The 461373-nt window shown below is 27.7% G+C and carries 415 protein-coding genes, 8 tRNA genes and 2 pseudogenes (2 of these 425 cut by a window edge); 242 read left to right on the forward strand and 183 right to left on the reverse strand.

Going from position 1 to position 461373, the window contains the following annotated elements:
- The 15 genes from ASUIS_RS01950 to ASUIS_RS02020 all read right to left on the reverse strand — a co-directional run.
- Nucleotides 1-822, reverse strand: the 5' portion of a protein-coding gene (locus ASUIS_RS01950) for an NADH-quinone oxidoreductase subunit N (RefSeq protein ID WP_118885467.1). The gene continues 699 nt to the left of window position 1, outside the view; the window shows 822 of its 1521 coding nt (coding positions 1-822); the start codon lies at nt 820-822; its stop codon lies beyond the left edge, outside the window.
- The gene (locus ASUIS_RS01955) at nt 819-2306 is read right to left on the reverse strand and encodes a complex I subunit 4 family protein (RefSeq protein WP_118885468.1); all 1488 of its coding nucleotides are present in this window, start codon (nt 2304-2306) and stop codon (nt 819-821) included. Before ASUIS_RS01955 ends, ASUIS_RS01950 begins: the two co-directional genes overlap by 4 nt.
- A gap of 1 nt (nt 2307) precedes the next feature.
- Nucleotides 2308-4194 (reverse strand): NADH-quinone oxidoreductase subunit L, encoded by a 1887-nt coding sequence (gene nuoL, locus ASUIS_RS01960; protein WP_118885469.1) that lies wholly within the window; start codon nt 4192-4194, stop codon nt 2308-2310.
- Complete coding sequence (gene nuoK, locus ASUIS_RS01965; protein WP_118885470.1) at nt 4191-4505, reverse strand: NADH-quinone oxidoreductase subunit NuoK; 315 nt, start codon at nt 4503-4505, stop codon at nt 4191-4193. The genes nuoL and nuoK overlap by 4 nt, the downstream gene beginning before the upstream one ends.
- The gene (locus ASUIS_RS01970) at nt 4502-5029 is read right to left on the reverse strand and encodes an NADH-quinone oxidoreductase subunit J family protein (protein ID WP_118885471.1); all 528 of its coding nucleotides are present in this window, start codon (nt 5027-5029) and stop codon (nt 4502-4504) included. Before ASUIS_RS01970 ends, nuoK begins: the two co-directional genes overlap by 4 nt.
- Nucleotides 5022-5528 (reverse strand): NuoI/complex I 23 kDa subunit family protein, encoded by a 507-nt coding sequence (locus tag ASUIS_RS01975; RefSeq protein WP_118885472.1) that lies wholly within the window; start codon nt 5526-5528, stop codon nt 5022-5024. Before ASUIS_RS01975 ends, ASUIS_RS01970 begins: the two co-directional genes overlap by 8 nt.
- Nucleotide 5529: 1 nt before the next feature.
- Complete coding sequence (locus ASUIS_RS01980; RefSeq protein WP_118885473.1) at nt 5530-6813, reverse strand: complex I subunit 1/NuoH family protein; 1284 nt, start codon at nt 6811-6813, stop codon at nt 5530-5532.
- Nucleotides 6810-8246, reverse strand: coding sequence for a 2Fe-2S iron-sulfur cluster-binding protein (locus tag ASUIS_RS01985; RefSeq protein ID WP_118885474.1), 1437 nt, complete (start codon nt 8244-8246; stop codon nt 6810-6812). Before ASUIS_RS01985 ends, ASUIS_RS01980 begins: the two co-directional genes overlap by 4 nt.
- Before the next feature lie 34 nt (nt 8247-8280).
- The gene (locus tag ASUIS_RS01990) at nt 8281-9567 is read right to left on the reverse strand and encodes a citrate synthase (RefSeq protein ID WP_118885475.1); all 1287 of its coding nucleotides are present in this window, start codon (nt 9565-9567) and stop codon (nt 8281-8283) included.
- A 24-nt stretch (nt 9568-9591) separates the two neighbouring features.
- Nucleotides 9592-10842 carry an NADH-quinone oxidoreductase subunit NuoF gene (gene nuoF, locus ASUIS_RS01995; RefSeq protein ID WP_118885476.1) on the reverse strand — a complete coding sequence of 417 codons (1251 nt, stop codon included), beginning with the start codon at nt 10840-10842 and terminating at the stop codon, nt 9592-9594.
- Nucleotides 10839-11318 carry an NADH-quinone oxidoreductase subunit NuoE family protein gene (locus tag ASUIS_RS02000; protein WP_118885477.1) on the reverse strand — a complete coding sequence of 160 codons (480 nt, stop codon included), beginning with the start codon at nt 11316-11318 and terminating at the stop codon, nt 10839-10841. Before ASUIS_RS02000 ends, nuoF begins: the two co-directional genes overlap by 4 nt.
- A complete protein-coding gene (locus tag ASUIS_RS02005) occupies nt 11318-12952 on the reverse strand; it encodes an NADH-quinone oxidoreductase subunit D (protein ID WP_118885478.1) in 1635 nt (544 codons plus the stop codon). Before ASUIS_RS02005 ends, ASUIS_RS02000 begins: the two co-directional genes overlap by 1 nt.
- Nucleotides 12945-13460 carry an NADH-quinone oxidoreductase subunit B gene (locus tag ASUIS_RS02010; protein ID WP_118885479.1) on the reverse strand — a complete coding sequence of 172 codons (516 nt, stop codon included), beginning with the start codon at nt 13458-13460 and terminating at the stop codon, nt 12945-12947. Before ASUIS_RS02010 ends, ASUIS_RS02005 begins: the two co-directional genes overlap by 8 nt.
- Complete coding sequence (locus tag ASUIS_RS02015; RefSeq protein WP_118885480.1) at nt 13451-13813, reverse strand: NADH-quinone oxidoreductase subunit A; 363 nt, start codon at nt 13811-13813, stop codon at nt 13451-13453. The genes ASUIS_RS02010 and ASUIS_RS02015 overlap by 10 nt, the downstream gene beginning before the upstream one ends.
- A gap of 130 nt (nt 13814-13943) precedes the next feature.
- Nucleotides 13944-15119, reverse strand: a complete 1176-nt coding sequence (locus tag ASUIS_RS02020) for a MalY/PatB family protein (RefSeq protein WP_226799959.1) — start codon at nt 15117-15119, stop codon at nt 13944-13946.
- A gap of 92 nt (nt 15120-15211) precedes the next feature.
- On the opposite strand from ASUIS_RS02020, the gene ASUIS_RS02025 reads away from it, so the two are divergent.
- On the forward strand, nt 15212-17023 hold the full coding sequence (locus tag ASUIS_RS02025; protein WP_118885481.1) for a menaquinone biosynthesis decarboxylase: 1812 nt from the start codon (nt 15212-15214) through the stop codon (nt 17021-17023).
- 25 nt (nt 17024-17048) lie between these two features.
- On the opposite strand, the gene ASUIS_RS02030 is transcribed toward ASUIS_RS02025, so the two are convergent.
- Together ASUIS_RS02030 and ASUIS_RS02035 are read right to left on the reverse strand one after the other, a co-directional pair.
- On the reverse strand, nt 17049-17519 hold the full coding sequence (locus ASUIS_RS02030) for a threonine/serine exporter family protein (RefSeq protein ID WP_118885482.1): 471 nt from the start codon (nt 17517-17519) through the stop codon (nt 17049-17051).
- On the reverse strand, nt 17520-18293 hold the full coding sequence (locus ASUIS_RS02035; protein WP_118885483.1) for a threonine/serine exporter family protein: 774 nt from the start codon (nt 18291-18293) through the stop codon (nt 17520-17522). It abuts the gene before it with no gap.
- 108 nt (nt 18294-18401) lie between these two features.
- Between ASUIS_RS02035 and ASUIS_RS02040 the strand changes: the two genes are divergently transcribed.
- From ASUIS_RS02040 to ASUIS_RS02060, 5 genes are read left to right on the forward strand one after another with little or no spacing between them, the layout of a single operon-like run.
- A complete protein-coding gene (locus tag ASUIS_RS02040) occupies nt 18402-18734 on the forward strand; it encodes a hypothetical protein (RefSeq protein ID WP_118885484.1) in 333 nt (110 codons plus the stop codon).
- Nucleotides 18703-19347: a type III pantothenate kinase gene (locus ASUIS_RS02045; RefSeq protein WP_118885485.1), complete on the forward strand. Its 645-nt coding sequence runs from the start codon at nt 18703-18705 to the stop codon at nt 19345-19347. The genes ASUIS_RS02040 and ASUIS_RS02045 overlap by 32 nt, the downstream gene beginning before the upstream one ends.
- Nucleotides 19325-19933 (forward strand): ATP phosphoribosyltransferase, encoded by a 609-nt coding sequence (gene hisG / locus ASUIS_RS02050; RefSeq protein ID WP_118885486.1) that lies wholly within the window; start codon nt 19325-19327, stop codon nt 19931-19933. The genes ASUIS_RS02045 and hisG overlap by 23 nt, the downstream gene beginning before the upstream one ends.
- The gene (locus tag ASUIS_RS02055) at nt 19933-20631 is read left to right on the forward strand and encodes a class I SAM-dependent DNA methyltransferase (RefSeq protein WP_118885487.1); all 699 of its coding nucleotides are present in this window, start codon (nt 19933-19935) and stop codon (nt 20629-20631) included. The genes hisG and ASUIS_RS02055 overlap by 1 nt, the downstream gene beginning before the upstream one ends.
- Before the next feature lie 59 nt (nt 20632-20690).
- The gene (locus ASUIS_RS02060) at nt 20691-21296 is read left to right on the forward strand and encodes an FmdE family protein (protein ID WP_118887619.1); all 606 of its coding nucleotides are present in this window, start codon (nt 20691-20693) and stop codon (nt 21294-21296) included.
- A gap of 18 nt (nt 21297-21314) precedes the next feature.
- Here the strand turns inward: ASUIS_RS02060 and trpS are convergent, their stop codons facing one another.
- Both trpS and ASUIS_RS02070 read right to left on the reverse strand, forming a co-directional pair.
- Nucleotides 21315-22280 carry a tryptophan--tRNA ligase gene (gene trpS / locus ASUIS_RS02065; protein WP_118885488.1) on the reverse strand — a complete coding sequence of 322 codons (966 nt, stop codon included), beginning with the start codon at nt 22278-22280 and terminating at the stop codon, nt 21315-21317.
- 41 nt (nt 22281-22321) lie between these two features.
- On the reverse strand, nt 22322-22861 hold the full coding sequence (locus tag ASUIS_RS02070) for a manganese efflux pump MntP (RefSeq protein WP_118885489.1): 540 nt from the start codon (nt 22859-22861) through the stop codon (nt 22322-22324).
- Nucleotides 22862-23027: 166 nt separating this feature from the next.
- Between ASUIS_RS02070 and ASUIS_RS02075 the strand changes: the two genes are divergently transcribed.
- The 4 genes from ASUIS_RS02075 to serS all read left to right on the forward strand — a co-directional run bounded on the left by ASUIS_RS02075 (nt 23028) and on the right by serS (nt 25981).
- Nucleotides 23028-23327 (forward strand): metal/formaldehyde-sensitive transcriptional repressor, encoded by a 300-nt coding sequence (locus ASUIS_RS02075; RefSeq protein WP_118885490.1) that lies wholly within the window; start codon nt 23028-23030, stop codon nt 23325-23327.
- Between the two features lie 10 nt (nt 23328-23337).
- Complete coding sequence (locus ASUIS_RS02080) at nt 23338-24393, forward strand: cation diffusion facilitator family transporter (RefSeq protein ID WP_118885491.1); 1056 nt, start codon at nt 23338-23340, stop codon at nt 24391-24393.
- A gap of 64 nt (nt 24394-24457) precedes the next feature.
- Complete coding sequence (locus ASUIS_RS02085; RefSeq protein WP_118885492.1) at nt 24458-24664, forward strand: hypothetical protein; 207 nt, start codon at nt 24458-24460, stop codon at nt 24662-24664.
- 75 nt (nt 24665-24739) lie between these two features.
- The gene (serS, locus tag ASUIS_RS02090; protein WP_118885493.1) at nt 24740-25981 is read left to right on the forward strand and encodes a serine--tRNA ligase; all 1242 of its coding nucleotides are present in this window, start codon (nt 24740-24742) and stop codon (nt 25979-25981) included.
- Nucleotides 25982-26283: 302 nt separating this feature from the next.
- Here the strand turns inward: serS and ccsA are convergent, their stop codons facing one another.
- The 4 genes from ccsA to ASUIS_RS02110 form a co-directional block, all read right to left on the reverse strand.
- The gene (gene ccsA, locus ASUIS_RS02095; protein WP_226799961.1) at nt 26284-29397 is read right to left on the reverse strand and encodes a cytochrome c biogenesis protein; all 3114 of its coding nucleotides are present in this window, start codon (nt 29395-29397) and stop codon (nt 26284-26286) included.
- Nucleotides 29398-29449: 52 nt separating this feature from the next.
- On the reverse strand, nt 29450-30940 hold the full coding sequence (nrfA, locus tag ASUIS_RS02100; RefSeq protein WP_118885494.1) for an ammonia-forming cytochrome c nitrite reductase: 1491 nt from the start codon (nt 30938-30940) through the stop codon (nt 29450-29452).
- A 9-nt stretch (nt 30941-30949) separates the two neighbouring features.
- The gene (gene nrfH, locus ASUIS_RS02105) at nt 30950-31489 is read right to left on the reverse strand and encodes a cytochrome c nitrite reductase small subunit (RefSeq protein ID WP_118885495.1); all 540 of its coding nucleotides are present in this window, start codon (nt 31487-31489) and stop codon (nt 30950-30952) included.
- A gap of 96 nt (nt 31490-31585) precedes the next feature.
- The gene (locus ASUIS_RS02110; RefSeq protein WP_118887621.1) at nt 31586-31963 is read right to left on the reverse strand and encodes a hypothetical protein; all 378 of its coding nucleotides are present in this window, start codon (nt 31961-31963) and stop codon (nt 31586-31588) included.
- A gap of 39 nt (nt 31964-32002) precedes the next feature.
- Between ASUIS_RS02110 and ASUIS_RS02115 the strand changes: the two genes are divergently transcribed.
- The gene (locus tag ASUIS_RS02115) at nt 32003-32329 is read left to right on the forward strand and encodes a hypothetical protein (protein ID WP_118885496.1); all 327 of its coding nucleotides are present in this window, start codon (nt 32003-32005) and stop codon (nt 32327-32329) included.
- Here the strand turns inward: ASUIS_RS02115 and ASUIS_RS02120 are convergent.
- From ASUIS_RS02120 to napA, 8 genes are read right to left on the reverse strand one after another with little or no spacing between them, the layout of a single operon-like run.
- Entirely contained in the window at nt 32326-32769 is a 444-nt protein-coding gene (locus ASUIS_RS02120; RefSeq protein WP_118885497.1) for a PAS domain-containing protein, read from the reverse strand. The genes ASUIS_RS02115 and ASUIS_RS02120 overlap by 4 nt on opposite strands.
- A gap of 1 nt (nt 32770) precedes the next feature.
- The gene (locus tag ASUIS_RS02125) at nt 32771-33157 is read right to left on the reverse strand and encodes a chaperone NapD (RefSeq protein ID WP_118885498.1); all 387 of its coding nucleotides are present in this window, start codon (nt 33155-33157) and stop codon (nt 32771-32773) included.
- Nucleotides 33158-33172: 15 nt separating this feature from the next.
- Nucleotides 33173-34132: a WD40 repeat domain-containing protein gene (locus ASUIS_RS02130; protein WP_118885499.1), complete on the reverse strand. Its 960-nt coding sequence runs from the start codon at nt 34130-34132 to the stop codon at nt 33173-33175.
- Between the two features lie 11 nt (nt 34133-34143).
- Nucleotides 34144-34623 carry a ferredoxin-type protein NapF gene (locus ASUIS_RS02135; RefSeq protein WP_118885500.1) on the reverse strand — a complete coding sequence of 160 codons (480 nt, stop codon included), beginning with the start codon at nt 34621-34623 and terminating at the stop codon, nt 34144-34146.
- Entirely contained in the window at nt 34623-35222 is a 600-nt protein-coding gene (locus ASUIS_RS02140; protein ID WP_192894418.1) for a nitrate reductase cytochrome c-type subunit, read from the reverse strand. The genes ASUIS_RS02135 and ASUIS_RS02140 overlap by 1 nt, the downstream gene beginning before the upstream one ends.
- A complete protein-coding gene (napH, locus tag ASUIS_RS02145; RefSeq protein ID WP_118885502.1) occupies nt 35209-36030 on the reverse strand; it encodes a quinol dehydrogenase ferredoxin subunit NapH in 822 nt (273 codons plus the stop codon). Before napH ends, ASUIS_RS02140 begins: the two co-directional genes overlap by 14 nt.
- Nucleotides 36027-36839: a ferredoxin-type protein NapG gene (napG, locus tag ASUIS_RS02150; protein WP_118885503.1), complete on the reverse strand. Its 813-nt coding sequence runs from the start codon at nt 36837-36839 to the stop codon at nt 36027-36029. The genes napH and napG overlap by 4 nt, the downstream gene beginning before the upstream one ends.
- Before the next feature lie 15 nt (nt 36840-36854).
- A complete protein-coding gene (gene napA / locus ASUIS_RS02155; RefSeq protein ID WP_118885504.1) occupies nt 36855-39665 on the reverse strand; it encodes a nitrate reductase catalytic subunit NapA in 2811 nt (936 codons plus the stop codon).
- Nucleotides 39666-39876: 211 nt separating this feature from the next.
- Here napA and ASUIS_RS02160 point away from each other — a divergent pair, with 211 nt between their 5' ends.
- Genes ASUIS_RS02160 through ASUIS_RS02170 form a run of 3 tightly spaced genes read left to right on the forward strand, consistent with a single transcriptional unit; the run spans nt 39877 to nt 42710 of the window.
- Nucleotides 39877-40869, forward strand: a complete 993-nt coding sequence (locus ASUIS_RS02160; RefSeq protein ID WP_118885505.1) for a DctP family TRAP transporter solute-binding subunit — start codon at nt 39877-39879, stop codon at nt 40867-40869.
- A gap of 13 nt (nt 40870-40882) precedes the next feature.
- Complete coding sequence (locus ASUIS_RS02165; protein ID WP_118887622.1) at nt 40883-41428, forward strand: TRAP transporter small permease; 546 nt, start codon at nt 40883-40885, stop codon at nt 41426-41428.
- A gap of 1 nt (nt 41429) precedes the next feature.
- The gene (locus ASUIS_RS02170) at nt 41430-42710 is read left to right on the forward strand and encodes a TRAP transporter large permease (RefSeq protein ID WP_118885506.1); all 1281 of its coding nucleotides are present in this window, start codon (nt 41430-41432) and stop codon (nt 42708-42710) included.
- 25 nt (nt 42711-42735) lie between these two features.
- Here ASUIS_RS02170 and ASUIS_RS02175 read toward each other — a convergent pair whose 3' ends face one another.
- Nucleotides 42736-44298 carry a cache domain-containing protein gene (locus ASUIS_RS02175; RefSeq protein ID WP_118885507.1) on the reverse strand — a complete coding sequence of 521 codons (1563 nt, stop codon included), beginning with the start codon at nt 44296-44298 and terminating at the stop codon, nt 42736-42738.
- A gap of 66 nt (nt 44299-44364) precedes the next feature.
- Between ASUIS_RS02175 and ASUIS_RS02180 the strand changes: the two genes are divergently transcribed.
- Entirely contained in the window at nt 44365-45054 is a 690-nt protein-coding gene (locus ASUIS_RS02180; protein WP_118885508.1) for a response regulator transcription factor, read from the forward strand.
- Between the two features lie 29 nt (nt 45055-45083).
- Here the strand turns inward: ASUIS_RS02180 and rraA are convergent, their stop codons facing one another.
- The 4 genes from rraA to ASUIS_RS02200 form a co-directional block, all read right to left on the reverse strand.
- Nucleotides 45084-45566, reverse strand: coding sequence for a ribonuclease E activity regulator RraA (gene rraA, locus ASUIS_RS02185; protein WP_118885509.1), 483 nt, complete (start codon nt 45564-45566; stop codon nt 45084-45086).
- 152 nt (nt 45567-45718) lie between these two features.
- Nucleotides 45719-46450, reverse strand: a complete 732-nt coding sequence (gene cobA, locus ASUIS_RS02190; RefSeq protein ID WP_118885510.1) for a uroporphyrinogen-III C-methyltransferase — start codon at nt 46448-46450, stop codon at nt 45719-45721.
- A gap of 59 nt (nt 46451-46509) precedes the next feature.
- On the reverse strand, nt 46510-47508 hold the full coding sequence (locus ASUIS_RS02195) for a type IV pili methyl-accepting chemotaxis transducer N-terminal domain-containing protein (RefSeq protein ID WP_118885511.1): 999 nt from the start codon (nt 47506-47508) through the stop codon (nt 46510-46512).
- Nucleotides 47505-48170, reverse strand: a complete 666-nt coding sequence (locus ASUIS_RS02200; protein WP_118885512.1) for a Crp/Fnr family transcriptional regulator — start codon at nt 48168-48170, stop codon at nt 47505-47507. The genes ASUIS_RS02195 and ASUIS_RS02200 overlap by 4 nt, the downstream gene beginning before the upstream one ends.
- An 85-nt stretch (nt 48171-48255) precedes the next feature.
- Here ASUIS_RS02200 and ASUIS_RS02205 point away from each other — a divergent pair, with 85 nt between their 5' ends.
- The 6 genes from ASUIS_RS02205 (at nt 48256) to ASUIS_RS02230 (ending at nt 52587) form a co-directional block, all read left to right on the forward strand.
- Entirely contained in the window at nt 48256-49173 is a 918-nt protein-coding gene (locus tag ASUIS_RS02205; RefSeq protein WP_118885513.1) for a glycosyl transferase, read from the forward strand.
- Nucleotides 49174-49183: 10 nt separating this feature from the next.
- On the forward strand, nt 49184-50155 hold the full coding sequence (moaA, locus tag ASUIS_RS02210; RefSeq protein ID WP_118885514.1) for a GTP 3',8-cyclase MoaA: 972 nt from the start codon (nt 49184-49186) through the stop codon (nt 50153-50155).
- 109 nt (nt 50156-50264) lie between these two features.
- Complete coding sequence (gene rpsO / locus ASUIS_RS02215) at nt 50265-50537, forward strand: 30S ribosomal protein S15 (protein WP_118885515.1); 273 nt, start codon at nt 50265-50267, stop codon at nt 50535-50537.
- Nucleotides 50538-50681: 144 nt separating this feature from the next.
- Entirely contained in the window at nt 50682-51080 is a 399-nt protein-coding gene (locus ASUIS_RS02220) for an RrF2 family transcriptional regulator (protein ID WP_118885516.1), read from the forward strand.
- Nucleotides 51080-52126, forward strand: coding sequence for a DHH family phosphoesterase (locus ASUIS_RS02225; RefSeq protein WP_118885517.1), 1047 nt, complete (start codon nt 51080-51082; stop codon nt 52124-52126). The genes ASUIS_RS02220 and ASUIS_RS02225 overlap by 1 nt, the downstream gene beginning before the upstream one ends.
- Nucleotides 52127-52158: 32 nt before the next feature.
- Nucleotides 52159-52587 carry a CoA-binding protein gene (locus tag ASUIS_RS02230; RefSeq protein WP_118885518.1) on the forward strand — a complete coding sequence of 143 codons (429 nt, stop codon included), beginning with the start codon at nt 52159-52161 and terminating at the stop codon, nt 52585-52587.
- Here the strand turns inward: ASUIS_RS02230 and ASUIS_RS02235 are convergent.
- Together ASUIS_RS02235 and hsrA are read right to left on the reverse strand one after the other, a co-directional pair.
- A complete protein-coding gene (locus tag ASUIS_RS02235) occupies nt 52584-53867 on the reverse strand; it encodes a HAMP domain-containing sensor histidine kinase (protein WP_118885519.1) in 1284 nt (427 codons plus the stop codon). The genes ASUIS_RS02230 and ASUIS_RS02235 overlap by 4 nt on opposite strands.
- Nucleotides 53868-53884: 17 nt before the next feature.
- Entirely contained in the window at nt 53885-54574 is a 690-nt protein-coding gene (gene hsrA / locus ASUIS_RS02240; protein ID WP_118885520.1) for a homeostatic response regulator transcription factor HsrA, read from the reverse strand.
- Between the two features lie 217 nt (nt 54575-54791).
- On the opposite strand from hsrA, the gene ASUIS_RS02245 reads away from it, so the two are divergent.
- From ASUIS_RS02245 to ASUIS_RS02255, 3 genes are all read left to right on the forward strand, one after another.
- Nucleotides 54792-55595: a foldase protein PrsA gene (locus tag ASUIS_RS02245; protein WP_118885521.1), complete on the forward strand. Its 804-nt coding sequence runs from the start codon at nt 54792-54794 to the stop codon at nt 55593-55595.
- A gap of 9 nt (nt 55596-55604) precedes the next feature.
- Complete coding sequence (gene fbaA / locus ASUIS_RS02250; protein WP_118885522.1) at nt 55605-56672, forward strand: class II fructose-bisphosphate aldolase; 1068 nt, start codon at nt 55605-55607, stop codon at nt 56670-56672.
- A gap of 161 nt (nt 56673-56833) precedes the next feature.
- Complete coding sequence (locus ASUIS_RS02255; protein WP_118885523.1) at nt 56834-58891, forward strand: TonB-dependent copper receptor; 2058 nt, start codon at nt 56834-56836, stop codon at nt 58889-58891.
- A gap of 44 nt (nt 58892-58935) precedes the next feature.
- Here the strand turns inward: ASUIS_RS02255 and ASUIS_RS02260 are convergent, their stop codons facing one another.
- Both ASUIS_RS02260 and ASUIS_RS02265 read right to left on the reverse strand, forming a co-directional pair.
- Entirely contained in the window at nt 58936-59595 is a 660-nt protein-coding gene (locus tag ASUIS_RS02260; protein WP_118885524.1) for a response regulator transcription factor, read from the reverse strand.
- On the reverse strand, nt 59592-61499 hold the full coding sequence (locus tag ASUIS_RS02265) for an FIST N-terminal domain-containing protein (protein WP_192894404.1): 1908 nt from the start codon (nt 61497-61499) through the stop codon (nt 59592-59594). The genes ASUIS_RS02260 and ASUIS_RS02265 overlap by 4 nt, the downstream gene beginning before the upstream one ends.
- Before the next feature lie 219 nt (nt 61500-61718).
- Here ASUIS_RS02265 and ASUIS_RS02270 point away from each other — a divergent pair, with 219 nt between their 5' ends.
- Nucleotides 61719-63215 (forward strand): aldehyde dehydrogenase family protein, encoded by a 1497-nt coding sequence (locus ASUIS_RS02270; protein WP_118885525.1) that lies wholly within the window; start codon nt 61719-61721, stop codon nt 63213-63215.
- Between the two features lie 69 nt (nt 63216-63284).
- Entirely contained in the window at nt 63285-63659 is a 375-nt protein-coding gene (locus ASUIS_RS02275) for a DUF779 domain-containing protein (RefSeq protein ID WP_118885526.1), read from the forward strand.
- A 52-nt stretch (nt 63660-63711) separates the two neighbouring features.
- Here the strand turns inward: ASUIS_RS02275 and ASUIS_RS02280 are convergent, their stop codons facing one another.
- The 3 genes from ASUIS_RS02280 to ASUIS_RS02290 all read right to left on the reverse strand — a co-directional run bounded on the left by ASUIS_RS02280 (nt 63712) and on the right by ASUIS_RS02290 (nt 65046).
- Nucleotides 63712-63930: a cold-shock protein gene (locus ASUIS_RS02280; RefSeq protein ID WP_108557958.1), complete on the reverse strand. Its 219-nt coding sequence runs from the start codon at nt 63928-63930 to the stop codon at nt 63712-63714.
- A gap of 215 nt (nt 63931-64145) precedes the next feature.
- Nucleotides 64146-64538 carry an ExbD/TolR family protein gene (locus tag ASUIS_RS02285; RefSeq protein ID WP_118887624.1) on the reverse strand — a complete coding sequence of 131 codons (393 nt, stop codon included), beginning with the start codon at nt 64536-64538 and terminating at the stop codon, nt 64146-64148.
- A gap of 1 nt (nt 64539) precedes the next feature.
- Nucleotides 64540-65046 (reverse strand): MotA/TolQ/ExbB proton channel family protein, encoded by a 507-nt coding sequence (locus tag ASUIS_RS02290; protein ID WP_226799966.1) that lies wholly within the window; start codon nt 65044-65046, stop codon nt 64540-64542.
- Between the two features lie 32 nt (nt 65047-65078).
- On the opposite strand from ASUIS_RS02290, the gene ASUIS_RS02295 reads away from it, so the two are divergent.
- The 12 genes from ASUIS_RS02295 (at nt 65079) to ASUIS_RS02350 (ending at nt 78568) form a co-directional block, all read left to right on the forward strand.
- Complete coding sequence (locus ASUIS_RS02295; RefSeq protein WP_118885527.1) at nt 65079-65942, forward strand: 1-aminocyclopropane-1-carboxylate deaminase; 864 nt, start codon at nt 65079-65081, stop codon at nt 65940-65942.
- 20 nt (nt 65943-65962) lie between these two features.
- Nucleotides 65963-67894 carry a sensor histidine kinase gene (locus tag ASUIS_RS02300; RefSeq protein ID WP_118885528.1) on the forward strand — a complete coding sequence of 644 codons (1932 nt, stop codon included), beginning with the start codon at nt 65963-65965 and terminating at the stop codon, nt 67892-67894.
- Nucleotides 67895-67968: 74 nt separating this feature from the next.
- Complete coding sequence (locus tag ASUIS_RS02305; RefSeq protein WP_118885529.1) at nt 67969-68481, forward strand: shikimate kinase; 513 nt, start codon at nt 67969-67971, stop codon at nt 68479-68481.
- Nucleotides 68478-69773, forward strand: a complete 1296-nt coding sequence (gene hisD / locus ASUIS_RS02310) for a histidinol dehydrogenase (protein ID WP_118885530.1) — start codon at nt 68478-68480, stop codon at nt 69771-69773. The genes ASUIS_RS02305 and hisD overlap by 4 nt, the downstream gene beginning before the upstream one ends.
- A 25-nt stretch (nt 69774-69798) precedes the next feature.
- Complete coding sequence (locus tag ASUIS_RS02315; protein WP_118885531.1) at nt 69799-70101, forward strand: DUF2018 family protein; 303 nt, start codon at nt 69799-69801, stop codon at nt 70099-70101.
- A gap of 10 nt (nt 70102-70111) precedes the next feature.
- Nucleotides 70112-71011, forward strand: coding sequence for a polyprenyl synthetase family protein (locus ASUIS_RS02320; RefSeq protein WP_118885532.1), 900 nt, complete (start codon nt 70112-70114; stop codon nt 71009-71011).
- The gene (gene hemA / locus ASUIS_RS02325) at nt 71012-72310 is read left to right on the forward strand and encodes a glutamyl-tRNA reductase (protein WP_118885533.1); all 1299 of its coding nucleotides are present in this window, start codon (nt 71012-71014) and stop codon (nt 72308-72310) included.
- Between the two features lie 16 nt (nt 72311-72326).
- Nucleotides 72327-74033 carry a proline--tRNA ligase gene (locus ASUIS_RS02330; protein WP_118885534.1) on the forward strand — a complete coding sequence of 569 codons (1707 nt, stop codon included), beginning with the start codon at nt 72327-72329 and terminating at the stop codon, nt 74031-74033.
- A gap of 12 nt (nt 74034-74045) precedes the next feature.
- Nucleotides 74046-74906, forward strand: a complete 861-nt coding sequence (locus tag ASUIS_RS02335; RefSeq protein ID WP_118885535.1) for a mechanosensitive ion channel family protein — start codon at nt 74046-74048, stop codon at nt 74904-74906.
- Entirely contained in the window at nt 74881-76278 is a 1398-nt protein-coding gene (locus tag ASUIS_RS02340; RefSeq protein WP_118885536.1) for a CCA tRNA nucleotidyltransferase, read from the forward strand. The genes ASUIS_RS02335 and ASUIS_RS02340 overlap by 26 nt, the downstream gene beginning before the upstream one ends.
- A 66-nt stretch (nt 76279-76344) precedes the next feature.
- Nucleotides 76345-76782 (forward strand): DUF3015 family protein, encoded by a 438-nt coding sequence (locus tag ASUIS_RS02345; RefSeq protein ID WP_118885537.1) that lies wholly within the window; start codon nt 76345-76347, stop codon nt 76780-76782.
- A complete protein-coding gene (locus ASUIS_RS02350; protein WP_118885538.1) occupies nt 76766-78568 on the forward strand; it encodes an Lnb N-terminal periplasmic domain-containing protein in 1803 nt (600 codons plus the stop codon). The genes ASUIS_RS02345 and ASUIS_RS02350 overlap by 17 nt, the downstream gene beginning before the upstream one ends.
- Before the next feature lie 28 nt (nt 78569-78596).
- On the opposite strand, the gene ASUIS_RS02355 is transcribed toward ASUIS_RS02350, so the two are convergent.
- The gene (locus ASUIS_RS02355; protein ID WP_118885539.1) at nt 78597-79829 is read right to left on the reverse strand and encodes an apolipoprotein N-acyltransferase; all 1233 of its coding nucleotides are present in this window, start codon (nt 79827-79829) and stop codon (nt 78597-78599) included.
- Nucleotides 79830-79857: 28 nt separating this feature from the next.
- On the opposite strand from ASUIS_RS02355, the gene yajC reads away from it, so the two are divergent.
- From yajC to ASUIS_RS02410, 11 genes are all read left to right on the forward strand, one after another.
- Complete coding sequence (yajC, locus tag ASUIS_RS02360; RefSeq protein ID WP_118885540.1) at nt 79858-80133, forward strand: preprotein translocase subunit YajC; 276 nt, start codon at nt 79858-79860, stop codon at nt 80131-80133.
- A gap of 81 nt (nt 80134-80214) precedes the next feature.
- Nucleotides 80215-81780, forward strand: coding sequence for a protein translocase subunit SecD (secD, locus tag ASUIS_RS02365; protein ID WP_118885541.1), 1566 nt, complete (start codon nt 80215-80217; stop codon nt 81778-81780).
- The gene (gene secF, locus ASUIS_RS02370) at nt 81780-82748 is read left to right on the forward strand and encodes a protein translocase subunit SecF (protein WP_118885542.1); all 969 of its coding nucleotides are present in this window, start codon (nt 81780-81782) and stop codon (nt 82746-82748) included. The genes secD and secF overlap by 1 nt, the downstream gene beginning before the upstream one ends.
- A 211-nt stretch (nt 82749-82959) precedes the next feature.
- Nucleotides 82960-84171, forward strand: coding sequence for a pentapeptide repeat-containing protein (locus tag ASUIS_RS02375; RefSeq protein WP_118885543.1), 1212 nt, complete (start codon nt 82960-82962; stop codon nt 84169-84171).
- 120 nt (nt 84172-84291) lie between these two features.
- Entirely contained in the window at nt 84292-86625 is a 2334-nt protein-coding gene (locus ASUIS_RS02380) for a methyl-accepting chemotaxis protein (protein WP_118885544.1), read from the forward strand.
- Nucleotides 86626-86744: 119 nt separating this feature from the next.
- The gene (locus ASUIS_RS02385) at nt 86745-87089 is read left to right on the forward strand and encodes a DUF6394 family protein (RefSeq protein ID WP_118885545.1); all 345 of its coding nucleotides are present in this window, start codon (nt 86745-86747) and stop codon (nt 87087-87089) included.
- Nucleotides 87089-89554, forward strand: coding sequence for a leucine--tRNA ligase (gene leuS / locus ASUIS_RS02390; protein ID WP_118885546.1), 2466 nt, complete (start codon nt 87089-87091; stop codon nt 89552-89554). The genes ASUIS_RS02385 and leuS overlap by 1 nt, the downstream gene beginning before the upstream one ends.
- Before the next feature lie 8 nt (nt 89555-89562).
- Nucleotides 89563-90090 (forward strand): LPS assembly lipoprotein LptE, encoded by a 528-nt coding sequence (lptE, locus tag ASUIS_RS02395; protein ID WP_118885547.1) that lies wholly within the window; start codon nt 89563-89565, stop codon nt 90088-90090.
- Nucleotides 90091-91263 carry a folylpolyglutamate synthase/dihydrofolate synthase family protein gene (locus ASUIS_RS02400; protein WP_118885548.1) on the forward strand — a complete coding sequence of 391 codons (1173 nt, stop codon included), beginning with the start codon at nt 90091-90093 and terminating at the stop codon, nt 91261-91263.
- Nucleotides 91264-91269: 6 nt separating this feature from the next.
- Nucleotides 91270-93393, forward strand: coding sequence for a DEAD/DEAH box helicase (locus ASUIS_RS02405; RefSeq protein ID WP_118885549.1), 2124 nt, complete (start codon nt 91270-91272; stop codon nt 93391-93393).
- A 17-nt stretch (nt 93394-93410) separates the two neighbouring features.
- Nucleotides 93411-95024, forward strand: a complete 1614-nt coding sequence (locus ASUIS_RS02410; protein WP_118885550.1) for a cation:proton antiporter — start codon at nt 93411-93413, stop codon at nt 95022-95024.
- A 38-nt stretch (nt 95025-95062) separates the two neighbouring features.
- On the opposite strand, the gene ASUIS_RS02415 is transcribed toward ASUIS_RS02410, so the two are convergent.
- The 3 genes from ASUIS_RS02415 to exbB are packed head-to-tail and all read right to left on the reverse strand — an operon-like array spanning nt 95063 to nt 96541.
- Entirely contained in the window at nt 95063-95761 is a 699-nt protein-coding gene (locus ASUIS_RS02415) for an energy transducer TonB (RefSeq protein WP_118885551.1), read from the reverse strand.
- Entirely contained in the window at nt 95758-96135 is a 378-nt protein-coding gene (locus tag ASUIS_RS02420) for a biopolymer transporter ExbD (RefSeq protein WP_118885552.1), read from the reverse strand. The genes ASUIS_RS02415 and ASUIS_RS02420 overlap by 4 nt, the downstream gene beginning before the upstream one ends.
- Nucleotides 96116-96541 (reverse strand): TonB-system energizer ExbB, encoded by a 426-nt coding sequence (gene exbB / locus ASUIS_RS02425; RefSeq protein WP_407923316.1) that lies wholly within the window; start codon nt 96539-96541, stop codon nt 96116-96118. The genes ASUIS_RS02420 and exbB overlap by 20 nt, the downstream gene beginning before the upstream one ends.
- Nucleotides 96542-96696: 155 nt before the next feature.
- On the opposite strand from exbB, the gene ASUIS_RS02430 reads away from it, so the two are divergent.
- From ASUIS_RS02430 to ASUIS_RS02445, 4 genes are read left to right on the forward strand one after another with little or no spacing between them, the layout of a single operon-like run.
- On the forward strand, nt 96697-97890 hold the full coding sequence (locus ASUIS_RS02430; RefSeq protein ID WP_118885554.1) for a TolC family protein: 1194 nt from the start codon (nt 96697-96699) through the stop codon (nt 97888-97890).
- A complete protein-coding gene (locus ASUIS_RS02435) occupies nt 97890-99155 on the forward strand; it encodes an efflux RND transporter periplasmic adaptor subunit (RefSeq protein WP_118885555.1) in 1266 nt (421 codons plus the stop codon). The genes ASUIS_RS02430 and ASUIS_RS02435 overlap by 1 nt, the downstream gene beginning before the upstream one ends.
- Nucleotides 99145-99849: an ABC transporter ATP-binding protein gene (locus ASUIS_RS02440; RefSeq protein WP_192894403.1), complete on the forward strand. Its 705-nt coding sequence runs from the start codon at nt 99145-99147 to the stop codon at nt 99847-99849. Before ASUIS_RS02435 ends, ASUIS_RS02440 begins: the two co-directional genes overlap by 11 nt.
- Complete coding sequence (locus ASUIS_RS02445) at nt 99849-101060, forward strand: ABC transporter permease (protein ID WP_118885556.1); 1212 nt, start codon at nt 99849-99851, stop codon at nt 101058-101060. The genes ASUIS_RS02440 and ASUIS_RS02445 overlap by 1 nt, the downstream gene beginning before the upstream one ends.
- A 35-nt stretch (nt 101061-101095) precedes the next feature.
- On the opposite strand, the gene ASUIS_RS02450 is transcribed toward ASUIS_RS02445, so the two are convergent.
- From ASUIS_RS02450 to ASUIS_RS02490, 9 genes are all read right to left on the reverse strand, one after another.
- Nucleotides 101096-101614 (reverse strand): ankyrin repeat domain-containing protein, encoded by a 519-nt coding sequence (locus ASUIS_RS02450; RefSeq protein ID WP_118885557.1) that lies wholly within the window; start codon nt 101612-101614, stop codon nt 101096-101098.
- 62 nt (nt 101615-101676) lie between these two features.
- Nucleotides 101677-101898, reverse strand: a complete 222-nt coding sequence (locus ASUIS_RS02455; protein ID WP_118885558.1) for a hypothetical protein — start codon at nt 101896-101898, stop codon at nt 101677-101679.
- 185 nt (nt 101899-102083) lie between these two features.
- A complete protein-coding gene (locus ASUIS_RS02460; RefSeq protein WP_118885559.1) occupies nt 102084-104195 on the reverse strand; it encodes a heavy metal translocating P-type ATPase in 2112 nt (703 codons plus the stop codon).
- A 5-nt stretch (nt 104196-104200) separates the two neighbouring features.
- Nucleotides 104201-104551 carry a YtxH domain-containing protein gene (locus tag ASUIS_RS02465; RefSeq protein ID WP_118885560.1) on the reverse strand — a complete coding sequence of 117 codons (351 nt, stop codon included), beginning with the start codon at nt 104549-104551 and terminating at the stop codon, nt 104201-104203.
- Nucleotides 104544-104906: a hypothetical protein gene (locus tag ASUIS_RS02470; protein WP_118885561.1), complete on the reverse strand. Its 363-nt coding sequence runs from the start codon at nt 104904-104906 to the stop codon at nt 104544-104546. The genes ASUIS_RS02465 and ASUIS_RS02470 overlap by 8 nt, the downstream gene beginning before the upstream one ends.
- Nucleotides 104903-105136: a hypothetical protein gene (locus ASUIS_RS02475; RefSeq protein ID WP_118885562.1), complete on the reverse strand. Its 234-nt coding sequence runs from the start codon at nt 105134-105136 to the stop codon at nt 104903-104905. Before ASUIS_RS02475 ends, ASUIS_RS02470 begins: the two co-directional genes overlap by 4 nt.
- A gap of 3 nt (nt 105137-105139) precedes the next feature.
- The gene (locus ASUIS_RS02480) at nt 105140-105823 is read right to left on the reverse strand and encodes a ferritin-like domain-containing protein (RefSeq protein ID WP_118885563.1); all 684 of its coding nucleotides are present in this window, start codon (nt 105821-105823) and stop codon (nt 105140-105142) included.
- Nucleotides 105824-106138 carry a hypothetical protein gene (locus ASUIS_RS02485; RefSeq protein ID WP_118885564.1) on the reverse strand — a complete coding sequence of 105 codons (315 nt, stop codon included), beginning with the start codon at nt 106136-106138 and terminating at the stop codon, nt 105824-105826.
- Between the two features lie 73 nt (nt 106139-106211).
- Nucleotides 106212-106670: a Fur family transcriptional regulator gene (locus ASUIS_RS02490; RefSeq protein ID WP_118885565.1), complete on the reverse strand. Its 459-nt coding sequence runs from the start codon at nt 106668-106670 to the stop codon at nt 106212-106214.
- A gap of 270 nt (nt 106671-106940) precedes the next feature.
- Between ASUIS_RS02490 and ASUIS_RS02495 the strand changes: the two genes are divergently transcribed.
- The 4 genes from ASUIS_RS02495 to ASUIS_RS02510 all read left to right on the forward strand — a co-directional run bounded on the left by ASUIS_RS02495 (nt 106941) and on the right by ASUIS_RS02510 (nt 109283).
- The gene (locus ASUIS_RS02495) at nt 106941-107342 is read left to right on the forward strand and encodes a hypothetical protein (RefSeq protein ID WP_118885566.1); all 402 of its coding nucleotides are present in this window, start codon (nt 106941-106943) and stop codon (nt 107340-107342) included.
- Nucleotides 107343-107369: 27 nt separating this feature from the next.
- Nucleotides 107370-108767 carry a class II fumarate hydratase gene (gene fumC, locus ASUIS_RS02500; RefSeq protein ID WP_118885567.1) on the forward strand — a complete coding sequence of 466 codons (1398 nt, stop codon included), beginning with the start codon at nt 107370-107372 and terminating at the stop codon, nt 108765-108767.
- Nucleotides 108768-108778: 11 nt separating this feature from the next.
- Entirely contained in the window at nt 108779-109024 is a 246-nt protein-coding gene (locus tag ASUIS_RS02505; RefSeq protein WP_118885568.1) for a hypothetical protein, read from the forward strand.
- Between the two features lie 70 nt (nt 109025-109094).
- Nucleotides 109095-109283, forward strand: coding sequence for a hypothetical protein (locus tag ASUIS_RS02510; RefSeq protein ID WP_118885569.1), 189 nt, complete (start codon nt 109095-109097; stop codon nt 109281-109283).
- A gap of 4 nt (nt 109284-109287) precedes the next feature.
- On the opposite strand, the gene ASUIS_RS02515 is transcribed toward ASUIS_RS02510, so the two are convergent.
- Entirely contained in the window at nt 109288-110982 is a 1695-nt protein-coding gene (locus ASUIS_RS02515) for a sensor histidine kinase (protein WP_118887627.1), read from the reverse strand.
- A gap of 77 nt (nt 110983-111059) precedes the next feature.
- Between ASUIS_RS02515 and ASUIS_RS02520 the strand changes: the two genes are divergently transcribed.
- Nucleotides 111060-111746: a response regulator transcription factor gene (locus ASUIS_RS02520; protein ID WP_118885570.1), complete on the forward strand. Its 687-nt coding sequence runs from the start codon at nt 111060-111062 to the stop codon at nt 111744-111746.
- Nucleotides 111747-111749: 3 nt separating this feature from the next.
- Here ASUIS_RS02520 and ASUIS_RS02525 read toward each other — a convergent pair whose 3' ends face one another.
- Genes ASUIS_RS02525 through ASUIS_RS02540 form a run of 4 tightly spaced genes read right to left on the reverse strand, consistent with a single transcriptional unit; the run spans nt 111750 to nt 117320 of the window.
- Nucleotides 111750-112907, reverse strand: a complete 1158-nt coding sequence (locus tag ASUIS_RS02525; protein ID WP_118885571.1) for a TolC family protein — start codon at nt 112905-112907, stop codon at nt 111750-111752.
- Nucleotides 112907-113605 (reverse strand): efflux RND transporter periplasmic adaptor subunit, encoded by a 699-nt coding sequence (locus tag ASUIS_RS02530; RefSeq protein ID WP_118885572.1) that lies wholly within the window; start codon nt 113603-113605, stop codon nt 112907-112909. Before ASUIS_RS02530 ends, ASUIS_RS02525 begins: the two co-directional genes overlap by 1 nt.
- 2 nt (nt 113606-113607) lie before the next feature.
- Complete coding sequence (locus ASUIS_RS02535; RefSeq protein ID WP_118885573.1) at nt 113608-116688, reverse strand: efflux RND transporter permease subunit; 3081 nt, start codon at nt 116686-116688, stop codon at nt 113608-113610.
- A gap of 32 nt (nt 116689-116720) precedes the next feature.
- Nucleotides 116721-117320, reverse strand: coding sequence for a hypothetical protein (locus ASUIS_RS02540; RefSeq protein WP_118885574.1), 600 nt, complete (start codon nt 117318-117320; stop codon nt 116721-116723).
- Between the two features lie 174 nt (nt 117321-117494).
- Here ASUIS_RS02540 and ASUIS_RS02545 point away from each other — a divergent pair, with 174 nt between their 5' ends.
- The 12 genes from ASUIS_RS02545 to ASUIS_RS02600 all read left to right on the forward strand — a co-directional run bounded on the left by ASUIS_RS02545 (nt 117495) and on the right by ASUIS_RS02600 (nt 130893).
- Complete coding sequence (locus ASUIS_RS02545; protein ID WP_226799968.1) at nt 117495-119606, forward strand: TonB-dependent siderophore receptor; 2112 nt, start codon at nt 117495-117497, stop codon at nt 119604-119606.
- A 39-nt stretch (nt 119607-119645) separates the two neighbouring features.
- Nucleotides 119646-121754, forward strand: a complete 2109-nt coding sequence (locus ASUIS_RS02550) for a TonB-dependent siderophore receptor (protein WP_118885575.1) — start codon at nt 119646-119648, stop codon at nt 121752-121754.
- A 123-nt stretch (nt 121755-121877) separates the two neighbouring features.
- Nucleotides 121878-122030 carry a TonB-dependent receptor gene (locus ASUIS_RS02555; protein WP_118885576.1) on the forward strand — a complete coding sequence of 51 codons (153 nt, stop codon included), beginning with the start codon at nt 121878-121880 and terminating at the stop codon, nt 122028-122030.
- Nucleotides 122031-122073: 43 nt separating this feature from the next.
- Nucleotides 122074-122379, forward strand: coding sequence for a hypothetical protein (locus ASUIS_RS02560; RefSeq protein ID WP_118885577.1), 306 nt, complete (start codon nt 122074-122076; stop codon nt 122377-122379).
- An 8-nt stretch (nt 122380-122387) separates the two neighbouring features.
- Nucleotides 122388-123965 carry a PepSY-associated TM helix domain-containing protein gene (locus ASUIS_RS02565; protein ID WP_118885578.1) on the forward strand — a complete coding sequence of 526 codons (1578 nt, stop codon included), beginning with the start codon at nt 122388-122390 and terminating at the stop codon, nt 123963-123965.
- Nucleotides 123966-123977: 12 nt separating this feature from the next.
- Entirely contained in the window at nt 123978-124460 is a 483-nt protein-coding gene (locus ASUIS_RS02570) for a hypothetical protein (RefSeq protein WP_118885579.1), read from the forward strand.
- Nucleotides 124461-124594: 134 nt separating this feature from the next.
- The gene (hemP, locus tag ASUIS_RS02575; RefSeq protein ID WP_204513362.1) at nt 124595-124729 is read left to right on the forward strand and encodes a hemin uptake protein HemP; all 135 of its coding nucleotides are present in this window, start codon (nt 124595-124597) and stop codon (nt 124727-124729) included.
- 146 nt (nt 124730-124875) lie between these two features.
- Nucleotides 124876-127032 (forward strand): TonB-dependent siderophore receptor, encoded by a 2157-nt coding sequence (locus ASUIS_RS02580; RefSeq protein ID WP_118885581.1) that lies wholly within the window; start codon nt 124876-124878, stop codon nt 127030-127032.
- 86 nt (nt 127033-127118) lie between these two features.
- The gene (locus ASUIS_RS02585; protein ID WP_118885582.1) at nt 127119-127799 is read left to right on the forward strand and encodes a Fe2+-dependent dioxygenase; all 681 of its coding nucleotides are present in this window, start codon (nt 127119-127121) and stop codon (nt 127797-127799) included.
- A complete protein-coding gene (locus tag ASUIS_RS02590) occupies nt 127799-128902 on the forward strand; it encodes an alpha-hydroxy acid oxidase (protein WP_226799970.1) in 1104 nt (367 codons plus the stop codon). Before ASUIS_RS02585 ends, ASUIS_RS02590 begins: the two co-directional genes overlap by 1 nt.
- A gap of 54 nt (nt 128903-128956) precedes the next feature.
- Complete coding sequence (locus ASUIS_RS02595; protein WP_118885583.1) at nt 128957-129622, forward strand: DUF4198 domain-containing protein; 666 nt, start codon at nt 128957-128959, stop codon at nt 129620-129622.
- Nucleotides 129623-129633: 11 nt separating this feature from the next.
- On the forward strand, nt 129634-130893 hold the full coding sequence (locus tag ASUIS_RS02600) for a PepSY-associated TM helix domain-containing protein (protein WP_118885584.1): 1260 nt from the start codon (nt 129634-129636) through the stop codon (nt 130891-130893).
- Between the two features lie 17 nt (nt 130894-130910).
- Here ASUIS_RS02600 and ASUIS_RS02605 read toward each other — a convergent pair whose 3' ends face one another.
- Nucleotides 130911-132623 carry a lysophospholipid acyltransferase family protein gene (locus tag ASUIS_RS02605; protein ID WP_118885585.1) on the reverse strand — a complete coding sequence of 571 codons (1713 nt, stop codon included), beginning with the start codon at nt 132621-132623 and terminating at the stop codon, nt 130911-130913.
- A 123-nt stretch (nt 132624-132746) separates the two neighbouring features.
- Here ASUIS_RS02605 and ASUIS_RS02610 point away from each other — a divergent pair, with 123 nt between their 5' ends.
- Nucleotides 132747-133454 carry a DUF445 family protein gene (locus tag ASUIS_RS02610; protein ID WP_118885586.1) on the forward strand — a complete coding sequence of 236 codons (708 nt, stop codon included), beginning with the start codon at nt 132747-132749 and terminating at the stop codon, nt 133452-133454.
- Between the two features lie 80 nt (nt 133455-133534).
- Here ASUIS_RS02610 and ASUIS_RS02615 read toward each other — a convergent pair whose 3' ends face one another.
- Nucleotides 133535-133789: a hypothetical protein gene (locus ASUIS_RS02615; protein ID WP_118885587.1), complete on the reverse strand. Its 255-nt coding sequence runs from the start codon at nt 133787-133789 to the stop codon at nt 133535-133537.
- A 159-nt stretch (nt 133790-133948) separates the two neighbouring features.
- Between ASUIS_RS02615 and ASUIS_RS02620 the strand changes: the two genes are divergently transcribed.
- Genes ASUIS_RS02620 through ASUIS_RS02630 form a run of 3 tightly spaced genes read left to right on the forward strand, consistent with a single transcriptional unit; the run spans nt 133949 to nt 137765 of the window.
- A complete protein-coding gene (locus ASUIS_RS02620) occupies nt 133949-134254 on the forward strand; it encodes a hypothetical protein (RefSeq protein ID WP_118885588.1) in 306 nt (101 codons plus the stop codon).
- Complete coding sequence (mfd, locus tag ASUIS_RS02625) at nt 134254-137241, forward strand: transcription-repair coupling factor (RefSeq protein WP_118885589.1); 2988 nt, start codon at nt 134254-134256, stop codon at nt 137239-137241. Before ASUIS_RS02620 ends, mfd begins: the two co-directional genes overlap by 1 nt.
- A gap of 2 nt (nt 137242-137243) precedes the next feature.
- Complete coding sequence (locus tag ASUIS_RS02630; protein WP_118885590.1) at nt 137244-137765, forward strand: GNAT family N-acetyltransferase; 522 nt, start codon at nt 137244-137246, stop codon at nt 137763-137765.
- A 64-nt stretch (nt 137766-137829) separates the two neighbouring features.
- Here the strand turns inward: ASUIS_RS02630 and cowN are convergent, their stop codons facing one another.
- A complete protein-coding gene (gene cowN / locus ASUIS_RS02635; RefSeq protein WP_118885591.1) occupies nt 137830-138144 on the reverse strand; it encodes a N(2)-fixation sustaining protein CowN in 315 nt (104 codons plus the stop codon).
- 105 nt (nt 138145-138249) lie between these two features.
- Between cowN and ASUIS_RS02640 the strand changes: the two genes are divergently transcribed.
- The gene (locus ASUIS_RS02640) at nt 138250-139242 is read left to right on the forward strand and encodes a helix-turn-helix domain-containing protein (protein WP_118885592.1); all 993 of its coding nucleotides are present in this window, start codon (nt 138250-138252) and stop codon (nt 139240-139242) included.
- 4 nt (nt 139243-139246) lie between these two features.
- On the opposite strand, the gene ASUIS_RS02645 is transcribed toward ASUIS_RS02640, so the two are convergent.
- Together ASUIS_RS02645 and ASUIS_RS02650 are read right to left on the reverse strand one after the other, a co-directional pair.
- Entirely contained in the window at nt 139247-140248 is a 1002-nt protein-coding gene (locus tag ASUIS_RS02645; RefSeq protein WP_118885593.1) for an endonuclease/exonuclease/phosphatase family protein, read from the reverse strand.
- 6 nt (nt 140249-140254) lie between these two features.
- Nucleotides 140255-142363 (reverse strand): cache domain-containing protein, encoded by a 2109-nt coding sequence (locus ASUIS_RS02650; protein WP_118885594.1) that lies wholly within the window; start codon nt 142361-142363, stop codon nt 140255-140257.
- A 143-nt stretch (nt 142364-142506) separates the two neighbouring features.
- Here ASUIS_RS02650 and ASUIS_RS02655 point away from each other — a divergent pair, with 143 nt between their 5' ends.
- From ASUIS_RS02655 to ASUIS_RS02725, 15 genes are all read left to right on the forward strand, one after another.
- Complete coding sequence (locus ASUIS_RS02655) at nt 142507-142980, forward strand: Spy/CpxP family protein refolding chaperone (protein WP_118885595.1); 474 nt, start codon at nt 142507-142509, stop codon at nt 142978-142980.
- A 3-nt stretch (nt 142981-142983) separates the two neighbouring features.
- Complete coding sequence (locus ASUIS_RS02660; RefSeq protein WP_118885596.1) at nt 142984-143661, forward strand: response regulator transcription factor; 678 nt, start codon at nt 142984-142986, stop codon at nt 143659-143661.
- The gene (locus tag ASUIS_RS02665) at nt 143658-144908 is read left to right on the forward strand and encodes an ArsS family sensor histidine kinase (protein WP_118885597.1); all 1251 of its coding nucleotides are present in this window, start codon (nt 143658-143660) and stop codon (nt 144906-144908) included. Before ASUIS_RS02660 ends, ASUIS_RS02665 begins: the two co-directional genes overlap by 4 nt.
- Before the next feature lie 29 nt (nt 144909-144937).
- Nucleotides 144938-146041 (forward strand): aminoacetone oxidase family FAD-binding enzyme, encoded by a 1104-nt coding sequence (locus ASUIS_RS02670; protein WP_235659484.1) that lies wholly within the window; start codon nt 144938-144940, stop codon nt 146039-146041.
- Nucleotides 146042-146121: 80 nt separating this feature from the next.
- Entirely contained in the window at nt 146122-147525 is a 1404-nt protein-coding gene (locus tag ASUIS_RS02675) for a methyl-accepting chemotaxis protein (RefSeq protein WP_118885599.1), read from the forward strand.
- 1 nt (nt 147526) lies between these two features.
- Nucleotides 147527-147904 carry a response regulator gene (locus ASUIS_RS02680; RefSeq protein ID WP_118885600.1) on the forward strand — a complete coding sequence of 126 codons (378 nt, stop codon included), beginning with the start codon at nt 147527-147529 and terminating at the stop codon, nt 147902-147904.
- Nucleotides 147905-147908: 4 nt separating this feature from the next.
- Complete coding sequence (locus tag ASUIS_RS02685) at nt 147909-149927, forward strand: PAS domain S-box protein (RefSeq protein ID WP_118885601.1); 2019 nt, start codon at nt 147909-147911, stop codon at nt 149925-149927.
- A 1-nt stretch (nt 149928) separates the two neighbouring features.
- Nucleotides 149929-152406, forward strand: coding sequence for a PAS domain-containing sensor histidine kinase (locus tag ASUIS_RS02690; RefSeq protein WP_118885602.1), 2478 nt, complete (start codon nt 149929-149931; stop codon nt 152404-152406).
- 46 nt (nt 152407-152452) lie between these two features.
- On the forward strand, nt 152453-153277 hold the full coding sequence (locus ASUIS_RS02695; RefSeq protein ID WP_118885603.1) for a TIGR00282 family metallophosphoesterase: 825 nt from the start codon (nt 152453-152455) through the stop codon (nt 153275-153277).
- 79 nt (nt 153278-153356) lie between these two features.
- A complete protein-coding gene (locus tag ASUIS_RS02700) occupies nt 153357-154148 on the forward strand; it encodes a P-loop NTPase family protein (protein ID WP_118885604.1) in 792 nt (263 codons plus the stop codon).
- Nucleotides 154149-154153: 5 nt separating this feature from the next.
- Entirely contained in the window at nt 154154-154393 is a 240-nt protein-coding gene (locus ASUIS_RS02705) for a hypothetical protein (protein WP_226799973.1), read from the forward strand.
- A 25-nt stretch (nt 154394-154418) separates the two neighbouring features.
- Nucleotides 154419-155129: a bifunctional demethylmenaquinone methyltransferase/2-methoxy-6-polyprenyl-1,4-benzoquinol methylase UbiE gene (gene ubiE, locus ASUIS_RS02710; RefSeq protein ID WP_118885606.1), complete on the forward strand. Its 711-nt coding sequence runs from the start codon at nt 154419-154421 to the stop codon at nt 155127-155129.
- A gap of 17 nt (nt 155130-155146) precedes the next feature.
- A complete protein-coding gene (gene xseA, locus ASUIS_RS02715; RefSeq protein WP_118885607.1) occupies nt 155147-156400 on the forward strand; it encodes an exodeoxyribonuclease VII large subunit in 1254 nt (417 codons plus the stop codon).
- A 72-nt stretch (nt 156401-156472) separates the two neighbouring features.
- A complete protein-coding gene (locus tag ASUIS_RS02720; RefSeq protein WP_118885608.1) occupies nt 156473-156952 on the forward strand; it encodes a chemotaxis protein CheW in 480 nt (159 codons plus the stop codon).
- Between the two features lie 21 nt (nt 156953-156973).
- Nucleotides 156974-158326, forward strand: a complete 1353-nt coding sequence (locus ASUIS_RS02725) for a response regulator (protein ID WP_118885609.1) — start codon at nt 156974-156976, stop codon at nt 158324-158326.
- Between the two features lie 30 nt (nt 158327-158356).
- Here the strand turns inward: ASUIS_RS02725 and ASUIS_RS02730 are convergent, their stop codons facing one another.
- Entirely contained in the window at nt 158357-158890 is a 534-nt protein-coding gene (locus ASUIS_RS02730) for a peptidylprolyl isomerase (protein WP_118885610.1), read from the reverse strand.
- Between the two features lie 145 nt (nt 158891-159035).
- On the opposite strand from ASUIS_RS02730, the gene ASUIS_RS02735 reads away from it, so the two are divergent.
- The 7 genes from ASUIS_RS02735 (at nt 159036) to ASUIS_RS02765 (ending at nt 164346) form a co-directional block, all read left to right on the forward strand.
- Nucleotides 159036-159398, forward strand: coding sequence for a (2Fe-2S) ferredoxin domain-containing protein (locus tag ASUIS_RS02735; protein ID WP_118885611.1), 363 nt, complete (start codon nt 159036-159038; stop codon nt 159396-159398).
- A gap of 14 nt (nt 159399-159412) precedes the next feature.
- The gene (gene panD / locus ASUIS_RS02740) at nt 159413-159796 is read left to right on the forward strand and encodes an aspartate 1-decarboxylase (RefSeq protein WP_118885612.1); all 384 of its coding nucleotides are present in this window, start codon (nt 159413-159415) and stop codon (nt 159794-159796) included.
- Nucleotides 159789-160109 carry a YbaB/EbfC family nucleoid-associated protein gene (locus ASUIS_RS02745; RefSeq protein WP_118885613.1) on the forward strand — a complete coding sequence of 107 codons (321 nt, stop codon included), beginning with the start codon at nt 159789-159791 and terminating at the stop codon, nt 160107-160109. Before panD ends, ASUIS_RS02745 begins: the two co-directional genes overlap by 8 nt.
- Before the next feature lie 4 nt (nt 160110-160113).
- Nucleotides 160114-160974, forward strand: coding sequence for a polyprenyl synthetase family protein (locus ASUIS_RS02750; RefSeq protein WP_118887630.1), 861 nt, complete (start codon nt 160114-160116; stop codon nt 160972-160974).
- A gap of 138 nt (nt 160975-161112) precedes the next feature.
- A complete protein-coding gene (groES, locus tag ASUIS_RS02755) occupies nt 161113-161370 on the forward strand; it encodes a co-chaperone GroES (protein WP_118885614.1) in 258 nt (85 codons plus the stop codon).
- Nucleotides 161370-163004, forward strand: a complete 1635-nt coding sequence (gene groL / locus ASUIS_RS02760; RefSeq protein ID WP_118885615.1) for a chaperonin GroEL — start codon at nt 161370-161372, stop codon at nt 163002-163004. Before groES ends, groL begins: the two co-directional genes overlap by 1 nt.
- A gap of 127 nt (nt 163005-163131) precedes the next feature.
- Nucleotides 163132-164346 carry an HD-GYP domain-containing protein gene (locus tag ASUIS_RS02765; protein ID WP_118885616.1) on the forward strand — a complete coding sequence of 405 codons (1215 nt, stop codon included), beginning with the start codon at nt 163132-163134 and terminating at the stop codon, nt 164344-164346.
- 230 nt (nt 164347-164576) lie between these two features.
- Here ASUIS_RS02765 and ASUIS_RS02770 read toward each other — a convergent pair whose 3' ends face one another.
- The 9 genes from ASUIS_RS02770 to ASUIS_RS02810 are packed head-to-tail and all read right to left on the reverse strand — an operon-like array spanning nt 164577 to nt 172538.
- Nucleotides 164577-165953 (reverse strand): sensor histidine kinase, encoded by a 1377-nt coding sequence (locus ASUIS_RS02770; RefSeq protein ID WP_118885617.1) that lies wholly within the window; start codon nt 165951-165953, stop codon nt 164577-164579.
- Nucleotides 165943-166611, reverse strand: a complete 669-nt coding sequence (locus ASUIS_RS02775) for a response regulator (protein ID WP_118885618.1) — start codon at nt 166609-166611, stop codon at nt 165943-165945. Before ASUIS_RS02775 ends, ASUIS_RS02770 begins: the two co-directional genes overlap by 11 nt.
- 3 nt (nt 166612-166614) lie before the next feature.
- Nucleotides 166615-167343, reverse strand: a complete 729-nt coding sequence (locus ASUIS_RS02780) for a metallophosphoesterase (protein WP_118885619.1) — start codon at nt 167341-167343, stop codon at nt 166615-166617.
- Nucleotides 167340-167795, reverse strand: a complete 456-nt coding sequence (locus tag ASUIS_RS02785) for a hypothetical protein (protein WP_118885620.1) — start codon at nt 167793-167795, stop codon at nt 167340-167342. Before ASUIS_RS02785 ends, ASUIS_RS02780 begins: the two co-directional genes overlap by 4 nt.
- Nucleotides 167796-168323: a YceI family protein gene (locus ASUIS_RS02790; RefSeq protein ID WP_118885621.1), complete on the reverse strand. Its 528-nt coding sequence runs from the start codon at nt 168321-168323 to the stop codon at nt 167796-167798.
- Nucleotides 168316-169284, reverse strand: a complete 969-nt coding sequence (locus ASUIS_RS02795) for a hypothetical protein (RefSeq protein WP_118885622.1) — start codon at nt 169282-169284, stop codon at nt 168316-168318. Before ASUIS_RS02795 ends, ASUIS_RS02790 begins: the two co-directional genes overlap by 8 nt.
- Nucleotides 169272-170852: a hypothetical protein gene (locus ASUIS_RS02800; protein ID WP_118885623.1), complete on the reverse strand. Its 1581-nt coding sequence runs from the start codon at nt 170850-170852 to the stop codon at nt 169272-169274. Before ASUIS_RS02800 ends, ASUIS_RS02795 begins: the two co-directional genes overlap by 13 nt.
- Nucleotides 170836-171459 (reverse strand): ABC transporter ATP-binding protein, encoded by a 624-nt coding sequence (locus ASUIS_RS02805; protein WP_118885624.1) that lies wholly within the window; start codon nt 171457-171459, stop codon nt 170836-170838. The genes ASUIS_RS02800 and ASUIS_RS02805 overlap by 17 nt, the downstream gene beginning before the upstream one ends.
- A complete protein-coding gene (locus tag ASUIS_RS02810; RefSeq protein WP_118885625.1) occupies nt 171456-172538 on the reverse strand; it encodes an ABC transporter permease in 1083 nt (360 codons plus the stop codon). The genes ASUIS_RS02805 and ASUIS_RS02810 overlap by 4 nt, the downstream gene beginning before the upstream one ends.
- Before the next feature lie 116 nt (nt 172539-172654).
- On the opposite strand from ASUIS_RS02810, the gene ASUIS_RS02815 reads away from it, so the two are divergent.
- The 19 genes from ASUIS_RS02815 to ASUIS_RS02905 all read left to right on the forward strand — a co-directional run bounded on the left by ASUIS_RS02815 (nt 172655) and on the right by ASUIS_RS02905 (nt 196810).
- Nucleotides 172655-173428: an inositol monophosphatase family protein gene (locus ASUIS_RS02815; protein WP_118885626.1), complete on the forward strand. Its 774-nt coding sequence runs from the start codon at nt 172655-172657 to the stop codon at nt 173426-173428.
- Between the two features lie 85 nt (nt 173429-173513).
- Nucleotides 173514-175316, forward strand: a complete 1803-nt coding sequence (glmS, locus tag ASUIS_RS02820; RefSeq protein ID WP_118885627.1) for a glutamine--fructose-6-phosphate transaminase (isomerizing) — start codon at nt 173514-173516, stop codon at nt 175314-175316.
- A complete protein-coding gene (locus ASUIS_RS02825) occupies nt 175316-177088 on the forward strand; it encodes a Na/Pi cotransporter family protein (protein ID WP_118885628.1) in 1773 nt (590 codons plus the stop codon). The genes glmS and ASUIS_RS02825 overlap by 1 nt, the downstream gene beginning before the upstream one ends.
- Nucleotides 177066-177296, forward strand: a complete 231-nt coding sequence (locus ASUIS_RS02830; RefSeq protein WP_118885629.1) for a hypothetical protein — start codon at nt 177066-177068, stop codon at nt 177294-177296. Before ASUIS_RS02825 ends, ASUIS_RS02830 begins: the two co-directional genes overlap by 23 nt.
- Before the next feature lie 172 nt (nt 177297-177468).
- Complete coding sequence (gene metK, locus ASUIS_RS02835) at nt 177469-178680, forward strand: methionine adenosyltransferase (RefSeq protein WP_118885630.1); 1212 nt, start codon at nt 177469-177471, stop codon at nt 178678-178680.
- An 18-nt stretch (nt 178681-178698) separates the two neighbouring features.
- Nucleotides 178699-179565, forward strand: coding sequence for an acetyl-CoA carboxylase, carboxyltransferase subunit beta (gene accD / locus ASUIS_RS02840; protein ID WP_118885631.1), 867 nt, complete (start codon nt 178699-178701; stop codon nt 179563-179565).
- A gap of 6 nt (nt 179566-179571) precedes the next feature.
- The gene (locus ASUIS_RS02845; RefSeq protein WP_118885632.1) at nt 179572-180180 is read left to right on the forward strand and encodes a thiamine phosphate synthase; all 609 of its coding nucleotides are present in this window, start codon (nt 179572-179574) and stop codon (nt 180178-180180) included.
- Nucleotides 180170-180625: a 23S rRNA (pseudouridine(1915)-N(3))-methyltransferase RlmH gene (locus ASUIS_RS02850; protein ID WP_118885633.1), complete on the forward strand. Its 456-nt coding sequence runs from the start codon at nt 180170-180172 to the stop codon at nt 180623-180625. The genes ASUIS_RS02845 and ASUIS_RS02850 overlap by 11 nt, the downstream gene beginning before the upstream one ends.
- Before the next feature lie 63 nt (nt 180626-180688).
- Nucleotides 180689-181702 carry a hypothetical protein gene (locus ASUIS_RS02855; protein ID WP_118885634.1) on the forward strand — a complete coding sequence of 338 codons (1014 nt, stop codon included), beginning with the start codon at nt 180689-180691 and terminating at the stop codon, nt 181700-181702.
- A complete protein-coding gene (locus ASUIS_RS02860) occupies nt 181702-182634 on the forward strand; it encodes a tRNA dihydrouridine synthase (protein ID WP_118885635.1) in 933 nt (310 codons plus the stop codon). Before ASUIS_RS02855 ends, ASUIS_RS02860 begins: the two co-directional genes overlap by 1 nt.
- 90 nt (nt 182635-182724) lie before the next feature.
- Nucleotides 182725-183546 carry a 50S ribosomal protein L11 methyltransferase gene (locus ASUIS_RS02865; protein WP_118885636.1) on the forward strand — a complete coding sequence of 274 codons (822 nt, stop codon included), beginning with the start codon at nt 182725-182727 and terminating at the stop codon, nt 183544-183546.
- Nucleotides 183546-185603, forward strand: coding sequence for an ATP-dependent zinc metalloprotease FtsH (ftsH, locus tag ASUIS_RS02870; RefSeq protein ID WP_226799975.1), 2058 nt, complete (start codon nt 183546-183548; stop codon nt 185601-185603). Before ASUIS_RS02865 ends, ftsH begins: the two co-directional genes overlap by 1 nt.
- A gap of 182 nt (nt 185604-185785) precedes the next feature.
- Nucleotides 185786-186874: a sensor histidine kinase gene (locus ASUIS_RS02875; protein WP_118885637.1), complete on the forward strand. Its 1089-nt coding sequence runs from the start codon at nt 185786-185788 to the stop codon at nt 186872-186874.
- Entirely contained in the window at nt 186871-188688 is a 1818-nt protein-coding gene (locus tag ASUIS_RS02880) for a PAS domain S-box protein (RefSeq protein WP_118885638.1), read from the forward strand. The genes ASUIS_RS02875 and ASUIS_RS02880 overlap by 4 nt, the downstream gene beginning before the upstream one ends.
- Nucleotides 188688-191270 carry a sensor histidine kinase gene (locus ASUIS_RS02885; RefSeq protein ID WP_118885639.1) on the forward strand — a complete coding sequence of 861 codons (2583 nt, stop codon included), beginning with the start codon at nt 188688-188690 and terminating at the stop codon, nt 191268-191270. The genes ASUIS_RS02880 and ASUIS_RS02885 overlap by 1 nt, the downstream gene beginning before the upstream one ends.
- Nucleotides 191271-191546: 276 nt before the next feature.
- Nucleotides 191547-193100, forward strand: a complete 1554-nt coding sequence (locus ASUIS_RS02890) for a 2-isopropylmalate synthase (RefSeq protein ID WP_118885640.1) — start codon at nt 191547-191549, stop codon at nt 193098-193100.
- A 3-nt stretch (nt 193101-193103) separates the two neighbouring features.
- Entirely contained in the window at nt 193104-193433 is a 330-nt protein-coding gene (locus ASUIS_RS02895) for a thioredoxin family protein (RefSeq protein WP_118885641.1), read from the forward strand.
- A 3-nt stretch (nt 193434-193436) separates the two neighbouring features.
- Entirely contained in the window at nt 193437-193859 is a 423-nt protein-coding gene (locus tag ASUIS_RS02900) for a heme-binding domain-containing protein (RefSeq protein ID WP_118885642.1), read from the forward strand.
- Nucleotides 193856-196810, forward strand: coding sequence for a MutS-related protein (locus tag ASUIS_RS02905; protein WP_118885643.1), 2955 nt, complete (start codon nt 193856-193858; stop codon nt 196808-196810). The genes ASUIS_RS02900 and ASUIS_RS02905 overlap by 4 nt, the downstream gene beginning before the upstream one ends.
- Nucleotides 196811-196814: 4 nt before the next feature.
- Here ASUIS_RS02905 and ASUIS_RS02910 read toward each other — a convergent pair whose 3' ends face one another.
- A complete protein-coding gene (locus ASUIS_RS02910; RefSeq protein ID WP_118885644.1) occupies nt 196815-197615 on the reverse strand; it encodes a helix-turn-helix domain-containing protein in 801 nt (266 codons plus the stop codon).
- A gap of 195 nt (nt 197616-197810) precedes the next feature.
- Here ASUIS_RS02910 and peaA point away from each other — a divergent pair, with 195 nt between their 5' ends.
- Genes peaA through qhpG form a run of 7 tightly spaced genes read left to right on the forward strand, consistent with a single transcriptional unit; the run spans nt 197811 to nt 205875 of the window.
- A complete protein-coding gene (gene peaA, locus ASUIS_RS02915; RefSeq protein ID WP_118885645.1) occupies nt 197811-199412 on the forward strand; it encodes a quinohemoprotein amine dehydrogenase subunit alpha in 1602 nt (533 codons plus the stop codon).
- A 9-nt stretch (nt 199413-199421) separates the two neighbouring features.
- Nucleotides 199422-200795: a quinohemoprotein amine dehydrogenase maturation protein gene (gene peaB / locus ASUIS_RS02920; RefSeq protein ID WP_118885646.1), complete on the forward strand. Its 1374-nt coding sequence runs from the start codon at nt 199422-199424 to the stop codon at nt 200793-200795.
- Nucleotides 200796-200805: 10 nt separating this feature from the next.
- Nucleotides 200806-201126 (forward strand): quinohemoprotein amine dehydrogenase subunit gamma, encoded by a 321-nt coding sequence (gene qhpC / locus ASUIS_RS02925; protein ID WP_118885647.1) that lies wholly within the window; start codon nt 200806-200808, stop codon nt 201124-201126.
- A 17-nt stretch (nt 201127-201143) separates the two neighbouring features.
- Nucleotides 201144-202277, forward strand: a complete 1134-nt coding sequence (peaD, locus tag ASUIS_RS02930; protein ID WP_118885648.1) for a quinohemoprotein amine dehydrogenase subunit beta — start codon at nt 201144-201146, stop codon at nt 202275-202277.
- A gap of 14 nt (nt 202278-202291) precedes the next feature.
- The gene (locus ASUIS_RS02935; RefSeq protein ID WP_118887631.1) at nt 202292-203929 is read left to right on the forward strand and encodes an ABC transporter ATP-binding protein; all 1638 of its coding nucleotides are present in this window, start codon (nt 202292-202294) and stop codon (nt 203927-203929) included.
- Nucleotides 203922-204563 (forward strand): subtilisin-like serine protease QhpE, encoded by a 642-nt coding sequence (gene qhpE / locus ASUIS_RS02940; RefSeq protein WP_118885649.1) that lies wholly within the window; start codon nt 203922-203924, stop codon nt 204561-204563. The genes ASUIS_RS02935 and qhpE overlap by 8 nt, the downstream gene beginning before the upstream one ends.
- Nucleotides 204550-205875 (forward strand): flavin-dependent monooxygenase QhpG, encoded by a 1326-nt coding sequence (gene qhpG / locus ASUIS_RS02945; protein ID WP_118885650.1) that lies wholly within the window; start codon nt 204550-204552, stop codon nt 205873-205875. The genes qhpE and qhpG overlap by 14 nt, the downstream gene beginning before the upstream one ends.
- A gap of 49 nt (nt 205876-205924) precedes the next feature.
- On the opposite strand, the gene ASUIS_RS02950 is transcribed toward qhpG, so the two are convergent.
- The 8 genes from ASUIS_RS02950 to ASUIS_RS02990 form a co-directional block, all read right to left on the reverse strand.
- On the reverse strand, nt 205925-207781 hold the full coding sequence (locus tag ASUIS_RS02950) for a GGDEF domain-containing protein (protein ID WP_118885651.1): 1857 nt from the start codon (nt 207779-207781) through the stop codon (nt 205925-205927).
- A 207-nt stretch (nt 207782-207988) separates the two neighbouring features.
- Nucleotides 207989-208696, reverse strand: a complete 708-nt coding sequence (gene hisA, locus ASUIS_RS02955) for a 1-(5-phosphoribosyl)-5-[(5-phosphoribosylamino)methylideneamino]imidazole-4-carboxamide isomerase (RefSeq protein WP_118885652.1) — start codon at nt 208694-208696, stop codon at nt 207989-207991.
- A 13-nt stretch (nt 208697-208709) separates the two neighbouring features.
- Nucleotides 208710-209561, reverse strand: coding sequence for a TIGR01777 family oxidoreductase (locus tag ASUIS_RS02960; RefSeq protein ID WP_118885653.1), 852 nt, complete (start codon nt 209559-209561; stop codon nt 208710-208712).
- A gap of 9 nt (nt 209562-209570) precedes the next feature.
- Nucleotides 209571-210179, reverse strand: a complete 609-nt coding sequence (gene hisH, locus ASUIS_RS02965) for an imidazole glycerol phosphate synthase subunit HisH (protein WP_118885654.1) — start codon at nt 210177-210179, stop codon at nt 209571-209573.
- 31 nt (nt 210180-210210) lie between these two features.
- On the reverse strand, nt 210211-210783 hold the full coding sequence (locus tag ASUIS_RS02970; protein ID WP_118885655.1) for a ComF family protein: 573 nt from the start codon (nt 210781-210783) through the stop codon (nt 210211-210213).
- Between the two features lie 640 nt (nt 210784-211423).
- A complete protein-coding gene (gene lepA, locus ASUIS_RS02980) occupies nt 211424-213211 on the reverse strand; it encodes a translation elongation factor 4 (RefSeq protein WP_118885657.1) in 1788 nt (595 codons plus the stop codon).
- Between the two features lie 150 nt (nt 213212-213361).
- A complete protein-coding gene (locus ASUIS_RS02985) occupies nt 213362-214381 on the reverse strand; it encodes an OmpA family protein (protein ID WP_118885658.1) in 1020 nt (339 codons plus the stop codon).
- Between the two features lie 58 nt (nt 214382-214439).
- On the reverse strand, nt 214440-215372 hold the full coding sequence (locus ASUIS_RS02990) for a ribose-phosphate pyrophosphokinase (RefSeq protein ID WP_118885659.1): 933 nt from the start codon (nt 215370-215372) through the stop codon (nt 214440-214442).
- Nucleotides 215373-215640: 268 nt separating this feature from the next.
- Between ASUIS_RS02990 and ASUIS_RS02995 the strand changes: the two genes are divergently transcribed.
- Nucleotides 215641-216762, forward strand: a complete 1122-nt coding sequence (locus tag ASUIS_RS02995; protein WP_118885660.1) for an Opr family porin — start codon at nt 215641-215643, stop codon at nt 216760-216762.
- Between the two features lie 61 nt (nt 216763-216823).
- Here the strand turns inward: ASUIS_RS02995 and mnmA (ASUIS_RS03000) are convergent, their stop codons facing one another.
- The 4 genes from mnmA (ASUIS_RS03000) to ASUIS_RS03015 form a co-directional block, all read right to left on the reverse strand.
- Nucleotides 216824-217861, reverse strand: a complete 1038-nt coding sequence (gene mnmA, locus ASUIS_RS03000) for a tRNA 2-thiouridine(34) synthase MnmA (protein ID WP_118885661.1) — start codon at nt 217859-217861, stop codon at nt 216824-216826.
- A gap of 11 nt (nt 217862-217872) precedes the next feature.
- Nucleotides 217873-218976, reverse strand: a complete 1104-nt coding sequence (mnmA, locus tag ASUIS_RS03005) for a tRNA 2-thiouridine(34) synthase MnmA (protein WP_118885662.1) — start codon at nt 218974-218976, stop codon at nt 217873-217875.
- 47 nt (nt 218977-219023) lie between these two features.
- Nucleotides 219024-219509: a 2-amino-4-hydroxy-6-hydroxymethyldihydropteridine diphosphokinase gene (folK, locus tag ASUIS_RS03010; RefSeq protein ID WP_118885663.1), complete on the reverse strand. Its 486-nt coding sequence runs from the start codon at nt 219507-219509 to the stop codon at nt 219024-219026.
- 72 nt (nt 219510-219581) lie between these two features.
- Complete coding sequence (locus ASUIS_RS03015) at nt 219582-220607, reverse strand: M24 family metallopeptidase (RefSeq protein ID WP_118885664.1); 1026 nt, start codon at nt 220605-220607, stop codon at nt 219582-219584.
- A gap of 76 nt (nt 220608-220683) precedes the next feature.
- Here ASUIS_RS03015 and aroQ point away from each other — a divergent pair, with 76 nt between their 5' ends.
- From aroQ to sppA, 3 genes are read left to right on the forward strand one after another with little or no spacing between them, the layout of a single operon-like run.
- Entirely contained in the window at nt 220684-221154 is a 471-nt protein-coding gene (aroQ, locus tag ASUIS_RS03020) for a type II 3-dehydroquinate dehydratase (RefSeq protein WP_118885665.1), read from the forward strand.
- A 13-nt stretch (nt 221155-221167) separates the two neighbouring features.
- Nucleotides 221168-222391: an aminofutalosine deaminase family hydrolase gene (gene mqnF / locus ASUIS_RS03025; protein ID WP_118885666.1), complete on the forward strand. Its 1224-nt coding sequence runs from the start codon at nt 221168-221170 to the stop codon at nt 222389-222391.
- On the forward strand, nt 222384-223268 hold the full coding sequence (sppA, locus tag ASUIS_RS03030) for a signal peptide peptidase SppA (RefSeq protein ID WP_118885667.1): 885 nt from the start codon (nt 222384-222386) through the stop codon (nt 223266-223268). Before mqnF ends, sppA begins: the two co-directional genes overlap by 8 nt.
- 88 nt (nt 223269-223356) lie before the next feature.
- Here sppA and ASUIS_RS03035 read toward each other — a convergent pair whose 3' ends face one another.
- The 26 genes from ASUIS_RS03035 to ASUIS_RS03155 all read right to left on the reverse strand — a co-directional run bounded on the left by ASUIS_RS03035 (nt 223357) and on the right by ASUIS_RS03155 (nt 244206).
- Nucleotides 223357-224553, reverse strand: coding sequence for an acetate/propionate family kinase (locus tag ASUIS_RS03035; protein WP_118885668.1), 1197 nt, complete (start codon nt 224551-224553; stop codon nt 223357-223359).
- 25 nt (nt 224554-224578) lie between these two features.
- Nucleotides 224579-225574: a phosphate acetyltransferase gene (pta, locus tag ASUIS_RS03040; RefSeq protein WP_118885669.1), complete on the reverse strand. Its 996-nt coding sequence runs from the start codon at nt 225572-225574 to the stop codon at nt 224579-224581.
- 276 nt (nt 225575-225850) lie between these two features.
- The gene (locus ASUIS_RS03045) at nt 225851-227044 is read right to left on the reverse strand and encodes an acetate/propionate family kinase (RefSeq protein WP_118885670.1); all 1194 of its coding nucleotides are present in this window, start codon (nt 227042-227044) and stop codon (nt 225851-225853) included.
- 17 nt (nt 227045-227061) lie between these two features.
- On the reverse strand, nt 227062-227682 hold the full coding sequence (locus ASUIS_RS03050; protein ID WP_118885671.1) for a 3'-5' exonuclease: 621 nt from the start codon (nt 227680-227682) through the stop codon (nt 227062-227064).
- Nucleotides 227675-229516, reverse strand: coding sequence for a putative nucleotidyltransferase substrate binding domain-containing protein (locus tag ASUIS_RS03055; protein WP_118885672.1), 1842 nt, complete (start codon nt 229514-229516; stop codon nt 227675-227677). The genes ASUIS_RS03050 and ASUIS_RS03055 overlap by 8 nt, the downstream gene beginning before the upstream one ends.
- A 141-nt stretch (nt 229517-229657) precedes the next feature.
- Nucleotides 229658-231307, reverse strand: a complete 1650-nt coding sequence (locus tag ASUIS_RS03060) for a cation acetate symporter (protein ID WP_118885673.1) — start codon at nt 231305-231307, stop codon at nt 229658-229660.
- Complete coding sequence (locus tag ASUIS_RS03065; protein WP_118885674.1) at nt 231307-231621, reverse strand: DUF485 domain-containing protein; 315 nt, start codon at nt 231619-231621, stop codon at nt 231307-231309. The genes ASUIS_RS03060 and ASUIS_RS03065 overlap by 1 nt, the downstream gene beginning before the upstream one ends.
- Nucleotides 231622-231946: 325 nt before the next feature.
- A complete protein-coding gene (locus ASUIS_RS03070; protein ID WP_118885675.1) occupies nt 231947-233599 on the reverse strand; it encodes a cation acetate symporter in 1653 nt (550 codons plus the stop codon).
- Nucleotides 233599-233916, reverse strand: coding sequence for a DUF485 domain-containing protein (locus ASUIS_RS03075; protein WP_118885676.1), 318 nt, complete (start codon nt 233914-233916; stop codon nt 233599-233601). Before ASUIS_RS03075 ends, ASUIS_RS03070 begins: the two co-directional genes overlap by 1 nt.
- Nucleotides 233917-234105: 189 nt before the next feature.
- Nucleotides 234106-234741, reverse strand: coding sequence for a 3'-5' exonuclease (locus tag ASUIS_RS03080; RefSeq protein ID WP_407923305.1), 636 nt, complete (start codon nt 234739-234741; stop codon nt 234106-234108).
- Entirely contained in the window at nt 234738-236558 is a 1821-nt protein-coding gene (locus tag ASUIS_RS03085; protein WP_118885677.1) for a DUF294 nucleotidyltransferase-like domain-containing protein, read from the reverse strand. The genes ASUIS_RS03080 and ASUIS_RS03085 overlap by 4 nt, the downstream gene beginning before the upstream one ends.
- Before the next feature lie 83 nt (nt 236559-236641).
- Nucleotides 236642-238537, reverse strand: coding sequence for a sodium:solute symporter family protein (locus ASUIS_RS03090; RefSeq protein ID WP_118885678.1), 1896 nt, complete (start codon nt 238535-238537; stop codon nt 236642-236644).
- Between the two features lie 11 nt (nt 238538-238548).
- The gene (locus tag ASUIS_RS03095) at nt 238549-238803 is read right to left on the reverse strand and encodes a DUF4212 domain-containing protein (protein WP_118885679.1); all 255 of its coding nucleotides are present in this window, start codon (nt 238801-238803) and stop codon (nt 238549-238551) included.
- A gap of 134 nt (nt 238804-238937) precedes the next feature.
- Nucleotides 238938-239228, reverse strand: coding sequence for a helix-turn-helix domain-containing protein (locus ASUIS_RS13975; protein WP_226800034.1), 291 nt, complete (start codon nt 239226-239228; stop codon nt 238938-238940).
- Nucleotides 239153-239599, reverse strand: coding sequence for a response regulator transcription factor (locus ASUIS_RS03100; protein WP_226799977.1), 447 nt, complete (start codon nt 239597-239599; stop codon nt 239153-239155). The genes ASUIS_RS13975 and ASUIS_RS03100 overlap by 76 nt, the downstream gene beginning before the upstream one ends.
- Complete coding sequence (locus tag ASUIS_RS03105; protein ID WP_118885680.1) at nt 239580-241169, reverse strand: sensor histidine kinase; 1590 nt, start codon at nt 241167-241169, stop codon at nt 239580-239582. Before ASUIS_RS03105 ends, ASUIS_RS03100 begins: the two co-directional genes overlap by 20 nt.
- Nucleotides 241170-241241: 72 nt before the next feature.
- Nucleotides 241242-241318: transfer RNA gene (locus ASUIS_RS03110), tRNA-Asp, on the reverse strand.
- 91 nt (nt 241319-241409) lie between these two features.
- A tRNA-Val gene (locus ASUIS_RS03115) sits at nt 241410-241485 on the reverse strand.
- A gap of 19 nt (nt 241486-241504) precedes the next feature.
- Nucleotides 241505-241579 (reverse strand) — tRNA-Glu (locus ASUIS_RS03120).
- Nucleotides 241580-241601: 22 nt separating this feature from the next.
- Nucleotides 241602-241677 (reverse strand) — tRNA-Lys (locus tag ASUIS_RS03125).
- 16 nt (nt 241678-241693) lie between these two features.
- Nucleotides 241694-241770: transfer RNA gene (locus ASUIS_RS03130), tRNA-Asp, on the reverse strand.
- 89 nt (nt 241771-241859) lie between these two features.
- A tRNA-Val gene (locus ASUIS_RS03135) sits at nt 241860-241935 on the reverse strand.
- A 19-nt stretch (nt 241936-241954) separates the two neighbouring features.
- A tRNA-Glu gene (locus ASUIS_RS03140) sits at nt 241955-242029 on the reverse strand.
- A 23-nt stretch (nt 242030-242052) separates the two neighbouring features.
- Nucleotides 242053-242128 (reverse strand) — tRNA-Lys (locus tag ASUIS_RS03145).
- Nucleotides 242129-242186: 58 nt separating this feature from the next.
- Nucleotides 242187-242693, reverse strand: a complete 507-nt coding sequence (locus ASUIS_RS03150) for a CinA family protein (protein WP_118885681.1) — start codon at nt 242691-242693, stop codon at nt 242187-242189.
- 148 nt (nt 242694-242841) lie between these two features.
- Entirely contained in the window at nt 242842-244206 is a 1365-nt protein-coding gene (locus ASUIS_RS03155; protein WP_118885682.1) for an FAD-dependent oxidoreductase, read from the reverse strand.
- Nucleotides 244207-244454: 248 nt separating this feature from the next.
- On the opposite strand from ASUIS_RS03155, the gene ileS reads away from it, so the two are divergent.
- The 4 genes from ileS (at nt 244455) to ASUIS_RS03175 (ending at nt 249441) form a co-directional block, all read left to right on the forward strand.
- Nucleotides 244455-247184, forward strand: coding sequence for an isoleucine--tRNA ligase (ileS, locus tag ASUIS_RS03160; RefSeq protein ID WP_118885683.1), 2730 nt, complete (start codon nt 244455-244457; stop codon nt 247182-247184).
- A gap of 124 nt (nt 247185-247308) precedes the next feature.
- Complete coding sequence (locus tag ASUIS_RS03165; protein WP_118885684.1) at nt 247309-247587, forward strand: NifU family protein; 279 nt, start codon at nt 247309-247311, stop codon at nt 247585-247587.
- Nucleotides 247587-248180: a hypothetical protein gene (locus tag ASUIS_RS03170; RefSeq protein WP_118885685.1), complete on the forward strand. Its 594-nt coding sequence runs from the start codon at nt 247587-247589 to the stop codon at nt 248178-248180. Before ASUIS_RS03165 ends, ASUIS_RS03170 begins: the two co-directional genes overlap by 1 nt.
- Nucleotides 248161-249441 (forward strand): UDP-N-acetylmuramoyl-L-alanyl-D-glutamate--2,6-diaminopimelate ligase, encoded by a 1281-nt coding sequence (locus ASUIS_RS03175; protein ID WP_118885686.1) that lies wholly within the window; start codon nt 248161-248163, stop codon nt 249439-249441. The genes ASUIS_RS03170 and ASUIS_RS03175 overlap by 20 nt, the downstream gene beginning before the upstream one ends.
- On the opposite strand, the gene ASUIS_RS03180 is transcribed toward ASUIS_RS03175, so the two are convergent.
- From ASUIS_RS03180 to ASUIS_RS03190, 3 genes are all read right to left on the reverse strand, one after another.
- Nucleotides 249442-250116, reverse strand: a complete 675-nt coding sequence (locus ASUIS_RS03180) for a sensor histidine kinase (protein WP_192941178.1) — start codon at nt 250114-250116, stop codon at nt 249442-249444.
- A 71-nt stretch (nt 250117-250187) separates the two neighbouring features.
- The gene (locus ASUIS_RS03185; RefSeq protein ID WP_118885688.1) at nt 250188-250781 is read right to left on the reverse strand and encodes a PAS domain-containing protein; all 594 of its coding nucleotides are present in this window, start codon (nt 250779-250781) and stop codon (nt 250188-250190) included.
- Nucleotides 250782-250844: 63 nt separating this feature from the next.
- Complete coding sequence (locus tag ASUIS_RS03190; RefSeq protein WP_118885689.1) at nt 250845-251405, reverse strand: hypothetical protein; 561 nt, start codon at nt 251403-251405, stop codon at nt 250845-250847.
- A gap of 257 nt (nt 251406-251662) precedes the next feature.
- On the opposite strand from ASUIS_RS03190, the gene rpsB reads away from it, so the two are divergent.
- Genes rpsB through gmk form a run of 5 tightly spaced genes read left to right on the forward strand, consistent with a single transcriptional unit; the run spans nt 251663 to nt 255648 of the window.
- Nucleotides 251663-252454 carry a 30S ribosomal protein S2 gene (gene rpsB / locus ASUIS_RS03195; protein ID WP_118885690.1) on the forward strand — a complete coding sequence of 264 codons (792 nt, stop codon included), beginning with the start codon at nt 251663-251665 and terminating at the stop codon, nt 252452-252454.
- Nucleotides 252455-252456: 2 nt separating this feature from the next.
- Complete coding sequence (tsf, locus tag ASUIS_RS03200) at nt 252457-253503, forward strand: translation elongation factor Ts (RefSeq protein WP_118885691.1); 1047 nt, start codon at nt 252457-252459, stop codon at nt 253501-253503.
- A 43-nt stretch (nt 253504-253546) separates the two neighbouring features.
- The gene (locus ASUIS_RS03205) at nt 253547-254230 is read left to right on the forward strand and encodes an ABC transporter ATP-binding protein (protein WP_192894402.1); all 684 of its coding nucleotides are present in this window, start codon (nt 253547-253549) and stop codon (nt 254228-254230) included.
- A complete protein-coding gene (locus tag ASUIS_RS03210; protein WP_118885692.1) occupies nt 254227-255024 on the forward strand; it encodes a hypothetical protein in 798 nt (265 codons plus the stop codon). The genes ASUIS_RS03205 and ASUIS_RS03210 overlap by 4 nt, the downstream gene beginning before the upstream one ends.
- A gap of 6 nt (nt 255025-255030) precedes the next feature.
- Complete coding sequence (gene gmk, locus ASUIS_RS03215; RefSeq protein ID WP_118887634.1) at nt 255031-255648, forward strand: guanylate kinase; 618 nt, start codon at nt 255031-255033, stop codon at nt 255646-255648.
- A gap of 1 nt (nt 255649) precedes the next feature.
- Here the strand turns inward: gmk and ASUIS_RS03220 are convergent, their stop codons facing one another.
- On the reverse strand, nt 255650-257272 hold the full coding sequence (locus ASUIS_RS03220; RefSeq protein ID WP_118885693.1) for an EAL domain-containing response regulator: 1623 nt from the start codon (nt 257270-257272) through the stop codon (nt 255650-255652).
- Between the two features lie 94 nt (nt 257273-257366).
- Here ASUIS_RS03220 and ASUIS_RS03225 point away from each other — a divergent pair, with 94 nt between their 5' ends.
- Together ASUIS_RS03225 and ccoS are read left to right on the forward strand one after the other, a co-directional pair.
- Nucleotides 257367-259808 carry a heavy metal translocating P-type ATPase gene (locus ASUIS_RS03225; protein ID WP_118885694.1) on the forward strand — a complete coding sequence of 814 codons (2442 nt, stop codon included), beginning with the start codon at nt 257367-257369 and terminating at the stop codon, nt 259806-259808.
- A gap of 8 nt (nt 259809-259816) precedes the next feature.
- Nucleotides 259817-260062: a cbb3-type cytochrome oxidase assembly protein CcoS gene (gene ccoS, locus ASUIS_RS03230; RefSeq protein WP_118885695.1), complete on the forward strand. Its 246-nt coding sequence runs from the start codon at nt 259817-259819 to the stop codon at nt 260060-260062.
- A 28-nt stretch (nt 260063-260090) separates the two neighbouring features.
- Here the strand turns inward: ccoS and ASUIS_RS03235 are convergent, their stop codons facing one another.
- A complete protein-coding gene (locus ASUIS_RS03235; protein ID WP_118885696.1) occupies nt 260091-260384 on the reverse strand; it encodes a c-type cytochrome in 294 nt (97 codons plus the stop codon).
- Nucleotides 260385-260583: 199 nt separating this feature from the next.
- Here ASUIS_RS03235 and ASUIS_RS03240 point away from each other — a divergent pair, with 199 nt between their 5' ends.
- The 28 genes from ASUIS_RS03240 (at nt 260584) to ASUIS_RS03375 (ending at nt 285307) form a co-directional block, all read left to right on the forward strand.
- The gene (locus ASUIS_RS03240) at nt 260584-261186 is read left to right on the forward strand and encodes an ATP-binding cassette domain-containing protein (protein ID WP_118885697.1); all 603 of its coding nucleotides are present in this window, start codon (nt 260584-260586) and stop codon (nt 261184-261186) included.
- The gene (gene hemH / locus ASUIS_RS03245; RefSeq protein ID WP_118885698.1) at nt 261173-262105 is read left to right on the forward strand and encodes a ferrochelatase; all 933 of its coding nucleotides are present in this window, start codon (nt 261173-261175) and stop codon (nt 262103-262105) included. The genes ASUIS_RS03240 and hemH overlap by 14 nt, the downstream gene beginning before the upstream one ends.
- Nucleotides 262106-262119: 14 nt before the next feature.
- Nucleotides 262120-262665 carry an AmmeMemoRadiSam system protein A gene (amrA, locus tag ASUIS_RS03250; protein WP_118885699.1) on the forward strand — a complete coding sequence of 182 codons (546 nt, stop codon included), beginning with the start codon at nt 262120-262122 and terminating at the stop codon, nt 262663-262665.
- Nucleotides 262662-263648, forward strand: a complete 987-nt coding sequence (amrS, locus tag ASUIS_RS03255) for an AmmeMemoRadiSam system radical SAM enzyme (RefSeq protein WP_118885700.1) — start codon at nt 262662-262664, stop codon at nt 263646-263648. The genes amrA and amrS overlap by 4 nt, the downstream gene beginning before the upstream one ends.
- Nucleotides 263645-264430, forward strand: a complete 786-nt coding sequence (gene amrB, locus ASUIS_RS03260) for an AmmeMemoRadiSam system protein B (protein WP_118885701.1) — start codon at nt 263645-263647, stop codon at nt 264428-264430. The genes amrS and amrB overlap by 4 nt, the downstream gene beginning before the upstream one ends.
- Nucleotides 264431-265174, forward strand: a complete 744-nt coding sequence (locus tag ASUIS_RS03265) for an ElyC/SanA/YdcF family protein (protein WP_118885702.1) — start codon at nt 264431-264433, stop codon at nt 265172-265174.
- Nucleotides 265175-265232: 58 nt separating this feature from the next.
- A complete protein-coding gene (locus ASUIS_RS03270; protein ID WP_118885703.1) occupies nt 265233-265973 on the forward strand; it encodes a metal ABC transporter ATP-binding protein in 741 nt (246 codons plus the stop codon).
- 8 nt (nt 265974-265981) lie between these two features.
- Nucleotides 265982-266782, forward strand: a complete 801-nt coding sequence (locus ASUIS_RS03275; RefSeq protein ID WP_118885704.1) for a metal ABC transporter permease — start codon at nt 265982-265984, stop codon at nt 266780-266782.
- Between the two features lie 22 nt (nt 266783-266804).
- The gene (locus ASUIS_RS03280; RefSeq protein ID WP_226799979.1) at nt 266805-267644 is read left to right on the forward strand and encodes a CvfB family protein; all 840 of its coding nucleotides are present in this window, start codon (nt 266805-266807) and stop codon (nt 267642-267644) included.
- 98 nt (nt 267645-267742) lie between these two features.
- The gene (gene prx-suh, locus ASUIS_RS03285) at nt 267743-268285 is read left to right on the forward strand and encodes a thiol peroxidase Prx-SUH (protein WP_118885705.1); all 543 of its coding nucleotides are present in this window, start codon (nt 267743-267745) and stop codon (nt 268283-268285) included.
- Nucleotides 268286-268380: 95 nt separating this feature from the next.
- Nucleotides 268381-269118 carry a tetratricopeptide repeat protein gene (locus tag ASUIS_RS03290; RefSeq protein WP_192894401.1) on the forward strand — a complete coding sequence of 246 codons (738 nt, stop codon included), beginning with the start codon at nt 268381-268383 and terminating at the stop codon, nt 269116-269118.
- Nucleotides 269119-269216: 98 nt separating this feature from the next.
- On the forward strand, nt 269217-270410 hold the full coding sequence (locus tag ASUIS_RS03295) for an NnrS family protein (RefSeq protein WP_118885707.1): 1194 nt from the start codon (nt 269217-269219) through the stop codon (nt 270408-270410).
- Between the two features lie 66 nt (nt 270411-270476).
- A complete protein-coding gene (msrP, locus tag ASUIS_RS03300; protein WP_118885708.1) occupies nt 270477-271436 on the forward strand; it encodes a protein-methionine-sulfoxide reductase catalytic subunit MsrP in 960 nt (319 codons plus the stop codon).
- Nucleotides 271436-271990 (forward strand): ferric reductase-like transmembrane domain-containing protein, encoded by a 555-nt coding sequence (locus ASUIS_RS03305; RefSeq protein ID WP_118885709.1) that lies wholly within the window; start codon nt 271436-271438, stop codon nt 271988-271990. Before msrP ends, ASUIS_RS03305 begins: the two co-directional genes overlap by 1 nt.
- Before the next feature lie 252 nt (nt 271991-272242).
- Nucleotides 272243-274291, forward strand: a complete 2049-nt coding sequence (locus tag ASUIS_RS03310; RefSeq protein ID WP_118885710.1) for an ATP-dependent helicase — start codon at nt 272243-272245, stop codon at nt 274289-274291.
- A gap of 65 nt (nt 274292-274356) precedes the next feature.
- Nucleotides 274357-275514, forward strand: a complete 1158-nt coding sequence (locus ASUIS_RS03315) for a cation:proton antiporter (RefSeq protein WP_118885711.1) — start codon at nt 274357-274359, stop codon at nt 275512-275514.
- Between the two features lie 287 nt (nt 275515-275801).
- On the forward strand, nt 275802-277133 hold the full coding sequence (soxC, locus tag ASUIS_RS03320) for a sulfite dehydrogenase (protein WP_118885712.1): 1332 nt from the start codon (nt 275802-275804) through the stop codon (nt 277131-277133).
- Nucleotides 277102-278289: a c-type cytochrome gene (locus ASUIS_RS03325; RefSeq protein WP_118885713.1), complete on the forward strand. Its 1188-nt coding sequence runs from the start codon at nt 277102-277104 to the stop codon at nt 278287-278289. The genes soxC and ASUIS_RS03325 overlap by 32 nt, the downstream gene beginning before the upstream one ends.
- A gap of 14 nt (nt 278290-278303) precedes the next feature.
- A complete protein-coding gene (gene soxX / locus ASUIS_RS03330; RefSeq protein ID WP_118885714.1) occupies nt 278304-278657 on the forward strand; it encodes a sulfur oxidation c-type cytochrome SoxX in 354 nt (117 codons plus the stop codon).
- A 15-nt stretch (nt 278658-278672) separates the two neighbouring features.
- Entirely contained in the window at nt 278673-279125 is a 453-nt protein-coding gene (gene soxY, locus ASUIS_RS03335) for a thiosulfate oxidation carrier protein SoxY (RefSeq protein ID WP_118885715.1), read from the forward strand.
- 68 nt (nt 279126-279193) lie between these two features.
- Nucleotides 279194-279499: a thiosulfate oxidation carrier complex protein SoxZ gene (soxZ, locus tag ASUIS_RS03340; protein WP_118885716.1), complete on the forward strand. Its 306-nt coding sequence runs from the start codon at nt 279194-279196 to the stop codon at nt 279497-279499.
- Between the two features lie 36 nt (nt 279500-279535).
- Nucleotides 279536-280450: a sulfur oxidation c-type cytochrome SoxA gene (soxA, locus tag ASUIS_RS03345; RefSeq protein WP_118885717.1), complete on the forward strand. Its 915-nt coding sequence runs from the start codon at nt 279536-279538 to the stop codon at nt 280448-280450.
- 12 nt (nt 280451-280462) lie between these two features.
- A complete protein-coding gene (locus ASUIS_RS03350) occupies nt 280463-280885 on the forward strand; it encodes a hypothetical protein (protein ID WP_118885718.1) in 423 nt (140 codons plus the stop codon).
- A gap of 119 nt (nt 280886-281004) precedes the next feature.
- Nucleotides 281005-282768 carry a thiosulfohydrolase SoxB gene (gene soxB / locus ASUIS_RS03355; protein WP_118885719.1) on the forward strand — a complete coding sequence of 588 codons (1764 nt, stop codon included), beginning with the start codon at nt 281005-281007 and terminating at the stop codon, nt 282766-282768.
- A gap of 21 nt (nt 282769-282789) precedes the next feature.
- The gene (locus ASUIS_RS03360; RefSeq protein ID WP_118885720.1) at nt 282790-283578 is read left to right on the forward strand and encodes a thioredoxin family protein; all 789 of its coding nucleotides are present in this window, start codon (nt 282790-282792) and stop codon (nt 283576-283578) included.
- A 1-nt stretch (nt 283579) separates the two neighbouring features.
- Complete coding sequence (locus tag ASUIS_RS03365; RefSeq protein ID WP_118885721.1) at nt 283580-284038, forward strand: MOSC domain-containing protein; 459 nt, start codon at nt 283580-283582, stop codon at nt 284036-284038.
- 3 nt (nt 284039-284041) lie between these two features.
- Nucleotides 284042-284479, forward strand: coding sequence for a DsrE family protein (locus ASUIS_RS03370; protein ID WP_118885722.1), 438 nt, complete (start codon nt 284042-284044; stop codon nt 284477-284479).
- A gap of 33 nt (nt 284480-284512) precedes the next feature.
- Nucleotides 284513-285307, forward strand: coding sequence for an alpha/beta fold hydrolase (locus ASUIS_RS03375; protein ID WP_118885723.1), 795 nt, complete (start codon nt 284513-284515; stop codon nt 285305-285307).
- A gap of 15 nt (nt 285308-285322) precedes the next feature.
- Here the strand turns inward: ASUIS_RS03375 and ASUIS_RS03380 are convergent, their stop codons facing one another.
- On the reverse strand, nt 285323-286003 hold the full coding sequence (locus ASUIS_RS03380; RefSeq protein ID WP_192941179.1) for an IclR family transcriptional regulator: 681 nt from the start codon (nt 286001-286003) through the stop codon (nt 285323-285325).
- A 60-nt stretch (nt 286004-286063) separates the two neighbouring features.
- Nucleotides 286064-286627 carry a DJ-1/PfpI family protein gene (locus ASUIS_RS03385; protein ID WP_118885725.1) on the reverse strand — a complete coding sequence of 188 codons (564 nt, stop codon included), beginning with the start codon at nt 286625-286627 and terminating at the stop codon, nt 286064-286066.
- A gap of 168 nt (nt 286628-286795) precedes the next feature.
- Here ASUIS_RS03385 and ASUIS_RS03390 point away from each other — a divergent pair, with 168 nt between their 5' ends.
- Nucleotides 286796-287827, forward strand: a complete 1032-nt coding sequence (locus tag ASUIS_RS03390; RefSeq protein ID WP_118885726.1) for an HD-GYP domain-containing protein — start codon at nt 286796-286798, stop codon at nt 287825-287827.
- A 31-nt stretch (nt 287828-287858) separates the two neighbouring features.
- On the opposite strand, the gene ASUIS_RS03395 is transcribed toward ASUIS_RS03390, so the two are convergent.
- A complete protein-coding gene (locus tag ASUIS_RS03395; RefSeq protein ID WP_118885727.1) occupies nt 287859-288533 on the reverse strand; it encodes a rhodanese-like domain-containing protein in 675 nt (224 codons plus the stop codon).
- Nucleotides 288534-288700: 167 nt separating this feature from the next.
- Here ASUIS_RS03395 and ASUIS_RS03400 point away from each other — a divergent pair, with 167 nt between their 5' ends.
- From ASUIS_RS03400 to ASUIS_RS03420, 5 genes are all read left to right on the forward strand, one after another.
- A complete protein-coding gene (locus tag ASUIS_RS03400) occupies nt 288701-291364 on the forward strand; it encodes a valine--tRNA ligase (protein ID WP_118885728.1) in 2664 nt (887 codons plus the stop codon).
- Between the two features lie 88 nt (nt 291365-291452).
- Complete coding sequence (locus ASUIS_RS03405) at nt 291453-291947, forward strand: hypothetical protein (protein WP_118885729.1); 495 nt, start codon at nt 291453-291455, stop codon at nt 291945-291947.
- A 313-nt stretch (nt 291948-292260) separates the two neighbouring features.
- On the forward strand, nt 292261-293589 hold the full coding sequence (locus ASUIS_RS03410) for an MATE family efflux transporter (protein WP_118885730.1): 1329 nt from the start codon (nt 292261-292263) through the stop codon (nt 293587-293589).
- A 174-nt stretch (nt 293590-293763) separates the two neighbouring features.
- Nucleotides 293764-293910, forward strand: coding sequence for a lmo0937 family membrane protein (locus ASUIS_RS03415; protein ID WP_118885731.1), 147 nt, complete (start codon nt 293764-293766; stop codon nt 293908-293910).
- A 24-nt stretch (nt 293911-293934) separates the two neighbouring features.
- Entirely contained in the window at nt 293935-294156 is a 222-nt protein-coding gene (locus ASUIS_RS03420; protein WP_118885732.1) for a hypothetical protein, read from the forward strand.
- 59 nt (nt 294157-294215) lie between these two features.
- Here ASUIS_RS03420 and ASUIS_RS03425 read toward each other — a convergent pair whose 3' ends face one another.
- From ASUIS_RS03425 to ASUIS_RS03435, 3 genes are read right to left on the reverse strand one after another with little or no spacing between them, the layout of a single operon-like run.
- On the reverse strand, nt 294216-296441 hold the full coding sequence (locus tag ASUIS_RS03425) for a bifunctional diguanylate cyclase/phosphodiesterase (protein WP_118885733.1): 2226 nt from the start codon (nt 296439-296441) through the stop codon (nt 294216-294218).
- A 14-nt stretch (nt 296442-296455) separates the two neighbouring features.
- Nucleotides 296456-297097, reverse strand: a complete 642-nt coding sequence (locus ASUIS_RS03430; RefSeq protein WP_118885734.1) for a transglutaminase-like cysteine peptidase — start codon at nt 297095-297097, stop codon at nt 296456-296458.
- A gap of 56 nt (nt 297098-297153) precedes the next feature.
- On the reverse strand, nt 297154-298464 hold the full coding sequence (locus tag ASUIS_RS03435) for an MFS transporter (protein WP_118885735.1): 1311 nt from the start codon (nt 298462-298464) through the stop codon (nt 297154-297156).
- 75 nt (nt 298465-298539) lie between these two features.
- Here ASUIS_RS03435 and ASUIS_RS03440 point away from each other — a divergent pair, with 75 nt between their 5' ends.
- Nucleotides 298540-299139 carry a non-canonical purine NTP pyrophosphatase gene (locus tag ASUIS_RS03440; protein ID WP_118885736.1) on the forward strand — a complete coding sequence of 200 codons (600 nt, stop codon included), beginning with the start codon at nt 298540-298542 and terminating at the stop codon, nt 299137-299139.
- On the opposite strand, the gene ASUIS_RS03445 is transcribed toward ASUIS_RS03440, so the two are convergent.
- The 4 genes from ASUIS_RS03445 to ASUIS_RS03460 all read right to left on the reverse strand — a co-directional run bounded on the left by ASUIS_RS03445 (nt 299129) and on the right by ASUIS_RS03460 (nt 300821).
- On the reverse strand, nt 299129-299455 hold the full coding sequence (locus ASUIS_RS03445; protein ID WP_118885737.1) for a hypothetical protein: 327 nt from the start codon (nt 299453-299455) through the stop codon (nt 299129-299131). The two genes, ASUIS_RS03440 and ASUIS_RS03445, sit on opposite strands and share 11 nt — an antisense overlap.
- Nucleotides 299452-299793: a hypothetical protein gene (locus ASUIS_RS03450; protein WP_118885738.1), complete on the reverse strand. Its 342-nt coding sequence runs from the start codon at nt 299791-299793 to the stop codon at nt 299452-299454. Before ASUIS_RS03450 ends, ASUIS_RS03445 begins: the two co-directional genes overlap by 4 nt.
- On the reverse strand, nt 299783-299953 hold the full coding sequence (locus ASUIS_RS13545; protein ID WP_192894400.1) for a hypothetical protein: 171 nt from the start codon (nt 299951-299953) through the stop codon (nt 299783-299785). Before ASUIS_RS13545 ends, ASUIS_RS03450 begins: the two co-directional genes overlap by 11 nt.
- 103 nt (nt 299954-300056) lie before the next feature.
- The gene (locus ASUIS_RS03460; protein WP_118885740.1) at nt 300057-300821 is read right to left on the reverse strand and encodes a pyrroline-5-carboxylate reductase; all 765 of its coding nucleotides are present in this window, start codon (nt 300819-300821) and stop codon (nt 300057-300059) included.
- 96 nt (nt 300822-300917) lie between these two features.
- Between ASUIS_RS03460 and ASUIS_RS03465 the strand changes: the two genes are divergently transcribed.
- The 5 genes from ASUIS_RS03465 to ASUIS_RS03485 all read left to right on the forward strand — a co-directional run bounded on the left by ASUIS_RS03465 (nt 300918) and on the right by ASUIS_RS03485 (nt 305507).
- Nucleotides 300918-301571: an outer membrane protein assembly factor BamD gene (locus ASUIS_RS03465; RefSeq protein WP_118885741.1), complete on the forward strand. Its 654-nt coding sequence runs from the start codon at nt 300918-300920 to the stop codon at nt 301569-301571.
- Between the two features lie 28 nt (nt 301572-301599).
- Nucleotides 301600-304017 (forward strand): endopeptidase La, encoded by a 2418-nt coding sequence (gene lon / locus ASUIS_RS03470; protein ID WP_118885742.1) that lies wholly within the window; start codon nt 301600-301602, stop codon nt 304015-304017.
- A 67-nt stretch (nt 304018-304084) separates the two neighbouring features.
- Nucleotides 304085-304624 (forward strand): rhomboid family intramembrane serine protease, encoded by a 540-nt coding sequence (locus tag ASUIS_RS03475; protein WP_118885743.1) that lies wholly within the window; start codon nt 304085-304087, stop codon nt 304622-304624.
- Between the two features lie 233 nt (nt 304625-304857).
- The gene (locus ASUIS_RS03480; protein ID WP_118885744.1) at nt 304858-305052 is read left to right on the forward strand and encodes a CPXCG motif-containing cysteine-rich protein; all 195 of its coding nucleotides are present in this window, start codon (nt 304858-304860) and stop codon (nt 305050-305052) included.
- Entirely contained in the window at nt 305052-305507 is a 456-nt protein-coding gene (locus ASUIS_RS03485) for a low molecular weight protein-tyrosine-phosphatase (RefSeq protein ID WP_118885745.1), read from the forward strand. The genes ASUIS_RS03480 and ASUIS_RS03485 overlap by 1 nt, the downstream gene beginning before the upstream one ends.
- 10 nt (nt 305508-305517) lie before the next feature.
- Here ASUIS_RS03485 and ASUIS_RS03490 read toward each other — a convergent pair whose 3' ends face one another.
- Both ASUIS_RS03490 and ASUIS_RS03495 read right to left on the reverse strand, forming a co-directional pair.
- Nucleotides 305518-306603, reverse strand: a complete 1086-nt coding sequence (locus ASUIS_RS03490; RefSeq protein ID WP_118885746.1) for a methyltransferase — start codon at nt 306601-306603, stop codon at nt 305518-305520.
- Nucleotides 306604-306895: 292 nt separating this feature from the next.
- Entirely contained in the window at nt 306896-307234 is a 339-nt protein-coding gene (locus tag ASUIS_RS03495) for a hypothetical protein (protein ID WP_118885747.1), read from the reverse strand.
- 291 nt (nt 307235-307525) lie between these two features.
- Between ASUIS_RS03495 and ASUIS_RS03500 the strand changes: the two genes are divergently transcribed.
- The 7 genes from ASUIS_RS03500 (at nt 307526) to ASUIS_RS03530 (ending at nt 316292) form a co-directional block, all read left to right on the forward strand.
- Nucleotides 307526-308977, forward strand: coding sequence for a protein adenylyltransferase SelO (locus ASUIS_RS03500; RefSeq protein ID WP_118885748.1), 1452 nt, complete (start codon nt 307526-307528; stop codon nt 308975-308977).
- A gap of 145 nt (nt 308978-309122) precedes the next feature.
- Nucleotides 309123-309719: a TetR/AcrR family transcriptional regulator gene (locus ASUIS_RS03505; RefSeq protein ID WP_118885749.1), complete on the forward strand. Its 597-nt coding sequence runs from the start codon at nt 309123-309125 to the stop codon at nt 309717-309719.
- Between the two features lie 38 nt (nt 309720-309757).
- A complete protein-coding gene (locus ASUIS_RS03510; protein WP_328587679.1) occupies nt 309758-309943 on the forward strand; it encodes a DUF2798 domain-containing protein in 186 nt (61 codons plus the stop codon).
- 10 nt (nt 309944-309953) lie between these two features.
- A complete protein-coding gene (locus ASUIS_RS03515) occupies nt 309954-311018 on the forward strand; it encodes an efflux RND transporter periplasmic adaptor subunit (RefSeq protein ID WP_118885750.1) in 1065 nt (354 codons plus the stop codon).
- Between the two features lie 8 nt (nt 311019-311026).
- Nucleotides 311027-314161, forward strand: a complete 3135-nt coding sequence (locus ASUIS_RS03520; RefSeq protein ID WP_118885751.1) for an efflux RND transporter permease subunit — start codon at nt 311027-311029, stop codon at nt 314159-314161.
- A gap of 13 nt (nt 314162-314174) precedes the next feature.
- On the forward strand, nt 314175-315428 hold the full coding sequence (locus ASUIS_RS03525) for a TolC family protein (RefSeq protein WP_118885752.1): 1254 nt from the start codon (nt 314175-314177) through the stop codon (nt 315426-315428).
- A gap of 9 nt (nt 315429-315437) precedes the next feature.
- Nucleotides 315438-316292 carry a DMT family transporter gene (locus tag ASUIS_RS03530; RefSeq protein WP_118885753.1) on the forward strand — a complete coding sequence of 285 codons (855 nt, stop codon included), beginning with the start codon at nt 315438-315440 and terminating at the stop codon, nt 316290-316292.
- Between the two features lie 4 nt (nt 316293-316296).
- Here ASUIS_RS03530 and ASUIS_RS03535 read toward each other — a convergent pair whose 3' ends face one another.
- From ASUIS_RS03535 to sufB, 8 genes are all read right to left on the reverse strand, one after another.
- Nucleotides 316297-316509 carry a hypothetical protein gene (locus ASUIS_RS03535; protein ID WP_118885754.1) on the reverse strand — a complete coding sequence of 71 codons (213 nt, stop codon included), beginning with the start codon at nt 316507-316509 and terminating at the stop codon, nt 316297-316299.
- Between the two features lie 70 nt (nt 316510-316579).
- On the reverse strand, nt 316580-318031 hold the full coding sequence (locus ASUIS_RS03540) for an acetyl-CoA carboxylase biotin carboxylase subunit (protein ID WP_118885755.1): 1452 nt from the start codon (nt 318029-318031) through the stop codon (nt 316580-316582).
- Nucleotides 318032-318205: 174 nt separating this feature from the next.
- Nucleotides 318206-318556 carry a metal-sulfur cluster assembly factor gene (locus tag ASUIS_RS03545; protein WP_118885756.1) on the reverse strand — a complete coding sequence of 117 codons (351 nt, stop codon included), beginning with the start codon at nt 318554-318556 and terminating at the stop codon, nt 318206-318208.
- Between the two features lie 10 nt (nt 318557-318566).
- Nucleotides 318567-318977 carry a SufE family protein gene (locus tag ASUIS_RS03550; RefSeq protein ID WP_118885757.1) on the reverse strand — a complete coding sequence of 137 codons (411 nt, stop codon included), beginning with the start codon at nt 318975-318977 and terminating at the stop codon, nt 318567-318569.
- A gap of 2 nt (nt 318978-318979) precedes the next feature.
- Nucleotides 318980-320164, reverse strand: coding sequence for an aminotransferase class V-fold PLP-dependent enzyme (locus tag ASUIS_RS03555; RefSeq protein ID WP_118885758.1), 1185 nt, complete (start codon nt 320162-320164; stop codon nt 318980-318982).
- Nucleotides 320157-321191 (reverse strand): SufD family Fe-S cluster assembly protein, encoded by a 1035-nt coding sequence (locus tag ASUIS_RS03560; RefSeq protein WP_118885759.1) that lies wholly within the window; start codon nt 321189-321191, stop codon nt 320157-320159. The genes ASUIS_RS03555 and ASUIS_RS03560 overlap by 8 nt, the downstream gene beginning before the upstream one ends.
- On the reverse strand, nt 321178-321948 hold the full coding sequence (gene sufC / locus ASUIS_RS03565) for a Fe-S cluster assembly ATPase SufC (RefSeq protein ID WP_118885760.1): 771 nt from the start codon (nt 321946-321948) through the stop codon (nt 321178-321180). Before sufC ends, ASUIS_RS03560 begins: the two co-directional genes overlap by 14 nt.
- 3 nt (nt 321949-321951) lie before the next feature.
- Entirely contained in the window at nt 321952-323397 is a 1446-nt protein-coding gene (gene sufB, locus ASUIS_RS03570) for a Fe-S cluster assembly protein SufB (RefSeq protein ID WP_118885761.1), read from the reverse strand.
- 341 nt (nt 323398-323738) lie between these two features.
- Between sufB and ASUIS_RS03575 the strand changes: the two genes are divergently transcribed.
- The 10 genes from ASUIS_RS03575 (at nt 323739) to argH (ending at nt 332247) form a co-directional block, all read left to right on the forward strand.
- Nucleotides 323739-324935, forward strand: a complete 1197-nt coding sequence (locus tag ASUIS_RS03575) for a NifS family cysteine desulfurase (protein ID WP_118885762.1) — start codon at nt 323739-323741, stop codon at nt 324933-324935.
- Between the two features lie 27 nt (nt 324936-324962).
- Complete coding sequence (locus tag ASUIS_RS03580; RefSeq protein ID WP_118885763.1) at nt 324963-325943, forward strand: iron-sulfur cluster assembly scaffold protein; 981 nt, start codon at nt 324963-324965, stop codon at nt 325941-325943.
- 147 nt (nt 325944-326090) lie between these two features.
- Nucleotides 326091-326420: a hypothetical protein gene (locus ASUIS_RS03585; RefSeq protein ID WP_118885764.1), complete on the forward strand. Its 330-nt coding sequence runs from the start codon at nt 326091-326093 to the stop codon at nt 326418-326420.
- Nucleotides 326410-327183, forward strand: coding sequence for a hypothetical protein (locus ASUIS_RS03590; protein ID WP_118885765.1), 774 nt, complete (start codon nt 326410-326412; stop codon nt 327181-327183). The genes ASUIS_RS03585 and ASUIS_RS03590 overlap by 11 nt, the downstream gene beginning before the upstream one ends.
- A 447-nt stretch (nt 327184-327630) precedes the next feature.
- Nucleotides 327631-327732: a RhuM family protein gene (gene rhuM, locus ASUIS_RS13755; protein ID WP_235659493.1), complete on the forward strand. Its 102-nt coding sequence runs from the start codon at nt 327631-327633 to the stop codon at nt 327730-327732.
- Nucleotides 327733-327927: 195 nt separating this feature from the next.
- Nucleotides 327928-328272 carry a hypothetical protein gene (locus ASUIS_RS03600; protein ID WP_118885766.1) on the forward strand — a complete coding sequence of 115 codons (345 nt, stop codon included), beginning with the start codon at nt 327928-327930 and terminating at the stop codon, nt 328270-328272.
- A gap of 121 nt (nt 328273-328393) precedes the next feature.
- Entirely contained in the window at nt 328394-329026 is a 633-nt protein-coding gene (locus ASUIS_RS03605; protein WP_118885767.1) for a CBS domain-containing protein, read from the forward strand.
- Nucleotides 329027-329093: 67 nt separating this feature from the next.
- Nucleotides 329094-329528 carry a hemerythrin domain-containing protein gene (locus tag ASUIS_RS03610; RefSeq protein ID WP_118885768.1) on the forward strand — a complete coding sequence of 145 codons (435 nt, stop codon included), beginning with the start codon at nt 329094-329096 and terminating at the stop codon, nt 329526-329528.
- Between the two features lie 2 nt (nt 329529-329530).
- A complete protein-coding gene (locus tag ASUIS_RS03615; RefSeq protein WP_118885769.1) occupies nt 329531-330799 on the forward strand; it encodes a hypothetical protein in 1269 nt (422 codons plus the stop codon).
- A gap of 59 nt (nt 330800-330858) precedes the next feature.
- Nucleotides 330859-332247, forward strand: a complete 1389-nt coding sequence (gene argH / locus ASUIS_RS03620; protein ID WP_118885770.1) for an argininosuccinate lyase — start codon at nt 330859-330861, stop codon at nt 332245-332247.
- A 44-nt stretch (nt 332248-332291) separates the two neighbouring features.
- Here argH and ASUIS_RS03625 read toward each other — a convergent pair whose 3' ends face one another.
- Together ASUIS_RS03625 and ASUIS_RS03630 are read right to left on the reverse strand one after the other, a co-directional pair.
- Nucleotides 332292-333200: a chemotaxis protein CheV gene (locus ASUIS_RS03625; RefSeq protein WP_118885771.1), complete on the reverse strand. Its 909-nt coding sequence runs from the start codon at nt 333198-333200 to the stop codon at nt 332292-332294.
- A gap of 63 nt (nt 333201-333263) precedes the next feature.
- Entirely contained in the window at nt 333264-333914 is a 651-nt protein-coding gene (locus tag ASUIS_RS03630) for a tRNA threonylcarbamoyladenosine dehydratase (RefSeq protein WP_118885772.1), read from the reverse strand.
- Between the two features lie 62 nt (nt 333915-333976).
- Between ASUIS_RS03630 and greA the strand changes: the two genes are divergently transcribed.
- Genes greA through nth form a run of 6 tightly spaced genes read left to right on the forward strand, consistent with a single transcriptional unit; the run spans nt 333977 to nt 339309 of the window.
- Nucleotides 333977-334465 carry a transcription elongation factor GreA gene (gene greA / locus ASUIS_RS03635; RefSeq protein ID WP_118885773.1) on the forward strand — a complete coding sequence of 163 codons (489 nt, stop codon included), beginning with the start codon at nt 333977-333979 and terminating at the stop codon, nt 334463-334465.
- Nucleotides 334462-335466 (forward strand): N-acetyl-gamma-glutamyl-phosphate reductase, encoded by a 1005-nt coding sequence (gene argC, locus ASUIS_RS03640; RefSeq protein WP_118885774.1) that lies wholly within the window; start codon nt 334462-334464, stop codon nt 335464-335466. The genes greA and argC overlap by 4 nt, the downstream gene beginning before the upstream one ends.
- Entirely contained in the window at nt 335456-336154 is a 699-nt protein-coding gene (locus tag ASUIS_RS03645; protein ID WP_118885775.1) for a metallophosphoesterase, read from the forward strand. Before argC ends, ASUIS_RS03645 begins: the two co-directional genes overlap by 11 nt.
- On the forward strand, nt 336151-336672 hold the full coding sequence (locus tag ASUIS_RS03650; RefSeq protein WP_118885776.1) for a hypothetical protein: 522 nt from the start codon (nt 336151-336153) through the stop codon (nt 336670-336672). Before ASUIS_RS03645 ends, ASUIS_RS03650 begins: the two co-directional genes overlap by 4 nt.
- Nucleotides 336673-336684: 12 nt before the next feature.
- Nucleotides 336685-338658 carry an excinuclease ABC subunit UvrB gene (uvrB, locus tag ASUIS_RS03655; protein WP_118885777.1) on the forward strand — a complete coding sequence of 658 codons (1974 nt, stop codon included), beginning with the start codon at nt 336685-336687 and terminating at the stop codon, nt 338656-338658.
- A 3-nt stretch (nt 338659-338661) separates the two neighbouring features.
- Complete coding sequence (gene nth, locus ASUIS_RS03660) at nt 338662-339309, forward strand: endonuclease III (RefSeq protein WP_118885778.1); 648 nt, start codon at nt 338662-338664, stop codon at nt 339307-339309.
- Nucleotides 339310-339326: 17 nt separating this feature from the next.
- Here nth and ASUIS_RS03665 read toward each other — a convergent pair whose 3' ends face one another.
- Complete coding sequence (locus ASUIS_RS03665; RefSeq protein WP_118885779.1) at nt 339327-339737, reverse strand: hypothetical protein; 411 nt, start codon at nt 339735-339737, stop codon at nt 339327-339329.
- Nucleotides 339738-339817: 80 nt separating this feature from the next.
- Here ASUIS_RS03665 and ASUIS_RS03670 point away from each other — a divergent pair, with 80 nt between their 5' ends.
- Together ASUIS_RS03670 and ASUIS_RS03675 are read left to right on the forward strand one after the other, a co-directional pair.
- Nucleotides 339818-341407 (forward strand): glycerol-3-phosphate dehydrogenase/oxidase, encoded by a 1590-nt coding sequence (locus ASUIS_RS03670; protein ID WP_118885780.1) that lies wholly within the window; start codon nt 339818-339820, stop codon nt 341405-341407.
- 69 nt (nt 341408-341476) lie between these two features.
- Entirely contained in the window at nt 341477-343426 is a 1950-nt protein-coding gene (locus ASUIS_RS03675) for a TonB-dependent receptor plug domain-containing protein (RefSeq protein ID WP_118885781.1), read from the forward strand.
- A gap of 10 nt (nt 343427-343436) precedes the next feature.
- Here ASUIS_RS03675 and ASUIS_RS03680 read toward each other — a convergent pair whose 3' ends face one another.
- The 4 genes from ASUIS_RS03680 to folD all read right to left on the reverse strand — a co-directional run bounded on the left by ASUIS_RS03680 (nt 343437) and on the right by folD (nt 346880).
- Nucleotides 343437-344663, reverse strand: a complete 1227-nt coding sequence (locus ASUIS_RS03680; protein ID WP_118885782.1) for an HD domain-containing protein — start codon at nt 344661-344663, stop codon at nt 343437-343439.
- 112 nt (nt 344664-344775) lie between these two features.
- Complete coding sequence (gene rpiB / locus ASUIS_RS03685; RefSeq protein ID WP_118885783.1) at nt 344776-345231, reverse strand: ribose 5-phosphate isomerase B; 456 nt, start codon at nt 345229-345231, stop codon at nt 344776-344778.
- A complete protein-coding gene (lepB, locus tag ASUIS_RS03690) occupies nt 345231-346019 on the reverse strand; it encodes a signal peptidase I (RefSeq protein ID WP_118885784.1) in 789 nt (262 codons plus the stop codon). Before lepB ends, rpiB begins: the two co-directional genes overlap by 1 nt.
- Nucleotides 346020-346880, reverse strand: a complete 861-nt coding sequence (gene folD / locus ASUIS_RS03695; protein ID WP_118885785.1) for a bifunctional methylenetetrahydrofolate dehydrogenase/methenyltetrahydrofolate cyclohydrolase FolD — start codon at nt 346878-346880, stop codon at nt 346020-346022.
- A 154-nt stretch (nt 346881-347034) separates the two neighbouring features.
- Here folD and ASUIS_RS03700 point away from each other — a divergent pair, with 154 nt between their 5' ends.
- The 4 genes from ASUIS_RS03700 to ASUIS_RS03715 are packed head-to-tail and all read left to right on the forward strand — an operon-like array spanning nt 347035 to nt 349661.
- On the forward strand, nt 347035-347571 hold the full coding sequence (locus tag ASUIS_RS03700; protein ID WP_118885786.1) for a 50S ribosomal protein L25/general stress protein Ctc: 537 nt from the start codon (nt 347035-347037) through the stop codon (nt 347569-347571).
- A gap of 10 nt (nt 347572-347581) precedes the next feature.
- Nucleotides 347582-348133 carry an aminoacyl-tRNA hydrolase gene (gene pth, locus ASUIS_RS03705; protein ID WP_118885787.1) on the forward strand — a complete coding sequence of 184 codons (552 nt, stop codon included), beginning with the start codon at nt 347582-347584 and terminating at the stop codon, nt 348131-348133.
- A 1-nt stretch (nt 348134) separates the two neighbouring features.
- A complete protein-coding gene (locus tag ASUIS_RS03710; protein WP_118885788.1) occupies nt 348135-349202 on the forward strand; it encodes an LptF/LptG family permease in 1068 nt (355 codons plus the stop codon).
- Between the two features lie 12 nt (nt 349203-349214).
- On the forward strand, nt 349215-349661 hold the full coding sequence (locus ASUIS_RS03715) for an NUDIX domain-containing protein (protein ID WP_118885789.1): 447 nt from the start codon (nt 349215-349217) through the stop codon (nt 349659-349661).
- On the opposite strand, the gene ASUIS_RS03720 is transcribed toward ASUIS_RS03715, so the two are convergent.
- The 15 genes from ASUIS_RS03720 to ASUIS_RS03790 form a co-directional block, all read right to left on the reverse strand.
- Nucleotides 349624-350997: an N-acetylmuramoyl-L-alanine amidase family protein gene (locus ASUIS_RS03720; protein WP_118885790.1), complete on the reverse strand. Its 1374-nt coding sequence runs from the start codon at nt 350995-350997 to the stop codon at nt 349624-349626. The genes ASUIS_RS03715 and ASUIS_RS03720 overlap by 38 nt on opposite strands.
- 101 nt (nt 350998-351098) lie before the next feature.
- A complete protein-coding gene (locus ASUIS_RS03725; protein ID WP_118885791.1) occupies nt 351099-352178 on the reverse strand; it encodes a nitronate monooxygenase in 1080 nt (359 codons plus the stop codon).
- A gap of 11 nt (nt 352179-352189) precedes the next feature.
- Nucleotides 352190-353398: a tyrosine--tRNA ligase gene (gene tyrS / locus ASUIS_RS03730; RefSeq protein WP_118885792.1), complete on the reverse strand. Its 1209-nt coding sequence runs from the start codon at nt 353396-353398 to the stop codon at nt 352190-352192.
- 18 nt (nt 353399-353416) lie between these two features.
- Nucleotides 353417-355561 carry a RelA/SpoT family protein gene (locus tag ASUIS_RS03735; protein WP_118885793.1) on the reverse strand — a complete coding sequence of 715 codons (2145 nt, stop codon included), beginning with the start codon at nt 355559-355561 and terminating at the stop codon, nt 353417-353419.
- Between the two features lie 37 nt (nt 355562-355598).
- Nucleotides 355599-355817, reverse strand: a complete 219-nt coding sequence (locus ASUIS_RS03740) for a DNA-directed RNA polymerase subunit omega (protein WP_118885794.1) — start codon at nt 355815-355817, stop codon at nt 355599-355601.
- A gap of 28 nt (nt 355818-355845) precedes the next feature.
- Nucleotides 355846-356553 (reverse strand): UMP kinase, encoded by a 708-nt coding sequence (gene pyrH / locus ASUIS_RS03745; protein WP_118885795.1) that lies wholly within the window; start codon nt 356551-356553, stop codon nt 355846-355848.
- 55 nt (nt 356554-356608) lie between these two features.
- Nucleotides 356609-357625 (reverse strand): ATP-binding protein, encoded by a 1017-nt coding sequence (locus ASUIS_RS03750; RefSeq protein ID WP_226799981.1) that lies wholly within the window; start codon nt 357623-357625, stop codon nt 356609-356611.
- 47 nt (nt 357626-357672) lie between these two features.
- Entirely contained in the window at nt 357673-358608 is a 936-nt protein-coding gene (gene pdxA / locus ASUIS_RS03755; RefSeq protein WP_118885797.1) for a 4-hydroxythreonine-4-phosphate dehydrogenase, read from the reverse strand.
- Nucleotides 358601-359386, reverse strand: a complete 786-nt coding sequence (locus ASUIS_RS03760; RefSeq protein ID WP_118885798.1) for a pyridoxine 5'-phosphate synthase — start codon at nt 359384-359386, stop codon at nt 358601-358603. The genes pdxA and ASUIS_RS03760 overlap by 8 nt, the downstream gene beginning before the upstream one ends.
- 79 nt (nt 359387-359465) lie before the next feature.
- On the reverse strand, nt 359466-360875 hold the full coding sequence (locus ASUIS_RS03765; RefSeq protein ID WP_118885799.1) for an anthranilate synthase component I family protein: 1410 nt from the start codon (nt 360873-360875) through the stop codon (nt 359466-359468).
- 14 nt (nt 360876-360889) lie between these two features.
- Complete coding sequence (locus tag ASUIS_RS03770; protein ID WP_118885800.1) at nt 360890-361891, reverse strand: SPOR domain-containing protein; 1002 nt, start codon at nt 361889-361891, stop codon at nt 360890-360892.
- Between the two features lie 26 nt (nt 361892-361917).
- Entirely contained in the window at nt 361918-363180 is a 1263-nt protein-coding gene (locus ASUIS_RS03775) for a serine hydroxymethyltransferase (protein ID WP_118885801.1), read from the reverse strand.
- A gap of 32 nt (nt 363181-363212) precedes the next feature.
- Nucleotides 363213-364733, reverse strand: coding sequence for a lysine--tRNA ligase (lysS, locus tag ASUIS_RS03780; protein ID WP_118885802.1), 1521 nt, complete (start codon nt 364731-364733; stop codon nt 363213-363215).
- A 12-nt stretch (nt 364734-364745) separates the two neighbouring features.
- Nucleotides 364746-365477, reverse strand: a complete 732-nt coding sequence (locus tag ASUIS_RS03785) for a CvpA family protein (RefSeq protein WP_118885803.1) — start codon at nt 365475-365477, stop codon at nt 364746-364748.
- 55 nt (nt 365478-365532) lie between these two features.
- Nucleotides 365533-367608: a sensor histidine kinase gene (locus ASUIS_RS03790; protein WP_118885804.1), complete on the reverse strand. Its 2076-nt coding sequence runs from the start codon at nt 367606-367608 to the stop codon at nt 365533-365535.
- Nucleotides 367609-367717: 109 nt separating this feature from the next.
- Between ASUIS_RS03790 and ispG the strand changes: the two genes are divergently transcribed.
- The 3 genes from ispG (at nt 367718) to ASUIS_RS03805 (ending at nt 370685) form a co-directional block, all read left to right on the forward strand.
- Nucleotides 367718-368779, forward strand: a complete 1062-nt coding sequence (ispG, locus tag ASUIS_RS03795) for a flavodoxin-dependent (E)-4-hydroxy-3-methylbut-2-enyl-diphosphate synthase (RefSeq protein ID WP_118885805.1) — start codon at nt 367718-367720, stop codon at nt 368777-368779.
- Entirely contained in the window at nt 368779-370221 is a 1443-nt protein-coding gene (locus ASUIS_RS03800; protein ID WP_118885806.1) for a replicative DNA helicase, read from the forward strand. Before ispG ends, ASUIS_RS03800 begins: the two co-directional genes overlap by 1 nt.
- Before the next feature lie 65 nt (nt 370222-370286).
- Nucleotides 370287-370685, forward strand: a complete 399-nt coding sequence (locus tag ASUIS_RS03805) for a type II secretion system protein (RefSeq protein WP_118885807.1) — start codon at nt 370287-370289, stop codon at nt 370683-370685.
- Nucleotides 370686-370690: 5 nt separating this feature from the next.
- On the opposite strand, the gene ASUIS_RS03810 is transcribed toward ASUIS_RS03805, so the two are convergent.
- Nucleotides 370691-371494, reverse strand: a complete 804-nt coding sequence (locus ASUIS_RS03810) for a DNA ligase (RefSeq protein WP_118885808.1) — start codon at nt 371492-371494, stop codon at nt 370691-370693.
- Nucleotides 371495-371642: 148 nt separating this feature from the next.
- On the opposite strand from ASUIS_RS03810, the gene ASUIS_RS03815 reads away from it, so the two are divergent.
- The 16 genes from ASUIS_RS03815 (at nt 371643) to ASUIS_RS04180 (ending at nt 423653) form a co-directional block, all read left to right on the forward strand.
- Nucleotides 371643-372188, forward strand: coding sequence for an adenine phosphoribosyltransferase (locus tag ASUIS_RS03815; RefSeq protein ID WP_192941181.1), 546 nt, complete (start codon nt 371643-371645; stop codon nt 372186-372188).
- Nucleotides 372189-372205: 17 nt separating this feature from the next.
- A complete protein-coding gene (trpB, locus tag ASUIS_RS03820; protein ID WP_118885810.1) occupies nt 372206-373414 on the forward strand; it encodes a tryptophan synthase subunit beta in 1209 nt (402 codons plus the stop codon).
- 13 nt (nt 373415-373427) lie between these two features.
- Nucleotides 373428-374129 (forward strand): DedA family protein, encoded by a 702-nt coding sequence (locus ASUIS_RS03825; RefSeq protein WP_118885811.1) that lies wholly within the window; start codon nt 373428-373430, stop codon nt 374127-374129.
- Complete coding sequence (locus tag ASUIS_RS03830; protein ID WP_118885812.1) at nt 374119-375540, forward strand: leucyl aminopeptidase; 1422 nt, start codon at nt 374119-374121, stop codon at nt 375538-375540. Before ASUIS_RS03825 ends, ASUIS_RS03830 begins: the two co-directional genes overlap by 11 nt.
- A gap of 317 nt (nt 375541-375857) precedes the next feature.
- On the forward strand, nt 375858-408062 hold the full coding sequence (locus ASUIS_RS13980; RefSeq protein WP_328587676.1) for a hypothetical protein: 32205 nt from the start codon (nt 375858-375860) through the stop codon (nt 408060-408062).
- A gap of 51 nt (nt 408063-408113) precedes the next feature.
- Nucleotides 408114-408929 (forward strand): FkbM family methyltransferase, encoded by an 816-nt coding sequence (locus tag ASUIS_RS04130; RefSeq protein WP_192894440.1) that lies wholly within the window; start codon nt 408114-408116, stop codon nt 408927-408929.
- Between the two features lie 63 nt (nt 408930-408992).
- Nucleotides 408993-410780, forward strand: coding sequence for a tetratricopeptide repeat protein (locus ASUIS_RS04135; protein ID WP_118885814.1), 1788 nt, complete (start codon nt 408993-408995; stop codon nt 410778-410780).
- A gap of 11 nt (nt 410781-410791) precedes the next feature.
- Nucleotides 410792-412927: a type I secretion system permease/ATPase gene (locus ASUIS_RS04140; protein ID WP_192894441.1), complete on the forward strand. Its 2136-nt coding sequence runs from the start codon at nt 410792-410794 to the stop codon at nt 412925-412927.
- Nucleotide 412928: 1 nt separating this feature from the next.
- Entirely contained in the window at nt 412929-414203 is a 1275-nt protein-coding gene (locus ASUIS_RS04145; RefSeq protein WP_118885816.1) for an HlyD family type I secretion periplasmic adaptor subunit, read from the forward strand.
- An 88-nt stretch (nt 414204-414291) separates the two neighbouring features.
- A complete protein-coding gene (locus ASUIS_RS04150) occupies nt 414292-415242 on the forward strand; it encodes a hypothetical protein (protein ID WP_118885817.1) in 951 nt (316 codons plus the stop codon).
- Nucleotides 415243-415251: 9 nt separating this feature from the next.
- Entirely contained in the window at nt 415252-416382 is a 1131-nt protein-coding gene (locus ASUIS_RS04155; protein WP_118885818.1) for a hypothetical protein, read from the forward strand.
- 3 nt (nt 416383-416385) lie between these two features.
- The gene (locus tag ASUIS_RS04160; protein WP_118885819.1) at nt 416386-417114 is read left to right on the forward strand and encodes a hypothetical protein; all 729 of its coding nucleotides are present in this window, start codon (nt 416386-416388) and stop codon (nt 417112-417114) included.
- A gap of 7 nt (nt 417115-417121) precedes the next feature.
- Nucleotides 417122-419572: a TolC family protein gene (locus ASUIS_RS04165; protein WP_118885820.1), complete on the forward strand. Its 2451-nt coding sequence runs from the start codon at nt 417122-417124 to the stop codon at nt 419570-419572.
- Complete coding sequence (locus tag ASUIS_RS04170; RefSeq protein WP_118885821.1) at nt 419572-421749, forward strand: EAL domain-containing protein; 2178 nt, start codon at nt 419572-419574, stop codon at nt 421747-421749. The genes ASUIS_RS04165 and ASUIS_RS04170 overlap by 1 nt, the downstream gene beginning before the upstream one ends.
- Before the next feature lie 8 nt (nt 421750-421757).
- Entirely contained in the window at nt 421758-422705 is a 948-nt protein-coding gene (locus tag ASUIS_RS04175) for a hypothetical protein (RefSeq protein WP_118885822.1), read from the forward strand.
- A gap of 15 nt (nt 422706-422720) precedes the next feature.
- On the forward strand, nt 422721-423653 hold the full coding sequence (locus tag ASUIS_RS04180) for a tetratricopeptide repeat protein (protein ID WP_118885823.1): 933 nt from the start codon (nt 422721-422723) through the stop codon (nt 423651-423653).
- A 45-nt stretch (nt 423654-423698) separates the two neighbouring features.
- Here the strand turns inward: ASUIS_RS04180 and kcuS are convergent, their stop codons facing one another.
- A complete protein-coding gene (gene kcuS / locus ASUIS_RS04185) occupies nt 423699-423896 on the reverse strand; it encodes a KCU-star family selenoprotein (RefSeq protein ID WP_118885824.1) in 198 nt (65 codons plus the stop codon).
- Nucleotide 423897: 1 nt separating this feature from the next.
- Nucleotides 423898-425997, reverse strand: coding sequence for a carbon starvation CstA family protein (locus ASUIS_RS04190; RefSeq protein ID WP_118885825.1), 2100 nt, complete (start codon nt 425995-425997; stop codon nt 423898-423900).
- A gap of 229 nt (nt 425998-426226) precedes the next feature.
- Here ASUIS_RS04190 and ychF point away from each other — a divergent pair, with 229 nt between their 5' ends.
- Complete coding sequence (ychF, locus tag ASUIS_RS04195) at nt 426227-427330, forward strand: redox-regulated ATPase YchF (protein ID WP_118885826.1); 1104 nt, start codon at nt 426227-426229, stop codon at nt 427328-427330.
- A 65-nt stretch (nt 427331-427395) separates the two neighbouring features.
- Entirely contained in the window at nt 427396-428220 is an 825-nt protein-coding gene (locus ASUIS_RS04200) for an HDOD domain-containing protein (RefSeq protein ID WP_118885827.1), read from the forward strand.
- A gap of 2 nt (nt 428221-428222) precedes the next feature.
- Here ASUIS_RS04200 and recO read toward each other — a convergent pair whose 3' ends face one another.
- The gene (recO, locus tag ASUIS_RS04205; protein WP_118885828.1) at nt 428223-428837 is read right to left on the reverse strand and encodes a recombination protein RecO; all 615 of its coding nucleotides are present in this window, start codon (nt 428835-428837) and stop codon (nt 428223-428225) included.
- Between the two features lie 9 nt (nt 428838-428846).
- A complete protein-coding gene (locus tag ASUIS_RS04210) occupies nt 428847-429113 on the reverse strand; it encodes a hypothetical protein (protein WP_118885829.1) in 267 nt (88 codons plus the stop codon).
- A gap of 117 nt (nt 429114-429230) precedes the next feature.
- Between ASUIS_RS04210 and ppnP the strand changes: the two genes are divergently transcribed.
- Nucleotides 429231-429548 (forward strand): pyrimidine/purine nucleoside phosphorylase, encoded by a 318-nt coding sequence (ppnP, locus tag ASUIS_RS04215; RefSeq protein ID WP_118885830.1) that lies wholly within the window; start codon nt 429231-429233, stop codon nt 429546-429548.
- A gap of 54 nt (nt 429549-429602) precedes the next feature.
- Here ppnP and ASUIS_RS04220 read toward each other — a convergent pair whose 3' ends face one another.
- Nucleotides 429603-430697, reverse strand: coding sequence for a nitrous oxide reductase accessory protein NosL (locus ASUIS_RS04220; RefSeq protein WP_118885831.1), 1095 nt, complete (start codon nt 430695-430697; stop codon nt 429603-429605).
- A gap of 219 nt (nt 430698-430916) precedes the next feature.
- On the opposite strand from ASUIS_RS04220, the gene ASUIS_RS04225 reads away from it, so the two are divergent.
- Nucleotides 430917-433355 (forward strand): cache domain-containing protein, encoded by a 2439-nt coding sequence (locus tag ASUIS_RS04225; RefSeq protein ID WP_118885832.1) that lies wholly within the window; start codon nt 430917-430919, stop codon nt 433353-433355.
- Between the two features lie 6 nt (nt 433356-433361).
- On the forward strand, nt 433362-433595 hold the full coding sequence (locus ASUIS_RS04230) for a hypothetical protein (RefSeq protein WP_118885833.1): 234 nt from the start codon (nt 433362-433364) through the stop codon (nt 433593-433595).
- Between the two features lie 30 nt (nt 433596-433625).
- On the opposite strand, the gene ASUIS_RS04235 is transcribed toward ASUIS_RS04230, so the two are convergent.
- The 6 genes from ASUIS_RS04235 to ASUIS_RS04255 all read right to left on the reverse strand — a co-directional run bounded on the left by ASUIS_RS04235 (nt 433626) and on the right by ASUIS_RS04255 (nt 438684).
- The gene (locus tag ASUIS_RS04235) at nt 433626-434774 is read right to left on the reverse strand and encodes an iron-containing alcohol dehydrogenase (protein WP_118885834.1); all 1149 of its coding nucleotides are present in this window, start codon (nt 434772-434774) and stop codon (nt 433626-433628) included.
- Nucleotides 434775-434791: 17 nt separating this feature from the next.
- Nucleotides 434792-435976, reverse strand: a complete 1185-nt coding sequence (locus ASUIS_RS04240) for an MFS transporter (protein ID WP_118885835.1) — start codon at nt 435974-435976, stop codon at nt 434792-434794.
- 80 nt (nt 435977-436056) lie between these two features.
- Nucleotides 436057-436443, reverse strand: a complete 387-nt coding sequence (locus ASUIS_RS04245; protein ID WP_192894442.1) for a cyclophilin-like fold protein — start codon at nt 436441-436443, stop codon at nt 436057-436059.
- A gap of 81 nt (nt 436444-436524) precedes the next feature.
- A complete protein-coding gene (locus ASUIS_RS13775; RefSeq protein ID WP_226799983.1) occupies nt 436525-437067 on the reverse strand; it encodes a zinc-binding dehydrogenase in 543 nt (180 codons plus the stop codon).
- A gap of 198 nt (nt 437068-437265) precedes the next feature.
- A complete protein-coding gene (locus tag ASUIS_RS13780; RefSeq protein ID WP_226799985.1) occupies nt 437266-437673 on the reverse strand; it encodes an alcohol dehydrogenase catalytic domain-containing protein in 408 nt (135 codons plus the stop codon).
- A gap of 99 nt (nt 437674-437772) precedes the next feature.
- A complete protein-coding gene (locus ASUIS_RS04255; protein ID WP_118885837.1) occupies nt 437773-438684 on the reverse strand; it encodes an AraC family transcriptional regulator in 912 nt (303 codons plus the stop codon).
- A 218-nt stretch (nt 438685-438902) separates the two neighbouring features.
- On the opposite strand from ASUIS_RS04255, the gene ASUIS_RS04260 reads away from it, so the two are divergent.
- From ASUIS_RS04260 to ASUIS_RS04280, 5 genes are read left to right on the forward strand one after another with little or no spacing between them, the layout of a single operon-like run.
- A complete protein-coding gene (locus tag ASUIS_RS04260; RefSeq protein ID WP_118885838.1) occupies nt 438903-439355 on the forward strand; it encodes a (2Fe-2S)-binding protein in 453 nt (150 codons plus the stop codon).
- Between the two features lie 3 nt (nt 439356-439358).
- The gene (locus ASUIS_RS04265; RefSeq protein ID WP_118885839.1) at nt 439359-441503 is read left to right on the forward strand and encodes a xanthine dehydrogenase family protein molybdopterin-binding subunit; all 2145 of its coding nucleotides are present in this window, start codon (nt 439359-439361) and stop codon (nt 441501-441503) included.
- Nucleotides 441504-441507: 4 nt separating this feature from the next.
- Nucleotides 441508-442290, forward strand: a complete 783-nt coding sequence (locus ASUIS_RS04270) for an XdhC family protein (RefSeq protein ID WP_118885840.1) — start codon at nt 441508-441510, stop codon at nt 442288-442290.
- 1 nt (nt 442291) lies between these two features.
- Nucleotides 442292-442876 carry a nucleotidyltransferase family protein gene (locus tag ASUIS_RS04275; RefSeq protein WP_192894443.1) on the forward strand — a complete coding sequence of 195 codons (585 nt, stop codon included), beginning with the start codon at nt 442292-442294 and terminating at the stop codon, nt 442874-442876.
- A complete protein-coding gene (locus tag ASUIS_RS04280) occupies nt 442876-443874 on the forward strand; it encodes an aldo/keto reductase (RefSeq protein ID WP_118885842.1) in 999 nt (332 codons plus the stop codon). Before ASUIS_RS04275 ends, ASUIS_RS04280 begins: the two co-directional genes overlap by 1 nt.
- A gap of 131 nt (nt 443875-444005) precedes the next feature.
- Here ASUIS_RS04280 and ASUIS_RS04285 read toward each other — a convergent pair whose 3' ends face one another.
- On the reverse strand, nt 444006-444359 hold the full coding sequence (locus ASUIS_RS04285) for a hypothetical protein (RefSeq protein WP_118885843.1): 354 nt from the start codon (nt 444357-444359) through the stop codon (nt 444006-444008).
- Nucleotides 444360-444752: 393 nt separating this feature from the next.
- Here ASUIS_RS04285 and ASUIS_RS04290 point away from each other — a divergent pair, with 393 nt between their 5' ends.
- A complete protein-coding gene (locus ASUIS_RS04290; RefSeq protein ID WP_118885844.1) occupies nt 444753-445898 on the forward strand; it encodes a tyrosine-type recombinase/integrase in 1146 nt (381 codons plus the stop codon).
- Nucleotides 445899-446070: 172 nt separating this feature from the next.
- Nucleotides 446071-446424: a helix-turn-helix domain-containing protein gene (locus ASUIS_RS04295; RefSeq protein ID WP_118885845.1), complete on the forward strand. Its 354-nt coding sequence runs from the start codon at nt 446071-446073 to the stop codon at nt 446422-446424.
- A 172-nt stretch (nt 446425-446596) separates the two neighbouring features.
- On the opposite strand, the gene ASUIS_RS04300 is transcribed toward ASUIS_RS04295, so the two are convergent.
- The gene (locus ASUIS_RS04300; RefSeq protein WP_118885846.1) at nt 446597-447961 is read right to left on the reverse strand and encodes a HipA domain-containing protein; all 1365 of its coding nucleotides are present in this window, start codon (nt 447959-447961) and stop codon (nt 446597-446599) included.
- A gap of 133 nt (nt 447962-448094) precedes the next feature.
- Between ASUIS_RS04300 and ASUIS_RS04305 the strand changes: the two genes are divergently transcribed.
- The gene (locus tag ASUIS_RS04305) at nt 448095-448937 is read left to right on the forward strand and encodes a hypothetical protein (protein WP_118885847.1); all 843 of its coding nucleotides are present in this window, start codon (nt 448095-448097) and stop codon (nt 448935-448937) included.
- Nucleotides 448938-449182: 245 nt separating this feature from the next.
- On the opposite strand, the gene ASUIS_RS04310 is transcribed toward ASUIS_RS04305, so the two are convergent.
- Both ASUIS_RS04310 and ASUIS_RS04315 read right to left on the reverse strand, forming a co-directional pair.
- Nucleotides 449183-450229 (reverse strand): hypothetical protein, encoded by a 1047-nt coding sequence (locus ASUIS_RS04310; RefSeq protein WP_118885848.1) that lies wholly within the window; start codon nt 450227-450229, stop codon nt 449183-449185.
- Between the two features lie 171 nt (nt 450230-450400).
- Nucleotides 450401-451945 carry a hypothetical protein gene (locus tag ASUIS_RS04315; RefSeq protein ID WP_118885849.1) on the reverse strand — a complete coding sequence of 515 codons (1545 nt, stop codon included), beginning with the start codon at nt 451943-451945 and terminating at the stop codon, nt 450401-450403.
- Nucleotides 451946-452329: 384 nt separating this feature from the next.
- Between ASUIS_RS04315 and ASUIS_RS13665 the strand changes: the two genes are divergently transcribed.
- The 3 genes and pseudogenes from ASUIS_RS13665 (at nt 452330) to ASUIS_RS04330 (ending at nt 454464) form a co-directional block, all read left to right on the forward strand.
- Entirely contained in the window at nt 452330-452887 is a 558-nt protein-coding gene (locus tag ASUIS_RS13665) for a hypothetical protein (protein WP_192894444.1), read from the forward strand.
- Between the two features lie 52 nt (nt 452888-452939).
- Nucleotides 452940-453086 (forward strand): annotated as a pseudogene (locus tag ASUIS_RS04325) (IS256 family transposase); the annotation flags it as partial.
- A 241-nt stretch (nt 453087-453327) separates the two neighbouring features.
- Nucleotides 453328-454464, forward strand: a complete 1137-nt coding sequence (locus tag ASUIS_RS04330) for a Fic family protein (RefSeq protein ID WP_118885850.1) — start codon at nt 453328-453330, stop codon at nt 454462-454464.
- 38 nt (nt 454465-454502) lie between these two features.
- Here the strand turns inward: ASUIS_RS04330 and ASUIS_RS04335 are convergent, their stop codons facing one another.
- The 5 genes and pseudogenes from ASUIS_RS04335 to kdpB form a co-directional block, all read right to left on the reverse strand.
- The gene (locus tag ASUIS_RS04335) at nt 454503-455066 is read right to left on the reverse strand and encodes a recombinase family protein (protein WP_118885851.1); all 564 of its coding nucleotides are present in this window, start codon (nt 455064-455066) and stop codon (nt 454503-454505) included.
- A gap of 390 nt (nt 455067-455456) precedes the next feature.
- Complete coding sequence (locus ASUIS_RS04340) at nt 455457-456149, reverse strand: winged helix-turn-helix domain-containing protein (protein WP_118885852.1); 693 nt, start codon at nt 456147-456149, stop codon at nt 455457-455459.
- Between the two features lie 2 nt (nt 456150-456151).
- On the reverse strand, nt 456152-458830 hold the full coding sequence (locus ASUIS_RS04345) for a DUF4118 domain-containing protein (protein ID WP_118885853.1): 2679 nt from the start codon (nt 458828-458830) through the stop codon (nt 456152-456154).
- A complete protein-coding gene (gene kdpC, locus ASUIS_RS04350) occupies nt 458811-459401 on the reverse strand; it encodes a potassium-transporting ATPase subunit KdpC (protein WP_118885854.1) in 591 nt (196 codons plus the stop codon). Before kdpC ends, ASUIS_RS04345 begins: the two co-directional genes overlap by 20 nt.
- Before the next feature lie 10 nt (nt 459402-459411).
- Nucleotides 459412-461373 (reverse strand): annotated as a pseudogene (gene kdpB, locus ASUIS_RS04355) (potassium-transporting ATPase subunit KdpB) (it continues 38 nt past the right edge of the window).

Genomic DNA, 461373 nt, shown 5'->3' on the forward strand with positions numbered 1-461373 from the left:
ATCCCAAAAATCTATAATAGGAGAAATATAACTTAGTATAGTTCTTAAAAAGAATGAAAAAATTGCAATCTTAAAAGTTGATGCCATATATGCTGTAATAACCATTGGCGCACCTCGATAAACATCAAGAACCCAAGATTGAAATGGAAAAGCTGCAATTTTAAATAGAAATGTAAATAATATAAGAGTTAATCCAATATATACAAGTATCATTTCATCTGGATTTGCATTTAGAATAAATGTTGAAATATTAGCTAGATTTGTACTTGCAGTTGCTCCATAAATTAGAACAACTCCTAATAAATAAAATGCACCAATAAATGAACCAAGAACTAAATATTTAAAAATTGCTTCAACTCTTTTTGAATCTTCTGTATTGTATCCAACCATGATATAAACAGAAAAAGAAGCAATTTCTAAAGCAATATATGCTGTAATTAATTCATTTGCATGGGCTAAAATCATCATTCCGAATAGAGCAAATAATAAAATTGAAAAAAATTCACCTTTAAAATAACTTCTATGTTGAAAATAATGTTCACCAATTAATAAAGTTAATAAAGTTCCTGTAATTAATAAAATATTAAAAAAGTTAGAAAAAGTATCAAAAGTTAAAACATTATTAAATAAACTCTCATAAGGTTGTATAGAGTAAGAGTTATTTATATTACTTAATGAAAAACCCAAAGCAATAATTAAAAAGAACGAAGAAACAACAATAAAGTTTTTTACAGTAAATTTTTCATACATACTCATAAACATAAGCGCTAAAGCACCTGCTAATATGGTTATTGTTGGAATTAAATAGAAAAATTCACTCATTTTGTTGCTCCTATTTGTAAAATATCATTTAGGTAATAAGTAACAGTTGGTTCAAATTTATTAATAAAAATTTCTGGATAAAATCCCATTAAAAACACTAAAATTATCCAAGGAGCTAATCCTATGATTTCTTTTATTTTTAAATCTCTCATTACTAATTCAGTAGAACCTTCTGGTCTATTTTGTAAAATTGCTCTTTGAAACATCCATAACATATAAGTAGCTCCAATAATAACTGTTAAAGCTGCAACATATCCTAAAGTATGATTAAATTCATATATTCCAAAAATTATTAAAAGTTCAGAAACAAAACCATTAGTTCCAGGAAGTCCAACATTTGCAAATAACATTACTGCAAAAATAAATGTGAAAATCGGTGCTTTTTTAGCAATTCCACCTAAATCTTTTATTGTTTTAAATCCAGTTTGTTCGTGAACTAAACCAATAAGTAAAAATAGAGCTCCAGTTGCTATTGCGTGAGCAATTATTAAATATAAAGCTCCATTTATTCCATAAGAATTTAATGAAAAAATTCCAGCAGAAATGAAACTTAAATGTGATGCTGATGAATATGCAAACATTCTTTTAATATCATCTTGCATAAGTGCAGCAATTCCAAAATAGATTAATCCAAATAATCCAATAGCTACAAACCAAGTTGAAAATTCAACATAAATATCTGGGAATATTGGAATCATAAATCTAACGATTGCATAAACTCCAAGTTTTGCCATAATTGATGAAAGTAAAAAAACTGCACCAGTTGGAGCATTTTTGTATGTTTCCATAATCCAAGTATGAAGTGGAAAAATAGGAATTTTAATTGCAAATGCTGCTAAAAATGCTAAAAATAACCAAACTTTTATATCATAAGGAATAGTAGTTATTTGCATTAAATTATCATATGCAAATGACCATTCTCCAAATTGATTAAAGTAAGCAACACCTAAATATAAAATAGCAACAAACATTAGCAATGAACCAGCCATTGTATAAACAGTAACTTTAATAGTAGTAAATACTTTGTCTCCAAAACCATAAGAACCAATCATTAGAAAAACAGGTAATAGCATAACTTCCCAAAAGAAGTAAAAAAGTACGATATCTAAAGATAATAAAGTTCCTGTAACTCCTGTTTGAACTAAAAGCATATTTATCCAATAGCCTTTAGTTTTTCCTTCCCATAATAATAGATATGAAGTAGGTATTAAAATAGCAATCATCATTAAAATTGTAAGTGAAAAACCATCTAATCCAATATAATAATTTATACCATAAGTTTCAATCCAAGGAACATTTGTTACAAATTGCATTCCAGCACTTGGAACAAATTCAATGTATATTTTTAAAACTAAAGCAAGAATTACAGTTGTAGTTAAAAAAGCTATATTTCTAATAGTATTTACATCTCTAGTTGTAAGCATTAACCCAAGAGCAACAACGCCAGGTAAAAATATAATAAATGAAAGAATATCTGAACTCATACTATAATCCTAAAGTGATATATAAGTAGATAAATACACAAGTCATACCAATTAGCATGAATGCAGCATAAAATCTAACATTTGCATTTTGTATCATGGCAACTTTTTTACCAATATTTACAAAACCAATTGACGAATTCATAATAAAGGCATCTATTATTTTTTCATCTACAACTTTATCTATAAAAGTTGATACTTTTTTTGTTGATTGAACAAATAAAATATTATAGATTTCATCAATATAAAATTTATTTCCAATTAATCCTGTTTCATCTTCTGGTTTATGAACATCAAAATTTGCATATTTTGAATAAGCTGCCATAATTCCAGTTGCTGCTACGATTATAGATAAAGCCATCAATACATATTCTGTTAAATGATCCATGTGAATATGTTTAGAATTTAACTGACTAAGCCAAGTATCAACAAAATGATTTCCTCCAAAAATTGCAGGAAGATTTAAAAACCCAGCTCCAATAGCTCCAATAGCTAAAATTAAAAGAGGAAAAGTAATTGTTTTTGAAGTATAAACATAATTTTCATCGTGATGATTTGGTGCTACAAAAACAATAAAATACATTCTAAACATATAAAATGCTGTTAAAAATGCTGTAAACATTGCAATTCCCCAAATCAGATATTGCCCTTCTTGAAATGCAGCTGCTAAAATTGCATCTTTTGAAAAGAATCCAGAAAATGGAGGAATCCCTGAAATGGCAATAACACCTATTAAAAAAGTAGTTCCAATAATAGGTAAGGTTGCTCTATGTTGGGCAATTTTAAAAATATTTTGTTCATGATGAATTGCCATAATTACACCACCAGCTCCCATGAATAACATTGCTTTAAAAAATGCGTGTGTAAATACATGGAAAAGTCCAGTTGAATAAAAACCTAAACCAACAGCAATAAACATATAACCTAATTGACTCATAGTTGAATAAGCAAGGATTTTTTTAATATCAGTTTGACGTGTAGCTATAATTGCAGCAAGTAAAGCTGAAAATGCTCCGATATAAGCTATAAATAATCCAATTTCTTCAATTCCACTATATAAAAAGTGAAATCTTGCAACCATATAAATACCTGCTGTTACCATTGTTGCTGCATGAATTAAAGCTGAAATTGGAGTAGGACCTGCCATCGCATCAGGAAGCCAAACATAAAGTGGAATTTGAGCTGATTTTCCCATTGCTCCTACAAAAAGTAAAATTCCTGAAAGAATTAATAACTCATTTGAAGCATTAGCTAAATTTGCTTCAATAGATGAAAATGATAAATCAACTTCTCCTAAAGCAAAAAATAGTGTTACGACTCCCAGTAAAAATCCAAAATCTCCAACTCTATTTACAATAAAAGCTTTATTTGCTGCTATTACATTTTCAGCTTTTCCATAATAAAACTTAATTAAAAGGTATGAACAAACTCCAACACCTTCCCAACCTATGAATAAAATTATTGGATTATCTGCAAGAACTAATATTAACATTGAAGCTAAGAACAGATTGAAATAGGCAAAGAATTTACCAAATCCACTATCACCTTTCATATAACCAATGGCATAAATATGAATTAACCAACCAACAAAAGTTACAAACATTGACATAAATATCGAAAGATTATCACCTAAAAAAGCCATTTCAATATTTAATTTATCAACATTTAACCAAGTAAAAAGTTGTTGTTTGAATATGATATTTTCATCATTCATTCTTAAGAATAAACAAAGAGTAATCAAAAAAGAAATAAAAGGAGTAATTGTTCCAATTAGTGAAAAATAAATATCAGATACTTTACTTTTCTTGATATGATAAAAATAGAGTAAACCATTTATTATTGCACCCAACAAAGGAGCTAAAATAATCCATACTAATAGTGAAGTATTCATGATTTTTCCCCTTGAGTAAGAGTTGTAAAAATATCTGTATCTAAAGATTTTCTTGATCGGTATAATAAAATTATTACAGATAAAAATATTGCAGCTTCAGCAGCAGCTATTGAAATTACCATTATTGTAATAACTTGCGGATCCATATTAAAATGGTATCTTGCAAAGGTAACTAAAAATAGATTTACACCATTTAACATCAACTCAATTGACATATAAATAACAAAGATATTTCTTCTTGCAATTACTCCAATTACGCCAATAGAGAATAACATCATTGAAACAAATGCATAAGATGTTAATGAAATCATAATTGTTTTCCTTTGTTATTAAGTTTTGATTTTCTTTTTTTTGCAAGTACAACTGAACCAATAAGCGCAATTAAAAGTAAAATAGAAATTAATTCAAAAGCTATAAACCAATTATTATAAAGTTCTATCCCTATTGGTTTTATATCTCCAAAATTTGTATCACTAATATTTAAATCTTTTTGTGGAAGTTTTGAAACAGCTTTTAATACAAGTACATTTAAAGGAATCATTATAAATGCACCAATAACAATTAGTTTATATTTATTTGGTTCTTGTGGTAAATCCTCTTCTTTTATATTTAAAAACATTAAAATAAATAAAATCAAAGTCATAATAGCCCCAGCATAAACAATAATCTGAACTAAAAATAGAAAAGTTGCATTTAATAAAGCAAACATTCCAGCAACACTTAACATTGTAATTAAAATTCCTAAAGCACTATACATAGGATTTTTATATACAATCATAGCAATTGCACCGCTAATTGCTAAAAATGCTAAAGCAATAAAAACTAAATCAGCCATTGTTTAAATCCTTTGATCTTTCATTTGCCATTAAAGCTTTTTTGTTTAAAACAAAATCTTCTCTTTTACTAGCTGTAAATGAAAAAATCCCTGTATCCATTCTAATTGCATCACATGGACAAGCTTCAACACAATATCCACAAAATACACATTCTAATAAATCTATTTTGAATTCTTTAGGTCTTTTTTCATCATGCTCATCAAATCTTTCTTCGGCTTCAATAAAAATACATTCAGCAGGACAAGCTGTTGCACACATAAAACATGCAACACATTTCTCACTTCCATCTTCATGTTTTGTGAGTCTATGCACACCTCTATATCTTTCATTCAAATCAGTTGGTTGAACTTCTGGATAAGATACAGTTTTTAAATTATCAATATCTTTTAAGTTTTTCATGAAATGTCTAAAAGTTGTTTTCATTCCTCCTGCAATTGCTGGAAGATATAATTTGTCTTTAAATGATTTACCGTATCTTGGTACTACTTTTATTCCCATTTTAACTTCCTCTTACTACAACAATAATTGCTGTTATTACAATATTTAAAAGAGCCAATGGAATTAATACTTTCCACCCTAACATTTGTAATTGGTCATATCTAAATCTTAATACTGTCCATCTAACCCAAATATAAACAAATGCCATCATAAAAAATTTAATTAAAAAAGTCCCAATTTGAATTACAGCAGTTGCTATATTAACACCATTTGTTCCTAGTCCTGTTATTAAAAAAGAGATTAATACAGCCATAATAAAAATAGCTAAAGACCAAAATATAAAAGTTAAAATTTTTGTCTCTTTTTGTCTTGATTTATCTGAACCTACTGTTTTATTATTCTTTTTCATCCATTTTGTAAGTATAAATATTTTTATTGGAAGAAGTAGTATAATTGCTAGAATTACATAATTTATATTACTTTGAATAGCTTGAGTATCTAACCAAGGAATTTGATAACCACCGAAAAACAGAGTTACAATTATTGCACTAGAAGCACTCATAGCTGAATATTCACCAACTTGAAATAAACCAAATCTCATTGCACTATATTCAGTATGATAACCAGCAACTAATTCTGATTCTCCTTCTGCTAAGTCAAAAGGTGCTCTATTTGTTTCTGCAAAGGCACAAATAATAAAAATTATAGCTGCAAGTGGTTGTATAAATATACCCCACATTGGAATCACACCTAAATAAGTTCCAGCTTGAGCATTTACAATATCTGTTAAATGAATTGAACCATAAGATAAAAGCATTGATATTATGGCTAAACCCATCGCTGCTTCATAAGATATAACTTGAGCAGATGCTCTAATTGAACCTAAAAGTCCATATTTACTTCCAGAAGAGTAACCTCCAAGAATAATTCCATAAACAGATAATCCTGCAAAGGCTAAAAACCACATTATTCCCAATTCATTTGGGATTGCTTGCATTATATTTTCTTTTCCATCAATTACTAAAACATCAGCATAAGGAATAGCTGCAAAAGTTAAAAAAGAACACATAAATACAATAGCTGGAGCAATTGTAAAGAAAAATTTGTATTTAATATGTGAAGGAGTGAAATCTTCTTTAAATACAAGTTTTAGCATATCTGCAAAACTTTGTATTACGCCACCTAATCTAAATGGTCCAATATGACATCTATTTGGTCCACTTCTGTCTTGCATAAAAGCAGATATTCTTCTTTCCCACCATACAAAAACCGGAGTTAGTCCAACTGCTAGAATAACAGCTATAACTATATTTGCAATTATGATGATTATAGATGAAGTACTCATAGAGTTCCTTTTTCAATCATAGATTTTAAATCTTCTATTATTGTTGTTATAGTTTTCATTGGATTATTTTTATTCATTTTTGAAATAACTTTTTGTTTAAATCCATCATTATTTATATAAGTTCCTGATTTTTCATAAAATGAAGCTACTGGAATTGCAATATTTGAATGGTTTATAGTTTCACAATTATGACTAAATAAAGATATTACTTTTTTATTTTCTAATAGATTTAGGTTTTTATCAAAATAATTATTTTCTACAATAAATACTAATGAAGCATTATTCAAAGCAGTTTCAAAATATTCTTTTGTTTCATCTATTTCCAATTGTTTAAATGATGCTCTGTTCGTCGTTTTATCATTTGTTCTTAAATAATCATCTCCAAAATCTTTATCTATCGTATTTGGAGAGTATCCTGAAATTTGAACATTTAATTTTGAAGTTAAATTTTTTACATTTAACATCTCTTCATATGAAAGATTTGCACTTAATACAAATAAAATATTTTTATTTGTTGTAAGTTCTTTAAAAACATTTGTAATAGTTGTATTAACACTTGTTGGATTCTTATCAATTAAAGGATTTTCAAATCTATTTTCACTTTCGTTTGTATAAGATAATCTTCCTTCATCACACATAAACCAACCATTGATAGCTTTATTAACTCTAGGTCTAAATCTGAATATTTGGTCATCTTTATATTTTTCTTTTCTATGATCAACATAAATATTACAACCTTTTGAACAACCATTACAAATTGCATCAAAAGTTTCTAAAAACCAAACTCTTTGTTTGAATCTAAAATCTTTGTTAGTTAAAGCTCCAACTGGACAAATATCAATAACATTCATAGCATAAGGATTATTTAGTGGTCGACCTGGAAATGTTCCAATAACTGAATGGTCAGCTCTACTAATAACTCCTAATTCATGAGTTTTAGTAATATTTGCACAAAATCTTACGCATCTCGTACAAAGTACACATCTTTCTTGATCAAGCATTACATTTGAACCTAAGTCGATTCTTTTTCTTGCATGATTTTTATTTTCAAGATTTACTCTCGAGTCATAAAATCCTGATTCCATGTAATAATCTTGAAGTTTACATTCTCCTGCTTGATCACAAGTAGGACAATCAATTGGATGATTAATAAGTTCTAGTTCTAAAATATCTCGTCTAACTTTTTCGATATTTTCACCTTTAGTTCTTACAACCATTCCATCTTTCACAGGAGTGTCACAGGCGATTTGAGGTCTTTTTTGACCTTCAATCTCAACCATACACATTCTACAATTTCCATCTTTACCAAGTGCTTGGTGATAACAAAAATGAGGAATATGTATATTTTCATCCAATAATTTATCAATCAACAAGCTACCCTTAGCAGCTTGCATTTGTGCTCCATTGACTGTTATATTAATCATTTCACCCATAAATTGTCCCCTTACACTAAAGTTAATATTTTTCTTAGTTACCTGTATATAATTGTCTTGGTCTTGCTATTTTGTGTTTAGGATCTTGTTTTAATTCTGACCATTGCGCTAACCATCCTGGAGTTCTACCAATAACGAAGATTGGAGTAAACATTTCAACAGGAATTTTAAGTGCAGTTAAAATTACACCTGAATAGAAGTCAATATTTGGATATAAACCTCTTTCTTTAAAGTAATCATCACTTAATGCAGCTTGTTCAACAGCATGAGCAATATCTAATAATTTAGAATCAAGTTTTAACTCTTCTTTTAATTTATCTTGTAAACCTTTTAATGTTTCAGCTCTTGGATCTCTATTTTTATAAACTCTGTGACCGAATCCCATTAATCTAAATGGATCATTTTTATCTTTTGCTTTTGCAATATAAGTTGGTACATTTTTAACATCACCAATTAATCTTAGTTGATCCATAACTTTTTCATTTGCTCCACCGTGAGCTGATCCCCAAAGTGCAGAAATACCAGAAGCAATTGCAACATAAGGGTGAGCTTCTGTTGAACCTACGTTTCTTACAGTTGTTGTAGAAGCATTTTGTTCATGGTCAGCATGTAAAGTTAAAATTGCATCTAATGCATCGATTTCAACTTGTTTTATTTCATCATTTTGTCCATTTCCTAAATATTTCATTCTTCCACCTGGATATGCTCTTAACATATATAAGAAGTTTTCAGTGAAATATCTATTTACATCTGGATAAATAAGTGGTGTACCAATTGAATTTCTATAAGCCATTGCAGCAATTACTGGCATTTTAGCTAAAATTCTTCTTCTCATCATTTTGAAAGCATCTTCATCTTCTAAATGTAAATGATCTTTATAAAATGCAGCAAGAGCCATTGTTGCAGCTCCCATTGTAGCCATTGGGTGAGCACCATCTGGTAAAGCGTCAAATAATCTAATAATTCCTTCATTTAAAAATGATCTATGTCTGATTTCTAAATCAAAGTTTTTTGAAGCCTCAGGAGTTGGAAGTTTTCCTCTCATTAATAAATAAGAAACATCTAAGAAAGAGTGTTTTCCTGCAAGATCTGTAATATCATAACCTCTATATCTTAATTCAGAATTTTCACCATCAATAAATGTGATTTTTGATTCGCAAGAAGCAGTTGAAGTATAACCTGGGTCATAAGTAAACATTCCAGAATCTTTATAGAATGTAGAAATATCTACAACGCTAGGTCCTCTTGTACCATCAATAATATTATATTCATATGATTTGCCATTTCTGTTATCAGTTAATGTCATTGTATTTTTTGTCATAATTTCTCCTGTTATTTAGTTAATTTAGTTTTTAAAATATATATTAAATTCGTGAGGGAATTTTTTTACAATACTCTCAATTATATCTTTCACTGCTGGTGCAAAAACACAAACAGTTTTTCCATTCATAGTGTTACACACATCAAGTATTGTATTTAAATCCTCTTTTGAACCATCACCCTTTAAGATTTTTTTCAAAATCTTATCTATCCAGCCGGTACCCTCTCTACAAGGTGTACATTGACCGCAAGACTCATGGTGATAGAACTCTATCAAATTTTTAGCTACATCAACCATAGATGTATCTTCATCAATAACTATCATTCCTCCTGTACCTAAAGTTGAACCAATATCCCACATAGATTCATAATCTAATACTGCTTTTTGAACTTCATCAGCAGTTAAGATTGGACAAGATGAACCTCCAGGGATAATTGCTTTTAATTTTTTTCCTTCAATCATTCCTCCACCTACTTGGTTTAGAAAATCAATCATTTTATTTCCATAAGCCATTTCATAAACACCTGGATTTTTTACAGCTCCTGAAATTGCAAATAGCATAGTTCCTGGGGATTTTTCTGTTCCATATTTTGTATAACCAATTGCTCCATTTTCAACAATATTTGGTACAGATGCTATTGTCTCTACATTATTAACAGTTGCTGGATTATCGAAAAACCATTCACATTCTTTTCCTGCAGGTTTTAGTCTTGGATGACCTCTTTTACCTTCTAAAGATTCAATTAATGCAGATTTTTCTCCACAAATATAAGCTCCACCACCTCTATGAACTGTAATATCAAGTTTAAAATCATACTTATCCATGATTTTATCACCAATAATTTTCTTTTCGTAGGCTTCTTTTATCGCTTCATTTAATCTATCAATAAAAAATTTGTATTCACCTCTTATATAAATATAAGCATGATGGGCATTTATTGCATAACAAGTACAAATAATTCCTTCAATTAAAAGATGTGGGTCATATTGAAAAATTTGTCTATCTTTGAAAGTTCCTGGTTCTGATTCATCTCCATTTACTATTAGAAAAGCAGGTCTTGGGTCATTTTTAGGCATTAATTCCCATTTTGGTCCACATGCCGCTCCACCACCACCTTTTCCTCTTAGACCTGACTTTGTAACTTCTTTTATAACATTATCAGGAGTCATAGTAAAAAGTTTATCTATTGAAGAGTATCTTCCATTTACAAGGGCAACTTCTAATTTATGAGAATTTGGAATGTCAAAATTTTTGCTTACAATTTTTGTTATCATTTTTTGCACTCCTTGATTAATTCATCAACTTTTTCTATAGTTAATTTTTCATGGTATTCACCATTTAAAGCAAACATCGGAGCTCCACCACAAGCTCCCATACATTCAACTTCGCTTAAATGAAATAATCCATCAGCACTTGTTTGCCCAGCTTCAATTCCAATAGTTTCTTTTATATAGTTTTTGATTTTTTGTGAACCGCATAACATACATGAAAGAGTTTTACAAAGTTCAATATGATGTTTTCCTATTGGTTTTAAATTAAACATAGTATAAAAAGTTGCAACTTCATAAACTTGAATAGGAGTTTTTCCTAATTTTTCAGCCACATAAATCATAGCTTCAGGACTTACCCAACCAATTTGCTCTTGAACTAACCATAAAGCTGGTAGCATACAAGAGTCTATTTTTGGGTATTTTGATACATATTCTTGAAATTTAATTTCATTTTCAGCAGTATATTTAAAAGTACTCATTATCTATCAAACTCCCCTGCAATAAAATTCATACTAGCCATTGTAACAACAGCATCTGCCAACATTCCACCTTCAACAATTTTTGAAAATGCTGCAAGGGAATAAAAACATGGAGGTCTACATTTAACTTTATAAGGTTTCCCACTTCCATCACTAACAATAAAGAATCCTAATTCTCCATTTGCTGCTTCAGTTGATGAATAATATTCACCTTTTGGAACTTTGATACCTTCAAAAGTAAGTTTAAATTGGTTCATTAAACCTTCAATGTTTCCATAAACATCTTTTTTACTAGGTAACAAAATTCCAGGTGCATTTACATTTATTGCACCACTTGGAAGTTCTTTCATTGCTTGTCTAATAATTTTAATTGATTGTCTCATTTCTTCAAATCTACACATCATTCGATCATAAACATCACCATGACTTCCTATTACTATGTCAAAATCAAAATTCTCATAACCATAATAAGGTTTGTCTTTTCTCAAATCATGGGCAATACCAGTAGCTCTTAAATTTGGACCTGTTATTCCATGTTGTAAAGCAAAATCAGCTTTTATAACTCCCACATCCTGAGTTCTATCAAGAAAGATTTTGTTATGAGCTATTAAAGATAAAGCATCATCAATCGCTATTTCTGTTTCTTTTAGAACATTTGCTAAATCTTCATCAAATCCTTTATACAAATCAAATTCTAAACCACCAATTCTTGTATAAGTATTTGTAAGTCTTGCCCCTGTTAATTTTGATAATAAATCATAAGCCATATCTCTTGGTGCAAATAGATACCAAAAGTTTGTAAGTCCACCTAAATCTACCATATTTGCTGCATTACAAACTAAATGATCAATAATTCTGCTTAATTCACCAATAATTATTCTAATCATTTTAGCTCGTGCAGTAATATCGATATTTAACATCTCTTCAACAGCTTTTGAATAACCAATATTATTTAAAATGGCACTACAGTAATTCAATCTATCTGTATAAGGAATAACTTGAGAATAAGTATGATTTTCGCAAGCTTTTTCAAATCCTCTATGTAAATAACCAATTTCTGTTACACAAGCAGTAATTGTTTCACCTTCCATTGCAACAAAATTTCTTATTGTTCCATGTGAAGCTGGATGAGATGGTCCAACATTTAGAAGCATTAAATCATCTATATCTTCAGGTGTATAACCTTTTTGCTTTAATAAAGGATTCATCTCATCCATTAAATCTTCAGTATGAGTACAAATTTGTCCTTTTGTAATTTCATAATCTTTTCTTAAAGGATGACCTACAAACTGATGATGGTTTAATACTCTTTTTAAATTTGGATGACCTTTAAATCTTATTCCATATTGGTCATAAGCTTCTCTTTCTGCCCAATTTGCAGCACTATATAAATAACAAAGAGAATCAACTTCTAAAGTATTATCATCTATATAAGTTTTTATAGAAATTTGATTTTTAAATGAAGCATCTCTTAATATATAAACTACAGCAAATCTTGATGGTGTAATATCTGGAAATTTTAAATAATCAATTATTGTTATGTCTAATAAAATAGTATAATCTTTTTCATTCTTTAGTTTAGAAATAGTAGATTTAATATCTTTAGAATCAATTAATAAATCACATTTAAGCATCTAAAATTCCTTTATACTCTTTGATTCTATCTTTAATAATTGATTCATCATTTGCTTTTTCTTGAATTCTCATAATAGCATCAAGAACTGCTTCTGGTCTTGGAGGACAACCTGCAATATATTCATCAACAGGAATAATTTCATCTATTCCTTGTAAAGTTGTATAGTTATCATAAAATCCGCCAGAACAGGCACATGCTCCCATAGAAATAACCCATTTAGGTTCACACATTTGTTCATATATTTTTTTCAAAATAGGTGCTTGTTTATATGAAATTGTTCCAGCAACAATTAGTAAATCAGCTTGTCTGGGAGAAAATCTTACAACTTCTGCTCCAAATCTTGATAGGTCATATCTTGAGCCAGCAACTGCCATAAATTCAATTCCACAACAGGCTGTTCCAAAAACCATTGGCCATAAAGAATATGATCTTCCCCAATTAATAGCATGGTCAAGTCTAGTTGTAACTATAGAATCCCCAAGTTTTGATTCAACTCCTAATCCCATGATAGTGCCTTTTTCTTGTAAAGATAAATTAGTCCAGCGAATAACAATCCCATAAATATAAACATTTTAAAAAGTCCAAAATAACCTAACTCTAAAATATTTATAGCCCAAGGAAACATAAAAATTATTTCCACATCAAATAATAAGAAGGAAATAGCAACCAAATAAAACTTCACTGAAAATCGGATATTAGTTGTTCCAATTGGACTTGTAACTCCACTTTCATATACACTATTTTTCATTTCTGAATTTTCATTTTTTGGACCAATAAACCTAGTAAGAACAAATACTGCAACAAGTATAAGTCCTATGGTCACAAAAATAACAGAGGCTAGAATTAATTCAGTTGACATTTTTCCCCCTATTTATTTAATTTTATTAAATGATTGTACACAAATTTATAATACATTATAAAGTTTTTCAGATATTTGTAAACATTAATCTATATAGTGAGAAAAAATGTAATACTTTGCTATTTTTTTGCTACTGAAACTCTTTAGATAACTGATTTAATGCTATCTCTAGGGCATTTTTACTAAGTGCTACATTTAGTCTAAAATATTTATTTCCATTGCTACCAAAAGAAACACCATCATTTAGAGCAATTTTTGATTTTGTTAATAATATGTTTTTAATTTCATTATGAGAAAGATTATATTTTGAAAAATCAAGCCATACAAGGTATGTTGCTTCGGGAATTTTAAAATCTATTTTTATACTGTTTTTTTCAAAATAATTTTTTGTAAAATTCATATTTGATAAAAGATATTTTTTCAACTCTTCTACAAAAATAGCTCCATTATCATAAGCTGTTTTTGTTGCGATATATCCGAAAAAGTTTATTGATTGGATTTCTCTCTTTTGGGCTATTTTTTTAAATTTATTTAATAAATCTTGATTTTTACTTATTGCATAAGCACTATTTAGACCTGCAATATTAAAAGTTTTTCCAGCACTATTTAAAGTAATTGTTTGATTTGCAATCTTTTGTGAAATAGATGCAAGCGGAGTGAATTTTTTGAATGTAATGTCCGAGTGAATTTCATCTGAAACAATTATAATGTTGTGTTTGATACAAATGTTTGCGAGTTTTTCAAGTTCATCTTTACTCCAAACTCGACCAACTGGATTGTGTGGAGAACATAAAGCTAGGATTTTTGTTTTAGAAGTTATCTTTTTTTCTAAATCATCTAAATCCATAGTGTAATAACCATTTTCATCTTTTTTTAGTTCATTTACAACTACTTTTCTATTATTTGCATTTACACATTTAAAAAGTGGAGGATAAATTGGAGTTTGAACTATTACTTCATCATTTTCTTCACTAAAGGCTTCAATACAAGCACTATAAGCTGGAACTACACCATTTATCATATAAATGTCTTCTTTATTTATTTGCCAATTATGTTGTGTATTTTGCCAATTAATTATTGATTGATAAATCTCATCACTATCAATGCTATAACCGTAAAGTGAATTTTTGGCTGCGTTTATTATGGCATCATTTATAAAACTTGGAGTTTTAAAATCCATGTCTGCAACCCAAAGTGGATTTAAGTCCTCATATCCAAAATATTTTTTTAAACCATCATATTTTGCACAATTAGTATTTTTTCTATTTATTTCTTCATCAAAATTGTATTCAATATTATTAAGCATATTCAAAACCCCTATTATAAACTATTTTTTATTGATAAAATGATATAAGATTTATACTAATTACCTCATTAGAGGTATAATTTGAGGGAAAAATGAAAGAAGCAATTGAACTATTAAAAAAACATGATTTACTAAAAATTATTGATGATGAACTTGATATTTATTTAGAAATCCCGCATATTGCCTATATTGAAGTTAAAACAGAAAATTCTAAGGCGATTTTATTTACAAATCCAGTTGATAGAAAAAACAATAAAAAATTCGATATTCCAGTACTTATGAATGTATTCTGTAATGAAAAAGCAGTTGAACTTTTTATTGGTGATGGGGATAAAATAGGGCGAGAAATAGAGTCATTATTAAAAATGAAACCGCCAACAACTTTTAGTGAAAAACTTTCAACTTTTGGAAAACTTTTTGCACTTAAAAACACAATTCCAAAAAAATTAAAAGGAAAAGGCGAGTGTCAACAAATCATAAAACTTGGTAGCGATGCAAAACTTTCTGATTTACCAATTCTTACAACTTGGGAGCAAGATGGTGGTCCATTTATTACTATGGGGCAAGTTTATACAACTTCTTTAAATGGAGAGCTAAAAAATCTTGGAATGTACAGACTTCAAGTTTACGAAGATAATACTTTAGGACTTCACTGGCAAATTCATAAAGACTCAAATCACTTTTTCCATGAGTATAAAAAAGCTGGTAAAAAAATGCCAGTAAGTATTGGAATTGGAGGAGACCCAATGTATATTTGGTGTGGACAAGCGCCTCTACCAATTGGTATTTTTGAACTTATGCTTTATGGTTTTGTAAAAAATAAAAATGCTGAGCTTGTAAAATCAATTACAAATGATATTTATGTTCCAAAAGATAATGACTTTATTATTGAAGGTTTTGTTGATCCTTCAAAAATAAGAATTGAAGGACCTTTTGGAGATCATACTGGATATTACACACTTGAAGAAGAGTATCCTTTTATGGAAATTACTGCAATTACAAGTAAAGCTAAACCTACATTTTTAGCAACGGTTGTTGGAAAACCACCTTTAGAAGATAAATATATGGGACATGCAACGGAGAGAATATTTTTACCACTTTTAAAAACAACTGCTCCTGATTTAATTGATTATTATATGCCTGAAAATGGGGTTTTTCACAATCTTATTATGGCAAAAATCAAAACTTTATATCCAGGTCACGCAAGCCAGATGATGCACGCATTTTGGGGTGTTGGACAAATGAGTTTTGTTAAACATGCTATTTTTGTAAATGAAGATGCACCAGATTTAACAAATCATCAAGAGGTTATAAAACACATTTTAAATAGATTAAATGTTGAAGATATGTTAATCTCAAAAGGTGTTGTTGATGCCCTTGACCATTCAAGTCCAAAATTTGCAGTTGGTGGAAAACTAGGACTTGATTGTACGGGTGATGAAATAGAAGAGTTGGGAATTACACTTTTAGATGATGAGGTTTTATTGTCTAAAATGCAAAATATTTCAAGTGAAATAAAAGCTTTAAAACAATATTTTCTTGATACAAAAAATCCAATAACAGTAATTAGTGTAGAAAAAACAAGAAATCAAAAATATCTATTTGAAGAGTTAAAACCACTTTTTGAATATATTAAAATTTTAATTATTGTAGATGATGCTAAGAATGATGTAACAAATGAATATATGCTTGTTTGGAGAGTTTGTAATAATATAGATTCAAATAGAGATTTATTTATTGATGGTCACACTATGTGTTTAGATGCAACTGATAAAAATGCTCATGATAATTTCAAACGAAGATGGCCTGATGACGTGGATTGTACAAAAGAGGTAATTGAGTCTTTAAGAAAGCGAAAAATTATTGATGTAAGTGATGAATTTATAAAAAAATTCTATTTATAAAAAAGAGGAGAATTCCTCTTCTTTTTTAAATAACAGGTCGATTTAATCTCATAAAATAAAGTGATGGTAAAGCAAGACCAAAACTAATAGCCCCCAAAATTGATACCGCTTTTAATCCATTTTCAATAAATATTTCTATTAATTCAGGTGTTACTCCATGGCTATTCATATCAACTAAAGAAATCATTGCAGAAAATGCAAAAGTTCCTGGAATCATAGGAATAATAGATGCAACTGTATAAACAGGTCTTGGAATTAAATATTTTCTTGACCAATATAAAGCAATAATTCCTATAAAAGTTGAAGCTATAAATGTAGAAATTTCAATGCCAAGCCCTAAATGTAAAAAGATAGTTCTAGTTATATAAGTAATTGCCCCACCAAATGCACAATAAATTAAAGTATGTTTTGGAACATTAAAAACCATAGCAAAACCAACAGAAGCGATACTTGCAAAGATTGCTTCAAGAATCATTTTAATTATTAAATCAGTCATTTACCAACCTTTTATATTTAAAATAGCCATTGCTATGATAATTCCAATTGATGTGGCAATTGTGAGTAAAATTCCCTCCATCCAACGACCCCAACCCATCATTAAATAACCTTTTAAAGCATCTAAAAAAGAGTTTATAAATGAAAATCCAGGGGCAAGTAATAAAACACTTGAAGCAAGGGCAATATTTGGAGTAGAACTTAACCCATTTATTTGAGAAATACTTGCGATTAGTGTTGCTGTAAAAGCAGTGACACCAAAGGTTATGATTAAAACAAATCTTTTTCTTGCTAATTCTTGTCTAACAAACATTGCAGTTGATGATGCAATTAATGTTATAAAAAATGCACTCCAATCACCACCTTGTAAATATGAAAATGAAGCACAAGCAAGTCCAACCATAAAAACAACAAGCCATCTATTATAATAGTTTGGTTCAATATCTTTTAGAGCTTTTACTAAATAGTTTACATCATATTTTTGTTTTTCTATGTTTATTACTATTTTTTGTATTTCACATACGATTGACATATTTATGGGTTTATGATGAACTCTTCTTGTTGTTGTAACACATTGGCTATCGTGAAGTGTTGTTAAAACTATTGCTGATGGAATTAAAGATATTTCAACAGAATCAATTCCTAATGCATGTCCAAGTCTTTGAGCTGTTTGTTCTATTAAAATACTTTCTGCACCAAATTCCGACATTAAAACAGCAGATTTGATAATAGTTCTTGTGATTAGTGATTGTTTTTGGTAATTTAAGTCTTTCATCTTTTCTTTTTTCTTATAAATTTGTTGTCATTATATCAGATTGGTGTGTAAAATTTGTGATAATTTAAAAGAGTTTATTGGATATAATCAATACTTTAAAGGGATAAATTGAAAAAACTAACAACATATTACACAAATAAAAATATACTTTTTAAAGAGATTAAACAAATAACTCCAAAAGAGTTAGATTCAAGAAAAAAAATAGATATTTATGCAGGAACAACAGTTGATTCAAAATTTTATGCAATATTTATAGTTGATTCAAAAAGTAGATTTATAAGAAAAAATGCCGATGATTTAATGGAACTTTGTGAGAAATTATCAACATATTTAGACCATAACTTTAAGAAAAAAGAGTTATTGATAAGTAGTCCATTATGCTCAAAAGCAAAAGAGTATTTAAAACAAAATGATTGGAGTGTTAGAGTTGATTTTATGTGATATTGGAAATACAACTTATCATTTTTTGATAAAAGGCAAACATAAAAAATATTTTTTAGATGAAAAAGTTCCAAAATTTGATGAGGAAATTTATTTTGTTTCTGTAAATGAAAAAGCTACTAAAAGACTACTTAAAAAAAATCCTCACGCGAAAAATATAAATAAACTTCTAACCTTTCAAACTTCATATCTAGGACTAGGAATTGATAGGGCTCTTGCTTGTTCTTTTCAAGATAATTGTGTGATTGTTGATGCTGGAAGTGCAATAACTGTTGATGTTATGGAAGAAGGTGTTCATAAGGGTGGATTTATACTTTTGGGATTGAGAAGATTTATGAAAAGTTATCCAAAAATATCAAAAAAATTAAAGTTTGAGTTTGAAAAAGAGATAAATTTAGATAAAATACCGCTTTGCACGAAAGATGCTATACAATATGCTATGTTAAAATCTATCATTTTACCAATCAAAGAAGTAAGTTTAAATAAGAATATTATATTCACTGGTGGTGATGGAGAAGTTTTGAGTAAATATTTTGAAAATAGCACATATAAAAAAGATTTAATATTTGAGAACATGAAAAGGATTATTGATGCTAACAATTGCATTGCCTAAGGGAAGAATTGCTGAGGAAACTTTAGATAAATTTGAAAAAGCTTTTGGTGAAAAGTTTATTTTTGAAGATAGAAAATTAATACTTGAAAAAGCTGGATTTAGATTTTTAAATGTTAGAAATCAAGATGTACCAACTTATGTAATGCATGGCGCTGCTGATTTAGGTGTTGTAGGACTTGATGTTCTTGAAGAAAAAGAGTACGACTTAATCAAACTTCTTGATTTACAACTTGGAAAGTGCAAAGTCGCTTTTGGATTAAGAAAAGGTGAAGAGTTAAATTTCAATAAAAGTAAAATCACAATTGCTACAAAACATGAAGTAATTGCAAAGAAATTTTTTGAACAAAAAGCAATGGCTGTTGAGATTATTAAACTTTATGGCTCTATTGAACTGGCACCTCTAGTTGGGCTTTGTGATTGTATTGTTGATATTGTTGAAACTGGTGAAACAATGAAACAAAACGGACTTGAAATTGGACCAACAATAATGGAAAGTTCAGCTCATCTAATAGCAAACAAAAACTCTTTTTATGCTAAAAAAGATTTAATTTTAGACTTAAAAGAAAGAATAGAAGCACATATATAATGGGATTGGATTTATACGCAAAAGTTGAGCCTTATTTAGATTTTGAAGAAGAAGTTTATATTTTACATAGAGAATTTTTACGATTTGTAATGGTAAATGAACTTGATAATATAATTGATATTGGTTGTGGTCAAGGATATTTTTTAGAGAATCTAAAAGTAAATAAAAAGAAATATTTTGGAATTGATTTAAGTGCTGAACAAATAAAAGTTTGTGAAACTAAAAATCTAAATGCAAAAGCAATAGCTTTATCTGAAGTAAAAGAAAAATTTGATTGTGCAACTGCTATTTTTGATGTTTTAAATTACATTCCAAAAAAAGAGTTAAAACAATTTATCAAAGAAACAAATCTTGTTTTAAATCAAGGTGCTTATTTTATTTTTGATGTAAACTCACTTTTCGGATTTGAAGAAGTTGCTCAAGGATGTATTACTATTGATGTTGAAGATAAATTTATTGCTATTGATGCAAACTTTGAAAACAATAAACTTCAAACAGATATTACACTTTTTGAAAAACAAGAAAATGGAATGTTTTCAAAAGAGAGAGATTCAATAATCCAAGAGTATCACTCAAAAGAGTTTTTAACAAAACTTCTAAAAGAGTGTGGTTTTGAAATTCAAGAGATAAAAGAGTTTAATTTACATACAGACGAACATGCTGATAAATTAATCTTTATTTGTAAAAAAATAGCCTAATACAAAATACTCAAACTTTTGTGTTAGAGCAAAATGCCAACACAAAGGTTTGACTTATGATGATTTACCCACAATTTTTTAATAAAATCCCAACAATAAAACTACAAGATGGTTTAGCCTCTTTTTTAGGTGCTTTTGAAGATGGAGTAATTGAATTTTCATATTTAGATGTTGTAAAAAGTGCAGGACATTCGTGTCCTACGGTTTTAGGAGCTTATCTTATGACGCTTAAAGGTTTAGAAGCCTTATATGAAAATGAAATTCCCAAACGTGGTGAAATTATTGTTGAGTTTAAAGAAGCCCAAAATATTGCAGTTGCGGGAGTAATTGGAAATGTGATTATGAATATCACAGGAGCAACAACTACAAATGGATTTAAAGGACTTGCTGGAAAATTTGATAGAAACCATTTAATGAAATTTGAAAAAGATATAAATGGTGCAAGTGTTAGATTTACTAGAATAGATACTTTAAAAAGTGTAGATGTTTTTTATGATGCTTCAAGTGTAAAACCCCATGAAGATATGAATTTTTTAATGCAAAAATCTCTTCAAGGAAATGCTACAAATGAAGAAAAAAAAGAGTTTGCTAAACTTTGGCAAAAACGAGTTGAAGATATATCAAATAATATAAATGAAGTTATAAAAATAGATATAAAAGGATAACTTTTATATCTATTTTATTTAGATTAAACCAACAGCATCTCTAATAATTTCCATTTTAGCAGCTGCAATTTTTCTAGCTTTTTGCGCTCCAAAAGCTAATATTTCTTTTACTTCTTTTTTATTGTTTAAGTAATATTCTCTTTTTTCTTCATAAGGTGCGAAATATTCATTTATTTTTTCAAGTAGAGTCATTTTAAAATGACCATATCCTTCACCTGGAGTTGCATATCTTTTTTGCAAATCTTTTAATTCATCTTCATTCATAAATAGTTTACATAAAGTATAGATATTACAATTTTCCCACTCTTTTGGCTCATCTAATTCTCTTGAGTCAGTAACAATTCCCATAACTTGTTTTTTTCTTTGTTTTGCACTTGTAAACATATCAATTGTATTGTTATATGATTTAGACATTTTAGCTCCATCAGTTCCAGGAACTGTAGCTACCACTTCATCAACTCTTGATTCAGGTAAAACAAAAATCTCTTTTCCATAAGCGTGATTGAATGAAGTTGCAATATCTCTTGTCATCTCAACGTGTTGAATTTGATCTTTTCCTACAGGCACAATATTTGAATCAAATAGTAAAATATCAGCAGCCATTAAAACAGGATATGAAAATAGACCATGACTTGCAACAATTCCACGTGCTGTTTTATCTTTGTAAGAATGAGCTCTCTCTAATAGTCCCATAGAAGTGTGATTTGATAATAACCAGTATAATTCAAGAACCTCTTTTACATCGTGTTGTACCCAAAATGTTGATTTTTCTGGGTCCATTCCAAGTGCTAAAAAGTTAATTGCTGCTTCATAAGTATTATTTTCTAAAGCCTCTTTTTCTTTCACCGATGTTAAAGCATGATATGATGCTAAAAATGCGAAAAGTTCACCTTCATTTTGTGACTCTATCATTTTTTTTACCATACCAAAATAGTTTCCTATGTGTATTGTCCCTGATGGTTGAATACCTGATAAAATTCTCAAATCATAATCCTTATTTTTTTGGCGCATTATATCAAAAGTAACTAAAAAATCAGTATTTTAAATCCAATAAGGATTAAAACAATTCCACCAAGAAGTTCAGCTTTTGTTTCGTATTTATCTCCACCTTTTTGCCCAATATAAACACCTAAAATACTGAATAAAAAAGTTATTATTCCAATAAGAAATAAAGATAAATAAACATTTAAATCAAAAAGATGTAAAGTAAATCCAGCAGCCATAGCATCAATACTTGTAGCAATTGCTAAAGTTAATAAAATTTTATTTGATATTTTTGTTATCTCTTCTTCAACATTTTCATTTAAGGCTTCATATATCATTTTCCCACCAATGATTACTAATAAGACAAAAGCAATGATGCTATCATATCCTTGAATATACTCTTTTAGTCCAATTCCTCCAAGGTAACCAATAAATGGCATTAATGCTTGAAAAATACCAAAAAATAATCCAGCTTTTAATGCTAAGATTTTTATATCACCTTTATTTTTTATTCCAAGCCCAATAGAAACAGCAAAGGCATCCATACTAAGCGCAAATGATAAAATTAGAACTTCTAACATAATTCCCCTTTTTATATAAAGGCGGGATTATAACTAAAATTAAGAAGATAAAAGCTGAAAATATAAATAGAAAATCATATAGATTTAAAATAGTCACTATCAATTTTTGTAAATATTAAGTCTATTTAATATACCATATAGGGGTATACTATATAAAGGAATAATAATGGCATATTGTTGTGATGTTGAAAGAAAAAAATTACAAAATAGAATTAGCAGAATACATGGTCAAGTACATTCATTAAAGAATAAATTTAATGATGAAAATTTTAAATTAGAAGAAGATCCATATGAAACAATTAGACAATTAACAGCAATTAAAGGTGCTGTTAGTGGAATGATTAGTTCTTTTATCGAACATTATGCTAAAGGTCATATGATAGAGAGTATAAGGAATGCTTCAACTTCTGAAGCAGAAGCTCAAATTGATAATTTATTAGAAATAATAAAAGTTTATGGAAAATAAAGGATAAAAAATGGGAAATTGTAAATTTGGTTTAAATGAACATAAACCTTTTTTAGGAAATAAAGAAAAAAATCATCATAATCACGAAACAAATAAACTTAATTTTAAACAAAACGATATGTCTTCGTATAAAGAACATAAATTTTCATTTAATAAACCTAATGAACATGAAAAGAATGAATATAGTTGTGGACATGACCATGGTACAAGTGGACATTCACATGATCATAGAGGAACAGATAAAAAAGTTTTAAAATGGGCTTTAGGTATTACTTTAATTACAATGTTTTTAGAGTTTTTTTATGGATTTTTATCAAACTCTTTGGCTTTAATTTCAGATGCAATTCATATGTTTACACACTCTTTTGCTTTGATTATTTCTTTAGTTGCTATAATAATTGCAAGTAAAAAAGCACCAATATCTAAAACTTTTGGATTTTACAGAACTGAAGTATTAGCTGCTTTTGTAAATGGGATTACAATTATTTTATCTATTGCTTGGATTGTTTATGAAGCAGTTGAGAGATTTTTTAATCCTCAAATAATTGATATAAAAACAGCAATGATAGTTGCAGTTATTGGGCTTGTTATAAATATCATAACAGGTGTTATTTTGATGCAAGGTGATAAAGATAATATTAATCTAAAATCAGCCTTTGTTCATATGTTAAGTGATGCCTTATCTTCGGTTGCAATTATTATAGGTTATGTGGTTATATATTTTACTCAATGGTATTTTATAGATATTATTTTGGCAGTTATTGTGGCAATTGTTATTTCTAAGTGGGCAATTGATATTTTGAAAAATTCTATTAATACTTTAATGGAAAGTTCACCTTTAGATATTACAGAAGTGAAAGAATTTATTGAAAGACATAAAGAAGTTTTAGAATTACATGATATTCATATTTGGGAAATAACTCAAGATATGTACAATATGACAGCACATGTGAAAATAAATAAAAAATCTTTAGAAAATTATGAACAACTTTTACATGAAATAAATCATCAATTAAAAGATAAATATAAGATAGTTCATACAACTTTTCAGTTTGAATGGGAATAATTTAGCAAAAGAAAATTCTAATCTCTTTATGATACAATTCCCGAAATTTTTAAAAGGAGATAATATGGCAGCTGTAATAGTTGAAAAAGCATGTGGTTGTTTTAGAAATTCAGATTTCGAACAAGAAACACACTTTGCTTCAATTGATGAAGCTTTAGAAAAAGCAAATGAAATGTGTATAATTATGAATGAAGATTTTTGCCACAAACACAGATTTAAAACAGAATATGTTGATGGTAATGTAATGATAAAAATGGAAATGAACGGATAAATTTAACTTATCATCTAATCTCTTTGTAGAGTTTTTTTAGCTACAATGCACAAAAAAATAAAACAAAGAGCAAAGATGATAGATATAAAACTACTACAAAAAGATTTTGATTATGTTGTAACAGCTTTACAAAAAAAAGGTGTTGATAACGAACTACTAAATAACTTAAAAATTCTTGCATCTAATACAAAACAAAAAAGACAAGAGATGGAAGATGTAACAGCTGAGCAAAATGTTCTTTCAAAAGAGTTTGGAAGATACAAAAAAGAGAACTTAGATATCACATCTTTACAAGAAAATATAAATAATCTTAAAAATAAAAAACAAGAATTAGAAGAAGAAGTTCGAGTTTTAGAAGAAGAGTTAAACTCTATCATTTTAGGTGTTCCAAATATGCCAGATGAGTCAGTTCCTGTTGGAGCTGATGAAAATGAAAATGTTATTTTAGAAGTAGTTGGGCAAAAACCAACTTTTACTTTTACTCCAAAAGAACATTGGGATTTAGATAATAATTGGATTGATTTTGAAAGAGGTGTAAAAATCGCAAAATCAAGATTTGCAGCTTTAAGAGGTGATGGAGCAAGACTTGAGAGAGCTTTAATAAATTATATGCTTGATTTTAACAGAGAAAGAGGATTTAATGAGTGGTATGTTCCATTTATGGCAAATTCAAATACTCTTTTAGGAACTGGACAACTTCCAAAATTTGCTGATGATTTATTTAAGATTGAAGGTGAAGATTTATATCTAATTCCAACTGCTGAGGTTTCATTAACAAATCTATTTAATGATGAGATTTTAGAAGAATCAGAACTTCCAATGTTACTTACTTCTTATACTCCTTGTTTTAGAAAAGAAGCAGGAAGTGCAGGGCGAGATACAAGAGGATTAATTAGACAACATCAATTTGATAAAGTTGAAATGGTAGCAATCACAACTCCTGAACAATCTGTTGAGGTATTTGAAAAAATGGTATCTTGTGCATCTGATTTATTAACTTCACTTGGACTTGCTCACCAAAAAATGCAATTATGTACTGGTGATTTAGGATTTAGTGCAGCTGTTACTATTGACTTAGAAGTTTGGTTACCTGGACAAAATAAATATAGAGAAATTTCATCTATTTCAAATACAAGAGATTTCCAAAGCAGACGAGCAAAAATCAGATATAAAGATGCAAATAAGAAAAATATTTTAACTCACACTTTAAATGGTTCATCTTTAGCTGTTGGAAGAACTTTAGTAGCTATTATGGAAAATTATCAAAACGAAGATGGAAGTGTTAGAATTCCAGAAGTTCTTAAAAAATATATGTAATATAAAATAAAGCAAATAAAAAAGGGAGAAGTTGGCTAACTTCTCCCTTTTTTTATTTAGGATTTCGAGTTTTGTAAAAATAGTTTATAAATATATAAAATAAAACTCTTTATTTTTTGGAAGGAATAAAAAAAGAAGCTTCATCTTAAAAAAAAGTTTACAAAAGTAAAAGTTTTAACTAAGGAGAGATAAGCAGATGAAACCTCTTATTTGTGAAATTATACATACTTAAAACTTAAGAAATGCTATTTTAATGCTACGATTATAAATAAAATCTTAAATTTTTTTATTAAATTAAAAATTTATAGAACTTTTCTATTTTTGAACGAAAGTAAAATCACAACAAGAATAATTACTAAAGAAATATAAACAAAATTTGGGATTTGAATAGGATCTCCAGCTGCGTATGAATGTTTCCCACTTAAAAAATAGTTCACTCCAAAATAAGTCATAATAATACTAAAATAACTAACAACCGATAATAAACTTAATAAATAGTCATTAAACAGGCCTTTAATGTATTTTAGATGAAGTATAATCGCATATATAATTATAGAAATTAGCGTCCAAGTCTCTTTTGGATCCCAACCCCAATATCTTCCCCATGATTCATTTGCCCAAATTCCACCTAAAAAATTTCCAATTATTAAAAAAACAAGACCAATTAATATTGACATTTCGTTTATTCTATTTGACTCTTTTATACTTAGTAAAATTCTAAAAAAGTTTTCATTTTCATTTTTTGGATTCGCAAAAATAAATAAACAAAGAGAAATAAAACCAAGTAAACAACTAAGTGCTAAAAAACCATAACTTGCTGTTATTACACTTACATGAATTGTTAACCAATAAGATTTTAATACAGGAACTAAAGTTGTAATTTGTGGTTCCATCCAACTTAAATGGGCAACAAAAAGAGTAATTCCTGTAAGAATTGATGTTGTTGCTAAAGCTAAATTAGATTGTTTAGAAAAAAAGATTCCTGAAAGTGTAATTGCCCAAGCAACATAAATCATTGATTCATATCCATTTGACCAAGGAGCATGACCTGAAATATACCATCTAAGAGCCAATCCTAAAGTATGAAATATAAACCCTAAAATTATAAGAGATAAAATGATTTTGATAACTTTATTTATTTTCAAATAAGGATTGAAAATGTTTATAAAAACTAAAATTATAAGAACAAATCCCAAAATAAGATAAAAAGGAGTAAGTCTTTCAAAGATATTGAATTTATTTAAAAAAAGTTCAGATTTTATTTTTGGTTCACTTGGAATAATATTTGAAGCTAAATCTTGCTGATAAGTTTTTATATTTTCTAAAGCTAAATTTGCTTTTTCCCAATCATTTGATTTATTTGCATTTAAAAGTGAAAAATAGTAATTTTTCATTAGATTGTTTATTTCTATTGATTGTTCATTTTGATATTGTGAAGATTCATTTAGATTTAACCATTTATTATTTAAATCATCTTTTAAAGGAAAAATTTTTAGAAAATCCCCAATAAATAAAGAATAAGAGATGTTTAATCTTTCATCAATTTTTACTAATTCTTTATCAAAATTATTTCTATCAGAGATTTTTTTTGCATTGGTATTTTCTAGGGCATTTTCTAATTTGTATTCACCATTTTTTGTATAAATATCATTAAAAGAAAAATATGATTTGTCTTTTTCAATTTCAAGTAATTTTTTTATATCTTCATCTTTAACTTTATATATTGGAATATCTTTCCAAACTTCTGAATATAGAAACATACTTAAAAAGAATTGATTTGCATCTAAACCTTTTATTTGATTATCCCTTGATATTTTATTCATTATTTCTATTGCCAAAGAATTTAAAGGTTTTAATCTTCCTTGATAATCTTGAATAATTAATGCTCCTAATTTTTCACTATGATTTTTATCTATATTAAAAATAAAATCTTCATTTGAAAAACTTTTTTGAGGAGAAAAAACAAAAGCCAAAACAAAAAATAAAGATAATAAACTTTTCTTTAAATAATAGCTCTCTTTTATATGTTCAAGTGTGAATGATTTTGTACTTAATTTTTTAAATCTGCTATTTTTTACAAAAAAAGTTAAAAATAAACCCGTAAAAAGCAAAAAATATCCAATATAAGTTGGTATTTTTCCTGGGTCTTTATTTACAGAAAGAATCGTTGCACTTTCATCTGTTTTGTATGAAGATTGGAAAAATCTAAAACCTTTATAATCTAATACATTATTCATATAAATTTTATATTCAAATGAATTATTTAAAATATTATCATAAACTTTTACTTCACTTGAATAAGCTGATGGAGCATTGGAACCTGGGTATCTTTCTAATTTAAAATCATTTAATAAAATAGAAAATGGTAAAACAAACTCTTTTGCTCCCCATTTTAACTCTATTTCTTTATTTGCTATATTCACTTTTTTTGTGATTCCTTGATTTGAACCACCTTTTGCGTATAGTGGAATTTCAATAGATTTATTATCATAAATTAAATCTAAAATTACTGCGTTTATTTGTTGCTCTTTTTTTATTTCATGATTTGTTTCACTTACGATTTTGAACTGCGCATTTAATAGGGCATCTGAAATTTTAAATTGGGTTTGTCCGATTTTATAAATATTATTTATTTCTATTTTCTTTTTAGTATTTGCATTTATAATTAATTCTTTGTTTAAATCATTTGAGTATAAAGTTAATTGTATATTTGAACTGATATAAAAATCTCCATTTTGTGTTTCGAAATTTACAGTTGGAGCGTTTGAATTTGTTTTTTTATTTAAAGTAAAAGTTAGATATTTTGTATTGATTTCTTTTTTATCTTCTAAGTTTATACTATTTGTTCCAATTGATTCAGAAACTAAAATATTCATCATAGTTTTTCCATTTTCGCTAGGAACAAGTTTTTCAACGGCATTTTGTACAAATCTATTAAATTTAATTATTAAAGGTTTATTTTCTAATAAAGTTTCATATTCAAAGTTTGATTGGCTAAGTGGTGTCATCATAACTTTTTTATCATAAGTTTCACTTTGAGTTTTTATTTGAATATATTCATCAACAGAATAAACTCTATTTTCCATACTTCCTTCTGGAATTGTCATTACAGCTTCATAACCTAAATATCTAGTCATTGCTGCACCTAAAAAAATAAGAACTAAAGAGATATGTATCATAAATAAAAAGAATTTTTCTTTTTTGTACATCTTAAACCAGATAATATTAAAAGCAATTCCTATTGTTAGAATAAGCATAATTAATTCAAACCAAGTTTGATTATATATAAAAGATTTAGAACCAAGTGGACCAAAATCATTTTCAATAAATGTTGCAACTGCGCATGATAAAGCCATAAATATTAAAAATACAGTCATAACTTCAATACTAAATATAACTCTTAATAATTTTTTCACATTTACTCTTTTTAAAGATTTATTTTAAGAAGAGAAGAACTCTTCTTAAATTTTAGTATGAAGTTTTTGTTTCAATACCTTTTGTTGATTCAGGATTGTAAATTCCTTTTTTCTCTGCATCTTTTTTCCAATCTTGCATTAAGCCGTCTTGGAATTTCTTTTTCTCTTCAACTAATTGATTAAATGGTAATCCAATAATTTCTTGAGCTTGTTTTTTATCTGTTATATCCGGCGCTTTATAATCAGCTGCACCATGTTTAGCTAAAACTTTTGCCAAAGCAATTCTTGCATTTCCAGCTTTTTCTAAAGCTGTACCTAATGTTCTTAGTGTTTCTTCAGGAGCATGGAAAAATGCACCATGAGAAGCAACTGAATAATCCCATCTCCATTGAGCATGTCTAATATCAGTTAAAATAGGTTTCATTTCTTCTTCTGTTGCACCAACTTCCCAAGCTTTTCCAGCTTCTAAGTGAGCAGCAGCTAATTGTTTTATAGCTTTTCCTTGTAATTCATCTTTTCTATCTTTTTTTAGTTTTACATTTTCTAATAAAGATTTTTCATCAGTTCTGTGGCAATTCATACAAGTGTTATCCATATGTTCTAATGGATTACCAATTTTATGGTCTGTATATTTTATTCCACCTTCTTGTTTATATGGCATATGACAATCTGCACAAGATACATTGTTTTTACCATGAACTCCTGTTTTCCAAGTTTCATACTCTGGATGTTGAGCTTTAATCATTGGAGTTTTAGAAATAGGGTGAACCCAGTCACTAAATTGAATTTCGTCATAATATTTTTCCATATCATCTACATTTGTTCCTTTTTTCCATGGTAATGTAACAACAGCTGCTGTTTTACCATCTTTTAAAGGAGTTTTTTGGAAATAATATTCCACGTGACATTGGGCACAAACCATAGATCTCATATCTTGTTGAGTTGCATTATCTAAAGTTGTTTTACTTCCTTGTGCTTTTAACCCATCATTTAAGTAATTTCTATTAACTTGCAGTTCCATAGTTTCTGGATTATGACAATCTACACATCCAATAGGATTTATAATATCTGAACCATATTTTGCCCATTTACCTGTGTAATACTCTTCATCCCCATCTTTTTTCATTATTTTAGGAACTTCAGGAGATTTACAAGTCCAACATGCACTTGGCAATGGTCCTGTTTTATCATCAACAGGAGCTCCTGTTCTTAATGTATTTCTATTATCTTCAACAGCGTAAAAATGTCCTCTTGGAGCATTATAATCTTTTGAAAATGGATAACCTGCCCACAATACAACATATTCTGGATATTTTTTTAGCATATCTTCTATTTGATCAGAATTTTTTGTTTGTTTCCATGAATCATATTCTCTTGGATAAAATTTTCTGAACTCTTCATTTTTCGTTTCCCATCTATCTATTTTAGGAACTTCTTGTAACTGTTGTTTTTCCTCTTTTTTTTCATTTATGGAAGCCAATAATACTGACATTAAACCTATTGCGATAATTGATATTGCAAACAAAAATTTGTATTTTCCCATGATAAACCTTTACTTTAAGTTTTCTTTGATTCCTAGATTATAAGGTGTTGAAGTCAAACTTCTAACCTTACCATGTGGCACATATTTGTGACACTCCCAACATTTACGATCATTGTCCAGACCTTTTTGTTCACTACTATGGTAATTGCTAGCATTTGATTTTAGGGTATCATTTATACTAGCGTGACATCTTATGCAATTATTTTGTACACGATTTGCACCATCTTCACTTATTTGAATATTATTCTTATAAGTGTTTAAAGTAAATGCAACTGAATGGTTCCATCCATCAATTGCTTTTGCTTTATATTTTTCAATCATATCTCCCACAGGAAGGTGGCATTCAACACATTTTGCCACATCCTTATGTGAGCTTTTTTCCCAAGTTGCATACGCAGAATGCATTGTATGACAATTAATACAGGCCTTAGGATCGCTTGAGAGATAAGATAGCATTTGTGATGCATATACAGTGTAAAGAAATAAGCCAGTAGCGATTAAAAGGCTGAAAATTGCCCCATAAACAACAATTTTTCCGTTTTTTTCCATTGTATATCCTTTGAGTCACACAAGTAATTATAAAGTTATTTAAAATATATTTTCTTGACCTAGATCAAGGAATTGAATATTCATTCATAAATTTTATTATTTTACAAAGACTTTTGTATCATAAAGTTTATTATCAATTTTTACTTCAAAATAACCTTTTGAAACATTGTAATGTTTAAAAGTTATTTCTTCACCAATATAAATTTTTTGGTTGTTATAAACTGGAATAGAATTTTCTAAATAACCTAAAGAATTTCCTATTCTTACTTCAATATTTTTATTTCTTGTTTCACCAAAAATAACTATTTTTGAAAAACAAATTCCATTATAATCTTGATCTGTGATTTTTTTATGTTGAATATTTTCGCCATTTCCATTTTCATGAAAAACTCCTATAGCATAAGATGCTTGGATAGAAGATGAGAATGCAAGGTTTAGGTTTAAAACTAGTAAAATAAGTATAAATTTTTTCATAAACAATTTTACTATAAAAATCAAATAATAGAGAAGAAAATGAATATTCCTGCAAGTGCAAAACAAATTGAAGTTGTTAATTCAACTGTTCCTTTTTATGAAGATGAAAATTACTACTATTTTGATACAAGTTCAACAGCAGTTCCTGAACCTATGATAAATGCAGTAGCTGGCTTAGAACTTTTGAATGAAAATAAAAAGTTAATAATGATAAATCACAAAATTCCAATGGGATTATTCCCAAAAATCGAAGCTTATTTTGATTATGAAGTTGAAGAGTTAGAAGATGGAAATGTAAAAATCACGTTTTCAAAAAAAGAAAAACTTGTACCAAAATTAGATTTTGATACAAAATGTTCAGGTTAAGAGTAGATTACTCTTCTTGTTGTTTCATTATCTTCTTTTTTAATTTGGTCATAAAGAAGTTGATATTTTACTTTTTCTTCAAAAGAAATAGGAGTTCTAATTGATTTGTATTCAACTAAAATTCCATTTTTGAAAACACCAGAAATTTCAGCATAAACCCAATAAAAACCATCATCTTTTCTTTTGTTTTTTACAATTCCACTCCATAAACCTTTTGTTTCTAAATCTTTCCATAGTTCTTTAAAAAGAGATTTTGGCATATCAGGATGTCTTAGGATATTGTGTGGTTTTCCTATTAGTTCACCTATTTTATATCCTGAAATTAAAGCAAATGTTTCATTTGCATAAGTGATATTTCCTTTTAAATCAGTTCTTGAAACAATTAATTCTTCTTTTGGAACAATAGTTTCACATAAAAAATTTCCACTTAAGAATTCCATGTTATTTTCCTGTTTTATCAAATGTTCTAGCAAATCCCTCTAAATCTTTTTTCTTCAAATCACCGTTATAAACGATTTCATGTGATTGAATATTTTTGTCATTTAAAACTTTTGGTACAAGGTCTGCATTTTCTAAAACTTCCATATGTGAGCTTAATTCATCTTCACTATATGCCATTTGCATATCTGCACTCATAACATAAGGAATTGCTTCAATAACTTTTAGTTTTTTTAGCTCTTCTTGAACGCCTTTTCCTTCTATTGTAATAATTATTCTTCCTAATTCATCATGCATATGATAATCACATACATCGCAATTTTTTAGGCTAGTTACCACTTCATCTAGGTGTTTTGGTAGAGTTTGTACAATAATACTTGAAATATTCATTTTAAAATCCTTTGTTTAATTAAGTTTATAATAGTTTATTTTTTCATCATCACTTGAAACAAAAATTTCATTTTCATTGATAAATAAAATATTTGTTAAAGTGGTTTTATTTTGTGTTAGTTTATATAAATTTTCTTTTGTTGTTGTATTAAAAATAGTTACATTATTTTCTTCATCACTTGCAAATGCTGCTAATTTACCACTTGGACTTAAAGCTACACTATAAATCAAAAAAGAGCCTTCTTTATAATAAGAAATTCTTTCATCTAAACTATAAATTGCACATCTTCTATCTTGTCCTGCTGTGATAAATATATCTTTTTTCATATCAACTTGAAAAACATTATCCAAATTTAAAGTATCAAATCTTTTTATTGGATTTAAATCTTTTGTATTAAGTAGAGTTAAAATACCACTTTCATCGGCAATTACAATTTTTGATTTATCTTCATTTAATTTGAAGTTTGAAAATTTTGATTGAGATATTTGAACTTCATTTACAACTTTTTTATTTTTGATATCATAAAGATAAATTTGATTTGAAAGTAGGGCATAAACAATATGATTTTCATCTATGAACTTTGCGTAAGCTATAAATAATCTATCTTTATCTTCTATGATTTTATTTAATTTTCCATTTTTATAAATATCTATATTTCTTCCACCGCTTTCACCTTGAGATAAAATCAAAACACTGTTTTCTAAAACATCAATACTATAAATTCGAGCTTCAATAGTATCTTTCATAAAATCTTTTATTTTGGGAACTTTTATTGAGTTGATTTTTTCTTTTGTATTTATATTAAAAATATCAACACTTGAATCAGTTGTGGCTACATATAAATTTTCATTTTTTAAAACCAAATCAGTTACTCCACCACTTGTTTTTAATGAATAATTTGGAGTTAAATCTTTTGCTGATATATTTGGTAGATATAAAAAAACGCTTAAAAATACAAATATAAATTTTTTCATTTATTAGCCTTTTATTTGATAATTTTTATAGCATTTGTAGGACATGATTTTATACAAAAACCACATGAAGTACAAGAGTCATTTATACTTGGTCTAAACATAGCTAAAAAATCAATAGCATCATCTAAACATGGGTCTTTACATGAAAAACACATGGTTTTATTCCATGATAAACACGATAACACATCTATTTCTATTTTTGCATTAATTCTTTTTTTATACTCTAAATTTAAAACTTCATTTGGACAAATTTTTGCACACTCATCACAATAGGTACAACCACTTGAAGTGAAATCAAGTTTTGGTGTAAAATCTCCTTGAATGAATATAATATTTTCTTCACAAACTGTAGAGCATAAACCCTCACAATCTTTACAATTTGTAAAGAAAATATCTTCATCTTTAAAGTATGGAGGTCTTATTATTTTCTCTTGTTTCTCATCTTTTTTAAAAGATGAAACAAGAGAACTAAAAAGTTCTCTTCTTTTCATTATTTTTTCTTTAAAGTATCTAAATCGTCAGTTAAAACTTCATTCCAAGTAGAGTGAGTTTTTCCATCTTTTCTTGTATAGTTAGCTTTAAATGTATTTTCAACAGCTAATCCACCTGTACTTTGAGGAGCATGACAAGCAGTACAATTAAATCTTGCATGTGATATTGTTTCAATTGGTTTTATTGAAACTTCATTTTTCATGTCATCTGTTGATTTTACAAAATTATCACCATCAAGTGTATGTTTTGGTCTAAAATCAATATAGTGTGATTTTGGAATTGGTGTTGCATTCATAGATGCTGCAACTGATACATCATGACAACCAATACACATATTATTATCAGGTGTAATCTCTAACATTCCTTCAACATCATGTGGAATCATAGGTGGAGCATTTTGGTAAGCTCTTTCTATTTTGTATCCACTCATTGGTTGAGAAGTACCATATTTTGTCTCATCAGGAGCAGCTTTATCTTCTGATAATAAATCTACTTTTCTAAGACCAATTGAATCTTCATCTATAACATTTTTTGTATTTGCAGCAAATAATATTGTTGTTGCTACTGTTATTGCTAAAGCTAATTTACCTAACTTCATTTTCATTTTCCTTTTTTAAATTTTTTATTGAAAAATTAAGAGCATTATCATCACAAACTTCTACACATCTTCCACAGTTTGTACACTCACCACTTAACACAGGCATAGAAGTTTTTGTAACCATATGTAAAACTTGGCTTTCTGGACAAACTTCTTTACATTTCATACACGCTGTACAATTAGGCGCATTGTGATGAACTCTAATTAAACTAAATTTTCCAACAAGTGAATAAAATCCACCAAGAGGACAAATATGTCCGCACCAACCATTTTTTAAAACAAATAAGTCAAAAAGAAATATTACAAGCATCGCAGCCCAGCCAAATCCCATTCCAAATATGATTCCTCTATGAACCATGGAAATAGGAGATACTAACTCAAATGCTGCAAGACCCATAAAAAAAGAGATAACAAAACTAATTGCGATTACCCAATATCTTATATTTCTAGAAGCTGGTTGTTTTTTTTGGATTTGATTAAATCCAAATTTTCTTCGCAAAAAATTTGCTAAATCTGTAATCATATTTACAGGACAAATCCAAGAACAAAAAGCTCGACCACCAACAATCATATAAAATATCAAAATGAAAAAAGCTCCCAAAAGAATATCAAATGATAAAAATGCACCTGCAAAAAACATCTGTAAAATAGCATAAGGATCACTTAATGGAATAGTAATTAAAATCAATGATGAACTTAAATTTCCCATCAAAATATTTATTCCATAAATATTTGCAATCACATATAAAACCATAATAGATATTTGAGTGATTCTTCTAGCGATTAAAAATCTATATTTCTTTATCATTTTAATAAATCCTCCATGTCGCTACTATTGTTTAAAGAATCAACTGCACTATCTTTACTAATTTTTGTTTTTGTAGTATTGCTTGTTGCATTTTCTACTCTTTTTTCGTCTTTTTTATTCCAACCTTGAACATAGTGATCACCCACTTTTCCCAAAGCTATATCCCTTGGAAGTACAAAAATTGCTGCTTTTTGTGTAACACAAGCTTTTTCACATAATCCACAACCTGTACATACATCCGTATGAACAACAGGTTTTAAAAAAGCATGTTTCCCTGTTCTTTCATTTTTTGAATATTCAATACTTATCGCTTCACCTAAAAGTGGACACGCTCTATAGCAAGCATCGCATTGAATACCCCAAAAAGCGATACAAGAGTTATCATCAATAACAGCTACTCCCATTTGAGCTTTTGTGATATCTAATTTTTTTTCTTCATTTTGTACAGATTTTATATCAAGTGCTTTTGTTGGACAAACAGGAACACATGGAATATCAGTACACATATAACAAGGAATTTCTCTTGGTATAAAAAATGGTGTTCCCAGAGGTTTGTTATCTCCTGGTTTTGCCAATCTTAATGTATCAAAAGGACAGGCTTCTACACACATTCCGCATTTAATACATGTTGCTAAAAAATCAGCTTCATTTCTTGCTCCGGGTGGTCTTAATATTAATGAAGTAGCTTTTACTTCATCAACATATGCACTCCAAGTTAAACCTCCAAGAATTGCCAAGCCTGAAGCTCTGGCAATTGTTAGAAAAAATTTTCTTCTTTCACTTATTGGTAGGTTTTGTTCTGTTTTCATCTTTTCTCTTTACTTTTACGCTTGATAAATTTTTACCGCACATTTTTTAAAGTCAGTTTGACCTGATTGTGGGCAAGTCGCATCTAAACAAACTTTATTTATAAATACTTTTTCATCGAACCAAGGAACAAACACTAAACCACGTGATGGTCTATTTCTTCCTCTTGTTTCAACTCTAGCTTTTACTTTTCCACGTCTTGATTCAACCCAACATAAAGAACCTTGCGTAACTCCATAAGTTTTTGCATCTTCTGGGTGCATATAACAAAGTGCTTCTGGAACTGCTCGATATAATTCAGGAACCCTCATAGTCATAGTTCCACTATGCCAATGTTCTAAAACCCTTCCTGTACTTAACCAAACTGGATATTCAGTATCTGGAATTTCCGGTGGATCCATGTAAGGACGTGCAAATATTTTTGCTTTATTTTTTAATGATTTTTTAGTTTGGTCTTTAACTCCAAGTAAATCACCTTGCGCTAACTCTTTTGCTAATGTTCCATAGAATGCAAAATCACTATCTGGACTCTCTTTTTTAGCATAAGGGTCATATTTTGTATTAAATCTCCATTGTGTTTCTTTTCCATCAACAACTGGCCATTTAAGTCCTCGCACCTTGTGATAAGTATCAAAGTCAGCTAAATCGTGACCGTGACCTCTACCAAAGTCAGCATACTCTTCAAATAGATATTTTTGAATAAAGAATCCATAACCTTTGAATACTTTTCCATCACTTCCAACTACTTTTCTAGCATCTCCAAAACCTTCACTATTATCGTAACCAGCTTGAACAGGGTCTTTTTGATCTAATTTGTAAGATTGAGCTTTTTTATTTGCAAATAAAATTTCATACATAGTTGTATTTTCATTATATCCCATAGCTTTGGCAGCTTCAATTACATCTGGAAGTTTTATTTCACCTTTGCTACTTGCAAGTGTTTGTTCACCCCATAAATCTTTTACTGTAAATCTTTTTGAAAGTTCAACCCATTGCCATGTATCAGACATTGCATCTCCAACAGGAACTACTTGTTGTCTCCAAAGTTGTGTTCTTCTTTCAGCATTTCCATATCCACCCCATTTTTCATAAATCATGGCAGATGGTAAAATTAAGTCAGATACTTTTGCAGAAATCCCTGGATATCCATCGCTAGTTACGATGAAGTTGTCCATTTCACGTGCAGCTTTAATCCAATGTGTTGCACTTGCTGTATCTTGATACGGATTACAAACATTTACCCAAGCAAATTTAATATTTCCATCTTCGATGTCTCTATGAATTTTCATAATATGTTGGTGACCTTTTGGATTTAAAGTACCAGCTGGAATACTCCAAGCTTTTTCAGCTATATCTCTATGTTTTGGATTATCAACCATCATATCAGCAGGAAGTCTGTGTGTAAATACTCCAACTTCTCTTGCAGTTCCACAAGCACTTGGTTGTCCTGTAAGTGAAAACGCTCCAGAACCTGGTTTCGCTTGTTTATTTAATAAAAAGTGAACATTATATGAAAGTGTATTTACCCAAGTTCCCCTTGTGTGTTGATTCATTCCCATTGTCCAGAAAGATACAACTTTTCTATTTTTTTCAATATATAAATCAGCTAAAGTTTGAAGTTTTTTCTTAAATTCTTCAATATTTTCATCAGGATTTCCTTTTGAAATTTTTGCTACATAATCAAGTGTATAAGGCTCTAAAGATTTTTTATACTCTTCAAAAGAGATTTCCCAGTGAGCTAAACCTGTATTTTTATTTACCATTTTATCACCAGCTTTATATCCATAAGGAGCAAGTGCTGGAGCTTCTGTTTCTGAAACTATTTTTTCCATCTCTTTAGAAATAGTTTGCATTTCTAAATCAGAATATTTTCCATCTTTGATAGACTTTTCATCACTTCTTCTCATTCCATAACCAATATTTACAGGACTTGCTGCAAATACGATATGTTCTTTTACGAAGTCCCAATCAATTGATTCTGGATGATTATATACAATTTCTCTAGCAATATAATTCCATAAAGCTAAGTCAGTATTTGGAGTAAATATGATTTCAATATCAGCTAAATCAGAAGTTCTATGTCTGTAAGTAGAAATATTTATAACTTTTACTTTTTCTGGATCTGATAATTTTCTATCAGTAACCCTTGACCATAAAATTGGGTGCATTTCAGCCATATTTGAACCCCAAGATACAACTGTATCTGTTAATTCAATATCATCATAACATCCACTTGGTTCATCTATTCCAAAAGTTTGATAAAAGCCTGTAACAGCTGAAGCCATACAGTGTCTTGCATTTGGATCAATTGCATTTGATCTAAATCCAGCTTTCATCATTTTTTGAGCTGTATAACCTTCCATAATTGTATATTGACCTGAAGCAAAAATTCCAATTCCCTCTGGACCTTTTTCTTTTAGAGCAATTCTTATATGTTTTTCCATCTCATCAAAAGCTCTTTTCCAAGAAACAGGTGCAAAATCAGCTTTTTTATCAAATTCACCTTTTGCATTCATTCTTAATAATGGTTGTTTTAATCTATCTGCACCATACATAATTTTTGCATTAAAATAACCCTTAATACAATTAAGACCTCTGTTTACAGGTGCTGCTGGATCACCTTTTACTGCAACGATTTTTCCCTCTTTAGTAGCAAGCATAATCCCACAACCAGTTCCACAGAAACGACAAGCTGCCTTGTCCCATCTCCAACCACCTTCAGCAACATTTGCTTGTGCTTGTAAATCAGCTGGTACTGTCATACCAATTGCTGCTGCTGCACTTGCTGCTGCTGAACTTTTGAGGAAGTCTCTTCTTGAAAGCGACATGATTTCTCCTTTTTGAAATATAATTCTTTACTCTGAATTGTAACTATAAAATAGATATTAAAGATTGACTCATGTCAAGTAAATTAAGTTTTAATTAAGATAAAAATTGTCTTCTTTGTTTGTTAAAACTAACATTAGTTAAATACTTACATAATAATTACATAACTTTCAAATATAATTATTTGATATCAAAAATTAAGGAGAGATAGATATGAAAAAATTAGTTTTAGGAACTATTACAGCAGCAATGATTGCAACAGCAGGATTAGCAGCAGATTATACGATGAAAGTAAGTCACGTTGTAAGTGCGAGTACGCCAAAAGGTAAAGCAGCGGACTTTTTTGAAAAAAGAGTTGAAGAATTAACAGGTGGAAAAATTGATGTTCAAGTATTCCCAAATTCTCAATTATATGGTGATGGTGAAGAGATGAAAGCATTAGTAATGAACAATGTTCAATTAATTATGCCAAGTTTATCAAAGTTTACAAGTGTTGCACCACAAATGCAACTTTTTGATTTACCTTTTATTTTTAGAGATAAAACTCACCTTTATAATGTAATGGATGGAGAAGTTGGAGCAGTTTTAAAATCAAAAGTTGATGAAAAAAGACAAATGATTGCACTTGATTATTGGGATGCTGGATTTAAACATCTTTCATCTAGTACAAAAGCTTTAGTAAAACCAGAAGATGCAGCTGGAATGAAATTTAGAATTCAAAGTTCAAAAGTTTTAGAAGCTCAATTTAAATCTGTTGGTGGAAATCCACAAGTTTTACCATTTTCAGAAGTTTACTCAGCACTCCAACAAGGTGTAGTTGATGGAACTGAAAATCCATTATCAAACTTCTATACAAAAAAATTCCATGAAGTTCAATCTAGTCTTACTTTAAGTCAACATGGATATTTAGGTTATTTAGTAGTTATGAATGAGCAATTTTGGAATAAATTACCAAAAGATTTACAAGCAAATGTAGCTCAAGCTATGAAAGAAGCGACAAAACTTGAAAGAGAAGAGTCTATGAAAGAAGATGCTTTGATGATGGAATCTTTAACAAAATATGCTAAAGATACGAATAAACTTCAAATTATTGAATTAAATGATGCACAAAAACAAGAATGGAAAAAAGCTATGTCAGTTATATATCCTCAATTCTATGATGTAATTGGTGAAGATTTAATCAAAAAAGCAATTGATACTAAATAATGAAGTTTTTAATATGAAAAAATTTTTTGAAATTATTGATTTAATTGTTGGAACAATTAACCAAACAATGGCAGTCGTAGGACTGTCATTGGGTGTGTTATTGGCTTTTATAAATGTAGTATTAAGATATGGGTTTGATATGAGTCTTACTTGGGCTGGTGAACTTACAAACTATTTCTTTATTTGGTCTGCACTTTTTGGTGCTGCATACGGTTTTAAACAAGGAGCACATATTTCAGTATCTTTAATTATTGAAAGATTCCCTCCCTCTTTTACAAAATTTTTTCTAATTTTTGCAAATTTAATTTCTGTTATATATCTTGGTTTAATGTCATATTTTGGATATTATCTGGTAATTATGTTAGTAGATTTTGGAGAAATGAGTGTTGATTTAAATATTCCTATGTGGATTCCTCACGTAGTTCTTCCTATTGCTTTTGCATTAGCAGCATATAGAACAGCTGAAAAATTAATAGAAGTAATAAAAACAGATTCTAAGGAAATTAAACTATTTAATGAGCATGAAGTTATTATAAATGAAATAAAAGGAGAAAAATAATATGGTTATTGCTACTTTATTTATTTTACTTTTTGCCTTAATGATTTTTGGTGTACCTGTTGCTGTTGCTTTAGGAACTACAACACTTATAACATCATTCTTTTTTACAGATATGGATTTAATGGGAATCCCTTCAAAAGTTTTTGATGGATTAAACAAATATACTCTTATGGCTATTCCTATGTTTATTCTGGCTGGTTCTTTATTATCAAGAGGTTCTTCTGCATCAAGAATTATTGAATTTGCAAAAACTTTAGTTGGACATCTTCCAGGTGGACTTCCAATAGCTGCTATTTTAGCATCTATTATTTTTGCTGCTGTTAGTGGTAGTTCTCCAGCTACTGTTGCTGCTATTGGTTCTGTTATGTATGGAGCAATAAAACAAGCAGGATATAATGAACAGTTTGCCATTGGAACAATTGCAACTTCTGGAACATTAGGTATTTTAATTCCGCCTTCAATTGTATTTATCGTGTATGGAGTTACTGCTGATCAATCTATTGGAAGACTATTTATGGCAGGGGTAATTCCTGGACTTATGATAGGTATTATGATGATGATTGCAACTTATTTCTTGGCTAAAAAAAGTGGTTTCAAAGGTGGGCAAAGAGCAACCTTTAAAGAACAATTTACAGCATTTAAAAATGCTTTTTGGGCTTTAATGATTATCGTGATAGTTATTGGTGGAATTTATGGAGGTATTTTTACTCCAACAGAAGCCGGAGCATTCAGTGTAATGTATGCTTTTTTTATCTCTATGTTTGTTTATAAAGATACAAAATTTAAAGATTTATATAAAATCATTTTGGATTCAGCACAAACAAGTTCGATGATATTCTTTATCATTGCTAATGCTATGTTGTTTGCTCATTTCTTAACAGATGAACAAATTCCACAACATATAACACAAATGATTTTAGAAGCAAATGTTGGTCCATTAATGTTCTTATTAATCATAAATATTTTACTTTTATTTATGGGACAATTTATGGAACCTAGTTCTGTGGTAATGATTACAGTACCACTTTTACTTCCTATTGGAATGGCTTTAGGTATTGACCCAATACATCTAGGTGTTATAATGGTTGTAAATATGGAAATAGGAATGATAACTCCACCTGTGGGACTTAATCTCTTTGTTGCAAGTGGTATAACGGGACTTAGTTTAAAAGAAGTTATTGTTGCATCTTTACCGATGACAGGAATATTATTAATTGGATTACTCTTAGTAACTTATATACCAATTATTTCTTTATGGCTTCCAAATTTAATGTTTGGATAAAAAGTAAGAGTTTATCTCTTACTTTTTAAAAACTATCTTTTGGAATATAAATAGAAAATTGAGCTCCATCATTAATATTTTTAACTCTTAATTTGCCTTTCATATTTTTTTCAACTATTATTTTTGACATATAAAGACCTATTCCTGTTCCGTTACTATCTTCTTTTGTTGTGAAATATGGTTCAAATATTTTACCTTTTGGTTCAACTAAAACTCCTCCTCCATTGTCTTCTATATTTAAAATCACATAATTTTTATCTTCACTTACAGTTATTTTTATTAGTGGATTTTTTAGATTTTTATCAATTAAAATATCTTTTGCATTACTTAAAATATTAAGAACAACTTGTTTATATTCATTTAAATAAGTTATTATTTTGATATTTTCATCAATATTCATTTCAATTTTTATATTGTAATTATCTAAAGTACTTGAAATGATATTCATTACCAATTGTACTTCTTTGAGTAAATTAAATTCTTCTTTTTCTTTTTTTGGCATAAAGAAATTTCTAAAATCATCTATTGTATGTGACATATATTCTAAAACTCTGTCTGCTTCTTGGGATTTTCTTTGCATTGTTTCACTATCAAGAGCATTTATACTATATTTAAATTTTATAAACATCAATATAGAAGATAATTCACTTAAAGGCTGTCTCCATTGATGAGCAATGTTTGAAATCATCTCTCCCAAGGCTATAAACTTTGATTTTTGAACTAATAGTTGTTCTTTTTCTCTATTTTTTTCAATTTCTTCTTTTACCTTTTCTTCTAAAGATTGATTTAATTCTTCAAGTTCTTTTGCATTTGTTCTTACTTTATTTTCATAACTTTTTAAAATCAAATCAATTCTTTGTGAAATAGCTATTGAAATCAAAATGGCAATTGATAAAAACATTAAAAATAATATTATATTTTGAGCAACTTGGTTTTTAACTTTTTTTTGTAAATCTTTTCTTTTTATTTCTATTTCATCTTCAATATCATCTGTATATATACCCGCAGAAATTATCCAATTCCATTTTTCATAATATTTGAAGTATGAAAGTTTATATTTAGATTCATTCGAGTCAGGTTTTTTATAGGCATATTGGGTATATGATTCTCCTGTTTCCCTTATATCTTTCAAAAAATCTTCCCTAAATCTTTTCCCATCAGTATCTTCATATTTAGTTGATATTAATTGTCCAACTAAATCTGGTCTATTAGGATTTACAACAAGTTTTGCAAAATCATCACCACCTTGCATATTTTTAACTTCATATACAAAAAAATAGTTACTCTTTTTTTCTTCAAAAGTTATATTATTTAATAGTTTTATTGCATCCGCTTTTAATTGTTCATCATTTAAGTTTGATTTATTAATATTGTAGTTTAGTATATCAAAGACTGTAGTTATCTCTTTTTTCAAAGTTTTCTTTTTGTTCAAATAATATTCTTGAACAAATTTATCCATTTCTATTTCAAAATCAGCATAAGTATTTTTTACATAAAAATAAGATATTGCAAATATCATTGAAGACATTATTATTATAAATGTAAATATTATACTTTTTGATAAATTGTTTTCCATTGTTAAATTCAAAATAAACCTTTAATTAGCATTAATTCGCTATGATAACATATGTTTTCTAATAAGGATTTTTATAATATGCAAAAAAATTTTATAAATAAACTTAGTGCTTTTTGTGTTCTTTATGTTGAAGATGAAGATGGTATTAGAAATAATATAGAAGAAATATTAAAACATCTTTTCAGAGAAGTATTAAGTGCTAAAGATGCTAGTGAAGCATATATTAAATATATACAAAATAAACCAGATTTAATAATAACTGATATAAAAATGGGAAATGAAACAGGAATTGATTTACTCAAAAGAATTAGAGAAACAGATTCAAAAACAAGAATTATTATAACTTCAGCACATACAGATTTGAATTATTTGTTAGAAGCTACTGAATTACATCTTATTAAATATATTGTAAAACCAATAACAAATGATAAACTTATGGAAGCATTAGAAGGATTTGTAAAGTCTTACGATGAAAATAAAATATATAATCTTGATCAAAATTGGGTTTTTGACTCGAGTAAATCTACTATTTCAAATGGAAATGAAGCTTTTATTCTTACAAAAAAAGAATCAACTTTTCTAAAATTACTTATTACTAAAAATAGAATAATTACTTATGAAGAACTTGAAAACGCTGTTTGGGATGATGATTCTATTATGACATCAAATGCAATGAGATTATTTATTAAAAATTTGAGAAAAAAATTACCTGAGAATTTCTTAAAGAATATGCAAGGAATAGGTTATTATTACAATATGAAAGGATAAGAACACTTAATTTTAAGTGTTCTTGTTTTTTATAGTAATTTATTTTTTGAAACAATAACGCCATCGTTATCAGCGTAAACATAATCTCCAGTATTAAAAGTTACACCTTCAAAGTTTAATTCTATATCTCTTTGTGATTGTGTTTTTTCAAAATTTCTAAGAGGGCAAGTTCCTATTGCTAAAAGCCCAACTTCAATATTTTTTGTTTCATCTATATCTCTTACATAACCATTTAAAATAATTGCTTGCCAATTATTTTTTTTAGCAAATGCCATTAATTTGTCTCCAACAACTCCAAAAAATTCCTGTGAATTGTCAACTACTACAATTTTCCCTTCACCATTTTCATCTCTTAACATTTCTAATAAACGCCAGTTACTTTTATCAAGTTTTACAGTTACTATTTGTCCTGAAAATTTTTTTAATCCACCATAATTTTTAAATTTTGCAGATAAAACTTCTATTTTTTTTTCTTTATTATCATCGCATAAATCTGCTGTTTGTATATTCATTTTACTTCCTTCTTCCTAGATAGTTATAAAGACTATAGTAATAAAAAGAAATGTATAAAAAGTGTATAAATTAAAAAAACATTAAAAAAAAATATTAATTTTATAAAATAAGTAAAAAAGTAACATTGGAGTATTTAAATAAAAAGTTAATTCTAATCAAACCACCTAATTTGCTCTCTTAATGTCACAACTTCACCAATTATTATCATAGCTGGTGTTGGAAGATTTTTTGATTTGTTTGTTATATCTTCTAAAGTTCCAACTACTACTTCTTGCTCTTTTGTTGTTCCTTTTGAAATAACTGCACATGGATAATCTTTTCTTTTGCCTAAAGCTATTAATTTTGAAGAAATTAACTCAATATTGTGATAACCCATTAAAAAAACAATTGTTTCATCATTTAAAAATGTTTCCCATTCAATTTGAGAAATTTTCTTTTTTGGATTTTCATGACCAGTTACAACTCTAAAAGATGTTGTTATTCCTCTATGGGTTACTGGAATTCCTGCGTATGCTGGAACTGCAATTGCTGAAGTGATTCCCGGGATTATTTCAAATTTAATATTTCGTTCATAAAGATAAAGAGCTTCTTCTCCACCACGACCAAAAACAAAAGGATCACCACCTTTTAGTCTTACTACATTTTCATATTTTAAAGAAGCTTGATAAATTAATTCATTTATCGCTTCTTGAGGAAGAGTATGTTTTTTATCTTCTTTTCCAACATAAATTAAATCACATGATTCTTTTGCTAATTCTAAAATTTCTGGATTTACTAATCTATCATAGATTAGAACATCTGCATTTTGTATTACTCGAACTGCTTTTAATGTTAGAAGTTCTACATCTCCAGGTCCTGCGCCTGTTAGGTATACTTTTGGCATATTATTATTTTACCTTATAAGAATAATTTTTTTGAATTATAGTAAAAAATCAATATAAACTACTTAGCTTTACAAGAATTCATGAGTTTATTTAATTCATTTTTTAATTCTTGAAGTTTTTTTGTAGAGTTCATTAGATTTTCTTGAGATTGAATTACAATATCTTCACTTTTATTTAATTGTTTAGAAATATCATTTGAGTTTGTAAGTTCATCTATTATTTTGTCAAATTCATCTGTAATTTCTTCTAATTTAATAGATGCATTTTTAGATTGTTCAATCGCATTTGCTGAATAAGTCATAGCTGAATTTATTTTATCTATAAAACAATTTATTGTATCAGTTGCATCAACTATCTCTTTTTCTGCTTGGATTTTTATAGGAACAAGAGGTTCATTGCTATCATTTTCCATAATTTTTTTTGATTCTTCAAAAAATCTTTTTGCATTTTCTTCCATAGTTTTTAGTTGTGAAAAACTATAAATTATTAAAAATATGATTATAAGTGCAAAACTGTATTGAATATATCTTATAAAATCACTTTTTTGTTCACAATAAATTGTATACATAGAAACTAAAGTATCAACTTCATTTAATAATGGCGTATTTGTATTATAAATAGAGATTACAATATCTTTTAAAATTGCTTCATTATTTTCATTTCTTTTTTGTTCTTGTTCTTTAAAATTATCTATATTTTTATGAAAATTGTTCCATAAAATTTCCACTTTTGAAAGTTGTTTTGCAATATCATCTGTGGGAGCTTTTACAATACCTGTTAAATCATTTCCATCTTTTAAAGAGTTTAGATTGTAGATAAATTCAATAGTTGAACTTTCAAGTTCTGAATATGAAGTATTTTCATTATGATATAAATAAAAGATATTCTTAGAAATATTTTGAGTCAACATTCTTTGTTTTCCAACTACATTTATAACCAAAGCATCTTTTTTATTTTTTTCATTTAAGTAAATTGTTGTTGCAATTATACTGGTCATTAAAATAATAAATAAAATTCCTATAAATTTTATTTTTGTACTTATTGTATTTTGTTTCATACCCCAATTCCTTTAAAAATAGAGATTAAATCTTCTTTATTTGTAATAATAACTTCACCATTTTGAATACTAATAGTTTCTTTTCTTGTTAATCTTTTTAGAACTCTTGATAGAGTTTCTGGCTGAATATGCAACATAAAAGAAACTTCCTGCCTTTTTAATTTATTAAACATTTCTAAATCCTGATTTAGCATAAACGCAACTTTTGCTGTAGCATCAAAAACTAATTCTCTATTTACAATACATTGAAGTTGATGAGTTTTTTTTAATAGTATTTCAAGCAATTCCATAGTTAAAATATTTTTTGATAAAAATATCTCTTGAAATTTTTCAAAATTAACAGATAATATTATTGAATCTTCTGTAAATTCTGCATTTGAAAAACAATAAATATCATTATCATTCATAGATGTAAGTTCACTAATCATAGAGTTTTTATAAATATGATATAAAAATATTTCATTGTCAAACTTATCAACTTTATAAATTTTAATGAGTCCTTCAACCAAAAAGAGTAAATTTTTACTTATATCACTTTCGTAGTATAAAATGGATTTATTCGGGTATTTTGATACATTTGAAATGGAAGCAATTAATTCGATTTGTTCATCATTTAAGTTATTAAAAAAACTTATTTTTCTAATGGTTTCTTGTACAGTCACATCAAACCTTCATATTGTTTTATTTAAGCTATTGTATATTATGCTTGTAAAAATACTAATTAAGTGATATAAAATAAGGTTTATAATGAGTTTTAAAAAATATATAAAAGCAGTTGGAACAGGACCAAAAGGGAATAGAAATTTAAGCATTGAAGAAACAGCAGATGCTGTTGAACAAATATTATTAAATAAAGCAACACAAGCACAAATAGGAGCTTTTTTAATAGGTTGGAGAACTAAACTTGAATCAAATGATGAGTTAAAAGGCTGTATTTTGGCTTTACGAAAATTTATGAAATTTCAAAAAGTTGAAGATTCTATAGAACTTGGATATTCATTTGATGGAAGATGTGATAATCCATTTTTATTTCCTTTATTTGGCAAAATCTTAGAAGAATTTTATGCAAAAAATAGTGATATAAGAAAATTAAATTTAGTAATTTCAGGAGATTTTTTGCAACCTGCAAAAATAGGGCTTACCACAAAAGAAATTTTTACTAATATTGATGCAAGTCAATACTTACATTTTTTTGATAGGGTAGAATACCTAAATGAGTTAAGTAATATTACACCATTAAGACATGAATTGGGTTTGAGAACGGCTTTTAATACAGTTGAAAAACTTTTAAATCCAGCTTTATGTGAATATGGTGTGACAACAGCATTTCATAAACCTTATGTACAAAAATATTTAGATATTTTTGCTCCATATTTCAAAGAGCTAGTTGTTGTAAAAGCAAGTGAAGGAAGTCCTGAAGTATTTAAAGATGGGAAATATTGGAAAATGATAGATGGAAACATAATTGAAGAGAGTTTTTGCTTAAAGGATTATGGAATAGTTTATGATAAAGAATTTGAAAATATTTCTTTAGAAGAGTCTTTAAATATAGTTAGAAATCCAGATGAAAATATTTTAAAACTTGCAAAATTTAATGTGGCTTTATATCTTTTATTTTCAAAAAGAGTAGTTTCTTTAAATGAAGCATGGCAAAGACTAAACTAAAAGGTAAAGAATGTTAATAGATGGATTTGGAAGGAAACACGATTATCTAAGAGTTTCAGTAACAGAAAGATGTAACTTTAGATGTCAATATTGTATGCCAGAAAAACCTTTTTCATGGGTTCCAAAAGAGAATTTACTTTCTTATGAGGATTTATTTAAATTTATAAAAGCATCAATTGATGAGGGAATAAAAAAAGTAAGAATTACAGGTGGTGAGCCACTCTTAAGAGAAGGCTTAGCTGTTTTCTTAAAGATGATATTTGATTATAAAAATGATATAGATTTAGCATTAACAACAAATGGTTTTTTACTTCCAAAAGTTGCACAAAAATTAAAAGATTCTGGATTAAAAAGAATAAATATATCTTTAGATACTTTAAACTCAGCAACTGCTGCAAAAATTGCTCAAAAAGATGTTTTAGAAACTGTCCTTAAAGGAATACAAGCAGCAGCTGATGCTGGATTAAAAATTAAAATAAATTGTGTTCCAATTAAAGGTATAAATGATAATGATGTTTTAGACGTTTTAGAGTTTTGTAAATCTAAAGGTTATGTAGTTAGATTTATAGAATTTATGGAAAATAATCATGCAAAAGATGGTGCAAAAGGATTAAATTCTGGTGAAATAATAGAAATTATCTCTAAAAAATATTCAAATCTTAAAATAGTTCCAAGAGATACAAGTTCTCCTGCACAATATTATGAGTTAGAAGATGGTTTTCAATTTGGAATAATAGAACCACATAAAGATGATTTTTGTGCTCAATGTAATAGAATAAGATTAACCGCAGAAGGATTTTTAATTCCCTGTTTATATTTTGAAGATGCAATGAGTATAAAAGATGCAGTTCAAAATAATAGAATAGAAGAAGCAGTAGAAATTCTAAAAAAAGTATTACAAAATAAACCAGAAAAAAATAAGTGGTCAATAAAAGATGATAATAAAATCTCAACAAGAGCTTTTTATCAAACTGGCGGATGAAAATTAAGAAATTTATTACTTTAAAGTAAAGTTAAAGTAACTTTTAAATACAATTAGCGTTCATTTAAAATAAATGAAAAAATTAACATATACCTATTAGGAGGTCAACATGGCTTTAGATCAGGAAGTAAAAGCAGCTATAGCAGCAAAATACGGTAAAAAAGATGGTGATACTGGTTCATCAGAAGTTCAAATTGCTTTATTAACAGAGCAAATTAAAATATTAACAGAACACTTAAAAGTTTTCAAAAAAGATCACTCTTCAAGATTAGGTCTATTAAAAATGGTTGGAAAAAGAAAAAGATTATTAGCATACTTAAGAAGAACAAACTATACTTCATTTGTTGAATTAGTAGCTTCTTTAGGAATTAGAGCTAAATAATTTTAGTTTTAGTTACCAAAAAAAAGGGTTGTAGCATTGCTACAACCCTTTTTTTTTGTTTAAATATTTCATTTGATTGATTTTAATAACGAATCTTAATAATAGTTCTTGTAGAATAAACAAAAAAAATTGGAAATATATAATATGTTATTAACAAAAAAAAGTGAATACGCACTACTATCTTTAATTGCTATTGCTAAAAGTGATGAACCAAAGAATGTAGATGAGTTATCAAAAGAATTAAATATATCAAAATCATTTCTAGCAAAAATAATGCAAAACCTAGCAAAACAAAATTTAGTAGTATCTCATAGAGGTGTGAATGGTGGATTTGCTTTAAATAAATCTTGGGAGACGATTACAATTTTAGAAATTGTAGTTGCAGCTGAAGATAAATTACCTTCTGTTTTTGAATGCTCACCATCTATTGGAAGTTGTCCAAATCAACTGGCATCACTTTGTACAATTTGGCCTTTATTAAATAATTTACAACTTAAAATCAATGATTTCTTAGAAAAATTGACATTAAAAGATATTGCTTAATGAAATTGTTTCATATTTCTCACACAGATTTAGATGGATATGGATGCCAATTAATTACTAAAGAGTATTTTAAAGAAGGATTTTTTTACAATGCTAATTATGGTTTAGAAGTAAAATTAAGTATAAAAAAAGTTTTAGAACAAGTTCTTGACTATAAAGAAGATGAAATTTTAATTTTAATAAGTGATTTAAATTTAACTTTTCAAGAAGCAAAAGATTTAGATAATGATATAAATAAGTTAATAAAAGATGGATATACAATAAAGCTTCAACTTTTAGATCATCATATAAGTGGTAAAAAAAGTGCTGAAACTTTTTCTTGGTACTATTTAGATGAAAAAAGATGCGCCACAAAAATAGTTTATGATTATATGTTTGAAGAGCATGAAGGTTTTAATAGTATTACAAAAGCTTGGCTAGAACCATTAGTTAATGCAATAAATGCAGTTGATATTTGGCTTGAGAATGAAATAACAAACTTTGAATTTGGAAAAGTTTTAATGTCAATGATTTCAAAAGTGAGAGAAATAAATAATATTTTATTTACTGATTTAAATAGAGATTTTAGATGTTATTTATTAAAAGAAGCCTCTAAATATATAGATGAAATAGATGGACATATAAAATTAGATAATGATGTTCATTTTATGAAAAAAGATTTCCTAAAACTTAGCGATAAAGATGATACTTTAGATAATTTATCTGCAACTTATCTTGTAAAAACTTTGATTGATGTAAAAGATGATTTAACAGTAACTTACAAAGGTCACAAAGGACTTTTAACTTATTGTTTAGGTTCTATCTCTATTCCTGCAAATGCTTTTTTAAGAGCAAATCCTGATTATGATTTTTTTATTGATATAAATAAAAAAGGAAATGCTTCATTTAGAGCTGATGGAAAAGTTGATGTTGCTATGATGGCAACAAAATTGGCAAATGGTGGTGGACATATAAATGCAAGTGGTTGTAAATTTGAAGATTTTAAAGAAGTTATTGATCTTTCTGAAGTTAAAACTTATATACAAAATAAACTAGATAAAATTTAGTTTTTAAAATAATTTATAATAAAGGATATAAAATGGAGTGTGAATTCCCAACTGTAAACTCAAAAAGTGAAGAAATAATAGAAATTTTTAAAAATACAAAAACTATAGCAATTGCTGGACTTTCTCCAGATTCATCAAAAGCTTCAAATATGGTAGCTGTTTATTTACAAAGTGTTGGATTTAAAATAGTTCCTATTTATCCAAAAGAAGATGTGATTTTAGGAGAAAAAGTTTATCGAACACTTTCAGAAATACCTTTTAAAATCGATATGGTTGATATTTTTAGAAAACCAGATGCAATAGCACAAATTGTTGATGAAGCAATAAAAATTGGAAATATTGATACTGTATGGTTTCAATTAGGTCTTGTAAATAATGAAGCTGCAGCCATTGCAAAAGCAGCAGGATTAAAAGTAGTACAAAATAAATGTACAAAGATAGAACATAGAAATTTATTTTAAATAATTTCTTTTGATGTGTTGTTTATTAAAATAAGTTTAGCAACACATCCACTTTTTCCATCATCTCTATTTACAAGAGTTATTTTTGCTCTTAATGCGTCAGCTGCATTTTTTGCTAAAAAAAGCCCTAATCCTACTCCACTTTGATTTCCAATTCTTTTAAATGGTGCAAATAAATCCACATCTTCAGGTATTCCAATACCTTCATCAGTTACAGTGATAATTATTTTTTCTTTTGTTTTTTTTAGTCTTATTGCAATTGATTTTTCATTTGGAGTAAATTTTATAGCATTTTGGACAAAATTTTGTAAGATTTGATTAAATAAAGTTAATTGAATTGATGTATCTAAATGATTTACATTTGAAAAAAAAGTAATAATAATATTTTTCTGAGCACTTAACATTCTATAATCATTTGTTTTTTTCTTTATATATTCAACTAAATCAAGATTTACAGTTTGTTCAAACTGAGCTCCTTCTGTTCTTCCTATATCTAAAATTGAAGAAATCATTTTATTCATTTCATCAATTTGTTTTACAGTCAATTTTAAAGCTTCTTCATATTGTTCAACTTCTCGTTTCTTTTTTAAAGTCACTTCATTTTTTAATTTCATAACAGCAAGTGGAGTTTTAAGTTCATGTGCTGCCCCAATAAATAGCTCTTTTTTAAATTTTACATAAGTTTCTATTCTATTTGTTAGAGTATTAATTGAATTTGCAAGTGAATAAAATTCTATTGGTAAATCTTTTTTATCAATTTGTGTTAAAGAATTTTCATCCATATTTGATAATTTTTTATTTATTTGAATAATAGGTTTTAAAAGTGATTTTGAAACTACTAACGAGTATATAAGCATTAATACAAAACCAGGAATTGCTAAAATGAAAAGATTTTTAAATATTACAGAATATAAAAGTTCTATTTCTAAACTTATGTTTTTATCAATTTCTAAAAAAAGTTTATTTTGTAAATCAAATGGATAAAGAAGTTTTATAAAATAATCACCATTTTGTTGATAGTGTATAAATTCATAATTTTTTAAGTGTTCATTTTTTGTTAAATTAATTGTAAGGTTGTCATTTAATATTGGAGTAAAGCTATTTACGGCAATTGAAGATATTTGGATTTGTTTTGCATGATACAACATATTTTTTTGAATATCATCATAAATTGTACCTCTAGCATATTCGTAAAATATGAAAGAAAGAGTGATAATAAAAAGTGAGGTAGCTATAATCAGTTTAGTATAAAACTGTCTATAAATACTCTTACTTTCCATTTTTTTAATAACCTAAATTATTTAGCTTTTGTATCTTCTATTGTATTTGGGTAACAAAATCTGTAACCTCTTCTTCTGATAGTTTCAATAGTAGAAATATTTAATGGTTTGTCCATTTTTTGTCTAATTTGATTAATAGCAACTTCAATAACATTTGGAGTAACTAATTCTGGTTCTTCCCAAATTGCATCAAGTAATTGCTCTTTTGAAACAATTTGATCTCTATGTCTTGCTAAGTGTGTTAAAACTTCAAAAGGTTTACCTTTTAGTTCAATTTCTACACCTGCATATTCAATTTTTTCTTCATCTGGATTGATAATTAAATCATCAATTTCAATGATGTTTGTTCCACCAAATCTAAGTCTTGCTTCAATTCTAGCTAATAAAATATCAAAATCAAATGGTTTTTTAATAAAGTCATCTGCACCAGATTTTAATGCTTCAATTTCACTTTCTTTATCATCTCTTGCAGAAATGATAACAACAGCAGTTCTTGAACTTCTGTTTTTAACTATTTTACATAGTTCAATTCCGTCACCATCTGGTAACATCCAATCTGTTAGTACTAAATCATAGTTTCTAATGTCAATGAAGTATTCTGCATCTTTATAGTTTTCAGCAGTATCTACTTGATATCCGAAGTCTGTAAGACCTTCTTGTAATGTTCTGTTTAGTGTAATTTCGTCTTCAATAATCAAAATTCTCATAATATTCCTTAAATTTAAGTTAAGTTTAAATTTTGCGGAATTGTATCATAAAATTTGAAAAATTTAAAGCCTTTTTAAGCTAAATTTTAAAATTTATAAAATCAAGATTTATATAATTATGATATTATGTAAAAATACCTATTTTTTAGTGATAAATTAACTGTTTATTAACTACAAAAAGATAAAATACGCAAAATATAAAATCCTAAGGAATGTTATGAAAAAGATAATGACAAGTTTAGTTGCATCAATGGTTTTAGTAACTGTTTTAAATGCAAGTGATTATGGTTCAGTTGATGGTGATGCAATCACAAAACAAGATATTGCAATGATTTTACAAGATCCAAGAATAGATTTTGAAAAATTACCAGAAACAGCTAAAAAACAAGTAATTGAACAAATCGTAAATAGAAAATTAATAGCTAAAAATGCTCTTAAAAATGGAATTGAAAAAGATCCTCAATATGTTGAAGCTATGAGTGGAATCAAAGAAGATTTAGCTCTTCAAGTTTGGCAAAAAAATGAAGTTGATAAATTAAAATTTACAGATCAAGATAAAAAAGATTTTTTTGAAAAAAATAAAGAAAAATTTGTAGTACCTGAAATTTTAGAATCAAGACATATTTTAGTAAAAACAGAAGCTGAAGCAAAAGCAATTATTATAGAACTTGATAAAGCAGCGAAAAAAGAAGATAAATTTGCTGAATTAGCAAAAACAAAATCTGCTGATTCAACTGCTCAAAATGGTGGATATTTAGGAAAAGTTCCTGCTGATAAATTAGTTCCTGAATTTACAGCTGCTGCAAAAGCATTAGCTAAAAATACATATTCAAAAACTCCAGTAAAAAGTGAATTTGGTTACCATGTAATTTTCTTAAAAGACAAAACAGCTCCAAAAACATTAACTTATGCTGAAGTTGAACCTAAAATTTCACAAGTTTTAATTGGAAATGCTTTTAGTAAAAAAGTAAAAGAATTAACTGACGAATTAAAAAAAGACGCAAAAATAGTTATTAAATAAGGGAATAAAATGGGTGTATTTGATGTTGTAAAACCAGGAGTTTTAACTGGAAGTGAAGCAAAAAAACTTTTTGCTTATGCAAAAGAAAATAATTTTGCAATTCCAGCTGTAAATGTTGTGGGAACTGATTCTGTAAATGCTGTTTTAGAAGTTGCTGCTAAAGTAAATTCACCAATTATTATCCAGTTCTCAAATGGTGGAGCTGGATTTTATGCTGGTAAAGGTTTAAAAACTGCAAATGCTGCCGTTCTTGGTGGAATTAGTGGTGCTAATCATGTTCATACAATGGCTGAAGCTTATGGAATACCTGTAATTTTACATACAGACCATGCGGCTAAAAAATTATTACCTTGGATTGATGGCTTGTTAGAAGCAGGTGCTAAACATTTTGAAAAAACTGGTCGTCCTTTGTTTACTTCTCATATGCTTGATTTAAGTGAAGAGCCTTTAGAAGAAAATATTGAAATTTGTGTTGAGTATTTCAAAAAAATGAATGCGCTTGATATGATGCTTGAAATTGAACTTGGAATCACTGGTGGTGAAGAAGATGGTGTTGATAACTCTGATGTTGATAATGCTTTACTTTATACACAACCAGAAGAAGTTTGTTATGCTTATGAAAAATTAAGTCAAGTAGGAGTTAATTTTACAATAGCTGCATCTTTTGGAAATGTTCATGGTGTTTATAAACCAGGAAATGTTGTATTAAGTCCAAAAATTTTAGATAATTCACAAAAATATATTCAAAATAAACTTGGAACTACTGCTCAACCTGTTGATTTTGTATTCCATGGTGGTTCTGGTTCATTATTAGAAGAAATAAGAGAAGCTATCTCTTATGGTGTTGTAAAAATGAATATTGACACAGATACTCAATGGGCAACTTGGGATGGTGTTAGAGCTTATGAAGCTAAATATCATGGATATTTACAAGGTCAAATCGGAAACCCAGAAGGTGATGATAAACCTAATAAAAACTACTATGATCCAAGAAAATGGATAAGAGCAGGGCAAGAAACAATGATTGCTAGACTAGAAGTTGCATTTTCTGACCTTTGTGCAATAAATAAAAACTAATTTTAAATAAAAAGACCATTTGGTCTTTTTATTTTATATCTACTTTTTCTAATATTTTTTATAAAACATTTTCTTATAACGGTAACAATAGTAACTAAATAATTAACAACAAATTAACAACTCTTTGATAATCTTATTATAATTTATTAATAGGAACAGTAATGAGAAAAAGAAAAATCTACTTATGTCTAGCATTGACTTCAAGTTTACTTTTGGCCGAAGATGATATTTCACATAAAAATGAGAGTGTAAATTTAGAAAAAGTTGAAGTAGTTTCAATTGTAGAATCTAACGAGGCATTAAAAGTTATTAGTAATCCAAAAAATCCTATTCAACCAATTCCAGCTAGTGATGGAGCTGATTTCCTAAAGAATATTCCTGGCTTTTCGATTGTTAGAAAGGGAGGAACAGATGGTGATCCCGTTTTTAGAGGAATGTCTGGTTCAAAAGTGGGAATATTAGTTGATGGTCAGGAAATATATGGTGGCTGTGGAGGTAGAATGGACCCACCTACTGCTTATGTGTTTCCTGAAGCTTATGATAGTGTAGTTGTAACAAAAGGACCTCAAAGTGTATTATTTGGTTCTGGATTTTCTGCAGGAGTAGTTGAATTTAAGAAAAAAAACAAGTACTACCCAAAACCAGATTATAATATTTACTCATCTTTTAAACAAGGAAGCTTTGGAAGGAGTGATCAGTTTATAGATATAAGTGGTGGGGATACGAAAGGTTATGGTCAGTTAATTGCTACCAGATCTCATTCGAATGATTATAAAGATGGAAATGGCGATACCGTTAATTCAGAATATACAAGATGGAATACAAGTCTAGCCTTAGGTTATACGCCAACAGATGATACAACAATTGAAATATCAGGTTCAAAAGGGGATGGTGAAGCTAAATATGCAGATAGAGCTATGGATGCTTCAAAATTACTTAGAGAAAATATTGCACTGAAAGTAATAAAATATGATTTATCAAAGAATATTGAACAACTCGAAATGCAAATTTATCACAATTATGTAGATCACATTATGGATAATTATTCACTTAGACCAGCAACAAGCTATTCTGCTATGAATCCTGATAGAAAAACTACAGGAGGAAGTCTAAAGTTTACAACAATTATACCTAGTCTTTCACTTACAAATATGTCAGGAATAGATTTTAAAAATGATATTCATACTGGTCGTTCTGCTATGATGAAAACTTCTGCTTCTTCTGCAAATGATGCAATGTTCTCTGCTCATAGACTCACAGATTTTGATTTTTCTCAAGTTGGTATTTTTAATGAATCAACTTATGATATTAATGAAAAAGAAAGAATTATTGCTGGAATTAGAATAGATGATCATGAGGTACTTGATAATAGGCAAAAATTAGGTATGACCCCTATTTTGAATCCTAATTATTTAAAAACAGATGAAGCTACATTAAAAAGTGGTTTTATAAGGTATGAAAGCAAAATACCTGAAAATGGATTTTCTTATTATACTGGAATTGGACATTCTGAAAGATTCCCAGATTATTGGGAGAGAACAGTTTTTAATACAATCACGCAATATCAAGATTTTATTCCAAGACCAGAACAAACTAATCAATTAGATATTGGAGCAAATTTTGTAAATGGTAATTTATCGAGTTCTGTATCTTTATTCTATAGTAAAGTTAACAATTATATACAAACTAGATGGTATATGCCAAATGGTTCAACTAACGTACCCCAAAAAGTAAATAATGTTGATGCGACATTGTATGGAGGAGAAATAAGTACTAGTTATAAAATAGGGAATAATTATAAATTAATAGGAGCATTATCTCATGTTCTTGGTGAAAATGATACTGATAATAAACCATTAGCTCAACAACCTCCTTTGGAAATGAAATTATCAGCAATTTATGATGACAACAAATATTCTGCGGGTATTCTTGCTCGATTTATTTCGAAACAAGATAGATATGATATTGGAAATGGCAACATTGTAATGAATGGAGCAGATAAAGGAGAAACCCCAGGAGCAGCTGTATTTTCTGTGAATGGTGCTTATAAGTATAATAAGAATATTACTTTTTCTACAGGTGTAGATAATATTTTTAATAAAGTATATACAGAACATTTAAATAGAACTGATGCTTCTTCTTCTCTCGCATTTCTTACACAAGAAAAGATTAATGAACCAGGAAGAAATATTTGGTTTGAGTTAAAAACAACGTTTTAGTTTTACTAGATAAAAATAGAATTAATTTTTTTAATTAAATAATTTTACTCAGGTCTTTCAATCATATATCCACTTCCTCTAATATTTTTAATAAAATCCTCTTTTAATACAGTTTTTACCCGATTAACTTCAGCTCTAATTGTGGCATTATCAATATAATCATCATTCCAAACGTAAGTTCTAAACATATCGTATTGCACAACTAAACTTCTATTTAATGCCAAAAGTTCAATGATTTGAAGCTGTCGTTTTGGTAGAATATGAGGTTCATTGTTAAATAAAAGTGTCATATTCTCAGCATCAAAACTATAATGTTTTGATAATCTTTTATGTCTTTGGGGAACTATTCTTGTTTTTAAAATCTTATTAATTCTCAAAGTTAACTCTTTTAGATGAAATGGTTTTTTCAAATAATCAAAACAACCCAAATCAAAAGCCCTTGAAATCTCTTCAATATCTATAAGTGCAGAAATATAAATAGTTGGAACCATTCTTTTTTGTTCATGCATTTTTTCTAAAATAGTAAAACCATCAATATCAGGAAGATTTATATCCAAAATTAATAAATCAAATTTTTCTTTTTCTAAAATTTCTAAAGATTCCATTCCTGTTTTTGCATTTTTTATCACATGTCCGGTTGATGTTATATATTCTGTAATCATCTCATTTAACATAATATCATCTTCAACTAATAAAATTTTCATAATACTCCTTTAAATGTGTATGTAAATGAAGCCCAGTTTTCGCCAGATTCTAGTTTTATTCCCACATTTTCTTCACTACAAATTCTTTTTACTAAATTTAATCCAAGTCCAAAACCTTCTTTTGAAACCTCTTCTCTATAATACTCTTCAAATATTTTTTGAGGATCCAAAATCTGAGCTGAACGGCTTTCGATTATAAAATCACAATCATTTTTTGAGACTTTAAGAATTACATAAATTGTTTCATTTGGTAAAGTATATTTAATTGCATTTGTAAGATTATTATCTACAATTCTTTGTAGTTTTATCTCATTAAAATTTAAAATAACTTCATCAAAATTGCAGATAAACTCAAACTTTGATTTAAATTTTATAGCAGTTTGAGTATAAAAATCTATTCTACTTCTCATAAAATCTCTAAAATTTATTTTATGGGTTGCTTGATTTATTTGGTCTTTTTTTACAAGATAACTTAAATCATCGTAAATACTAAAAATATTTTTCATAGCAATTTCTATGTTTGTTAGATATTTATTTTTTCCAAATTGAATCTCAAACATATCGATATTTCCCATTATAATTGATAAAGGAGTATTTGTTTCATGTATGGCATATTTTAAAAACTGTTTTTGTGAAGCTATTAAATTTTGTGCATATTTATTTCCAATCTCTAACTCTTTTGATTGTTTATTATAATCTTGTGAAGATTGTTGAATCAAATGCGTAAGTGCTTGTAAACTTCTTGCATGATCACTTAGTGCCGTATCTTGTAACTCTTTATCATTTTCTTCATCTTCATTTTCAATCTCTTTTTCACTAAGAGCTAAAACTGTTAAGGTTTGATTTAATAACTCATTGTGGTCATAATGATGATAAAATTCTCCATAAGTAAAAAATCCAGCAGTTGTTGCGATTTGAGAAAAAGGACTAATTTCTATATCTATTAAATTTGGCATATATCTTCGTCTTGCCATACAAGCATAAATAAAAAATGATTCAGTGTTTTTTATGGCACATTTATTAAATAGAGATTTTAAAGGATTATTCATCATTAATTCAACATTACCAAAACCTAATTTTACAATGTCACCTTTATGTAAGTTTCCAGCAAAACTTAAACTTCCATCTTCATGTTTTGCAATAACAGCCCGTGCTAGTGGAATATTGTTTTTTTGAACAATTAAAGGAAATTCAATTCCAGTTGCAGGAAGTGAACGAGCTACATACTCTCCTAGATATTTTTTATAAAAATCCAAAGGTTTTAATCCAGCGATTTTATAAACTCTATTTCCTTCAACTTCTTCAATTTCATGTTCTATTCCAATTGGTGACCAGTTGAAGTTATAAGCATTACATACTTTTAAATCATCTGAATTAAAAGAGACTCCCACTGAACCTCTTGTTAATATATTATTTTGTGATGAAATAAAAGTCTGAGTAAAGTGGGCATTATCTCCAGCCATTCCACCTGAAACTAAAACTTTACTATTTATTGAAGCAATTCCATTTAAAAACTCTTCTCCATTTGTTGTTCCTCCATCTGTAAATGTTAATAATAGTTTTGTATTTTCACAACATAAAGCTTGTGCTAATAAAACTCCATTTTTAAAAGAGTCTTTTTCCTCAATATGAATTGTTTTTAATGTAGTTTTTTCAAAAGTTGAAATTGATATTACAGTTTTAAGTGTAGTAATTTCAGCATTATTTATTTCACCATCTGTTGAAGAACCAATACAAATAGCAAGTGGTAGTTTTTTAGTAAGAATAGCTAATATTTCTTCTAGAATATTCTTTTTATCTCCACAAAATATTTGAACTAATATATTTTTTTCATCCTTGAATAATGAAAAATTTATCAATTCATCTAATGGTTTATTATTTAGTGTGTAATTATATGTTTTCATAAAAAAATTGTAGCAGATATTTTAAAAATTGCAAAGAAAAAAAATCATTAAAAAGCTCGAAAATATCGTATTCTGTAACAAAAGTTATCACCGCTATACTCATGCTATACTATAGCTTTATTCATGCTATACTTCTCGTGTAAAATTTCATTAAGCAAAAAGATAAGTTAATGAATTTAACAACTTTTTTCAAAAATAAATGAATTAAAAGGATACAAAATGATTTACAATAAACCAAAATATAAAGCTCAATATGAGAATTTTATCGGTGGAGAATGGATTGCTCCATCTAGTGGTGAGTATTTTGATAATATTTCTCCTGTTGATGGTGAAATTTTAACAAAAATTCCAAGATCAAATGAAGCAGATGTTGAAGCAGCTGTTTTAGCTGCTGATGCTGCATTTAAATTATTTAAACATACATCTGTTGTTGAAAGAAGTACATTATTAAACAAAATCGCAGATGCAATTGAAGCAAATTTAGAAAATATTGCTATTGCTGAAACTTTAGATAATGGAAAAGCAATTAGAGAAACATTAAATGCTGATGTTCCTTTAGTTGTTGATCATTTTAGATACTTTGCATCAGTAATTAGAGCAGAATCAGGAACGGTTTCTGATTTAGATGAAAATACAATTTCTCAAGAGATTTATGAACCTTATGGTGTTGTTGCTCAGATTATTCCTTGGAATTTCCCATTATTAATGGCTGCTTGGAAATTAGCTCCTGCAATTGCAGCTGGAAATTGTATTGTTATGAAACCAGCAAGTGCAACTCCTATGTCAATTTTAATTTTAATGGAAACAATTCAATCTGTATTGCCAAAAGGTGTAATTAATATTATTAATGGTGCTGGTGGGAAAATTGGTAAATTCCTTTCAACTCATCCATTAGTTAAAAAAGTTGGATTTACTGGTGAAACTACAACTGGTCAATTAATTATGCAATATGCAACTGAAAATATTATTCCTTCAACTTTAGAACTTGGTGGAAAATCACCAAATATTTTCTTAGAATCAATCATGGACGCTGATGATGAATTCTTTGATAAAGCAATTGAAGGGTTAGTATTATTTGCATTTAACTCAGGAGAAGTTTGTACTTGTCCATCACGTGCATTAATTCAAGAATCAATTTATGAACCATTTATGGCAAGAGTTCTTGAAAGAGTAAAAGCAATTAAATTAGGAAATCCATTAGATACAGATTGTATGATGGGTGCTCAATGTTCTTTAAATCAAAAAGAAAAAATCGTAGATTACATTAAAATAGGTAAAGAAGAGGGTGCTGAATTATTAATCGGTGGTGATGTTTATGAATCAACAACTAATCCAAATGGTTTTTATATTCAACCAACATTATTTAAAGGTCATAATAAAATGAGAATTTTCCAAGAAGAAATTTTTGGTCCAGTTCTAGCAGTTACAACTTTTAAAGATGAAGAAGAAGCATTAGCAATTGCAAATGATACAATTTATGGTTTAGGTTCAGGTGTTTGGTCAAGAGATGCTCACCAACTACATAAATTTAGTCGTGGAATTGAAGCTGGGAGAGTTTGGGTAAATTGTTATCATATATATCCATCACATGCATCATTTGGTGGATATAAAAAATCAGGTATAGGAAGAGAAACTCATATGATGATGTTAAATTCTTATAGACACACAAAAAATATTTTAACTTCTTACAATAAAAATAAATTAGGTTTCTTTTAAGATTTACTAATCAAAAATAAAAACCCATAGAAATTTTCTATGGGTTTTTCTCGTTATAAAGGATATAAAATGTCAACACAAAGACTAGATGTAACACCAGCAGCAGCTCTTGTTATTGAACAATTAAAAAAAGAACATGGTGAATTAGTATTTAACCAAAGTGGTGGTTGTTGTGATGGAACTGCTCCTATGTGTTACGAAAAAGGTGATTTCCATGTTCCTAGTCGAAATATAAAAATGGGTGAAATTTGTGGATGTGAATTTTTTATTGATAAAGACCAATTTGAATATTTTAAACACTCTTTTATAACAGTAGATGTAAAAGAAGAAAAAGCAGCTTTTGGCAACTCTTTTTCACTAGAAATAGATTTAGGTTATCAGTTTATAACAAAATCTAGAATTTTTACTGATGAAGAGTACGCAAATTTGGGAAAAATAGATTAAAAAAAAGGGAAAGAGTAAAAACTCTTTCCCTTTTTAAATAGTAAAGCTAAAATTATAAAGCAGTTACGTTTTCTGCTTGAAGACCTTTTTCACCTTGACCAACTTCAAAAGTTACTTTTTGACCGTCATTTAATGAAACTCTTCCATAACCAGAATTGTTGATGTTTCTGTAATGTACGAATACATCTTTACCACCATTTTCTTGCTCGATAAAACCATAACCTTTTTCGCTATTAAACCATTTAACTGTTCCGTTTACTAATGTTGCCATTGTAACCCCTTTTTTTTTAAAATATACTTCATTTCTAAAGCGTTGAAAATATAAAATCGAGAATTCTTTAGATTGAGTGTGTACTTAAAACTAGCGTTACAAGAAAAACATAAACTATAGATGAACCCTAAACCATCTTTCAATGCAGGCATTATATCACAAAAATAAGAAAATGTACTCTTTTATAAAAAAAATATAGTTATTTGTAAAATTATCTACTTTTTAGCTTCTTCATTTGTAACTAAAGCTAGGTTTTTTAGGTTATATTTTTGTAATAAATCTAATATTTTTACTACTCTTTCATACTCAACTTTTTTATCAATCCTCACAATTACGGCTTTTTCTTTGTTTTTTATAGCTTTTAGGTTATCTTCTAGGGAATCAAAAGATACTTCAATTCCTTTAATGGCAAGTTTTTCTTTGCTAAGTTCAATAAAAATTTGTTCTTCATCTATTTTCATCTCTTTTGCACTTGATGTTGGCAAATCTAGTATAAGTGCGAGTTCTTCTTTTTTAAAAACAGAAGTTACTATGAAAAATATGAGAAGAATAAATATAACATCAATAACAGGTGTTAAATCTAATCCTAATGATTCTCTTCTTTTCATTTTAGTTATTTCCAACTAACTCTTTTTTTGCTTTTAGTTCGATATTATCGATCATTGCAATAAAATGGTTATATGCAATTTGATGAGGAATAGCTACAATAATACCAGCAATTGTAGTGATTAAGGCGATTCCAATTCCATTTGAGAAAATAGTTGGATCACCTAATCCTTTTACTGTAATTTCTTCAAAAGACATATAAACTCCAATAACTGTTCCTAAAAGACCTAATAAAGGAGAAATAATAGCAATATTTTTTATAACAGTAAGTCCAGAATCTAGTTTTTTTACTTCATATTCAATTTGTGCAGAAATAGAAGTATCTGATGTTATCTTTTTTTTGATTTCAGTAATTATTTTATTTTTTCTAGGAAGTGTAAAAAATTTCCACAAAATTATAGTAAATCCAATTATATTTAATCCAATTAAAATATAAACAATAATTCCACCCTTATCAATATAACTCATTAAATCCATTTTAGCCCCAATCAATTTTTGTGTATTGTACAAAATTTTTGCTAATAGATGGTACAATTTTCCCCATGAACTACACAAATTCACCAATTCAACAAGTTACTTTTAATGAGCAAAAATATTTTATAAAAAGAGATGATTTATTAAATTCTGATTTTGCTGGAAATAAAGCAAGAAAGTTTTATTATTACTTAATCAATGATTTTCCTAATATAAAAAAAGTAGTTTCTCACGGTTCTAGTCAATCAAACGCCATGTACTCTTTATCTGTTTTATGCAAACTAAAAAATTGGGAATTTGACTATTATGTTGACCATACAGCATCATTTTTAAAAGAAAATCCAGTTGGAAATTATAAATATGCAATAAAAAATGGAATGAATATAATAGAAGAGAATTTGCCAGATTTTTTTGATAATGAAACTTTATTTATAAGTGAAGGTGGAGCAGTGGTTGAAGCTTCAGTTGGAATTGAAGTTTTAGCAAAAGAGATAAAATCTTGGGCAGAAAAAAATAGTATAAAAAATCTAAAAATATTTTTACCAAGTGGAACGGGAACAACAGCACTTTATTTGCAAAAATTTCTTCCTTTTGAAGTATTAACTTGTGCTTGTGTTGGTGATGAAGATTATTTGAAAAAACAGTTTGAAGCTCTTGAAAAAGATAATTTTCCAACAATAGTGCAAAAAGAAAAGAAATATCATTTTGGAAAACTTTATAAAGAATTTTATGATATTCATAATGAACTTTTAAAACAAACAAATATTGAATTTGATTTCCTTTATGATAGTTTAGGTTGGCTTTGTTTTGAAAAGTATATAAAACAATTAGAAAAAGAAGTTGATACAATTTTTTTATATATTCATCAAGGTGGAATTATTGGAAATGAATCTATGCAAGACAGATATAAACACAAATATCATTTAATATAAAAAAAGATAGTATTGCACTTATGTTATCAAAAAAAGAAATCAAACTTATAAAATTTATTAAATACACGCCTATTTTTGTTGTTGGACTTATTTGTTTAATTATCACTATCCTTTTATCAATTGAAAAAAACATTTCTTTAAAAAAAGATTTAGAAAATTTGCAAAAAGATTATTTTGAAAAAAATAGAGAAATAATAAAAAATGAAGTCAACAAAGTTTTTGACTATATTGAACACAAAAAACTAAATAGTGAAGATGAATTAAAAGAAAATTTAAAAGACAGGGTTGAAGAAGCTTTTACTTTAGTTAATTATATTTATGAAAAATATAAAAATACAGAGAGTAAAGAACAAATTATTAATAGAATAAAAGATTCTTTAAGACCTATTAGGTTCAATGATAATCGAGGTTATTTTTATATAAGTAGTATGGATGGAATTAATATTTTACATCCAATTAATCCTGAATTTGAAAATAAATTGATAATAAATTATAAAGATAATTTTGGAAATTTTGTTTTAAAAAAAATTATAGATAATCTACAAAATAAAAAAGAAACTTTTACAACACTTTATTGGCAAAAACTAGATGATTCAACTCATCAATATAAAAAAATCACTTATAATAAAATTTTCGAACCATATAACCTTATTATAGGAACAGGTGAATATTTAAGTGATTTTGAAAATATTATAAAAGAAGAAGTTTTATCTTATATTTCAACTATTAGATATGATAAAAATGGATATATTTTTATTGTTGATGAAAATGGTGTTTATTTAAGTCATATTGAAAAATCTTATATAGGATTAAATAGAATAAATCTAAAAGATGAAAATGAAGTTATGATTACAAAAGAGATTTTGAATTTAGCAAAAAATGGTAATGATGGATATTTAAAATATATTGGAACTGTAAAACCAGAGACAAAATATTTTTCAGAAAAGATAAGTTATGTAAAAGGCTTTAAAGAATGGAATTGGGCTATATCAACGGGTTTTTATACTGATGAATTAGCAAAACAAATTAATGAAAAACAAACAGAAATAAAAGATAGATATACAAAAAATTTAACAAATCTAATTTTAATTAGTATTTTATTAACAGGAGTTTTTTTAATTATTTCTTTTTATATTTCAAAAAAACTTGAAAAAAGATTTTACAAATATAAAGAACAAGTTCTTAATCATATTAAGAAAAATAGAGAAAAAGATACCATTCTTGCTCAACAAGCAAAAATGGCTGCAATGGGGGAAATGCTTGAAAATATTGCTCACCAATGGAGACAACCTTTAAGTACAATTTCAACAATTTCTACAGGAATTAAAATTCAATATGAATATTCTGAAGTAAAAAAAGAAGAAGTTATAAAATCTATGAATACAATAGCTACAACTACAAAATATTTGTCACAAACTATTGATGATTTTAGAGATTATTTTAATCCTAAAAAAGAAGCTACTTATTTTAATCTTAGAGATATTTTTGATAAAGTTTCAGATTTATTAGAACCACAATTACATTTAAAAAATATTCAAATAATAAAAGATATTGATGATATAAATATCTTTGGAATGGAAAATGAGTTTTTACAAGTAATAATAAATATTTTAAATAATTCAAAAGATGAATTTGAAAGAAAAGAGTTTGAAAAAAAGTATATATTTATTGATACTAAAATTACAGAAGATGAAACAATAGTTATCATCAAAGATAATGCAGGTGGAATTGAAGAAGAGATTATAAATCGAGTATTTGAACCTTATTTTACAACTAAATTTAAATCAAAAGGAACAGGAATTGGACTTTATATGTCAAAAGAGATTATTGAAAAACATATGAATGGTTCTCTTCTTGTTAAAAATGAAAAATATGTTTATAAAGATAAGAGTTACACCGGAGCAACTTTTTCAGTAATATTTTCTAATAATCAGGAATTAAAAAGTAATTAAAAGAGCCTAATTTAAAGTAAATAAGAAAAGTTTGGGTATAAAAATTTACATAAGTTTAGATATAATCTTCCACTATGAAAAAGAACAATATAATATTAATAGGTTTTATGGGTGTTGGTAAGGGTACCGTTGCACGTGCTTTGGTTAAAAAATCAAATATGTTTGCAATTGATACTGATGATTTAATTGAAAGTATGGAAAACAGAAAAATCAAAAAAATTTTTGAAGCTGAAGGTGAACCATATTTTAGAGCCTTAGAGAAAAAAACTGCTTTATGGTTGGAAAAAAGTGTAAATAATACAATTGTTTCAACAGGTGGTGGATTTTATAAGCAAGAAAACATAAACAAAATAGGAAAGGTTGTTTATTTAAAATCATCATTTCAAGGTATTTTAGACCGAATAAATAACGCTCCAAATGCAGCAAATAAATTGAAAAAAAGACCACTTTTACAAAACATGGAAGAAGCAATAAAGCTTTATGATTCAAGAGCAAAAGAGTATGAAAGAGTTGCTAAAATTGTAGTTGATGTGGAAAATAAAGATATAAAAGATATTGTAAAAGAGATTTTAGGACAAATTAAATGAAAATAATTAATACAAAAGATGCAAATTTTAAAGCTGAATTTGATGCCATACTAGCTAGAGCAAATACTGACATCAAAGGCGTTTCTTCAATCGTTATGAATATCATTGAAGAGATAGTTCAAGAGGGAAATACAGCTTTAAAAAGACACATTTCAAAGTTTGATAAATGGGAAGTGAAATCTGATGATGAGTTAATGATTTGTCCAGATGATATGAAAAAAGCTTATGACAATCTTGATGAAAAATTAAGAGCTGCTTTACATATAGCTTATGACAGAATCAAAACTTACCATGAAAAACAACTTCCAAAATCATGGTTAGACTTTGAATCAAATGGAACTATTTTAGGTCAAAAAGTAACTCCTGTTGATAGAGCTGGACTTTATATTCCAGGTGGAAAAGCTGCCTACCCAAGTTCACTTTTAATGAATGCAATTCCTGCAATCGTTGCTGGTGTTAAAGAGATAGTTGTTTGTACTCCAACACCTGAAAATGAAGTAAATGAGCTTTTACTTGCAGCTTGTCACTTATGTGGAATTACAAAAGCCTATAAAGTTGGTGGAGCTTCAGCGATTGCTGCAATGGCTTATGGAACACAAACTATTCCTAAAGTTGATGTAATTACTGGTCCTGGAAATATTTTTGTTGCAACTGCAAAAAAACTTGTTTTTGGAGAAGTAAATATTGATATGATTGCAGGTCCTAGTGAAATTGGTATTTTAGCCGATGAAACAGCAAAACCTCACTATTTAGCAATTGATTTATTATCTCAAGCTGAACATGATGAAATGGCAAGTTCTATTATGATTACAACTTGTGATGAGGTTGCTCAACTTACAAGTAAAGAAGTTGAAGAGTATTTAAAAAATTTAAGTAGAGAAAAAATAGCTAGAAAATCAATTGAAGAAAGAGGTGCAATTATTGTGGCATCTTCAATGGAAGAAGCTCTTGAACTTATGAATGAAATTGCTCCTGAGCATTTAGAAGTGATGACAAAAAATCCTTTTGAATTATTACCATTTATCAAACACGCAGGTGCAATTTTCTTAGGTGAAAATACTCCTGAACCAATTGGTGATTATATGGCAGGTCCAAATCACACACTTCCAACAGGAAGTACAGCTAAGTTTTATAGCCCATTAAATGTAGAAAATTTTATGAAAAAAAGTTCAATTATTAATTTTTCAAAAAATGCTATAAATGAACTTGGAGAAGCTTGTGCATTATTAGCTGATACAGAAGGTTTAACAGCTCATGCAAAATCTGTAAGAGTTAGATTAGAAAACAAATAACAAAAAGAAAAATAAGGAACAAATTATGTCAATGTTTGGCGATTGGTTTAGTGAAGATGAAGACGATATTTTTATGGGAAGTCCAAAATCAAAATTTTTTGATGTAAGTAGAGAAGCTTCAAAAGATATAGTTGAAGAAGAGATTGATAAAATTGTTGAAAAATTAGCAGTTTTAGAGATGATAATTTCTGAAAATAAAGGTGAAAACTTTGATATAAATGAATACATCAAAGAATACACTTTAGAAAATCATGACAAAGTAAAAGCTATGAAAAAAGGTCTTTATGTTGAATTCACAGGTGAAATTATCTGTAGATTAGATTCGTAAGGCATTTTTTGTGGAAGAATTACAAGAAGTAAAAAATCAAATAAAAGAGTTTGTAAAAGTTTGCAATCACGAAAAAAGTTTAGAACTTTTAGAAAAATTAGCAACAGGAAAGATGCTAAGGTCTAAACTTATTTTAAAAATTGCAGGAGTTAATGAAGAAAGTATTAAACTTTGTGCAGTTGTTGAAATGATTCATGCAGCATCACTTTTACATGATGATGTAATAGATGAAGCCGATACAAGACGAGGTCAGCCATCAGTTAATGCACTTTATGATAATAAAACTTCTATTATGTTTGGAGATATTTTATACTCACGTGCTTTTACTGAACTTTCACAAATGGACAAAAGAGTCGCATATACAATCTCTAATGCTGTAACACTTCTTAGCATTGGTGAAATGATAGACGTTGATTTAACAAATAGTTTTAACAAATCTTATGATTTATATCTTGATATGATTTATAAAAAAACAGCTTCTTTAATTGAAGCATCAGCAAAAGCAGCAGCAATCTTAGCTGGACTTGATGAAAATAAATATGCCTTATATGGTAAAAATCTAGGACTTGCTTTTCAAATGGTAGATGATATTTTAGATATTACTCAAGATTCTGTTACTCTTGGAAAACCAGCAATGCTTGATTTTGTAGAGGGAAAAGTAACAATTCCATATTTATTACTTCATGAAAGAGTTCAAGATAAAACAAAATTAGAATCTTTATACAAAAAAGAGTTAAGTGCTGAAGAAAGTTCTTGGATAAAAGAGCAAATGAGTATTACAAATGCTTTAAATGATTCTATTTTACAAGCGAAAGCTATTGGAAACGAAGCTATAAATGCTGTTATTGATGAAGAAAATAGCCAAACTTTAGTAATGATTATGAAAGCTATGATAGAAAGAGAGTTTTAGATGAGTTATTTAGTAATTAGTTTTTCTCACAAAAATATTGATATAAAAATGAGAGAAAAACTGGCTTTTAACGGCGATGAAGATAAAGATAGATATTTAAAACAAATACTAGAAAATGAACACACAAAAGAAGCAGTAGTTTTATCAACATGTAATAGAGTTGAAATTGTAACTAGATCTTCAAATATAAAAAATAGTGCAAAAAATATCATCGAAAAATTAGCTTCTTATTCAGGTTTAGATTTTGATACTTTATACGATAGAGCTGATATTTATGATAATGATGGAGCAGTTCATCATCTTTTTTCTGTTGCATCTGCACTTGATTCACTTGTAATTGGTGAAACACAAATTGTTGGACAACTAAAAGATGCTTTTAGATTTTCACAAGCAAAAGGACACTGTTCTACAAATATTACAAGAGTTATGCATTATGCTTTTAAATGTGCTGCCAATGTAAGAAATGCTACAAGTTTAGGAACAGGTTCTGTATCAGTGGCTTCAACAGCTGTTGCAAAAGCAAAAGATATTATTGGAAATACAAAAGGTGTAAAAGCACTTGTTATTGGTGCTGGTGAAATGAGTGAACTTACGATCAAACATTTACTTTCATCAGGTTTTGATGTTGTATTAACAAGTCGTGATTTAAAAAAAGCTCAAATTTTAGCAGATACTTTCGAAACAAATGTAAGTGTAGAACCTTATAGTGAATTGTCAAATTTACTCTCACGAATTCCAGTTATGATAACAGCAACTTCAGCTCCATATCCAATAATCACAAAAGAGAATGCACCTAGTTCTTCAATAGCTAGATATTGGTTTGATATTGCAGTTCCTAGAGATATTGATGAAAATATCTCATTAAGTGGATTAGAAATTTTTTCAGTTGATGATTTACAAGATATTGTAAATGAAAATATGAGTTTGCGAGCAGAACAAGCAAAAATGGCTTATTCTATTGTAAGTCGTATGTCAATGGAATTTTTTGAGTGGTTAAAATCTTTAGAAATCGAACCAGTTGTAAAAAACCTTTATTTAAAAGGTGAAACAATCATCGATAAAAAGCTTAAAAATGCCATAAAAAAAGGTTATATTAGAGCTGATGAAGAAGAGAATATTAGAAAACTTTGTCAAACTGTAATCACAGAATATTTACATAATCCATCTAAACAATTAAAAGATATTTCAAAAAATATGGAGTGTGATGTTGTTGTTTCAACTGTTCAAAATATGTTTGGATTAAGTAATGATTCAAACTTACCAAATAAATACAAATGTGATCATATTACAAAAAATTAAAATAGGAAAATAATCAATGAAATTTAGCAAAATGTTTATCCCAACTACTAAAGAAACACCAAATGATGCGACACTTCCATCACATCAATATTTAGTTAGAGGTGGATTTATCGCTCAAACTGGAGCTGGGATTTATGATTTTATGCCATTGGGAAAAATTGTATTAGATAAAATCAGAGCAGTTGTAAAACAAGAAATGGACAATGCAGGTGCAAATGAAGTTCAATTTGGATTTGTAACTCCACTATCACTTTGGGAAGAATCAGGTCGTGCAAATACAATGGGGCATGAAATGCTTAGATTCAAAGATAGAAAAAATACAAATTTTGTTTTATCTCCAACAAATGAAGAATCAGTTGTAAATATGGTAAAAAATAGAATTACTTCTTACAAAGATTTACCAATTCATCTTTATCAAATAAACACAAAATTTAGAGATGAAGCACGACCAAGATTTGGTCTTATGAGAGGAAGAGAATTTTTAATGAAAGATGGATACTCTTTTCACTCAAGTGAAGAAGATTTAGTAAGAGAATTTAATCTAATGGAAGCAACTTATAAAAAAGTTTACACAAGATTAGGTTTAGATTTTAGAGTAGTAGCTGCTGATTCAGGAGCAATTGGTGGAAGTGGTTCAAAAGAATTCCATGTATTAGCAGATTCAGGGGAAGATACAATTGTTGTTTGTCCTGATTGTGAATATGGAGCAAATATTGAAGCAGCTACTAGAAAACCAAGAAATTTTGATTATTCTGCTTTTACAGAATTAAAAAAAGTTGAAACAGTAGATACAAAAACTATTGAAGAAGTTGCAACTTTTTTAAATATTCCAAAATCACAAACTATAAAAGCTGTTATTAAAAAAGCTATTTATGAAGATAAAACTCAAATCGTTGTGTTTTTTGTAAGAGGTGATGATGAACTTGAAGAGACAAAAGCTTGTAATTCTGTAAATGCTTTAGAGTTAGATGAGATAAGTGAAAATGAGATTATTGAAGCTGGATTAGTTGCTGGTTATTGTGGACCTTTTGATTTACCATCAAATATTACTTTTGTAATTGATAATGAAATCAAAGATTCAAAAGGCTTAGCTTGTGGTGCAAATGAAATAAATTACCACTTAATAAACACAGATTTATCAACTTTAAAAGATGTAAAATATTTTGATTTAGTTGCTGTTCAAGAAAATGATAGTTGTTCTTGTTGTGGTGGAGCTTTAAAATACACAAAAGGAATAGAAGCAGGTCACATTTTCCAACTTGGAACTAAATATTCAAGTGCTATGAATGCAAACTTTTTAGATGAAAATGGAAAAGCAAAACCATTTATTATGGGATGTTATGGAATTGGAGTTTCAAGATTAGTTGCTGCTGTGATTGAACAAAACCACGATGATAAAGGTTGTATCTGGACAAAAGAGACTGCTCCATTTATGGTTGATATTATTGTTTCAAACTCTAAAAAAGAGGAAGAAGCAAATGCTGGTGAACAAATCTATGCTGATTTAAAAGTTGCAGGAATAGATACAATTTTAGATGATAGAATAAATGCTAGATTTGGTTTCAAAATGGGTGATTTTGAACTTTTAGGTTTCCCTTATGCTGTTGTAATTGGTAAAAAATTACCAGAGGGATTTGTAGAAATCGTTGATAGAAAAACTTTAGAAAAAACTGATGTAAAAGTTGAAGAAGTAGTTTCAAAAATATTAGAATTAATTAAATAGTAGGAGAATATTTTGGAAAAAGAGTTAGAAAAAAATATTGAAGTGATAACGAAAGACATAACTTCATATATTCCACACAATATTTTAGAAATAATAAGTGCTTATGCATTTTCATTATTAATGGCATTATTAATTTTTATTATTGGAAAATGGGCTGTAAATAAAGTTGTAACAGTTTTAGGAAAAGTGTTAAGAAAAGTAAAAGGTATGGAAGAAACTTTAATTAGGTTTTTAGAAAATATCGTTTATTACGCTTTAATGATAATTGTTCTTTTAACAGCTTTAGGGAAATTAGGAGTTGAAACAACTTCGTTTTTAGCGATTCTTGGAGCTGCTGGTTTAGCTATTGGTCTTGCTTTAAAAGACTCTCTAGGAAACTTTGCTTCTGGTGTTATGATAATTTTATTTAAACCTTTTAAAGTTGGTGATACAGTAACAGCAGGTGGAGTTACAGGAACAGTAAAAGAAGTTGGTATTTTTAGTTCAATATTTGTAACTGCTGATAACCAAAAAATCATTGTACCAAATGGCTCAATTACAACGGGTTCAATTACAAATGTAAATGCTTATGAAACTAGAAGAATAGATTTAGTTATTGGTATTGGATATAAAGATGATATTAAAAAAGCAAAAGAAGTATTAACAAATGTTGCAACTTCTAATGAAAAAGTTTTAGTGGATAAAGGAATTTCAGTTGTAGTTTCAGAACTTGCAGAATCATCAGTAAATTTTACGATAAATGTTTGGGTTAAAACATCTGATTATTCAGAAGTTAGATTTTATTTATTAGAAAATATCAAACTGTCATTTGATAACGAAGGAATTTCTATTCCGTATCCTCAACAAGATGTACACCACTATAACAAAATTTAAAATCCCCTCTGTTTTAGAAGAGATTCTAAAAGACCTACAAAAAATTGGAGCAACTCCAATTTTAGTAGGTGGAAGTGTACGAGACTTTTTTTTAAATATTCCAATCAAAGATTACGATATAGAAATTTTTGGAATAAACTCTTTAGAAATAATACAAAACTGCTTAGAAAAATTTGGTTCTGTTAAGTTGGTTGGAAAATCATTTGGAGTTTTAACTCTAAAGGTTAATGAATATGATTTTGATTTTGCACTTCCTCGAACTGAAATAAAAATAGGAAATACTCACCAAGACTTTGAAGTAATCACAAATGCAAATCTTAGCTTTAAAGAAGCAGCAATAAGAAGAGATTTTACAATTAATGCAATAGGATATGATTTTTTAAGAAAAGAGTTTTTAGACCCATTTGATGGAATAAATGATTTAAAAAACAAAATCATAAAACACATAAATGATACAACTTTTATAGAAGATTCTTTACGAGTTTATAGGGCAGTTCAATTTGCCAGTAGATTTGATTTTGAAATAGATGAAAATACAAAAAAACTTTGTAATCAAATAGTTTTAAATGGAGATTTAGTTCATTTGCCAAAGGAGAGAATTTATGAAGAGTTTAAAAAACTATTTTTAAAATCGGCAAAACCCTCAATTGGTTTTGAACTTCTTCGTGAATTAGGCGTTTTAAAATATTTCCCTGAGTTAGAAGTTTTAATAAATTGTATTCAAGATCCAATTTATCATCCCGAGGGTGATGTTTGGATTCATACGATGATGAGCCTTGATGAACTAGCAAGAATTTTAAAAGAAGAAAATATTGAAGATGAATATAGAAAACTGTATCTTTTTTATGGAATTCTTTGCCATGATTTTGGAAAACCATTTTGTACAAAAGAAATAGATGGGAAAATAACTTCTTTTAAACATGAGAGTTTAGGAATAGAGCCGACAATCTCTTTTTTATCAAAACTTACAAATGAAAAGAAATTTATAGAAATAGTTTGTTCTTTGGTAAAAAATCATCTAACACCTTTTCAACTATATCTTGCAGAATCTTCATTAAAAGCTATAAAAAGATTGTCTTTAAAAGTAAATATTGAAGATTTATGTTTAGTTTGTCTATCTGATTGTTTAGGCAGAACAATAAAAGATAAAGAAAAATGTCCAAATGCAATTTCATGGCTTTTAAATAAAGCAAAAGAGTTAGATATTCACAATGTTCCTATAAAACAATTAGTTCAAGGACGAGATTTAATAAAACTAGGGTTCAAACCAAGTGATAAATTTAAAGAAATTTTAGAGTTTGCTTTTGATTTACAGCTAGATTTTCATTTGGAAAAAAATTTAATCATCAAAAAAATTATGGAAAAATACTAAAGTAATCATTTTAAGCTCTATTTTAAATTAAAATAATAAAATATCTCAAATTCAAAAGGAGAAAATATGAAAAAAATTATTGGTTTATTAGCAGTTGCTGGTTTAACAGCATCTCTTTATGCAAATGACAATACAGGTTGTGGATTAGGTTCACTTATAATTAAAAACCAAAATACAGTTGCTTTACAAGTATTAGCTGCTACAACAAATGGAACTTCAGGAAATCAAACTTTTGGTATTACAAGTGGTACATCAAATTGTGCTAAACCTAATAACTTTGTATCAAATGACAAATTAAATAGATTTGTTTCTGAAAATATGGATGAATTAGCTTTAGATATTTCATCAGGAAAAGGTGAAACTTTATCAACTGTTGCAAAACTTATGAATGTAGAAAATACACCAGAGTTTTCTGCTAAATTACAAGCAAACTTTTCAACTATATATTCAAGTGAAAATGTAACTTCAGCTACAGTTATCGATTCAATTGCAAAATATATCTAATTTCTTTAATAGAAAAGTTAAGTATTTATTACTTACTTTTCTATTCCCAACTTTTTGTTTCTCAAGTATAACAACTCAAATATTTATCGAACAAAAAAAACTTTATGAAAATCCTTATTGGTCAAAATTATTACATTACACAAACGGTGAAAGTGAAATAGATTCAGATAACTTTTTTATATCAAAAGATGGAAAAACTGATTTAAAAAAAGAGTTATTTGAAACTATAAATTCCCTAGAAAATGGGCAAAATAATGTTTTATGTAGATTTCCTTTACGGGTAAAATGGTTAAAAGAAAATATTCCTTCTTTAGAAAAAGATATTGTCAATTATTCTTGTGCTGAATTGGATGAGTTTTTATCTTCGGTTGATGCAAAACATGTAACAATGGTTTTTCCAACTGCTCATATAAACTCACCAGCATCAATGTATGGACATACTTTTTTAAGGGTTTCTTCAAATGAAGAAACACCACTTATTTCAAACGCTGTAAATTTTGCTGCTAAAACAGATGATACAAATGGATTGATTTTTGCTTATAAAGGATTATTTGGTGAATATGAAGGAAGATATTCTATTTTGCCATATTATGAAAAAATCAAAGAATATAACAATTTAGAACAAAGAGATATTTGGGAATATGATTTAGATTTAACCCAAGATGAAATAGATAGATTGGTTTTACATGCATTTGAGTTAAAAGATTCATATTCTGATTATTTCTTTTTTAAAGAGAATTGTTCTTATAATATTTTATGGTTATTAGAAGTTGCACGATATGATTTGGATTTAGTTAGTCATTTCACTTTTAAAACTGTTCCCCTTGATTCTATTAAAATATTAAAACCATATAATCTAATAAAAGATTCAAGATTTCGTTATTCAAATATGCGAAAAATGAAAAATATTTTAGAAGAAAAAATAGAAAATAAAGAGCATTTAAAAACTTATGTTAATGAGAATGAACCTTTAACTGAAACATTAAGCACTGATGATAAAATCTCATATTTAGATTTTAAAATTTTATATCTACAATATCAAAGAGCAAACAATGAATACGAAAAAGATGAGTATTTAAAAAAATATTTGAGACTTTTAAAAGAGCGAAGTTCTTATAATAAAGCTTCTGTTTATGATATTAAAACTCCATTTAATCCTCTAAATTCTCATGATTCTGCAAAAGTATCACTTTTTTATGATTCAACAGATAGTTTTGAGTTAGGATTAAAACCAGTTTATAATGATATTTATGACATTAGTGAGGGTTATTTAGAAGGGGCTTATATTGATTTTTTTGATTTAAATATTAAAAAAACAAAAGATGAAAATGTAAAATTAGATAAATTTACACTATTAAAAATAAAATCATTAGCACAACAAGATATCATTTTTAAACCACTTTCTTGGGGAATTGATTTAGGATATGAACACTTTAAAGATCAAAAAGATTATCTAAAAATAAAACCAGAAACTGGACTTACTTTTGGAAATGAAAAGAATTTTATTTATACAATGATTGGTTCAAATGTTTATTATAAAAATAGTGACCAATTATATTCTATTGGTTCATCTGTTGGGTTTATAACAAATCAATTTGATGACATAAAACTAGGTTTTAGATACTCTTATGATAAATATAATAAAGGTCTTGAAAACAATGAGTTTGAAATATCTACTACTTATAAAATTGAGCAAAATATTGCGTTAAATGTAAAATATATAAATGATAATTTATATAAAGAAGACAAAGAACGAATAAAAGCTGGGATTTTTTATTATTTCTAAAAGATTAAAGAAAATTTTCTTTAATCTTTTAAGGTCTATAAATTCTATTTGAACTTCCATTTGCAATATGATAGATATTTACATCATATTTTTTAGAATAATATTTAAGTAATAAATGTTGTAAAGTTGGCTCAATTGATGGCGTAAACCAAGCATTATTTGATATAGCTACCATATATTCTGTATTTCCTAGGTTTTCAAATATTTTATCTGTTGTTGCTTCATAACAAATAGCATTTCTGAACTTCTCACCTTTTATTACAAAATCAGTTGGTTCACTAGCTTTTGAATAATCTTGCGCCCCATTATAAAAAACTTTATTTATTAAATCAACTAGGAATTTCGGAAATGGAATTTCTTCTCCAAAAGGTACTAAAACAACTTTTTTAGCAATTTGTATTTGACCTTTTGTAAAATGATATGAAGCATTATATATTTGGTTATCTTCTATATATAAAGCACCAGTAATAATGTCAATTTTAAAAGATAATTCTTTTAGTTTTTGAAGTAAATTATCATTTCTATTTAATGCTGATGTAAATGCCGTTTCTGGGAGAACTACTAAATCTTTTTGTTGATTTATTGCATTGTTTATTTCATCAAAATTTTGTTGTTCTAGTGTTGATCTGTATTGTTTATCCCATCTTAAATCTTGATTTACATTCATTTGTGGCATATAAATTTTTGCATTAGGATTTTGAATATACTGACCTTTTGGAAAAGACAAAGCAAATAAAAGGGGAATAATTCCTAAAATTTTGAATCTTTTTAGTTTAATAATAAAATAAAATGAAACTAAAACAAAAATAAAACTAAGTTTATCAATTCCAATATAAGAATCAATAAATAAAAGCTCAAATTTCATCCAATTAAAACCAAAAGGAGCAAAAAAAGTAAAAGCAAAAATAGTTAAAATTCTAAAAGTTAATCTATCAAATAGAGCAAAAAAATAAAAAATTATTCCAAAAACAGTTCCAATACATATCAAAATAACAGGAGTTAAATATACTAAATCATAGTATTGTAAACTAACAGCCATCCACCAACACCATAAAATTCCTGTAAAAAATCCACTAATTAATAGAGCTTTTTTAGGAATAATCAACAAAAAATATATAGCAAGTAGTGCTAATATAGTATTTAAAATTTTTATTTCTATATTGAAATAACTCAAATAAATGAAAGAACTTAATAAAATAGAGCTAATCAAGCCTTTTATTATGAAGTTTTTGTTAGAATAATCGCGTTTTAATAAAAACATAATAAACTACTTTTTAAAAGGAAATTCGATGGAAGGTTCAAGTACAGATTTAATAAGCTCATTGCTACCTCTAGTTGCTTTATTTGCAATTTTTTACTTTTTGATTATCAGACCACAACAAAAACAAGCGAAAGCTCATAAAGAAATGGTTGCTAATTTAAAAAAAGGTGACAAAATTGTAACAAATGGTGGCTTAATTGTAGAGGTTGCTAAAGTAGAAGATACTTATTTTGTAGTAAAAAATAGTGATAACACTGAAATGAAACTTATCAAAGAATTTGTTTCGAAACTTTTAGAGGACTAATACTCTTCAAATTTTTTAAGATATGTAAGTTTTACATATCTTACTAACTTCAAATTTAAAACCCTAAACTAAGGATTAATATTGAAAATTTTTAATTATAGACTTGTAATATTCCTATTATGTATGATTTTTGGCGTTGTTTTTTCAATTCCATCTTTATTTCAAACAGATACTGGGAAAAAAGTGGCATTAGGACTTGATTTACAAGGTGGATTACACATGCTTTTAGGTGTTAATACACACGAAGCAGTAAGCTCAAAAATCAAAACTATCGCTACAACAGTAAAATATTTTTCAGATGATGAAGAGTTATTAATTGATGGATTGTTAATAAATGAAGATAATGTTACATTTAGTGTATTAGATGCAGATGAAATACCAAAAATGGATTCTTTATTAAATGGAATTAAAGGGCTAGCTATTATAAAAAATGGCTTAGAATATACTATAAAATTAACACCAGAAGATATTATTAAAACTAAAGATTTAGCAGTTGCACAAGCTGTTGAAACAATTAGAAATAGACTTGATCAATTTGGATTATCAGAACCAAATGTTGTTAGACAAGGTGAGAGCGATATAATCGTAGAATTACCAGGTATAAAAACGGCAGAAGATGAAAAAGCAGCAAAAGAACTTATCTCAAAACCTGCAAATCTTGAATTGATGGCAGTTGATGAAGAAAGAATAGATCAAGTTAATAATATGACTTCTTCTCAAGCTTCTTCTTATGGAGATATTATTCTTGAAGATACAAAAAATCCAAATATAAAATATCTTGTAAAAGAGATTCCAATTTTAAATGGAAGCCAAGTAATTGATGCTCAAGTTGCATTTGACCAATCAAATCAAGCAATTATTAATTTTACTTTAAATTCAACAGGTGCTAGAATATTTGGTGAATTTACAACAAAAAATGTTGGTAAAAGATTGGCAGTTGTTTTAGATGGGAAAGTTTATTCAGCACCAAATATCAGAGAAAGAATTGGTGGAGGAAGTGGACAAATTTCTGGTGGATTTACTGTTTCTGAAGCTGGAAATGTTGCTATTGCTTTAAGAAGTGGTGCATTACCTGCAACTGTTACACTATTAGAAAAAAGAAGTGTTGGACCATCTTTGGGAGCTGATTCAATTAGAGATTCATCAATCGCTTTAATTTCTGGGTTTTTATTAGTTTTTGGATTTATGATTATTTATTATAAAGGTGCTGGAATTGTTGCAAATATTGCATTAATTGCAAATGTTTTTATGCTAATTGCAATCATGGCTATGTTTGGAGCAACATTAACACTTCCTGGTATGGCAGGTATTCTTCTAACTGTCGGTATGGCAGTTGATGCAAATATAATTATAACCGAAAGAATTAGGGAAGTATTAAGAGAAGGAGCATCAATACCAAAAGCAATAGAAGATGGATATGAAAATGCAATTAGAGCAATTGTTGACTCTAATGTTACTACTTTACTTGTTGCTGTTATTTTATATGTTTATGGAACAGGTCCAATCAAAGGATTTGCAGTAACAATATCTATTGGTATTATAACTTCAATGATAACAGGAATTTTAGGAACACACGGTATTTATCAAGCATTACTTGCAAGAGGTGTTAAAACAAAAGACACATATAAGTGGTTTGGAGCTAAATAATGGAAATTTTTAAAACAAATAAAACTTATGATTTTATGGCTAAAAGGATACCTTTTACTGCTGTTTCTGTAATATTGATTGTTATCTCAATATTTTCTCTTTTTACAAAAGGATTAAATTTTGGTATAGATTTTGCTGGTGGAACAGTTATTCAAATCAAATATGAAAAAGAGGCTCCTATCTCTGATATTAGAGATCTTTTGAAAGAAACAAATCACTCAAATGCTGCTATTACAAAGTTTGGGAGTGATGAGGAAATAATCATTCGAGTTACTGGTTCAAGTAGTACTTTAGGTAATGATATTGGTGAAGAATTAAAAACAGTATTAGCATCAACAGGTAATTTTGAAATTAGAAGAGTTGATATGGTTGGTGCAAAAGTAGGAGATGAACTTGCTGAAAAAGGTTTGATGTCTTTGCTTTTATCATTTATTGGAATAATTATTTATGTATCTTTTAGATTTGACTGGAAGTTTGCTTTTGTTTCTTTATTAGCATTACTTCATGATGTTATAATCGCTATTGGTGCAGTTTCTTTATTTAATATTGAAGTAAATCTGGACATCTTAGCAGCTATTTTAACTCTTTTAGGTTATTCATTAAATGATACTATTATTATTTTTGATAGAATCAGGGAAGTTATTCAAACTTCTAAAGAAGATAATTTAGAAAAATTGATTAATGAATCAGTTAGTAGAACTTTACCAAGAACAACATTAACATCATTAACAGTACTTTTCACAGTTTTAACACTTTATTTATTTGGTGGTGAAATAATTAATGGATTTGCATTTACTATGTTAGTTGGGGTAATTGTAGGTACATATTCTTCTATTTTTGTTGCTTCATCATTTTTAGTTAATCTAAAATTCTCAATTGCAGATTATAGAGCTAAAGAGGCTGAAAAAGTAAGAATAAAAAAAGAAAAAGCTAAAAATAGAGCTATGTTTGAACAAGGTACTCTTTAAAATAGATAAGTTTATTCAAATTATGTTTTTATATAAAAGGAAAGAGTTTTTTGCTCTTTCCTTTTTTTATTTGTGTAGTTTTTTATTTGGGCTTTTGGATTCCTACGAACGCTTTTTTTTTGCTAACTTTTCTTTATTAAAAAGAAAAGTAGAATCCTCAAAGAATAAGAAATGTATAATCTTATTTAAAAATAATCAATAAAAGAGATTTATGTGTAAATGTAGTCAAAGAGATTGTGAGTTAGAAGTTTCTGGAAATAGTGATAAATGTATTTTACATTGTGAAAAAGATGATTGGTATAGAAAATCAGAATATAACAACCATAAAGATTGGTCTATGTCAAAAGATAAAATTGAATATTTTTGGACAGAATTTCATAAAATAATAAGAAATATACAAGAACCTTTTTTTTGTAATTTTAATTATATAATTTTCCCCGCAGTTGAACATTGTGGCTATATCAAATCAGATATAAATAAAATCAAGTTTTTAAAATTAGAATATTGTGATTTTCTTGATGAAATTAATTTAAATTTTTTTCTTGATGCAAAAAGTTTAGAAATTAATAGATGTGAGTTTTATGCAAATGTTCAATTTAATGTAAAGATTTTTGAAGGGCAGTTTATATTTCAAAATAATATTGTATTAAAAAAGATAAATTTTGATGACATAGAATTTAAAGATACTTGTTCTTTTATGAAAAGTGAATTTAAAAATGAATTAAATTTTAGGAATGTAAGATTTAATGATTATGCTGTATTTAATAATACTGAAATTGAAGATTTATTATTTAGAAATACATTTTTTAGAAAAGAATCAAACTTCTTAAATATGAAACTCTCAAAAGTTGGAGACAGAGAAACAGCAAGAATAATTAAAGATTCTTTTGAAAAGCAAAACAATATTATAGAAGCAAATAAATTTTATGCTTTAGAAATGAAAGAAAGAGAAAAAGAGTTAGATTCAAAAAAAGATTTCTTTGAATGGTTAGTTTTTAAATTTTATGGACTATCTGCAAATCATTCACAAGATTGGACTTTAGTATTATTTTGGATTATAAATATAAACTTTTTTTATTCATATTTGAATATAGAAACAAATATGTGGATGTTAGCATTTAAAATTTTATTTTCATTGATTTTAATTTTATTAATAGGATGTATGATTGTAAAAATTCCAGAAGACAATGAAAAAAAGCGTTGGGTAACAACAATACCAATTACAATGGTTTGTTATTTCTTTTATGGGTATTTAGTAGAAAAAGATTGGTTATTAAGTGAATATTCTAAAAATTTAAATCCTTTTTCTATAATGCATGCAGATGAAGCGATAAATTTTGGAACACTTCTTTTCAAAATCATAATAGCATATCTAATCTACCAATTAATCATCTCAATAAGACAAAATACAAGAAGAAAATAATTAAATGATATTAAATTATAGTTATTATACAAATATTTAATAACTATAATTGCTAATTAATTATATAATCCCTAAATTCTAAAATAAATAATTAATAAAAAAATCAAAATAGGATAAATTATGGATTTCTTTAAAAAATCAGTTATTGCAAAAGTAATTTTTGTCTCTGTTATATCAATTATTATTTCTATGAGTATTTTAACTTACATAGTAGTAAGTAGTACTTTTAAAACAATGAAAAGTAGTAATGAAAGTGCTACTAATAAAGAATTATCTTTATTGGTGGAAAATATTAATACTTTTAACAAGGTGGCAAAATCAGGTGCAAATACAAGTGGAGATATTTTTCTAAATATGCTTACGGGTATAAAAATTGATAGAAACAAAAGTGTAAAAGTTGGAGAATTTGATACTCCTATTCTTTCAATTAACAATGACGTTTTAAATCTTAATTTTAAACAAGTAGATGAATTTACTGAAATGACAAAAGGTTCAGTTGCAACAATTTTTGTTAGAAAAGGTGATGATTTTATAAGAATTAGCACAAGTTTAAAAAAAGAAGATGGAAATAGAGCAATAGGAACAAAACTAGACCCAACACATCCTGGATATAAAAAAGTTTTAGAAGGAAGTACTTATTTAGGAAAAGCAACATTATTTGGAAAAGATTATATGACAAAATATATTCCAATAAAACAAGACAATGAAGTTATTGCTATTGCCTTTATAGGTTCTGATATTAGTGAAGATTTGGCTCATTTGACTGAAACAATAAGCAGTAAAAAAATTGGGAAAACAGGTTATTACTACATAATTAATTCTGATGAAAAATCTAAAAAATATGGAAATTTTATAATCCATCCAAAATTAAAAGATAAATCAGGTTTAGATCTAACAGATACTAATGGTAAATACATTGTAAAAGAGATGTTAGAAGCAAAAAATGGAGATTTAAATTATGTATGGGAAGGTTTAGATAAATTTGTATTTTTCCAAACTTTTGATGAATGGAATTGGTTATTAGTTGGAGGTGTAAACTCTAATGAAATATTTGAAGATGCAAATAAAATTATGTATTTGATTATTGTTTTATCTATATTAACGGTAATTGTTATATCTTTTTCAATATTTATTACAATGAAAGTTTCACTAAGATCTCTTGGCAAAATAAAAGAAGGATTATTGACATTTTTTCTTTATTTAAATCGTGAAACAAATACCATAAGTAAAATAGATATAAACTCAGAAGATGAATTTGGCGTAATGGCGAAACAAATTAATGAAAATATTGCAAAAATTGAAAGAACAGTTGAAGAAGATAGAAAATTAATTGATGAAACGATAACTGTGTTAAATGAATTCGAGCAAGGAGATTTATGTCAAAGATTAAATATTTCTGTTCATAACCCAGCTTTAATGGAATTAAAAAGTGTTTTAAATAAAATGGCAGATAATTTGGAAACAAATATTGATACTATTTTAAATATTTTAGAACAATATAGTAAATACAATTATTTAAAGAAAATTCCTACTCAAGATTTAAAAGCTCATTTATTTAAATTAGCAGATGGCGTAAATATTCTTGGTAGTTCAATAACTGAAATGTTAGTTGAAAATAAATCTATGGGATTAACATTGGATGAAACTTCTAATGTTTTATTAAAAAATGTTGGTATTTTAAATAATAGTTCAAATGAAGCAGCTTCAAGTTTAGAACAAACAGCTGCTGCTTTAGAAGAGATTACAAGTAATATAAGAAATAGTACACAAAATGTATCAAAAATGGCTAATCTCTCTAATGAAGTAACAAAATCAGCAACAAAAGGTGAAGAGTTAGCAAGCCAAACAACAAATGCAATGGAAGATATAAACACACAAGTTAGTGCAATAAATGAGGCAATTACAGTAATTGATCAAATCGCATTTCAAACAAATATTCTTTCACTTAACGCAGCCGTTGAAGCAGCAACCGCTGGAGAAGCTGGAAAGGGATTTGCAGTAGTTGCAGCAGAAGTGCGAAATCTTGCAAATAGAAGTGCTGAAGCTGCCAGAGAAATAAAACTTTTAGTTGAAAATGCTACGGCAAAAGCAAATTTTGGAAAAAATATTGCTGGGGATATGATAAATGGATATAAACAACTAAATGAAAATATTTCAAATACAACAAAATTGATTTTAGATGTTGAAAATTCATCAAAAGAGCAATTACTTGGAATTGAACAAATAAATGATGCTATAAATCAACTGGATCAACAAACACAAAAAAATGCTATGATTGCTTCAGAAGCAAGAAATATCGCAATAATAACTGATGAAATATCAAAACTTGTTGTAAATAGTGCAAATAAAAAAGAGTTTGATGGTAAAAATCAAGTAAAAGCAAAAAATATCCAAACTAATCAAGATAATAAAATTGAAAAAAAATCTTCAGAAAAGGAGTGGGAAAGTTTTTAAAACTTTCCTATAAAAAATAGAAATAAGCTTATTTACTAATATAGGTAAAAAGCAATTTTTTATCATTTTTTAGCTATTATAATTGCCTTAACAAAAGCAAAAATTATAAAAGGATAAAAATGGATTGGGGTAAAGTAACCTATATTTTCTTTTCACTAATGTCACTAACTACAACTGCTGGTTTTTTATATGAACCAAACGCTATTGCATTATTTATAGCAGCTGGAGTTAATGTAATCTCTACAATATTAAAACTTGGAGTTAAAAATTTACTCGCAGCTGAACTGTTAGCTAGTTCATTAGTTGCTGATTTACACCTAATTCCTTCATTTATGGTACTTACATTTTCTAATGATTTACCTTTAGCAATTTCTTTAGCAATTGGTGCTGTTGTTGCTAATCTTTTCTCTATAGCTTTAGCTTTAATAGAAAGTTCAAAAAGTCAAGAAAAGGATGAGTTTTAATGGAATATATTTCAAAAGAGATTGAAAAAAAATGGCAAAATTTTTGGAGTGAAAATCAATCATTTGAACCATCTGATGATCAAACAAAAGAAAAAAAATATATTTTAAGTATGTTCCCATACCCAAGTGGAAGAATTCACATGGGACACGTGAGAAACTATTGTCTAGGAGATGCTTTTGCTAGACATTTTAGAAAATCTAATTTTAATGTTTTACACCCAATTGGTTGGGATAGTTTTGGAATGCCAGCTGAAAATGCAGCAATAAAACATAAACTTCATCCAAAAAAATGGACTTATGAAAATATTGATTATATGAGAGATGAATTAAAAGCTTTAGGTTTATCTTTTTCTGAGACTAGAGAATTTGCAACTAGCGATGAATTATATACAAAATGGGAACAAGAATTCATCATAAAAATGTATGAAGCAGGAATCATTTATAGAAAATCTGCAACAGTAAACTGGTGTCCTCATGACTTAACAGTTTTAGCAAACGAACAACTTGAAGATGGTTGTTGTTGGAGATGTGGAACAGAAGTTGTTCAAAAAGAGATGCCAGGATATTATGTAGGAATTACAAAATATGCTCAAGAATTACTTGATGATTTAGAGTTATTAAAAAATGATTGGCCAAGTCAAGTTTTAACTATGCAAGAGAATTGGATAGGAAGAAGTGAAGGTTTAGAGTTTAAATTTGAATTATCTGTTGAGTCAAAGGCAAAATTAGAGAGACAATTCACAAAATATTTAGTATTTACAACAAGACCTGATACTATTTATGGAGTTTCATATTCAGCACTTGCACCTGAGCATCCAATTGTAAAATATATGGTTGAAAATAATCTTTTACCAGAAAAAAAGATAAAAGCAATTAAAGAGATGCAAAAAGTTACAGAAAGAGATAGAGCAACACAAGAAAAAGAGGGTGTTTCTTTAGAAATAGATGTAATGCATCCATTAACTGGAGAAAAAATTCCTGTTTGGGTAGCAAATTTTGTTTTAAGTTCTTATGGTGGCGGAGCTGTAATGGCAGTTCCTGCACATGATCAAAGGGATTTTGAATTTGCTAAAAAATATGATTTACCTATGAAACAAGTAATTGTTGGTGAATCTGGAGTAATAACAAAACAAACAGAAGCTTATACAAATGAAGGTACTTTAATTGATAGTGAAGGATTCACTGGATTACAAAATACAAAAGCAAAAAAAGCAATTATTTATCATTTTGAACAAAATTCTTTAGGTGTAAAACAGGTTAATTTTAAACTAAGAGATTGGGGAGTTTCAAGACAAAGATATTGGGGTGCTCCAATTCCTTTTGTACATTGTGAGTCTTGTGGTTTAGTTCCTGAAAAAACTGAAAATTTACCAATAGCCTTACCTGAAGATGTAGAAATTACAGGAGAGGGAAATCCACTGGATAATCATCAAACTTGGAAACATTGTTCTTGTCCAAAATGTGGAAAACCAGCTCTTAGAGAAAGTGACACTTTAGATACATTTGTTCAATCATCTTGGTATTTTTTAAGATATGCAACAAATCCAAAAGTTTGGAATGAAACAGGAATTTCAAAATCTGATAGTGATTATTGGATGGATGTTGATCAATATATTGGTGGAATTGAACATGCAATTTTACACCTTTTATACGCAAGATTTTTTACAAAAGTATTAAATGATTTAGGTTATACAAATTCAAAAGAGCCATTTAAAAGATTACTTACTCAAGGTATGGTTTTAAAAGATGGTGCTAAGATGTCAAAATCAAAAGGAAATGTTGTAGATCCTGATTTAATTATTGAAAAATATGGTGCAGATACAGCAAGACTATTTATGTTATTTGCAGCACCACCAACAAAAGAACTTGAATGGAATGATAGTGCTGTTGATGGGGCATATAGATTTATTAAAAAATTCTATGAAAGAGCTGTTAATGTAACAGAAAATGGCTTAAAAACTTTTGCTAGCTTAGAACATTCTTCTTTAGATAAAGATGAAAAAGAAGCAAGGAAAAAAGTATATGATGCATTAATTAAATCAAATGAAGTATTTAATAAAACTTATACTTTTAATACTTTAATTGCTTCTTGTATGGAAGCTTTAAATGCTTTACAAGCTCAAAAAAATGAAGCTGTTTGGGCAGAGGGTTATTATATTTTAACAAATATTTTAGAACCAATAATTCCCCACGCTTGTTGGGAATTATCAAACCAACTGTTTAATCTTGAAAACTTTAATAAAAAACTTGAAATAAAAGAAGAAGTTTTTACTTTTGATTCGATAATTTTAGCAGTTACAGTTAATGGTAAAAAAAGATGTGAGATTGAAGTGGCACCTGATACTTCAAAAGATGAAGTTTTAGCAGCAGCAAAAATAGCGGCGGCAAAATGGTTAGGTGAAAGTGAATTAATTAAAGAGATAGTTGTTCCAAATAAACTTGTAAATTTTGTAATAAAAGGATAAAAATTAATATGAATATTTTAAAAAAAGTGCTATTTGCACTTTTTACTTTTACCATTTTATTTTCAATAACAGCTTGTGGATATAAACCTTCAACATATTATGCAAAAGAAGAAATTTCAGGAAAAGTATTTGTTAATGTTTTAATAAATTTGGAAGATCCAAAGAACTCTGTTTTAATAAAAGATTCAATAAATCAATTATTAATCCAAAAGTTAGATGCTGAACTTGTAAATAAAGAATCTTTAGCTGATACGGTTATGAATATCAATATAAACTCTGTTAGTATGCAGGCTTTACAATATGATAGATCAGGATACAATAAATTATATAGAGCAGTAGTTGTAATAAATGTTTCTTATTTCAAAAAAAGTGATAATAAAAGAAAATCATTTAGTGTTGATGGCGAATATAATTTTTCTATAGATAATGGTACCTCAATAAATGATACTCAAAGATATAATGCTATTCAAAAAGCTTCTGATAAAGCTATAGAAGAAGTTTTATCAAAAATAGCAGTATCATCATTTAAAAAATAGATGTTAGTAGATTTAAAAAATACAAACTTAGAAAAGTTTTTGGAACATAAAACACTTTATTACGACAAGATAGATTTTACAGTTGTAAAATCTTCTTGGGATAAACTTTCAACGAAAATAAAACTTCCTTTTGTAATTCATATTGTTGGAACCAATGGAAAAGGAAGTACAGGAAGATTTTTAGCTCATTATTTATATAAAAAAGATTTTGAAGTTTTACATTATAGCTCACCACATATTATGAAATTTAATGAAAGAATTTGGATAAATGGCTCGGATGTTAGTGATGAAAATTTAGAATTGGCTCACCAATTTTTACAAGATTTATTTGAAATAGAACTTTTAGAAAAATTAACATATTTTGAATATACCACTCTTTTGGCTTTTTATTTATCAAAAGATTTTGATTATTTAGTTTTAGAAGCTGGTCTTGGTGGAGAGTTTGATGCAACAAATGTTGTAGAAAATAATCTGTCATTAATTACAACTATTGGACTTGACCATCAAAGCTTTTTAGGAAATACAGTTGAAGAAATAACAGCTACAAAAATGCGTTCAGTTGATAATAAAATGCTTATTGGTTATCAAGTTTTTCCTGAAGTTGTTCAAACTGCTTTTAAAGTAAAAGAGCAAATTTTAGAGCAAAGAAATAGAAATATAGAAATTATTGAAGTAAAAGATTTTAATAAATATCCTATAAATGACAAATTTGCTTCATATTTAAAAAGAAATTTACATTTAGTAATTGCTTGCTTAAACGAGTTGAAAATTCCTATAGATTTAGAACTTTTTGATGATGTTCCCCTTTTTGGAAGATGCCAAAAAATAGCTTCAAATATAACTATTGATGTGGGGCACAATCCCCTTGCAGCAACAGTTATAGCAAAAGAGTTTGAAAATAAAAAAATCACTTTGATATATAACTCTTATGCGGATAAAGATTATGTGGAAGTTTTAAAAATATTAAAACCAATTATAAAAGAGCTTGTAATAATAGAGTTAGATGATAAAAGAGTTGTGAAAAAAGAGGAGTTAGAAAAAGTTATTAAACAATTAAATATAACAAATAAAGAGATAATAAAAATAGAAGAAAATGAAGAGTATTTAGTTTTTGGTTCATTTTTGGTTGTTGAAAAATTCTTATCTTTGATTGGCTTCAATGAGTCTTTATGAGTTTTTATGAAAACACTTGAAAAACAACTTGAGAATCTTTATATTCAAAAAAATAAAATAGATGAAGAGATAGAACTTTTAAAACAACAAATAAAAACTGAAAAAGAAAAAATCCTTCTAAAAAAAGATTTTACAAAAGATGAAAAAATAGAACTTTTTAAATCTTTATTTGTTGGTCGTTTTGATATTTATGCAAAAAAATGGGTTAGTCGTGATGGAAATAAACAAGGTTTTTATCCTGTAACTGCTACTTTTCAAGGGGAAGATTATCTTCCTTTAACAAACAAAGATATAGAAGAACATTTAAGAGGAAATATTTTTTTAGCAACTTATTGTATAAATTTACAAAATGTTTCTAAATTTATAGTTTTTGAAATTCTTGATGAGGATAAATATAAACTTCAAATTACTCTAAACTCTTTAAATATTAGAGCTTATTATGAACTAAATTCTTATAATGCAGTTTTTGCTTGGATATTTTTGCAAGATGAATTACCTTCAAAAATAGTTTTTAATTTTGCGCAATTTATATTAAAAAAAGCAAATATAAATGCAAAAATTTACCCAAATAAAGAATTCGCTACAAAAGAGAGTTTGGGAAATAATCTTGAACTTCCACTTCACTTAAAACTAAGAGACAAAAACAAAACAGTTTTTATTGATGTAAATACAAACAAAATTTATGAAGACCAGTGGATGGCTTTAAATAGTGTGCAAAAAGTTTCAAAGCAGATTATTTATAGTTTTAATGAAAACTCAGATTCTGTAAATTATGAAAAAGATTTTGAGAAAATAACTTTTCCTACTCAAAAACTAGAGATTGTTTTATATGATTTTATTTATATTCCAACTTTGAATTTATCAAAATCATTTTTAAATAAATTAAAATCATTTGCAACTTTTGAAAATCCGCAAATTAAAATTCTTTTAAATTTACGAAAGCCTTTGTTTAATACTCCAAAATATATAAAATCTTTTGATGAAGATGAAAAATATTTGATGTTACCTAGAGGTTTAAAAGATAGAATAGTTGATTTTTTTAATGCAAATGCTATATCTTTTTCTTTTATAGATAAAAGACATTTTAAGCAAATAGAAACTAAAAAAGTGACTTTTACTTTAAGACCAGAACAAAGTGATGCAATAAAAGAGATTAAAAAAAGAGATTTTTCAATTTGTGTTGCACCTCCTGGATTTGGTAAAACTTTGCTTGGAGCAAAAATATTTGAGCAAAGGGCAACTACCACTATGATAGTTGTAAATAAAAATATGTTGTTGGATCAATGGATTGAAAGATTTGTAAACTATTTTGGATATGATAAAAAAGATATTGGATATTTAGGAAAAGGTCACAATAAATTAAATGGAATAATTGATGTGGCAACAATGCAAAGTTTGAAAAATGATCCTGAAATAATAAATAATTATTCGTTTGTAATAGTTGATGAGTGTCATCATATTCCAGCAATTACTTTTGAGCAAATTATTAAAAATTTTAAAGGTAAATATATTTTAGGTTTAAGTGCAACTCCAAATAGAAAAGATGACTTACAACCTATCTTATATCAACAGTTGGGTGAGATTTCTTATGAATATAAGAAAAAAAGAACACATACAAATAAACTTCAAATAATTAGAACAGATTTTTCAAGTAGTGCTGATAACTACGCTACAATCATAAATGAATTGTGCTTAGATGAAAATAGAAATAATTTAATAATTGAAGCAATAAAAACTAATATTCAAAGAAAAATTTTAGTTTTAACCGATAGAATAGAACATATAAATATATTAGAAAATCTTTTGCAAAAAGAGAAAATCGATTATGTTTGTGTTCATGGAAGTTTAAATAAAAAAGAACAAGTAGAAAATATGGCATTGGTAAATACGAAATCATTAATTATTGCTACAACATCATATTTTGGAGAGGGAATTGATTTCCCTCACTTAAATACAATTATGTTTGTAACACCAATTTCATATTATGGAAGACTTGTTCAATATCTTGGGAGAATAGGACGGGGAAATCAAGAGTGTTTGGCAATTGATTTTTTAGATTCCAAAAATGCTATGTTGAATTCAGCTTATAAAAAAAGGCTTGAAGGCTACAAACAAATGCATTATAAATAAATTTTAAAAGGAGTTAAATGTTAGGAATTATTGTTGCAACAACACTTATTACATTAATTTTAAATCTAATTCTAAAAAAAGTACATTTGCCAACAATTATAGGATACATATTAACTGGTACGATTATCGCTTATACTTTTAATTTACATTCAGCTGTTGATAATCATGAATTAAAAGAAATTGCTGAATTTGGGGTAGTTTTTTTAATGTTTACTATAGGTTTAGAATTTTCTTTAAATCACTTAAAAAAAATGAGAAAAGAAGTTTTTTTTACGGGAACTTTGCAAATAGTTATAACAACAGTTTTTGTATATTTAATTGCACGATTTGTAATAGGATTTAATACTCAAACAGCTTTAATAATTGGAACAGTTTTATCTTTATCTTCAACAGCGATTGTTCTAAAAACTTTTAATGAAACAAAAGAGATAACAAAACCCCATGGAAGAAGGGTTTTAGGGATCCTAATTATGCAAGATATTGCAGTTATTCCTATACTTTTAATGATTTCATTTTTTTCTATGACAGATGATGGTGCTTTACTTTTTACAATTGGAAAAACTATTTTAGCTGCTATTGTATTATTAGCTTTATTATATTTTAGTGGTAGATATTTATTAGAACCATTTTTAAGATATGTATCTGCTACTAAATCAGATGAATTATTTGTAGCTTCAGTTTTATTATTAGCTGTTGGTTCTGCATATTTGGCATATTATTTTGGGTTTTCATATTCACTTGGAGCATTTATTGCAGGTATGATGATTTCAGAAACTAAATTTAAACATCAAGTTGAAGCTGACCTTATTCCTTTTAGAAATATACTTTTAGGTGTGTTTTTTATAACAGTTGGAATGCAAATAAATTTTAAAGTAATCTATGAATATGCTTGGATTATCGCTATTTTATTACCACTTGTGATGGGATTAAAATTTATAGTAATTTATACACTTGTAAGATATGAAGATAATAAAAGAGTTGCTTTTAAAACAGCACTTTCTTTAATTCAAATAGGTGAATTTTCACTTGCTATTTTAGAATTAGCAAGAAGCCAAAATTTAATTGATATAACATATTCTCAAATATTAATAGTAACCATTGTAATATCAATGATTTTAACACCAATAGTTTTAAAGAATCTTTCAAAAGCAGCTGCTAGATTGATTCCAGAAGATGTTATGATGATAACAAATACATATAATATTGCAGAAGATACTGAAAATCATGTTGTAGTTCTTGGTTATGGAAGATTTGGTCAAGCAATAGTTGAAGAGTTAAAAACTTTTGGTCAAAATTATGTGATTTTAGAACATAATGTAAAGTTTTATCAAATAGGAAAAGATAGAGGGGAACCAATAGTTTTTGGAAATGCAGCTCAAAGACATATTTTAAATTCTATAAATATTAAAAAAGCATCTGCTGTAATAGTTGCGGTTAATAATCCAGAGATATTACATCTTATTTGTGAAGCTGTTAATGATTTAACACACAACAGTAAAACTATTGTAACTGTTACAACAGAAGCAGAAAAAGAAGCATTAAGAGGTTTACATTTAAAGCATGTTATTGTAGAAACAAAACAAATAGCAAGAGCAGTTGTGGATGAAATTATGTATTGTAGACTTTCATAACTAAAGATTAATTTCTTTAGTTATGATTTAAATATTTGTTATTTGATTTGATAAACAATTGGTACAGTTATTTCCCAACTATGTTTATTTAATTCTTTAGGAATAGCCTCAATATTTCCTATATCAGCTAAAATTTTTATTGCAGCTTCGTCTAATCTTTCAAAATATGAACTTTTACTAACTTTAATATTTGTTATTTGACCATCTTTTGAAACAACAAATGTTACATAAACTTTCCCATTTTGATTTAATCTTTTTGCAGCATTAGGATAAACCTTGTTTTTTTCAATTTTAGCTCTTAGTTTAGATAAATATTGTGCTTCTATACTTTCTATTTCACTTGTATCTACTTGTTTAGGTGGAATTTCATTTAAAATAGGAGTATTATCTACTGGTTTTATATTTTGTTGAACAACCTCAGTTTTTTGTTCTTCAGTTTTTTCTTTAATTGGCTCTTGTATAGGTTTTTTATGCTCTAGTTTTTTTTCTTTTTTAGGTTTGTGTATTTTCTTTTCAACTATTGGTTCTGGTTGAGTTTTTTCTACAACTGGTTCAGGTTCAGGCTGAACTGGTTGTGGAGTAACTTCTTGATGAACTAGTGTAATATGTTTAAGAGATATAGTTTTTTCTTCTTTTTCTGGAATAATTACTGAATCAGCAAAAACAAAAAAGAAAAAAAATACGGCTATTAAATATAAAACCATAGTTATAAAAAAAGAGTTTAAGTATCTAGTCATTTTTTAGTCACTATAGAAACATTTGAATAATTATGTTTTTTTAACATGTCTAAAACCTGAACAAAAGATTCAAACTTTGTATTTTTATCTGTGTTAATATGTATTGGTGTTTCTTTTGATGATTGCAAAATTATTTTTTCTACATTTTCTAAAATTTCTATTTTGTTTTCAAAAAGTATTTCACCATTTTCTTGAATTACAAGGATTATCTCTTTATCTGGTTTTAAATTATCTGCATTTGATGCATTAGGTAAAGAAATAGGAATAATTCCCCTTGAAATAAATGTTGAAGTTAATAAAACTATTGCTAAAAGTACAAGTAAAACATCAATAAATGGTATAACATTTATCGAATCATATTTCTTCAGTTTCATATAAACTCTCCAAAACTTCAGCATATCTACTTAGAATATTATAAAATACCATAGAAATGATTGCTACAACTAACCCAACTGCTGTTGCTTTTAAAGCTAATGCTAAAGATGCCATAATTTTTGCAGCTTCAATATCACCATTACTCATAGTCATAAATGTAAGCATAATTGCTAATACAGTTCCTAATAATCCAATATAAGGAGAATTTGAAGCAATCGTTCCAATAATAGTAAGATGTTTTGTTAAGGCAACATCTAAATGTTTTTTGTTTGTATAATTTTTTATATTAATTTTTTTGTAAAAAATTATTCTTTCTATAAAAAACCAAACAGCAATAAAACTCATAAAAACAAGAAGTCCTATTACTCCATAGTCAACTGTATGTTTAAGAGTTTCTATATTCATATCCATTTTTGCGATCCTTTTTACTTTTTATAAACATAACTATAATATAATATTGATAATAATTATCTTAATTGAAATAGAAAGTTTAATATTTTGTTAAAGATTCATTAAAATAAATCGTATACAATTTCACTAATTAAGAAAAAGGAGTTTTTTTGAAGAGAATAATTATTCCTTCTTTATTTTGTTCTTTAATCTTTGCAAATGAGTTAGATATTTTGCAAAAAGATAAAAAAGAGTTAAGACAGATAGAAAAAGAAGTTATACAAAAGAAGTACGAAGGTGCAAAGGATGATTGGATTGGAACAATCAATTTAAGTTCAGGATTAACAAGAAGCCATTCTTTTTCAAAAGATAATGATTCCTTTAATAAAAGTATTTCTATTGGATTTACTCAAAGTGTGTACGAATCAGGTGGAATAGAATTTGGAATTAAATATGCCAATGATGAACTAAAATCAGAAACAATTGCATGGGAAAATGAAAATATAGCAATGTTACAAACTATTTATGAAACTCTTTTAACTATAGAAAAACTAAAGTTACAAATAGAACAAAGTGATTATTTATTAAAAAATAAAGATATTGAACTTATTTTAAAAAAGATTCAATATGAAGCGGGAAGAGTTGATATTATCGAACTTAATAATGCTATTATGTCAAAAAACAATCAGCAAAAAGAGAATATTTCTTTGAAAAACTCACTAAAAGATAAAGAGTATGAGCTTTCAAAATATACAAGTTTTAAATCTAACGAAATAGAAATTATTGATTTTAAAATTATTGATAAAGAGAAATTCTTAAAAGATAATTTAAATATCAGATATGAAAATTCAAGAGTTGAATTACTTGATACAAGTTATAAACAACTAAAAAGTTCGTATTTACCAAAAGTTAGTTTAAATACAAATGCAGGATATTCAGATAATGGGGATTTAAGTAGAGATACAAATGAAGAGAATAAAAATGGTTCTGTTGGTTTAAATATGACAATGCCTTTATTTGATATTACAAAAGAGGCAAAAATAGAAAAATCAAAATTAGAAGTGTTAAAACAAAAAGTAAATGTAACTGATATACAAAATGAGTTGGTTTATGAATATGAACAAATTTTGGCTCAAATTAATACTTATGAAGAGTATGAACAAATTACAAAAAATAATTTGAAATTATATGATGACTTACTTATGGTAAATCAAAGTTCAAATAGCGCTGGTATGACTTCTGATTTTGATTTAGAAATTTTACAAAATACAAAAAAAATAAATGAATATGATTTAGAAATAAATGATATTAATAAAAAACTACAATATTCAAAACTATATTTTAAAACAAAGGCTGATATCTAATGGATGCAAATTTACAAAATGAATTAAAAAATTATTCAAATAAAAATTCAAAGAAAAAATATTTTTTTATAATTTTTATAATTTTACTTTTAGGCTCGGCTGTTTATTATTATTTTTTTATAAGTCAAGCAAAAAAAGAAGATGTTGTTTTATATAATACAAAAAAGGTAACTAAAGGTGATTTGTCTGTTGTTGTTAGTGCAACAGGAACTTTAAATCCAACAAATAGTGTTGAAATTGGAGTTGAAGTATCTGGAACTATTAAAGAAATATATGTGGATTTTAATGATGAAGTTGAAGTAGGACAACTTTTAGCAATTCTTGATACTAGAAAATTACAATCAGAGGTCGATGGACAAACGGCAAGTTTAGGTATTTCAAAAGCTAATCTTAAAGAGAGTGAAGTAAATCTTAGAAATAAAAAAGCAGTTTATGATAGAACTTTAAAAATGTACAATAGTTCAGGTGGAAAATATCCTTCTATAAATGAACTTGATGATGCAAAATTTGCCTATGAAAGTTCAGTTTCTTCTTTAGAAGCTTCAAAAGCAAAGGTTGAACAATCATCTTTTAGTTTAAATACTGCAAAACAAAACCTTGATAAAGCATATGTAAAATCTTCTATAAAAGGAATAGTTTTAAATAGAGCTGTTGAAGTTGGACAAACCTTGGCTGCTTCTATGAATGCTCCAAAATTGTTTACTTTAGCAAAAGATTTAACTCAAATGGATTTAATAGTAAGTATTGATGAATCAGATGTTGCAGATATTAAAAAAGATTTAGATGTAACTTTTACAGTTGATGCATATCCAAATAAAAATTTTAAAGGAAAAATAAAACAAGTACGACTAAATCCAGTTACAGTAAATGGCGTAGTAACTTATGAAACAGTTGTTGGAGTTAATAACGAAGAATTACTTTTAAGACCAGGAATGACAGCAACTGCTCAAATTAATACTAAACAAAGTCTTGATAAATTGATGATTCCAAATGGAGCATTGAGATTTAAACCAAAAGTTCAATCAGAACAAAAAGCAAACACTATGAATTTAGTGCAACCTCCAAGACGACTTCCAGGTGAAAATCCTTCTAAAGATTTAGGAAAAAAAGAATTTTCTCCTATATTTATTTTAGAAAATAATCAACCAAAAAGAGTTATGGTAAAAGTTTTAGAAACGGATGGAAAAATCACAACTGTTGAATCAAATGACCTAAAAGTTGATGATGAGTTGATTATCTCACAAAAGAGTGATAATGGAAAATAAAAAAACTATTATTGAATTCAAAAATATAGTTAAGACTTATGGTAATGGAGATGCAAAAACTTACGCTTTAAATGGAGTAAATCTTTCTATAAAAGAAGGAGAATTTGTAGCTATTATGGGAGCTAGTGGAAGTGGAAAATCAACAGCTATGAATATGATAGGATGTTTAGATAAACCAAGTTCAGGCGAATATCTATTTAATGGTATAAATGTGGCAGATTTAAACAGAAATCAAATGGCACTTTTACGAAGAAATTTTTTAGGATTTGTTTTTCAAAGCTTTAATCTTTTAGGAAGAACAAGTGCTTTAGAAAATGTAGAATTACCTTTAGTTTATAGAAAAATTCCTGCTATTAAAAGAAAAGAAATGGCATTAGACGCCCTTACAAAAGTAGGGCTTCAAAGTGTAGTTTATAACACTCCTGCTCAACTTTCTGGTGGGCAACAACAAAGAGTTGCGATTGCCAGAGCAATAGTTTCTAATCCTTTAGTTTTATTAGCAGATGAGCCAACTGGAAATCTAGATAGTATAAAAAGTATGGAAATTATGAACTTATTAAAACAATTAAATGAAGAAGAAAAAATCACTGTAATTATGGTAACACATGAAGAAGAAATGGCAGCATTCGCTTCAAGAGTTATATATTTTAGAGATGGACATATTGAAGATAGTTTAAAAAAAGGATTTAAGTAATGTTAACAAATGCCTTTTTAATTGCTTTAAAAGAGATAAGAAGAAATATTTTACGATCTTTTTTAACTATTTTAGGAATTGTAATTGGAGTAGCTTCTGTAATTGCAATGGTAATGATTGGAGATGGAACAACTGCTAATGTAAAAGAGAGTATTTCAAAACTTGGAACTAATATGCTAACTTTGAGAGTTGGACAAGAAAGACGAGGACCACCAAGGGAAGATAATAGTGCAAAACCATTTACAGAAGGTGATATTATTGCCATAAAAAATGAGATTCAAAATATCAAAGCAGTTGCTTCTGAAAACTCAAGTAGAATGAATATTGTTTATGGAAATAAAAGTAATAGTGCTTCAGTAATTGGAACAAATAATGACTATTTTATTATAAAAGATTGGGAAGTAACCGATGGAAGAACTTTTGATGAAAGTGAACTTAATAGTGGGAAATCTTCTTGTATTATTGGAACTACAATAGTTAAACAACTTTTTGGTGAAGAAAACCCTATTGGTACAAATATTAGACTTAAAAATTTAAGTTGTAATGTTATTGGAGTTCTAAAATCAAAAGGAGCTGCTGCTTTTGGAAATGATCAAGATGAAATAGTAATAGTTCCCCTTAAAATGTTTCAACAAAAAATAAAAGGTGATAAAGATATTTCATCAATTCTAATTTCAATTACAGATGGTAAACATATTGAAAATGCAAAAATTGAGATTACATCTTTAATGCAAGAAAGAAGAAGTTTAAGAGTTGATGAACCCGATAATTTTCATATTCGAGATATGGAAGAGATGCTTTCTGCTATGACGTCAACAACAAAAATGTTAACTTATCTTTTAGGCTCAATTGCAGCAATTTCTTTACTTGTTGGTGGAATTGGAATAATGAATATTATGTTAGTTTCAGTAACGGAAAGAACAAGAGAAATAGGAACAAGACTTGCTATTGGAGCTATGGAAAATGAAGTTTTACTTCAATTTCTAGTTGAAGCTATAGTTTTATCAACAATGGGTGGAGTTATTGGAATAATTTTAGGCTTAGGAATAGGTTATGGAATAGTAACTATGATGGATTTAACATTTATCCTAAATAATCAAATAATAATGATATCTTTTTTCTTTTCAACTTTAATTGGAGTTGTTTTTGGATACTTTCCTGCTAGAAAAGCAGCAAGATTAAATCCTATTGATGCTTTAAGATACGAATAAATTTAAAATAAAATCTTTTCTTCAAAGAGAAGATTTTATTTTGATTGAAGTATCTTAAATTTTTGAATTAGATATTCTATTTTTAGATTGTGAGCAAGATTCAAAGCACTGTTTCCTAAAAAGTCTTCATGAAGAAAATTTGCACCATTTTCAATTAAATAATTTATACTATTTAATTTATTATACAAAACAGCATAAATAATTGGTGTAGAGTTTATATCATCTATTTCATTTATATTCACTCCACAATTTCTAAGACATTTTATAACTTTTACATTGTCTTTATAAACAGCATAATTAATAGCAGATAAATTAGGTGAAACCTCTGTACTTATATTAAATTGCATCAATTTTTCTATTGCAACAATATTTCCTTTATTAATTGCCCAAAATAAAGCATTTCTTCCTCTAAAATCTTTTGTGTTTATGTCAATAACTTTAAGTGATAATATTTCAAATAAAGTATTCCACTTATCTTCATTTATTAAAGTAAAAAAGATTTTGTTTAAGAGTTGTTCATCTAGATTGTTATTTAAAAAGATATTATTAGACATCTTAATTCCTTTATATTGATAATCATTATCATAATATAAAGAATCTTAAGTGAAGTTTAAAATTAGTCTATTTGAGATTTTATTTCTTTAATTTTTTTAGATTTTTTTGGTTGATATAACATGTGATGCCAAAGTGCAAAACCACAAAATGCAACACCTGCAAGAACGTGAACTTTTTTAGCAACACCATTTTTCATAAACATAGAAGTTACAACAGTGGCACCAAGTGTTGCTGTCATTCCAATTTTTGCAGCTTCTTTTTGAAGTTCTAAATCAATTTTCATCTCTTTCTTTCCTTTTTTTTCTTCGTTCCATTGTTTTCATAGTTTTATTTACAGTTTTCATAGTTAAAATTGCTGTTAATGCAGTTGCAAGTGGTAATAAAATAGGCATAGTAATCCTTTTGATAATAATTATCATAATTCTATCAAAGAAATCTTAAATAAAACTGATAACTATTATCATATTACTATTTTATATTAACACCTTTAATTGAATTAAACAATAATCCAATTGTTGTTCCATTATGTAAAACTGCTGTTACAATTGGAGAAAAAATTCCAAATGTAGCACCTGCTAAAATACAAGAGTTTATTCCAACTGTTGCATTAAAATTATTGTTAATTAAATTCATTGTTTTATTTGCATACTCTTTTGCTTCAACAACAGCCATAATATCATCTTTTAGTAAAGAAATATCAGCCGTTGCCTTTGCAATATCAGCACCTCTGCTCATTGAAATTCCAACATGAGCGGATATAAGAGCTGGTGCATCATTGATTCCATCACCTACGAAAGCTACTTTTTTACCACTTTCCATAAGTTCTTTTACTATTTTTGCTTTATCTTGAGGTAAAAGTTCTGCTCTAACTTCATCTATTCCTAATTCATCAGCTATCATTTTTGCTTTTTGTTTTGTATCACCTGTTAACATTATGATATTTTTTACGCCTAATTTTTTTAGTTTTGAAATTGCTTCTTTTGAATTGTGTCTTAACTCATCAGCTAAAGTAATAGTTCCTAGAAGCTTTCCGTTATAACCTATATAAAGTAAAGTTCTTCCATCTCTTAACGAATTTTCAATTTTATCTTTGTGTTCAGTAAAATCAATTTTTTCATCATCTTCTAAAAAGTGTCGACTTCCAATAATTACAGATTTTCCTTTTACTTCTGTTTTTACTCCATGAGCTACGATAAATTCAACTTCTTCATGGTGCATGTGAACAAAACCTCTTTGTTTTGCTGCTTTTACAACAGCTTCTGCAACAGGATGAAAATAGTGTTCTTCTGTTGATGCAGTAAGATTTAAAAGTTTATCTTCACTCCATTTATCATCATAAGATTCTACACAAATTACTTCTAATTCTCCAGCTGTTAAAGTTCCTGTTTTATCAAAAACAAAAGTATCAGCATTACTTAAAGCTTCAATTGATTTTGCACCTTTTATCATAATTCCATTATGACCAGCTTTTGAAATAGTAGATTTAAAAGCAACAGGAGTTGCAAGTTTTAAAGCACAAGAATAATCAGCTTGTAAAATAGAAGCTACCCTTTCAAAATCTTTTGCAAAAATATATGAAACTGTTGCCAATCCAAGAGTTACTGGAACTAATTTATTTGCTAGTTTATTGGCTTTTAACTGAACTGATGATTTCTCATTTAAAGAATTTTCAATATAATGTTTTATTCTTTGAGTTGCTGTGTTGGCTCCAACATGCTCAGCCCAAATTCTAAATCTTCCTTCTTCAACAATAGTTCCAGAAATAACCCTATCACCTCTATATTTTATTATAGGTTCAGCCTCTCCTGTCATTGAAACTTGATTTACGCTTCCAGTTCCTTCAACTATATGTCCATCCACAGGAATCGTATTTCCAATTCCAACTACTACAATATCTCCAATTTCAATATCATTACTTTTTACTAAAATTTCAGTGATTTTTCCATCAATTTTTTTCTCAATCCAAGCTTCTTCAACATTTGGTTTTGATAACTCTTTTAATAAATCATCACTTTTATGAACAGTTGTTTCTTCAATATATTCACCAAGTTCAAGCATTGCATTTGTAGAGTTTGCAGCTAAATAATCTTTTCTATAAATAGAAATAGCAACAGCTGCACTTTCTAAAACTTTTGAAGTTAATCCTTCTTTTAATAACTCTTTTGAACCCTCAATTAATAAGGGAATTGATGCACCAGTTGTAATTCCTGCTTTTAATAGATCATTTGTTACAAATCTTTCAGCAATTAAAGCACTAGTTGCTCTTACTATTCCATTTATTGATGGTTCTTCACTACCAACACAAGATATACAAACAGCAGCTACTTCATCTTCGCAAGATTTTAATAACTCTTCAATAGTAAGTTTATTTAAAATCTCTTCTATTTTTTCACTTATATCTTTGTGTAATTCAAAAATAATACTAAAAGCTTTTTTATTTATTCGTACATTTTTTATATCTTTTATTTTTTCAAAATAGTTTTTTAAGATATTTTCATCTATAAACTCATCTTTTAATAAAAAATATTTATATCTAAATCTTAAATTAGTTTGATGTACTTTAATAAATTTGTTATTCATAATTTCTATTCTTGATTAGCTTGCATTTGAGCTTTTGCATCTTCATATCTCTCTTTTAGCTCTTCAATTCCAGCACTAAAAAGTTCACTTCCTTTTCCAAAAGCTTTAAAAAGTCCTTCTTGAGCATTTTTGTTTGTAAGAAAATATGTTAATGCAGCGCCTAGTAATGCACCTTTTATGAAATCTCCATTACTAAAAGTACTTTGAGGAGTATTTACTTGTTGAGGATTTTGTAAAGGATTAAAGTTTTGATTAATATAAGGATTTTGGTTTATATTAACACCATTTTGAAGATTTTTAGGTCTACTATTTTCAATATTTATATCATATTGATTTGTTTGATTTGATTTATTCATAATCAATTTCCTCAACAGGACAATTTTCATTTGTTAAATATTTTTGATCAAGTTTTTCTTCAATCACTTCAATTGCATAAATTCCCATCATCCCTATGCTAGCAGCTGTCAAAGCTTTGAATAATCCACCTTTTTGGCCTAAATAATTTGCAGTTGCGATTGCACTCCCAGTTGCGATTGCACCTTGAGAAGTTCTTTTAATAGTGTCTTTTATTGCATCTTTTTTTGTAATTTGTTTACTTTGAGCTTTTTTATAGTTTAATGCACCACTTACAACGGCACTTGCAATTGCTCCACTTATTACATGTCCTAAAACATTTCTTGGAGCTCCTGTATCAATAACTATTTCTTTCATTCTTCTTCCTTATTTTTTAACTCAACTTTTTCTTCTGAAGATTTCTTCATAGGACAAATAGAACCTTTTAATTCATCTAAATTTTCTTTTGTTTTTTCTAAAGTAGTATTTGCAAAATCTTTTGATTTTTCAAATAGTTTTGAAGTTTTTTCTTTTAAATTATCTCTATTTTTAAAAGCAATAACAGCACCAGCACCAACAGCCAATCCTAATATAAATGGTAAAGCCATTTTTTACTCCTCTTCTTTAATATTTTTTTTTGAAAGGTAATTATTTAAAAGAGCAATTGTTGCAGCTCCTAAAACAGCTCCACTAACCATAGATAAGTTTAATTTAGAAAAAATAGTTGAAATCGAACTTTCATCAATATTTCCACTCATAATATCATCTAAAATAACTTGGTAATCTCCTAGTTTTTCCATAATATTTTCTGCATTAATATTTGTTGTATTTCCATTAGTATAATGATTTAATACACAATTTCTAAATGCTGGTAAATGATTATTAAATGAAGCTGCTTGAAGTCTATAAAGAGTATCTTTTATGTCATTTTCAATAGCAAAGCCAAGTAGATTATTGTACATTGCAATATTATCTATCTCACTAGCAACTCCCATTTCACAACACTCGATTAAAGTATTCGGGATTTCTATTTTTGAAGCCCAATTATTTATTGGAACTTCAACACCATATTTTTCCATCAATTTTATAAGTGCAGCATAATGAACAGCTTCTGCTTCTTTTATATTTACAAAAGGTTGAACTAACCCAAACTTTTCAATTATTTTTGTGTAAGTTTCATAGGCTTTAAATTCATCATAAACGGCAATTCTTAAAATTTGAGAAGTTATGGGAACTTGACTATTTATATCTACTCTTGTTGATATTAATAGTGCTTCATCAATATTTGTTTCCAATTAAATAACCTCCTTTGCAAGTTCATTTATTAATATAGATAACTCATCTACATTTTCATTTTTAACTAAATCTTCCCAATGTTTTGGTTTAAATATAGTTGGTTCATAAATAATCGTAACAGAAGCAATAATTTTATTTATTTTAATACTAATTATTCCATCTATTTTATTTGGTAAATTTTCAATATCACTGATAGTTATATTTCCACCTGAATCTTTTATTTTTGGATTTACTCGAACCCTTAATCTTCCAGGTGTGTGGGCAATAATTGAAAAAAAACTAGCAATTTTAATAATATCTTGTGTACAAATCAAAATAATCCTTTCATTATTAGCATTCTTTCTTAGTTAGACTTAAGTTAAACTTATTATAAATTAAAAATCATTATCACTTTTTGTTTTGACAAGGTTCACAAACTCCATAAATAGTCATAACATGTTCTTTTAAAATAAAATTATTCTTTTCTGCAACTTTAATTTGATTTAATTCTATTAAATCATCTGAAAACTCAACGATAATACCACATGAAGTACAAATTAGATGATCATGATGTTCAGTAATGTTTAGTTCATATCTAACAACTCCATCTCCAATATCTAATTGATTTACTAATTTCATATCATGTAGAAACTTCATAGCACGATAAACTGTTGCTATTCCTATAGATACATTATAGTTTTTTTTGATTTTATTTGAAATCTCTTCTGCGGTTAAATGTTCTTTTGAAAAATATAAAATTTTTAATATATAATCTTTTTGAATTGAATTTTTCAAACCTATTTTTGATACATTATTTTTAAAGTTTTTTAAAAAAATGTCAAATGATATTTCTTGATTGTTTTCCATTAGTTAAAGCCTTTTATAATGATGAATATAATACTTAAAGAGAGTGTAAAACCATATAGTTTCCATAGATTCTTATGTATTTTAACATTTTTTTTGTATAACTGTGAATTTGTAATGTCTATTTGATTAAATAATTCTTTCAAAATAGCTCCTTTTCATAAAAGTAAATCTTATCATTAGTTATCTTAAAGAATATTGATTGTAATTATCATTTTAAATCTAAATTAAGTAATTTACATCTATAATCAAAAAAAATTAAAAAGGATCTTTATGTTAAATGTTACACTTTTAACATCTGTTGCAAAAAGTGCTTTAGTTGGGGCTGTTGCTACAAAATTGGTTGATACCTTAATATCTTCAAAAATAAACAATAAAATAGAACAAAATAAATGGCTTAGAAATACGAAGTTAGAGTTATTTTCAAAATTTACAGAAGATATATTATCTATTGATACTTTAAATATTGAAATTCAACTAAGAGAAATTAAAAAAACATCAGCAAAAATAATATTACTCGTAAACGATAGAAAAGTAAATGATAAAATTGAGAATTATATAAATGCGTTGATAAAATTTAATGAAAATGAACGAATTGAAAAAAATGCATTAAGTTTAGTAAATAAAGATATGATCTCTTTTTTAAGTAGAAATATAAAATTAAATGGAAATTAAAATAATCTATCAAAAATAGGAATAAAAATGAATTTTAGAATTGAAAAAGATACAATGGGTGAAATTAAAGTTGCTAATGACAAATATTGGCAAGCTCAAACTCAAAGAAGTTTAGAAAATTTTCCAATTGGTGATGAAAAAATGCCAAAAGAAATAATTGAAGGTTTTGCGTATTTAAAAAAAGCTTGCGCAATAGTAAATAATAAATTAAAAAGATTAGATGATATAAAAACAGATGCAATTTGTAAAGCTTGCGATGAGGTAATTGAAAAAAAATTAGAAAATAATTTTCCTTTGGTTGTTTGGCAAACAGGTTCTGGAACACAATCAAATATGAATATAAATGAAGTTGTAGCTTCAAGGGCAACTGAAATTTTAGGAAAAGATTTTAGAGTAGAAAAATTAATTCATCCAAATGATGATGTAAACAAAGGTCAAAGTTCGAATGATACTTTTCCAACAGCAATGAGAGTTGCTTTTGTACTTGATATTCAAAAAAGATTAATACCTGCGATAAATATTTTAAAAACTACTTTAGAAAAAAAATCAAAAGAGTTTGAAAATATTGTAAAAATAGGAAGAACTCATTTACAAGATGCAACTCCACTAACTTTGGGGCAAGAAATATCAGCTTATGTTGATATGTTAAATAAAGCTTTGGCTCAAATTGATGATTCTATGAAATATATCGTAGAACTTGCAATTGGAGGAACTGCTGTTGGAACAGGGCTTAATTCTCATCCTAATTTTTCACCAATGGTTTGTGAAGCTTTAAATTTATTAACAAATACAAAATATCCTTTTAAATCTCATCCAAATAAATTTCATGCTTTAACAGCGCATGATGGTGAAGTGGTTTTAAGCGGAGTTTTAACAGCACTTGCCTCAAATCTTATGAAAATAGCAAATGATATTAGATGGCTTTCATCAGGCCCTAGATGTGGAATAGGAGAAATTAATATCCCTGAAAATGAACCTGGAAGTTCAATAATGCCTGGAAAAGTAAACCCAACTCAAAGTGAAGCAATGACTATGGTAGCTGTTCAAGTGATGGGAAATAATACAGCAGTTTCAATAGCTGCTAGCCAAGGTAATTTTGAATTAAATGTATTTAAACCTGTAATTGCTTTAAATATTTTACAGTCAATTAGACTTTTAAGTGACACTATGCTTGCATTTAATGATAATTGTGCAGTTGGAATTGAAGCAAATTTGGTAAATATAAATAAATATTTAAATGATTCTTTGATGCTAGTAACGGCACTTAATCCATATATTGGATATGAAAAAGCAGCATTAATAGCAAAAACGGCTCATAAAAATGGAACTACACTTAAACAAGAAGCAGTAAATCTTGGAATTTTAAGTGAAAAAGAGTTTGATTTATATGTAAAACCAGAAGATATGATAAAACCTAGTTTATAATGGAGATTTAGTTGAAAGAGTTAGAAAAGTACTTTTTGATTGAAGAGTTTGAAGATGGTTGGGGAATGGATGATGAGTTTATTTGTGAAGAACAGCTGTTTGATTATTGTACAGAAGCTTTGTTTATTCCTGACGAAAAAATCGAAGAGCTAAATATGATAGGTGGTGAACTTGAAATTGTTCTAAAAGATTTGGAATTAGAAGATTTAGCTGAAGATTGGTATGTAAATCTTCAAAAATCTTCTAAGGATAATTGAATTTGATTTAAATCATTTTAAGTAGACTAATTGTTGGATACACTTTTTTATTGATTATAAAAGGAAACTAATGTTCAGTTTTATTTTTACTAAAAAAGAAAAAAAGTTTAAAAGAGAAAAAACATTTGTTTGCAAGCATTGTAAATATACTTGCGAAGGTTGTAATACCAGATTTTGTTATGCTTGTCATTCAAATTCTGGTAATCCTTGTCCCCAGTGCGGTAAAACTAATTTACAAGAAAAAGAATTATCAATATAAATATTTAAACCTCTATACTAAAAGAAGCACCTTTATCTTTATTAAAAACTTTTATTTTTCCTTTAAAATGTGATTCTATAATCATTTTTGACATATAAAGACCAATTCCACTTCCTTTTTGTTTTGTTGTGAAATATGGATCAAATATGTGATTTATGTATTTGTTTTCTATTCCACCTGCATTGTCTAAAATAGTAGTTATTATTGAGTCATTTTTTTCGTTTATTGAAATAATTATTTTCGGATTTTGTATTTGTCTTGAAATCAAAACATCTTTTGCATTTGTTAAAATATTTAAAATTACTTGAGAATATTCATTTTCATAAGCATTAATTTGTTTATCTTTTATAACATTAAATTCAAATTCTATTTTGTTACTTTCAAAAATTGGTTCCATTATTTCTAAAGCTTTTTTTACAGCAACACTGATATAAAAAATCTCTTTTTGTTTATTTGGTTTATAAAAGTCTCTAAAATTATCTATAGTTTTGGACATAAAATCTAGTTGAGCATTTGATTCTTCAATTTTTTCTTTTAAATATTTTTTATCCAAAGGTTCATCTTCAAAAGCTAATTGTAAATTCATATTTATAAAACCTAAATGTGTTAAAGGTTGTCGCCATTGATGGGCAATATTGTTTATCATTTCTCCCATTGAGGCTAATTTACTTTGATGAATTAGAAGTTTTTCTTTTTCATTTTTTTCTTCAACCATTTTTTTTAGGGTGTATCCAAGAGCAAAACTAAAAATTAAAGATTCAATTGGTGCTGATAGATGTACGGTATAAATTCCACTAATTTCAATTGAATCAAGTTCTGTTAAAAAAAGAAATAGAAAAACAATAAACCAACCTAATGTATAAACTATATGAAGATAGTTTTTTTGAAATACTGAAATTAAACCTGCAAGTGTTGATATAAAAAAACTTACATAAAATGGCATATATTCATATAAAATTGAATATTTAAAAATAAAAATAGCAAAAATATCAAGAATATTTACTCCTATTAGAATCAATATTATTTTATTCATAAAAGGCATAGTAACTTTAGTATTTAAAACTTCCTTTGCAAATAAAAGAGTAAAAAGTAAACTTCCTGTTTCAAAAATATCAGTGAGAGCTTGTTCAAGAGTTGTTACATATGATTTATAACTTAAATAAGTAAAAGCGCATAATGTTAAAAGAACAAAAAGTTGCATAATTGAATAATATAAAAAATAACGAGTTTGTGAAGAAAAATAGATAATCAAATAGTACAAAAACGCACAAAAAATTATTCCATAAGCTACTCCATACAAAATTCCTTCATATTTTAATAAATATTTATATTCAAAATTATTTATATATTTCCAACGAAATTCAGCTTGTTTTGACTCTTTATATTTATATTTAAAAAAAAGTTCTTTTTTTTGATATTTATCTAGTTTTATTACCATAATATCATTGATTGTTTCATATATTGCATTTGTATAAATTAGACTTTTTTCATCTGAAACTATAGTCAGATAATAAGTTTCATCTTTTAATTGTTCTAAATTAACATCAAATTTTATTGTAAATTCTGAGAGTTGTTTATCTCTATATTCAAAAAAAGATAAATCTTTAAAATTTATATGATCTTCTGCAACATAATCTTTTATTAAATCACTGCTAAAAAGATTTGAGAAAAAAAGAGTAAAAAGGATTAAATATTTCATAATCATATTATACTAATAAATTAATTAATATTAATAGTAATTATCATAATTTATATTTTTTATAGTATAATTCCGCCATGAGTATAAATGAATTTAAAAATATAAAAATTTTATTTGTTGAAGATGAAGATAATATTAGAATAAATGCTACTTCATATTTAAAAAGATTATTTGATGAGGTTTATGAAGCAAAAGATGCTTTTGAAGCTTTTGAAATAATTGAGTATAAAAAACCACATATAATAATTACAGACATAAATATGCCTAAAATAAATGGTTTAGAAATGATAAAAAAAATCAGAGAAAAAGGTTTAGATACAAATATTATAGTTTTAAGTGCATTTACCCAAACTAGTTATTTATTGGAAGCTATTGAATTAGGACTTGTAAAATATTTAGTAAAACCAATTCGGCATGAAACTATTTATCCTGTTTTAACTCAATGCGTAAAAAAAATTAAAAATGATAATTCAAATATAAAATATTTTTCAAAAGATTGTTATTTTGATATGTTAAATAAAATATTAATAAAAGATAATCTAAACATAAAACTTACAAATAAAGAGTCAGATTTATTATCTTTATTATGTGAAAATAAAAATCAAACAGTTTTTTATGAAACAATTGAAGCTGTAGTTTGGAATGATTCTTTTATGAGTGAAGATGCTATTCGTTCGGTTGCTAGAAATCTAAGAAAAAAACTTCCAAGAAATTGCTTGGAGAATTTTTCTAAAATTGGATATAAAATAGTTACTTTAGATTAAAGTTTAACCCATTTGGAAATATAAAAATAAAATCTCTTTTTTAATATTTAGTTTATATTTTTCTATATCAAGATTTCTTATCTCTTTTGAGTTTTTCAAAGTATCTACATCTTCGATTGCTTTAAATCCAGCAGCATATTCTTCTTGATTTAACTGTAATAATTCTTCATAAAGTTTAATATCATTTTGTGCTAAATTAATTCTTTGTTCATATTGTTTTATTGTTTCAAAAGAAGTTTCATAGATTTTTTCTAATTTAATATAAGTTAAATCTTCTTCTTTTTTATTTTGTAAAAAAACTAATTTTGAGTGTTGAATATCATTTGAAGACGTTAAACTCAAGGGAATACTAACACTTGCTCCATATTTATAATAGTCATCGACATTATCATTTGTATCTGAATTATTGTATCCAGCCGTTCCATTTATTTTAAAAGATGGTAAATAACTACTTTTTGTTTTTTGATATTGGGTTTGACTAATTTTTGATTCCATTTGGGCATATTGTTTTTGTGAAGATTTATCTAAAAATTCTTCTTTAGAAATAAGAGAAATATCTGGTAAATTGATATTTGAAATATCATATGAAGTTAGTTTTTTTATCTCATTTTGGTATTTTACTTTTTCTAGCATTAATTCCATTTTTGTATCTTCAAGAAGATTTTTTGTCATAATTGCATCATTTAAATCGCTAATATCACTCTCTCCATTTTTATATTGAGATTTTTTTATACTAACTTCAATTTCTTTATTTTTAACATTTAAAATATTTTGTTTAATAGTAAGATTATTTACTAATAAATTTATAATATTGCTATATAACAAATATAAATCATCTTGATTATCCATTTGTATTTTTAGAGCCTCTTGGCTAAAAAGATAATTTGCATAATCAATTTTGGCGCTTATCCCACCAAAATTATAAACTTCTTGGGTTAAACTTAAAGAGTAATCTTTACTTTCAAAGTTTTCATTATCTTTACTTTGACTAACACTTAAATCAATATCACTGAGCCAATCATATTGATTTACTTTTTGTTTTTCTTCAATACTTTTGATTTTAAGTTCTTTTATTTCATTTTTTAAAGGTAATAAAACACTAATTTCTTCTTTTGCAAAAACTATAGAAACAAAAAAAATAGGTAACAAAAATCTTTTCATTATTTAAACTCCACATTTACACTTTGACCAAAATCTTTTGAGTCAATTTCAATTTCAGCTTTATATGCTGAAATAAAAGTTTTATCAGGTGTAATATCTAGTTTTTTTATAGTAGCATTTGATTTTTTACCATCTAAATAAATCTCTTTGGATTTTATATCTTTATAATCTTCTTTATTTAAATACAATACAAGCTTTGCTTTACTTGTATCATAAGCGGTTGCTATTTTTGTACCTGCGTTTACATAATCATATTTATTTACAATAAACTCTTTTAGATATAAATTATTTAAAGTTATCTCTTTTTTATTTAAGATGTCTTTTGTGTTTGTTATTGAAAGTTCAAGATTTTTTATACTATTTTTTAATTCAATAATTTGCATATATTTTTCATCTTTTTCATAATCACTTTTTCCAGTAATTGTTTTGTATTTATTGTAATAATTTTCCAAAATTACAAGTTTTTCATTTAAAAGTTTTAGTTGAGTTTGATAAAGATTTAAATTTTCTTTTTCAAGAACATTATCAATTTTTACAATAACGCCATTTACTATACTCATCTCTTTTGTTTTATCAAGAAAAGTAATTTCTCCATTTGTATTTGCATATATACTAAATTCGTCTTTTGGTTCGATTTTTGCTATATAGTTATTGGCAAATAAAAGAATTGGAAGTAGTAGAAAAAAATATCGTATCATTTTTAGTCCTTGATTTTAAATAAAGTTGCAAAAAGTGCAGGAACATAAATAAGGTTCAAAATAGTTCCCCATAAAATACCAAATCCTAAAGAAACGGCAATTGGTTGAAGCATCACAGATTCTCCTGTTGGGAAAAATATTAGAGTAAATAATCCTAACATAGTTGTTATTGAGGTTATTAAAATAGGTCGAACTCTAAGTCTAGCTTTTTCAAAAAACTCTTTTCTAGTTCTTGTATGATGTAAAAAATCTAACATAATAATTCCATCATTAATTACAACTCCTGCAAGTCCTAGCATTCCTATCATTGATTGAGAATTTAGATTTATTCCTATAACAAAATGCCCAATAATTGGACCTAAAATGCTAAAAGGAATAACAGAAAGAATAATAAATGAACTTTTAAAAGAAGGGAAAATAGTCAATAAAGTAATAAAAATTAAAAACATAGCTACTAAAAAAGCTTTTATTAAATCAAATGCCATTTGTTCACTTTTTTCTTTTTCTCCACCAAAATTAATATTAACACCATCATTTTTTATGGTATTAATATTTTCTTCTAATAGATTTAATACTTCTGTTGAATTTACAATATTATTATCAACATTTGCTAATACTTTTTTATAAATCTGTCCATTTATTTTTTCAATCTCTTCAAAGTTTCTTTCTATTTTAAAATCCACAACTTCTTTTAATTGAACAAATTGTTTATTATCTAAAGGAATATAAAAGTTTTTTAGTTCATTTAAACTATCTTTATATATTGATTTTGTGGTGATTTTGATAATTCCATCTTCGTTAAAAGTATTAGCTTGTTCTTTTTCTAAAAAGAAACTATTTATTGCATTTGCTAAATTACTATCTGTTAATCCAAGTTGTTTGCCGTAAGAATTGATAATATATTTATATTCACTTTGTCCAAGTACCGTATTATCACTAATATCTTTAACTCCATTAATTGTGTGAAGTCTTTCTTTTAATTTTTCAATACTTTGGATTAGTAATGTAGTATTTGCACTATTTAAAAGAATTTCAATATCAGTTGTTACTCCACCAATTCTATTTGTTGTTACATTATGTTCAACAGCATTATCTTCTTTTAGTAAAGGATTAATTAAATCTCTTATCATATTTATAGCTTCATTTGAGGTGATTAATCGAACTTTATTAGTTCTTTGAAAATCAAAACTTAGATTTAAAATAGGATTAACATAATTTTCTAAAAAGTTGTTTTCTCTAAAATCTTCAAGCTCTAACAAAAGAGTAAATCCATTTTCAATTGTTTCACTAGAATCAGTTATATCTTCATAAAATCCAACAGTTGTGTTTATATTTTTAATGTATATCTCTTTTGCATGATTTGATAAAGCTTCTTCATATTTTTTTGCAATTTGATTAGTGATTTCAATAGGAATAGAATCTTCAAGTTTGACTGATAATTTAATATTATTTGAGTCCATATCAGGGAAAAGTTGAAATCTACTACTTTGAATAAGTAAAATAGAAACTATAGGAATAGTTATAAAAAAAGTGATTAAAAAACTTCTTTTGTATTCAATAACTTTATGCAAAACCATTTCATAAAAATTATAAAGTTTTGTCCAATCTAATTGTTTTTCGTTGGCTTTTAAAATCTGTTTAGAGTGTAAAGGTAAAAATAAAAATGATTCAAGAATTGAAGAAATTATTAAACAAGAGATTATAATAGGAATAAGTTTCATTAAAAGACCCATTTCTCCACTTATAAACAGCATTGGTAAAAAAGCAAAAATTGTTGTTAATCCTGCAATTATTACAGGAGCAATCATTTGTTTTGTACCTTTTAATACAGCATCATTAATCTTATAACCATCATCGAGGTATCGTTGAATATTTTCACTTATGATAATAGCATCATCAACAACAATCCCCAAAGCAATTAACATAGCCATCATTGATACCATATTTAAACTATATCCCATTATTTCAATAAACAATAAAGCAATAACAAATGAAAAAGGAATTCCTAAAATAATTACAAATGAAAGTCTTGGACTTATCAATATATACATTGCAAGTCCAACTAAAATAAGCCCTAAAACAATATTTGAAAGAATAGTTTTGATTCTTTCTTGAATAGGAGCTGAGTTATCCCTTGAAATACTTAAAGATATATCAGAATTATTTTGTTCGGTTTTTTTCAATAATTCTTTTATATTTTCTACAAGTTTTATACTATCTCCATATTTATCTTTATAAACACGCAAAGTTATAGTATTTTCACCATTGAGTCTAGCAATCGTCTCTTTTTGTGGATAATCAATAGAAATATTAGCAATATCGCTTAAATAAACTTTTTTATCATCTACTTTTATAATACTATTTTTCCAAAACTCTTCATTAAATTTGTTATTTTGAGCACTCAAATAGATATGATTACCAACTTGTTCAATATTTGCTACTGGATAAATATAAGATAATTGAGATATTGCATCTATTACGCTAGAACTATTTAGTCCATACATATTAATTTTTTTTGTATCTAACACTAAATCAATTTGTAAATCAGCATCGCCGTAGTTATTAACTTTACTAACATGTTCAATTTGCATTAAAGATGTTCTTAAATTACTTGCAATTTTAATTAATTCTTTTTGTTCATATTTTGAAGAGTTTAATGAAATAGTTAATAATGACCACCCATAATCAATACTTCGAACAGTAGGTTCTGTCATATCAGAAGGAAAATATCTTTTTGCAGCACTAACTGCATCTTTTATTTCATTGATTTTTTCAATTTTATCAACACCATCTTGTAGTTCAATTTCAATAGAAAAATATCCAGAATGAATAAAAGAGTTTATTTTTCCTAAGCCAGAAATAGAGTTAATTTCATTTTCAATTTCACTTACTGCAAAATTGTTTAAATTATCAGCACTAGCTCCACTATATGAACCTTCAATTTCTATCATTTCAAGTTCAGTTGAAGGAAAAATTTCTTTTGGAATTTTAGTGTAAGAAAAAATCCCAAGGATTAATATAAAAACTAATATCGTATGATTTAAGTGGGAATTTTTGAAAAAATAATTGATTATTTTGTACATGGAATGATTTTAAACCTTTATAAAATTTGAAATTAAAATATATGAAAATGGTTTAATACCCTTTCATATATCTGCCCATTTGAGTGATTAAATCTAAAAAAAGACTCTTTAATATGATCTTGAAGATTTTCTTTTTTTATGCCTCTAAATTTTTTTAGACGAGTGTCAATAAAAGTTTGTACGCTAGTATTTGTAGTATAAAACCCTAAAATCGTAAAATTCTTAGTATATTTATTATAAATAAGTCGAACAGAATTGTTTTTTTTATGGTTTACAAAAGTTTGTTCTAGCTTATTTTGTATAAAACTATTTATATTTGGGAAAATAAAACTTTCTTTATCTAAAAGAACAATTTTATTTTCTTCTTGAAGAAAATAGATATTTTTTTCATAAATTTTCATATAAGTAATATTCAAATCAATTTCACCATTTTTTGAATTAATATAAGAGTCAAATAATATTTCTCTAAATATTTTGTAGTAACTATTAATTGTTTGTCTACTTATATTTAATTTCTCTGCTGTTTGACTTGCTGTAAAATCTTTTGAAAAAAAGTAGCAAATTTTCTTTAACTGAGAAGTTTCAATTTTAATCTTATTTGTAATGATATTTTTGTTTTCTAATCTTGACATAATCACAGTATATATAAAAAAAATGGCTAAAAAATGGCTAATTCAAATATTTTAAGTAAAGTTTCATTCCTTGTCATGAGTCTTTTTTGAATCAGAGTATATTAAGTTAAATGTGGAAATAATTCCACCTATTAATGAGACTAATTATCATAATTAAAAAAACAAGGAAACAAATTGCGAAATATAAAAAGAAGAATAATTCCACTATCACTTTGTCTATCAATGATTTTAGGAAGCCAATTATTTGCTGAAAATACAGATACTTTACTTGAAGAAGTAGAAGTTTCGGAAAATAATAATTACTATATTGAGAATGGTGTAACGGAAGGAGTCGATTCATATACTACTAAAAGTATGAGTACTTCTACAAAAGTTGATTTATCTCCAAAGGATACTCCTCAAACTGTAATGGTTTTTACAAGACAAAAACTTGATGACCAGAATATAACTTCTTTTCAAGATTTATTAGCAAAAACTCCAGGTGTTACAATAAATAAATGGGATGAAAGAGTTATGCCTACAGCAAGAGGTTTTAGTGTAGATTATTATTTATTTGATGGAATGCCTACTTATCAACAAACTGCAAATGATATAGATTTAGCTATTTTTGATAGAGTTGAAGTAGTTAAAGGTGCAAATGGATTGATGACAGGTGCTGGAAATCCAGCTATGGGGATGAATTTTATTAGAAAACATGCAAATTCTAAAGAATTTGTTGGAACAGCAAATTTATCTGCTGGTTCTTGGAATAATTATAGTTCTACGGTTGATATTCAATCTGCTTTAAATGAAAAAGGAAATATTAGAGCAAGACTTGTTGCTAAACATCAAGATAAAGAATCATATATGGATAATTATGAAAAATCAACAGATGTTTTATATGGTGTGGTTGATATGGATTTAACTGATACTACATATTTGTCTTTTGGTGGAGGTTATGAAGATTTACAAAGAGATGGTGTACGATGGGGAGGATTACCAGCTTTTTATACTGATGGAACAAGGACAAGTTTTGATAGATCAAATACAGTTTCAGGCGATTGGACATATTGGGATGTTAAAACTAAAAATTATTTTGCAGATTTGAAACAATATGTTTATGATGATATTTCTTTAAATTTATCAGTATCCAATCGAGAATTTGATACTGATACAAAACTTGCATATTTTAGTGGAAAAGTTAATAAAGCAACAGGACTTGGAACAGGCTCTCCTTCTCGATATACAAGTGAAAGAACAGAAAATGAAAATAATATAGATTTATATGGTTCTATACCTTTTGAAATAGCTAGTTTAGAACATGAGATAGTGGTAGGAACAATGTATAACAAACATAAAGTAACAAAAGATAATTGGGCGAATGCAAATCTTACAAATGTAACAGTAGATGTTTTAAATATAGAAAATCCATATTCAAATTGGACTTCTAGCGGTAATAATGTATTAAATCAAACAACACAAAAAGGTACATATTTAGCTGGAAAATTTTCTTTAATGGAAGATTTAAAACTTATAAGTGGATTTAGGGTCTCAAATTGGGAATATGAAGTGGCAAATGGAGTAGGAAATAGAGAATTTGAAAATGAAATAACTCCTTATGTTGGGTTGATTTATGATATTGACAATAATCACAGTATTTATACTAGTTATACAAATATTTTTAAACCACAAAGTTTTAAAACAGCTAATGGAGATTATTTAGATCCTGTTGAGGGACAAAGTCAAGAAGTTGGAGTAAAAGGTGAATATTTTAATGGAAACCTAAATACTTCAGTTTCATTATTTAAAATTGAACAAGATGGTGTTGGTGAAAAAATTGATGGCGTATTTGTTGTTAATACAACTGAATCAGCTTATAGAGCAGCTAGTGGTGTTGAGAGTAAGGGTATTGAATTTATTGCATCGGGAAAACTTACTGATAATTTAGGCTTAGATTTTGGTTTAGCAAACTTTGAGGCGAAAGATGCAAAAGGTAATAAATTTAATACAGATTCTTCGAGAACAACAGCAAATTTATTTGCTAAATATACTATTAATGATTATCGATTTGGTGGTGGAATAAATTACAAAAGTAAAATATATTCAGGCACAGGTGTTAATGAAATCGCACAAGATGGATATTTTACAAATGATTTAATGGCAGGATATAAAATTAATAAGAATTTTGATTTGCAATTAAATGTTAATAACATATTTGACAAAGTGTATTATGAAAGACTTGGGGCTAATTCTATGGTTTATGGTGACCCTAGAAATGCCACACTAGGGATGAAATATACATTCTAGAAAAGAGGCTTTAAAAGTCTTTTTTTAATAAGGAAAAAAATGAAAAATATTAAAAGAAAAATAATTCCACTATCACTTTGTCTATCAATGATATTAGGAAACCAATTATTTGCTGAAAATACAAATACTTTACTTGAAGAGGTTAATGTTTCAGAAACTGCACAAAATGGAACTGCTGAAAATGGATATGTGGTGAAAGAGACAACTGGAATCGGAATTTGGGATAAAAGAAGTTTGCAAGATACTCCTTATCAAATGAGCATAGTTTCACAAGATATGATAGAAAACACTGCAAGTGGAATTGACCAAATTTTTAAAATGAATCCAGTTGTTCAAGTAACAAGAACTTCAACTTCTTCTCATAGTTGGAATACACCTGAAATAAATATAAGAGGATTTAGTGCTTCAGGAAATCACATTTTAGATGGTATACCATTTTCTTGGGTAGAAGGGGTTACAACAGAAGAACTTGAAAGAATAGAAGTATTAAACGGACTATCTGGATTTTTATATGGTGTTGGATATGTAGGAGGTGCAGTTAATTATGTAACAAAAAAACCGACATTAGAAAGAATTACAGATTTAACTATTGGAAGTACTGGAAATGAAGCAGCTTATATACATGCTGATTTAGGTGGAAAGATTGATGAAAAAGGAAAATTCTCTTATAGATTAAATGCTTTAAAACAAGATGGTGAGACTTCTATAAAAGACCAAAATATAGATAGAGAATTAATAACTGGAGCATTAGATTGGAGAGTAACTGATGATTTACTTTTAACATTTGATGCTTCGCATAAAGAGAATAAAACAGATAAATTAACTGCTTCGTTTTCTAGTAATCAATCTGCAAGTATTTTAGATCCAAAACAAGGATATTCACCTGCTTGGACATTTTCTGATACTTCTCAAGATAGATTAGGATTTAAATCTTTATGGCAGATTAATGACAATGTAAAACTTAGAACTGGATATATCCATCTTGAACATGAAAATGATATGTCTATGTCTTACGTATATGATAATTATGATGGAACATACAGACTTAACTATTATAGGGCTTGGCCTCAGACATCAACAACTCAAGGTGCTTATGTTTATACAGATATTGATTTTGATACTTTTGGAATTGAACATACCTTAACAATTGGTGGTTCTGGGAATAAAAAGAAAAGTAATAGTATTGATGGTGCTTGGGAATGGGTTAATTTAGGTAATTATACATTAGACCAATTAAATAATGTATCAAAACCAACTTATATCGGTAGTACTAATAATAAAACTTATTTATCTAGTCGTAATGAAAAAACAAATCTTATGGTTGGTGATGATATAAGATTTAATGACCAATGGAGTGCATTAGTTGGATTTAATTATGCAGAAGTTGAAGAAAAAAATTACAATATTAATGGTGAAAAAACTGGTGGATATGATGCAAATGATATAACACCAAGTATATCTTTAATCTATAAACCATTTGAAGATTTGACAACTTACACAACATATATGGAATCTTTAGAAAGTGGTACTATTGTTGGAGATTTATATTCAAATGCTGGAGAAATCTTTGACCCTTATGTAAGTAAACAATATGAAGTTGGAGCAAAATACTCTATTTCACAAAATTTACTTTTAAGTTCAGCATTATTTAGAATTGAAAAAGCAAATTCATATGAAGAACAAACTTCTTCAAAACCAATATTAACTCAAGATGGATTAGTAATTCACCAAGGTTTAGAGCTAACGGTAACTGGAAAATTAACTGATAATCTTACCGTTGTAACTGGTGGAACAATTATGGATTTAGAAATAGATAAAGCTGAATCAAATGAAGGTAAAAAACCTACAAATGTAGCTTCTAAAATGGCAAAACTTTATACCGAGTATAATATTCCTACGGTTCAAGGTTTAGCATTAACTGGTGGAGCTTATTGGACAGGAGAATCATATAGAGATGGCGCAAATACAGATGTTATTCCATCTTATACAGTTTATGATGGAGGATTCAGATATAAAACTAAATTAGATAAATATTCGACAACTTATATCGTTAATGTTACAAATCTAACTAATAAAGAGTATTGGAGAGGTTCAACATCTTTTGGTGAACCTAGAAATATAGCTTTATCTATGAAAGTAGAATTTTAATTAACAAGTAAAATTTAGAATGAATAATATTAGAGGAAGTGTAAATTGGCAGGATAAATTTTATTCTGATGTAACTAATCTAGTTGGAGATTAACACAAGATGATGTAGTTATAATAAATTTAATGGGTAAATATGAAATTCCAAAAAATTTATCTGCTCAGCTAAATGTTAATAATTTATTTGATAAAGAGTATTACTCAAATATTGTTTATGATATGCAATATATTTATGGTGACCCCAGAAATACAACTTTATCGTTGAATTATAAATTTTAATAAAAAGAGATTTTAAAAGTCTCTTTTTATATATAGGAAAAAAATGAAAGAATTAATAAAAAACTTATCAACCCCAGAACAAAGTGGAAAAAGAATTGGGTTATTTAGAACTCTCTGTGCTATTTTCGGAGGACTTTTAGTAGCTTATTTAGGAATGACTTTACTTCTTTATATAATTCCAGGAACTCCTGGTGAATCTATTATCGTTCCTTTACTTCTTAATACCATGGCTTGGGCAGGAGTTGCTTTATGGATAAGTGTTTCTTCTACTAAATTAAGTGCAATATTGAGAGTTGTAATTCCTTCTTTGATATTTTCAATTCTTATAGCTATTTTATATAATATTTAAGGTAAAAAATGAACGAAAATTTAGAAAAAGAATCAAATAAACTATTTAAACAAAGACTCCAAAGAGTTCATGTGGCAACGGGAATAAGTTTTTCTTTACTTATGTATGTGGCTGTATTTTTTGGAGTATTTGCTATTTTATTACCTTATATTCAAGTTTGGGAAAAACCTTCACGGCATTATCAGATAGCTGATATTACGAAAATAGATTATGGTTCTATGATTGACCCCGTTTTAGCAGATTCTGATTATCCAAAAATGAATGGTGTTACTATTATTCTTCCAGGTTATATGGAAGATCCATCTCTTAGAATTAGAGCTCCTTATACAAAAACGAGAGTATTTAATCCAAATACAAATCAAGAAGTAGAAAATGAAGATGACCAATCAGAATTAGCAAGATTTTTAAATCACATGCATTATGGAAGACCTTTTAAAGATGTTGGTTATTTAATATTTGGTTTTACGGCTGTTGCTTGTATGTTTTTGGTTATTGGTGGAGTTATTTTAATCTTGAAAATAAAATACAAAAATGATGGTAAAAATCCTGCAAGTAAATTTTCAAAGTGGCATAGAAAAATTTTTACTTGGGTATTTCCTCCTTTTATTATTATCACGCTAACGGGTGCTTTTATGAACATAGGATATGATGGTTCTGCTCCTATGACTTCCCTTGCTTCAAAAGGTGAAACAAGTCGAATTTTTCAGCTTACTGAACCGATTCTTTTTCCTGAAGAGCCAAAAATAGAAAAGAAAAATGACACTGCTTTAATGCTTCCTATGAATGAATTAATCAAAAAAGCAAAACAGATAAATTCAGATTTAGATTTTCAAAGAATAGAATTAATTAATTGGGGTGATTCAAGTGCTACTGCAAAACTTGAGGGATATAATCCTTATATGCCATTTTTAAATGGTATTTCAAATAAACCTAGTATTACTCTAAGTGGAGTTGATGGAACTTTAATAAGTGAACACAAAGTAATGGATAAACATTGGAGTGGACTTTTTTATGACAGTATTTTTTTCCTACACTTCTTATTTGGTGTTGATACTTTTACTAGATTATTTATTGCAACTTTAATGACAATTTCTAGTTTTGCTTTAGGTTTTGGAGTTTTATTATGGCTTGAAAAAAAGGCTAGAAAATTCCCAAATCATATCCCCGTTTATCAATGGATGGGAAAATTATCACTTAGTGTGATGATAGGGGTGATTCCTGCAACTGGATTTTTATTTGTAAGTCAATGGTTATTTCCTTTTGATTTAGAAAATAGGGTAGCTTTACAAAAAGGGCTTTTTGGTCTTTTTTGGTTAGCAACTTTAACTTGGTCTTTTTATCGATTAAATTCATATCAAGCTGCAAAAGAGTTTTTAATTTTAGGTGGAATTTTATTTATTTTAAGTCCAATTATTCACTTTATTAATAGTGGATTTTCACCAATACAACTTTGGAATGAAAATATGTTTAATATTTTAAGCGTTGATATTGGTTTATTTATTTTTGGTGTTATTTTACTTTTTGTGGGAATAAAGTTACCCCAAGATAGAGTTAAAGTTCAAGAATTTTGGGCTAAGAAATTTTAAAAAAGGATTTTTATGAAAAGATTTATATATATTTTATTTTTAATTACTACATATTTACACTCTCATGAATTAATGATGAATGTAATTGATAATAAAGATAATACAGTAACTGTAATAGGTGGGGAAACAATTGAAGGTGCGATGATAAAATTTGAATCATTACAAACAGGTGAAGTTATATTTAAACAAAGATTACCTCAAAAAAGTGAACTAACTATTACTATTCCAAACGAACCATATCAAATAGTTTTAGATGGAGGTCCAGGTGAAAAAGTTATTAAAGATGGAATCAATTTAAAAGGAGAAAATATTGATAAATCAGAAATAAATCCAACAGTAATAGAAAAGTTAACAAAAGCCGAACACGAAGTACATGAGTGGGATAAATTAACTACAATTTTATTTTCTATTGCCTTTATATTACTTCTTTTAACCATTTATTTTAGTGCAAGAAATAGTAATAAAATTTTATTATTGTTAAAGGAAAATAACTAAACTCACAATATCAATTTTAATAACTATTATCAATTTTTATAAAAAATTAAGTTTTACTTTGTTAGCATGCCGTTAATATTTTGTTAACAAAGTATAAATTTTATTAATTAAATAAAATATTATAGGGTATTAAATTGAAAGAAAATAAAGATAAACACCTAGAGTCAAAAGAGATTTTTGATAAAGAAAAAACTATTGAAATAAAGCATGATGGACAGTCTTATTATCTTAAAATTACTAAATCAAATAAATTAATACTCACTAAGTAACTACAAAATAATTAAAACATAGCCAGCAACAGTATATAGTTCTCCTACACATAGCCAGCCAAAAATTAAAATATCAAACAACTGTTATCAAATAAAATAATAAATTAATTTTTATTTGAGAATTATTAATTTCTTGGAGGAAATGAGTGAATAAATATATTGTAAATAAAAAACATAAAACAGCAAATTATTTTGGTGCCTCAGTGGTAACAGCGGCAGTTTTATTAACAACGCCTATTCTGCTAAGTGCAGAATCTACAGTTTTAGATAATGTTGAAGTTGAAACTAATCAAAATATAAATTACGGTGAAACTTATAAAGTAAATAAATCTTCATCTTCTAAAGTTACTCAAGATTTAGTAGATACTCCACAAACTATTCAAGTTATTACTAAAAAAGTAATGGAAGAACAACAAGCAACAACTTTAGTTGAAGCTTTAAGAAACACTCCTGGTATTACATTAAATCTTGGTGAAAATGGAAATACAAACTCTAAAGATAATATAAATATGAGAGGTTTTGATGCTCAAGGAAGTATTTACAAAGATGGAATTAGAGATTTAGCAAATTCAAGTAAAGATACATTTAACACAGAAGCTGTTGAAGTTACAAAAGGTGGAGTTGGAGCTGATAATGGAAGAGGTGTTTCATCTGGATATATAAATCAAGTTACAAAATCTGCTACAAATAAAGATCAAGTTGCAGGAACAGTTGGTTATAGTACAGCAGAAAATGCAAGATTAACAGCTGATTTAAATAAAAAATTAAATGAAACAACAGGTGTTAGATTAAATGTAATGAAACAAGATGGTGAAGTTGCTGGAAGGGACGAAGTTGAAATTGATAGAGCAGGAATTGCTGGTTCTATTGGATTTGGAATAGGAACGGCTACAAGAACAACTATTAATTATGAACATACAGAACAAGATGATGTTCCAGATGGTGGAATTCCAACAGTAGGATTAGAAGGAAGTGCACAAAAAGCTGATACTTCTAAATTTTATGGAAGCGTAAATGATTTTGAAGAAGCAAAAACTGATGCCTTTACTCTAAAATTTGAGCAAGATGTATCAGATAATACAATATTTACAAATACTGCAAGATATGCAAAAACAACACAAGAGATGTTATTAACTTCTCCATCTAATTTCTCAACTGCTACAAATACAGTAACAAGATCAATGCATGCAAGATGGCAAGAAAATGAGATATTAACAAATCAATCAAATTTTACAACAGAACTACAAACTGGTATGTTATTACATAAAATTAGTACAGGTATAGAATTAACAAAAGAAAATCAACTTACAAAAAATTATACTGCACAAACTGCGCAAACTTCAAATCTATATAATCCAACAAATATTTCTTGGGATGATTTAACTTTTTCTGGTCAAAAAAGTGATGGAGAAACTACAACAGTTGGAGCTTATTTATTTGATTCAATAAATATTGGAGAAAAAGTTATTTTCACAGGTGGAGGAAGATTTGATAAATATGATACTACAAATGACATAATTTCAAGTACTTTAGTTCCATCAACAATAGAGGATAAAGGACATTTAAATAGTTATAAAGCAGGTTTAGTTTATAAACCAGTAGATAATGGAAGTGTATATATTTCAAGAGCAACTACTCAATTACCTCCAGGTGGAGCAAACTTTACTTTAAGTGCAACAACTACAAATGCTAATAATCCAGATATGGAACCACAAAAATCAACTACTGATGAAGTGGGTACAAAATGGGATTTATTGGATAATAAATTATCTTTAACAACAGCTCTTTATAAAACAGTTGTGGAAAATGAAACTATGACTGAATCAGACGGAAGTACATCTCAAAATGGAGAAAAAGAGGTTAAAGGTATAGAAATCGGTGCAGTTGGTGAAATTACTGATAAATGGAGTGTAAGTACAGGTTTTGCAAAAATGAATACAGAATACACAAATTCTACATCAACAAATGAAGGTTTGAGTTTAAGATTCTCACCAGAGCATACAGCAACACTTTGGTCAACATATAAATTTACTCCAATATTTAATGTAGGAGTAGGGGCAAGATATATAGGAACACAAACTATTGCAACAAGTACAACTTCAACTCCTCCTGTTAGTAAGATTGAGGATTATACGGTTTATGATGCAATGGCTTCTTATAAATTTAATAAAAACTTAACTTATCAGTTAAATGTGTACAACTTAACTGATGAAGAGTATGTGTCTAATGTAAATAATTCTGGAAGAAGATACACTCCAGGAGCTTCAAGAAGCGGTTTATTATCTTTAGCATATAAATTTTAATTAATTCAATCCTTAGGGATTGAATTATTATTTTATAAATTAAATTACCTATAATTTTATTTACAAAGTAATAAAAGGGAAAATATATGATATTACATATACCAAATGTTCTAAACCAGAATCAAATAAAAGAGTGTAGAGAGTTATTAAATAAAGCAGATTGGATTGATGGAAAATTAACAGCAGGGAACCAAGCTATTAATGTAAAAAGCAATCTTCAATTAGCAGAAAATAACCCTTTATTACAGTATTTAAGAGATTTAATAACACATGCTTTAAAAACAAATCCTTTATTTGTAAGTGCCACTTTACCAAATCATATAATTTCACCTTTTGTAAATAGATATGAAAATAGTGCCTCTTATGGAAATCATGTTGATAACTCGATTTTATACGATGCAACGGTTGGAAAAAACTTTCGTACAGATGTTTCAAGCTCTTTATTTTTTACAGACCCTGATGAGTATGAGGGTGGTGAAATGGTTATTGAAGATACTTTTGGATTACATGAAGTAAAACTTCCAGCAGGAGATTTGATACTTTATCCCTCAACTTCTTTACATAGGGTTGAACCAGTAACCAAAGGCGTAAGAATGGTTAGTTTTATGTGGACTCAAAGTATGGTAAGAAGTGCTTGGAAAAGAAATATTCTTTTTGAACTTGATAATACAATTCAAAGCTTAAGGGCAAAACATGGAGAAACTCAAGAAACTTTAAACTTATCTATTCATTATCATAAACTCATTCAAGAGTGGGCTGAACTTTAATGATAAAAGAAAAATTAGATTATATTCCAAATGATTTAGTTTCATTAGAAGATTATGAACGATATGCCAAAGAGAGAATGGATTTTAATTCTTTAGCATATATTTGTAGTGGTGCAGCAGATGAAATAACTTATAAAAGAAATAATGAAGCCTTTAAAAATATTTTTTTAGAAACTAAAACCTTAGAAGATTTAAGTGGAGCTAATACAAAAATAGAATTATTTGGACAAAGCTACGAAAGTCCAATTTTTTTAGCTCCAGTTGCTTATCAAAGATTAGTTGATGTTAATGGCGAAATAGCAACTGCTCAAGCTTCTAATGCTATGAATACTTGTATGTGTGTTAGTTCATTTTCAAGTTGTACTTTAGAAGATATTTCAAATACTACAAGTTCACCTCTTTGGTTTCAGTTGTATATTCAACCTGATATGAATGTAAATATTGAACTTATCAAAAAAGTTGAAAAACTTGGATTTAAAGCATTAGTTATCACAATAGATGCTCCAATTTCAGGTATTAGAAATGCCGAACAAAGAGCTGGATTTTATTTTCCAAATGGAATAAGTGCAATAAATTTAGAAAATATAAACTCTATTCAAACAAGTAATAATTTTGAAAATATATTAGATATTGTAAAAACATTGCCAACTTGGAAAGATATAGAATTTATCAAAAAAAATACAAATTTACCAGTAATTTTAAAAGGAATAACTTCTGTAGATTATGCAAAAAAAGCAGTTAGTTTGGGAATAGATGCAATCATAGTTTCAAATCATGGAGGCAGAACAATTGATACTCTTCCTGCAAGTATAGAAATTTTGCCAAAAATAGCAAATGAAATAAAAGGAAAAATTCCTATACTTTTTGATGGTGGAATAAAAAGAGGAACAGATGTTATAAAAGCCATATCTTTAGGTGCAAGTGCAGTTATGATAGGAAGACCTATTATGTATGGACTGGCAACCGCTGGTGCTTTAGGTGTGGCTCATACTCTAAAAATTTTAAAAGAAGAACTTGAAGTTTCTATGATATTTACAGGTTGTAAAAGTATTGAAGAAATGAAAAGTTTAAAGATTATTAATAACAGTTATCAGTTTCGTTAAAAAATCGTTAAAACAAATAATATAAAATTCACATATTAAAAAAAGGAGTTAAGATTGAAAAAATTTATTTATTCGATTTTATTATCATCTTTTGCAGTTTTAAATGCCAATGCTCACGGTATTTGGTTAGAACTTGATGACAAAAGAGATGAGGCAAAATTGTATTTTGGTGAATGGGAAAATGGTAAAGCTGAAAGTGGAGAAAAACTTCAAAGAATAAAAGGTGAAGATGTTTATCCAAAAGAGTTATTAAAAGAAATAGTTAGAAAAGATAATCATATTTCATATAACTTAACAAAAAAATCAGATTTTGCAGTAATTGAATCAGGAGAACCTAGAAAAGGTAAAAATGATGAAACAATTAGTAGAAAAATATCTTACGCAAAAGCAGGAAGAACAAATACAAATTCAATAATTGCATTTGATATAGTTCCCGTAAAAGAAAATAGTAATACTTTTAAATTAGTTTACAATAATGAACCAATGGTAAAAACAAATGTTACAGTGATTTCACCTACAAAATGGGAAAAAACTTTTAGAACAGATGATAAAGGTGAATTTACTATTCATACTCCATGGATTGGAAAATATTTACTTGAAGTTAGTTTTGAAGATGCTACAAAAGGTGAAATTGATGGAAAATCTTATGATAAAACAGTTCATTCTCTTTCATATATGATTGAAGTAAGTCAAGGTTTACCTTGGGATTTAAAAAAGTAAAGAAGTAGATAATGCACAAAACAATATGGTTTAAAATACATTGGATTTTAGGAATAACAGCAGGTATTGTATTATTTGTTGTTGGAGTAACAGGAGCTACATTATCTTTTGAAAAAGAAATTACTAGATTTATTAATCAAGATAGTTTTTATGTAACTGCATCAACTGAACCTAAACTTTCTTCAAAAGAGTTATTAGAAAAGTTTCAAGCAAACAATCCTAAAGCAAAAATAAATAGTATTTCAGTTTCAACTGATCCAGAAGATTCAGTTGTTCTAAATATTGCAGGTGAGGGTGAAGATGCAAGAAGAGGAATAAGTAAATATCTAAATCCTTATACAGCTGAGGTTCTACCTGATATTGTTGGAAAAGATTTCTTTTCATTGATGTTAAGACTTCATAGATGGTTAGCATTTCCACAAGATATAAGAGAAGTTGGAAAACAAACAGTTGCTATATCTACTATTGCGTTAATTATAATAGTAATTAGTGGACTTATTATTTATTGGGGAAGAGTTAAACGAGCATTTTTCAAAAGTTTTACTTTTACTACAAAACATCATGGACGAGCATTTCTTTCAACAATGCATAGTGCAATAGGTATGTGGGTAATTCCATTTTATTTATTAGCTGCTTTAACTGGACTTTTTTGGTCTTATCAATGGTATAGCACTTTACTTTATAATATAGCTGGAGTTGAAAAAACTCAAAGAAATAATACTCCTCCTCAAGCTCAACCAACGCAAGAAAATCAAGCTGAGGGACAAAAACCTCAAAGAGAAGGTGGTGAGAGAACTCAAGGTCAAAAACCACAAAAACAAGATGGACAAATGCCTGAGGGACAAAAGCCACAAAGACAAAGTGATAATAATTCATCTGCAAAATTTGATGAATTACAAAAAGCTGTAGATATGTTTAATGTTTTTGTTCAAAGAAATTATTATACATTTACAGTTAAATTACCACCAAAAGGAACTTTATATAGTTTTTCATATTTGGATGATAAATCAAATCACTTTAGAGAATCAAATACTTTAGAGTTAGATATAAATTCTTGGCAGTTAACAAAACATGATAGATTTGAAGATAAGCCATTAAATGAGCAATTAATTAGAAGTATGTTACCTCTTCACACTGGTGAATATTTTGGAATAATTGGACAAGTTGGTATGTTTTTAGCATCTGCACTTATGGCACTTTTCACAATTACAGGATTTATGTTATATATAAATAGACACAAAAAGAAAAAGAAAAAAGAGATAAAAGAGTAGTTTTAAACTACTCTTTTTTAGTTATTTTCCATATATCTTTGACGCGCACTATCTTTTATTTTTGCCACTTCAACTAAAATAAATCCATCTATACAATCGCCAAAACTATTATCAACATTAAATCCTAAAAATTTAACTCCATCATCAATGGCAATTTCACTATATTGTTTGTAAAGTGTAGGAATCGAAACACCAATATTTGATAAGGTTGATTTTAGAAATTTAAAATCTTTTTTCTTATCATTTAAGTCAAAAAGTTCTTTGATTTCAAGAAGATTATTTGAATATTGATAAGGAGTTTTTGCTTCAATTAAACTATCTTTACTTCCATAATAGTGATTGTAATAAAAAATCATCATATCTTTTGCCACAGTTGGAAAAGTTGTACTAATTGAAACAGGTCCAAACATATATTTGATATTTGGATTATTTTTTATATAAGCTCCAATTCCAAACCATAAATAATCCAAAGCTCTTGTTCCCCAATATTTTGGTTGCACAAAACTTCGACCAAGTTCTATTGAATCTTTTAAATAAGGCGTAAATTCTTCATTGTATTGAAATAAAGCATTTGAATAAAAACCTTTTACACCAATATTTTTAAAAATAAAATCAGAATTTCCAATTCTATATGAACCTACAATTTCAAGTTCATTTTCATCCCATAAAATAATATGTTGGTAATAAATATCATATTTATCCGTATCTCTTTTTTTATTTACACCTTCACCCACTTTTCTAAAAGATATTTCTCTTAATCTTCCAAGTTCCTTTAAAACTATCGAATCTTCTGTGTAATCGTACAAATAGATTTTTTTACCATCTGAAGTTTGACCTATTAGTTTTGATTTCTTTAACTCATTTAATAAATCAATTCGGCTTACTGGATGAGCAATTGCACTTTGAGTTTCAAAAAAAGACTTTTTTCCTTTTTTTAGGGCATAAAGATGTTTTCTATAAAGGTTTAATAAAAACTTTTTATCTATTCCTTTTGGAGTTATATTTTCATTTGGAATAATTTGTCCAACTTTTATATTTATTCTTTTTGATTTTTTATTAAACATTTCATGTGATAATAAAAGTGTCGAAAAAGTTTTGTTTATTACAGAAATTGTGTAAAAAGTTTTTGAGTTTTTTGCATCTAAAAATATTGGTAAAATTGGTGCGTTTGTATTTTGAGCAAAATTTAAAAAACCTTTATTCCAAGTTGGGTCTTTTATTCCTTTTGCTGTTGCTCGACTCACTTCACCTGCTGGAAAAATAATCAAAGCTTCTTCGTTGTTTAAAGCTTCATAGATTTTTTTTATATCACTTTTTGATTGTTTTAATTTGTAGTTATCAATTGTAATAATCAAAGAATTTAAAGCATCAAATCCAGCTAAAAAATCATTTGCTACAATTTTTACATCTTTTCTAATTTGTCCAATAAGTCTTAATAAACATAAAGCATCAAGTCCACCTAAAGGATGATTTGCGATGATTACTACTTTTCCACTTGTTGGAATATTTTGTAAATCATTACTTGAAACTGCATAATCAAAATCAAAATAATCTAACACAGCATCTACAAACTCAAATCCTTTTAAGTGAGAATTTTGCGCTAAAAATTGATTTATAGAATCTTCATGAACTATCTTTTTTGCGATTTTAAATAAAGATTTTTTTAGAAAATTCTCTTTTTTATCCATGTTTGGGAATTTTTTTTCTATTTCTTTTTGAATATCTATCATTTCATACTCCTAATTTATCGTAATTCTATTTTTCTTTGATTACAAAAGGGTGACATAATAGTTTATGAAGGGTTTTACAAACTTATGCTAAAATTTCACTTATTAAAAATAAGGAAAATATCTATGAATAAATCAGATATTACAAATATAACTACTCTTTTAATCATGGCTTTTGGTTATTCAAATGGAAATGATTTGATTTATATGGTTGGTTTATTTGCATTTAGTGGTGCAATTACAAATAGTTTAGCAATTCACATGTTATTTGAAAAAGTTCCTTTTTTATATGGAAGTGGTGTAATAGAGAGTAAATTCTCACAGTTTAAAATCTCTATTCATAATCTACTTATGAATCAATTTTTTACGCGTGAACATCTAACCAGATTTTTTCAAGAAGAAGTAACAAGTGCCAAAAAAACTATTGATTTTGAAAAAATCTTAAATAAAACAGATTTTTCACCAGCTTATGAATCACTAAAAGAATCAGTAATGCAATCATCTTTTGGTGGAATGTTAGGAATGTTTGGAGGAGAATCTGCTCTTGAGCCATTAAGAGAACCTTTCACAAAAAAACTTCAAGCTTCAATAATCTCAATTTCCGCAAGTGATGCTTTCCAAGAAGTAGTAAACGAAGCTTTAAAATCAGAAGATTTAAGTGCAGATGTATATGAAAAACTTAGTCGAATAGTGAATTTAAGACTAGAAGAACTAACCCCAAAAATGGTAAAAGAGATAGTTCAAGATATGATAAAAGAACACTTAGGCTGGCTAGTTATTTGGGGAGCTGTTTTTGGAGGAGTAATTGGGCTATTTAGTTCAGTTATTGCGTAGGAAACAAGATTAAATATAAACTTTTTCTTTGTTAATTTAGGGAAAAAGTCTATATTCTTTATTTTGAATAATATGAAAACTTATGAATAATGGGAAAAATGCTGATTTTCATCTTTTTTAAATTCTAAAGCACTTTTTAAAGAATCAATTTCATGTTTTAAATTTTCAATTTCATTTTTTAAAGAAGCTTTTTCTTCTTTAATTTTTTCTATTAAAGCTTCCATTTTTTCAACTTCATGGTGCAGTATTTCATTTCTTGTTTTTAAAAGCAAAGTTTCATTTTTTGATTTTTCAGCTTCTTCCATTGCTAGTTTGCTTAATAATTCATAATTCATTTTAATCCTTTGAAATGAAATCAATAATATATATCATATTATAAAAAATAGTATTCGAATATTATTTTACTTTAAAATCTCTGATTTTGTGAAATTTTATTACAATCAATAACAAAACTTTTATATGTTAAAATTAAACAAAATTTTTTTGAGGTAATTATGGACGGGATTGAAGTATTAGTTTTATTAGATGTTGGTGGATTAGAAGATAAGGAAAAGTTTGAAAAACATGTAAAAAAAGAGGGATTCAAACCAGTTGAGGGCGAAGATTTTGTATATACTGCAACTTCAACAACAACAACTTTTTCTACAAAAGCATATATTTTAGAAGTGTTTAAAAAAGGGCTTCAGAAAAATGTTTTTAACGATGCAAATTTGATTTTTTTATTAAATGAAACACCATATCCAACATATTATTACGATAAAACTACAAATGATTTTGAGTTAATCCAAGAAGAGAAATAGTGAAAAATATCTACGAATTTTTAAAAAATCTAAAAAATGAAAAAAGAACAAAAGAGTGCCAACTTTTAATCGTAAATGACGATAGACAAGCCCAAATTGCCTCAGATATTGTGGCATATTTGGGTTTGAAACCTTTTGTTTTATCTGATTTTAGAGCAAATTTTGGAGATGATTTATTGTCATTTTCAAATGAACTTCAAGATATTACAAGAACTCTTAGTTCATATTATTCTTATAAAAAACAAGACAAAATCCTGATTTCTCCAATACGAACTATCTCTTATCCACTCCCAAAAGAAAAATGTTTTGATAGTTTTACTATAAGTTTTGCAGACACTATAAAAATCGATGAGTTAAAATCAAAACTTTACAACTGGGGATATTACTTTGTAGATATTGTTACAAGTGAAGGTGAAGTCTCTATTCGTGGAGATATTATTGATATTTGTCCACTTGGAAGTGAGTTTGGATATAGAGTTTCACTTTTTGATGATGAAGTTGAAAGTATTAGAAAATTTGATATAGAAGACCAAAAATCAACTAAAGATGAAATAGAAACTTTTACAATTAACCCAGCTTTTTTAGCCCTTGATGAAAATAGTTTAAGTGAAATAAACGAAAAAATAGAAAATATTTCAAGTGATGCATTTATCAAAGATATTCACTCTTTAGGATTTTGGTATTTAGATGAATTAGGGGAATATTTACCTCAAAACCTTAGTTCATTTATCACAATAGACGCCTTAGATGAACTAGAAGAAGTTTATGTTTTTGAAGAAAAAAGAATAAACAAAGATAAATTTTTATTAACACCTCAAATCTATCACAGTAAAAATTACCAAGAAATCGCCCCTGCAAATGTAAAAGAATTTATCTCTTTTCACAAAGAGAAAAAAATCACAATTATTTCTGGAACGGAAGCAAAAGTAAAAGGTTATGATTTAGACTTAGCCGATAAAAATATCAAGTATGTTTTAGAAAATTACATTATAAATTTAGTTAGTGATGATGAAGTTATCATTTCACTTAACAAAGAAGTAAAAAAACGAAGAAAGAAAAAAGTAAAACTTGTTCTTGATGAACTTCAATTAAACGATTATGTAGTTCATGAAAAACACGGAATTGGACAATACAAAGGAATAGAACCAGTAACTGTTATGGGTGCAAAACGAGATTTTGTAATAGTAATGTATGCAGGTGATGACAAGCTTTTAATTCCAGTTGAAAATATAGATTTAATCGATAGATATGTAGCTGATGGAAGCTCTTATGCAATGCTTGATAAGTTAGGTAAAGGAAGTTTTGCCAAACTAAAAGATAAAGTTAAAGATAGACTTTTTGAAATTGCAAATGATATTATAAAACTAGCAGCTGCAAGGGAACTTGTAAACGGTATCAAAATCAATACAGATAAAAAAATCCTTGAAGATTTCCAAAAAAGTGCAGGATTTGATTATACGAAAGACCAAAAAAGAAGTATCAAAGAGATTTTTGCTGATTTAAGTAGCGGTCGAGTTATGGATAGACTTCTTTCTGGTGATGTTGGATTTGGTAAAACTGAAGTTGCGATGAATGCTATGTTAGCTGTAATTTTAGATGGTTTTCAAGCTATCTTTGTGTGTCCAACGACACTTCTTGCTACTCAACATTATCATAGTATGCAAAAAAGATTTTCTGAATTTGGAATAAGTATTGCCAAACTTGATGGAAAAACAAGTGCAAAAGAGAAAACTCATATCAAAAAAGGTTTAGCAAGTGGTGAGATAAAATTAGTAATTGGAACACACTCTTTACTTGAAATACAAACAGATAATTTAGCTTTAGTAATCATCGACGAAGAGCATAAATTTGGAGTTAAACAAAAAGAAAAATTAAAACATTTAAGAGAAGATGTGCATATCTTCTCAATGAGCGCAACACCAATTCCAAGAACTCTAAACCTTGCTTTATCAAAACTAAAAGGTATGAGTTCACTTCTTACTCCTCCAACTGAGAGATTGGGAGTGAGAACTTATGTAAAAGAGTATAGTGACAAACTAATCAAAGAGATAATTCTAAGGGAAAAAAGAAGAGGTGGACAGCTTTTTTATGTGCATAATAACATAGCTTCAATTGAAGCAAAAAAAAGAGATATTGAACAAATAGTTCCAGGTATTAAAATTCAAGTTATCCACTCTCAAATCAAGCCAGCTGATGCAGAAAAAGTAATTGATGCTTTTGAAAACAAAGAGTTTGATATTTTATTAGCAACTTCAATCGTTGAATCAGGACTTCATTTACCAAATGCAAACTCAATCATCATCGATGGAGCTGATAGATTTGGAATTGCAGATTTACACCAGCTTCGAGGTCGAGTAGGGCGAAGTAACAAAGAAGGATTCTGTTATTACATAGTTGAAGATAAAAAACAAATCACAGAAGATGCAGTAAAAAGATTGGTTGCACTTGAATCAAACTCTTACTTAGGAAGTGGAACGGCATTGGCTCACCAAGATTTAGAAATCAGAGGTGGGGGAAATATTATTGGAGTTGACCAAAGTGGACACATCAAACAAATTGGATACGGTTTATATCTAAAAATGTTAGAAGATACTTTAGCAACTTTAAGTGGAGATGATAAAAAAGAGAAAAAAACAGTAGATATAAAACTAGCAATTTCAGCATATATAAGTGATGATTATATCCATGAAGACCGAGTTAGACTTGAACTTTATAGAAGACTCAGTAGGGCTTCTGAAATTCAAGAAGTTTATGCAATAGAAGAAGAGATGGAAGATAGATTTGGAAAACCAGATGTTCCAACAAAACAGTTTATAGAACTAATCATTATAAAAATTCTAGCGTTAAATCTAGGAATCCAAAATATCAGCTCTTATGAAATGGCAATCACATTCACAAAAGTCAATGATACAAAAGAGACAATAAAATCACCAAGTAAAGATGATGACGATATTATTGCTACAACTTTGAGATATTTGAGAAAGTAAATATGTTAGATTTAGAGTTTAAAGAGTGTCAAAAAAATGATATAAAAGAAGTTGTTTTTATAATAAATGAAGCTTATAGAGCAGAAAGAAAAAATAATGCTTGGACAACTGAATCTCATATATTAACTGGAATTAGAGTAAATGAAGATGTGATGGGAAAACTTTTAGATGAAAAAAACACTAAAACATATATTTCAAAAGTTGAAAATAAAATAGTTGGAACTATTCAAGCTAAACTTGATGGTGAAAATATACATATTGGACTTTTTGCTGTTGATACGAAATTTCAAGCAGAAGGAATAGGAAAAAAACTCTTAGAATTTGCAGAAAACAGTTCATCTAAACTTTGGGGAAAATCTAGTTTTATAATGGAAGTAATATCTACAAGAATTGAACTGATGGAATATTACATTAGAAGAGGGTATCAAAATACAAATAGTTTTATAGAGTTTCCAAAATCAGAACTTTGGACACCTAATACAAATGAAGAACTTAAACTTTTAGTATTAAAAAAAACTATTTGATAAATAATTTATGTAAAGTTAGAGATATTAATAAAATTACAAAAATCTCAACTTGAAATATTTATTAACAACACTCCAACTCACAAACGCTCAAAGCTTTCATTCCTTGTTCATCTTCTGCTTTTTCAAAGAGTTCATCCAAATAAAAAGAGTTAGAACATACAAGATATAAAAGTGCCTCCTTTTCGTCATCTTTTGGGTCTCTTGTGTAATAAGCTTTTGGAATCATTGGAACTACTTTTTTCCAGTAGATATTCATATTTTTTGGATTTTCAAGAACCCTTAACATATTATCAATCACTAAACAAGCATTTTCAAAACAATCTATGTTTTTAAAGCTTACATACCTTTCATCAATTCTAATTTCATTGTTAGACATTTAAGTCTCCTTGTCGTATTTATATACAATTGTACTAGTTAATAAGTGATACTGCTATGTTATAATCTGAAGATTTACTGACATTTTACGAAAGAAAAGGGAAATATGGCGGAAGTATCAAGTGTTACCTTTCATTATGTGTTAAAAGCTTTAGAAAAAACAACAAATATCTCTATAGAAAAAATGTTAAATGAAGTTGAGTTATCACCTCTTGTTTTATCAAAACATGATGGCAAAATTGATAGTAAAAAACTATCTTTTATTTTTAGATATTGTATGAAAGAATCAAATAATCCAGCTTTAGCTTTGCATATTGGACAAGCTGTTTCTTATCAATCTTTGGGACTTTTAGGGTATTTACTTTTAAATACAAGTAGTTTAAAGCAGATGATTGAAAAGTTCAATTATTATCAAAAAGTAATAAGTGGATATTTTAAATTCCAATTTTTTGATGATGGAATTTATTATAAATTAGCAATCTATATAAATGAAAACCCAATGATTCCCGTTCCTAGTTTTCATGCGCAAGTTCATTTATCTTCAATAGTTTCAATATTAACTCAAATTTTAGGGCAAAAAGTAACTCCTGAATTTACATATTTTTCCCAAGATGTTGATGAAAATCTAATGGAATATCAAAAAATATTTGGAGAAAATATTTTTTTTTCAAAAGATGAAAATGCTATATTTTTTAAAATTGATAGATTAAATATTCCAGTGAAAAATCCAAACTCTTCAATGTTGGATTTTTTTGAAAATGAAGCAAAAAAAATTTTAGATGAATTAGAAATGCAATCTTGGTATGCAAAAGTTGAAAAAGAGATTTTAAAAAACATAGGAGAAAAGGAAGTAACAATAGATTTAATCTCTTCAAATCTTGGAACAACTCCCCGAACTTTACAAAACTATTTAAAAGCAGAATCAAAAACTTTTAGGGATGCTTTAAATAAAATAAGACAAAAATTAGCTCAGCATTATATAGAAAATACAAAAATGGATTTAGGAACAATCTCTTTTTTATTGGGATATAAAGAGCCCAGTTCCTTTTTTAGGGCATATAAAAAGTGGAATAAAAAAACTCCTAAACAAAGTAGTTAGAAGTTTAATTAAATTCTAACTCACAAACAACTTGTGCATGGTCACTATTTAGAAGTGAGCCATTTTGGTTTTTTTGTAAATGTTTATCAAAAACTTCATAAGAGCTGATTTTCCCAATACTATTTTTTTTATTTTTATCAAATAAACTTGACACAAAAATATAATCCAAAACATTTCCTTTTCCAGCAAAATAACTTGTTGGTGTTCTTTTTATCTCTTTTTGTTCAGGATGTGGATTGTAAACTCTTTTTTCAAAATAGTGGTAAGCATCAAGCATCAAATAATCATCTTTTTTAAAAGTTTCATCATGATATTTTTTATTACTTAAAGCTTCAATTGTTATTGAAAATTCTTTATCATTTAAATCTGTCATTAAAATAGCTGGATTTGATGTTCTTTTTATATCACTAAAAATAGAACTAGCTTCACAAAGTCTTTGTTTTAGAGATTTTGAATAATCTTCTTCTAAAGCTTTTTTTACTTTCTCTTTTTTTTCATTTAATGTGGCATCTTTTGTAAAAACATATTCAAATTCATTGTCTCTATTTGATTTTAAGTGGCAAACATATATATCTAACTCTTTCTGACTTGGCAGGGTTATAGTTGCTTTTATTGGCTCTCTTGCAAATTTAAAAAAACCATTTAAATGATGTTTTTTTAGTGCTGAAAAATCAATCTCAACTTTTTTTAGATTTTTAATTGGATATTTTGAAGCAAGTGCAACAATAGTGGTTGTATAAACTAACTCATTTTTTTTATCAGTTCTTGAACTATCAATTGTTTTAAAGTATTTAAAGCCCAATTCATTAAGTAAAGTTTTTAAAGCTTTTTTTGAGAAAACCTCTTGAAAACCTATAATATCACAGTTCATATCTGTAATTTGATTTTTTATCCAAGTTGTTTTTTCGCTCCATTGCTCAACTGTAAATTTTTCTTTTTTTGTATACCATGAATATGGCGGTTCAACGAATTGAAAAAGATTAAATGTTCCTACTCTTATTTTCATGTTTTTTTAAAGTATAAAAATACTATTTCTCCCTGATCTTTTTGCTTCATATAAACAATCATCAGCTTCTTTATACAAAGTGTCACTATCACTTATATCGACTCCCTCTTTTGAAACAATTCCTATTGAAATGGTTAAATATTTAGATATTTCACTTTTTTTATGTTCAATTTGAAGATTTTCAATTTCATTTTTTATTAGATTTGCAAATTCAATGGCTTTTTCTTTATCTAACGTTGTAATTATTCCAAACTCTTCTCCACCTAATCTAAAGGCAAAATCACTTCCTCTACTTGATTTTTTCTTCAAAAGATTAGCAACTCTTTCTAAAGCCAAATCACCTTTTTGATGACCGTAAGTATCATTGTATTGTTTAAAATAATCAATATCCATAATTAAAAAGGAGAAGTGATTATTTTCTCTTTTTGCTCTATTTATTTCTTCAACGATTTTAATATTAAAAAATCTTCTGTTATAAAGTTGAGTTAATTCATCTGTAATAGATAGATGTTCAATATGTTTTTTATCTGTAATATTTGTTCTAATTGCTGTAAAACCAACTAATTCTTCTTTTCTAAAAATAGGTTTTATTATGGCATATACCCAATACTCTCTACCATTTTTATCTTGGTTATGGATTTCACCTTTCCAAATATTACCATCAAGAAGTTTTTTCCACATATCTTCATAAAATTTTGTTGGAGTATCTGGATGCCTTACTAATTTATGAGTTTTCCCAATTAATTCTTCTTTTGTATAAGCTGAAATTTTACAAAATGCTTCACTTACATCTAATATAAAACCATCTTTATTTGTAGAAGAAATAATTATATTTTCATTAATAATTTGTATGTAATCTTGTAATTTTATTTCTGTTTCATTTTTATTTTCAAGGGTAATATTTAAATTATTTGCAAGAGAAACGAACTCTTTATAAGTTAAATTTTGAGTATCAATTTTTTTATTTTCCTTTGAAGCTTTTTCAAAAGATGAAATTAGATGATTTATATTTATATCTATAAATTTAAATATTTTTTTAGAAGTAAGATATAAACCTATAATTATCAAAACAAACATAATTGACATATAAATAAGTTGTTGATAAATCGTCTCTTTAAAAATAGCTTCTTTTCTTATTAACTCTTTTTCAACTTCATCTAAATATACTCCACAACCAATAATCCAGTTATATTTTTCATATTTCTTTACAAAAGATATTTTGTCATACTCTTTTGTTGTATTTATTTTTTTAAATTTATAAGAAAAAAATCCACCTTCTGGATTTTGTGCAACTTCTAGTTGTTGTTGAAAAATATTTTTATATGGATGAGTAGCTGGAATTTCTATTTTTCTTCCCTCAAAAACCAAAGTTTGTGCATCTATGGTATTAACAAAAAGATAATTATCTCCACTAAATTTAACACTAGAGATTAATTCTAACATTTCATTTTTAGCATAATTTCGAATATCATCTAAATATTCACCCATTCCAATATGCCAATTGTATGGTTCAAATAGCTCAACAAAAGATATTTTAGAATATTGTTTAGTATCTTGCGAATTTGGTTTTACAAAAGTATTTGCTAAAAAACCTTCTTTATTTTCTAAAGCAATTTTAGCTTGTAGTTGAACAATAAAATTATTGTTTTCATCTTTTAATTTCCAAACATCTTTATATGAATCAAGTTCTATCTTTTTATTAAAAAGTATAGCTCGACCCTTATTACTGTTTATAAAAAAATATGTTTTGTCATTTTCATAGTTTATATTATTTATGGCTCTTGCTATTAATAACTCTATTTCTTCTTGAGTTTTTGTATCTTTGTTTTCATTATAAATATTCATTGCTAAATTATTAGCTTGCCCAACTCTTTCTTTTAACTTTGCTTTTACTGAGTTTATTAATAACTCTTCTTTTTGTTCAATCAAGTTATAAACACTTAGAACTTCTCTTTTTATTTGTTCTTTTTTTAACTGAGTAAACTCTTCTCTAATGTGTACTTTATCGTTTTGAAAATTTTTATATTGAAAAATAATAGAGATACTAAATGCCAAAAAAGTAGATATAAAGGCTGTTGTGAAGATAACTCTTGTTATAAAATTTGATAATTGCAATTTGAATTCTTATATTGTATTTTAAGGAATAAGTATATCCAAAGATATTTCTTTTTCTCATTAAGGTTGCGTTAATATTCAATTCATAAATTGTTAAAATCCCCATGTCATACTTTCACATATCAAAAATAAAAGGATTGAAAATGACAACAAAAAATAAAGTAATATCAGGATTAGTTTTAAGTGTAATTTTAGCAAGTGGTTTATTTGCAGCTGCTGACATGGATAAAAGAGGTGAAGAAAAAAGAGGTGATTCTAAATGCATGATGAAAGATGACAAAATGCATAAAATGGATAATCAAAGAGGTGGAATGTTCCATATGTTTGGAGAGTTAAATTTAACAAGTGAACAAAAAACTAAATTAGAACAAATTATGCAAGATAGCAGAAAAAATATGAAATCTGAAGATGAAGCATTCTCAAAAGATGGATTTGACAAAGCTAAATATGTTCAGATTATGAGCGAAAAAAGGGATAATATGTTAAAATCTCAAGCAGAAATTATTGAAAAATCTTATGCTGTTTTGACTCCTAAACAAAAAGAACAATTCAAAGTTCTTATGGATTTAAGAAAAGAAAAAATGAATCAAAAAATTGAAGAAAAAATTAAAGGGTAAATTTTGATTAAAATTGCAATGATTGAAGATGATTTAGAATTAGCTAGTGTTCTAACCCAATACTTAAAGCAATTTAATATGGAAGTTACCAACTACGAAGAGCCATTTTTGGCTCTTTCAAGTTTAAAAATCAATAAATTTGACCTTGTGATTTTAGATTTAACACTTCCTGGAATGGATGGATTAGATGTTTGTAAAGCAATAGTAAAAAATTTTGATATTCCAATTATTATTTCAAGTGCTAGAAGTGACATAACAGATAAAGTGACAGCTTTACAACTAGGAGCTGATGATTATTTACCAAAACCTTATGATCCAAGAGAACTTGAAATTAGGATAAAAACAATTTTACGAAGATTTAATCACTCAAATATTCAAGAAGAAATAATAAATAAAATATTTCTTTTAGATGAATCTAAAAAAGAGATAACTAAAAATGGAAAATATATCAAATTAACAGCAGCAGAATTTGAAGTTTTATCACTTTTATTAAAAAGAGAAGGTTTTATTATCTCAAGGGAAGATATATTTGATAATTCTGATTTATTAAATCAAGATTATGAAAGCTCAGGTTCACTTGCTGTTATAATAAATAGAATAAGACATAAAATCGAAGAAAATCCAAAAGAACCACAGTTCTTGCATACAATTAGAGGAATGGGATATAAATTTATACAATGAATAGACAATCAATATTTTTTACAATAAGCGTAAGTTTTATCATATCAATTTTTCTAGTAATAATCAGTTTTTTAATACTAATAACCCATGATTATAGAATGAAAGAAGGACAGCTTTTAGATAAATATATTCCTGTTACTAAAATGATAAATAGACAAGATGAAATAGGTTTTGATGAAGAATTTATTAAAAGTTTAGAGGAAATAAATTATAAACTTTTTATTCAAATGTCTCAAATTAACGCTGTAACATCTAATTCAAAAACTAAAATACTATTTGAAAGAACACATCCTAAACATGGAGATGTTTTTAAAATACTTAGTTTAGATGATATAAATTACATTTATATGAAGAAAAAAGGTGAAATTATTTTAATTCAAGATAATAACACAACAAATAGTAGTAGTCATATTTATATTATTTTAGTTTTTGCAATTTTATTTATTACTATTATTTTAGTTTATTTAATAACTTTTAGAAAATTAATGCCTTTAAAGATTTTAAAAGATAAAGTAAAAACTCTTGGTGATGAAAATTTTGATTTTGAATGTTGTAATACAAATGCCAAAGATGAAGTTTCACTTTTAGCAATAGAGTTTAAAAAATCTGCTTTAAAACTAAAAAGTGTAAAAGAAGCTAGAAATATTTTTATTAGAAATATTATGCATGAACTAAAAACTCCAATTACAAAAGGAAAATTTTTAACTCAATTAGAACAAAATGCTGAAAATAATGAAAAATTAAAATCAGTTTTTAATCGATTAGAATCTCTTATAAATGAATTTGCTTCAATAGAAGAGTTAATTTCTTCAAATAAAAATATAGAAAAAAGATTTTATTATTTAGATGATATTGTTGACAATGCCAAAGATATTTTGATGGTTGAAGATGAACATGTTATTTTGGAATATGAAAATAAAAAACTAGAAATAAACTTCAAACTTTTTTCAATTGCAGTTAAAAATTTAATAGATAATGCAATTAAATATTCTCCAAATAAAGAAGTATTTATAAAAACGGAAGGCGAAAATATCATTTTTGAAAATATAGGAAATGAACTAAAATTTCCATTAGAAAATTATTTCGAACCATTTTTTTCAAATGAAGATAAACAAAAAGATTCTTTTGGTTTAGGATTATATATAATTCATAATATTTTAAAAGCAAATAGTTATATTTTGGAGTATGAATATACAGATGGAATAAATAGATTTATATGCAAAAAGGGTGAATCATCTACGATATAGCAATTATTGGAGCAGGGGCAAGTGCCTTGATGTTAGCTTCAAATTTAGATAAAAAAAGATTTGATAATATTTGTCTTATAGACACAAATGCAAAAATTGGTTCAAAAATAAAAGTTTCTGGTGGAGCTAAATGTAATATTACAAATGAACTTGTAACTTCACATAATTATTTAGGTGATAGGGACTTTGTATCCAAACTTTTAGAAAAATTTTCAAAAAATGATTTATTGGCTTTTTTAAATAAAAACGGTGTAAACCCAAAAATAAATCCAAAAATAGTAAAAGGAACATATTTTTGTAACTCTAGTCAAGATGTTATTGATATGTTTACAAAACTTACAACCCATGTTAAAAAATATCTAAATACAACAGTTTTAGATGTGAATTTTGATAAACACTTTAAAATAAAAACTGATTCTAAATTAATAGAAGCAAAAAAAGTTGTAATTGCAAGTGGTGGATTATCATATCCAGTTTTAGGAGCTTCAAGTATAGCTTTTGATGTGGCAAAAAAGTTTGGACATAGTATTTCAAAACTAGAACCTGCACTTGTTGGATTTACTGTTCAAAAAGAGCAGTTTTGGTTTAAAAATCTTTCAGGTATTTCAATGCCAGTTTTTACTTTTATTGATGAAAAAAGTTTTGAAGGTTCACTTTTATTTGCCCATAAAGGATGTTCTGGACCTGTTATTTTAACAAGTTCTTTGTATTGGAAAAAAGGAAAAATGGCCATAGATTTTTTACCTAAACAAAGAATAGAAACATTTTTCCAAGGGAATAAAATAATCTCTTCAGCTTTGCCTCTTCCAAAAAGATTTATTCAAGAATTTTTAGCTTCAGTTGAAATAGAAGATAAAAGTGTTTCAAGTTTAAGTATTGAAGAAAAAGAGAAATTAAAATCATTAAAATATTATGAGTTTGCCCCAGCTGGGAACTTTGGATATACAAAAGCAGAAGTTACAAAAGGTGGAATAAATACTCAAGAAATAAATCATAATAGTTTTGAGAGTTTAAAACAAAAAGATTTATATTTTTTAGGTGAATGTTTAGACATAACAGGAGAACTTGGAGGATTTAATTTTCAGATTACATTTAGTGAAGCGATGGTCTGTGCAAGGGAATTAAATAAGTAAAAAAAGTTATTTTTATAAATAATTTATAAAATTTTAGATATTATCTTCTCTAATTCGCAAGGTATTAAAAAAGGTTATAAATGTTTTTTGGAAATAAAAATTTAGAAGAAAAAGTTACACTTTTATTAAACGAGATAGAAGACTTAAAAAATCAACTTCTTTTAAAAGATGAAGAAAAAGAAGAGATAAAAAATGACTTTTCTAAGCAATTAGAAAAAATGGCTACAAAGAATGAAAAAAAACTTGAAGTTTTTAAACAAATAGCTAGTCATTCTCAAGAAGAAGGTTTGGTTGTTTTTGATGACAAAAACCAATTATTTTTCTCAAATAACCTAGCTCGTACAAATATAAAAGATTTTAATGTTGTTTTAAATGCAGTTTTAGAAAACAATAGTCGTTTAATTATGGAAGATTGTGAAGCAAATGTGGTAATAAAAACTTATGAAAACTACAAAATTGTTTCATTAAGAAGAACTTCAATCCACGATAATAAAAATGGTGGTTTATTAGATAGACATAACAATAATATGACTAACTCTTTAAATAATACTCAAAAAACATATTTATCTTTACTTGATGAACTTCAAGAAATGGCAAAAGAATCAAAAGAAACAGCAACTGGTTCAACTCAAGGTTTAAATCTGATTAATGAAATAGTATCAGATACAAATAATTTACATAAAGAGATTGAAGTAGAAAATGAAGTTGTAAATTCATTGGTTTCAAAAAGTAAAGATATTGCACAAGTTATTAATATAATTCAAGAAATAGCATTTCAAACAAATATTCTTTCATTAAATGCAGCAGTAGAAGCTGCAACTGCTGGTGAAGCTGGAAAAGGATTTGCAGTAGTTGCAGCAGAAGTGCGAAATCTAGCAAATAGAAGTGCAGATGCAGCAAAACAAATCAAAGATGTTGTAAATTCTATTCAAAGTGAAACAGGAAAAATCAAAGATAGTTCTGAAACTGTAGCCTCAGTTGTAAATGAAACAAAATCAAGAATTGATATTTTAAGTAAACTAATGAATACTTTCCAAAAAAATTCAAACAGATCAGTTTATGAAGTTGAAAGTATTTCAAATAAAATCTTTATAAATCTTGCAAAACTTGACCACGTTATTTATAAAAACAATCTATATCAATTAATCTTTGGTGGAGAACATAACTTCAACGCAGTTGATCACCATAATTGTAGACTTGGAAAATGGTATGACACGGGACTTGGAAAAGAACAATTTAGTTTTGTTCCATCATATAAAGGTCTAGAAAAACATCACCATACCGTTCACCATGAAGCAAATTTATTAGCAAAAGAGTGTTCAGGACATAGTGTTTCTTGTTCTAAACAATTAATTGAAGACAAAATAGCATTAGTGGAAAATGGAAGCGAACAAGTATTTATTTATCTAGATAGAATTTTAGAAGAAAAAAATGATGTGCTTATGAAAGAAGCTGCAAATAAATTATTTGAACAAGGGAAATAGTATGAATAATGAAAAATATTCTATTGCAATTATAGATGATGAAACAGAAATTTTAAATGTTTTAAGTAGATTTTTATCAAGAAATCCAGATTTTTCAGTTACAACTTATTCTAATCCAATTACAGCTTTAAGTGCTTTGGGAAATTCAAAAGCAGATATAGTTCTTTTAGATATTATGATGCCACAAATGAATGGTTTAGAAGTTTTAGAAAAACTAAAAGCAAAAGATTTAGAACAAAAAGTAATCATGATGACAGCATATTCAACTTTAGATAAAGTGTTAAAATCTCATAAAGAGGGCGCAACAAATTATGTAATGAAACCTTTTGATTCTTTACAATCTTTAGAAAAGAAAATATTAGAAGTTTTAAAGTCATAAAACAATGAATGATAAAAGCCTTGGTGTTAGGTATTTTTTTTATTTCCTAACTTCGCTTTTTGTTTTAATATTTATTATAAATATATTTAAAGAAGATGAAATTCAATACTCTTTGGAAAACTATAAAAAGTTTGTACATAAAGAGTATTTAAAATATTCTAATGAATATAAAAATAGCTCTGAACTTATATATTTTAATGAGTTTGTAAAAAATAAACAACTTATTAAAACTTTCAAAAATATCAATAACACAAATCTTAACGAAGCCAAAAAAGAGATTTATAATCATCTAAAAGATAGTTATCTTTTTTATAAAACCTTAGATGTAAATGACATAAGTTTTTATTCCTCTTCAAATAAACTTTTGTTAAGTATGCAAGAAAATTTTGTAGATGATAGTTCAAAAATTGTAGCAGAGGTTATTTTAAACAAAAAAGAGTTAAGTAGTTTTAAAATAGTTGATGATAACTATTTTTTAATATTTTCAAAACCTATATTTGATGAGAATTTGAACTTTTTAGGTGTTATAAATATAGAGTTTAATTTTGCTACTTTAATTAAAAAACTAGAATACAACAATGAATTTTCATTTTCAATGATAATTTCAAATCAAATCAAACTTAATAAAAGTTTTTATTTTAATTTAACAGACTCACAAAAAAGTTTACTAATTGATAATATCAATAAATCAAAAGATTTTTCTTTAATTACAAAAAATCATGCTATTGATTTTCCTGTAGTTTTTATTCCTGTATTAAAATCACTTACAAATGAAAATAGTTTATATTTAGTGGCTTTTAATTCAAATAAGAATTCAAATATAGGAAAAATTGAAAAGTACTTTGATGTTTTATTTGTAATAGTTACTTTTTTGATTTTTATCATATTTTATTTCTCTTTTAAAGTAAAATATTTTAAAACACAAAAATTAATTATTGATAAAAAGTATCAAGAATTACACACTCAAATTGATGATAATGTAATAAAAGTTGAAACAGATTTAGAAGGAATTATAACTTATGCTTCAAAACCATTTTGCAAAATCTCTGGTTATTCACATAAAGAGTTATTAGGCAGAAATGTAAATCTTTTAAAACATTCTAATATTTCAAGTGTATTTTTTGAAAAACTTTGGAATGAATTACAAACAAATAAAATTTGGGAAGGCGAAATAAAAAACCAAGATAGATATGGGAATTCTTATTGGATAAAAGGTGTAATCTTTCCTAAATATGATTATGAAAATAAAGTTATAGGTTACATCTCAATTCGATCAAACATAACAGATACTAAACAGTTAGAAAAAATAAATAAGCTTTTAAAAGAGGATTTATCAAATAAGTTAAATGAGATAAGAATGAAAGATAAAACTTTGGTTGATAGTACAAAAGTACAATTAATGTCAAAAATTATAGATTCATTAGGGCATCAATGGAAACAACCGATTTTAAATATATCTTCGTTAATTTATAACTTAAAAGTGATTATAAAAAATGAAGAAAATAGTAAAGATAAATTAGAATTAATTCAACAAACAGAGTTTGAGTTGAAAAATTTATCTGAAGTATTAAATGAAATAAAATATCTTTTCCAACAAAATCAAAAGAAAAAATCAAATTTAACAGATGTTATAAAAGAGTCAATTTTAGCTACTCAAGAAGAACTTCAAGCAAATAATATAAAAATTAAATATGATTTAGAAAGTGAAATTTCTACAATTATCTCTTTTAACGAACTAAAAAATATCATATTTAATATGATTAAAAATTGTATAGAACAAAAAAAGTTAAATAATCAAGATGAAGTTTCTATGATAATTAATGTCATAAAAGAAGATGATTTATTGATAAAAATTGAAGATAACCTCAAAGGTGAAAATAAAAAAATAGATGAAAATAGACACTCAAATAGTTATTTATATTTAGTAAAACTTTTTGTTGAAAAAAATAAAGGTCTTTTTTGGTTTGAAAATACAAACTATAATACGACATATTATATAAAACTAAAAAGTGAAAATATATAAAATGAGAGTTTCATTCTACATCAAACTTTTTTTAGCATTTATTGTTTTTGCTATTTTATTATTAGGTTTTTCTTCTTTTGCTTTTAATAATTTTTATAAATTACATAATCAAAAGAAAGAAAAAGAAAATATAATAAATATTTTAAAACATCAAGAAAATAGTTTTAAGAGCTATGTAAAATCCTTTGATGAAAAGCTTTTTTTATTAAGTCAGAAGAATTTCTTAGAAATACAAGATAAAGAAAAAGCACTAGATTTATTTAAAAAAATACTTTTTAATAATGAAAATATTCTTGAATTTAAAGTTGTTTCTTTAGATGCCCAAGAGATAATAAAAGTTACAAATAATTCGGGAAATATAAAAATCATTAAAGATGAAAAACTTCAAAATATTTATTCAAATTCTTATTATAAAGATATTAGAACTTTAAAAGAACAAGAAATTTGGCATGTTAATTCAGATTTAGAAAAACCAAATATAATTAACTTTATTTTAAGAGAAAAAAATTATTTTCTAATTTTAAAAGTTGATTTTAGTAATTTTTTTGCAAATATTTACAATAACTTTGACAAAAAAACTTTAGTAATTTCAGATAATAATAGTGTAGTAAATGGCGAAAATAAAAACTTTGAAATTTATAAAAATGAATTAAATAATATAAAAAAAGATGATGCCTATTTGACAAATGAGTTTATATCGAAAAAAACTTATTTGAACGAAAATAAATATTTTATTTTTATTGTAAATATAGAACAAGAAGTAAATAATAATTATTTTCAAGAATATTATAAATCTATAATCATTATTGGTTTAATTTTATCAGTAATATTATCCCTGCTTTTTTCTAAACCAATAGCAAAGTTAAATAAAAAAATTGAAGATGAAAATAAAAATCTGGATTTAAGTATTAAAAAAAGTTTTATAGAACTAAATGAAAATCAAAAAGTTATTGATAAACATATTATGTTTATTCGAATGAGTAAAAACAATGTCATTTTAGAAGTTAGTTCAGCTTTTTGCTATTTTCTAGGTTTTTCAAAAGGTGAATTAATCGGACATGATTATAAAATGTTAATTCATAAAGATACAAAAAAGAAAGAGTATATAAAACTTTGGAAATTTGTAAAAGAGGGGAAATCTTATGTTGGTGAAATAAAAGGAATCAAAAAAGATGGAGAATCTTTTTGGGTTGATTTATTTGTTGAACCAAATTTTGATAATTTAAAACAAATAGTTGGTTATACAATAATCACTTATGATACAACTAATAAGAAAAAAATCGAAGATTTATATAAAAATATAAATAATCAAGTTGAACAATATAATGCAATTTTTGAAAATGTAAATAGTGGTATTGCATTGATTGATTTAGAAGGAAATTTTAAAAAAATAAATAGTACTTTTTCTAAATTTTTAAAATATAAAGATGAAGAGTTATTTGAAATGAAATGTATTGATATTGTTCCTGAAAATTCAAAAGAACTTTTGTCAAAAATATTAAAAGAAGCCAGAGAAATAGGAACTATTTCAAATATTGAAAAGATTTTTGTAAAAAAATATGGAACATTAATTCATCTTGAACTATCTTTAAGTCTTTTATCCGATAAAAAACATTTTGTATTTGTGGTTAACTCTTTGGAAGATAAAAGAAAATTACAAGAATTAAATCAAAATCTTGAGTTACGAATAAATCAAGAAGTAGAAAAAAGTATCCAAAAAGATAAGATTCACCAACAAGAGCAAATAAAAAATGCAAAATTAACTTCAATTGGTTCATTAGCTGCTGGAATTGCCCATGAAATAAATACTCCTCTTACATATATAAAAGGTAATTTAGAGTTGATGGAATATGATATTTTTGATTTACCACAAAGTGAAATTCAAGAAAGAATGAAACAAGATAGTGAAAAAATAAAAGAAGGAATCAATAGAATTGCAAATATTGTTGAATCAATGAGAGAAATGTCTCAAAGTAGTAAAGAGATAAAAGAAGAAACAAATATTTATGCTACTTTAATAACTTCTTTAACTATGGCATATAATCGTTCACGACAAGTTTCTAGAATATATTTAAATGGTAAATTATTTGATATAGATTCAATAAATAAAAATGAATATAAATATCTTTGTAAAATCCAAAAACAAAGAATCGAACAAGTTTGGATTATCGTTATAAACAATGCTTTAGATGAATTAGTAAAAATTGATGATTATGAAAATAGAGTACTAAATATCAATATTTTTGAAGAAAATAATGAAGTGATAATAAGATTTAAAGATAGTGCAGGTGGAATAAATAAAGAGATTATAAATGAGATATTTGAGCCTTTTATTTCTTCAAAAGTACATAGTGGAATGGGAGTTGGATTAAATATTGCGAAAAAAATAATTGATGAACAAGATGGAATTATAAGAGCTTACAATGAAGATTTTGGAGCTGTATTTGAGATTAGATTACAAAAGTATGAAGAAGAATAAAAGTTTATTTTTATACAATAAGAAAAAAATTAAATAAAGAAGATAGATGAGAATAGGCTTTATCGGCGATATTGTAGGTCGTCCTGGAAGAAAAATAATAAAAGAAAATTTAACAAAAATTAAAAAAGAGTTTGAAATTGATTTTGTAATTGCAAATGGTGAAAATGCAAGTCATGGTTTTGGACTAACAACTGAAGGTGCAAAAGAGCTTTTAAAAAGTGGAATTGATTTAATCACAGGTGGAAATCACAGCTTTGATAAGAAAAAAGATATGATGGTTTTATTAGAAACTTCAAATGTTTTAAGACCTGATAATTATCCAGAAGGTTTAGTTGGAAGTGGCGTTAAAATCTGCGAAATACAAACTTCAAATGGAATTGAAAAACTAGCAGTTATAAATTTAATGGGAATTTATGGAATGCCAACGGTTGAAAATCCTTTCAATTGGGCTAAAAAATTAGTAACAAATCTTCAAGAACAAAATATAAAAAATATTTTTCTGGATTTTCATGCAGAAGCAACAAGTGAAAAAAGAATAATGCTAATGATGTTTAAAAATCAAATAAGTGCAATTTGTGGAACTCATACTCATGTGGGAACTGATGATTTACAAATATTTGAAAATACAGCATATTTAACAGATATTGGATTAACTGGTTGTAGAGATAATGTAATAGGAATGGAAAATAAAATTCCTATTCAAAAAGTAACAACAGGAATTGGTGGGCATTTTGAAGTTCCAAATTCATGTAAATCTATTTTACAAATGATGGTTGTTGATATTGAAGATGGAAAAGCATCTAGTGCTTTTAAAATTAAAAAATATTGTAATAATCCCAAGTTATTTATCACAGAAGCCTACATTGATTGACATTTAAACTATACGGAATTAATAAAAATTACGATAGAATAAATCAACTATATAATTACAAAATCCAAAGGTTTAATTGATGATTATAATTCCACAAACAAAAGGTGGTGTAGGTAAATCTACAGTTGCTATGCAGGTTATTGCTCCATATTTGTATAAAAAACATGGCAAAAAAATCACTTATATTGAAATAGATGATGAAAATAACGACTCAAAATCATTTACAAGAACAGAAATTGTAAATAAAAAGATGTTAGGAACAAATAGATTAAATGAACTTGATGAACTCATTTTAATGGATGATAATCATGAAGTAATCGTTGATGTTGGTGGAAATAAAACTTCATCTTTAGTTCTTGATGAGATTAAAAAAGTTGGTTCTTTTGGAAATGTTAAATGGATTATTCCTTTAGGTGATGGTGAACTTGATGGAAAAAATGCAATAGCAACCATGAAAAAAATCAGAAAAATAGAAAAAAATCCAGAAGATAATATAATTTTTGCCCTAAATAGAGCTATTTCGATGGATGAAGATTATTATAATGAACAATTTATTAATTTTTTTGGACATAAATATTTAGAATCAAACTCTGTAATTTGTGATTTCGTAAAAGATCCAAAATATTTTCCAGTTAAAAACGATAAAGTAATCACAATGAGTAGATATTTGGGTTCAACAGTTTGGGAAATGGCTTATAACAATACAGATTTTGCTGCAAAAGCTATTCAAGCAAAAGAAGTGGGCGATATTGAAAGTGCTAGAAAATATCTATTTTTTAGAAGAATTCAAACAGAAGCAAAAGATTATGTATTAAACACTTTAAATAAAATCTTTTGTGATTTAGATAGATGGATTGAAATTAAAAAATGAGTGATATGAGTTTCAAACAAGCTAAAGAGCTTGTTGAAAAAATGGAATTTTCTGAAATTGCTCTAAGACGTGCAGCCGATGATTTAGAAAAATCATCACAAAATTTTGAAATAACTTTAAAACACCAAGAAGATATTATAAATAAACTTCCTTATGCAGACAAAAAATTATCATATATGTTTATTGCAGTTGCAACTAATATAGGATTGATTATAGGTTTATTAATAGGTAAATATCTTTTATAAAAATAAGAAAATAGGATAAATATAGATGGAAAAACAAGAAAAAATTGTATCAATGTTCAATGATATTGCAGGAACTTATGATGTAGCAAATAGGGTTTTATCAATGGGAATTGATAAGTCTTGGAGAAATAAGGCTTGTAATTTAGCATTTAATCTTTATGGTAAAAAAGCTATTGAAAAAATTGTAGATGTAGCTTGTGGAACTGGAGATATGATTTTATTTTGGAAAAAAGTTGCAAATGAAAATTCAATAAATTTACAAAATATTGTAGGAGTAGATCCTAGTGTTGGAATGATGGAAGTGGGAAAAAAGAAACTTCCTGAAGTTGAGTTTATTGAAGCTGGAGCTGCATCTATGCCTCTTGAAAATGATAGTGCTGATATTATTTCTATTTCATATGGAATTAGAAACGTAGTTCAAAGACAAGAAGCTTTTGATGAGTTTGCAAGGGTTCTGAAAAAAGATGGTCTAGTTGTAATTAATGAATTTACAAAAAATAAAAAAGAAAAATTACTTGATCATTTAACTGATTTTTATATGAATAAAATATTACCAGTTTTAGGTGGATTAATTTCAAAAAATAAAGAAGCATATACATATTTACCAAACTCAATTGATGAATTTTTAACAACTGAAAATTTATGTAAAGAGTTAAAACTTTCTGGTCTTGAGCCAATTCATGTGAAAGCATTTTCTATGAATATTTCTACTTTAATAATCGCTAGAAAAATATAATTTTCTAGCATTAAAATATGAATAAAGCAATCTCAGTATCAACTTTAAATGTTCAAATAAAATCACTTTTAGAAACTACTTTTATCCAAATTTATGTGGAAGGAGAAATTTCAAATATTACCCATCATAGTTCAGGACATATCTACTTTTCAATAAAAGATGAGAGTTCAACACTTTCATGTGTTATGTTCAAAGGTAATACAAAATACTTGAAATTTCAACTTGAAAATGGTCAAAAAGTAGTAATCAATGGAAATATTACAGTTTATGCTCCAAGGGGGAATTATCAACTTTTATGCAATAAAATTGAACCCTCAGGACAAGGAGCTTTAGCATTTGCTTTTGAACAATTAAAAAATAAACTTGAAGCAAAAGGTTATTTTGATGGAAATTATAAGCAACCACTTCCAAAATATCCAAAAAAAATAGCAATAGTTACTTCACCAACTGGTGCAGCAATTGAAGATATGAAAAAAGTAGCAACTCATAGATGGCCATTGGTAGAATTTATTTTAGTTCCAACTTTGGTTCAAGGCGAAGGTTCTGCTTTTGATATAGCAAACTCTATAAAATATGCTGATAAATTACACTGTGATATTATGATTGTAGGTCGAGGTGGTGGAAGTATTGAAGATTTATGGGCATTTAATGAGGAAATTGTAGCAAATGCTATTTATGAAGCAAAAACTCCAATTATTTCAGCTGTTGGACATGAAGTTGATTATCTGATTTCTGATTTTGTGGCTGATATTCGAGCTGCAACTCCTTCAAATGCAATTGAAATTGCATTACCTGATATAAATGAACATAGAATTTATTTAGATTCTCTTGAAAATGAATACAATAATAGATTGAAAAATATATTATTTAACAAACAACAAGAGTTATCAAATATGAAAAGATTGTTTGAACAAAACTCTATTGAAACAAAATTTAACTATATTCAAACAGAGATAAATCTTTTAAAATCTTCATTTAAAACTGATTTATCACAGAAAATATTAAGTTCTTCAAATGAACTAAATTTATTAAAGAATAGTTTTAAAAATAGTTTTTCAGCAGTTTTATTGAAAACTCAAAATCAAATAGATTTATTAAAATCAAATTTTGAATTAAATCATCCCGATAAAAAAGATAAAAATGGTTTTGTACAAATTTCTAAGGATAATAAAATAATTTCTTTAGAAGATTTAAAAATAGGGGATAAAATTCAACTACAAACACCTAAATATATTGCGAACTGTATTTTAAATGAAATTAGAAAACAATAAAATTTAAGTTTACAGTAGGTAGAATAATAAAAAACAAGTAAAAACTCGAGAAGTAATTAAAAGGAATGTACTATGGAAGATAATGAAAGAAAAGTTATAGATTATGCAAATACTAGTGAGTTTATGACATTTGAGCTGGGTGCAATGAAGTATGCTATTGAATTACCAAAAATTAGAGAGATTCTAACTTATCCAGATAATATTACTCCTTTACCAAATACTTCAAAATGGGTAAAAGGTTTGATTAGTTTAAGAGGGGAAGTTGTTCCAATTTTAGATGTTAGACTTAAATTTAACACAGGTCCTGGAACTTATGATGAAAATACATCAGTAATCGCTGTTATCACTGAAGATAAAAGAATTATAGGAATTGTTGTAGATTTAGTTGATGATGTACAAAGACTTGATACAAGTATGTTAGCAGCTGTTTCTGAAATGGGTTCTGCAATACCTTCAAAATATTTAAAAGGTTATATAAGACTTGCAAATAACCAAATGCTTGTTGTTATGGATATTGAAAGAGTTGTTGCAAAAGACGAATTAAGAGATTAAAAATAAATAATAAGTGATTTTATGAGTATAGATAAAAGTTTGTTAAAGAAATTTACCCTTTTGTATGTTGAAGATGATGATGTAATTAGAGTTGAACTATCACAGTTATTAGCAAATTTCTTTTCTATGGTTCATGTGGCGAAAAATGGTAAAGAAGGATTACGAACTTTTTTAGAAAATCAAGATGAAATAGATTTGATTTTGACTGATCTTAATATGCCAGAATTAAGTGGTATTGAGATGATAAAAAAGATTCGTACTCTTGATAATAAAATACCAATTATTTTTGCAACGGCACATTCTGATAGTGAATTTTTAGCAGAAGCTATAAAACTAAGAGTTCAAGAATATATAGTAAAACCAATTGATGTTAGATATTTATTATCTTTATGTAATGACATAGTTAGTAATTTATACCAAGAATCTTTATTAAAACAACAACGAGAAGAGTTAGAAAAATATAAAGAAATAATTAACTCAAATAATATAGTTATAAAAACAGATACCCATTTAAATATTACTTATGTCAACGAATTATTTTGTCAAATTTCAGGATTTGAAAGTGATGATTTAATAGGTAAAGAGCTAAAGTATTTAAAGTACCAAGATATGGCAAGTGATATTTATACAAATTTATATGCAAATATTTTAAATAACAAACCTTGGCAAGGGAAACTTAAAAATATAAAAAAAGATGGAACAGCTTTTACTACAGATGCTTTTGTTATTCCAAATCTTGATGAAACAGGCGAAATGACTGGTGCAATTTCAATTCAAAGAGATATTACTGAAGAATTAAATAAAAAAAGAGAAATTGTATTAGCGTTAATGAAAGAAAAAAGTGATATTTTTATACGAAGCAAAGAGGGAAATTTAGAACAAAATCAGATAATTAATGACCTTAAACATAAGTTAGAAAAAACTCAATTTGAACTAGAACAATCTTTAAAAAATATAGATAAGTATATATATAGTAATGAAAAATTCAGATTAGAAAATAAAAATTTTAAAACAGAATTAGGTTTATATAAAAAAAATACAAATTCAAATGTAGCATTTAAGTTTTCAAAAGAAAATAGTGATTTAAGATTAGAAAATAAAAAAATAAAAGATAAATTGGCTCAACTTGAATTGGATAGCGAAAAACTAATTTCTCAACAAAGAGTAAATTATGAGACTAGAATTGGTGAATTAGAAGATAAAATAAATGACTTAACTGAAAAAATAGATTCTATTCAAACCGATGAAATTTTATTACAAAAATTAGAATATTGGAAAGAAAAAGCAAAACAAGAAACAGTTAAAATTGAAAATCTTGAAAAACAAATAATTGCACATGGAGATAAAAATTTTATGAGTAAAATATTTGGTTAACTAAAGTAAATAAATCAAGAAAATCTTGATTTATTCTTCTATTTTTATAGATATAATTTTTACATCTTCTAAAGGTTTATTTCCTTCATATTTTCCATTTGTGTCTACATTTTCAATTTTTTTAACAACATCAAAACCTTCTTTAACGTAACCAAAAATAGTATGTCTTCCATTTAACCAGTAAGTAGCAACCGTTGTAATAAAAAATTGACTAGCATTTGTATTTGGACCTGAATTTGCCATAGCTAAAATTCCTGCTTTATCAAATACTGCATTTGGAGCAAACTCATCTTTAAATTTTCCACCCCAAATAGACTCACCACCCGCACCAGTTCCTGTTGGATCTCCACCTTGAATCATAAAATCTTTGATAACTCTGTGAAAAATAAGTCCATTATAATAACCATTTTTTGAATGCGTTACAAAGTTTTCTACAGCCTTTGGAGCTAAATCAGCTCTTAACTCAATTTTGATATTTCCTTTTGAAGTTTCTAGTGTAGCAATTGGATTTGCTGCTTCTAAAAGTAAAACAAATGAAAAAAGAGTAAACAATATTTTTTTCATAAATAACCCTCTATGTAGTAAATTTGGGAAATAGTATATTATTTTAGATTTAAAAAAAGATAAAGAAGAGTTTTTTAGTAGAATTTAAAAAAAAAGTGTTAAAATTCAAAAAAGTGTTATAGCCTGCTCTAAAAAAGGAAAATTTATGGAAATGCCAAGTATCCCACAGCCAACATTTTATATATTTAAATGTGAACAATCATCACCTCCTGGAATGCCAAAACCATCATGTGTAAATGAAAATACAAGAGATTTATTTAATCACACAGCTCAAAGTTTAATGAAAACAGGTGTAATGGGACCTGTTCAAATTATAAGAACTTCATGTTTAGGAAGATGTCAAATGGGACCACTAATGTTAGTAGAACCAGGACACTTTATGTATTCTTCTTTGTCTAAGGAAAAAATAGATAAAATAATAGATGAACATATATTAGGTGGAAACCCAGTTGAAGAGTATTTAATACCTTCTCAGTTTTGGGGCGAAGCTATTAATTTAGTAAAATAAAAAGGGATTTATATATGACATTTGATATGCTATATAGCAAAATTCATAGGGCAACTGTAACTGATGCAAACTTGAATTATGTTGGTTCTATCACTATTGATGCAGATTTAATGAAAGCATCAAATTTAAGAGTTGGACAAAAAGTTGATATTGTAAACATTAATAATGGTGAAAGATTCCAAACTTATGTTATAAAAGGAAAAGCTGGTTCAAAAGATATGTGTCTTAATGGAGCAGCTGCTAGGAAAGTAGAAATTGGTGATAAAATTATTGTTATTTCTTACGCTTCTTACAATGAATCTGAACTTGAAAATTATAAACCAACAGTAGTTTTAGTTGATGAAAAAAATAATATAGAACTAATAACTCATGAACTAGTAGGAAGCGACCATGTTTGATGGAATGGATTTAAAAAACTTAAATTTAGGTGATATGTTAAATCAGTTTCAAAATATGGCACAAAATGCTAAAGAAGAAAATGCTTCAAGAATTTTCACATCAAAAGCTGGTGGTGGAATGATTGAAATTTCTATAAATGGAAATTCTGAAGTAATTGATTTAAAAATTGATGATTCACTTCTTGAAGATAAAGATTCATTACAAATTTTATTAATTTCATGCATGAATGATGTAATCAAACAAAGTGATGAAAATAAAAAAATGATGGCTATGAATATGATGGGTGGATTAGGGTCTTTTGGACAAAAATAATATTATGGAAAAACTACTATCTTTATTTGAAGATTATTTAATAAATAATCTTCCTACTTCAAAAACTTTCCATCCATATTTCGAAGATGCCCTTGCCGATATGTTAAAAGCTGGTGGGAAGAGATTTCGACCAATGCTTTTATTGAGTGTTGTAAAATCTAACAAAAGTCTTTTGATTCCAAACTCTTTACCTGTTGCTTTAGGTTTAGAGTTTTTACATACTTATTCACTTGTTCATGATGATTTACCAGCTATGGATAATGCTGATTTAAGAAGAGGATTTCAAACTTTACACAAAAAGTATGATGAAGTTACTGCTATTTTAGTTGGTGATGCTTTAAATACTGAAGCTTTTTCTTTAATTTCAAATGCATCTTTATCAAATGATATAAAAGTTGAGTTAATTAAGTGTTTAAGCTTCAATGGTGGAATTAATGGTATGATAATTGGTCAAGCAATTGATTGTTATTTTGAAAATCAAAAATTAGAATTAAATCAATTGGAGTTTTTACATATTCATAAAACTGCAAGATTAATAGCTGCAAGTCTAAAAATGGGTGCAATTATTTGTGAATATGATTTATTAACTCAAGAAAAACTTTACAATTTTGGAATTGATTTAGGGCTATTATTTCAAATTCAAGATGATATTATTGATGAAACTTGTACTTCTTTGGAAGCTGGAAAAACTACAAAAAATGATGGAAGTAAAAACTCTTTTGTAAATTTATTAGGATTAGCTGGTGCAATTAAAAGTGCAGATGAATTAGCTTTAAAATGTATCAATACACTTAATATTTTTGATTCAAATTTAAAAGAGTCTTTAGAAGAACTTCTTTTGAAATATATAAATAGACATAAATAAAAATTTTAACTCTTAGTCAAATAAACTCAAACCTCTTGACAAATTTTAGAAAATTTAATAGAATTTAGCACTTAGAAATTTAGAGTGCTAAATGTCTAAGTTTTAATAGAAAATATAATTATAATAAAAGGAAATAGTATGAATTTTAAACCACTAGGTGAGAGAGTTCTTGTAAAAAGAACAGAAGTTGAAAATAAAACTGCAAGTGGAATCTATATTCCAGATAACGCAAAGGAAAAACCTCATACAGCGGAAGTTGTTGCAATTGGTAATAAAGTTGAAGATGTAAAAGTTGGAGATACAATTGTTTTCGAACAATTTAGAGGAACTGAATTTAAGCTTGATGGACAAGAGTACTTAATTTTAAATATTGAAAACGTTATAGGAGTTATGTAATGGCAAAAGAAATTTTATTTAGTGATAACGCAAGAAATAGATTATATGCAGGTGTTGAAAAATTAGCAGATGCAGTAAAAGTTACAATGGGACCAAGAGGTAGAAACGTATTATTACAAAAATCTTTTGGAGCACCAACAATCACAAAAGATGGTGTTTCAGTTGCTCGTGAAATCGAATTAAAAGATACGATAGAAAATATGGGAGCTCAACTTGTAAAAGAAGTAGCTTCAAGAACTGCTGATGAAGCAGGAGATGGAACTACAACTGCTACTATTTTAGCTCACTCAATTTTCAAAGAGGGATTAAGAAATGTAACAGCAGGAGCAAACCCAATTATCTTAAAAAGAGGTATGGACAAAGCAACTGAAGCAATTTTAGCTGAACTAAAAAAAGCTTCAAGAGTTGTTGCTAATAAAACTGAAATTGAGCAAGTAGCTACAATTTCTGCTAACTCTGATAAAGCAATTGGAGCTATGATTGCTGAAGCTATGGATAAAGTTGGAAAAGATGGTGTTATCACTGTTGAAGAAGCAAAAGGTATCTCTGATGAACTAGATGTTGTTGAAGGTATGCAGTTTGATAGAGGATATTTATCTCCATATTTTGTAACAAATGCTGAAAAAATGATTGGTGAATTTAACAATCCATTTATTTTATTATACGAGAAAAAAATCTCTTCATTAAAAGAGATGTTACCAATTTTAGAATCAGTTAATCAATCTGGACGTCCATTAGTAATTATTGCAGAAGATGTTGATGGTGAAGCATTAGCAACTTTAGTTGTAAATAGATTAAGAGGTTCTTTAAATATTGCAGCTGTTAAAGCTCCAGGATTTGGTGATAGAAGAAAAGCTATGCTTGAAGATATTGCTGTATTAACTGGTGGAACTGTAATTTCTGAAGAAATGGGAATGAAACTTGAAACTGCTGAATTTTCTTGTTTAGGAACTGCTACTAAAGTTGTAATTGATAAAGATAACACAACTATCGTTGATGGAAGTGGAGATAAAGAAAGAGTAAAATCTAGAATTGGACAAATCAAAGCAGAAATTTCAAATACAACTTCTGAATATGACAAAGAAAAATTACAAGAAAGACTTGCAAAATTAAGTGGAGGAGTAGCTGTTATTAAAGTTGGAGCTGCATCTGAGACTGAAATGAAAGAGAAAAAAGATAGAGTTGATGATGCATTAAGTGCAACACGAGCTGCTGTTGAAGAAGGAATTGTAATTGGTGGAGGAGCTGCATTAATCAGAGCTGCTGCTAAAGTTAAACTAGAACTTGAAGGTGATGAAGCAATTGGTGCTGCAATCATTTTTAGAGCTATTAAAGCACCTTTAAAACAAATTGCTACAAATGCTGGATATGATGCTGGTGTTGTTGCAAATGAAGTTGAAAAATCTACTAATGAAAATTTAGGATTTAATGCTGCAACTGGTGAATATGTTGATATGTTTGAAGCTGGAATCGTGGATCCTGCAAAAGTTGAAAGAGTTGCTATGCAAAATGCTGTTTCAGTAGCATCACTTTTATTAACTACAGAAGCTACAGTTACAGATATTAAAGAAGATAAACCTTCAATGCCATCAATGCCTGATATGGGTATGGGTGGAATGCCAGGTATGATGTAGTTTTTTAACTATATTTAGAAAAAAGGATAAAGCTTTTGCTTTATCCTTTTTTTTTATCTTATAAATTAATTTTGATTATAAATAATTTTTTGTATAATGATATCAATTTTCAAAAAGGATTTTATTTATGACTTTAAGCCTAAATAAATTTTTGTTTTCTATATCCTTTGCATTAGATTTAGCGGAGAATGAAATAAAATGTACTTCTTCAAAACATAGTAAAAGAGTAGCTTATATTTGTGTTAAAATAGCTGATATTATGGGATTAAGTGACGAGGAAAAGTTTGATTTGTGTTCATACTCTTTATTACATGATAATGGATTAATAGAGAGTTATTGTAACTTTAATAATCAGTATGAAAATAGTGGATCAGAAGATTATTTTAATATGATAAATTTCTCTGATCACTGTGTAATTGGAGAAAATAATATTAAAGATTTTCATTTTCTAACTTTTCAAAAGAATGTAATTTTATATCATCATGAAAATTTTGATGGTTCAGGTCTTTTTGGGAAAAAAGCAGATGAAATTCCTCTTTTTTCACAGCTAATATCCTTTGCTGATATTTTGGATACGGATTTTGATTTAACTAATATTTGTTATGAAAAAAAAGAGCAAATAACAGATTTTGTAATAAAAAATGAAGGAAAACTTTTTTCAAGTAATATTGTAAATGCATACAAAAAATTATCTGATTCTTTCTTATTTTGGGGAGACTTAGAATATTTTGATGAAGTAAATCCATTAGAAAGAATATTACCAGATTTTAGTATTGAAATTTCATTTGAAAATTTTCTATTAATTACAAAGATTTTTTCAAAAATAATAGATGGAAAATCAAAATTTACAGCAAAACATTCTGTGGATTTAGAACAAAAATCTTTAAAAGTAGTAGAATATTTTGGTTTAGATGAAGAAACAAAATTAAAAATCCAAATAGCTTCAAATTTACATGATATTGGAAAACTAGGAACGCCAAATTCTATTTTAGATAAAGAAGATAGTTTAACAAAAAACGAATTATTTGAAATAAAAAAACATGCTTATTTAACTCACACAATTTTGAGTAAAATTGATAATTTTAGTGATATAACAAAATGGGCATCTTCTCACCATGAAAGATTAGATGGAACAGGATATCCTTTTGGTTTGACTAAAAATGAATTAGGATTAGAAGAAAGAATCGTATCTTGCTTGGACTTTTATCAGGCTTTAGTTGAAGATAGACCTTATAGAAAATCTATGTCCCATTGCGAAGCAATAACTTTATTAAGAAAGAACCTGAGTAATTTTGATATAGATGCTGAAATAATAGACGTAATAGATATTGTATTTAGATGATTATTTATAGAAAATAAAGGTTCTAGAAACTTTTTTCTAGAACCCCATTAAATATTATTTTTTAGTAAATAAACCTTTGTTTACCAAAGTCTAATTGAAAATAGACTTTTAATTGAATTAATGTTTAACAACCACAAAAAGTGAAAAGTTCGCCATTCACACCTCCAAATTGTTTTAGATAATGTAATTATAACATCTTTTTAGATTAAAACAAACTGAATTTATAAAAATTATTTTTTATAAAAAGATAAGATAATAGTTGTACCAATATTTTCTTTACTTGTGATTTTTATTATACCTTTGTGAATATCAATTATCTTTTTTAAGATAGACATTCCAAGCCCTGTTCCACCAGAATTTTTATTTCTACTTTTATCTGTTCTATAAAACTTTTCAAATATCTTTTCTTGTTCATTTAGTGGAATTCCTATTCCAAAATCTTGAACTGAAATATTGAAAGTATCGTCATTTTTATAGCTTTTTACTATAATTTGTGAATTTTTATGACTAAATTGGATAGCATTTTTTAAAGCATTTTTTAAAGCTATTTTTAAAAGATTTGGGAAACCTTTAAATTCTATACTATCTTCTAAAATAAAATTAATTTCAACTTGATGTAATTTTGCAAAACTTTTGATTTCATTTATTGATTCATCAATTAATTCATCAAAATAAAAATTTTCTTGTTTATCTACTATTAAATCTTTTTCATTTTTTGCTAAAAATAGTAAATCATTAATTGTTTGTTCAATTAATGTAAGCTCATTTAGAGAGTTATTTAGTGCATTTTTATATTCATCAGTTGTTCTTTCTTTTCTTAGCGTAACTTCAATTTCACCTCTTATGATTGTAAGTGGTGTTTTTAATTCATGGGAAGCATCAGAACTAAATTGAGAAATTCTTTCAAAAGAAGATTCTAATCTACCAAGTAAATTGTTTACTTCATTGATTAATTGATTTATTTCATCTTCATTTTTTCTTGTTTTTAGTCTTGCAGATAAATCATTTGCATTTATTTGTTTTAATTCAAAGAGTATATTTTCTATTGGTGAGAATGATTTATAAATCAAAAAATTACCAGCAATAATTGCTAATATTAGGATAATTGGTAGAATAAAACTTAAAATATACAAAATATTTTCTAAAGTTGATGTAAGTATTTCTTTTGTTGTTACTATTTCAATTATTACATTTTTTTCACCATGAAAATCTATTTTTATTCTACTTACTAAAAAGTCATTTTGTTCTTCAAATGTAATGATACTTGGTTTTAATTTATTTAAATAGTTATCATCATGTTTGATATTAGATGGAAAGTTTGGTGTTTCAATTATCATTTCATGGCTAATATCATCTAATATTCTTATGTATAAAGGTTCAAAGTTATACTCTTTTTCTTCATCTAATATAGCATTTGTAATTTTATCTTTTTCTAATAAATCATCTGTAATATCTAATATTATTACTTTTAGAGTTGCTTGAAGTTTATCTAAAGTTGATATTTCAAGTGCTTTGTATAATGAAACAGAAAAAATAGTAAGAATTATTGCTTGTATTAAAAAACTATAAATTAGAAGTTTTTTCTTTATTGATAGATTATTTATCACTTATTTTAAATCCTATTCCTCGAACTGTTTTAATCAGTTTATTATCAAAATTCTTATCTATTTTATTTCTTAATCTATAAATATAAACATTTACAATATTACTAATATTTGAATCTTCAAATGAAGATAAAGCTGAATTTATAGTAGTTTCACTCAAAACTCTATCTTTGTTTTTTATTAGATATTCAAGTAGGGCAAACTCTTTTGCTGTTAAAGTTATATTTTCATTTGCTCTAACTGCTGTTTTATTTAATAAATCTAGTTCCAAATCAGCTATTGAAATTTTTGTTTGGCTTGAATTTGTGGTTCGTAGTTGTACTCTAATTCTTGCAAGTAATTCTGCAAAAGAAAAAGGTTTAGCCAAATAATCATTTGCTCCAATATCCAAACCTTTAATTTTATCTTCAATGGAATCTTTGGCTGTTAACATGATAATTGGAGTTTGATTTTTCGAGGCTCTTAGGGCTTTACAAACTTCGATTCCATCTTTAATTGGAAGCATAACATCGAGTAAAATTAAATCATACTCATTTACACTAGCAAGGTATAAACCTTCATCACCATTTGTTGAAGAATCAACTATATAACATTCTTCAACTAATCCTTTTTTTAAAAAGTTAATTATTTTTGTGTCGTCTTCTATTATTAAAATTTTCATAAATTATTCTACACTTTTTGAGATTAATTTAACTATTGTTATTTCTGCATTTGCTTTATATCTAAGTTTTAAACCCCAAGTTCCTAAGCCTTTATTTACATAAATAGCTGTATTTTTTTTATAAAATATTCCTGCAAGAAATGGTTGAACAAGCCTTACTAAATAATGAAAAGGATAAATCTGACCGCCATGTGTATGTCCACATAAAAAAAGGTTTGTATTTCCATCAAGTGCGATTTTATAATCTTTTGGTTGGTGAGAGATAAAAATAGAGGGTTCATTTAAAAGATAGTTTTTTATTTTTTGTTCTTCTCTTTTTATACCAAAAAATTTTGAAAATCTATCAGGAAGACCAGCTATGAATACAGTTTCATTTTTATAAACAAATTCTTTGCAAGAATTATCCATAAAAATAAAATTAGAAAGTTCTTTTTTTAAATCTTCTAAACCATAAAATAAATCATGATTTCCACTTATGTAATAAACTTTAAATTTTAAAGTATTTAAAATTTGAAGTTGTTCTTTTATAAATTTTACTTTTGTATCAATTATATCACCAGTTATAACACAAAAATCAAAAACTAAATCATTACACAAATTTACAAGTTTTTGTACGTTTTCAAGGTTTGTTTTTTTATTTATGTGCAAATCACTTAAATGCAAAATTTTTAAATCATTTAGTTTTGCACTATTTACAAATACATCAACTGTTTGAATATTAGAAAGGATCATTTAAAAAATCCTTCTAATTCATATATAGATGATATAAATTTAATATCTTTTATATAACCATTTTGTATAAAATAAACAGTAATTTTGTTTTCTTCTTCGATGAATTTTTTATTGTTTTCATTGTAAATTAACAAAATATCATATTTATAATCTCTCATTTTTGGAATAGTAAACATTTTTACAACAATAGATGGAATAGATGAAATGTTATTTATAAAAATAGTGTTGTTTCTATCTAAAAAATCACTATTTTTTGATGATAAAAAATCATTTACAAGATTTGTAGTTTCTTTTTGGAAAGTTACTATAATCATTGAAATTTCACTAGTAATAGTATGAATTTTATCAAACTGATTTACTAGTGAAAAAGTACTTATTTTATCATCTATTTTTAATGTACCTGCATTTGCATAAATGCAAACCATCATTGATAAAATAAGTTTTTGTAACATCTATTTTACTTCATTTAATGAAATATTATAAGAGATATCTATTTGATTTCTAACAGTTAAAAAAAGCATTGTTGGTGGCTCTAAATTGAAATCTGTAAGATTAAATGAAAAACCTCCATTTAATAAAATCTCATTATTTTGTTGATTGATAATAATTTTTGCTTTAATATTTTTTGTAACGCCATTTAATGTTAAAGCACCTTTTATTTCATAATCAGTTTCATTTTTTGTAATACTTTTAATATCAAAAGAGATTGTTTTGAATTTTTCTACATTCAATAACTTATACATATTTGTATCTCTGTCTTTTTTTTCACTTATTAGTGTTAAGGTATCAAAATAAATTTTACCTTTGATTGATTCAATACCATTTTCAATTGTTAAATCAGATTTTACATTTTTTGTAGTTGGATTTATTTCACTATCTCCAAAAACATTTGTGTGAGCTTTTATCTCACCATTTTGAACTGTTAAGTTATTTGCATTTGCAAATAGAGCTAAACTTAATATTACTAATAATTTAAACATATTTTATTTCCTTGTTATTTGGTTTATATTCACTCAACATTATTTTAAATATTGCCAATAATAAAATAATTGGAACAAATAAAATTAAATTTGACAAAGCTACAAAAAGCCCTGCACCAGAAGCCATCCAACCAATAAAAATCATATAAAACGTAATGGTTTTAAAATCTTTTTTTGCGATAGTTTGTAAAATCACAACATTGTAATAAGATATTACAAATGGATAAACTATTGATAAAATAAATCCCTCCCTTAAAAAATAAAATAGATATGAAGCTGCAAATAAAGTCAAAATAAGTAAACTTTTTTGATTTTTCTCAATTTTGAAAAATAAAGCACAAAAAACTCCAATTACATGAAATAGTGCAATTTGAAAGGTAAAACCATCCCTCCAAATAGAAATTGTAATATCCCTTGAAAGCGCTTCAAAAAGAGCAGAATCTAAAAATACCCATAAAACCATCATTAATAAAGCAAACTCTTGATTTGATTTTTTTATAGGTTCATTTGTTGGTAGAAATCTTGAAGCAAGTAATGTAATTGTTGTTAATGTAATTGCAATAATTCCCCTTGCTTCAACTTCATAGTTAAATAATAAAGTTCCTGTAACATAAGAAACACTAAGTGCAAGACCAAGTTCTAGTAGAGATGTTTTTTTGATTTCATTTATAATAAGAGGAGCTAAACTTCCAACGGCAAATCCTAAAATAAACAAAGTTAACATATTGAAATTTGGATATAAAAAACTCATAATTAATTGAATAGTTAAAAATAGAGAGATTTTATTTTTAAAATCAATTTTTATATATGAAACCAGTAACGAGCCAATAATTCCTCCTATTGGAAGAGGCGCTATTAAAAACAAATTTGAAGAAAAGTATTCAACAACTCCTGTTTGAGCAATTAGTAAGTAATAACAAAGTTCACTTGCTATAAAAAAAATTAAAATTAATCTTTGCATAAAAACTCCTTTTGATAAAAATAAATTAAATAAACGAATACAAAACTCAAGTCAAATAAACAAATGGCTAAAGCTTCATATCCCAACTTTCCACTGGCATATAAAGCGAAAAAAACTGAACTTGCAAATACTCTAATAATCACTGTTAAGTTCATTAAAACCACTTGGCTTGATGGATTTTTTAAAGCCATATAATGAATAATTCCAGTCATACTTACAAAAGCAAAAACCACATATTCATAAACTCCACTAAAACTAAATCCAATTAAAGGATAAATAAAACTAGCAAGTAAAATCAAAAATACTCCTCCTAATCCATCACTTAAAATTCCAGCGATGTTATAAAGTTCTATTTTTGAATAAGTTTTTGTTTTAATACCTATTTGTATAAATGCAGATATAAAAATAAAAGTAAAACATCCAAAAATAGTTCTTAAAATCCAAAGATTTTGACTTGGAATATTTAAAAGTCCTGCTTCTGTAAAACCTGAAATTGATAAAACTATAAATATTCCTAAAAGTGCAAACAAATAGCTATTTAAATAGATAGATTTTTGAAGTTCTTTTATACTGTTTATAAACATTGAAATAACCATAAAAAACACAGATATTCCCATTGCAACATGAGCATGAGCAATAACTAAATCATTTCTGTGAAATAACCATCTGATTTCCGGAATAAAAATAATATTTCCTTCAATATCCACAAACAAAAAAGCTAATATTGAAATTAATAAAGCTTTTTTTGCATATGGTTGAATATTGCTATCTTTAAACCATCTATATAAAAGTGGAACATATAAAAGTGTTAGATATTGAGCAACCCACTCTTGATTGTAAGTTAGTGGTTCAAAAAAGATTCTATATAGAACTGTTCCAAAATAAAAAATAGTTGGGATAATCCATAAAATATTCCATCTAGCTTTAAATTCACCAATATTTAATAGTTTGATAATTAGATAATAAATTGGAAGTAAAGCCAAACTCATTCCTAAAGTGTTATCTCCATGGGGACCTGTAACTGTACTTTCAACTTGACCGATAATTGGATTCATTAAAATTAAAAGTGTTACAGGAGCTATTATTACAACCCTTAAACACACTTTTATCCATAAAGGAAGAGTTTTATAAAGTCTAATAAATTTGTATAAGGCTATGATATAAAAAACACCAGCTAAGGCTAATAAAAAGTTTAATTCATAAGCAAAATCATAAAAAGCCAAACCTCTATTTTTTCCTAAAAGCAAACTTACAACCATAAAAACCAAAAAGATATACCAAAAAATAGTATAAAGATTTAAGTATCTAAGACCCTCTTTATCAAAACCAACTTCCTTATTTATAAGTAAAAAAGGTAAATACGAAAGCATTAATGGAATAAATCCATAAAGCATTAATGAAATATGAATTGCTCTCATATTTACTGGATTTAAAGTTTCAGAGTTTAAACTAAAACCTAAAAGATTTATTGAATAAACAATCCCGAAAAACAATCCTAATGCAAAAAATGTAATAGATATTTTGAAATTTTTATCTATAAAATTACTAAAATTATTCAATTTTTCCATCCTTTACTTCATAAATTTTATTTGCTAACGCAGCTAAACTTTTATCGTGAGTTGCTACGATAATTGTTGTTCCTTTATTTGCAAATGTTTTAAATAACTCAAATACATTTAAAGAGTTTTTTGAATCCAAATTTCCAGTTGGTTCATCTGCAAAAATGATTTTTGGATTATTTATCAAAGCTCTTGCAATGGCAACTCTTTGTCTCTGACCTCCAGAAATTTCATTTGGGTATTTGTCTATTAAATTTTCAATTCCTAAAAGTGTTAATAAATCAAAAATCTCTTCTTTTGAAGCCTTTTCATTTGCAAGATTTATATTTTCTTTTACACTTAAATAATTGATTAAATAGTGGAATTGGAAAATAAAACCTATATTGTTTTTTCTAAAATCATCTATATTTTTTATATCTTTATAGTTTATATTTTCATAAACAATATCTCCACTTGTTGGTTTTAAAAGCGTTGATAAAATAGATAAAAGCGTAGATTTTCCACTTCCACTTTCTCCAATTATTGCTATAAATTCGCCACTTTTTATCTCTAGGTTTATGTTTTCTAATGCTAAATCTTTATTATAATAGTGTGTTAAATTTGTTACTTTTATCATATTTTATTTCCTTGAATTAACTCAACTGGATCTGTTTTTGCTGCATTTAAAGCAGGAATTATCGAGCCAAAAATAGCCATAAAAATTGAAGTTATAAAAATATAAAAAGCTAATTCATTTGAAATTTCACCATTTACATAACCTTGTAAACTTGAAATATTTTTTATAGAAAACAAAACAATATGTGAAATGACAAAAGCACTTATAAAACTAGTAAGTCCCAAAATAAAACTCTCACTCATAATTGAATAAACAATTTTCGAAGTACTTATTCCTAAGGCTCTTTTGATTCCAAATTCGCTTTTTCTTTGATTTATTGTGATACTCATTAAACTTACGATTCCTAATAATCCCATAGAAAAGGCGATAAACGAAATAACATTTGATGAGGTTTTTATGATTTTAAATTGATTATAGTTATCCACAAAATTTTGAGTTGATTTAGCATCAATCTGGTCACTTATAATTTTTATATCATTGATAATATTTTCAACATTAAAGTTTAGTTCAGTGTTTACCATAATCATAGAAGCTGATTTATTGAAAATTTGCCCAGCATCACTAATAGTTAAAACAACTCCACCATTTTCAAAACCAATTTCACTTTTAAAAATCCCAGAGATTTTAAAAGTTTTATTAGCAATTTGAATTTCATTTTTATTTACCAATTGGTCATATATAGATTTTCCAACAATTACTTCATCTTTTAATGGATAGTTTCCAGCAATCAATTCATAGTTTTTAAATCGATTAAAACTTGCTCCATAAACAGCAACAATTGGAAGTTTTTCAACTGGACTTGCTCCAACAATTAAAGCAGTTGATTCAAGTACTCCTTTTATTTTATTTATTTGTTCTATTAAATTTATATCTACATTTGAAAAAAATGTATCAGAAATTTTTGCTTGAGTAATGATAATATCACCGTCACTTTTAAGCATAGAAGAGTACATTGTAATTATTCCATTTGAAATAGAACTAATTAAAAAAATAGAAACAATTGAAAAAATTAGACTTAAATAGATAAGAGTAGTTTTTAGTTTATTTGCCATCAAGGCTTTTAAAGCATTAGAAATCAATAGTTTTCCTTTATTATTTTGAAGAATTTTAGGCTTTGAATATGAACTAGTAATGAATAAAATATTAACTTTTGTTCATAATTGGATAAAATACAAAAAACAAGAAAGAGTAAGTAATGAAAAAAGATTTAATAAAAATAATAAAAAAAGCTGGGAATATATTAAAAGAGGGATTTTATACGGATAAAAATATCACTTTTAAAGCAAAAAAAGATTTAGTAACTCAGTTTGATGTGGCAGTTGAAAAATATTTAAAAAAGAAATTCTCTAAAAGATTTAAAGAGTTTAATATTATTGCTGAAGAATCGGACAATTCAAATATAGAGTTTAATAACTCAATCATAATTGATCCAATAGATGGAACAACAAACTTTGTAAATGGAGTTCCCCACACTGCAATTTCTGTTGGAGTTTATAAAAATAAAAAACCATATTTAGCGATAGTTTATAATCCAATTTTAGATGAATTATACACAGCAAAAATAGGCAAGGGTGCATTTTTAAATGGTAAAAAACTAAAAGTTAGCCACGAAGATAATTTCCAAAAAGCACTGTTAGCAACAGGATTTCCATACACAAGTGGAACAGATGAAAATGATTTAAATGATGTTGTAAAAAAGATAAAAGATGTATTGCCACTTTGTCAAGATTTAAGAAGATTAGGTTCTGCATCACTTGATTTATGTTATGTGGCAAAGGGAACATATGAAGGATATTATGAAATGAATCTAAAACCTTGGGATGTAAGTGCTGGAGTTTTAATTCTTACAGAAGCAGGAGGAATTGTATCAAATATAAGTGGTGGTGAATATAATTTATTTGAAGATAAATATTTAGTTGCCTCAAATGGTAAAATTCACAATGAATTTATAAAAAATTTAAATTTATAAAATAACAAAAAAAGTGCGAAAAGCACATATTTAGTAACTATTAAATATAATAATTACAATTAAAATTTGAAAAAAGGTTTTTTTGATGTGTGGAATAGTTGGATATATTGGTAAAAAAGAGACAACAAAAATTTTATTAGATGGTTTAAAAGAGTTAGAGTACAGAGGTTATGATAGTGCTGGAATTGCTGTTTTAAAAAATGATAGAATTGATGTTTTTAAGGCTTTAGGAAAACTCGTAAATCTTGAAGAAAAAGTAAATGCAACAGCTTCAAGTGATTATGAATTAGGAATTGGTCATACAAGATGGGCAACACACGGAAAACCAACAGAATTAAATGCCCATCCACATTTAGGAGAATACTCTTATGTTGTTCATAATGGAATTATTGAAAACTATAAAGAATTAAAAGAAGAGTTAACAGCCAAAGGTCATAAATTCGTATCTCAAACAGATACAGAAGTTATAGTTCACCTATTTGAAAATTTTTATAACCAACTAAACGACACAAAAAAAGCTTTTCAAAATACTATTTTAAGACTTGAAGGTGCTTTTTCGATTCTTTTAATTACAAAAGCAGATCCAAAAAAAATATTTTTCTTTAAACACGGAAGCCCTTTAATCGTAGCAAAGGGAAATGAAAAAGAGGAAGTTTTATTTTCTTCTTCTGATGCTCCTTTAATTGGATTAGCTTCAAGTGTTGTTTATTTAGAAGATGGAGTTGGTGGAATTGCTAGTGCTGAATCAATAGAGTTTTTTAATGATAATTACTCTTGGTCAATCTTACCAACTTCAAAACAATTTGCTCAAAAAGATGGATATAGATTTTTTATGGAAAAAGAGATTTATGAGCAAAGTTCAGTGGTTAGTGATTGTATGCTTGGAAGAATAAAAGATAATGAAATTTTATTTGATGAAATTGAAAAATCAATAATAGATGGAATCAATGAGATTAAAATCTGCGCTTGTGGGACTTCATATCACGCAGGATTAACAGCTTCATATCTTTTTGAAAGGTTATCAAAAGTTAAATGTAATGTAGAAATTGCAAGTGAGTTTAGATACAAAGAGCCACTTTTAACAAAAGATACTTTATTTATCGTAATTTCTCAAAGTGGAGAAACAGCTGATACTTTAGAAGCTTTAAAAATGGCAAAAAATGCAGGTCTTAAAACACTTGTTGTTTGTAATGTTGATAACTCTTCAATGACAAGAGTAGCTGATGCAACTATTCTTACACGTGCAGGAATTGAAAAAGGAGTAGCTTCAACAAAAGCATTTTCAACTCAAACAGTTGTTTTATGGATGATGGCTTTATTTTTTGCAAAAGCGAAAAATGTAATTTCAAATGAAACTATGCAACAAGAGTTACATACTTTAAGAGAAGTTCCAAAAACTCTTTGTATTAGTGATAAAATCCATGAAAAAATGAAAAGATTATCAAAAAGATATTTACATGGACATGGATTTTTCTTTATCGGTAGAGATGTATTTTATCCACTAGCCCTTGAAGGTGCTTTAAAATTAAAAGAGATTTCATATTTACATGCTGAGGGTTATCCAGCAGGTGAAATGAAACATGGACCAATTGCTTTAGCTGATCCAGAACTTTTTACAATTGCACTTATGCCACAAAATTTACTTTATGACAAAATCAAATCAAATGTAGAAGAGTTAAGCGCACGAGATAGTACTATTTGTGCAATATCTCCACTTGATTTTGATTTAGCAGATGATTTTGTAAAAATAAATAAAACAGACCATTATATGTTAGAATTTTTTGAAATGCTAGTTGTTTTACAACTATTTTCAATGGAAATTTCAATAAGACTTGGAAATGATGTAGATATGCCAAGAAATCTTGCTAAATCTGTAACAGTAGAATAATGAAAAAATATTTATCATATATATTATTAGCATTTTTATGTTATTTGCTTTATATAAATGAAGATTCGAAATATATAGTTGCAGGAGTTGGGATTTTTATCATTGGTATGTACTTTATGGAAGATGGATTTAAGCTTTTTAGTGGTGGAATTCTCGAAAGATTAGTTGCAAAAAGTACAAGTACTGTTTCGAAATCGGTATTTTTAGGAATCACTGCAACAGCAATTCTTCAAAGTTCGTCATTAATAGCAATTATTGTAATCTCTTTTTTATCAGCAAAAATAATTTCGCTAGCAGGTGCGTTAGGTGTTGTTTTTGGATCAGCTGTTGGAACAACTACGACAACTTGGATAGTTTCAACTTTAGGTTTAAAAATTGATATTGCAGCTTTTGCACTTCCTCTGATTATTTTTGGAGTAATTTTTAGATTTTATAAAAATAAAAATATTCAAGGATTAGGAAATATACTTTTAGGTTTAGGATTTATTTTTTTAGGTATTGGATATATGAAAGATGGATTTGAAGATTTAAAAGAGGGAATAGATTTAGCACAATTTTCAGTAAATGGATATATGGGAATTATTATTTATGCATTTATTGGAATGGTTGCAACAATAATAGTTCAATCAAGTACAGCAACTCTAGCTCTAACAATTACAGCTTTATCAACGGGGCAAATAATGTATACAAATGCTATGGCAATTGCCGTTGGTGCAAATATTGGAACAGCAACAACAGCAGCTTTGGGAGCTATGGTATCAAATGCAAATAGTAAAAGAATGGCCGTTGGATTATTTATTTTTAAAGGTGTTACCGCTATTGTAACCTTGTGTCTTTTATATTTTTTAGTAGATTTGATTGATTATTTAGCTGAAATTCTTGGTATCGCACCCGATGATTGGGCTATGAAATTGGCACTTTTTCATACTTTTTTTAATTTAGCTGGTCTTATTGTATTTTCATTTTTTATTCCACGATTAGTAATATTTTTGAAAAAACTTTTTGTGGAAGATGTTGGCTCATATATACAAAAAACAAAATATTTAGATATGGAAGTAATAGCTGTTCCTTTTGCTGCATTAAAAGCTACAAGAAAAGAGACTATTCATTTGTATGAAAATGCAAGTGAAGTTTTAAGTCATGCTATTATGTTACATAGACATAGATATTTGGAAAAAAATGATATATCGAGTGTTGTAAAAGAATCAACAGATATAATCGAGTTAAATATAGATGATTTTTATCAAACTAGAATTAAATCTTTATATAGTGATATAATTTATTATTCAACTTATTTTATAAATAATTTAGAAAATGAAAAAAAAGGCTATTTGTATGATTTAAGAACTGCTTGTAGGGATATAGCTGAAGCTGTAAAAAATACAAAAGAGTTACAACAAAATATAAGTAAATATCTTTCAAGTAATAATGATTACATAAAAGATGAATATAATTACCTAAGAGAAGCTATTGCTAAAACCATAAACACGATAAATGAGATTAAAAATAGTAAAGATGAACTAGATGTTCTTTCAAAATCTGAATTATTAAAAGAGTATTTAAAAAGTTTAGATGTAATATCAACGGGAAGAATAGATGTTTTAATTAGGGAAAAAAGAATTGATAAAAAAATGGCAACTACTTTATTAAATGATAGTGCTCATGCTTATACTATAATTAACAAACTAATAAATGTAGCTAAAGTATTGTGGATAGAAGATTCAACTATAAAACAATTAGGAGAAGATTATGAAGCTGGAAAAAATTTATGAAAAAGCTAAAAAGTACTTATTATTAATTGAAGAAAAAGAAGATGTTGAAAAAAAGAAGATAGAAAAACTTCAAAATAAGATTGAAGACAAAATATCAAAATTAGAAAAAAAAATTAGAGATACAAAAAATCAAGAAGAGAAGATTAAACTAAAAGAAGAGAAAGAGCTACTTAAAAAATTTAGAAAACAATTAAAAGAAAAAAAGTAAATAACAGCTTTTTTTAGTTAATATTAGAAACTTTTTGTCTTTATGGCAAATTGAATTCTTTAAATTTTTATTTTAAATTTCTTAACAAATATAGAAAACAAAAAAATGGAAAACAAAAGATGGAAAACAACTCAAGATTTTTCTTGTGGAAAACAAAGGATGGAAAACAAAAATGCAAAACAAAAAACAATACTTATTTACAAGTGAAGTTGTAAGCCCTGGACACCCAGATAAATGCGCAGATATAATAGCTGACTCTATAGTAGACAAATTAATTATTGCAGACAAAGATAGTAGAGTAGCTTCAGAGGTTTTTGTTGCAGGGAAACATGTTGTAATTGGTGGAGAAGTAAAATCATCTGCACAATTATCAAATAAAGATTATGAAAAAATAGTTTTAGACGCACTAGCAAAAATCGGATATGATGGAAAATCAGCTTTTACAAAAGAGCAATGTTTACATCCAGATGATGTACAAGTTCAAGTTTTATTAAATCAACAAAGTCCTGATATTAATCAAGGTGTAGATCAAGTTGATGGAGAAATAGGAGCAGGAGATCAAGGAATTATGTTTGGTTTCGCTTCAAGTGAAACGGCTGATTATATGCCAGCTGCTATTACATACGCAAGAATGTTATGTGATAAAGTATATAACTATGCTTTAAAACATAATCAAAAATTAGGTGTTGATATTAAAACACAAGTTACAGTTGATTATGGGACAAAAGCTAATTTTGAAAATTGTAATCCACAAAAAATTCATACAATAGTTGTAAGTGCACCTTCAGTTGAGGGAATGCCAATTGAAGAAGTAAGAGAATTAATCCAAGGATTAATTGATGATTCAGGACTTCCATCAAATATGTATGATAAAAAATCTACAATTATTCATATTAATCCAACTGGAAGATACGTAAATCACTCTTCTTTACATGATAGTGGATTAACAGGAAGAAAATTAATTGTAGATTCATTTGGAGGATATGCACCAATTGGTGGAGGAGCTCAAAGTTCTAAAGATTATACAAAAGTTGATAGATCTGGACTTTATGCAGCAAGATGGATTGCAAAACATATAGTTGCATCTGGCTTAGCAAAAAAAGCAATTGTACAAATCTCTTATGCAATTGGAGTTGCTCGACCAACGTCAGTTTCTGTTGATACAATGGGTTCTTATACAAAATTTGATGATGATAAATTATCACAATTTGTAATGGACACTTTTCCCTTAACTCCAAGATGGATTACACAAAAATTTGCTTTGGATAAACCAAGTGAAAAAACATTTCTTTATGCAGATGTTGCAGCACGTGGACAAGTTGGTCAAAGTGATTACCCTTGGGAAAAACTTGACGAATTAGAAAAATTTGAAAATATTCAGTAAATTGATTAAAGGATTATTATGGATTTAAGAAACTTATTTAGCAAAATTTCTTTTGATAGTAAATCAAAAGAACAGCCAACAAAAAAGGATGCCCCAAGTCATTGGATTAAATGTCCTGAGTGTAGTGCCTTAATGTTTTTTAAAGAGGTAGAAGCTCAAAATAATATTTGTCCAAAATGTAATTTTCACATGAGAATTGGGGCAAAAAGAAGAATTGAAATTTTAACTGATAAAGATAGTTTTGTTGAATATGATATTGAATTAAAACCAAATGACCCTTTAAAATTTGTTGATAAAACTTCTTATAAAAAAAGAGTAGAAGAAGCACTAAAAAACACTGGACGTACATCTTCAGTAGTTAGTGGTGAAGCAAAAATAAATGAAATTCCAGTTCAGTTAGTAGTTTTTGATTTTGCTTATATGGGTGGAAGTTTAGGTTCAGTTGAAGGTGAAAAAATTGTACGAGCAGTTAATCGAGCAATATCAAAAGAGCAAGGACTTATTATAATTTCTGCTTCTGGAGGTGCAAGAATGCAAGAATCAACATTTGCTTTAATGCAAATGGCAAAAACTTCAGCAGCATTAAAAAAACTTGACCATGCGAAACTTCCATATATTTCTATTTTAACAGACCCTACAATGGGCGGAGTTTCTGCTTCATTTGCATTTTTAGGTGATATTATTATGGCAGAACCAGGTGCATTAATTGGATTTGCAGGACAAAGGGTAATTAAACAAACGATTGGAGCTGATTTACCAGCAGGATTCCAACGAGCTGAGTTTTTACTTGAAAAAGGTTCAATCGATATGGTTGTTAGTAGATCTAACATGAAACAAACTTTAACACATTTATTAAGTATGTTTCAAAAAGAAAAGATTAGTTAATAATTAATGTTATTAAATCTTGAAAAAGCTTTGGGTTTTAAACTCAAAGCTTTTAATCTTTTGTATGTTTTATGTGATTATGAAACACTACTTAAAAAAAATATCTCATTAGAAAAATTTGTTGATTTATGTAAAAAAAAAGATGTAAAAATAGTTCAATACAGGGATAAAATCTCATCTTTACAAGAGCAAAAAACAAATCTTTTATATTTAAAATCACAACTAAATATTCCAATAATAATAAACGACAAAATAGAATTGATAGAATTTGCTGATGGTTTACATTTAGGGCAAGAAGATTTAGACAAAATTCATAAAGATAAAAAATTAGCAGTAAAACTTGTTAGATTAAAAATAAAAGATAAACTTTTAGGACTTTCAACCCACAATGAAATAGAAATTTTAGAGGCTAATGAATTAGCTTTAGACATGATTGGACTTGGTGCTTATAAAAATACAAGTACAAAAGATGTAAATACAATTTTAGGCTCTAAAATTTCATATTTAGCAAAAATATCAAAATATCCAGTTTGTGCAATTGGTGGAGTTAAAATAGAAGATATTATAGAAAATATTAGATTTAATGTTGTAGGAAGTGGATTTTATGAAGATTAATATTTATTCAATAATTAAACCATCAAAAGATGAATTTGATTCAATTATTCAAGAGTTTATAAAAATGTCTTCAAAATATGCAAAAGTGGAAGTATTTTATATTTTTAATAAAAATATAGCAAAAGCGCAAACTATTGGTGAAAAAGAGGCTCAACAATCTTATAGTGAAACTTATGAACCTTTATTAAAGGGTTTTAATATAGCTTTAGATGTTTTAGGAAAAAAAGTTGATACTTATGCTTTTTCATCATTAATTGAAGACAAAAATGAAGTCAATTTTTTTATTGGTGGGGCATATGGTTTTCAAAGGGATTTTTTAACAAAATGTGATACAACAATATCTTTAAGCGATTTAACAATGGCACATAAAGTTGCAAATGTTGTTTTAACAGAGCAGATATTTAGAGCTTTAAGTATTCAAAATAATCATCCATATCATAAGTAATTTATAAACATTTTTGTATAATGAAAAAATAATAAGAGTTCGTATAATAAAAAAGGATAGAAAATGGGTTTTAAGAAATATTTTATTTTCTCAATAATGTTAATAGTTGCCATATTTGGTTACGCGTATAGTTTAGAGTTAGGTGAGTATAATGTTTCATTTTTTGGTTATTCACTTACATTACCAGTTGCGGCATGGCTAATAGTTCCAATATCATTCCTTGCACTTGCAACTTTTTTACATATATTGTGGTATGCAATGCTTAATTACTTTAAACATAGAGCTGTAATTAAAGACCATGAAACGATGATTAAAATGATTAAATCAAGTTTACTTGAAAAAAATGAAATTTTTAAATTCAAAACTCTAGAGTTTAAAAATCTTTCTTCTATTCTTTCGCAACTAAAAATTGATGTTAAAGAAAACAGATTTTCATGTCTTGATGAAGAATTAAATAAAATAGTTGCAAATGTTCAAGATGTAAAAGATGGGAAATATGTAAGTGATAAAACATTTAAAGTAAATGAAACGACTTCATTAGCAAACTTAAATATGTTAAATAAAGTAAATGAACAAATAGATTTTGCAGTTGATGTTCTTAAAAAACCAGAAAGTTTTTCTTCAAATGTAGTAATTCAATCTTTTGAAAATGTATTAGAAGAAAAAAGTATGACAACTATTAAAAAACTTTATAAAAATATCAAATTAGATAAAGAAATGGCTAAAAAACTTTTTGAAAAAGATGTTGCAAATAATGAATTTGGTTTTACAAGTGAAGAGTTACTTAAAATTGTAAAAGATTTAAATTACGATAAAAATGATTATTTAGCATTAGCAAAAAATTATGAAACAATATTAAAACCTGATCAAATAATTGCACTATTTGAGAAATTATCTTTAGAACTTGAAGAGGCTATTCCTGCGTATTTACATGTATTATTTGAATATGAAATGATTGATAAAGCAAGAGAAGTTCTTGCAAATACAAAAGACAATGAATATTCTGCATTTAAAGCTCTTTTAGATTTAAAAGAAGTTGGAAAACACTACAATTTAGAAGCGATATCTTACAAATAATGAATAAAAAACTTGACTTTAGCCGACCCCTTGTGGTGTTGGCACCACTTGCTGGTTATACTGATTTACCCTTTCGTTCTGTTGTTAAAAAATTTGGAGCAGATTTGACAATTTCAGAGATGATTTCATCAAATGCTTTGGTTTATAAATCTGCACGAACTTTAAAAATGATAGAAAAATCTCCAACTGAAGACCCATATTTTGTTCAAATTGCTGGAAATAGTGTTGAATTAGTACGTGATGCGGTTTTAATTTTAAATGAAGTTGAAGGGATTGATGGAATTGATTTAAACTGTGGCTGTCCAGCTCCAAAAGTGTTTAATCATGGAAGTGGCTCAAATCTTTTAGGTGATTTAAAAAAACTTGAAGAGATCCTTTCAACTGTAAAAAAATATTCTAAAAAACAATATACCTCTGCAAAAGTTAGAATTGGTGTAAATGATAAAATTCCAGTAGAAATTGGAAAAGCTGTTGAAGCTTGTGGAGTTGATTTCGTTTCTGTTCATGGAAGAACAAGAGCTGGAAAATATAAAGCTCCTGTTGATTATGATGCAATAAAACAGATGAAAGAAGCTATTTCAATACCAGTTATTGCAAATGGTGATATAAAAGATTATGATAAAGCTAAAGAAGTTTTAGAATATACAAAAGCTGATGGTGTAATGATAGGTCGAGGTGCTATTGGAAAACCTTGGGTATTTTATCAATTAAAACATGGAATTGAAGATATTTCAAATGAAATGAAAAAAGAGATTATTCTTGAGCACTTTGACGCAATGCTAGAATTTCACGGTCCTCATGGGGCTATTATGTTTAGAAAATTATTACACTCTTATTCAAAAGGGTATACTGGTGCCAATGAATTTAGAGATATAATAAATAAAATCTCTGATATTTCTGTGATGAGAGATATGATAGAAAACTTCTTTTAATCTATTTAATATAATTCAAAAGTTATTTGGATAAAATATTACACTTTATAAAATAAAGAAAATTATATACACTTTTAATAAAGGAAATATTTGTCTAAATACTATTTTGAATTAACACTAAAACCTGATACTAACTACGACCTTTTTTTGGATTTATTAAATTCAATTACAACAGATGCAATTGAAGAATTAGATGAAACTTTGATAATAAGAAGTGAAGAAGAACTAGATGAGTTGATATTTGGTATTGAAGAATTTACAAAAGCTTTAAATACAAAATGTGAAATAAATTATGAAAAAAAAGAAAATATAGATTGGATAAAAGAGTATCAAAAATCTGTAAAAGCAGTTGAAGTAGGAAATTTCTTTATAAGACCATCTTGGGAAGAAAAAAAAGATGGAAAAATTGATATTATAATTAATCCAGCTTTATCTTTTGGTTCAGGACACCATGAAACAACATCTTCTTGTATTGAAGCTATTGATGAATTTGTAAATTCTAATCAAACTGTTTTAGATGTGGGAACTGGAAGTGGAATTTTAGCAATTGCAGCTGCGAAAAAAGGTTGTATTGTTGATATTTGCGATACGGACGAAGTTTGTGTTGTAGATACAAAATCAAACTTTGATTTAAATGGAGTGACATTTAATGATTCATGGGTTGGTTCAACAAATAAAACAACAAAAAAATATGATGTAGTAATTGCAAACATTGTTGCAGATGTTTTAGTAATGATTGCAAGTGATTTAAAAAATTGTCTAAATGAAAATGGTATGTTGATAATCTCGGGAATTTTAGATAAACATATTAATCGAGTTTTGAGCAAATTTAATGATTTAGAACAAATCAAACTTATTCATAAAAATGAGTGGATAAGTGTTGTATTTAAAAATAAGAAGGAGTTTAGTTAATGGCTAAAAAACAACAAAATAATAATAATTTTAATAATAACAATAATAGTAATAACAACGGTAACAATAATGGAAATGGGAATAATTTTTTTAATAATAATCCATTATTGATTTTTGTAATTTTTTCAATAGTTACAATATTTGCTTTTAAAGCAATTTTTCCTGAAGATCAAATGGGAGCAGATGCAACAAATTCAAATATTCAAGCATTTGGACAAACTTCAAATAAAACTGTTGCATATTCAGATTTAAAAGGTTTAATTAGTACTGGAAAAATCGAGTATGTAGGTATTGGAAATACACAAATAAAAGCTGTTTCTAAAATGGGAACAGGTCAAGTTACAACATTTACAGCAAGAAGAGTTGTTCCTGATGAAACTTTAATTCCTGAATTAGAAAAAAATGGAATTGCTTATGGTGGAATAAATGAAGAAAATATTTTAGCTGATATTTTATTTGGATGGGTTTTACCTATTTTTATTTTCTTTGCTATATGGATGTTTATTGCTAAAAAAATGCAAAAATCTATGGGTGGAGGTTCAGGCGGAATTCTTGGAATTGGTTCTTCAAAAAAAATGATTAATTCTGAAAAACCAAATGTAACTTTTGATGATATGGCTGGAAATAAAGAGGCAAAAGAAGAAGTTCAAGAAATAGTTGACTTCTTAAAATCACCAGATAGATATGTAAGACTTGGTGCTCAAATTCCAAAAGGTGTTTTACTTGTAGGTCCTCCAGGTACAGGGAAAACTCTTTTAGCAAAAGCAGTTGCTGGTGAAGCAAATGTTGAATTTTTATCAGTTTCAGGTTCTGCATTTATTGAAATGTTTGTGGGAGTTGGAGCTAGTAGAGTTAGAGATTTATTTGAACAAGCAAAAAAAGTTGCTCCTGCAATTATTTTTATTGACGAAATAGATGCTATTGGTAAAAGTAGGGCTAGTGGTGGTCCAATGGGTGGAAATGATGAAAGAGAACAAACTTTAAATCAGTTATTAGCTGAAATGGATGGTTTCTCGACTGAATATGCACCGGTTATTGTATTAGCGGCAACTAATAGACCAGAGGTTTTAGATCCAGCACTTTTAAGACCAGGAAGATTTGATAGACAAGTTTTAGTTGATAAACCTGATTATGAGGGTAGAGTTGAAATTTTAAATGTACATATCAAAGGTGTAAAACTTGGTAAAAATGTAGATTTAAAAGAGATTGCAAAAATGACAGCTGGACTTGCAGGTGCTGATTTAGCAAATATTATAAATGAAGCTGCATTACTTGCAGGGCGAGCATCAAAAGATCAAGTTGATCCAAGTGATTTTAAAGAAGCAGTTGAGCGACAAATAGCTGGTTTAGAGAAAAAATCAAAAAGAATTTCTCCAAAAGAGAGAAAAATTGTAGCATATCACGAATCAGGACATGCGTTAATTGCTGAGATTACAAAAGGTGCAAATAAAGTAAACAAAGTATCTATTGTTCCAAGAGGTTTAGCTGCACTTGGATATACACTTAATACTCCTGAAGAAAATAAATATTTAATGCAAAAACATGAACTTATTGCAGAAGTAGATGTTCTTTTAGGAGGACGAGCTGCTGAAGAAGTGTTTATTGGTGAAATTTCTACTGGTGCTGGAAATGATTTAGAACGAGCAACTGGTATTGTAAAATCAATGGCTACTATTTATGGAATGAGTGATATTGCTGGATTAATGGTTCTTGAAAAAAGATCTAATCAATTTTTAGGTGGACAAACACAAAAAGATTTTTCAGATGCAATGGCTAAAGATTTAGATGATCATGTTAAAAAACTACTTAATGAAAGATATGAAATTGTATTACAATCATTAAGAGATAATAGTATTTCTATTGAACAAATGACAGCTGAATTACTAGAAATAGAAGTACTTTCAGGTGAAAGAGTAAGAGAAATTATTACACAAAATGGAGGAAAAGTTTTTGTTGATGAAGATTTACATTCAGATGCAATTATTGATTCTCATCCTAAAGAGGCTGTTATTGAAGAGACTTCAAATAACAGTGATGAAACTACTGAAAATAAATAAATTTACAATTTACTTTTTGGGTAAAAAACTTTTATGTTTTTTACCCACCCTTTAAACTTTTCAATCAAACATTATTTTTTATATATTTAGTTATAATTGAATAAAAATCATAAATATAGGAACACAATGAACAAACTCGTTTTTATTTTATCTATACATAAGTCTGTAATGAGGTATTTATAATGTCAAAAATATTTAGACGAATTTTTATTCTGAATTTTTTAATTTTACTTATTGCCTTATTGTTATATTCTCAATTAGCAATTGGTTATTCACAAGATGAATTTTTTTATTTAGCTCTTATTTTATTTATTAGTTTATTTATTACAAGTTTTTTACTCACTAAACTTATTGTTTTACCAATAAGTTTAAATTTAGAAAATACACAAGAAGAGTTCAAAAAATTCAATGATGATATGAAAAATATCAATCACCAAAAAACTTTTGAATTAGAGTTAGTAAACACTGCATTACAAGAAAAATTCAAAGAACAAAAAGAATTAGCTGAAACTTTACAAGAAAAATTAACAGTAGAAACAATAGAAAAAGAAAAAAAAGAACTTTTGTTAATTCATCAATCAAAATTAGCAGGAATTGGAAAAGTTTCAATAAATATGCTCAATGAATGTGAAGAGTCAATATCAAGTTTAAATTTTATTTTACAAAATATAAATACAATTCATAAACAAATTGGTTTTAAAAATGAGTTAGTAAATAAATCAATGGAACAACTTGATAAAATCATCAGTGAAATGCAAATTAAAAATGAAGAGTTAAAGAACTTTATAAAACCAAATGAAGTAAAGAAAGAGTTTTTTTTAGATGAAATTGTAATGGAATCTTTACAAATGGTTGAAGAAAATTTTATGAATCATAATATAAAAATTGATTATAATTTTAGTAAATCAATCAATTTGTATGGTTTTCCAACAGAAATTGCACAAGTAATTTTTAATATTCTTCAAAATGCAAAAGAGGCTTTAATTGAGAAAAATGTGGCTCCTAAAAAAGTATTTGTAAGTATTAAAAAAGATAAAGATTTTGCGTATATAAATATTGTGGACAATGCAGGTGGAATTCCTCAACATATTATTGAAAGTATATTTGAACCTTATTTCACTACAAAAAAACATAAAAAAGCTTCTGGTTTAGGCTTGTTTATTTCTAAAATTATTATTGAAGAAAATATGCAAGGAAAATTAGAATTTGAAAATGCCAGCGAAGGAGCTAAGTTTATTATTACAATACCCATTTTAGAGGAAAGTAAATGAGTGAAGATAAAGACTTTTTTAGATATTTAAAGAAATTATCACTTTTGTATGTTGAAGATGATGAAAATACAAGAGAAGAGTTGGAATATTTTTTAAAAAATAAAGTAAAAAAACTCTATGTTGCAAAAAATGGGCAAGAAGGTTTTGATTTTTTTGAGAAATATCAACCAGATTTAATTATAACTGATATTCAAATGCCTGTAATGACTGGCACTAAAATGATTAAGTTAATCAAAGAAAAAAATAAAACTATTCCCATTGTAATAATTACAGCATTTAATGATACAGATTATTTATTTGAAGCTATAAAATTAAATGTTACAAATTATCTAACAAAACCTTTAAATCTTTTTGCTCTTAGTGAAGTTTTGGCAAATATAGCAAAAAATATAACTCTTGAAAATGAAAATAAAGAGATTTATAACTCTTTAAAACAATACAAAGATATTGTTGATGAAAGATCAATTATTTCAAAAGCAGATATTAATGGAATAATAACTTATATAAATGAACCTTTTGAAAAAATCTCAGGTTATAAAAAAGAAGAACTTCTTGGAAAACCTCATAGTATAATCACTCATCCAGCTATAAATAAAAATATTTTTAAAAAAATGTGGAAAAAAATCAATATTGAAAAAAAATCTTGGCAAGGAAGATTAAAAAATATTTCAAAAGAAGGTAATGAATATTTTGTAGATATTATTATTAAACCAATTTTAGATTTAGATGGAAATATTATTGAATTTATTTCTTTATCAAATGATATAACTGATTTGGAAACTACTAAAGAGTATTTTAAAACTCAAACTCAAAAAAGTGCTTTTAATCTAACAGAATCAATAAGAATTGTAAATGCTTATAAAGAAGCAATAAATGAAAGTAATATTATTTTAAGAATAGATTTAAATAAAAATATTGTTTATGCAAATGAGGCATTTTATAAAATTAGTGCTTATACCAAAGAAGATTTAATAGGAAAACCATACTCTTTTTTAAAGCATTATAATCTAACACAAGAAGAACAAATAAAAAAAATAGATTCTATTTTTAATGGAAATATTTGGAAAGGGAAAATTTCAAATTTTAAAAAAAATGGACAAGTTTTTCATTGTGATGTAACGATGTATCCTTTAAAAAATAAAGATGAAGAAGTTATTGAATATATGGGAATTCACCATGATATAACAGATATTGAAAGATTACATGATGAACTTGAAGATGCACAAAGAGAAATAATTTATAAACTAGGTGAAATCGGTGAATGCAGAAGCTCAGAAACTGGGCAACATGTAAAAAGAGTTGCTGAGTATTCAAAATTACTTGCTATTAAAATTGGACTTGATCCAAAAGATGTGAATAAATTATTTATGGCTTCACCTATGCATGATATTGGGAAAGTTGGAATTCCTGATTCTATTTTAAATAAAAATGGAAAATTAGATTCTGCTGAGTGGGAAGTTATGAAAACCCACGCAAAAATTGGATATGAGATTTTACGAACTTCAAAAAGAGAAATTTTACGATCAGCAGCTATTGTTTCATACTCACACCATGAAAGATGGGATGGTTCAGGTTATCCTCTTGGCTTAAAAGGTGAAGATATTCATATTTTTGGAAGAATTACAGCAATAGCTGATGTTTTCGATGCTTTAAGTAGTGCAAGAGTTTATAAAAAATCTTGGGCTTTAGAAGATGTTTTAAAACTATTTAATGAAGAAAAAGGAAAACATTTTGATCCAAATTTGATAGATGTTTTTATGGATAATTTAGATGAGATTTTACAAATAAAAGAGAATTTTAAGGATATTAATTGATGAAAAATTTGAGTATAAGAATTAAGTTAATTATAATTTTTATTTTAATAAAAATACTTCCTTTGCTACTAATAGCTTATATTGCCTATGAAGGAGTGTTAAAATTAGATAGTTATTTAACAAAAAGTACAAACTTTTTGTTTAATCAAAGTAAAGAAATAATTATAAATACTGCAAATGCTTCAATAGAAGATAGTATAAAAAATCTTGATAATAAATCTCAAGAATCTTTAGAAAAAGTATCCTATGAAATTGCAAATCAAGTGGCAAATTTTTTATATGAAAGAGACAAAGATATTTTATTTTTATCAAAAATAGATATTAATCAAGATGTTTTGAAATCTTTTAATGATTCTAAAAAAAGGTTAGTTCTTTTACATGGAAATTATTATTATGATGAAACAACTAATAATTATAAAACCAATGAAGAGTTAAAAGTAGAAGAAAGAGATAAAAAAACTGCAAATTTGATTGATAATGAAAAAGAATTTAATTACATTGATCCTATTAATTTTTCAAAAAAAGAGATACCAATTTATAAAGAGTTAACATTTTTTGATTTAACTGGAAATGAAAAATATAAAGTATCTTCAATAAATGAAGAGAAATTAAATATTTCTAATAAAAAAAATACTTATGTTAGTTCGGAAACTTATTTTGATGAAATATCAAAATTAGAAAAAGGTGAAATCTATGTTTCTGATGTAATTGGTGAATATGTTGGCACAAAAGTAATTGGAACTTTTACAAAAGAAAAAGCCTTAAAAGCTGGAATTGAGTTTGAACCACAAAAATATGGTTATGCAGGCCTTGAAAATCCTCTAGGAAAGAGATTTGAAGGAATTATTAGATTTGTAACACCTGTTTTTAAAAATGATCAAAAAATTGGTTATATTTCAATAGCATTAGATCATAAACATATTCGAGAATTTACAGATACAGCAAATCCAACAGGAACAAATACAAAACAAAATATATCAGATGCAACTTTTGGAAATTATGCATTTATTTGGGATTATGAAGGTAAAAGTATAGTTCATCCAAGGGATTATTCAATAGTAGGTTATGATAAAAATACAGGTAAACGAGTTATGCCTTGGTTGAGTGCTGATATTGCAGAAAAATATTATACTTCAAATCAAGAAATCAATGAATTTTTAGAAAATTATCCAAAATTTGAAGAACAAAGTTTAAATAAAAAACCAAATCTAAAACAGTTAAAAGAAGATGGAAATGTAGGTTTAGATTGTAGATATTTAAACTTTGCACCTCAATGTGAAGGTTGGATGCAAGTTACTCAAAATGGTGGTTATGGTTCATTTATTATAAATTGGAGCGGAGTATGGAAACTAACAACAGCTGCAGCTATTCCTTATTATACTGGTAAATATGCAAATAGTAAAAGAGGTTTTGGTTTTGTAACTATTGGAGCTAGTGTAGAAGATTTCCATGCTGCTGCAAATGAAACGAAGAAAAATGTATCTGAAATATTAAAAAATCAAACTAATAATATGGAAGAAATTGTAAATGAAAACCAATTTGAAATAGAAAAATTTATACAAGCTTTGATAAACGAATTAACAATAGTGACTTTTGCTATGGTAATTTTAATTATAGTTGTAGCTTTATTAATGTCTGGATATTTAAGTAGAAAAATTGAGAAAATTCTAATTGGTACAAAAAGATTTTCAAACAATGAACTAGATTATAGAATAAGAGTTAGTTCAAAAGATGAAATAGGGCAGTTGGAAAATTCATTTAATGAAATGGCTTCTAAAATTGAAGAATTAATCAAAGAAGAAAAAGAGATAAATGAGCGTTTAGAAAAAAAAGTAGATGAAGAACAATCAAAACAAAAAGAACAAGAACAACTTTTAATTCAACAAACAAGACTAGCTGCAATGGGTGAAATGATAGGAAATATTGCTCATCAATGGAGACAACCTTTAAATGCACTAGGATTAGTTTTCCAAAATCTTAAATTTTCATACGAAATAGGCGAATTAAATGATGAAGTTATGGATAGAACTGTATCAAAAGCTGATATGCTTACTAAAAATATGTCAAAAACAATAGATGATTTTAGAAACTTTTTTAGACCAAATAAAGCAAAAGAGTATTTTGATATAAATAAAAGTGTATTAGATGCAATAGATTTAGTTAGTTCAACATTTGAACACCATGATATAAAACTTGAAAAAGATTTTAAAGAACAAAAAATTGAAATTTTAGGTTTCCCAAATGAATTCTCTCAAGTAGTTTTAAATATCATCTCAAATGCTAAAGATGCTTTGATAGAAAATAAAATAGAAAATCCAATAGTAAAAATTGAAACAAAAATCGAAGATGATTATGTGTATATCTCAATAAAAGATAATGCTTTAGGTATAAAAGAAGAGATTATAAATAAAATTTTTGAACCATATTTTACAACAAAAGATGAAGTTCAAGGAACAGGTATTGGACTTTATATGTCAAAAATTATCATAGAAAAAAATATGAATGGTAAAATTTATGTTGAAAATACCAATGAAGGTGCTAATTTTATAATCAAACTTTCTATGAAAGATGAAGAAAAATAGAGTTTTTTTGTAAAACTCTATTTGAAGTATTGACAAATAAAAATTTATTAATTATACTTAAACACTTAAAACAAAACAAGGAGAGATATATGAAAATATTTGATTTTTATAAAAACCATTTCATCAAAAGTGTAAACTCTCTTCTGCTTCTTTCTTTTTCTCTCTAATTATAAATTTTTATAATTACACAATTTACAATAAACATACTCAAAACACGGTTTTTCTTTTTTTATTTAAAAAAAGATATAATAAATAACATTTTAAAAGGTTAATATGATGGATAAAAATAAAATTATAGTATTTGATACAACATTAAGAGATGGAGAACAAAGTCCTGGTTGTTCTATGAACACAGAAGAAAAAATAAAAGTGGCTTTACAATTAGAAAAATTAGGCGTTGATGTAATAGAAGCAGGATTTGCAGCTGCAAGTCCAGGAGATTTTGATGCGGTTAGTAGAATTGCTCAAATTGTTAAAAATTCAAGTATCTGCTCATTAGCAAGAGCGATTGATAATGATATTAAACAAGCTGGATTAGCTGTAGGAAAAGCGCCAAAACACAGAATTCATACATTTATTGCGACTTCTCCTATTCACATGAAATATAAATTAAAAATGAGTGAAGACGAAGTTATAAAAAGAGCAATTCATGCGGTTCAATATGCAAAAACATTTGTTGATGATGTTGAATTTTCTTTAGAAGATGCAGGAAGAAGTGAAATTTCATTTATGAAAGAAGTAATGGATGCTGTAATTGGAGCAGGTGCTAGAACTATAAATTTACCCGATACAGTTGGATATAGATTACCGACTGAATTAGGTGCAATGGTAAAAGAATTATCAGCTTATGCAGGAGATAGAGCTATTATTTCTGTTCATAATCACAACGATTTAGGATTAGCAACAGCAAATACTTTAGCAGCTGTTTTAAATGGTGCTAGACAAATAGAAGTTACAATCAATGGTTTAGGGGAAAGAGCTGGAAATTCAGCTTTAGAAGAGGCTGTTATGGCTATAAAAACGCGAAAAGATGCTTTTGGAGATTTATATACAACAATTAATACTCCTGAAATTTACGCAACTTCAAGATTAGTAGCAACCATTACAGGTGTTGAGCCACAACAAAATAAAGCGATTGTTGGTAAAAATGCATTTTCACATGAAAGTGGAATTCACCAAGATGGTGTTTTAAAACATCAAGAAACTTATGAAATTATGAAACCTGAGGATGTTGGAGTATTTAAAGATTCTACTTTAATTTTAGGAAAACATTCAGGTCGAGCAGCATTTAGAGATAAAATAGCTCACATGGGATTTGATAAAGTAAGTGATGAAGAATTAAATGCAGCATTTGAAAGATTTAAAAACTTAGCAGATAAGAAAAAAGATGTTACAGATGATGATATTAGAATGTTAATTACGGATGAGTCATTAAATCAAGATAAAACTTATGAGTTAGTTGGTTTACAAATATCTGACTGTACAGCAGGTGTTCCAACAGCTGCTGTTGCAATTAAATATAAAAATGAAATAATTAAAGATGCAGCTATTGGTGATGGAACTATGGATGCAATTTTTAAAACAATTGATCGATTAACAGGTTACAATGGGGAATTAAAAGATTATAAAGTAATTTCTGTAACAGAAGGAAAAGATGCCTTAGCAAAAGTAACGACAAGAGTATCTTTTGATGAAACAAGTCCCGCTTTTGTTGGGCATGGATTGAGTATTGATACAATGCTTGCAACTGCAAAAGCATATTTGGGAGCTTTAAATTCATATCTTTCTCAAAAAGAGAGACTTTCTAAAAATAGCCAACACCAAATATAAAAAATGAAACAAATAGAAAAATTAGAAGAACTTCAAAATAGAATTAATACAGGAAATCCTGTATTAGTCTATTTTTCAGGTGAAAATTGTTCTGTTTGTAAAGTCTTAAAACCAAAAATAGAAGAAGAAGTAAAAAAAGCTTTTCCTAAATTTGAACTTTTTGAAGTAAAAACTGATTTTGACAAAGAAGTAACCGCTCATTTTATGATATTTTCAATTCCTGCAACTTTGATTTTTTTTGATAAAAAAGAGTTTAAAAGATATGGAAGAAATATGAGTGTTCCACTTTTTATTGAAGAGATAAAAAGACCTTATGATTTGATGTGTGAGTAAAAAATGAAAAGAGCCTTATTAATATTTTTAATTATATTTGTTGTTATGCAGTTTATTCGTCCAAATAAAGAAAATAGTGCTGTTGATAAAAATCTTGAGATAAAAGCACCTTTAGAAGTAATGAATATATTAAAAACTTCTTGTTTTGATTGCCACTCAAACGAAGTTGTTTATCCTTGGTATTCATCTATTGCTCCATTTTCTTGGGTTATTTCAACCCATGTAAATAATGGAAAAAAAGCTTTAAATTTTTCTACTTGGGGAAATTATTCACCTGAATTAAAAGATGAAAAAATCAAAGCTATTTATAGAACTGCATATGCTTCTATGCCGCTTCCCAGTTATATGCTTTTACATGAAAATGCAAATTTAACAAAAGAGCAAAGAAGTATGATACGAGATTGGACGGGAGTTCGACCTAAGTGAGAGAGCAAGTAGCAGAACTTTTAGCCAATAAAAAAGATTTATTAACAGTTACCTATTTTAAACTTCAAAAATTATTTGAAAAAAAGTATGGAGTAAACACAGTAGTTCTTATGGAAATAGGAACTTTTTTTGAAGTTTACGAAGTAAATAATGATGAAGAAAAAATTGGAAAAGCAAAAGAAATAGCAGAACTTTTAAATATTCAGCTAACAAGAAAAAATAAAGCTATTTTAGAAAACTCAAAAGAAAATCCAATAATGGCTGGAGTTCCAGCAATTTCACTTGAAAAACATCTTGCAAGAATTATTGCTGAGCAAAAATACACAGTTGTTTTAATCAAACAAAAGGGAATTCCACCCAATGTTACAAGATATTTGGACACGGTTGTAAGTCCTGGAACAAATTTTGATTTTGTACTTGACCAAGATGAAAACAATATCACTTCACTTTTGATTGACCAAATAAGAGGAATTTATTTAGTTGGTTATAGTGCTATTGATGTTACAACTGGAAAGTGTTATTACAACGAAGTTCATGGAACAAGCGAAGATAAGTTTTTTGCACTTGATGAAGTTTTTAATTATATGAATATGCACAAAACAAATGAGATAATTGTTAGTTTTGCAGATAAAAATATAAATCAAAAAGAAGTTATTGATTATTTAGAACTATCTTTAAAAACCTTTCATATTGGGCATTTTAGACCAAAAATTTCTTATCAAAACGAACTATTTAAAAATGTATTTAACATAGAATCTCTTTTAACTTCAATTGAGCATCTTGATATGGAAAGGGTGCCATTAAGCACTGAATCACTTGCAGTTTTAATTGATTTTGTAATAGGGCATGATTCAAATATCATTCAAAAACTTTCACATCCACAAAAACTTGATGTTAGCAGATATATCTATCTTGGAAATAATGCACTTGAACAATTAAATGTAATAGAAACAACCCACAATCCAAGTTTAATAAAACTAATAAATAATACTTCAACAGCAATGGGAAAAAGACTTTTAAAAGAGAGACTCACTCATCCTGTAAAAGATAGTAAAGAGATTTTACGAAGACTTGCCCTTTCTAAAGAGTTATACGATTATCATGCTCCAATAGAAAATGAGTTAGCAAATATTTATGATATTGAAAGACTTACTCGAAGAATAAAACTAAATAGACTTCATCCTTTTGAGTTGAATTACTTATATGATTCGCTTTTGAGTATAAAAGAAGTTGTTACTTTTATGGAAAATTATAAGTTTATTACACCACCTTGTTCAAGTGCTGATTTGGCTTTATTTATTCAATCTATTGATTCAACTTTTGATTTAAGTATAAGTGGAAAATATATGCTAAAAGATGTTGAAGTAAATATGATTAGTGAGGGAATAAATACTCAAATTGATGAATTAAATATTCAAAATGATATTTTATATTCAAAATTAGAGATTTTACAAAAGCATATTTTATCTTACATAAAATCTGATGATTCAAATTTTGTGGGAATCAATAGACTTGATAAAGAGGGATTTTTTATCACTTTAACAAAAAATAGATTTAATTCAATCAAAGAAGAATTGATGAATTCCCACTTGATAGTTGATGATGAATTATATTTATTTAAAGATTTTGCAGTTCGAGTTCAAACAAACTCTGTAAAAATATTTTGTAAATTAACAGAAGATATTTCAGATAAATATGTACATAATTTACGAAAAATAATAGAGTTAAATAAACTTGTATTTAAAGAAAAAATCCTTGAATTTGAGAAAAAATTTGCCGTTTTACTTGAAGAGTTGGTGCAGTTTATAGCAGAAGTTGATTTAACAGTTTCAAATATAAAAACAGCAAAAAAATACAATTACTCTTGTCCAAAAATAGTAAAAACAAAAGACAATGAAAACTTTATTGAATTAATTGATTTAAGACATCCAATTATCGAAGCAAATGAAGAACAAGGCATTTATGTACCAAACGATATTATTTTGGGAGAATTATCACTTGCTTCAAAAGAGTATAAAGATAATGTGATTATCAAAAATTCAAATCCAATAAATATTTATGACAATAAAATGCACGGAATTTTACTTTATGGAATTAACTCTTCAGGTAAATCTTCACTTATGAAAGCAATTGGAATTTCAGTTATTATGGCACAAGCTGGCTTTTATGTACCATGTCGTTCTATGAGATTTTCAATATTTGATGCAGTTTATACTAGAATTTCAGGAGCTGATAATATTGCAAAAGGATTATCTTCATTTGCTGTTGAGATGTTGGAGCTAAAAAATATATTTAATAGAGCAAGTAAAAACTCACTTATTTTAGGTGATGAAATTTCACATAGCACGGAAACTATGAGTGGATTAAGTATAGTTGCAAGCTCTATTTTAAAGCTATCAAAATTAGAAGCTATTTTTGTATTTGCTACTCACTTACATCAGTTACCTGAAATTGAAGAGATTCAAAAACTAAAAAATATAATCGCACTTCATTTATCTGTTATGTATAAAGATGACGAAGATAAACTTATTTTTGATAGAAAGTTAGCTTATGGAAGTGGATCATCAATGTATGGTTTAGAATATGCAAAATCACTTCACATGGATAAAGAGTTTTTATCTGTTGCAAATGAAATAAGAAAAAAATTAACAAATGATTACTCTTCAATTGAAAGATTATCTCAGCGAAAAACATCAAAATATAACAACAATGTTTTTGCATCAACTTGTGTAATTTGTGGAAAATCTTGTGATGATGTTCATCATATAAAAGAACAAGCAAGGGCGAATAAAGATGGATTTATAGGACATATAAATGCAAATCATAAATATAATCTAATTCCTTTATGTAAAGAACACCACAAAATGGTACATGAGGGAACTATAAATGTAAATGGATTTGTTGCAACTTCAAAGGGTTTAGAGTTGCATTATACTATGCTTGAAAAGTAAAGAATTAACAAAAAATATTACATTTATATTGAAGAAAATTTTCTGAATCATTTAAAAATATTTTTGGTGTTACCCCTGTAAAAAACTTAAATTCTTTTATAAATGAAGATTGATCATAAAAGTTATTTTCAACTGCAATATTACCGTAATCAAGGCTTCCTTTATTCATTTTTATAGATCTTAAAGTGTTATAAAACCTATTTATTCTTTGAATATCTTTTGGTGTTATTCCTGTGAATTCTTTAACTCTTCTTTGTACTTGTCTTATTGATAATCTATTTTGTTGGTAAAAATTATCTAAATTATGATTTTTAGTTAGTTGATATATATTCATCAAAAAAGAGTCTTCATCAAAATTGTTAAAAATTTTAAAAAAGTAATTATTTAAATAAGTAACGGTGCTATTAATATTATCTTTTAAATTATATAAAGTTTCAAGAATAGACAAATCAAAATTTAAAGATAGTTCATTTATTTCATAAATTCTGTCTTCTAATTCAGAAACAGAAATACCAAATAGTTTATAAAATACTCCAGGATATAATGAAATATCAATGTAATATAAGTTGTCATCAAAGTTTAAAATTTGTCTATTCATACTTGGTGGACAAATATATATTCCATTTTTTCTTAGGTTATTTGAGTTTGAAGTATTAATTGTAAATAACAAACATACATTATCATAAGGAATAATAACTTTTTCTTGGATTTTATCAAGAGTTACTTTTTTATAGTCAACAATCCAATAAGATTTTATCCATTTTTGTAATTTGATATGTGGTTCAAATGTTTTGAAGTTAAACAATATTTAATCCTTTTTATTTAATTGTATTTTATCATTTAATCTCTAATAAAAAAAATTAAAAATACAAAATTACTGTATAAAATATATACAAATTTGTCGTTTTTTTACTATACAAATATACGATATGAATCTATAATTCGGCAGACACTTGGAATTGAGAAATATAGTGTAGAAATTCTGTTTTAGGAGTAGAAATTGAATTATAAAAAATTATCAAAAATTGGAATCGGAGCTTTATTATCTTCATTACCTTTATTTGCAATAGATGCACAAATAGGTAAAGATGTTATAAATAGCAAATGTACTGCCTGTCACGTAGGCAATTTGGATGCAGGGTTAAGTAGAATATCAGACCAAAGAAAAACGCCTGAGGGTTGGTATATGACTGTTAAAAGAATGCAAAGAGAACATGGTCTTTCTATTACAAGAGATGAGGAAAGTAATGTAATAAAATATCTTTCAGATTATCAAGGTTTAACACCAGATGAAATAAAACCTTACTCTTATGTATTAGATAAAACACCAAATGTTCAAGAAGAAGGTAAAGATGACCTTTTAACTGAAATGTGTGTTAGATGTCACTCTGAAGCTAGAATTGGACTTCAAAGAAGAACTGCAAATGAATGGAATAGTTTAGTAAATTACCATGTTGCACAATTCCCTTCTTTTGAGGTTCAAGCACAAGCAAGAGATAGAGATTGGTTTGGTGTAGCTCAAAATGAAGTAGTTCCATATTTAGAAGAAAATTTTGGAAAAGATAAAGCAAAATTTGACAAATACAAAAAATCTGTAAAAAATTATGAATTACCTAAAAAATGGATTACATATGGACATACTCCAATACTTGGTGATTTTACAGCTGTTTTAACACTAATAAAAAGTACAGATGAATCTTATGCAATGCTTATGGATTATAAATATGCTTCAGGGCAAGAGTATAAAGCAAGAGGAATTGCTGTTGTTTATGGAGAAAGTGAATTAAGAGCTTCTTTTACAGTAAATGGTGTTAAATATAGACAAATTTTACATTTAAATCCAAAAACAAATAGTTTTGAAGGAAGAATGTTTGAAGCACTTCATCCTGAAAATGGTTCAACTTTAGTAGGAAAAGCAAAAGACTCAAAAGAGACAACTTTATTAGCAGTTTATCCAAAAGCTGTAAAAGCTGGAACAAAAGAGACTATCTCAATAGTTGGTACAAATTTATCTGGAAATGTTAAATTACCAAGTACTTTAAAAGTTTTAAGCACTATTAAACATACAGATAATGAAATTGTATTGGATGTTATTGCAAATAAAAATGTAAAAACTTTTGATGGAAGTATTTCAATTGGAGCAAAAACATTTAAAAATAGTTTAGCTGTATATGATAAAGTTGATTATATAAAAGTTACTCCTGATTATGCAATTTCAAGAATTGGTGGAGATGAAGGTAAAGATAAAATTTTAAAAGAGTATGCAACTTTTGAAGCAATTGGATATTTAAATGGAAAAGATGGGGAAAAAGGAACAGCTGATGATATTGAATTAGGTGTAATACCTGCAACTTGGCATTTAGAAGCCTTTGATGAACAAGCTGTTGAAGATAAAGATTTAGATTATGTTGGTCAAATAGATGAAAAAACAGGGAAATTTACACCAAATATATCTGGACCAAATGAAAAAAGAAAATTGATGACAAATAATGCAGGAAATATAAGTGTGGTTGCAACATATAAAGATGGTAATGTTGAGTTAAGTGAAAAATCTCATATGATTGTAACAGTTCCTAAATTTGTGAATCCACCAATTAATTAAGAGTCTATTATGAGTATCAATAATTATAGTTTAATAAAAACTAATTATCACATTTTAAATGTTGATTCAAAAGAATTTTTATTTCATATTCCAACTTCATCGGTATTTGAACTTTCACCTGAGAGTTCAGAACTGTTGAAACAAATAGAAAATAATGAAGAAATTTTTAAATATGATAAAGAAATAGTTGAAGAGTTTAAAGAGTTAAATATTTTAGGTGGAAAATTTTTTGCAAAAGTAGAAGATACAAAAATAGAACATTTTCCAGCAAAAGCTTTGATTTTAAATGTAACTTCTGGATGTAATCTTAGTTGTACATATTGTTATAAAGCAGATTTAACATCTTTGAAAAATGGTGGACAAATGACATTTGAAATAGCAAAAAGTGCTATTGATATGTTTTATAAAGAATCACCACATTTAAAAGAGTATTCAATTACTTTTTTTGGGGGTGAACCAATTAGTAATTTGCCTTTAATCAAAGAGATTATTGCTTATGCAAATGAGTTTTTTGAAAGTAAAGATTTAAAAATCGGTTATTCAATGACTACAAATGCGACACTGCTAACAGAAGAGATAATTCATTATCTTCATGATAGTAGAGTTGATTTAACAGTTAGTATTGATGGACCAGAGGCGTTACATAATAAAACAAGAGTTTATGAAAATGGAAAAGGAAGTTACGAAAAAGTTGTTAAAAATATAGCTAAATTACTCTCTATTTATAAAAATAGAACAGTTGGAGCAAGGGTAACTCTTACAAAAGGAGTAACAGATATTCCAACAATTTGGAATCATTTAAGACATGATTTAAATTTTAAAGAAGTAGGTTTTGCACCAGTTACTTCAGGAGATAGTGATTTTTACAATTTATCAGATAATGATTTATCAAAGGTATTTTCTGGATTTAAAGAACTTGGTGAAGATTATATAAAAGAGGCAATAAAAGGCAATTTTAATGGATTTTCAAATTTACATAGAACTGTAATTGATATTCACGAAGGAAGAAAGAAAAAACTACCTTGTGGAGCTGGAGTTGGATTACTTTCTGTTTCATACAAAGGTGATATTGATTTATGCCATAGATTTACAGGTTCTGATTATCCATCTTTTGGAAATATTGAAAAAGGTCTTGATAAATTAGCTTTAGGTACTTTTTTAGAAAAAAGAGCAAATGAAAAAGATACAAATTGCCAAACATGCAGAATTAGAAATTTATGTGCAGGTGGTTGTTATCATGAGAGTTATATAAAGTATGGAACACCAGAAAAATCAGTATTACACTATTGTGATGATATGAGAAACTGGATTGATTTTGCAGTTGAAGCATATATTAGAATTCAAGCACAAAATCCAGAATTCTTTACAAAATATTTTAAATAAAGGAATAAAAATGAAACATTTAAAACCAATAACACCAAAAGCAAAACTTTTTGATGATGCAATAAAAGAAGGAACAACTTCTGAAGTTGTCGCAATGTCAAGCGTTGTAGGTTGTGTAACTACATTTGACCCAGGATGGGAAATAGATAGCGATGGAGGAGTTGCAAGTTTATGTCAACCTTTAGAGGCGGATTTATATGGTTGTTCGGATCCTTGTTGGTGGCCAACACAAGTTCCTGATACATCTTCTAGTTATAAAAAATGGGCTGATAAAGCTCCCTCATCAAAAGATAGTTGGCGTGAACTAGATAATGTATATCCAAAAATATAAGTAAAAAGGTTGATAATATGTTAAATAAAAAATTTATAAAAAGTGGTTTAGGATTATTAAGCTTTTCAATAATTTTATCTTCAAGTTTAAGTACAAATCTTAATGCAGCAAATGTTGAATTAAAATCAAATCATAATTATTTGGTTACAGTTACAAGACCAAATAATATAGTTTTAGTAGATTTAGAAAAAAATGAAATGATAAATGAGTGTAAAATAGATGAAGCATTTTCTCCAGGAGCAATAGTATTATCTCCAAATAATAAAGTTGCATTTGTTTTAGGTGAATATGGTGAAGAAATTGGTGGATATGAAATAGAAACTTGTAAAAAAGTATTTCATACTTCTTTAACTCAAGGAAATATTAGAGCAAAATCTTTATTTGGTTTATCAGTTAATGAAGATGGAACAAAAGTTTATGCAATTTATAATAGAACAGAAATGCTAAATGATAGATATAAAGTTTTACCTCCATATTTTTCAGTTTACAATGTAGCTGATGGAATTGGTGCAAAACCAGTTAAAAGTTTTGAGATGCCAAGACAAACAACAGTTGTTTCAACTGGAAAAGATGGAACAGTTTATGTGGTTGGTTCTGATTTATATAAAGTAAATCCAAATAGTGGTGATATAAAAGTTGCGAAAAAAATAGTTAAATGGGGGAAAGAGGGGTTTAGTGATTTAGATTCTGCTGCAAACTATATAATAGGTCAACAAACAGGAGATTTAACAGCTTTATATGCAACCGTAAAATACGATGACCCAAAAAATCCATCTGATGAAGAAGGAACTACATATTGGGGAATTACAAGTGTTGATTTAAATACAGGAGAAATAATTCAACAAGAAATTTCAGAATATGAAACTTTGATGTTTACAGCAATTAGAAGTCCAAAAGATCAAAATATTTTATATGGAGTTTTAAATGATTTAACAAAATTTGATTTAAAAGAGCAAAAAGTGTTAAAAAGAGTTGTTACAGACCATACATATTATAGTGTTGTTCCATCAATGGATGGAGAAAAATTATATCTTGGTGGTTGTTTAAATGATATTTCTGTTTATGATGCAAATACATTGGAAAAACTAGGTAATATCAAATTAACAGGCGATATGGGTTCAGCTGCTCTTCAAGTGTTTAAAACTAAATAGTGATTAAAAACAATATGTTTAAAAATACAATTTATCCTCTCTTAAAAGAAAATAAGAGAGGATTTATTATCATCTTCTTTTTTTCGATTCTTGTATCTTTAGGTGCAGTTTTACAGCCATTTATTATGCAACATATAATCGATGATGCAATATTAGCTTCAAATTTAAATCAATTAGTTATATTAGTAACAATTTCATTTTTTTTGACAATTTTTAGTATGCTTATTAGTAGTGTAAATGAAATATATTACACTTCAAACTCTATGAATATTTTATTTAAATTTAGAAAAATAGTATTTAATAAACTATTTTTGCATAATAAAAGTTTTATGACAAAATACCATTCTGCGGATTTGATGTCTCGGGTTCAAGGTGATATTAGTGAACTTCAAAGATTTTATACTGATACTTTATTTGCTGTATTTTCAACTATCATTAGTCTTGTATTTATCTCATTTATTATCTCTTCATATAATATAAAACTAATGATACTTATTTTGATTTTTTTACCAATAGAATTTTTTTGCCTAAAACCTCTTTATCCATACATGCATGATAGTACAAAAAATATGAGAGAAAGTACTTCGAATATTGGTAAATTTTTTATAGAGAGTTTTAGATATATTTTAGTTCTAAAAAACCTTGGTGCAAAAGAAATAACAATTTCAAAACTTGATAATATTCAAGAAGATTATAAAAAAGTAGTAATCAAAAATAAAAAATTAAATTTACTTTTTACACAAGTTCCAACATTTATTTCATTACTTGGAAAAACAATAATTCTTTCTTATGGTGGATATTTAGCAATTAATAATGAGCTAAAAATAGGTGAATTAATAGCATTTTTGACTTATTTTGGAATGATTTTAGCCCCCGTTCACACCATTTTAGGAGTTATGAATAATCTTCCAAAAGTAAAAGTGAGCCTAAATAGAGTTCTAGAAATATTACCAAAAGATGAAAAAATAGAGATTTTAAAAACAACGAGTTATGATATTTTTATAAAAGATTTAACTTTTTCTTATGGAAATAACATAATATTTGAAAAATTAAATTTAGAGATAAAACAAAATTCTAAAATTGCAATTATAGGTAAAAATGGAGCAGGAAAAAGTACTTTTGGAGATTTACTTTGTGGATTACAAAGCGCCCAAAGTGGAACAATATTATTAGGAAATGAACAACTAGGGAAAAATGACTATTCAAATTTCTCAAACTATATTGTAAAACTAGAGCAAACTCCAATTATTTTTGATGATACTCTACGAGGAAATCTACTTTTAGCAAAAATAGATGCTTCTGATGAGGAACTTATATCTGCTCTAAAATTAACAGGAATGAAATCTTGGTTTGAAAATCTAAAAGATGGGCTAAATACAAATATTTATGAATCAGGGGATAATATTTCAGGTGGGCAAAAACAAAGAATTGCACTATCAAGAATTATTTTATTAAATCCAAAAGTGATAATACTTGATGAATTTACCTCTTCAATAGATGAAAAAGATACTATTTGGTTTTATGAAAATATCACAAAACTTTTCCCAAATTCAACGATTATTGCTATTACTCATCATCTTAATATATTAAACAATTTTGAAAAAGTTTATTTATTGGAAAATCAAAATCTAAAAGAGTATCAAAATGTCTAAAGATATTTTTGTAGCTTTAATTGATAGTGGTTGCACTTTTGAAACCTATGAAAAAATTGCAATAAAAGTTGAGAATAATAAAATTCTTACAACAACTCAAAATAAAATAAAATATAAACACGGAGATGTTATTGGAAAAATAATATCTTCTAATGAGAATATAAAACTATATGATATTCAAGTGTTTGATGAAAATCTAAGAACAACACCTTCTCATATAATAGGAGCTTTGACTTATCTTTTGGATAAAAAAGTAGATGTAATAAATATGAGTTTAGGACTTAAAACAAACTATAAAGAGATTGAAGATTTATGTAAAAAACTAAGTTCAAATGGAGTTACAATAATCTCATCTTTTCCACGGAGTGGAGCTGATTTTGTATTTCCAGCTTCTTATGATGAGGTAATTAGTGTAACTTCTGATGGAAAATGTAAAGAAAATGAAATAAGTTGTATTGATATTTCAAAATCTCTTTTTGGAGCAAATCCTTTTTCAAAGGTTGAAGCAGTTGGAGGTTCGAGTGTTGCAGTTGCAAGATTTACGAAATATTTTTGTGAGAATTTACAAGAAGGTTATAGAAAAGAAGAAATTTTATTAAAAATAAAAGAAGGTTATTTACATGAATCAAAATAAAACAATATTTGTTTTAGGTGCTGGAATTGCAGGGGTTACAACAGCTATTGGACTTAAAAAATTAGGATTTAATGTAACTATATTTTATAAAAAAAGACCATTTGTTGCCTATGAAGGATTTAGTGAAAAAACTAAAGACGGATTGATTTCACAAGCTTGTATAAATGCTTCAAAACTTTTAGATAAACAATCTCTTCGTGATTCAAATTGGGCAGGAAATACAAATAAAATTAATTATGAATATGTTGTTTGTAGAGCTGATTTAGATGAAGCTTTACTTGAAGATGCAAGGGATAATGATATAAATTGTTTTAACATAACAGTTACTGGAAAAATTGATGTTAGTGGAAAAAAACCTAAAATTTTTTATAAAATAGATGATTCAAAAATAGAGAAAGAAGCTGATTTTATAGTTGATGCTAGAGGAAGATTTACTCCATTTAAAGATGAATATATTTGTGGACCAAAAAGCTTTTCACTTCTTCAAGAGTTGCAAATAAATAGTTTAGTTGAAAATAGAACTTCTATTAATTCAACACAAGATGGTTGGATTTGGCAAGCTTATGTCGGAAATAATAAAGGTTATATTCAATTTACTTGTGATGAAGAATTAGCAGTAAAAATAGATGATTTTGAACAGTTATCAGAAATTTTAGGAAAACAGAATACTGATTTTTGGAGTTTACAAAATGCAAAACCTGTTGGAAAAATAGTAAAAAGAGACTCTTTTAGTAAAATTCACAAAGAAATAATAAACGAAAAAATGATACTGATAGGAGATAGCGCTTCAAGTATTGACCCACTTTCAGGAAATGGAACTTTTCAAGCTATGAGTATGTCAAGTATTGCTCCATTTGTAATAAATACAATTTTAAATAAAAGTAAAAAAGAGCAAAAAGTAGCAATAGATTTTTATAAAAATAGAGTTGAATTCATATTTAATAAATTTTCAAAAGTTGGAAAAGAGTTTTATTCTTTAGAAAAAAGATTTGATAGTAGTTTTTGGCAAAAAAGACAACTCTGGACAACTTCTGAAGTTAAAGATTTGAAAAAATTACCAAGAATAGAAGAAAAAGCTATTGTAAACGATTCTTATGTTTTTCCATGTGATGTTGTTGTTACAAAAGACAACCCAATGGGAGTTTGGTGTTATGGGAATATTGAAATAGTAGAATTATCTAAATATTGTATTGAAAATGAATTTGAGAAATCTTTAGAATATTTTGATATTTTTTGTAAAGAAAAAGGTATTTCAATGGAATTATATAACTCTTTAAAAAGATGGTTTATATATCAAGAAATTTTGATTTGATTTAAAAACTCTTGTATATTTTTGAAATATACAAGAGAGAAAAAAGATTTTAATATTTATCTTTATCTGCATTTTTAAGAAGTTCTTTTGTGAACTTAACAACTTTATTTCTTCCTGTTTCTTTGGCTTCATAAAGTGATAAATCAGCGAATTTAATACATTTCCAAATTTGGTCTGTATCACTTGGGAAGAAAGCATAACCAATACTAACTGTTTTGCTAAATGAATCATTATTAAATGTAAACACAAGTTTCTCAAACTCTTGATTAATTCTTGTTGCTAATTCTTTCGCACTTTCAGGAGTTGGATTTTTCATTATAATCAAGAACTCTTCTCCTCCAAATCTAATAATAAATTCTTTTTCAGTGATTGCACTTTTCATTGTACTTGATAGTTTTTGAAGTATTGCATCACCTGCATCATGTCCATAAGTGTCATTTACCATTTTAAAGTAGTCAATATCTAAGAACATAACAGCATAAGTTGTTCCTGTTGCTAGTTCATGGTGCATTTTTTTATCTATAAATTCATCTAAATATTTTCTATTATAAAGACCTGTTAATCCATCAACTAAGTTTCTTTCTCTTAAAACATCCATTAACATCCTACTTTCTAAAATAGGTTTTGTTTCTTCAAGATATTTTTTGATAATTCCAATTTGATATTTAATATGTTTTAAACACTCTTTATCTTGGCATAAAATATGTACAGTTACACTTTTTTGCTCATTTATTAAAAATGGGATACAAATATAATCAGTACAATTTTTACAAGTTGCAACTCTACAAATTTCAGGGAAGTTTTCAGATAAAACTACCGTATCTGTTCTCTCCGCTCTACATTGTTCTTTTACATTTCTTAAAATACCACAACAAGGTTTTGCATCTTTTGTACTAAAAATAATACTTCTTTCATCTTTTACCAAGTCATTTTCAAAGATATAAAAAGATTTAATTAATAATCTATCTTTTAATACTTGAACTAATCGGTAATAAATATCATCTTTTGTTAAATCAGTTTCTATAGTTTTTTTATAGTTATAAATTTCTGAAATATCTTCTATTATCTCTTTTGCTGTTAATAATTTATCATTATTTACATTTGACACTCTATTATGTACAAAAGCAGTTAGATTTTTTTCAATTCCAGTTAATACAGTTTCAAGTTTTTCTATAATTTCATTTAACCATAAAGAGGCTTCTTTATCTTCTTTTAAAACACCTTCTTTTGCACGTACTGAATAATCACCATCGTGAACTTGTTTTAAAACTTCTGTAATTGCATCAAATGAACTTGTATATGGTTTGATTTTTTTACTAATATAAATTAATATGAAAATTAAGAAAAGAGAAATAATTCCAATAACATTTAACAAAATAGCAATACTTGAAATTCTATCATCTTGAATATCAAATTTTAAAGAAATAGCACCTAAAACTTCACCTTCTTTTGCATTATGACAAGATAAACAATTTGGTTTATCAATTGAAGATGCTGTGTAAGGAATTGTAATTCTTAATGAAGCATTTTTTAAAGATTCAGTAGTTATAACCTTTTCATTACCTGTTCTTAAAACTTCTTCATCAATGGCATCTCTTGGAATTTCATTTCCTAAGCTAGATTTCCCAAATTGTTCACTCACAGTCTTTGATCTAATAATCCATAAATCACTAACTTCTTTTAGCTGAGCCATACTATCTAAGAAAACATCCCTTTGCTGCATATTTCCATTAATCATATGGGAAGTAAGAGATTTTTTAACTATATCAGCTGTTAAATAGGCTCTTTTTTTAGCACTATCATAACCTGTTTGTCTAGATCCAAGAGCAACTAAAGCTACTATTACAATTGTTAATATTGTAACCATACTAAAAATTATAATAGTGATTTTTTTGTTAGAGTTCATAAAATTAGCCTTAATAAATCATTTTAATTATAATAACATAAAATTATTTTTAAGTACATATTTTTTATACAATTTTGTAAAATTTTAAAATAAACTACCATATTAATACTATTTAAGTAAAAATATTTTTTTAATAAATTAGATTATATTTTTTATCATTTAATTATTTTTTAATTTTAATTATTTTTCTTGCATTTATAAGGAATATTAAAGTAATTTAAATGCCTCTTCTAAATCAAGAGTTCCTTCATAAAATGCTTTTCCTACGATTACACCAGCAATATTTCCATTTGCTTTACAGTTAATGATGTCATTTATATCTTTTACACCACCAGATGCAATTGTATCAATGCCACTTGCAAGGGCAATTGATTCTGTGAATTCTACATTAACACCACAAAGCATTCCATCTTTACTTATATCTGTACAAATAATTGCTTGAACACCTGCATTTGCAAACTCACGTGCTAAAGTTGTAGCTTCCATAGTTGAAACTTCTGCCCAACCCTCAACCGCAACCATTCCATTCATAGCATCAATTCCAACAGCAATTGGATATTTTGAAGCCATATCTTTTACAAATTGTGGATTTTTAACAGCAATTGAACCAAGAATTAATCTATCAACACCAAGTTCAATATACATTTTAATAGTCTCTTCATCTCTGATTCCACCACCAAGTTCGATTTTTAGATTACAGTTTTCTCTAATTTTTTTGATTTGTTCAAGGTTTGCTGGTTTTCCCTCAAATGCACCATTTAAGTCCACAATATGAACCCATTTTGAACCTAATTCTTCAAATCTTTTTGCAACTTGCCAAGGCTCATCTGAATAGATTTTTGCACTATCCATCAATCCTTTACTTAGTCTTACAGCTTTTCCGTCTTTTAAATCAATCGCTGGTAAAATATCCATATATTAATCCTCGTTATTTACATAAATTTTCAATTGTTTCTTCAATAGTTTTAAATTTAAATTCAAAACCTAAATCTAATAATTTTTTTGGAATTGCACTTTGTCCATCGGTTAAAACCCGTGCTCCCTCACTAAAAATAAGATTTAAAACAAATTCTGGAACTGGAAGTATAGTAGGTCTTTTTAGTGTTTTTCCTAAAGCAAGAGTTAAACCTTGGTTTGTTGTGGGAACTGGTGCTGTAAGATTAAATGTTTCTTCAAATTCATTTTCAATTACAAATTTATAAGCATTCATTAAATCATCTATATGAATATATGAAAATGCTTGTTTCCCACTTCCAATAACTCCGCCAAGTCCTAGTTTAAATGGTGTAATCATTTTTTGTAAAGCTCCACCATCTTTTCCCATAACAATTCCAAATCTAAAAATAGATACTTTTGTAGTTTCATTTTTTGCTTTTAAAGCCTCTTTTTCCCAATTTTGACAAAGAGTTGAAAGAAAATCATTTGAAAAAGAGCCATTTTCACTGTAAGTTGATTTATTGTCATAAATCCCAACAGCAGAAGTTGAAATAAGAAGTTTTGGTTTATTTTGAACACTATTTATAGCATTTACAATTTTTGATGTTGTTTCTATTCGACTTGAATATAGAAGTTTTTTATAAGATTCACTCCATCTATTTATGATATTTGCACCAGCTAAATTAATTACAATATCTGTTTGATTTAAAGTCTCTTCTAGTTTTTTATTATTATTTAAAATATCTCTTGAAATAGGAATAATTTTATATCCTAATCCAGAAAAATATTTTGTTAAACTTGTTCCTACAAAACCACTAGCACCTGTAATTGCAATAGTTTTCATAAATATCCTTTATTTAATATTAACAAAGTTCTTTAAAATTCTAAGTCCATTATCATGAGATTTTTCAGGATGAGGCTGAAATCCATAAATATTATCTTTATTTACAGCACTTGCGAATTCATAACCATAAGTTGTTTTTCCTATGATATTTTTTTCACTTGTTACTGCATGAAAAGAGTGTACAAAATATAAATATGGATTATGTAATCCCTCAAACAAAGGATGTTCTTTATTTACAATTGTATTCCATCCCATGTGAGGAATTTTGAAATCCTCATGCATTTTTGACTTGTCAAATTTAACAACTTTTCCATCAATTAAACCTAATCCGTCTGTATGTCCAAACTCTGTTGAGCTTTCAAATAAAAGTTGCATTCCAAGACAAATACCTATCATTGGTTTTCCACTTTTTGCGTACTCGTAAACAGCTTCTCTCATACCTGTTTGGATTAGATGCTCCATCGCATCTTTATATGCACCAACACCTGGCAATATTACTCTATTAAAATTTTTCAAATCATTTGGGTCTTTTACAATTGTTGCTTTTGCATCTATCAAAAGACAAGCGTTATAAACACTTGCTAAATTCCCCATGTTATAATCAATAATTCCAATCACTTTTCAACCCTTTTGTAAAAAATAAATTATACTAAAGTTTTGCATCAGCAAGGGTTAAAGAAAAGAGAACTTCATTATTTTTCTTTTCAAGAGCTTTTTTTGCTTGTTTAATTGTAGCACCAGTTGTGATTAAATCATCACATAAAATTGTCATTTGATTGCTTATATTTGTAAGCTTAAATTTTCGAGGATTTTTTTGCCTAAATTCCAAATCTTTTCCTGCATATTTGACAATATTTGTAGCTTTTAGGCAGTTGTATTTTGGAGTTATAAATTGTGATTTTAGATGACGAGCAAGAATTGCCGTATGGGAAAAATCATGTCTTGTATGGTCATCAATTGGAATGGCAAAAACCTCTTTTTCAAAAACAAAGTTTTGAGCAAATTTTGCAAAAGAGAGTTTTGCTAATAGATTAAAAACTCTGTCTCCATGAAAATAGTATTTTGAAGAGATTAAATCTTCTAGTTCTGAAAGAGTATAAAAAGAGTAATTAAAAAATCCATCTTCTATCTCTCTTTTGTGGAAAGAAGGGATTAAAAGATTTGTTTGGCAATCTTTGCAGATAATTTGGAATGATAGGTTTTTACAGGTTATGCATAACATGAAATAAATAATATCATAAATTATGTATATTCTTTGCTTGTCGAGCTTTTTTCTTTTCTTTTTAGTAAAGAAAAGAAACAAAAGAAAAGCGTTCGCAGGGATTCAAAATAGCTAAAAAATATATCTAAATTCTAAAATTTGAAAACTTGACTTCGTACCTCAGTCTTCAAACAGTTCAAATTTCTTTACGAATTTAGATAGATTTTTCTTTACGCTATTTTGAAAATGCTCACATTTGCTAGTAGTTCTAATTTTTCTATTTTAAATGATTATTTTAATATAATTAAGTAGCTATATTAAGGAATAAAATTAAAAAAAGTTATTTATAAAATTACATATCCAAATGGAAAAATTTATATTGGAAAAGATTTAACAAATACATTAACATATTTTGGGAGTGTTAAAAGTGAACATGTTGAAAAAGATTTTACCGAAGAAGAGAGAAGAAATTTTACAATACAAAAAGAAATAATATATGAATCTGAAAGTGTGGATGAAATAAATAAAATTGAATCTCAATTAATTTTAGAATATAAATCTAATAATCCAGAAATAGGTTATAACCGATGGCCAAAATTTAAAGATAATATGAGTAAAAAGTAAATGTAAAAAGTTTATACTCAAAAAATAGTGCTGAAGATTAAATCTTCAACACAGCCATAAATGCTTCTTGAGGTACATTTACCTTTCCAATTGCTTTCATTCTTTTTTTACCAGCTTTTTGTTTTTCTAGTAATTTTCTTTTTCTTGTAATATCTCCACCGTAACATTTTGCAGTTACATTTTTACCTGTTGATTTTACAGTTTCTCTTGCAATTACATTGTTTCCGATACTTGCTTGAATTGCTACTTCAAAAAGTTGTCTTGGAATTAACTCTTTTAATGCTTTGATAAATTCTCTTCCTTTTGCAAGTGCTTTATTTTCAGGAACGATAATAGAAAGTGCATCTACAACTTCACCTGCAACTTTAATATCAAGTCTTTGTAAAATTCCAGGTCTAAATCCAATAGGTTCATAATCAAATGATGCGTAACCTTTTGTTGTTGATTTTAGCTTATCATAAAAGTCCATTACGATTTCATTCATTGGAATATCATAATCAAGTAAAACTCTTTTTCCAATATAATCCATTTTATTTTGAGAACCTCTTTTATCATTAAGAAGTTTGATAACATTTCCTAAAAATTCATCTGGAACTAAAATTGTTGCTTTTACATAAGGCTCAAAAATTGTATCTATGTAGTTTGGTGCTGGCATTTCACTTGGATTTTGAATTGAAATTCTTGTTCCATCTGTTTTTAAAATTTCATAAATAACCGTTGGCGCAGTTGCAATTAAATCTAAATCAAATTCTCTTTCAAGTCTTTCTTTAATTACTTCCATATGAAGCATTCCTAAGAATCCTGTTCTAAATCCACTTCCAAGAGCTGCTGAACTTTCAGGCTCAAATGAGATTGAACTATCGTTTAATTGAAGTTTATTAAGTGCATCCCTTAAATCTTCAAATTTATCTGTTTCAATTGGATAAATTCCTGCAAATACAAATGGTTTTGCAGGTTCAAATCCATCGATTACTTCAGCTGTTGGATTTTTTGCATCAGTCATTGTATCACCCACTGCAATACTATTTACAGTTTTTAAACCTAAAACAACAATTCCAATTTCACCCGTTGCAATCTCTTTTGTTGGTGTTGGTTTTCTTGGATGAGGATACATTAAATTAAGAACTTGATGTTCTTCTTTTGTATTCATCATTCTAAGCATTTGACCTTTTTTGATACTTCCATCATAAACTCTAACAAGTGCTAAAGCTCCAAGATAGTTATCAAACCATGAATCATAAATTAAAGCTTTTGTTGGAGCATCTGTATCTCCCACAGGTGATGGAACTCTGTCAACAATAGCATCAATTAATGCTTTTACACCTTGACCTGTTTTTGCACTAATTAAGTTACTTTCAGTACAATCAATTCCAATAGCTTCTTCAACTTCTTCTAAAACTCTATCTGGATCAGCACTTGGTAAATCAATTTTATTTACAACTGGAAGAATTTCTAAATCATTATCCATTGCAATATAAACATTTGCAATTGTTTGTGCTTCAACACCTTGTGTTGCATCAATAATTAATAATGCTCCATCAGAAGATGCAAGTGAACGGCTTACTTCATAAGAGAAGTCAACATGTCCTGGAGTGTCAATTAGATTTAAAATATAAGCTTGTCCATCTTTTACATAATTAAGTCTCACACTTTGAGCTTTAATTGTAATCCCTCTTTCTTGTTCTATATCCATTGTATCCATCATTTGAGCAGATAAATCTCTATCTGCTACAGCTCCACACTCTTGGATAATTCTATCTGCAAGTGTAGATTTTCCATGGTCAATATGAGCAATAATACTAAAGTTTCTAATATTTTTTTGCAAGGGTTATTCCTATGATTTGTTTATTGTGTTATTTATTATATCGCGATTGTATCTAAAAGTTAGTAAGTTTATAGTTAAATAGAATTGTGAGGAATTAAAAAAAAAGGGGTTGAGATAAACTCAACCCCTTTTTATTCTAAAAAATTAGAATTATTTGCTCATTACAGCTTCAACTCTTCTATTTTCAGCTTTACCTTCAGCAGTTGCATTTGTAGCAACTGGTCTAGTTTCACCATAACCAACAGCTTTAATTTTAGAAGTATCTACTTTAAGTGCTTTTAATGCTTCAACAGTAGAAGCAGCTCTTCTTTCAGATAATTTTTGATTGTAAGCATCAGAACCAACAGAATCAGTATGTGCTTCAATTGTTGCTTTTAATTTTGGGTTTGCTTTTAACATATTTGCAAATTCAACAATTCTTGTATTATAAGAATCTTTGATATCAGATTTATTTGTATCAAAATTGATATTTAAGTTTACTAAAGTCATACATCCAACAGAGTCAACTTTTGCTTTTGCCATTGTATTTGGACATTCGTCTAATGAATCAATTACACCATCTGCATCTGCATCTTTTGGAGTTTCAACAGGAGCTGGAGCTACAACAACAGGAGCTGCTTTTTCAACAACAGGAGCTGCTTTTGCAACTTCTCCAAATGGAACAGCAAAACCTATGTTATATAATAAATTATTATCTCCATGATCTGCTTCAATTAAATGTCTAACATCGAATTTTAAAGCAAATTGGTCAGCAATTTTATATTTAATTCCTGCACCATAGTTACCAAAAAGTCCATCTTCATTTCCATTAGCTTCGTTATCAAATATTTCAACACCAGCACCGATTAATGTGTATAAAGATACATCAGAAGTTAAACTATATTCTTTAATAAAGTTAGTGAATACTCTTGTAATTCCAGTGTCAGCGTTAGTACCTTTGTAATTTATATCTTCAATAGATCTTAAAAAACCAAGTTCAACTTGATCAATAAAAGAATCAAATTGGTTAAATCCTAAACTTAATCCACCATTTGCATAATTTCTATCTAAACCTAAGTTACCTTCAGTGTAAACTCCACCAAATGTTGGTGTAATTTCATATTTGTAATCAGAGTTTGCAGCTAACATCATTGTTGCGCATGCAACAGTCGATAATAATATTTTTTTCATTGTCTTTCCTTTTAATTAAATAATCTTGCGAATTATACCAAAATTTTTTTATTTTGCATCACGCAATAAAAATTGAATTAACAGATTCGTTATTATGAATCCTTCTAATGGCTTCTCCAATCATAGTTGAAGCTGTTAAAACAGTTATTTTTTTAGCATTTTTTCGTGTAGGAATTGTGTCAGAAATAACTAATTCATCCAATTCACCTTTTTCAATTCTTTCATAAGCTGGACCACTAAGAACTCCATGCGTACAACATGCCATTACAGAATTTGCACCTTTTTTCTTCAAAACTTCAGCAGCTTTTACTAAAGTCCCAGCAGTATCAACCATGTCATCAACTAAGATTACATCTTTGCCTTTTACATCACCTATTATGTTCATAACTTCAGAAACATTTGCTTTTTCTCTTTTTTTATCAACAATAACTAAATCGTATCCTAATTTATCTGCATAAGACCTTGCTCGTGCTACTCCACCGATATCTGGACTTCCAATAATTGGGTTTGCTAAATTTTTTGATTTAATATAATTTTTAAATAAAATTGAACCGAATAAATTATCTGCAGGAATATTAAAAAAGCCTTGAATTTGTGCTGCGTGTAAATCAATAGTCACAACCCTTGAAATACCGGCTGTCTCTAGAATATCAGCAACTAATTTTGCAGTAATTGGAACTCTTGGAGCTGCTTTTCTATCTTGTCTTGCATATCCATAATATGGAATAACTGCTGAAATTGATTTTGCACTTGATCTTTTAAGTGCATCTACCATTATTAGTAGTTCCATTAAATTATCATTAGTTGGTGCACAAGTTGGCTGAATTATAAAAACATCTTGTCCTCTTACACTTTCAGTAATTTGAACTGAAATTTCTCCATCACTAAATTTATTAAGTGTGGCATTTGATACATTCATACCTAAATACTCTGCTACTTTTGTTGCAAATTCAGGATTAGCTGAACCACTAAAAAGTTTAAATGTTGACATAAAAATTCCTTGCATTTTATTAATTTCGAATATTATCTAAAGTGTACTTAATCAATATTAAGTTAATCATAGATTAAGAAAAAATCTAATAATATAATAATGATTATCATAAATGAATACATCGTAAAAAATGTTATGTATAAAAATTATACAATCAAGTTGTTTATTTTAATTTTAGTAGATGTTATAATTCTATTGTTCTTCTAAAATTAGAACTATGTAACGCGATTCATAGTTTTTTAAAATATATAAATTACAAGGAAAGAAAATGAAAAACCTTTTATCAGGTAAAAAAATAAGCTTAGTAGCTTGCGGATTAATATTAAGTTCTTCAATGGTATTTGGAGCTGAAACAATAGATTCAGCATTTAAAGAAGGAAAAGTTTCAGGAAGTTTAGGTATTTATGGTGAAAAATATGACCATAAAGGTGGAACTGAAGATACAGGATTTGGAAATGGACAAGCAACTGTAGCATTTGAAACAGCTTCATTTTATGGATTAAGTGCAAAAGCTGAATTTAAAGGAAACCTAGATTTAGGTGAAGTTTCAAATGGTGATAGAGAAACTGGTGCACCTTTTGAAAATAACTCTTTAATGACAGAAGCATATATTAAATATTCAATGGAAGGTCTTTCTATCTCTGCAGGTAGACAAGCAGTTGATTTAGAATGGCTAGGTGATTATCATGAAGCTGTAGTTGCCGCAATTACTGCTATCCCTGATACTACAGTAGTTTTAGGATATACTCAAAGAAAAGCTGAATCAGGAATTGATTTAAGTGAAGATTTCCATGAATTCAATGGTAATAAAGGTGCATACGTAATTGATGTTAAATATGCAGGTTTAGAAGGTGTAGAATTTAATCCTTATGCATATTCAGCTCCAGATGTTGCAGACTGGTATGGATTAAAAACAATATTTACTGCTGATATGTTTGGTGCAGTTGCTCATTATGCTATTTCAAGTGAAGATACACAAGATGATGGATCTATTGGTCATCTTGAATTAAATACAACATTAGCAGGAGTTTCAGCAGCTGTTGGATATATTAAAACTGATAAAGATGTTGGTGCAGGAAGTATGTTAGCAGCAGAAGGTGATAATATTTCTCCATTTGAAGATGGTACTCAAGTATATGAAGCAGATGCTAGAACAGTATATGGTTCTTTAGGATATACAATCGCTGATTTAGAATTAGGTGCATTATATGGACAGACTACTTATGGTACAACTGATGATAAAGAAAAAGAGTTAAATTTAACTGCTACTTATCCAATAACTGAATCTTTAGCTGCTTCAATTTTATATGGAGATGTAACTGCTGATTCTAATAATACTAATTATTCAGATTATAACAAAGTGTTAGCAAGCGTAGAATATACATTCTAATATAAATATAATTTAGGAGTTTAACTCCTAAATTATAAAACTAAATAAATCTTAAAAAGATTTATTTAGTAGACTCAATCCAAGCACTTCCAATTACTTTTTGACCATCATAAAAAACAGCCAATTGCCCAGAAGCGACTCCAAAAGCAGGTTCTTCTAAAGTTATGTAAGCTTTTTGATTTTCAATTTTTACTTTACATGGAGTAGAAACAGAACGGTATCTTAGTTTTACACTACAAGAAAACTCAAGTTCATTAATAAACATATTTAGATTATTTCCAACAACTTCATTTACTTCTAAAGCTTCTTTTTTACCAACAACAATAGTGTTATTTTTTGGGTTTAGTTCTGTAACAAAGTGTGGTTCATGAGCTCCATGAACTGTAAATCCTCTTCTTTTTCCTATTGTATAGTGTGCATAACCTTTATGTTTTCCTACAATATTTCCATTTTCATCTAAAACATCACCTTCTTGGTCAATATTTGAATGTCTTTTTACAACATCTGTATAAACAGTTTCAACAAAACAAATCTCTTGAGATTCACTTTTTTCTGTGATTCTTTTGTATGCTGAATCTAATTCTGCTCCAAATTTTACAATATCTTCTTTTTTATAAGTGCTAAGTGGAAACATCATATATTTTAATGCTTCTTTATCTACTTGTGATAAGAAATAACTTTGGTCTTTTGTTTTATCATCAGCTTCGTAAAAAAACTCACCATCAGTTTTTGCATAGTGTCCAGTTGCTAAGAAATTAGCACCATGTTCTTGTGCAAATTTTAACATTGCTCCAAATTTGATTTGTTTATTACATTTAACACATGGATTTGGAGTTGTTCCTTGTAAATATGAATCAACAAAATAGTCATAAATTTCAGCTGTAAATTTATCTGCTAAATCTAAAATGTGATATTTAATATTTAAGAATTTAGCTACATCTTCTATGTAACCCAAATTTCTTTCGTGATAACCGTCAGTTCTATTATGAAGTTTTAGATAAATTCCTTCAACTTCATATCCTTCATTTTGTAGCATATAAGCAGTAACTGATGAATCAATTCCACCACTCATACCTACCATTACTTTTTGTTTATTCATCTTTTGCCTACTTATTTATAAAAACTTATAAATCCACCACCAAGACAATAATCACCAGAATATAAAACAAGACTTTGTCCTAGTGTTACAGCTCTTTGAGGATTATCAAATTCAACTACTACTTTTTCATCAGTAGCAACAACAACTGTACAAGCTTGTTTTTGTTGTCTATATCTAACTTGTGCCATTAATTTATCACCAACTTTTGGTGCCTCTTCAAGTACCCAATGCATATGACTTGCTTCAACAGTTTTACTCATAAGCAGTGGATGATTTGTATCTTGAACAATAGTTAATGTATTATTTACTACATCTTTAAGAGCTACAAACCAAGGTTTGTGTGTATTGTTTTCACTTTCATTGCCTTTTATACCACCAAGACCAATACCTTTTCGTTGACCTAATGTATAACAAACTAGACCTTTGTGTTTTCCTATAACTTTTCCATTTTCATCTAAAATATTACCTGGAATTGCTTGTAAGTGTTGAGTAATAAATTCATCAAATTTTTGATTTCCAATAAAACAAATTCCAGTACTATCTTTTTTATCACTAACTGGAAGATTATGAGCCCTTGCTATTTCTCTAACTTCTTTTTTTGTTAAATCTCCAAGTGGAAACATAGCATGTGACAATTGTTCACTTGATAATGCATGTAAAAAATAACTTTGGTCTTTTGTATTATCTTTTGGAGTGTCTAGTACAAAATGATCTTTGTATTTTGCAATTTTCGCATAATGACCAGTTGCAATCATATCTGCACCCATACTTTTTGCTTCATTTAAAAATACATTAAATTTTATTTCTTTGTTACATAAAATATCAGGATTTGGTGTTAGACCTTGCTTTAAACCTTCTAAAAATACATCAAAAACTCTATCTCTGTATTCTTTAACGAAGTCTTTTCCTCTTACTTCGATTCCTATTAATTCACCAACTTTTTTTGCATCTTCAAATTCTATACGATTAGGACATTGGCTACCTTTAATTCCATACTCCCAGTTACGCATGAATAATCCAACAACATCGAAACCTTGTTGTTTTAACAATAACGCAGTAACAGATGAATCAACTCCACCTGACATTCCTACAACTACTTTTTTATTTTTGCTCATTTTTTACCTTTAAAAAGTTCTTTTTTTAGAACTGTATTTACAACAATTTAGTTGTTTTTCATATGTTTTAAAGGAATAATCACTGACTCTCTATTTGCCCAATTTTTGTGAGGGATAATAAGATTTTTTGTATCTATTTTCTTATTATCAAAAAATATAATATCTATATCTAAGGTTCTAGGCGCATCTTGAAAGGATCGCTTTCTTCCAAATTTAGTTTCATATCTTTGCATTGCTTTTAGAAAAGCATTGGCGCAAAGATTTGTTTTGAGGCGAATTATACCATTTAAAAAATCACTTTGTTCCAAGAATCCAAAAGGAGGATTTTTAAGAAGTGGTGAATTCATAAGTAAAGTAAATCTTGCATCTTTTTTTAAACATAAGATTAATTTATCAAATATTCTTTTTGTATCTCCAATATTTCCCCCAATTCCGATTGTTACACTATATTTTTTAAGGGAATTAGTATTAAATCTTTTTGGAAAATTAGATGTGTAAAAAAGTGTTAAAGTAGGGGATAATTTTTTTTTCAAATTTCTCTCTTTTAAAGCAAAAAATAAACTTGATAAAATAAATCAAGATTTATTTTTGCTATTTTTTTGATTTTAAAGTATTACAGCTTTTCCATTTTGCATTACAATTGTATCTTCAATTCTAACACCAAATTCATTTGCTAGATAAATTCCAGGTTCTATTGTAAAGACCATATTATCTTCAATTATTACATCTGATTTTGAGTTTATCACTGGATATTCATGAATATCCAGTCCAACTCCATGACCAGTGCTATGAATAAAATATTTTCCAAATCCAGCTTTTTCTATTACATCTCTAGTTAATTTATCAACTTCGCTAGCTTTCATTCCAACTCTTGCTTTTTCAATAGCATTTAATTGGGCTTTTAAAACTATGTCATATACTTTTTGATGTTTTGAATTTTTGAATTTTTGCTCTCTTTTAAAAGAGAATTTTTCAAAATCAACAACACTTGTACAAGTTCTATCTGAACAATATCTTTTATATTTAACTCCTGCATCAACAAGTAATAAATCATTTAATTTTAGTTTTTTATTTGTAGGAAGAGCATGGGGTTTTGCTGCATTTTCATTGATTGCAACAATTGGTTCAAAAGAAATATCAAGTTTTCCACTTTGGCTCATTTTTTCAAAAGCTTTAAAATATAAAAATTGTTCAGTTTGATTAAAACCATTTTTTCTTATATATTTTGCAAGTTCTTTAAAGCCATCTCGTCCTGCAATTGCAGCTTTTTTTAGTAATATTATTTCTTTATCTGATTTTATAACTCGTTTTAATTTTGAAAAATTTGGCTCTTCTATAAACTCAGTTTTTAAATCTTCACTTAATTTTATATATGAAGCATATGTAAAATCATTTGGATCAAATGTTATTTTTTTTATATTATTCTTTTTTAAAATTTCTTTGGTAGTTTCTATTAGGTTTGATGATTCTATAACTTCACATTTTTTTGCGTACTCTTTTGCTTCAGTTGTATATCTAGCATCTGTAATAAAATATTTTTCATCACCAAGATTTAAAAATATTACATTATCACAAGAAAATTTACATTCAAAATAGATTGCATTCTCATTTTGAAGAATAAAGTTTTTCATAAAAAGCCTTTAATTTGGTATCGTTTAACATAAATTTTATTATAATCTTACCTAAAATTTATAAAAGGAATATAATATGAAAATTGCCGTTATCCAAGGTCCAAACTTAAATATGTTGGGAATTAGAGAACAACACATTTATGGTTCAATGGGATTGGAACAAATTCATGAACAATTAAAAACAGCAGCTGAACAAAATGGGGTTGAAATTGAGTTTTTTCAATCAAATCTTGAGGGTGAAATTGTTGATAGAATTCAAGAGTGTTTAGGAACTGTTGATGGAATTATGATAAATCCAGCTGCGTATTCTCACACATCAATAGCTATAAAAGACGCTTTAAGTGCAGTTTCAATGCCAGTAGTTGAAGTTCATATTTCAAATATTTATAAAAGAGAAGAGTTTAGACAAAAATCAATAACTGCTGGTGCATCAACTGGTGTTATTTCAGGATTTGGACCTTTTGGTTATCACATGGGTTTAATTGCATTAATGCAAATAATTTCTGAAGTTAAAGCAATTTCTCAAGCTCAACAAAAAAACGCTTAACAATTAAAAATTTATGAAAATAATAAGTGCAAATTGGATAGTAACTTGCGATGAAAACAACAGTATCATTAAAAATGGTGCGGTTGTTTTTGATGATAAAATAATAGAAATTGATACACTTATAAATATAGAAAAAAAATATCCAAATATTGAAATTTTAAAACTTGAAGATAACTCAGTTTTAATGCCAGGTCTTATAAATTCCCATATACATTTAGAATTTAGCTCAAACACAACAACTTTAAAATATGGTAATTTTATGTCATGGTTAAATTCTGTGATAAGAAGTCGGGATGATTTAATAAATAAAGCTGATAAAAAACTAATCTCTACAAAACTAGATAGAATGAAAAAAACAGGAACTACAACAATTGGAGCGATTTCATCTTACTCTTTTGATATGGAACCATGTGTAAAAAGTCCAATTAATACGGTGTTTTTCTGTGAAGTAATTGGTTCAAAAGGTGATATGGTTGATACTTTATTTGCAGATTTTAAAGATAGACTAAAAAATGCAAAAAAATTTAAATCAAAAAACTTTATACCAGCAATTGCAATTCATTCACCATATTCAGTTCATCCTTTTTTAGTAAGGGAAACTTTAAATCTTGCCCGTGTAGAGAATTTAGCAGTTAGTTCACATTTCCTTGAATCTCCTGAAGAGTTTGATTGGCTTCATAAAGATGAGGGTTTATTTTTGGATTTTTTCAAAAACTTTTTAGGACAAGAAAAAGCAGTTTCAAAGCCAATGGAGTTTTTGAATCTATTTTCAAATATAAAGAATTTATCTTTTACTCACTGTGTTGAAGCTAGTGAGGCTGATTTAGAAAAAATCAAATCATTGGGTGCAAGTATAAATCACTGTGTAATGTCAAATAGAGTTTTAAATAATAGTAAGTTAGATTTATCAAAATTAGAAGAGATTCCTTTTACAATAGGAACAGATGGACTTAGTTCAAATAACTCTTTATCAATGTTTGATGAATTACGAAATGCATTAATGGTTCATTATGATAAAAATGTGATTGATTTTTCAAAGGTTTTATTAAAAGCAGCAACACTAAATGGAGCTAGAGCTTTAGGATTAAATAAAGGAAGTCTTGAAAAAGATTTGGATTCAGATATGATAGCTTTTACTTTACCAGATGAAGTGGAGGATATGGAAGATTTACCTATGCAAATTATTTTGCATACAAAATTCGTAGATAAAACAATAATAGGAGGAGAGTTTGTTTAATTTTTTTAAAATGATTTTTTCACCAATAACAGCTATTTTGGATTTTATTACTAAATATTTTAAAACAATAGTTTTTTTAACAATAATGTATTTTATAATTGTTCCAGCTGATGAAAATTTGGTTGATAATAATATTCATGCAAATCTGCAAAAAATAGAATTAACAGGTCCAATAATGGATGTTTCAAAAACATTAGAAGATATTCAAAAAGCAAAAGAAGATAAAAATATAAAAGGTATTTTATTTGTTGTAAATTCTCCTGGTGGCGCAGTTGCTCAATCTGTTGAATTAGCTTATGCAATAAAAGAACTTAAAGAGATAAAACCAGTTGTTGTATATGCAAGTGGGGTAATTGCAAGTGGAAGTTATTATGCTTCTATTTGGGCAAATAAAATTATTGCAAATCCTGGAAGCATGGTAGGTTCAATTGGAGTTATTATGCAAGGTGTAAATGCTGAAGAACTTATGCAGAAAATTGGAGTTTCTACTCAAACTGTAAAAGCTGGAAAGTATAAAGAATCAGGAACACCAACAAGAAAATGGTTTGATTATGAAGAGAAACAACTGCAAAGCGTAATTGATGATACTTATAATATGTTTGTAGCAGATGTTGCAAATGCAAGAAATCTTGATGTTAAAAATCATACTGTATTTGCAGATGCAAAAATATTTACATCAAAACAAGCAAAAGAGGTTGGTTTAGTAGATGAGGTTGCAACTCTTTCTTATGCTCAAGATAGTTTAATTAGTTTATCAAAAGTAGAAAATCCAATTTGGAAAAAAGAAGATAAATTTGAGAAATTTATGAATAAATTAATTAGTGAAGCTGTGTCAAATATAAGTATGAATTTTGTAAGTGGATTAAAAGCTTATTGATTTTATTAATATTTTTTGAGTTTTAAAAAAGAGATAAAAAAAGGTAGAAGTTTTAAACTTCTACCTTTTTTCTTTTAAAGAAAAGAGATTATTTTAATTCAGATACAATTTTATATGTATCGTTTGCAATAACAAATTCTTCATTTGTAGGAATAACAAAAATTCTAGCAGCTGAACTATTTGTAGCAATATCTCTAGCAACAGATCTTCTTCTGTTGTTTTTAGTTGGGTCAATAATTAATCCCATTCCATCAAGACCAGCACAAACTATCTCTCTGATTAATGATGAATTTTCACCAATTCCACCTGTAAAACATAATGCATCAACACCATCAAGTGCTGCAACATAAGCTCCAACATATTTTTTGATATTATATGCAACCATTTCAACAGCTAATCTACATCTATCATCACCATCTTGCATACCTTGTAAAACTTCTCTTAAATCAGATGATTTTCCAGAAATTCCTAAAATACCAGATTTTTTATTCATAATATCCATAATTTGGTCAATATCAAGACCTTCTTGTTTCATCATATATGAAACAGCACCTGCACCAACATCTCCACATCTTGTTCCCATCATTAGACCTTGAACAGGAGTAAGACCCATAGAAGTATCAATACATTTACCATTTAAAACAGCACTTACAGAAGAACCATTTCCTAAATGACAAACAATAATTCTAGTATTATGTTTTTTATCTAACATTCCTTTTGCTTCATTTGAAACAAAGTAGTGACTTGTTCCATGAAATCCATATTTTCTAATACCATGTTTTGTATATTGCTCATAAGGTAATGCATACATATAAGCATAATCAGGCATAGTTTGGTGGAATGCAGTATCAAATACAGCAACATTTGGTTTACCTGGCATTAATTCAGCACAAATTTCCATTCCCATAATATTTGCAGGATTATGTAAAGGAGCTAATGGAATTAATTCTTTCATTTTTTCAATAACTCTTGGTGTAACCATAACAGATGAGGCAAATTCTTCTCCACCATGAACAGCTCTATGTCCAATAGCATCAATATCATCAATAGAATTAATAACTTTTCCTTCACTCTCAACTAATGTTTTTAATACTAGTTCAATCGCTTCTTTATGAGTTGGCATTGAAACTTCTAAAGTAAGTTTATTATCACCAAATTCATGTTTTAAAACTCCATCAATTCCAATTCTTTCACATAATCCTGTAGCTAAAACTTCTTTTGAAACTGGATTCATTAATTGATACTTTAATGATGAACTTCCTGCATTTAAAATAAATACTAACATAATACTTTCCTTTTTTGAGTTTAAATTATTTGATTTGAGTTGCAGTAATTGCAACTAAGTTTGCTATATCTTCTACTGAACAACCTCTTGACAAGTCATTAACTGGTTGGTTTAATCCTTGAACGATTGGTCCATGTGCTTCTGCTCCTGCGAATCTTTGAACAAGTTTATAACCAATGTTTCCAGATTGTAAATCAGGGAATACTAAAATATTTGCGTGTCCAGCTACTTTTGAACCAGGTGCTTTTTTAGCTCCAATAGCTTCAACAATAGCAGCATCTGCTTGTAATTCACCATCAAAAGAGAAATTTACATTTCTTTCTTCTAAAATTTCACAAGCATATTGAACTTTATCAACTAATGGGTGTTTTGCACTTCCTTTTGTTGAAAATGATAACATTGCAACTCTTGGTTCAAGTCCAACAACACTTGCAGCTGTTGCAGCTGTTGCACAAGCAATATCAGCTAGTTGTTCTGCATTTGGTTCAGGAATAACAGCGCAGTCAGCAAATAAAATTAAACCGTTATCTCCAAATTTACCATCAGCTGTTTCCATAATAAATGTCGAAGAAACTGTGTTGATTCCAGGAGCTGTTTTAATAACTTGAATAGCAGCTTTTAAAACATCAGCTGTTGGAGAGTTTGACCCAGCAACCAATCCATCAGCATCACCTAGTCTTACCATCATACAACCAAAAAATCTAGGTTCAGTTGTCATAATTTCTGTAGCTTCTTCTTTTGAAAGATTTTTTGCTTTTCTTAATTCAACTAACTCATTAACATATCTATCAATATCGCCAAAATTTTTAGGGTCAACTATTGTTGCTCCATCAATATTAGCTCCATATTTAGCAGCATCTGCTTTGATAGTAGCCTCATTACCAATTAAAACAATCTTTGCTGTTCTTTCTTCTATAACCTGTTGAGCAGCTTTTAAAACTCTTTCATCTTCAGGCTCAGGAAGAACGATTGTTCTTAATTTTAATTTCGCTTTTTCTTTAATGTTTTCAATTAAACCCATCTTAAGTAATCCTTTCTAATTTAAACTTTCTGAAAAGATTATAATTTAAAAACATAGCATTAACATAGCAATGTCTTATAATCTTACTAAGTAAAATTTTATAGGATATTTCAAAAAAAGTACATAATATATATAGAAATATCAGAAAAAAACAAATATGTGCAAAATTGTAATACATTGGGGATAGATAGGTTTTAAATGGAGATAATTGTATAAACGATGTACAAAAATAGTACATCGTTTACAATTTTTTAATATTTGCTAATTTGTAACAAATTATTTAGATTTTACAAGATTATAAGTATCTTTTGCAATTACTAATTCTTCATTTGTTGGAATAATATAGATTTTTGTTTTAGAATCTTTTTTACTAATTTCTCTATTTCCTAATTCTCTAACTCTATTTTTTTCACTATCAAGTTCAATTCCCATAAACTCTAAACCATGGCAAACTTTTTCTCTTATTAAATCAGAATTTTCTCCAATTCCCGCAGTAAAACAAATAGCATCAACTCCACCCATTAATCCAGCATAAGAACATAAATATTTTTTAATTCTATTACATAACATTTCAATAGTGATTTTTGATCTTATATCTCCATCTTTAGAAGCTTTAATTACTTCTCTTAAATCTGAACTAATTCCAGAAATACCTAAAATTCCAGATTTTTTATTTAAATAATCAAGAATTTGATTTGAAGTTAAGCCTTTTTTCTCCATTAAATATGGAATTACTCCAGCATCAATATCTCCTGATCTTGTTCCCATGATTAATCCCTCAAGTGGAGTTAATCCCATTGATGTACTAATAGATTTTCCATCTCTAACTGCACAAACAGAAGAACCATTTCCTAAGTGACAAACGATGATTTTTGAATCTTTTTTATTTAAAATTTTTACAGCTTCATTTGATACATAGTAGTGACTTGTTCCATGAAATCCATATTTTCTTAAATGATGTTCTGTGTAATCACTATATGGAACTGCATATAAAAAGTTTTCTTTTGTCATAGTTTGATGAAATGCTGTATCAAATGTTGCAACATTTGGAACATTTGGCATTAATTCTTGACAAATTCTTATTCCTAAAAGATGAGCTGGATTATGTAATGGAGCAAGTGGAACTAATTGTTCAATTTTTTCAATTACATCTTTATTTATAATTGTAGATTCTTTAAAAAATTCTCCACCATGTACAACTCTATGACCAATTGCTTGAATCTCTTTAATAGAATTTATTACTTTTGTTTCGTCATTTGTTAAAATTCTTAAAACAAGCTCGATTGCTTCTTTATGTGTGGGAATTGGTAATTCAAAAGTTAATTTTTTATTTTCTCCAACTTCATGTTTTAAAATCCCATCTATTCCAATTCTTTCAACTAATCCACTAGCTTTTAATTCAGCTGTTTTTGCATTTATCAATTGATATTTTAAAGAAGATGAACCGGCGTTTAATACAAATACTAACATATGTGTTTTCCTTTTATTTAATTTATTTTTACTTTTGGTTGATTTTTTAGTTTGATAAAAATCAGTGAAGTCATAATTGCATCATTATATGCATCATGTTTTCCTAAACTTGGAATTTTTAATTCTTCCATGATTGTATTAAATCTTAAATCAATATTTGCTTGAGGGATTTTTTCTATTTTATAATCGTAATAAATAGCTGAAACCTCAAGAATTTTATTAGGAAGTGTAATTCCTATTTTTGGTTTTATATATTTATTAATCATTGCAATATCAAATTCTAGATAATATCCCACCAATGTTCTATTGCCAATAAAATTTAAAAACTCTTCAACTACAATATTTATATCTTCAGCATCTTCTAAATCACACTCTCTTATATGATGAATTTTTATAGCTTCTGCTTGAAGTTTTGTTTTTGGTTTTACAAATTTTACAAATTTTTTGCTGGATACTATTGTGTTGTTTTTTATAATAACAGCACCAATAGAAACGATATCATCTTTTTTAGGATCTAATCCTGTTGTTTCACAATCAAAACATACATATTCATCGTTGGGTGTTTCATCAAATAAGAACTCATATTTGTTATCTTTTAGATTTTTTTTATTGAAATATTGTTTTATATTTCTAAACATAGTTTAACTTAAAGTGGAATTCTAATTTTTTCTTTAATTTATTTACAATTTTAAATGATTCTTTTAATAAATCTTTTTCCATAGTATTTAAATTATTTGGGTTGATATAATTATCTATTTTTTCTTGTTTGTCTAATTTCTCTAAATTAGATTTTAAATTAATAGTAGTTAAAAAATTAAATGCCATAGTTATTTCATTTGCGAGTTCTTTTTCGATTATACCTATTTCATTTAATCTTTTAATTCTTTTTGCTGTACTAGTATTATAGAGTTTATGTTCTAAACTAAGTGATCTTATTCCTTGAACAATTATAAAGATACCACCTTTTTTAATATTTAATTCATTTTTATGATTATTGTCTTTATTACTAAAAACAAATCCATCAAGGAATCCTAGTGGAACATCAAAACTTGAGATTATTTTTGCAAAATGAGAATTAAATTGTTGAGAATTATCAGCTATTTTAAATAAATATTCTTTTAATCTAAGTACTAAAGCTCTATCTCCTGAAACACTAACTGCATCATAAAAAATCGCAATATTCATAAAGTTTTCAGGTGATGGTTGCATTATCCATTCAAAAATTAAATTTTTAAAATCAGATTCTCTTCTACACCAATATGGATTTGAAACCATAATATTACCTTCACATCTTGGAAAACCAAAATCAACCAGTGTTTCCGTAAATTTAGTTGCAAATTCTTGTAGTTTTTCATCACTAATTGTACAGTCATTCTCTAAAATCAGGGCATTATCTTGGTCGGTTTTTAAGATTTGTTCTCCTCTTCCTTCACTTCCCATAACAACTAAACATGATTTTCCTATGAGTTCTTCTGGTGCTAACATAATGTATAATTTATCTAATAATTTTTTATTTAATTGATTAATTAGTTTAGAAATAAATTCGATTTTTACACCTTTTGCATTTAATGATTTGATTATTTTGATAAATGAAAGAGATGCTTCTTTTAATTCTTCAAGGGTTTCTGCTTTTACAATTTGATTTGATACTGAAAAAGTATTTGTTGCAAAAAATGATGATAATGAAATTTGGTCTAATATTCCTACAATTTCTTTTTTATCATTTTGAACAACAACTCTTTTTAATCCATGTTTTGCCATAGTTAATTGAGCGTTAAATAAAAAATCATCTTCATTTACATAAATTAAACCTTTTGATGCTATTTTTATAACTTTATCATCGAAATCCATCCTATTTAAAATTACTTTTTGCCTAAAATCAGAATCAGTTACAATATACATTTCTCCTTTTTCGTCTTTTAATAAAAGAGTAGGAACTTTTTCTTTTTTTATAATTGAGGCTGCTTCAAATATTGTTTTTTCTGTATCAATAATAACAGCTTTATGAATTTTTGCATCTTTTATTTTTGCAATCATAATATTAGCCATCTCTTTATTATTTTCATAATTGATGTTGTTGCTTATTTTTTCTGATATAGATTGAAAGAAATAATTCTTTAATGTAGAGTTTTCATGTAGAGTTTTTATGAAAATTTCTCTTGGTAATATGTAACAAATAGTTTCTTCTGCTGTTACAAAACTATTTTTAGAATAATTTTCAATTAATGAAATTGAATCAAAGATTTCATTTTTTGAATATAAACTTAGTACTTCATCTTCTTGTTTTTCTTGTATTAATCCTTTTAATACAAAATACAAATGAGTAGGTTCACTATTTTGTTTTTGTACTATTACATTTTCTTTAAAATAAACAATATCAATATTTTCAACAAACAAAGCTAGTTGGTTTATAGTAAGACTTCCAAATGGGTGAATCGATGATATGAAAGATTCTTGTTCTAGTATACTCATAGGTTCTCTTTTTTAATGATTTAATGAATATATGTTAGCTAAAAATGAATAAGGAAATTATTACCTTGTATAAAAAATAATAAGAAAAAATTGAAGATTTACTATATGTATCAAAGGAATTTTTCCTTTGATACTATATATTTAGTGAGAAATAGCTCCAGCTGCGCCAATACCAGTATTAGCTCTAACATTTTGACCTCTAAATAATTCTTTTTCTTTTTTAGCTCTTTCTGAATTATCAAGTTTTGAGAAGAACCAAATAGAAACAAATGCAATTGTTACAGAAAATAGTGCAGGGTGAGCATAAGGAAAAATTGCTTTTTCATTTTTCAATATTTCAACCCAAACATTTGGTCCTAAAATTACAAGGGCAACTGCTGAAAATAATCCCATGAAACCTCCAATAAATGCACCTCTTGTTGTTAATCCATTCCAATAAATAGAAAGAAATAAAATAGGGAAATTAGCACTAGCCGCAATTCCAAATGCAAGACCAACCATATAAGCAATATTTTGTGATTCAAAAGCAATACCTAAAACAACTCCAATAATACCAATAATAATTACAGTAATTTTAGAAATTTTAACAACTTTTTCATCACTTGCTTCTGGATTAATTACATTTGCATAAATATCATGAGATATTGCAGATGCCCCTGCAAGTGTTAATCCAGAAACAACAGCTAAAATAGTAGCAAATGCAACAGCTGAAATAAATCCTAAAAATGCATTTCCACCTAACATATGTGATAAATGAACAGAAGCCATATTACTTCCACCAAATAGTTTTCCATCTACAAAATATTGTGCACCATCAGCAGAATTTAAAAATGCAATTGCACCAAATCCAACAATAGTGATAATTACCCAAAAATATGCTACAAAACCAGTAGCATAAACAACAGATTTTCTAGCTTCTTTTGCATTACCAACTGTAAAGAATCTCATTAATACATGAGGTAATCCAGCAGTTCCCAGCATTAAAGCCATACCTAATGAAATAGCAGAAATAGGGTCTGTAATAAATCCACCTGGACTTAAAATAGCTTCACTTGATTTATGATTTTCAACAGCTTTTACTAATAATGATTCAAAATTAAAATCAAAATTATATAAAACCATAACAGCCATAAATGAAACACCTGATAATAATAAACATGCTTTTATAATTTGTACCCAAGTAGTTGCTAACATTCCACCAAAAGTAACATAAATAATCATTAATGCACCAACCATGATAACAGCGTATTCATAATCCATACCAAAAAGTACTTGAATTAATTTTCCAGCTCCAACCATTTGTGCAATAAGATATAAAATAACAACTGAAATAGAACCAAACGCAGCTAAAGTTCTGATTTCCTTTTGCCCTAATCTATAAGCAGCTATATCTGCAAAAGTAAATTTACCTAAGTTTCTTAATTTTTCAGCCATAAAAAATAAAATAACAGGCCATCCAACTAAAAATGAAACCGCATAAATTACTCCATCATAACCTTTCATATATATAAGACCAGATACCCCAAGAAATGCTGCTGCTGACATATAATCTCCAGCAATTGCTAAACCATTTTGGAAACCTGTAATTCCACCACCTGCTGTATAGAAATCACTTGCTGATTTTGTCTTTTTAGCAGCCCAATAAGTAACACCTAATGTTCCAGCAATGAAAACAAAAAACATGATAATCGCAGGAATATTTAGTTCTCTTTTTGAAGCTTCAAAAGTTGCATCACCAGCAGCAAATGCACCTAATGTAATAATTGAGATTAACGTTAAAATTTTTAACATTAGATTAGCCCCTTTACATCTTTTTTAATTTCGTTAGTTAAATCTTCAAATTCACCATTTGCTTTTCTTACATAAATAAGAGTAGTGATAAAACTAAGTACTAAAATTGCTAATGCAATAGGAAATGCTATTGTTGTAATTCCATTACCAATTTTTGCAGCTAAAAGTTCTTTATTAAATGCAATAACTAAAATATATGCATAAAACATTACTATTACAAAAATGCCTAATTTGATACCTAAACCATTTCTTTTAGAAACTAGTTCTTTATATTTTGGATTAGATTCAATTCGTTCAACTAATTCGTCGTTCATTGTGCTTCCTTTTTGTGAATTGATAAACAAATATGTTTATTAGCTTTCCTTTTCATATACGTTAAATTAAATAATAATATTAAAATAACGAATGAAAAAAAGTAACCGATTATACATATAAAAGTGAGTTTGAAGGGATTTTTTTTGAAAGTTATGTAAAAATTATGTAAGATTTAGTAGATTAGTAACATAAAATACTATTATAAATTATTATATTTAGTTGTCATTTTTAAGATATTTTTAAGAGTTATATTGGAGTGGTTAAAATTAATTTAAAAAAATTACTAAAGAGAAAAATCTCTTTAGTAAAAAATAAATGGTGTGACTAGTGAGCAACTGCTCCATCGGCACCAATACCAGTTTCTGCTCTAATTTTTTGAGCTTCGAATCCAGCTTTATCTTGTTCAGCTCTAGCAGATTTATCTGTAATAGAAAAGAACCAAATTCCAATAAACGCTACAAGTATAGAGAATAATGCAGGTTGAGTATATGGGAATATCGCTGATTCAAATTTAAAGATATCAACCCATACTGTTTTACTTAATACAACTAAAACGATAGCAGTAATAAGTCCTAAGAATCCACCAATAAATGCACCTCTTGTTGTTAATTTTGACCAATAGATTGATAAAATTAATATCGGGAAGTTAGCTGATGCAGCAAGTGCAAATGCTAAACCAACCATAAACGCAATATTTTGTTTTTCAAATGCAAATCCTAAAAGAATTGCTACGATACCAATAACTAAAACTGTTCTTTTTGAAACTTTCATTTCTTCAGCATCAGTAGCTTTACCTTTTCTAATAACGATTGCATATAAATCGTGTGCAATAGAGTTAGACGCAGCAAGAGTAAGTCCTGCAACAACCGCTAAAATTGTAGCAAAAGAAACAGCAGCAATAAATCCTAAGAAAATATCTCCACCAAGTGCAGCAGATAAGTGAACTGCAGCCATGTTATTTCCACCAATAATATTTTTCATATCAATTACACCGTCTTTAAAGAAAACAGCACCTTCTGGACTTAATAAGAATACAACAGCACCTAAACCAACAACACCGATGATTAAGTAGAAGTAACCAATAAATGCAGTTGCATAAACAACAGATTTTCTAGCTTCTTTTGCATTTCCAACTGTAAAGAATCTCATAAGAATATGAGGTAATCCAGCAGTTCCAAGCATTAATGCTAATCCTAAAGATATTGCAGAAATAGGATCTGATACAAATGGTCCAGGATTTAATATAGCATCATGTTTAGGGTGCATATTAACAGCTTCAGTAGCTAATGAAATAAATGAAAATCCATAGTGTGAAAGAACCATTATTGCCATAAAAGTTACCCCAGATAAAAGTAATACAGCTTTAATAATTTGTACCCAAGTTGTAGCTAACATACCACCAAATGTTACGTAGATAATCATTAATACCCCAACTATAACTACTGACCAACCATAAGGAATGTGGAATAATAATTCAATTAATTTTCCAGCTCCAACCATTTGAGCAATTAAGTAGAAAGTAACAACAGTTAAAGAACCACAAGCTGCAAGAATTCTGATTTTTTGTTCATCTAATCTATATGCAGCAATATCTGTAAAGTTAAATTTACCTAAGTTTCTTAATTTTTCAGCCATTAAGAATAGAATAATAGGCCAACCAACTAGGAATCCAATAGCATAAATCATACCATCAAAACCATGTAAGAAAATCATTCCAGAAATACCAAGGAATGAAGCAGCAGACATATAATCTCCAGCAATTGCTAAACCATTTTGGAATCCTGTGATTCCTCCTCCAGCTGTATAAAAATCTGAAGCAGATTTTGTTTTACTAGCAGCCCATTTTGTAATACCCATTGTTGCAACTATGAACACAAAGAACATAGCAACAGCTGATACATTTAATGTATCTGCACCACCCTCAGCAGCAAAAAGTGCTAAAGAAGATAAACCTAAAAGAGTAAGTATTTTTAACATTATAAAATATCCTTTACATCATTTTTAATAGCCATTTCTAATTCTTCGAACTCTCCATTTGCTCTTATAACATAAATAAGAGTTGTAATAAAAGCAATTACAATAATTCCAACACCAATAGGCCAACCAATAGTCATAACACCCTCAGCTGATAATTTTGTAGCAAAAAATTCTTTATCAAATGCGATAACTAATATGAAACCGTAATAAATTACCAACATAAAGATTGCTAATTTAGCAGCAAAAGAACTTCTTTTTGTAATAAGTTCTGTGTATTTAGGATTATTTTTAATCCTGTCTACCAATTCTTTATTCATTTTTTCTCCCTAAGATTTAGATTGTAACTAAACGTACTTTGAAATATTAAACTATTAAAGTTGCAATAGCATAGCATTTCAAAATATTTCAAAATAATTGTAGTTTAATATAACTTAATAATGTATATTTAGTATATATAGAGGCTATTTTACGGGCTTAAATTCTGAAATGTAACTTTTTGGATCTCACTAATTTATATAAAATGTAGTTTTAGCAGGTGTTAAATTTTTTAGTTTTAGAAACATCATTGAGGTCATTATTGCATCATTTAAGGCATCATGTTTACCCAATGCTGGAATATCAAGATTTTTTAAAATAGTATCAAATCTTAAGTCTATAAATTCGTAATCAATCGTTTTTTTTCTAATTTTATAATACATTGAAGATACTTCTATTGTTTCATTTGGAAGTTTTACTCCTATGAACTCTTTTGTATATCTAGAAATAATAGCTACATCAAATTTTATGTAATATCCAACAATAGGTCTTGAACCAATAAATTCTAAAAGTTGATAAATTGCTTCTTGAGGATTAATCCCATTTTCCAAATCAACAGGTCTAATATGATGAATTTTTATTGATTCTGCATCAATATTTTTTGAAGGTTTTAGAAAAATATTAAATGTTTTTCTCATTAAAATTTTGTTTTCTTTTATATGAACAGCTCCAATTGAAAGAATTTCATCTTTTTTTGGATTTAATCCGCTTGTTTCACAATCTAAACATACATATTCATCAATAGTTGGATTTTCAAATAAAAAATCAAATCTAATATCTTTTAATTTTTTTCTGTTCCAATTTTTGAATAAATTATCAAATATCATAAAATTTTATCTATTCTAAATGTATAAGAAATAAATTTTTTAAATTCATTTATAATTTTGAAAGAATCTTTTAATAAATCTCTTTCTATTTTTCCTAAAGTATGTGTATCAATTTCATTATTAATTTTTTTCCCATATTGAATATTATCAAGTTGGGCTTTTAATCTTAAAGTATTAACAACATCAAAAGCTTCTAATAATTCAGCTGCTTTACTTTTTTCTAGAACTTTTCTATCTTCAAGTATTTTTATTCTTTTAATTGTTGTTGTTTCTCTTATTTTTTCTCTTAAGGCTAAACTTCTAATTCCTTGAACAATTGGGAATACAGCTGCTTTTTTTATATCTATATAATGTGATTTTATCATAATATTTGTAACTGTATTTGGTGTATCAAATGTTAATGTAGCTTTTGCAAAATAAGCCATAAATACGTCTTTATCATGTAATTTATTAAATAAATCATCTTTTAAATTAATTAATAATTCTTTATTACCAACAACTGCAAATGAATCGAAAAAAATTGCTAAATCCATATAATTTTGCATTTTTGGAGATTCAATCCATTTTGCTGTTTCATTTTTATATTCACCTACTGTTTTACACCAAAATGGATTTGAAACCATAATATTTCCTTCACATGATGGGTATCCAAAATCAATTAAATGATTAGTGATTTCATTCATATAAGGTCTATATTGTTCAACATCAATACCATCTTTTACAACAAGAGCATTATCTTGATCTGTTTTTATTATTTGTTCATTTCTTCCTTCACTTCCCATAACTATAAAACAAGCATCATCTCTTAATTCTTTTGGAAGTACTAATTCATAAAGTTTTTGATAAACTTTTGTATTTAGTTGACCAATTAAATTTGAAATATGATTTACTTTTACACCTTTTGAGTGCAGACTATTTATAATATTTAATAAAGCTTTACTTGCAGCTTTTAAATCTTCAACATTTTTTGCTTTTTTAATTTTAGAATCAACAACATAAGTATGATTTGCAAAATGAGAAAGAACATCTATTTGTTCTAAAATACCAACCATTTCACCTTTATTATTTGTTACACCAATTCTTTTTATATTTTTTTTAATTAATACAGTTAATGCTTCAAATAAATAATCATCATTATTTACAGTTAAAAGTGGAAATATTGCAATATCTTTTACTGGAATTGTTAAATCTCTACCTTCTAATAAAACTTTTATTTTTAGAAGAGAGTCTGTAATAATTCCATATTCTCCAGTTTCTTTTTTTACAATAATACTTGATGTTTTATATTCCATAGATTTTTCTATGGCATCTATTAATTTTGTATTTTCATCTATAATACAAGCTTCATGAATAAGAGTATCTTCAACTTTTGCAATCATAAAAGATGAAAGTTGAGAAGTATATTCTTTGTCCTTTAATGTTTGAATTTTATTTACTAAATCGTTTAAAAAATAGTCTTTAAATTGTTGGTTAAGTTCAATTAATTTTAAAAAAGTATTTTTTTCTAATTCATAACAAATTAAATCTTCATATACTTTAAAAATATTAGTACATTTTCCATATATTAAAGAATTAGAATCAAACGAATCTTGATGATGATAATCCATAACAGGAATATTTTCTACAGAATATTCATAAACTGAACCTTTAATAACAATAAAAAAATAGTTAGGGATTTTTTCAGGGTTTATTAATACTGAATCTTTGGGATAATATGCAATATCCATATGTTTTATACATATTTCCATTTGTTCTGACGTTAAAACTTGAAAGGGATGAATATTTGAAAGAAAAGCTTTTTGGTCTTGGATACTCATTTATTTACCTATTATTTTGTAGAAGTTGTTTATGCACTAAAAATATTAAAAGTATACCAAAAGGTATACTTTATTAGTTCTTTTTAATGTTCGAGAGGTTCACCTGCACCAGAAGGAATTCTAATTCTTTCAACTAGTTCTTGAATATGTTCAGGAGGAGGAGGAGTCATTCTAGATACTATTAATGCAACAATTAAATGTAATAAAGTACCAATTGTTCCGATTCCAGTTGGATTAATTCCAAATAAATAATCTTTTGGATCACCGCCTAAAAATACAAAGTATACGATATATGCAAATGTAAATGTTAAACCAACAATAATACCTGTAATAGCGCCTTCTTTATTCATTCTTTTATCAAATATTCCAAGAATAATTGTAGGAAAAAATGCAGCAGCAGCTAAACCAAATGCAAAAGCGACAACTTGTGCAACAAAAGCAGGAGGATTTATTCCTAAATAACCAGCAACTAATATAGCAATAATTGCTGAAATTCTAGCCCATCTTAACTCTGTATTTTCATTTAGAGTTGATCTTCCTGTTATTTTATCTTTAAATATAATTTGACCCATTAAGTCATGGGAAATTGATGAAGCAATTACCAATAATAAACCAGCTGCTGTTGATAATGCTGCTGCTAATCCACCTGCTGCAATTAATGCTATAACCCAATTTGGTAAGTTTGCAATTTCAGGATTTGCAAGAACCATAATATCGACATCAACATATAATTCATTAGCTACTCCGTTACCTTTTCTGAGCTCATATTCATTAGCTAGACCTTTAGCATTTGTAGTTAATTTATGACCATCTTCTGCTTTAGTTGTTTCATCAAATATTGGTTTTCCACCTTTTGCATCAAAAGCTACACCAGAAGCATATTGGATTTTACCATCGTTATTTCTATCATTCCATGCTAACAGCCCAGCATTTTCCCATGTTTGAAACCATTTACCATCATTTGTAGTTCCATCAAGATTTTTAGATTCTCCATTGATAAACGATTGATATTCAACATCTTGAACATTTTTAATTAAATTAATTCTTGAAAATGATGCAACTGAAGATATTGTTGTATACATAATAGCAATAAATACTAATGCCCAACCCGCAGAGATTCTTGCATCTTTAACAGTTGGTACTGTAAAAAATCTAACAATAACATGAGGTAATCCAGCAGTTCCTAACATTAAAGCAGTTGTTAACATAAACATATTCCATAAATTACCAGGTTCTGTATATGCTTTAAAACCTAAATCTAATAAAGATTGATCAAGTGCATGTAAAAGATAAGTTCCTTCAGGAATAACTTGAACTCCCGTATTAAACGCAAAAGTAGTTTGTGCAAAAATACCCAATTGTGGTAAAAAAGTATCAGTAACTTGTAATGATAAAAAAATTGCTGGAATCATATATGCAAAAATCATAACAACATATTGAGCAACTTGAGTGTATGTGATACCTTTCATTCCTCCAAGAACTGAATATACGAATACAATAGCCATTCCAATAATAACACCAGTGTTTACATCAACTTGTAAAAATCTAGAAAATACAATTCCCACACCTCTCATCTGTCCAGCAACATAAATAAATGAGATGAAAATTACTGAAATAACAGCAACTAATCTTGCAACATCTGAATAATATCTGTCTCCAACGAAATCAGGAACTGTAAATTTACCAAATTTTCTTAAATAAGGAGCTAATAACATAGCAAGTAAAACATATCCACCTGTCCATCCCATTAAATATGCACCACCATCAGAACCTTGGAAAGAAATAATTCCAGCCAATGAAATAAATGAAGCAGCTGACATCCAATCAGCAGCTGTTGCCATACCATTTGCGATAGGATGAACTCCTCCACCTGCAACATAAAACTCTTTTGTTGAATCAGCTTTTGCCCAAAGTGCAATACCAATATATATTGCAAAAGAGATACCAACAAATAGATAAATTAATGTTTGTAGGGTCATTCTATCAATCCTTATTCATTCACGCCATATTTTTCATCTATTCCTGTCATTACTTTTACATAAACAAAAATTAAGATAACAAATACATATATTGCACCTTGTTGTGCAAACCAATAACCTAATTTAACTCCACTGATTTCTATTGCATTAAGTTCATTGATGAATAAAATTCCACAACCAAAAGAAAATACAAACCAAACTATTAGAAGTTTTATAATCATAGAGATATTTTCTTTCCAGTATGCTTGTGCTTTTTCTGGACTCATTTTATTCTCCTTATAAATTTTAAACAAAATTGTGAAACAATTTAATAACGGATTATAGTAGCCGTAGATAGCAAAAGGGTAGCATTTTAGTTTTTTGAAGGGGATATATAGAAGAATTTTTTCTTTAATAGTATTTAAGCAGAATAAAATCTATCTATTTTATATCCAAGCCCTCTAATATTTTTAATAAAATCTTCTTTTAATACTTTTTTTAATCTTGATATTTCTGCTCTAATTGTAGGATTATCAATATCTTCTCCATCCCAAATATCGATTCTAAATCTTTCAAAATCAACTATCATATTTATATTAAGTGCAAGAATATGAATGATTTCTAACTGTTTTTTAGTTAGGTTTTGAGGTTCACCATTAAAATATAAAGTTTGTTTATCTTTTGAATAAGAGTAGTTTTCTGAGAATTTAATATGGGAAGTATTATTTTGTTCTTTTTTAAAATTTGATTTATTTTAATACCTAATTCACCTAAATGAAAAGGTTTTTTTATATATTCTCTACATCCAAGACTATATGCTTTACTTATATCTTCTATATCAATTAATGCTGAAATGAATATAGTTGGAATATAAATTTTTTTGCTATTCAGCTCACTTAAAATTTCAAAACCATCTTTTGTAGGAACATTAATATCAAGAACTAATAAATCATAAGTGCTATTAATATTATCTAAAACTTCTTGTCCATCACAAAAACTTTCAACCATATGCCCTATATTTTTTAAATATTCACTAATTGCATTATTAAGCATCAACTCATCTTCAAGTAGTAGTATCTTCATTTATTTTGAACCTATAAGTAAATTTTGTCTCTTTTGCATTTGAATCGAGGTTGATTATAACTAAATTTTTATCACATATATCTTTCACAATTTTTAATCCAAGTCCAAAACCACCTCTTGCATTATTCTCTCTATAAAAATCGTCAAATATTTTATTTTTGTATTCTATTCTTTTTGAATTTGTTGAAACACTAAATTCAATCTCTTCATCATTTAAATAATCTAATTTAACAAGAATAGGAGATTTTGCAAAAGAGTATTTAATTGCATTTGATAAATTATTATCAATTATTCTTTGAAGTTCAGTAATATTAAATTTTAAATATATATCATTTTCAATATCACTGATAAAATTTAAAGAGTTTGAAATTGCTATTTCATCAAAAAATTCTATTCTTGAAATTAAAGTCTTAGAAAAATCTAAATACTCTTTTTCATATGTTACCCTATCTTTTTTTACAAGATAAGATAAATCATCATAAATATATTGAATGATTTTTGAACCAGATTCAATATTGGTAATATATTTATTATTAGGTATTTTCATTTTAAGTAAATCAATATTTGTTTGTATTATTGATAGGGGAGTATTTATTTCATGAACTGAATTTTTAATAAATTTTTTTTGAGATTCAATAAGATTGGTTAGTTCTTTTGTTTTTTCACTAACTTTATATTCTAAATTTCTATTTAAATCCTCAAGCATATTTGTTTTTAGTTTAATATTATTCATAGCATCTGTTGCGTAATTTGCAATTACTTTAAATTCTCCAAAAATAATTCGGTTTTGATTAATTGGATCATTGTTTTTTTGAGATTCTTTAAAATATTTACCTATTTCTTTTACATCATTTACAATCAAAATAGTTGCATTTTTGTAAATAAATATAGAATATAATACCAACATAATTGTAAGAGAAGTTATTTGTAGTGTGTAGTTTGAAATCTTTTGATTATAACCTTCTTCTTTTTCTTTAATTAATTTATCGATTTCATCTAGATAAACACCTTTTCCTATTGTCCAATTCCATTTATCATATGATAGAGCATAAGAAATTTTAGTAGTTTGTTTTGATATTTCTGGTTTAAACCAAATATATTCCACATAACCTCCTAATTTCTTTTTTGAAGTATTTATGAGGTCCTTTATAACTTCTTTGCCTTTTATATCTTTTGTATTTAAATAATTTTGTCCAATATTATTATTTTTTTTTGTCATTGCATCTTGGACTAAGTTACCGTTAAAATCATAAATAAATATATATTCACTTGGATTTTCATTAACTCGTAATTTTTCAATGATTTCAAGAATTTCTTTTTGTATAACCGCTTCAGATTTTTTATTTTTATTAACTTCATTATAATAATCAATAAAGTTTATAATATAGTTGACATGATTTTTTATTAATTCTTTTTGATTATTAGTATAGTCAGTTTTTAAGGTATGGATTTTCTCTTGAAGTTCTTCATGGGCATTATTAATTATAATAAAAGTAAAAGTAGAAACTAAAACAATAATAAATAAAATACTGTAAACAATAAGGTGATATAGACTTTTTGCACTTAACATTAAAAACCTTTTTTAATTTAAGGTTATAATATCTAGATTTATATGAGAAGTATCTTTGATAGATAAAAAAAGTGGCGCGGTTGAAGGGACTCGAACCCTCGACCTCCTGCGTGACAGGCAGGCATTCTAACCAACTAAACTACAACCGCACTTTGAAAATACTATTTATAAGAATAAATAGAAGTCACGAAAAATAATCTTTAAAAATCTAATGCTACTGCATTTTATAACTTTTAAAAATGGTGGTCGATATAAGACTCGAACTTATGACATCTACCTTGTAAGGGTAGCGCTCTACCAACTGAGCTAATCGACCGTTTGTTGCATATAAAACTTGGTGACCCCTAGGGGATTCGAACCCCTGTGGCATGGATGAAAACCATGAATCCTAACCGTTAGATGAAGGGGCCAAGACTATGCAACATAAAAAAATGGTGACCCGTGATGGATTCGAACCATCGGCCCCCTCATTAAAAGTGAGATGCTCTACCGGCTGAGCTAACGGGTCACATAAACAATAAAAGTGGCGCGGTTGAAGGGACTCGAACCCTCGACCTCCTGCGTGACAGGCAGGCATTCTAACCAACTAAACTACAACCGCACTTTGAAATACTATTTATAAGAATAAATAGAAGTCACGAAAAATAATCTTTAAAATCTAATGCTACTGCATTTTATAACTTTTAAAAATGGTGGTCGATATAAGACTCGAACTTATGACATCTACCTTGTAAGGGTAGCGCTCTACCAACTGAGCTAATCGACCGTTTGTTGCATATAAAACTTGGTGACCCCTAGGGGATTCGAACCCCTGTGGCATGGATGAAAACCATGAATCCTAACCGTTAGATGAAGGGGCCAAGACTATGCAACAATAAAAAAATGGTGACCCGTGATGGATTCGAACCATCGGCCCCCTCATTAAAAGTGAGATGCTCTACCGGCTGAGCTAACGGGTCACATTGTTAATTTAAGTTGTTCTACTTAAATTGGACTGGAATTATAGTGCAATTCATTTTATTTGTCAAGAGAATTTTGAATAAATTTGAAAATTTCTTTCAATGATACTTTTGCTGCTTGTATTTGAATATCTTCTCTTGAACCTATGAAATTATAAACATTTATAATTTTATGATTATTTGAATCACCAACACCAATTACAACTGTCCCAACAGGTTTGTTTTTTGTCCCACCATTAGGTCCTGCAATCCCAGAAATTGCAATTGCAAAGTTCGCATCAAATTTATTAATAACACCATTTAACATTTCATTAACAACTTCAACGCTAACAGCACCAAATTTTTCTAAAGTTTCATTTTTTACATTTAGTTCTTGATTTTTTATTTTATTAGAATAAGAGACTATGCTTCCATTAAATATTTCAGATGAGCCTGAAATTTTGGTTATCATGCTTGCCACTAATCCTCCTGTACAAGATTCAGCAGTCGTTATCGTTTGTTCATTGGCTTTTAGAATAACTTGTAGCTCTATCATATCAGTTTCATTGAAAATATCATTAAACATTTAACAAATCCTTTTGAATTAATTTATGGAGTATTTTATATGTATAATATAAAAAAGTTAATTAAAAATAAAAAGTTAGTTATTTAGTAGGTAAGTATGTATAATTAAGAGTATTTACTCTTTATTATACATACTAAAAGAAAGGTTATTAAGCGATTTCAGGGTCAGTATAATCAGCTAAGAATTGAGCTTCGTTAAACTCTAATTTTAAATAATCACATACAACTTTAATATCTCTTTCTGCATTTCCTAAACAAGAAGTTGCACCTGGACTTGGAGTCATATTAAAGATAATACCATCACCATTACTAATTGACGCTTCACCAAGCATTAATTTTTTTTCAGTTTTGTTAAGAACTTGTGGTCTAACTCCACCAAATCCTTTTGCATATTCTAAATCGTCTACAGTCAAAGAAGGAACAATTTTTCTTGCATCTTTTACAAAAAGACCTTTATTGATTCCTGGAACTTCAAATAAGAAGTTTTTGAATACATAATTTCTAATATCTGAATCTTTTAATAAATCCCAGAAAATCTTCATGATGCTTCCATCAAAATTCATTGTTTTTAAACATTGGAAGAATGATTTTCCACCTTTATATCTTTCTAGAACTAATAAAGCAAGAGCTGTTGGTCCAAATCTTGTTTTACCATTTTCTAAAATATCTGGATCTCCATGAAGTGCAGCAAATGGTAATTTATCATTTTGTACCATATAAACTTTACCATTTAAGAACTCACCATTAGTAATATAAAATGATCCAGCCATTGATAAAGAACCCATATGTTTTCCGTATCCCATTTTATGAGCTAAGTATAATGAGTGAGCACCAGCATTTACAACAACAAAATCAGCTGTATAAACAGTTCCATTAACAGTTGTTAATTTATATTTATTTCCAACTTTTTCAATTTCTTCAACTTCTGAATTAAAGAAAATATCAGTTGTTTTTGAAGTATCTGCATTTTGTCCAGCTTTTGCTAATTCTTTAGTCATTGCTCCAAAATCAACTGTTGTATATTGATCTTTTGCACCCATTGCAATTATTGGTTCAGGTCTATCTTTAGTTTGTTCTTTATCAGCATAAACTAATTTTGGTTCTAATTCTCTTAATTTTTCTTTGTCCCATAACTCTAAATAAGGGAAAATTTCTTTGAATTCATTGTATCTTTTTGTGATAAATTCAACTTCTTTTTCACCAACACCTAAAGCCATTTTTTGGTGTTTAAACATAATTTTTTCTTGTAAATTATATTGTAAACAGAACTTTTCAATCATTTTTGCAGTTCTTTTTGTTATCTTAGCTTTTGATAAAGTATAGTTTGTTTCAATATCACCTACGTGAATAGTTTGTGAGTTACTTGTACCTTTAGAGTTTAAAGTTGCAAGATCTTCATATTTTTCTAACAAACAGATATTTTTTGCAGTTGAATATTTAGCTAACTCATAAAATAGAGCAGCTCCAGAGATTCCTCCACCTACGATTACTACTTCATAGTGTTTTTCGTTCATTTCTTTCTTCCTATGTTTTTGTGAAATATTCGGAAATTCTATCATATAAAATTTATATTTTAGATAAAAGGATAGATATTTTTTTAATAATGTATATGTAGCATGTATTTTAGCAACATTGTAATATTTTTTAATTACTTTAGAGTTACATATAAATATATAGTGATAAATTTATTTTTAAACTAAATTGGATATAATCAATGCTTTAATTAAAAACTATAAATATTTTGAATATCAAAGGTGTGATAATGGATTATAAAGAGAGTTTACTGCTTCCAAAAACAGATTTTCCAATGAGAGGAAATCTTCCTCAAAATGAACCTATTAAATATAAACAATGGGATGAGAAAAAAGTTTACGAAAAAATGAAACAAAATAGAGTAGGTTGTGAGTCATTTACACTTCACGATGGACCTCCTTATGCTAATGGAAATATTCATATTGGACATGCACTAAATAAAATTTTAAAAGATATTATCAATAAATTCCACTATTTTGAGGGAAAATCAATTAGATATGTTCCAGGTTGGGATTGTCACGGTTTACCAATTGAGCAAAAAGTTGAAGAAAAAATAGGTTCTGAAAAGAAAAAAATACTTCCAAAATCAAAATTAAGACAATTATGTCGTGACCATGCAACTAAATTTGTTGATATTCAAAAAAGTGAGTTTAAACAATTAGGTGTAATTGCTGATTGGGAAAATCCTTATTTAACTATGGATTTTAAATTTGAAGCAAATATTTATAGAGAATTATGTGCAATCGCAAAACAAGGTTTATTAATTCAAAGAAGTAAACCAGTTTATTGGTCTTGGGCTGCTCAAACAGCACTTGCTGAAGCTGAAGTTGAGTATGAAGATAAAACATCTCCATCAATTTATGTGGCATTTACACATGAATCAATTGATGCAAGTATTATTATTTGGACAACTACACCTTGGACACTTCCTGCAAATACGGGAATTTCATTAAATGGTGAAGAAGAGTATGTAAAAACTTCTGATAAATTTATTGTGGCTAAAAAACTATATAACTCATTAATTGAAAATGAAGTAATCAAAGGTGAAGTAGTTGAAACTATTAATCCAAAAGATTTAGAAAATACAAATGCAATAAACCCATTAAATGGAAGAACTTCTAAAATTGTTTTAGGTGAACACGTTATGATGGATTCAGGATCTGGTGCAGTTCATACAGCTCCTGGACATGGAGAGGATGACTATAAAATTGGTTTAAGATATAACTTAGATGTAATTATGCCTGTTGATGCTTATGGAAAATATGATGAAACAATTGTTAGAGAAAAACTATTTAGAGATACAGATAAATATTTAGGATTGAATGTATTTAAAGCAAATGAATTAATTCTTGAAGAATTGGGTGATGCACTACTTAAAAGAGTAGATATTAGACACTCATATCCACATTGTTGGAGAACACACACACCAATTATTTTTAGAGCTACAAAACAATGGTTTATCTCTATTGATGATGCTTATGGAAAAGAGAATAAAACATTAAGAGAAAATGCTTTAAATGTTGTAGAAAACTTAACTTTCTATCCTGAATGGGGAAGGAATAGACTTAAAGCAATGCTTGAAGGAAGACCTGACTGGTGTATTTCAAGACAAAGAGATTGGGGTGTTCCAATTGCATTTTTTAGAAATAAAAAAACTGATGAAATCATTTTTGATGAAAAAGTATTAAATTATACAGCTATGATTTTTGAACAAAAAGGTTGTGATGCTTGGTATGATTTAGAAATTTCAGAATTACTATATCCAGGAAGTGGATTAAATCCTGAAGATTTAGAAAAAACAACTGATATTTTAGATGTATGGTTTGATTCAGGTTCAACTCAAAATGCAGTTTTAAGAAGCAGAAATTATGATGCTGGAACTTTCCCTGCTGATATGTATCTTGAAGGAAGTGACCAACATAGAGGTTGGTTCCAATCTTCACTTTTAACAACATTAGCTTCAAGCGAAATTGCTCCTTATAAATCGATTTTAACACATGGATTCACTGTTGATGAAAAAGGTGAAAAAATGTCAAAATCAAAAGGAAATGTTGTTGCTCCTGATAAGGTTTTAAAAGAGTATGGGTCTGAAATTTTAAGACTTTGGGTTGCTATGAGTGATTACCAATCTGATTTAAAAATCTCTGATAATATCTTAAAACAAAATGCAGAACTTTATAGAAAAATCAGAAATACAGCAAGATTCTTACTTGCAAATATTTCTGATTTAGAAGAAATAGTATCAGTTGATAAAATGGGACCTTTAGACAAATGGGTTGTCGATAAAGCAAAAAAAGTATTTGATGAAATCGAAGCTTCATTTAATGTATATGAATTCTCAAAAGGTTTAAATAAATTAAATAATTTCTTAGTTGTTGATTTATCAGGAATTTACCTTGATGTTTGTAAAGATAGATTATATTGTGATGACAAAAATGATATTCACAGACTTGCATCACAAAGTGCAATGGCATTAATCGCTAAAAAATTAATTTCAACAATGGCTCCAATTTTAACTTATACAATGGATGAGTTATTAGAGTTCGCGCCAGCTATTTTAAAAGATGCTTGTGATGATATTTTTGATTATAAAAAGTTTGTTTTACCTGAAGTTAAATCAGATATTGATGAAGTTTTATTATTTACAGCTAAAGAAAAATTCTCTGAAATCAAAGATGCTTTAAGTAAAGAAAAAATTATAAAATCAACTCTAGAGTTGATGATTTATACAAATTGTGAAGAAATCTTAGCTTTAGATCAAGTAGAATCAAGTGATTGGTTCTTAGTAAGCTCTGTAACAAAAGATAAACAAAACTCTGATATACTTGGAAGTTTCCAAATAAATGGGAAAGAGTTTGAAGTTTATAAAGCAACTGCTCATAAATGTCCAAGATGTTGGAAGTTTACAGCAGTAAAAGAAGAAACACTTTGTAATAGATGTGAAGAAGTTTTAAAATAGGAAAAAAATGTTTCAAGAAGAAGTAACACTTACTTTTATATTTCAAACAATAGCTGTAATTTTAGTGGTTATAGCCATTGGAATATATTTTGTAAAGAGATATGCAAAAGAGGTAAAATAAAATATGATGCCATTTTCTGATGAAGATTTACAAGATCCTGTAAGTTCAATTATAAAAAATAAAATCGCTCCAATGCTTGCCCGAGATGGTGGTGCAATTGAACTTTTAGCTATAAAAAATGCAAAAGTTTTTGTGCAACTTAAAGGATCTTGTGTTGGATGTAGCGCAAGTGGAAGTACATTAAAATTTATTGTAGAAAAAGAATTAAAAGCTGCAATTCATCCAGATTTGCAAATAGTTAATGTACCTATAGGTATGGAAAATAAGTTAGAGGAATTTTAATGATAAATGAAGATAGATTATTAAATGAAGCAAATAGTTTTTTTACTCAAAGAAAATTTGACAAAGCTTTATTTTTATATTCACAATTGTCATCAAATTTCCCGCAAAATAAAGAGTATCCCATTTACGCATTGTTTTGTGATATAGCAACGGAAGATGAAGAAAAAGCAATTTCACTTTATGACTATTTTGCTATTGTAAAAGATGAAAATTTAGAAGAAGCTATTAGATATGTGGAAGATGTAGTTAATGCTTATGATGGTGATATTGATAAAATGATGGAAATCTTAAAAGAATTAAGTACTTCAACTGTTGAGTCTTTAGATGCTATTAGATATGAAGATTTTAAAAATTTGATTAATTCACGTGGTTCATTTAGGATTGCCTTTGAAGATATCATGTTTTCAACAAAAGTTGCCATTGAAAATAAAGATGACTTTTTTGATTTTGTAACAAAATTAATAGATAATGATTTTAATAGTACAGCATACACATATTTGGATGGATTTAATGAATATTTCTCTTATGATAAAGAGATAGAAAAATTATATAAAAAATTAGAAGAGAAAAAACTTGCAGTTAATCATAAATAATAGAGTTTATACAGATAATTCAAATGAAGCAGATGAAAATTCTGTTTTTGTTGTTTCAAAACAAAATGAAAAGTTTAAAGATAGTGCAATAGCAAATGGTTGTAAAGAGATTATAGACTCAAGTGAATTAAAAAATCATATTGATTTATCTAGTATTAAAATCATTGGGATTACTGGAACAAATGGAAAAACAACAACGGCAGCTGCTATTTATTCTATTTTATTAGATTTAGGATATAAAGTAGCTCTTCAAGGAACAAGAGGATTTTTTATAAATGATGAACGAGTTGAAGATTACTCTTTAACAACTCCTGTTCAACTTGGAAATTTTGCCCATATTCAAAAAGCTATGCAAAACGGTTGTGATTTTTTTGTAATGGAAGTAAGTTCTCATGCAATTGAGCAAAAAAGAATTGAAGGTTTAGAGTTTGCTCTAAAAATTCATACAAATATTACAAGAGACCATCTTGATTATCACAAAACAATAGAAGAGTATATAAATGTAAAAAACTCTTTTTTAAGTGATGAAACGCCAAAACTTATAAATAAAGATGATCCAATTGTTAAATATAATTCAAAAAATGGTTTTGCTTATTCATTAGAAAATCCATCAACTTATAAAGTAACTGCATATTCATTTAAAAATGGAACACATGTTATGTTTTCGCACTTCGGAGAAATGCACTCATTTTCATCAAATATGATGGGAATTTTTAATGTTTATAATCTAATGGCAGCAGTTGCAGCTGTTCATATTACAACTCAAAAACCATTAAATGAAATTTGTGAAGCATTAGAAGGATTTGCAGGAGTTAGTGGAAGAATGGAAACAGTTTGTACTAATCCTTTAGCTATTGTAGATTTTGCTCACACTCCTGATGGAATGAGTGAAGTTTTAAAAAGTTTTAATGAAAAAGAGATTATTTGTGTGTTTGGTGCAGGTGGAGATAGGGACAAATTAAAACGTCCATTAATGGGACAAGTCGCTGCACAGTTTGCAAAACACATAATTGTAACTAGTGATAATCCAAGAAATGAAGACCCTGATATGATTATTGAAGATATTCTAAAAGGAATAAAAAATCATCAAAGTGTTCAAGTTGAAATCAATAGAAAAGAAGCAATCAAAAAAGCTATGGAAATGGCAAATGAAAATTCTGTTGTTTTAGTTCTTGGAAAAGGTGATGAAGCAACTCAAATTATATATGATAAAAAATTTCCTTTTTCTGATAAAGAAGAGATTTTAAAACATATAAAATAGTTATGATAAAGGTAGTTCAATAGTGAATTGGCTACCTTTATATTTTTGATTTAAGTATTCAAAAGATTCATTCTCAACAGATATTTCCCCATTAAAATGTTTTACTACAATTTCATTGCACATATATAATCCTATTCCTGTTCCTTGTTTTGACTCTTTTGTGGTGAAGTAAGGTTCAAAAATTTTATCCAAAATATTTTCATCAATTCCACCAGCGTTATCTTTTATGTTTATTACAATTTTGTTTTCAAATTTTTTAGTTTCAAAAAATATAAATTTTTCATAATCTTTATTTTCAAAAGCATCAATCGAGTTATTAATAATATTCATAAAAACTTGAATCATTTCTCTTTCATAAGTTTCAAATTCAATATCAGTACAATTATTTATAATAGTTATTTTTTTATTTTTTAATCTAGTTATTATCAGTTTCAAGGTTTTTTCTAATAAAGTATTCAGATTAACTAAATTCTTTATTTTGCTCTTTTTAAAAAAATCTCTAAAATCTTCTATAGTATTCGATAGATATTGTGCATTCTCATTTATACAATCAAGGGATTTTATTTCAGAATCATCATCTAATATTCCCATTTCTTTCTGTATTTTAATACCAGTTGCTGAAGTTGAAATAATAGATAATGGCTGTCTCCATTGATGTGCAATATTTGCAATCATTTCACCCATTGAAGCTAATTTTGATTGTTGAATTAAAAGTTGTTCTTGTAAATTTATTTGGTTTTGATTATTTATTTGTTCAGTAATATCTTGAATAACGCCAATACTCCTATTACATTTTCATTTTTGTCAATTAAAGGAACTTTTGAAGTATTTAATATTCTAATATCATTATTTTTTGAGCTTATGGTTTCTGTATAATTTAATTTAGGTTTTTTATTTGTCATAACGTATAAGTCATCACTCATAAAATCTTCATTTTCAACAATATTAAAATCAGAATCTTTTTTACCTAATAACTCTTTTTCATCTTTTAAATTCATCAATTCTAAAAATAGTTTATTTGAACCTTTGTAAATTCCATTTTTATCTTTCCAAAATATTATAATTGGTGCATTTTCTATAATATTTTCTAAAATATTGTTTGTATTTATGAGTTTGTCTTTTTCTTTTTGAAGATTAATAAAAAATTGTTTGCTTAGTATATAAAGTAGTACGGCAGAAATAGTTACAAAAAACCAACCTTTAATTGTTTGTAAAAATTGAAGTTCATGAAAATCTTTAACCACAAAACTTATAGCGCTATCGGAAAAATAAATCCACAACAAACTAAAAACAAAATAAATAATTGAAATTTTAAAAGCTGAAGAAGTATTTCTTAACATTTGGTTTCCTTATATGAAGAAAGTATATCACAAATGTTAAGCTACTTCAAATTATTTAATAATTTATACAGCACCCATTAAAGATTTTTTTGTTGTTCCCATAAGAGCTAACATTTCATCATATGTTTTATCAACAGATTCAACGCTCATTGTTGCTAATTCATCATATATTTTTTCTAATTTTTCTTCATTTGAAAGTTTTTTTAATTCACCTTTCTCTAAAGAAAAATAATCTAATACTTCATTCCATACAGAACTTTCATCTAACATAAAAGCTGAAAATTTAACACCTTGATATTCAAAAACACCATTAGCATCTAAATCAATTACATATAGTAAATTTACTGAATCAGCATCAAAAAACTCTTTGTATTTATCAAAAAATAGTTCAAAATAACCAAAAGTTTCTAATTCACATGCAAAGAATTTTATTTTTTCATTTTCGCTTATCATAATAACTTGTCTAGCTTGAGCTTTTGGAGGCATAACTTTTGTTTCAGAAAGTTTTTTACCTTCTTGTATTATTAATGCTCCTCTATATCCGAATAAAGTATCGTTAATATTTCTCGAAAATGATGGTTGCCATTCTAATTTATTTTCTTTAATAAAATCAATTGGTGTCATGAAGGTCCTTTTTTATTTTTTTATATACAATTTCTATTCCTTTTGTAAATTAATATCAAATAGTGATTCTTAATAAATTTTCTATATACAGAATTAAAGAAGAATTAATCTTACTTTAAATATAATCGCAACTCTAATTTTAAATTAGAACCTCACATGTGTCAATCCTTGTACGGGTTGTGACAAGAGAAATCTTGACATTAAGGGATACAGAGGCTAAACCCAAATTACAAAAAATATAATTCAAGGAGAATTAAATGGTTACAATGAAAGACCTATTAGAATGTGGTGTACACTTCGGACACCAAACAAGAAGATGGAATCCAAAAATGAAAAAATTCATTTTCGGTGTTAGAAAAAATATCTATATTATAGATTTACAAAAAACATTAAGATATTTCAGATATACATATAATGTTGTTAAAGATAGAGCTGCAACTGGTCAAACAATGATTTTTGTTGGTACTAAAAAACAAGCTAGCGAAGCTATTAAAAAAGCTGCTATTTCTTGTGGAATGCCATATGTTAATCACAGATGGTTAGGTGGAATGTTAACTAACTTTGGAACAATCAAAAAATCAATTAGAAAATTAGAAATTATTAAAAAAATGAGAGAAGAAGGTCAATTAGATCTTTTAACTAAAAAAGAAGCATTAATGCTTTCTAGAAAAGAAGAAAAATTAGAATTATACCTTGGTGGTATCAAAGAAATGCACAAACTTCCAGATATGATGTTTGTTCTTGATGCTGTTAAAGAAAAAATTGCTATTCAAGAAGCTAGAAGATTAGGAATTACTGTTGTTGCTCCTTTAGATACAAATTGTGATCCAGATGTTGTAGATTTACCAATTCCTGGAAATGACGATGCAATCAGATCAATTCATTTATTTTGTAATGAAATGGCTGCTGCTATGAACGAAGGAAAAGCTGTATTAGCTGACGAAATTGGTGGAGATATTGAACCTGTATCTCAAGAAGAAACAGAAGCATTAATCGCTGAAGCTGTTTCTGAAGGTGAAGAAATCGCATTCGAAACTGAGGAAGCATAATTATGGCAGGTGCAACTCCACAATTAATTAAAGAATTAAGAGAAATGACTGGTGCAGGTATGCTTGATTGCAAAAATGCACTTAATGAAACTGATGGTGATTTAGAAAAAGCAGTTCAAGCTTTAAGAGAAGCTGGACTTGGTAAAGCTGCTAAAAAAGCTGGAAATATTGCTGCTGAAGGTGTTGTTGCTGTTAAAGTTAACGCTGATAGCACAGTAGCTACTATGTTAGAGTTAAATGCTCAAACAGATTTCGTTGCTAAAAATGAAAATTTCCTTAACTTAACGCAAGAGATTGTATCTCATGCACAAGTTAATGGAATTACTGATGCTGAAACTTTAGTTGCATCTACTATTAATGGAATGGCTTTCCCTGAATTTTTAAATGGTAAAATTGCAACAATCGGTGAAAACTTAGTTGCAAGAAAATTAGTTTCTGTAACTGGTACTGTTGTAAATGGTTATGTTCATACTAATGGTAGAGTTGGAGTTTTATTAGCTGCAACTTGTGATGCTTCTGTAAAAGAAAAAGCTTCTACATTATTAAAATCATTAGCAATGCATGCATCAGCAATGAAACCAACTGTTATTTCATATACTGATTTAGATCCTGAATTTGTAGATTCTGAAAACAGAGCAATTGTTGCAGAAATTATAGCTGATAATGATGAGTTAAAAAGATTAGGAAAACCATTAAAAAATATTCCTGATTTTGTTTCTAGATCTCAATTAACAGAAGTTGCAATTGCTAATGCAAAAGCTAATTTTGAAGCTGAGTTAAAAGAGCAAGGTAAACCTGAAAAAATTTGGGCAAATATTATTCCTGGAAAAATCGAAAGATATATTACAGATAATACTCAATTAGATGGTAGATTTGCATTATTATCTCAAGCTTATGTAATGAATGATAAAATCACTGTTGAGCAAGCAATTGCTGAAGTTGATGCATCAATCAAAATTACTGAGTACATTAGATTTGAACTTGGTGAAGGTATTGAGAAAAAAGAAGAAGATTTCGCAGCTGAAGTTGCAAAACAAATGGGAAAATAATCGTAGTTTAACAACTATGTATAAATAAAAAAAGGAAAATGTAATGGGTGAAGCTAATAATATGGATGCACTCATTGCAGATGACTTTTTGCTCCAAGCTAATAATTTATCTCATAAATTTGATTATGAGCTTTTTAATGATATTAATTTATCTCTTCATAAAAAAGAATCAATTGCAATTATAGGTACAAGTGGAAGTGGAAAATCAACACTTCTAAATATTTTATCTTCTCTTTTAAAACCATCACATGGTAGTGTTGTTTTTAAAAGTAAAGATATCTATTCATTAAAACAAAGTCAATTATTAAAAATAAGAAGAGATGATTTTGGAATAATTTTTCAAGCTCATTATTTATTCAGAGGATTCTCTGCTATTGAAAATCTTGAAATCGCTACACTTTTAAGTGGTGAAGAAATTGATAAAAACCTTTTAAAAGAGCTGAATATTGATTATGTAATAAATCAAGGTGTTGGTGAATTAAGTGGTGGTCAACAACAAAGATTATCAATTGCTAGGGTTATGACAAAAAAACCTAGAATAATTTTTGCAGATGAACCAACTGGAAATTTAGATAAAGATACTGCAAATATTGTTATGAACACACTTTTTAATTATATAAAAAATAATAATGCAGGTTTAATTCTTGTGACACATGAACATGAATTAGCAATGCGATGTGATAAGGTTTATAAGTTAGAAGATCTAACTTTACAGGAGATAAAGTGACTATACTACTAATATGTGAAACTGCAATAATTGAACATATTTTTACTTTAGTTTGTAAACGATTGCATGTTAATTTAACTATTCAAAAAACTAATAGTGTAAATGATAAATTTGATTTGATTATTATTGATCAAAGTTTTATAGATGATAAATTTAATACAATTAAACAGTTTTCTAAAAAACTAGGTGCAATTTGTTCAGAAGAATTACCTTTTGATAAATCTAGAGATTTTATTATTCAAAGACCTTTTTTACCTACAAAATTAGAAGAAATTTTGATTGAGCAAATAGAGATTATAAAAGAAGATAGAGCAAAAGAAAAAGAATCAGATTTAAATAGATATGAAGAAGATGAAGATGTATTTGTTCCTATTACAAAAAAATACATTGAATCATTAGATAGTAATCATACAAATTATTCACAAGATGATTTTTATGAAGAAGAGGATGATGAAAGTATAATAAATCCTTCTTTATTGAATATTGGTGGAATTTTAGATCATAGTGAGTTAAGTAAAATTAACAATATTCTAAGAGAAGATGTCATTCAAAATGAAATTAATTTAGAAAAAACTGATTGGAAAGATATTGCTGCTATTATTGATGATGCATTAGAAGAAGTAAAAGAGTATGAATTTGATTTAACTCAACCACCAATAAAACATTATAATTTAGTATTAAGTAATTTTCATATAAATGAATTAAGACCATTATTAGAGAAGTTTGATCAAACTGTGATTGATAGACTTTCTAGTGGTGAAAGTGTTGATATTAGATTAAGTTTGAAAGGATAAGTTTTGATTAAAGAAAAAAAAGGCGCAATATTAATCATTTCTGGTCCTAGTGGTTGTGGTAAATCAACTTTACTAAAAGAAGTTTATAAAGATATAGACGATTACTATTTTTCTATTTCAACAACAACAAGAGCTCCTCGAATTGGTGAAGTTAATGGTATTGATTATTTCTTCGTTACTAAAGAAGAGTTTGAAAAAGATATAAATAATGGTGATTTTTTAGAATATGCAAAAGTTCATGATAATTATTATGGAACTTCTTTAAAACCTATCAAAAAAGCTTTAGATGAGAGTAAACTAGTAATCTTTGATATTGATGTTCAAGGGCATGAGATAGTGAGATCTAAACTTGATGCTATAACAACTTCTGTTTTTATTACAACGCCATCTTTAGAAGTTTTAGAAACTAGATTAAATAGTAGAAATACGGATAGCACTGAAATTATTGAAAAAAGAATAAAAAATGCTAAAGGTGAAGTTGAATATTTTCAAGATTATGATTATTTAATAATCAATGATAATTTACAAATAGCAGCAAAACAACTTGTTTGTATTGCTAATATTACAAGAATAAAAAGTAAGCTTTTTGAAAAAAATAGTGTTGTTTCAAGTTGGTTAAAATAACCTACTTGATTGAATCGTAACTAAGAGGTTTATCAAAATAATAACCTTGACAATAATCTATATTTAATTCTTTTATTTTATTATAAATATCTTCATTTGAAACATACTCTGCAACAGTTTTTACCTTAAACTCTTTTGAGAAATTTGCGATTGTATTTACAATAATTTCTAAATCTTTTGATGTATTTATTCTTTCAATTAAAGAACCATCGATTTTAACAAAATCAATATCAAGTAAAGTTAGTAGATTGAAGTTTGAATATCCAGCACCAAAATCATCAACTCCAACTATGCAGTTGAATTTTTTTATTTCAGAGATAAATTTAGAAACTTCATTAAAATCAGAAATTTCTTCTGATTCTAGTATTTCAAATTCTAAGAATTCTGTAAATTCTTTATTTTGTTCTAATATCTCATAAATAAAGGCAGTAGTTTCTTCATTTGCAATATCATCAAAGGAGATATTTACAGAAACTCTTTTATTTTTATTTTTTATTAATTTAAAAGCATCTTGAATAACAATTTTTATGATATTTGGATAAAGTTTTGTTTTTTTAGCAACATTAATAAAGTGATAAGGTGCAATTTCAACACCTTCTTTTGTGATATATCTTATTAATGCTTCATATTTATAAACTTCTTTTGTTTGTGTATCAACAATAGGTTGAAAATATGCTTGAAAAAGATTTTCTCTGAATCCAACTTTTAATTGTTTTACCCATTTTATATTTTCTTCAAAAGATTGTTGAATTCTAAAAGATTCATTATAAATCATGATTCTTTGAAGTTTTGTTCGAGCATAATTTATTACTCTTTGTGAATATTTAAAAGCTCGTGCACCATCTCCTTGAGCAATACCAATTGTAATATTAATATCAATTTCTGCTTCATCAATAAGTAAAGATTCTTTTTCTATTTTATCAGCAAATGATTTACAAAGATTATAAAATTCATCTACATCTTGATGGTTTTTCTTTGCAACAATAGTAAATTTATCAGCTTCAATTCTATAAACAATATATTCATCTTCATTAAAATAGTTTTTTAGTTTATTGGCTAATTCATACAATATTGTATCACCAATTTTTTCACCAAAAAGGTCATTTATTGTAGAAAATTCATCTACATCTAAAAGCGCCATTAAATCTATATTATTTTCATCTAAATCTTTTTTTAGTTTGTTTCTATTTGGTAGATTTGTTAGTTTATCTATATATAAATCTTTTAGTTCATGATAAATCAATGATTGTGACATTACTTGTAAAAGTTTTGCAATATCAATAGGTTTTAATACATATTTATCAACACCAATATCAATAGCTTCAAGTAAATATTCCTTATTTGAGAAAGCAGTTGCCACAATAATTGGAATATTAAGATTGATTTTTTTTATTTCTTTTACCATGTCTAAACCATTTAAAATTGGCATATTAACATCAGTAATGATTAAATCTATTTCATTTTCATATTTTTTGAAGAGTTCTAGTCCCTCTTGTCCATTTTGGGCAACATATTGTTTTTTTGTGAAGCCTTTTAAAATTTGATGGGTAACTTCTCTTAAGTCTTTTTCATCTTCTGCATACAAAATAGTTATATTTTTTAGTATTGAAATATTATTTATCATTATTAAGACTCTCTCCAAAATTATTAAGATATAATATCATAAATTTACATAATATCTATACAATCAAGGTTTAATAGTAATAGTAGGAGGCTTTTTGTCTAAAGTAAAATGTAATCATTGTCATTTGGAATTTAGTAAAATGATAATGATAAAAGAGGGTGATTTGAATTTTTGTTGTAAAGGATGTCAAGGAGTTTATCATCTTCTAAAAGATGATGGATTAGACTCTTTTTATGAAAAGCTTGGAAATAGAACGATAGCTCCACCTTTAGAAATAGACAATGACGATTTAGAAAAATTTGATTCTAAAAATTTTTTAGATAACTATGTAAGAATCACAAAAGATGGTTTTGCACAAATTGATTTAATTATTGAGGGAATTCATTGTGCGGCTTGTGTTTGGTTAAATGAAAAAGTTTTATATGAAACAAAAGGTATTATTGAAGCTAATATAAATTTCACTTCAAATAAAGCTCGAATTACTTGGGATGATGAAAAACTAAAACTATCAGAAATTATTTTAAAAATCAGAGCTATTGGTTACAATGCTTATGCTTATGATTCAAGTGTTGCGGATATTGCTGCTACAAAAGCAAAAAGAGATTATTTTATTCGTATGATGGTTGCAGTAATTGCAAGTATGAATATAATGATGTTAAGTGTTGCAAAATATACTGGATTTTTTACAGGAATTTCAGAAGAAGTAAAAAATATGATTCATATAGGTGAATTTTTATTATCTACTCCTGTTTTATTTTATAGTGGATGGGTATTTTTTAAAGGCGCTTATTATGGAATTAAAAATCGTATTATTACCATGGATTTTTTGGTTGCTTTTGGTTCTACTTTAACTTATACATATTCATTGTTTATTTTGTTTGGAGCAAAGGGCGAAAGTTATTTTGATTCAGTTGCTATGATTATCACTTTTGTTCTAGTTGGTAAATATCTTGAAGTAATTGGAAAAAAATCTGCTGTTGATACTTTGGATAAAATAAAATCTAGTTTGCCTTTAGAAGCTGTTGTTGTAGATGAAAATAATAACAAAAAATTAGTTGCATTAAATAGCATAAAAATAGATGATGTTATTGAGATAAAAGCTGGAGATAAAATACCAGTTGATGGACAAATTATAAATGGTGAAGGTTTTTTTGATGAATCAACACTTACAGGAGAATCAATTCCTGTTTATAAAAAAGTTGGAGATTTTGTCTACAGTGGAACAATAAATAGTAACTCTTTGATAAATTATAAAGTTACAAAAGATTTTAAAAACTCTACCTTTTCATCTATTGTTACACTTCTTGAGGATTCTTTAAATTCAAAACCAAAAATACAAACAAAAGCTGCTCAAATCTCAAAAGGTTTTAGTGTTACAATTTTATCATTGGCATTAATGACTTTTTTAGTTTGGTATTTTTTTGGTATAGATTTAGGCTTCGATTATACAGGAACAACTCAATTTGAAAGATCATTTATAGTTGCTGTTTCAGTTGTGGTAATTGCTTGTCCTTGTGCTTTAGCTCTTGCAACGCCAATGGCAAGTTTAGTTGGTATTTCTGAACTTGCAAAAAAGGGTTTACTTTTTAAAGAAGCCAAATTTATTGAATCAATGGCAGTTGCTTCTAGTGTTGTTTTTGATAAAACAGGAACTTTAACTAAAGGCGAGTTAAATGTAGTAAAAGCAAGAATTATGGATGATAATATTCATAAATTAAATCTTTTATACTCTTTATTATCATCATCAAATCATCCAGTTAGTAAATCTATCAAAAAATATTTATCAAAAAAATATAATTTAGAAGACAAAAAATTAGATAGTGTTAAAAATGTTGAAGCAAAAGGAATGAGTGCAAAATACACAAATATTGAAGGTAAATCTTTTGAACTTTTAGGTGGAAATTTAGATTTATTAAAACAAAATGAGATTTATTATAACTTTGAATCAAATAAAACAGTTTATCTTTTTGCAATAAATAAAAAAGTGATTGCAACATTTGAACTTGAAGATGAAATAAAAGATAACTCAAAAGAATTAATATCGTATCTTCAAAAAAATAATATTGAAGTTACAATGTTAACAGGAGATAATGTAAATGTTGCTAAAGATATTGCTGAGAAATTAAACATCAAAAATTATCTAAGTTCTCAAACTCCTGTTTCTAAAGCTGAATATATCAAAAAATTAAAGTCAGAAAATAAAGTTGTTGTAATGGTAGGTGATGGAGTAAATGATAGTGTAGCTTTATCAAATGCTGATGTAGCTGTTGCTATGGGGAATTCAGCAGATGTGTCATTGGCTGTTTCTGATATTGTTTTATTAAATTCTTCATTAAAATCTTTAAAAGATGCATTTATAATTTCTTCAAGAACCTATAAATTTATAAAACAAAATTTATATTTATCTTTGATATATAATGCCGTTACAATTCCTTTAGCTATGGCAGGTTATGTAATACCATTAGTTGCTGCACTTTCTATGAGTTTAAGTTCATTGATGGTTGTGTTAAATTCTCTTAGAATAAAAATGAAATAGGAATAAAAATGATAAATGATACACTTTTTTTTATGTTGATTGTTGGAATTATAATTTCAGCTGGGATGTTATTTCTTTTTATTTGGGCGGCAAAAACGGGACAATTTGATGATTCAAGTAAAATGGTAAATGGATTATTATTTGATAGTGTTGATGATTTAAATGATGCTATTAATAAAGAAAAGAATCTAAAAGATGCAAAAGCTGAAAAATTAAAAAGTGAAAAAGAGAAATTAAAAGTAGAAGAAAACTAGCCAATTTTCATTGGCCAGTTTTACAAAATTATTTCATTGCAGCAATTTGTTTAGCTAAATCAGCAATGTCAGCGTCAGTTAACTTAGCAGTTTGACCTTTCATAACAGCACCCATACCGTGAACATTTAAAGTTCCAGCTTTGTATCCATTTAAAGAAGCAACAGTTTTAGCTTCTGCCCATCCTTTGATGATTTCAGATTTTCCTAAAGCAGCTTTTTCACCGTTTGCACCGTGACAAGTTGCACATGCAGCAAAAGATGCAGCCGATAAAGACGCAGCAGTAGCAGCAACAAAGATTGCAGATAATACGATTTTTTTCATTTTTTTTCTCCTTGAAATTAAGAAAAATATTTTAGCTTTTTTTTCTTTTTTTATGCTTAATATTTTAGCTTATTTTTTAAATTACAAATGGAAGTTTTACTCATAATTGTAGATATTTTGTGAAAAGAAAAAAAGGCTTATTTTGCAAAGATAAAGGCAGTTTTTTATATAGTATATTTTTAAAAAGAAGGTACAGAAATTGAATCAAAAAAGAGTTTTAGATATAAAAAATTTAACTTTTTATTATAAAAAAGATAATCCAATTTATAAAGATTTTTCTTTGGAATTAAATAAAGGTGATTTAGTAACTATTTTTGGGAAAAGTGGAACAGGAAAAACTACACTATTTGAGTTGATTTTTGGAAGTTTAAAACCAATAACTGGCACTATAGAAAAATCAAAAATTGCAATGATTTTTCAAGATCCATATAACTCTTTTCATCCAACATATTCAATCAAAGAGCAAATCAAAGATGTTGTAGGAGAAATTTCTGCTAATGAATTAAAAGATTTATTAGAAAAATTAACTTTAAAAGAAGAAATTTTAGATAAAAAAACACATGAATTAAGTGGTGGACAACTTCAAAGATGTTCTATTTTAAGAGCATTACTTATGAAACCAGATTTACTTTTAGTAGATGAACCAACATCAGCTTTGGATAATATCATAGCTTATGAAGTAATGAAATTATTAATTACACTTTTAGATAAATGCGCCATTTTATTAATTACACATGATTTAGATATGGCTTCATGGTGCAGCGATAAAATTATAAGGTTAGAAGAAAATGCAAGAAAATAAAAAAGCACTAGTGCTACTTAACATGGGTGGAGCTAGAAATAAAGCTGAATTAAAAATGTTTTTAACAAATATGTTTAACGATAAAAATATAATAACGGTGAAAAGTAGCCTACTTAGAAAAGTAATTGCAACTTTTATTGTAAGTTCAAGACTTGATAGTGCTTGGCAAAACTATGAAAAAATAGGAAATGAATCACCAATAAATAAATTAACTGAAAAATTAATTCAAAAAGCAAATAAAAAAATAGAAGATTTTACAACTTATCAAATCATGAGATACACACCACCTTTTGCAAAAGATGTTATAAATCAAATGAAAAAAGATGGAATAAAAGAAGTTCTACTTTTGCCACTTTATCCTCAGTATTCAACTACAACTACAAAATCATCTTTTGAAGATTTTATGTATTTTGCTAAAGGAAATTTTAAAGTGCAAATTATTGAAACATTTTATAGAAATGAAATTTTTAATGAGTGTATTTTAGATGAAATAATTTCAAAAACACCAAATCCAAGTGAATATAATTTGATTTTTTCAGCACATGGACTTCCTCAAAAAATAGTTGATGCTGGTGATCCTTATGAAATTCAAATGAATGAACATGTAAAAATATTATCAGATAAATTACGAGAAAAAGGTATAAACTTTAAATCAATAAATCTAGCATATCAATCAAAAGTCGGACCATTAAAATGGCTTGATCCTTCTCTTGAAGAGATGTTAAAAAACTTTAAAGACCAAAATGTGATTATTTATCCAATTGCCTTTATCGTTGATAACTCTGAAACAGATTTTGAACTTGATATTGAATATCGAGAAATTGCTCATGAATTAGGAATAAAAGATTATAAAGTATGTAAATGTGTAAATGATAGTGATGGATTTATTGAAGCTATAAAGGATATTATTAAAAATTGAAATAGGAGTTTAAAATGGAAAATCAGGTTTTATTAGAGATTGCAAAAAATTCAATAGAAAAGAAGTTTGATGAAACTGTAAAAATAGATAAAACAAAACTTTTAACTGATTTTCCAGAATTATCAAAAAATGGCGCAACTTTTGTAACTTTGACTTTAAATAATCAACTTCGAGGTTGTATTGGTTCTTTACAGGCATATCGACCACTTCTTGATGATTTAGTTTCAAATGCAAATGCTGCTGCTTTTGAAGACCCAAGATTTTATGAACTAACTCTTGATGAATTTAAAAAAGTAAAAATCGAAATCTCTATATTATCAACGCCAATTGAAGTTATTTATACAAATATTGAAGATTTAAAATCGAAAATAAAACCAAATATTCATGGTGTGATTTTACAAAAAGATGGACGAAGAAGTACATTTTTACCACAAGTTTGGGAACAACTTTCAACTTTTGAAGAGTTTTTTTCTCATCTTTGTCATAAAGGAAGTTTTGAAGTAAATTGTTTGGAGTTTCATCCGCACGTTTTTACTTATGAAGTTAAGAAAATAAAATGAAATTTTACAAACAAGAAAAAGAGCGATTAGTTTGCCTTTTATGCTCTTATTATTGTAAATTAAAAGTAGGGCAAACAGGAGTTTGTGGAGTAAATAAAAATATTGCTGAAGAAATAAAGTGTTTAGTTTACGGATATTTAAGTGCTTTAAATATTGACCCAATTGAAAAAAAACCTCTTTATCACTTTTTACCTTCCTCAACTTCACTTTCTCTTGGAACAGTTGGTTGTAATTTTAGATGTTCTTTTTGTCAAAACTGGCAAATCTCGCAAAACAATAATATAAATAAAAACAACTATTTTAGCGCAGAAAAAATAGTAAATATTGCAAAAGAAAAGAAATGCAAATCAATCTCTTATACTTACAATGAACCAACAATTTTTTATCCATTTGCAAGGGACATTGCAATAAAAGCCAAAGAGTTTGGTATAAAATCTGTTTTTGTTTCAAATGGTTTTGAAAGTGCTGAAGTAATAGCTGATATGAAAGGTGTCATTGATGCCATGAATATTGATTTAAAATCTTTTGATAAAAAATATTATAAAAATTCTTTAGGTGGTGATTTGAAAGTTGTTTGTGATAATTTAATTAATATCAAAAAAAATGGTATTCATCTTGAAATCACAACTTTGATAGTTCCAACAGTTAATGACTCAAAAGAAGAGTTAGAAAATATAGTAAAGTTTATAAAAGAGAATTTAGGTGTTAATATTCCTTGGCATATTAGTGCTTTTCATCCTGATTATAAAGAACAAAATTTAGAGCGAACAGAAGATGAAACTTTACAAATGGCATTTGATATTGCAAAAAGTCATGGGCTAAATTATGTTTATATAGGAAATAGCACTTTTGAAAATGATACCATTTGTAAAAATTGCGGTGAAGTTCTGATAAAAAGAAAATATTTTAGTGTTTTAGAAAATAGAGTTATAGATGGCATCTGTCCTAAATGTAAAACAAAAGTTGATGGAGTTTTTAAATGAGTATAAGAAAAGCAGTTGTTAGTGGAAGTTTTTATCCAGATACAAAAGAAGAGATTTTAAAATATATAAATCATTTTAATAGTATTTGTGTGAATATAAAAACCTTTGAAGATATAAAAGCTATTATTGTTCCTCATGCTGGATATATTTATAGTGGATTTACTGCAAATTTGGCTTATAAATTAGTTTCAAAAAAAGATATAAAAAGAGTAGTTGTAATTGGACCATCACATAAAGTTTATCTAAAAGGTGCAAGTGTGGCTTTATATGATGAGTATGAAACACCACTTGGAAATCTAAAAATTGACAAAGAGTTTTCAAAAGATTTAATAGACAAATATGATTTTTTAGATTTTAATGTGGAGTGTGAATTTGAACACTCAACAGAAACACAAGCTCCATTTATAAAACACTATTTAAAAAACGTACAAATAGTTGAGATTATTTATGGTGAAATTAATTACGAAGATTTATCAAAAGTTATAAATGAGATTTTATCCAATAGTGATAATTTTGTGGTAATAAGTACAGATTTAAGTCATTTTTATACCCTTGAAGAAGCGCAGAAAAAAGATAATATTTGTTTAAATGCAATAGATAAAAAGGATTTAGATTTGTTTGATTATTGTGAAGCTTGTGGAAAAACAGGTGTTAAAGCTATTATAAATTGGGCTATTAAAAATAACTATGAAACGAAAGTGCTAAATTATTGTACAAGTGCTGATGTTACAAAAGATAAAAGCAGAGTTGTTGGATATACAACAGCGTTAATAGGAAAATAGATGTTTGTATTTAAAAAAATTGTTTCAGCTTTTTTGTTACCAATTCCAATTGGTCTTTTTTTACTTCTTTTAGCTTTTTTTTACTTGATGTTTAATTCATATAAAAAAGCGAAGATATTTTTGTTTTTAGGGCTGGCTTGGTTTTTTATATTTTCATTTCAACCTTTTTCAATTGCTCTTTTATCTCCACTTGAAAATTCTCATAAAGCTTTAATTGAAACTCCAAAGGTAAATTACATTTTAGTTTTAGGAAGTGGACATAAAAGTGATGAGAGTTTGAGTATAACTTCTCAAGTAAAAATGGTAGGAATAAATAGATTAGTTGAAGGAATTAGACACTATAAAAATCTTGAAAATGCAAAACTAATAGTTTCAGGTTATGGCGCAACTGATGAAAATTCCCACGCTTTAATGCAAGAAAAATTGGCTATCTCTTTGGGTGTAAAACAAGAAGATATTATTAGACTTGATACTACTAAAGATACAAAAGAAGAAGCAATTGAAACAAAAAAGATTGTTGGAAATGAAGCTTTGATTTTAGTAACAAGTGCCTCTCATATGAAAAGGTCAGTTTTATTGTTTCAAAAAGAGGGTTTAAATGTAATTGCAAGTCCAACAAATCATTTGGCTTATGAAGATGACTCTTATTCATCATATTTTTCAGCTAAAAATCTGAGAAATTGTGAAATGGCGATTCATGAATATTTAGGATTAATCTATTCTTATCTAAGAAATGATATTTGAGACAAAATTAATCCAATATCTGATATTATTGCAACAAAGTTGCAAATAAAGGTTTTTAGTGGAATTAATAAATATTAGTAATTTATTTTATAAATATCATAAAACAGATGTATTAGAAAATATAAATTTAACAATAAAAGATAATGATTTTTTAGCAATAATTGGTCCAAACGGTGGAGGAAAATCTACTTTACTAAAACTAATTTTAGGTTTATTAACACCTCAAGATGGGAAAATAGACAAAAAAATAAAAAACAATCAAGTGGGATATGTACCTCAAAATACAAATTTGAATATAGATTTTCCAATTACTGCTTTAGAAATAGTTTTGATGGGACATGTAAGCTCTAAAAAAAAGTTATTTGGATATTCAAAGGAAGATATTGGTTGTGCGATGGCTTCATTAGCAAAAGTTAGTATGGCAGATTTTGCCAATTCAAAAATTGGTGATTTAAGTGGCGGTCAAAGACAAAGGGTTTTTATAGCAAGGGCTTTGTGTTCTAATCCAAAAATTATGTTGTTAGATGAACCAACAGCTAGTATTGACGTAAAAGGTCAAAGGGAAATTTATGAGTTATTAAAAGAGTTAAATAACTCTATTTGTATAGTTGTGGTTAGCCATGATATTTCAGTTTTATTAAACTATGCAAAAAATGTGGCTCATATAAATAAAAATTTAGTTTATCATTCTTTAGAGAATGTAGAAAAAAATGTAAATACACAAAATGAACATTTATGTGAAGTTGAACTTTTATCAGCTTTGGGTAAATCTCATGTTTGTTGTGAACATACACATTAAGGGCAAAAATGTTAGAAATATTACAATATGATTTTATTCAAAATGCCTTATTAGCTGGAGTTTTAATATCAATAGCTGCTGGAATTATAGGTTCATTAGTTGTTGTAAATAAGATTACTTTTTTAACAGGTGGAATTGCGCATAGTTCTTATGGTGGAATTGGACTTGCTATTTATATGGGAATCCCAGTTTTATTTGGAGCTACAGTTTTTGCTGTATTAACAGCGATTATAATAGCAATTATTACACTAAAAAATAGAAATAGAATAGATGCAATAATTGGGATGATGTGGGCAAGTGGTATGGCTATTGGTATTATATTTGTGGATTTAACACCTGGATATAATGTAGATTTAATGTCATATTTATTTGGTTCTATTATTGCAGTTTCAAATGAAGATGTTATATATATGGCTGTTTTAGATGTGTTTATTATTTCAATAGTTATATTCTTTTATAAACAAATTTTAGCAGTTTCATATGATAGTGAATTTGCAACTTTAAGAGGAATAAATGTAAAGTTTTTTTATACATTGATTTTGATTTTAGCGGCACTTTGTGTAGTTGCAGCTATAAAAGCTGTAGGATTGATTTTAGTAATTGCACTTTTAACAATTCCCACATATTTAGCTGAGAGTTTTTCATCAAAATTATCAACAATGATGATAATTAGCTCTATTTTAGCTACAATATTTACAATTTTAGGATTAATAGTTTCTTACTCTTATGATATTAGTTCAGGTGCTAGTATTATTTTAGTTGCAGTTGTTGTTTTAGCAATTGTGAAACTTCTAAGAATAAAAAAATAAAAATTAAAACGGAAAAACCAAAATGAATGAAAAACAAATAAACGAACATATTTATGTGGGAGAATTAAATACTCTTGCTGTTAATAGAGTTAGTGAACCAGGAATTTATCTAATTAGTGATGATCAAACGGAAGTACTATTGCCAAATGCTTATGTTACAAAGTCTATGGAAATAGGTAGTTTTTTGGATGTGTTTATTTACACAGATAGTGAAGACAGACTTGTGGCAACTACACTTAAACCTTATGTGTATTTATATGAATTTGCTTCTTTAGAGATAGTTGATTCTATGAAATTTGGCGCTTTTGTGGATATTGGATTACCAAAACATATTTTAGTTCCTAAAAATAAACAAAAAGGAACTTACTCTATTGGGAATAGAAAAGTTTTACAACTTCAATTAGATGAAAAAACAAATAGATTAATTGCTTCTGAAAAATATGATTTATTAAAAGAGATAAAAGATTTAGAAAAAAATGCTGAGGTTGAAATTATTTTATATTCAAAAACACCACTTGGATATAAAGTAATAGTAAATAATTCTTATGATGGAATGATATATCACACTGAGATTTTTGAAAATCTAAAAATAGGTGATACAAAAAGAGCTTATGTGAAAAATGTAAGAGATGACAATAAAATAGATATTTCTTTACAAAAAATAGGTGAAAAAGCATCAGGAGATAAGGTTTTTGATGTTTTAGCAAAAGAGGGTGGAAAACTAGATTTTACTTACAAAAGCGAAGCCGATGAAATAAAAGAGAAGTTTGGAATTAGTAAAAAAGCTTTTAAGGCATCTTTAACTAAACTAATAGCTGAGAATAAAATAATTTTAGAAGAGAGCTGTATTAGAGTTAAATAGTAACATTTGCTAAAGTTACATCTTGATTGCAAATAATTAAGACTCTTTTTATCCTATTTTATTATAATAGCAATAAATATTTTTATTAAGGAAAATAAATGGCAACAACAAAATTAAAAGGTAACGAAGTTACTTTAAGTGGTACAGAATTAAAAGTAGGAGATATTGCTCCTGTTGTAACAGTAGTAGCAAAAGATTTATCAGATGTTCAAGTAGGTGGTCAAAAAGGTAAAGCTCAAATTATAGTTGTAGTTCCTTCTTTAGACACAGCAGTTTGTGCAGCAGAAACTAGAAAATTTAATGAAGCAGCAGCAAAAGTTGAAAATGCAGAAGTAATCGTAGTTTCTATGGACTTACCATTTGCAATGGGAAGATTTTGTACAACTGAAGGAATTGAAAATCTAACTGTTGGTTCAGATTTTAGAGCAAAAGCATTTGCTAAATCTTATGGTGTTTTAATTGCAAGTGGAGCATTAGCTGGTGTTACTTGTAGAGCAGTATTTGTTATTAATGCTTCAGGTGTTATTACATATAAAGAAATTTGTCCTGAAATTACTGAAGAACCAAATTATGAAGCAGCACTTGCTGCTGTTAATGAAGTTGTATCTACTTCTTGTTGTGGCGGAGGATCTTGCCACTAAATCCTAAAAGGCCACAGTTTGTGGCTTTTTATTCCCTCTTTATCTAAATAAGTAGTATACTATCTTACGCTAAATTTATTAGTAGGAGAAAAATCATGAAAAATTTATTAAAAGTTACACTGTTTTTTTTGTTAGGTTTACAAACTTTATTTGCCGCAGGTGTAAATGATGGTTTCGTAGAATACAAAAAAGGAAATAATGAACAAGCTATTGAAATATTTAAAAAAGCCTGCGATGAAGGTGCATCTTCTGGATGTTATAATCTTGGACTTTTATATTACAATGGAACTGAAGTTGAACAAGAGTATTTTAAAGCAGCAGAGGCTTTTTCAAAAGCTTGTGATGATAATCATACAAAAGCTTGTTATAACTTAGGATATATGTATCAAAATGGTTATGGTGTTAGATTAGATCCATTAAAAGCTATTGAATTGTACGAAAAAACTTGCCAAGCTGGACTGGGAGCTTCTTGTTATAATATTTCAAATATGTATGCAGTTGGGGATGGAGTGGAAAAAGACATTTTCAAAACTGTAGATTATCTGACAAAAGCTTGTAACTTAGATCATTCAAAAGCTTGTTATAACCTAGCTGTTAGATACAATAATGCAGAAGGCGTTGAAAAAAATCCTCCAAGAGCAGCAATACTTTATGAAAAATCTTGTGATTTAGGTTATCCAAAATCTTGTTACAATTTAGGAATCATGTATGTAAATGGGGAATATTTTGTAAAAAATAATATTAAAGCTTTAGAATTATTCACAAAAGCTTGTGGCTTGAATCTTCAAGAAGCTTGTGAAGCTTATGACAATTTAAAAGGTTTAGTATATTAATTCTCTTGTTTATAATCAAGGATTTGAATTTTTATTATTGATATAATTTCTCAAAATCAAAAAGCCACTTTCAAAGTGGCTTTATTTTAGGAGAAATTATGTTTTTTTCATGGTATAAGAAGTTTTCTTCACAACCTCACCAGCCATTTTTTACAAGTGGTATTTTATTTTTTATTCTTTTTATGTCTTTATTTGTAGCAACTTATTCAAATATTCTTATTTTAGATAGTAGTGTTTTAACTTATCATGCTTATTCTATGATTTTTGTTATTTTTATTCAGTTTTTTTTAGGATTTTTATTTGTGGTTTTTCCACGATTTTTAGTTCAAGCAGATATTGAAACAAAAGTTTACATGAATCTATTTTTATTATATTTTTTTGCATCTTTAGGTGTTTTCTTAACACTAATTTTTTATTCAAAAGGTACTTTTATTTTCCAAATTTTGATGCTAATAGCACAAATTATGAGTTTTAAACTACTTTATTTAATACATCAAAAAAGTCTTATAAAAGTAAAAGAAGATACAAAATGGGTTTTGATAGCTTTTTTTTCTGGGCTTATAAGTCATGGTTTATTTATAATCTCAAATTTAGATTTTTCTTTCTCTTATTTAATTTCTAAATTTGCTATAAATGGGGGTTTTTATCTATTTATTTTTATGATAATTTTTACAATTTCACAAAGAATGATTCCATTTTTTACAACATCAAAAGCACCAGATTATAAAATAAATAAAAGTGAAAATCTTTTGACTTTAGTGTTTGTTTTTTTAGCCTTAAAAGTAGTTTTATTATCTTTTGATAATGTTAAATTAAATCTAATAGTAGATGTTCCTTTGTTTATTATTTTCACAAAAGAGTTGATAAGATGGAAACTTCCATTTTTTAAAGTTCCTGCAATTATGTGGGTTTTATTTCTTGGGCTTTATTGGATTCCAGTTGCTTTTTTTATCTCTATAATTGAGGGATTAATGGCATTTTATGACCCAAGTATTGTTTTTGAAAAAGCGGTTATTCACACTTTGGCTTTAGGATATTTTATAACTGTTCTTGTAGGTTTTGGAACTAGGGTAATTTTAGGACATTCTGGTTCAACTCCCCATGCAAATAATTTTGCAATATTTGTTTTTATTGCAATTCAAATCATAACTTTATTTAGAATATTTACCTCATTTTCTTTGAATTTTGGACTAAATTATATGGCTTTATTAGATATAACAGCAATTTTACTAATTTTTGGTTTGCTTTTATGGTCAAGTAAATATATAACTATTTTATTAAAAGGAAAATAGTTGTATTTTCTAAACATACCCTTTACATAAAGTTTCTATAATAAGAAAAATAAAAAAGGGTATTTTATGAATATCATTAGAAAAAAATCTTGGCAAATCAGTGAAAATCTAGTAACTTCTAAAGAACTATTTGAAAAAAGAAGAAGTTTTATAAAACTTGGAGCTGCTTCACTTGTGGCAAGTGGTGCAATTATGCAGCTTTTAGCAAAAGAAAATCTTCCAAATATTACTTTAGATTTTATAAAAGATGAAAATAAAAATGCTTTAAAACTAAATACCTATGAGCAAATAACTTCACACAATAACTTCTACGAATTCACTACAAAACAAAGTGCTGTAAAAGATATGGCACATACTTTAAAAACAGATAATTGGAAAATACAAATAGATGGTTTAGTAGAAAATCCAATGAAAATTGATTTAGATGATTTAAAAAAGATGTTAACTTTAGAAGAGAGAATTTATAGATTTAGATGTGTTGAGGGTTGGAGTATGGTTGTTCCGTGGAATGGTTATACACTTAGCTCTTTGATAAAAAAAGTAAAACCACTTTCAAGTGCAAAATATATAAGATTTGAAACTTTAGTTGATACAACAAGTTTTCCTGACCAAAAACGAGGAGCTTTTGGAGCAGTTGAATATCCTTATGTTGAAGGATTACGAATTGATGAGGCTATGAATGATTTATCTTTTTTAGCCATTGGACTTTATGGGGATTTGATGCCAAAACAAAATGGCGCACCAATCAGACTTGTAGTTCCATGGAAATATGGATTTAAATCTATAAAATCAATAGTAAAAATATCTTTTGTGGAAAAAGAGCCACTAAATACTTGGCAAAAAGAAAATGCCGATGAATATGGATTTTATGCAAATGTAAATCCAAATGTTGACCATCCCCGTTGGTCTCAAAAAAAAGAGAGAGTTTTGGGAAGTTTTACAAAACAAAACACTTTAATGTTCAACGGTTATGAAAAAGAAGTTTCAGGACTTTATGTTGGAATGGATTTAACAAAGTTTATATAATGAAAAGATTTTTTATGTATTTAATAGCTTTTTTACCTATTGTTTATTTATTAATTAGATTATTTATAATTGATGATGTAAATGATCCAATAAAATATATTTATACAATCACAGGAGTTAGTGCAACTGTGATTTTATTTATTTCCATAATTATTTCTTTAATAAAAGAAAAAATAAATCTAATAAAATATAGAAAAGAAATTGGGCTTTTGGGATTTTTTTATGCTTTTTTACATCTTTTAAATTTTATAGTTTTTGATGCTTCATTTGATTTTGAATTTATCTTAAAAGAGACAGTTGAAAAGCCTTTTATTTATCTTGGAATGATTGCTTTTTTTATACTTTTATTTATGGCAATAACTTCAACAAAACAACTTTTTAGAAAATATAATAAATATCATAAATTAGTTTATTTATCTTTGATTTTAATTACGATTCATTGGATTATGGCGCAAAAATCTGTAAATATAACACAATTTATTTATATAGGAATTATTCTAATAATTGGATATTACAAACTTTTACAGCAAATAGTTAGAAGTAATAAACTTTAGTTTACTATTGGTTAATTCTTGATTAGATTTTAGTTAATTATGAACTGTTAAAATCTTTTCATAGATAAGTTGACGCAGCGGCTTATTTATACAGCGCTTTAAGATAGATTTCTTAGACAGAATAATTTTTATGTTTCCTTGTGTAAAAAAGGGGTGTCGAAAGGCGTCCCTTTTTTATTTCAATCTCTCTTAATTCTATTATGATACCATTGCGAAATGATAAAACTTTTCAAAAATACAACAAACTAATCCATGCCTTTATCGAACCTAAATCAAGAACAACTAAGTGCTGCCACTTGTGGTGCTGGTTATAATCTTATAATTGCTAGTGCTGGAACTGGAAAAACTTCAACTATCGTTGGGCGAATTGCTACACTTATAAATAGTGGTGTTAAACCAAATGAAATTTTACTTTTAACTTTTACAAATAAAGCAGCAGCTGAAATGGTAGCAAGAGTTGCTAAATTTTTTGGAAAAGATATAGCAAAACAAATTATGGCTGGAACTTTTCATTCTGTTTCTTATAAACTTTTAAAAGAGTTAAAAGTAAATATCACTTTAAAACAACCAAATGAATTAAAAACTTTATTTAAATCTATTTATGAAAAAAGAGTATTTTTTGAAAGAGATGCTGAAGCCAATCCTTATGATGGCGGATATTTGTACGATTTATATTCTTTATATTTAAACTCAAATGACGGTGAGACTTTTGGAGATTGGATAAAATCAAAAAGTCCTGCACATGAACTTTATATTATGATTTATGAAGATGTTGTTGATGAGTTTAGTGAATTAAAAACAAAATATGGATATGCAAATTTTGATGATTTATTGACTATCATGCTTGAAACTTTAAAAGAAAACGATTTTAGTTTTAAAGAGATACTTGTAGATGAATACCAAGATACAAATCCACTTCAAGGAAGACTTCTTGATGCTTTTAAACCAAAATCTCTATTTTGCGTTGGCGATTATGACCAAAGTATTTATGCTTTTAATGGTTCTGATATTGGAATTATTTCTACATTTGGTGATAGATATGAAAATGCAACAGTTTTTACTCTACGAAAAAATTACCGTTCAACAAAACCAATTTTAGATTTAGCTACAAAAGTTATTGAATACAACGAAAGAGTTTATGAAAAAAAACTTGAAGTTGTACGAACTGAAAATGAACATAAACCAAAATTATTAGCTTTTAATGAACTTTTTTCACAATATGAATATATTTCAGAACTTATTTCAAAAAGTTCAACTCCACATAATGATATTGCAATCATATATAGAAACAACTCAAGTGCCGATGGAATAGAAGCAAACTTAAGAGAGTTTTCAATTCCAGCTAAAAGAAAAGGTGGAATGAGTTTTTTTGATTCTGTTGAAGTGAAATTTATTTTAGATGTTTTAGTTATGCAAATTACACACAATGATATGATGGCTTTTATTCATGTTGTTGAACATGGAAAAGGTATTGGAAAAGCAATTGCAAAAGATATTTTTGATGCACTTATAAAACTTGGTGATGGAGATTTATTAAAAGGTCTTTTTTCCCCTAGAGCTGATATAAATAATCCTTATGAAAATGGAAAAGTCAAAAATAGACAACTTGGTCTTTTTGATGATTTTATTGAATTAGGTTCTATTTCAAAGTTTAAAGATTGTAATTTTGAAGAGGCATTTTTGGGAAATCCTATTTTAAAACATCCAAAACTAAATGTTGATGGTGGAAAATATTTATATGATATTTATTTACTGATGAAACATTTACGAAGAACAAAAATTCCAGAAACTTTAGTTGGAAGTATTGCTTCTTCTATGGCGTATTCAAAACTAAAAGATTTTTTATCTACAAAAAGAGCAACCCAAAAAGATGGAACAATAAATCCAAGCCAAAAAACAAAATCACTTGCAAAAATAAATAGAAAAGTAATGCTTTTAAAAAATCTATCAAGAAATTTCCAAGATTTATCAAAATTCATAAACTCTATGATTTTAGGTGGAAGTGAAATGAGTGAAGGAGATGGAGTAAATCTTCTTTCTATTCATGCAAGTAAAGGTTTAGAATTTAAAGAGGTTTATGTAATTGATTTAATGGATGGAAGATTTCCAAATAGAAAACTTATGAGTAAAGGTGGAAGCATAGAAGAAGAACGAAGATTATTCTATGTAGCAGTTACAAGAGCAAAAGATATTTTGTATTTATCTTATGCAAAATATGACAAAATAAAAAAGATGACTTTTGTAGCAAGTCCATTTTTAAAAGAAGCAGGAATGATTATAAAAGATGCTGAAGAATCTTAGATTCAAGACAAATATAATAAAATATAAAAAATATGAAGAGTAGTTATAGTTTAGGAGTAGAATAAGTGGAAAAAATTCTTTTGATGATTTCAGTGTGTACAATTATTATGATGGCACCCATTGTTTCAAAAATGATAAAAGCACCTGTAGTTGTTGTTGAAATAGTTTTAGGACTAATTGCGGGTTATTTAGGATTGATATATGCGGATGAAACATTAAAATTAATTGCTAAATTTGGATTCGTTTATTTGATGTTTCTTGCAGGACTTGAGATAAATTTTAAACTTGTAAAAATTATAAAAGCAACTTTAGCTGTAAATGTAGTTTTATATTTTATTTTGTTGTATTCAATCTCTGGATTTGTTTGTTGGTTTTTCTCTTTAGGACTTACTTATTTCGTGGCTTTACCTATTTTCTCTTTAGGTATGATTATGATGCTTATAAAAGAGTATGGAAAAGAAGAACCATGGTTAAATCTAGCTTTATCAATAGGTGTAGTGGGTGAGATAATAAGTATTTTAGCTTTAACTTTATTTAGTGGTTGGACAGAACATGGTTTTAGTATTAGCTTTTTTATATCAATTTTAACTGTTATTAGTGTTGTTGCTATTACAATCTTGGGATTAAGAGTTTTTTATATTGCTTTTTGGTGGTTCCCTGAATTAAAAAAATTTCTTATTCCTGATTCTCAAAATGATAGATATGACCAAGATATAAGATTTTCTATTTCACTTTTATTGATTTTAGTATCAATTATGTTATTGTTAAAAATCGATGTTGTTTTAGGAGCATTTACTGCTGGATTATTCTTTAAAATGTTTTTTAATCAAAAACATGAACTTCTTGATAAAATTGAATCTTTTGGTTTTGGTTTTTTTGCACCAATATTCTTTATTTATACAGGTTCAACTGTAAAACTTGATATTATTGATTTAGAAATTATGAAACATGCGGGATTTATAATTGTTGCAATCATATCAATTAGATTAATTAGTTCTTATTTAGTATTTTTTAATTATTTAAAATTCAAACAAACAGCACTTTTTGCCCTTAGTGATTCTATGCCTCTTACTTTTATGGTAGCAATTGCTATGTTATCTTTTAATTATGGTCTAATAACTCAAGCTGAATATTTCTCATTTATTATTGCTAGTATGATAGATGGACTATTTCTTATGATATTTATCCGAAAACTTTACAAATGGTTTAAATTAGAAAAGTAAAAATTTTATATTTTTACTTTTCATCTTTTTATAAAAAATAATTTTTTACATAGCTCTTTTTACTCACAAAAACAATCGAAATTATCAATAAAATCTTTAATAAAATGAACAGTCATTTATCGTTGTATGTTTTTAAATATATCGTTAAAATGCTATTTTAATGCTATTCTTGGCAAATAAGTTATAAGAAAAATTAATAAATTAAGTTTCGTTTTAACTTATAAGACTTATAATTTGTTTGATAAATGATTTTTATAAATATAATCAAATAATGTAGGAGGTAGAAGTTGAAAAACAGCAAAGTTTTACAAGATGTAAAATCTAATTCTATGGAAATTCCAAGTAGAAGAGATTTTTTTAGAAAAACAGCTATTTATTCTGCTGGAGCTTTAAGTGCTGCATCAATTTTATCGCCAGTATCTGTAAAAGCAGATGAAGTAGCAATAATAAATGAAGTACCTTGGGGTGTAAAGTTAGGAGATCCTGTAGATAAAAATTTATATGGTATTCCATCACCTTATGAACATAATAATATTAGAAGAACACATGATTTATTTTCATCAGGAGATGCTTATGCTTCTGTATCTATGTGTCCAATTCATGAATCTGATGGAATTATTACTCCAAATGGATTATTTTTTACAAGAGATCACGGTGGAACAGCTCATGTTGATCCAAATGAGTGGAGATTAATGATTCATGGTAAAGTTAAAAAAGAGATAGTTTTAACTTTAGAAGATTTAAAAAAATATCCAAGTGAATCAAGAATCTACTTTATAGAATGTCCAGCAAATGGAAGTCCAGAGTGGAGAGGTCCTCAGTTTAATAGTTTACAATTTATGAAAGGTCTTATGAGTGCAGCTCAATGGACAGGAGTTATGTTAAAAACTATTTTAGATGATTTAGGGCTTGAAAAAGATGCAGTTTGGATGTTAGCCGAAGGAAGTGATAATGCTTCAAATCCAAGAAGTATTCCAGTTGAAAAAGCTTTAGATGATGTAATGGTTGTTTGGGGACAAAATGGTGAAGCATTAAGACCTGAACAAGGTTATCCTGTAAGACTTATTGTTCCAGGATGGGAAGGAAATCTTAACACTAAATGGTTAAGAAGATTAGAATTCTCAGATAAACCATGGCACTCAAAAGAAGAGACTTCAAAATATACAATGCTTCAAAAATCAGGTAAAGCTATTAGATATTTCTGGGTAAATGAAGTAAATTCAGTAATTACTTCACCATGTCCTGAAAAACCATGGACACATTTGAAAAAAGGTGAAATGGTAGAAATAGAAGGACTTGCTTGGTCTGGTCATGGAACAATCAAAGGTGTTGATATTTCATTTGATGGTGGAGATAATTGGGTTGAAGCAAGGCTTAAAGGTTTGGTATTGCCAAAATCTTGGACAAGATTCTCTTATGTTATTAAATGGGACGGAAAACCTCTATTTTTAGCAAGTAGATCTTATGATGATTTTGGAAATATTCAACCAACAATTGATCAAGAAACTTCTGCTGTTGGAGTTGAATCTGTATATCACAGAAATGCTATTGTAACTTGGGAAATCACAAATAAAGGAGAGTGTAATAATGTTCAAATTAGAAAACACAAAAAAGCTTAAATCAGCTCTTCTTGGTATTGGTTTATCAACTTTTTTAGCTAGTTCAGCGCTGGCAAGTTCAAAAGAAATGTCAGTTGATGGAGCAGTAAAATATCCTATAAAAGATGGTAAATATACTTCATATTATTTGAACATTCAAGAAATTAAAGATTTTAATATTGGAAGAACTCCAACAAAAAGAGAAATAACAGCTTGGGATGTTGATGCAAAACCTGATGGAACTGGTTTACCACAGTTTGATATGAAAAATGGTGAAGTTGTACTTGGTGATGATGGAAAACCAAAAAAAGCAGAAGGTTCAGTTGAACTTGGAAATGAACTTTATGATGCACAATGTGTAATGTGTCATGGTGATTTTGGAACAGGTGGAAAAGGTTATCCTAGACTGGCTGGTGGAACAAAAGAGTCATTAAAAATTCAAAGACTAAATCCAGCAGATGAACATCCAAATCCTGATACTCCAATTAGAACAATAGGTTCCTATTGGCCATATGCTAGTACTTTGTATTGGTATGTTCAAGATTCAATGCCATTTAATCATCCAAAAAGTTTGACAAATAGTGAAACTTATGCCCTTACAGCATATTTATTATCTATAAATGGAATAACTTATGAGGGTGTTGAACTTGATGATGAATTTGTATTAGATAAAGAAAAATTAATGAAAATTGTGATGCCAAATCACGATGGATTTTATCCTGAAGTTGATACAAAAGATCCAAAACAAGGTGTGAAAAATATGACAGCATTACTTTCTGATCCTAAAATTTATGGAACAGGAACAAGATGTATGAAAGATTGTATAAAAGAAGATATTCAAAATCTTTTAATGAAAGTAAATATTGATTTAACGGCAAATTCAAATCAGCCTATGTCAGTTGTAAGAAGTTTACCAAAAGTTGAAAATAAAGTTTCACTATCTTTTGGACAAAAAACTTATGAAGAAAGTTGTGTAACTTGTCATGGAAACCCAGCCCTTGGAGCACCAGTTTTAGGGGATAAAGAAGCTTGGAAAAAAGTTACTGCAAAGGGAGTGGAAAAAGTTTATCATAATGGAATTAATGGTATAAATAGTATGCCTCCTAAAGGTGGTACGGATTTAAATGATGAGCAGATTAAAGAAGTAATTGACTATATGATTAATTCTAGTAAATAATAAAGGAGTAAGTTATGAATGTAATTAAAAAAATATTAACTGTAACGGCAATTAGTGGATTATTAGCAGTTAGTAGTTTTGCATCAGATGAAGAATTAGTTAAAAAAGGTGAAAAAATTTTTAATACTAATACTTTGGGAAATTGTGTAGCTTGTCACGCAATAAATGGTAAAACATTAGATGGACCAGGAAGTATGGGACCTATTTTACAAGCTTTATCAGCTTGGCCAGAAGAGGCATTATATGAAAAAATTTATGATCCAAATACAACAAATCCAATTTCAACAATGCCAGCATTTGGTAAAAATGGTTGGTTAAGTGATGATGAAATAAAAGCTGTAATTGCTTATTTAAAAACAATTAATTAATAAAAAGGATATAAAATGATGAACAGAAGAAATTTTTTAAGTTTAGGATTTGGTGCAGTTGCAATTGCTGCGATTCCTGCAAAGTTAAGTGCAATTGATTTTAGAGAAACTCTACCAAAAGCATGGACTGCTACAAAAGTTGATGATGCAATAAAAGAGATTTTTGGATCATCTACTTTAACAGAAGGAAGTATCAATTTAAGTGCTCCTGATATTGCTGAAAATGGTGCAGTTATTCCAGTTTCATTTGATACAACATTAAATGCTACAAAAATTGCAGTATTCCAAGATGCAAATCCTGAAAGTGCAGTTGCAGTATTTTCTATTCCTGAAAATGCAGTTATTGATTATGCAATAAGAATTAAATTAGCAAAAACAGGAACAGTAACTGTTGTTGCAGAAGCTAACGGAAAATTATATGCAGTTTCTAAATTAGTAAAAGTAACTATTGGTGGATGTGGTGGTTGATTTTTCAACTAATCATTTAGCATAATAATTAAAAAAAATTAAATAGAAAAATATAAAAAGGAATCAAAATGTCAGGTACTACAAAAATCAAAGCAAAATTAAAAGACGGAATTGTTGAAGTAAAAGCATTAGCAACTCACCCAATGTTAAGTTATCAAGAAGCTGAAAGAGCAAAAAAAGAAGTTAATTTTATCACTTATGTTGTTGCAAAAGTTAAAGATAAAGTTGTTTATGAAGCATCTACAAGTCAATTTTTATCAAAAGATCCTTATATGAAATTTTCATTTAAAGGAGCAGCTGTTGGAGATACAATAGAGCTTACTTGGAAAGATTTAAAAGGTAATACAGACGTAAGTACAGAAGTAATTAAATAATTACTCGTTTTAGTTATTAAAATAAAAGGAGATACGATGTTATCAAAATTTGTAAAATCTACAGCATTAATAGCACTTACAGTTTGTACTTTAAATGCAGCTGATTTTAATGCAGGGGCTGAAAAAGATAGAATTGCAGCAATTAAATATTTTGAAGCAAAGTTTGCAGACCCAGAAAAAAATAAAAATACTTTTTTCCCTTATTCAACAGATGATGAATTAAAAAATGATTATGCAAAAAATTTAAAACATAATGATTTTGCCATAGGAGCTTATTCATTTTCAAAAGATGCTAAATCTCAATATGAAGCAATCAAAGAGATGCCTCCTTATGAAGATGGAATCGAAAAAGGTGAAGAGTTATACAACAAAAAATTTGCTAATGGTAATTCTTTAGCAACTTGTTTTCCAAATCCAGCAGTTTCAGGAAATTATCCATATTTTGATCAAAAGAAAAAAGAGTTAGTATCTTTAACCTCTGCTGTTAATGATTGTTTAAGAGCAAATGGTGAAAAAGAGTGGAATACACAAAAAGGTGATATGGCAAATTTCCAAGCATTTTTAGCAAGTTCTTCTACTGAGGCTGGTAAAAAAGTTGATATTAAAATATCTAGTGCTGATGCTAAAAAAGCTTATGAAAATGGAAAAGAGTATTATTATAGTCAAAAGGGATATTTAAAACTTTCTTGTGCTGAGTGCCATGTTCAAGGAGCAGGTATAAGAGTTAGAAATGAAAAACTTTCTCCATTAACTGGACAAATGACACATTTCCCTGTTTATAGATTAAAATGGGATGAATTAGGTACGATTGAGCGAAGAATATCAGGTTGTATTGTAGATCAAGGTCAAGTTTCACCAAAAGATGAAAGTACACAAATGAAAGAGTTATTATATTTCTTAGCGTATATGTCAAATGGTATGGCTGTTGACGGTCCAGATGTAAGAAAATAAGAGGTGAATATTATGAAAAAAACAATTTTAAAATTCGCGACAATTTCAGCTTTATTAGCTTCTGGATTAGTAAACGCAACTGCTTCTGAAATATCTAAATTAGATGTTAAAAAAGAGTGTAATGTTGAAGCAAATGGAGTTGAAAAAGTATTAGCAACTGCAAGTAAATATAATGAAATAGCAATAAAACACAATGTTGAATTTATGAGACTTGGAATGAAAGCTAGTCAATATATTGAAGCTGTTGATGCTGCTTTAAAATCAGGGGCTAAAACTATTGAAATAGTTGATGATAAAAAGAAAAAAACAGCTGATGCCACTATTGAATATGGTGCTTGGAGAGCTTGTACTTTTGCAATTAGTGCATTAACTCAAGAAGAAGAAGCTAAAAAAACTTGGAAATTGGCAAGTCCAAGTGATGGTTATAAATATTAATAAAATATTTTATTAATACGTTTAAAAGTCAAGATTATAACTCTTGACTTTTTTTATTTCCATAAATTTAAAAATACTATAAAAAATTAGTATTTTAAACTAATATAAGGTATGAAAAAATGAGTAAATTAAGCAGAAGAGAGTTTGTATATATGATGGCTATGCTTGGAGCTACGCCTGTATTTGCAAACTCTCATACAAGAATGACAGATACAAAAAAATTAGAAGATTATTATAAATTAAAACCATTTGGAAATGCTAGATTTTTACATATGACAGATTCTCATGCACAATTACTTCCTGTATATTTTAGAGAACCAAGTGTAAATCTTGGATTTTTTAGTAATTTTGGTAAACCACCACATATTGTAGGTGAAAAATTACTTGATTATTATGGAATCAAAGGAAACAAAAGACTTGAATATGCATATTCATGTGTAAATTTTGAAAAACATGCAAAAGTTATGGGAAAAGTTGGTGGTTTTGCTCAAATTAAAACAGTAGTTGATTATTTAAAAGATAGTTTTGGTGCTGATAAAACATTACTTTTAGATGGTGGAGATACTTGGCAAGGAAGTGCAACAGCTCTTTACACAAGAGGTAAAGATATGGTTGGAGCAATGAATTTACTTGGTGTTGATGTTGCTGTTGGACATTGGGAATTTACATATAAAGCTGAAGAAGTTTTAGAAAATGTAAAAGCATTAAAAGCAGAATTTTTAGCACAAAATATTTTTGTAAAAGAAGATTCAATGATGAACGGTGTTGAAGCTTTTGATGAAGATACAGGACATGCCTTTAAACCATATACAATTAAAAAAATGGGTAATGCAAGAGTTGCAATTATTGGACAAGCATTTCCATATACAACTATCGCAAATCCTCAAAGATTTATTCCTGATTGGACATTTGGAATAAAAGAAGATTCTATGCAAGAAATCGTAGATAAAATCAAAGCAGAAGAGAAACCAGATGCTATTATAGTTCTATCTCATAATGGTTTTGATACGGATAAAAAAATGGCTCAAGTTTGTACGGGAATTGATTTTATAATGGGTGGACATACTCACGATGGTGTTCCTGAAGCAGTTCCAGTTAAAAATGCAAATGGTACAACTTATGTTTGTAATGCTGGAAGTAATGGTAAATTTTTAAATGTTTTAGATTTAGATATTCAAAAAGGAAAAATTAAAGACTTTAAATTTACACTTCTTCCAATTTTCTCTGATTTAATTCCTGAAAATAAAGAGATGAAAAAATATATTGAAGATGTAAGACTTCCATTCTTAAAAGAACTAACAAGACCAATAGCAACAACAGAACAAACATTGTTTAGAAGAGGAAACTTTAATGGTTCTTGGGATCAAATTATTTGTGATGCACTTTTAGAAGTAAAAGAAGCACAAATTTCATTAAGTCCAGGATTTAGATGGGGAACTTCTGTAATGCCTGGTCAAACAATTACTTTTGATGATTTAATGACTCAAACTGCTATGACATATCCTGAAACTTATGCAAGAGATATTAAAGGTGTTGATATAAAAGCTATTTTAGAAGATGTTGCTGATAATTTATTTAATGAAGATCCATTCTACCAACAAGGTGGAGATATGGTAAGAACAGGTGGAATTTCATATAAAATAAATCCAATTGCAAAAATGGGTGAAAGAATCACAGATATTGTTTTAACAAAAACTGGTGAAAAACTAGATGCCAGTAAATCTTACAAAGTAGCTGGTTGGTCAACCGTTGGAGCTCAAAGTGAGGGTGAACCTGTTTGGGAAACTGTTGAAACATATTTAAAAAATGTAAAACATATTAGTAATATAAAAGTTGATACTCCTGATATTATTGGAGTAAAAGGAAATCCAGGAATTATCTAAATAGGAATAAAAGGATTTATTTTGATAAAAATTTTATTATTTTGTCTATTTTTATTTGTTAATTTAAATGCTAGTTTTAAAGATGGAGCGTTTATTTTTAAAAATAAATGTTCCTCTTGTCATGGTGATTTTATAGAAATAAACACATTAAAAGAGAACTTTTTTGAAAAAAAAAATAAGCTTTTAAATTTAAAAGCACCAACAGTAAATATGTTAGCTTATGCCATTATGGATAGTCCAAAAAAAGTTGGTGATCCAGAAGATGTTGAAATGCGAACTTTAGAAATAGAGTCTTATTTAAAATCTTATTTGGAAAAACCTGATAGATTTAACTCTATTTGTGATGAACATATTTTGCAGTTTTATGATATTAAAAAATCAGTTTCAGGTTTAAGTAATGAAGATTATACAAATCTTGCAATATTTTTTATGGAATATAAAAATAATTCAGTCCAAACAAGTAAAAACAAAGAGTTACTTTCAAATGATGAAACAACTATTTTAAAAAAAGCCCAAAAAGAGAATAAACAAATTATAGTTTATGCTTCTTCAAAAACTTGTTATTTTTGCAAAAAAATGGATAAAGAGGTTCTTAGTTTAGCTGAGATTAAAAATAAAATAGATGAAAATTATATTTATATGAAAGTTGATGTTGATGAAACGAAACTTCCTTTTGAACTTCAAAAGGTTTATAAAGAGATAACTCCAACATTTTTTATTCTTTCAAAAGATGGAACTTATATAAAACAATATCCTGGAAGTTGGACAAAAAGTGATTTTTTAGAAATTTTGAAAGAAAATCTAAAATAATATGGAAAAAAATACAAAAATTCTAGGAAAAGTATTAAATACTTTTAGTGCTACAAAAGAGTCAAGTGGTTCGCCAAGACCAGTTGTTTTTCAACTAAATCTTATCAAAGATTATGGTATTGAAAATGATAAATTTGCAGGAAAAAAACTTGAACAAACAGTTATGATTGTGGGAATTCAGTCATATGAAATTGCCAAAGATAATGGAATAAATTTAGAGTTTGGAAGTTTAGGAGAAAATATATTATTAGATTTTGACCCACATATTTTAGAGGTTGGAACAAAACTAATAATTGAAGATTCAATTATTGAAATTACTCAAATTTGCACTGTTTGTAATCATTTGGCTGTTTTTAATGAAAATTTACCACTTTTATTAAAAGGTCATAGGGGACTTTATTGTAAGATTATTAAAAGTGGAATTGTATCAAAAGATATGATTGTAAAAATAAAAGGATAGAAAATGAAAAAAATTATATTAATTGTTTTATTGGCAATATTTTCTTACGCTCAATCAAAATTTAGTGAACCACAACCAACCTTTGATAATCCAAGAAAAGTGGTTTATTCTTTATATGTTGGTGATTTAGAAACAGTTGAACATACAATTGGTTCAATGTACAATATTTTAAAAGAGTATCCAGCTGAGAGTTTAAAAATAGTTGTTGTTGCTTATGGAAAAGGATTAAGAGTTTTAAAAAAAGATTATGATAAAAAAACTCTTGAAAGAGTAAAATCTTTGATGGAATATGATGTTGAATTTATTGCTTGTAAAAACACAATGGAAACTATGAAATGGAAAGAGTCAGATTTTATAGATGGTATTGGATTTACTCAAGCTGGAATTGTTGAAGTTATTGAAAAACAAAAAGATGGATATATTGGAATTACCGCATATTAATTTAATCTTTTTAATTTAAAATAGGAGAATATAATGTTTAAAAAAAGTTTATTGTTATCAAGTTTTATAATGGTCTTTTCTTTATCTTTAAATGCAGCAACTATTTCAAAAGATGAGTGCGCAAAAAAAGGCGATAATTTTATTTTTGCAGGAAATGAGTGTATAGAATACAAAAAGTTTAAAGGTGAAGTTGAAGATTCATTAAATATCATAGTTCATGGAACATGGAAAGATGGAACTGACACACTTGCAAGATACGCTCCATTTGCAGAAGATATATCAATGCGAACAGATGTTACAACAATAGCTGTTGCACTTCCTGGATATTCAAAAAGTTCTACAAATAATTTTACTTCTTTATCTCATGAAGGAGTTGAAAATTTAGCTGCAAAAAAAGAGTATGTGGAGTTTGTAGGTGAATTAGTAAAAGCTTTAAAAAAGAAATATGAAGCAGGTAAAATTACATATATTGGACATAGTGCGGGTTGTATGATGGGTGCGACATTAACTGGATTAAAACCAATGTTGATTGATAATCTTGTTTGTGCTGGTGGAGTTTATGATATAAAAAAAGAGAAACCAAATCTTAAAGACGCTATTTCAATAGTTGATGTTTTAGATAAGGTGGATAAACAAACAAAATTTGTCCTTATATATGGAACAGCTGATGATATTTCAAAATCACAAACTACAATAGATTTTTACAATCTAGCAAAATCTAAAGGTTTAGATGTAAAACTTGTGGAAGCTAAAGATGCACCACATATTGATTTAGATATGACACCTGAATCAATAGATGCTATAACAGAATTGTTAGTTGAAGAATAAATAAAAATATAAAAGCTAATAAACTATTGAATATTTAGAGACTATATCTGAGATAATTTCTCCAATTTCACTTAGTTTATTAGCTTTTAATCTCATAGAATTTCCAGATATTCCAACCGCTCCAATTAAAATATTTTCTTTATTAAAAAGTGGAACAGCAACACAACACATTCCATCTTGATACTCTTTATTATCAATAGAATAACCTTTGTTTTTTACTTCTAGAATCTCTTTTTTTAGATTTTCTATATTTGTTATTGTGTTGCTTGTGAATTGATTAAATTTGATTTTTTCTAAATCATAATTTCCAAAAGCTAAAATAGATTTTCCTAGGGCACTTGTATGAAGATTTACTTGAACACCAATATTATTTCTAGTTTTTAATTCTTGATTTGATAAATCAATTTGGTTTATATATGAAACTTTATAATCATCAAAAATGCCCAAATATGCACATTCATTTGTTTTTTCTGAGATTTCTTCTAATAATACTTTTGTACTTTTTATTAGTAATTCAATTTTAGTTGATTGGTTTGTTTTATTTGAAATATCATTTGCAATTATTTCATTCGATTTTTCTAAGTAAGAGATAAAATCTTCATCTTTTAGAGTTTTTAAAAGTCTAGACATTGTACTTTTGTTTATTTGTAATTTTTCACATAAAGTTACAGCTAAAATAGGTTTACCGTAATCCACGATAAACCTATAAACTTTTAAACCCTTTGATAAAGATTTTATTTGATTAGGCATTTAAAACTATTTTAATAACTCGTTGAATTTAGCTAACCACTCAGGATGAGCAGGCCAAGCAGCAGCTGTTACTAAGTTTCCATCAACTATTGCACTTTCAAATCCAATATCTGCCCATGTTCCACCACTTAAACCAACATCAGGCGCACAAGCTGGATAACAAGAACAAGTTTTGTTTTTTATTATTCCCGCAGCTGCAAGTACCAAAATACCATGACAAACAGAAGCAATGGGTTTATTTGCTTTATTAAAGTTTTGAACAATTTCAATTACTCTTGGATTGAGTCTAATATACTCAGGAGCTCTTCCTCCTGGAATTAGTAACGCATCGTAAGTTGATTCAACAACTTCATCAAATGAAGCATTTAATGTGAAGTTATGACCTGGTTTTTCTGTGTAAGTTTGATCACCCTCAAAATCATGAATGGCTGTTTTTATTTGTTCACCTGTTTTTTTATTAGGGCAAACCACATCAACAGTGTAACCTAACATTTTTAGGCATTGAAAAGGAACCATTAATTCATAATCTTCCACAAAATCACCAGCTAGTATTAAAATTCTTTTTGACATGAGTTCTCCTTAATTTTTATTAATTTTAAAGATTCTATAAGAATCTATATTAAAATAGAATTTATTTAAAATCTAGTTTTTTTCACTCTCACATAGTGAAACTTCACTGATTTTTTGAGTTTTTTATAATATAATGAAAATTATATAATCTTTTTATAGGATGTAAAAATGGATAAGAAAAAACAACTACCTTTTAATTTAAATAATTTTTTATTAGCTTTAAGTTTTGCTTTTGATTTTAGAAAAAAAGACTTAGAAAATACAACATTGGGACATTATAAAAGAGTAGCTTTTATGGCTTTACATTTAGGAATAAAACATAATCTTGAACCAAAACAACTTGCTGATTTATGCTCATATTCTTTGTGTTATGATTTAGGAAAAAATAACTTAGAAAAACTTCCTTTTTTAGATGCAAATGAGACTTTAAATAATCCTTTATTTTTAGAAATTATTTCATTTGCAAGTGATTTAGATAAAAGATTTTCTTTGGGAATTGATAATATTGAAAATAGAATAAATGCAAAAAAATTTATAGAAGAAAATAATCCTAAACTAAAAGAGATTTCAAATCAAGTAGGTTTTTGGTTGGATTTATTAAGTGAAAATGAAATTTTAATGTTTATTTATGCTTCTTTGCATGATTTTACGACTGTTTTAAATTTTGAAGAAGTTCTAAAAATTACAATAGTGTTTCATAAAATCGTAAATCCAAACTCAAAGTTTTTAGATTTTTGTGAAAAAATCACAAATGAATATGATTTTGAGCACAAAGATAAACAGACTTTTTTAATAGCAGCTTCAATGCAAAACGTAGGAAAATTAACTATTCCTTTAAAAATATTAGACAAAGAAGAGCCACTAACTTCAAATGAATATGAAATCATAAAAGCATATCCTCACTACTCAAAAAGGGTTTTATCAAATATCATGGGTTTTAATGACATTGCTGTTTGGGCTTCAAAAGTTCAAGAAAAAATCGATGGAAGCGGTTATCCAATAGGTTTAAAAGCAAAAGATTTGAGTTTAAAAGATAGACTAATGAATACTTTAAATATTTATCATGCCCTAAGGGAAGAAAAGATTTACAGAATTGCTTTTTCTCACAATGAAGCCATAAAAATTATGAAAAAAGAAGCAAAAGAGGGAAAAATAGATATTTCACTTGTGGAAGATTTTGATAGAATTTTTAAAGACTAAACAAAAAAGAGAGTTAAAAAACTCTCTTTTTTTATGGTTTAACAGTTGTTAATCCAAGACTTAACCAAGATTGCATTCCACCTCTGTACCATTTTAGTTTTGCTTCTGGATAACCAATAGCAATTAGAGCTTTCATAGATTCAGGAGATTGTCCGCACCATGCTCCATTACAAAACATTAAAATAGTTTTTGCATTTTTAAAATCATATTTACCATTTACTTTTTTTACGCCCAACATTTCCACATACTCTTCAAATTCATCAGGATATTGAGATTGTTTTAAATAAATATAAGGAATATTTACAGCACTTGGGATTGTTTCATGATAAAACCAATTTTCAGTTCTTGAATCAACCAACATCATATTTGTATTGTTTTTTGCTTTTTCTATAAAATCTAAAACTTCAACTTCACCAAAAGTTTCAACTTTATCAGAATATTTTATAGGAGAAATTTTTCCCATATAAGTTACAAAGGCTCTTTTACAATCAGCACTTACAGAATCAGCAGCTTGTCCGTTTCCACCATAAACAACTTTTGGATCAAAACCTACATCTTTACAACTATCATTTTTTTCTCTTTTTACAACGATTGTTTTTTCTTCATCTTTTGAGTTTTTGTATTTAACTTCAACTCCATCATTTTGTAAATCAACCGCGAAAAGTGAGGCACTTAATACGAAACTTCCTAATATTATTTTTAACATTTTCTCTCCTTAATATTTAAAATAAATTGTATTAAGATTATAACACAGCTATTAAAAAAATTAATAATTCTGCCGTGAAAAATAACTTTTTTAAAATAGCTCAAAATAACATCATAAGATAAAACTAGATATAATCGCGTATATTATAGAAAAACATAGGATTTTTAATGAGCGAAAAATACGAACCATCACAAGTAGAAGATAGTTTTTATAAGATTTGGGAAGAAAGAGGTTATTTTGAAATAGATGGAAATAAATCTATTCAAGAAGCAGATGCAAACGGAAAACAAAAAACATTTTCAATCATGATGCCACCTCCAAATGTAACGGGAAGTTTACATATTGGTCATGCCTTAACATTTACATTACAAGATATTATTACTAGATACAAAAGAATGGATGGGTTTAAAACTCTTTGGCAACCAGGAACTGACCATGCAGGAATTGCAACTCAAAATGTTGTTGAAAAACAATTATTAGCAGAAGGTACAACAAAAGAAGAAATCGGAAGAGAAAAATTTCTTGAAAGAGCTTGGCTTCAAAAAGAGACTTCAGGTGGAAACATAGTTCATCAAATGAGAAAATTAGGTGTTACTCCAGCTTGGAAAAGAGAAAGATTTACGATGGATGAGGGATTAAAAGAGGCTGTAAAAGAGGCTTTTATCTCTTTATACAACGAAGGTCATATCACTCAAAATAACTACATGGTAAACTGGTGTACACACGATGGTGCATTATCAGACATCGAAGTTGAACATGAAGAAGTAAACGGTAAGTTTTACCATATGATTTACAAATTTGCAGATGGAAGTGGTGAACTTCAAGTGGCAACTACAAGACCTGAAACATATTTTGGGGATACTGCAATCATGGTTCATCCAGACGATGAGAGATATAAATCAATTGTTGGGAAAGAAGTATTATTACCTTTAACGACACGAAAAATCAAAGTTATTACAGATTCTCATGTTGATATGGAGTTTGGAACAGGTGTTGTAAAAGTAACTCCTGCACACGACCAAAACGACTATGAAGTTGGGAAAAGACACGATTTAGAGTTTATCAAAGTATTTGATGAAAAAGGTATTTTAAATGAATACTGTGGGGAGTTTGCTGGACTTGAAAGATTAGAAGCTAGACCAATTATCGTAAAAGCTTTAGAAGCTCAGGGATATATTGTAAAAATTGAAGAGCATATTCACCAAGTAGGGCATTGTTACAGATGTAAAAATATTGTTGAACCATTTATCTCTCAACAATGGTTTTTAAGTTCAGAAATGGCTCAAGAATCAATCAGAAAAACAAAAGAAACTACAAAAGAAAGAGCTGCTTCTGGTGAGCATAATGGAACACTTTTCCACCCAGCACATTGGATAAATTCATATACAGCTTGGATGGATGAGTTAAGACCTTGGTGTATTTCAAGACAACTTTGGTGGGGACATAGAATTCCTGTGTTTACTTGTGAGGCTTGCGACCATCAATGGGCTGATAAAGCAGATGAACCAGAGAAATGTCCAAAATGTGGAGGAAAACATTATACTCAAGATCCAGATGTTTTAGATACTTGGTTCTCTTCAGCTCTTTGGGCTATGTCACCATTAGGTTGGGGAAATAATGGAAAATTAGAAGAGTTATATAACTCAACAGATGAAGCTGATTTTTATCCAAATTCATTGCTAATCACTGGTTTTGATATTATGTTTTTCTGGGTAGCTAGAATGATGATGATGGGTGAACACTTCAAAAAACAATTACCATTTGAAGATATTTATATGCACGCATTGGTTCGTGATGAACATGGTGCAAAAATGTCAAAATCAAAAGGAAATGTAATTGATCCACTTGATATGGTAAATGAGCATAGTGCTGATATTATCAGATTTACACTAGCATATTTATGTGTTCAAGGAAGAGACATAAAACTAGGTGCAAAAAACCTAGAGCAATTTAGAAACTTTACAAATAAACTTTATAATGCAAGTAATTTTTTACAGTTAAATGTGGAAACTTTCCCTGATTTAAAAGATATTACGATTAAAACACCACTTGGTCTTTATATGCAAAGTAAATTAAGTGATGCAGTTGATGAGTTAAGAAATGCTCTTGAAACTTACAAATTCAACGAATCAGCATCTATTTTATATAAATTCGTATGGAATGAATTCTGCGACTGGGGAATTGAATATGCAAAAGCTAGTAAAGATTCAGTAATAGAACTTGGAGCAATTTTCAAAGAAACACTTAAAATGGTATCTCCATTTATGCCATTTATTTCTGATTATTTATATCATAAATTAAGTGGAACAACACTTGAAGATGGTGATTCAATAATGATTATGAATTTCCCAAAAAACATAGCAAAAAATCAAAAAATTGAAGATATGTTTGCAATCATCGAAGAGGCAATTACAGCTATAAGAAGAGCAAAAGTTATCATAGATATGGGTAACTCAAAAATCGCAAAAGCGTATTTAAAAATCAATAAAAATATTGATAATGAAATGGCAAAACCATTTATAGAAAAATTAGCAAAAGTAGAAAATATCGAGTTTGTAACAGCAAAAGTAGAGAACTCAATCACAGATGTAAGTGATAATTTAGAAGTTTATATTCCAACTGGTGAAATTGATATGACACCAATTATAAACAAACTTACAAAACAACAAGAAAAATTAGAAAAAGAGATAGCAAAATTATCTGGAATGCTAAATAATGAAAGATTTGTAGCAAATGCACCAGCAAATGTATTAGAAGAAAATAGAGCAGGGTTGGCAAGTGCTGAAGATAAATTAGCTAAGGTTGTAGCTGAACTTAAATCTTTGAGTTAAGAAGAGTTTAGTTAGTTTTTGATAAAAGCCCTGTCAGTTTTGATGGGGCTTTTTATTTTATAATAAAATTTTTAATAAAGAGGATTATATGAAAGAATATTTACCAATTATAGCTCCAGTAATTGCTGGTTTATTTTCACTAGGTGCCATAATATTTACATGGATATTTAAAAAATCTTTTGAAAAACAATTGAGAAAAATTTCTGAACATGACGAATTAAAAAATTTATATATTAAAACTTATGAAATGATTGAAGAATTAATTAAAGGGACTATTAATCGTAAAGAAAATAATCTAAATTCACAATTTAGTAAATTAACTGCTGAAATTAATATGTTAGCTTCAACTGAAATTATAGAAAAGTATAAGTTGGTGATAGATTTATATGAAAAATGGGCTGATTTATTTATAAAAGCCTATCCTCCTTCTGCAAATGGGTATAAAATTGTATATTCTAAATCAATGGATTCAACATTAAAATATAAAGAGCCAGCAAAAAATGCTTATGAAATATTATATAAAGAATATGAATGTTTACATGAACTTATGCGTTTAGAAATAAAAAAGAATAAATTAAAATAAAAAATATAAAAGTTTTCTTGTTCCCATCGTCCTCGATGGGAATACATACTACAAAACTATTTTTTCTAAAAGTATAAAAGTCATTACTTCTTCTTGCTTTATATGGACAAAGTAAGCTAAACTTCAAGTGATGATGAAATACAAAAATGTAATTTTCATCCAAATTCAAAAAATTTAGCAAAATCTTTATGTGCAACAGCCGATGGAATGTTTTTATTATCAGTTAAGATAGAAAATTATGATTTAAAAACAGAATTAACAAATTACTTTTTAGAGATTGAAAAGTTATCAAAAATAAATTAAAAGAAATTATATGAACGTTACAAAAGATAAAATATCATCGGTTTTTTTCCAATATTCAATACCTGCTGTATTAGGAATGTTGGCTATTTCATCAGCAAATATTGTTGATGGATTTTTTATAGGAAATTATGTAGGTGATTTTGGACTTGCGGCAATTAATATAACTTTTCCTATTTTCTCTTTACTATTTGGATTTGCCTTAATGTTGGCAATTGGTAGCAGTGTTGTATCTGGAAAACTAATTGGTCAAGGAGATATTAAAAATGCTTCTATTATTTTTAGTAAAACTATGGTTTGTATCACTCTTTTTAGTTTTATAACTTGCACACTTTTATTTTTAAATATAGAGACTATTTTGCATCTTTTTGGAGCGGATGAAAACTTGACAAAAATTGCAATAGAGTATTTATCTGTTATATTAATTTTTATTCCTTTTTTGATGATAGGAGTAGTTTTAGATTATTTTGTAAGAGTTGATAATAGACCAAATCTCGCTTTCATAGCTTTACTTTCAAGTGCCCTTATAAATGTAATATTAGATTGGTTTTTGATTGTATATTTGCAAAAAGGTATTTTTGGAGCAGCCTTAGCAACTGGTATTTCTCAACTGGCTTTAATATTTATTTTACTACCTCATTTTTTTTCAAAAAAAGCAACACTTAAATTTGTAAAACCAATAGGAAGTTATATTCAAATAATAAAAGCTTCTTACAATGGAGCTTCTGAGTTTGTAAATGAAATTTCTGTAGGAATAACAACTTTGATTTTTAACTATGTGATGATAAAAAATTTTGATATAGAAGGAATTGCAGCATTTACAGTTATCAATTATCTTTTATTGATTGGAATAATGATAAGTTTTGGAATAAGTGATTCTTTACAACCAATTATTAGTAAAAATTTTGGAGCAAAAGAAAATAAAAGAATAGAAGAGTTTTTAAAATTAGCTTTTATAACTACAGGAGTGGTTGGTGTTGTAATGATATTGTTAATTATATTTACCCCAAATACACTTGCGAATATTTTTTTAGAAGATACAAATTATAAAACAAAACAAATAGTTCTGAGTTTTGCCACATTTATTTGGATAGCTTTTCTTTTTGATGGAGTTAATCTTGTAATTTCAGCTTATTTTACTGCAATTCATAAGCCTTTACATTCAATGATTATTGCAGTATCAAGAAGTTTTATTTTCCCTATATTTTTTATATTTACTTTACCATTTTTCTTTGATTTAAATGGAATATTTATGGCAATACCAATGGCAGAATTTGTTACTTTTATAATTTCAGTGATTTTATATAGAAAATTTAGCCCTAAAAAAATAATTCATTTATGAATAAAAAAACAAAAAGATAACTATGGATGCAATCATCAAATAGGCAGAATTTATCCCTTCTTTATTTAAAATCAAGAAAAAGCACTTATTCAGATACAATGAATATAAGATTATAGACATGTGGCAGAAAGCTGCTAGATTTATTTGCTAAATTATAGTGATAGGAGAAGTGAAATGCTTGAAACTATTGTACTTATTTTGGTTGTTCTATGGATTTTAGGACTAGTTACTTCAACTACTATGGGTGGATTAATTCATATTTTATTAGTTGTTGCAATTATAGTGGTTTTAATCCGTATTATTAGAGGCCAACGACTATAAAGATATTTAAAAAAGGAAGATAAAATGATGCTAACAAAAATAATAGCAATTTTACTAGTTGCAATAGGTGTTATAGGACTTGTATATGGAAATATCAGTTACACAAAAGAGGTTCAAAACACTCAAATAGGACCAGTTGAATTATCTATCAAAGATAAAGAAACAATTAATATTCCTATTTGGGCTGGAGTTGGTTCGATTGTAGTTGGAAGTATGCTTTTACTTATTGGAAGAAGAAAATTATAAACTTATAGTTTATAAAATAAAAAATCCCATAGAATAATGGGATTTTTTTTTAGCTATATTTATCTACTAACTGCATATAAATTATATTTTTTTAAGAATTCCATATCTTCATCATCTTTTACATTTTCAGCAAAAACTTTTATATTTAATAAAGTTGCTAATTCACCAATAGACTCAATAAAGCTTTGTTTAGAATAATCTTTACAAATATCACAAGTATAATCCCTCGCAAGTCTTATATAATCAAGGTTGAAATCTTTTAGATTACCAAGAGGAATAAACTTAGTTTCAAATCTTTTTATGATTATTTTTGCTCCACATTTGTGTATTTCATCTGCAAAAAATTTGAATTTATCTACATTTTTGGCAACAGCATAAGCCGTTGCAGAAAATACAAGTTGCGCAGCAATAGCTTTATTTTCAATAATTTTATTTTTAATCCATGCAATAAATGCTGTATTATTGATAGACTCTAAAGATAAGTTTATTGAAATATCGTGTTTAATACTATTTATTATGATATGTTGGATAACTTTTTCAATAACTTTTTTATCAAACTCAACTATTTTTTCATATTTTTCTGCAATAGAAACAAACGTTCCAATTGGAATATTATTTCCATCTTTATCTTTTATATTTGTAAATGCTTCTTGCATAACAATTTTGTCATCAATTGTATTTAGAGTTTTAGAATTTCCAATATAATTAACCTCAAATTTAGAGTTATTTATAATATCAAAAACTAAATCTCTCCATGATTCCATATCTCTTGAAAGTTCATTTGCATCTGTAATAAAAAATTCATTTGGTCCAATTAAAGTAGCTTTTTCATAAGCTTGAGTTGCACTTTGTAAAATCTCAGGTGTAGTTCCAATGGGATTAAAAGGAGTTCCACCAATATGAACAATCTCTTTTTTATTAAATTCTATTGATAATTCTTCAAAACTTTTTTGAAGTTGTTTTGAAAAACTTATTGCATCTTCATAAGTAGAATCTTTTGCAATTAAAGCAAACTCTGAACCAAAAAATCTATATGCACTTATTTTTAGATTTTTGTATTTGCTAGTTCTTAAAATTTTTGCAAATTTTTTAATAAAATCATTTACTTCATTTGTTGTATGAGCTTTTGCAAAAGATGCTAAGTCTGTAATTTTTATTACAAAAACATAACCAGTTGATTTATTTATAAACATATGTTTCATATCTGTTTCAAAATTTTGTTTTAAACAAAGTCCAGTTAAATCATCAGTTGATAACTTTTTGCTTAAATTTTCAAGGGTATTGTTTAATCTATTTATAATAGCTTCTATTTTTGTTGACATATCATTAAATGCAATTGCAACTGCTTTTATTTCTGTTGTCCAAGGAAGTTGTTTTATTGTTCCAAATTTTCCACTTGCAATATTATTTGCTAATTTTTCTAAATTTTTTAAAGGTTTTAAAATATATTGAACAAAAATAAATAGAATAACCATTGAAATAATAAAGGCAATAATTGCATAAATACTCGCACTTTTTGCTTGGTCATATAGTTTTGCATAAGCATCACCTGGATTTGCACTTACATAAATAATTGCACTTGTTTGCCAACCATCACTTATTTCACTCGATTTTTCTTCAAGTTCAAGTGGAATTAAATGAATAAACCATTCAGGAATATAATTAAATTTTACATCTCTTGATACTTTTACTAAAACTTTATTTACATTTAAAGAAGCAGATGTATTAATTTTTTTATCATTATTTTTTGTTGCTGTAAAAGAAAAAGTGATATTTTTATTGTTTACATAATTTTCATTTGGAGTAAAAATATATTCATTTTCTACTTCTTCTGTAGGTGTTTGATCTTCTACTTTTTCTTCAGTTATATTTTCAAGAGCATTTAGTTCATTTTCCATACTAGAAACAGAAGTTAATATCTCAAGCTTTCCAATTTTTTCATCAATTTGTACATTAGAAATTTGCCATTTTCCCTCAGGTAAATCTTTTACATTTTTTAATAAATCACTGTCTTTTATAGAAAAATAAGAGTTTTCCAATCTGATTTCTTTATAAAAACCTCTATTTGCAATAGCATTTATTATGGATTCAATTTCAGGATTACTTTTATCTTTTAAAAGATTTTTTAAACTCATTCCCAATGAAGTGGCAGTATCTTGAGCTTTTGTTACTGACTCAATTTCTAAATATTCTTTAGTATTTTTAACACTAATGATAAAATTACCTGTAAAAATCATAAAAAATATTATTGATATGATTATATATAACTGTTTAGATAAAGACATTTTGTATTCCTTTTTTAAAATCTACTCATTAAATCTTTCCAAGATTTAAGTTCATTATTTCCAACTCTTGCTTCACCTTTTGTTTTTGCTTGCCATAATCCAGAAGCATTAAAGCTATAAACAGGTTTTAAATCGGGTCGTTTAGATGCAACTTGTAAAGTTTTATTGATATTATCTAAAACTATTGGTTCAACCCCTGTTTTATGATAATAAGTTAAAACCATGTGCGCTTGTTCAAATTTACTATTTGCTTTTTTGTAAGATACATAGGTAATTCTTAATTTCTCATCTGAAATCCCTAGTTTAACCAAAGAAAAATATTTTGCAATTGCATAATCTTCGCAATCTCCAGCTCCACTTCCCATAAATTCGAAAGGTGTTGCCCAATAATCTTTTTCTCCCCAAACACTTAAATCGGTTTTATAAGTGATTTTATTAAAAAAATCATTTACATTTTTGATTTTATTTAAGATAGTTTCATCTTTTGAAGATTCCAACATAGCATCCCATTCTTCAACTCTAGTTCTAGCTTGGGTACCATATTTATTTTCAATAGATTTTAGTTGAGATTCATCGATATTAAAAGTTTTTGAAGCAGTTGAAAATAAAGAGAAAAAAGAGATAAGAACAAAAGATATTATTAATATTTTTTGCATCTTAATCTCCCTTTTTTTATTTCTATAATAGCTAATATTTCATTAAAAATGAAATATTATTTTAGAAGATTTTTTACTTCTTGTTCAGATATTAAATCACTATCATATTTAATAGCAATTATATTTTCTGTATTGTTTATATACCATTCTTCAATAGCATTATTTTCTAATTTTCCACTATTTTCTAATTTATATTCATCTAAATTTAAATAAATAAATTTTTTCTTAGCTGGATTTGGCATTGTAACAATCAAAATAGCCCATAAAATGCAAACTACGGCAATCACAACAACTAAAGTATCCATTGATGCACTTTCATAAAATGCACCACCAAGAAGTCCACCTAAGAAAGTTCCCACATAACCAGCAGAAGTGAAAATTCCTAAAACTAAACCTCTTTGGTGAACTTTTGCAAACTTAGCTGCAAGTGATTGCATGATTGGTTCGTGCATATTAAATCCAATAAAAAAGATAACAACACCAATTACAAAAACAGTTGAGTTTGAACTAAATCCAATTACTAAATAAGAAATTGCAAAAAGAATAATTCCAATAATAAGAATTTCTTTAAATTTACCTTTTTTTTCAGCTAATACAGCAGCAGGTCCCATAGCAATTATTCCAAAAATCATAGCTGGAAGATAAACTTTCCATAATTCTGCCATTTGCCAATCAAAGTTTTTGATTAAAGTCATTGGAATAATCATAAAAGCAAAAGTCATTAAACCTTTTTGTAAAAAGTTTGTGATGTTCATTTTTATTAAATTTGCATTTCCTAAAATCTCACCTAAATTTGCTTTTTCTTTATAAGTGTGTGTGATTTTTGGAGGATTTGGAACAAATTTTATTAAAACAAAAATCGAAGCTAATGCTAAAAATAAAGTTATATAAAATAAAGATTCAACACCAAAAGCAGCTCCAATAGTAGGACCTGCAATCATAGAAATAGCAAAAGCAAAAGCAATAGAAGAACCCATAACCGCCATTGCTTTTGGTCTTTGTTCTTCTTTTACTAAGTCACTAATCATCGCAGTTACAACAGCACCAATAGAACCTGCACCTTGTAAAAGTCTTCCGAAAATTAAAGTATAAATATCTGTTGAAAATGCACAAATTAATGAACCTATTGCAAAAATCAATAGACCAAAAATAATAGTACCTTTTCTACTAAATTTATCACTAATTACTCCAAAAGGAATTTGAAATAACATTTGGGTTAAAGCATAACCACCAATTACAATCCCAACTAAAGTTGGAGTTGCACCTTCTAAATTTATAGCGTATACTGATATTACTGGTAAAACTAAAAATAGACCGAAAAATCTTAGGGCAATAATAGCACTAAGAGGTAAAACTGATTTAATCATATATAATCCTAAACATATTATAATTTTGTGCGATTATAGTTAATAATAGTTAATAATAGGTTGAAAAGGATTATAGTGAAGATAGTATTAGCCTCAGCAAACAAAGGAAAAATAGCAGAGTTCCAAAAACTAATGCCAGATGATGAAGTTCTTGCATTTAGTGAAATTTTAGGACAAATAGAAATAGACGAAGATCAAGATAGTTTTAAGGGAAATGCTGTAAAAAAAGCTAGAACTATTTATGATTTATTAATAGAAAGAGGCATCAAAGATGTTATTGTAATTTCAGATGATTCAGGAATCTCAGTTCCTGTATTAAATAATGCTCCTGGAATTTATAGTGCTAGATATGCTGGATTAAATGCAAGTGATAAAGATAATAATGAAAAATTAAAGTCTGAGTTAAATAACTTAGGTTTAGAAAAAACACCTGCGTTTTATACCGCTTGTATTGCCTTAGTTTATAAAAATGAAGTTTATACGGTTCATGGTTGGATGCATGGAGATGTTATAAATAAAGAACTAGGTGAGAATGGTTTTGGATATGATCCGATGTTTATTCCAACAGGTTTTGACAAAACTTTAGGAGAATTACCAAGTGAAGTAAAAAAAGAATTTTCTCACAGAAGTAAAGCCTTAAAATTAGCAATTAAAGTTTTAGAAGTTATTCTTTAGTAATTCTTTCATAAAGTGAAATATTATAATCTTTTGCTTTTACAAAAATATCTACATTAAAAATAGAGCCTTTTTGCTCTATTTGAGCAAAAATGTTAAATAAATCATCATCAACTTTTAGATGAGTTATATCTTTTAAATCCAATTCATTTATATAATTCTTTAAAAAGTTTTTATGATTTTTTGCTTGAATATATAAATATTGGTTTGTTAAATTTGTGTTTTTTAATGATTTTGTTTCTAAAATAAAAATACCTAAAACTGAAAAAGTTGTTATTAGAACTATTGTCAAAAGTAAAGTATAAGCTTTTTTCATAGTGAAAACTCCCAAGTTTGAACTATTTTATTATCTAAATTTATAAAAATTATTATTTTGTTTGCTGATTTATTTAAAGTAAATTCTTCTATTTTTTCTAAAAGTAAAAAGTTCTCAAAATATAAATTTTGGTTTGAATACGTAAATTTTTCTATCTCTTTTAGATGTTTTTCAAAAAATATTTTTGTTGATAATAAATCTATTTTTTGAATTTCGAGTTGTTGATTAACTCTATTTTCAAAAAATAGCTCTTTTGTAAAAAGTGTTGAATATATTATTACTATTGAAGAGATAATTAAAGTTAAGATTATTTCAAGAAGAGAAAAACTATTTTTCATATTTAAAGATTTTTATATTTTCATTTTCAAATTGATATTTAGAAACTGTGACATTTTGTGTTGTTTCTTGATTTTGTGTAATTTGTAGGGTTTGATTTATTTTTGTAAAATTTTTATAATCTTTTGTATCAAAACTATTTTCCAAGTTATTTAATAACATGAAATTCTTTTGATCTATCTCATCATGATAAGAAGAATATATAAATCCACTTATCACGATAGATAAAAAAGTAATACTGATTAATGTTTCAATTAAAGTAAAACTATTTTTTACCAAGTTCTAAAGCTTTTTTGTATGATTCTTCAACAGCTTTTATCATCGCATCTCTAACACCTGATTCTTCAAGTTTTGCATAACCAGCAGCAGTTGTTCCACCAGGACTCATAACTGAATCTTTTATAATTGCTGGATGAGAATGTTTAAGTAATGAAGCAGTTCCACTAAATAAACCTTGAACTAATTGATTACTAAGATGTCTTTCCAATCCCGCTTTAACTGCACCATCTGCTAATGCTTCTGCAATTAAAGCCAAAAATGCAGGTCCACTTCCAGCAACAGCTGTTGCAATATCAAGTTGGTCTTCTGTATTTACCCAAATTGCTTGCCCTATACTTGCAAAAATTTCCATCGCAATAATTTTTGCTTCTTGATCTCCTGTTATTGTAGTCATTGAATTTTGAACAGATGCTGCAACATTTGGCATAGTTCTTATATAATGTTTTGCTTTTATTTGTTTTCTTAAAGTTTCAAGTTTTGTTCCAGCTAAAATAGATAATAATATGTTTGCATTCCCTGTAAGTCTTGCTGATATACTTTCTAATGCATATGGTTTTACACAAAATATTACATTTTTCCCCGTAATATTTTCATTTTCTTCTAATACTTTTATTGTAATTTGTGGTATTTTTTCGTGGATAATTTTTAATTTATCTCCATCTCTTCCGATGATTTCAACTTCATGATTTTTTATTAAACCTCTTGCTAATGATTGAGCCATAATACCATTACCAATTAATGTAAGTTTCATTATATTGCCTTTTTAATTATTTTGCTCAATTATAGCAGATAATTCCTAAGCTAGTATTAGATAGAATATCACTTTTATGAGAAAGGATATTCTAAAATGAACAAAAGCTTTAAATTTAAAAATTTATTATTAATAGCTTGTACTGCCTTTGTATTTACTGCTTGCTCTTCAAAAGAAGAACAAGAGTACAATAAACCAGCGTTATATTGGTATAACAAAATGTTAAAACAGATTGCTTCTAGCGATTTAGACGCAGCAGATGATACATATACATCACTAGAAAGTGAACACAGAAATACTCCTTTTGTTCCAACAGCTATGTTGATATTAGTTAATGCACATATTGATGAAGAAGAATACGCTCTAGCAAACTTCTATTTAGATGAGTACATAAAAAGATTTGGTCTTAGTAAAGACATCGATTATGCAAGATACTTAAAAATTAAAGCAAACTTTTTAGGGTTCAAATACCAATTTAGAGATCAACAACTAATCGAAGATACTTTAGTTCAAATTGAAGACTTTAAAGTAAAATATAAAAATTCTCCTTATATGCCTTTAGTTGATACAATTAATTCAAGATTATATATGGCAAAAGCTTCAATGGATAAAGAAATTGCAGAACTTTATATCAGAAGAGATAAAGAATTAGGAAGTGCTTTTTATGATCAAAAAGTAAAAAATACTTGGGTTGAACCAACAGAAATCGAACCTGTAAAAGTACCTTGGTACAGATCAATTTTTGAATAAATATTATAAATTTTAGGAGTTAAAATAGATGGAATTAGAAAATTATGATGAATTCCCACAAACTATACCTTTAATAATAGAAGATGATATATTTTTATATCCTTTTATGATTGCTCCTTTGTTTTTAAGCAATGAAGAAAATATTAAAGCAGTTGAATATGCAATAGAACATAACAAACTTGTAATTGTTACTGTTTCAAAACATGGGAAAGAAGGAAAAAGAGAAGTAGATTCTTTTTATAATGTTGGAGTTGTTGGAAATATTATGAGAAAAGTATCTTTGCCTGATGGTAAGATAAAAGTTCTTTTTCAAGGTTTAGTAAAAGGTCATATCTCAGAATTTACAAAAGAAGATTCATTATTTGCAAAAGTTGATATTTTAAAAAGTGAAGAATCAAATGAAGAGAGTATTAAATCAGTTATTGAAGTATTGATTGAAAATGTAAAAAAACTATCAAGATTAAATATCAAATTTCCAGCTGATTTAGTAAAAACAATAGAAGAAAACGATGATGCAACAAGAATTGCAGATTTAATTTCATCTGTTTTAAAAGTAAAAAAAGATGAAGCTTATAAATTATTTGCTCAAACAAATATTGAACAAAGATTATTTGATATTATTGAAGTTATAAAAAAAGAGATTGAATCTTTTAAAATTCAAAAAGAGATTACTCAAAAAGTAAACTCTAAAATTGAAAAAACTCATAAAGATTATTTCCTAAAAGAACAAATTAAAGCTATTCAAAAAGAACTTGGAAGTGATACTCAAAAAGATGAAGAAGTTAAATCTTATAAAAAAAGATTAAAAGCAAAAAAAGACTTTATGCCAAAAGAAGGTTATAAAGAAACTAAAAAACAAATAGAGAAATTAGGTCGAATGAATCCTGATTCTCCTGATGCTTCACTTTTACAAACTTATGTAGAACAAGTTTTAGATATTCCTTTTGGTGAATATGCAGATGAAAAAATATCTGTAAAAAATGTTGAAGAACAATTAAACAAAGACCATTATTCTTTAACTAAACCAAAAGAGAGAATTTCTGAATATTTTGCTGTTAAACAACTGCTTGAACAAAGAAATATTGAAGATTTAAAATCAAAAGGTACAGTTTTATGTTTTGTAGGACCTCCCGGTGTTGGTAAAACTTCACTTGCAAATTCTATTGCAAAAGCATTACAAAGACCACTAATCAGAGTTGCGCTTGGTGGAATGGAAGATGTAAATGAACTAAGAGGTCATAGAAGAACTTATGTTGGTGCAATGCCAGGACGTCTTGTAAAAGGTCTTATTGACGCAAAAAAAATGAATCCAGTAATGGTTTTAGATGAGATTGATAAACTAGGAGCTAATCACAGAGGTGATCCAACTGCTGTTATGTTAGAGATTTTAGACCCAGAACAAAATCATGAATTTAGAGATTTATATTTAAATTTCCCAATAGATTTATCTCAAGTTATTTTTGTATCAACTGCAAATGATGTTAGAAAAATTCCAGCACCATTAAGAGATAGAATGGAGTTTATTGAAATTTCTTCTTATACTCCAAATGAAAAATATCATATTGCAAAAGATTATTTAATTCCTCAAGAATTGGCTAAACATGGACTTAAAAAATCTGAGATTAATTTAAATAAAGCGACGATTGAACTAATAATTGAAAAATATACAAGAGAAGCTGGAGTAAGAAATTTACGAAGAGTATTCTCAAAACTATTTAGAAAAGTTGTAAAACAGATTTTAAATGATGAAACATTAGAAAAAGTAACTATTGGAACAAAAGATTTAAAAGCATATTTAGATAATCCAATTTTTGAAATTGACCCAGCTGATAAGAAAAATTCAATTGGAATTGCAAATGGACTTGCTTGGACTTCTGTTGGTGGAGATGTACTTAAATCTGAAGCTATTAAGTTAAAAGGAAAAGGTAGTTTATCTGTAACTGGAAACTTAGGTGAAGTGATGAAAGAGTCTTCAAGAATTTCATATTCAGTTGTAAAAGTTCTTATTGATAATGGAACTTTAAAAATTGATGATAAAATCATTCCAAAAACTCCACAAGAAGAGACAGATAAAGTAAAAGTTGATCCTAGTGAAGTTTATAAAAGATTTGATATTCACTTACATATTCCAGAAGGTGCAACTCCAAAAGATGGACCAAGTGCTGGAATTACAATGGCTTTAACAATGGCTTCTGTTTTATCTGAACGACCTATTAAATCTGATATTGCAATGACAGGTGAACTTACACTTTCAGGAAAAGTTTTACCTATTGGTGGACTAAAAGAGAAATTAATCGCAGCATATAAAGCAAAAATGAAAAAAGCTTTAATTCCTAGAAAAAATTTCGAGAGAGATTTAGATGAAATTCCTCAAGAAGTAAAAGATGCAATGGAAATAAAAGCTGTTGATGTAATAGAAGATGTTTTAAAAGAAGCATTAGTTTAACTACCCAAAATGGAAGCTAGAAATTTTCTAGCTTCATCTCAATGATTACTTCTAAAGGTTCAAAATCATGTTAAAAAGCTTTAGTAAAAAAGATTTTACAGCCACAAATATTCTGATAATCATCACAATTTTAATGTATGTTATTCAAATAAATATTCCCAAAGGTGGTTTATTATTTGGATTAAATCTATATTTTCTAGTATATGATTTTTGGTGGCAACCACTAAGTTCAATGTTTGCTCATGGTGGAATTGCCCATCTTGGAATGAATATGTTTGTTCTTTGGCAATTTGGAAATTTAATAGAGAGATTTAAAGGTGCAAAAGAGTTAGTAGCTTTATATTTAATAAGCGGATTATTAACTTCTCTTTTATCATTTGCTTATATTTTTTATTTAGACAATCAAGTAAATTTAGTTGGAGCATCAGGAGCAATTTGTGCCTTACTTGGATATGTGGCCTATTATGATAAAGCGCAAAGAAGCGGAATAATAACTTGGGTGTTATTAATCTCTGTTGCTCCACTTATAATTGGACTTCCAATAGCTTGGTATGCTCATTTTATTGGTTTAGCAGTTGGATTTTTATATGCAATTATTAGAAGATAATTAGTTATTTAGAAAATAAGTAACTAAACTCATAACAAATAAAACAATAACCATTCCAACAAATACATCTTTTAGAGTTACCGTTGGATTTAAAATCCCACAATATGGACATTGTCTTTTTTTTGCATCAATTTCATTTTTACAGTTTTTACAAGTTGCTATGATTTATCCTTTTGAAATTTTTGAAATAGTAACATACTAATGTTAAGATAAATCAACAAAAAAGGATAAAAATGCAAGAAATACATATTCAATGCCCATATTGTTTACAAGCTATTTCAATTCTTTTAGATTGTGGTGCTTATGGACACGAAACTGTAGTAGATGATTGTGAAGTGTGTTGTCGACCAATTGAAATCTCTTATATCGTTGAAAATGGTGAAATAAAAACTTATTCTTATAATAGTATTGAAGGAAATGAATTTTAATGGAAGTAAAATCAATCTTATTTGTGTGTCTTGGAAATATTTGTCGTTCACCACTTGCTGAGGGAATTGCAAAAAATTATATAAAAGAAAAAAATTTAAATTTAGTGATTGAAAGTGCAGGAACTGGACATTGGCATATTGGTGAAAAACCTTGTGATAATTCGATAAAAGTTGCACTTTTAAATGGTGTTGATATTTCAAAGCAAAAAGCTCAACAAGTAAAAAAGTCTGACTTTAAAAACTTTGATTTGATAGTTGGTCTTGATGATAGCAATATTTCAAATTTAAAAAACTTAGGTTGTAAAAATCCTATAAAACTTGGTGATTTTGGTTTTAATGGAGAGTGTGTTCCTGACCCATATTTTTTTGATGGATTTGAAGGTTTTGATAAAGTTTTTGAGATGATTGATGTTTGTGTTAGAAATCTAATTGATGAAAAAGTAAAGAGCGCTTAGGCTTCTTTACTTATTTCACTTTTTTGTGAGCTAAAACCCATAATTCGACTTTTTCAGTCTCTCTTGAATCTGTTCTTTGTGTTCTTCTTGATGAAGCTCTTACTTCACGTCTTAAGTGTAAATCTTTTCTAAATCTATTGTTTTTTTGTAGTTCTTCAATTATTGGATGAATGCTTTGATTATCAACTTCTTGAGCAAGATTTGAGAATATTAAAACTAATTTTCCATCTTCTTTTAGATATTTTTTTGCTTCTTCAAAAAACCTTGGAAATAGGTCTTTTTCATAATACATAGCTTTATCAATTCCCTCTTCTAAATTATGTTTTGCCAATAACCAAGGAGGATTAAATACAATTACATCTACTTTTCTATCAAAATCTCCAAATAAATCACAATGATTTAGAGTTATTTTCTTTTGAAAATCTAATCTTCTACCCTCTTTATAAACACCAATAATCGCATTCTTATTTGTATCTGTTGCATAAACATTTTCAAACCCATTTTGAATTAATTGATATGTTAAAATACCACTTCCCACACCAATATCAATGGCATTATCTTTAGGTCCATCATATTTTTTTAACCACTTATCAAACAGTTTTAAATGATCAAATCTTGTTGGGAAATATGTTCCATAATAAGGATGAATCGTTAAATTCAAAGTTTTAATCTCAATCCCTTTTTCATGCCATTGCCATGAACTATTCATTCCTTGAACTTCTGGAAAAGATATATAAAATTCTGTTACTTCTGGATAAAGTGATTCTAACCAACCAATATTCGGAGCTTTTTTAACATCAAGTTTATTATCTTTTACTTTGATTAGTAATCTGTGTGAAGCTTTTCTAAAGGCTGAGCGATAATCTCTTTGTCCTTGAAAACTTTTGTCATTGAATTTTTCTGAAAGATTCTTTTTTAGCTCAGCAAGAACTTGTAAACCATTACTGTAATATTCTTCAACAAAAACATATTTTCCTGCAATCATTTGCGCAACAACTGATTGAGTATCCATTTTTCTATAAAATTTTATACCTTCGATTGGCGAAGTTATAATATTAGGTCTATCTGGTTTGATAGATTGTAAATTTGTAGCCATATAATTATTCCCTTTATCTAGTGTGGCAGTTTATTGTATGCAGGCTTAGATTTGGGTTGGAAATTTAGAATATTGGTGATTTGCTTGGTATAGTTAGGGTTTTTTATTGTGTGGCGTTATAATAATTAAAAAATAAGTTAGTAAAATGCCAACACAAAAAAATATTTTAACTTTTTTTATAAATATTAAACCACAATTGTAAAAAATGGAATACAACTACTTAGATAAAAATAATGTAAAGAAATAGTTTACAATAAATTTCAAATTAAAAGTTATGTTTTATATGTCTAAATTAAAATAAATATTTTTTATGATTATCGATTTTTTCACAACTACCACAAACATTAATATAATCTTTTTCATCAACTAAACAAATTACACATGGGTTATTACTAATAATATCCCTTTTAATTTTATTGTTTTGACAAAATTTATTAGCAATATAAGTTACATTCATAGAAGGGTCTTGGCATAATTGCTCTAAAATCTGTTTTGTTGAAGCTATGTTTTTTGCAACACTTCTTCTTACTGAAACATATACTGATTTTGCTAGCAGTGCTAATATACTTTCATCTTTTGTATTTTGAGCTAGAATTATTTGGTCTATTTCTATCATATTTGTATAATTCATGCTGTATTTTTCCCTTTAATTTATTATTATAATAAGAATTATATTATTTTATAGCTTATCAGTAAATAAAATAATATAAGTAAATTGCATCATTAAAAAATTATTAAAAATTAATATATCTATAAATATACTATTTTATAACTCAATATGAAATTATTATATTTATAGATGGTCAAAATTAATATTCTTGATAGAAAAATAAATATAAGATATATATTATCCTATTTTATGTTCTCTTTTGGTAAGCTTCTTGCATATATATAAACAAATATTTATCAAAAGAGAAAAATTATGAAATTAAACGAATTAAAACTTGAAGTTGATTATTTTGAGTTTGATGAAAAGTACTATCACAAAGTAAATCCTACACCTCTTAAAAATCCTAAACTTGTATCATTTAACCCACTTGCCTGTAACTTGATTAACCTTGATTATGAAGAGTGCCAAACTTTAGATTTTGTAGATTTTATAAATGGTAGTAAGATTTTAGAAGGTTCAACTCCTTATGCTATGGCTTATGCTGGGCATCAATTTGGTTATTTTGTTCCACAGCTTGGTGATGGAAGAGCTATAAATTTGGGTGCGGTTAATAACTGGCATTTACAAACAAAAGGTTCAGGACTTACACGATATTCACGACAAGGTGATGGAAGAGCGGTTTTGCGTTCATCTATACGAGAATATCTTATGAGTGAAGCGATGTTTGGTCTTGGAATTCCTACAACTAGGGCTTTGGGAATTATCGATTCTGATTCTTTTGCTCATAGGGATTGGGAACAAGAATCATGTTCGATAGTTTTACGAATGTCACCATCTTGGATTAGAGTTGGAACATTTGAATTTTTTGCACGAAGTAGGGATAAAGAGACAATATCTCAACTAGCTGATTATGTGATAAAACAGTCATATCCACATTTGGAAAATCAAGAGAACAAATATGAAAAAATGTTTTATTCTTTAGTAGATAAAACAGCTGAACTAATAGCTTTATGGCAAGTTTATGGATTTCAACATGGAGTTATGAATACTGATAATTTCTCAGTTGCTGGTCTTACTATTGATTATGGTCCTTATGTTTTTATGGATTATTTTGAAAAAAATGCTATTTGTAATCACACAGACGCAGAGGGAAGATACTCTTATAATAACCAACCTTATGTTGCTAGATGGAATTTGTTTGCATTAATAAATGCTTTAAAATTGATTTGTGATGAGAGTAAAATAGAGTCTTACATGAAAGCATTTTTACCACAACATGAAAAAGTATATTTAGATTTAATGAACAAAAGATTAGGTTTAGATGCTTTAAAAAGTGGGAACTCAAATCTTCATTTGATTTTAGAGTTACTTGGAAGTTTAGAAAATGCAAAAATGGATTACAATGTTTTCTTTTATAGACTTACCCATCTCAAATCTTTTGAAGATTTAAGTTCTATCCTTGATATTGCAGTTTTTCAAGAGCCACTCAAAATATGGTTTGAATCTTATAAAAAAGTATGCTTTGAGCAAAAAACAACTTTTGAATCAAGATTTGAAGTTATGAAAAAAGTGAATCCAAAATATATTTTAAAAAACTATATTCTTCAAGAAGCTATTGAAAAAGCCCATGAGGGAGATTATACTTTGGTAAATGATTTATTAGAAATTGCTCAAAATCCCTATGATGAGCATCCTGCTTTTGAAAGATATGCTTTACCAACACCTATGAAACATGCAAATATAAAACTATCTTGTTCTTCTTAAATTAATAGCTCAAAAGAGCTATTAATTATTTTAAATATTTATTGACCATTGGTCAGAAATTCAAAATAAATTAAGTTTCTCTTAGTATACTTTCAAACTTGACCGACGGTCAGTCAATAAAAAATAATATTTTTTAAGGATAATCATGGCACCAAGAGTTGATAAAGAACAAAGAAGAAAAGAGATTGCAATGGCATGTGTTGATTTAATATATGATATTGGAATAAAAAATTTAACAGTTGCACAAGTTGCACAAGTTGCTGGTATTGGCAAAGGAACTATTTACGAATATTTTGAAAATAAAGATGATATTGTTTTTGAAATAATGAATATTCACGTAGAAGAAAATCACAAACAATTTTTAGAAACAATCAAAACAATCAAAACTACTAAAGAGAAGATATTTTTATGTTTCAAGTTTGTATTAGATGATAGTGAGGAAAACTTAAGACATTTTAATGGATATAAAGAATATGTATCTATTGTTTTATCAGATGAAAATGATGTAATGTGTGAATTTAATGGAAGTTGTAAAGTATTTTTTGATTTACAATTACGAAAAATTATTCAAGAGGGAATTGATAATAATGAATTAATTCCAGAAGCTATGAACTTAGCTGAGGGATTATTAGTTTTTGAAAAAGGATTAGCACTTTTAAAAATGAGTCAGAAAAATTTTGATGCAAAATATGTAGGTGAATCCTTTTTAAATAATCTATGGGAGTTAATAAAAGTAAAATGATAAGTAGAAGATATGAAAGAATAGTTTTCGCCTTTTTTATGGCGTTGTTTATGAGTTTTATTATGAGCTTCATAATTACATTTATAAATTTAGGTTTTGTTGATAGTTTTATCTCTAGTTGGTTAAGAGCATGGGGAATCGCATTTGCGTGTGCATTTCCAATAATAGTTGTTGTTGCACCAATAGTTCATAAAATTGTTCACAAATTAATGGCAAAAATATAAGGAAAAAAAAATGATAAAAAGAATTAGTTTAGTTTTAGTATCTAGCTTTTTAATGTTTTCAAATTTAAATGCAGCGGAAGTTTCTCAAACTGCATTAGTTGAAACTCAAGCATTAAAAAAACAAGAAGTAAATGATTTACAAGAGTTTGTGGGAACAGTAAATTTTGATAAAAAATCAAAGATTGCCAGTGAAACTTCAGGAGTAGTAAAAAAAATTAGTTTTGAAGTTGGGCAAAAAGTAAAAAAAGATGAAGTTTTAATACAAATTGATTCAGATATTTTAGATGCACAAATAAAAGCTTCTCAATCGGCTGTAAATATGTATGAAGTTCAGTTAAAAAATACAAAAAAGAATTATGATAGATTTAGCGCTTTAATTGAAAAAAAATCTATTTCACAAAAAGTTTTTGATGATTCAAAAGTTGAATATGATGTAGCAAGTGAAAATTTAATTTCTGCAAAAGCAAAATTAAATGAATTAAGTATTCAAAAATCTAAAAAAATTATAAAAGCTCCATATTCAGGTGTGATTGTTGAAAAAAATATAAATATAAACGAATGGTTAGATACAGGTTCTCAAATAGCAACTATTGTAAATACTCAAGAATTAGAAGTTATTTTTAATCTTCCAATATCTTTTATTGGTGGATTAAAAAATGGCGATGAATATGATATTAATATTTCAGATGAAATCATAAAAGCAAAACTTTATGCAGCAATTCCAAGTGGAGATAAACTCACAAGAACTTTTCCAGTTAGATTTAAAGCAGATGCAAAAGACAAATTTATTTTTGATGGAGCAAGTGCAAAAATTAACTTTGCTAAAGAGTCAAAAAGTGTTGCCCTTGTGATAAATAGAGATGCCGTTATAAAAAGATTTAATATGGATGTTGTTTTTACTGTTGTAAATGATAAAGCTGTGATGATTCCTGTAAAAGTAATTACATATTTTGGATTAAATGCTGCAATTATGGCAGATGGTTTAGTTGAAGGAATGCCAATTGTTACAAAAGGAAATGAAAGAGTTTTCCCAGATATGCAAGTTCAAGTTTTAAATAATAGTCAAAGTAAATAGGAAAAATTATGGATTTAATAAAATTTTCCCTTAAAAACCCTATAACTATTATAGTTGGTGTTTTGATAGTAATTTTATTTGGAATTATTTCTTTAAGTAAATTACCTTATCAATTAACTCCAAATGTTACAAAACCAGAGATTAAAATTACAACAACATGGGCAGGAGCAACGCCTTATGAAATTGAAAGAGAAATCATTGAAGAACAAGAAGATGCTCTAAAAAGTTTAAATAATCTAATTGAATATGAATCTTCATCATCAGATAATGCGGGTGAAATTACACTTACATTTAAACTTGGAACTGATATTAGAGTAGCACTTCAAGATGTTTCAAATAAATTAAATGAAGTTAGTTCTTATCCTGATAATGTTGATGAACCAATCATTGAAACGGCAACGGCAAGTCCAGTTATTTGGATTATGTTACAAACTTTAGATGAAAATAAAAGACATGTAGATGAATATAAAACTTTTTTTGAAGATGAAATAAAACCTATTATCAAAAGAGTTGAAGGTGTTGCTGGAACTATGACAGGAGGAGGAAGAGAGCAAGAGATGCAAATCAATCTTGACATGAATAAACTTGCTTCTTATAATCTTACAATTCCACAAGTTATTGATATTTTAAAAGCTGAAAATGTTGATGTTTCTGCTGGAACTCAAAATATGGGTAGACGAGCTTACCGAATCAGAACTGTACACAAATTTACAACTTTACAAGAAATTAGAGATATTATTTTAATTTCAAATAGAGAACAAAGAGTTACAGTAGCAGACATTGCTGATGTTGATTTTGGATACGAAACAGCAAATTCTGTTGCAATGTTTTTAGGTAAAGATGGAATATTTCTAGGAGTTCAACCAAGTGCTGATGCAAATATTGTAAAACTTACAGATGATGTTGAAAAAGTTGTAAATGAACTAAATGATACAACTCTTAAAAAAGAGGGATTAAATTTAAAATGGATTTATGATCAACGACCTTATATTGCAGGTGCAGTTCATCTTGTAAAAAAAGATATTATCATAGGTGGAGCATTAGCTGTGATGATATTAATGTTATTTTTAAGAGCATTATCTCCAACAGCTGTTGTAAGTATTGCTATTCCAATTTCTGTTATTGGAACATTTATTTTCTTATCATTGATGGATAGAAGTCTAAATACAGTTTCACTTGCAGGAATCTCTTTTTCTATTGGTATGTTAGTTGATAGTGCTATTGTTGTTTTAGAAAATATTGATAGACATAGAAAAGAGGGTATGAGTATAACCAAAGCTGCCTATGAGGGAACAAAAGAGGTTTGGGGCGCACTACTAGCAGGTGCAGCAACTCACATGGCTGTATTTATTCCAATTATATTCTTAGAAGATGAAGCTGGACAACTATTTAAAGATATTGCAATTGCTGCAACGGCATCTTGTTTTATTTCATTATTTGTATCTATTACTGTTATTCCAATGTTATGGAAAAAAATCGCAAGTTTATCTTCAAAAGAGCCAAAAGGTGAAACTGGATTAACTAGATTTGGAAATAAATTTGTAGATATGTTTATGGTAATTACCCATTGGTCTTTAAAATCAGTAAAAACAAGAATTATTACAATAGGGTCATTAGCAATAGTTTCTATTTCTATTGTTTGGGCATTATTCCCAAAAATGGATTATTTACCACAAGGAAATAAAAACCTAATTTTTAATATTTTAATAACACCTCCTGGGCTTTCTTATGAAGAAAGATATAACATGGGTTCATATTTAATGAAAAAAGTTGAACCAAATATCGGAAAAGATGTTGATGGAGTTCCTGGAATTAATAGAGCATTTTTTGTTTCATTTGGAGATTTTAACCTTTTTGGTGGAACTTCTATGCATGAAAGTCGTGGACGAGAATTGATACCATTTTTTAGACCAATAGTAAATTCTCTTCCTTCTATATTTGGGGTATCTTTACAATCAGGAGTTTTTGAAGATGGAATAGGTGAGGGGAAAACTGTAAATATTGATATTAGTGGTGAAAAAATAGAAGATATTGCAAATGTAGGAATGCAACTATTTATGGCAACTAGTGGAGCAATAGAAGGAGCACAAGTACGACCAGTTCCATCTATTGAGTTACTTTATCCAGAAGTGCGAATAAAACCAAACCAAGATGCTTTAAAAGCTTTAAATTTAACTTCTTCTGATTTAGGAATTATGGCAGATGTGTTAATGGATGGTAGAAAAATATCAGATTTTGAACAAGATGGTAAAAAGAAAATAGACTTAGTTTTAAAAGCAAATGATAAACAAATTCAAACACCAGAAGATATTTTAGCAACACAAGTGGCTTTACCAAACGGTTCATTAGTACCTGTATCATCTTTATCAACAGCAGAATTAACAACAGGGATTAGTGAAATTAGACACTTAGATGGAAAAAGAACGATTACTTTACAAGTTACACCACCACCTGAAATGACAATTGAAGAAACAATGACAATTTTAGATGTTGCATTAAAGAAAATGAAAGAAGAAGGAAAGATTTCTGATAAAGTGGAAATTGGTATAAGTGGAACAGCTGATAAATTAACTGAAACTATTGAATTATTAGGTATGAATTTCCTTTTAGCTTTAGTTATAGTTTATTTATTAATGGTTGCTTTATTTGGAAGTTTTTCTTATCCATTTGTTATTATGTTTACAGTACCTCTTGCAATGGCTGGAGGATTTATTGGACTTGCAATAACTGATGCATTTATTGAGCCTCAACCATTGGATGTTTTAACTATGTTTGGATTTATTATTTTAATTGGAATAGTTGTAAATAACTCTATTTTAATAGTTCATCAAAGTTTAAATTACATTAGAATCAATGGTTATGAATATAAAGAAGCAATTATTGAAGCCACAAAAACAAGAATTAGACCAATTTATATGAGTTCATTAACCTCTATTTTTGGGATGATGCCTTTGGTTTTAATTCCAGGTCCTGGAAGTGAGTTTTACAGAGGATTAGGTTCAGTAATGATTGGAGGACTTACATTTTCTACGATATTTACTATATTTGTAACTCCTGCTCTTTTAATGTTTTTTATCAAAGCAGAAGAAAAAATATCTTTGAATGAAAAATCTATTGACGATTTAGATTTAAGTAAATCATAAAAGGAAAATATTTATGAAAAAAATAAAATTATTAACACTATCATTAACAGCTTTTTTAGCTGTTAATTTAAATGCTTTAACACTAGATGAAGCAGTAAAAAAAGCTTTAGACAACAACTTTGATATTCAAGGTAAAAATTATGATTACATTGAAAGTTTGGAAAATGTAAAATCAAATAATTCAAATTATTTACCAAAATTAGATGCTTCTTATGGATATACAAATACTGATAAAGCAAATGTTGGATTTGAATCAGATGAATCAACAGCTACTTTAAAATTATCATACAATTTATTTAATGGATTTAAAGATTTAGCTGTAAAAGAATCATCAGTTTATTTATCTTTGTCTTCTGAATATTCATTAAATGCCACAAAACAAGATATTATTTTAGATACAAAAACAGCATATATAAATTACCTTGATAAACAAAATGCCCTTGAAACTTATAAAAGTGCTTATATTTTATTTCAAGAACAATACGAAGATTCATTACATAGATATGAACAAGGGTTAATTGCGAAAAATGATTTATTGCAAGTTCAAGTAAATATGTCAAGTGCAAAACAAAATGTAGTAAAAGCTCAAGGAGATTTAAAAGTTGCTAAATTTCAACTATCAAATATTTTAGGTGGAATAAATTTAGAAAATGAAACTATAGAAAAGTTAAATGAACAAACTCTTCAAGGTTCTGTTTATGATGAAAGTTTATTAGAAAATAGAAGTGAAATTCAAGCTTTAAAAATGAATTTACAATCTATCAAAGAGTTAGAAAAATCTGCAAAAGCTGGATATTATCCAAAAGTTGATGCATCTGTATCTCATAATAAATATTATGAAGAATTATCAAAAAAGATTGAAAATAAAGAAGATAATCAAAATATTGCAAATGTAACTGCAACTTGGAATTTATATAATGGTGGATATGATTCTTCTCAAACGACAATTTATAAAACAAAATATTTAAGTGCATCTTCACTTTTGAGTAAAACTAAATTGGATATAAAACTTCAATATGAAAATGCAAAATCAAATTATGAAGTTGCAATTGATAATCTTGAAACTTCTAAACTAGCACTATTGCAAGCTACTGAAAATTACAGTATTGTAAAAAATAGATTTGATGAAGGAGTTTCTACAAGTACAGATTTGACAGATGCAAATTATTTATTAACACAGGCAAAGCAAGGCTTTAGTCGGGCTTACTTTGATAAATATTTAGCGATTTCAACACTTGATAGAATTATTGAAAAAGATATAAATTAAAGGGAAAAAATGAAGAGTAGTATTTTTATAGATTTAAAACTCTTCATTTTAATTTTTATTGCTTTACTTTTTTTAGCTGTAAACTCTATTTTATGCAAAATGGCTATTTCTACCCAAAATATTGATGCTTTTTCATTTACAATTTTACGAATATTCTCCGGAGCAATTTTACTTTTAGGTATTTATTTTTATAAAAATAGAAATTTAAAATTTGATATGAAAAAAAATTGGCTTAGCTCTTTTATGCTTTTTTTATATGCAATTTGTTTTTCATATTCTTATATAAATATGTTTGCTGGAATTGGAACACTTATCCTTTTTGCAGTTGTACAATTAAGTATGATTTTAATTGCACTTTTTTATAAAGAAAAACTCACAATAAATAAAGTTCTAGGGATAATTGTAGCTTTTAGTGGATTGGTTTTTTTACTTTATCCAAAAGAAGATTTTTCTCTTTCATTTTTTCATACATTTTTGATGATTATTTCAGGTATTGCTTGGGCTATTTATAGTGTTATTGGAAAATCTTCAACAAATGCATTATTAAACACAACAGATAATTTTTTTAAAGCAACAATTTTTACAATAATATTTATGGTGTTTTTTATAAAAGAATTAAAACTTGATTTATATACTTCTTTTTTAGCAGTTATTTCTGGTGCTATTACTTCTGCCTTAGGTTATTTGATTTGGTATAAAATTCTTCCAAAAATTCAAATTACAACAGCTAGTATTTTACAATTAATAGTTCCTATTTTAGCTATTTTTCTAAGTGTGATTGTACTTGATGAAAAGTTTAGTTTTGAACTTGGTATTTCAACTTTTATCATTCTTTTTGGAATATTTTTAGCTTTAAAAAAATGATAATTTATTTATTTTCTTTTGGTTTAGGAGGTACATTTTCAATACCTTTAAATGGCTCACTCCATTGAAGTTTAGAAGGAATACTTGGAGCATCTCTTTTATTGATATTAAAGTTTATACCATCTAAAGCAGGCTTTTCTTGAAAAAAAATAAAAGCGATAACTATTATTGCCGTGATTATTATTAATTTTATGATTGTATATGTTAAATCTTTCATAAAAATATTGTTACATTGTTTTGATTAATTCTTGCTATGGGTGAGTAATTAAGAATCTCTAAAGAGATTCTTAATGTTTAACTTTTAGATTGTTTTTGTTTATAGCTTCCATAAGTTTCATAATATTAGCTATTTTTTCTTCTTCTTGTTTAATATTATCTTCACTATGAAGAGTAAATATTTCCATTTTTTTATCTAAATAACTAGTATTGAATTTTCCATTGATAAAATCTTCATCTCTTACGATTTCTCTATGTAATGGAATATTTGTAGGGAATCCTTCGATATAGAATTCATCTAAAGCTCTTTTTGCTTTTTTAACAGCACCTTCCCAATCTAATGCCCAAACAATTAGTTTTCCAATCATTGAATCGTAGTTTGCTGGAACTTTATATCCTGTATAAATACTTGTATCAAGTCTAACACCAGGACCTCCAGGAGTTAAATATTTACTTACAGTTCCAGTTCCTGGCATAAAGTTTTTTTGTGGATTTTCAGCATTGATTCTGAATTCAATTGCATAACCTCTAAATTGAATCTCTTCTTGTAAGAATTGTAATTTATCACCTTCTGCGATTTCAATCATTCTTTGAATAATATCAACACCTGTAATAGTTTCAGTTACTGGATGCTCAACTTGAACTCTTGTATTCATTTCGATGAAATAAATGTTATCTTGTTCATCAACTAAGAATTCAACAGTTCCAACACTTTCGTATCCTAATTTGAACATTGCTTTTGTAGCAATTCTGTAAAGTTCTTTTCTAGTTTCGTTGTTTAATCTTGGACTTGGAGCAATTTCGATAACTTTTTGATGTCTTCTTTGAATAGAACAATCTCTTTCACCTAAATGAAGAACATTTCCATATTTATCAGCAATAACTTGAATTTCGATATGTCTTGGATTTTCAACATATTTTTCAATGAAAACTTCATTTCTTCCAAAATATTTCATAGATTCATTTGTAGCACTTTCGAACATTTCTCTGAAATCTTTTTCTTGTTTTACAATTCTCATTCCTCTTCCACCACCACCAAATGCAGCTTTAATGATAATAGGGAATCCAATTTCTCTTGCTATTGTTTCACCTTCAGAAATATCAACGATAGGCTCATCAGTTCCTTCAAGTACTGGAACTCCAACTTTTTTCATGGCTACTTTAGAAGCCATTTTATCACCAAATAATTCGATGTGTTCTGGTTTTGGTCCAATGAAAATAATTCCATTTTCTTCACAAGCTCTTGCAAAATCAGCATTTTCACTTAAAAATCCATAACCAGGGTGAATTGCATCACAACCAGCTTTTTTCGCAATTGAAATAATATTGTCATATTCAAGATAAGCTTTAATAACATCTCCCATAATTGGATAACATTCATCAGCTTTTCTTACCCAAATACCTTCAACATCAACTTCTGAGAATATAGCAACACTTCCAATCTCTAGTTCTTTACATGCTCTAATGATTCTAAGAGCTATTTCGCCCCTATTTGCTATAAGTACTTTTTTAATTTTTGCCATCTAATTTTGCCTTTTATGAATTTTTAAAATTATTCAGAATTGTAGAGTTTTTTTCAAATTAAATCTTCTCATTCATTGCTAAAATAATTGTTTATTATTGCTAAATATTTTATTTATTATTGACATATCATCACTTTTTTATAGGATAAAAATAATATATTTATCAATAAAACCTTAAAATGGCATAGCCGCACCACTTGCTCCCATAATTTCCCTTGCATCTTCTGTCATCATTTCTGGACTCCATGGTGGAGAAAATACTAGTTTTACGAATGCTTCATCTATTTCATCAACTGCTAAAGTTACATATTTTACTTGTTCTAGTAAACTATCCGCAACTGGGCAAGTTGGGCTTGTTAGCGTCATTGTAACTGTACAATATAAGTAGTTGTTGTTTACATCAAATTCTATATTATAAATCAATCCCAAATCATAAATATTTGCTGGAATTTCTGGATCATATACTTTTTTTAGATGTTCTATTACTTTTTCTTCTATATTTTTTAAATCAAAAGTTGTTTGCATTTTTTATCCTTTACGCGTTTAAGGCATACTCTTTTATTTTTTTCATCATTCCAATTACTCCACTTTGTCTATTTGGAGTTATAACTTCACTAAGTTTTAGTTCATGAACTATGTCCATATCAATATCTTTTAATTCTTGAATAGTTGAATTTGAGAATATTTTTAATATCATAAAAACTAAACCTTTTACGATTATCGCATCACTTGTTCCATAAAAAAACATTTTCCCATCTTTTATTTCGTGAGTTAGCCAAACTTGCGAAGTACAACCATGAACTATATTTTCAGGTATTTTATCAATTTCTTTAAATTCTTCTAATTTTTTCCCTAAATCTATAATATATTCATATTTTGATAATTCATCTTCAAAAAAATCTAAATCTTCTTTTATTTCATTTACTCTTTGTTCTATCGTATTCAATGTTAATCCTTCAACATTTTTAATGCTTTTTCTAAAGCCTCAATTAGTTTATCCACATCCACATAATCATTATAAAATGCCGTTGAAACTCTAATAGTTCCTTTTATTCCAAGTTTTTTCATAATAGGTTGAGCGCAGTGATGACCGACTCTTACTGCTATATTCATTTTATCAAGTAAAATCCCTATATCATCATGAATTAAACCTTCAAAATTGAAACTTCTACTTCCAATACAATTGTCCATATCATTATAAAAAATAATTCCAGGAAGTTTTGCCAATTCTTCATTTAGAAATTTAAAAACATTTTTTTCAATACTTTCAATATTTTCATATTTAACATAATTTATATATTCTATTGCTTTTCCAAAGCCTATAATTCCAGCAATATTTTGCGTTCCAGCTTCAAATTTATAAGGAGAATCAAGTAATGTTGAACCAGTAAAATCAACTTCATGAATCGTTGCGCCACCAGTTTGGTAAGGTTTTACATCTTTTAAATATTTCTCTTTTATATAAATAGCTCCAACTCCAGTTGGTGCAAAAGTCTTATGCCCTGAAATTGCGAAAAAATCTACATCAAGTTCTTGAACATTTATTTTAAAGTGAGCTAAACTTTGAGCTCCATCTATCATAACAATAGCTCCATATTCATGAGCCAATTTGATAATATTTTTTATATCATGGATTTTTCCAAAAGCATTTGAAATATGTGTGATACTTACAAAAGCATTTGGATTTGTTTTTAGTAACTCTTCAAAATGAGTCAAGTCAAAATCTAAATTTTCATTACAATTTACAACTTCAAGACCAGCACCTAAAGTCCGCCCTTGCATATGCCAAGGAACAATATTTGAGTGATGTTCTAGGCTTGAAATTATTACTGTTTTAAAATCTTTGGCAAATGATGAGGCAATAAAATTTATAGATTCTGTTACTCCTTTTGTGAAAATTATTTCTTCATTTTTTGAAGCATTTATAAACTCTTTTAGAAGACCTCTTGTTTTTTCAAACTCTTGGGTTGCTTTATTTGCATGACCAAAATTACTTCTGTGAGTATTTGCACAATATTTTTCATAATACTCAACTTGTGAATCAATCACAGATTTTGGTTTTTGTGTGGTTGCGCCATTGTCTAAATAAATGGTTTTTGAGTTTTGAAAATATGGGAAATCTTTCCTAAACATATTTCTCCCTTTTATAAGTTTTAATAAATTCTTTTATAATTTCATCTTTTATATTATCAACTATTTTGTTTTCAAAAGCACTTAATAACATTTCATAAGCTTCATCTTTGCTAATTCCCCTTGATTGAAGATACAAAAGTTGCTCTTTATTTAATGTTCCAGTTGTTGTTCCATGAGAGGCTTCTAGTTCATCAATCAAAATTTCAAGATGAGGTTGCGCAATTATTGTGGCATCATCACTTAATAAAATTGTATTACAGTTTTGAAAAGCCTTTGAAAAAAGCGCTGTTTCATTTACGATAGATTTCGCTTTAAACACCGCTTTTGAGCTATCTTTTAAACTATGTTTGTAGTTTATATTACTGTTTGAACTTTTTTCATTATGAATTGTTTTTATAAGATTTGAAGTTGTGGCTTCAGAAAAAAGCTTAACTAAACCATTTAATTCATAATTTGTAAATTCACTATTTATTATATTTTCAAAACTATTTATTACAAATCCATTTCCATATTCAAAGTTTGAAATTTCCAAATTTGAATTATTTTTTTGATTTACAGCAAGGGCAAAAATCATAGAATTTGAAGAATTTATATCCTGAATTTTTACATATTCAAGTGAAGCATTTTCTTCTAACTCTATTTTTCTATTAACTGCATAAAAACTATTTTGGCAAGAGTTTACAAAAACTTCAACAATACTTGCTTTTATATCTTTTGCTACTTTTATTTTTAAAGAATTTGTAAAAATTGTTTCATTCTCTTTTAGTTTATGAATCAAAAAAATAGGCTCGGCGATGTTTTTATTTATAGTTATTATTTTTTGTTTATTGTCCAAAGTTTTTGAAATATCAAATAAAACTGATTCATATTTTTCTTCATCAACAATAGTTTCTAAACCCATAATATCAAATTCATAGGTTTCAGCCTTTGTAAAATCATAAGAAAAAAGAGAATCAAAATTTATTTTCAGAAATTCTTCATCACTTTTTTTAGGAAGGATTAAACCATCAATATTATTTATTTGCATCTTTAATTCCTATTGCTTCATAACCTTTTTCATCAAGTTCTAAAGCCAAGCTATAATCTCCCGTTTTTACAATTTTCCCATCATTTAAAATATGTACAAAATCAGGTTTGATTAACTCTAAAAGTCTATCATAGTGAGTAATCATCAAAATTGATTTTTCCCCATCAAGCATTGAGTTTATAACATTTGCAACGGTTTTTATTGCATCAACATCAAGTCCAGAATCTATCTCATCAAGCATTATTAAATCAGGTTGAAGCATTAAAAGTTGAATTAGTTCATTTCTTTTTTTCTCACCACCACTAAATCCATCATTTAAATCTCTTTGTAGAAGTTTTCTATCGATGTTGAATTTCCCTGTTTCTTCTTTTACAAGTTTTAAAAACTCCATTGCATCAATTTCTGGTAAACCTGCATATGTTCTTTTTGCATTCATAGCAGTTTTTAAAAAGTAGCTATTATTTACCCCTGCTACTTCAATTGGAGATTGAAAACTCATAAAAATTCCCTCGTTTGCTCTAGTTGATACATCCATTTCAAGTAAATCTTTATTTTTATAAGTGATTTTTCCATTTGTTACTACACAGTCATAATGGGCGCTTAAAGTTTTTACTAAAGTTGACTTTCCAGCTCCATTTGTTCCCATAAGTACATGAATTTCACCTTCTTTTATCTCTAAATCTAAACCTTTTAAAATCTCTTTATCATTTATATTTACTTTTAAATCTTCTATTTTTAATATTGTATTTTTTCCCATGATTTAACCCACACTTCCTTCTAATGATATATTTAATAACTCTTTTGCTTCTGCTGCAAACTCCATTGGTAACTCTTTTAGAACCTCTTTACAAAAACCATTTACAATCATAGCTATTGCATTTTCTTCGCTAATTCCCCTTTGAGAAATATAAAAAAGTTGTTCATCTGAAATTTTTGAAGTTGTTGCTTCATGTTCTATATTTGCACTTGAATTTTTGATTTCATGGTATGGATAAGTATTTGCATGGCATTTATTTCCAATTAAAAGTGAATCACACTCTGAAATATTTCTAGCATTTGAAGCGTTTTTCCCAACTCTAACTAGTCCTCTATATGCATTTTTCCCATGCATTGCAGAAATCCCTTTTGAGATAATAGTTGATTTAGTGTTTTTTCCTAAATGAACCATTTTTGTTCCAGTATCTGCTTGTTGTGATTTTGAAGCAATGGCTACTGAATAAAACTCTCCCACACTGTTATCACCTTGCAAAATACATGAGGGATATTTCCAAGTGATGGCACTTCCTGTTTCCACTTGTGTCCAAGAGATTTTAGAATTATCACCTTTACAAATTCCTCTTTTTGTTACAAAGTTTAAAATTCCACCTTTTCCATTATCATCACCTGGAAACCAGTTTTGAATGGTTGAATATTTTATTTGAGCATCTTTTTGGGCAACTAACTCAACAACAGCTGCATGAAGTTGTCGCTCATCTCTTGTTGGAGCTGAACATCCTTCATTATATGAAACATAACTTCCTTCATCACAAATAATCAAAGTTCTCTCAAACTGTCCAGTATTTAAAGCATTTATTCTAAAATAAGTTGAAAGTTCCATAGGACAGCGGGTATTTGGCGGAATATAAACAAAACTTCCATCAGTGAAAACTGCACTGTTTAAACAAGCAAAATAGTTATCAACAGCTGGAACAACTGATGCTAAATATTCTTGTACAAGTTCTGGATGTTTGTGAGCTGCTTCACTAATTGAGCAAAATATGATTCCTAGTTTTTCAAGTTCATCTTGATAAGTTGTTTTTACTGAAACAGAGTCAAAAACAGCATCAACCGCAACTCCTTTTACCCCTGCAAGTAATTTTTGCTCTTCAAGGGGAATCCCTAATTTTTCGTAAGTTTTTAAGATTTCTGGGTCAAGTTCATCTAGTGAATTCAAAGCTTTTTTTGGAGCTGAATAATATGCTATATCTTGATAATCTATTTTTGGATAATCCAAATGCGCCCAGTTTGGCTCTTCCATCTTTAGCCATTTTTTATAAGCTTTTAGTCTAAAATCAAGCAACCATTGAGGTTCATCTTTTTTAGCACTTATTGCTTTTATTACATCTTCATTTAAACCTTTTTCAAAAGTATCACTTTGTACAAGTGTTTCAAAGCCTAATTTATAATCTTTATTAATAATATCTTCTAACTGTTTATTATCACTCATCATGAACTCCAGTATTTTTTAATAATCAAATAGGATAAAATATATCTTATTTGCAATTTTATCATAATGTCTTTAAAAAGTATAACTAAAAATATGAAAAAAGAACTACGATTACAAACAAAATAGAGTTCTTTATCAAAGTTTAAATATAATACCATTTCAAAAAAAGATAGGATGAATATATTTAAATTTGTTAATTTTTTAAATATAAAATAATATCCTACTTTAATTAAGACAAAATTTATCCTATTTGCATTAGAATACGAAAATGTTTTAGAAAATGCTAGTATTTTTTAGGAATACTTTTTGCATAGGATAAGATTAAAAATATAGGAACAATTATGGAAGTTTATTTAGATAATAACGCAACAACAATAGTAGACCCAAAAGTTTATGAAGAGATGAAACCATTTTTTTGTGATATTTATGGAAATCCAAACTCTTTACATAAATTTGGAGCAGGAACTCATCCAAAAATGGTTGAAGCCTTGAATTTTTTATATGAAGGAATTAATGCAGCTGATGAAGATGATATTATCATTTGTTCAAATGCAACAGAAAGTATCAATACAGTTATAAAAGGTATTTGGATAGATAAAATTTTAAATGGTGATAAAAAACACATTATTACAAGTGAAGTAGAACACCCAGCAGTAACTGCGACATGTAGATTTTTAGAATCACAAGGAGTTTCTGTAACTTATCTTCCTGTAAATGAAAATGGAGTTTTAGAAGCTAGTTCAGTAAAAGATTTTATAAAAGAAGATACAGCACTAGTATCAATTATGTGGGCAAATAATGAAACGGGAAAAATTTTCCCAATCAAAGAAATAGGTGCAATTTGCAAAGAAGCAGGAGTTCCATTTCACACAGATGCAACACAAGCTATTGGAAAAGTAGTTGTAGATGTTCAAGATGCGAATGTAGATTATTTATCTTTTTCAGCTCATAAATTTCACGGACCAAAAGGTGTTGGTGGATTATATGTTAGAAAAGGATTTGAATTAACTCCTCTTTTACACGGTGGTGAACAAATGGGTGGTTTAAGAGCAGGAACAGTAGATGTAGCTTCTATGGTAGGAATGGGATGGGCAATGAAACTTGCAACTTCAACTATGGCAATAGCTTATGAAAAAAATCATGTAAGTAAATTAAGAGATAAATTAGAAGTTGCAATTTTAGAATTACCTGAAACAATTGTAATTGGAGGAAAAGAAAATAGAACTCCAAATACAACTTTAATTTCTTTCAGAGGTGTTGAGGGTGAATCTATGCTTTGGGATTTAAATCAAAATGGAATTGGTGCAAGTACAGGAAGTGCGTGTGCAAGTGAAGATTTAGAAGCAAATCCAGTTATGAATGCATTTGGAAGTGATAGTGAACTAGCTCACACAGGTGTTAGATTTTCTTTAAGTAGATTTAATACAGAAGAACAAATTGATTATGCAATTGATGTTATTAAAAAAGCGGTTACAAGATTAAGAGCAATTTCAAGTTCTTACGCTTATGCACCATCAAGTCATAAGTCTGGTTTATAATAAAAATAGAATAAAAAGGAAAATACGATGGCAAAAAATAATTTAATTAGCGGATCAATTTGGGATGAGTACTCAAATCAAGTTGTAAATAGAATGAACAATCCAAAACACCAAGGTGAAATCACAGAAGAAAGAGCAGCTGAATTAGGAGCAAAACTAATCGTTGCGGACTTTGGAGCTGAATCATGTGGTGATGCTGTAAGACTTTATTGGGCAGTTGAAGAGTCAACTGATAAAATCTTAGAATCAAAATTTAAATCTTTTGGTTGTGGTACTGCAATCGCATCTTCAGATGTTATGGCTGAACTTTGTATTGGAAAAACAGTTGATGAAGCTGTAAAAATTACAAATATTGATGTTGAATTTGCTTTAAGAGATAATGCAGATACACCAGCAGTTCCACCTCAAAAAATGCATTGTTCAGTTATGGCTTATGATGTTATCAAAAAAGCAGCGGCTGATTATAAAGGTGTTGATATGGAATCTTTTGAACAAGAACAAATTGTTTGTGAATGTGCAAGGGTTTCATTAGCAACTTTAAAAGATGTAATTAAAATCAACAAATTAACAACAATCGAACAAATTACAGATTATACAAAAGCAGGTGCATTTTGTAAATCATGTATTAAACCAGGTGGACATGAAGCAAAAGATATTTATTTAGTAGATATTTTAGCAGACATGTTAGCTGAAAGAGAACAAGAAAAACTAAAAACAGCAGCAGATGCAAGTGCAGCTGGTGAATTAACATTTGATAAAATGACATTAGTTCAAAGAATTAAAGCTATTGATTCTATTTTAGATTCAGATATCAGACCAATGTTAGTTATGGATGGTGGAAATATGGAAATTATTGATATTAAAGAAAATTTACCACATTATGATTTATACATCAGATATTTAGGTTCTTGTTCTGGATGTTCGTCTGGAAGTACAGGAACTTTATTTGCAATCGAGTCTGTATTACAACAAAAAATTGATGAAAACTTAAGAGTTTTACCAATTTAATTATTTAGATTTTTAGGTTTTTTTAAAGGGATTTGCTTTTTGGCAACTCCCTTTTTTTTGTTTTAAATTCTTCACTAAATTTCTTTTACTATTTTGATATGTTAGAATCTAGTATATTTATAAATTATTTTTTAAGGTTTTATTTTTATGTCTATGTTTCAAAAATCAATAATAAACAGTATCAAACAAGATGAGAGTTTAGTAGCACTTAGCTGGGCAAAGTTTCAAGAGTTTTATATCAAAACTGCAAAAGAATATACAAAATCAAAAAAAATAAAATTCGCCGACAAACTAGAAGAAAGAAATTTCAAAAATGACTGGAAAGCCCTCTTTGAAAATGACAAAAAAGAAGTTTCAAAAATCCAAAATCAAATCAATAAAACAGATAAAGAAATCGACCAAATGGTTTATAAACTCTATGATTTAACAAAAGATGAGATTAAAATTGTAGAAGGGAAAGATATAAATGAAATATGAAAATAGTTATGTTGCATTTTTAGATGTTTTAGGTTTTAAAAAATTAGTTTTTAGTAAATCAAAAGAAGATAAGAAAAAAATAGAAAGTTATTTTGAAATAGTAAAAAGTGAAATTTCAAGTCTTAAAACTGTTGATGCAAAACAAGATATTAATTATATTGTAATTAGTGATTCCATTATTATTTCGATTGAACAAAGTCAAGATGAAACTCAAAAGATAGAAAATCTTCGTCAATTATGTATAGCAGTAGGAAAAATACAGTGTAAATTAGCTTTGCATAATATTTGGTTAAGAGGTGCAATATCAAGTGGAGAAACATATATTGACTCAGAGGAAAAACAAATAGTAGGTGCAGGTTACATTAATGCTTATTTATTAGAAGCAAATCATGCAATTGTACCAAGAGTTATTATAGACAATAAAATTATCTATGAACTGAAACTTGATTCTAGTGATGTTTTAATTAACAAACTGAATAGAACTAAACATCAATATCTTTTTCAATGGAATTGGTATGGTAATCATATGATTAAAATAGAAAAAGATATTCCACTTTTTATAAATTATTTTCATAATATTGGAAATGATGATTTACTGATGGTTATGAATAATATTCAAGAAAATATATACTCTGATGTTACATTATATAAAAAGTTTAAATGGGTTTCTGATTATTTGATTTCATATTTGTATCACAAAGAAAAACAACTTGGTAGTTCTATGGCATATCATGAGTATATTAGATTACTTGAAACATTATAAGGGAAAAGAGGGTAGACATCTTTCAATCGTTCCTGAATAAAGGGGACAGGCAACTTTTTTCCTTTTTTCCTTCTCTATTCTTTGACTAAAACAAATTTCAATTTCCTAAAAAACATAGAAACACAAAACTTGTTTCTTACTAAATAAAACTATCAAAAAATAACAAATTATAATATTTTTATTATTAATCAAAAAAGTTTATATAATCTTTTATATAAATTCAAAAGGATATAAGATGGAAGAAAATAAATCAAATATCATAGTTTACAATGACGGATAATTGGAATTAAATGTTTCTATTGAAAATGAAACAGTGTTGCTTAATAGAAATCAAATAGCTGAACTTTTTGTAGAGATATAAAAACTATTGGAAAGCATATTGCTAATATTTTTAGTGATGAAGAATTAGAAAAAATTGCAGTTGTCGCAAATTTTGCGACAACTGCAATAGATGGAAAAACATATAATGTTGAATACTATAATTTAGATGTAATTATCTCCATTGGGTATAGAGCTAAATCTCCAAAAGGTGTAAAATTCAGACAATAGGCGACATCAGTTCTAAAAAATTATATCCAAAATAGCTATCTTATAAATGTAGATAAAATCACAAACCAAAGATTTAAAGAATTAGAAAATGATATTTCAATTCTAAAATCAAAAGTAGAAAATATTTCAAATTCCCTTGAAGATAAAACTTTACAACCAAAACAAGGAATATTTTATGATGGGCAAATCTTTGATGTGTATGTTTTTATAAATGATTTACTAAAGACGGCACTAGATGAAATAATACTAATCGATAACTATATAGATGAATCAACTTTTACTCTTTTTAGTAAATATCCAAATATTAAAATTAAAATCTACACAAAAATCATTACAAAACAATTAAAATTAGATTTTGTAAAATATCAAACTCAATACAAAAATATAGAGTTATTTGAGTTCAAAAATTCTCACGATAGATTTTTAATAATTGATGAAAAAGAAGTTTATCATCTAGGCGCAAGTCTAAAAAATTTAGCTAAAAAATGGTTTTCATTTTCGAAGTTTGAAATGGAAAATTTTGATATTTTGAAAAACTAAAAGAAGTTTAAGTTTCCTAAAAAATATAGGAACACAAAACTAAATAAAACTTAAATTACAAATAAAGCATTTAAAAAGTCAATATAGTTTATTATAGAGTATTCTGAATAAGGAGATACAAATGTTTGCCATATACAATAAAGGAAGTGTAGGATTTAGAAGTACAGCTGATAATTTGTATAGTCTAAATAATATTGAAAATATTCAAGCAAGTAGACTAAAACCTGATGAAGGAACAATACAAAATTTTGACAATCTTTTAAATAAAGAAGAAAAAGAAACAAATAAAAATGCTTTAAATGCTTATAAAAAGATGGCAAATATTGATACTTCTGAAATAGTTTATCAAGTTAAAGATATTATGACAAAGGATTGTATTTATATTGATGAAAAATCTACAATTCAAGATGCTTATAATGTTTTACGAGAGTTTAAAATTGGTTTAATACCTGTTGTTTCATTTGGAAAAAAAATAATTGGAACAATTGATAAAAAAATAATTCTAAATCTTTTAATGGATGATTTAGAAAATACAAAAAATGTTTTAGAAAGAAGAATTGAAGATATATATTTACCTCAAATTATTACTTCTAATCCCTTAACTGATATTAGAAGAGTTGCTAAAGTAATGATAGATTTTAAATTACATGCTATTCCAATTGTCGATGAAAATGATATTTTGATAGGAATTGTTTCGAAAACTGATATTATAAAAGCTGTTTCTCATATTCCTCAATTTCAACTTTGGTCTTGATTGTTATCAATTAAAAATATTTTTCTTTTACCTATAATACAAAAAATATATTATTAAGGTAAATACCATGAATACAATTTCATCTTTTTTGACAAGTGACCACAGAGCTTGTGACAATGAGTTTGCAAATTTAGAAAATACAGTTGCTTCTCAAGATTGGGAAGAATCAAAAACTCAATTTGACAAATTCTCTGCTGATTTATTGCACCATTTTGATATGGAAGAAAAAGTAATGTTTCCAGTTTTTGAAGAAGTTACAGGAATGAGTCAAGGACCTACAATGGTTATGAGAATGGAACATTCACAAATGAGAAATATCTTAGATGATTTAAAAACTGATATAGAAAAAAAAGATAAAAATCATTTTTTTGGTGTTAGCGAAAGTCTTATGATGTTGATGCAACAACACAATATGAAAGAAGAACAAATGCTTTATGCTATGGCTGATATGCATTTAGGTTCATTGGTTTCAAAAGTTATTGAAGATATGAAAGCCTTATAAAAATGTTCAATCAAGGTTTAAGTCTAGACCAAGCCCCACCAATAAGTGTTCCTTTTAGGTTTTTTTTAAGTGTTCCAATTTTTGGAGTGCTTATCTCTTTTGTTCTTTTTTTTGCTCCTTTTTCTGAAATTTCAAATCAATATTCACACTTTGCAATAGGTTTAATTCATCTATTTACATTAGGAATTTTATCTATGATAATTTTTGGTGCAATGCAACAAATGATGCCAGTTCTTGCTGGTGCAATCATAAAAAAGCCAAGATTATTTGCAAATGTTGTTCATAGTTCTTTGGTTTTGGGAACTTTATTTTTGAGTTTTTCTTTTATCTTAGAGTTGAAAAATTTACTTTATTTTGGAGTTATATTTTTAGCTATTGCATTTTTAACTTTTTTTATTATGAGTATAAAACTTTTGTTTAATGTGAAGTTTTTAACATCAACTGTAAAAGCTATGAGATTATTTTCTCTTGCTGGATTAATAACTCTATTTTTAGGTTTATATCTTGCCTTTTCCCATATAAATCTAAGTTTTGATGAAAACTACTATGTCATTGTGTTTTTACATATATTATTTGCTTCGTTTGGTTTTGCACTTTTACTTATAATGGGTGTTTCATTTCAAGTGATTCCTATGTTTTATGTGGCACTTGATTTTCCAAAGTTTGTTCAAAATAAAACGCCTTTGATTTTATTTGTTTTACTTTTTGTATCAGCTGTTTTTTTATATTTTGATATAAATTTTTTGGTTTTAAAAATTGTATTTGTAACATTGATTATAATTTTTTGTTTGTATGGTTTAAAATCATTAAACAATAGAAAAAGACCAGTGTTTGATGCAACTTTATGGTATTGGAAATTCTCTTTATCTTCTTTGATTCTTGCAATGATTATATGGTTATTTAATCTTTTTGAATCAAACTATATTTTAGCAATAGTGTTTGCTTTTGGATTTTTATATTCACTTTTACAAGGAATGGTTTATAAAATAATTCCTTTTTTATCGTGGTTTCATCTAAGTTCAAAGGGTTATTTTAAACTGCCAACAATTCGAGAATTTATCGATGAAAAGTATATTAAGATTCATTTTTTTGTACATTTGGTTTCAATAATATTTTTTATTCTAAGTTATTTTGAGAATAATCTTATTTATATATCTTCAACTTTGTTTTTGATTTCAAATATTCTATTTTTTATAAATTGTCTAAATGCTGTCAAAAAATATATTGCCATATCAAAAACAGACCCAATGGATTTATCCGCGTTTAAATAATATCACTTGTGTTATAATGTCGCCTTAATTTTAAGGTACATTATAATTTAGGGAACCCAATGGCAAATCAAAGCAATCAAATTTTAAAAAACACAAACGCACAAATATTAGATGAATTTAACGCTTCAATAATGTTTGATAAAGAACTTTATGCACAAGATATAAAAGGTTCAATCGCTCACTCACAAATGTTAGCAGAACAAGGAATTTTAACAACTGAAGAGCAAAAAGCAATCGAACTTGGACTTTTACAAGTAAAAAATGAAATCGAAAGTGGAGAGTTCAAATTCTCTTTAGCCTATGAAGATATTCACATGGCAGTTGAAACAAGACTTACTGAAATCATTGGAGAACCAGGAAAAAGACTTCATACCGCAAGAAGTAGAAATGACCAAGTTGCAACTGATTTTAGATTATATGTTCAAGATAAATCAAAAAGCATAAAAGAACAATTAAAAGAGTTAGTAAATACTTTTGTAGATGTGGCAACACTACATACAACTACATTAATCCCTGGAATGACTCACTTACAACATGCACAACCTCTTAATTTTGGTTATCATTTATTAGCTTATGCAAATATGTTTAAAAGAGATTTTGAAAGATTTGAAAGTTCTTATGAAAGAAATAATTACTGTCCATTAGGAAGTGCAGCACTTGCTGGAACTCCACACAATATAAATAGAGAGTCAACATCTCAAAAATTAGGATTTATAGCTCCAACATCTCATGCTATGGATACAGTTTCAGATAGAGATTTTGCGTTAGAGATTTTATTTAACATAAGTACAGCAATGATGCATATAAGCAGAATCTCTGAAGAGCTTATTTTATGGTCATCGTATGAATTCCAATTTGTAAGAATGAGTGATGAATATGCAACTACAAGCTCAATTATGCCTCAAAAGAAAAACCCAGATGTTCCTGAACTTTTAAGAGGAAAAACTGGACGAGTTTATGGAAATCTTATTTCGCTTCTAACCGTTATGAAAGGTTTACCACTTGCCTACAATAAAGATACTCAAGAAGATAAAGAAGGAGTTTTTGATTCAGTAAAAACTATGGAAATCTCTATTTCTATTTTAAATGAAGTAATAAAAACTATGATTGTAAATGTAGATAAAATGCAAAATGCTTGTAAAATTGGGCATTTAAGTGCAACAGATTTCGCTGATTATTTAGTACAAAAACAAAATATGCCATTTAGAACAGCTTATTATTTAACAAAAGATGTTGTTGCAAAGGCAAATAGTTTAAATAAAGATATTAGTGAATTAAACATCGATGAAATTAGAGCCTCAAATGAAGAGTTAAAAGATATTAATGAAGAGATTTTAATGTTTTTAGATTTAAGAAACTCTATGAATGCTAGAACTTCATTAGGTGGAACAGCAACAAGCCAAACAATTAGTCAAATAGAAGTTTTTAAAGATTGGTTAAAAAAGTAGTTTAAAAGAATAAGATGAGAAAAATCTCATCTTATTAAAAAAGTTTATTTTAGTAAGAATTTTTTTGTCAATTTAAATAGATTTGAAATATCAGTTTTCCCTACAAACCCATCAACACCAACTTGACTCATTTTTCCTCTTACAGCATCAGTTGTCATTGAAGAGTTTACTATAACTGGAATATGTGCTAAGTTTTTATTATTTTTTATAAATGAAGCAACTTGATAACCATCAGTTCCTGGCATTTCAATATCAGTAATTACCATACCAATTTTATCAGGATTTAATTCTTCTAATCTTTTTATTAAAAGTGTCCCATTTGCATAAATTTCAAAATCAAGACCTGCTTCTTCAAAAAATTTACTTAGAACTTCTCTTGCAACTCCTGAATCTTCAGCTGCTAGAATAATTTTATCAGAGTGAAGTTTTTCTTCTACATATTTTTTAACTTCATCTGAACCATCATCTGTCCAGTGAATATCTCTTAATAATTGCTCAGCATTAAATACAGTACAAAGTTCATCTTTATTATTTACTTTTACATAAGTTGTGTATGTTATTTTTGAATTTGTTTCTTCTGTATGTCTTAATTCTTGTGTAGTTTTTTCAACAATATCAAGCATATCTTTTACGAGAAAACCTATTTTTTTATGATTGAATTCGCAAAATATAATTAATTTATAATCTTTAACTTCTAAAGCTGGAAGTCCAAGCCAAGCGTCAAGATTTATTAAAGTTACGGGTTCACCCCTAATTGTTGCAATTCCTGCTATTACATTTGTATCTTTTGGTGTATCATTAATTGCAACTTCTTCAGTAATTATAAAAGCTTTAACTTTTGCTATATTGATTGCGTAAATATTACTGTGACCTGTGTAAAATACAGCTAATTGTTGAACATTTCTAAGATGTCCTTGAGTCATTTGTTCAACACTACCACTAATACCGCTCATGAGAATCCTTTTTTAAGTATAAGTCATTTATTATATAGATTTTAAACTTTAAGTAACTTTAAGTTATTTTTGCAGTTTATTCACCAATTTTTGAATAGTTACCGATGCCATCATTAATCCAAATGAACCAGTTACTCCTTCAAAACTACCTTTTTCTAAACACATTGGAAGTTCAGATGAAAAAATTACTTTAAATTTTTTCTTAAATCCTTGTGCTTTTAATTCTGTTCTAATTTTTTTAATAAAAGGGTCATTGTATGTATCCCAAATAGATATATATTCTATTTTTGATGGGTCTATTCTTTTTGCTCCACCACTTGTACTAATTATTTTTGTAAAATGTTTTTTTATTAGATGAACTTTTGGTTTTACATCATCAATTGCATCTAAAATATAATCATAAGATGAAAAATCAAAATTATCAATCCATTCAGGTGTAATTTTCACATGAATAGGCGTAACTTCAGGATATTTTTCCTTTAACGCTTCAACTTTTATTCGTCCAATATTTCCAAAACTTCCCATTTGTCTATTTAAATTTGATTCTTCATAAGTATCAAAATCAACTATTGTAATATTTGTAATTCCAGTATTATAAAGGGCATCCAAAGCAAAACTTCCAACACCACCAACTCCCAAAAGTATTAGTTTAACATCTTTAAATTTTTCAAAAATATCAACACCGAATAGCTTTTTAGTTCTGTCATATTTCATCTAAACTTCTCTTTTACTTGTTTTTTGGTATTATATCATAAATTAATTTATTGGAGATGTTGATGGATAAAGAACCAATGACGCTAGCTGGATACAACAAAATTACAGGAGATTTGGACTTTTTGAAAAAAACAGAAAGACCAGAAACTGTGATTGCATTAGAAGAAGCTAGACAATTAGGAGATTTAAAAGAAAATGCGGAGTATCACTCTGCAAAAGATAAATTAAAACTAATTGATATTCAAATAGCTGAATTAAATGCTGTAATATCAAAAGCTGTGATAATTGATCCTTCAACTCTTCCTCATAACAAAGTAAGTTTTGGCTCAACTGTTAATTTAGTTGATTCAAATACAGATGAAGAATTTACTTATATGATAGTTGGTGGAGTTGAGTCAAATGCAGAAAAAGGAATGATTTCATTTAATTCACCCTTAGCAAAACAACTTATGGGAAAAGAAGAGGGAGATGAAGTAAAAGCTACACTTCCAGGTGGTGTTAAAACTTTTGAGGTTTTAGGTGTATGTTATAAGGAAATAATTTTACAATGAATGTAGCGATTATTGGTGCTAGTGGTTATACTGGATTAGAATTAATCAAGATTTTAATTAATCATCCAAAATTTAACATCTCTTATATTGCAAATTCAAGTGGTGAGATGAATGTTCAAGATTTACATCCTTGTTTAAAAAATGTAATAAACATTGATGTTGATTTAGCAAATGCTTTAGAAGTTTCAAAAGTTGCAGATTTGGCATTTTTAGCACTTCCACATAAAACTTCTATGGCTTTTGCAAAAGAGCTTTTAGAGCTTGGAGTAAAAGTTGTAGATTTAAGTGCTGATTATAGACTTGAACTTGAAACTTATGAAAAACATTATTGTGAACATACCGATAAAGAGCATATAAATGATGCTGTTTATGGATTACCTGAATATTTTAGAGATGAAATTAAAAATGCAAAATTAATTGCAAATCCAGGTTGTTATCCAACAGCTTCATTATTAGCACTTTTACCTTTTATTGACCATATTGATACAAATGCTCCAATTTTTATAGATGCAAAATCAGGTGTTAGTGGAGCTGGAAAAAATCCTAGTGAAACAACACATTATTGTCAAATAAATGATAATGTTCACGCTTACAATCCATTTAAACACAGACATATGCCAGAGATTCACGAAAAAGTTAGAATTCTAAAAGGTAAAGATGTATCAATCAATTTTGTACCTCATTTATTGCCTTTGACAAGAGGAATGTTAGTATCGGTTTTTGCAACACTAAAAGATGATATTGATGTAAATGAAGTTCTAAATAATGCATATAAAGATTGTGAGTTTATAAGAATTAGAGAAAAACCAGTTGATGTAAAATCAGTTGCTGGAACAAATTTTTGTGATTTATTTACAGCAAAAAATGGTAAAGCTTTATTTGTTAGTTCGGCAATAGATAATCTTTTACGAGGAGCTTCTTCTCAAGCTGTTGTAAACGCAAATATCCTTTGTGGATATGAAGAATATGAAGGAATACCAAAAATAGCCTATGTACCTTAGTATAAAACAAAATTCTATTTTTGTAGCTGACTCACATTTTAATGAAAAAAATAGAGAATTATTAACCTTTTTAGAAAAAATTGAAAGTAAAGAAATAATTACTTCTCAACTTTTTTTAATGGGTGATATGATAGATTTTATTTCAGGTGAAAGTAGATATTTTGTACAACAAAATAGTGTTGTAATAAATCTTTTAAATAAATTATCTAAAAGCATAGAGATTATTTATTTAGAAGGAAATCACGATTATAATCTAAAAATTCTTTTTCCAAATATTAATGTCATAAAAAGAGAAAATCAACCATTATTTGCAAAATTTGGACAAAAAACAGTTTCTATTTCCCATGGAGATAATTTTATAAATTGGAAATATGATTTGTATTGTAAGTTTATAAGAAATGATATCTTCTTAAGATTTATGAATTTTATAGATGTAAATTTCTTTATTTCTAAAAAAATAGAAAATGCTTTATTAAATAAAAATATCTGTCATATAATCAATAATTTTGAGCATATTGTAAAAAAAAGATTAAATAATTATTCTAGTGATATTGTAATTGAGGGACATTATCATCAAGGAAATAGATATTTTTTTGATAATAAAGAATATATAAATATTCCATCATTATGTTGTCAAAAACAATATATAAAAATTATTGAATCAAAATTCCAAGGAGAAAGTATATGAATATGGTTTTTTTAATCATAGGAATAGTTGTTTTATTAATAGTAATTATTTTAATTCTACTACAATTAAATAGTGGGAAAAATAAAAAGAATGTTAAAAAAGCTAATTATTCAAAAATGAGAATGGATGATTTAATTGTTCCAAAAAAAATAGAAGAGATGAATTCATACTCTTTGTTTCAATCTTGTAAGATAATTACTGATTCTTATATAGCTTTAAATTATATGAATAAACCTGCAAGTTCTTTAGATAAAATTGAATGGCATTCATGGCAAGTATCAATTTTAATTCAATTTTCAAAAGTTGATAAAGATTTGATTCCTCCTTATGATATAACATTATTTAACAAAATGATTTTGAGTTTAAGTAGCGAAGTTATAGAACGAGAGATGCAAAAGATTTTTAGAAAATATGTTAATCATGTAAATATAGAAAAAAATAGAGATGAATTAAGCAAAGAGATAATTTGGACAGCAAGAGAAGTTTCTCTTATTTTATATAGTATTTTGAAAAAATAAAAAGGATACATTATCGCAAAGTTTGAAGTTGTAAGTGATTACGAACCAGCAGGAGATCAACCAGTTGCCATAAAAGCTTTAAGTGATTCTATCAATGCTGGAAACCAATATAATACTCTTTTAGGAGTTACAGGTTCTGGAAAAACTTATACAATTGCAAAAGTGATTGAGGCAACTCAAAAACCAACTCTTATTATGACTCACAATAAAACTTTGGCTGCTCAGTTGTATTCAGAGTTTAAACAATTTTTCCCAAATAATCATGTGGAATATTTCATCTCTTATTACGATTATTATCAGCCTGAAGCTTATATTCCAAGAAGCGATTTATTTATTGAAAAAGATTCTTCAATAAATGAAGAGTTAGAAAGATTAAGACTTAGTGCCACAGCTTCACTTTTATCTTTTGATGATGTTATTGTAATTGCTTCAGTTTCTGCAAACTATGGTTTAGGAAATCCAGAAGAGTACAAAGCAATGGTTCAAAGGGTTGAAGTTGGATTTGAATATTCTCAAAAACAGTTTTTATTAAAACTTGTGGAAATGGGTTATAAAAGAAATGATAAGTTTTTTGATAGGTCAGATTTTAGAGTAAATGGAGATGTAATTGATATTTTCCCAGCTTATTTTGAAGATGAATTTATACGAGTTGAGTTTTTTGGTGATGAGGTTGAATCAATCTCTAAACATGAATATATTACAAATAGTAAAACAAAATCTTTGGATGAGGTAATTATCTACTCAGTTAATCCTTTTGTTGTTTCAAATGAAAAACTAGCAACCGCTGTAAAACAAATTGAAGAAGAGTTAGATGAAAGACTTGAATATTTTCAAAGTGCAAATAAACTTGTTGAGTATCAAAGACTAAAACAAAGAGTTGAATTTGATTTAGAGATGATTGAGGGAACTGGAATGTGTAAGGGAATTGAAAATTATGCCAGACACTTAACTGGTCAAAAACCAGAAGAGACACCTTATTCTTTATTAAACTATTTTCAACAAATGGATAGAGATTTTTTACTTGTAGTTGATGAATCACATGTTTCACTTTCTCAATTTAGAGGAATGCATGCAGCTGATAGAAGTAGAAAAGAGGTTTTAGTTGATTATGGATTTAGACTTCCAAGTGCTTTGGATAATAGACCTTTAAAATTTGATGAGTTTATTAAAAAAGCTCCTAATTATGTATTTGTAAGTGCAACTCCAAATGAACTAGAACTTAATCTAAGTTCCGTTGTAGCTGAACAAATTATCAGACCAACTGGACTTCTTGACCCAATTATTGATGTGGTTGATAGTGAATTCCAAGTTGAAAAACTTCACGATGAAATCAAAAAAGTTGTGGCAAAAAATGAAAGAGTTTTAGTAACAGTTTTAACGAAAAAAATGGCAGAAGAATTAGCAAGTTATTATGCAGATTTGGGAATGAAAGTAAAATATATGCATAGTGAAATCGATGCAATTGAAAGAAATCAAATCATTCGAGAATTACGTCTAGGAACTTTTGATGTACTTATTGGAATCAATCTTCTAAGAGAAGGTTTGGATATTCCTGAAACTTCTTTGGTAGCTATTTTAGATGCAGATAAAGAAGGATTTTTAAGAAGTAAAACTTCACTTATTCAAACAATTGGACGAGCAGCAAGAAATGAAAGAGGAAGAGTTATTTTATATGCAAAAAGAATAACAGGCTCAATGCAGTTTGCAATAGATGAAACAAATAGAAGAAGAAAAATCCAAGAAGACCACAATACTCTGCATGGAATTACTCCTGTATCAACAAAAAGAAGATTGGACCAAAATTTAAAACTTGAAGAGTACGATGATGTTGCATGGAAAAAAGAGAAACTAGAAAAAATGCCAGCATCAGAAAGAAAGAAAATTCTTATTGAATTAAATAGACAAATGAAAAAAGCAGCAAGTGATTTGAATTTTGAAGAAGCTATTAGACTAAGAGACGAAATTGCTAAGGTTAAAGAGATATAAGAAATGAAAAAAGCAACAAAAGCAGATATAGAAATAATAAAACAAGCTTTCATAGAAAAGTACAGTGATGCGGTTACTGAGTTAAATTATAAAAATGATTATGAGTTATTAATTGCCATTATTTTAAGTGCTCAATGTACAGATAAGAGAGTAAATATAATAACTCCTGCTCTTTTTGAAAAATATCCAAGTGTAAAAGAACTAGCTGTGGCTGAACTTGAAGATGTAAAAGCTTTGTTAAATTCTTGTTCATTTTTTAATAATAAATCAAAAAATATTATCAAAATGGCTCAAAGTGTTTTGATGGATTACGATGGGCAAATTCCCCATGACCAAAAACAGCTTATGAAACTAGCAGGTGTTGGAAACAAAACTGCAAATGTTTTTATGATTGAGTTTGAAGGTGCAAATCTTATGGCTGTTGATACACATGTTTTTAGAGTTTCTCACAGACTGGGACTTAGTGATGGAAAAACTGTTGATATAACTGAAGCTGATTTGGTTAAAAAACTAAAAGGGCATGATTTACATATTTTTCATCAAGCAATGGTTTTATTTGGAAGATATATTTGTAAAGCTGTGAAACCTGAGTGCGATGAGTGTTTGTTTCCACAGGTTTGTAAAACTAAAAGCTCTTTTAAACCTGCGTAATATTTCCAAAAGAAGAGTTATTTTTCTATGCACTCTTCTTTTAAATCATTAAAATTCTTAAAAATAAAATTATTTTCTATTTTATTTATTTCAACATTATTCATACTACACAAAAATTCTTTATTTTCTTTTTTAACAAGATAAGTAAACTTATATATAAATTTATCTTTTGAACTTACAACTTTATTATTTAAAAGTTCAGCTGTTAATCCATCTATTATTAAATTTTTTTCTTTTGTATATTTCTCTTTAAAAAGATTTGGGAAAAATTCTTCTTGATTTTTTTCATACGATATCATAGCAATAGAAGATATTATGATAATTAGTAAAAGGATTATGAATTCTTTTTTTTCAAATTGATTATTTACTTTATATAGTATTAGTGTAGCAACAATAATCAAAACAGCAATAACAATAATAATTTGCATTTTATTCCTTTTTTTTTATTTTTATTATATCCTAGCTTAACAAAAAGCATTTGTTAAAAAGCTTGTAAAATGGGGAAATTATGGAATTGACTAATGAAAAAGTAGATATTGTTATCATTGGTGGTGGTTGTGTTGGAAGTGGAATTGCACTTGATGCAACACTTCGAGGATACAATGTAATTTTACTTGAAAAAAATGATTTTGCAAGTGGGGCAAGTTCTAAAAGTTCGAAGTTAGTTCATGGTGGAATTAGATATCTTGAAAAAGCCATAAAACAAAGAGATAAAGCCCAATATAATTTGGTAAAAGAAGCCATAAAAGAAAGGTCAATTTTTTTAAAAAATGCTTCAAATATCACTAAAAAACTAAAAATCAATATTCCTATATATTCTTATTTAAATCTAATTTACACTTATTTGGGACTTTTGATTTATAAACTAATGGCAAAAAATAGAAGTTTTGGGAAAAACAGTTTTGTAAATAAAGTTGTAAGTATTTTGTTTTCTCCAAATATAAAACAAGAAAATCTAAAAGGTTTTTTATCTTTTTATGATGGAACTTTTTTAGATTCAAGAATGATTATTTCGCTTCTTCAAACAGCAGTTTTAAATGGAGCAGTTGTCAAAAACTATTGTGAAGTAAATGAGTTTTTATATGATGAGAATGGGAAAATTTCAGGGCTTAAATACTTTGATAAAATCCAAAATAAAAAGTATGAAATAAACTCAAAAGTTGTAGTAAATGCAAGTGGTGCAAATGTTGATAATTTAAGGTTAAAAGATGATGAAAGTATAAATGAAATTCTGGCATTAAGTAGTGGAATTCATATAGTTGTTTCAAAGGAATTTTTATCTTCAAATGAGGGAATTTTACTGCCAAAGACAAGTGATGGAAGAATTATATTTATTTTGCCATATATGAACTATTGTTTGATAGGAACAAGTGATAATAAAACTATTTACGAAGAGAATCCAAAAGTACAAGAACAAGAGATAGAATATTTGTTAAAAGAGGTAAATAATTATTTTGAAAAACATTTAACAAAAGAGGATATTTTATCTTCATGGAGTGGAATTCGACCACTTGTAAAAAGCGATAAAAGCTCAACTGAACAAATGGTGAGAGAACATATAATTCTAAAATCAAAAAACGATTTAATTTCTATAGCTGGTGGGAAGTGGACAACTTATAGAAAAATGGCTGAAGATTTAGTGGATTTTTTAATAAAAAATAGATTTTTAGAAAAACAAAAAAAGTGTGAAACAAAAAAACATAAACTTTTTGGAAATGATGCTGATATAAAAGATTTCGAAAAACTTATGAATTTTTTTCCTATTTCAAATAAAACAAAAAATTCTTTAAAAACTATATATGGAAATTCTTGTACAAAAATCTTAAATCTAGCAAATGAAACAGATAACTTTGAGTTGATAAATCCTAATTTACCATATTTAAAAGCTGAAATTGAATATTGTATAAAAGAAGAATTTGTAGAAAAACCAATAGATTTTTTAGCTAGAAGAGTAGGGCTTTGTTTTTTAGATAAAAAATTAGCATTAAGTTGTGTTGATGTTGTATGTGAGGAAATGGGAAAAATTCTTTTTTGGGATGAAAAAAGAGTAAAAAAAGAAAAATTCGAGTGTAAAGAGTATATAAATAATTATTTTTAGTCAATAATTAACAAAAAATTAACAGCTCTTTGTAATACTTTCATAAATTTATTAATACAAGGCAAATTTATGAAAAGATTTATCTCTTTATCACTTGTAACAACAGCTGTTTTGTTAAATGCAAGTGAAGTTACAAGTTTAGACACAATTAGTGTAGTTGAAACTGCGAACTCAAAAATAGTAAAAGATGTAAGTGATGAACAAATTAAAAGTGCTGATTTAGCTGAAGCTTTGAGTAAAAATGTTCCATCAATTTCAATTGTAAGAAGAAGTGGAATTGCAAATGATATTATTTTAAGAGGGCAAAAAAAAGATAATATTAATATCTTACTTGATGATGCTAAAATCTACGGAGCTTGTCCAAATAGAATGGATCCTGCAACTTCTCATGTATTAACAAACAATATTCAAAGTGTAAAAGTAATCGAAGGTCCTTATGATGTTGAAAACTTTGGAACATTAAGTGGACTTGTAAAAGTAGAAACAAAAGAACCAACAAAAGATGTTCATGGTGAAATTAATCTAAATGCTGGTAGTTTTGGATACAAAAAAGCTAGTGCAACAGTTAGTGGTGGAACTGATAGATTTAAACTTTTAGTATCAACTTCAACAGAAGAGGGTGACCAATATAAAGATGGAAATGGAGATGATTTTTCTGAACAACAAATAGAAAAAAATGTTCCATATTCAAACCAATACTCAAATACTAAACAAAAAGCATTTGAGAAAAAAACTCTTTTAACAAAAGGTCAATTTAACATCAATGACGACCAAGAAATAAAACTTTCATATACAGCAAATAGAAGTGATAATATTTTATATCCAACTGGTTCAATGGATGCTGATTATGATGATTCAAATATTTATACACTTGGATATACAGCTAGAAATTTAGGAAATTTTTCTAAAGAGTTAAATTTAGATTATTATTATTCAGATGTTGATCATCCTATGAGTACAACTCTTAGAAATAGAAAAATGACACCAACTTCAATGATGACAATGGCTCCAATGGTAAGTCGATTAAAAACATCTATTTGGGGAAGTAAAGTAAAAAATAGTATAGAAGTTGCAGATTCTTTGGTAACAGTTGGATTAGATACAAGTATTAGAAACTGGAGAGCTGTTGATACAGCAACGCCAAGTATTCCATCATCAGATACTACAAATAAAGCAATATTCTCAAAAATTGAGAAATCATTTGGTCAGTTAGATTTAGAGTTTGGAACAAGATACGATTATACAGATGTTGATACAAGTAAAGCAATTAATCCTGAAGATAAAAAATATGTTGGATTAAATGCAAATGTTTTTGGTATTTATAATATTGATGAAAATACAAAATATTTTGCAGGAGTTGGAAAATCTTCAAGAGTTCCAGATGCAAGAGAACTTTATCATAGTACAGCTGGAAATTCAACTTTAGATCAAACAAAAAATTATGAAGCAGATGTAGGTTTTGATAAAACAATAGGAACATTTAATATCAGACCAAAACTATTTTATTCAGTGTTAAAAGATTATATTTACAATAGTGGGACTTTTGAGAATATTGATGCAAAAATATATGGATTGGATGTTAGTGGATTTTATTTTATGACAGAGAATTTTTCACTTGATTATGGAATGGCTTATCAAAGAGGTAAAAAAGATGGTGAATTCACTGGAAATGATAAAGATTTAGCAGAAATTCCACCTTTAAAAGGAAATTTAGCTTTAAATTATGAAATGGATAAATCAAAATATACGGTTGAAGCAGTTGCTGTTGATTCTTGGGATAGCTATGATAGTTCAGCACGAGAACAAGAATTAGGTGGATATGCAGTATTTAATTTAAAATATACTAATCAGTTACATAAAAATATTGGTTTAACTCTTGGAGTAGATAATGTATTAGATAAAACTTATGCTTCAACAAATACTTATCAAGATATAACTTATTTAACAGTTAATAATGAAAGAATATTATTCAACGACCCAGGAAGATATGGATATGTAAATTTAAAATATAGCTTTTAAAAGCTATATTTTAATCAAATTCCATTCGAACTTGTGTTTGTCCAGTTGTTCCAAACTCATAGTCAATTTGTGTAGCAATTGCTTTAAAATCAACTCCTTGAACTACTTTTAAACCTTTTAAAATCTCTTTTTTACCACTTATTAACTCTTTTGATTTTATACCATGTGAAATTGATAAACTAGCTTCCACAAAGGCTGATAATTTATCACATTGTTTAAGCGCAAGTCCATCAATGGCATTATATTTATTTGAGTTATATTTTGAAACATCTTCTACAATTTGGATTTTGTCTTCATAGATTTTATTTTGGAACTCTTCTTTTATTCCATCATAAAGACCTAAAATATAAGAAAATTCATCATGTAAAACTTCTGGAATATTTGGCAAAATGCTCTCTTGAATTTTTTCAATTTCATACTCTGCTATAATATCTGATAACTCATCAACACAATATTTTACGGGTGTGATAATATCTCGGGTTAGAGCTTCAGGTAAATCATGGAAAAGTGCTGTAAAGAAGTTATTTTGTAATCTTTTATCACAAGCATTTACTTCAAGTGAGAAAAAATATCCAAAAATTGCAACTGTAAGCATATGTCCTAAAACTGAAGTTTCAGGAATTCTTGGTGTTTGTGCCCATCTTTTTTGAAATCTTAATCTTCCACTTAAATCAATGATTTTTCCAAGTTTTTTATTTAAAGCAATTTTTCTTACACCAATTAATTCATAATAATCTTCAAGTTCTTCATCAACACTTTTTTTTACATCTTCAATATCATTTAAAAACTGGCTTGTTTGATAAACAATAGAAAATTCCCATTTTGTTGCTAAATAAGAAGCAGCTTTTAGTATAAATCTTTCTTTTTTGTACATTTCAGGATTTGTTAAATACTCTTCAAATTTTTGTAAAAAATTTCCATTATCTATATCTTTTATAGATGGACTTAATTTTGAAATAACCCAAGCATTAATCTCTTTTGATTTTTTTTGTAAAGCTTTTCTAAAAACATCAGGTCTAATATCAGTTACAACCACTCGTCTTAAAAACTCAAAAATACCAGCTTCAATTAAATGAGTGTAGTTTATATCATTTTCAAGTTTTGCTATAAAATATGCAATTATAAATTTATGTGCTTGTTTATCAAGTTCAACAAGTTCAACCATTCTTGGATAATCATTCCATCTTTGAATTGAAGCTGATGAAAAAATATAATCTATAATTCTTGGATTTATCAATTTAGTTCCTATTTATCTTTTTTTGTATCATCAAAAAACATCATCTTTTTACCAAGTAACATGAGACTTACAATTACAAACATCATTAAATATACTTGCCAATCACTCAAAATTAACCCCTACAACTTCCAATTTTTCCTAAAGCATTAACTTTCTCAACTCGTCCTTGGTGTCTTCCACCTTCAAATTCTGCTTTGTCCCAAGATTTGATTATAGCTTCAATCATTCCATGACCAGAAACTCGCTCTCCTAAACAAATAACATTTGCATCGTTGTGTTTTCTAGCCATTCTTGCACTATATTCATTGTGACAAAGTGCTGCTCTTATTCCATCAAATTTATTTGCAGCCATACTCATTCCAAGTCCTGAACCACAAATTAATATTCCCATAGTTCCTTCATTTTCAAGAACTTTTTTACAAACTTTTGCAGCATAATCTGGGTAATCAACTCTATCTTTACTAAAAGGTCCTAAGTCAACTACTTCATGACCTCTTTCTTCAAAAAGCTCTTTAACATAATCTTTTATATCTATTCCTGCATGATCTGCACCAATAAAATATTTCATTAGTAAATTCCCTCTTGATGTTCAATTTTTTTAAGTTTTTCAAAATCAACTGTTTTTTCTAATGTTTCAACACTTTTTAAAACTCTATCCCATCGAATTTCTTTATTATCATCCCAAGAAAAATATATAAACCAAGGTGTTCCAACTATATATTTATAGTTTACAGTTCCCCAAAATCTTGAATCATTTGAATGGTCTCTATTATCGCCCATCATAAATGTTTCATCTTCTGGTACTACAATTGGAGACATATTAAATAATTCACTTGGATTTAATCCATTATCTACAACATTTTCATCATTGTGAATTCCTGGATGTTCTTTACTATATGGATTTACAACCCAAAGTTTATCTCCAACTTCAACAATATTTTCTTTTGGATAATTTGCTTTTACAAACTCATTTCCTTCTTTTGGATGAAGTAAAAGATATTTATCTTTAATTGCAACTAAATCTCCAGCTGTTGCAACTGCTCTTTTTACATAGTGAATAGTTTCATTTTTTGGGTATCTAAAAACTACAATATCACCTCTTTTTGGTCTTTCGCCTTCAATTAAGTGACCATTACCATTAAAATCAGGTAAAACTTTTATTTCAAGCCAAGGAATTCTTGGAGTTGGGATTCCATAAGCAAATTTTTTTACAAAAAGCATGTCACCAATCAAAAGTGTATTTTTCATACTTCCACTTGGTATTACGAAAGCTTGTGCAACAAAAAATATTATCCCAAGAACTATTATTATTGTTCCAGTCCATGAAGAAGACCAATTGTAAATTTTTTTTAACATTTATTTTGTTTCTCTTTTTTCTCTTAATTTTGCAGCTTTTATTGTATTTTTTAAAAGCATTCCAATAGTCATGGGTCCAACTCCACCTGGAACTGGAGTTAAGTGTGAGCATTTTTCTTTTAAACTTTCAAAATCAGCATCTCCAACTAATTTTCCAGTATCAAGTCTATTGATTCCCACATCAATAACAATTGCACCATCTTTTACCATATCAGCTTTTAAAAGTAATGGAACTCCAACAGCAATAACAACAATATCAGCTGCAAGTGTATGTGCTTTTAAATCTTTAGTTCTTGAATTACAAACAGTTACTGTTGCTTTTGCATTGATAAGTAATGATGCCATTGGTTTTCCAACAATATCGCTACTTCCAATTACAACTACATTTTTTCCACTTAATTCGATTCCATACTCTTGGAACATTCTCATAACACCAAATGGAGTTGCAGGTAAAAATGCATCAAGATTTGAAACCATTCTTCCTACATTGTAAGGATGAAATCCATCTACATCTTTTAAAGGATTAATAGCTTCAAGAACTATTGTTGTATCTATATGTTTTGGAAGAGGAAGTTGAACTAAAATACCATCAAGTTTTGGATTTTCATTCATTCTTTGTATAGTTTCAAGTAACTCTTCTTGTGTTATACTTTCAGGCATTTCATGTACAACTGAATAAATACCAGCATTCTTACAAGATTTTGCTTTACTCGCAACATAAGTTGCACTTGCTGCGTCATTTCCAACTAAAATAACAGCTAAACCTGGAGTGATTTGTTTTTCTTCTACCAGTTGAGCTACTTCAACTTTAACTTCTTCTTTGATTTTTTCAGATAATGCTTTTCCATCTAATAATATCATCGGATTTTTACCTTATTTTGTATTTATATTAAGAAATTATATTATCTAAAAATCAATTAATAAAAGTTAAATAAAAAATTAATACAAACTTAAACTTATATTTAGAAAACTTTTTATATAATCCTGCCCTAAATTTAAAAACAAAGGAAACGTTATGTTAGAGGGTATCATCAGAGATAGTATGACAAAACAAGCTACTAAAACTTTAAGAAGAAATGGGTATTTAATTGCAAATATCTATGGTAAAGGTTTAGAAAATATTTCAGCGGCATTCAAAAAAAATGAATTCATCAAATTTTTAAGAAATAAAGAAACATTAGCATTTGATGTTAATCTTTCTGGAAACATCGTAAAAGTTGTAGTTCAAGAATATCAAAAATGTCCATTAACTTCTGAGTTATTACATGTTGATTTAATGGTTGCTCAAGCGGGTGTTAAAACTGCATATAAAATTCCAGTTAAAACTACTGGTATTGCAAAAGGTCTTAAAAATAAAGGTCTTTTAATGATTCATACTAAAAGAGTACCTGTTAGATGTACATTAGAAAATTTACCAAATGACATAACTTTAGATGTATCAGACTTAGATACAGGTGATAATATCTTAATTAGAGATTTAACATTACCTGAAACTTTAGAGTGTTTCTTAGATCCAAGAGTTCCAGTTGTTGGTATAATTAAAGCTAAATAGTTTTAATAAAATGCATTTAATTGTAGGTCTTGGAAATATTGGTGAAAAATACCAATTGACAAGACATAATGTAGGATTTATGGTTATCGATGAGATAACCAAAAGTCTTACAACTTCAAATATCCAAAAATCAAATTTTCATTCTACACTAGAGAAATCAGCCTATGATTTATATTCAAAACCAACTACTTTTATGAATAACTCAGGAATGGCAGTTCATGCTATTAAAGAATATTATAAATTAGGAATGGAAGATATTATTGTAATTCATGATGATATAGACTTACCATTTGGAGCTGTAAAGTTTAAAATTGGTGGTGGACATGGTGGTCATAATGGTTTAAGATCAATTGATGCACATATTGGAAAAGAATACATTCGTGTAAGAATTGGTGTTGGAAAACCTCAAGATAAATCAGATGTTGCTAATTATGTTTTAAATAACTTTTCAAAAGAAGAATTAAACAAACTACAAGATATAATACCCCACATTATAAATGCTATAAAAGCACTAAAAAGTGAAGATATAGAACAAGTAAAATCTAAGTTTACATTGAAGTAAGATGAGCATATTAACCCGATATATTTTAAAAAAATACTTAATTAACTTTATTATTGTTCTTATTTCATTGGAAATCTTTTTTATAGGTATTGATTTTTTACAAAATTTCAAAAATATTCCCCAATCAGCAAATTTACAACTTTTGTATGTGTTATATAATGCTTTTTTTACATTAACACTTGCACTTCCTTTATCAATTGTTTTTGGTTGGATTATTACTTTAGTTGTGTTTATTAGAAACAATGAATTTGTTGCTTTTAATGCAATAGGTGCAACAAATAAAAAGATCTTTTTACCCGTAATTAATATATCAATATTCTTATTATCATTACTTATTTTTCTTCAAATGACTCCTTTAGCATACTCTTATGATCAAAAAAAGAAAATTTTAGATAATGAATATTTTACAAATACTAAAAGTGATATTTTTTTAAAATATAATGATTATTATATATATTTTAAAAAGTTATTGCCATTGGAAAAAAAAGCTGAAGATATTCATATTTTTAGAGTTTCAGGAAAAGATGTAATTGAAACTATAATTGGTGAAAAAGCATATTTCCAAAATAATAGATGGTATGTTTTAAATGTTAAAATAATAGAAAAGCCAAAAGATTTAAATGTTGATAGTTCTAAATTAGATATTAGATATGAAAAATTTTTACATACTTTAGATGGATTTAAACCAAAAATTTTAGATAATGTTTATGAAAGTAAATCAGATTTTTCAATTTTTGATGCAATTTCTGCAGTAATTTTATTAAAAGAACAAGGTATAAATACAGATAAAATAAGAAGTGTTTTATATAACCAATTAGTAGTTCCATTTTTTGTAATACCTCTTATTTTATTGATTTTTGCTTATGCATCATTGAATAGTAGATTTTTTAATATAGGAAAATTTACTTCTATTTCAATATTTGGAACATTGATTATTTGGGGTATTTTCTTTATTTTATTTAAATTCACAAATGGGGGAGTTATTATCCCTGAAGTATCAATTTTATTGCCAATGTTCTTTTGGGTACTTATTTCTATCTATTTTTACAATAAAAAAATCAATTCTTAATTAAGGCTAAAAATGAGATCTCATATAAAATCATATGGAGTAGTTCCTTATCTTGTAAAAGGTAATGATATAAAAATATTATTATGTAAATCTGTTGCAAGTAAAGATAAATGGGGCTGTTTAAAAGGTACAAAAAACAGCAATGAAACAGCTTATGAATGCGCTAAAAGAGAGTTTTATGAAGAGAGTTCAATTGCTGTTGAAATAGCTCTTTTTGAAAACTATTTTGAACAGATAAATATAGATAAAGATGTTGGAATTTGGTTGGTAAATGCAAATAATATTGATAACTTAGAACAATATTTTGTAGAAGATACTTTGAAAAATAATTATTTATCTTGGGAAAACTCAAAGGTTAAATTTTTTTCTTTAAGTAATTTACCAAGAATTAAAAATAAACAAATAACGCTAATAAAAGATATTAAGGATTTTTTGAAAAGTAAGAATCTACACCATTAGCAATTCCATTTGCTAATAGTTGTTGATAAGCTTTATCATACAATCTTTTACTTTCAGTTGGGTGAGAAACGTATCCTAGTTCTACTAAAATAGAAGGCATTTGTGCACCTACAAGTACCCAAAATGGTCCTTCTCTTACTCCTGAATCTTTTACATCTTTATATTTGCTTCTCGTTGATTGTAAAAGTCCTGCTTGAACATCAATTGCAAATTTATGTGAAGCTGTAATTCTTGGACGATTTAAAGATTCTAAAAATACATCCTTCGAAGAATTACTCATTTCTCTAATATCTGTTTTATTTTCTAGTGCAGCAACTCTTTTAGCTCTTTCACTTCTTGCTGGACTTAAGAAAAATGTTTCTATTCCATCAACCTCATTTGCTTTTTCTTTAGGAACAGCATTTGTATGAATTGATATAAATAAATCAGCATTTTTTTCATTTGCTAAAATTGTTCTATCCATAACTTTAATAAATGTATCATTATCCCTTGTTAAATATACGGTATATCCTCTTTGTTTTAAAATCGCTCCTAAATATTTTGTAACATTTAAATTAATGACTTTTTCATATCTTTTATTTGGTCCAACTGCACCTACATCATCTGCTCCATGCCCAGCATCAAGTACAATAACTTTATTTCTTTTAGATTCTGTACCAATTGAAGAAGAGATTGATGCTGGAAGAGTTGATGGTATTTCATTAGGTTTAATAACTTCTTTTTTATTAACTACCGGAGTTGTATTGGTATTTACTGATTGATTATTAATATTTATAATTAATTCTCTAGAAGCTAAGGAATATGTTATTTTTGTATTTTCTTTATTTGAAATCTTAATATTAACACTATCTTTATTGTCATTAACACTAATATTATCTATATTATCAATTTCTAATTTTGTTGGGATTGTATATTTGTATTTACCTGATATATCAAAAGAATATACATAATTGTTAGCAATTTTTTGAGAAGTTTGTTTTATATCATTTTTAACATAATTTCTATTAAATTTAATAATTATTTTATTTCCATTTGTAGAAATTGAACGAATAGGATTTATTGTATCTATATTTGCTGGTTCAATATTTTGTACATTATTCTCAAGCTCAATTTTTGTATTAGTTTTTTCTTGAACTCGACTTTTTTCAATATTATTTGTTGAAACTGTTTGATTACTTTTTGAATTTGTAGTAATTTGTCTACCCAATAAAATTTCAAGTTTCTTTTTATCTGGTCTAACATCTTTTTTTAATTTTTCACCAATACTTATAATATTTTTTAGTTCATTGATTTTTAACTGTTCATCATTTTGCATAACAGCTTTTAAGTAGTTCATTTTTGATGAATGATATTGTTCATTTAACTTACCAATTGGCTCTGCTGCAATTAGTAAGTTAAAAGTTAGAATGGTTAGAATAAAAAATTTTTTTAAAATTTTTATTCTCCTTTCGTTAATTTTTCCATTAGCTCTTTTACAGAAATAATTTTTTCAATTCTGTATCCGTTTGAACCTGAAAAGAATAATCCTGTATCTACATCACCTTGATATGCGGCACCTAATCTATCTGCAATACAATAACCAACAATTTTCGCTTCATGACCTCTATTACATGGAGCTACACAATTTGATATACATTGAACTTTTGGAGCAGTTTTATTTTCAATAGAAAATTGTAAATTTGTCATAACACCCCTTGCTGGAAGTCCAACAGGAGATTTCATTAGCTGTATATCTTCAGCTTTTGCATTTAATAAAACATTTTTAAATTTAGCATCCGCATCACATTCAAAAGTTCCTATAAATCTAGTTGCCATTTGAACACCAGAACAACCCATAGCTAAAAATTTATCAATATCTTTTTTATCCCAAATTCCACCAGCTGCAATTATTGGAATATCTCCCCAATTTTTAGCTTCTTCAATAACAGGACTAATAATATTTTCTAATTGAAATTCTTCTTGAGTACATTGTTCGTAAGTAAATCCTTGATGTCCACCACTTAAAGGACCTTCAACAATTATTGCATCAGGAAGTTTATTATATCTTTGCCATTTTTTGCAGATTAATTTTAAAGCCCTAGCACTTGAAACAATAGGAACAAGCGCAACATCTGGAAAGTCTTTTGTAAATTCAGGCATATTAGTAGGCAATCCAGCCCCTGTAATAATAATATTAGCACCTGCTTCACAAGCATCACGTACTACTCTTCCATAATCATTAATTGCATATAAAATATTACATGCAAGTGGAGCATTTCCACAAATTTTTCTTGCATTGGCAATTATTTCAAAAAGTGATTCTCTATTATAAAAATTTATAACATCTTTTGGTTTATCTTTTTTTGTTACGATATGAATATTTTCACTTATATTTTTATAATAGCCTGTTCCAACAGCAGATATTACACCTAATCCGCCTTCTAAACTTACATTTCCTGCTAATTGATCCCAGCTAATTCCTACACCCATTCCACCTTGAATAATTGGATGTTTTATCTCGTATTTTCCTATTCTCACAACTAGCCTTTCTATTTTATTATTATCTTAGCGAAATTTTTTTTACCTTTTTGTAAAATATACTCACCATTTTGTAGATTTAATTTATCATCATCTATTTTTTCTTGATTTATTGATACTGCATTTGCTTTTATATCTCGTCTAGCCTGTGAAGTTGAATCAACTAATTTACAATCAACTAACGCTTGACAAATCCAAATTGGAGCTTCAAACGTAAATTCTGCCATATCTGTTGGAATGTCTTTTTTTGCAAAAACTTTTTCAAATTCTGCTTTTGCTTTTTCACCTTCACCATTTCCATGAAATCTTTCAACTATTTCCATAGCAAGAGATTCTTTTACTTTTTTAGGATGTAAAGTTTCATTATTTACACCTTCTTTAATTTCTTCAATCTCTTTTAAAGATTTTGATGATAAAAGTTCAAAATATCTCCACATTAATTCATCACTAATTGAAAGAATTTTCCCAAACATATCAAAAGGCTCATCGGTTACACCAATGTAATTTCCCAATGATTTTGACATTTTTTGAACACCATCAAGACCTTCTAGAATAGGCATCATTAAAACTGCTTGTTGTTTTTTACAGTTATAAGCTTTTTGTAAAGTTCTTCCCATCAAAAGATTGAATTTTTGATCTGTTCCACCAAGTTCAATATCAGTATTCATAGCAACTGAATCATATCCTTGTAATAATGGATATGTAAATTCACTTAAAGCAATAGGAGCATTTGATGCATATCTTTTCGAAAAATCATCACGTTCAAGCATTCTAGCAACTGTTAAGTTTGAAGCAAGAGCAATAAGTCCACCAGTTCCTAATTCTTTCAACCATTGGCTATTAAACATTACTTGTGTTTTTTTAGGATCTAAAATTTTAAAAACTTGTTCTTTATAAGTTTCTGCATTATTTAATACTTGTTCACTGCTTAACACTTTTCTAGTTTCACTTTTCCCGGTAGGATCTCCAATAGTTGCTGTAAAATCTCCAATTAAAAATTGAATAATTCCTCCGAACTTTTGGAAAGTTGCTAGTTTTTGAATTAGAACTGTATGCCCTAAATGTAAATCAGGAGCAGTTGGATCAAATCCAGCTTTTACGAAAAAATTTTCACCCGTTTCAAAAAATTTTTTTATAAGTTTTTCTATTGCTTCAATATCGATAATTTCAGAAGTTCCTCTTTTTATCTCGTTTAATGCTTCTTGAACTCTTTTTTCCATTAACTTTTTACCCTTTAATTATTTGTTATAGGCATCTTTTTTTGAATAAAACTCTATAACTTTTACTTTTCTTTCTATTATTTTTCTAACATCTTCTATATTTGATTTATTTATTTCAAACTCAATGTAACAGTATTGTATATACGAGTGAGGTTGTCTTCCGAACTCTACTCCTAATATATAAAATTCATATTCAGCCATATAAGTTAATACTTTTGCTAATTCACCTTTTGTATTTGGAATACTAATTACCATTTTATATTGATAAACTGTATCTTTTGTCCATTTACAAAAAAGCATTTGTTGATTTGTTTTAATTTTATCGTAGGCTTTATCACACATTTTGTGATGAATTATAGCTTCATTTCCATTTTTAAATGCAACAATATCATCACCAAACTTTGGATGACAACAGTGGTCAAATGATACAGAACTTATACTGAAATTTGAATATATTAAGACGTTATCGAACTTAGATTCTTTAATTTTGCTAGTTAAAATTTTAAATCTAGTCATTAACCCTTTATAACTTACTATTTTCTTTTCAATAATTTGTTTTGTATGTTTAAAAAAGTCTAAAATTTGTGGCACTTTATGTGGTGATTCAATAGGATATATTTTTGTTATATCATCTGAATATCTAGAAAAAACTGTATTTATAATATTTTTTCCTGATAATTCATCAATTTCTTTTTGTCTATGCGTACATAAAAATTTAATCTGTTTTTTTGCTCTTGAAGTTTTTACCATATCTATCCAAGAACATCTAACAATAGTATCTTTTCCTAATTCAATAGATACTATATCAGTACTTTTTAATTCAGTTAAAAGAGGTTTTTTAATTTTATTTATATAACAAGCAATTGCACGTTTTCCTATATTTGTATGAACAGCAAAAGCAAAATCATAAGCTGTTGCACCAACTGGTAGAGTGAATACTTCACCTTTTGGAGAATATACTATCATTTCTTGAGTATATAAATTATCTTTTGTTTCTTGATAAAATTCTTCTACATTTTCATTTGAAAATTCCAAAGATTTTAACCAATTAAGATTTGTAGTATTTTTTGCACCAGTTTTATATTTCCAATGGGCTGCAATTCCAAACTCTGCAATTTTATTCATTTCAAAAGAACGAATTTGAATTTCATAAATTTTTGAATTATAAAAAACAGTGGTATGGATAGTTTGATAACCATTTTCTTTTGGAGTTGCAACATAATCTTTAAATCTTGATATTAAAGGTTTAAATTCTAAATGCATATATCCTAAAACTTTATAACAATCAATATCTTCTTCAACCAAAATTCTAATTGCAAATAAATCTAAAACTTCATCAATAGAAATTCCTTTTCTTTGCATCTTTAAATAGATTGAATAATGATGTTTAATCCTACTATAAATTTTAATTTTTTCTAAATCATAACCATTTTTTTCCAAAAGATTTTTTGTTGTAGAAATGAATGTGTTAAAAGTAAGTTGCATCGCACTTTGTTGTTCTTTTAAAAAGTTATCAATTTTTTTATATTCATTTGGATAAATGTAAAAAAATGCTAAATCTTCTAAAGCATTTTTAAGTGTTGAAATTCCTAATCTATTTGCAATTGGAACATAAACAACCAATGTTTCTTCAGCAATTCTTTTTTGTTTATTTGCAGGTAAAACACTTAATGTAAGCATGTTATGTAATCTATCACAAAGTTTTACAATTAAAACTCTAACATCATCTATTGAAGCTATTAGCATTTTTCTAAATGTTAAAGCAGAGGATATTATTTTAGTATCACTTGCATCACTAGAAGCAATAAATTCATGTTCTCTAATTTCAACAATTTTAGTTAATCCATCAACCATATGAGCAATATCACTGCCCCATTTTTCTTTAATAAAATCTAAAGAATATTTTGTATCTTCTACAACATCATGTAACAAAGCTGTTGCAATGATGGCTTCATCTTTTGAAAAATGTGCTGTAATTGAGGCCACTAAAATTGGATGAACACAATATGGTTCACCACTTTTTCTATATTGACCTTCATGGGCTTCTATTACGAAATTAATTATGTCATTTAGTTTTTGAGATATTTCAGTTTGAGTATTTAGTTTGTTAATTGCATCTTCAACAGTGTTTATTTGTTGAATTTCTTTGATAAATGGATCCATAATTATTAAGACTTAGAGATAAGCTTTTGGCTTATCTCTATTTTTTGTCTACAAAACCTTCGATTCTTAATAAACCACTTGCAATTTCATCAATTGCAATATCAGTATATTTCATTTTTTGAGTATTGTGTTCTAATAAAGGTTTTGCACCTTTACTTAATTCATCAGCTCTTTGCCCAACAGCAATCGCTAAAATATATCTATCGTTATCAACTTGTTTTAAAGCTTTTGATATTCTTTCTTCTAATCTCATCATAAATTATTCCTTATTGGTATTTAATTATCTATCTAACTATCGAACATCTACTATAATCACCTTGAATGATTTTTAGTAAATTACCTTTTTCACTCATGTTTGCAACAACAATTGGAAGTTTATTATCTTTTGCAAGTGCAATTGCAGTGTCATCCATAACTTTTATATGGTCTTCTAAAGCTCTATCATAAGATAAAGTATCTAATTTCTTAGCATCTGGATATTTCATTGGATCTCTATCATATACCCCATCAACTTTTGTAGCTTTAATTAACATTGAAGCTCCAATTTCAGTTGCTCTTAAAGTTGCTCCTGTATCAGTTGTAAAATAAGGATTTCCAGTTCCTGCTCCAAAAATTACAACTCTTCCTTTTTCAAGGTGTCTCATTGCTTTTCTTACAATAAATGGTTCAGCTATTTGTTCCATTTTGATAGCTGTTTGTAATCTTGCACTTAAACCTTTGTATTCTAATGCTTCTTGCATAGCAATACCATTGATTACAGTTCCAAGCATACCCATATAATCAGCACTTGTTCTTTTAATAACACCATCAGCTGCTGCTGTTACTCCTCTGATTATATTTCCACCACCAATCACTATACCAACTTCTATACCATTTTCTACTAAACTTTTTATCTCTTCCGCAATATAATCTAATATTTGAGTATCAATACCATAACCTTCAGCACCAGCCAATGCTTCACCAGAAAATTTTACAAGTACTCTTTTGTTCATTATGCATATCCTTCTATAATTTTTGGATTTTATCTAAAAAATCATTAACAAATACTTAGCTTAACGCCCATTCATAAAATGGAATAATATTTATTTTCAATTTAGAATCTGAAATTTTTTCATTGTTAGAAATTGTAATAATATTTATCTCATTTATATCAAATTCATGGGCATTTTTAATAATTTTTTTTAGAGCATTATTCATCAAAAATCTATTAAAAAAGGGAATAGGGATGATTGCTATATTTTTTGATTTGATATAAAAATCAATATTATCTAAATAATATATATCTTTATATTTATGAATTAATTCTAAAAAAATCATATTAGAAAACTCATTTTTAAACTTTTTTACATGGGAAATTGCATTTAAAAAAGAGTGATTATAAACATATATTTTTTTTACTGATTTTTCTTGATTATATTTTTGTAAAAAATAGATTGATTTATTGTTTTCATAAATTTTGCATGTTTCATAAAATTTGTCTTTAGATATTTTGATTTTAGATTTTAGATTGTTGAATAGTTGAAAAAGAGATTTTTTTTCATCAATATTTTCAATCAAAATTTTAAAAATCTCATATTGAGTTTCATCTTTACATTGAAGTTCAATTATTTCTTGTAAACGATTTATTTTTTTATGGTCTTCATAATTTATTAGTTCTGCTAAATTTCCAAATTTTAGAAAACTATTAAAACTTTGAATTATATTTTGATGTCGATTATCGTGCAGTAAATACTCTTCAAAATCTAAAGCTGAAATTATTAAATTTTTAAAACCTTTAAAATTTACAGGATTTTTTGTAGAAATAATTATATTTTCACAAGAAGGAAGTTCAAAATCAAAGGCAAAATTTTCTAAAACTAAAACAGATATTTCATTCATTTTAAGAAATTTTTCTAAATTTTCTTTGATTTCAATTACATCATTTCTTAAATCAGAAAAATCAATATATAAATACTCTTTTGGTTTAAATGCAGATAAAAAGTCATAAATAAGATAACTTTTTCCTGTTTTAAAAGCACCACTTATTATTGTTTTAGGTTCAGTGATTTTAATTTTTCGCTCCATGAAATTAACCTTTGAAAAGTTAATTTCATAACAAGCTTCTAGGGTTCTCATCTTTTATTTTGTATTAAAATAATTGCTTCTTTGATTGCATTTACATAACTTTTTGTATTTATTTTTTCATTTTTATATGCAATATTAAAAGCAGTTCCATGGTCAACTGAAGTTCTAATTATTGGAAGATTTAGACTTACATTTATACTTTGGTCAAAATAAAGAGCTTTAAGTGGAGCCAATCCTTGGTCATGGTACATTGCAACAAAATATTTATAATTTTTTCGTGAAACTGGTGAAAATGCTGTATCTGGAACTAATGGACCTTTGAAGATGTTTTTTTCTAAATGTTTATTTGCTTTTTTTATAGCTTTGAAAATTTCTACTTCTTCATCACCTAAAACGCCATTATCACTTGCATGTGGATTTAAACCTAAAACTCCAATGTTATCATTTTTCACATTTTTGTAAAAATCTATTAAAAATTTAGTTAAATCTTCTTCATTTACTTTTTTTGCAACTTTTTTTAAAGGAATATGTTCCGTGAAAAGTCCCACAAACATCTTTTTACAACCAAGCATCATAATGGCATTTTTACCAAAATAATCCCTTAGAACTTCGGTATGACCTTTGTATTTTATATCTGCTTTACTCCACGATTCTTTGTTAATTGGAAGTGTGCAAATTGCATCAACTCTTTCTTTATCTGCTAAATTTATAGCATCCATAAAAGAATCATATGAGTATTTTCCTGCTTTTTTTGAAACAGTTCCTGCTTTTATTTCAAATTCACCTTTTGTTTCAAAAAGTTCAAAATCTTTTGGAATTTCTATTTTTAATTTATCACTTGCTTTTTTTAGCATAATATCGTTTATGCAATAAATTGGTTGGCAAATTTTTGATATCTTTTCATGGCATTTTAGAGCTATTTCAACTCCAATTCCATTTAAATCTCCGATGCTTATTGCAATTTTTGGTTTAATATTAGTCATTTTTAATTAACTCTTTCATATCAATAATTGCTTGACTTAAACCTGTAAAAACAGAACGAGCTATGACACTTTGTCCAATATTTAGTTCTTCAACTTCCGGAATTTGTGAAATTAGTTTTACATTTTGATAATTTAATCCGTGCCCTGCTGCAACTTTTAGGTTTAGTTTTTTTGCTAATTTTGATGAAGTTTCAATCTCTTGAATAGATTTATTTAATTTAGTTTTTAATTCATTTTTACTTAATTCTAACTCTTTGATTGTGTGATGAGTTTGAGATAAATTTGTATTTAACATTGCATAAATATTTGCAAAAGTTCCTGTGTGAAGTTCAACCCATTCAACTTCAAGTTCTTTTGAAAGTTCAATAATCTCTTCCTTTGGATCAATAAATAATGAAACTTCAATTTCATTTTCATGAAGTTTATCTATTACTTTTTGAAGTTTTTCAAAGTTTCCTTTTACATCAAGTCCACCCTCAGTTGTAACTTCATTTCTATTTTCAGGAACTAAGGTAGCTCGAGAAGGTTTTAATTTACAAACAATATCAATAATATCACTATTAATTGAACACTCTAAATTTACTGGTAGTGTTGATTGTTGAATTATTGCAATTGCATCATTATCATGAATATGTCGTCTATCTTCTCTTAAATGAATTGTGATTTGATCTGCACCTGAGAGTTTACAAATTCCAAGGGCATCAAGGGGATTTGGGTCGTTGATTTTTCTAGCTTCTCTTAGAACGGCAATGTGGTCAATATTTACACCAAGTAACAATTTGTATCCTTTAATATTGGCTTTTAGTACGAAATAATAGCCAATATTAAATAAAGAAGTCTTTGTATTATTTTTTAGATTATGATAAGTCTTTTAGTGTTGAGATATTAGCTGCAAGTTTATTATGAACTTCAAGATATTCGTCTTCTGGTTTTGAATCAGCAACTACACCAGCTCCTGCTTGGAAAATTACAGTATCGTGCGTAAGCATTGTAGTTCTAATAGTAATTGCACTATCCATATTTCCATCAAAACCAAAATAAGCGATACTTCCTGAATAGAAGTTTCTTTTTATTCCTTCAAATTGAGCTATTAATTCCATTGCTCGAATTTTTGGAGCTCCTGTCATAGTTCCTGCTGTAAAAGTCGCTGCAAATAAATCAAACATATCGTATTTATCATCAATCACAGCTTCCACATCTGAAACTATGTGCATTACATGAGAATATCTTTCTATTCTCATTAAATCAGTTACTTTTACAGTTCCAGGCTTTGCAACACGACCAACATCATTTCTTCCTAAATCAACAAGCATTAGATGTTCAGCTCTCTCTTTTGTATCGTTGATTAGTTCATTTTCCATTTCAAGGTCTTTTTCTAAAGTTTTACCTCTTTTTCGTGTCCCTGCGATTGGTCTTAAAAGCAAATGTCCATCCACAAGTCTAATCATAACTTCAGGAGAACTTCCTGCAATTGTAAAGTTTTCAAACTCTAAAAGAAAAAGATATGGGCTTGGATTTTTACTTCTTAAGGCTCTATAAAAACTAAGATGATCAACAATAGCTTTTTGAGTAAATCTATTTGACATTAAAATCTGAAAAACATCACCTGATTTTATTTTTTCTTTTGATTTTGCAACCATTTCAAAAAACTCTTCTTTTGAGAAATTAAATTTCCCTTCATCAAGAATAGTTGCTTTTTTTAATGGAGTGTATTCGTAACTTTTTAAAAGTTCTTTTTCAATGATTTCTAAATCTTTTTCTTTTTCATCCATTGAAGTGATAATTACAAGTTTTGAAGTTTTGTGGGAGAATCCAAGAATTATTTTTGGTCTTATCAAATCTAAATCAGGAATATTTAATTGATCAACTAAAGAGTTCATTGACTTCTTTAGTTTTGGTTCAAACTCTTTTCCAATATCGTATCCAACATTTCCAATAAATCCATCAATAAGACCAACGCCTAATTCTAAAGATTTATTTTTGTAAAACTCTTTGTCAAAATTTTTATAATATCTTTTTAAAAAAGTTAATGGATTTGATTCAACCGTTGAAATTTCTTGTTTTTCATTTTTATAAAAACAAGTTCCATTTTCATACCAAACTCTTTCTCTATCACCAATAATGATGTAAGAATAATTTCCTGTACTTGAATTAATAGTACTTTCAAATAAAAATGTAATTTCATCTTTATATAATTTTTTTATTTTTTCATATATTGAAACAGGTGTAAATTGGTCTAAAAATAGCTCTTTACTATAAAAATTCATTAATACTACTTTTTCTAAAATTTAACTACAAATGCACTTGTAACATTTAGTTTTTGTTTAACATCTTCAACATTTTCACTAGCTGCTGCTTTTGAAGAATATGGTCCAATTAGAACTTTGTTATATGCTACACCATTTACATTATCTTGATATATTTTATATTTTAATTTTGCATTTCTAATTGTACTTACATAACTCTCTGTTGGTTTTTTAGTAAATGCACCAATTTGAATAAAATATCCACTTGAAACATTAGAAGAAATTTCACTTGAAGATGTTGTTGTATTACTTGGAGAATCGACTAAATCTTTAATAGAAGATTTTTTTGTTTCTACTTTTTTTGTAACAACTTCTTCTTTTGGAGTAGTTGTAGCTACTTTTTCTTTTTGTGTTACAGATTTACTTCTTTCCACTTTTTTTATAGTTTGATCAATTGCTTCATCTGAAATTCCAGCTGAGTTAGAATTGTAACTTTCTGCTTCTTTTTGTAAATTCTCAAAAGCTTTTAAACTATTAGTATCTTCTGGTTTTGTTGTATTTTCAGATCTTGTTGAATTTGATGTATTTCCTTGAACTTCTGGAATCATGGGTTCATTTGTATCTTTTTTTACTCTTTCATTGATGATTTTTTGGAAATTTTCTTCAATATTATCACTTTCTGATAATTTTTTCATTTCAGTTGAATTTGCACTATTTGATGTAAATTGATCTTCTTTTCCTGCTGAATCATTTGTTAAAAGGCGTATAATAATTATAGTTAATAAAAATAAAACCACAAGGACAATACCTAAAATCAGGTATTTTTTCTTATTGTCCTCGTTTATATTTGATGAACCAAGCATAATATTATCAAGCTCATGTTCATTTTGTTCAATATTATTGTTTCTTTCCAAAATAACAGAGTCATTATTAATTGACATTTCTACTTCTTCAAGTTCATTTAATTTTCGTTCTAATTCTTCTCTTTCTTGTTGAATCTGAACTTTTTTAATAAACTCATCACCTTTTATTTGCATAACTTATCCTTATTTAAATAGAAACCCTAAAAAGTCGATTTATTGTAAATCACAAAATTACTAGCAAGATTTTCTAATTCTTTATTAATTTTAGCATGAAGAGCTGTATCTTCAATATTATCTAAAACATCACAAATTTTGTTTGCAATTATTTCAAACTCTTTCTCTTTCATTCCTCGTGCTGTTAATGCAGGAGATCCAATTCTAATACCTGAAGTAACAAATGGACTTCTTGTCTCACCTGGAACTGTATTTTTATTTACTGTAATCCCTGCATTCCCTAAAGCTGCATCTGCATCTTTACCTGAAAATGGTTTATTTAAAAAACTTACTAATACTAAGTGATTATCTGTTCCACCTGAAACTAAATCATATCCTCTTTTTATTAATACATCTGCTAATACTTTTATATTTGCTTTTACTTGTTTTGCGTAATCTTTCCATTTTGGATCTAAGATTTCTTTAAATGCAACTGCTTTTGCAGCTATTACATGTACAAGTGGTCCACCTTGGATTCCTGGAAAAATAGCACTATTGATTTTTTTAGCTATCTCTTCATCATTTGTAAGAATCATCCCACCTCTTGGACCTCTTAAAGTCTTATGAGTAGTTGTTGTTACAACATGTGCGTATGGGAATGGACTCATATGTTCACCAGCTGCAACAAGACCTGCAATATGAGCAATATCAGCAAATAAAATTGCTCCAACAGCATCAGCTATTTCTCTGAATTTTTTGAAGTCAATTTCTCTAGCATATGCAGATGCACCACAAACTATAATTTTTGGTTGAGCTATTTTTGCAATTTCCATAACTTTATCATAATTGATTCTTCCATCAAGTTCAACACCATAATAAAATGCAGAATAGTTTTTACCAGAAAAAGATGGTTTAGATCCATGAGTTAAATGTCCACCATGAGATAAATCCATACCAAGGATTCTATCACCTGCATTTATTAATGCAGCATAAACAGCACCATTAGCTTGCGAACCCGAATGAGGTTGAACATTTGCATAAGAGCAACCAAAGATTTTACAAGCTCTGTCAATTGCAAGTTGCTCAACAGCATCAGCAAATTCACAACCACCATAATATCTTTTATAAGGATACCCCTCAGCATATTTGTTAGTAAAAACAGAACCCATAGCTTCCATAACAGCAGGACTTGTAAAGTTCTCACTTGCAATCATCTCTAAGTGATTAGTTTGTCTTTTTAATTCATTCTCTATTATTTCGAATACTTCTTTATCTGCTTGTTCTAATTTTGCGTTTGTGATATAGTTCATTTGATTATTCTCCTTAAAATTATTAATAAATATTATTCTTCATCATCATGAAGATTGATTTCGTGTTTTATTGGTTTCATTGCTGGGAACAGTAATACATCTCTAATTGAGTGCTCATTTGTAAGCATCATTACTAATCTATCAATTCCAATACCTTGACCTGCTGTTGGAGCCATTCCGTAAGATAAAGCATTTACAAAATCTTCATCCATTTCATGTGCTTCATCATCTCCACCACACTCTTTTGCTGCCATTTGACCTTCAAATCTTTGAAGTTGATCAATTGGATCATTTAACTCACTAAATGCATTTGCAATCTCTTTTCCTGCAATAAATAATTCAAATCTATCAGTTAAATGAGGTTTTTCATCATTTCTTCTTGCAAGTGGAGAAATTTCAACTGGATATTCGGTAATAAATGTTGGATTGATAAGTTTTGCTTCAACATATTCATCAAATAATTCACCCTGAAGTTGTCCAATATTCATTTTAGCATTTACTTCTAGTTTATTTTCTTTCATAAATGCAATAATTTTATCTTTATCTTCAACAATATCAGAAGGCACTCCACCAATTTCTACTAAAGATTGGATTAATGGAATTTCTGTAAATTTACCAAAATCTATTTTTAAATCACCATAAGGTAAAACAGTTGGTAATTCTAAATGTTCAAATAAATATTCAAAATATTCTTTTGTAAGTACAATCAAATCTTTATAAGTTTTATATGCCCAATAAAATTCAATAGATGTAAATTCAGGATTATGTGTAGCATCCATTCCTTCATTTCTAAAGTTTCTATTGATTTCAAATACAGCTTCAAATCCACCAACAATTAATCTTTTTAAATATAATTCAGGTGCAATTCTTAAAAATCTATCAATTCCTAAAGCATTATGATGAGTAACAAATGGTTTAGCATTTGCTCCACCAGCAATTGGGTGCATCATTGGAGTTTCAACTTCTAGGAAACCTTTATTTTCAAAAAATCTTCTAGTTAATGAAATTACTTTACTTCTAATATGGAAAGTTTTTCTTACTTCAGAATTCATGATTAAATCTAAATATCTTTGTCTATATCTTAACTCTTTATCTTGAATACCATGATATTTTTCAGGAAGTGGCGAAATAGCCTTTGTAAGAATTTTTAAATCATCTGCATGTAGAGAAAGTTCACCTTGTCCAGTTACAAAAGGATAACCAGAAACTTCTATAATATCCCCAACTTCTATATTTTTTTTGAATATGTCGTTATAAAAACCCTCAGGTAAATTATCTCTTGCCACATAAACTTGAAGCATTCCACTTTCGTCTTCAATTTTTAAAAAACTAGCTTTGCCCATAAGTCTGAAAAGTTTAATTCTTCCAGCAACTGTGTAAGTTCTCTTTTCATCTCTTTTTTCTTCTGTATGAAAAATATCACTATTTACATTTAGATATTTTGCAATTGTACAATTTCTTGAACTCTCATTTGAGTAAGGATTAATTCCTACTTCTCTTAGTTTTTCAGCTTTTTCAATTCTTTGTTGTATATATTTATTTTCAAACAATATTAAATCCCTTAATTAATTTTCTTGTGGTTTATTAGCAATACTTCTTAGTTTTTCTTTTGTATTGTCTATTTCTTCTTTTGTTGCATTTTTTGTATCTTCTATTTTTTCTTTAACATTATTTACAATTTCTTCTTCGGCAACTTCTTTTATACTATTTGTAGTAGATTGAATATTTTCTTTTATGTTATTTTTTGTTTCTTCTAAAACTTCCGAAGTTTTTGTTGTATCTATTACTTTATTTACACTTGTTGTAAGTGCTGTTGTATCAAGTTTTATAATAAAAGAACCAACACTTATTAAATGAGGCATTACAAATGAATTATCAAATTTTTCATCCATTACTTTTTTAAACGATTGAACTTGATATAAAGCATAAGCAATAACTGAAAATATTAAAAATACTTTTGCTGCTCCAAATACAAATCCAAAAATTCTATCTACAACACCTAATCCACTTGCAGAAAAAATCTTGCTAACAATAATTCCAGCTGTGTAAACTACAATCCAAACAGCAACTAAAGCAGTTATAAATCCAATTAATTTTATGGTTGCTGGATTATCTAAAACTAAAATTGGAGCTAATAAATCACCTGTTTCTTTTGAAATTCTTGAAGCTACAAAAATCGCACCAATAATTCCAATAATTCCAAATACTTCTTTTATTAATCCTCTAAATAAGCCTTTAAGTCCCAGTATTAGAGTAATAGTTATAATAATTAAATCAAAAATAGAAAAATCTTGCATAAAGTCCCTTTTCTTATAATTCGTGCATTGTATCTAATCTTTACAAAATAGAAGTTTAATTAAAATCTATAATAAAGTTAAGCCCAGAGTAATTTTTATTTTTATAGTCAAAAGTTACATTTTGAATATCAATTTTATAACCGAGATTTTTAACAAAAAGTTCATTTACAATATAGAGCCCAAGACCAACTCCAAAAGCTTGGTGTTTAGTTGTAAAATATGGTTCTAATATCTTTGAAATAATATTTTCATCAATACCTTTTCCTGAATCTTTTATTTGCAAAATATTATTTTTGAATTCTATTAATATAACTCTGTCTTCAACATTTTGAATATTTATTAATGCATGTATTGAGTTGTCTAAAATATTTAAAATAGCTTGTGAAAAATCATTTTTATTGCAGTTTAAAATTATGTCATTATCATAAATCAATTGACATTGGATTGAATTTTTTTCTAAAATTGAATCCATGAATTTTTTTGTATTTTCTAAGGCTTCAATCAATGAAAATCTAGTTGTTTTGTCATCTGAATTAAAGAAGTTTGTGAAATTTTCTATGGTCATTGACAATTTATTTGTATTATTTATTATTCCATCGCATGATAAATTAAATTCATTATCATCAAGAATATTCAACTCTTTTTGAAGTTTCATTCCACTTGTAATTGTACTTATTACACTTAAAGGTTGTCTCCATTGATGGGCAATATTTTTTAAAGTATCTGCAATTGCAGCAATTTTTGATTGTTGAAAAAGTATTCTATCTTTTTCTTTATTTGCTTCTATTTGTTCGATTTCTTGAGTAATATCTGTAAAAGTTGCAATAATAAACTCTTCACCTTTGACTCTTGAACATTTTATAGAAAAGTGTCTTATGTTTTCTTGCATATTTTTTAATGCAACTCTAAAATTTTTATCTGGATTTGCTAATACATATTCAGCCCAATTTTTTCCGTTATAATATTTTTCAATAATATAAGTATCATCTTGCATATCTATAAAAGCACTACAAATACATCGATATTTGTTTTTAAAACTTATCAAATCTTTTGTATCACTAAAAAAATCATACAATCTTTGGTTTGCGTCAATAATCTCATTTCCACCAGTTATTACAATGATATTTTGTTGAGAATTAAGAATTGATTCTTTTTTATTTTCTTGAATTTTTAATTGTCTTAAATAACTTGTATAAAGATAAATTAAAAATGAAAAAAAGATAACTATTAATGCAATTGCTGAAATCATTATAATTTGAACTTTAAAAGATTTTACAATTCTAATATCAATATCATCAAGTTTCATAAAATTTAAAATGTATCCCAATCTTTCATTTTTATCATTATATAAATCATATTTTGATATTAAATAGTCATTTTCAATGATATAGTTATCGATTTTTAAATATTTTTCAAGTTTATTTTTTTCTAAATAAGTAACTAACTCTTTATTCACATTTTCATTTACAACATAATAATCGTCAATAAACATTTTAGTAAAAGGAAGTTTTAGCATTTCTTTATATTTTTTATCTGTAATTACTACAGTATCAATTTTATTTTCTCTTAAATCATAAGCAATAGAATTAAAATGGCTAATAATTTCAAGTGCTCCTAAAAAATTATTTTCTTCATCAATTATTGGAGCTCTTGCTTTTATGGTCATAGAATATAATCCTACGCTAATAGAAGTGGAAATTTTTTTATCATCTATAAATTTTTTTAAATCTTTTCTAAAAAGAAGATTGTCTCCTTTTTTATCAGTCCAAGAACGATATATACTATTTCCTTCTTTATCTATAATTTGAATCCAGATATTTTTGAATTTTGTATTATTTTTCATTTGCTCAGAAATATCTTTATAATCGAATTTATCATATTCTTGAGTGCTCATAAGTTTGTGTAAATTATAATCTTTAACAAGAGCTAATGCTATTGATAATGTAGTGTTTGTTTTATTGCTTAAGGAATTTTCAGTAAGTTTTAAAATACTGGTATTTGCTGAATCATATATAGAGTCTAATAAAGTTTTTTGTTTGTTTAAAGTGTAATAATAAGTTCCAAATAGAATAAGAATAGCTAAAATTAAAAAAGAAAAGATAGCAAGAAAAACATTTTTTTTTGTGTACATTAATTATAGACTTTTAGTAGATTTATAAGAAGTTATCATATTAAAATGTAACTTTTCTTTTGATTAATGTTTTCATTTAGAATTAATAAATTTGTGATAAAATCTCAACATGATTAAAAGATACCCAACTAAACAAATATTCGTCGCAAATGTACCAATTGGAGGTGATGCTCCAATTCCTGTACAATCAATGACATTTACAAAAACATCAGATGTAAAAGCAACAGTTGAACAAATTACAGCTTTACATTTTGCAGGTGCAGATATAGTAAGAGTTGCTGTTCCAAATATGGAAGCAGCATTAGCATTAAAACAGATTAAATCACAAGTTTCACTACCCCTTGTAGCAGACATTCATTTTCATTATAAATTAGCTTTAATTGCTGCTGAAGTTGTAGATTGTATTAGAATTAATCCTGGAAATATTGGAGATAGAAAAAGAGTTCAAGAAGTAGTACGTGCTTGCAGTGAGCGAAATATACCTATAAGAATTGGAGTAAATTCAGGGTCGCTTGAAAAACAATTTGAAGATAAATATGGACAAACGCCAGAAGGTATGGTAGCAAGTGCTGATTATAATATCAAATATCTTGAAGATTTAGGTTTTACAAATTTAAAAGTTTCTTTAAAAGCTAGTGATGTTCAAAGAACAGTTGAAGCTTATAGAAGATTAAGACCTATGAATAATTATCCATTTCACTTAGGTGTAACAGAAGCTGGAACTCAATTTCACTCAACTATTAAATCTTCAATAGCTTTAGGTTCGCTTTTACTTGATGGAATAGGTGATACTTTAAGAGTTTCAATGACTGGAGAACTAGAAGAAGAGATAAAAGTAGGAAAGGCCATACTAAAAGATGTGGGAATTGCAAAAGAGGGATTAAATATAGTTTCATGTCCAACTTGTGGAAGAATTGAAGCTGATTTAGTTAGTGCCGTTGCTGAAATTGAAAGAAGAACTGCTCATATTAAAACACCACTTGATGTTTCAGTTATGGGATGTGTTGTAAATGCAATAGGAGAAGCTAAAAGTGCTGATGTTGCAATTGCTTTTGGAAAAGGTAGTGGTCTTGTAATGAAAAAAGGTGAAATTATTGCCAAACTTTCAGGTGATGCATTAATAAATAGATTTATTGAAGAAGTTGAGTTTGAAGCTCAAAAGAGTCATTAATGGATAGTGTTTACAGTATAAATATTGAAAGAGCAGTATTAAGTTCAATTTTATTTAATCCAGAAGAACTTGAAGATGTTCTGGGTGTTTTAAAACCAAAAGATTTTTATTTACCAGCCCATAAGAAAATTTTTGAAGTAATGGTAAGACTTCATAATGATGATATGCCAATTGATGAAGAATTTATACGAAAAAGAGTTGATTCAAAGGATGTAGATGATTCAATTTTATTAGAAATTTTATCTGCAAATCCAATTACAAATACTTTAGCTTATGTAAGAGAAATAAAAGATGGCTCAGTTAAAAGAGAGTTAGCCACACTTGCAACGACAATTAAAAAAGTTGCTATTGAAGAGGAAATGAGTGCAAACGAAGCTCTTGATACTATTCAAGGTGAACTTTATAAAATTTCAACAGATTCTGCAACCTCAGAATTAAAAGATATGAAAGTTATAACACACGACACTCTTTCGTATATAGAACAAATGAAAAAAATGGGGAATAAACATCTTATTGGTGAAACAACAGGATTTGAAGCACTTGATAGAAGAACAACAGGTTTTAACTCAGGGGATTTAATTATTATTGCAGCAAGGCCAGCCATGGGGAAAACAGCCCTTGTTTTAAATATGGCTTTAAAAAATGTTGAAGCAGGAAAAGGTGTAATATTTTTCTCCCTAGAGATGCCAGCAGAACAACTTATGTTAAGGATGTTATCTGCAAAAACTTCAATTCCTCTACAAAATCTTAGAAAAGGTGATTTAGATGATCAACAATGGACAAATTTAAGTGGTGCTTTTGATGATTTAAACACAAAAAAACTTTTTGTTGATGATGGCGGAAGTATTAATATTAATCAACTTCGAGCAAGAGTGCGAAAACTTGCTCAAAATGAATCGAATAATATAAAACTTGTAATTATAGATTACCTTCAACTTATGCAAGGAACAGGAAATAAAGATAGACATCAAGAGGTTTCTGATATTTCAAGGGGACTTAAAATGCTTGCACGTGAGATGAAAATTCCAATTATCGCTCTTTCTCAGCTAAATAGGGGACTTGAAAACAGACCAGATAAAAGACCAATGTTATCAGATTTAAGAGAATCTGGAGCAATTGAGCAAGATGCTGATATTATAATGTTTGTTTATAGAGATGATGTTTATAAAGAAAGAGATGAAGCAAGAAAAGAGAAAGAAGCTAAAGATAAAGGTGAGGATTATAAATCAAAATTTATAAATAAACCAGAAGAAGAAGCAGAAGTAATCATTGGGAAACAAAGAAATGGACCAATAGGAACTGTAAAACTTAATTTTCAAAAAGCACTTACTAGATTTGTGGATAAAGAAAATGATCATAATCATGCACCTATAGAAATGATATTTGAAACTGTTGCAGATACGCAGAAAGAAACAAATATTGACATACCTGATATTTTTTAAATAACATATTATATTATTTTAAGATATAAATACATATAATCTTTAAAATTATTTTAAGGATTATTATGAAATCTGCATTTTCACTTTTAGAACTTATTTTTGCAATAGTGATTTTAGGGATAGTTGCTTCTTTTGCTATTCCAAAATATATTGACACAAAAGATTCAGCTTTAGTTTCTACAATAAAAAGAGATTTGAATACAGCTGTTTCATCAATCCAAAGTTATTATTTATTAAATCAAAAAATTGAAAAAATAAGTGACGTTTTAACAATAAATGAAACAAATTGGATTCTAACAGACACCAAATTAAGTGATAAAAATTTATGTTTATTTTTAGAAATAAAAACTTCAGATAGTGATAATAAATCTATTGAAGTTGTAGTTGATACACAAAAAGATACAACAATTTGTAAAAAAATCAGAGAAGCTAAAATTGTTACAGCTTCTTATGAGTTATATTAAATAATTTATTCTTTTTTTCTTATTCTTAAAAAAGAGGCAAATTTTGGTTTATTATTTTTGGTTAAATCATAATATTTAAAAGTAACAATATCTCCAATTTTTGGTGGATTTAATCTTTGTATATTTGAAAAACCACCACCTAAATTAAAAACTATTCCATTATTTAATTTAAGTTTTACACTTTTAAATTTTCCATCTTTTGAATAGTTTAAGCCAATTACCATTCCTTCTTCATCATAAAATTTTTTTACCTTTAAAATATTTTCGCTTCTTCCATTAAAATAGTCTAAATTAGGATTTTTTAACATTATTCCTTCCGCTTTTTTGTTTAGTAACTCTTTTAAATAAGTATTTAAATCAGTTTCATTTTTACAGACTTTTTGAGGAATTATTTTGATATATTTATTAGGATTTTTATTCAACCAAGAGTTTATTTTTTCTAATCTTTTATTGAAGTTCCCTTTTTCATTTGGAACTTCAAAGATGTTATAGGTTATTTCATTCCATTTTATGGATGGGTTTGTATCTAAAACTATATTTTGAATGTTCTCAAAATCATTCCTTTTACTCCATAATTCACCATCTAGTTCAAAAGGTGGAAAATTTTTTATAAACCAATCTGGCGCATAAATTTTATTTCCATTTTTACTTAAAAGCTCTTTTCCATTCCAATAAGCTCTTATTCCATCTAGTTTTTCACTCATATACCAGTTTGTAATATTATGTTTTGTATTATCATAATTTTTAGCTTTTTGGAGTTCTTGAGAATTTAGATAAATAAAAAGAAAAAGTAGTATAAATAATTTCATAATATTTCCAGTAAATAATATTTTATATTATATGTAATAGATTCTTAAATATTTTAAAAACATCATAAAATCATAATAATTATTTAGATAGAATAAAAAGCTTTTCTCAAAGTAGTGATTATGTAAAGGATTTTGATTGAGTAAAAATATGGTATTAAATGAGAATGATAAAAAAATATTATTAGATTCAATAAGAAGTGTTAGTGATTTTCCAAAACCAGGAATTATTTTTAAAGATATTACAACTTTGTTAAATAACAAAGAAGCATTTACTCTTTTGATGAATCATTTAGAAGAGAAATACAAATCTTATAATTTAGATTATATAGCTGGAATTGACTCACGAGGTTTTATTTTTGGTGCTGCACTTGCTGATAGATTAGGTGTTGGTTTTGTTCCTGTTAGAAAAAAAGGAAAACTTCTAAGTACAACTGTATGTGAAAAATATGAACTTGAATATGGATTTGATGAAGTAGAAATTCACCTTGATGCTTTTAACAACGAAAAAAATGTAAATGTTTTACTAATAGATGATATAGTTGTTAGTGGTGGTACTGCATTTGCAGCTGCAACTTTAATCAAAAAGTTAGATGTAAATTTAGTTGAAATGTGTTTTTTAATGAATATAAAGATTTTAGATGGTGCAAAAAAATTAAAAGAAGTAGCTCCTGTATATTCAGTGTTAGAAATTTAAAAAAAAAGAGAAAATAAATGAGTAATTATATTCCAAAACCAAGTATTTTTGACCCTGATGAAAAGGGTCAATTTGGTATTTTTGGTGGACAATATGTTCCTGAAACTTTAATGCCAATTTTAAAAGAATTAGAAGCTGAATATAAAAAATATAGATTTGATAAAGAATTTTGGGCAGAAGTTAATTATTTACTAAAAGATTATGTAGGACGAGAAAATCCTTTATATTTTGCAAAAAATATAAGTGATGAAGTTGGAGCAAAGGTTTATTTAAAAAGAGAAGATTTAAATCATACTGGTGCTCATAAAGTAAATAATGTAATAGCTCAAGGATTACTTGCAAAAAAACTTGGAAAAACAAAAGTAATAGCAGAAACTGGTGCTGGTCAACATGGAGTTGCAACTGCAACAATTGCTGCTCTTATGGGACTTGAATGTACTATTTTTATGGGTGCAAAAGATGTTGAAAGACAAGAATTAAATGTATTTAGAATGAAATTGCTAGGAGCAAAAGTAATCCCTGTTCAAAGTGGAAGTAAAACTTTAAAAGATGCTATGAATGATGCTATTAGATATTGGGTAACAAATGCTAGAGACACTTTTTATATAATAGGAACAGTTGCAGGTCCTCATCCATATCCTATGATGGTACGAGATTTTCAAGCAGTTATTGGTTACGAAGCAAGAAAACAAATTTTAGAAAAAGAGGGTAGGTTACCAGATTATGTGGTTGCTTGTATTGGTGGTGGATCAAATGCTATTGGTATGTTTTCACACTTTTTAGAGGATAAAGATGTAACTTGTATTGGAATTGAAGCTGGTGGTTTAGGACTTGATACTGATAAACATGGCTGTTCTCTTGAAAAAGGAACTCCTGGAGTTTTACATGGACAATGTTCATATTTACTTCAAGATGAAGATGGACAAGTAATAGAGGCTCACTCATTTAGTGCAGGACTTGATTATCCAGGAATTGGACCTGAACACTCTTTTCATAAAGATAATAAATCAGTTTCTTATGATTCAATAACTGATAAAGATGCTTTAGATGCTTTTGTATGGCTTAGCAGACGTGAAGGAATTATTCCAGCATTCGAATCAGCTCATGCAATTGCTTATTTAAAAAAAGCAAAAGAAAGATTTAAAGATAAAATAGTTATCGTAAATTTATCAGGTCGTGGAGATAAAGATATGGTACAAGCGAAGAGTTTATTGAATTTTGAATAATTAAAGGGGTATTGTGAAAGAGCTTTTTAGGAAAATCCAACCCCATTCGGGAAAAATATTTGCATTAGGTGTGATTTTATTTTTTTCATTTTTAGCATATAATTTATATCATGCACCAGTTGATGGTTTGGATGAGAAATTTGTATATCTTCTTAGAAAATATGGTTATATTATACTTTTTGCATGGGGAATGTTAGAGGGTGAAGCTGGTCTTGTAATGGCTGGTTTATTATCACATACAGGTGATATGAATCTTTATATTGCAATATTTGTTGCTGGACTTGGTGGTTTTGCTGGTGATCAAGTTTATTTTTATATTGGAAGATTTAATAAAGCGCATGTTCATAAAAAGTTTAGAGGTCAAAGAAGAAAATTTGCATTTGCCCACTTACTTTTAAAAAAACATGGGTGGCCAATAATTTTTATTCAAAGATATATGTATGGAATGAGAACTGTAATACCAATTTCTATAGGTCTTACAAGATATGATGCAAAAATGTTTGCATTTATAAATCTTATTTCAGCTTGGTTTTGGGCTGCTCTTACTATCGTTCCTGTTTGGTATTTTGGAAATGAGATTTTAGTTGTTTTACATTGGGCAAAAGAACATTGGTATTTAGCAATTCCTGTTGCAGTTATTTTAGGCGGAAGTATAATATTTTATTTTAATAAAGCTACACAAAAAGTAGAAAAAAGGATTAAAAATGAAAATTAATTTAGTTGAAACAAGTATAGAAAAAAAAGATACAGAAATTGAAATTATTTTTGTAAAAGATATAAAAAATTTAAGTGATAAAGAACTTTTAGAAAATTTAGAATTTAAAGCAAAAGATGAAGCTTGCGTGTTATTAGCAGAGTCAAAAAAAATTTATGTAGGTTATGAAGAAGAAAACTACGATTCAATTGCAATTGCCTCTGCAACAGCAATTAAAAAACTTCAAACAACAAAATTTGAAAATGTTAAAATAAAATTAAATGAAGTTTTGGAAAATAATTTTAAAGCTCTTATTGAAGGTGCTTTATTAGGTGAATATAAATTTAATAACTATAAATCTGAAAAAGATAATAAAAAAATTGAACTAGAAATAATAGTATTAAATAAAAATGAAGAATTAGAAAAAATATTAACAGAATCTAAAATTATTTCAAAAGCTGTAAATAAAACAAGAGATATGGTAAATACTCCACCAGCTGATTTTTACCCAGAAATTATGGCAAAAACTGCAAAGAAATTGGCAAAAGATGCAAATATTGAAGTAAAAATAGAAGGTGAAAAGTTTTTAAAAGAAAATGAAATGAATGCAATGCTTAGCGTTGGAAGAGCATCTGTTCATGAATCAAAACTTATTCATTTAACATACAAACCAAAAAATCCTCAATTTAAAATAGTTTTAGTTGGAAAAGGTTTAACTTATGATTCAGGTGGATTGTCTTTAAAACCTGCTGATTTTATGGTTACAATGAAAGCTGATAAATCAGGTGGTTGTGCTGTTATGTCAACTATTTGGGCAATTGCTAAATTAGAATTACCTTTTGAAGTTCATGCTATTGTAGGAGCTGTTGAAAATATGATTGGTGGAAATGCTTATAAACCGGATGATGTTTTAAAAGCAAAAAACGGTAAAACTATTGAAATCAGAAATACAGATGCAGAAGGAAGACTTGTTCTTGCTGATTGTTTATCTTATGCTCAAGATGAAATCAAAGATATTGATTACATTTTTGATTATGCAACACTAACTGGTGCTTGTGTGGTTGGCGTTGGTGAATATACAACAGGAATCATGGGAAATAATGAAATCTTAAAAAGAAATGCTGTTTTAGCTGCTTTAAGATCAGGGGAATATGCAACAACTTTAGATTTTAATAGATTTCTGAAAAAAGCAATTAAATCAGAAATAGCAGATATTTGTAATATTGCAAACACAAGATATGGTGGAGCAATTACAGCTGGAATGTTTTTAGATAATTTTATTAGCGATGAAAATAAAAATAAATGGATTCATTTTGATATAGCAGGTCCAGCGTTTGTAGAAAAACCTTGGGGATATAATCCACATGGAGCAAGTGGAACAGGCGTTAGAATGACTATTAAATTTTTACAAGATTTAGTTGATAATAACTAAGTTTTTTATTTAGAAAAGAAATCTAGTATTGAATACTTGATTTCTTTTCACCTCTCTTTTTATATACTTATTTCAGAATATATTCCTAAAAATTTTCTTCTTTGTATTTTTATTAAATAGTTGTTTTAATGAATACTTTTTTACAAAATAATATCCTAAAAGAATAAAATAAATAATTGAGTTATTTAATATTTTATTTATGAATAGCATTGATAATTTGGTGATTTGTTTATTTACTTTTTAAAAAAGTAATCAAATTTTTTATTAACAATAATTATGGTATATTAAGTAAAATAATATATTACAAAGAGTTCAAGATGGCACAAGAAGAATCTAAGTTTATCAAATATTTAAATAATAAAGTTCAAATAAAAGAAAAAGCGCCAGTTGGTGATAACATAGCTATTTATGTAAGACCTGGTGATAAAATTGATCTTGAAGCCCTTGGAATTAATTTAGAAAATGCAAAATTTAAACTTATTGGTGGTGATATAGTATTAGAAATGGCAGGTGCCGGTAACTATACTTTCGTTTCATTAGCCTTAATGGGATATGCTGAAAATACTCCTGAGTTTATTGGCTTAGGAGGAAAGGTTACATCTTTATCTGCGATTTTATCGAATATTGAAGAAATAAATGCCTTACCAATTAACTCTGTTGTTACTAATGAATTTGTAAATTTACCTGATGCATCTGAACAAGATAAAAAAAATAAAGCTAATGAAGAAAAGAAAAATGAAGCCACTCCACAGGTAATTGTAATAGACAATAATATTGCAATGGATGATAATATATCTCAGAATTTGGCTGAAAGTACTGCTCAATTTTTTGAACAATCAATTGAAGAATCAGTTGCAAATGAAAATATTTCAATGAAAACAAAAACAGATAAAGCCAAATCAACAAAAACAGAAGATGCTGCTGTTGAAGGTATTGAGCCAACTTTATCATTTAATATAGATATTCAACATGTTGAAATAAGAGAAAATACTATAACCGATGCAAATGGGAAAACTCTAACTGTTTATGGAGGTGGAGGTACTTCTTATGCAAATATATACCCAAATAATTATAACACAGTAGATAAAGATAGATTAGTTTCTCAAACAAAAACTGAGGCTATAGATTATAGTGATAAAAAATTTGGAAGTTATGACAATGTTGTTATATATGCAGATGATCCAGCTCTTTTTGATATAACTAAAACTTCAAGAACTGTAAGTTTAACAGCAAATCAGCCAGAAGGTTTTGCAATAACAGAACTAATTATTTCAAGTAGTAGCTTTCCTAGTGGATTTGAAATCTTATATGGTGTTAAATCAGGAAATAGCTGGATTTTAAAAAAAGATGATCCAACTACTGATGTAATTGAAGGGTTTACTATTGATAATAAGGGAGCTATAAACTTTACTTTTAGTGTTAATAATACTCAAGAAAGTAATTCAGTTTTTACTATAAAAGGTACTTCTGTATTTGATATAAATAATGTATCTGAAGCAAATAAAGCAACTATTATTCCACCTGTAAAAACACAACTTCAATTTGAAAAAGATTATGCAATACAAGTTAAAGATATTCAAAATGAAACCATAGCTAAAGAGTATGATTTTGAATCATTTTATTTAAATGGTAAACAGTACACTACGGGGTTTGTAATTACTACAAATATCAATGATACGGAAACAAAAGGTTCTCAAGAATTAGTAAATACAATTTTTGGTGGAATTGTAAATGATACAATTTATGGTGGAACTAAAAATGATACAATTTATGGAAATACAGGTGATGATACAATTATCACAAGAGCTGGAGATGATATTGTAGACGGTGGTGCTGGAAGTGATACTTTAAATTATTCAGAAATAGATAATGTTAATAATATTGGAATAAATGCAAATTTAGTAACAGGAATTGTTACAGGAGACGGTACAGATACTATATCAAATATCGAAAATATTATAGGAACACAAGACAAAGATATAATTATTGGTAATGAAAAAAATAATACTTTAAAAGGTGAAAATAGTGCAGATACAATTTCTGGTGCTGCAGGAGATGATTATATCGATGGTGGATCAGGAAATGACACTATTGAAGGTGGATTAGGCGAAGATATTTTAAAAGGTGGATCAGGAAACGATACTCTTAGTTACATAAATGCTATAAATACTGTTGATAATAAAGGTGTTTTGGTAAAACTAAGTTCAGATTCAGATGATGCAAGTAAGGGAATGGCATCTGGAATTGATGGCAATGATCAGCTTTGGGATTTTGAAAATGTTATTGGTTCGAATTATGATGATACTATTTTTGGTAATTCTTTAAATAATACAATTTTGGGTGAAGCTGGAAATGATACATTAATTGGTGGATTAGGAAATGATTATTTAGATGGAGGAACTGGAAATGATACTGTTGATTATTCATCTTCAAGTGCAGCTCAATCTGTTTATTTAGATTCAAATATACCAGGAGAACCTACTCGTGGAGAAGCATCAGGTGGAGATGGTAATGATACACTTTTCAATATTGAGAATGTAGTAGGTTCTAGTTATGCAGATACTATTTATGGGAATAGTTTATCAAATACATTAATTGGTGGATTAGAAAATGATACTATTTTTGCTGGAGCTGGAGATGATTTACTAAGAGGAGATAGTGGAAATGATATTCTAGATGGTGGTTCTGGAAATGACACTGTTTTAGGAGGTCTAGGACATGATACTCTATCAGGTGGCTTAGGGGATGATTTTTTAGATGGTGGAGATGGAGATGGAAGCGATTATGTTGATTATAGTAGTTTAAGTAATTCTTTAGGTGATACAGAGGGAATAAAAGTTGATTTAACCATAAATTCACAACAAGACACTAAAAAAGCTGGACTAGATACTTTAAAAGGTATTGAAAATATTATTGGTTCAAGTTATAACGATACTATTATTGGAACTAATGCAGATAATGTAATTCTTGCTGGAAATGGAAATGATACGATTGTAACGAATGGAAGTTCTGCTTCATCAGGTTACGATGAAATAGATGGTGGAAGTGGAGATAGAGACCTTATAACATATGAAAATTCTGGATTAACTAGTAAAATTACAGTTGATTTAAGAAATAGTGAAGTTCAAGATAGCGGTGCTGGAAAACTAAAGATAAAAAATATAGAAGATGTTTCAGGAGCAGCTGGGGCTGATTTAATTACTGGAAATGATTCAGATAATATTTTAAAAGGTTTAGCTGGAAATGATACTTTAATAGGTAATGGTGGAAATGATAGTTTATATGGAGGAGCTGATAATGACACTTTATATGGCGGAGATGGAAACGATTTACTTGAAGGTGAAGCTGGAAATGATTTATTAATAGGAAATGCAGGTTCTGACACAATAAGAGGAGGAGACGGTATTGATACTGTTGATTTTTCTTTGGAAACTGCAAAATTAAAAATTATTTTAGGAACTGATGATACAGCTGCAAATGCATATATTGGAAATGCTGATATTGATGTTTTAAGTAGTATTGAAAATGTTATTGGAACACAATTTAACGATGAAATCACAGGAAATAATAAAGCTAATAGTATAGATGCTGGAAGTGGAAACGACACCATAGATGGTGGTATAGATAATGAAGAAGATATTTTATATGGAAATAGTGGGAATGATACATTTATTTTAAGAGCAGATAATGGAATAGATGTTATTAACGGAGGTGCTGATTTTGATACAGTTGATTATTCAAGTCTTACTTCATCTCAAAATTTAGAATTAACTCTTAATAGCGCATCAAGTACAAATGCTACGATTAAAGATGGTGTTACTACTTATACTGACTCTATTGAAAATATTGAAAATATTAAATCAGGTGCCGGAAATGATACTTTAGTTGGTAGTGATTTAAATAATACACTTTTCTCACAAGCAGGAAATGATACTTTAGTTGGTGGAAAAGGAAATGATTACTTAGATGGTGGAACTGGAAAAGATACAGTTGATTATAGTTATGTAACTAGTGGAATTGGTCTTAATATTAATTTAGCTTTAAATACTGCATCTGATATTGCTATTGATACAGAAAAACAAATTGGGAATGACCAAGTTTTTAATATTGAAAATGTAATAGGTACTTCTTTTGCTGACTCAATAATAGGAAATAATCAAGATAATATACTTACTGGAAATGCTGGAAATGATTTCCTTGAAGGAAAAGAAGGAAATGATACTTTACTTGGTGGAACAGGTGATGATACTTTAAAAGGTGGAGCAGGTGATGACACTTTTGATGGTGGAGATGGTATTGATACAGTTGATTATAGTGATGTAACAAATGAAAATTTAATAATTGACTTAAATTCACAAGGTGAAAAAACAATTAGTATAAATGAAGGAAAAGATACATTTATTAGTATAGAAGGGGCAATTGGTGGTCAAGGTAATGACATATTAATTGGAACTTCAGGAGCAAATACATTAATTGGTGGAGCTGGAAGTGATACTATTTTGGGAAATGGATCTTCATCTGGAATTGATTATATTGATGGTGGTATAAATGATATTGGAGCTGGAGATTTAGTAAGTTTTGCCTCTACAAATAAAAACATTAAAGTAGATTTATCTTTTAACGTAGGTGCTAATGAAAATGTAGCACAGAATACTGGAGATGGAAATCTTATTATAAAAAATATTGAAGATATTCAAGGTGGTTTTGGTAACGATATATTAATAGGAAATGATGATAAAAATACAATTCTTGGTGGAACAGGAAATGATACTTTAGTTGGAAAAGGTGCAAATGATTATTTAGATGGTGGAGTTGATGAATACTCTCATAAATTAAATATAAATGGAACACCAACAATTGGAAATACATATTCATTTACAATAGGTACAATTATTATTAGCTTTTTAGCAACATCTGCAAATGCACAAGATATTATCACTGGTTTATTTAATGCTTTTGAAACTAATAATGAAGCAAAAAAAGTAGCAAGTCTTATAAAAGATGGTGATTCACTTTATATGTATACACCACAAAATATTACAAATGTAACTGGTTTAATAGATGATACTTCTTTAACATATAAAGATACAGTTGATTACTCTTTATCTGATAAAGTAGTAGTTGATATGAATGATAGTACTAATACTGATACTTCTAAAATTGAATATGGAATAGCAACACACGAAGATGGATCAAAAGATACTTTAGTAAGTATTGAAAATATAATAGGGTCAAATTATAATGATACTATTTTGGGTGATATTGATGATAATGTTGCAAATATATTTGATGGTGGAGCTGGAGATGATACAATTTCTGGTGGAGCAGGAAATGATACATTATATGGTGGAGCTGGAAATGATTTATTTTATGAATCACTTAGTAATGGAAACGATACTATAGATGGTGGAGATGGTATCGATACAGTTGATTATAGTTCTATATCAAAAGTTGGTGATGGAAGTACAAATGGGATTAGTGTAAATCTAGAAGACCAGTTTACTTCAACTTCTGCTACGGTTATTATAAATGGTGGAGATAATGACACACTTAAAAATATTGAAAATGTAATTGGAACACAAAATAATGACACAATCACTGCAAGTAGAAGTGTAAATGTATTAAAAGGTGGCTTTGGAAATGACCTATTTATTCAAACATCAGCAGGAATAGCAGGGGATATAATTGATGGTGGAGATGATATAGATACTATTGATTATAGTGCTTTAGGAAATGGAATTACTGTAACTTTAAATGGGGATAATTATTCTAATGCCGTATCAGGATCAACAACTCATCAAATAAAAAATATAGAAAATGTTACAGGAACGATAAGTTCTGATTTTATTATAGGTGATACAAATGCTAATATACTAAAAGGTAATGCTGGAAATGATACTTTATATGGTGGAGCTGGAAATGATTCATTATATGGTGAAACAGGAAATGATATATTAAGAGGTGGTTCAGGAAATGATATTCTTGATGGTGGAGCTGGAATTGATACTGCTGATTATAGTGATGCAACAGAGAATTTAACAGTTGATATTACAGATGGAACAAAATTTATTAGTGCTTCTCAAGGAACAGATACGTTCAAAGATATTGAAGGTGTTATTGGTGGAAGTGGAAATGATACATTAACTGGAAATAAAAAAGCTAATACTTTAATAGGAAATGCAGGAAATGATATTCTCGATGGTGCAGGTACAGCAGAAGCCCTAGCTGGTGAATATGATTATTTAGATGGTGGAGAAGGTAAAGATTCTGTTAGTTACAAAGATTTTACTGATGCGGTGACTATAAATCTGGGATTAACTTATGATAATACATCAGATATTCATACTTTTGATTCAACAAGTGTAAAAGATTATCAATATGCGGGAGCAGCTGGAAATATAAGAATATTAAATGTTGAAAATCTTGAAGGTGGTAGTGGAAATGATACTATTTATGGAAACGCAAGTGACAATACTTTAATAGGTAGAGAAGGAAATGATACTTTTAGAGGTGGAGCTGGAAATGATGTCATTATTGGAGGAGTTGTTACTTCTGTTGATACAAATGGGATTATTTTAACTCAAACAGATGCTTCTATTGATGTTGTAGATTATTCATATTTAGCATCAGGTAAGGGAATCATTGTTGATATGAATGTTGCTTCTGAAGATGATGCAATATTAAATAAAGGTCAAGTTAATGAAGATGGTCATGGTGGATATGACCTTTTATATGGAATAGAAAAAATTATTGGCTCTAAATATGAAGATTTAATTATTGGTGATACCAATGATAATGTAGCTAATGTTTTTGAAGGAAGAGATGGAGCTGATACTATACGAGGTGGAAGTGGAGATGATATTATTTATGGTGGATTCGAAAATTCTGGTACAGTAGAAGATACCTTAGATTTAAGTACATTAAAAGATACATTATATGGTGGAACTGGAAATGACACAATTTATGGAAGAGCTGGAGATGACCTTTTAGATGGAGAATCAGGAGATGATACTTTATATGGTGGTTCAGGAGATGATACACTAGGTGGTGGTGATGGCGCTGATTATTTAGATGGTGGAACTATTGGCGAAACTATTGGAGATACTGTAAGTTATAAATATTTAGATACAACAACAAATAGAGTTGTTATAGATATGAATTTGTCTTCAAATCAAGCAACAGTATATAATGGAGTAACAGCAACTACAGATATTGATAATTTGATAAGTATAGAAAATATTGATGGTAGTAAAAATGATGATACGATAATTGGAAATGCTTCAAAAAATATATTAAAAGGTAATGATGGTACAGATTCTCTTTATGGTGGTATTAATAATGATACATTATACGGTGGAGTAGGAAATGATTATCTAGATGGTGGAGATGATAACGATACTTTATATGCAGAAGCAGGAGATGATACTCTAAGTGGTGGAGCAGGAGCTGATTATTTAGATGGTGGAGATTCTTTATTAAATGGAGATACTGTAAGTTATAAATATTTAGATGCAACATCAAATAAAGTAGTAGTAGATTTAAGTCAAGCAACAGCTACTATATATAATGGAGTTAATGCAACAACAGATATAGATACTTTAATAAACATAGAAAATATCGATGGTAGTAAAAATGACGATACTATAACTGGAAATAATTCAGATAATACTATTTTAGGAAATGTTGGTAAAGATTTAATTTATGGTTCTGAAGGAAAAGATACAATTGATGGTGGAAGCGAATTTGATAGTGTAGATTATTCGAAAATGAATCAAAAAATTGTATTAACAACTACAAGTAACACTAATAATTACACTGTTACAAAAGGTAGTGGGAAAGTTGATACTCTAACAAATGTTGAAGAAATAATCGGAACTTCTTATGATGATGAAATGACAGGAGCTGAACTATCTGATACATTTAGAAGTGGCGCTGGAAATGATACATTAATTGGAGGAAAAGGGAATGATTATCTAGAAGGAGGAAGTGGAAATGATATTTATAAAGCTACTTCTTTTGATGATGGAGATGATACATTAACTGATAGTGATGGTTCTGATAGTGTAGATTATAGTGCAATTACAGATAATACATATCATCTAGAATTAAATTTAAGTACAACAACTGTTGGAGTATTAGCAGCAGGAAAAGCCTTAATTAAAGATGGCTCAATAATTCATCAAACTGATACATTATTAGGAATAGAAAATGTTATTGGAACAGCTGGCGATGATACGATTGTTGGAAATGATGAGATTAATATTATTAAAACAGGAGCAGGTAAAGATACTATTTATAGTGGAGCTGGTGCTGATATAATTGATGCTGGGGCTGATGATGATAAAATTATTTTTAGAACTACAAGTGAATCAAAAGATGATGTAATAGATGGTGGAGTAGGAGTTGATGAGGTAGATTATAGTGCATTATCAAGTGGAATTACTGTTGTATTAAACAGTAGCACATCAACTAATGTTGTAATATCTGGTGTAAATGATCATCAAATAAAAAACATAGAAAATGTTACAGGAACATCTGATTCAGATTTTATTATAGGTGATATAAATGCCAATATTTTAATTGGTAATGCAGGAAGTGATACATTATATGGTGGAGCAGGAAATGATAAACTATATGGTGGAGATGGTAATGATATATTAAGAGGTGGAGCAGGAGATGACCTTCTTGATGGTGGAGATGGAATTGATACTGCTGATTATAGTGATGCAACAGAAAATTTAGATGTAGATATAGCAGATGGAGCAAAGTTTATTAGTACTTCTCAAGGAACTGATACTTTTAAAGATATTGAAGGTGTTATTGGTGGAAGTGGAAATGATAAACTAACTGGAAATACAAAAGCAAATACATTAATAGGAAATGCTGGTAATGATACTTTAATCGGTGGTGGAACGGGCACTGCAGGAGCAAGTGAATATGATTATTTAGATGGTGGAGATGGTATAGATTTTGTTAGTTATAGCTCAATAACAGATTCTTTACAATCTGTAACAATCAATCTTGGATTATCTTATGATGGCAGTTCAGGAGATCATGATTTTAATGATACTAATTCTGATGGAAAAGTTGGAAATTATCAAGATGGTGGAGCAGCAGGAAGAATACAAATTGTAAATGTTGAAAATCTTGAAGGTGGAGCAGGAAATGATACACTAATTGGAAATATTTCAAATAATGAATTAATAGGTGGAGCAGGTGATGATACACTAATAGGTGGAGCAGGAAACGATATATTAAGAGGTGGAAGCAACACTACAAAAGGTGATACTGCTGATTATTCGAAAGCAAATTTAGGTATGGGTGTTACCATAAATATGGGAGCAACTCAAACTTTAGGTAATAGTAATACTTATGCTGTTTCGAATGATGGACTTGGTGGAAAAGATTATCTTGAGGGAATTGAAAATATTACAGGTACAAATTATACTGATAATATTAGTGGAAATGATGCTGCAAACTACATCTTTGGTGGATTAGGTGATGATACTTTATCTGGTGGAAAAGGTAATGATACACTTGAAGGTGGAGCTGGTAATGATATATTTAAAGCAACTTCTTTTGATGATGGAGATGATTTAATTGATGGTGAAAAAGACGGTGTTATAGACAATGGAATGGATACTGTTGATTATAGTGTTATTACAGATGCTAATTATCATTTAGAAGTAAATTTAACTACTGGAAACTCTGTAATTAAAGATGCAACAGCTATTACTCAACAAACAGATACATTAAAAAATATTGAAAATATCACAGGAACATCTGGAAATGATACATTCATAGGTGATAGTGAAAATAATATTTTTGATGGTAAAAGTGGAAGTGATACGGTAAGTTATGAGAATATTATAGACTCAAATATAGATATTTTAATAGATTTGAAAAACAATACAGCAACTTCATCTGCAAGTGGAACAGATACTCTAACATCAATTGAAAATGTTATTGGTGGAGCTGGTAATGATACTATAAAAGTTTCTACGGATGTTGAGTCAAATATTTTAGATGGTGGAAGTGGAAATGACACTGTAAGTTATGAATATTATACAACGGGTGTGACAAGAGATTTATCAAATACAACTACTGCACAAGATGATGATATATTAAAAGGTTTTGAGAATATTATTGGTGGAAGCGGTAATGATAGTTTTGTTGGAAATAGCCAAAATAATACTTTAGATGGTGGAACTGGTGTTGATACTGTTGATTATAGTTCTTCTTCTTTAAAAATAGTTGCTGATTTAAAAACAGCAACAAAAACAGTAACAAGCGGAAGTGATGTAGATACATTAGTAAGTATTGAAAAAATTATTGGTTCATCTCATAATGATACTTTTTATAGTGATTTAAATGGAAATAATACTTTTGTTGGTGGTTCACAAGATACTCTTGGAGAAGATGTTTTAGATTATAGTCATATGGTAGTTTCTGATGCTACAAGGGATTATGTATATCTTGATTTATCAAATTCAACTACAACAGTTAAACAAAGTAATAATACAACTGCAACGGATAGTTTTAGTGAAATTGAAAAGTTTATTTTAACTTCTGGAAATGACACTATCAAAGGAAATACACAAGCTAATACTTTTGATGGTGGAGCAGGAAGTGATACTGTAAGATACGATTATTTAACAGCAGGTGAAAGTGTAGTTGTAGATTTTAGCACATCAAAAGCTACTACAACTATATTAAATGATGTTGATACTTTAATAAATATAGAAAATGCTTTTGGTTCTGCTGGAAATGACACTTTTATAATGAATGGTACTGATAATGTAGCAAATACAATTAATGGTGGAACAAGTGGAATAGATACTATTAGTTATGCAAATTATACTACAAAAGTAACCGTAAATCTTGGTGCTACAGATGGAATTAATACTGTAAAAAGTACAGATATAGACACAATATTAAATATTGATAATTTAATAGGTGGAAGTGCAGGAGATGAGTTAACTGGAAATGATGGTGATAATACTATTATAGGTGGAGATGGAGCTGATACAATTTATAGTTCAAAAGGAACAGATACAATAGATGGAAGTACAAGTGCTTCTGATATTGATATTATGGATTATTCTAATAGAACTTCTAATATTGTATTAACAACAGTTGGTTCTACATATACAGTTATTAAAACAGATGATAGTAACAAAACAGATACATTAACAAATATAGAAGTTGTTAAAGGTTCTACTTATGCTGATAGTATGACAGGTGGAACTGGAAATGATACATTTAAAGCAGGCGATGGAAACGATGTCTTAATTGGTGGAGAAGGTGATGACTTTTTATATGGTGAAGCCGGAGATGATACACTAAAAGGTGGATTAGGAAATGATACCCTTGATGGTGGAGTTGAATCAATATATGGTGATACTGTAAGCTATGAAGATAGAACTGAAAGAATTATTGTTAGTTTAGATAATAGTGGAAATGGAACAGTTACAGTAGGAATTATTGGTGAAACTGATAATTTAGTTGATATTGAAAATATTACAGGTTCAACACAAGCAGATATAATCAGCGGAAATGATAGTGTAAATACCATTTTTGGATTAGCAGGAGATGATATTCTTGATGGTAAAGGCGGAAATGACTATATTGATGGCGGAGCTGGCGATGATACAATAACTGGTGGAGCTGGAGCTGATATTTTAAAAGGTGGTTTTGGAGCTGATAAATTTATACAAACAGTTGGAGAAACTACTGGTGATAATATTGATGGTGGAAGCCAAAGTGATAATAGTAGAGGAAATGATACTGTAGATTATTCTGCATTTATTGGAGCTGCTGGAATTAAAGTTTCATTAAATGATACTGGATTAGCAAATGTTACAGTAGGAAGTCTTATAGATGACCATACTTTAACAAATATTGAAAATATTATAGGAACAAGTGGAACTGATACTATTGAAGGTGATACTGCAAATAATACTTTAGACGGATTAAGTGGAACAAATGACACCTTATCTTTTGCAAAAACATCAAGTGGAATATTTGTAAATATTGGAAACAGTGCAGTTAATGCTGATATTGATGGAAATGGTTCAACTGATGCTATTACTGCAAATCAAGCAATAGGTACTGAAATTGGTACAGATACTGTTAAAAATTTTGATGATGTTATTGGTGGAGCTGGAAACGATACACTAATTGGAAATGAATTTGCAAATATCTTAGATGGTGCAAATGGAAATGATATTTTAGTTGGTGGAGCTGGGAACGATACTTTAAGAGGTGGAAATGGTTCAGATACTGTAAGTTATGCTATTGATACTGCTGGAGTTAAAGTTAGTTTAAGACAAGCTACTGGAACAGATGGTTGGGGAAATACTGATACTTATGATTCTATTGAAAATATTTTAGGAAGCTCTTTTGGCGATACAATAGAAGGAAATAGTAGTAATAATATCTTAAATGGTGGAGCTGGAATTGACACTATTACATTTGAAAATGCAATTGCTGGGGTAAATGTAAATTTAGCAATAACAACTGCTCAAAATACTGGAAATGATGGACAAGATATAATCACGAATTTTGAAAATTTAATAGGTACAAATTTTGCGGATACTTTACTTGGTGATACAAATACAAATATAATTAATGGACTATCTGGTAATGATGTTATAGATGGTAATACTGGCAATGATACTCTTTATGGTGGAGCTGGAAATGATAGATTTATAATAAAAATTGGTGATGGAAATGATGTAATAAATGGTTATTTAGATGCTCAAATAGATAATGATGATGAATTTAATAGAGATACTTTAGATTATAGTCAAATTACAACTAATGGATATTTTGCAGATGTTGATTTAAGCATAACATCTGCTTATGTTAAATTAGGAACACATTTAACGAATACAACCGAACAAACAGACACTATTTCTAATATAGAAAATATCATAGGAAGTAGTGGTGATGATATTTTAAAAGGAAATGCTGAGAGTAATACGATTAGTGGTGGACTAGGAAGTGATACAATTAGTGGTGGACTAGGGAATGATAAATTAATTGGTAATGCCGGAAATGATGTATTTGTAGATACAAGTTTTACAGGTGATGCAGTTGATGGAGCAGAAGATAATGATACGATTGATTATAGAAATGTAACTTCAAAAATCACATTAGTTCTTGAAGATAATGGTGCTACAACAGATGTAAAAGTTGGGAATACTACAGCTGATCATACAATTGCAAATATTGAAAATATTTATGGTTCAAATATTGGAAATGATGAAATCACAGGAAATAATTTAGCAAATAGTATATTAGGATTTGGTGGAGATGATACTATTGATGGAGGAGCAGGAGCTGATTATTTAGATGGAGGAGTTGGAACTAATACAATTTCATTTAAAAGCTTTAATAATTCTGTAACAGTTAATTTATCTACTGAAACGTCTTCAGATGGAGATACAATTAAAAACTTTACAAATATCATAGGTACAAATTTATCTGCACAAAGTGATACTTTAATTGGAAATGATAATGCTAATAAAATAGAAGGATTAGCAGGAAATGATACTATTGAAGGTTTAGCTGGAGATGATATTCTTTTAGGTGGAGAAGGAAATGATGTATTTATTTTAAGAGCAAATGATGGAATAGATACTGTTGATGGGGGAGATGGAAGTGGAGATATTGCTGATTATTCAAATCTTACTTCAACGCAAAATTTAATATTATCACTAGATACGTCAACAAGTGTAACTGCAACAATAATCTCTGGTGTTTCAACTTATACAGATAATATAGTAAATATTGAAAACATTAAAAGTGGTGCTGGAAATGATACTTTAACTGGAGATGCTTTTAAAAATACTTTATGGGGTGGAGCAGGAGCTGATATTCTTGATGGTGGATATGAATCAGATGTTCTATATGGTGAAGATGGAAACGATATTTTAATTGGTGGACTTGGAGCTGATATTCTTGATGGTGGTGCAGGTGATGATGATTTAAGAGGTGGTGATGGTGATGATACTTTAATTGGTGGAGAAACTAATGAAGTAAATGGAGATACTGTAAATTATTCTTCAAAACTATCAGCTTTAGATGTAAATTTAATTAATATAAATTCAATAACAACATATGCAACAGCAATAATTGGAACAGAACAGGATAGCCTAAAAGAGATAGAAAATATTATTGGTACGATATATAATGATTATATAGGTGGAGACAATGATAAAAATATTCTTGATGGTGGAAGTGGAAGCGATACAATAGCTGGTCTTGGTGGGAATGATACTTTATTAGGTGGCGATGGTGATGACACTTTTATGGCTGGACTTGATAATGATTTTTTAAGTGGTCAAGATAAAATATTTGAAGATGGCAATGATGGTAGTGATTATATTGATGGTGGAAATCATACAATAGATGCCATAGGAACACAAAGTTCAAGTAATTCATATAGTGGAAAAGGTGATACTATTGATTATAGTGCCTTAGGAGCAACAAGAGCTATTGATGTAAATCTTGGAATTACGTCTGATACAGCAGGATATACAGCTGTTTCAACAGTAACAGTTACAAATGGTTCAAATGATTATATTAAAAATATTGAAAATATTATTGGTGGTGCTGGAAATGACACTATTCGAGGAAATCAATTTAACAATATTTTAAAAGGTGAAGCTGGAAATGATACTCTATCAGGTGGTGCTGGAGATGATACACTTATTGGTGGAGATGGTCAAGATACAGTAGATTATTCAGATGCAGCAAAAGGAATAATTGTAAATTTAAAAAATACAATTGAAGTTACTCAAGATGGATTTGATAATAGTGATGATTTAAGTGGAATAGAAATAGTTATTGGTTCAAATTATGCAGATAGTTTAACAGGTTCAGATAATGTAGATACATTTATTGGTGCAAAAGGTAATGATATTTTCTTTTCTACAAAAGGCAATGATATTCTGTATGGAGGCTCTGTTGATACTAATGGTATTCATACAGTAGAAGTTGGAGAATATAACAAAGTAGATTATGCAGATGCAAAAAGAATTTATGTTGATTTAAGTACAACAATACTTGATGCAAAAGGAAATTCTTATTCGGAAGTTTTAAAATCTAGTAGTACCCTTGCTTCTGATGGCTTTACAACATTAGAATCAACAGATAAATTATATGGTATTGTTAATATTAATGGAACAAGTAATGATGATACTATTATAGGAAATGCAGCCGCAAATTTCTTTTTAGGTCTTGATGGAAACGATAAAATTGAAGGTAAAGCTGGAGATGATAATCTTCAAGGAGGAGCTGGAGATGATACATTTGTAGCAACTTCTTACAATGATGGTGCAGATGAAATAGATGGTGGAACAGGACGTGATACTTTAGATTATAGCGCTTATGGTTCATCAAATAAAATCACAGTAACTTTAGGTGAAGCAGATGTAGTTACGAATGTACTTGTTGCAGGTGGAAACACAGATAAAGTTCAAAATATAGAAAATATTATAGCAACTTCTGGTGATGATATTTTAATTGGAAATAGTTTAACAAATACACTTATTGGAAATGCTGGAAATGATATTCTTGATGGTAAAGCAGGAGATGATACTCTTCTTGGTGGAGCTGGAAATGATACTCTTTTTGGTGGAGCTGGAAATGATATTTTAGATGGTGGAGCTAATACAGATACTGTAAATTATTCAAATGCAATAAGTAGTGTTACAGTTGATTTAGCAGATACTTCGGCTCAAGCAGTTGGTGCAGGAGAAGGACTAGATACTCTTACTAATATAGAAAATATAGTTGGTTCAGGATTTAAAGATACTTTTTATTCAGATCATACAAAAGCAAATGTTTTTGATGGAGGAGTTGCTGATAATACTGGCGGAGATACTGTTAGTTATATTAATTTAAAAAATGACAAAACAGGAACAGCTTATACAGGAACAGCCTCAACAGATTATATTATTGCTGATTTAAGTGGTACAACAGATACTGTAATTATTAAAAGCAGTGGAGCAAATGTTGTTGATACTCTAATTGGAATAGAAAATATCACAGGAACAAGTGGAAATGATACAATTTTTGGAGATAGTGGAGCAAATACATTAATTTCTGGAGCTGGAAATGATATTCTTGAAGGTGGAGTTGGAGATGATTATTTAGATGGTGGAGCTGATATTGATACGGTATTTTATAATCAAGCAACAAGTGGAGTTAATGTTAATCTTGGAACAACTGCATTACAAAATGTTGGTGGTGGACAAGGAAATGATACTTTAATTGATATTGAAAATGTTATTGGTTCAGGATTTGCAGATACTTTTAAAGGGAATAATTCAGTTTCAAATACTTTTAACGGTGGTATGAATTTATCAACACAAGTAGAAAATATAAATGATGAAAATGATACTGTTGATTATTCTACATTAACAGGAGTTACTGATAAAATAATTGTAGATTTATCAAATACAATAAGCGCGAATGTTCAAGTAACAGTAGCAGGTGTAGCTCAAGGTGCTGATACTTTAATCAATATTGAAAATGTTATTGGTGGAGCTGGAAATGATACTTTTACTGGTAATAACAATAATAATATCCTAACTGGTGGAGCAGGAGATGATTATTTTTATGTAAAAGATGCAGCTATTAGTGGTGAAAATGATGTAATCATTGGTGGAACTGGAAGTGATACTGTTGATTTCTCACAAATTACAAATCCAAATTATTTTGTTGATGTAGATTTATCTTTACAAAAATTACTACTAAAAAATTCTGCAAATAGTAATGCAATTGTTAGAAATGATAATGTATCAGAAATAGAAAATATTACAGGAACAAATAACAAAGATACTATCAAAGGAGATGCTTCAAATAACTCAATCAATGGAGCAGCTGGAACAGATAGTATTTATGGTTTAGCAGGAGATGATATTATCCAAGGTGGAGATAATACTGATAATGCAACAACATCAACACAATATGAAATCCTAGATGGTGGAGAAGGATCTGATACTATATATGGTGGAGCGGGAAATGATTCTATTCTTGGTGGAGCAGGAGATTATGCAGATACATTATATGGAGAAGCTGGAAATGATATCATAAGTGGTGGTAGCGGAAATGATAAAATTGATGGTGGAGCTGATAATGATACCTTATATGGTAATTCAGGTGAAGATGAAATCATAGGTGGATTAGGTAATGATACTATAAGAGGTGGTACAGAGTCAGATATTATTTATGGAGATGATACTTCAAGAGCAGATGTAAATGGTGGAAATGATATTTTATATGGTGAAGATGGAGTAGATACTATTTATGCTGGATATGGAGATGATACCCTATCAGGTGGTGCTAACGATGATACTTTATACGGTGATGAAGGAAATGATACTGTAACTTATTCAGAAGCTAATAATGGTGTAACTGTAAATTTAGCAACTGGTATAGCCGTAGGTGAAGGAACTGATACCTTATTTTCAATAGAAAATGCTATTGGTACAAAATATGATGACACATTTATTTCAAATTTTGCAGTATCAAATAAATTTGATGGTGGAAATGATGAAAGTGGTGAGATAAATGGTGATAGTATTAGTTATCAAACCATCAATGTAACTGACACAACAAAAGATAAAGTAGTAGTAAATCTTTCAACAGGTGCGGATGGTCAAGGTTATTATGATGCTCAAATATATCAAAATGGAAGTCTAAGTATTACAGATAAACTTAAAAATATGGAAAATATTACTGGAAGTTTAGGAAATGATACTATCACTGGGGATAATGATAAAAACACATTATATGGACTTGCTGGAGACGATATTTTAAAAGGTGAAGGTGGCGCTGATACTATTTATGCAGGTGAAGGAAATGATACTTTATTTGGAGGAAGTGGAAATGATTTTCTTGATGGAGCAGAAGGAAGTGATACAGCAAGTTACGAAGATAAATCTGTAGCTGTTACTATTGATTTCAAAAACAATGTTGCTTCAACTTCAACTGAACAAGATACTCTTTCAAATATTGAAAATGCAATAGGTGGAAGTGCTAAAGATAAATTCATAATGAATGAAGATAATGTTGCAAATATTATTGATGGTGGAGCTGATAATGACACGGTTAGTTATGAATATTATGTAACTAATGGAGTAAAAGTAAATTTAAGTACAACTCTTGCTCAAACTCTTGTTGATAATGCAATAGGAATAGATGACATTGATACTATTTCAAATATAGAAAATATAATTGGTTCAGCAAAAGATGATATATTTATAGGTTCATCACTAGTAAATACAATATTAAGTGGAGCTGGAAATGATACTTTTATAGCTGGTACTGATACTAATAATGATGGCACTATGGACACATGGTCTGATGATGGTGCTGATTATTATGATGCAGGAGCTGGTACTGGTGACTGGGTTGATTATAGTATTATAAAAGATGATTCAAATGTTGGAACTTATGGGATTTCTTTATCTCTTGATGGTGCAAATGAAACACAAGTTACAGTAAGAGGACAAATTGCTAAAGATATTATTGTTAATGTTGAAAATATAAAAGGAACATATGATAGTGATAGCATAAAAGGTGATGAACAAAATAACTCTATTTTAGGTTTAGATGGAGATGATATTATTTATGGAGAAGGTGGAAAAGATTCACTTTTTGGAGATGCCGGAAATGATACGATTTTTGGAGGAACTGGAGATGACTATCTTGATGCTGGAGATGGAAATGACACTTTATCAGGTGGAAGTGGAAGCGATAAAATTTATGGTGGAGCAGGAATTGATACTGTAAATTATTCAGATGCACTTGAAAGTTTACAAATAGATTTAGACCTTTCTTTATCAGGAGGACTAGCAACTGATGGTTCAATTGAGGGTAAATCAGTTGGTTCTACTGGAGATCAAGGACAAGGAATAGATGACCTTTATGGTATAGAAAATGTTATAGGGTCTAATTATACAGCTGATACCGTTTATGGAAGCAACACTATAAATATTATTAATACTCAAGCGGGTGATGATTTTGTAGAAGCTCGTGGTGGAAATGATACTGTACTTGCTGGAGATGGAAATGATACTATTAAAGCAACTGCATATAACGATGGAGTTGATTATTATGATGGTGGAGTTGGAATTGATACTTTAGATTATAGTAATTTAACTTCTTCTAATAATCTTACTTTAAATCTAAGTGTTGCTGCTACTAATTTATTTGTTGGAAGTAGTGTAAATGATGCTTGGCAAGTTACAATATCAGGTGGTGGAGATAGTGATATTGTAAAAGGAATTGAAAATATTATCTCAGGCGCTGGAAATGATATTATTTTTGCTGATTCAAATTCAAACACAATTGAAGGTGGAGCGGGAGCCGATACTTTAAGTGGTGGTGATGGAATTGATAAAATTTATGGATACTACAAAGGTCAAAGTGAAAGTATCACAGAGTATGACACTGTAAGTTATGAATATTTAACGTCAAAAGCAGTTACTATAAATCTAGAAACAGGTATTGCTTATGTTGATGCAAATGATAATGATACGCTTATTTCAATAGAAAATGTAATTGCTGGTGGAAGTAACGATATTATAACTGGAAGTAGTGTTGTAAATACTCTTCAAGGTGGAGCAGGTGATGATACATTTATAAGCTCATTAGGCGATGATTTAATTTATGGTGGTACTACATTAGCTGATTCACATACAACTGGTGATATGGTAGATTATAGTAATAATATAAATACAAATAATAAACTTTTTATTGATTTAGGAACAACTATTGGTGATGGATATTCTGAAGCTTTAATGACATTAATCTCTGATAATTCAAAAGTATATACAGACAAATTATATGGAATAGAAAATATCACAGGAACTCAAAATAACGACACACTATATGGAAATAACTTAAATAATACTCTTTTAGGTGCAGAAGGAAATGATACTTTAAAAGGTGGATTAGGAGTTGATAGATTAAATGGTGGTGAAGGAAATGATTTATTCTTAATTGAAAATGCAGATATAGCTGATGCTGGTGGAGATATAATTATCGGTGGAGCTGGAAATGATACTTTAAGTTATATTGGAATTACAAGCTCAGGAGTAACAGTTAATCTTGAAACAGGAATTGATGTTACTATTGGAGGTTATTCTCATAGCTTTAGTGGAATAGAACATTTAATAGGTACAAATCAAAAAGATACATTAACAGGTGATATTAATCTTAACAAAGTTCAAGGTATGGGCGGAGATGATTTAATTTATGGTCAAGATGGTGGAGATTACTTATATGGTGGCGCTGAAGGTGCTAATAGTGTAGGTTCAGGTAATGACACAATAGATGGAAAATCAGGTGATGATTTCATTTGGGGTGGAGATGGTAATGATACTGTATATGGAGGAGAAGGAAAAGATACTTTATACGGTGAAGATGGAAATGATGAACTGCAAGGTGGTATGGGTGCTGATATTCTTTATGGTGGCGCAGGAGATGATGTATTTATCTTCGAACAATCTGATAATCAAAAAGATATAGTATATGGTGGTGATGCCCTAACTGATACAAGTGTAAATGATATGATAGATTATTCTCAAGCAATTAAGGGAATGACAATTGTTTTAGCAGATAATAACCAAAAAGGAACAGCATCGAGTCAAGACCAAGGTATCGATGATATTTATGGAATAGAACACGTAAAAGGTTCAAATTTAGAAAACGATATTATCACTGGAAATAGTGCTAATAACTCAATTTGGGGACAAGGTGGAGATGACACTATTTATGCAATAGCAGGAGATAACTATTTAGATGGTGGAATTGGAGCAGATACTATTTATGCAGGAGTTGGATCTGATGTTCTAATAGGTGATAGTGGAAATGATGTATTTAAAACTTATTATAATTCATTAGGTGCATCTGATGCTACTAAATTTGGAGCATCAAATACTATTTATGGTGGAACTTGGGATGGAACAACAGCTGTTGCATCTGGAAGTGATACTGTTGATTATGGTGCGATAATTGATACTTCATATAATATTTTTGCAGATTTATCTGGAAATACAAATAATGTAGAAATTAGAACAGGTACAACTGTAATAAAAACAGATAGTGTAATTGATGTAAATAATGTAAGAGGTACATCAGGTAATGATACATTTAGAGGAAATGCAAATGCAAATACTTTAAATGGACTAGCTGGGAATAATACTGCACTTTATACATTTGCAGCTTTGACAGCTGGAGTAGTTGCAAATTTACAAGCAGGAGAAGTTGAAAAAACTACTACTAATGGCACTGTTAAAGATACTTTAATAAATATTCAAAATTTAGTAGGAAGTAACTTTGATGATACTTTTATTACAAAATTATCAGAATCAAATATCATTGATGGTAGAGCTCATGGAACTATTGGTGATACTATAGATTACAGTACAAATGGGGCTACAAAAATAATTCTTGATTTAGATATTTCTCATACTACAGATGTTTATGGTATAGGGGTAATAAATGATGGTATTTATGCAAGTGTTGCTGTTGCAAATGGAGCTACTGACAAAATTACTAATATTGAAAACATAAAAGGAAGTGCTGGAGCTGATACCATTTATGGAAATGCTGAAAATAACACAATTTACGGTATGGGTGGAGCTGATACTATTTATGGAGTTGCTGGTAATAACTATATTGATGGTGGAGCTGGAAATGACTTAATTTATAGTGGAATTGGAGCTGATAGGTTATTTGGAGGCACAGGAAACGACACATTTAGAGGAACAACTGCTGGAAGTTTTGCAGGGGATGTTATTGATGGTGGAAATGAAACTGATGGAATTAATGTAACTGGAAGAGGAAGTGACACAGTTGATTATAGTTCTGTTGATACAAGTGGATTTACAAAAGGAATAGAAGTTACTTTAAATGACACTACAGATAGTACAGTAACTATAAATGGAGTTATTTCTCACATAATTAAAAATATAGAAAATATTATTGGAACATCTCATAATGATACTATTATTGGAGATACGGGAGATAATACATTAATTGGTGGAGCTGGAACTGATACTATTAGAGGCATAACTGGAAATAACTATATTGATGGTGGAGATGATAGCGATATTATTTATGCTGGAACTGGTGAAGATAAAATCTACGCAGGTGGTGGAGATGATACTATTTTCACAGCAGTAGGAAGTGATACTGTTTATGGTGGAGATGGAAATGATAAAATTTACGGTGGACTTGGAAGTAAAATTTATGGTGGAAATTATATTACAGCAACTCAATCACATACTGATAGTGGAATAGATACAGTAAGTTATGAAGATGTAAGTAGCAGTGTTACTGTAAGACTTGATGCAAATTTTGCCATTGTAGCAGCAACTGGTAATAGTGATATTATTTTTGGTATTGAAAATGTTGTAGGGACAGCTTTTGCTGATTCAATAGTTGGTGATATTGCAAATAATACATTAATTGGTGGTGCGGGTAATGATATACTTAATGGTTTAGATGGAGATAATAGACTAGAAGGTGGAGCAGATAATGACACACTTATTTCAGGAAGTGGAAATAACTATGTAGATGGTGGAACAGGAAGTGATACTGTTGATTATAGTTCTTTAACTGGTACTAATTTTGGAGATGATGATTCAATAGCAGGTCAAGTAAATGGTATTTATTACAATGGAATTAAAGTAGATTTAACAAATACTTCAGCACAAAGAATTCATGCAAACTATGGAACAGATACTATTCTTAATATTGAAAATGTAATAGGTTCTACAAAAAATGATTATATTATTGGAAATGATGAAAAAAATATTCTTGATGGAAAAGGTGGAAATGATTATTTTGTATTAGGACAAGGTGAAGATACAATATTAGGAGATACTGGTACTGATACTATTGCATTTACAAATACAAGTCGAACACTAGGAGTTAATGTTGATTTAAATAAAAATCAATCTTATGGAAGCCCTGATAGTTATAGAGTAATTAGTGATGGTTTTGGTAATGCCAAATATCTTGATAGTATTGAAAATGTAATTGGTACAGATTTTGATGATACTATTTTTGGAAATAGTGATGCTAATACACTTATTGGTGGAGCAGGAATTGATACTTTAAAAGGTGGATTAGGAGCTGATGTTCTTGATGGTGGAACAGGTGAAGATTGGGCATATTTTAACGATATAGCAGTATCAGGTGTTAATATAGTTTTAGACACAGATGGAAATATCGCTAATGGAAGTTCAGGTACATCAAATATTACAGGATATACAACAACTCTTGTTGGAATTGAACATATTAAAGCCACAGCCTTAGCCGATACTATAAGAGGTGATGATAATGCAAATTCAATTTTAGCAGGTAGTGGAAATGATACAATTTATTCATCAAAAGGTAGTGATTATATAGATGGTGAAGAGGGTATTGATACAATTGATTATGCAATTGCAGATGTAACAAGTGGATTAATAATAGATCTTGGAGCAACGCAAGTAATAGGAACTGATACAACATGGGCTGTTCAAGATGATGGTTATGGAAATAAAGAGCTTGTATATAATATAGAAAATGTTGTAGGTACAAAAAACAATGATTTTATAAAAGGAAATACTCAAAATAATACAATTTGGGCAGGTTCTGGAGATGATACTCTTTATGGTGTAAGTGGAAATAATATTTTAATTGGTGGAACAGGAAGTGATACATTCAGAGGTGGAATAGGTGATAATATAATTTATGGAGAGACATATTCTTCATCTATTGGTTCAGCTGGGTCTGAAACAGATATATCATCAAAAGATTTAATAGATTTCACGGAAAGTGGAGTTTCTATTACATTAAATTTAAGTGATAGCACATCTATTAATTATCTTTCATTATCTTCTTTGACACTAGATGCTAGAACTTCTATTGGATATGGGAAAAATGTAATTTACAATGTTGAAAATGTACTTGGTGGAAGTGGTTCTGATACATTAATTGGAAGTAATGTTGCTAACGTAATTGATGGTGGAGCTAATAATGATATTATTTTTGGTTTTGGTGGAACAGGAAATACTCTAATTGGTGGGGCTGGAAATGATACTATTATGGGACTTCTTGGTGGAGATAAAATCTATGGTGGAACATTTGATGGAACAACAGCTACAAAATCTGGAAGTGATTGGGTAGATTATAGTTATATAACAGATACAAGAGCTATAAATGTTGATTTATCAGCTGTTTCAAATCAAGTATCTCAAATAGGAACACCTGCAAATGCTGATACTTTAAAACATATAGAAAATGTTGTAGGAACAAAAAATAATGACATTCTAAAAGGGGATGATGTATTTACAACAATCAATTCTCTTTTAGGATATAACGGTGATGATACTTTTATTGTTTCAAAAGGAAGCGACTATATCGATGGTGGATTAGGAATTAACACTATGGATTATAGTAGTGTTAATTTTGCTGATGGTGGAAATAGAGTTATTGTTGATTTAGGACTTAGTGAAGCAACTGATAATGGATACCAAAATCTAGGAGTTGCAGTAAAAGATACACTTCTTAATATTCAAAAAGTAATTGGTACAAGTGGAGATGATACTCTTTATGGAAGTTCATATGCCAATGTATTTGTAGGAGGTGCTGGAAATGACTATATAGATGGTCGTGAAGGTGCTGATACTATTTATGGAACTTCTGGAAATAATAAATTATTTGGTGGAAAAGATAAAGATACTATTTATGGTGGAACAGGAAATGACACTTTAGATGGTGGTGCTGATGATGATATTCTTGATGGAAGTTTAGGTGGAAATAATACTTTTATAGGTGCTACAGGAAATGATACATTTACTGGAGGTTCAGGAGTTGATACACTTTATTATTTAAATGCAGAATCAGGTATTACAGTTACTCTTAAACCAACAGGTGAAGATGGAACTATTACGAGTTTAACAGATGGAACAGATAGTTTAAAAACACATTTTGAAAGAATTATTGCAACAAACTTTAAAGATACTATAGACCTAAGTAAAGCACAAGCAGCTAATACTATTTTAGCAAATGGTGGAAATGATACAGTAACTGCAAGTGCAAGTTATAATGACACTATTTACGGTGGAGATGGAGATGATGTCTTTTATGCAAATGGTGGAAATAATATTTATTATGGTGGAAATGCAATTTTAGATGCAAACGGAGATATAACTGGAAGCAACGCAAGTGGAACTGATACAATTAATTATAGTTTATCAACTGGAAGTGTGAATGTAAATTTAACTAATAACACAGCTAGTGTAAATGGATTTGGTGGAACAGATACTATTTATAATATTGCAAATGTGACAGGTTCAAATCAAAATGATATTTTAAAAGGTGATGTTGGAGTAAATAAAATTTTAGCTGAAAATGGAGATGACTGGATTATTGCAACTGCTGGAAATGATGAAATATCTGGTGGAAATCATACTCAAGTTGATAACACTCAAGGATCAACCACAGTAAAAGATGGTGGTGGAGATTGGCTTAGTTTTCAAGAAGTAGCAAATGGACTAAATGCAACTATGAGCAATAATTCTATTACTTTTGGTGGATACACTCCAAATATTAAAGAAATCGAGAATCTTTTTGGTTCTATTTATAACGATATTTTAAGAGGAGATAACACTAATAATACACTTCATGGATATGATGGGAATGATGTTATTTATGGAACAGCTGGAAATAACTTCTTAATTGGTGGAAAAGGAGATGATACTTTACTTGGTGGAAGTGGTGTTGATAAATATGATGGTGGAGATGTTTCTATTGGAACATTCTATACTTCAAGTGGAGTTCATGGAAACAACACGATTAGCTTTTATGATACGACAAGTGCTGGAGTAAATGTTGATTTATCTTATGACAATGGGGATACAACGACAGGAAGAGTAATAAATGATGGATATGGAAATACAGAAACTTATGTAAGAAATATTCATAACATAGTAGGAACTCTTAACTATAATGACATACTAAAAGGTAATAACTTAAAAAATATTATTAATGGTTATGGTGGAGATGATATTATTTATGGAATCGGTGGAGAAAATACACTTTATGGGGGAACAGGAGTAGATACAATCTACACAGCTACTACAAAAGCAGGAGCTGAACGAGGTGATGTTGTTTATGGAGGACTAGGTACAGATACTTTAATTGGTTCTTTCCACAAAGACTTTTTAATAGGTGGAGAAGAAAATGGAAGTGATATTGAAAAAGATTGGATAAATTATACTTCTCTTACAAATGTACATAATTATGGTATTAGTATAGATTTATCTTCTAAAGTTACTTTTACAGATGCTGATGGAGATAGAGGAAGTTTAAATGGTAGTTATTCTCAAATATTTGAATTAGATAATAGTGGAACTAAAACAGCTAATTTTGATTATATTTCTCAAATAGAACATATCCTAGGAAGTTCTAAAAATGATACTTTAAAAGGGGATAACATAATCACTACTGATGGCGGTGGAAATACTATTTTTGCAGCTGCGGGAGATGATACTATTATCTTAGATGCTGGTGGAACAGACTACATAGATGGAGGAACTGGAAGCAACTGGTTAAGTTTAGTAGATAATTACAGAGGAACTATTGATTTAAGAAATGTAAGTGGTAGTGGAGGAAATACTAATGGAAATGTAACATTAGTAAATATTCAAAATATTTTAGGTTCAGCTGTAAGTGAGACTGTATGGGGAAGTTCTACAACAAGTAAAGAAATTTTTGTTATGAATGGCGGAAATGATTATGTTTTAGGCGGAGCAGGTGATGATGTCTATGATATGGGAACTGGAGATGACAGAGTTTCAAATAACTATGGAAGTGATACAATAATCGGTGGAACTGGAGTTGATACTCTTGATATGTGGAATGATATTGGTGCAAACCAAGGAACAAACATAGTATTTAATTCTATTTTAGCATCTAGTTATACGGGACTTGCAACAGATTTAGGAACATTAACTCTTTCGAATCAAACAGCTGTAATAGAATCTAAAACTATAAATGGTCTTTCAACTCTAAGTGATGGAGCGTATAATTTTTATAAAATAAAAGATGGACAAGGCGCTTTTGATTATTTATATCAAGATGGAAGTAATCCAGATTTTGAACAGTTTTTTATGACAGATAATGCTGATATTTTTGTTGGTTCAAATAATAGTGATACTGTTTTTGGATATGGTGGAAATGACACTATTTGGGCTATGGATGGAAATGATAGTATTTATGCTGGAGATGGAAATGATACTATTTTTGGAGTTAGTGGAAATAACCTTCTAGAAGGTGGTGCTGGAAATGACCTTATTATAGGTGGAACAGGTAATGACACAATCAGAGGTATTTCAGGAAATAATACTTTATATGGTAAAGCTGGAAATAACGTTATTACAGGTGGAGATTTTACTGATATTATCTATACTGGAATAGGGCAAGATGTTATTGATGGTGGAACTGGAACTGATACTTTAAGATTTGATGGTGGAACACAAAGAGTTGTAGTAAATTTAGGATCTAATACTTTAACTTATGATGGTGGAAGTACTTTAATTGCAAATAGATTTATCAATAGTTGGCAAAATGCAGGAAGTAATCAAATAGGAACTGTATCAAATATTGAAAATGTTGATGGTACTCAATATAATGACACTATTCGAGGAAATAATTCAACAAACACTATTAAAGCAGGCGCAGGTGATGACTATATTTACGCTAGTTCAGGAGATGATAAATATGATGGAGGAGCTAATACTGTAAAAGGTGATAGTGTTGATTATAGTTTAGTTACTACAACTTCTGGTGTAAAAATAGATATAAATACTCAATCAAATGCTGTATTTACAGTTGGTGGTACAACATATAATCAAACACTTATAGATATAGAAAATATTAAAGGTTCTAATCAAGATGATCTTATCAGAGGTGGAGTAGGCGCAAATACTATTTATGGAGGAGATGGAGCCGATCAAATCTATGGTACGGGTGGAAATAATAGCCTATATGGTGATGCTGGAGATGATACTATTTATAGTGGAACAGGAAATGACTATATAGATGGAGGAACAGGCAATAATACGGTGAGTTATTCTGACTTTGGAACAAGTGTTAAAGTAAATTTAAGTGGAAGTCTACAAGGTACAGTTGCAAATAATACAGGAGTAACTACAGGACTAGTTGATACTTTAGTAAATATTCAAAATGTTACAACAGGTGGAGGAAACGATACTATTTGGGCTGGAAGTGGAACAAGTATTATTAAAACAGGTTCTGGAAATGATGTTATTTATGGTGGTTCAGGAATTGAAAATATTGATGCTAGTTCAGGAAATGATACTATTTATGCAAGTGCTGGCAATGATATTATAGATGGTGCAGAGGATAGCGATACTGTTGATTATAGTTCAAGTACGACAGGAATAACTGTAACTTTAGCAAATGATGGAGCTTTAACAAGTGTTAGTCATAATATTTCTGGAGTTTTCATTGATAACTTAACAAATATCGAAGGAATAAAAGGTTCATCTACTGTTTCAAATACTTTAACTGGTAATAATATGAATAACACTTTAATAGGTGGAAATCAAGCAGATGTTATCAAAGGTGTAAGTGGAAATAACTATTTAAATGGTGGAGCAGGAATAGATACTATTTACGCAGGAACAGGAAGTGATACGATAATAGGTGGAAGTGCCGATGCTAATTGGTTGTATTATACTGATGTTTTAGGTGCGAATGTCAATGTTAATTTAAAAGCAGGAATTGCAACTTATGGAACAAGTACAGATACTATTTCTCAAATTAGACATTTACAAATGGGTAATGGTACAAATACAGTTGAGGGTAATTCAGATGCAAATAGTTTTGTAGGTGGAACGGGAACTGACACTTTAAGTTATAGTGGATCTTCAAATGCAGTTACATTTAATGTTACAAGTGCAGGTGCTGGAACTTCAACTGGTGATGGTTCAGATACTTTTGTGAACTTTGAAAATTATACACTTTCAAGTAATGCTGATACTGCAAACTTAAGTGGAGTATTTGGAAGTACAATAGATGGTGGAGCTTTAAGTGATACTGCAAGTTATAGTTCTGTAGCAACTTCTTTAACAGTTACTGTAGATAGTGGAAACACAAGTGCTACTGTATTTGATGGAACAAAAACTGATACTTTAAAAAATATTGAAAAAATAATTGGTGGAGATGGAAATGATACTTTTATCGTTTCAAATGTATCAGGTATTAATACTCTTGATGGAGATGGTGGGACAAACACTTTACAATTAAGTGGAAGTTTAGATTTATCAAGTGTGACTTTATTGAATTTTAATAATATCCTTATAGCAAATGGAGATACATTAACTTTAAATGCAGTAGATTTATCTGGTAAAACTATGAATATCACAATGAATGGAACAGCTAATTTAGTAATAGTTTCAGATGCAAGTAGTCATGATTTTAGCAATATTACTGTTACAAAAGGAACAGGAAAAGTTACCCTTGATGTTAATATAAATAAAGATATAAGTGGAACAAATATACATAATATCATAGATATATTTGATGTAGCTAGTGGTAATAGTTTAACTTTAAGTCATACTCAATTTAACACGCATACAGGAATTGGAACAGGAACATTAAAATTAAGTGACACTTCACTTACAGGTGCTCAAATTAAATCTGTGAATGATGCAAGTACCAATGCAATAGATTTATCTAATGTTACTACTATTTCAAGTGCTACTATGTCTGAAATGTTAGAGATAGTAAATAATACAGGTTCAATATTTACAACAGCATCTAATTACGCAGTTAATATAAGTAATACAGCAAGTGCGACTAATATAAATAGTGTATTAGGTGATACAACAGGAGTAGTAACAGCAACAGTAACAACAGATACCGCATCAAATCTAAATAGTGCATTAGGAAGTGCAACAGCTACAGATGTATTAACTATAACTGTTAGTGCAGGAAGTGCTGCTGCTTCTGATTTAATAGCCTTAGATAATAAAACATCAGTAACAATAGATGCAACAGCAATTACAACAATTACTGGAACAGGTGCTCAAGTTGCAACAGTTGCAACTGCAAGTGGTATAAGTACATCAACAAATTATTTAGCAACACTAAGTGGAACATCAACAATTAGTGATGTAAATATAGTTACAGGTGATACAACAGGGATTGTAACAGCAATAGTAACAGCAGATACAGCAGCTAATTTAAATACAGGTTTATCAAATGCAACAGCAACAGATGCCTTAACATTAACAGTAAATGGAGCAACTGCGACAGCTTCTGATTTAATATCACTTGATGGAAAAACAAGTGTAGCAATAAGTGTAACAGCAACAGCAGTAAGTGGTTTATATGCAGATTTGACTACAGTTTATGTAACAAATGCAAGTAGTTATACAAATCTTGGTGATGAAAATGTAACAATTACTGATGCACAAAGTGCAACAAATGTTAATACGATATTAAATAAAACAAGTGGAATAGTAACAGCAACAGTAAGTGCCGATACAGCAGCTAATTTAAATACAAATTTAGTAAATGCAACAGCAACTGATGCTTTATCACTAACAGTAACTGATACAAGTTTAAGTTCATTAACAAATTTATTAGCTCTTGATGGAAAAACAAGTATGGCAGTAAATGCATCAAGTATAACAGCAATATCAGAAACATACGCTAATTTAAATACAGCATATTCATCAGCTGGAATAACTGGACTTGGAAATGAAGCTGTAACAATTACAGATACACAAAGTGCAACAAATGTAAATACAATAGCAAATAAAACAAGTGGAGCAGTAACAGCTACAGTAACAAGTGGAGCAGTAACAGCTACTTTAGGTGCTCTAACAAATGTAGATGCAAATGATGTAATAACATTTACAACTACAGATACAAGTGTTGATGCAAGTGATTTAGTTGCTTTAGCTGTAAAAGTAGATACTCTAGGAGTAAATACTGTAAATACAGTAACTGAAGTTTATAATACAGCAAGTTTAGGAACAGTAGTAGTAAATGCATTAAACATAACAGGAAATACAGAAGCCGTAATAATAACAGGTGGATCAATTTCTTCAACTGATACAAATGCAATAGTAAATGCAACAAGTGGAATAGTAACAGCAACGGTAAGTGCCGATACAGCAGCTAATTTAAATACAAATTTAGTAAATGCAACAGCAACAGATGTTTTAACACTAACTGTAAGTGCAGGAAGTGTAGCAGCTACTGATTTAACTGCATTAGATAATAAAACTTCAGTTGCGGTAAATGCAGCTGCAGTTACAGCATTAATAGGAACAGCAGCAGAAATCCAAGCTGCATACACAGCAAATACAGCTGGGACTATAAGTGGATTAGGAAATGAAAATATATCTATTTCTGATACAGGAACATTAGCCTCATCAACAATAACTTCTTTAGATGTATCAACGACTGGAACAATAACATTAAATGGTGCAGGTTCATTAGTATTAACAACTACATCAGGACAAATTCTTGATTTAAGTGGAGTAACAAATAGTTTAAGTGGCACATTATCTATTACAGATTCAACAGGAAATGAAACAATTACAGGAACATCTGCAAATGATACATTAACTCTTTCAAGTGGAAATGATACAATTAATCTAGGAAATGGTAGTGATACAATAAATGCAACCATTGGAAATTTAGATGTGAATGATAATATTTCTGATACAGGAAGTACAGGAACAGATGTATTAAATATTACAAATAGTGGAACTATTGATTCAGCTAATCTTATTGATGCAAAAGGAATAGAAACATTAAATCTATCAAGTGGTAATGATACAATTACTTTCGATGATACAACAGAGTTTAATGCATTTAGAAATAATTTTACTGATATTGTTGATGCAGGTGGAAGTGATACTTTATCTTTTGGAACAATAGCTGTAACTGGAAATTTAGACTTTAGTAAATTAAGTGAATTTGAAACACTGAATTTATCATCAGCTTCTGATAATTTAACAATTAGTGGTGATGAACCAACAAATATAAATGGTGGAGCAGGAAATGATACTTTCTCTTTAGATTTCTCAAGTATTAGAAATTTAAATGGTGGGGCAAACACAGATACCGTTAAATTAACTGGAAATACAGGAAGTAATATTTCTTCTGATACAGATTTTACTCCAAATTCAACATTTACAAATATTGAAAGACTTGATATTTCAGGACTTAATTTAAATACAAATGATAATAATACAGAATTTAATTTTACAGAAGCTATGTTAAATGCATGGACAGGAAGTGATACAGGTAGTTTAACCTTATCGTTAACTTCATCTCAAGTGGAAAAAATTAAATTTACAGATAGTTCTAGTGTGGTTCATGATACTTCATCAACTATTACAGATAATGCATCTTATACTATAGGTAACAATACTCTTACTATTGATATTATAGATGTACCTTAAACAGTCACTTTTTAGTGATTGTTTCTTTTTAAAATTAGAAAAAGGCTTTTAGTGAATAAAAATGTTATTAATACTGGTTTTAATAAAGTTATAAAATCAAGACATGGATTTCTTTTATATAATAAAAATGATATATATATTGGAAAATCAATAGAAAAATATGGGGAATTTTCACATCTTGAAGCAAAACTTTTTGAGCAAATTTGTAAAGAAGGAGATATTGTAATAGAAGTTGGAGCAAATATTGGCGCTCACACTGTATATCTTTCAAAACTTGTGGGAAAAGGTGTTGTTATTGCATTTGAACCACAAAGATTGGTTTTCCAAAATCTATGCGCAAATCTTGCAATAAACAGTATTTCAAATGTATTTGCTTATCAAGAAGCAGTTTCACATGAAAATGGAAGCATATTAATTCCTGAATATGATTTTACAAAAAATAACAACTTTGGTGGAATAAATATAGAAAATACTAAAAATGGAACAACTGTAAATAAGCAAAAATTAGATAATTTTTTGAATAAAATAAACAGATTAAAATTACTAAAAATTGATGTTGAAGGTATGGAAATATCAGTAATAAAAGGGGCTAGTGAATTAATTAAAAAGTTTAGACCAATTATTTATGTTGAAAATGATAGACAAGAACATTCAAAAGAGCTAATAGAGTTATTATGGAGCTTAAATTATAAGATGTATTGGCATTTACCAAGGCTTTACAATAAAAATAATTTTTTCAATGAAGAAGAAAATATTTTTGGAAATATAGTCTCTGTAAATATGTTATGTTTACATAAAGATAGTTCTATAGAAATACTAGAAATGGATGAAATAATCAATTCAAAGCATCATCCAATGAAAAAATAATATAACAAAAATCTAAATTTTTTAGATATAATTCCCCTAATTTAATGATTTGAAGGTAATATAATGATAGAACAAGAAAAAAAACTTTTTGAACAAGCAGTCGAATTTTTTAATAAAAAAGATTACGATAAATCAAAAACTTTATATGAAGAAATCTTAAAAATAAATCCAAAGTCTTCTAATATTTATGGAAACTTAGGTGTTATTTATAAAATAAAAGGTGATATCAATACAGCTATAAAATATTATATTACAGCAATCAATTTAAATCCTAAAAATACTCTTGTATATAATAATTTAGGTAATGCTTTTAAAGAAATAAAAAATTATAAAATGGCTATAAGAGTATATACAGATGCTTTAAAAATAAATCCAAAAGATTTTAATATGTTTAATAATCTAGGTATAGTTTTTGAATTAATTGGTGATAGCAATAGAGCAATTGAAGCATATAAACAAGCTGTTAAAATAAATCCAAAATATGCAAAAGCTATAAATAATATAGGTGTTGTATTATATAAACAAAAAAGATATAAAGAATCAGCTCAGATTTTTGAAATAGCATTACAATCAGACTCAGATTATAATGAAGTTTATAGTAATAAAGGCGCTGCTTATAACAAAGCAAAAGATTATGATAAAGCAATAGAATCTTTAGAAATGGCAATTCTTAAAATGCCAAATCATGGTGGTGCATATACAAATTTAGGAAATGTATATAATAAATTACATGATTATAAAACAGCTGCAAAAATGCATGAAAAATCTATAGAATTAGAACCAAATGGTTCAAATGCATATAGTAATGTAGGTACTTCATATAAATATTTAGGATTATCAGATAAAGCTATTACTTCATATAAAAAAGCAATTGAATTAGATCCAAATTTTGTTAATGCACATTTTGACTTAGCAACTATGTATTTAGCATCTGAAGATTTTAAAAATGGTTGGAAAGAGTATGAGTGGAGATTTAGAAAAGAAGAGATGATTCCTCATATCATAAAACACAAAGATATTTTTACTAAACCCTTATTTACAGGAGTTGAAGATATAAAAGGTAAAACTTTATTACTTCATTCAGAACAAGGATATGGAGATAGTATTCAATTTATAAGATTTGTCCCACAATTAAAAGAAAAATTTGGATGTAAAATAGCAGTAAAATGTCGAGAAGGTTTAAAAGAACTATTTAAAACAATTGATGAAATCGATGTAATAGTTGATAGAAGTGAAGAAACACCAGCATTTGATTATCAATTATCAATTATGAGTATGCCATTTATTTTAGATATGAAAAGTATAGATGAATTACCAAAAAAAATGCCATATTTAAAAGCTATTTTTGATAAAGATTTAGAAATTAAAAAAGAAAAAGACAAAATTAATATTGGTATTTGTTGGAGTGCTTCACTAACAGGAGAAAGCTATGAAGGAAAAGTATTTGATTTAAAATTCTTTGAACCTTTAATGAATAATCCAAAAATTAATCTTTACTCTTTACAAGTTGGTGATGGAAGTGAAGATATTAAAAAACTTGGATTTGAAGATAAAATCATTGATTTAACACATAAATTGACAGATTTTTCAAAAACTGCTTCATTGATTAATGAATTAGATTTAGTTATTTCATCTGATACTGCAGTTGCTCATTTAACAGGTGCATTAAATAAACCAGTTTGGATTCCTTTACAAAAAATTCCAGATTGGAGATGGACAAATAAAGGTGAAACTACAAAATGGTATCCTAGTGCAAAACTGTTTAGACAAAAAACAGCAAAAGTTTGGGAAAGTGTATTTCAATCTATAAATGCAAAACTTTCAAAACAATATAAAATTAAAATAAATTAATAGGTAACTTTTTGCAAATTCAAGAAAATAGTACTACATCTCAAGAAGAATCAATATTTGAAGATACTACTTTAAATAGAGAAGAATATCCTTTATTATTTACATTAAAGTATATTTTAGATTTCTATTTTGGAGAAATATCTTTAAATACAATTATAAGTTTTAGTGCTAAATCAAATAAAGGATTTACACAAGAATTAGCAATTGATGTTGTAAAAGAAGTTGGTTTTACAGCAGTTTGTAAAGATATGAAAGCTTCAGATATTCCAAATCACTTTTTACCATGTATTGTTTTTGATAAAAATGAAAAACCATATGTTTTAAAAAGAAAAGGTAAAGAGTGTTTTTTACATGATCCAATTACTAATGGTGAAATAAAAAAAGATAGTAGTTATTTAAAAAACTTTACAAAAGCTATTTTAGTATTTAGAGACCCTAAAAAAGAAAAAATACTTGATCAAATTAAAGGCAAAGAGTGGTTTTGGAATCCTGTAAAGAAATTTTGGAGAGCATATATAGAAATAGGATTTTTAACTTTTTTTATAAATATTTTTGCTCTTGCAGTTCCTTTATTTTCCATGAGTGTATATGATAGAGTTGTTCCAAATAATGCTACAGAAACGCTATTTGTACTTGCTAGTGGAGTAATAATTATTCTTTTATTTGATGTATTTTTCAAAAGTGTTAGAAATCATATTATTGAAAAAGTAGGAAAAGAATTAGGACTTCATTTAGAAGAAGAACTTTTAAAAAGAGTTTTAAGTATTCAATCACAATATGATAGTATGCTTGTTGGAACAAAGGCAAATTTATTTAGAGAATTAGCTTTAATCAAAGATTTTTTTGCTACAAAATCTATTGTACAAGTAATAGATTTTCCTTTTTTCTTTATAGCAGTTGCAGTTATATTTATAATTTCACCAATGATTGCTTTAGTTCCTATTTCTATTGCTATATTAGTACTTATTTTTAATTTCGCAATGCAAGTTCCAATTTCAAATTTAAGTAAAAAGAACATAGAAAATGTTCAAGCAAAACACTCTTATTTAGTTGAAACTATTCAAGGAAGTGAAATAATAAAACTTTCAAATGCTCGAGCAACAAAACTTTTTAATTGGAGAAATATCATCGCTGTAACAGACTCTATTTCTCATAAAATACAATCTTTAAATGTATTTTCAATGAATTTATCTCAAACAGTAATTCAATTTGTTACGCTTTTAGTTATTATAGTTGGGGTATTTGAAATAAATAACAAAACTTTATCAGTTGGTGGATTAATAGCAGTTACAATTCTTGCAAGTCGTGCAATGGTTCCTGTAATTCAAGCTTCAATGATGGCAATAAAGTTAAAAGAGATTAAAGAATCATTAGATAATATAAATGAATTTTGGCATTTACCATTAGAAAATGATAAAAATATTGAAATTGGTTTAGGTGAAATAAAAGGAAATATTGAATTTAAAAATGTTGATTTTTATTATAAAAATAGTAAATATGCATCTTTGGAAAATTGTAATATAAAAATAAAAGAGGGTGAAAAAGTAGGAATTATCGGACAAACAGGTGCTGGGAAAAGTACTTTTTTACGAATATTAACAGGTCTTGATAGCCCAACAAAAGGATCAGTTTATTTAGATGGACATGAAATATCTACAATACATCCTGTTGAAATAAGACAAAATATAGGTGTAATGCCCCAAGAACCATTTTTATTTTCTGGTACATTAAAAGAAAATATTGAATTATCAAGCCCTATTAGTAAAGAAAAAATGATGCAATTAATAAAAATTACTGGCTTAGAAGATTTAGTAAAAAAATCAGGACAAGGTGATGGTTTACAAGTTGGTGAACGAGGTTGTAATTTATCGGTTGGGCAAAGACATTTAGTCGCACTTGCAAGGGCATTATTAAATAATCCTCCTATTTTGATTTTAGATGAACCCACAACAGGACTGGATGTAGGTCTTGAAAAATCTTTAATAACACATATGAAACAAGTATTAGATAATAAAACCTTAATAGTAATTACACATAGATTTGCTGCCTTAGATTTAGTTGATAGAGTAATCGTTCTAAATCAAGGTAAAATTGTTGCAGATGGTCCAAAAAATGCAGTTTTAGCCGCATTACAAGAGAAAAAATAATATGAATAATAGATTATTTGAAGAGAAAAATTGGAATTATTACACTACTGTAATTCCAATTATGATATTTTTTACGATTTTTTTATCTTGGGCTACTTTTAGTGAAGTGGATGAAGCAATAAAAGGAACAGGAAGAGTAGTTCCTTCTGGTCAAACAAAAGTTATACAAAATCTTGAAGGTGGAATTATTTCTGCGATTTTAGTAGAAGAAGGAAAAACAGTAAAAAAAGGAGATATTATATATAACCTTTCTAATGCTTTTTTTAGTTCAGAATTTGTTACAAAAGAGATTGATTTATTAAGCCTTCAAGCAGTTTTAGTAAGATTAGAAGCTTTAATTGACAATAAAACAACAATTGAATTTCCCGAAGAATTAAAGAAAAAAATCCCCGATATAATCGAAAATGAAACTAGAATATTTTATGAAGATTTAGAAAATAATCAAAGAAAAGTAGATATAGCAAAAGATCAATACAATCAAAAAGATTATAAATTAAGAGAAACAAAAATTAGGTTTAATAATCTTAGTATAGAGTTAAATTTAGCTATGGAAAATATGAAAATATTAGATGAATTATTAAATAAAAAAGTAGCTTCTAAAAAAGAGTATATATTAGAATTATCTAAAAAACAAAATATTGTAACTCAAATTGATGAAACAAGAAATAGTATTCCAATATTACAAGAAGAAATTGAAGAATCAAAAAAGAAAATTGCTTCAGTTGAATCAGAAAATAGAAGTAAACAATTAAGTAAATATTCAGAGATTAAAACAGAAATTAATAAAGCAATAGAAAAAAACAAAGCAAATGTTGATAGAGAACAAAGAAAATCAGTAATTTCACCTGTAAATGGAATTATTAATAAACTCTATTTTTATACAGAAGGTGGAATTGTAAAACCTGGTGATAAAATGGCTGAAATTACTCCCATAGAAGATTCCTTAACAATAGAAGCAAAAATCAAGAGTTCAGATAGAGCATTTATTTGGGAAGGTCAAGATGTATCTGTTGAAATTACAGCTTATGATTTTTCTAAATATGGTTTATTAAATGGAAAATTAATTTCTATTTCTCCTGATAGCTTTGAAGATAGAAATGGTTCAATTTTTTATATAGCAAAAATAAAAGCAGATGTAAACCAATTTGCACCAGATCTTCCGATTTTACCAGGGATGGTTGCAAATGTTAATATTTTGACAGGAAAAAAGACAGTACTTCAATATATAATTAAACCACTTAAAGATATTAGTAAAAATGCTTTAAGTGAACAATAATTCAAAATTGCTTTTAAATAAAATTATTTTAATAATGAAATAAGAGAAAATAAAATATAATGAAAGTTATTACTACAAAAGGATTGATGTGTTTAGTTTTATAAAAGCTATCCAAAACTTACTTAGCGAATTAAAAAAGAGAAAAGGATTGTGGTTTACAATCTTAAGTGTTTTGTCTATATTTGGAATCTCCCTTTCTATGTATTTACTCACAACAATGACAGCTAAAATCGCTGAAGAAGTTTATGCTAATATGTCAATAAATTATAAAAGTAATTTAGAATATAAGTTTGAGGATAAACAAAAAGAGTTTAGAAAAATTGTTTTAGGATTAAAAGCAAATGATTATTTTAAAAATAATTTAAGTAACAAACAAGTTATAGATTCAATTATTGATGTTTATAATAAAAGTCTAATAGAATCAGGTTTTGATACTATTTCTATGACTTTTTATCCAACAGTTTATCAAACAAGTCAACATCGTACTATTATAAATAGTGTAATAAATAGAAAAATTACATCATTTGGTATTGAAGTTTTACCAGATGGTCCAAACATAGTTTATATTGAACCTATTATGTCAGGAGAAAATGTATTAGGTGTTCTTGAAGTAAAAGAGAGTTTAGTAAATTTAAAAAAAGATTTAGAAAGAGATAAACACAGTATATTTTTAGTATTAATACAAGAAAAAATGATGTCTCAGTTAGCAATTGATGCTAAAAATGGTAGATATCGTCCTGTTGTAGATGATTTAAGAGTAGAAGAACAAAAATATGATGGCTCATTTTTCGCAAATATTATAGAAGAGGGAATAGAAGGCTTTAAAGAGCTAAAAGCTAAAGGTTATGTTGTTAATAAAGAGTATTTCAAAACATATAATGAAATGGTAGATGTAAATGGTGTTACTATTGGATATATCTTACTTGGAGAGAAAGTTAAAGGTAATGATGGTTTTGTAAATATTGTTGATAATATGACTAAATCAGTTACGATGATAGCATTAGGTTTAGTAATATCAATATTATTATTTATGTTTTAAAGGGCAATAATGAGAAGAGTTAAAATATTAAAAATCTTTTTTATTGTATTACTATTTATAACATTTATTTTATATGCAAATTTTTCTTTAATAAAAACATTTTTTCTTGCAACATTAACATTTAATGTTCCTATTATTACTATTTTTGTTCTTGCTTTAATGGTAATTTATCAATCAGCAATAAAATTAACAATGTTAGCTGGTACTTTTGGAATTTTGGCATATAAATCAGGAAAAAGTTTAGAATTCTATTTAGAAGGAATTAGTAAAATTATGCCAGCAAGTATTGCTCATATGTTTCAAAGAAGAGCAAAAAAAGGTGTAATACATTTTTCTGAACAAGAAGCAAAAGATGTAACGGAATGGTTAGAAAATCAATTCTTTAAAGAAAAAGGATATACAGCTTTTTTCGTGGGAACTTCATTAACACTTGGATTACTTGGAACTTTTGCTGGATTATTAGTTTCAATTGATGAAATGGGAAAAATTATTTTGTCTTTTGGTGGAGATAATATAGATATGGGTGAGATAATGACAGGATTCTCTGGTCCTTTAAGTGGTATGGCCATTGGATTTGCTTCTTCTTTATTTGGTGTTGCTTCTGCAATTATATTGAATCTTATGCAATATATTTTAACAAAAAGTCAAGCAGCTTTTTTAGAAGATGTACAAGATTGGATAAAAGGAAGAATTGTTGAAACACAAGCAATAGACACTATTGAAGAAATGGGTGATATTAAAGGCTTTAATAAAAGTGGTGCAAATAATATGCAAGCTGCTGGATTTATAGATATTTTTGTGGATACAATAAGTGATTTTACTGACCGAATGGAACATTCAAATCAAGTATCTCAAGATATGTTTATGAAAATTGCTAATAAATTAGAACAAACAGTAAGTAAAGCAGACAATGAGTCAATTTTATTAAAAAACTTAATTGAAGTAATGAAAGAATCTAATGTTAATCAATATTCTAGTTCAAAACTTATTGAAGAATCTTTGCAAGAAATTTCAACAGTAATTTTATCAGAGCATAAAACTATTAAGAAAAGTTTACTATTACAAGAAGAAAATAATAAATTACTTATTCAGTTAGTTAAAAGTTTAGAAAAAGAAAATAATTTAGAAAGTAAGAGATAATATATGGCTTGTAAGTTTGAAGAAGAATTTAATCCTTGGCCATCATTCGTGGATATTTTCTCTTCGGTTATTTTAGTATTATTATTGTTTTTATTAGTTGTTCTTGCAAATTTAGGATATTATGCACAATTTAAATATAAAGTATCATTTACAGGTTCAGTTTCGTCTAGTGAATTAATTTCAAATACAACTAATCCACCTGCTGTAAGTACAACTAATCCAAATTCAGACCTTAATATACAAATTATAAATGAACAAAAGCAGATGATTTTAGCTCTTCAACATCAAATTGCATCCCAAGATACTTCAATCAAATCGGCTAAAGGAACGGATGAAATAGAATCTTCTGGTATAAATGTCGCAGATAAAAAAGAGGATTCAACAAAAATACAAAAAATCCTTTCTACGGATGAATATTTAGTAATAACATATAAAGCAGATGAGTTTTTTGTTGATGATGTTGCTTCTAAACAAATAAAAGATTTTTTAAACAAAGCAAAAAATAAATATTCTAATCATCAAGTTAATATTTATTCATCAGATATAAAAGATCAATTAAGTGCAACTATTTCTAAACAAATTTCATTAGCAAGAACAATGAGTGTTAGAAATTTAATAAGAAAATTTGGTTATGAAAAGAAAGATATAAAAATTGATTTAACAAGTAATCCCGAATTAAAAGAATCTGTAGATGCCACAAATGGCTATTTAGTAATTAAAATAGTAAAGTAGAAAATAAATGAAAAAACAATTGATATTTTTGATATTTTTAAGTGTTATTTTAAATGCTAATGAAGAAAAAATAATTGATGAAAATCCAAGTATTTCAGTATATCTTGATGAAAATCCAAGTAACTCTAAAATAGAAAAAATGAATGACAGTTTTGGTAGGTATGAGAGAGATTTTAATGTAGATATGACTAAATATAAAAAAGTATCATTAATGGATGTTGTTCTTGAAACAGTATCAAATAGTGATTTATTAAAAGCAGCAAGAGAACAAGTAATTCAAAGCGAAATTAAGTTAAAAGATTCTGTTGCTGGATATTATCCAACTTTGAATTTTGAAGCTGAAAATGGAAGAACACAAGCAACTAACGTAGATAGTGGAACAAAAGATACAAAATTCTTTAGATATTATAATGATAGAAATTATAAATTTATTTTAAGTCAAAATATTTATTCTGGTGGAGAAACTTCTAATACAATTAAAAGTTTAGAAAAAAAATTAAATGTAGAAAAAAATCAATATCAAATTGTTTTACAAGAACAAATTACAAAAGCAATAAAAGCATATTTTGATGTAGTATTTTCATATAGAACGGTTTTAGCTAGTGAAAGTAATATGGAGAATTTAAATAGGATTTTAGAAATTGTAACAATAAAATATGATAATGGTGCAGCAACAATTGGCGATTTAACAGCAATAAAAGCAAATGTTTCAAATGCACAAACACAACTTACTAAAGTAAAATCTAAACTTACTGAATCAATTCGGTATTATGAATATATTGTAGGTCAGAATTATATTCAAACCCTTCCTTATGAGAAAAATTTTAATATTAATGTTTCAACTTTTGATTTATTATATGAAAGAGGGATCAAAAGAAATAGTATGATTTTAAATTATTATGAATCTCTTGAAGCCGAAAAATTTAATTTAAAATCAAAAAGATCAAGCTTTGCTCCTAAACTAGATTTTGAAGTTTCATTGGATAATGTAATGGATAAAGAAGATTACGAAGAAAGAGAACAAGAATTTAATGCACTTTTTAGACTAACTTTTAATTTATATAATGGTGGAAAAGATGAAAATAAAATTTTAAGTGCTTTTAGTGTTATTAGAGAACTAAATTTTAAATTAGATGAAGAAAAGAAAAAATTAAAATGGAATATTTCTAAATTATTCACATCAATACAATCTACAAATGAATCTTTAAAAAGTAATATTTCTGAAGTTATTTCACTGAGAAAAATGGTTGATGCTTATTGGGAAGAGTTCAATTTAGGACAACAAGATTTACAATCTTTATTGCAAGGACATAAACAACTAAATTCAGCAGAAATTGAGTTGATAAAATATGAAAATAGTAATATTACTGATTTCTTTACATTATTAGGATATACAGGAGATTTATTAGCCTTTTTTGATATGGATCCTGAACATCCGAAATTTATTGATTTTACAAAAAGCAATTACACACAAGATGTATATATTGATGATAAATTTTTAACAGAAAAAGAAAAATTAGAAAGAGAAGAACAAAGAAAAAAAGAAGAAGAATTACGAAATTCATTTGCAAATAAAGCTATTAAAGATGAGAATATAAATGATTTTACAAAAAGATTTTTAATAACAGATGACAATTTTTATACTATTGAAATAGGAACATTTAATAATCAAAAAGATGCAATAGATTTTATAAAAAATAAAGAATTAGATAAAAATTCTTTTTCTTATGATTCTATAGAAAATTCAAAAGTTAGTTCTAAAATTGCACATGGAGTTTTTGAAAATATTGAAATGGCAAAAGCTGAAATAGATAAGTTATCAAAAAATAACAGCCAAAAAACTCTTGTTATAAAAAAAGTGAAAGATATTAAAAAATCATATAATGATTATATGGTTGGATTAAAAGTACAAACACCTGCTCCTGAGATTAAAGTTGTTGAAAAAATTAATACTATTGAAAAAATCAAACAAGAGAAAAAAATAGAAGAGTTCCAATTTAATGAAACAATAAAAAATACTTTTATAAATTCAAATCCAGAAGCTTATACTATTAATGTAACATCATTTAATAATAAAAAAGAACTAGAAAAAATTCTAACTGAAAATCCAAATTTATATGAAAATTCTTTTTCATATAATTATTCAAATGGTACAAACTTAATTAGATGGAATTATGGAATTTATAATACATACGAAGAAGCACAAAAAGCAATTGAAGAATTGAATAAAATAGGTGCTCCTTATTATCCTGTTATTCAGAAAGTTTCAAAAGAGCAAGAATTGTATAATTTAAATATAACACAAAATACAAATGAACCAAAAAAAGAACCAGAATTTGAATACATAAATGAAACTTCTAAAATGGAATATAAAGAGCCTACACAAGAAGAAACAGAAAAAAAAATAGACTCAAATTCTGTAAAAGAAAAATTTCTACTTTTGGAAAAAGTTAAATAATGCTAAAAAAAATTAAATTTAGAATAATAAAAAATATCACGATATTAATATTAATATTTGTTGGTTTTTTATTTTTATTCTTTTGGACATTTTTTTTAGATTTTAAAGAAAAAGCTTTTATAAATGCCAAAAATAATATTGAATTAAATGTTGATAAATATACTGATAAACTCGAAAGTAAAATTATTTTATTTGATAAAATATCTGTAAATCAATATATTAAAGATATTAAAAATACTAATTTTATAAGTAATGTAAAAATTAAATACAATAAAATTTTGTTTAATAAAGAAGCTTTGATTTTCCAAACTGATGGTTTTAATGATACTTCATGGAACCTATCAGATGTAACAACAGATATAAGATTTGGAGAAATTCAAAAAATACAAGGAACATCTTTTTTTGAATTTATACCAGCAAATGATTTTAATTCAAATGAAAATTTAATAATCAAATTTCAATTATTCAAAAATAATGAGATTAAAAATTTTATAGTTTCACTTAATTCAAATTTAGTAGATAATAAAGATATTGAAGAAAAACATGAACCATTCTATAGTATTTATGAATACTTCTATAATTTAAAATTAGATAATGTAATAACAAAAGAGCTAACAATTGCTTATATAAACTATGCAACAATAGAATATACTATTGATGATTATAATTTAAAAAAAGAGATTTATGATTTTTCAAATAAATTATTTATGTTTATAATAATCTTGTTTTTTCTAATAGTAATATTAATAGTTTATTATAATAAGTATATAGAAAATAAATATATAACTGAACCAATTAATTATCTTGAAAATCTTGTTTTGGATATGTTAAATAACAAATTCTCAAATATAGACAATAAAATTCTTAATGAAAATCATGAGTATAAAAATTTGTTAGCAAATATATCAAAATTATCAAACAGAGTAGCATCTTTAGTAAATGAATTAAATATTAATAGAGAATCTATGGAAAGAAATTTATTAACTGATAATTTAACAGGATTATATGATAAAAAGATGTTTGATATTGATATGAAAAGTATTTTTGTATCATCTTTTGAAGGTTATATCTTTTTATTAAAAATTGCTAAACTGAATCAAATAGAGAGTTTAAATGGCACAGTAAAAACTGATGATTTTATTTTGTCTTATGTAAATATTATAAATAATATTATTTATTCATACCAAAATGACAAAATGTCTTTTTATAGATTTCATGGAGCAGAATTTATAATTTTAGCAAAAGATATGAATTATTTAGAAGCAGTTGATTTTTCAAATAGAGTGATTAATGGATTGCTTACTGAAATATCGAGAAATTATAAATTACCTGATAATATATTCCATATTGGTGGAACTCCAATTGATAAATATGGAACAATAGATTCAATTTTAAATTTAGTAAATGGGGCATATAAAGAAGCTGTTTTAAGAGATGAAAATGGTTATGAAATTATTGAAAAAAATAAAATTTCTGAAGAAGTAGAAAAAACAGAAAAAAAAGTTAAATATATAATTGAAAATAATTATTTTGATATATCGTTTGCTTTTGATAGTTATTCATTTGAAGATGAATTATTAATGAGAGAATTAAAACCAATACTAAAAGATGAAGATGGTAATATTTTGCCAATAGGTTCATTTATTGCAATTAGCGAGAAGCTAAATTTAAATAAGAATTTTGACGAACAAGTAATCTTAAAAGCTTTTGAATATATTGAGAATAATAAAATCGAGTATAAAATTGCAATAAATTTATCAATCAAAACAATATCAGATGATGAATTTATAGAATTTTTAAATAGATTAGTAGATGAAAATAAAAATGTTGTAAAAAATATTTTATTTAGTATTACATCTTATACTGCTTCTGTTTACAAAAAACAATTTGTTGAATTTGTTAAACAGTTAAACAAATTAAATTTTGAAATATTAATTAAAAGATTTAAAACAAAAGAATATCCACTCGAAGAATTATCAGAAATAAATATTAATTATATAAAAATAGATAAAGACTTAACACAAAATATTCATAATGATTTAATAAAAAAACATAGAATTAAAAATATTATTGTTTATGCTGAAGTAAATGAGATAAAAATTATAGTTGAAAATGTAGAATCAGATCAAGATTATAAATTTTTAAGTAGATTAGATTTGTATGCAGTTAATAGATAAGGTTATTTATGAATAAAATTATAGTTGTATTGGTAATGATAATATTTGCAGGATGTTCTCAAAAACAAGATATTTTAATTACAAAAAAGGTTTATCCTGATATTTCTAAAAATGCTGTTTTTGATGCTGCAAAAACTCTTTTTACTCTTTCAAATAAAGAAAATGGAAATAAATCTTTTATAGTAGATGCATATAGAGATAAACTAGAAGTAAATAAAATAATGTTTGAAGATAATATAATCAAAGTAGATATTGTTTTAGATAAATGGATATTAGAATTATATCAAGTAGAAAAAGAAACGAGAGCTAATTTAATTATTATTCGAAGAGATGGCTTAAACAAAGATGATATTGAATATATAGATGAAAATGCACATAAGCTTTTTTGGGATAGATTAGATTATTTATTAGGTTTAAAAAAAGAGTGGAAAATGTGTAATAGATATTTTTCATTTAATTTATTAAATGGTTTTTGTGATAACTATTTTATTACATTTAGTCCAGATGATAGTTATATTCAAAAAAATATTTTAATATCGCAAGAAAATATTAATAAAAACACTATTGATACTATAAAAGCAGATATTTATGAAAAGACAGATTTATCTTTGGGTTTAAGTAATAGCGATATTTTTAATCAAAGTGAGAATATAGAAGATACAAATATTTTATCTCCAGTTATTACTGATGATATTTTTAAAACAGAAGCACAAAAAAAAGAAAAAGTAAAAAAAGTGCAAAACTTAGATACAAATGAAAATATTGCTCCACAAGATTTAAAAGATGATAAATTATTGAAAGAAGATAAAGAAATTAATAAATTTAAAGAAGATTTAGAAAATATAATAAATATGAGACCTCAAAATGAGAATACTGACTCAAATAAAATTATTTTAGATAGTAATAATTTAAAAGAAAATAGTGAGTTTGATTTGAAATCAAAAGAAAAGAAATAATTTAAAAGGATTTTTATGAAACTAATTATTTATATATTTTTATTTTTTACAACTTTATATGGAGTAACTTTTGAAGAAGCTACTGATAGTTTTAATAAAAAGAATTATATTGAAGCCTATGATAAATATAGTGAGTTAGCATTAAATGATGATGCAAATGCCCAATATAATATTGCATTGATGAATTATAAAGGATTAGGTGTTACTAAGAATTATAAGTTAGCTTTTTTTTGGTATGAAAAATCTGCACAAAATGGAAATCCCGCAGCGCAAAATAATTTAGCACATATGTATCATTTAGGTGAAGAAGTTAAAAAAGATTTAGAGTTAGCTGAAAAATGGTATAAGCTTTCTGCACAGTCTGGTTATCCTTTTGCTCAACTTAATATAGCAATGTTATATGATTCAAGTACAAATGAAGAAAAAGTAAAAGAAGCATTTTTTTGGTACGAAAAAGCTTCTTTACAAGGTGTAATTATTGCACAAAATAATTTGGCAAAAATGTATTATATGGGAAGAGGAACAAAAGTTGACAAAGAAAAAGCACTTTACTGGTTTAGTAAATCAGCAGATGCTTCAAATTCTGTTGCACAAGCTAATTTAGCAATGATGTATTTAACTGCCGATGGAGTAGAAAAAGATATTCCAAAAGCAATAGAATTACTTACTAAATCAGCAGAACAAAACAACTTATCTTCAATGATTAAACTTGCTGATTTATATGGAAAAGGGAATGAAACTTCTTTGGATTATAAAAAATCATTTTATTGGTATAACAAAGCTTCTGAATTAAAAAGTACAACTGCAATTTTTCATGTAGGTTTATATTATTATAATGGATATGGAGTTGAAAAAGATATAAATAAAGGGATTACTTATATCAAAGAAGCAAAAGACAAAGGTTATCAAAGAGCTGAAAACTTTTTTAAATTAAATAATATAAAATAAGAGTATAACTGAGGTAAAACCTCAGTTATACTAAGTCAATTAGCCTTAGCAACACTTAGTAAAACCACCACTATTATATTTTCTCTCTATACACTCTTTGAAAAAATCACCACGACTTTGTACTTCTTTTTCTGGATGATTTCTTTTCATATGATCAAGATATTTATCATAGCTAGATAGCCCCACAAGGGGATGAAAAAACCTTTCGGATTTTTCATAGAAAGCTTTAATTTCTTTAAGCATATCAAACCTTTTTTAAACTATCAACATGAACATAAGGATATTCTTTTAGTGGAATTTTTAGTTTTCCAATACAAATACCAATAGTTGCAATAATAACTAATAATGTACTAATCATAAAAAATACACATAAAATTGCATTAAGAATATTTGAAAATTTAATTTGTTGAGCTAAACTTAAATCTTTATTTGCCTTATTAATTTCATCTTGTTGTGTTAGTGTTGGAATTTTTGCTTCAAGTTCAATTATTTTTTTAGATTGAATTTGTGCAACTGCCACATGACTTACAGCATTATGAACTTTATCACCTTCTTTGTATGGTAATATTTTTTGAATTCCACCATAAAGTGTTGCTGTTAATACAAACGTTGCTGGAATAACTGTAATCCAAACATATTTTGCTTTACCCATTTTAAATAAAATCGCAGTTGCTAAAAGCAATGCCATACCAGCAAGCATTTGATTACTTACACCAAATAATGGCCAAAGAGAATAAATTCCTCCTCTTGGATCGATCGTACCTTGATATAAGAAATATCCCCATCCTGCAACACTAATTGCAGTTGCAAGTATTCCTGCTGCATAGTTATTTGTATTTCCTAATGGTTTGTAAAGATTTCCTAAAATATCTTGAACCATAAATCGGCAAGCTCTTGTACCTGCATCAACAGCTGTTAAAATAAATAAAGCTTCAAATAATATAGCAAAATGATACCAAAATGCCATCATATCAATTCCACCAAAAAGTTCATGAAGAATTAATGCAACTCCAATAGCAAATGTTGGAGCTCCTCCTGTTCTTGATAGAATCGTTTCTTCACCAATATTTTTAGTAAGAGACATGATTTCTTCAGGACTTACTGTAAATCCCCAAGTTGAAATATTTTGAGCAACAGTAATTACATCTGTTCCTATTATTGCAGGAGAAGAGTTAATCGCAAAATATATTCCAGGATGTAAAATAGAAGCACAAATTAAAGCCATAATAGCAACTGCACTTTCCATTAACATAGAACCATATCCAACAGGAAGCGCATGAGTTTCATTTTCAAGCATTTTTGGAGTTGTTCCAGTTGAAATTAAAGCATGAAATCCACTAATAGCTCCACAAGCAATTGTAATAAATAGGAATGGAAATAATGCTCCTGCAAAAACAGGACCAGAACCATCAAAATATTGTGAATTCATTTTTGGCATTTGTAAATCAGGAGAAACTACAATTATCGCAATAGCCATAAGTAAAATAACACCAATTTTTAGGAATGTAGATAAATAATCTCTAGGAGCTAATAAGAACCAAACAGGTAAAATTGCAGCTATAAATCCGTAAGCCATCATAATAATAGCTAAAGTTGTAGCATCAAAAGTAAATCTAGCTGCCCAAATTGGATCAGCTGCTATTATACTTCCATAATGAATAGCTAAAATTAAAAGAACAAAACCTATAACAGAAGCTTCACCAACTTTTCCAGGTCTTAAATATCTCATATAAATTCCCATAAATATAGCAATAGGTATAGTCATAGAAATAGTAAATAAACCCCAAGGAGAGTGAGCAAGTGCTTTTACAACAACCATAGATAAAATGGCAATAATTATAAGCATAATTCCGAAAATTGCAATCATAGCAACTGAACCAGTGAAAGTTCCTAGTTCATCTTTTATTATTTCACCTAATGATCTTCCATCTCTTCTTGAAGATATAAATAAAACAACGAAGTCATGAACAGCACCTGCAAAAACCCCACCAACTAAAATCCAAAGCATAGATGGTAAATATCCCATTTGCGCAGCTAAAATAGGACCAACAAGTGGACCAGCACCTGCAATTGCAGCAAAATGATGACCAAATAAAACTGATTTATTTGTAGGAACATAGTCTCTTCCATCATCTCGAATCATCGCAGGAGTTGCTCTATTCTTATCCAATTCTAAAACTGTATAAGCAATAAACCTTCCATAAAATCTATACCCAATTGCATAAATACACACAGCCGCAACAACTAAATACATAGCTGAAACCGTTTCACCATTTTGTAAAGCTAAATATCCAAAGCAAACAGCCCCAATAATAGCAACAAAAATCCAAATAATTTTGTTCATTATATAACCTTTCAAAAAATAAAATTGAATTCTAGTATAACACAAAAATATATAAGGAAATAGTTAAAAAACTTCTCAAACGAATGTAATTTCTCAAGATTTCTTTTATAATACACATTTTATCTACTTCTTTGGCATTTTCGTTTATAATCTGTTTATAGTAAATACTCTCTTAAGTTGAGTTTTTTAAAATATTGTTGCAGATATAAATAATTACAAAAGGATTATAATGGGATTAGGTGTAGGAATAGTAGGACTTCCAAATGTGGGTAAATCAACAACTTTTAATGCTTTAACAAAGGCGCAAAATGCAGAAGCTCAAAATTATCCATTTTGTACAATTGAGCCAAATAAAGCGATAGTTCCAGTTCCTGATAAAAGATTAACTGCTTTAGCAAAAATCGTTAATCCAGATAAAATTCAACATTCAACTATCGATTTTGTTGATATTGCTGGATTAGTTCGTGGTGCTTCAAAAGGTGAAGGTTTAGGAAATCAATTTTTATCAAATATTAGAGAAGTTGAAGTGATTTTACACATGGTTAGATGTTTTGAAGATGGAAATATCGTACATGTTGAAGGTGACGTAAATCCTTTAAGAGATATTGAAATTATTGAAACAGAATTAATTTATGCAGATATTTCTCAATTAGAGAAAAAAATCGATAGATTAAAAAAACAATCAAAAGCTTCAAAAGAAGCAGCTGCATCTTTAGTTATTGCAGAAGATTTATTTAAACATTTAGAAGAACTACAACCTGTAAAAACTTACGAAAATCAAGACAATGAAGTATTTGTTGCACTTGATAAAGAGATGAGATTTTTATCAAATAAAGATGTAATTTATGGAGCAAATGTTGATGAAGATTCATTAGCAGATGGTGGAAATAAATTTGTTGATATTTTAAAAGAACACGCAGAAAGTGTTGGTGCTGATGTTATTGTTCTTTGTGCAAAAATTGAAGAAGAACTTGTAGGTCTTGAAGATGAAGAAGCAACAGAATTTTTAGCAGATTTGGGTGTTAGTGAATCAGGATTAGAGCAAATTATCCATAAAGCATTTGATAAATTAGGATTACAGTCTTATTTTACAGCTGGAAAAGTTGAAGTGCGAGCTTGGACAATTAGAAAAAATACAAAAGCACCACAAGCAGCAGCGGTTATTCATAATGATTTTGAAAAAGGATTCATTAAAGCTGAAGTTATAGCTTATGAAGATTTTATAAATCTTGGTGGTGAAGCTAAATGTAAAGAAGCTGGTAAGTTAAGACTTGAAGGTAAAGATTATGTTGTTCAAGATGGAGATATAATGCACTTTAGATTTAATGTGTAGAAATTTATTTACTATTGATACAAGTTCTGTTACAATCAAAATAATAATTAAATTAGGAGTTAAATTTGACGTCTACTAATATTTTAGAAAAGATAGAATCCCTTCCACCTCTCCCAAAAACGATAATTGAGATAGAAGAGTTTAGAAAAAAACTTAATAAAGAAGCTATAGATTTATTAGAAATAATTGAAAAAGATGCATTAATAATTTCTACTTTATTAAAAATTTCTAACTCTGCAATGTTTGGATTTAGATCAAAAGTTGAAACACCTAGTCGAGCTATTAATCTACTAGGAATAAATTTTACAATTTCTATTGCAATTGGTGGAACAGTTCAAAATCTTTTAATGACAAGTTTAGAACCTTATGCAATTACTAGTGATGATTTTATGAAAGCTTCTAATATATCTTCAACATTGGCAAGTTTGTGGTTATCAAAAATTGACATTGACTTAAAAGAAGAGATTATTCTTCCTGCATTATTACAAGAAACAGGTAAATTTATTTTATCTGATTTAATTTTGAGCGAAAAAAAATCTGATTTATTTAAAGAAAAAATAGCTTCAGGTGCTTCAATAGAAGAAGCTGAAAAAGAGTTATTAGGTATTACAACTAATCAAATTACAGCTCAAATTTTTAGACACTGGAAATTAAGTGATAATTTGATTAATATGATTGAACATGTTGATGATATATCAAATGCAAATGATAATTTTAAGAAAAAATCTCAAATTTTAGATGTGATTAAAACTGCCTGTAATATAAAAAATCCATTGAGTGAAGAAAATGTAGCAAAAGCTATAAAAAAAGCTACAATTTATGGCTTTGATATAAAAATACTTATAAAAGCTATTGAAACTTTACAAGATAGATTGTTAGACGAAAAATAGTCTCACAAACCTTGAAGTAGAATATTCCATAAATATTCTACTTCATCATCACTAAAACTAATTACTTTCTTTTTTTCAAACAAATCTTTCATTTTTGATAATTCAAAACCTCTTGAGTAAGTGCAATTTGCATGAACGGGTAAAAAACCTCTAACTAATGAAATATCTTCTGTTATAGTACTTTCACACATTAAACATTCAAAATCACTATGAAGTCTACCTTCATATTCAAGTAATGAAATATATGACTCGCAAATGGCTCTTAGGGCATTTTGTTTTATCATAATATGAACTAAATTTTCTAAAGAGTAAAAATAAAAAGCATCAATTTGCTCTATATCTTTTAAGTGAGGATAAAAAAGCTTTATATATCTTTGCCAGCAATACATTTTTTCATTGTCTAAAATCCAAGGAAATCCAAGTTGAATAACATCTTTTAATCGAGGGATTGAAGATCTTGTATTTTCTAGTTCAAAATCGATTTTATAACCTAAGTTTATATTAGAATGTCTAGCACCATAAAATCTATAGGTTGTCATAACTTCATGCTCAGTTAAAATTGATACAATTAAATCATCGTCTTTTACGGGTTTTATATCAATTATATAACCTTGCATGAAAAATTTCTATTCCTCGTCTTCTTCGTCTTTTCTCATATCATTGATTTCTTCGATGATTTCTTTACACTCTTCATCATCAATTTCACCATTTGCTAGATCAACTAACATATCTTCAAAATCTTTTTTCATTTCTTGCATTTCTTTTAATTCTTCTTTTGTGCTTTCATCTTCTTTTTTTGCAGCAATTATTTCAAATAACTCATCAATATAATCTTCAATCTCAATAAGTACATCATTTTTTATTAAATCTTCTAACTCTTTTTGGATACTCATTTTTACACCTTTTTTTTTGTTTTTTGGATTATAACAAAAAAGAACTACTCTTTTGCTTCAATATAATCATATGATTTTTGTGGTAAAATATTCTAAATAATCATGTAAGGAAAGTAAATGGCAGAGTTTAATAATGTTTCTATTGCAAAAGCAGCAAATATTCTTTTTGAAGGAAATATTACTAGTAGAACAATAGTATTTGAAGACGGTTCTAGAAAAACATTAGGAATTATGTTACCAGGAGAATATGAATTAAATACAGTTCACAAAGAAATTATTGATATTCAAAGAGGTATTTTAGAAGTTATGTTACCAGCACAAGATTGGGTAAAATATGAAGGACCAGCATCATTTGAAGTTCCTGCTAATTCAAAATTTAAATTAAGAGTACATATGTTAGTTGATTATTGCTGCTCTTTTATAAAAAACAACTAATCTTATTATTTGTCATTTATTAGCAATGCGATAAAATCGCATTGTAATAAAGTACTATTTTATCATTTCTTCTTTTATTTCGTCAAAACTTACAACTTTTTTCCCAAAATGATCAGTCATAAATTTTTTTGCTTCATCTTCATTTTTAAATGGAATTAACTCTTCTCCCATTGGACCATAAACATTTGAACCAATCACATAATAAGCTTTTTTTGCATCAGTTGATTCAAGACTATAATAATCAGTTACATTCATTTGTAATATTTGTTCATTTGAATGAGCATGATATTTTGTTGGATTAAAATAAAATTTCATCATATCTTTTACCCCATCAAAATAGTGATCATGTCCATCTTGAAGTTGAATTTGTGCAGCCCATTTTGGGAATTTTGACACAAACATTCCACATACAGGACATTTTGCATCTTTTGGGATATTTATCATTTTTGATTTATCAGCTGCATAAAGTGGATTGTATAGATATATTGAAACAGCTTGAAGCATTGAAGAATCTAAATTTTTGCAAGAATTGTTATCTATTAAATACTGTTTTGCTTCACCTATTGAATTAAACTCTTTTATTTGAGTTCCATCACACATTGATTCAAATATTTTTTTCCCTTTTATTGCAATTGGAACTCTTTTTTCATCTAAAATATCATTATCTTTAGTTAATTTATCTTTTGAGAGTTTTAAAGCTTCTTCAAAATTATAAATTTCTCCACCAAACTCTTTTTTAAATTTTTCTGCTTCAACTTTTGTTAAAAATGCATATTCACTTACTGAACTCATTGTTCCTTCTTTTGAACTTCCAACAACATAAAATGCTTTTGAAGCATCAATTAGTTTTAAAGAGTTTGTATCTACAACTTGAATATTTTTAATCTTTTGCGCATGATTTTTATGAACTTCAGCTAAACAATGAAGAGAACAATATTGTTCTTTATGACCATTTTTAAACTCTGCTGTGTGGTTGGTTTTATAATATTTTGTTAAGTGCATTCCACAAACATTACAAAACTCTTTTGAAGAATCCGTTTTTACTAAAGTTGCATCTTTAGGTTCTACTGTTTGAAACATTTCAGCCGCATTTAAATTCGAAAAAATAATTCCAAATAAAAATATGAATAATCCTAAAACTTTTTTCATAAAACTTCCTTATAGTTGATATAAAAAATTATAGTTAAAAGTAGTTAATTTTTTGTTAAGTGTTGTGTTATTTAAATTTAATATATTTTTAATATATTAAATAATAACAAAAATTAATATAGTTTTTAACATAATATATATACAATAACTTATATACAATATTAAGATAAATTATGTAGTATTTATATTGTATATTAAATATACAATTATGGGACAAGTATGAATATTGATTATGCAAAACATTCAGCCCTTTTAGTGGATAAAATACCAGATGTAAGCTATTATAAAAGAAAATTATCAGAGTTAAGCATTCAGTGGAATACCTTGAATTTACTAAATCAAGTTAATGAAGGTGGAACAAGTATAGAAAATACACAAGAAGAGTTTGCAAAATTAACAGAAGTTTTGATTAAGAATTTGACAATAGAATCTTTAAAACAGTTATCAAATGAATTAAATTCTAAATCACAAGTTGTTGTTGATATTGTAATTAGAAATCTTTTTGAAAGAACTGCTGATATTGGCTTTTTAGCAACTGATGATTCTATAAGAGAATTTATAAATAAAAGTAAAACTTTATTAAAAGATGAACTTAAATTTACTACTTTTACAGAGAAAAATAATGCTTGTATAGTTTGTCCTGAACCTTTTGTTAGTGAATGTAAAAAAGGTAATAATTCAAATGAAATGAAATTGCTAAAAAATATTCTTTGTAAAAATAATGATCCCACACAAAAAGATAAACTAAAACAAGAATTATTTGGACTAAAAAAAGAGATAAAACAGAGATTTGAAGAGTATATTTTAAAATATAGCGTTTATTATGATGTTATATTAACTGATACTTTAGGAAATGTTTTAGTAAATTTAGATGACAATAATAAAATCACTAAAACAAATGATTCTGTTGTTCAAGAAGCAATAAATAGTGAAATGGATTATGTTGAGAAATTAGGCAAAAGTGATTTAAGAGCAGATAAAGATTCTATTCTTACATACTCTTTTAGAGTTACTCAAAACAATGACAAAAACTCAGAAGTAATAGGTGTATTGATATTATGTTTTGATTTTATTGGTGAAATGCAAAGTGTATTTTCTGCTTTAAGACAAACTAATGAAAATTTAAATCTTATGTTATTAGATAAAAATGGTTATGTGATTTCAACAAGTAATAAATTTAATATGCCAATAGCTACAAAAATAGAAAAAATCTTAGATAAAGATTTTGATATTATTGATTTTTGTGGGAAAAAATATTTTGCCAAAAGTGCTAATACAAAAGGTTATGAAGGATTTTTTGGTTTAGAATGGTTGGGTCATATTATGGTTGGAATTGATGAAGCTTTTACTAAATCTCAAAGTAATATTTTAAATAAAATCGATAAAGAAATACTTGATAATGTAATGCATTCAAGTTCATTGTTTTCAAAAGAGTTACAAGAAATACCAATTATTGCAAAAAAAATACAAGATGATTTAAATCGTACAGTTTGGAATGGTAATTTAAAACAACAAACTAATATTGCAAAAAAGTTATTGCTTCAATTATCTATTATTGGAGAAGAAACAAAATCAGTTTTTAATCACTCAATTGATACTTTACATGATACGGTTTTACAAACAATACTTGATATGGTATCTTTTCAAGCATATTTAGCCATTGATATTATGGATAGAAATTTATATGAAAGAGCAAATGATTGTAGATGGTGGGCATTAACACCAAAATTTAGAGAAATACTTTCAAAAGAGTTCTGTGAAGAAAAAGATATATCAAATATTTTGGCTTATATAAATGGTTTATATACCGTATATACTAATATCATTGTATATGATAATTCTGGGAAAATCATCGCTGTTTCAAAAAAAGAGTATGGAAATCTTGTTGGAAATATATTAAATGAAGAGTGGCTAAATGAATCTTTATTGATGAAAAATAGTCAAATGTATCGTGTTTCAAAATTTGAAAAAAGCAAATTATATAACAACGAACATACTTATATTTATAGTTCATCTATTCTTTCTTCTAACAATAAAGAAGTTGTTGGTGGAATCGCAGTTGTTTTTGATTCATACCCACAATTTAAAGCAATATTAAATGATATTTTACCTTCTGATATTAATAGTTTTGCATTGTTTGTAAACAAGGATAAATCTATAATTTCATCTACTAAAGATGATTTGATTATTGGTTCATTAATTCAAATAAAAGATGAATTTTTTAATCTTAAAAATGGTGAATCACATTCAGGAATATTAGAATTAAATAATAAATATTATGCAGTAGGTTCAAGATGTTCCTTTGGTTATAGGGAATACAAAATAAATGATGGATATAAAAATGATGTAATTTCTTTGATATTTACATATTTGTGTGATAAAAAAGAGAGCAATATAAGTAATACTTTTAAAATATTTAATCAAGTAAGTTATGAAAAAGATAATACTTCTATTGTTGAATATGGAACATTTTTTATTCAAAATTATTGGTATGGAATAAATACAAAAGAGTTAGTTGGTGCTGTTGGAATTGAACAATTACAACATAATAAACAAAATGAAATTATTGCAGGTAGAACATTTTATGAAAATGAATTAGTAGAAGTTATTGATTTGCATAAATATTTAAACATAAAAAATAGTGAAAATGAGCAATAACAAATAGTGATTTTAAGACTAGATGATAAAAATAAAACCTCTTTTATAGGAATAATTGTTGATGCTTTAGGAGCAATCGTAGAAGTTCCATCTTCAAATATACAAAAAGCTGAATCTTTACATTTTAAAACTGATTATTTTGTAAAAGAGATATGTAAACCACCAAAAGAAAATAACACTCTTTTATCTATTATCGAACCAAAAGAGCTTTTGAATAAACTTTGGGAATATCATAAATAAAAAAGATAAGAAGTTAAAACCTCTTACTTTTTATTTTGCTAGATTTAAAATCTCTTCAAATACTTCTTTTGTGTAAATTTCACCAACCCCAAAATATTCAGCATTTCCAAGCCCAACTTTTATAATTTCTTCAAAATTTGATTCATTTAAACCAAATTGAGATAATTTTGTAGGAGTTCCTATTTTGTTAAACCAATTTTCTAAAGCTTGAATTCCTTCTTGTGAAGAGTATAATCCAAAAATTTCATTGGCAAATCTTTCAAATTGAATGCTATTTTTTGAATAATACCATTTCATCCAAGCAGGCATAATTACAGATAAACCAGCACCATGAGGAACATTATAAAGTGCAGATAAAATATGTTCTATCATATAATTTGGATAAGAAAAATCTTTTGTTCCAATATATGTTAAACCATTTAAAGCACAAGTTGATGCCCAAGCAAATTCAGCTCTTGCGTCATAATTATTTGGATTTTCTATTAATTTTTCAGTAGTTTCCATAACTGTTTTAATAATAGATTCAATTTGTCTATTTATAAATGTAGGTTGAACAGATGCTGTAAAATATCCTTCAATACAATGAGCAATAATATCAGCTGCTGAATAAACCAAATAATCCTTTGAAACTGTATTCATAAGTTCTGGATTAATCACTGAAACTTTTGGATAAAGATGAGCTGATTGAATAGCATATTTTTGGTTTGTTTTTTCATTTGTTACAACTGCTCCACAGTTCATTTCACTTCCTGTTGCTGCAAGTGTTAAAATATCAAAAATCGGAAGAGCATTTTGTACTGTATTTTTTCCAATAAAAAAATCCCAAACATCACCATCATATAAACTTCCAGCTGCTATTGCTTTTGAACTATCTAAAACAGAACCTCCACCAACACTTAAAATTGCATCAACTTTTTCTTTTTTTGCAACTTCAATAGCTTCATAAACCTTTGATAAAACGGGATTACTTGTGATTCCTTCAAACTCTATATATTCAATATTATTTTCTTTTAAACTTTTAATTACTACATCAAAAAGACCATCTTTTTTGATTCTATCACTTCCAAAAGTAAGTAAAACTTTTTTAATATTAAAAGGTTTTATATATTCACCTATATTTTTTTCTTTTTCTTTTCCAAACTCTATTTTTGTTGGGTTGTAAAAACTGAAATTTTCCATTTTTTTCTCCTAATTTTTTATTGTTTTTTGTATGTATGAAAAGCTGTAATACTAGCCATTAATGTTGCCATTGCTAATATTATCGCACTAAATACAAAGGTAATTTCAAATCCATATATATCAAAAAGTAATCCACCAAATGCAGCACCTAAAGTTATTGCTAATTGAATAATTGCAACCATTAATCCACCTCCAGCTTCTGCTTCATGTGGTAAAACCTTACTAAGCCAAGTCCACCAAGCAACAGGAGCTGAAGTTCCTAAAAATCCCCATAGAGCCATCAAAATAAATATGACTGTTATGGAGTGAGCAAAATAAATAAGCCCAATAACAATCAACATCATTAAAAATGGAATAATGATTAATAAACTATAAAGCCTTGTTTTTAAAACATCTCCGATTATAAAAGTTCCAATAAGCCCACCAATTCCCATAACTAATAAAATTAAAGATAACATCTCAAAATCAACTTTTGTTTGTGTCTCTAAAAAAGGACGAAGATAAGTAAAAAGAGCAAATTGTCCCATAAAAAAAAGCATTGTTGAAAGCATTCCTAAAGTTACTTTCCATTGTTTTAACAGTTTAAATACACTACTCAATTTTGGTCTATGCCCATAAGTATGTCTTGATGGAAGTGATGGCATAGATTTATATAACCAAATAAAAGCAATAATTGCAATGGGAACAATACAAAAAAATGCACCTCTCCAACCAATAATTCCTCCTAAAAAACTCCCAAGTGGTGCTGCTATCATTGTTGATAAGGCATTTCCACCATTTAAAATTGCCAATGCTTTTGGAACTAAATGTGAGGGAACTAACCGCATAATAGTTGCTGCTGACATTGACCAAAAACCACCAATACAAATTCCTAAAAGAGCTCGTCCAATCATTAAAATCATAGCATTTGGAGCATTTGCCACAATAACACCTGATATTCCCATTAAAATAGTAAAAAACAGCAATACAGTTCGTCTATTTGTATGTCCAATTATTGAAGTTAAAAAAAGACTAGTTACTAATGCAAACAGACCTGAAATTGAAATAGATTGCCCAGCATATCCCTCTGTTATAGTTAAATCTGTGGCAAGAGGTGTTAATAAACTAACAGGCATAAATTCGGATGCCACTAAAACCATGGCACATAAAGACATTGCCCAAACTGCACTCCATAAAGGAGTTGTATTTTCATTTTCTTTCATTATTGACCTTTGAAAATTTATAAATTATTTATGTAAGATTAAAATTACAAGAAGAGTTTTTCTTCTTGTATGGTTAGGAATTATTCTAAATCGAAAGTAATTTTTATATCATCACTTCCAAGTGTTTGAGCTAACATATTAGGATTATCAATTTTTCCAACTTTTGTATATTGATAGTTAGTTGAAAAAGTTTCATAAAAAAGAACTAAACTATTGTCATTCCATAACATTAAATCACCAGAATTAATCATTTTTGGGCTGAACTTATCCATAGAAAAATTTTTAGAAAAATGAAAATATTTTTCATTTTTATTCAAATCAATCATATTAAGTGATATGGGTAACATTCTTTTAAACTCTTTAGCTGTTTCATTTTCAAACAAAGTTGCAACAAATACCTTTGTTCCTATGATTAATTTTATTTTATTATTCATATTGATTTCTTTTTGTTCTATTTCATTTGCCATTACCGTTGTAAAACCTTGTATAAATAGAAACAACCCCAAAATAATTGAATATTTAATTTTCATGTTTTATTCAAAAATTCATTAAATTGTTGCTACATCAATAACATATCTGTATCGAGCTTTTTTATTTTCTACATTTTTCCAAGCTTGATTTATTTCATCTGCTTTTATGATTTGTATTTCAGGTAAAACATTGTTTTTTGCACAATAATCAATCATCTCTTGAGTTTCTTTCATTCCACCAATTAATGAAGCATTAAAATTAACTCTACTTACAGATAGTCCAAGGTTATTTAGAGTAATTTGAAAATTCTCAGGCATTCCAACTTGTGTAAAAAAACCATAAGGTTTTACAACACTTGCATATGAAGCTACATCAAATTGATAAGGAATTGTAGAAATCATATAATCCATTTGTCCTTGGTATGCTAAGAATTTTTCTTTGTTATCCACAACAATTACTTCTTTCGCTCCAAAAGCTTTAATATCTTTTACTTTATCAGCACTTGTAGTAAAGGCATAAACTTCAGCTCCTTTTGATACAGCCAATTTAACAGCCATATGTCCTAATCCTCCAATTCCAGCAACAGCAACTTTATCACCTTTATTAATTTGGGCTTTCATAATTGGTGAATAAGTTGTAATTCCTGCACATAAAAGTGGAGCTGCTTTCTCAAAACTTAAGTTATTTGGAATATGTACCGCAAAATGGTTATTTACAACAATATGAGTTGAATATCCTCCTTGAGTAATTTTTGTAGGTTCTCTTTCATCTGCATATCCATAAGTAAATTTTGTACCATCTTCATATTGTTCTTCTTCTCAAGTAGTACAACCATCAACCATACAACCAACTCCAGCTCTATCACCAATTTTGAATTTAGATACATTTTTGCCAATAGCAGTTACAACTCCTACGATTTCATGTCCTGGAACTTGAGGATATTGTTGTTTTCCCCAATGTCCTTTTTCTTGATGAATATCTGAGTGGCAAATACTTGCAAATTTGATTTCAATTAAAATATCATTATCTCCAACTGCTCTTCTTTCGAAGGTCCAAGGTTTTAATATTCCCGATTCATCAAAAGCAGCATAAGCTTTTGTTTTTATATAATTATTCATTTTTGTTTCTTCCTTTGCTAAAACTTCGCTGGATTTAAAAAGAACTAAACCTGCACCAATCATTGCTGAATTTTTTATAAACTCTCTTCTTGAATCTTTGTTTTTCATTTTTAATCCTTTAGTATTATAATGCACATAAAAAAATCTGGCTAGAATATTAATCCATACAAGATGCCTAATTCTCTAAAAAGATAAATTTATTATAAATTAGGCAATTTTTTCTTTTGAAGAAGTAACATAAGTTTTAGGAGATACTCCAAACATTCTTGTAAATTCTCGACTAAACTGTGAGGGACTTTCATAACCTACCATATATGCAGCTTGTGAAATTTCTATATTTCTCACCATTAAAAGCTGTTTTGCTTCTTCAAGTCTAAGTTTTTTTTGAAACTGAATGGGAGACATAGAAGTAACTGTTTTAAAATTTTGATATAAAGATGATTCGCTCATTTGAATTAAATCAGCTAATTCTTTGATATTGAGTTTTTCACTAAAATTGTTTTTTATTTCACTAATAGCTTTAACAACTTTATTTGATGTAGTTCCATCCATTGCAAATTTATTTAAAAAATAGCCACTTTTATCATTTACTAAAGTATATAAAATCTCTTTTATTATAAAGGGTGATAAGTAATTTATATCTTCATTTGGTTTATCTAGTAGTTTAACAAGTCTTGAAATTGGCTCATATAATCGTAAGTTTAAATCATCAAAAAAGAGACCTTTTTCAGATTTCTTTTGAAACAGAAGTTTATCTGGATTTGTATTTTTCAAAACCTCATAAATATCTTCAATTTTAAATCTTATTCTTAATGACATATAAGGCTCAATTTGTGAAGCTTGGGTTATTTTTACATTAGCAGGAACATGAGCTGATGAGAGTAAATACTCTTTGTGATTATATCCATACATTTTATCACCAAAACCTACAGCTTTACTTCCTTGTAAAATAATACATAAAGATGGTTCATACATAACACTTGTACTAAACTCAGAAGGAACACTTGAAAAATAAAAATCTAAACAAGATATAACAGATTGAACACTGCCATTTAAATCGTATTTGTTTTTAATAAAATCAATCAAATCAAATCGATATTCATCTAAATGTTTGTTCATAAAATTTCCTTGAATTAAATATTGAAGTTTATTTTATTATATAAAATAACTTAACAAAACAATATAAAGATTCTCTAATTTATTTGCCTAATTCTACAATTTATATAAAATTTCTATATTTAGAGAATTAGGCAAGTGATTTGTAAAATTGTTCTATTGGAAAAGTTTGTATTTATCTATAATTAAAATAGATAAAAATTTTATAGAAGGAAGAGAATATGAATTATGTAATTATAAATAATAAAAAATATGAATTAAAAGATATTCCACAAGATACGCCAATTTTATGGGTATTAAGAGATTATTTAAATATGACAGGAACAAAATTTGGTTGTGGAGTTGCCCAATGTGGAGCATGTACAGTTTTACTTGAAAATAAAGCAATACGAAGTTGTTCAACTCCTATTAGTGAGGCTTATGAAAAAAATATTACAACTATTGAAAATAAAGAAGACAAGGAGTTAAAAGCTTTACGAATTGTATGGCGGGAACATGATGTTGCCCAATGTGGATATTGTCAAAGTGGACAAATAATAAATGCAGCTGGACTTTTAAAATCAAATGCCCATCCTTCAAACGAAGAAATCAAAGAAGCAATGAATGGAAATATTTGTAGATGTGGAACTTATAACAAAATCTTAAAAGCTGTAACAACAGTGGCAAAAGGATAAAAAATGAAATTAACTAGAAGAGACTTTTTAAAAAATAGCACACTTTTAACTTCGGCTTTTGTTATTGGATTTCATCTTCCAATAAAAGGAATGGCAGCTCAATTAGAAAATAAAAAAGAAATCATAGAGCCAAATGCTTTTATTAAAATTAATAAAGATAATAAAATTACATTTATTCTTGGGCAAGTAGAGATGGGACAAGGAGCATATACAGGAATTGCTATGTGTATAGCTGATGAGTTAGATGCTTTTTGGGATGAGATTATTTTTGAACCAGCACCTGTAAAAGATATTTATAATATTCCAGGAATGCCTATGATGTTAACGGGTGGTTCTATGAGTATTAAAACTCAACAACAAAGAGTTAGACTTGTAGGTGCAACTTTGAGATTTATGCTTAAATCTGCTGCTGCAAAAAGATGGAAAGTAAGAGTTTATGATGTAGAAACAAAAGACTCATATGTTATAAATAAAAGAACAAAAGAGAAATTATCTTATGGTAGTTTAATTGATGAAATAAAAAATATGCCAATTCCAAGTGATGTGAAATTAAAAGAAAAAAATGAGTATAACTTAATAGGAACAAGAGTTAAAAGACATCCAATTGAAGTTGAAGAAAAAATAACAGGAATTGCTAAATTCGGTATTGATGTTAGACTTCCTGATATGAAATATGCAGCACTCGTACAACCAAGGGTATTTGGTGCAAAAATTAAAAGTTATGATGATTCAATTGCTAAAAATATGGCAGGAGTTTTAAAAATAAAACAACTCCCAAATGAAAAAATTGCTGTAATAGCAAATCATTGGTATCAAGCAAAACAAGCAAGTGAAGCAATAGATGTTGTTTGGGATAATGGTGAATTTGAAAAAATTAGTTCAGCTGATTTAGAAAAAGAGTATAAAAGCTATTTAGGTAAAGAAGATTTACCAATAATGAAAAAAGATGGTGATAGTAAAACTGCATTTGATAAGGCTTTTAAAGTTGTAGAGGCAGAGTATTCTTTTCCATTTTTAGCCCATGCTCCAATGGAACCACTAAACTGTACAGTTCATCATCAAGGTTCTAAAGCATTTATGTCTGTTGGGGGACAATTTCAAACATTATATAGAGGAACAGCAGCAAAGATTCTAGGAATAAATCCTGAAAATGTTGAATATTATAACAACTATTTAGGAAGTAGTTTTGGAAGACGAGCAAATCTTTCAAGTGACTTTGTTGTAGATGCTGTTTTGGTTGCCAAAGATGAAGCTTATCCTATTATGACTTTATGGACAAGAGAAGATGATATTAAAATGGGTTATTATAGACCAATGACTTTAAGTCGTGCAAAAATGGCTGTTGATGAAAAAGGAAATATCACAGCTTTTAAAGCTGATTTAATCAATCAATCTTTAACAAAAGGAACAATGTTTGAATCAATGATGTTTAAAGACGGTATTGATAAAACTCAAAGAGAGGGAATTGAAGACCATCCGTATAAAATATCAAATCATGATTTAAAAGCATTTTGTCCAACTTCACCTGTTACTGTTTTATGGTTGCGTTCAGTTGGGCATACAGTATCAGCACCCATTGTTGAAAATATAATTGACCAAGCTGCTGTTTCTATAGGAGCTGACCCACTTGATTTTAGAATCAAAAACTTACAAAATCCAAGATTTGTAAAACTACTTGAAAATGTAGCAGCTCAATCAAATTGGTACAAAAGAGAAAAAAATAGTGGGTTTGGAGTTGCAATCGCAGAAAGTTTTGGCAGTATCGTAGCTTATGTGGTAAAAGTAAAAGTTGAAAACAATGATTATAAAGTGCAAAATGTTTGGGCTTGTGTTGATTGTGGAATGGCAGTAAATCCACTTGGAATTGAAAATCAAATTGAAGGTTCAATTAACTTTACAATTGGATATATTAAATCAGCTCAAATTACTCTAACAAATGGTGCAGTTGACCAAAACAATTTTTATGATTATGAAGTAAATAGACTAAAAGATGCTCCTGATTCAATCAAAGTTGAAATCATAAATTCAGGTGAAAAAATAGGTGGAATAGGTGAGGTTGGAGTTCCTCCGATGTTTGCAGCTGTTATAAATGCTTTAGCTGATGCAACTGGAAAAAGATATACAAAATTTCCAATAAAACTGGGATAATTTTATGTTTAGTGATAAAGAACATCTAAAATTTATTGAAAAATGTAAAAATGAAAAACTTGATATTGTAGTAACCAGTGTTGTTGAAACACTTGGTTCTACTTATGCAAAAGCTGGAAATATAATGCTTGTAAATTCAAATGGTGAATTTATAGGTGTTTTAGGAAGCAAATTTTTACAAAATAAAATAGTTGAATCTTCAATAAAAGCTTTAGAAAATTGTCAAATAGATACATTTGAATCAATTCCTTTAGATGAATCCTCTGGGCATGGAACTTCAAAATATAAGATTGAGCCATTTTTTTATGAAGAAAATTATGGCAAAATTTACGAATATATAAAAAAGCCATATTCTGTTTTGATTTTTGGTTCAGGTGCTCATGTGACTTCTTTTATTTTTATGGCAAATTTAATGTCTTGGAAAACAACAGTTATTGATGTTAAGATTTCTAAAGAGTTTGTAAAAGAGGCTGATGAGGTAATAGAACTTTCAAATCTTGAAGATATTTTATCTATGGATTTAAACTCTTATGATGCTTCTGTGATTTTAAGTCATAGCCCAAAAACCGATGATATTTATTTAAAAGCTTTGCTTAATTCAAATATGAATTATATTGGAATGATGGGAAATAAAAAAAATATGCAAAGAATAAAACAAGAGTTTGGTTTACAAAATGACAAAAGATTTTTTGCACCAATTGGACTTGATATTGGTGGAAATACTCATCAAGCTATTGCACTTTCTATTTGTTCACAAATAGAAGCCCAAAAAAATGGAAAAATTTAAAATGCAAAACGCTAAAGATTTAGCAGTTGTGATTTTAGCAGCGGGAACTTCTTCAAGATTAGGAGAGATAACAAAACAACTTTTAGTTTATAAAAATGAAACTCTATTAAAAATTGCAGTTAAAAAAGCCCTTGAAATCTCAAAAGACGTTTTTGTGATTTTAGGACATGAAAAAGAAAAATGCGAAAAAGAGTTGGAAGATTTTGATGTGAATATCATTTATAATCCAAACTACAAAAAAGGAATGGGAACAACACTCTCTTTGGCAATTAGTTGTACAAAAGAGTTTGATCATACTATGGTTATGCTTTGTGACCAGCCTTTTATTCCAATATCACATTTTCAAGCTTTGAAAGAAAATATTCAAAAAGAAAATATTATTGCTTCTTCATACGAAAAAAGCAAAAGTCCAAAAGTTCCAGCAATTTTTCCTAAAAAGTATTATGATGAACTTTTAAAACTAGATGCTGATTTTGGAGCAAAAGAGCTCTTACAAAAAGAGAGTTGTATTAATATTCAGTTAGAAAAAGATTTTTGTATAGATATTGATACTATAAATGATATTGAATTTTTAAAGGATAAATAATGAAATACACAAAATTTGCAAATACAGACATAAAACTTTCAGCTATTGGTTTAGGTTGTATGGGAATGAGTGCAGCTTATGGACAAAGAGATGATACTGAAAGTATTGCTACTTTAGAGCGTTCAATAGAACTTGGAATAAATTTTTGGGATACAGCTGATATTTATGCAAATGGGTCTAATGAAGAGTTGATTTCAAAAGTTTTGACAAAAAATAGAGATAAAATATTTATAGCTACAAAATTTGGTTTTAGAATGAAAAATGATATTGGTGACTCTTTTAGTGGAGATGTTTTCATAGATTGTTCAGTAAAACATATAAAAGAAGCTGTGGAAAAAAGTTTAAAAAGATTAAATACAGATATAATTGATTTATATTATGCCCATAGAATTGACCAAAATACTCCTATTGAAGAGACTATTGAAGCTATGAGCCAACTAGTACGTGAAGGAAAAATAAAATATTTAGGACTTAGTGAATGCACAGCTGATGAATTAAAAAAAGCCCATGCAATTCATCCAATTTCTGCCCTTCAAAGTGAATTTTCACTTCTAACTCAAGATATTAAAAAAGAGATATTGCCACTTACAAAAGAGTTAAATATTACTTTAGTTCCTTTTGCTCCATTAAGTCGTGGTCTTATGTCAAATAGTTTAGAAATTGATAAATTAGTTGATAATGATTTTAGAAAAAATCTTCCAAGATATAGTGGAGAATATCTTGAAAATAATAAAAATCTTGCAAATGAATTTGCTTTATTTGCAAAAGAAAAGAATTGTACACCAGCTCAACTTGCAATTTCTTGGGTTATAAATCAAAGTGATAATATCATTCCAATTCCAGGAACTAAAAGAAGAAAATATTTAGAAGAAAATGCAAGTGCTGTTGATGTGAGTTTGAACTTAAATGATTTAGAAAGAATTGAAAATATTTTAAAAAAATATCCAAATATAGGTCCAAGATATTCTCAAAGAGAAAATAACTTTGTAAAAAAATAGTATGTTATAGGTATAAGAACAGCTAAAAATATGTTTAGCTGTTTTATGTTGTTAAAAAAATTATTAGTCAAATTTGATTAAATATCTATCTATTTAAATTCCTATGATAAAACTTTTAGATTTATATATGTTTATTTTTGTAGATTTATATGATAAATTGAATTTCTTTTAATTTCTAATTTATCAAGCTGATTTGATAAAAAATATTCAGCAATTCTTTTAATTTTATGTTTTGTCATATCTTTATTTAGTTTATTGATAGTAATAAACTTATCAATTTGTTCTTCCCTTGTTTTTTCATCATTGATATGTATATATAATCTTTTAATAAAAAGCAAATTTATAGGGATTGAATTATATTCTAATTGTTTTGATGAACAAGTTGAAGAACAAACACCTTCGTATAATCCACCTTTTGAAGACATTTTTTTCTCACAACATTTACAAGTTTTTACTCCATCACCATTAAACGTAAATGTTTGCAACTTTTCCCCTTTACTAAATTATTTATAATTTTTTTTTGGAAGTATAACAAAAAAAATCAGATTATTTTAATTTTTATGCTAAATAATATTCAGTAACACTATTTATAGTGATTTTAAATCAAAAAAAAGGCAAGAGATAAAAACCTCTTGCCTTTTTGATAAAGTAGTAATTAAGTGCTTATTCAGCTACTGATACTTCTACTGGTGTACCTTCTCTAATTTACATAATATCTCTTTTTTACTATTTTATTCTAAATGATACTATAAGCTCCTAATTATAGGTATTTTAAAAACTATTTTAAAATATAAAATAACTCTTTTATCCTATCTTAACCTATTAAATTCTATTATTAGGTGTCAAATAGGTGTCAAAAATATACATAGGAAAATCCATTGAAAAAAACAAAATTTACAGGTGTTTTTTATAATGAAACAATAAATAATGGTAAAGTATTTTACATAAGATATAAGTTAAATGGTAAACCAATTAGAGAAAAAGTTGGGAGTGAGAAAGAGGGCATTAATGCAGCTTATGCAAATAAAATAAGAGTTAAAAGAACATTAATAGATAGATTAAAAGAAGATGCACCAATGCTTTTAAATCAAAAGTTACCAACTTTTGATGAATGTTTTAATTTATACTATAAATCAATAGAAAATAAAAGTGATAGTCAAAATACTAAAAGAAGATATGAATTACATGTAAAATCGACTTTTAGACATATAAAAATAGATGACATTACAACTCAAATGGTAGATGATTTTAAATTAAAAGCTAAGAAGTTAAAAAGTCTCAAAACAGGAAGAGAATATGCTCCTAAAACAATCAATGATTGGATAAATATCATTGGAACGGTTTTTAATTATATGATTTCAAAAAAAGATTTGAATGTTAAAAATCCAGCAATTGCAACTAAAGTAGAAAGAGAAAAAGTTGACAATGATAGAGAAAGATATTTAGAATTAGATGAAATTAAAAAGATTTGGGATGCATTAGATAATAGACAAGAATACTTTGATAATCAAATTAGAGATGAAGTAACTGAAAATATAAAAGTATTTTTAGCATTAAGCATATCAACTGGAGCAAGATTAAGAAGTGTATTAACTATTTCAAAAGCAGATGTTAATTTAAATTCAAATACAGTAATTATCAAAAATCATAAATCAAATAGAACATATAACGGATATATACATTCTGCATATAAAGAAATAATTGCTAAAAGAATAGAAAAACTTAGTCCAATTGATTATCTTGTAAATAGTTCTCCTAATGAATTAAATAGAGTTGCAATAAATAAAGTTTTGCAACCAATCTTTGATAAATTATTTAATCAGGGATTAAAAGTTGAAGATAGTAAACGAAGAGTAGTAATACATACTCTTAGACATACTTTTGCTTCACAGTTAGCAATTCAAGGAACACCAATATATACAATTATGAGATTAATGGACCATGCAGATATTAGTCAAACTATTAGATATGCAAAATTAAATTCTAATAATGGGAAAGATGCTGTACTTGAATTGAAGTTTTAATTATTAAAATAGACTTAATTATATTAAAATATAAAATCATATATATCTTACAATATACTATAATATAGTACTTTGTGAATAATTTAATTTTATATTAATATTCTATTATATAGAATATTAATATAAAGTAGAATATATTTTCTATAAAATAAAACATATGGAGGGATTTATTATGTTAGATATTTTGTTTGGTAGTAAAAATGCAGAAAGAGTATTACAATTTTTGTTAGCAAGAAATAGTGCCTATGCAAGAGAAATAGCATTATTTTACGATGTAAGTCCCTCTGTAATTAAAAAACAATTAGAAAAATTTGAAACAGGAAGTATTATTGTTGGTAGAGATATTGGAAATATAAGAATTTATGAATTAAATCAAAGAAATCCATTTATTAAAGAACTTACTGCGTTATTAATAAAGTCTAGATCTACTTACGAGCCAGAGGAAAGAGCTAAATTAGTTAGAAAAGATAGAAGTAGACCCAGAAGTAAAAATAAACCACTTATTCAAAGAAAAGATAATATTTAGGATATATTATTTTACAGGCTCATTTTCACTTCGTTTGACACTAGATATTAATTTATATATTAAATCCATTAAAAATTAGTCAATAGCTTTAAAAGAGCCATTAATTAATTCTATAAATTAGCAAAACTAACAGAAGATTCAAGTATTTAAATGAGGATTGAAGCTAAAAGCTTTATTCCCAAAAACCACTTTCAGAATCTTTTTTTGTTGTAGTTTTTTCAAGTAAATTTTTCTCAATAAATTCCAACCTGTTGTTATAATATTTTCTCAATACTGCATCAAGTGTTCCTTTTGAGTATTTCCCATGATGAAATACAAGACCTTTAATTTCATTAGGTAATTTTTCAACATACATTAAAAATGTATCTTTAAATTGGGAATAAACTTCATTAATAAGATTAATAGCAATATCTTTATCAATTTTAATAATATCTGCAAATTTTAAAAGTATTTGTCTATCAATATTTTTTGTTTTATTTATAATCTTAAGACCTATATCTCTATCAATTAGTCCTTTATAGATTTTAGTGGTAGAGATATCATAAAATGGTGAAAGTTGTTTATTCTCTTCAGTAGACTTATTACTTACATTAATTAAAGATAAGTTTTTTGCATGTAAATCTCCATGTCCTATTACAACTGAAAATATTATAAATTTAAAAAGTATGATTTCCTCTCCGTGGTTTAAATACTCTTTTGCAGTTTCAAATACCTCTTGCATTGTAACTTTATATTTTTCTGTACTTATTTTATTCATAAGAGTTAATAGTTCTGTATGATCAATCTTACTGTCATTATATCTATCGAATCTTTTTATAAAGTAGTGATAATCTATTTCATGTTTAATAATTCCATTATAAGGTACTTTAAAACCAAAATCTCTTGCAAGTGTCATAAATAGATGTTCATTGATTAATAAATAAGGTATGTAACTTCTATCTTTATCTTTGTAATCATAATGGGAATAATGCCTATTATATGGTTTCATAAAATAATTACTCAATTTTCCTGAATCATGAGTAATTGTTTTATCTTCCTTATTTATCAAAATTGAGAATTTATATTGAAAACCTGATAATCCAATAACCTTTCCCTTTGTTATACCCTCAGGATATAAAGTTTCATTTGAAATATTCAATTCGTAATCTTTTAATATATTAGGAAATTCATAATTATTATCCAAGATTTCATCAATTTTTTCATTATATACAAACTTTTCAAAGCTCTCTAGTGGTCTATATGCTTCAAATTCTTCTTGCGAGTAAAATTCGTATGTACCATGAACATTCTCTAGATGTAAAAGAATATCTATACTGTTTGTTATTTCATATTGACTTTCCAATAAAATTTTTTGGTCATGTTCTGGGATCATATTTTCAAATATTGGAAATAATACATCTGAAGTATTAATTTTCTTACTTAAACTTCCTAAATATTGCTCTTTTGGTACAAAATCGAGATATTCAAAAGTAATTACCCCTTCAGAAGACTGGGTTAAAATTCCTAGAGGTAAAGTGTTTTTGATTACATAAATCATAAAATTAAACTCCTTAATTAAGTAAATTTACTTAATTTTAACATTATATTTAAAATATGTCAAGGTTTGAAAAACTTGACATATAAATATAATACTGATAAAATAAAGTAAATTTACTTTATTAAGAGAAGTTATGAGACAAGATAAATATACAAGAAATAAAGAAAAAATCCTTGAACATGTAAAAAATCATGGTGTCTTTTCTTTTGAACATATCCCTATGATATTAGAAAACTTAAAAGATGAAAACCTGCTTCAACAAAGTATGTCTTCAAATATGTTCTATTCTAAACTATTAGAAGATGGGTTAATCTCTTATACAGTAACTTTTAGAGATATTCAAAAAATAAGATATACACTAGATAAAGAATTTAATATATATGATTTTGCATGCTCTCTTGAAAATAAGAGTTTTTTCCCAATGTTTACATCACTTAATATTCAGGGATTATCAAATTATAGAAACAACTTTGTCTTTATTTCTAGAGAAAGAAAAGAGAGAAACAACTTTACTTCAAGAAGTTTAACCCAAGATGCAATTGATAAAGCATTTACTAGCAACCCAAGAAGAACAAAAGCTCATGATGTTATAAATGGATATAATCTTGTTTCTCTAGAAAGTAATAACACAGGTAGCATTGGTATAACTAATTATAAAGGTTATAGAGTATCCTCAATTAATAGAGCTTTTGTTGAAATTATAAGTAATATTCACTATTTTGTATCACCTGACAATGTAATTAATGAATTCAAAATAATAAAAAATAAATTAGATATTGATGAGATATTTAAAATAATTGAGAAATTTGATTTTATATATCCTTACTACCAACTTGCAGGTTATTATTTGGAAAAAATTGGGTTTATAAAAGATGAATTATTTAAATTTTATTCAAAAAAAAGTGACTTAATTTTTTATACAGTTAAGAACAAAGAAAGATATAAACTTGATGAGTATTGGAATATAAAATATTAATTTACGCTAAAATTATCATAAATCAAATTGTACGTATAAATGATGTAACAACCATATAAGATTTATTACATAGTGAATATCTCAATCTTATTTGTTCAAGATTATCAAATGGAAACGGATTCTTAATAGTTTAATTGGTGGATTTAAAATTAACTCTTCTTTTACAGTTGATAATGCTTTAATCTATATCTCTAATATTTTAACAAAATATATTAAATGGGATAATCTTTATTTTCTAATATTTGTTAGCGTTCATTTTCATTTAATAAGTTTATAATAGCTTTTTTATCTATAGAAGGTAATCCTAAAGTAAAACTTTCTTTAACTTTTTTATTAAAATCTTTTTTAATACTTGAATTATGTAAATGGACTGGACCAAACTCCAATTCAGGGTGGTGATCCGCTGAATCTATTCTAGCAAATTGTTCACCTGTTTCATCAAAAAACATATAGCCATAATCTAATGGACTTGTTATTCTAAATATTATTTTAATATTCGATTTATTTCTAATTGCTGTAATCGTGTCTTTTTTATTACATTTTATTATCATACAATCTAGTTCTTCTTTTAGAAATTTTTTCGTATCAGCTAAAAGTTCATCTGTAGATATATTAGTCAATGAGATAAATTCTTCACTAGTATAATTTTTTACAAAGTAATTAAGTGCTGAAATATCGTTTGAATGTATATTATCAAAACATATTTCACATACATCATAAGAGAAAAAGAAAGCTTTTTCCGCTGAAACTGTAGTACTCACTGTATATTTAATTTCATTAGAGCAAAATAAACAATCTTTTGTATTAATTCTTAGTCCATATTCAGTATTTGTGTTTTTTTCTCTACCCAAAAACAGTTTTGTTATTAGTTTATTTTTTTCTTTTACATAATTAATTATTCGTTCTGAAAAGTTTCCTTCCTGTTTTAAAAATACATTATAATTATGTGGACCATAAATATTTTCTAGTTCATATTTTTTTCGATATTTTCCTGCATCAAGCAATTTTTTAGTTTCGATATAATATGAACGTGATAGATGATATAGTTCAGTATTATTATAATAAGCAATCAACTTGAATATACTATTTTCACAATAAATATGGACATTGTTTGCTTCAGTTATCATATATTCTAATTGTTCACTAGTTTTTAATTTAATTCCAATAAATGGATATTTATAATCTTCTTTTATAACTAAAAAAGCATTAAATAATGCATCAATTTCAGTTCCTTTTACACCTTTTTTCATTAAAGAATCAATATCTATTAAATCTTGAATATCAATTTTCATTTTGTTCCTCTTCTAAAGACTTGTTAGAAATTCTGTTTAAGTTACTATATTAGCTAAGTCTACTATGATATAATATAATTTTATTAATGTTATTTATATTTATAGAAAATATCAATAATTTATTTTTTGTCAGTTCTAACACTTATAAAATAGTCATTTCTGTAGAAATATTTATATCTCGATTCTTTTTAAAAAACTATTCATATCGAAATTAGTTTTCCAAAATACTATACGACTTGGGCTAAATTTACTCCAGTCAATTGTATATTCTCTGCAAATTACACCTCTTAATTTAAAACTATTATCTATCATTTGCAGAAATGAACCTATTAAAGTTCTATGATTACCTGTTGAAACTATGTATCTTTTTACTCCATTAATATCATTAAATGAAATATATATTGGTTTATCTATTTCAAATTCCTTAAAGAAATAATTTGTATCATAGTTTGCTTTTGTAGAATCAAAAAACTCACAAAATTTATATCTATCTTTACCATTTAATATATTAATTAATGAGGTATGAGTAAAAGGTTTTTGATAAGAACCAATCACATCAAGAGGAAAAATATCCATTGTATAGGTCTTTGAACAGATACTATATTTTTCATTATTTAAGATTTGATCTAGTGTTAGTTTACCAAATTTTTCACCTCCAATATTAATCCAACATTTATTGATGTTTTTATTTTTAGAGGTAAAAGTTTTAATCGCACTAATTGCATTTTCTGGGTTTTCATGAAATATTTGTTTAATATTTGTAATTACTCCGTTATCTAAATCAATTAGTCGAAGATTTTTATATCGGTCTAATATTTTTTTATTATCAAAAATATCTAATTTCTTTAGAAATAAATTACTGTTTAATACAATTTCATTGTCAGTCATTCCTAAATATCTTAAATAAGAAATTAATGATAATCCACTTTCTAATAGAAAATCATCTTTACTTATATTTAATTCTTTTCTTAATTCATCAACTTTTAAATTTATCGAGCCATTAAAAAACATAGCTCTTTCTATTCCTAAAGGATGAGATGCCTTTTTTCTTTTTTCTTTTGAAATAGGATTAAAAAAATCAAATAAAAAATATAAACCTAAAAGATGATTATATATTAAATCTTTATCCGTCAACTTCTTTAATCCTTTATTAATTTCTTTTTTTATACTAAGAATACTTGCAAAAGTAAGTATTGCTGCAGTTGAGTCTGCTTCTAACTCCATAGCTTGAGATTCTATTAATTGATCTTCAGAAAGGCAAGATAAATCAATAAATTCTAAAATTTTTTTACTAGATCTTTTATAATCAGTATGTCCTAAAATTATATGAGAATATTCATGTAAAGAAATAAAATATAACCAAAAGTAAAATAAACTATCTGCAAATAGTTGTCTATTATCATTCTTATTAATTCTAAAAATATCTAATGTTGAAGTATAATGTGCAAATGTATAAAGGTCTTTAATTAGTAAAGAACATATATATATTTCATAAGTATTTGGAATTCCAATTATCTTGTCTGCATATGCATTATATTGATATTTATAGTTAGTGCTCCAAGGGTTTCTATATCTAATATTGATCTCTTTTTTATATTTGATAAATTGATTTTTTATAAACTTATTTAAATTAGTTTCTATATTTATATATATGCTCTCCATTTTTTCTTTTGATAATTCATATACTAATAATTTTTCTAAATCTTCTTTTTTCATAACTTTCCTTTTATTTTTTTAATTTTACCATATGATTTTTTTATTATTAAAATAATTACAAATTGTAATAATAAATAAAATTTAAGTAAATAATTTTCAAATATTATTTTAATTTTAGAAATATCTTAATTCAAATTTGTCACCTTTGGTGAACAACGAGTTGCAAAATTGGGAATAAATTGCGTTAGAAATTTGTGACCACATTTGGCATACTCGCTTAGTTTATTTTCGTAGGCAATTTTTATTATATAATTAAGATATATTTAACTAATATTTAATTTTTATTTAATACTATTTATTAATATTAAATATATTTAAAGTATTATTGATTTTGTTAAATATTTACTATATAATACTTAATAATTTAAAATAAGGTTTAATTAAATGAAATTAGAAGAATTTATGAATAAATATGAACCTAAGAAAAAAAGTTCTGTTTTTGATGAATATTTAGATGATATAAATACTCTTTTAAATCTTAATTATTCGCAGAAACAAATTATAGAATATCTAAAATCAAATTCTAAAAATAAATCTGGATTAACAGAAGCTAATCTTAGCATTTATTTATCAAAGATTAAAAAAGAAAATAAATTTGAAAAAGCAAAAGATAAAATAGTTGATGAAAATTCAAAAGAAATAGTTATTGAAGATAAAATTAAACCTAATCAAAATGAAGAAAAAGCAAAAGCTTATGATGAAATTAAAGAGCATTGTATGGTATTAAGAAAAAAGTATTTAAGTGAGAGTGAACAAAAAGAAGTTAAATCAGTTATTTCATTAATTGATTTTTTTGTAAAAAAAGCAATTAACAAAGATATTACTCAAAAATTACCTAAGAATGATAATTATATAACTCCTATTGAATCAAATGAAGAAGATAACTCAATTTCTATTTATACCAAAATTGCAAAAATGAGAGAAAATAACAGCTTAGGTTAAAAATATTAACCAAAACTTAAATAGATACAATTTCGCACTAGAGGATTAATAAAATGGAAATAGTCTTCTCAAACTTTTGTATATGGGTATTCAGAATGCTTCTAAAAAATGGACTATACCTATTTGGAATTGATCGCTAACTATTTCACAGTTGGCAATATTGTTTGAGGGCAGACTAGATGAATCTTTAAACTTATGACTTAAAAAGTGATTTTTGTTGTTCAAAAAGTCCTAAGGGTTTGAGAGAATCTCCAAATTCTACTTTTTGAACAATTTTTGGAACAAATTATATCTCTAAATAAAGGTTATAAAGCCAATAAGTGAGATTTTCTAATTTTGTTCCAAAATTTAGAGTTAATGATACGATAAATATAGTTTTTCATACCGTTATTTGGTATGAAAAACTTGCTTTTTCATACTAATTTAGTTAAAATGATTCCATGAAAAAACAAAAATGGATTTGGGAATACGAAGAGTATCCTAATTTTAAATATGATAAAGATAGATTATCACTAATATTAAGAGATATTGCATATGAGCAAGGTAAACTAAAAGCTTTTATGCTTTTAATGGATCAAGAAAGTACAAAATACTCTTTAGCTACTACCCTTGAAAATGAGATAATAGCCAGTTGTCAAATTGAAGGAGAAATATTAAATAGACAAAGTGTAAGATCTTCTATTAAACAAAAACTTGGACTTGAATCTCATGAACATTATAATGCTATTAGGAAAGAAGACAACTATGTTGAAATATTAATTGATGCTAATACACATTATAATGAAGCTTTAAATTTAGAAAAAATATTTGGTTGGCATCATGCAATGTTTGAAAAGGGTTACAGTGGATTTTCTAAAATAAAAGTAGCTCAATTCAGAGGCGATGGCTCTATGCAAGTTGTATCAGGTGATTACGGAAAGGAAAAAATTCATTACGAAGCACCACCCTTTGATACATTAGAGCAAGAAATGAATAGTTTTATCCAATGGTTTAATGAAACACCTAGTTCTTTAGAAAAAGCAGCAATTACACATCTTTGGTTTGTAATTATTCACCCTTTTGATGATGGAAATGGTCGTATAACTAGAGCTTTAACAGATAGAGTTTTATCCAAATTAGAAAAGTCTTCTTTTTCAAAAATTTATACTATGTCAAAGAGTATCTATGAAGATAGAAAAGGATACTATAATGCACTAGATAAAACAACAGGTAGATTTGAAAAAGACGAGCCTTTAGATATTACATATTGGATGGAATGGTTTTTTAAAACTCTACATGACGCTTTATTAGATGCCCAAAAACAACTATCATACATTGTTGATAAAACAAAGTTCTGGGATGCTCATAGGGGTGATGAATTAAATGCAAGACAAATTAAAGTATTAAATAAACTTCTAGATATAGGTAATGAAAATTTTAAAGGTGATTTAACAAAGAAGAAATATGTAAAAATTGCTAATACAGCAGAAACCAATGCATCAAGAGACTTAGCAGACTTACTTGAAAAAGCTTGCATCAAAAAAGTTGAAGGTACTTCAGGTAAAGGTACTAAATATACGATAAATCATAAAACTTGATATTTTTAACTAGTGATTAAATGAAGTAGTCAAATTGACTACTTCTTCTTAGCTACATCTTTAATTGCTCTATAGATTGTATTACGAGCTACATGAAAAAACTTAGATAACCATGCAACAGATTTTCCTTTTTCATGCTGCTTGTGTATAACAATTTTCTCTTTAGTATCCAGAATAGCTTTTCTGCCAAACTGAACACCTTTTTTCTTTGCAGCTTCAATCCCTTCTCTAACACGCTCATTTATAAAATCACGTTCAAACTCTGCAATAGCACCTAACATTGTGAATAATAGTCTACCTGCTGGAGATGTTGTATCAATGTTTTGATGTAATACTTTGAGATTTACATCTTTATTTTGTAAAAACTTTGCAATGTTATGAAGGTCTATTACAGACCTTGCTAATCTATCCAGTTTTGTAATATAAAGCACATCACCTTCTCTTACGAAGCCCATCATAATCTTAAATTGCTCGCGATCTACTTCATTCTTTCCTGATCTTTTTTCTGAAAATATCTTTTCACAGCCTGAATTCTTGAGTTGATCAATTTGATTCTCAAGATTTTGACTGGAAGTTGAAACTCTTGCGTAACCTACATTCATAATAAATCCTTTGTATTGAACTTATTATTTATCTCATATATTAGAATGATTGTAAAGTAATATCTATTTTTCGGAAAGTACAGGTTGTTGAACTTGTGTTATGACTCATTTTTTCGTGTCTTATTTCTTGTTGCCAGATCAGTCTAATTTTTACTCTGTTTTCGTATATAAAACCTATTAAAACCCTTACAATTTCTAAAAATATCATAAAATAGAGTAGATAAATAATAAGTTCAACAATCAAGCCAAAAATAGAAGCTATTACAAGTAGTGTAACAGCTAAAAAACTTCTAAATTCAATCTATTTTGAAAAAATATTTTTAATTTTTCCATAATTCTCCAAAGTTAAAAAATTTAAACCATAACAATTTACCAATATGTCAATAGTGACTACTTTACTGTTGGCACTTGACATCGATACCCCATCCCTGATTCTGTAACAATATACTGTGGCATAGATGGATTCTCTTCTATTTTTTTACGAAGTTGCGCCATGAAAACACGTAGATAATGTGTCTCATTTCCATAGCCTCTTCCCCACACATTTTCTAAGACAAAGATATGGGTCAAAATTTTGCCGCGATTTTTGGCAAAAAGAGAGAGAAGTTCAAACTCTTTTTTTGTAAGCTTAACTGGTTTGGAATCGATAATCACCGTTTTATTGATTAAATTAATCGTGAGTTTACCAATTGTAATCTCATCTTGAACAGATTCGTCTTTTTCTTGGACACGACGATATAATGCTTTTATCCGTGCAATCAGTTCACCGATACTGAAAGGTTTAGTCAGGTAATCATCTGCTCCCATATTCAATGCTTCAATCTTTTCACTCTCAATGTCACGTGCACTGACTACTATAATAGGTACATCACTGAACATCTTTGCTTCTTTGATGAACTTTTTGCCATCACCATCAGGAAGCCCTAGATCAAGGAGCACTAACGAGATAGGATTCTGAGAAAGTGTAACAAGACCTGATTTTATTGAGTCTGCTTTTAACAACTCATATCCTGCTGCACCAAGAGAAATAGACAACATTTTTTGGATTCTGCTGTCATCCTCAATCAATAAAATATTTGCCATTTTTATCCTTCTATATTCATTTTTGAGTCATTTGAGTTAATCGGGAGAGTAATTGTCAATACAAATTCACCATAGTGCTTCACCGCATTGATACTCCCCTTATGTGCCTGTATAATCTCTTTGATAATTGAGAGTCCAAGACCTGAACCTTTGATTTTAGCCGAGATTTCAGCCCGATAAAATTTATCAAATATATTAGATAATTCAGACCCATCAATATCGCTAGGATTAGAAACCGTAATTAAAAGATTAGCTCCTCGCTTTACAGCATTAACTTTAATTTCACCGGCTTTTGAGTATTTTAATGCATTATCAAAGAGATTGAGCATTACCTGCTCTAGCAATGAAAAGTCCCCTTTAATAGGTGGTGAATCGACATGAAATCTAAAAGTCATATCTTCCCGTGGATGCTGCTTTAATGCTTTTTGATAGGCAGTTCCCAAAATATCTTCTACATCACACCAATCTTTTTTCAGATGAATCAATCCGTTTTCAAGTCGTGCAAAATCCAAAAGATTTTTAAGAATCCGCTCCATCTCTAAAGCACTATCTTCAATATTTTCCAATAACTGCATTTCGGATGCATCAGAGATAGTTACATCTGGGCTATTAATTGTACTAACTGATCCTAGAATTGCAGCTAAAGGGGTTTTAAGTTCATGATAGACCGAGTTAAACAATACCGATGTTAATTTTTCTGAGGCTTCCACCAATTTAATATGTTGATTTTGGCGAAAGAGACCAATACGCCACAATGAAACTGCAAATGTATTCATAAAAGCAGATAGTAATTCATATGTCGGAGTGTCCAATACTGGCAACTCTATTGCAACCACGGCTAAGGTCTTATTAAAAGCTTTAGATGGGAAATAAGTCATTTCTATATTGGGCAGCGTATTGGTAAATTTTCCGGCACTTTCACCGTTACGATAGACCCATTGTGCACAGGCCTGGTCATTCGATGAGATACGAAAGAAATTGCACTCCTCATTGCTGAGAATCTCACTGTTCACAATCGCTGAAACAATTTTGAGTTTATCAGATTCATCAGGAATTAACACTATTGTTTTCGAATTAAAAATAGCATGCAATTTTTCAACTGCGAATTTTGAAGCATCCTGCTCATTGTCAAAATCTCCTAATCTGGAGCTTAGCTCATAAAGCCGCCGAAATCTAGTTTCTTCGTTTTTTATTGCCTTATTCTTGGCTTTGATCACATCGGATAGCTTTCCTGACGTATATCCAACAATCAAAAAGATGATAAACGATAGTATATAACGAAGGTCATTCACGCTAAATCTATAATAGGGCTCAATAAATAAGAAATCAAATAATAATACTCCAACCAGTGCTGTAAAAAAAGAGTAAGCCACACCATAACGGACTGCAGAAAAAAGAGTTAAAAGGAGATATAGTAGTGTGATATTAACAATTCCAAGTAAATCTTTTCCAATAAAAGAGATACCCGTTATGCCGACTAACATAACCAGTGAATTTAGATAATAGCGAAGATTATCGGATATCCCCTCTAAAGGCTTAATCTGTTCAAATAAAGAGGTGTTTTTTTTCTCAAATGGAACGACATCAATGATACATTTAGGCTTTCTATCCATTACACTTTTAGTCAGATTTGGAAACATTAACCCGAAAAAGCGACTTTTAGGACGAGTCATCACCAATTCAGTGATACCATACTCCTCGATTGACTCGATTACTGAATCAGTTTTATCTCCAGATACTTTAGAAACAATTGTAGCACCTAATCTTTCAGCAAGTTTGACATGTTTGCGTATCTTCTCACTTTTTTTGGAATTTCCTGGGGCATCAGAAGTGATTTGCAATGCGATTAATGGTGCTTTTAATGAATCACTGAGCCGTTTGGCATAACGTACCGCATCCATTGACTCTTCGTGATGATCAATACAAACCATAACCGTGTTGGTTTGAACCCGTCTGCCATCACGTTTGGCAACTGAATATTCGTTGATCTCATCGCTTACTTTAAGAGCAGCTTTACGTAATGTGAGCTCACGCAATTTATTAAGATTTTGTTCTGTGAAGAAATTATTGAGTGCAGACTCAACCCTATTTTGTGGGTAAATTTTGCCATTTTTTAGCCGCTCGATCAGCTCATCTGGCGGTGTATCGATGAGCCGAAAACTGTCCACTCTCTCCAAAATACTATCGGGAACTGTTTCAATTACGCGAACATTTGTGAGTGAATAAACGACATCATTAAGGCTCTCAATGTGTTGAATGTTCATCGTCGCAATAACATCAATGCCATGTGAGAGAATTTCAAGAACATCCTGATAGCGCTTTTCGTAGCTAGAACCTTGTGTATTGGAATGAGCAAGTTCGTCAATCAGTACCACTTCAGGGTCACGTTTGAGAATCGCATCGATATCGACTTCACTAAATTCCGCTCCACCGTAACGAATCTTTTTGCTAGGGATAACTTCCAAACCTTCGGCTAACGATTCAGTTTCCATACGTCCATGTGCTTCAAGATACCCAACGACCACATCAATACCACTTTCTTGGAGTTGACGCCCTTTTAAGAGCATGGCATAAGTTTTACCTACTCCAGCAGCAGCACCAAGATAAAGGATAAAATTTCCCTGTTCAGCTTTTTGTATCTCTTCTAGGAGACTTTCAGCCTTAGATTTTAACTTTTCCAAATTCTCTGTCTAATGTTAAATTTAATGTTACGACATTTATTTTTTCTTCCCCTATGATACTCCAATAAACCTTTTGAGTATTTTTATGAATAACATCTATCACTTTAGATTCTTCAATTCCACGTGATAGGGCTACTCGTTTTGCCTGTATCATTGCATTCACCACAGTGATGTGCGGATCAAGTCCACTTCCACTAGTCGTCACTGCATCCATTGGAACCTTTTGAGTTGCCTTCAATCCATTTTCCATTCGATATGCATTCACTCGCTCTTTCACCGCATCGTGGAGTTTTTGGCTAGTATATCCAAAATTTGATCCGCTCGACGATGTAGCATCATACCCATCCGTTCCTGCTGATGAAGGACGAGGATGAAAATAATACTGCTGTGTAAAATTTTGGGCTATCAATGTCGAAGCTATAGGTGTTTTACCTTCATATACCAATGAGCCATTAGCTTCGGATGCAAATACACTTTCGCCAATTGTATTTATAAGCAATGGATAGGCAAGACCACATATTAGTGTTAATGTTCCAAATACTATAACCGATTTTTTAATTTCTTTTAACATCTTTTTCTCCTTAAACCAAACCGAGTGCACTAATGAGCATATCGATTAATTTGATACCTATAAATGGGGTAATAATTCCCCCTAATCCATAAATAGCGAGGTTACGTCGTAGTGCCGCCTCCTCACTTTGGGCTTTAAACGCTGCTCCTCGTAATGCAACAGGTATTAGTGCCACAATAATAAGAGCATTGAAAATTACCGCTGAGAGTATTGCACTTTTAGGGCTAGTCAAGTCCATGATATTAAGCACCGATAAGGATGGAAAAATAATCACAGCTAAAGCGGGAATGACAGCAAAATATTTTGCCACATCATTTGCAATACTAAACGTTGTTAACGCTCCTCGCGTCGAAAGAAGCTGTTTTCCTACTTCAACAATTTCAAGCAGTTTTGTTGGGCTGCTATCGAGGTCAATCATGTTCGCAGCTTCTTTAGCTGACTGTGTCCCACTATTCATAGCAAGCCCAACATCAGCTTGTGCTAGTGCAGGAGCATCATTAGTGCCATCACCAGTCATTGCGACTAGATGCCCCTCTTTTTGGTACTGCTGAATCAAACGAATTTTGGTCTCAGGAGTCGCTTCTGCGACAAAATCATCCACTCCAGCTTCTGCTGCGATAGCGGCAGCAGTAAGGGGATTATCCCCTGTAATCATAACCGTTTTAATTCCCATTAATCTTAATTGCGCAAACTTTGTTTTAATCCCAGGTTTTACGATATCTTTTAACATCACTACACCCAAAATTTTTGCATTAACCGCAATAACAAGTGGTGTAGCACCCTCTTTAGCAATTTTTTCGCAGATTCCTCTACACTCAACATCGAACATTCCACCATAGTTCTCGACAAATGTAGCAACTGAATCCATCGCCCCTTTTCGGATATGAACATCAGCAATGTTTACACCACTCAAACGAGTATCAGCACTAAAGGCGATTAATGTTTCATTCCCTTCGAGTAATAATGTTTTTGCATTCATAGCTTCCGCAAGAGCCACGATACTACGTCCCTCAGGTGTTTCATCTGCTTTAGATGAAAGAACTGCATAGGAAAGTAGCTCTTCTTGACTCACATTGCCAACAGTAAAAAATTCACTTGCCATACGGTTCCCGAATGTAATAGTTCCAGTTTTGTCAAGCAATAATACAGAAATATCTCCCGCCGTTTCAACCGCTTTACCACTAGTAGCAATAACGTTTTTTTGTAGTAGTCTATCCATACCAGCAATTCCGATAGCACTAAGTAATCCCCCAATGGTTGTCGGTATAAGACAAACAAATAGCGCTGCAAGTACGAGCAATGAAAAGGAACCATTAAAATATCCAACCAAAGGCTGTAATGTCGCTACTGAAAGCAAAAATATTAAACTAAATCCGATAAGAATCAAACTTAATGCAATTTCATTTGGAGTTTTTTGACGTTTAGCACCCTCGACAAGTAAAATCATTTTATCAAGAAAACTCTCGCCCTTAGCTGCTGTTACACGAATTTTAATCCAATCTGATAGAACCGAAGTCCCACCTGTAACCGAACTACGGTCTCCTCCGCTCTCACGGATTACTGGTGCAGATTCTCCAGTAATTGCACTTTCGTTGACACTTGCAACCCCTTCAATTACTTCACCGTCAATAGGGATTAACTCACCAGCCATTACTATTACAATATCACCTTTAGTTAGTAATGATGCATCAATATATTCAGTTTTATCACCTACAAGACGATTGGCTTTCAAGTTGCTTTGAGTTTGACGTAAACTCGATGCCTGTGCTTTTCCTCTCCCCTCAGCCAACGCTTCGGCGAAATTAGCGAACAAGACGGTAAACCAAAGCCAAAATAGGATCTGAAAGTTAAACCAAAAATCAGCAGAATCAAAATTTCCCGTGCAAAAAAGAACCGTACAAAATGCTGAGCACAATGTCACGGCAAAGATGACTGGATTTTTAATCTGATGTTTAGGATTGAGTCGTATAAA

This window comes from Arcobacter suis CECT 7833 (assembly GCF_003544815.1).
Lineage (GTDB): Bacteria > Campylobacterota > Campylobacteria > Campylobacterales > Arcobacteraceae > Aliarcobacter > Aliarcobacter suis.

What these genes read in the sequence shown, in the direction of transcription:
- ASUIS_RS01955 (WP_118885468.1), bottom strand. Translation starts at nt 2,306, where the DNA reads ATGAGTTCAGATATTCTTTCATTTATTATATTTTTACCTGGCGTTGTT.
- nuoL (WP_118885469.1), bottom strand. Translation starts at nt 4,194, where the DNA reads ATGAATACTTCACTATTAGTATGGATTATTTTAGCTCCTTTGTTGGGT.
- nuoK (WP_118885470.1), bottom strand. Translation starts at nt 4,505, where the DNA reads ATGATTTCATTAACATCTTATGCATTTGTTTCAATGATGTTATTCTCT.
- ASUIS_RS01970 (WP_118885471.1), bottom strand. Translation starts at nt 5,029, where the DNA reads ATGGCTGATTTAGTTTTTATTGCTTTAGCATTTTTAGCAATTAGCGGT.
- ASUIS_RS01975 (WP_118885472.1), bottom strand. Translation starts at nt 5,528, where the DNA reads ATGGGAATAAAAGTAGTACCAAGATACGGTAAATCATTTAAAGACAAA.
- ASUIS_RS01980 (WP_118885473.1), bottom strand. Translation starts at nt 6,813, where the DNA reads ATGAGTACTTCATCTATAATCATCATAATTGCAAATATAGTTATAGCT.
- ASUIS_RS01985 (WP_118885474.1), bottom strand. Translation starts at nt 8,246, where the DNA reads ATGGGTGAAATGATTAATATAACAGTCAATGGAGCACAAATGCAAGCT.
- ASUIS_RS01990 (WP_118885475.1), bottom strand. Translation starts at nt 9,567, where the DNA reads ATGACAAAAAATACAATGACATTAACTGATAACAGAAATGGCAAATCA.
- nuoF (WP_118885476.1), bottom strand. Translation starts at nt 10,842, where the DNA reads ATGATAACAAAAATTGTAAGCAAAAATTTTGACATTCCAAATTCTCAT.
- ASUIS_RS02000 (WP_118885477.1), bottom strand. Translation starts at nt 11,318, where the DNA reads ATGAGTACTTTTAAATATACTGCTGAAAATGAAATTAAATTTCAAGAA.
- ASUIS_RS02005 (WP_118885478.1), bottom strand. Translation starts at nt 12,952, where the DNA reads ATGCTTAAATGTGATTTATTAATTGATTCTAAAGATATTAAATCTACT.
- ASUIS_RS02010 (WP_118885479.1), bottom strand. Translation starts at nt 13,460, where the DNA reads ATGGGATTAGGAGTTGAATCAAAACTTGGGGATTCTATAGTTACAACT.
- ASUIS_RS02015 (WP_118885480.1), bottom strand. Translation starts at nt 13,813, where the DNA reads ATGTCAACTGAATTAATTCTAGCCTCTGTTATTTTTGTGACCATAGGA.
- ASUIS_RS02020 (WP_226799959.1), bottom strand. Translation starts at nt 15,119, where the DNA reads ATGCTTAATAATATTGAATACAATTTTGATGAAGAAATAAATAGAAAA.
- ASUIS_RS02025 (WP_118885481.1), top strand. Translation starts at nt 15,212, where the DNA reads ATGAAAGAAGCAATTGAACTATTAAAAAAACATGATTTACTAAAAATT.
- ASUIS_RS02030 (WP_118885482.1), bottom strand. Translation starts at nt 17,519, where the DNA reads ATGACTGATTTAATAATTAAAATGATTCTTGAAGCAATCTTTGCAAGT.
- ASUIS_RS02035 (WP_118885483.1), bottom strand. Translation starts at nt 18,293, where the DNA reads ATGAAAGACTTAAATTACCAAAAACAATCACTAATCACAAGAACTATT.
- ASUIS_RS02045 (WP_118885485.1), top strand. Translation starts at nt 18,703, where the DNA reads ATGATTGGAGTGTTAGAGTTGATTTTATGTGATATTGGAAATACAACT.
- hisG (WP_118885486.1), top strand. Translation starts at nt 19,325, where the DNA reads ATGCTAACAATTGCATTGCCTAAGGGAAGAATTGCTGAGGAAACTTTA.
- ASUIS_RS02055 (WP_118885487.1), top strand. Translation starts at nt 19,933, where the DNA reads ATGGGATTGGATTTATACGCAAAAGTTGAGCCTTATTTAGATTTTGAA.
- ASUIS_RS02060 (WP_118887619.1), top strand. Translation starts at nt 20,691, where the DNA reads ATGATTTACCCACAATTTTTTAATAAAATCCCAACAATAAAACTACAA.
- ASUIS_RS02070 (WP_118885489.1), bottom strand. Translation starts at nt 22,861, where the DNA reads ATGTTAGAAGTTCTAATTTTATCATTTGCGCTTAGTATGGATGCCTTT.
- ASUIS_RS02075 (WP_118885490.1), top strand. Translation starts at nt 23,028, where the DNA reads ATGGCATATTGTTGTGATGTTGAAAGAAAAAAATTACAAAATAGAATT.
- ASUIS_RS02080 (WP_118885491.1), top strand. Translation starts at nt 23,338, where the DNA reads ATGGGAAATTGTAAATTTGGTTTAAATGAACATAAACCTTTTTTAGGA.
- ASUIS_RS02085 (WP_118885492.1), top strand. Translation starts at nt 24,458, where the DNA reads ATGGCAGCTGTAATAGTTGAAAAAGCATGTGGTTGTTTTAGAAATTCA.
- serS (WP_118885493.1), top strand. Translation starts at nt 24,740, where the DNA reads ATGATAGATATAAAACTACTACAAAAAGATTTTGATTATGTTGTAACA.
- nrfA (WP_118885494.1), bottom strand. Translation starts at nt 30,940, where the DNA reads ATGGGAAAATACAAATTTTTGTTTGCAATATCAATTATCGCAATAGGT.
- nrfH (WP_118885495.1), bottom strand. Translation starts at nt 31,489, where the DNA reads ATGGAAAAAAACGGAAAAATTGTTGTTTATGGGGCAATTTTCAGCCTT.
- ASUIS_RS02110 (WP_118887621.1), bottom strand. Translation starts at nt 31,963, where the DNA reads ATGAAAAAATTTATACTTATTTTACTAGTTTTAAACCTAAACCTTGCA.
- ASUIS_RS02115 (WP_118885496.1), top strand. Translation starts at nt 32,003, where the DNA reads ATGAATATTCCTGCAAGTGCAAAACAAATTGAAGTTGTTAATTCAACT.
- ASUIS_RS02120 (WP_118885497.1), bottom strand. Translation starts at nt 32,769, where the DNA reads ATGGAATTCTTAAGTGGAAATTTTTTATGTGAAACTATTGTTCCAAAA.
- ASUIS_RS02125 (WP_118885498.1), bottom strand. Translation starts at nt 33,157, where the DNA reads ATGAATATTTCAAGTATTATTGTACAAACTCTACCAAAACACCTAGAT.
- ASUIS_RS02130 (WP_118885499.1), bottom strand. Translation starts at nt 34,132, where the DNA reads ATGAAAAAATTTATATTTGTATTTTTAAGCGTTTTTTTATATCTACCA.
- ASUIS_RS02135 (WP_118885500.1), bottom strand. Translation starts at nt 34,623, where the DNA reads ATGAAAAGAAGAGAACTTTTTAGTTCTCTTGTTTCATCTTTTAAAAAA.
- ASUIS_RS02140 (WP_192894418.1), bottom strand. Translation starts at nt 35,222, where the DNA reads ATGAAGTTAGGTAAATTAGCTTTAGCAATAACAGTAGCAACAACAATA.
- napH (WP_118885502.1), bottom strand. Translation starts at nt 36,030, where the DNA reads ATGATAAAGAAATATAGATTTTTAATCGCTAGAAGAATCACTCAAATA.
- napG (WP_118885503.1), bottom strand. Translation starts at nt 36,839, where the DNA reads ATGAAAACAGAACAAAACCTACCAATAAGTGAAAGAAGAAAATTTTTT.
- napA (WP_118885504.1), bottom strand. Translation starts at nt 39,665, where the DNA reads ATGTCGCTTTCAAGAAGAGACTTCCTCAAAAGTTCAGCAGCAGCAAGT.
- ASUIS_RS02160 (WP_118885505.1), top strand. Translation starts at nt 39,877, where the DNA reads ATGAAAAAATTAGTTTTAGGAACTATTACAGCAGCAATGATTGCAACA.
- ASUIS_RS02165 (WP_118887622.1), top strand. Translation starts at nt 40,883, where the DNA reads ATGAAAAAATTTTTTGAAATTATTGATTTAATTGTTGGAACAATTAAC.
- ASUIS_RS02170 (WP_118885506.1), top strand. Translation starts at nt 41,430, where the DNA reads ATGGTTATTGCTACTTTATTTATTTTACTTTTTGCCTTAATGATTTTT.
- ASUIS_RS02180 (WP_118885508.1), top strand. Translation starts at nt 44,365, where the DNA reads ATGCAAAAAAATTTTATAAATAAACTTAGTGCTTTTTGTGTTCTTTAT.
- rraA (WP_118885509.1), bottom strand. Translation starts at nt 45,566, where the DNA reads ATGAATATACAAACAGCAGATTTATGCGATGATAATAAAGAAAAAAAA.
- cobA (WP_118885510.1), bottom strand. Translation starts at nt 46,450, where the DNA reads ATGCCAAAAGTATACCTAACAGGCGCAGGACCTGGAGATGTAGAACTT.
- ASUIS_RS02195 (WP_118885511.1), bottom strand. Translation starts at nt 47,508, where the DNA reads ATGAAACAAAATACAATAAGTACAAAAATAAAATTTATAGGAATTTTA.
- ASUIS_RS02205 (WP_118885513.1), top strand. Translation starts at nt 48,256, where the DNA reads ATGAGTTTTAAAAAATATATAAAAGCAGTTGGAACAGGACCAAAAGGG.
- moaA (WP_118885514.1), top strand. Translation starts at nt 49,184, where the DNA reads ATGTTAATAGATGGATTTGGAAGGAAACACGATTATCTAAGAGTTTCA.
- rpsO (WP_118885515.1), top strand. Translation starts at nt 50,265, where the DNA reads ATGGCTTTAGATCAGGAAGTAAAAGCAGCTATAGCAGCAAAATACGGT.
- ASUIS_RS02220 (WP_118885516.1), top strand. Translation starts at nt 50,682, where the DNA reads ATGTTATTAACAAAAAAAAGTGAATACGCACTACTATCTTTAATTGCT.
- ASUIS_RS02225 (WP_118885517.1), top strand. Translation starts at nt 51,080, where the DNA reads ATGAAATTGTTTCATATTTCTCACACAGATTTAGATGGATATGGATGC.
- ASUIS_RS02230 (WP_118885518.1), top strand. Translation starts at nt 52,159, where the DNA reads ATGGAGTGTGAATTCCCAACTGTAAACTCAAAAAGTGAAGAAATAATA.
- ASUIS_RS02235 (WP_118885519.1), bottom strand. Translation starts at nt 53,867, where the DNA reads ATGGAAAGTAAGAGTATTTATAGACAGTTTTATACTAAACTGATTATA.
- hsrA (WP_118885520.1), bottom strand. Translation starts at nt 54,574, where the DNA reads ATGAGAATTTTGATTATTGAAGACGAAATTACACTAAACAGAACATTA.
- ASUIS_RS02245 (WP_118885521.1), top strand. Translation starts at nt 54,792, where the DNA reads ATGAAAAAGATAATGACAAGTTTAGTTGCATCAATGGTTTTAGTAACT.
- fbaA (WP_118885522.1), top strand. Translation starts at nt 55,605, where the DNA reads ATGGGTGTATTTGATGTTGTAAAACCAGGAGTTTTAACTGGAAGTGAA.
- ASUIS_RS02255 (WP_118885523.1), top strand. Translation starts at nt 56,834, where the DNA reads ATGAGAAAAAGAAAAATCTACTTATGTCTAGCATTGACTTCAAGTTTA.
- ASUIS_RS02260 (WP_118885524.1), bottom strand. Translation starts at nt 59,595, where the DNA reads ATGAAAATTTTATTAGTTGAAGATGATATTATGTTAAATGAGATGATT.
- ASUIS_RS02265 (WP_192894404.1), bottom strand. Translation starts at nt 61,499, where the DNA reads ATGAAAACATATAATTACACACTAAATAATAAACCATTAGATGAATTG.
- ASUIS_RS02270 (WP_118885525.1), top strand. Translation starts at nt 61,719, where the DNA reads ATGATTTACAATAAACCAAAATATAAAGCTCAATATGAGAATTTTATC.
- ASUIS_RS02275 (WP_118885526.1), top strand. Translation starts at nt 63,285, where the DNA reads ATGTCAACACAAAGACTAGATGTAACACCAGCAGCAGCTCTTGTTATT.
- ASUIS_RS02280 (WP_108557958.1), bottom strand. Translation starts at nt 63,930, where the DNA reads ATGGCAACATTAGTAAACGGAACAGTTAAATGGTTTAATAGCGAAAAA.
- ASUIS_RS02285 (WP_118887624.1), bottom strand. Translation starts at nt 64,538, where the DNA reads ATGAAAAGAAGAGAATCATTAGGATTAGATTTAACACCTGTTATTGAT.
- ASUIS_RS02295 (WP_118885527.1), top strand. Translation starts at nt 65,079, where the DNA reads ATGAACTACACAAATTCACCAATTCAACAAGTTACTTTTAATGAGCAA.
- ASUIS_RS02300 (WP_118885528.1), top strand. Translation starts at nt 65,963, where the DNA reads ATGTTATCAAAAAAAGAAATCAAACTTATAAAATTTATTAAATACACG.
- ASUIS_RS02305 (WP_118885529.1), top strand. Translation starts at nt 67,969, where the DNA reads ATGAAAAAGAACAATATAATATTAATAGGTTTTATGGGTGTTGGTAAG.
- hisD (WP_118885530.1), top strand. Translation starts at nt 68,478, where the DNA reads ATGAAAATAATTAATACAAAAGATGCAAATTTTAAAGCTGAATTTGAT.
- ASUIS_RS02315 (WP_118885531.1), top strand. Translation starts at nt 69,799, where the DNA reads ATGTCAATGTTTGGCGATTGGTTTAGTGAAGATGAAGACGATATTTTT.
- hemA (WP_118885533.1), top strand. Translation starts at nt 71,012, where the DNA reads ATGAGTTATTTAGTAATTAGTTTTTCTCACAAAAATATTGATATAAAA.
- ASUIS_RS02330 (WP_118885534.1), top strand. Translation starts at nt 72,327, where the DNA reads ATGAAATTTAGCAAAATGTTTATCCCAACTACTAAAGAAACACCAAAT.
- ASUIS_RS02340 (WP_118885536.1), top strand. Translation starts at nt 74,881, where the DNA reads ATGTACACCACTATAACAAAATTTAAAATCCCCTCTGTTTTAGAAGAG.
- ASUIS_RS02345 (WP_118885537.1), top strand. Translation starts at nt 76,345, where the DNA reads ATGAAAAAAATTATTGGTTTATTAGCAGTTGCTGGTTTAACAGCATCT.
- ASUIS_RS02355 (WP_118885539.1), bottom strand. Translation starts at nt 79,829, where the DNA reads ATGTTTTTATTAAAACGCGATTATTCTAACAAAAACTTCATAATAAAA.
- yajC (WP_118885540.1), top strand. Translation starts at nt 79,858, where the DNA reads ATGGAAGGTTCAAGTACAGATTTAATAAGCTCATTGCTACCTCTAGTT.
- secF (WP_118885542.1), top strand. Translation starts at nt 81,780, where the DNA reads ATGGAAATTTTTAAAACAAATAAAACTTATGATTTTATGGCTAAAAGG.
- ASUIS_RS02375 (WP_118885543.1), top strand. Translation starts at nt 82,960, where the DNA reads ATGTGTAAATGTAGTCAAAGAGATTGTGAGTTAGAAGTTTCTGGAAAT.
- ASUIS_RS02380 (WP_118885544.1), top strand. Translation starts at nt 84,292, where the DNA reads ATGGATTTCTTTAAAAAATCAGTTATTGCAAAAGTAATTTTTGTCTCT.
- ASUIS_RS02385 (WP_118885545.1), top strand. Translation starts at nt 86,745, where the DNA reads ATGGATTGGGGTAAAGTAACCTATATTTTCTTTTCACTAATGTCACTA.
- leuS (WP_118885546.1), top strand. Translation starts at nt 87,089, where the DNA reads ATGGAATATATTTCAAAAGAGATTGAAAAAAAATGGCAAAATTTTTGG.
- lptE (WP_118885547.1), top strand. Translation starts at nt 89,563, where the DNA reads ATGAATATTTTAAAAAAAGTGCTATTTGCACTTTTTACTTTTACCATT.
- ASUIS_RS02400 (WP_118885548.1), top strand. Translation starts at nt 90,091, where the DNA reads ATGTTAGTAGATTTAAAAAATACAAACTTAGAAAAGTTTTTGGAACAT.
- ASUIS_RS02405 (WP_118885549.1), top strand. Translation starts at nt 91,270, where the DNA reads ATGAAAACACTTGAAAAACAACTTGAGAATCTTTATATTCAAAAAAAT.
- ASUIS_RS02410 (WP_118885550.1), top strand. Translation starts at nt 93,411, where the DNA reads ATGTTAGGAATTATTGTTGCAACAACACTTATTACATTAATTTTAAAT.
- ASUIS_RS02415 (WP_118885551.1), bottom strand. Translation starts at nt 95,761, where the DNA reads ATGACTAGATACTTAAACTCTTTTTTTATAACTATGGTTTTATATTTA.
- ASUIS_RS02420 (WP_118885552.1), bottom strand. Translation starts at nt 96,135, where the DNA reads ATGAAACTGAAGAAATATGATTCGATAAATGTTATACCATTTATTGAT.
- exbB (WP_407923316.1), bottom strand. Translation starts at nt 96,541, where the DNA reads ATGAATATAGAAACTCTTAAACATACAGTTGACTATGGAGTAATAGGA.
- ASUIS_RS02435 (WP_118885555.1), top strand. Translation starts at nt 97,890, where the DNA reads ATGGATGCAAATTTACAAAATGAATTAAAAAATTATTCAAATAAAAAT.
- ASUIS_RS02440 (WP_192894403.1), top strand. Translation starts at nt 99,145, where the DNA reads ATGGAAAATAAAAAAACTATTATTGAATTCAAAAATATAGTTAAGACT.
- ASUIS_RS02445 (WP_118885556.1), top strand. Translation starts at nt 99,849, where the DNA reads ATGTTAACAAATGCCTTTTTAATTGCTTTAAAAGAGATAAGAAGAAAT.
- ASUIS_RS02450 (WP_118885557.1), bottom strand. Translation starts at nt 101,614, where the DNA reads ATGTCTAATAATATCTTTTTAAATAACAATCTAGATGAACAACTCTTA.
- ASUIS_RS02455 (WP_118885558.1), bottom strand. Translation starts at nt 101,898, where the DNA reads ATGAAAATTGATTTAGAACTTCAAAAAGAAGCTGCAAAAATTGGAATG.
- ASUIS_RS02460 (WP_118885559.1), bottom strand. Translation starts at nt 104,195, where the DNA reads ATGAATAACAAATTTATTAAAGTACATCAAACTAATTTAAGATTTAGA.
- ASUIS_RS02465 (WP_118885560.1), bottom strand. Translation starts at nt 104,551, where the DNA reads ATGAATAAATCAAATCAAACAAATCAATATGATATAAATATTGAAAAT.
- ASUIS_RS02470 (WP_118885561.1), bottom strand. Translation starts at nt 104,906, where the DNA reads ATGAAAGAAATAGTTATTGATACAGGAGCTCCAAGAAATGTTTTAGGA.
- ASUIS_RS02475 (WP_118885562.1), bottom strand. Translation starts at nt 105,136, where the DNA reads ATGGCTTTACCATTTATATTAGGATTGGCTGTTGGTGCTGGTGCTGTT.
- ASUIS_RS02490 (WP_118885565.1), bottom strand. Translation starts at nt 106,670, where the DNA reads ATGGAAAACAATCAAGAAATATCATTTGACATTTTTTTAAAAAACTTT.
- ASUIS_RS02495 (WP_118885566.1), top strand. Translation starts at nt 106,941, where the DNA reads ATGTTAAATGTTACACTTTTAACATCTGTTGCAAAAAGTGCTTTAGTT.
- fumC (WP_118885567.1), top strand. Translation starts at nt 107,370, where the DNA reads ATGAATTTTAGAATTGAAAAAGATACAATGGGTGAAATTAAAGTTGCT.
- ASUIS_RS02510 (WP_118885569.1), top strand. Translation starts at nt 109,095, where the DNA reads ATGTTCAGTTTTATTTTTACTAAAAAAGAAAAAAAGTTTAAAAGAGAA.
- ASUIS_RS02515 (WP_118887627.1), bottom strand. Translation starts at nt 110,982, where the DNA reads ATGAAATATTTAATCCTTTTTACTCTTTTTTTCTCAAATCTTTTTAGC.
- ASUIS_RS02520 (WP_118885570.1), top strand. Translation starts at nt 111,060, where the DNA reads ATGAGTATAAATGAATTTAAAAATATAAAAATTTTATTTGTTGAAGAT.
- ASUIS_RS02525 (WP_118885571.1), bottom strand. Translation starts at nt 112,907, where the DNA reads ATGAAAAGATTTTTGTTACCTATTTTTTTTGTTTCTATAGTTTTTGCA.
- ASUIS_RS02530 (WP_118885572.1), bottom strand. Translation starts at nt 113,605, where the DNA reads ATGATACGATATTTTTTTCTACTACTTCCAATTCTTTTATTTGCCAAT.
- ASUIS_RS02535 (WP_118885573.1), bottom strand. Translation starts at nt 116,688, where the DNA reads ATGTACAAAATAATCAATTATTTTTTCAAAAATTCCCACTTAAATCAT.
- ASUIS_RS02540 (WP_118885574.1), bottom strand. Translation starts at nt 117,320, where the DNA reads ATGTCAAGATTAGAAAACAAAAATATCATTACAAATAAGATTAAAATT.
- ASUIS_RS02550 (WP_118885575.1), top strand. Translation starts at nt 119,646, where the DNA reads ATGAAAAATATTAAAAGAAAAATAATTCCACTATCACTTTGTCTATCA.
- ASUIS_RS02555 (WP_118885576.1), top strand. Translation starts at nt 121,878, where the DNA reads ATGGGTAAATATGAAATTCCAAAAAATTTATCTGCTCAGCTAAATGTT.
- ASUIS_RS02560 (WP_118885577.1), top strand. Translation starts at nt 122,074, where the DNA reads ATGAAAGAATTAATAAAAAACTTATCAACCCCAGAACAAAGTGGAAAA.
- ASUIS_RS02565 (WP_118885578.1), top strand. Translation starts at nt 122,388, where the DNA reads ATGAACGAAAATTTAGAAAAAGAATCAAATAAACTATTTAAACAAAGA.
- ASUIS_RS02570 (WP_118885579.1), top strand. Translation starts at nt 123,978, where the DNA reads ATGAAAAGATTTATATATATTTTATTTTTAATTACTACATATTTACAC.
- ASUIS_RS02585 (WP_118885582.1), top strand. Translation starts at nt 127,119, where the DNA reads ATGATATTACATATACCAAATGTTCTAAACCAGAATCAAATAAAAGAG.
- ASUIS_RS02590 (WP_226799970.1), top strand. Translation starts at nt 127,799, where the DNA reads ATGATAAAAGAAAAATTAGATTATATTCCAAATGATTTAGTTTCATTA.
- ASUIS_RS02600 (WP_118885584.1), top strand. Translation starts at nt 129,634, where the DNA reads ATGCACAAAACAATATGGTTTAAAATACATTGGATTTTAGGAATAACA.
- ASUIS_RS02605 (WP_118885585.1), bottom strand. Translation starts at nt 132,623, where the DNA reads ATGATAGATATTCAAAAAGAAATAGAAAAAAAATTCCCAAACATGGAT.
- ASUIS_RS02610 (WP_118885586.1), top strand. Translation starts at nt 132,747, where the DNA reads ATGAATAAATCAGATATTACAAATATAACTACTCTTTTAATCATGGCT.
- ASUIS_RS02615 (WP_118885587.1), bottom strand. Translation starts at nt 133,789, where the DNA reads ATGAATTATGAATTATTAAGCAAACTAGCAATGGAAGAAGCTGAAAAA.
- ASUIS_RS02620 (WP_118885588.1), top strand. Translation starts at nt 133,949, where the DNA reads ATGGACGGGATTGAAGTATTAGTTTTATTAGATGTTGGTGGATTAGAA.
- ASUIS_RS02630 (WP_118885590.1), top strand. Translation starts at nt 137,244, where the DNA reads ATGTTAGATTTAGAGTTTAAAGAGTGTCAAAAAAATGATATAAAAGAA.
- cowN (WP_118885591.1), bottom strand. Translation starts at nt 138,144, where the DNA reads ATGTCTAACAATGAAATTAGAATTGATGAAAGGTATGTAAGCTTTAAA.
- ASUIS_RS02640 (WP_118885592.1), top strand. Translation starts at nt 138,250, where the DNA reads ATGGCGGAAGTATCAAGTGTTACCTTTCATTATGTGTTAAAAGCTTTA.
- ASUIS_RS02645 (WP_118885593.1), bottom strand. Translation starts at nt 140,248, where the DNA reads ATGAAAATAAGAGTAGGAACATTTAATCTTTTTCAATTCGTTGAACCG.
- ASUIS_RS02655 (WP_118885595.1), top strand. Translation starts at nt 142,507, where the DNA reads ATGACAACAAAAAATAAAGTAATATCAGGATTAGTTTTAAGTGTAATT.
- ASUIS_RS02665 (WP_118885597.1), top strand. Translation starts at nt 143,658, where the DNA reads ATGAATAGACAATCAATATTTTTTACAATAAGCGTAAGTTTTATCATA.
- ASUIS_RS02670 (WP_235659484.1), top strand. Translation starts at nt 144,938, where the DNA reads ATGTTAGCTTCAAATTTAGATAAAAAAAGATTTGATAATATTTGTCTT.
- ASUIS_RS02675 (WP_118885599.1), top strand. Translation starts at nt 146,122, where the DNA reads ATGTTTTTTGGAAATAAAAATTTAGAAGAAAAAGTTACACTTTTATTA.
- ASUIS_RS02680 (WP_118885600.1), top strand. Translation starts at nt 147,527, where the DNA reads ATGAATAATGAAAAATATTCTATTGCAATTATAGATGATGAAACAGAA.
- ASUIS_RS02685 (WP_118885601.1), top strand. Translation starts at nt 147,909, where the DNA reads ATGAATGATAAAAGCCTTGGTGTTAGGTATTTTTTTTATTTCCTAACT.
- ASUIS_RS02690 (WP_118885602.1), top strand. Translation starts at nt 149,929, where the DNA reads ATGAGAGTTTCATTCTACATCAAACTTTTTTTAGCATTTATTGTTTTT.
- ASUIS_RS02695 (WP_118885603.1), top strand. Translation starts at nt 152,453, where the DNA reads ATGAGAATAGGCTTTATCGGCGATATTGTAGGTCGTCCTGGAAGAAAA.
- ASUIS_RS02700 (WP_118885604.1), top strand. Translation starts at nt 153,357, where the DNA reads ATGATTATAATTCCACAAACAAAAGGTGGTGTAGGTAAATCTACAGTT.
- ASUIS_RS02705 (WP_226799973.1), top strand. Translation starts at nt 154,154, where the DNA reads ATGAGTTTCAAACAAGCTAAAGAGCTTGTTGAAAAAATGGAATTTTCT.
- ubiE (WP_118885606.1), top strand. Translation starts at nt 154,419, where the DNA reads ATGGAAAAACAAGAAAAAATTGTATCAATGTTCAATGATATTGCAGGA.
- xseA (WP_118885607.1), top strand. Translation starts at nt 155,147, where the DNA reads ATGAATAAAGCAATCTCAGTATCAACTTTAAATGTTCAAATAAAATCA.
- ASUIS_RS02720 (WP_118885608.1), top strand. Translation starts at nt 156,473, where the DNA reads ATGGAAGATAATGAAAGAAAAGTTATAGATTATGCAAATACTAGTGAG.
- ASUIS_RS02725 (WP_118885609.1), top strand. Translation starts at nt 156,974, where the DNA reads ATGAGTATAGATAAAAGTTTGTTAAAGAAATTTACCCTTTTGTATGTT.
- ASUIS_RS02730 (WP_118885610.1), bottom strand. Translation starts at nt 158,890, where the DNA reads ATGAAAAAAATATTGTTTACTCTTTTTTCATTTGTTTTACTTTTAGAA.
- ASUIS_RS02735 (WP_118885611.1), top strand. Translation starts at nt 159,036, where the DNA reads ATGGAAATGCCAAGTATCCCACAGCCAACATTTTATATATTTAAATGT.
- panD (WP_118885612.1), top strand. Translation starts at nt 159,413, where the DNA reads ATGACATTTGATATGCTATATAGCAAAATTCATAGGGCAACTGTAACT.
- ASUIS_RS02745 (WP_118885613.1), top strand. Translation starts at nt 159,789, where the DNA reads ATGTTTGATGGAATGGATTTAAAAAACTTAAATTTAGGTGATATGTTA.
- ASUIS_RS02750 (WP_118887630.1), top strand. Translation starts at nt 160,114, where the DNA reads ATGGAAAAACTACTATCTTTATTTGAAGATTATTTAATAAATAATCTT.
- groES (WP_118885614.1), top strand. Translation starts at nt 161,113, where the DNA reads ATGAATTTTAAACCACTAGGTGAGAGAGTTCTTGTAAAAAGAACAGAA.
- groL (WP_118885615.1), top strand. Translation starts at nt 161,370, where the DNA reads ATGGCAAAAGAAATTTTATTTAGTGATAACGCAAGAAATAGATTATAT.
- ASUIS_RS02765 (WP_118885616.1), top strand. Translation starts at nt 163,132, where the DNA reads ATGACTTTAAGCCTAAATAAATTTTTGTTTTCTATATCCTTTGCATTA.
- ASUIS_RS02775 (WP_118885618.1), bottom strand. Translation starts at nt 166,611, where the DNA reads ATGAAAATTTTAATAATAGAAGACGACACAAAAATAATTAACTTTTTA.
- ASUIS_RS02780 (WP_118885619.1), bottom strand. Translation starts at nt 167,343, where the DNA reads ATGATCCTTTCTAATATTCAAACAGTTGATGTATTTGTAAATAGTGCA.
- ASUIS_RS02785 (WP_118885620.1), bottom strand. Translation starts at nt 167,795, where the DNA reads ATGTTACAAAAACTTATTTTATCAATGATGGTTTGCATTTATGCAAAT.
- ASUIS_RS02790 (WP_118885621.1), bottom strand. Translation starts at nt 168,323, where the DNA reads ATGTTTAAATTATTAGTAATATTAAGTTTAGCTCTATTTGCAAATGCA.
- ASUIS_RS02795 (WP_118885622.1), bottom strand. Translation starts at nt 169,284, where the DNA reads ATGCAAAGATTAATTTTAATTTTTTTTATAGCAAGTGAACTTTGTTAT.
- ASUIS_RS02800 (WP_118885623.1), bottom strand. Translation starts at nt 170,852, where the DNA reads ATGGAAAAATTGAATAATTTTAGTAATTTTATAGATAAAAATTTCAAA.
- ASUIS_RS02805 (WP_118885624.1), bottom strand. Translation starts at nt 171,459, where the DNA reads ATGATAAAAGTAACAAATTTAACACACTATTATAATAAAGATTTAGCA.
- ASUIS_RS02815 (WP_118885626.1), top strand. Translation starts at nt 172,655, where the DNA reads ATGAAAAAAGATTTAATAAAAATAATAAAAAAAGCTGGGAATATATTA.
- glmS (WP_118885627.1), top strand. Translation starts at nt 173,514, where the DNA reads ATGTGTGGAATAGTTGGATATATTGGTAAAAAAGAGACAACAAAAATT.
- ASUIS_RS02825 (WP_118885628.1), top strand. Translation starts at nt 175,316, where the DNA reads ATGAAAAAATATTTATCATATATATTATTAGCATTTTTATGTTATTTG.
- ASUIS_RS02830 (WP_118885629.1), top strand. Translation starts at nt 177,066, where the DNA reads ATGAAGCTGGAAAAAATTTATGAAAAAGCTAAAAAGTACTTATTATTA.
- metK (WP_118885630.1), top strand. Translation starts at nt 177,469, where the DNA reads ATGCAAAACAAAAAACAATACTTATTTACAAGTGAAGTTGTAAGCCCT.
- accD (WP_118885631.1), top strand. Translation starts at nt 178,699, where the DNA reads ATGGATTTAAGAAACTTATTTAGCAAAATTTCTTTTGATAGTAAATCA.
- ASUIS_RS02845 (WP_118885632.1), top strand. Translation starts at nt 179,572, where the DNA reads ATGTTATTAAATCTTGAAAAAGCTTTGGGTTTTAAACTCAAAGCTTTT.
- ASUIS_RS02850 (WP_118885633.1), top strand. Translation starts at nt 180,170, where the DNA reads ATGAAGATTAATATTTATTCAATAATTAAACCATCAAAAGATGAATTT.
- ASUIS_RS02855 (WP_118885634.1), top strand. Translation starts at nt 180,689, where the DNA reads ATGGGTTTTAAGAAATATTTTATTTTCTCAATAATGTTAATAGTTGCC.
- ASUIS_RS02860 (WP_118885635.1), top strand. Translation starts at nt 181,702, where the DNA reads ATGAATAAAAAACTTGACTTTAGCCGACCCCTTGTGGTGTTGGCACCA.
- ftsH (WP_226799975.1), top strand. Translation starts at nt 183,546, where the DNA reads ATGGCTAAAAAACAACAAAATAATAATAATTTTAATAATAACAATAAT.
- ASUIS_RS02875 (WP_118885637.1), top strand. Translation starts at nt 185,786, where the DNA reads ATGTCAAAAATATTTAGACGAATTTTTATTCTGAATTTTTTAATTTTA.
- ASUIS_RS02880 (WP_118885638.1), top strand. Translation starts at nt 186,871, where the DNA reads ATGAGTGAAGATAAAGACTTTTTTAGATATTTAAAGAAATTATCACTT.
- ASUIS_RS02885 (WP_118885639.1), top strand. Translation starts at nt 188,688, where the DNA reads ATGAAAAATTTGAGTATAAGAATTAAGTTAATTATAATTTTTATTTTA.
- ASUIS_RS02890 (WP_118885640.1), top strand. Translation starts at nt 191,547, where the DNA reads ATGGATAAAAATAAAATTATAGTATTTGATACAACATTAAGAGATGGA.
- ASUIS_RS02895 (WP_118885641.1), top strand. Translation starts at nt 193,104, where the DNA reads ATGAAACAAATAGAAAAATTAGAAGAACTTCAAAATAGAATTAATACA.
- ASUIS_RS02900 (WP_118885642.1), top strand. Translation starts at nt 193,437, where the DNA reads ATGAAAAGAGCCTTATTAATATTTTTAATTATATTTGTTGTTATGCAG.
- peaB (WP_118885646.1), top strand. Translation starts at nt 199,422, where the DNA reads ATGAGTATCAATAATTATAGTTTAATAAAAACTAATTATCACATTTTA.
- qhpC (WP_118885647.1), top strand. Translation starts at nt 200,806, where the DNA reads ATGAAACATTTAAAACCAATAACACCAAAAGCAAAACTTTTTGATGAT.
- peaD (WP_118885648.1), top strand. Translation starts at nt 201,144, where the DNA reads ATGTTAAATAAAAAATTTATAAAAAGTGGTTTAGGATTATTAAGCTTT.
- ASUIS_RS02935 (WP_118887631.1), top strand. Translation starts at nt 202,292, where the DNA reads ATGTTTAAAAATACAATTTATCCTCTCTTAAAAGAAAATAAGAGAGGA.
- qhpE (WP_118885649.1), top strand. Translation starts at nt 203,922, where the DNA reads ATGTCTAAAGATATTTTTGTAGCTTTAATTGATAGTGGTTGCACTTTT.
- qhpG (WP_118885650.1), top strand. Translation starts at nt 204,550, where the DNA reads ATGAATCAAAATAAAACAATATTTGTTTTAGGTGCTGGAATTGCAGGG.
- ASUIS_RS02950 (WP_118885651.1), bottom strand. Translation starts at nt 207,781, where the DNA reads ATGAACTCTAACAAAAAAATCACTATTATAATTTTTAGTATGGTTACA.
- hisA (WP_118885652.1), bottom strand. Translation starts at nt 208,696, where the DNA reads ATGGATATTTTACCAGCGATTGATTTAAAAGACGGAAAAGCTGTAAGA.
- ASUIS_RS02960 (WP_118885653.1), bottom strand. Translation starts at nt 209,561, where the DNA reads ATGAAAACTATTGCAATTACAGGTGCTAGTGGTTTTGTAGGAACAAGT.
- ASUIS_RS02970 (WP_118885655.1), bottom strand. Translation starts at nt 210,783, where the DNA reads ATGTTATGCATAACCTGTAAAAACCTATCATTCCAAATTATCTGCAAA.
- ASUIS_RS02985 (WP_118885658.1), bottom strand. Translation starts at nt 214,381, where the DNA reads ATGAAAAAAATATTATTATCGACTGTTGCATGCGCAACAATGATGTTA.
- ASUIS_RS02990 (WP_118885659.1), bottom strand. Translation starts at nt 215,372, where the DNA reads ATGTCAACATTTAAACTTTTTAGTGGTTCAGCTAATCCTGAATTTGCA.
- ASUIS_RS02995 (WP_118885660.1), top strand. Translation starts at nt 215,641, where the DNA reads ATGAAAAACCTTTTATCAGGTAAAAAAATAAGCTTAGTAGCTTGCGGA.
- mnmA (WP_118885661.1), bottom strand. Translation starts at nt 217,861, where the DNA reads ATGAATAAACAAAAAGTAATGGTAGGTATGAGTGGTGGAATTGATTCA.
- mnmA (WP_118885662.1), bottom strand. Translation starts at nt 218,976, where the DNA reads ATGAGCAAAAATAAAAAAGTAGTTGTAGGAATGTCAGGTGGAGTTGAT.
- ASUIS_RS03015 (WP_118885664.1), bottom strand. Translation starts at nt 220,607, where the DNA reads ATGAAAAACTTTATTCTTCAAAATGAGAATGCAATCTATTTTGAATGT.
- aroQ (WP_118885665.1), top strand. Translation starts at nt 220,684, where the DNA reads ATGAAAATTGCCGTTATCCAAGGTCCAAACTTAAATATGTTGGGAATT.
- mqnF (WP_118885666.1), top strand. Translation starts at nt 221,168, where the DNA reads ATGAAAATAATAAGTGCAAATTGGATAGTAACTTGCGATGAAAACAAC.
- ASUIS_RS03035 (WP_118885668.1), bottom strand. Translation starts at nt 224,553, where the DNA reads ATGTTAGTATTTATTTTAAATGCAGGAAGTTCATCATTAAAGTATCAA.
- pta (WP_118885669.1), bottom strand. Translation starts at nt 225,574, where the DNA reads ATGGGTTTAATTGAAAACATTAAAGAAAAAGCGAAATTAAAATTAAGA.
- ASUIS_RS03045 (WP_118885670.1), bottom strand. Translation starts at nt 227,044, where the DNA reads ATGTTAGTATTTGTATTAAACGCCGGTTCATCTTCTTTAAAATATCAA.
- ASUIS_RS03050 (WP_118885671.1), bottom strand. Translation starts at nt 227,682, where the DNA reads ATGTTTAGAAATATAAAACAATATTTCAATAAAAAAAATCTAAAAGAT.
- ASUIS_RS03055 (WP_118885672.1), bottom strand. Translation starts at nt 229,516, where the DNA reads ATGAGTATACTAGAACAAGAATCTTTCATATCATCGATTCACCCATTT.
- ASUIS_RS03060 (WP_118885673.1), bottom strand. Translation starts at nt 231,307, where the DNA reads ATGTTAAAAATTTTAACGTTAATCTCAATTATTACATTAGGTGCATTT.
- ASUIS_RS03065 (WP_118885674.1), bottom strand. Translation starts at nt 231,621, where the DNA reads ATGAACGACGAATTAGTTGAACGAATTGAATCTAATCCAAAATATAAA.
- ASUIS_RS03070 (WP_118885675.1), bottom strand. Translation starts at nt 233,599, where the DNA reads ATGTTAAAAATACTTACTCTTTTAGGTTTATCTTCTTTAGCACTTTTT.
- ASUIS_RS03075 (WP_118885676.1), bottom strand. Translation starts at nt 233,916, where the DNA reads ATGAATAAAGAATTGGTAGACAGGATTAAAAATAATCCTAAATACACA.
- ASUIS_RS03080 (WP_407923305.1), bottom strand. Translation starts at nt 234,741, where the DNA reads ATGATATTTGATAATTTATTCAAAAATTGGAACAGAAAAAAATTAAAA.
- ASUIS_RS03085 (WP_118885677.1), bottom strand. Translation starts at nt 236,558, where the DNA reads ATGAGTATCCAAGACCAAAAAGCTTTTCTTTCAAATATTCATCCCTTT.
- ASUIS_RS03090 (WP_118885678.1), bottom strand. Translation starts at nt 238,537, where the DNA reads ATGACCCTACAAACATTAATTTATCTATTTGTTGGTATCTCTTTTGCA.
- ASUIS_RS03095 (WP_118885679.1), bottom strand. Translation starts at nt 238,803, where the DNA reads ATGAGTCCAGAAAAAGCACAAGCATACTGGAAAGAAAATATCTCTATG.
- ASUIS_RS03100 (WP_226799977.1), bottom strand. Translation starts at nt 239,599, where the DNA reads ATGAAGATACTACTACTTGAAGATGAGTTGATGCTTAATAATGCAATT.
- ASUIS_RS03105 (WP_118885680.1), bottom strand. Translation starts at nt 241,169, where the DNA reads ATGTTAAGTGCAAAAAGTCTATATCACCTTATTGTTTACAGTATTTTA.
- ASUIS_RS03150 (WP_118885681.1), bottom strand. Translation starts at nt 242,693, where the DNA reads ATGTTTAATGATATTTTCAATGAAACTGATATGATAGAGCTACAAGTT.
- ASUIS_RS03155 (WP_118885682.1), bottom strand. Translation starts at nt 244,206, where the DNA reads ATGAACGAAAAACACTATGAAGTAGTAATCGTAGGTGGAGGAATCTCT.
- ileS (WP_118885683.1), top strand. Translation starts at nt 244,455, where the DNA reads ATGGATTATAAAGAGAGTTTACTGCTTCCAAAAACAGATTTTCCAATG.
- ASUIS_RS03165 (WP_118885684.1), top strand. Translation starts at nt 247,309, where the DNA reads ATGATGCCATTTTCTGATGAAGATTTACAAGATCCTGTAAGTTCAATT.
- ASUIS_RS03170 (WP_118885685.1), top strand. Translation starts at nt 247,587, where the DNA reads ATGATAAATGAAGATAGATTATTAAATGAAGCAAATAGTTTTTTTACT.
- ASUIS_RS03180 (WP_192941178.1), bottom strand. Translation starts at nt 250,116, where the DNA reads ATGATTGCAAATATTGCACATCAATGGAGACAGCCATTATCTATTATT.
- ASUIS_RS03185 (WP_118885688.1), bottom strand. Translation starts at nt 250,781, where the DNA reads ATGTTAAGAAATACTTCTTCAGCTTTTAAAATTTCAATTATTTATTTT.
- ASUIS_RS03190 (WP_118885689.1), bottom strand. Translation starts at nt 251,405, where the DNA reads ATGACACCAATTGATTTTATTAAAGAAAATAAATTAGAATGGCAACCA.
- rpsB (WP_118885690.1), top strand. Translation starts at nt 251,663, where the DNA reads ATGGTTACAATGAAAGACCTATTAGAATGTGGTGTACACTTCGGACAC.
- tsf (WP_118885691.1), top strand. Translation starts at nt 252,457, where the DNA reads ATGGCAGGTGCAACTCCACAATTAATTAAAGAATTAAGAGAAATGACT.
- ASUIS_RS03205 (WP_192894402.1), top strand. Translation starts at nt 253,547, where the DNA reads ATGGGTGAAGCTAATAATATGGATGCACTCATTGCAGATGACTTTTTG.
- ASUIS_RS03220 (WP_118885693.1), bottom strand. Translation starts at nt 257,272, where the DNA reads ATGATAAATAATATTTCAATACTAAAAAATATAACTATTTTGTATGCA.
- ccoS (WP_118885695.1), top strand. Translation starts at nt 259,817, where the DNA reads ATGATAAATGATACACTTTTTTTTATGTTGATTGTTGGAATTATAATT.
- ASUIS_RS03235 (WP_118885696.1), bottom strand. Translation starts at nt 260,384, where the DNA reads ATGAAAAAAATCGTATTATCTGCAATCTTTGTTGCTGCTACTGCTGCG.
- hemH (WP_118885698.1), top strand. Translation starts at nt 261,173, where the DNA reads ATGCAAGAAAATAAAAAAGCACTAGTGCTACTTAACATGGGTGGAGCT.
- amrA (WP_118885699.1), top strand. Translation starts at nt 262,120, where the DNA reads ATGGAAAATCAGGTTTTATTAGAGATTGCAAAAAATTCAATAGAAAAG.
- amrS (WP_118885700.1), top strand. Translation starts at nt 262,662, where the DNA reads ATGAAATTTTACAAACAAGAAAAAGAGCGATTAGTTTGCCTTTTATGC.
- amrB (WP_118885701.1), top strand. Translation starts at nt 263,645, where the DNA reads ATGAGTATAAGAAAAGCAGTTGTTAGTGGAAGTTTTTATCCAGATACA.
- ASUIS_RS03265 (WP_118885702.1), top strand. Translation starts at nt 264,431, where the DNA reads ATGTTTGTATTTAAAAAAATTGTTTCAGCTTTTTTGTTACCAATTCCA.
- ASUIS_RS03275 (WP_118885704.1), top strand. Translation starts at nt 265,982, where the DNA reads ATGTTAGAAATATTACAATATGATTTTATTCAAAATGCCTTATTAGCT.
- ASUIS_RS03280 (WP_226799979.1), top strand. Translation starts at nt 266,805, where the DNA reads ATGAATGAAAAACAAATAAACGAACATATTTATGTGGGAGAATTAAAT.
- prx-suh (WP_118885705.1), top strand. Translation starts at nt 267,743, where the DNA reads ATGGCAACAACAAAATTAAAAGGTAACGAAGTTACTTTAAGTGGTACA.
- ASUIS_RS03290 (WP_192894401.1), top strand. Translation starts at nt 268,381, where the DNA reads ATGAAAAATTTATTAAAAGTTACACTGTTTTTTTTGTTAGGTTTACAA.
- ASUIS_RS03295 (WP_118885707.1), top strand. Translation starts at nt 269,217, where the DNA reads ATGTTTTTTTCATGGTATAAGAAGTTTTCTTCACAACCTCACCAGCCA.
- msrP (WP_118885708.1), top strand. Translation starts at nt 270,477, where the DNA reads ATGAATATCATTAGAAAAAAATCTTGGCAAATCAGTGAAAATCTAGTA.
- ASUIS_RS03305 (WP_118885709.1), top strand. Translation starts at nt 271,436, where the DNA reads ATGAAAAGATTTTTTATGTATTTAATAGCTTTTTTACCTATTGTTTAT.
- ASUIS_RS03310 (WP_118885710.1), top strand. Translation starts at nt 272,243, where the DNA reads ATGCCTTTATCGAACCTAAATCAAGAACAACTAAGTGCTGCCACTTGT.
- ASUIS_RS03325 (WP_118885713.1), top strand. Translation starts at nt 277,102, where the DNA reads ATGTTCAAATTAGAAAACACAAAAAAGCTTAAATCAGCTCTTCTTGGT.
- soxX (WP_118885714.1), top strand. Translation starts at nt 278,304, where the DNA reads ATGAATGTAATTAAAAAAATATTAACTGTAACGGCAATTAGTGGATTA.
- soxY (WP_118885715.1), top strand. Translation starts at nt 278,673, where the DNA reads ATGATGAACAGAAGAAATTTTTTAAGTTTAGGATTTGGTGCAGTTGCA.
- soxZ (WP_118885716.1), top strand. Translation starts at nt 279,194, where the DNA reads ATGTCAGGTACTACAAAAATCAAAGCAAAATTAAAAGACGGAATTGTT.
- soxA (WP_118885717.1), top strand. Translation starts at nt 279,536, where the DNA reads ATGTTATCAAAATTTGTAAAATCTACAGCATTAATAGCACTTACAGTT.
- ASUIS_RS03350 (WP_118885718.1), top strand. Translation starts at nt 280,463, where the DNA reads ATGAAAAAAACAATTTTAAAATTCGCGACAATTTCAGCTTTATTAGCT.
- soxB (WP_118885719.1), top strand. Translation starts at nt 281,005, where the DNA reads ATGAGTAAATTAAGCAGAAGAGAGTTTGTATATATGATGGCTATGCTT.
- ASUIS_RS03365 (WP_118885721.1), top strand. Translation starts at nt 283,580, where the DNA reads ATGGAAAAAAATACAAAAATTCTAGGAAAAGTATTAAATACTTTTAGT.
- ASUIS_RS03370 (WP_118885722.1), top strand. Translation starts at nt 284,042, where the DNA reads ATGAAAAAAATTATATTAATTGTTTTATTGGCAATATTTTCTTACGCT.
- ASUIS_RS03375 (WP_118885723.1), top strand. Translation starts at nt 284,513, where the DNA reads ATGTTTAAAAAAAGTTTATTGTTATCAAGTTTTATAATGGTCTTTTCT.
- ASUIS_RS03385 (WP_118885725.1), bottom strand. Translation starts at nt 286,627, where the DNA reads ATGTCAAAAAGAATTTTAATACTAGCTGGTGATTTTGTGGAAGATTAT.
- ASUIS_RS03390 (WP_118885726.1), top strand. Translation starts at nt 286,796, where the DNA reads ATGGATAAGAAAAAACAACTACCTTTTAATTTAAATAATTTTTTATTA.
- ASUIS_RS03395 (WP_118885727.1), bottom strand. Translation starts at nt 288,533, where the DNA reads ATGTTAAAAATAATATTAGGAAGTTTCGTATTAAGTGCCTCACTTTTC.
- ASUIS_RS03400 (WP_118885728.1), top strand. Translation starts at nt 288,701, where the DNA reads ATGAGCGAAAAATACGAACCATCACAAGTAGAAGATAGTTTTTATAAG.
- ASUIS_RS03405 (WP_118885729.1), top strand. Translation starts at nt 291,453, where the DNA reads ATGAAAGAATATTTACCAATTATAGCTCCAGTAATTGCTGGTTTATTT.
- ASUIS_RS03410 (WP_118885730.1), top strand. Translation starts at nt 292,261, where the DNA reads ATGAACGTTACAAAAGATAAAATATCATCGGTTTTTTTCCAATATTCA.
- ASUIS_RS03415 (WP_118885731.1), top strand. Translation starts at nt 293,764, where the DNA reads ATGCTTGAAACTATTGTACTTATTTTGGTTGTTCTATGGATTTTAGGA.
- ASUIS_RS03420 (WP_118885732.1), top strand. Translation starts at nt 293,935, where the DNA reads ATGATGCTAACAAAAATAATAGCAATTTTACTAGTTGCAATAGGTGTT.
- ASUIS_RS03425 (WP_118885733.1), bottom strand. Translation starts at nt 296,441, where the DNA reads ATGTCTTTATCTAAACAGTTATATATAATCATATCAATAATATTTTTT.
- ASUIS_RS03430 (WP_118885734.1), bottom strand. Translation starts at nt 297,097, where the DNA reads ATGCAAAAAATATTAATAATATCTTTTGTTCTTATCTCTTTTTTCTCT.
- ASUIS_RS03435 (WP_118885735.1), bottom strand. Translation starts at nt 298,464, where the DNA reads ATGATTAAATCAGTTTTACCTCTTAGTGCTATTATTGCCCTAAGATTT.
- ASUIS_RS03445 (WP_118885737.1), bottom strand. Translation starts at nt 299,455, where the DNA reads ATGAAAAAAGCTTATACTTTACTTTTGACAATAGTTCTAATAACAACT.
- ASUIS_RS03450 (WP_118885738.1), bottom strand. Translation starts at nt 299,793, where the DNA reads ATGAAAAATAGTTTTTCTCTTCTTGAAATAATCTTAACTTTAATTATC.
- ASUIS_RS13545 (WP_192894400.1), bottom strand. Translation starts at nt 299,953, where the DNA reads ATGTTATTAAATAACTTGGAAAATAGTTTTGATACAAAAGATTATAAA.
- ASUIS_RS03460 (WP_118885740.1), bottom strand. Translation starts at nt 300,821, where the DNA reads ATGAAACTTACATTAATTGGTAATGGTATTATGGCTCAATCATTAGCA.
- ASUIS_RS03465 (WP_118885741.1), top strand. Translation starts at nt 300,918, where the DNA reads ATGAACAAAAGCTTTAAATTTAAAAATTTATTATTAATAGCTTGTACT.
- lon (WP_118885742.1), top strand. Translation starts at nt 301,600, where the DNA reads ATGGAATTAGAAAATTATGATGAATTCCCACAAACTATACCTTTAATA.
- ASUIS_RS03475 (WP_118885743.1), top strand. Translation starts at nt 304,085, where the DNA reads ATGTTAAAAAGCTTTAGTAAAAAAGATTTTACAGCCACAAATATTCTG.
- ASUIS_RS03480 (WP_118885744.1), top strand. Translation starts at nt 304,858, where the DNA reads ATGCAAGAAATACATATTCAATGCCCATATTGTTTACAAGCTATTTCA.
- ASUIS_RS03485 (WP_118885745.1), top strand. Translation starts at nt 305,052, where the DNA reads ATGGAAGTAAAATCAATCTTATTTGTGTGTCTTGGAAATATTTGTCGT.
- ASUIS_RS03490 (WP_118885746.1), bottom strand. Translation starts at nt 306,603, where the DNA reads ATGGCTACAAATTTACAATCTATCAAACCAGATAGACCTAATATTATA.
- ASUIS_RS03495 (WP_118885747.1), bottom strand. Translation starts at nt 307,234, where the DNA reads ATGAATTATACAAATATGATAGAAATAGACCAAATAATTCTAGCTCAA.
- ASUIS_RS03500 (WP_118885748.1), top strand. Translation starts at nt 307,526, where the DNA reads ATGAAATTAAACGAATTAAAACTTGAAGTTGATTATTTTGAGTTTGAT.
- ASUIS_RS03505 (WP_118885749.1), top strand. Translation starts at nt 309,123, where the DNA reads ATGGCACCAAGAGTTGATAAAGAACAAAGAAGAAAAGAGATTGCAATG.
- ASUIS_RS03510 (WP_328587679.1), top strand. Translation starts at nt 309,758, where the DNA reads ATGGCGTTGTTTATGAGTTTTATTATGAGCTTCATAATTACATTTATA.
- ASUIS_RS03515 (WP_118885750.1), top strand. Translation starts at nt 309,954, where the DNA reads ATGATAAAAAGAATTAGTTTAGTTTTAGTATCTAGCTTTTTAATGTTT.
- ASUIS_RS03520 (WP_118885751.1), top strand. Translation starts at nt 311,027, where the DNA reads ATGGATTTAATAAAATTTTCCCTTAAAAACCCTATAACTATTATAGTT.
- ASUIS_RS03525 (WP_118885752.1), top strand. Translation starts at nt 314,175, where the DNA reads ATGAAAAAAATAAAATTATTAACACTATCATTAACAGCTTTTTTAGCT.
- ASUIS_RS03530 (WP_118885753.1), top strand. Translation starts at nt 315,438, where the DNA reads ATGAAGAGTAGTATTTTTATAGATTTAAAACTCTTCATTTTAATTTTT.
- ASUIS_RS03535 (WP_118885754.1), bottom strand. Translation starts at nt 316,509, where the DNA reads ATGAAAGATTTAACATATACAATCATAAAATTAATAATAATCACGGCA.
- ASUIS_RS03540 (WP_118885755.1), bottom strand. Translation starts at nt 318,031, where the DNA reads ATGGCAAAAATTAAAAAAGTACTTATAGCAAATAGGGGCGAAATAGCT.
- ASUIS_RS03545 (WP_118885756.1), bottom strand. Translation starts at nt 318,556, where the DNA reads ATGCAAACAACTTTTGATTTAAAAAATATAGAAGAAAAAGTAATAGAA.
- ASUIS_RS03555 (WP_118885758.1), bottom strand. Translation starts at nt 320,164, where the DNA reads ATGTTTAGGAAAGATTTCCCATATTTTCAAAACTCAAAAACCATTTAT.
- ASUIS_RS03560 (WP_118885759.1), bottom strand. Translation starts at nt 321,191, where the DNA reads ATGCAAATAAATAATATTGATGGTTTAATCCTTCCTAAAAAAAGTGAT.
- sufC (WP_118885760.1), bottom strand. Translation starts at nt 321,948, where the DNA reads ATGGGAAAAAATACAATATTAAAAATAGAAGATTTAAAAGTAAATATA.
- sufB (WP_118885761.1), bottom strand. Translation starts at nt 323,397, where the DNA reads ATGAGTGATAATAAACAGTTAGAAGATATTATTAATAAAGATTATAAA.
- ASUIS_RS03575 (WP_118885762.1), top strand. Translation starts at nt 323,739, where the DNA reads ATGGAAGTTTATTTAGATAATAACGCAACAACAATAGTAGACCCAAAA.
- ASUIS_RS03580 (WP_118885763.1), top strand. Translation starts at nt 324,963, where the DNA reads ATGGCAAAAAATAATTTAATTAGCGGATCAATTTGGGATGAGTACTCA.
- ASUIS_RS03585 (WP_118885764.1), top strand. Translation starts at nt 326,091, where the DNA reads ATGTCTATGTTTCAAAAATCAATAATAAACAGTATCAAACAAGATGAG.
- ASUIS_RS03590 (WP_118885765.1), top strand. Translation starts at nt 326,410, where the DNA reads ATGAAATATGAAAATAGTTATGTTGCATTTTTAGATGTTTTAGGTTTT.
- ASUIS_RS03605 (WP_118885767.1), top strand. Translation starts at nt 328,394, where the DNA reads ATGTTTGCCATATACAATAAAGGAAGTGTAGGATTTAGAAGTACAGCT.
- ASUIS_RS03610 (WP_118885768.1), top strand. Translation starts at nt 329,094, where the DNA reads ATGAATACAATTTCATCTTTTTTGACAAGTGACCACAGAGCTTGTGAC.
- ASUIS_RS03615 (WP_118885769.1), top strand. Translation starts at nt 329,531, where the DNA reads ATGTTCAATCAAGGTTTAAGTCTAGACCAAGCCCCACCAATAAGTGTT.
- argH (WP_118885770.1), top strand. Translation starts at nt 330,859, where the DNA reads ATGGCAAATCAAAGCAATCAAATTTTAAAAAACACAAACGCACAAATA.
- ASUIS_RS03625 (WP_118885771.1), bottom strand. Translation starts at nt 333,200, where the DNA reads ATGAGCGGTATTAGTGGTAGTGTTGAACAAATGACTCAAGGACATCTT.
- ASUIS_RS03630 (WP_118885772.1), bottom strand. Translation starts at nt 333,914, where the DNA reads ATGAAATATGACAGAACTAAAAAGCTATTCGGTGTTGATATTTTTGAA.
- greA (WP_118885773.1), top strand. Translation starts at nt 333,977, where the DNA reads ATGGATAAAGAACCAATGACGCTAGCTGGATACAACAAAATTACAGGA.
- argC (WP_118885774.1), top strand. Translation starts at nt 334,462, where the DNA reads ATGAATGTAGCGATTATTGGTGCTAGTGGTTATACTGGATTAGAATTA.
- ASUIS_RS03645 (WP_118885775.1), top strand. Translation starts at nt 335,456, where the DNA reads ATGTACCTTAGTATAAAACAAAATTCTATTTTTGTAGCTGACTCACAT.
- ASUIS_RS03650 (WP_118885776.1), top strand. Translation starts at nt 336,151, where the DNA reads ATGAATATGGTTTTTTTAATCATAGGAATAGTTGTTTTATTAATAGTA.
- nth (WP_118885778.1), top strand. Translation starts at nt 338,662, where the DNA reads ATGAAAAAAGCAACAAAAGCAGATATAGAAATAATAAAACAAGCTTTC.
- ASUIS_RS03665 (WP_118885779.1), bottom strand. Translation starts at nt 339,737, where the DNA reads ATGCAAATTATTATTGTTATTGCTGTTTTGATTATTGTTGCTACACTA.
- ASUIS_RS03670 (WP_118885780.1), top strand. Translation starts at nt 339,818, where the DNA reads ATGGAATTGACTAATGAAAAAGTAGATATTGTTATCATTGGTGGTGGT.
- ASUIS_RS03675 (WP_118885781.1), top strand. Translation starts at nt 341,477, where the DNA reads ATGAAAAGATTTATCTCTTTATCACTTGTAACAACAGCTGTTTTGTTA.
- rpiB (WP_118885783.1), bottom strand. Translation starts at nt 345,231, where the DNA reads ATGAAATATTTTATTGGTGCAGATCATGCAGGAATAGATATAAAAGAT.
- lepB (WP_118885784.1), bottom strand. Translation starts at nt 346,019, where the DNA reads ATGTTAAAAAAAATTTACAATTGGTCTTCTTCATGGACTGGAACAATA.
- folD (WP_118885785.1), bottom strand. Translation starts at nt 346,880, where the DNA reads ATGATATTATTAGATGGAAAAGCATTATCTGAAAAAATCAAAGAAGAA.
- ASUIS_RS03700 (WP_118885786.1), top strand. Translation starts at nt 347,035, where the DNA reads ATGTTAGAGGGTATCATCAGAGATAGTATGACAAAACAAGCTACTAAA.
- pth (WP_118885787.1), top strand. Translation starts at nt 347,582, where the DNA reads ATGCATTTAATTGTAGGTCTTGGAAATATTGGTGAAAAATACCAATTG.
- ASUIS_RS03710 (WP_118885788.1), top strand. Translation starts at nt 348,135, where the DNA reads ATGAGCATATTAACCCGATATATTTTAAAAAAATACTTAATTAACTTT.
- ASUIS_RS03715 (WP_118885789.1), top strand. Translation starts at nt 349,215, where the DNA reads ATGAGATCTCATATAAAATCATATGGAGTAGTTCCTTATCTTGTAAAA.
- ASUIS_RS03720 (WP_118885790.1), bottom strand. Translation starts at nt 350,997, where the DNA reads ATGAACTACTTAAAAGCTGTTATGCAAAATGATGAACAGTTAAAAATC.
- tyrS (WP_118885792.1), bottom strand. Translation starts at nt 353,398, where the DNA reads ATGGAAAAAAGAGTTCAAGAAGCATTAAACGAGATAAAAAGAGGAACT.
- ASUIS_RS03735 (WP_118885793.1), bottom strand. Translation starts at nt 355,561, where the DNA reads ATGGATCCATTTATCAAAGAAATTCAACAAATAAACACTGTTGAAGAT.
- ASUIS_RS03740 (WP_118885794.1), bottom strand. Translation starts at nt 355,817, where the DNA reads ATGATGAGATTAGAAGAAAGAATATCAAAAGCTTTAAAACAAGTTGAT.
- pyrH (WP_118885795.1), bottom strand. Translation starts at nt 356,553, where the DNA reads ATGAACAAAAGAGTACTTGTAAAATTTTCTGGTGAAGCATTGGCTGGT.
- ASUIS_RS03750 (WP_226799981.1), bottom strand. Translation starts at nt 357,625, where the DNA reads ATGGAGCGAAAAATTAAAATCACTGAACCTAAAACAATAATAAGTGGT.
- pdxA (WP_118885797.1), bottom strand. Translation starts at nt 358,608, where the DNA reads ATGACTAATATTAAACCAAAAATTGCAATAAGCATCGGAGATTTAAAT.
- ASUIS_RS03765 (WP_118885799.1), bottom strand. Translation starts at nt 360,875, where the DNA reads ATGAATTTTTATAGTAAAGAGCTATTTTTAGACCAATTTACACCTGTT.
- ASUIS_RS03770 (WP_118885800.1), bottom strand. Translation starts at nt 361,891, where the DNA reads ATGCAAATAAAAGGTGATGAGTTTATTAAAAAAGTTCAGATTCAACAA.
- ASUIS_RS03775 (WP_118885801.1), bottom strand. Translation starts at nt 363,180, where the DNA reads ATGAACTATATCACAAACGCAAAATTAGAACAAGCAGATAAAGAAGTA.
- ASUIS_RS03785 (WP_118885803.1), bottom strand. Translation starts at nt 365,477, where the DNA reads ATGCAAGATTTTTCTATTTTTGATTTAATTATTATAACTATTACTCTA.
- ASUIS_RS03790 (WP_118885804.1), bottom strand. Translation starts at nt 367,608, where the DNA reads ATGTACACAAAAAAAAATGTTTTTCTTGCTATCTTTTCTTTTTTAATT.
- ispG (WP_118885805.1), top strand. Translation starts at nt 367,718, where the DNA reads ATGATTAAAAGATACCCAACTAAACAAATATTCGTCGCAAATGTACCA.
- ASUIS_RS03800 (WP_118885806.1), top strand. Translation starts at nt 368,779, where the DNA reads ATGGATAGTGTTTACAGTATAAATATTGAAAGAGCAGTATTAAGTTCA.
- ASUIS_RS03805 (WP_118885807.1), top strand. Translation starts at nt 370,287, where the DNA reads ATGAAATCTGCATTTTCACTTTTAGAACTTATTTTTGCAATAGTGATT.
- ASUIS_RS03810 (WP_118885808.1), bottom strand. Translation starts at nt 371,494, where the DNA reads ATGAAATTATTTATACTACTTTTTCTTTTTATTTATCTAAATTCTCAA.
- ASUIS_RS03815 (WP_192941181.1), top strand. Translation starts at nt 371,643, where the DNA reads ATGGTATTAAATGAGAATGATAAAAAAATATTATTAGATTCAATAAGA.
- trpB (WP_118885810.1), top strand. Translation starts at nt 372,206, where the DNA reads ATGAGTAATTATATTCCAAAACCAAGTATTTTTGACCCTGATGAAAAG.
- ASUIS_RS03830 (WP_118885812.1), top strand. Translation starts at nt 374,119, where the DNA reads ATGAAAATTAATTTAGTTGAAACAAGTATAGAAAAAAAAGATACAGAA.
- ASUIS_RS13980 (WP_328587676.1), top strand. Translation starts at nt 375,858, where the DNA reads ATGGCACAAGAAGAATCTAAGTTTATCAAATATTTAAATAATAAAGTT.
- ASUIS_RS04135 (WP_118885814.1), top strand. Translation starts at nt 408,993, where the DNA reads ATGATAGAACAAGAAAAAAAACTTTTTGAACAAGCAGTCGAATTTTTT.
- ASUIS_RS04145 (WP_118885816.1), top strand. Translation starts at nt 412,929, where the DNA reads ATGAATAATAGATTATTTGAAGAGAAAAATTGGAATTATTACACTACT.
- ASUIS_RS04155 (WP_118885818.1), top strand. Translation starts at nt 415,252, where the DNA reads ATGAGAAGAGTTAAAATATTAAAAATCTTTTTTATTGTATTACTATTT.
- ASUIS_RS04160 (WP_118885819.1), top strand. Translation starts at nt 416,386, where the DNA reads ATGGCTTGTAAGTTTGAAGAAGAATTTAATCCTTGGCCATCATTCGTG.
- ASUIS_RS04165 (WP_118885820.1), top strand. Translation starts at nt 417,122, where the DNA reads ATGAAAAAACAATTGATATTTTTGATATTTTTAAGTGTTATTTTAAAT.
- ASUIS_RS04170 (WP_118885821.1), top strand. Translation starts at nt 419,572, where the DNA reads ATGCTAAAAAAAATTAAATTTAGAATAATAAAAAATATCACGATATTA.
- ASUIS_RS04175 (WP_118885822.1), top strand. Translation starts at nt 421,758, where the DNA reads ATGAATAAAATTATAGTTGTATTGGTAATGATAATATTTGCAGGATGT.
- ASUIS_RS04180 (WP_118885823.1), top strand. Translation starts at nt 422,721, where the DNA reads ATGAAACTAATTATTTATATATTTTTATTTTTTACAACTTTATATGGA.
- kcuS (WP_118885824.1), bottom strand. Translation starts at nt 423,896, where the DNA reads ATGCTTAAAGAAATTAAAGCTTTCTATGAAAAATCCGAAAGGTTTTTT.
- ASUIS_RS04190 (WP_118885825.1), bottom strand. Translation starts at nt 425,997, where the DNA reads ATGAACAAAATTATTTGGATTTTTGTTGCTATTATTGGGGCTGTTTGC.
- ychF (WP_118885826.1), top strand. Translation starts at nt 426,227, where the DNA reads ATGGGATTAGGTGTAGGAATAGTAGGACTTCCAAATGTGGGTAAATCA.
- recO (WP_118885828.1), bottom strand. Translation starts at nt 428,837, where the DNA reads ATGCAAGGTTATATAATTGATATAAAACCCGTAAAAGACGATGATTTA.
- ASUIS_RS04210 (WP_118885829.1), bottom strand. Translation starts at nt 429,113, where the DNA reads ATGAGTATCCAAAAAGAGTTAGAAGATTTAATAAAAAATGATGTACTT.
- ppnP (WP_118885830.1), top strand. Translation starts at nt 429,231, where the DNA reads ATGGCAGAGTTTAATAATGTTTCTATTGCAAAAGCAGCAAATATTCTT.
- ASUIS_RS04220 (WP_118885831.1), bottom strand. Translation starts at nt 430,697, where the DNA reads ATGAAAAAAGTTTTAGGATTATTCATATTTTTATTTGGAATTATTTTT.
- ASUIS_RS04225 (WP_118885832.1), top strand. Translation starts at nt 430,917, where the DNA reads ATGAATATTGATTATGCAAAACATTCAGCCCTTTTAGTGGATAAAATA.
- ASUIS_RS04235 (WP_118885834.1), bottom strand. Translation starts at nt 434,774, where the DNA reads ATGGAAAATTTCAGTTTTTACAACCCAACAAAAATAGAGTTTGGAAAA.
- ASUIS_RS04240 (WP_118885835.1), bottom strand. Translation starts at nt 435,976, where the DNA reads ATGAAAGAAAATGAAAATACAACTCCTTTATGGAGTGCAGTTTGGGCA.
- ASUIS_RS04245 (WP_192894442.1), bottom strand. Translation starts at nt 436,443, where the DNA reads ATGGCAAATGAAATAGAACAAAAAGAAATCAATATGAATAATAAAATA.
- ASUIS_RS13775 (WP_226799983.1), bottom strand. Translation starts at nt 437,067, where the DNA reads ATGAAAGCCCAAATTAATAAAGGTGATAAAGTTGCTGTTGCTGGAATT.
- ASUIS_RS13780 (WP_226799985.1), bottom strand. Translation starts at nt 437,673, where the DNA reads ATGAAAAACAAAGATTCAAGAAGAGAGTTTATAAAAAATTCAGCAATG.
- ASUIS_RS04255 (WP_118885837.1), bottom strand. Translation starts at nt 438,684, where the DNA reads ATGAACAAACATTTAGATGAATATCGATTTGATTTGATTGATTTTATT.
- ASUIS_RS04260 (WP_118885838.1), top strand. Translation starts at nt 438,903, where the DNA reads ATGAATTATGTAATTATAAATAATAAAAAATATGAATTAAAAGATATT.
- ASUIS_RS04265 (WP_118885839.1), top strand. Translation starts at nt 439,359, where the DNA reads ATGAAATTAACTAGAAGAGACTTTTTAAAAAATAGCACACTTTTAACT.
- ASUIS_RS04270 (WP_118885840.1), top strand. Translation starts at nt 441,508, where the DNA reads ATGTTTAGTGATAAAGAACATCTAAAATTTATTGAAAAATGTAAAAAT.
- ASUIS_RS04275 (WP_192894443.1), top strand. Translation starts at nt 442,292, where the DNA reads ATGCAAAACGCTAAAGATTTAGCAGTTGTGATTTTAGCAGCGGGAACT.
- ASUIS_RS04280 (WP_118885842.1), top strand. Translation starts at nt 442,876, where the DNA reads ATGAAATACACAAAATTTGCAAATACAGACATAAAACTTTCAGCTATT.
- ASUIS_RS04295 (WP_118885845.1), top strand. Translation starts at nt 446,071, where the DNA reads ATGTTAGATATTTTGTTTGGTAGTAAAAATGCAGAAAGAGTATTACAA.
- ASUIS_RS04300 (WP_118885846.1), bottom strand. Translation starts at nt 447,961, where the DNA reads ATGATTTATGTAATCAAAAACACTTTACCTCTAGGAATTTTAACCCAG.
- ASUIS_RS04305 (WP_118885847.1), top strand. Translation starts at nt 448,095, where the DNA reads ATGAGACAAGATAAATATACAAGAAATAAAGAAAAAATCCTTGAACAT.
- ASUIS_RS04310 (WP_118885848.1), bottom strand. Translation starts at nt 450,229, where the DNA reads ATGAAAATTGATATTCAAGATTTAATAGATATTGATTCTTTAATGAAA.
- ASUIS_RS04315 (WP_118885849.1), bottom strand. Translation starts at nt 451,945, where the DNA reads ATGAAAAAAGAAGATTTAGAAAAATTATTAGTATATGAATTATCAAAA.
- ASUIS_RS13665 (WP_192894444.1), top strand. Translation starts at nt 452,330, where the DNA reads ATGAAATTAGAAGAATTTATGAATAAATATGAACCTAAGAAAAAAAGT.
- ASUIS_RS04330 (WP_118885850.1), top strand. Translation starts at nt 453,328, where the DNA reads ATGAAAAAACAAAAATGGATTTGGGAATACGAAGAGTATCCTAATTTT.
- ASUIS_RS04335 (WP_118885851.1), bottom strand. Translation starts at nt 455,066, where the DNA reads ATGAATGTAGGTTACGCAAGAGTTTCAACTTCCAGTCAAAATCTTGAG.
- ASUIS_RS04340 (WP_118885852.1), bottom strand. Translation starts at nt 456,149, where the DNA reads ATGGCAAATATTTTATTGATTGAGGATGACAGCAGAATCCAAAAAATG.
- kdpC (WP_118885854.1), bottom strand. Translation starts at nt 459,401, where the DNA reads ATGTTAAAAGAAATTAAAAAATCGGTTATAGTATTTGGAACATTAACA.